Below are 461,373 nucleotides of genomic sequence, written 5' to 3'. Positions count from 1 at the left end.
TCGTGTGCTCGATGCCAGCACCGTCTTTGATCTTCTTCTCAACAATGGTGTACGGCTTCAGGAACAGATCATCCTTACGGCCATTGGAAGCAAGGGTGGTACCTTTGGACACGTTGGAGGAAATAACTGGGAAGTTTGCTCCGGAAAGAACCTTCATCATGAAGTCCAGACCGTAGTTGAACTCATGGTTTCCCAATGTACCAGCGTCGTAACCCAGCACGTTCATGCCTTTGATGACCGGGTGCACATCACCTTCGCGCATGCCGCGCTCGTAAGCAATGTAATCCCCCATTGGGTTGCCTTGCAGAAAGTCACCATTGTCAACCAACATGGTGTTGGTTGCTTCAGAGCGCAGCTTTTTGATGATAGTTGCTGTGCGAGCAAGGCCAGCTGTGTCCATTGGGCGGTCAGCATAATAATCATATGGAGCGACGTGGACGTGGAGGTCGGTTGTTTCCATCAAACGCAAATGCGCTGTGTTCTCTTTTGCAAGAACAGAATATGGATGCACCATTGCAATGGCACCGGTAGCGGCCATGCCTCCCAGCACACTACGACGATTCATCAAAATAGGATTAGACACGATTGCCTCCTAGCCCGTGGAAAATGCAGAACATAATTGTCAGCATGAATTTTGCCCGCCCCTCCAGCTTCTGATCGCAGCAGCAAGAGGGTTCTTAAACCCCTAAATACCATGCATTCCCCTCAGTTTGTGGGCCTAATGTATCAGGAGCATGAAACAGGTTCTCCAATGCGTAAGGCAGATCCCCTAGGTGGCGCGCTAATCCTCAGAAGACGTTAGGTTTTATCTGCAATGAAAGATTTTGCGCCAACCGCAAATATCTGTGAATTTGTGTTGGTGAGCTCAACTTTGCGTGAACTTCGCTCAACTGATGGCACCCAGTTTTGGCAAAACGGGTTGCGAATGCGCAAAGGACAAATAACGTCTTTGATGAATTCTGTATTGCTCTATTCATCTTGAGACGTATACCAAGATATAAATGAACCATAGGCAAAAGCTTGTACATTCAGTTTGCAGGCATATTTACCTTCAAGATCATATTATCCCTCTCTGCAATGCAGAGCTTCACAGGGTGTGCACAATGGACAACGACAAATCTAAAGGATTGTGGGGGCGCCTCAAAGGCGGGTTCACATCAGGCAAGAACCATAAGGATACTGAAGAGGCTATGGCTGGGTTGACGCAGGAGCGCGTTCTCGAAGTGCTCAAACAGGTTAAATCGCCTGATGGCAAGAGCAATATTGTTGATCAGGATCTGGTTGCAGACCTGTTTGTATCAGATGGTCGTGTCGTCTTTTCTATCAGAGTACCCGCAGAGCGAGCTTCAGAACTTGAAGGGCTTCGTCAGGCCGCCGAGAAGGTTGTGTCGGTGCTTCCTGGTGCTGAAACGGTCCTCGTTGCACTTACAGCAGAAAAACAACCTGGTTCTCCATCTACGCCACCACCTGCTGCACGCAAAGCCCCGCCGAAAGGTACCCCAATGCCAGCAAAGCAGGAAGTGCCTGGCGTAAAACACATTATTGCTGTTGCATCAGGTAAAGGTGGGGTTGGTAAATCAACAACATCAGCCAATCTCGCACTTGCTCTTTCTGCAATGGGCTTGAAGGTTGGTTTGCTGGATGCTGATATCTACGGCCCATCCATTCCAAAGCTTATGGGAGCATCTGGGCAGCCGGAAGTTCTTGAAAATCGTATTATGAAGCCTCTAGAAGCCCATGGCATCAAGTTGATGTCTATTGGTTTTCTTGTAGAAGAAGAAACAGCCATGATCTGGCGCGGCCCAATGGTGGTGTCTGCCCTCAATCAGATGTTGCGCGAAGTTGACTGGGGTGAGCTGGATGCACTTATCGTTGACCTCCCGCCTGGAACGGGTGATGTGCAGTTGACTATGGCTCAAAAAGTACCTCTTACAGGTGCTCTGGTCGTTTCAACACCACAGGACCTTGCGCTTCTGGATGCACGTCGTGGTATTGCTATGTTTGAGAAAGTCGCGATCCCTGTATTGGGTATCGTAGAAAACATGAGTCACTTCGTCTGTCCAGATTGCGGTGGCACACATGAGATCTTTGGCCATGGTGGTGCAAAAGCAGAAGCTGAGAAGATGAAAGTCCCGTTCTTAGGTGAAGTGCCTTTGACGATGGAAATCAGAGAGCAATCTGATACAGGTACCCCAATCACAGTGAGTAATCCAGATAGCCCAATCTCAAAGGCATACGGCATCATTGCTGCTGGCCTGTGGCAGGGCGTCCTTCAACCCACTGGAGATGCAGCAAGATCAGCACCCAAAATCGTTGTTGGTTGATCAGTATTAATCTGTTTCTTTGAAAAAGTTTCGCTTAGACGGCAGGTAGTCATTTCGTTGGCATCTGCCGTTTCTGTTTGCAGTGCCCAGTTCTACCAAATGCAATTATGAAAGGCAGAGCTCATCAAGTTCCGCCTTTATCCATTCAATGAATGCCTTGCACTTATGCTTTTGAAATGAACTTTCCAACCCAACCAGCATATAATGAGCAGTTGCGGAAATTTCAAAATCGAATGGGTTGGTCAATAGACCCAGTCGAGCGTCATGTGCGCATAAAACTTTTCGACCCAGAATAACACCAGCCCCCTCAATAGCAGCATCCTGAGCGTGATCAATCTGAGAAAAGTGCATTCCTTTCTCTGCCCAAGAGGCTCTGGAAACTCCTGCAGTCTTCAACCATTCCTTCCATCCCGGTGCGTTCAAGAAGGTCGCCATGCTGTCTTCATGAAGCAAGGTAAAGTTCTTTAAGTCGGCGGGCTCACGCATCTCTTTCGCCAGCCGAGGTGCGCACATGGGCGTAAGAAAATCCTCAGCAAGAAAATCAATATGCAAACCCGGATATGGCCCTCGTCCGAAGCGAAGCCCGAGATCAACATCGTCCTTGTAAAAATCCACAAGCTTCAAATTAGCAGAGATGCGAAGTTCAATTTCAGGATAAGCCTCCATGAAACGATAAATCCGAGGTGCAATAACTTTGGATGCCGTTCCCGGTCCAGTAGATATAACGAGGATTTTATCCTGATCTAGTCCTTTAATGCGAGCGACAGCTTCGCTGAAGTTTTCTAACCCAGCTTCAACGCCTGGCAACAGCCGGTGTCCAGCTGAAGTAAGCTCAATCGCCCGGTTCAGGCGTGTAAACAACTGGGCCTGCAGCTGATCTTCAAGCATTTTGATCTGATAACTCAAGGCCGACGGCGTTAGCCCAAGCTCATTGGCCGCCTTAGCAAAGCTCATGTGACGGGCAACGCATTCAAAGGCCTTGAACGAGTTGAGAGGAGGAAGAGGGTAACGCATTTCGCCTCAAGAAAACTGATCCGATTGCTTGAAATTACTCGTTTGTCAGCATCTTCGAAACAAGACTATTGTTCAACAAAATGCGGTAAGGAGTATAAGACAATGAGCTATCTGGTGAAAGAAGCCTTCCAAGATCAAAACGAAACAACTGAACTGCTAATGCATCGACTTTTAATGCAAGGCCGCTACGCACGATCACACGCATTTCACCTCTTCTGGCGAGGTCTTTGGAAAGACTTAAAGTTGCAGAGAAAGGGGGATTAACGATTTGAACTGAAGAAGCAAAACTATGCACTGCGAAAACTGACAACTATCAGACAAAGTAAACGAATAGTAAATGCATTATTGCAAATTTTACTTAATGAAAAAATTATTTAAATCAATAAGTTAATGGCATTATGTGCGTGTTGAATTTATAGTGTTAAACATGAACTGCTGATAATAGTGCTTATGCCCAACAAACTTAAATTGCTCCGCAAATTTGATTCATAAATTGGCAAGAAATGAAGGCTTAGGTTGCAGCTAGTCCCGATGAGGAGTGGGGCTTCTAGGGTTCAATACGGAGTTTAAAACAATGTTCGCTAAGTTTCTTAAGGACGAGTCAGGCGCAACTGCAATCGAATATGGTATTCTCGCTGCATTCATCGCTGTAGCAATTATCACGGCAGTTACATTGCTGGGTGATGACCTGACGGCAGTATTCCAAAACATCTCTACCCAGCTTCAAGGTGCAAAAACAGCAGCACCTAACAGTTAAGAATAGGAAAAGCCCAGCTGAAGTTCAGCTGGGCTTTTCGGTACCAGTTAATACTTAATGTTCACCCGCCCGTCATACTCATATGACGCGTTCCAGTTGCAGACTTGTTATCACGGTCGATAATAAAGTCATGCCCCTTTGGCTTTCGTGCAATCGCTGATTCAATCGCTTCCGAAAGCACTTCATTCCCTTCAGATGCTCGTAGTGCCGCACGCAGGTCTTTTTGATCTTCCTGGCCAAGGCACATGAACAACTGCCCAGTACAGGTCACACGGACGCGATTACAGCTTTCACAGAAGTTGTGTGTCATTGGGGTGATGAAACCAAGACGCCCACCAGTCTCTTCAATCTGCATATAGCGAGCAGGGCCGCCGGTCTTATATGGAATGTCTGTCAGTGTGTACTTGGCGGAGAGTGCCTTACGCACGTCGCTTAGCGGCAGATACTGCTCATTCCGGTCTCCATCAATCTCACCAAGCGGCATTGTCTCGATAAACGTCAGGTCATGCCCGCGCTCATGTGCCCATTCCAGCATCGGTATGAGTTCATCTTCGTTGAAGTTCTTCAGTGCAACAGCATTCAGCTTGATCTGAAGACCAGCTTCCTGAGCGACCTTGATGCCATCGAAAACCTTCTGAATATCACCCCACCGTGTAACATCCTTGAACTTGTCTGCATTTAAGGTGTCGAGAGAGACGTTGATGCGCCGTACACCTGCTTCATACAGTTCTTGAGCGTAGCGTTCGAGCTGCGTACCGTTCGTGGTAATGGTGAGTTCATCAAGTGCGCCGCTATCCAGATGCCGCTTCAGGCCGCGGATGAAGCTCATGATATTCTTACGAACCAACGGCTCCCCACCGGTGAGGCGGATTTTCCGGACGCCTTTTTCAATGAAAACGGCGCAGAGGCGATCCAGTTCTTCCAGTGAAAGAACGTCTTTCTTGGGAAGGAAAGTCATGTGCTCGGACATGCAATAGACGCAGCGCAAATCACAACGATCAGTCACAGAGACGCGTAGATACGTCACGGCGCGGCCGAACGGGTCAATCAATGCTGGGTGGGCACCCTGCTGTTTGTCCTCGGCATATTGCCCCATGGAAACCTCCACTCACGTATCTCTTTTGGCGACGAATTTAACAATTCTAATGTAGTACGCAATGAGTTAGCGTCAATCCATCAGTAAGGAGTTCCAGTGGATTTAACTAGAAATATATCTTAGAACCACAGGTATAATTCCCAAATCATCAATACTGAGTTCCATGAACTTGGGCAAGGATAAAAAAATATGTCGGATACACGCTGGCCTACGCAAATCCACCTAAAAAACCAAGGCAAAAATCTTGAAATTACTTTTGATGATGGCCTTGAAGTCTCGTTTACCTCGGAGTTTCTGCGAGTAATGTCCCCATCAGCAGAAGTGCAAGGGCATACTCCAGATCAACGAAAAGTGATTACGGGGAAGCGGGATACAACGATTATCGGTGTAGATCCAGTTGGAAACTATGCAGTTAAACTGACATTTGATGACCTGCACGATACCGGAATTTTCACGTGGACCTATTTTCAGGAAATGAACGATCAAAAAGACTTTTTATGGAATCGATATCTGAGTGAACTGCAGGAACGTGGTTTGAGCAGAGAGCTCAGCAAGTAGGGCTGACACAAAGTCAGCCCTATGTGGTCTAGCGAAGCACGATCACCTTCGTGCCGACATTGACATTGTCATAGAGGTGAATGACGTCTTCATTTGCCATCCTGATACAGCCAGATGAGACGGCTGAACCAATCGTCCATGGTTCATTAGAACCGTGAATGCGATAGATGGTGCTACCGATATACATGGCGCGCGCTCCAAGTGGATTATTAGGGCCACCTTTCATGAAGCTAGGCAGATTGCGTCCTTTACGGCGTTCACGCTCAATCATGACCTTTGGTGGTGTCCAGCTTGGCCACTCAGCCTTACGGGTAATTCGGTGAGTTCCAGACCACTGGAATCCCTGACGACCGACGCCAACACCGTATACCATCGCGGTGCCATTGCCGCGAATATGGTAGAGGCGTCGATCTTTTGTGCTGATCACAATAGTGTTCGGGCCGTATGAGCCGTTATACCTGACCTGCTTACGTTTGATTGGGGATTTTCCATGGTGAGCAGAACCATAGGAAACCCATTTTTTGGATGCGTGATCAAAGAACTTGCCAGACGCTGCGGCATCTGCCTGAGTTCCGGTAAATAGTGCTGCGAAGCAAAGAGCAACACTCGCGATAAGTATGCGCATTGATACCCCCTGGGATATTGTTGTTTGTTTTATCTCGTTTGCATGAGGGAATTTATGCAGCGAGTAGGGAGACGCTCGCAGCTTAGAATGTCAAATCTATTAATTGTTGAAGTAATACAGACTACAACTGCTGCTATATACTTCTTATGGAAAAGGATTTTACTCACGATCCATTCGAAGCTGATTTACATTCGTCTCGAGCTTAATTTGCATCTAGCTAAAACGCTAATTAATATATTCAATGAAACATGAATGTGGCTAATTTGAATTGTGATTGAATGAAATTGTCATGAATGCAGGCAGTGAAAAAGGGCGCTCTAAAGAACGCCCTTCAATCTCGGTATTATCTCACCAGAACAGTTAGCTCAGGTTCAGTTCTTTAAAGAAGTCATTACCTTTGTCGTCCACCACGATGAAGGCAGGGAAGTCTTCAACTTCGATCTTCCAAACGGCTTCCATACCCAGCTCTTCATATTCAACCACTTCAACACTCTTGATGCAGTCTTGAGCAAGGCGGGCTGCAGGGCCACCGATAGAACCGAGGTAAAAACCACCGTGAGCCTGACACGCACGACGAACATCTGCTGAGCGGTTGCCCTTGGCAAGCATCACCATAGAGCCTCCAGCGGCCTGAAACTGGTCCACATAAGCATCCATACGGCCAGCAGTGGTTGGGCCAAATGAACCGGAAGGCATACCTTCGGGCGTCTTGGCTGGACCTGCATAATAAACCGGATGGTTCTTGATGTAGTCAGGGAGTGGCTCACCAGCCTCGAGACGATCACGGAGCTTGGAATGCGCCAGATCGCGGGCCACGATCAACGGACCGCTCAACGAAAGCCGTGTTTTGGTTGGATGCTTGGTCAGCTCGCCAAGGATCTCACTCATTGGGCGCGTGAGGTCGACCTTTACAACATCATCAGAAAGATCGGTGTCGGTAACTTCCGGCATGTAGACTTCAGGATTCCGCTCCAGGTCCTCCAGGTAGATGCCTTCCTTGGTGATCTTACCAGTTGCCTGACGGTCTGCTGAACAAGAGACACCAATGCCTATTGGCAATGATGCGCCATGACGTGGCAGACGGATCACGCGCACGTCGTGGCAGAAGTATTTGCCACCAAACTGTGCGCCAACACCGCTGGATTGTGTCAGTTTGTGAATTTCAGCTTCCATTTCCAGATCACGGAATGCGTGACCGCCTTCAGACCCTTCTGTTGGCAGCTCATCCAGGTAACGGGCAGAAGCCATTTTTACAGATTTCAGATTCAACTCTGCAGATGTGCCGCCGATGACGATTGCGAGGTGATATGGCGGGCATGCTGCAGTACCAAGAGTGAGAATTTTCTCCTTCAGGAACTCAATCATGCGATCTTTGGTCAGCAGGCTCGGAGTGCCTTGGAACAGGAAGGTCTTGTTAGCAGACCCACCGCCTTTTGCCATGAACAAGAACTTGTACGCGTCATCACCTTCAGCATAAAGCTCGATCTGAGCCGGCATGTTGTTCTTGGTGTTCTTTTCCTCGAACATGGAAATCGGCGCCAGCTGGGAGTAGCGCAGATTCTTTTTGAAGTAAGCATCACGTGCGCCTTCACCGAGCGCTGCTTCGTCATGCCCGTTAGTCCAGACTTTGCGGCCTTTTTTACCCATCACAATTGCAGTGCCAGTGTCCTGACACATTGGCAATACGCCAGCGGCTGAAATATTCGCGTTCTTCATCAGGTCAAAAGCAACGAATTTATCGTTTGCAGTTGCTTCAGGGTCGTCGAGAATTTTACGGAGCTGCTCCAGATGGGAAGGGCGCAGGAAATGGTTGATGTCTTTAAACGCTTCTTCGGCAAGTAAGCGAAGACCCTCTTGCTCCACCTTCAAGATTTTCTCACCGTCAAACTCAACTTCGCTCACATACTCGGAGGTCAGTTTGCGATAAGGAGTTTTGTCTTTACCCAATGGAAAAAGAGAGGTGTGAACGTACTCGGGAGCAAGTGTTTCGGACATCTTGGCACTCTCTGGCTATTTTGGTGTACCGCTGTACACTGTTGAATTTGCTGAGCGCCGTTTTATAGAGAAAAAGCCGAGGGGCAAAGCCCCTCAGCCTTCAAAACTTGTCAAATTTGCTAGATTACGCCGAATTGACGAGAGACTTGGTGGAAAATGCAAGGCTCTCTTTGGTGCAATCCATCAACGAGTAGCATATAGGTCCAGTTTCACAGTCACCTTATTGCTGACAGTGCTGTCTGGCACGCCATCACCAATCTTGAAGTCACTGCGAGATAACGTTGCTTCACCAACCGCGTGGGCAGTTTTACCTTCAATGGTCAAAGTGAAGGGCAAGAAAATAGCAATCTTTGCACCTTTGAGCTCCAGCGTACCGGCAGCCTCATAGAGATCACCACCAGCAGGAACCACGTTATCTACGCGAAACACAGCATCAGGGAAGCTGGAGATATCCAACCACTGTGGGGTTGTGATTGCACCTGCTGCCTGCGCATCTTCTGTTTTTACGCTTCCAGTGATGATTGTTGCTTGAATCTGGGCTTTGTCGAGTTCTTCTTTGTCGAAGATGATCTTAGCATTCCAGGTGGCAAAAGTGCCCGTAACGGTGTTTCCGTTATTGATGACCTCAAAGCCAAGCGTGCTCTTATTGCGATCCACTGACCATTCATTTGCAAAGGCAGAGGAAGCAGCTCCTACTAGGATGAAGGTCAGAAATACGCCGGCTTTAAAGAACATTTCGGTCAATCGTTTCATGGTTTTCTCCAGATCCTCAAATTAGGCTTTTGAGGACAACATACGCTGTAAGACTTTATCCTTGGATATGAAGTAGTGCTTAAGGGCAGCTCCAACATGTGCAAGGATCACTGCGATAAACGCATACGCAGCCCAGCCATGCACTGCGGTGAAGAACGCAGATACATCTGCTTTTTGCCCCAAAAACTCAGGTGTTGGTAGATGCGGAATCTGAAAGAGGTTAAAGAAAACTGTCGGCAGTCCAAGCGGGCTGGACGAAACCAGCAACCATCCTGTCAGCGGCATCAGCAACATCAGAGCATATAAGCTGATGTGACCCAAATGCGCAGCAAGCTTTTCCCAAACCGGCATTTCGGCAGGTAAGTCAGGTGTGATACCAGTGATTTTCCAAAGGATGCGCAATGAGACCAGTGCCAAAACGACAAAACCAATGGACTTATGAAGCTGATAAAGAGAGTAAGTGGCAGGCTCGAAAATCGGCAGCGTGACCATATAAAGGCCAAATCCCAACATACCAATGATAAGCGTTGCTATGGTCCAGTGTAGTGCAATTGCCACGATGCCATAGGCTGATCGAGTGTTCCTGATCATGGAAAAGGCCCTTTGATCGAGGGAAGGGGCATCGCTGCCCCTTCTCAAAGTTCGACCAGACCCGTCAGTGCATTCTCAGCATCCGACAGGCCGGAAACATTACTTAACAGTCGCTTCGAAGCTGATGTTGATGTTCACTTCGTCTGACACGTAAGGAACAGCCATCGCCATGCCAAAGTCAGAACGTTTGATCGTGGTAGTCGCATCCAGACCAACAGCTTGTTTCTTCGCCATTGGGTGCTCACCAAGCTGATTTACAACAACTTCAAGGACAGTTGGCTTGGTGATGCCACGGATGGTCAGATCACCAGTCACTTCCAGCTTCTTCTCACCAACCTGTTCAACCTTGGTGGACTTGAATGTTGCTGATGGGAACTTAGCAACATCAAACAAGTCAGCGCTCTTCAAGTGTGTGTCACGAGCTTCCCAGAATGTGTTGAGAGAGTTGACGTCAATTTCAACGTCCACCTTAGAATTCGCTGGGTTTGCTTCGTCAATGATCAGAGTAGGGGACCAAGTAGCAAAACGGCCATCAGTGGTGGAATAACCGAGGTGGTTGTAGTCAAAAGCGAGATTTGCGTGGGACATATCAACGTCGTAAGCAACAGGTTCAGCAACCGCTGCTGTAGCGAGGAAAGAAGCTGCGACTGCGAGCATTCCAAAGCGAACTGATTTCATTGTAATCTCCAATTATGTTGAACTGTGAATTTCAATCTTGGGCATACAATTGGCAGATGTTCTGGGAATTGCAATTAAACGCATTGTTCATCCCAGGTGCACAATCACGACGAAGTCAGCAATATCGCCAATTTTTGCAAACATTGTTGCGGAAATGAGTTGTCACTGTGGCAATATAATGGAGATTGTAAAACCAGCTGATACAACTGCAAAAATATAAGGGTTTTACATCACACTTTCGTGTGTGATCTGTCAGTTAGAAACTCTAGTAATAAAAATGGGGAAGGGAGGCACACATATGCGCCTCCGATCAGGTACCTATGGTTTGTAAGTGAAGAGAATGCCGTTTTTATCGCGTAGGAACTCAAACTTTTCCTTTTTCAGAGTGTCGCGCAGGTTCGGCAGAACGCTCTTTTCATCAGCGATAAGCATATAGCCACCAACGCGAAGGTGACTGAGCATACGCTGCAGAAGTTTGACGCGCACATTGTTCGGCAACTCGTGGAAAAAACGGTCAGCAACAATTGCATCAAGATCTTGCGGGGGCGTGTAACCAAGTGCATCCACGTGAACAACCTCAATCGGCAGATTCTCCGTGTCTACTCGTTCCTGCAATTGGTCCAGACCTACTTTGGAGCTGTCGACAGCAATTACATTATAACCGCGCTTAGCAAGAAAGATCGCGTCGCGTCCTTGTCCTGCACCCAGATCGAGAATTGTGCCGCTGTCAAAGTCGAGGTTTGAGAACAGTGTTGTAAACTGCTTGGAGGTATGGCCGAAGTAACTTTCGTCCTTGGCGTAAATCTTATCGTATTTCTGCATAACTCAGCCTGAATGGATCATTAGCTAAAGGATATACAGGAACGCAGAAAATGAACAAGCCCAACCCGGCGGATACAGGTTGGGCTCTTTGGTTTAAGTAAAGCTTTGCTTCATGAAAAGGGTCGGTTGTCCGAGGTAAGACCCATCCGTGTACTTCTCAAAGCCAACACGCTTAGCAAGGCTGACACTGGCTTTGTTCTCAGGGGCAATAATGCAATGAACCTCAGGAAACAGTCTGGAACTGCGCAGCCAGGATAGGCTCAGCTCAACAGCCTCCCGGGCATAACCTTTGCCATGAAACTTAGGCGAGATCACCCAGCCAGCTTCTGCAAACCCATCAAGGCTCGGAGTGATGTCTCGCTTAAAGTCAGAAAAACCAACGTCGCCAATAAGCTCTCCGCTGTTTTTCTCAATCACAGCCCAATACCCAAAACCGGAGAGGCTCCAGTGCCCGGCATACTTGAGGATGCGCCCCCACGTATCTGTTGGGCTGGAAGGCTTCCCCGAAATATAACGAACCACATCAGGGTCCGCCCACAAGGTGCAGCATGCTTCAAAATCTGAAGTTTGGTGAGCCCGCATGATAATGCGCTCGCCGTTAAGTGTTGGAGCAGCCGTACAGCGTTCTTCTTCGATAATCACGAAAGCAGTCCTCAAAAAGAAAAAGCCGAAGTGATGAACACTCCGGCTCCCACAAAATTAATATTGAGCGTTAAAGGCCAAGCCCGCCAATGCAAGAGTACTTGATATTGATGTAGTCATCCACGCCGTACTTGGAACCCTCATTCCCCATTCCGCTCTCTTTATATCCGCCAAACGGAGCATATTCGGTCGTGATCACACCTTCATTCACGCCAACAAGACCATATTCCAATGCTTCCATAACACGGAAGGTCTGGCCCAAATCTTGAGTGTAAAAGTAACAAGCGAGGCCATACTCTGTGTCATTCGCCATTTTGACCACGTCATCTTCACTCTCAAACTTGAAGACTGGTGCAAATGGACCAAACGTCTCTTCCTTGGCAACCTTCATCTCTGGGGTCGCATTAAGCAGAAGTGTCGGTTCGAAGAACGTGCCACCCTGAGCATCTGGCTTGCCGCCTGTCACCACTGTACCGCCTTTAGAAACGGCATCAGCGATCAGTTCTTCGACTTTCGCAACAGCATGCTCATCAATAAGAGGGCCTTGGTTGGTACCCGGCTTCAGACCATCGCCAACGCGCAGCTGATCTTCAATGGCAGCCTTCAGCTTTGCTGAGAACTCGTCATAAATTCCTGCCTGAGCGTAAATGCGGTTTGCGCAGACACAAGTCTGACCGGAATTTCTGAACTTGGATGCAATGGCACCTTCGACAGCCTTATCGAGATCAGCTGAATCAAACACGATAAACGGCGCATTGCCGCCAAGCTCCATAGAGACCTTTTTCATGTTGGCCAATGCTTTGGAGGCAAGCTGCTTACCCACTGGAGTAGATCCGGTAAAGGTGATCTTGCGGACCTTGTCGTTTTCACAAAGTTCATCAGCAATCTGAGCAGCAGAGCCGGTGATGATATTGATCACGCCAGTTGGAATTCCAGCCTGCTCCGCAAGTTCACCTAGGATCAAAGCGGAATAAGGCGTTTGACTTGCTGGTTTTGCCACAACAGTACAGCCAGAACCAAGAGCTGCAGCCAGTTTACGTCCAAGCATGGAACTTGGGAAATTCCAAGGGGTAATGGCACCAACAACGCCGATAGGCTCCTTGGTCACCATAATACGGCGGTCTTTCCAAGGGGACGGGATTACATCGCCATAAACCCGCTTACCTTCCTCAGCGAAGAAACGAATGTAGTTGGCTGTGATGGCAACTTCACCGGTAGATTCAGCCAGCGGCTTACCCATTTCAACAGTGAGCAGCTCTGCAAGGTCCTTCTGGTTCTCAATGATCAGGTCTGCCCACCGCAGCATCAGATTGCAGCGATGGGCAGCCGTCATCTTTGACCAGATGGCAAAAGCTGTATGAGCTGCATCGATTGCATCAGCAGTCTCAGGGCGGCCAAAACGCGGCACACGCCCGATAATTTCGCCTGTAGCTGGATTGTTTACGAGGATGGAATGGCTTTCATCACCGCTGACCCATTTTCCTCCTATGAGACAAGCTTCACGTAGGAGCGGAATTTCTTTGGTTGCTGAGAGTGTCGTACTCATGAGTATCTCCTGATGAAGTCATATCTCGCCAGGCAATGAGGAGAGATAGAAAAACAAGACCTAACAATGGCTTTATCTGACCTACACATATAAGTGGTAGATCTAGGAAAAACACCTAGTCCCCATAGGATTTACAAAGATTGATCCATTCTGCAATGGAAATCAGGGGCCGTAACGATTGTCTCTTTCTCAATGGAATAGGCATAGAGCCAAAACTCATGCAGTTATAAGCCGTTACGGGGATGAGATAGAGATGAGCTGGGCGGAAAAATATGGAATAATGTCATTCCTGCAAACTTGCGGGTGCCTGTCCTGTTGAAATGTCATCTGCTCCGCTCAAGTGAGCAAACCCAATCCGCATTTCTGTCTTTGCAAGAAACGCGCGCAATTGTGCTTATCCGCAAAATATGTCAGGAGCGACGTGCTTAAGAACTCAAATAGCTAAGGGTGTTCCATGTCAGACACGGTCAATCTCTCATTAGAAGAAGCACGCAAACTTACTGAGGATGCTTTGTCTGCCAACAAAACAGATCCAGCAATTGCGAAGATCGTTTCAAAGGCTCTGGTGAACGCAGAGGCAGACGGCCAGGCAGGGCATGGCCTTTCCAGAATTCCGTCCTACACAGCCCAAACAAGAACCGGCAAAGTAGACGGCTTTGCCAAAGCGGAAGCAGAGTTGGTCACTCCGGTTGTGCAGCGGATTGATGCCAAGTACGGATTTGCTTACCCCGCAATTGAAGTTGCACTGCCATTTCTGAAAGACGCCTCCTCGCAGAATGGACTGGCTTTGAGCGCGATCCGTCACTCTCACCACTTTGGGCAAGCAGGGGCACACTGTGAGCGATTGGCGCGAGATGGAATGGTTGCCTTCATTTTTGGCAATGGCCCGAAGGCAATTGCAGCCTATGGCGGTAAGAACCCCATGTTCGGAACCAACCCAATTGCATTTGCAGCTCCTAATGGAGACGGAGAGCCACTTGTCATCGATCTAGCACTCTCTCGTGTTGCGCGCGGAAAGATCATGGCAGCGCAGCGAACGGGAAAATCTATCCCGGAAGGTTGGTCACTTGATAAAGATGGACAGCCAACCACCGATCCAGAGGCGGCGCTTGCTGGGACCATGATCCCAATTGGAGAGGCCAAAGGAGCGGCGTTGGCCATGATGATTGAGATCATGGCAGCTGGCCTGTGCGGAGCTGCATTTGGTTTTGAAGCGTCCAGTTTGTTCTCAGGAGAGGGCGATGCCCCTGATCTTGGTCAGGTTATTCTGGCAATCAACGCTGATCTTGTCTCTGGTGGTTTGTTCGCAGAGCGCATGCAAACGCTTGTCGCCGCGATTGAGGCGGAGCAAGGCGCTCGCTTGCCAGGAACATCTCGCCTTGCTGCGCGTGCAAAAGCAGAGCAATACGGTATCAACCTGCCAAAGCCAATTTACGATGAGGCAGTCTGCCTCGCCGGGCAGTCGACTTAGTCATATTCACGCTCATAGTAGAAACCGGCTTTTGCATCTCCGTCGGAGCCGGCTTCACCACGAAGCTTTAGGAACTTCGTGACATCAATATCAACAGTTGCTGCATTGTCACCTGTTGTCGGCTCCTGTGTCACGCCCAGATAAATCCGCTCACTTATATAGCCGCCAACGGCCAGTTCTGGATTTCCTGCTGCATCAAATTTGATATCAATGTCGCTGACACCCAGTAGATTGCGGAGTGTGCCCAATGGCCCTTCCACGCCAGTGCCTCCGGTTAGCGTTGCGATCGCGCTTGCAAGGCTTGCCAGCTGAATTGGCGAAAGATCGTTGACAGACTCGCCAAACAACAGTTGTGCAAGGACTTCATCCTTTGGCAGGCTTGGGACTGAAGTGAAATCAATCACCGGCATATCAGCAGGTCCACTCACCAGAACAGTCACTTCCGTTGAGCCAGATGTTGTCGTTGCCGCAAAATCGAGTGTTGGTACAAGAGAACCACTAAACGTCACATTACCGCGGCTGAGTGTCAGGCGTTTTGATAGAATATCGATACGGCCACGCACCAGAGAGAAAGCGCCCACGGTCTTCACATCGTCGAGCTTGCCGCCAATGTTAAGTGATCCACCGGCTTCAGCGTTGACGCCGCGCCCGCGGATGAAGATTTTGCCTGGTGCTTCCACGTCAACATTCAAACTAGCTTTCGAGATCGGGCTGGGTTGCTCGTTTTTCTTGGCGTTTTCCCGCCCTTCATCTTGCGCAAGGATCTTCGCTTGATTGAGGATAGGCTTAGGCGCATTCAAATGCCGGACGATCACAGGATTGATACTGGAGTTAAAGGAGCTCGGAATTTCAATATCTGCCTGGTTAATGGTGACTTTGCCCGAAATTGCAGGAGGGGCGCCTGCATCGGCAAGAGAGCCCTGTAGTGCAAGATTGGCATCAATCAATGCACTAACAAATGTCCCGTCAACATAGCGGCCACCATCAATCGTGAGTTCTATTTGAGCAGGCAGGCCTGAACCAAGCTCTAGTTTGCCATCAAGCATCAACGTGCCACCATTACTAAACTTGGCAGCAAATTTATTGATCGCAATCTCTTGCCGTGTGACCTTAATGTCACCTGAGTAGTCTGTCAGCGTCATGCCAGTTGAGAGCTGTGTGGTCTCAAGGTTCACAGGCTGGATATCAATGGCGATCTGAGGATCCTTGAGGGAGCCGGAAACTGACCCGCTGAGACGGAAGCCACCACTGCCACCCAAATTCTGTTCGATCAACTTGGCTCCCACCACGTCAAGTGGAATGTTGCCTGATGTGGTCAAAGACACTTCTTGACCATCTGCAAGCCCAATTGCCCCTGAGGCCTCAACGTTCAAGCCTGAGCTGTTAGTGACGATGGTCTTCTGGTCAATTTTGTTGTCAGCAAACGAGCCGGTGCTCTCAATCTGAAGTGGGAGGATGCGGTTATCCTGAAGTGGCTTTGCTGAAAATTGGCTCAATGAAAGCCGCCAGCTGACTTGAGGTGCGTCGTTCTCGCCAAAGGCGCGGACCGTCCCGTTGAGAGCACCATCCAAGGCAAGACTTGGAACAAAGGCATTCGCTATGGAAAGTGGCAGCTGCTTCAGTTCGGCGTTAATGTCGAGCTGATTGCTGTTGCTCCCGTAAACATTTAAAGAGCCACTGCCAAGAGCCAGCTCAAAGGAGGACACAGTCCGTTTGTCTTCAAGTAGCGAAATCACTGCTGGTTGCTTGAGGTTTGTCTGCATCCCCTTGTAGCGGCCATTAAGAGAGTTCAGCGTAAGAATGATCCCTTCGGGAACAGCTTGCACCAGCCCTGTGCTTTGAAGTTGGTCGTTGTTTTCAGCAAATTCGGCATTAATGGAAAAGCCAGTTGCAACCTCTGCACTTGTCTTGCCTTCAACAGGTGTCGCATTGAATGTCAACGATCTCAGGTTTACCCCTTCCACTTCAACACCATCGAGCGCAATGTTCGCATTTGCAGCTGGGCGTGTGAAAGGTTTGTCTATCCAGCCTTTTGCGACAAAGGACATGATGGAACTTTGTGCAAACCGAAGGTTTTGGCTGCTAAGATCAAATGAGATCTTGGCATCACCGTTGTCCTGCTCAATATCGATTTGTCCATGAGCCTGACCTTCCATCTCGGTCAAGGCCAGTGATGACAAAGTGCTCAGATCATTGGCTTCAATGGTGAACTGCCCAACCAAACCTTGTGGTAGAAGCGCAAGATCAGCAGCATGTGCATTGCCACTGAGTTTGTTTCCGCCCAAATCAAAATCCAGCGTTGGAACAGACAGTTTGCCAGCCTCACTCAGCAGCTTGAACTTGCCAACAAGCTCTTCCCCTTTAAACCTGCCTGTGAGATTGATGTCCGCATTGGGGGCCGTTTCAGAAAGCGTCCCATCTGCAACAAGCTGCAACTTCTCTAAGGGAGTGCCATCCATCTCAATCCGGTCAGAGTGTATTTCAAGTGTCACTTCAGGTGCAGAAGCATTACCTGAAACCTTCCCGCTGGCAGTGAGGGCCCCACTTACACGGGGCTCCAGCAGATCGAGTTGATGCACTTGGGCAGAAAATGCACCATCCAGTTGACGATCCTGCAAACTGCCATGAGCTTCAATTTGTCCAAACATGTTCTCAAAGGAAAGGACTTCCAGTCGGCCATATGAAGCGAGCAGGTCGGAGCTATCAAGGGTTGCTGCAAGCTTGGCAGAAAACCTACCCGGGGAAGTGAGAATTCGGTCAACGCGCTCATTTTGCAGACTTACTCGGCTGCTGGTTCCTTTGAGATTGATCTCTCCAGATTGTTCTTTGAAATCTGCCAGCAAAGACAGCTGAGCCTCAACAGAGCCGCTGATGTTTTGCTGTGCAAATCCTGACAGAAGACTGAGGTCAGATATCGAAAGATTGCCCTGTGCCTGTCCGTTGTTCGGTGAGAGTTCTACCAGATTAAACCGTGCAGCCGCTCCATCACTCTCCAAGTGTAGCTCGCTTAGCTTTAGCTTTTCCTGATTTGGAAACACTGTACCTTTGAGCGAAACACTTACATTCTTGATGTTTTGGTCTTGAGAAGCTCCAGCAAGATGGACACCACTAACTTGGAGAAGCGCTTCAAGCGGGATGGACATCATCTGCGCGGAAATATTTGCACCATCACCCTTTGCAGAAAGGCTTAGCGCGCCCAGATCCGCTTCTTGTGTTTTAATCTTATCTGCTTGAACAGAGAAGTCCCAATTCAGGCTCTCAAGCGGTCCCGAAGCCGATGCAGTCACAGACAAAGTATCCAGTTGAACAGCCTGCTCGCCAGTCTTGATGAGAAGTGGTTTAGTGTTGCTCTCAAGTGTCTGGATTTGGACCTTCGCTATCAAAGAGTTCTTGTCAGTTGCGTATGTGTTCTCCAAATGCGATAAGATCGCACCGGTTGAAAGCTTTCCGGTTGCTGAAAGCGGCAGATAATCTTCATTGAGTGTCGCGTTTGCAAACCACGTGGTCTGCCCCGCAAATAGGCTGGAGATAGAAGAAGGAAGAAACTGCTCGAGTTCCCCCGATAAATGTGTAGTTAGTGACTTCTGCGTTCCATTTTGCGCAAGAGTAATCTCACCATCAATGGCTCGAACCCTATTCAGATCTACTTGTAATGAAGATGACCAGTTTGTCAGCGGGCCGCCACCTTCCATACGTAGCGCAAAACTAGGCGCATCCGGAAGGTCAAGAAGATTGGCAGTCAGCCCATTGGCTGCTTCAGAGACCATGCCGCGGAAATTGAACACGCCATCTGCCGGATCAAAATCGACGTCAATGCTTGCTGTGCCCTGAACGTCGCCAGTGCGTGAAATGTTGAGCTTGCCGGTAATTTTGTCAGGAGAACTCGCATAAGTCGCAGTGCCCGTGATCTCGAACTGTGCAGGCATACCGGCTATAGAAGCGGGGAGGGCAAGTTCTTTGATGTTGAGGCTTTGGAGATCAATGGTGTTGAAAGGCAGGGTAATGCCTGTTTCTTCAGCAGGGGCAGGTTCAGAACCCGGACTTTCTGTAGCTTCTGGCAATCGTGCTAATGCAATCTGTTGTGCTGCGACTTCGTGAATATCAAGTGCTCCGAAAAGAAGCGAAAGCGGTGACCATCGAACTGAAGCACTGTGAATTTCAAGCCATGTGCCCTTCGCATCGGAAAGATAGACCCCATCTGCAAACAGATTGCCGGAAGCGGTCAGGCGAGGTTGATCAATCCTCACATCTGGCAAAAAAGAGCTCAAAGTTGATCCGAGGGATTGGCGACCTGCCTGGAAACTAGTTGTCACCACAAGTCCGGCATAAACCACAAGTACCAGCGCGAGAAGAAGGGCTAGTATTTTGCCAAGGGTCATTGTGATACGTCGGACCAGTTGCATTCGCTCTTTGATCTTTCTCTTGTTAACGCTTGCCTTCTGTAGGCGGTGCTGATTAGAAGGACTGGCTTAAACCAATATAGACTGCAAACGGCGGATCATTGCGCTGAGGTTCAAGTGGGACACCAACATCAAGCCGCAAAGGGCCAACAGGTGTGAAATAGCGCACCCCTCCGCCAACACCTACGCTGAAGGGCTCATCGAAGTTTGGAAACTGGGTCAAATATGCAGCACCTGCATCTACAAATCCGACAAGACCAATGTTTTCAGTAATTCTTGTTCTGACTTCACCATTAAACAGCATGAAGCTGCGCCCACCCGTAACTTCGTCATCCAGGCGCGGCCCCACGTTTTTGTAAGCATACCCTCGGATTGATCCACCACCTCCAAGGAAGAACCTCCGTGCAGCGGGGACATCCTGAACTGACGGGGCGATAATTGCACCGGCTGATACGCGGCCAGCTAAAACAACACGGTCCGTACCTACAATCGGCAGGTAACTGGCAATCGAGCCTTGAGAATACAGGTTTTCGGTATCACCAAGCACGTCATAGGCTGGTTCAAAGAATAATTTGGCTTCAATACCATTGGTCGGGTTCAAAGCGTCATTGCGTGTGTCGTAAGTCAGGTCTGCAGGAATTCCCAATAGGAAGTAATCATTCTGGCCGAAAACGTCCCGTTCATTGGCAAAATAGACTTCAGCACCAATTCGGCCGCTCAAAGCCTCTGTGAAATCGCGGGATAGATAAGCATCGTATGAAAATGACGTGCTGCGATAGTTATCTGGGTTTTCCTGAACGGCAGCAACGCTGGTTGAAAAAGCGGTCAACGGTCCAATCGCACCTGGTTTTTCAAAGGTGACGCGGGCGGCATACTCAATCTGCTCGTTGTTTACGGCAAGAAGCTGGCCGACTGCACCGGTGACTGAAAGTCGCTCCGCTTTTCCAAACAGGTTGCGGTGTCGCCAGTATCCATCAAAACCAACACCTTCATTACTGGAGTAATTGGCACCAATTCCAAAAACTTTCCGTGGGCGTTCTGCCACAACAATTGTCAGAGGCAGTTCACCGTTCGCATCAAGCTGGTCATCAGGTTCAAAGCGAATGCTGGAGAAGACTTCCAGATCCCTCAGTCTGCTCTGTGCGTGAGAGATAACTTTGGCATCCCACTGCGCACCGCGAGGAAGGTTTGCGTAACTGCGAACAAACTCAGGATCCATTTTGACTGTGCCGGATACAGAAACCGGACCAAACCGCGCATATGGTCCACTGACAACATCCAGTTTAACTTTGAGCGTCTGACTGGCGTGATTGGCCAGTAACTGCCGGTTCCCCACTTTCGCAAATGGATATCCTTCATCCTTAAGGAACTTAATGGCCTGCTTCTCTGCTTCCAACACCTTAGCTGAAAGTGCTGGCATTCCTTCGACAAGGCCGAGTGACTGCGCGTTGGGCAGGTCAAGACCATTCTCTGTTGCCGAACCTTTATAATTTACATCTGCATTGCCAAAGTGAAACTGAACACCTCTGTTAATCTCCACGAGAATAGGAATAGGGCGCTCTGTAATCTTCTCAGGATGAAGGATGGCTTGATTAAGTGGTGATCCTGCTACGGTGATTTGAACCAGAGCACCATAATATCCATCTTCATAAAGCTTACCAATCAGGCGTTCAAAGTCCTGAGTTGCGCGGGCGAGAACGCCACTGGCGCCAGACGGAAGCTTCTTGACGTCCTGAACCAAAAGACTGACGGACTGCAGCTCTTCCTCAAGTTCACTCGGCTGGTCTTCATGTTCCCCAACAACACGGAACTCAACGGTGTAAGGTGTCGGGTCTGGCACACCAGCTAAGCTATCTTCATCACTCTCAGCTTTTTCACCCCAGAGATGGTATCCGAAAAGTTCAAAGGCATAGGCTTGCGAAAAGGTGCTGAATGAAAGGCACAAGCAAACAAGCAAAGCAACAGCGCGAGGAATTTTGACGTTCCATGGCCAACCAGAGGCTATACGCTCTCGTCTGTTTTTATGCTTGTAAAGCAACTAGGATAGGCTCCAACAATCTTCCAAAATGCAGATTGTTCTCAGCTCATAAAGCTCTTGGGATTAGCCCTGAGAGAATCTGCTCACGCGATAATTAAAATTCGCATGATTGGTGTGTTGAAAGCAAACCGCAATTGTCACCTCTTTGGTAACAGCACTTAAAAATTGGGCATGGATTGTGGGAGGCGAGAAAAGTCCCGGCAAAACGCATAATTCGCCGGGACCTTATTGTTTAGATTTCTTCGTCAGGACGTCCAATACAGGTGTAAGAGAAGCCGTGTTTTGCAACTTCGTCTTTGCCGTAGATGTTTCTGAGATCCACGAGCACTGGAGTCGCCATCTCATTTTTAAGGCGGCTGAAGTCGAGAACGCGGAACGCATCCCACTCGGTCACAATAACCAGAGCATGTGCACCCTTTGCAATCTCATAGGCATTATTTCCGAATGTAACATCCTCCAGAAGTTCCACAGCAGATTCCATGCCTTCAGGATCATAAGCGTGAATGTCAGCACCTTTGTCCTGAAGCGCTTGAATAATCGAAAGGGCAGGGCTGTCGCGCATATCGTCTGTGTTTGGCTTGAAGGTCAGGCCTAGCACAGCAATTTTCTTGCCTCGGACATCCCCACCAATAGCCGCTGCCACTTTCTTGGACATAGAGCGTTTGCGCTGATCGTTGATTGAACATGTGGTCTCAATCAGGCGAACAGGGCTGGAGTGGTCCTGCGCAGTCTTAACAAGCGCAAGTGTATCTTTCGGGAAGCAAGAACCGCCATAACCGGGACCAGCATTCAGGAACTTGCCACCAATACGATTATCAAGACCGATGCCTCGGGCAACATCCTGAACGTCTGCTCCAACTGCTTCACTCAGATCAGCAAGTTCGTTGATGAACGTGATCTTCATCGCAAGGAAGGCGTTGCCGGCATACTTGATCAGCTCAGAGGTGCGACGGCTCGTGAACAGAATTGGAGAGTGGTTGAGATACAAAGGACGGTAGACTTCAGTCATGACCGACTTCGCACGCTCATGAGAAAGGCCAACAACAATACGATCAGGACGTTTGAAGTCATTAATCGCTGCACCCTCGCGCAAGAATTCTGGGTTTGAGACAACCTCAAAATCCGCATTTGGATTTGCTTCGCGAATAATGCGCTCGACTTCATCTCCCGTACCAACCGGAACAGTCGATTTAGTGACAACGACTGTAAAGCCATTAAGGGACGTTGCGATCTCTTCAGCCGCTGCATACACGTAGCTAAGGTCGGCGTGCCCATCTCCGCGGCGGGAAGGGGTGCCGACTGCGATGAAGATAACGTCGGCTTTACGAACCGCGTCAGGTAGCTCAGTTGTAAAGCTCAAGCGGCCAGCTTTCACATTGCTGGCAACCAACTCTTCCAGGCCCGGCTCGTAAATTGGGATCTGCCCGTTCTTCAGCTTTTCAATCTTGTCTTCTGCTTTATCAACGCAGATGACCTCATGACCAAAATCAGCAAAACACGTGCCTGAAACCAACCCGACGTAGCCGCTGCCTATTACTGTAATTAACATTGTGTCTCCTGCACGAGCCGATCTTTTCTGGATGTGCAAATAAGTTTGTTTAAGTTGAAACGCAATAGTACATAACCTGAGATGAAACACATCCCACAGTTAGGTATATCCCCCTGATAACGTGGTATCCTTGCCCGAAAAAAGACACGCATTGTGGTAAAATTGTAGTCGAATTGTGACGAGTATTTGAGAGTATAGCTCTGTTATTTATCTAAAGTTCTAGGAGAATACATTTCTTTTCTAAGTAGGAAAATGCTGCCTACTAAGAATTGGATGGTTAATGTGTTAATTTAGATAAAATTACATGAGATATACAATTGTAAGAATAAGTAGAAGTACGCCCGTTTTTCTCCGGCTTTAATGCTTCTTTTTGATTCTACTCCTTGCGCCAATAGTAGCTAACTTAAAATTGCTAATAGTTTATCCCAAGGATTTTTCCCGTATGACGCGAACTCAAATATGGAGAGGATGTGGCAAAAATATGCCTTAGAATTTTTGTCCTACAAAAAATAAGGGTATGAGAAATAAAGATTGAAATTCGAAAGATTTCGAAAAATGGCAGAAATCGGCACCTATGTTTTGTATTAAGTTAAAATTGTAAGTAAAGTTTATTCTTATTTTCTATTATAATTACTATAGTTTCTTGTGAGGTTTTACTTGGTGCTGAAGGTAAAAATTCTTCAAGAGAAATTGACAGAATGTGTTTCACTGATTTACCAGCGATATATTCATTTGGGAATGAATGGGTTGGGGTTATGTATTTAATTGTTGATGAACAACAGCTTGTGACCGATGGGTATGCATCTGGATTTGAGCGAGAAGGTATTTCGACAAGTGGCTTTAGTCCGGATGACTTTCGGGATTGGTTAAATACTGCACCTGATACCGAGTTCGAGGCTGTCGAAGCTATTTTGATTGGTGAGATAGGGGAGCGTGAAAAATTCCCGCAGATTATCCGCCGTAGGTGTTCTCAAAAACCGGTATTGGTTCTGAATAGCAGTCCGGTTTTGGAACAGACACTGAAGTTGTTTGCTGCTGGTGTAGATGATGTTGTCCGTAAGCCGGTGCATCCGCAAGAGATACTTGCGCGTGTCAACGCAATCAAGCGGCGGACAACGAACCAAAGCATTAATGTCGAGCTAGGTGATCTTACTGTATACTTTGATGGACGGGATCCTGAAATCAACGGGAAGACACTGGCATTACCACGCCGAGAGCGTCGTATCCTTGAGTATCTTGCTCAAAATAACGGACGGCGACTGACGAAAACTCAGATTTACAACTTTGTCTATGGCATCTTTGAAAGTGAAGTAGACGAAAATGTGATCGAAAGTCATATCAGTAAGCTAAGAAAGAAACTACGTACACAGATGGGATATGATCCCATCGATTCAAAGCGTTATCTCGGCTATATAATTAATTCTCTATAACAACAAAAAAGGCTGCTTGAGCAGCCTTTTTTGTTGTTTAGGTCTCGTATCTTTTTTCTTTTACAGAAGCTGAGCCAGCTCAGTAAAGGCATCCTGGCTTGAGGGAGCGTCCAAGCCCTGTACAAGCGCATTGTAAACCTTCGGGGCAACCTCAATGGCTTGATCGAGCAAGGGATCCACACCCTCTTTATAGCCGCCCATCATGCGTAGATCTTTGGTATCTTCGAACTTGGCGATCATTGCCTTTAGTTTCAGGATAAGCTCGCGTTCCTGAGGGGACCAGCAGCTTTGCGCAAGTCGCGAGATGGAGCCGAGGACATTGACGGCAGGATACCGGCCTTCCTCAGCAATATGCCGATCCAGAACGACATGCCCGTCCAGTAGACCTCTGATGTTGTCTGCTACAGGGTCATTATGGTCATCACCATCAACCAGCACGGAAAAGATGGCGGTCATCATGCCGCTTCCTTCAATGCCTGGGCCTGCGCGCTCGAGTAGGAGGGGCAGTTCAGAGAATACGCTTGGCGGATAGCCGCGAGAAAGAGCAGGTTCTCCAGCTGCCAACGCAACGTCACGTAGAGCATGTGCGTAGCGAGTGACGCTATCAACGATCAATAAAACTGATTGTCCTTGATCTCTGAAATGCTCGGCCACTGTCATTGCTGTTTTAGGAGCAAGCCGCCGCATCATGGGGCTTTCATCACCTGTAGCGACCACCACCACGGATTTGGAGAGTTGATCACCAAGTGTTTCTTCGACGAACTCACGAACTTCACGGCCACGCTCACCGATAAGCCCGATAACGACAGTGTCGAAAGAGTTGCTTTGTGCGATCATGGAGAGCAGTGTTGATTTACCTACGCCAGACCCGGCAAAGATGCCCAGGCGCTGACCATGGCAAATTGGTGTAAAGAGGTCGAGCACCCGTACCCCAGTTAAGGCAGCGTCTTTAACACGCGCACGGTGAACTGGCGGAGGGGGGAGGGTATTAAATGACGCAAGAGATGGTCCTTCAGTCATCGGACCGAGACCGTCGATTGGCTGTCCAAACGCATTGATAATGCGCCCGCGCCAGTTGTTGTCCGGATAAAAGCTAAGTTCGCCGCAACGCTTTACCTTGATCCCAAGGCCGAGGTCAGATCTGGATGCATAGGGCTTCACAAGCACACTGTCAGGTTCAATTCGGATTACTTCTCCAAATTCTTCACCGTTGTTGCTCATGTAGGAGACCTGGTCTCCCAAGTTAACGCCACCTGAAAGGCCCTTCACTCTAAGATGATTAGGGGTAACCTCACAGAGGGTTCCGCTTATCTCAATGTTCCATGAGCTTGATGGAATTTGAGCGGTAAGTTCCTGAATGCGCGCAAGGGCGGTCATAAACAACCTTTTGAAGTATTAGCTTTGTGCAATTGTATTGCGATGCCGCTCTTGTAGCTGCTTGAGTAAATCATCTGGCAGCAAGTTCCGAGCATCCTGTGACAGCTTATCAACTGTTGGAAGTGTTGATGTTTCCAAGTCAGAAGAAGTTTTTTCCTCGTTCTTCGAGCTACCAGCCAGAGCTTCAATCAGCTTGTCCTCATTTCCCATAGAAATGGCTCTGGCAGAAGCGATGTTGCCAAAAAGCGGCGGGATTTCTTTGGACTGGACGGGCAGGATTGGCGTTCCCCTTTGCAGTGAGGACACCATATCTGAAGCAGGTGCAGGTACAGCTGGACTTGCCTGTATTTTTTTCTCAATGGTGCTGAGAGCTGTTGCCTCGTCTGTGCTCGCGTTCTCCGCGTCGAGCACACCAGAAATTTTCATTTCTGCAAGGTTCCCAGCGACGAGACCCGCCACTCCCAGAGGGCCGGCAATCATCCCATACAATGAGCTACCTGCAACGCGAGAGCGAACAGAAGCCTCATCACCAGTAATCTCTCGATAGAGGGTATTTACACCGGGGATGTGCTGCAATGGATTGATGATATCAAGCAACTCACCCAAACTAAATGGTTTGGGTGGTGAGGTCTTAGTATTATTGGAGGTGCTTCCGGCGCGAGTATCTTCCGAAGTGCCAGAAATTGCTTGAACCGGATTAACAGCCATCAGCTCTCTCCAAGTTTTCGTATTGTCTGCTGTCGAATACTTTCCACACTCTGCATCATTGAATTTGTACTTTCAAACGCACGGGTAATGGTGATGAGCTTGGTGATCTCAGAGATTGGATTAATGTTCGAGCCTTCCACGAAGCCCTGGGCGAATCCATTCTCTGTAAAATCCTGAACGGGTTCTGCGAGCGCGTCAGGTATTACAGCAGAATTTCCTGCGCGGCTCAGCTTGGCATCCTGAGGAATGGAGAAAAGGCCGAGTACGCCAACCTGACGGCCTTCCTGATAGATGGAGCCATCCTTAGCAATCTCTGGAGCTCCGCCGAGTGGGTCCAGGATAATTGGTGCATTTCCGCTATCAAGAATTGGATTGCCTTCGATGCTCCTGAGGATGCCATCAACACCAATCTGAAAACGGCCATCTCGAGTATAAGCAACGCCATTGCCGGTTTGAATACCCAGCCAGCCGTTGCCATCAATCGCGACATCAAGAGAATTACCAGTTTGCTTGATCGCGCCAGCCTGCGTCGAGATATAGTTCTCTCCAGTGGACGCAAAGGAGACTGGGTCTTTGCCTGGGCTCTTAACGAGACTATCGAATTTGACTTCTGTAGACCGATAGCCAGCAGTTTCCATGTTGGCTACATTTCGCGCAACTGTCTCAAGTCGGCGCTCAAGGGCCATTTGCCCGGAAAGGGAGACATAAAGAGAAGGGACGACCATAAATTTAGACTCCAAATCCGATCAAGCTACTAGCGCTGATATTTCCTGCAGGTTTGCGTGGTTCGCGGCCTTCTATGGTGTTCATAGTTGCGCCGCCCAATGCAGTATCCATGCTCCAAGTCAGAAGCGCATATCGCGTTAATGTGCTGATCATAGCAAACCTATCTACACTCAAATGCTTCGAGAGAATGCTCTTTAGGGCTTGTCTGAAGCTGTACGGGTGTTTGTTAGGATTTCAGCGTCTTTACGCCAGCTTCGGACAAGTAAGTCTCGCTACCACAAAATAAGAAAAGTGCTTGTCCGGTAAGTGTGTGGAGCGCAAATTGAATATTCTAGTTGGCCTCGTGATCGTTATTGGATCCATAATTGGTGGTTATGTTGCAATGGGTGGCTATATGAAGGTGCTATGGCAACCTTTTGAGCTGCTGATTGTTGGGGGAGCCGCCTTCGGTACCTTCGTGGTGGCGAATACGTTTAAGACGATTAAGGATACCGGGCGCGGTATTCATGAAGCTTTGGTGAATGCAAAGCCCAAAAAGCGTGACCATCTGGATACGCTTAGTGTGCTCTACGGTCTTATGAGAACCCTTCGTGCAAAGGGGCGTAATGATGTTGAGCAGATCATTGATAATCCTGATGATTCTGAGTTGTTTCAGCGTTTCCCGCGGGTTCTCGCGAACATATCCCTGACAAGTTTTATCTGTGATTACTTTCGTCTCATTATCATCGGTAATGTTCGTCCTCATGAAATTGAATCCTTGATGGATGAAGAGTTGCACACCCTTGGTCGTGAAGAGATGAAGCCGTATCAAGCGCTTAGTATTGTTGCTGAGACTTTGCCTGCTCTCGGTATTGTGGCTGCTGTGCTTGGTATCGTGAAGGCGATGGGGGCTATTGATCAGGAGCCGGAAATTCTTGGTAGTCTGATTGGTGCTGCGCTCGTTGGTACATTCCTTGGTATCTTTTTATCCTACGGAATTGTTAGCCCGGTCGCAGTGAAGATTAAATCCATTCGTGAGCAGCGTTATCGGCTCTATATTGAGGTGAAGCAGACATTGCTTGCGTTTATGAATGGTGCAGCGCCTCAGATTGCGTTGGAGCACGGTCGTAAAACCATCGGTGCAGACGATCGTCCTACAATTGATGAAGTTGAGGCGGAAACTATGAATGCTGGTCCGGTGGTGTCTGCTGCAGCTGGGAGTGAAGCCTGATGGAGCCTCAAGAGCTGGAAATGAGTGATGAGGTGATCAGCGCTCAGAATGCGAAGGTGGATTTGCCTTCTCGTTTGTTGGATGCTGCGGGCCTGGGTGTTGATCGTCTTCCGATGCTTCATGTGGTCTTTGATCGCATGGCGCGCCAGTACATCGATACACTTCGGCAGATGGCGGCAACTGCACCTTACTTAGCAGTTCAATCGGTTTCTAATGAGCGTATTGGTGATGCTCTTGAGCAATATGAGGATCGCGCAGTTGTTGCGGTTCTTCATGCTCAGGAGTGGGATGCGCGCATTTTGCTCGGGTTTGATCGAACCTTCATCTTTTCCATGGTTGAGGTTCTGCTTGGTGGAGATGGTGAAGAAGAAGCGTTTCTTGAAGATCGCGCTCTGACCAATGTCGAGCAGCGGCTTGCCTATAGGATGTTCCAGGAGGCGGCTACAGCGCTCGAGACGGCGTTTGAGGCGATTGCTGATACCTCGTTGAAGGTTGAGCGTCTCGAAAACCGTATGGAATTCGCGCAAACGGGTCGGAAGAGTAATCCGTGCGTACTTGCCAAAATGACTGCTGAAATCATCGGTCGTGAAGGTGAGATCTTCATCATTATCCCTCAGTCGGTTCTGAACCCGTTGCGCGAAAATCTGACACAGGTGTTGTCTGGTGAGGTTGCCGGTCGCGATACCCGTTGGACTAAACAGTTCCAGCAGGAAGTTCAGCGTACCGAAGTCAAGCTTACGGCAATTCTTGAAGAGCAGCGCATGACTCTTGAAGAGGTTGCGCAGTTCGAAGTTGGTCTTGTTCTTGAGTTGAATGCTACTCCAAAAACTGCCGTTCAGCTCGAATGTAACAGTCAGCCATTGTTTAACTGTCGCCTGGGTCAGGTTGCAGGGTCTTACACAGTACGCGTTGAAGAGTTGATCGAGCAGGAAGGGGAACTTCTCGATGATATCTTATCTAATTGACGGATTTTTACTTTTTGCTCTTTTGGTTACGACATGGCGCGTTGTGATCATGTACCGACAGCTAAAGCGGCTCTCCGGCTATCATGAAGAGTATCAAAGGATTTTTGACCAGACCTCGGAAGCAATGGACAACATTGGTTTGTCCTTGCAGGAAATCCGGGTTCGCGGTGAGGAGATCCTGAGTAATCTTGGTCAGCGGATTGATGAGGCTCGTGAAGCTACGGTCGATATCTCTGGTGTGATCCTGCAGGCGCAAACAGAAATGAAAGCGCTCCAGGAGCATATCGAGTGGTTGAGCAAGAAAAGCGATGAAGTCGGCATCAGTATGAATGACGCGCCGCCGAGGCCTGGTGGAGATCGCGGGCGACGTTCCGGTCGTGCTGCAAAGCCTGCTGCAACCAAGGCAAAGCAAAAGCCCGTTACGAGTGCAGCGTCCAATACCGCCGCGTTGTTGCTGGCTGGTGGAATGGGTAAGCCTGCACCGGCAGGTAACCAAGAAAATACTGCTGTATCTGCAATAGATAACCAGAATGTCAGAGTTAGAAAAGTTTCTTTCGGCCAGAGCGCCACATTCAGATCTGTAAATGTAAAGGACGACGAAAGTCCTGAGAAGGAGAATGATCCGCAATGAGCAGCTCAAATGAAATGAGTGATGAAGCCCTCGCGTTGCAATGGGAAGCTGCTGCTTCTGAAGCCGAGATGGATATGGATATGGGTGCGCCTTCTGCTGCAGCCCAGCCAGCTGCTTCAGCGCCTGAAAAGGGTATGAGCGACGAGAACGTTGACCGTAATCTGGATGCAGTTCTAGGTATTCCGGTTGATATGCAGGTTGTTCTTGGATCTGCGACCATGCCTGTGGCCAGTTTGCTTAAGCTTGGTCGTGGTGCGGTTATACCTCTGGATCACCGCGTTGGTGAGCCTGTCGACATCGTCGTAAATGGCCGCACTGTAGCGCGTGGCGAAATCGTGGTTGTTGAAGACGATAACTCGCGGTTTGGTGTGTCGCTGACTGAGATTGTAGGCGCAAAAGGCAGCTACAACTAGCCGCACAAGAGCTGTGCTTGATTTTATATGTGTATCCGAGGCGCGTAGAGAATGAACAGTGTTGTTCCAGCTGAAATGGGAAGCGTCATTTCCAGAAAAAATGGCCATCAGAAGGCAGCAGCTTTGCTGTTGGCTATGGGAAGTGACAAGGCAACCCGTGTTCTGAAGCATTTCGATAATGACGAAATGCGGATGATCATTCGGGCAGCTGCAGATCTGGGCACAGTTCCTGCTAGTGAACTCGATGAGCTGATTGAAGAGTTCATCGAGCTTTTCTCAGGTGGTGTAAACCTGTTCGGTACAGCCGAAGGGGCCGAGAGTCTTCTGAAAGGTATTCTTCCAGAAGATCAGGTCGCCGAAATTATGTCGGACGTGATGGGCTACTCCAAGCGTTCGATCTGGGACAAGGTCTCACAAATCTCGGAGCATGTTCTTTCTACATATTTGCAGAAAGAACATCCGCAAACTGCAGCAGTGATCTTGTCAAAGATTTCTGCAAGTGGTGCAGCGCGTGTGATTTCCCAGATCCCGCGTAGAAAACGTAATCAGATCGTCCGTCGTATGTTGACACTCAAGCCTATCGTTGAGGACGTTATGGAGGAAGTGCAGAAGACACTGCATGAAGACTTCATGGTGAACTTTGCAAGAACTGTGGGTACAGATTCCCATGTTCGTATGGCTGATATTCTCAACAAAATGGAACGTGACGATCTTGAAGATACGCTGGGTAATCTGCGTGAAGCTCTGCCAAAATCTGCAGAGCAGCTCGATGCCTTGCTCTTCACCTTTGATGATATCCAGAACCTGGATCTTCGCACCAGAACTGCAATCTTTGATGATGTTACCAGTGAAGTTATCACTGCAGCTCTTAAAGGAACGAATCCAGAGTTCCGTCAGTCGATCCTCGCAAGTATGGCGTCTCGTGCCCGTAGGATCGTTGAGAACGATCTGGCTTCCGGTGAACCTATGACGCAACGTGAAGTGATGGATGCGCGTAGGGCGATTACTGATCTTGCCCTTGAAAAGGCAAATTCAGGTGAGATCGACCTTGAGATTGGGCGTGGTGAAGAAGTCTACGTCTAACGCTTCCCGATGACTTTTTAAGTTTGTCAAACCATCTTGAGAAGCGGCAGGTTTCATGTCTGAAGACCAGGATCCCGACAGTAAAACCCAGGAACCCACGGAGAAGAAGGTTCGTGATGCCTTGGAGAAAGGGAATATCCCAGTCTCCAAGGAAGCGTCTGTGCTTGCTTCAATGCTAGCGCTTCTTCTTGTGCTTTCCTTCATCGCTGTCGATAAGGCGCAGGGCCTGGTGTATTTTCTGAAGTGGTTTTTGGATAATCCGGGTGAAATACAGTTTGTCAGTGCTGCGGAGCCTTTGCAGTTGATGTCTGCTGTGGCTTTTCAGCTTGTCTGGTTTCTTGGCCCTATCGTTTCTGTCTTGATTTTCTTTGGCTTGGCTTCCTCTTTCATGCAAAATACGCCACGTTTGGTGTTGGACCGAATTGAACCGAAGCTCAGCAAGATTTCCTTGAAAAAGGGACTGGGCAGGCTTTTTAGCGTCAATGGCGCCATGGAGTTTGTGAAGTCTCTCTTCAAACTGGTAACTGTGATCGTCGTTGCCGCGCTTGTATTGAAATCGCAGCAAGCGGTTGCGTTGACAGCGATGTACAGCGACCCAAGTCAAGTGCCTCAGCTTATTTTGTCTGTTGCAATGACTTTGCTTTCCGGTATCTGCGTCGCAACCATCTTCCTTGTTGGTTTTGATTTGGTTCTGGCGCGTTTCCAGTGGCGCAAGAATTTGCGCATGTCTCACCAGGAGCTGAAGGACGAATTTAAGCAGGCAGAGGGCGATCCGCTTATCAAGGCGCGCTTACGCTCTCTTGCTCGTGACAGGGCTCGCAAGCGCATGATGTCATCTGTTCAGGATGCGACTGTTGTTGTTGCGAACCCCACCCACTTTGCCGTTGCGCTGTATTATGAGCGTGAGGGCGAACAAGCGCCGCGTGTTGTTGCAAAAGGGCAGGACCTGATTGCACTGAAAATCAAAGAACTGGCCTATATTCATGATGTTCCAGTTGTAGAAGATCGACAACTCGCGCGTTCACTTTATGCCGCCGTAGAGATAGATCAGAGTATTCCAGAGGAATATTATCGAGCGGTAGCAGAAATTATTTCATATGTTTATTTAAAGCGCTAAAGACTTTGTCGAAGCGCGTTTCTGCCTTAAGAGGGTATTTTGTCTACAAAGACCGCATTGAAGAAAAACGACCTGCCTGCAAAATCTGAAGATGTTTTGCGCGAGGCATTGATTGCAAACGCTATGAAGCCCATCGCAGCCGAGTTACGGTTATGCGATCTGTCTTCTTTAGCTCGTCATATTCTCTCTAACGAAACTGCTAATCTTACAGATTTGCTGGAATCTTCGTCGGAACTTTATTTTAGGCCTGACACACTCACCTATGCTGGCACGTCGTCAATCGATTTGAACTGGAATGGCGATGTTACAGTTTGCTTGCATATGAAGTTTGTAAATGACGGTGTGAGTGTCATGTTTCATTTGTTTTTGCTTGCATTAAACTCGGCAGTTGATGTCAAGTTCATCGCATTTGAGCACCCTTCTGAAGACCCGCAGGAAAATACAAAGAAGCTGGAAACTGCGCTCGCGGACGCATCTGTTAATTCTTAAGCAATATATTAATTATTTATTTACCTAAAATTTTAAGATAAAAAGATATACTTGACTAACCAAGTATATCTTTTTTGCTTTTTCCGGAAATATTGATTCCGCCAGCTACGGACAAGATTGCACTGCTATCCACTTTTAGCAGTTTTTGTAGCGGAGTGGATTTTTTGGAGCCCGTATATCTTTTTAGTTTGGTTTCGCGGCAAAATTCTTGGTTGTCAGTGCGGCAATCAACAATTTCCGAAAATATTGCGAACGTTGATACTCCTGGTTTTGCAAGTAAGGATGTCGAGCCTTTTAAGGACATTCTGGATAAAACCAGTATTCAGATGGCTGCTACCCAGTCAGGTCATATCAGCGAAGATGGAACGAATGCCCGTCGTGTGCGGGTGAATGACGGTGAGGCGTGGCAAGTTACCGTCTCAGATAATTCCGTTTCCCTAGAGCAAGAGTTGATTAAGTCAGGTGAGGTCGCTCGTCAGCACTCACTCAATACTCAGCTTGTTGGGTCCTTCTATGGCTTGATGAAGAGCAGCTTAGGAAGATAAAGATTATGATTGATCCACTTGTCGCTTCATTAAAGATTTCCTCCTCAGGTCTGAGAGTTCAGTCACAGCGTATGCGCGTTGTCTCTGAGAACCTGGCCAACGTTCAGTCGACAGGCGACACTCCTGGGGCAAATCCTTATCAGCGTAAAACGATTACCTTCAAAAGTGAGGTTGATCGCGCGCTTGGTGCCAATCTCGTTGAGGTTAAGGATATCGGTACGGATAAAGGTGATTACCGTATTGAATTTGATCCGTCGCATCCAGCGGCAGATGAGAATGGCGACGTAAAATATCCAAACGTAAACACTCTGATTGAGTTGGCGGACATGCGAGAAGCTTCGCGTTCTTATGAAGCTGGTCTGCAGATGATGGTCAAATCCAGAGAAATGATTACCCGTACAATCGATTTGTTGAGGAGTAGGTGATGGCGGATCTTTCGGCGTTGAGTTCAGTGTCGCGTGTTTCAACGTTTACCAGTGGGGTAAATGATGTTTCGTCTACTGCTCGTACTCGTCAGTACTTGGTAGGCGGAGCGCAGAATGCGCAGGCGACCCAAGAGGTTCAGGGCAGCTTTGCTGATACTATGGCTGATGTGGTTCGTGAAACTGCAGGCGATTTGAAAACGGCTGAAGCGACATCTGTTGCGGCAGTTCGTGGCGAAGTTTCGGCTCAAAAAGTGGTCGAGGCTGTGATGAAGGCAGAGCTTTCCTTGAAGAGCGCAGTAGCTGTGCGTGACAAGGTTGTTGAGGCCTATCAAGAATTCTCTCGTATGAGTATTTAATTGTTTGAGAAAAGGTTTTTCCTATGAAGGCTCTTGCTATCGCTGCGACGGGTATGTCTGCTCAGCAGAAAAATCTCGAAGTTATTTCCAATAACATCGCGAACATGAATACGACTGCCTTTAAGGCATCTCGCGCTGAGTTCTCCGATCTGCTTTATCAAACTGATCGTGCAGCTGGCGTGTCCAATCGTGGTGGTGCTGCACCTGTTCCTGAAGGAATTCAGCAAGGTCTTGGTGTGAAAACCGCAGCGGTTCGTAAGTTGCATTCTCAAGGTGCGCTGCAGCAAACCAACAACGCATTTGATCTGGCGATCGATGGTCAGGGTTGGTTTGAAATTATCGGCCCTGAAGGTGAGGCGCTGTTTACACGGTCCGGAGCATTCAACGTAAACGGTGAGGGTGCTCTTGTAACTCTTGATGGTTATGAGGTTCAGCCTGGTATCACTGTTCCGCTTGAAGCTGTTAAAGTTACTGTCAATGAAAGTGGCGAGGTGTTTGCTACTTATGCCGACGGGAACCCGGCCACAAGTATCGGTCAGTTGAACCTGACCAATTTTGTAAACGATGCTGGCCTGAAGGCGATCGGTGGCAATCTTTTCCGCGAAACTATTGCATCTGGCGCGCCTAATACTGGTATCGCTGGCGAAGGTTCGCTTGGAGTTATTCGTCAAGGGTATCTTGAAGGTGCCAACGTCGATCCCGTTAAAGAGATCACAAGCTTGATCAGCGCGCAGCGTGGGTATGAGATGAATTCCAAAGTGATTCAGGCAGCAGATGATATGGCTGGAACTGTGTCCAAGGGTATTCGCTAAGGACGCGGTGATGAGTGCTTCCAAGCGCCTGCATAGCCTGGCATTGCTAGTGTGTTGCGTGCCGTTGTTCTTAACAGCGGCATCAGCGGCAGGCCGACGCGAAGTTGTAAAGCTTCCAGTGCCGGCCATGATGATTTATCCGGGTGATAAGATCGAAGAAGGTATGCTTCGTGAACACGGATTCTTCAAGAAGTCGGTTGCGCAGCTTTCGATTGTAGGTCGAATGCAAGATGTAGTTGGGCTGGAAGCGCGCCGTACCCTTTTTCCAGGAAAACCAATTCCAAAAAACGCGGTTCAAGATCCTGTTGTAGTGCAACGCGGTTCTTCTGTCCTGTTGGTTTTTAAAGAAGAAGGCTTGGAAATCCGCGCCATTGTTGAGGCGCAGGAATCTGGGGCAATTGGTGCAAATATCAGGGCTAAGAACCCTGATACAGGTTTAAGTGTTTTAGGCAAAGTGCAAGAAAACGGATCTTTGCTGGCTGAAGGGGAATAACACCGTGCGTTCTGTAAGCCGTTCTCTGGGGGCAATTTATCTTGCTTTTCTTGCTTTGTTTTTATCGTTTGACAGTGCGTCTGCACTCGTCCGTATCAAGGATATAGCTGATCTGCGCGGCATGCGTTCTAATCAGCTTGTCGGCTATGGTATTGTGATTGGTCTGAATGGATCTGGCGATACCATGAGGAATTCTCCGTTCACTGAGCAGTCTTTGCAATCCATGCTTGAGCGCATGGGAGTGAACGTTCGAGAGTCTAACTTAAGATCAAGAAATGTAGCGGCGGTTGTTGTGACTGCCGAGTTGCCTCCCTTTATTGGGAATGGTGCCCGTATTGATGTTTCTGTCGGATCACTTGGCGATGCAGCATCGTTACAGGGGGGAACGCTTCTTGTGACACCATTGATGGGGGCTGATGGCAACGTCTATGCGGTTGCTCAGGGTTCCGTTTCTGTATCCGGCTTTGCGGCCACGGGTGATGCTGGTAGTTTGACACAAGGTGTTCCAACTGCCGGAAGTGTTTCAAATGGCGCGCTAATTGAGAAAACGCTACCTGATTATTTCTCTTCGCTACCACAGCTGGTGCTGGAACTTAAAAATCCAGACTTTAAGACCGCTGTACGAGTGACGGATGCAATCAATGCATTTTCACTAAACCGCTATGGTTTGAAGCTTGCGAGTGAGCTTGATTATAGATCCGTTCAGGTTCAACGCCCTGCAGGTATCAGCTCAGTCCGTTTCATTTCTCAGATCGAAGGCCTGATGGTTCAGCCGGATACGCCAGCAAGAGTGGTTGTGGATGAGCGTACTGGAACTGTCGTTATCGGTCAGAATGTGCGGATTTCAACGGTTGCTGTGACGCACGGCAATCTGACAGTTCGTGTTTCTGAGCGGCCTGAAGTCTCACAGCCATCACCGTTCGCTCAGCAAGGCGAAACGACTGTTGTACCGCGCACGGATATTGATGTGGTTCAGGAAGATGGTCAGTTGCAGTTGATTGGTGGAACTGATTTGCAAACTCTGGTCAGAGGATTGAACCGTATTGGTCTGAAGCCAAGTGGAATCATTGCAATCCTTCAGGCGATTAAGCAGGCAGGGGCTCTCCAGGCAACTCTCGTGGTCAAATAAGACTGCACGGCAATTGGATAAGCCACGGGCAAGCTTGTGGCTTCACTGTACCGCTAAACCTATTGGAACTGAGTTGTAATGCCTCTCTTAAAGCTCTCTAAGAAGAAATTCTTTCCCCTTAAGTGTGCAGCGGTATCTCTCGGTTTGTGCATGTCGCTTGTAAGCGCAAGTGCCCAGACGAACGAAGCCGAGACAGAAGAACTGAGTGCCGCAATTGAGCAGGCCAAGAACTACTGCGAAGCGATTGCTGATCAGGCAAAAGACGCTCGGATTGCTTGGCAAATGCGTGCTCTGTTTGATGTTGAGCATCAGATGAAAGCCAAGATTACGGAACTCGACACTAAGATTGCTGAGTTGCGCATGTGGGTGAAACGTCGTGATGAAATCCTGCAGAGAGCTGAAGGGCATGTCGTTAACATCTATGCCAACATGCGTCCGGATGCAGCGGCGCTGCAGTTAACGTCTCTGGATGATGAAACAGCAGTTTCAATTCTTCTTCAGATGAAGGCGCGGAAAGCCAGCTCGGTGCTTGCTGAGTTGGCCTCAGAGCGCGCAGCGTATCTTACTGATCTGATGGCAGAACTTACAGCTCGAAAGGCCGCCAAGCAAAGTATGGGAGTTTCACAGTGAAGCGCACTTTGGTATGCATTCTCGCCGCAATTACGCTCACTGGCTGTAATGCTATGAAAAACGTTGGCAAGGAGCCGCATCTAACCCCGCTGGGGCAAGGGCTTCAGCCAAATGTTGCAAACTTGCCGGCAACCCCAGCGAAAAGTGGCGGCCGTTCAAATCGCGCTTATCACGGGCTTTGGGCTGACGGTGAACAGGATTTCTTCCGCGATCCCCGAGCAAAGCAAATTGGCGATGTTCTTACCGTTGCGATCAAAATCAACGATAAGGCCAAGCTGGACAACTCCAGCGAGAGAAAACGTGACTCCTCCCGGTCTACCGGATTGAAAGGTGCGTTCTCCTGGGCTGGTGTTGATTCAGGAGAAGCCGACGCAAGCATTTCTGGGACTGGTGCGACCAGCAGTAAAGGTGAGGGCGCTATTGACCGCAGTGAAGAGATCAAACTTTCCATTGCAGCAGTCGTGACCAAAGTGCTCGCCAACGGCAACCTGATCATCTCCGGGCAACAAGAAGTTCGTGTGAACTATGAGGTTCGCGTTCTATCGGTTGCTGGCATCGTGCGTCCTGAAGACATCACAGGTCGAAATACCATTGAGTATGACAAGATCGCTGAAGCGCGTGTTTCCTACGGTGGCCGTGGCCGCGTGACGGAAGTGCAGCAGCCAAGCGTTGGTCAGCAAATCATTGATATCATTAGCCCGCTCTAAAGGAGGCTTCTATGGCTCTTAAACCACAGTTGCCAAAGCCACAGTTGCCAGCCTCCGAGAATTCTTGGGTCGGTGTAGCCGTCGCGGCCATTGTCGTGACGGCCGTTGCGAGTGCTGGTGGAATGGGGATCGGCTCTACGCTGGTTGATCAGGTGCACGGCAAATATTTGGAAGAGCAAAAAGCCAACAGCGGCGCTCTGATCAATCCAGAATATACAGAAAGCAGTCAGATTGTCTCATTAAAGCCAATCGTGACCAACCTGTTGTCTTCCTCTAAGAACTGGATTCGTATTGAAGCCTCAGTTGTTTTGATGCAGCGCGGTATAGAAGAGCAGGATCACTCCTTGCTGGTCAAACAGGTTGAGCAGGATCTGTTGCTCTACGCCCGGACCTTGGGGCCACGCCAGCTCGAAGGCACCCGTGGTTTGCTGCGTTTGCGTGATGATCTCAATGAACGCGCCAAGATGCGTGGTGGCAAATTTGTCAAGGAACTCGTCCTTGAATCTGTGGTGATTCAGTAATGCGTTATTTTGCGTTTCTTACGAGTTTTTTGAGTTTATTTGCGTTGTTTTGGGTCGCTCCAGCCTCCGCTCAGGATATCAACCTGAGTGACTTGCTTCCGGCGGGACAGGCATCTGCGAGTGGTCGGATTATCCAATACGTCATGATCCTGACGGTGCTCTCGTTAGCGCCAGGGATCCTGATCATGGTTACAAGCTTCACGCGCTTCGTTGTTGCTTTGTCATTCTTGCGTTCCGGTATCGGCCTTCAAACAACACCAGCCAACATTATCCTCATTTCCCTCGCCTTGTTCATGACCTTCTACGTCATGGCACCAACATTCGATACGGCGTGGAAAAATGGTCTTCAACCATTAATCAAAGAGCAAATCACAGAAGAAGTCGCCTACGAGGAAATGACAAAGCCGTTCCGACGGTTCATGTTGGATAACGTCCGCGAAAAAGATCTGGTCCTCTTCGACGATCTGGCAGTGAGTGCATTCAACTACGAGGAAGACGCGCCCATCGAAGAACTCGACCTCCGCGTTCTCATTCCGGCCTTCATGATATCAGAATTACGACGTGGTTTTGAAATCGGTTTCCTCATCGCTTTGCCCTTTGTTGTCATCGATATGATTGTCGCTACAATCACAATGTCCATGGGCATGATGATGCTCCCCCCAACAGTCATCTCACTCCCCTTCAAGGTATTATTCTTCGTCTTGATTGATGGGTGGTACCTGTTAACAGGTGGTCTGATAAGATCGTTTACCTAAACTTAACCATGAAAGCTCCGTTTCGGGGCTTTTTTCTTGCCTAAGCCAGTGAGTCAGTCTGGCGTAAGCTTTGTGAGTCATCTTTGAGTTCTGTTACAGGCTTTGACCTTCAAAGTGCATGATGCAACTCTGTAGCCCCGGGAATTTAATCCGGAATGTCCCATTTCTTTTTATTTAAGGGACAAATGTTATGTCTTCTCTTTTGACAAACTCCTCCGCAATGGTGGCTCTGACCACTCTGCGTAACATCAACACCGACCTGGCTGATACTCAGAGCCGTATTTCCACTGGTATGCGTGTGGCTGATGCTTCTGACAACGCAGCTTACTGGTCCATCGCGACAACCATGCGCTCTGACAACGAAGCCCTTGGCGCTGTTCAGGATGCTCTAGGTCTTGGTGCGGCAACTGTTGATGTAGCGTTTACTGCTATGGACCAGGCAGAAGGCGTTGCGACACAGATTAAAGCCAAGTTGCTTGCGGCAACTAAAGATGGTGTTGATCGCGGTCAGATTCAGGCAGATATCACTGCGCTGCAGGATCAGCTGAGCACTATTGCTGCATCTGCAAGCTTTAATGGTGAAAACTGGCTCAGTCAGGACACAAGCGTAGCGGATTATTCTTCAGATAAATCTTTCGTAGGTACGTTCACACGTACTGCCGATAATGAGCCTGAGTTGCAAAATATCGACATTGACATCTTGGAGATGATCCTTGTTGATGACGATACTGATGCTGCTACCAATAAAGGCCTTTTGACTGCCGATTTGTCTACTGCTTTGAATACTGCGATCACTGCTGCTGGCGGTACAGCGCTCACTGACTATACCCTCGTTGGTGGTGATGCGACATCCGTCGACTTCCTAGATATTGATATTTCTGATCTTGAAGATGGTAACACAGAGCATCAGATCATTTTGCGTGCACTGGGTAATGCTGTTGATGGTGTGTTGAAAGATATGACTGACGCGGCTGCAGAGCTCGGTTCTACTAAGGGCCGTGTAGATATGCAGATGGAGTTCGTTAAGAACCTGACGGACGCTGTTGATCGTGGTATCGGTCAGCTGGTTGATGCGGACATGAATGCTGAATCCACTCGTCTGCAGGCTCTTCAGACCCAGCAGCAGCTCGGTATTCAGGCTCTGTCTATCGCTAACTCTGGTTCCCAGAACATCCTCAGCCTGTTCCGTTAAGTCGGAAAACTCTGAGAACCTTAGAAGCTTTGAGGCCCCGGTTAATCGCCGGGGCTTTTGCTTGTAATTATGATAAAAATTTAGATAAAATTGTTATAAGTCAGGTTAAGGCAAGTTCGATAAAATATACCAGTATTTGAAATAAGCTTTCTTAAGCTTTATCTCGTGTTGGGTTGTTTTGAGTTGTGCGGTGCTTGATGTTAAGTAGTCAGTTAAATGTCTCCAGGCAAGGGGATCAGGAAGCAGGTCAGGTCGATCTTTCCGTGCTCACATCTGAGCAGAAGCTCGATGGCTTGACGTTTGCATTGCGGGGCAATGAGCGCTTCTGGAGTTCTGTTGTTGCGCTGGCGCGGGATGTGCTTTTTGAGCAAGAAGGTCAGCTTCGTCAAATTGAGTGCGGTGCGAACACGATTGTGGCAATCAACGCAACGGCTGATCGGGTGAGTAAGCGCTTGAAAGGGCAGGGCTGTGGTTTGACAGTAAATGGTCTGCCGAGTATTCAGCGCATCACCCACGCAGGTGCATATACCTGATACTGTTAGTTTTCTTTAAAAATAGCTTGTATTGCATCGGAGAAACCGTGGATTTTCGCCCAATGTAAATCCTGATCACGTTCGCGCAAGGTTGAAAAGCGAAGGTAGCGCCATTGATACACCTGCAGAGGTCGCAATGGCAGCTCGTGAAAACGCCGAAAAAATCTATGGTAATCTGGCCGAGTTAGGTGCAAAGCGCCTGATGGTGCTCGCTTTTATTGGGTTATTTACGTTTGTTGCGATTGGCGCAGCAGCATATCTCTTGTCCCGTCCGGAACAGGAAATTCTCTACGCTAATTTGGAGAGGGACGATGTCACTCAGATCGGCATGGCATTGCAGGCCAGTGGCGTTCCGTTTGATGTAAATGCGGACGGCACGTCGATTTCAGTCGGTGTTGGCGCAACGGCTCGTGCTCGTATGCTGCTGGCAGAAAAGGGTCTGCCGCGCGGATCGGGTGCAGGTTATGAGCTCTTTGATGAGATGGGTTCTCTGGGTCTGACATCCTTTATGCAGAGCGTGACCAAAGTCCGTGCGCTTGAAGGTGAGGTTGCCCGCTCAATCCAAAGTATGCAGGGCGTAAAAGCTGCTCGTGTGCATTTGGTTCTTCCGGAAAAAGCAACCTTCCGACGTGAAAATCAAAAACCAACAGCTTCTGTTCTTATTCGCACCGAGGGTGTTCAGACAAACTCGGTTGCGCAATCTATTCGTTACCTTGTTGCAGCTGCTGTTCCGGGCCTTACTGCAGAGGCGGTGACAGTTCTTGATACTGAGGGGCAGCTTCTTGCTGCTGGTGAAGATGCGCAAAGCGCGTCCACTGGCCGTAAGGCAATGTTGGAAGCTGATTTGGCGTCGCGCAAGGAAAATGCGATCCGCCAGGCGCTGGCGCCTTATCTCGGTGTAAACAACTTTGAGGTCAGTGTTTCTGCCTCTGTGAATACAGACAATCAAAGGGTTTCCGAAACCTCCTATGATCCCGAGACGCGTGTTGAGCGATCTTTCCGCGTTGTGCGCGAAAATGCGAGCGCCCAAAATGCAAGTCTGGAAAATCCAACCACTGTTGAGCAAAACCTTCCTGAGGAAGCTGTTTCATCACAATCCGGTGAGCGTTCTTCAGAGGAAAATGAACGCCGTGAAGAACTGACGAACTACGAAATTTCCTCACGCACAGTAGAAACCATCTTTGATGATTATCGTATTGATCGCATGAGTATTGCTGTGCTGGTTAATCGTGATCGTCTTGTTGAAGAATTAGCGCGTCGTGTCGAAGGGCAAAAAGGTGATGCTGTTGTTGATGGTGCTGAAGCGGATTTGACCGAAAAGGTCGAAGAGATCGAAGAAATTATCGCAACAGCAGCCGGTGTTGATGTCGCACGCGGCGATAAGGTGTCAGTTTCTGCCGTGAACTTTATGTTGGCTGGTGAGCAGCTTGCTGCAATTCCAGAGCGGACCTGGCAGGATGTGTTGATGCGCAATATGGGGTCAGTGGTCAACGCCAGTGCAATCCTTATTGTGACGCTGATGATTATCTGGTTCGGTCTGCGCCCAGCTGTCGCCTTCCTTATTCCAAAATCTGAAGAGGTTGAAGAAGGTTTGCCAGTTGGTGCCAACTCCAACGCTGTTCGTGATGGTGAGATTGAGGGCGAAGATGGCCAGTTGCCAGATTACACAAACGGGGACGGCGTGTCTGGTGAAGGCGTTGATGCGACCGTTGTAAACCGTGATAATCTTCGTAAGCTTGAGCGTGCTGTCGAGATGGATGATATGCAGGCAGCAATCATCCTGAAGCAGTGGATGTATGATCAGGAGCGTGCTGGATGACACGCGGCATCAACGACTATCTAGCAGACTTTACGACAGATACAGGCGTTACCACCAAAGACCTTCAGGATATGCAGGAAGTGATCTCCATGCTTCCGAAGGGGTATGGCGAAGGTGGTGACTGGGTTAACCGTGTCTTCGAGGCTTATGAAAATGGGTTCTCAGAAGGGGAAGAGGCTGCCAAGTCGGGTGCAGATGAGCGCGTCAAGAAGATGCGTGAAGAATTAGACGTTGAGCTGATCGAGCGAGAAAAAGCATTCAAAGAAGGGGAGGGCGAGAAGTTAAAGGAAGCTTTTCAGCAATCTCTCGTCGAAATTGAAGACAGGCTGTCTAAGGCAGTCTCCGAAATTTTGGTTCCGTTTATCGAAGAGAGCGCACGGGATCGTGCTGTAACCTCATTGGTGCAGGTCGTACGTCGACAACTCTCTGAAACGCCTGAAGTCGTGCTTGAGGTAACTGGGCCCGAACATTTATTTGATTTGTTCGGCAAAAAAACTGGCGAACTTTCAAACACAATTAAATTTTCTGAAAACTCCAGCACTGATCTCGTGGTGAAGGTGTCTGACATGGCGCTTTCCACCGGCCTATCGGAATGGTGCGAGGAGCTTCGCAGTACGCTGGGAGAGTAGTAGCCATGGCGTTGGAACCACAAGAACTGATTATCGTTCGCAGGCGTAACAGCGACATGATCACCGTCCCTAAATCTGGTGTATGGAAGATTGCATATGCCGATTTTGCAACGGCGATGATGGCATTCTTCCTTCTCATGTGGTTGGTCAATGCATCTGATGAGGCTTCTCAGCGCGGTATTGCAAGCTACTTCAATCCGATCAAATTAGTGGACTCTACCGCAAGCCCTAAAGGTATTCGGGACCCTGAAGAAACACCGTCTCCTCTTGAGAGTGAAGAGGGTGTAGACGACGGCAAACCCGTTGGCGCTGGTGGTATCGAAAAGAAAGGCCCTACATCGGGCGGTGGTGCGGACAGGCCGGAACCTGTTTCCGATCGCGAGACTGGTGAGGATTCCAAACTCGCTGGTGCAAACGCGGAAGACGGCGGTGTTAAGCCAATCAATGCCATTAGTCGTGATTATGAGCGTGATGCCCGCTACAGTGAAGCGCAGCTTTTTGACAATCCTTATGCAATCCTTGCTGCACTCGCTGCAGAAGCAGAATCTACTGTCGAGACAGACGGCTCGCCTGGAACAGGTGGTTTAGGCTCGCTCAAGATGGCGAAGACCCCGGTTCTCTTCGCACTTCCGAACCGTGATCCGGATGGGCAAGGTTTGGCTGACGGAACCAGTTTCCGCGATCCGTTCGATCCCTCTGGTTGGCAAGAAGATGAACTGCCAGGAAATGCTCCTTTACTTGCTCAAATTCCGATCCTTCATGAAAAAGAAGAAGGTATTCCGGCGAATGAGTTGACAGTAGAGCAAATCAAAGTCTTGGAAGAAGCTTCCGAACTGGCGCGTGGAGGTAAGAACCTTCCGGCAGTGTCGGGCGAGGCATCCGCTGAGAACTCTGTGATTGTAATTGGCGATGCTCCAGACGGTGAAGGCGAGAGTTTTGCCGAGGGAGAAATTCTGAACCAGCTTGCTAAGAGCCAGGCAGAGGCAGATGGCGAAGATGCTGTGATGACGCGCCTTGTTTTCGCTGAAGTGAAAGCAGGAACAACAGCCGCTGACGATGCTGAGCAGGATGTTCCGACACTGATCGAAGACGCTGAGGAAATTCAGAAAAACGCCAGCATGAAGGTTGATATAAAACAGCCTGATCTTGTTACAGAGCCAGTTGAACCGGCTGATGCCAAGCTTGAAACTATCGCAGTAGTTCCTGCTGCAAAGCCTACTGAGCCATCTCAGAAGTCCGAATCTGGTGATGATGAGGACGACGAAGGCAATAAACAGCTGGTCTCTCTGGCGAACTCCGTTGGTGAAGCGCTTGAAGGAATGAAAACCGGAGCGAGCATTGAATTCACCCACTCTCAAGATGGCGTTCTGATCCGCATCATGGACAATGACGACTTTGGAATGTTCGCCGTCGGGTCCTCTGAGCCTCATCCGGATGTTGTGAAGGCGATGGAACAGATTGCGAAGGTTCTTGAAGAAGAGAACGGTGAGATCGTAATTCGCGGTCATACAGATGCACGGCCATTCAAATCTAAGCGCAATGACAACTGGCGTCTGTCAACGGCTCGTGCCCACATGGCTTATTTCATGCTCACTCGGGGTGGTTTGGATGAAAACCGTATCGTAGGCATTGAAGGCTATGCAGACCGCCGTCTGAAGGATGTTGAAGAGCCATACGCTCCTCAGAACCGCCGTATTGAAATTATGCTGATGAAAGGGAAGGCTTGATGCTGGTTAGCGCTGCAAGAAAAGCTGGAACTTCTCTGCTGAGATCTGGACTACTGACCACTGCGCTGATTTTAGCCGCAAGTCCTGTTGCAATGAATCTTCAGCCAGCATCAGCCCAGATGGTGTCGACAGCGGATCCTGATCTTATGGTTCTGGAGCTGCAGATTCTTCAAGATGAGATCATTAAGGGGAATCTCGAAGCTTACAACTTGCTGCAACCTTCTCTCATTGTGATTGGCCGTCGGTTCCTTCGGCTGGATCCTGAGATTTGGAAGTTGGAGAAAAACTCACGTGCTGCTGTTTCATTTATGCTCAGTGGCGGATCTGGGTCAGTTTTTCAGGAGCTTGCGGTTCAGGGTGTAAAGTTTACAGGTGATCCAAACCTGTTTGCCGGCGCCATGGCCTACTCGCAAGGCAATCGCCAAATGGCGTTGAACTTGTTGTTAAAGGTCGATCCAATAACGCTTCCGGTAGCTGTTGCAGGTCAGGTGGCTCTGGCGCAGGCGATCTTGATTTCCAATAATGACTCGGCAGGCGCACAACGTTATTTTGATCTTGCGCGCTTGATGATGCCTGGGACGCTTGTGGAAGAGAGCGCATTGCGCAGACAAGCGCCAATGGTTGCAGAGCTGGGCGATACAGAAAAGTTCGAGAGACTGTCTCGTCGGTATCTGTTCCAATATAGCTCCTCTGTATTTGCCTCTGAATTTCGGGACACGGTCGCTGATGTGATCAGCGGTTCTGATTACCTGAAGCAAGAAGACGAGTGGGACCGTGTGTTCCAGCTGGTATCAGAGTTTGACGAGGAGTCTCAAAGCATCCTTCTCCTTCGCCTCGCCAAAGCTGCTTTGATAAGTGGGAATACCGCTTTTGCAGTTAAAGGAAGCGCCGCATTTCTTGATCTCAATTCAGATGATGTAGAGCGTGTGAGCGAAGCCAAGCTTTATCTTTCTGCTGCCAAAGCTTCTGGTGAAGAATGGGAACAGGCAATCTCCGGTTTGGTTGAGGTAAAGGCTGCAGATTTAAGTGCGGGTAACCAATTGATCCAGGCTGCTGCAATCGCTATGGCAAATACTATTCGGGAGTGGCCACAACCTGAAACGCCTGCTGCCTCCGAGTATGTCCCTTACGTTCCACACGTTGGGCTGGATGAGAAACTTTATGACACTGAAGTGTTAGTCCCATTTAAAAACGCACTAAACGATGCAGATGAAGCGCTGAAAGAGGCCGAGTTTTGATGAATGCAACTCTTCCCAATGTAGATCGTAGTGCTCCTGTCAAAGACACTGTAGATACTCGTAAAGATTCCGCTCGTTCCGAAAAAGATGACCGTGCGAACGGGTTTGATAAGGTTATCGATAAAGTTCGGGATGACAAAAAGATCCCGGATCGCCGAGATACTTCTAACGAGAAAAAAGATACAAAATCTGCATCAACAGAGAGTAAGTCTGATAAAAGCGATTCTGATGCTTCAGAAGCTCTCAAAGACCTTTTGAAAAAGGCTGGCGCAGGTTCATCTGACGCCGACGGAGCTGACGATACTGTTGCGAAAGGTGAGGCTGAAGCCGCTCAAAAGGTTTCAAGCGCTGCAGAATTGCTTACGGATGAGTTGTTGGCCAAGCAGCTTGTTGTCAATGCAGCAATGACAGCTGAGCAAAAAGCTGGCTTGCAGATGAGTTCAATGACCGGTCTCGCTAATATGACCGGCTCTACCGTCACCAGTCGAGATGGGACGATGGCTCAGGTTCTGAACGCGTTAAGCTCAAAAGAGTTGAAGGCCTTGAACGGCGACGCCGATGCGAAATCAGGTACCGCGAAAACGAGCGGAACTGCTCAGGGGCAGGGTACCTCAGAAGTCGGCAGTCTTAAGTCTGCTAATGCTGGCCCAAAGCTTGAAGGCAGCGGTGCAATCAACTTGCCTCAGGCAGAAGGAAACGCAACCGGAGCTAAGCAGCTATCAGCTGACTTTCTGCTAAAGCAAGGCAAATCGCAACCAGACGCCTCTGTAAACCAAAATGCTGGCAAACCTGCAGTGGGCGGTGAAGTTAAAGTGGTCAGTCTTGAGACGTATCTTCCACCTGCTGAGTTGGGACGTCCTGCGCAACAGGTCGCCAGTGCTTTGTCCAAGCAACTCTCTCAAGCAGCATCCGCAGCAAATACAGCTCAGGAGTTGGCAGCTCAAGCTGCTGATGCAAAAGCGGCAAAGCCTGTTAAATCGCTCGAGATCCAGCTGCGGCCGGACAATCTTGGTGCTGTTCGTGCAAATATCCAAATGCGCGGTGGTGAGTTGGAAATCTCTCTTGTCACGAACACCCGGGAAGCAGCGGATATGCTGAAGGGTGATCGACAGGCATTGGCACGTGTTCTGCAAGATGCTGGGTATCGCACTGAGACACAAAACATCACCGTCAACTTCAAAGAGGAAGTCTCTGATCAAATGCGTCAGCCTGGGCAAAATCAGGAACGGTTCGGTCGGGGAGAGAACTCTGATGGAGATAGCGGTGAAGCTGGGGCTCAGCAAAACTGGGACGACCAACCACATGCGGATCATGCCGGGGTAGGGCAGAATGAAGCGGACGCTCAAGATATTCGCAGCGGCATCTATTTGTAGTCTGATAGCACTCTCTGCGCAGGCGGCTGGAAAGAAGAAGGCCATCCGCCTGTGTGAGCGTCAGATGCAGGAAGCAGCACAGCAATACAACGTGCCGCTTGGGATCCTTTATGCGGTTGGTCTGACTGAGACAGGCCGCAAAAACTCATTACATCCCTATGCTCTCAATATCGCTGGCAAGGCCTACTTCGCCGACAGCGCAACAGAAGCGCTCGCTGCGATAAAAAGATCGCGAAATCGGGGTGTGAAACTGATTGATGTTGGCTGTATGCAGATCAACATTTACTACCATCTCAGTAAGTTCTCCGATCTCCGTGCAATGCTCGATCCTTCGCAAAATGTTGCTTATGCAGCAAGATTTCTCTCTGAGTTGAAGCGGCGTGAGAAGAGCTGGACCATGGCCGTCGCCAGGTACCATGCCGGGCCAAACAACAATCCTGCGCAAAAGCGTTATGTATGCCGCGTGATCAAAAATATCGTCGCGTCTGGCTACGGGCGATGGACGCCGAACTCATTAAAATTTTGTAAATAATTCAACAGGTTTCGGGTCAGGCTCAGACAAGATTAACAAGCTTTACTGCCACGAGTTAATTTTGCAATTGATGTAGCCAGGAGCACACCATGGGCCTCTACGGAATTATGAATACCAGCGTGTCAGGTATGAACGCGCAGTCGAACAAACTCTCAACTGTCGCAGACAATATCTCAAACGCGAACACCGTAGGCTACAAACGCTACAAAACAGCATTCTCTTCCCTTGTTGGTTCTGGTAGTAGCTCTGGCCATGAATCCGGCATCGTGAACACAACCGTTGTTCAGTCCGTCCGTCAACAAGGTGCTTTCAACTTTACCTCCCGCGGTACTGATCTCGCGATCAATGGGAATGGCTTCTTTCAGGTAGAAGACTCTCAGGGCGGTACCTACTTCACGCGTGCTGGTGATTTCGTTCTCGATAAGAACGGTCAGATGGTAAACTCCGGCGGCTACAAACTGCTTTCAGCAGGTGGAACGCCCGTAACCGTTGATCTTAGCACTCCTGTTTGGCAGGCGAGCTCGCAGGGTGAGCTCGGTGTTAACTTGGCCTCTAGTACGCCTACGCCTACTGCACCTCCAGTAACCGGTCTTCCTGATGGCGACTATAAGACGTCGATTACAACGTTTGATCAGAATGGTAATGCGGTAAAGATTGATATTGTCTATACCAAAACAGAGCAGACGCATGTTGATCCAACTGATCCGACAAGTGATGTCGTTAGTTCAAAGTGGATTGTGCAGGCTTCGAACGCCGCTGGCGATGATATATCCGTGCCAGCGCCACCGGCAGCTCCTTTTGAGCTGGAGTTTACAGGTGAAGGTAAGCTTGTCGCGGGCTCTCCCTCAGACTTTAACTTTAAGGTGCCGAACGGTGGGAATGTTACGCTTGATCTAAGTAAGACAGTGACTGCCGGTGAAAAGTTCAGTGTCAATAAAGTGGATGTTGACGGCTATAAGCCATCAACAATTCAAAATATTCGTATTGAATCTGATGGACGCGTGTTTGGCGTGTACGGTAGTAGTGCTGAGAAACTTCTTGATCAGATCCAGATTGTAAACTTTTCTAACCCTGATGGCCTGCAGGCGAAAAGCGGAAACGTTTATGCCGCAACTGATGCTTCTGGTGATCCGGCGGTGGGCTTCCCGGGCGATAATGGTTTCGGCTCTCTCTATTCAGGTGCAGTTGAAGGATCAAACGTTGATCTTGCAGCTGAACTGACGGAGATGGTTCAGGCTCAGCGTACATACAGCGCAAACACAAAAGTGTTTAATGCGAGTTCTGAGTTGCTCCAAGAACTGAACAACCTGCGCTAAGGGCTCTGATATGTCTCTTACCTCTGCAATGCTTACGGCGCAATCTTCCATCGCAGCTCGCTCAGCTGAGATGGCAATTGCGTCCCGCAATGTCGCTAATGTCAATAATCCGAACTACACTCGCGTAGAAGCAAGCGTACAGAACATTGTTACTGATACCGGATCAGTTGTTTATGTTTCTCATGCATCTCGCATGGTCAATCAAGCAGCATTTAAAGCAACCCTGAAGACAGGTAGTGCTGCCATTGCCGCGGGTTCCTACGCTAAACTGCTTGATCAGCTTAACCCGTCAGGACAAGTGCCTTTTGGTACAAGTACTGCGACTGCAATGGGTACGCTGAATGAGACACTTGTTGCTTACAGCAATGATCCGTCAAATAAGGTGCTCGGACTTTCGGTTTTAAATGCTGGTCATAGCCTAGTTGATGGATTGAAGCAGTCTTCTGAGACACTTAAAGAAGCGCGCTTGAACTCTGATGCAGCTATGGGGCGTGCGGTAGACAATATAAATAATATCCTCTCTGATCTTGAGGGTGTTAACGATAAAATCGTTCTAGGCACTGCTGCCGGTACGGACGTCAACGCGTTGATGGATCAACGCGATGAAATGTTAAAGGTTCTCTCTGAAGAAATAGGTATCGAAGTTCTTCAGCAGAACAATAACGGGGTGGCGATCTATACCGACAGTGGCGTCACTCTTTTTGAGAAAAGTGCGCGCGAAGTTACATTCGACACCTCTCTTCATTTAGGGTCTGGAGATGTCGGGAATAATATACTTGTAGATGGTATTTCTGTCGCAGGACCTGGTGCGACTGCCCCAGTCACTGGTGGAGCAATTGCTGGTTATGCCAAAGCGAGAGATGAAACTCTTGTTACGATGCAAACGCAGCTTAATGCCGTCGCGGACGCGTTGGTTGAGACTTTTAGAGAACCGCAGCCTGCTCCGGGTACAAGTGATGGGCCTGGTTTCTTTATCCTTGATGGACCTACCACTGCGGATGCTGTTAGTCGTTTGCAGGTAAACCCATTGGTTGCGGCAGATGTTACCTTGCTTCGTGACGGTGGCATCACGGCTGGTTACGAGCACAATACGGGTGATGCTGCTGGTTATTCAGATCTGCTTCGCGGCTATACAGATAAACTTAATGCTGTGCAGTCTTTTACCGGGGCCACTGGGGTAACTGCTAATTCCACCTTGCAGGATTTTACTGCAAATACGGTGAGTTGGTTTAGTGCTGAGCGCAAGGTCGCGACTGAGAATTCGACGTTGAAGGCCTCTGCGTTTAGTTCAAATGCTCAAATGCTGTCAAATACGACTGGTGTCAACATTGATACTGAGATGCAGCGCCTTCTTACAATTGAAACAGCCTATTCTGCGTCTGCTCGTTTGATGACGACGGTTGACAATATGTTCAAAGAGCTCTTGGGAGCAGTGAGATAAAATGGTCTATTCAGTTTCTACATTGTCGAGTTCTTTGCGTTTAACTGACTATCTCATCGAGCACAGAGCGCAGTTAGATAAAGCGGTAATCGAAAACGCTTCAAAGAAACATGCTGATTTTGGCTTAACCTTAGGTGCACAGACCGGGATGGCAACATCTTTCCGTTCTGAATACTCACAGATGGTAAGCCAGCTGAACACAAATAAGCAGGTCATTACCCGTTTTGAGGTAATGGATACAGCACTGGATAATGTTGAAAAAAGTGCAACGGACTTTCGTTCGAACTTGGTAGCATTGCAGAAAGATGCTGGTACTTTAAAGACTGCTTCGGAACTGGCTTATACAGAACTGGGCAAGTTGACAAATGCCTTAAATTCGAATGTGGGTGGAGTGTATGTATTTGGCGGAATTAATACAGGGACTCCGCCAGTTCGCGATTTCGATTACGTGTCACCAACACCGTCGGCTGCAGACCCCGCAGGTCCTGAACAGGCGATTGAGCAAGCGTTCTTTGCTGTCACAGGGTTAACTATTGGTACTGATACTGCGCTTATTGAGGCGCTGCCTGATGCTTCTTGGGAGGCTTTTTTAGATAGTCCCGAATTCAATAGTATTTTTGATGCTAGTTGGTCGCCGACATGGACTTCCGCAACTACAGAGAAAATGTTGACGACGATCAGTCCTGGGGTCACCACGGACGGTTCAGGTACGGCAAATTCAAAAGCATTTAGTGAATTGGCTAAAGGCTACGCAATGGTAGCAGTTTTCGGAAAATTTGACATTGGAGAAGGAGCTCAGGAGCTCATTTTCGACCGAGCAATCAATCATCTGAATGTAGGTGTTGGTAAGACAATCGATGTTTCGGCTACCAATGGTGCGATTAAGGCTAATGTAACACGCACGAACACTGACATTGAAGCTAAACGAGATGTTTTGAACGCCCGGATCATTGATCTTGAAAACGTCGATGAGAACCGTGCTGCTGTCGAGTTGAGTCAAGCTCAAACTCAGTTAGAGGCAACTTATTCAATTACTGCCAAGATCAAAGATCTAAATATCATGAGATATTTGTAGGTCATTAGAAGAGACGAGTTGAATTTCTCTAGGAGTGTTGAATGTATCAAATGTCTTATGCAGAAGCTCTTGAAGACTCTTCTTATGATCGAAGAGGGCAAGAGCGTGAGTTATTCTCACTTGTAGTTGCACAACTGCAAGCAGCTAAAGATGCTGGAAGTAGCTCTAATGAGGCAGCACAAGCATTAACTTCAGTCCATCGACTGTGGAGTATTCTAATCGACGATCTGGGTAATCCTGAAAACGCGCTTCCTGCCGAGTTAAGGGCCGATCTAATTTCAATCGGAATTTGGTGCGTGAAGCAGGCTGATTTGATCAGGTCGGGAAACTCCGATGATTTTCATAGTCTTATTGAAATCAACGAGCTTGTTCGTGACGGCTTGAGTTGAGCGAGGGAATATCCAATGCGTTTGCACTTAAAAGCGGGTGAGAAGGTCTTCATCAATGGTGCTGTTCTATCATTTGAGCAGAAGACTTCGGTGAAGCTTTTGAATGACGCGAGTTTTCTTCTCGAAGCTTATGTTATGCAGCCAGAAGATACGACGACTCCTCTGCGTCAGTTGTATTTCTATATTCAGACTGCTCTGATTGATCCCAAGACGGAAATGGATAGTCTTCAGCGAGCTCTCTTAATGCTTGCATCTATCCATATGGCTATTGAAAATACTGAACTTCTTGAGGGGCTTGCGACTGTTGAAGCTCAGATCAAAAAGAAACGCTATTTTGACGCACTTCGCACGCTGAAGAAGCTTTTTGAGATCGAGATGGCGATCTGGTCCGAAAAGCAAGATGATGATCAGCCCGAAACAGTTGTTATGCCGTTCGCGCGTGCAGTTGGCGAGAATTAAAGGACAAAAACATGAGTGTTGATCCAGTATCTTCTGCAAATACTACTCAAAACAATGAACCTGTCTTCAAACCACAGGGCAGTGAGCAAGCTTACTTAGATTACAATGCGTTTCTAATGCTGTTCATGGAGTCTCTTAAGAGCCAGGATCCGACAGATCCGTTGGATACTGCTGAGTATATGGGCCAGTTGGCGCAGTTCTCCGCTGTGGAGCAGTCCACTAAAACGAACACGCATCTGACATCCATGCTTCAGCAGAACTCCATCAATCAGGCCAATAATCTGATCGGTGCGACAGTTGAGGTGCCTAATGCGGATGGTACGGAAACCATGACTGGTAAAATCAAGTCCGTTCAGATCCTTACAGATGGCTCGATTGCAACTCTGGAAGATGGGACAAAAGTGGCTCTGGTGCCTGGTATTCAGATTTCTCGTCCTGCACCTGCTGCGACGACTGACACTGACACCCCTGCTGATACCGACACTCCTGACGAGTCTGATGCTACATCTTAATGGTGAAGTGAGATCATAAAGCAATGAATGAGGCAGATGCACTCGATATTGTGCGTACCGCAATTTGGACTGTGATTACAGCAACTGGTCCCGCCGTTGGTGGGGCCATGTTTGTTGGTTTGATTATCGCTCTGTTTCAAGCGCTCACACAAATTCAGGAAATGACACTTACGTTCATTCCGAAGATTGTTGTGATCTTTATTTTGATTGCCATGACTGGCCCGTATATCGGCTCCCAGATATTCTCGTTGACCGAGATGGTCTACGGACGCATCGAATACGGGTTTTAAACCTGCTTTTTCAGGTTTGCCGCAATAAGCAAGGAGGGGATAGCTCACGCTGATTTCCCTCCAGACCACCCTCACACAAGCTTCCTTCTCCAATGTTTCGGCCTAAGTAGCGCAGTATGCTTATACCGAATTGAAGGGTGCGAATGTCTCAGACAGTGACGGGAATTGCTGCTCCAAACAGCAAACGTGATATTGGATTTGCAGTCGGAATTATCTTCATTCTGTCTGTGCTATTTCTTCCCATGCCAACGTTTATGATCGATTTCGGCCTTGCAATATCAGTTGCATTATCGGTTTTGATCCTGATGGTTTCGCTCTGGATCCAGCGTCCCTTAGAGTTTTCCTCATTTCCGACCATTCTATTGATCGCGACCATGCTTCGGCTTGCGCTGAACATTGCGACAACGCGCGTTATTCTGGCAAACGGCCATGAAGGACCGCTCGCCGCTGGGTATGTGATCAACGGCTTTTCTCAGTTTGTCATGAGCGGTGATTTTGTCATCGGCCTCATCGTCTTTGCGATCCTTGTAACGGTGAACTTTTTGGTGATCACCAAAGGTGCAAGTCGTATCGCGGAAGTTGGTGCACGTTTTACCCTTGATGGTATTCCCGGCAAGCAGATGGCTATTGATGCCGATCTGTCTGCTGGTATGATTGATGACAAGGAAGCGCAGCACAGACGTGCAGAGCTGGAAGAGGAAAGCTCCTTCTTTGGTGCTATGGACGGCGCCTCGAAGTTCGTGCGCGGTGATGCTGTCGCTGGATTGATCATCACCGTTGTGAATATTTTGGGTGGCATCGTTATTGGCGTTACGCGCTACAACATGGACTTAGCTGAGGCTGCCGACGTTTTCACTAAACTGTCTGTTGGTGATGGTCTTGTTTCACAGATTCCGGCGCTGATCGTTTCTCTTGCAGCAGGTCTTCTTGTCTCGAAAGGTGGGACCAGAGGGTCAGCTGAGCAAGCTGTAATGGGGCAGCTGGCTGGATATCCGCGCGCGCTCGCTGTCGCGTCACTGCTGCTTTTATTACTGTCGCTGCTTCCGGGGCTTCCATTCCTGCCGTTTGTTTTCTTGAGTGGTGTGTTTGGGTTTTCTGCCTACGTTATTCCCAAAAAGGCAGCGGAAGCCAAGGCGGAGCTCGCGAAAGCCGAGCTGCAAAAAGTTGAGATGCAGAAGGAAGTCAAGAAAGAGTCCGTGAAGGACAGTCTTGAACTTTCTGAAATTGAGATGCGTCTTGGCAAGCAGCTCACAGCCCGTCTTTTGGCAGCAAAGCCTGAAATTGGAAACCGCATCAACAAGATGCGTAAGAAGTTTGCTGAGCAATATGGATTTGTGGTTCCGGAGATCAAGGTTACGGATAACCTCAATCTAGAGCCGAAGAGTTACGAGTTCCGTATCCACGGTACGATTGTCGCTTCTGAGAACATCAAAGTTGGTGAACTGATGGTGATCGGTGGCAATCGGGAGCTGCCAGCTCTTCCGGGAACCGAAACCCGCGAACCTGCGTTTGGTATGCAGGCTATGTGGATCCCGACCGCTTTTGAGCATGAAGTAAAACGTCAAGGTTATACGACCGTCGATAACCTTTCAGTTGTGCTGACACATTTGTCTGAAGTGATCAGAAATAACCTCTCGCAGCTTCTCTCCTATAAAGATATGCGTAAGCTCTTAGATCGCCTTGATCCAGCTTACACACGCCTGATTGATGATATCTGCCCGCAACATATCTCATACTCTGGCTTGCAGGCCGTGCTTAAGCTGCTGCTTGCAGAGCGTATCTCCATTCGAAATCTGTCATTGATCATGGAAGCGATTGCGGAGATCGCACCTCATGCACGCAGACCTGAGCAAATTGCTGATCACGTGCGCATTCGCATGGCGACACAAATTTGTGGTGATATTGCCGGAGATGGAAGCCTGAAAGTGCTCCGCCTGGGGAACCGCTGGGACCTTGCATTTCATCAGGCACTTCGCCGCGACGCAAATGGTGAAGTCATTGAGTTCGATATGGAGCCTTCACAGGTTGAAGAATTCGCAAAAGACAGTGCGGAAGTTATTCGCGAGCATATCTCTTCAGGTCAGCGATTTGCTGTCGTCGTTGCTCCGGAAGCACGTCAGTACGTGCGCATGATCACCGAGCGTATGTTCCCCGCACTGCCAATTCTCTCTCATATGGAAGTGGCCCGCGGTGTTGATATCGAGGCATTGGGATCAATTTCGTGACCTTGGAAAATGCTCCTGAGGCAATCCTAAGCGTCTTCGTGGTCTTTTGCCGCGTCGGAGCATGCCTCATGGCCATGCCGGGTTTTTCGTCGCCACGTGTGATGATCCGTGTTCGTTTGTTTATAGCAATATCTGCAACCCTGGCGATCTCTCCTCTCATATTGGAGGTGGTTGAGCCAATCATCTCTGCTGCGTCTCTAGATGAGCTGCTACGCATCATTTTTGTTGAGCTGTTGATCGGTCTGTTGATCGCAGCATTCGGACGAGCCTTCTTCGGAATGCTTCAGATGATGATTGGCGCGGCTGCAAACGCTTCCAGCTTCAACCAGCCTGTCACTATTGTCGAAGAATTTCAGCAACTGCCACCATTGGCATCTTTGGTTACGCTCACTGCAACTGCCATGTTGTTTATCACTGGCGCGCACGCTGATGTCTTTGTTGGACTTGCTGAGAGCTATCGGACAATTCCGGTGGGGGGAGAGTTTGTTCCCGCAGCGGCGTTAGATCAGTTCTCAACCAAGCTGATGCAGGGTCTGTTGCTTGCATTACGCATCACAAGTCCGTTTTTGATCTATGGCGTTGTAATTAACCTGACTCTGGGCCTCACAAACAGACTCATGCCTCAGATGCCAGTCTATTTTGTTGCGCTACCTGTTGTTATGATGGGAGGGCTTTTCATCCTCTGGCAGATCATAACTGAGCTGTTGCGTCTTTTCTATGCAGGGCTCGGCGACTGGTTGGTATTGCAGTAAAGTCATGGATAAAGCACGCATCACACGCCTCCGGCGCATTTTGAAGGTTCAGGAACAAAAAGAGCAGATGATCAAGTACGACATCGCGGTTCTTGATAGCGAAATTCAAAGGTGCGACGAAGAGAGCGAGGGGTTGGTCAGCCACTGGGGACGTCATGAAGGGGAGTTGCGTGAAGTGATGAACCAAGCGATCTCCAGGCGTCTGGAGACCAACAATCGAAGCAAGTCTCTGAAGGAAAAGCACAAGGGCGAGTTGCTCGGCAAGTTGCTTGATCAGAAGAGGCAGACCTCCATGACTGAAAAGCATCATGGCAAAGCTCTGGTGTCTTATCACCGGACGGAAGAGAAAAAGCAGCTTCAAGAAATCGCAGAGCTACAGGCAGCGCCCAAGAAGGTCAGGCCCAGATAAGTCTGAGAAATTAGGGTCTTTCCAATTATATATGCCCTTCTTTTGACTAGTGGGAGTGCTCATGGCCATTCAGCCTGTCAGCGATCTTGTTCTGGACGTAATAAATCAAGCCGACCCTTTTGAGGTCAGAGCTGCCACGCGCTCTCTTAAAGCTCCCACCGTCGTTTCAAAGGATTTGCCCGTCTCTGAGCCATCATGGGCCTCAAGCAGCTTCTCCAGATTTATGGCGGAAGCTGACAATGCATCCGGCACGGCTCAGGCAAGAGGGCAAGAGGGCGTTGAGAGCTTAAAATCAATGGCCAACCGCTATTCCAAGAAGCTTGAGACGTCTGATCTCGGTGAGAAGCTGGAAAGTGCTGTCTTGCAGACCTTCGTAAAATCCATGCTGCCAAAGGAGACTGAAAACGTCTATGGCGGCGGGACAGCAGGCACCATGTGGAAAGGTTTGATGGCGGAGCAGCTCGCAAACCAACTCGCCAAAACAGGTTCTCTTGGTCTGGCAGAAATGCTCCTGCCAGATACCATTCGTCCAACTCTCCCAAAGCAAGAGGCATAAATGTCTGAGATGATCGACAGTGAGCACAAGGAACTGGTTTTACATGACGAAAAACCAGTGGTTCAGGATACTGGGCAGCTTGATGACACCGACGCTTACATCTTGCCGGAAGACTACATTGCTCTTTCAAAAAGTATCGGACGTGTAGACAAGCTGCTGTCGACTGAAAATGAAGCTCTTATCGGCAAGGGTGACATTGATCTTGAAGAGAGCGCCTATCTCAAAGGCCGCGCGATGCTTGATCTTGATATGGCGGGCAAGGCAGTTGGCCCTGAAAATTTGCCAAGCGAGATCGTTGTCCGGCTTCAGGAACTTCAGGAAAAGCTTGCAGTTAATATGAAGCTGCTGTCGACCCAGCTTAATGCTGTCAAAGAAGTATCTGGTCTTCTGTCACAAGTGATGAAGGATCATGACTCTGATGGCACCTATGAATCTCTGGTTGGAAGCTGGTAAAAACGTATGTTGAAAGTTCTCGTAACCGGAGTTTGGATCTGTCTCGTCACCGTCGGTGCAGCCTACTTTACAGCTCTGTACAAGACCGACTTTGATCCGATGCTGCAAAAGAATGCGCATTTGGAAGGACTGGATTATCAAAGCACACCGACCATCAACGTTCCGGTGCTCGAAGATGGCAAGATCCACGGTTATATTGTGGCGCAGTTTGTGTTCACGGTTGATAGTGAACTGCTTGCAAAGCTGGCGGTTCCACCTCATGCGTTCATCGTCGATGAAGCTTTCCGTATCATTTACAGCAAGGCTGACAAAGAGTTCGCCCAGCTAAAAAAATCTGACCTGAAGGAGTTGACCGACGAGGTCCGTGACCGCGTCAACGAACGCTTCGCGACAGATATCGTGCAGGACGTCCTCATTCAGGACTTTACATTCCATGTGCCTGCGAGTTTGAGGGACAACATTGTTGAAAATGCTGCCAAACAGGCAGCGGCTTCATAGTGTATCGACGACGATGATTATCTAGATGAATTGCCAGTATAAAATTTTGCACCGAGCCGTTGGAGTGGTCGACGTACAGGACGAGGGGCGTGATATCAGAGCAAACGCTGTGGTCGTCATGAGACCTGGAGCTGCTCCTCCCTCCTACGAGATCCTTTACGCTCCTATTAAGCTCTCTCAGATGTCTGCGGGGATGGTTACGGGAATGACACCTCACGGTGAGGTGCGTTTGCGGCTCTCAGGCATTTACGGTGCAAAGCGACCGGTAATTCAAACAGATCAACCATACTTGGTTCTGCTCGGGGCAAGCGGGCGTAACGCCCGGATCGATACCTTTAAAATGCCAAAAACTGAACAATAAAAAAGCGGAGCACAGGCTCCGCTTTTTGCTTGAGATCTCTGAACCTAGGCGTTGTCGCCAGTCTTTTCAGCTTGCTTGACTGCAAAGTTGGTCAGGTGGTCCATCATCTCGACAGCTGCCGCTTCTGCCTTCTCTGCATCGTTGTTTGCCAAAGCTTCAGCAAGCTTATGATGGCGAATAGCAGAATCTTCGAGCTTTTCAGCACCGCGGAAAGCACTCCAGGCCCGGCGGCTCATAGTCTGTAGCGGAGCCACAGCGCGAGCTGTAAACGGGTTCCGAGAGACGGCACAGAGCACTTCATCAAAAACCTTATCTGCACGCAGGTAGCCCTTCACATCGCCTGCACGGGCCTGCGCAAGGATTTCTTCAGCACACTGGTGCAGAGCTTCGCGCTCTTCTGCGGTCGCACGCTTCACAGCGGAAGCGACGAGGAGCTGCTCCAAAGGCTTTCTGGTTTCCAGAACCAGAACGTACTCGGAAGTCTCAATCTCAGAAACAAACAGGCCTTTGCGCGGGCGAATAACGATCAGCCCTTCGGTTGAAAGGCGTTTGATGGCCTCGCGCACTGGAGTCCGGCCGATGCCGGTCCGTTCGCAAAGGTCACCTTCAGTCAGCGCCATGCCAGGCGCAAGGTCAAGGTTGACGATCAGCTCTTCAATCAGACGATAAGCTTTATCGGCAAGGCTCTCCTTTTTATGGGTCGCCAGTATCTGCTCAATAGCCATTGGGTTTCTTTCTCATCCAGGCTTTTTTGTTCTCAGGTGCTGTTCAAAAAAGGACAGCAGTGGCAGCCCTTATAGGCGGCGGAACAGAAAATTGTATTGTTCACTCTCGTAACGTTGAGTGATCCACGAAAAAAGGGCCTGCGTTCAAGCACAGCAGACCTGTCATCTCTTAATATCAGGTTTCCCCTTACCTGAGTATACCTATCTTTGCTGATGTTCAGCAGGAAAATAGTTTCCTCTTAGTATAGGAAAAGCCTGTTTGCTCAGTAATGTGGAGGTTTCTGGTTCGCAGGTGTTTGTTCAACCAGATCCTGAATATCAAGCAGGTGGTCCTTCATCTGTCCCATTGCTGAGACGAGTCGGTCAAGAACCTGTGCCTGATTGGAGACCACATCATTGAGTGTTTCGATCGTTTCGTTCTGGTGTGCGATATGCATTTCCAGTTCGTCGACCCGTTCCTCAAGACTCTTACTCATAACTTATCCTAGAGCGTATCTCCTTGAAGAGCCAATCGGTTCGCAAAAGAGGATACGCATACAAATAACTGAAATGACCTAAGCCAAAGGCAAGTTGCTTCAGTAGGCGTCGTAGGGGCAGGGGTCTTCCAAAACCTCAAACTTGTCAAGTCTGGGGAATGCGGCAGCGCAATAAAAATTCAAAAACACGCAGGATACGGATGTTCTATGGCATCTCTTGTGGGTTTATCCCGTTCTTTTTTACAAGGCGCTATCGATATCTCGCAATATTACCTATCTGGCTAATTGCAATTTGTGTTGATTTCTGATGGTTATCCTATAGGTAAAGATTAGGAAGAAAACGAGAAGCCGTAAACGCAATGACAATTTGGTGATATAGTGTCGCCGTTATGGTAATGCTTTACGGCGACGTTAGGTAACGTCAATCAAGTTCTTCAATGTTAGGGGGATGCATGTCTGAGAGAAGAGAAGAAACGCTGAACCCTCTCGCGGAAGCGGAAAAAGAAACGGGTCACGCCGATCAGGAACTTTTTGGAATTGGCGATCTGGCTGAAGAGTTTGAGATCTCTACCCGATCCATTCGGTTTTATGAGAGTAAAGGTCTGATCTCACCTCAGCGTGTCAATGGTGTGCGTATCTATAACCGCAAAGACAGAGCGCGCCTGGCGTTGATCTTGCGCGGTAAAGCGATTGGTTCCTCTCTCTCCGAGATCAAACACTTCCTGGACCTTTATGGTCAGCACGGGGAAGGGCACCGCCAGCAGCTTGAGTACCTTGGTTCTAGAACCGGGGAAGTGCTGAAGGAGCTAAGCGCGAGAAAAGAAGCGCTGGAAGTCACGATCTCCGAAATCCAGTCCATACATGACGAATGTATGGCTAAGCTTTCAGAAGAATAAAAACACTCCAAAACCAGTTGGATAACAGGCTTGTGTGACACGCAATACGCGTATCTGCAGGCCTGAACTCGTATAAGCTCCTGATAGTATTGTGTAAAAACTGTTTAAATAATCAAGTTCGATTCTAAAGTATAATTACGACGCCGCAAATATGTGGTAAGAATACCTATGTAATTTCAGGTAAGTAAGAAGGAATAAAACAACCTGAGGATGCAGTTCTAGGTAGTCGTACCGATTAGACAGTGCTTCTGAAATTTTTAATTATTTCCGAAGTCAGAAACGAAACTTAATGTTCTAAAATCGACCATCGAAGAATTAATCGCATATGATTGTGCGATGTCGTTGATTTGGTTTGAGCTATGAGTGGGTAATCTCGTCGCGGAATTACGTGCAAGCCGAAATCGAAAAACCTGAAGAATGTATCTCGCAGGGAAACCGCGTCATGCATCTTTATGTGGAGAAGACGGCCTTCCATCCTTCCGTTGCCGGAATAGTCTCTCAAAGCCAAAATCCCTGAATAAACTGCAGCAATAAGCAGTGTTGAAGAACAACTGGAACAAGCAATAAAACGGAATGAGAATACCAATGTCCTTGAAAAAAAGCCTCTTGCTTGGTGGTAGCCTGTTCGCAGCAGCAGTTGTGGCTGGCCCTGTAATGGCAAAAACTCTCGTGTACTGTTCTGAAGGATCTCCGGAAGGCTTTACACCGTCTCTGTACACCGCAGGCACCACATTTGATGCAAGCTCGCGTCAGATCTACAACAAGCTGGTGGAGTTCAAGCCTGGCACAACCGAAGTTGCTCCGGCACTGGCTGAAAGCTGGGAAGTTTCTGAGGATGGCAAGGAATACACCTTCCACCTTCGCAAGGGTGTAAAATTCCACGACACAAAGTGGTTCACACCAACCCGTGATTTCAATGCCGATGACGTGATCTTCTCATTCGACCGTCAGGGCAACAAGGAAAACCCATATCATAACGTGTCTGGCGGTACCTACGAGTACTTTAACGCCATGGACATGCCTGACCTGATCGACAGTATTGAAAAGATTGACGACTACACTGTCAAATTCAAGCTGACCCGTCCAGAAGCACCAATGATTGCGAACCTGGCGATGGACTTCGCCTCCATCCAGTCTGCTGAATACGCAGACGCAATGGTGAACAGCAAGGACACATTTGATCAGAAGCCAGTTGGTACCGGTCCTTTCCAGCTCGTTGGCTACCAGAAAGACGCTCTGATCCGCTATAAAGCAAACCCTGATTACTGGAATGGCAAAGCGCCACTCGACAATCTGGTCTTTGCAATCACACCAGATGCATCTGTGCGCTATCAAAAGCTTGCTGCAGGTGAATGTCAGGTGATGGCATATCCAAACCCGGCTGACCTGGATGCAATGTCCAAAGATCCAAACGTCACCCTTCTGCAGCAAGAAGGTCTGAATGTTGGCTACATGGCCTACAACACCCAGCAGGCACCGTTTGATAATCCAAAAGTGCGTAAAGCGCTGAACATGGCTATCAACAAGCAGGCTATTCTGGACGCAGTATTCCAGGGCGTCGGTCAGATCGCGAAAAACCCGATCCCGCCGACAATGTGGTCCTACAACAACGAAATCGTTGATGACCCATATGATCCGGCAGCAGCAAAAGCGGCTTTGGAAGCAGAAGGCGTCAAAGATCTGACAATGAAGATCTGGGCGATGCCTGTACAGCGTCCATACAACCCAAATGCGCGTCGTATGGCTGAAATCCTTCAGGCTGACTTTGCGAAAATCGGTGTTAAAGTCGAGATCGTCAGCTACGAGTGGGGTGAGTACCTTAAACGTTCTTCTGACATCAATCGTGACGGTGCAGTTCTGCTGGGTTGGACTGGTGACAATGGTGATCCGGACAACTTCCTTGCAGTGCTGATGTCTTGCGATGCAGTGGGCGGTTCCAACCGTGCACAGTGGTGTAATGATGAATTTAATGATCTTGTTGTACAAGCCAAACAGGTATCTGACGTAGATGAACGCACAAGACTTTATGAGGAAGCTCAGGTAGTATTCAAACGTGAGGCGCCTTGGGCAACTATTGCGCACTCTCTTGTCTCTGAGCCGATCAGTGTTCGTGTTGAAAACTACAAGATTGATCCGTTTGGTGGCCATTACTTCTATGGCGTAGATCTGAAGTAGAAATAATTTTCCGCTGGACAATTTGTATCCCGGCGATGTATTCGCCGGGATACTTTTTTGGAAAAGTCTTCCATACCGCAAGTGGTGGCTTGCGGATAAACAATCCTCTGATTGGTGTGACTGAAGTATGCTTCGTCTCATATTAAAAAAACTGGGTTTGCTCATCCCGACCTTTATCGGGGTTACTCTGACCTCGTTCTTCTTCATTCGCCTGCTGCCAGGCGATCCAATTCTGCTCTTGGCTGGCGAACGCGGTGTAAGCCCTGAGCGCTATCAAGAACTTATGGTGCAGTTCGGCTACAATGAACCGATCTGGCAACAGTATTTCACTTACTTGGGCAATTTGGTTCAAGGCGATCTTGGTGTATCTATTGTCACAAAACAGCCTGTTCTTCAGGAGTTTATGACGCTCTTCCCGGCAACGGTTGAGCTTGGCCTCTGTGCAATTCTGTTTGCAATCGTCGTCGGGCTTCCTGCTGGTATTATCGCAGCTGTAAAGCGCGGTAAGGCACTGGACCACACTGTTATGACAACAGCGTTGGCCGGTTATTCCATGCCAATCTTCTGGTGGGGCCTGCTGCTGATCATCTTCTTCTCCGGCATTTTGGGGTGGACACCTGTTTCAGGTCGTATCTCTCTGTTGTACTGGATTGAGCCTGTTACAGGCTTCATGTTGATCGACACATTGCTCTCAGATGAGCCTGGTGCATTCACCTCGGCTGTAAGCCATCTGATTCTCCCAACCATCGTTCTGGGCACTATTCCACTGGCAGTTATTGCGCGTCAGACGCGCTCTGCCATGTTGGAAGTTCTGGATGAAGATTATGTGCGTACTGCACGTGCAAAGGGCCTCTCCAACTTCCGTGTGGTCGGCATTCATGCTCTGCGGAATGCGCTCATTCCGGTCATCACCATTATTGGTTTGCAGATCGGCGTGCTGTTTGGCGGCGCAATCCTGACTGAGAGCATCTTCTCCTGGCCGGGAATCGGCAAGTGGATGGTTGATAGTATTTTCCGTCGTGACTACCCGGTTGTGCAGGGCGGTCTTTTGATGATTGCTGCAATCGTCATGATCGTGAACCTGATTGTGGACCTGATGTACGGTCTGGTTAATCCGAAAATTCGGCATACGGAGTAAATCATGGCTGACGTGACACAAAATTCCGGACCGGATACCCGGTTTGAACTTATCGTCAATTTCTGGAGACATTTCCGCACCAACAAAGGGGCTGTTGCGGGTCTGTTCTTCTTCCTGACGCTTGTTGTGATTGCTGTGGGAGCAGCTTTTATTGCACCTCATTCACCAATCGAACAGTATCGCGATGCGCTGCTCCTGCCACCAGCATGGCAGGAAGGTGGGAGCTGGTCCTACGTTCTTGGCACAGACGCTGTGGGTCGTGACCTGCTGTCTCGCCTGATTTACGGCAGCCAGTTCTCGCTCTTCATTGGTGTGGTGGTTGTATCTGTTGCGCTTGTTGTTGGTGTGTGTCTCGGTCTGGTGGCCGGTACGTTTGGTGGTTGGGTTGATACCATCATCATGCGTATCATGGACATCATTCTGGCATTCCCGTCCTTGCTGCTGGCCTTGGTGCTTGTTGCTATTCTCGGCCCATCGCTCCTCAACGCGATGATCGCGATCGCGATCGTGCAGCAGCCATACTATGTGCGTCTCACCCGAGCATCAGTGATGTCCGAAATGAGCCGTGAGTATGTGATGGCCGCGCGTGTTTCCGGTGTTGGTACTCTGCGTTTGATGTTCGTGACTGTGCTGCCAAACTGTATGGCTCCACTCATCGTGCAGGCAGCGCTTTCCTTCTCCACCGCGATCCTTGATGCAGCGGCTCTGGGCTTCCTCGGTATGGGTGCTCAGCCACCTCAGCCGGAATGGGGCACAATGCTTGCAGAATCTCGCGAGTTCATCCTGCGTGCGCCATGGGTTGTCACTTTCCCGGGTATTGCGATTTTAACCACAGTGCTGGCAATCAACTTGATCGGTGATGGCCTGCGTGACGCTCTCGATCCTAAACTGAAGAGGAGCTGACGATGGCCCTTCTTGAAATTGAAAACCTAACGGTTGAATTCGACACGGTTGATGGACGTTTCCGGGCTCTGGATGGCGTGAGCTATTCCGTTGACGCAGGTGAAGTTCTTGCTGTTGTGGGTGAAAGTGGATCTGGTAAATCTGTAGCCATGTTGGCTGTTATGGGCCTGCTGGCCAACAACGGTCATCTGTGGGCGGACAAGCTGGAGTTTGAAGGCTATGACCTTCTGACCATGTCTGCAAAAAAGCGCCGCGAGATCATTGGTAAAGACATTTCCATGATCTTCCAGGAGCCAATTGCAAGCTTGAACCCATGCTTCACTGTGGGTGCTCAGATTGATGAGACCCTCAAAGAGCACACCACGATGAGCCGCGGTGAACGCAAAACCCGTGCGATTGAGCTGCTCGACTCCGTCGGGATGCCTGAATCTGCGAAGGCGCTGAAAAAGTACCCACACCAGATGTCTGGTGGTCAGTGTCAGCGTGTGATGATTGCCATGGCAATTGCGTGTAAGCCGAAGCTGCTGATCGCTGATGAGCCAACAACTGCGCTCGACGTGACCATTCAAAAGCAGATCCTCGATCTGCTCCTTGATCTGCAGAAAGAAAGCGGCATGGGCCTGATCATGATCACTCATGATATGGCAGTGGTTGCTGAAACGGCTGACCGTGTGGTGGTTCAGTACAAAGGCAAAAAGATGGAAGAGTCAGATGTTCTCTCACTCTTTGAAAGCCCAAAGAACCCGTACACCAAGGCTCTGCTTTCCGCGCTTCCTGAAAACGCAACAGGTGATCGTTTGCCAACGGTCTCTGATTTTCACCTCGGCGATGAAGGAGCTGCATAATGGCTGACGATATCATCCTCGAAGCGCGCAATCTGGTTCGCGAATATCGCACCAAAGAAGGCATCTTCGGAAAAGAGCATGTCAACCGTGCTCTGAAGGGCATCAGCTTTAGTCTGGAACGCGGCAAAACGCTTGCAGTGGTGGGAGAATCTGGCTGCGGAAAGTCTACACTGGCGCGTATCCTGACCTTGATCGATCCGGCAACCGCAGGGGAGCTTCTCATCGAGGGCAACCCGATCGACATCTCAAAGGAAAAGCTGTCCAAGGACATGCGCTCCAAGGTGCAGATCGTGTTCCAGAACCCGTATGGGTCTTTGAACCCGCGCCAGCGTGTTGGTGACGTTCTGACTGAACCTTTGATGATCAACACCACCATGTCTCCAGCTGAGCGCCGCGACAAGGCGATGGAAATGCTGGTCAAGGTCGGTCTTGGTCCTGAGCATTTCAACCGCTATCCGCACATGTTCTCTGGTGGTCAGCGTCAGCGTATTGCGATTGGTCGTGCACTGGTTCTCAACCCGTCACTCCTCATTCTTGATGAGCCTGTTTCAGCGTTGGATCTGTCCGTTCAGGCTCAGATCCTGAACTTGCTGGCAGATTTGCAGGATGAGTTCAACCTGACTTACCTGTTCATTTCCCACGATTTGTCTGTGGTACGCTACATCGCGGACAAGGTCATGGTGATGTATTATGGCGAAGTGGTTGAGTACGGCACGCGCGACGAAGTGTTTGGAAATCCTCAGCATGAGTATACCCAGACACTGTTCAACGCGACGCCTCAGGCAGACATCGCTCACATCAAAGCGCGGCTTGCTGCTTCTCACTAAGCTGATTGTGTAGTTTGAAAAATAAAAGGGCGGTTCCCATCGGGGAGCCGCCCTTTGTCATTTCATTAACGATTTTCCCAATTCAGTGCAATGTTGAAACAATTTCTTTGAAAAATGCGCAATTAAGAGGAGATTTTACCGAGAATTACGTATAAGGTACTCCCGTTTGCAGCTGTTGCATATGGGGTGTGCTGGGGAGGACACGATGCAGCGGAGGAGGGCTTATTTTGTGCTCTATCCGCGCTATTTCTTCCTGAAATCATTCTGAACATGACTTCTTCTTTGAGAAGAGGTTCGTAGGCTTGAGGTGAGCCTGCGGTGTGGCGCTGCAAAATCCTATGAGAAGAACTGCATCAAGCAGCTTCGATAAATGATCAAAGGCCTTGGCTTTTGCATTCACTTTAGGTGATTGGGGACACGAGAAATGAAAAAATCAATTCTTATGGGCAGTGTGTTGGCTGCAACAATGGCGTTTGCTGCACCAAGCATGGCCAAAACACTGGTATACTGCTCAGAAGGTTCTCCTGAGGGCTTCACACCAGCGCTCTACACAGCAGGCACAACATTTGATGCGTCTTCCCGCCAGATCTTCAACAAACTGGTTGAATTTGAGCGCGGCACAACAAGCATCGCTCCGGCACTGGCTGAAAGCTGGGACGTATCTGAAGATGGTAAGGAATACACCTTCAAGCTGCGTAAGGGCGTAAAATTCCACACCACCAAAGACTTCACTCCAACGCGTGATTTCAACGCGGACGACGTGATCTTCTCCTTCGACCGTCAGGGCAACAAAGAAAACCCATACTTCGGCGTTTCCGGCGGTAACTACGAATACTTCAACGCAATGTCCATGCCTGATCTCATCAAAGAGATCGTGAAGGTAGACGACTACACTGTGAAGTTCGTTCTGACCCGTCCAGAAGCTCCAATGATCGCAAACCTTGCGATGGATTTTGCTTCCATTCACTCTGCTGAATACGCAGAGAAGATGATGGACAATCAGGATGCATTCGATCAGAACCCTGTTGGCACCGGCCCATTCCAGCTGGTTGGTTATCAGAAAGATGCGTTGATCCGCTATAAAGCAAACCCGGATTACTGGGCTGGCAAAGCACCAATCGACAATCTGGTATTCGCGATCACTCCTGATGCATCCGTGCGCTATCAGAAGCTGAAAGCTGGCGAATGTCACGTAATGCCTTATCCAAACCCAGCTGACATTGCAGCAATGAAGGATGATCCATCGATCAACCTCATGCAGCAGGAAGGCCTGAACGTTGGTTACCTGGCATACAACACTCAGCAGGCTCCTTACGACAATCCAAAGGTGCGTAAAGCGCTGAACATGGCTGTCAACAAGCAGGCTATTTTGGGTGCAGTGTTCCAGGGTGCTGGTAAAGTTGCTTCCAACCCAATTCCACCGACCATCTGGTCTTACAATGCAGACCTTCAGGATGATAAATATGATCCGGTTGCTGCAAAAGCTGCTCTGGAAGCAGAAGGCGTTAAAGATCTTAAGATGAAGATCTGGGCGATGCCTGTTCAGCGTCCATACAACCCGAACGCACGTCGTATGGCTGAAGTTATTCAGGGCGACTTCGCGAAGGTTGGTGTTGACGTTGAGATCGTTTCCTACGAGTGGGGTGAATACCTGAAGCGCTCTAAAGAGCTGGACCGTGACGGTGCTGTTCTTCTAGGCTGGACTGGTGACAATGGTGACCCGGACAACTTCCTCGCAGTTCTTCTCGGCTGTGACGGCGTTGGTGGTTCCAACCGCGCTCAGTGGTGTAACGCTGAGTTTGAAGACCTGATCCAGAAAGCAAAAGTAACTGCAGACGTTGCTGAGCGTACCAAGCTCTATGAGCAGGCACAGGTGGTCTTCAAGCGTGAAGCTCCATGGGCAACCATCGCTCACTCTGTTGTTTCTGAGCCAGTTTCTGTGAAGGTTGAAAACTACAAGATCGATCCATTCGGTGGTCACATCTTCTACGGCGTTGACCTCAAGTAATTCAGAGTTCTCTCTGGAATACGAAAAGCCCCGGCCATGTGCCGGGGCTTTTTTTGTATGCGGGTGTGTCAAAAACTTATCCCCCTGGTTCAAAACCATGCCCATACTAAGCGCATGCCTACGTAACGGGCTGCTGGCGGAGCGACCGTCAGTGTGTCGTAGGCTGGGTTGGGCTGTTGGAAGACGTAACGCACCTTTCAGTGGTCCGGTGAACCGAACTTCAAACGTGACCGCATGGTTTGAGGGGAAGGACCCAGGAATATAGGGTATCACGCGGTGACGGATGCAGATGTACCGGTGGGAAATCCACTTTTGCAGATGTGTCTGTCAAAGACGGAGGAACTGTCTGAGCAGGGAAACCTGACTGGATAAGCCACTGTCTTTTCAGGAAACTGACTATCGTACCTTATAGGCAAAAGAGGCGACGTTGTTCATCCCAAGAAAGCCCGGGCAAGGCGTGTAGCCAATGCCGAAGAAACTAACTTAACAAACAGCGCAGGTATTGCCTGCCGCCTTGCTCATCCCGACTTTCGGGAATTCTGTTCCACCACTGCATGGAAGGCCATGCGGTGCTTTAAGTGCTTGTTTATCTGCCAAGAAATCAGTGACTAGTTCCAATTACCAGATGGATTGCCCCGCACGGCTTAAAGTAGCATCAGTCCCATACATATAGATATTGAGCTGGGAGAGCGTGAGCTGATGGACAATTATTTAAAAGAGTTCCCGAACAAAGAAGGCTACTTCGGTGAGTATGGCGGAGCATTCCTGCCGCCTGAGCTGGTGCCTCAGTTCGAAGAGATCGCGAAAGCCTACGAAAAGATCTCTGGCGATGCATCCTACATCAATGAGCTGCGCTACATCCGCAAGCACTTTCAGGGCCGCCCAACCCCCATCTCGCATGCACGCAACCTGTCCAACCGGATTGGCTCAGGCGCGAACATTTACTTAAAGCGGGAAGACCTGAACCACTCCGGCGCCCACAAACTCAATCACTGCATGGCAGAAGCGCTTCTGGCAAAGCATATGGGCAAGAAGAAGCTCATTGCAGAAACCGGAGCAGGTCAGCACGGCGTGGCCTTAGCAACAGCTGCAGCTTACTTTGAGCTAGACTGCGAAATTCACATGGGTGAAGTGGATATCGAGAAAGAGCATCCAAATGTCGTCCGCATGCAGTTATTGGGCGCAAAGCTCGTACCGGTTGGTTTCGGCGGTCGCACGCTGAAAGAGGCAGTGGACTCTGCGTTCACATCCTATCTGGAGCAGGCCGATGAGGCTCTGTTCGCAATCGGCTCTGTAGTAGGTCCGCACCCATTCCCGCGTATGGTGCGTGACTTCCAGCAGATCGTGGGTATCGAGGCCCGTGAGCAGTTTACTGAGATGACCGGCAATCTGCCAGACCATGCTGTGGCATGTGTTGGTGGTGGCTCAAACGCCATGGGCCTCTTCTCTGGCTTCATACAGGATAAGTCAGTCAAACTGCACGGTGTCGAGCCAATGGGCAAAGGGCCTGAGCTTGGACAGCACGCAGCAACCATGACATTCGGCAAGCCGGGCATGCTCCATGGCTTCAAGTGCCGTGTTCTGGAAGATGAAGCAGGCAACCCCGCGCCAGTGCATTCAATTGCCTCTGGTTTGGACTACCCAGGTGTCGGACCTGAGCACTCCTACCTGCATGATATCGGTAAGGTGCACTACAGCTCAGCGACCGATGATGAGACTTTGCAAGCCTTCTGGGCACTCTCGCGTTATGAGGGGATCATTCCTGCACTGGAAAGCTCTCACGCAGTCGCATACGCGATGAAACTCGCCAAGGAGTGTCCAGGAGAGACAATCCTCGTCAATCTGTCAGGGCGTGGTGATAAGGATCTGGATTATGTCGCCGACAACTTCGGTATAGGCGAAGATCTGAAGATATAAGAAGGACAGAGAAGGGGGCTTCGGCTCCCTTTTTTAACACAGATCGAATGACTTGATCAGGCGTTCCGATTTCGGATCGCGACAAAAGAAGTGTAAGAAACGCCGCCTGCGCCTGAGATAAAGGCTGCAACATCACGTGCCGGGCCGCCATACATCACGGTTTGGAAAACAACCACGAAAAAGAACAGCATCACAGACGCTGCAAAAGTCTTGCCGATAAATAAAAATATCCGGTTCATAGACGTGGTCCTGATCTTTAAAGCTGCCCAAATTTCAGAAGCCCATCTTAGAAAAACTGTTTCAGACTTTCAAAGAATTTCTGCTTCAAAACAAAGAGTTGTGATGTGCGCCACGAAAACGCCAAGGCACAACATGTTTCCAAACCCTCTGGGGCAATATGGGGAGGCGGAGTGTATGTACAAGGAAAACAACGGAAGAAAATAAAAAAGCCTCCGCGAATAATCGGGAGACTGAAAGCCTTCATAAGAAGGAATGGTGGGCGATGAGAGACTCGAACTCCCGACATCTTCGGTGTAAACGAAGCGCTCTACCAACTGAGCTAATCGCCCCCGTAGGGTGGTGCGCCGTGTGGCGTGAGGAGGTGTTTAGGGCCTTTGACGGGTTCTCGCAAGCCCCTGAAGAAACTTTTCCCAAAAGAATTCCAAATATATCGCTGGAGGCGGCCCCGTTGACACCATAGGCTTCGCATTACTTATATTTTTCAGAGGGTTGAGCTTGGTGATAACTTGCATAAGGCATGTTGCTCACACTTAGGAGTTGTTTGCGTGACGAACGACGAACAAAGAACAGCTTCGCCACATAAAGCCGATACGCAGTGAACAGAGCAAGCGAACCGCTAAGACCTATCAAAATGAGATCAGGCGTCTTGGAACCAAGTACTGGTGCAAGGATACTGATGAGTGTTGGACCTGCAACACTGCCCGCAGCCCAGATGAAAAGCAGATAGGTCGACAACGCAACACTGCTTTCCGGTTTCCGTTCAAATGCGTGTGCCACGCAGATGGATTGCAGCGGGAAGGAGAGACCTCCAAGAACAACCAGCACCAGACCCAACATGCTCAGCAGATGATAATTACGCAGGAAGCCAGAATTCCAGCCAGTGAACGGATCAGCAATCAGGAAGGTAACCATGATAACGGTGATCAGCGCCGAAGAGCCAAGAATGAGCCATCTGCGGTCTATGCGATCAGCAAGAGAGCCAAACGGCCATTGGAACATCAGGCGGCCAATATAGATCATCGCAATCATAAGAGCTGTGGTGCTGCCCCCAACCCCGGCCTTGGAGAGGGAGTAAGGCACAATGGTCAAAAGACTGGTGACAATAGCACCGGAAGCAAAAGCGCCCAGCACAGCCACAGGAGACTGAGCCCAAATCTCTTTGAACTTAATGCGCTTGGCTTTGTATGTGCGTGGTGGCACAGAGCGGGTCATGCAGAGCAATACAACAGCTGCAAGCAGTACAGCGCTGAGCAGTTCCAGCATTTGCAATGGAACCTCGGTGAATTTGGCAACGAAAATCTGTGAGAGAATGGCCATTGCACCAATCACAATGGAGTTCACAGATAAAATACGCCCACGAACTTCGTCTTTGATAGACTCATTCAGCCATGCATCAGCTGTGGCAAACAAAACCGCAAATGCCGCCCCCATGAAGAACCGGAGTACAGTCCAGAAAATGATGCTCTCTGTGTTCTTGAAAAGCAAAACGAGAAGAGCTGTCAAACCAGCAGCGCCAGCAAAGGCTCTGATGTGTCCGATCCGGTTGATCATGCGTACACCACGCATACATCCAACCATGAAGCCAAGAGAGTAAGCCCCTGCCACAAGGCCAGCTTGAGAGGCAGAGCCGCCAATGCTGGCGATCTGAAGCGGCAAGCTTGTTAGCAAAGCAGAGCTCGCCAGTTGCGCAAGCGCACTAGCCAGAATGATCGCAAACAGCGAAACGAGTGAAGCTTTAACCATGCAGCCATTGACCTGCACCTGATGTGGCGCAGTGTTCCCGTGTTGATGTTCATTTACTGGAAAACAGAGCTTTCCGATTGACTGAATGTTTCGCAGGGGAATGTGACTGCATTGAGCGAGAAATCGAACCAAGCAGTGATTTATTGATGGGATTTACGTGGGGGAATTGAGACGGATTTGCGGCTGTAAACAAATCTGCCGCCCACTGAACAAACAGGGGCGGCAGAGTATCTTGTATCTATATCAGAGAGTTAGGTCGGTGCGTTCTCAGCACTCAACTCTTTGACTGCCGCTTCCAGCTGATTGTAGTGAGAAATCACCACATCAGGCCCCAGTTCGCGGACAGGAATGTCTGTGTAACCGAAATCCACGGCGATCACGGGCAGGCCAGCGTTACGTGCAGCGCTGATGTCAGCCTTGGAATCGCCAATGAAAATGGAGCCTGCGCGGGAGCCACCGGCAATGTCGATTGCGCCAAAGACTGGCATCGCATCCGGCTTGTTCTTGGAGAAGGTGTCTCCGCCCACTACAGCGTCAAACAGGTGTTCCATGTCCATGGCCCGAACCAGCGGTTTAGCCAGTTTTTCCAGTTTGTTTGTGCAGATAGCTGTTTTCCAGCCAGCAGCTCTCAGCCGTGCAACTGTTTCCAGCGCCTGCGGAAAAGCATGGGTCTTATCTGCAATATGAGTCTCGTAGTAGCGAATAAACTTGGCAAGCAATGGTTCCAGAACTTCATCTGTCACTTCAATCTTGCTTGCCTCGAGCCCACGGCTCATCAGCACTTTCACGCCTGCCCCGACCATTTTCCTGACCCGTTCAGGCTCAATGGCTTCAAACCCGGCTTCTACCAAAACATGATTCATCGACGCTGTGAGGTCTCCCATGGTCTCCAGGAGAGTACCGTCTAGGTCGAAAACCAGAACTGGTGTTGTCATACTTAAGCTCGTTTCTGTTGAGAAAATCCGCGCCACACTACCGAAATTCACCGTGAAGTCAATTTGCGAGGAAAACCTATAGTGTGTTGGGTGGATTGCTGCTTGGCGGGACACACACCTCATGGTAATCAGCAGGAGTTATGTCACAGTAGACCCAAGCGCAATAACTAGGCAGAATTGTTCTTGTCTGTGAACGTTTCCGAACAAGCTTTGGGTCCGGGGAAGAGAAATTAGTCAGATGGCAATGAGTTTGAAGGCGCAGGCCGCAGCTGCAGCACTCAAGGAAGTTAAGCCCGGCATGAAGTTGGGGATAGGTTCTGGTTCAACAGTCAATGAACTGATCCGCCTTCTGGCAGAGATGGTGAAGGATGGCTTTGAGATCATCGGCGTGCCAGCCTCATCTTATTCCCAAGCTCTTTGCGACGAGCTTGGAGTGCCGTTGACCACACTGGATGAAACGCCAGTGCTGGATCTGGTTATCGATGGGGCGGACGAAATTGATCCGCAGCTGAACCTTATCAAAGGCGGCGGCGCAGCGCTGCTTCGTGAAAAAATTATTGCAGCTGCTTCCGGAAGCATGCTTGTGATTGCTGATGAGAGCAAAATTGTTGATACCCTCGGAAAGTTTCCGCTTCCCGTGGAGGTTGTTCCGTTCGGACTTGAGGCCACTCGCCAGATGATGCAAAACAGCCTGGACGCTGAGGGGCTGCAAGGTGAGATGATCCTGCGTATGGCAGGGGAAAAGCCACTTGTAACCGATAACGGCAACTACATTCTTGATTGCCACCTACAGGCAATCAGCAATCCGAAGTCACTGGCAAAACGCCTGGAGGTTATTCCAGGTGTCGTTGAGCACGGGTTGTTTATTGATATGGCAGTACGGGCCTATGTTGCCGGTACTGATGAAATTCGTGTCTTGGAACCTTAAGCTGTCCCGACAGTCATTTTAGGGCAGCTGATTAAAATATAGGGGAGCCATTTTATGCTCGCTAAGTTCAAGTCTGCAGCAATTGCAGGTGTTGCATCACTGGTTGTTGCTGGTGTGCTGATTTCCAGCCCGGTTATGGCTCAGGACAATTCCATTTCTGAAAGCCACATCGAAGCTGCAAAAGCGGCTGTTCGTGCAACAAAGTCCATCGAGAACTTCGATAACATCCTTCCAGATGTTGCAGAGCGTACTCGTACCCTGTTTATTCGTTCTAATCCGGCAATGAGCGCTGAGATCGACATCGCTGTGAATGAGGCTGCTGTTGAACTTATCCCGCGCCGTCAGGAGCTGGATCGTGTGATTTATGAAGTATGGGCTCGTCGCTTCTCTGAAGAGCAGCTCAATGAAATCGCAACCTTCTACAACTCCGACACCGGTAAGCGTCTTGCTGACCTGTCCGGTACACTGTCTGCATTGACGATCGGTGCTGCAAAGCAGTGGAGTGATGCAGTCAGCACCGATATGGTCGCAATTTCACGGAAGAAACTTGCTGAAATGGCTGCTCAATAAGCGATCACGAAATCGCAATCCAAAATGAACAGTTAGATCAGATACGCCCCTTGAAATTTGGGCGTATCTGGCCCAAATCTGAGCCTACGTTTTTATAAGACAAGACCTTAGAGCGTAACGAAACGTCGTTGCATAAGGTTTATTGCAAACGAAAGTGGGCTGTAATGACTAATTTCGACTACGATCTCTTTGTTATTGGGGCCGGTTCTGGCGGCGTACGTGCAGCGCGCATCGCAGCAACCCATGGCGCCCGTGTCGGTATTGCTGAAGAATTTCGCTATGGCGGGACCTGCGTTATCCGCGGCTGTGTTCCCAAAAAACTCTTTGTTTATGCATCTAAATTCACCGAGGAATTCGCAAATGCGGACGGGTATGGCTGGAGCCTGAACGGCACGCCAACCTTTGATTTTGATAAGCTTGTCGAAAATAAAGACAAGGAAATCACCCGCCTGGAAGGCATTTATCGCCGCAACCTGGATAAGTCCGGCGTTGAGCTGCATGACAGCCGCGCGGTAATTGAAGGCCCGAACACCGTTCGTTTGCTGTCTACCGATCAAGTCATTACAGCTGAACGTATCCTTGTAGCTGTTGGCGCAACGCCGAACGTTGATGCAGGCCTTGTGGGTTGCGAGCATACCATCACCTCCAATGAGGCGTTCCACCTCTCCGAGTTCCCGAAGCGAACCATCGTTGTCGGTGGCGGTTACATCGCCGTCGAGTTCGCTGGCATCTTCAACGGCATGGGATCTGAGACCACGCTTTTGTATCGCGGTGAAGAAATCCTGCGCGGTTTCGATATGGACGTGCGTACTGGTCTGCATGAGCAGATGGTAGAAAAAGGTATCACCGTCAAAACCAAGTCCACCATTGCATCCATTGAGAAGCATGAGGGCGGTCTGACAGTGACCACCCACGCCGGTGAAGTAATCGAAGCCGACCAGGTGCTCTACGCGATCGGTCGCCGTCCGAACACAGCAGGCCTCGGTCTCGAAGAGGCTGGCGTTGAACTCGACAAAGCAGGTGCAATCGTCGTCACTCCGCAGAGCCAGAGCTCTGTGCCAAGCATCTTTGCTGTGGGCGATGTCACGAACCGTGCCAACTTGACGCCAGTTGCGATCCGTGAAGGCCATGCTTTCGCAGACAGCACCTATGGTGGCAAGGAGTGGCATGTCGATCACTCTATGATCCCGACCGCAGTCTTCTCTCAGCCTGAGATTGGTACCGCAGGTCTGACGCAGGAAGAAGCTGAGGCGCGCTTCGACAACATCGATATCTATTCCTCATCCTTCCGTCCGATGAAGAACACCCTTTCTGGCAAACCTGGCAAGATGTTCCTTAAGATGCTGGTGGATGCGGATACCGACAAAATCCTCGGCATTCACATCATGGGTCCAGACTCTGGCGAACTTATCCAGATCATCGGCGTGACCCTGTCCATGGGCGCCACCAAGTCGGACTACGACCGTACCATTGCGGTGCATCCGACTGCTGCAGAAGAATTGGTGACAATGCGCGAACCATCTGAGCGTATCCGCAAGAATTAAACTTTAGTTGACTTCCAAAGAACCGCTGGCCTTTGCTAGCGGTTCTTTTTTGTCCTGCATCTGGAGCAGGGCATCTTTCTCGTTTTGATAGGAATACTCGTGACTGACCTCACACAGGACCAGATTTGCTATTTTGGTTATGGCTCACTCGTAAATGAAGAAACTTTGCCCGCAGGCACGACTGTGGTTGCTGGACAGCTGAGTGGCTGGAAGCGGGAATGGCGTGGTTGCTCCAAAGGCAAAGAAGGCAATGGCCGCATGTCAGGCGTTGGTGTCTGCGCATTGGGTGTTCGTCGTGAAGAGGGCTCTGTCATTCGTGGTGCGATGGTGCTTGATACAAAAGCAAACCTGCCTGCGCTGGATAAACGTGAATGGCATTATAACCGCAAATCCCTCAGTGATGATAGTTTCGTGCCCGATTGTGGCAGGCAGATGCCATCAGACACGTTCCTTTATCAGGTGCAGGATCAGTACGCGCACTGGGGCAATGACGAGCACCCAATCCTGCAAAGTTATGTTGACTGCGTCATGGCTGGATTCCATCGCCTGTGGGGGCATGAAGGATTGTTGCACTTCATGGAAACCACGGACGGCTGGGATCGTGTACCAATCCTAAATGATCGCACAGAGCCGTTTTATCCGCGTGCTATTGTTCTGTCCAAAGAACTTGCGGCAACGATTGACGATCTGCTGAAATCTGTGAATGCTCAATATTTAAATCGCTGAAATTAGGTTCATGGTTCGCGAGTGTGAACGCTTCATGTATCTTTACACAAGTGTTCATCTGCGATCTTGAAGGGTGCTTTGAAATAATTGTCTATCAAGTTCTAATTTATTAGAACATAGTAGCTCTAAAGCAGATTGGTTTGATGGATTCTCATAGGGCCTGATTTTTTTGAGGTATCCTCAACCTACAGCGATAAAACAACGTATACGTCCCCCTAGTCAGATAAACGGGCTGCGTGTATAAGCCTTTCTGGGCTTTTGTCTCATGATGAGAACAGCTCAAAGAATTAACGCTGCCAAAGAGAGGCGCATAGGGCGCGCTGGCAGCATTCCGTATTGATGGAGTTTTAAGATGGCGGACAAATGGACACCGGATTCCTGGCGATCAAAACCGATCGTGCAGGTACCGGACTATCCAGATAAGGAAGCAGTGGCAGACGTTGAAAGTCGCCTAGCAACTTATCCGCCGCTCGTGTTTGCAGGTGAGGCGCGCAAGTTGAAAGCGCAGCTCGCTGATGTTGCCGAGGGGCGTGGATTCCTCTTGCAAGGTGGTGATTGTGCGGAGAGCTTTGCAGAGCATCACGCTGATCACATTCGCGACTTTTTTAGAGCATTCCTGCAAATGGCCGTGGCGCTCACCTATGGTGCGCAGCAGCCAGTTGTAAAAGTGGGCCGTATTGCTGGTCAGTTTGCAAAACCGCGTTCTTCTAATATTGAGAAGAAAGGCGATATTGAACTGCCAAGCTACCGTGGTGACATCATCAACGGTATCGAGTTCAACGAAGACTCTCGTATTCCGGACCCTGAGCGTCAGGTGAAAGCCTACCGTCAGTCTGCTGCGACGTTGAACCTGATCCGTGCGTTCGCGCAAGGTGGCTTTGCCAACCTGGATCACGTCCATCAGTGGATGCTCGGCTTCGTAAAAGACAGCCCGCAGGCACACCGTTATCAGGAAATGGCAGATCGTATTTCCGACGCCGTCTCCTTCATGCGTGCTTGCGGTGTTGATCCCGACAATACACCACAGCTGCGTTCCACCGATTTCTTCACCAGTCACGAAGCATTGCTTCTGGGCTACGAAGAAGCGCTGACACGCATCGATTCCACCACTGGCGAATGTTACGCAACATCCGGCCATATGCTCTGGATCGGTGATCGTACGCGTCAGCTGGATCATGCACATGTTGAATTCTTCCGTGGCATCAAGAACCCGATTGGCCTCAAATGTGGTCCATCTCTTGATCCTGAAGAGCTGATCAAGCTGATCGACGTTCTGAACCCTGAAAACGAAGCTGGTCGTTTGACACTGATCACCCGTTTCGGTCAGGACAAGGTGTTCGAACATCTCCCAGCTATGGTACGCGCTGTTGAGCGTGAGGGTAAGAAAGTTGTTTGGTCCTGTGACCCGATGCACGGCAATACCATCACTGCAAACGGATACAAAACGCGTCCGTTCGAGCGTATTCTGCGTGAAGTAGAAGCATTCTTCGCGGTTCACCGCGCTGAAGGCACTCATGCAGGTGGTGTTCACGTCGAAATGACTGGCCGTAACGTAACCGAATGTACCGGCGGTGCACGCGCATTGTCCGCAGAACAACTCGGTGATCGTTACCACACCCATTGCGATCCTCGCCTCAATGCGGATCAGGCTCTGGAGCTGGCGTTCAAAATCGCAGAGAACCTCAGAAAAGAATCTGATACACGCCTTGCAGTGAACACTTAACTCTATCTAGAGTATTCATATGATGATCAGGGGTTGCACATTGTGCAGCCCCTCTTTTTTTGATAAATATTTATATGCGAAGCACATAGAAAATTGGAATGATGTGCCTCCTGCCTTTCGCTGCTCGATGTTTTTCTAGGTTTTTCGCCCTCAGGGAGAGTTTGTTGCTTCAGAGCGATTCTTTGTTGTCTGGCTATTCAATCCTTATTGTGGATGACAACAACTACATGCGTTCCATCTTGCGCACTATGATCTCCGGCTTTGGCGTGCGTTCCATCTACGAAGCAGGCGACGGGGCCGACGCGATCGCAATTCTGCTCGATCGCAGGCCCGATATTGTGCTGTGCGACTGGATCATGCACCCGATTGATGGCAATGACTTCCTCCGTATTCTCAGGCAGGACGAAGATTCTGAAATTGCCAAGACCCCGGTAATCGTCATTACGGCTGATTCCCGCCGTTCCGTTGTTGTGGCAGCGCGCAATGCTGGCGTAAATTACTTCCTTGCCAAACCAATCGCACCCGCAATTCTGTATGATCGCCTGAAGGCCATCGTGATGCAGGGGGATGAGCCTATTCAGGCCAGGGACATGGCACAGATGCCAATGGGCACAAGGCTGCAACAGCATCTGGACCTCATGGCAAAGGCGAAAGATTCTGGGCAGGTGAAGAAGAAGTCGTCAGATTGATTTTCACCCTGTGAATCCTTTCCTCAACCGTCAACTATGTGATGGATCGACTTTTCTCTGCTACAAAAACGCGGTACACGAGAACCAAAGCTATTAAAGCTCGAAGCAAACAGGGCCACCCCTTCCATCCACTAAAGCCTTTGAAGTTTATATGATGATTAAAGACCAGTTCCGTTTGGCCGTCGTACAGGCCAACCCTTGCCTTGGTGATATCTCCGGTAATGCTGAGAAAGTGCGTCATCACCGAAAGCTGGCCGCCGAACAAGGCGCTGATCTGGTTTTGTATTCTGAACTGTTTCTGGCTGGCTATCCGCCAGAGGATCTGGTCTTGAAGCCAGCCTTCGTAGCTGCCTGTAAGCGTGAACTGGAAGGCTTGGCAAAAGAAACGGCTGATGGTGGTCCCGCGCTGCTCGTTGGCCTGCCATGGGCCGAAGAGGATAAGCTCTACAACGCCGTCGCACTGCTCGACAACGGCAACATTGAGGGCCTGCGTTACAAGGTCGACCTGCCAAACTATGGCGTTTTCGATGAAAAGCGTGTCTTTGATGCTGGGCCCAATCCGGGTCCGATGAGTTTCCGTGGTGTGCGCCTTGGCGTTCCGATTTGTGAAGACACATGGTCCGATGAGGTTTGCGAATGTCTGGAAGAGACAGGTGCTGAAATCCTGCTGGTTCCAAATGGGTCTCCTTACTACCGCGATAAAATAGATGAGCGCATGCAGATCATGCTCTCTCGTGTTGTCGAAACGGGCCTTCCGCTCGTGTATTGTAATCAGGTTGGTGGTCAGGATGAGCTCGTGTTTGACGGCGCATCCTTTGCCCTCAATCATGATCGCTCATTGGTGATGCAACTCGGTCAATTCACCGAGGAAACAGATTACCTCGACTTCAATAAAGATGCAGAAGGTCTGTGGTTCGCAAAACCAACTCGCATCGTTCCAATGCCAGATACACAGGAAGCAGACTGGCTTGCTTGCGTGCTTGGACTGAAAGACTACGTAAACAAGAACGGCTTCCCCGGCGTGGTGCTGGGCCTGTCCGGCGGTATTGATAGCGCGATCTGTGCGGCCATGGCCGTTGATGCTCTGGGCGCTGATCGTGTTCACTGCATCATGCTACCATATCGCTACACCTCCGAGGAAAGTATCAAGGACGCCAAGGCCTGCGCGGATGCACTTGGGGTGAAGTACAATACCATTCCAATCGCAGAGCCTGTCGAGGGCTTCCAGCAGACGCTGGCTGGCGTATTTGCCGGCACTGAGAGCGGTATCACCGAGGAAAACCTTCAGTCCCGTTCTCGCGGTGTCATCCTTATGGCGGTATCCAACAAATTCGGCTCCATGGTTGTGACCACCGGCAACAAGTCAGAAATGTCTGTCGGCTACGCCACCCTTTATGGGGATATGAATGGCGGCTTCAACCCGATCAAGGATCTTTATAAGACCGAGGTTTATCGTCTCTCTGACTGGCGCAACAAAAACCATCCGGCAGGTGTGATGGGGCCGGCGGGTGAGGTGATCCCGAACAACATCATCGTCAAAGCGCCAACAGCTGAGCTGCGTGAAAATCAGACCGATCAGGACAGCCTGCCAGAGTACGATGTTCTGGATGACATCCTGCATTGTCTCGTTGAAAAAGAGTTGAGCCTTGACGAGATCGCCAAGCGCGGCCACTCTGTAGAAACCATCCATCGAGTCGAACACCTTCTTTACATCGCAGAGTACAAGCGTCGTCAGGCTGCACCGGGTGTTAAAATCACACTAAAGAACTTTGGGCGCGATCGTCGCTACCCAATCACCAACCGTTTCCGGGATCGAACCTAGAACCACACGCGGCTTGAGATCTTACTTTAAGAACAAGCAAGCCGCGCTCTAGACTTGATCTCTGGTGCTCAGGCAAGCATCACGCCTTGCCTGAATCACTTTCTACGCTTTTTAGGTTAAGTCTATGACTTTCTTCCAATTTCTCCAGCGCAACCTGCGCTGGGTCGCGGGCGGGTTTCTGCTCGGGTTTGGCTCCAGCTTTGGTCAAACCTTCTTCATCGCGCAATTTTCCTCCCAGATCCGTGAGACCTATAGCCTCTCTCACGGTGATTTCGGCTCAATTTACATGTTTGCGACACTGGCAAGTGCTGCAACGCTTATCTATTTGGGCAGGATAGTCGATTTTTATCGCCCTGTGGTCGTCGGGTGTGCTGCAATTATTATTCTTGCCGGATTCAGTTTCTTAATGAGCTGGCATAACTCCATCATATTACTTGCAATTTGCCTCTATGGCCTACGCCTGTTCGGGCAGGGCATGCTCCCCCATACTTCGCAGACAGCCATGTCGCGCTGGTTTCATGGCTCCAGAGGGAAGGCTCTCAGCCTTGCGTCCTTTGGCAACATGGCAGGCGAAGCGCTTTTGCCATTGGCCGCTGTCTCGCTCATGGTCGCATTCTCATGGCGGGATCTCTGGTCCGCTGCGGGCATAACGCTTCTCGTCGTCTTCCTTCCTCTGGCTTATCTGACCCTCAAGAAGGACCGGACACCGGAAAACCCGCTTGAGTCTTCAGGCTCAAATGGCCCTGCTGTGAGCTGGACCAGAAAGCAGGTGATGTCAGACTGGCGGTTCTGGGTGGTTATGACAGCCGTGCTCGCTGTACCGTTTCTTGTCACGGGCCTCATGTTCCATCAGGTCCACTTCATGGAAGCAAAGGGCTGGGCACGGACTGTGATCCCGTCCTATCTGCCACTCTATGCAGCGGCTGGTGCTGTGTTCTCTATGACTGCTGGTATGTTGATTGACCGTTTCTCTGCCGTCTCATTGCTCCCGCTTTCTGTTATTCCTCTTGGTGTGAGTGTGCTCGTGTTTGCCTTTGGCGGCGAAGAGTACTTTGTGCCAATTGCGATGATCATCCTCGCCATAACCGTTGGCTCCTGGGGGGCGATTGCCTCTGCTGTTCTGGCCGAGCTTTATGGAACAGCTCATCTGGGTTCTATTCGTGCAATCTACTCTGCGCTGATGGTCTTCGCTTCTGCACTCGCTCCAGGTCTCATGGGCATCCTGCTGGATAACGGTATAGAGCTGGACACCCAGTTTGCATTTTCCAGCCTCTATTGCTTCGGTCTCGGCTTGGTTCTGTTTGCTGTAAAACCTCAATTGATGCTTGTGCGCTCTCCAGCTTGAATTCAGCAAAAGCCGGTAACTGAACTTAAAACCCGAGATATTCCGTAGGTATCGGAGATTGGCTGGTTGACCCGTACCGGCCAACGCGATACCCGAGTGTCAAACTTGTTTATTGATGAGAAGGCTCAGCCATGAGTGTTACTGTTCGCTTCGCGCCATCTCCGACTGGTCACATCCATATCGGCAATGTGCGCCCGGCGCTTTTCAACTATCTCTTTGCTAAGAAGCAGGGCGGCAATTTCGTTCTGCGCTATGACGATACTGACGTGCAACGCTCTAAAGAAGAGTATGCAGTTGGTATTGCTGAAGACTTGAAGTGGCTGGGTATCAACCCTGATCGCGTGGAAAAACAATCCGAGCGTTTTGCATTGTATGATGCAGCAGCTGCCAAGCTGAAAGATGCAGGCCTCCTTTACCCATGCTACGAGACGCCGGAAGAGCTGGAACGCCGCCGTAACCGTGCGCGCGCTCTGGGCCGTCCTCCTGTTTATGACCGTGCGGGCCTGAAGCTCACCGATGAGCAGATTGCTGCATATGAAGCAGAAGGCCGCAAACCACACTGGCGCTTCAAACTGCCAAACCACGCAGAAGGCGATGCGTTCTCCACTGTCAGAACAGACGTGCATTGGGATGATGTGATCCGCGGTCGTCAGACCGTTGATCTTGCCTCTTTGTCTGATCCGGTGCTGATCCGCGCGGACGGCACCTACCTTTATACGCTGCCATCCATCGTGGATGACGCGGATATGGGCATCACCCATGTCATTCGCGGTGAAGACCACATTGCCAACACCGGTGTACAGATTGCCATATTCCAGGCACTGGGGGCACAAGTTCCTGAGTTTGGTCATCACAACCTGCTGACCACTGCATCTGGTGAGGGGCTCTCCAAACGCTCTGGCGCCCTGTCTATCCGCTCGCTGCGGGAAGAAGGCTATGAGCCAATGGCAGTCTGCTCTCTCGCAGTGCTGACAGGCACCAGCCACGCAGTTGAACCTGCTCCAACCATGGAAGCTCTGGCAGACATGCTCGACTTCTCCGGCATCTCCAAGTCTGCTGCAAAGTTTGACCCGGAAGATGTGGGCCACCTGACTGCAAAACTCGTCCATGCCATGAGCTTTGCTGATGTTGCAGACCGCCTGAAAGCTGACGGCGTTGAGGGTGATGAAGCGTTCTGGACTGCGGTTAAAGAAAACTGCTCCACCGTAAGCGATGCGAAAAAATGGTGGGAGCTGATCGTTGGGTCCGCCACGCCAGACATTGCCGAGGAAGACAAGGACTTCATCACTCAGGCCACAGCTCTGCTTCCGCAAGAGCCATGGACCGAGGAAACATGGGGCGAGTGGACCAAAGCCGTCAAAGCTGAAACTGGCCGAAAAGGCAAAGGCCTGTTCATGCCACTGCGCAAGGCAATTACAGGTCTGGCACACGGTCCAGACCTGAAGAACATGCTACCGCTTATTGGTCGGGAAAAAACTTTGGACCGACTTTCCTGATAGGGCCTGTGCGGGGTTCAACCTCGCGCGGCACAAACTTCTTCTGAACAAGCGGAGGCTCGGAGATATCACTCTGGGCCTCTGTTGCGTTTACGGTCTGACGCAGCTCACTCTGGTTCGGAATAGCAGGGTAGGTCGCTGTTGCGCCCGGTGTCAGATCTTCCAGTTGATTACCCGGAAGGGCCTGCTCCAGAGGTGGGATCGCAGGTGACGGCTCCAGATTGCCAGGCTGACCACCTGCTGCATCACACGAACAAGCCGGGTTGTTCTGCTGTCTGAACAGATAGGCATTGGCAAGGGACGTATAAGGCGCACCAGACAAAGAGCGCATCTGGGCAGGTGTTTCCTGAGGAACCTGGAAGACATAAAGCTCGGTGTCCTGACTTGGACACAGCGCCTGACAAATCTCTCCATCTTCCGTCAGATCTTCTGCACTGGAATTCGGATTGATCGGGAAGTAGTAGCCATCACACTTGCGCACACACATGGTCGCATACTGCTGACCACCGGAGGAGAAACCGGCGGTCGAACGTGGCTCCAGCTGCAAAGGCTGATTGGTCTGTGCCGGCGTCAACGGCTGGACTTGCTGATCTGAACGATCAGAACAATTAAGATCAACCAGCGCCTGCTTCACTTCAGTAAGCCGGTCCTGCAGCACGCTGGAATAGAGTTCCTGCTGTCTCTGACTGTCCAGATAGGTCAGGTTCTCATTCATCTGCTGCAAAGAAGAGCTCAGTTGCTGGCACTGCGCAGGGCCAAAAGAGCCATCACAGCCGAAGTTGGACATCTGGGACTGCACATTGCGGATATGAACCAGCTGCTCTTCATAGGCCGTTTGCCAGCTGTTGGAGCTGCCATTGCTTTCGACCTGTTCAGAAAGCTCGATAAACTCCGTCTCAAGCCTGTCGCACACCTGAGGGCGTGCAAACGCACTACCGGTCCAAATAAGGGAGGCGCCAAGGGCAAGAGCCACGGCTGCGCATGAGTGCGCGAAAGGGAGTCTGGAAATGGTCATAGCCCGCAATACTGGTTTCCTCAGAGAAATCTTAGAGATAAGCTATTCTATGGCCTTATTGGGGCGAAACCAACGGATTCCGGTAGGTTTTACAAAATTCTCTGGTTCCCTTGCTGGTAGTTGCCAAAAAACCTCCTATATCGGGAGTGATTTGATTTGTTCTTTTGAAAATGGAGGGGAGCCGTGCAGATCTCTGCGCTTGGAAAATCAGTCCTGAAAATGGCGAGCACCGTGACACTGGTCCTTGGAGTGATGCTGGGGATGCTTGGCACCGCTGCACAGGCACAGGAGCCGGATCTGATCTTCAAGAAGTCAACCGTCTGGAAGTTCCTGAGCCCGGACCATAAGCTGGCGACCTATGCACTGGATGACCCGGAAGTCGAGGGCGTCGCCTGTCACTTCACAGTGCCTGAAAAAGGCGGCTTCTCCGGATGGCTCGGACTGGAGGAAGAAACCTCAGATGTCTCGTTGGCCTGCCGTCAGGTTGGCCCCATCAAGTTCAAAAGCAAGTTTGAGCAAGGCGACGAAGTCTACCGCCAGAGCCGCTCCCTGTTCTTCAAAAAAATGCGCATTGTCCGTGGCTGTGATGCAAAGCGGAACGTGCTGGTCTATTTGGTCTACTCCGACAAGCTCGTAGAAGGCAGCCCGAAGAACTCTACGTCTACCGTGCCGATCATGCCGTGGGGCGATCAGGTTCCGGAAAAGTGTGCTGACTATCTGGATGACTAAAGCCTGTTCCTGAAAAGTGGCTCCGGTTTTCGGATAAGAATACGCGTAGATTTGACATCTGCGCCTCAAGCACTTTGAGCACCGCTGGGCAATCCCGGCGGTGTTTGTGTTTGAGGATCCCGTTTATACGGGTGGAGCAAGGCGAACAGGCTTTGCCTGCGCTACTTGTAAATAATGTTTCTTCGGCATTGGCTGTTCGCCTCGCCCGGGCCTTTTATCATGAACACGCGGGCTCCCTCTCGGACAGACGTGAATGACACGTTCCCGTGTCACCGGCACATCTCTGTACCAGTGACAGGTTTCCCTGTCATTGGCAGTTTCCTGCCACCACCGGACGCCCTCCGGAACGACCCCAAACTCCCTAATACCACTGTGGTCTCAATAGGGTATGGCGCTTCACCGGACCTCCTGACACGATACGTTACCTCGTACCAGCAGCCCAACCCCACCCACGCCGCGAAATGGACGGTCCATTCCTGCCCGAATGCGTGGGCACGAGACACAGAGTAAGGCAGCTTTTGGGGGAGGGGGATAAGTTTTGTCGGGTATCACCCTAGGTCGTCATCCTTCCCAAACAATGTGTGATGCAAAGAGGTGGCTTGCTTTGACTGGCATGACGAAAGAAGACGTCTGTCTCGCCAATAGAGAGACAATAGCCACCGAGTTTTGCGTCTTCGCATCACCTATGCCAACGAACACACGCCATCCATCTGTCCAGAATATACACCCTGCGCGGAGAGCCATTAAAATTTACTCAATTGATCTTCTATGCAGGCAATGACAGTTTTAGGGCTTGAACTTATCTCGTTACAATGTGATTTAATTGACAGAGCCAGTTTGAGTTCTGAGTAGTTTCCATCCAAAAACTCTGTAATCCCCGTAATATATAAGTAGCTATTTTTAATGCATTTTGCATTTTGCATTTTCATCGGTCGAGTTTTGTCTCGGTAAAAGCAGTGATGCTTTATAACTTTCTAATGATAACTGACACGCATCATTTTCAGAAAACTCTATAATAAAATTAGCGTGCTCTTTAGGGAAACCAGAAAATACATCGACCACATGGAGATTGCTCACGAATATAAAAAAATCTTCTAATTCCTTCGGAGTGGAGCCAAAATGAATGTAGTCTTCAAAATGCAAATTAATCAGTTTTAGATGAGCAGTTACCTTTGTATTTGCGTAGATAATTTCCCGAACTTTAGATAAACGCACACTCTCATCATCGGCATATGCTTGACTCAAACTCACTACTGCTAAGAGTGCGGATATAAAATAACGAAACATTATATTTCTACATAACCTTTGCGACATGAATAGATTCAGGCATCAATGCTAAACAAGTTAAAGACACCGGATCCTAACATGGGCAGTTTTATGCAAGCAAAAATTTTAATGAGATGCATCCAAACCACCCCACAGAACCGCCACCGTCATCCCAACATCACCTTGCCAAAAACACAAAACGACCAGCTTGCCGATTTAACTCTTTTAGATGAGTAAGATTCACGCAAAGAAAAAGGCAGCGCCAAGCGCTGCCCTTAGATTTTTGGGAACTCTCAGTTTTGTCAGCACCATCTGAAGAGATGGCTTTGAACTCACGCAGAGTTCATAAACAGGTAAACCGCAAGGAAAATGATCGGGCTTGAGATAGCACTTGCCACAATCATTGCACCCATAGCCTGCTTCAGCATAATCAACCCCCGTTTGAATTATGAAATGCAGTTCTATTGGGGATATATTAGCACAGCTAATTCAAATATGCACTATTAACCATATCCCTGATAAGGGACGTGGCAATTTGCGCATATTTGTCAGGTCAGTAGGTTGAGGCCATCTTTATCTTGAATGCATCTTGCGAGGTGAGCAGAGCCTCCAGAATCGCTTTGTCCTGCTTGTAGATGTCTTCCCGGAACTGAAGTTCCCCATCATCACCAGCAAAAGCGGTGTAGTAGCGCAGATGCACGGGCACGGTCTCTTTCAGCTTCAGGCGAACAGTCTTGCCCCGGGCGCGCAGCTTTTCCATCTTAGCGCGGCTGTGGCCAGAACCGGAAAGCAGCACTTCCCCGAATGTAAATGGATCCTGCACCCGGATGCAGCCATGGCTGAACGCACGCTGATCCTTGTTAAACAAGCGCTTGGACGGTGTGTCGTGCAGATAGATATTATGCTTGTTTGGGAACATGTACTTCACAGCCCCCAGAGCGTTTTTCCGCCCAGCCTTCTGGCGGAGCTGATACCCGAACCTGCGTTTGCTGACCGCATTCCAGTTGATTGCCGTCGGATCGACCCGGCGGCCATTTTTGTAAACATTGATCCCGCTGCCAGACAAGGCAGACGCGTTCTTGCGCAGCTTAGGTAGGTACTCGTTGGTGGCAATGGACCATGGCACCCCCCAGGTCGGGTTGATCTCTGCATACTCAAAGGTGTCGGAGAACAAAGGCGTGGCATGGCGAGGCTTGCCCACCACCGTGCGGGTCTCATAAAGCACGTCCGTGCCTTCCATCACCCGCACAATCTGTTCTGCCACGTTGACTTTCACATAGCGGCCAGACGGAAGTGGGTCATCCCAGCGCATACGTTCCAGATTAACAAGGATCTGATCGCGGCGCTCTGCGAGTGAGGCATTCAATGCTGCCCGGGTCTTCTTGCCAACAACCCCATCCACACTCAGACCATGACGCTTTTGAAAGCTTTTCACGAGCGCGACCATGTCATCATTGTAATAGGCCGGTGCCACGTCTTGCTCGCTCGTTCCGGAGTATCCGGAATAATAGGGTGCATAGCCCTCTGCTTGCAGCCGTTTCTCCAGCTGCGAGATGCGCGCACCTGTGTCACCGGGCCGAATGCTTGGTCCGTCTTCAATGTAGACAGGATAATCAGAGGTGAGGGCGTCGTTATAACGGGTCAGCTGGTCTTTCAAAAGATCGTAGGACGGAGCCTCAGGTTCTAGGCTTGCGAATAACTGCTCTACGGACCGCGTTTCTTCCAGCTGAGTGAGCATGTCATTCAGCTCTGGAACCTGCGGGGTGATGAAAACATTCTTCAGCACCTTGGTTGGGCGCACAACGCCGCCAGCAAGGTGAGCGCCATAACTGGCAAAAACGCGGGTCAGCTGCAGTTCAACAACAGCGATCTCACGCAAAGTAGCTGTAGCATTGGACGCTTCCATCACATCCAGAATCGAGGCCAGCTGCCGAACACCATAGGCTTGCGGATCAAGCCCATGGGTTGGGGCCTTGCGAATCTCGTCAATCAAACGGTTGGCAAGCGGTGTCAGAGACTGGTCTTCAAACCAGACAGGGCGGAAGTTGCGTAAGGAGTAAGCCTCTGCCAAAGCATCCACTTGCCGCGAACTGAAACCTGCGCTCTTGATCTCGTCTTCAGAAAAGATCAGGTCCCGGATGGTTTGCTCCAACTCAGACAGCTCTGAAAGAGTTGGATCGAGAACCTGTCCGGCAGGACCTGTGAGATCTGGAGTTTGCAGCTCGCTTTCTGGCAAGACCAAGGGATCAATATCAGGTAACACAAGGTCTTCTGGGGAAGGCGTGTCGGTTGGTGATGAGGCCGCAGTCTCATTAAAGCTCAGCGGATCTATCGGGTTCACAGAGGAGGTCGCGTTGCCTGTCGCATTTGAAGGTGAACTCATTCCAATCAGACTTGCAGCGAGAACGGTGGCACAGATACTCTTGTGAGACACGTTTTACTTCCCTGTTTTTTCTTGGCTTTCCCTTAGAATTGCATCTTCGGGTAGAAATTTTGTATTTAACTTAGTTAGAAATGTGGGTGATCTGGTGAGACTAAGACTTGACCTGTAAGCAACAATCAGCGAAAAGCAACATATGAAAACGGCGATGCACACTTCTTCTTGCACCATCATTATTTGCAGCTAGCGACAACGCTGGCTGTGGCCGTTCTATCCTGCCTTGATTCTGCGTGAGATGAACGCCCGGCCAGCTGGCCAGGAGACGAACCATTATGAGCGCAGACACAGCCCAGGGCGGCAAGGGACTTCTGCTCACCAATACTTTGACACGCACAAAAGAAGCTTTTGTGCCAATGGATGCGTCCAACGTGCGCATGTATGTGTGTGGTCCCACCGTTTATGACTACGCCCATATTGGTAATGCGCGCCCAGTCGTAGTTTTTGACGTTTTGGCCAGATTGCTGCGTCAACTCTATGGCAAAGAGCATGTCACATATGTGCGAAACATCACAGACGTGGACGACAAAATCAACGAGCGCGCAGCAAACGAAGGTATTTCCATTCGTGAGCTGACCGAAAAAACCGCTGGCCAGTACCATGAGGACATGGCTGCGCTGGGGGCACAAGCGCCGGATATTGAGCCGCGGGCAACCGACCACATCGAAGAGATGAAAGCAATGATTGAGACACTCGTCGACAAAGGCCATGCCTATGTCGCGGACGAGCATGTCCTCTTCAATGTGCCAAGCATGCCCGAGTACGGCAAACTCTCCAACCGTACACTGGACGAGATGATCGCCGGTGCGCGTGTGGAAGTCGCGTCCTACAAAAAAGACCCGACCGACTTTGTGCTCTGGAAGCCATCCAAAGCGGAAGAGCCGGGGTGGGAAAGCCCATGTGGCATTAAAACACCAGGTCGTCCGGGATGGCACATCGAATGTTCCGCAATGTCTGAAAAGCATTTGGGCAAGGTCTTTGATATTCATGGCGGCGGTGTCGATCTGACGTTCCCGCATCATGAAAACGAGATTGCACAATCCAGATGTGCTCACGGCACCCATGCCATGGCAAATGTGTGGATGCACAACGGCTTCCTGCAGGTGGAAGGCGAGAAGATGTCCAAGTCTTTGGGCAACTTCTTCACCGTTCATCAGCTGCTGGACACGGAAGAAGGCGATGGACGCAAATGGTCTGGTCAGGCCATCCGTTATGCTCTGCTTCAAACCCAGTACCGCCAGCCAATTGACTTTACATTCAAAAGTCTGGCAGAAGGCGAAAAGCAGCTCACCCGCTGGATTGAGCTGATGAAGAAGCACGGTGTCACAGCACAGGAAAATGGCGCACTGGATGAAGGTGTTCTGGAAGGCCTGAAAGACGATCTGAACACGCCACGTGCCTTTGCCGCTCTTCACAAACTGGCCCGCGATGCACGCGGGGGAGATGCAGACGCTGCGCAGAAATTAGCTAATTCTATCAAGTTCTTGGGCTTTGATCTTGAATCATTTTCCAAAGCACAGGAAGAAGAAAAAGCTGAAGCAGATGCCTCTCCGGAGCTGAAGGCCAAAGTGGAAGAGCTGATTGCAAAACGTCTGGATGCCCGCAAGGCGAAAGACTTTGCTGAAAGCGACCGCATCCGCGATGAGCTGGCAGCCGACGGCATTGTGCTTAAAGACATGAAAAACAAGGAAACAGGTGAAATTGAGACCACCTGGTCCTGCGCTTAACGAGGTTTCAGAGCCATGGACTACGCAGATACCACAAGGAAACTTGAAGTCTGCTCCATGGTTCTATTCGGGATAACCCGTTAGGCTTGCTAAGTTTTCTCAAGGCGCCCGAAGTACGTGCCTTGAGAAATCCTACGGAGACAAAGGGAAACCTCCGTCACATGAGGGGAGCCTGAGGGTGAACTCAGGACAATAAGCAGGGTAGGCATACTATGACGAAAGAGCGTCTGTATCTTTTCGACACGACATTGCGCGATGGGGCTCAGACCTCCGGCATTGATTTCTCCGTGGACGAAAAAATTGCCATTACCGACTTATTGGAGAGACTGGGCGTCGACTACATTGAAGGCGGCTACCCGGGCGCGAACCCAACAGATACACAGTTCTTCTCCGAAAAAAGAACAAAGAAAGCGACCTTCACTGCTTTTGGTATGACCAAACGCGCTGGGCGCTCTGTCAGCAATGACCCCGGCGTTCAAATGGTCCTCCAGTCGGCTGCAGACGCCACATGTTATGTGGCAAAAAGCTGGGACTACCACGTTGATGTTGCGCTGAAGTGCACCAACGAGGAAAATCTGGAAAGCATCGCAGATACGGTCAAAGCCTCCGTTGCCGCTGGCAAAGAAGCCATGATCGACTGTGAGCACTTCTTTGATGGCTACAAGGCAAACCCGGACTACGCTCTGGCCTGCGCACAAACCGCTTTTGAAGCTGGCGCGCGCTGGGTGGTTCTGTGCGACACCAATGGTGGCACGCTTCCACACGAAGTCACGCAGATCGTCAATGCAGTGATGCAAGTGGTGCCCGGCAGCAATCTGGGCATCCACGCCCATGATGACACCGGCCATGCAGTAGCAAACACACTGGCCGCTGTCGTCGCTGGCGTCCGTCAGATGCAGGGTACGCTCAACGGCATCGGCGAGCGTTGCGGCAACGCCAATATGATCACCCTGATCCCGAACATGTTGCTGAAAAAGCCGTATCGTGATCTGGTCGAACTTGGCATTGTTGTTGAAGACCTGACAGAATTGACTGCAATATCAAGGAGTTTTGACGAGATCTTGAATCGATCTTCCAACGTCCACGCTCCTTATGTCGGTGCCAACGCCTTCGCCACCAAAGCAGGTATCCACGCCTCTGCCATCCTCAAGAACCCGGATACTTACGAGCACATCCCACCAGAAATGGTCGGCAACCAACGCCGTGTGCTTGTCTCCGATCAGGCTGGAAAGTCCAACCTGCTTAATGAACTGAAACGCCTTGGCGTTGAAGCTGACAAAGCCGATCCGCGTCTTGATCGTCTGCTGACAGAGGTGAAAGAACTGGAAGCGCAGGGCTTTGCCTATGAAGCCGCAGATGCCTCCTTCGAGCTGCTCGCCCGCCGACGCTTACATTCCGTGCCGGATTACTTCGATGTCCTGTCCTTCCGCACCGGTGTCGAGCGCCGCTACAACGCGTTGGGTGAGCGTGTCACGGTCTCCGAAGCGGTTGTGAAAGTGGAAGTGGACGGCGAGACGTTTATGTCGGTGGCTGAAGGGAATGGTCCGGTCAACGCGCTCGACCTGTCGCTGCGCAAGGACCTTGGCAAATACCAAAGCCTGATAGCTGACCTTGAGCTGATAGATTATAAAGTGCGAATATTGAACGGTGGCACCAGCGCGATCACACGTGTTCTCATAGAAAGCCAGAACAAGAAAACCGGCAAGCGCTGGTTCACAGTCGGCGTCTCTGAAAACATCGTAGATGCATCCTTCCAGGCCCTGGTCGATTCCGTTCGTTATTGCATTTTCAAAGCGAATGAGCTGGAAACAGCCTGATAAAGGCTGCCAAAGGCTTTTGAGCACGAAACGATTTGTGGTCGCGGATGCGCGGCCACGCCTTCCTTTTTTAACTGGCGTCAGGATCTCTGGCGCCTGTTTACGTTGTAATATGAGGGTTGAATGAGCCAGTCAGCGTCCGCTGCTGATCCGCTAAGCACGCCAGAAGCGTTCAAGGCTGGACTGATAGCAGCAGTATCTGCTTATCTCATGTGGGGCTTTGCTCCCATGTACTATAAGCTCACAGCAGACATGCCGGCGATCATCGTGATCTGTTATCGCGTGATTGGCTCCGTGCTGTTTCTTGGCGCCTTTCTGGTCATGAGCAAACTGCGCAAGGAGATCCTTGCGATCTTCTGTGATTTCTCGCGTCTGCGATACCTTCTGGTGTCGGCCTCAGTCATCAGTATCAACTGGACCATCTTTATCTGGTCGGTAGAAACGGGCAGGGTGCTGGATGCCAGCCTCGGCTACTTCATCAATCCGCTCGTCAGCGTAGGCCTGGGTGTTGTGCTATTGTCCGAACGTCTGTCCAAAGCGCAGCTTGCAGCGCTGGCGATCACCATCTTTGCCGTGCTCTACAAAACCTTTGAGGTGGGTGAACTGCCGTGGGTGTCTGTTGTGTTGGCCCTCAGCTTTGCGCTCTACGGCTATGTGCGCAAGCAAGCACCTGTAAGCGCCGTTGCTGGCCAGTTGGTGGAAGTCCTGCTCGTCCTGCCATTTGCACTTGTCGGCATCTGGTACTTCGCGCAGGCTGGCACCGGTGGCATCTATCCAGCAATTCCGGTGGAGCACCCGTGGTTCTTGTCTCTGCTGCTGTTCACAGGTGTGATCACAGCAGTCCCATTGGTGGTTTTCGCCTTTTCAGCGCGCCGCTTGCCTATGATTTACATTGGCTTCTTGCAATACATAGCGCCATCCATCCACTTCCTCAGCGCCATATGGCTGTTTGGTGAAGAACTGTCGATTGAGGGCTTGTTTGCGTTTGGAATGATCTGGTTCTCACTCGTCATCTTCTCGGTCGACGGTGTGATAGCAAGACGCCGCGTTGCGAAGCTGGCGTAACTGTAAAATAGACCGCAATTAAAAAAGGCCGCTGAATACTCAGCGGCCTTTTTGTTACATATCCTTCAAATCAGGATGTTCAACTTTGCAGCCCTCAATGGCTTTGCAAAGGATATCGACGCTTTGAGCAACGTCCTCGGTGATCTCGTAGGTGATGTCGCTGTCCGGGCGAATAAAGCCAAGACTACGCATGTGGTCGAGCAATTCCACCAGAGGCGTCCAGAACTGGTCAAGGTTGAGAAGCAGCATGGGTTTGTCATGGCGACCAAGCTGAGCCCAGGTCAGCATCTCCACAAGTTCCTCAAGAGTGCCGATCCCACCAGGCAGTGCGATAAACGCATCAGCTTTTTCAAACATGGTGCGTTTGCGCTCATGCATGTCCTGAGTAACGATCAGCTCATGAGCGTCTTCCAGCATCACCTCTCGTTCCATCAGGAACTTCGGAATGACGCCGGTGACTTCTCCGCCATTTTCAAGAACAGTTTTCGCAACAGCTCCCATAAGTCCAATGGATCCGCCACCATAAACGAGTCGAATCCCTTCACGGGCTAATAATTCACCAAGCTGAATCGCCGCTTTTTCAAACAGTGGCTGACTTCCAGCATTGGAGCCGCAATATACGCAGATGCTTTTCAAGGTTTTCATAGGTATTCTGTCGCATTAGGCTAGGGGGAACGTCAAGCAAGGCTCGTAAAATGAGGTTAACTTCACCATATGCGCAACTTGCCTGACATGGTGCACCTTGCCCCTCGGGTTAAACATGTATAACAAACACGATTAAAGTCTGTCCTTTTTGCCTAGAGCTAAGGAAAAGAGACAGCCGGATAAACTGATATCCGGACAATCTGATATAATGTCAAAGCATGCCATGTCGAGTGAACTATGGTCTGCTTGAGGAGCAATTGAGAACCATGTCGAAATCGGGGATGAACTGGTTGCTGACAGTTGCTGTAGCTGTTGCTGCAGGCGCAATCGGTGCGGGGGCGTACTACCTGAGCAAGGAAGATACTTCGGTTGTTGTAGAAGCTGAAAAGGCTGTTGCAAAGCTGGAGGCTGCTGCAAATGGCAAAGTACAGCTCAACTCGTCGGGCACTCAGACGGGCAAGGCAGAAGCTGGCAAAGCCCCTGAAGTGACCACTCAGCTGGATACCGCCGCTGTTACCACCGACAATGTTCCAAGTTTTGATGTGATGCGCGTTGAGCCGTCAGGCGATGCCGTTGTCGCTGGCCGTGCTGAAGCTGGTTCCATTGTTGCACTCATCTCCAACGGGGATGTGGTCGGCAAAGGCATTGCGAACAACAGCGGTGAATTTGCAATTGTTCTGGAAAGACCGCTGAAACCGGGCGACCACGATGTCAGCCTTGAAGCGACCAATCAGGAAACTCAGGAAAAGAGCGGCTCGCAGCAACACATCGCAGTGTCTGTGCCTGAAGACGAAAGCGGTGAGGTTCTGGTTGTTCTGAATGAACCAGACGCGCCATCGAAAATTCTCCAGCTGCCAGAAACACCTGTGACTGCAGAGCCCGTTGCAACAGCGAATGCAGATTCACCTGAAACGACTGCCCCTGCTGACGTTGCAGCTGCACAGACCCCTGGCGCAAAGGAAGAAGCACCAGCTCCGGTTAATGCCGCGGCTGAAACACCAGCACAAGCATCTGCAAATACTGAAGTTGCCGTCACTGAGACGCCTGCACCTGTAAATACAACATCTGCACCAGCTCCAGAAGCTGCCACACAGACCGCTGACGCGCCTGTTGAAGTCGGAGCGCAAACTCCGGCACCTGTTGAGACACCTGCAGCACCGGTTGCAGCGGTAACTGAAGAGCCGCAGCTGACTGTCAAAGCCGTTGAAACTGAGAAGGGCAAGGTCTTCGTTGCTGGCGAAAGTGAGCCTGGCGCGCAAGTTCGTGTTTATGTAGGCGAAGAGTTTGTTGGCGAAGCGCAGGCAGGCACCGAAGGTCGCTGGCTTGTGGAAGCTGAAAAAACAATCCCTGCTGGCAATGTGGAAGTCAGAGCTGACAAAGTCGAAAACACCAACGGTAAAGTGGAAGCCCGCGCACAGGTTGTCTTCACCAAAGGTGAGAATGACGTTGCCATGATCCCGGTTCGCCTTGTTGCGGAAGGGTCTGGTTCAAAAGGAGCCTCTGCAACCGTTGGCATTGGCGAGTTGCCGAACGTTATCATCCGCCGCGGCGATAACCTTTGGACCATTTCCCGTCGTCTCTATGGCAAAGGCACACGCTACACCACCATCTATCAGGCCAACAGTCAGCAGATCCAAAATCCGGATATGATCTTCCCGGGACAGGTGTTTATGTTGCCTGTGGCTGACCTGAATTGGAAAACAATTAATAACTGATCTGGATTCTTCTCTTCGAACGTCCTATTTAAGAAGAGAAAGCTTTCCAGATTGATCTTTAGGAAAGCGCTGGATGAGCAATCCAGCGCTTTCTCTGGTTTGCGATCCTACTGCGTACTCCCGAAAAGTGGTTCCGGTTTTCGGATAAGGGTGCGCTCCAAAAGAGGGCGAAAGACTCTCTCCAATCTGATGGCAATGAACGCGTTCTGGATCATTGCTCTTCTGATATGACATTCCAAATTCGCCAACCGCTTCTGCGTTTTAAGAAGCGCGCCGGGCAACAAGGCACTAGCATGACTGCAACAAGCAAAAAACAGCAGGCAAAATCCGCCCCTGCTTTGGATGCAGACGATAAAGGCTTGCTTCGTTCACTGAAAACTCTTTGGGTTTACATGTGGCCAGACGCAAGGCCGGAGCTTAAAAAGCGTGTCGTTCTGGCCCTCGCGGCGTTGATTGTCGCAAAAATTATTACCGTTTTCGCACCCTATCTTTATGCATGGGCAACCGATGCCCTGACTGACGCCAGCGTTTTGCCAAAATGGTTGCCGCCAATTCTTGTCGCGCCAATCATGTTGGTCCTGGCCTATAATGTCGCCAGAACAATGGCTGTCGGGTTTAACCAGATCCGTGACGCGATCTTTTCAAGCGTTGGCCTCCACGCCGTTCGCGAACTCGCCAATCTAACCTTCCAGCACCTTCACGCGCTGTCTCTCCGCTACCACCTGTCACGCCGCACTGGTGGCCTGACCCGTGTGATCGATCGCGGAGTGAAGGGGATTGAAGGCATCGTTCGTTTCACGATCCTGAGCGGTATCCCGACTGTCGTCGAATTTGCGATGATGGCTGTTGTAATCTGGTTCCAGTTTGGCCTCTGGTATGTCCTGGTCGTCGGCGCAACGGTCTTTGCCTACGTCTACTATACAGTCGTCGCCTCCGATAAGCGTATCCAGATCCGCCGTGACATGAACAACGCGGACAATGATGCAAACAGCAAGTCCGTTGACAGCCTCCTGAACTTCGAAACCGTCAAGTATTTCGGCAACGAGGAAATGGAACGTGGTCGTTTTGATAAAGCAATGCGCGGGTATGAGCGCGCTGCAATCAAAACATGGACCTCGCTCTCCTGGCTCAACTTCGGGCAGGCGCTGATCCTCGGTGCAGGTATGACCACATGTATGGTTATGTCCGCCATGGCAATTCAGCGCGGTGAGCAGACCATCGGTGACTTCGTCATGATCAACGCGCTGCTCATGCAGCTGTCGGTTCCGCTCAACTTCATTGGCTTCATCTATCGCGAAATCCGTCAGGGCATTGCTGATCTGGAAGCCATGTTCTCCGTACTAGCCGTAGAACCTGAAATTCAGGATCAGCCACTTGCGGAGAACCTGAAGGTCAAAGAAGCCACCATCAAGTTCGAGGACGTGCACTTCCACTACGACGAAGAGCGCCCGATCCTGAAAGGCGTGAACTTCGAAGTGCCTGCAGGCAGCACCATCGCGATTGTTGGTCCATCTGGGGCAGGCAAGTCCACGATTTCCCGTCTGCTGTTCCGTTTCTATGATGTCACCTCGGGCCGCATCACCATTGATGGCAAGGATGTCCGCGAAGTGACGCAGAAGTCCCTGCGCGATCACATTGGCATGGTTCCTCAGGATACGGTTCTGTTCAACGACAACATCGCCTACAACATCGGCTATGGCCGCGTAGGGGCATCAGAGGAAGAAGTGAAAGAGGCAGCAAGACTGGCTCAGATCGATCACTTCATCGAAGCTCTGCCACATGGCTATGAAAGTGAAGTGGGCGAACGTGGCCTGAAGCTCTCAGGCGGTGAAAAGCAGCGCGTCGCGATTGCAAGGACCATCCTGAAAAGCCCGCCGATCCTCATTCTTGATGAAGCAACCTCGGCATTGGATACGCACACGGAGCAGGAAATTCAGTCGGCTCTGGATATTGTCTCCAAAGACCGGACCACGCTTGTCATCGCCCACCGTCTCTCCACCGTGGTGAACGCAGATCAAATCCTCGTTCTGAAAGCAGGTGAAGCGGTTGAGCAGGGGACGCATGCTGAACTGATGGCAAATGACGGCCTCTACGCGTCCATGTGGAGCCGCCAGCGTGAAGTCAGTGAAGCGGAAGCGCGTCTTGCGCAGATGCGTGAAGATGATCAGGGTTTCATTTCCAGGGGCAAAAGTGCTGAGGAAAGCCTAATTGAGGGCATAACTGATAAGAAATAGTGGGTTCAAGTGATTGCTCCGCGCGCAATCAGGGGAATCTCTGTTTAAATAAGCTAGAGTTGCTTGCACAGTTCTCTCTGAGTTGCTCTATGAGCAGAAACTTAACGTCTGAGGGGTTCAATAGCTGAACCCCTCACTCTAGCAAAGGTGGTAAAGATGTCTTTGGCGGACAGCATTTCCAAGACACTGGTTCCTATTCATAAAGAAGGCTACCCGTTTATCGCCATTGCAGCTGTCCTGACCATCATTTTGGGATGGTTCTGGTCGCCCCTTTTCTGGATCGGCCTTTTCCTGACTGGATGGGTCTGTTACTTCTTCCGCGATCCGCCGCGCGTCACTCCCGTTAAAGACGGCCTGATTGTTTCCCCCGCAGACGGAATTGTGTGCCTGATGGGGTCTGTTATCCCGCCACGGGAGCTGGATCTGGGCGATCAGCCGATGATGCGTGTGTGCATCTTCATGAACGTCTTTAACTGTCACGTAAACCGTGCGCCAATGGCAGGCCGCATCACGCGTGTGGCTTACAAGGCCGGAAAGTTCCTGAATGCGGAACTGGACAAGGCAAGTGAGCACAATGAGCGCAATGGCCTGATCATTGAAAACGACAATGCCCGCATCGGCGTTGTGCAAATCGCTGGCCTCGTAGCACGCCGTATTGTGTGCTTCGTAAAAGAAGGCGAAAACATTTCTGCAGGTGATCGCTTCGGTCTGATCCGCTTTGGATCCCGTCTTGATGTTTACCTGCCTCAGGGGACAAAGCCACAAGTTGCCCTTGGCCAGACCATGATTGCTGGTGAGAGTATTCTGGCAAATCTGAAAGATGAAGAAGCAGGCGACATCGTTGCCCGCGTTTCTTAAGGTAGTATAGCGTGTCAAATCCATTTCCTCCCTATGAACCGGGAGGTCAAACCACCAATGCGAAAGGGTCAACGCGCAAGCGTATTCCGCTTCGTATTGTTTTACCAAACGTCGTCACCTTGCTGGCGCTATGTTCCGGCCTGACAGCCATTCGCATGGCCATGGAAGACAGGTGGGATATGGCGATTGCCGCCATCTTCCTCGCCGCCATTCTGGATGCTCTGGACGGACGTGTCGCACGCATGCTCAAAGGGTCCACCAAGTTTGGCGCTGAGCTGGATTCGCTCGCCGACTTCGTGAACTTTGGTGTTGCCCCAGGGATTATCCTTTACGCATGGATGCTGGAAGATGCCAGCTCCCTCGGCTGGATCGCCTCTCTGCTGTTCTCCATCTGCATGGCATTGCGACTGGCGCGGTTTAATGTGGCACTAGATGACCCGAACAAACCAAAGTGGGCCAGCAAGTTCTTCACCGGAGTTCCCGCTCCAGCAGGCGCGCTGACAGTTCTGCTACCGATTTATCTGGAACGTTTGGGCGTGCCACATTGGAACGAGCTGGCTCTGCCGGTTGCGCTCTACACCATGTTCGTCGGCCTCCTGATGGTCAGTCAGTTGCCAACGTTCTCCGGCAAACAGATCGGCACCCACATTCGACGCGAATGGGTTTTACCGCTGTTTGTTGTCGCTGTCGGTATCATTGCACTTGGTGCAAGCTATCCGTTCGAGTGCCTGACCGTGATCAGCTCCGGCTATCTCATCTCCATCCCATTCGCATGGCGCTCCTATAAGATCCACTGTGTGAACGGCAAGGGCAGTCACGCCGATTGTGATGTAGTGACCACCGAGATCGAAGAGGAAAGTGTTTCTGAAGACAAGACGTCTTTGAAAGTCAGCCTCGAAGACATTGCGAAAGCTGGCGTCCTTGATCCCAAGCAGGACAAGGAAAAAAGTAGCGAGTAGCTGTGCTCTGCTATCTGATTTTAAAAGGCCGCGGATTATTCCGCGGCCTTTTTTGTGAGCTCTGCGAGTGGGGAAGAGGAAGCTGACTTAGGCGCGAAGAACGCGAAGACTGGACTGAGGGACACAAGCGCATTGTTCGCTCTTATAGCAGGCATTAAAAAAGGCTGCCGAAGCAGCCTCTTTCGCGTTTGTTATAGTGAAAGCCTCACTCAGCGGCTTCAGGAACCCGCTTGACCTCTTCAGAAGCCTCATCACCAAAGGTTGGCTCTCTCGGATCCTGATTGCCATTTGCAAGCGCATACTGATCTGCAGACATCTGGCCTTTACGTCTGTTTGCAACCCGCCCATAACCATTCGCAAGATGCATAGGCATCACCAGAGCAATCGGGATCACAACCAGCGTCAACATGGTTGAGAACGCCAGGCCGGAGATCACCGCGGTTGAGAGCTGCACCCACCAACTTGCAGTGACGCTGCCAAAGGTCGTGACCTGATTGGCAAAGTCAAAGCTGATCTGCGTTGCCATTGGAATGAGCCCTGCAATCGTGGTGATGGTGGTCAGCATCACCGGACGGACACGCTGAGCACTGGTGCGCAGGGCTGCATCTACCGGGCTCTGCCCATCTTCACGGAAGCGATTGTAGGTATCAATAAGCACGATCGCGTTGTTCACCACGATACCTGCCAGCGCCACAATACCCGTACCGGTCATGATGATTGAGAACTTCTGCCCCGTCACCAACATACCAAGCAGCACACCAAACACACTCATCACTACAGTCGAGAGCGTCAGGAAGCTCTGGTAGAAGCTGTTGTACTGGGTCAGCAGAATGATGAACATCAGGAACAGCGCACCAATCATTGCCTTCATCAGGAAGGCCTGAGACTTGGCTTGCTCTTCATTCGCCCCGCGGAACTTGATGAACACACCCTCCGGCCATTGCTGAGCATCGATCCATTCCTGAATCTCTGCCTCTTTCTCAGTCACGAGGAAGCGGTCTTTATCAACGCCAGCTTTAACGTCCAGAGAGAACATGCCATTGCGGCGTGTAATGCTGGAAACCTTCTGCTTCGGTGTCCGCTCCACAAAGTTGGAGAGGGGAATCTGACCCAGCTGAGTACGAAGACGCAGCTCATCAAACTTGTCCAAAGTCCGCTCGTTCTGAGGAAGACGAACACGAATGTCCACTTCATCCTCCGAGTCAGACGGGCGATAGTCACCAATCAGAACACCGTTGGTTACAAGCTGAACCATAGCGCCTACAGCTGCGATATCAGCTTTATAACGAGCCGCTTTTTCGCGATTGATGGTCAGTTCCCAGTCAATGCCCGGTAGCGGACGGCTGTCTTCCTGATCACGCAAACCATCAACAGTGTCAATGTGATTGCGAACGCGGTCTGCTGCTGCGACAGCTGCTTCATAGTTGTTTGAGTTGATCTGCAACTGGATGTCTTTACCAGTTGGAGGACCGCCCTCAACCTGCCGGGACTCAACCTTGATACCCGGAAGCAGAGATGTTTTCTCACGAACGCTGTTAAAGATTTCCTTTGCCGACGGGCGGCAACAGAAGTCAGCAAACTCAATGTCGATAGAGCCAATCAGATCCGCAGGAGCGTTGTTGCCACCGCCACCACGCACACCAACAGGGAAGGCGCGGGTTACGACATTTTCAATGCCCGGCTCAGCCAGAATGATGCTGTCAACGTCCCGAACCAGTTCAAGAGCCTCAAGAGCAGACATGTTGCCGCGCGCGGTCACATAAAACTTACCCTGCTCAGGCTCTTCATCCACGAAGAACTCTGTGCCGGCATTGTTGCTCATAAAGGTCATAAAGATGCTGCCACAAAGAACCAGCATAGCGACGATCGCCAGCATGCCGGCCCACCACTTGCGAACCAAAAACTCCAGAACGGCAATATAGGCACGCGTAATACCGCGCAGCTTTGATGTGTCAAACGGACCATGTCCGGAGAACACTTTTGCGGCTGCCAACTCTTCCGTTTTCCGGCGCTCAGCACGCGCACGAGAATAGTTGAGGATTGGTTTGAACATCTTCATCAACGGCAAATAAGCAATGATGACGATAACGGCCCCAAGCAGTTTTGATGCAGGACCAAGGACCGCAACGATTGGTGTCAGGCTGGAGACGACGGCAGCCAGCCCTACAGCAACGATAAGAGCCAGAAGATGCTCGCCATACTTGCTCATAAACGCAAAGACAGCGGCCAAAATACCACCTGTCACGGGCAGGAACACCATGGCCGTCAGCAAAGAGCCAGACAGAACGATGATCACCATGATTGGCAAGTAGCTCATAAACTCGCCTGGTACGCCCGGCCACAGCAACATTGGTAGAAAAGCCGCCAGCGTTGTTGCCGTGGAAGAGACGATCGGCCAGAACATCAGCTTGGCAGCACGGATGTAAGCATCCCGTGGAGGCATACCTTCAGCTGCCTTACGGTCTGCGTACTCCACCATCACAATCGCACCGTCAACCAGCATACCAACAGTCAGCACCAGGCCGAACATCACCATGGTGTTCACGGTCATACCGATGGTCGTGAGTGTCAGGAAGCCCAACATAAAGCTTGTTGGAATAGCCAAACCAACCAAGATGGCAGACCGCAAACCAAGAGCAGCAATAACAACAACCATCACGAGGAAAATTGCTGTCATGATGGAAGATTCAAGAGAGTTTAGGGTCTGAAAAATGTTGTCTGATACATCGAGCATATAGCTCACAGATACTGTACTTGGCAGCTCTGCAGTAACGTTTTCAACAACAGTGCGAACAGCAGCATTGTTCTCGATAATGTTCTCGCCAATGCGTTTGATCACATCCAGAGAGACAGCAGGCTGACCATTCACAAGTGTAAAGGTACTTGGATCTTTGAAGGTACGTTTGATCGTAGCGATATCGCCAAGTGTCACGACACCTTCACCAGCTTGTTTCACCGGCAAGGAATACACATCATCCGCATCAAGGATCAGACCCGGCACTTTGATGTTGAAGCGGCCAGCACCTCCATCAATAAAGCCTGCAGCAATCAGCTGGTTGTTCAGCCGAAGTGCATTGATTAGCTCGCTCTGGCTGATGGAGTAGCTTTCCATCTTAAGCGTATCAATGATCACTTCCAGCAACTCATCACGCTGGCCAGTCAGCTCAACCTCTTTCACCGACGCAATGGACTCGATCTCGTCTTTTAGCCGGTCAGCAAGACGGTAAAGCGTGCGGGCAGGAACATCACCGGAAAGGGCGATGGTCATGGTCGGCTGAAGCGCCATATTGTGGGTGCTGACAGTCGGTTCTTTGGCGTCCTCAGGGATCTTGGTCTTCGCCGTGTCAACCTTTTCACGAACGTCCGTCAGCGCTTTGTCTTTGTCGACATTAATGTCGAACTCCAACAAAATGCCCACATGCCCTTCGGCGGCGATCGTTGTGATCTCCTTCAAACCTTCAAGACCGCGGAGTTCAGTCTCCATCGGTTGACCTATCAGGCGGGTTCCGTCTTCTGGAGAAATACCGGACTGGCTGACAGAAACATAAAAGAAAGGAACGTCAATATCAGGCGCAGCTTCTTTGGGAATCGCGATGTAGGACATAATGCCTGCGATCACCATGAAGAGCATCATCACAAAAACTGTTTTGGGGCGTTGGAGCACCCCTTCCAGCATGGATATCATTGTGAAACCTCCGCGGTTTCAAAAACGGGATGAACAACGCGGCCTTCTTTAACGAAGTCCTGACCAACAGTAATAACGGTCACTTTTTCTGGCAGGCCCTTGAGCCAGACGCCCTTTGTGTCTCCGCCGATCATCTCAACAGGATAGAAAATGACCTTGTTGTCTGCACCAACGCCGCGCAGGCCAATATCCCCATTGTCAGCAAGGGTCAAAATGCCCGGCGATACAAAGTGTGCTTTCTCATTGGCAAGTTGCAGCTGAGTGCTGGTCGTAACACCGTCCCTCAAATCAAAATCAGAGTTAGGCAGTTCAACTTCCACGTGGAAAGTACGTGTGTCCGGATTGGCGGAGCTCGCAATGTGGCTCACTTTGCCTTCAACGGTTTGACCGGTCACCAGATTTACAACAGCGGTCTGGCCAATCTTTACAGCCTGAATGTTGGATTCTGAAACAGCGCCGATTGCAAGCATTGGGTCCGGTGCCATAATTGTCGCGCAAACGTTGCCAACAGCCAGCATCGCGCCCACTTCTGTCAGTGGTGTCTCGATGATCCCGTCAATAGGGGCGCGGATTGCAGTACGTTCCAGCTCAAGTTCAGCTTCCTGCAACTGGGCTTTGGCCGCGTCGCTTGTCGCTTTAAGCGCGATCACACGGTTCGCAGCAGAAAAGCCTCTGTTGTTCAGCTTGCTGGCAGCTTCAAAATCAATATTGGCCTGAGCCAGAGCTGCATTGGCCTGAAGAACGCGTGCTTCACGTGCGCCGCGATCAAGGGAACAGAGCAAATCACCTTTACGAACGAACATGCCTTCCGTTGCAGGGCGTGTACGCACCACACCAGCAGTTTCCGAATGCACTTCAACACGCGTATCAGCCTGCGTCCGTCCGCGCATTTCCAAAAATGGAGTTCGTACAGTCGCTTCAAGGGTCTGCACTTTTACGGCAAAGGGAACAGAGCCGAGAGCTTTCACTCTTTCTGCTGGTGGTGGAGTCGAACCTTCGCCCGTCCCCTGACCCATAACCACGGTTGTGCCGGTCGCCATCCAGATACCGATTCCGGCTGTAAGCCCCAAAGCCAGAACATGTGAAAATCGAATTGCCATTTTTCTCTCCGCCGGTTCTAGGCGATTATTCAGCTGCTTGAGCGTGGGAGACACGCTCGCTGGCGATGCGCTCAAGCTTGCTTCGGTTCATTTTCATGTAATTAAGGGAAGCACTCAGTGTGGTAATGCCGTATTCCAGTGTCCACGCACTTGCAGGATCCTCACAAATCTCAAGTTCGTGGGTCATGCCCCCGATTTTGAGCTCCAGATGCTCAATACGGCGGTCAATCTCCTTGGAAATAAACTCGCCACCAACCCAGCGGCTATAAAGAGCAAGCAGAAGAAACGGGGATCTGAACAAATCCTCGACAGGGGTCTCAGACAGCTCTTGTACAAAAGCGTCACGACCTGCCTGTGTAATAGAATAGATTTTCCGAGAAGGTTTGCCTGGTGAAATTTCTTCGCGCCACGTCACAAGACCGTCCTGTTCCATCTTGGCAAGCGACGGATAAATTGATCCGTAACTGGCTTCAATGAAATGACTGAAATGCCCTTCTTGCGCAGTCTTGCGAATTTCATATCCAGTAGCATCCCCGCTGGATAATATGGCAAGACAAAATTTACGTGTGCTCATTCCCCACCACATCGCACTGAGTGTTAAAAGAGACCTCATATAGGTGTGAGGTCGAATAACTTACTGAACTTAAAAGACTTAAAATCGATTAGAGCTAAAGTCTGGTCACGTTCGATATATATCGACTAGATATATGTGAAACTTTTTACTGAAAGCTTTAATCACTGTCAAATGTAGAAATGTAACAGGATGTCCCGGTCGCGCTACATAGGGTTCAGATTGTTCTCGTGCTCAAAATTTCAATGGTTACCCTTCAAATTTAATAAGATTTCTACAAAAGAATGTGTCCGCCATCACAAGTTGAGCCATTTTTTGTGAGCTTAGGAGGAGTTGTGCATTGGAATTCTGCACAAACCTACTTGTCTTGTCTTGCTGTTTTGAGGTGAAGTGTTGCCAACAAACTTCAAAAAGGTATTTCATGATGGATTATGCACGCGACATGATTGGGTATGGCCGGAACACGCCGAACCCTAACTGGCCAGGCAATGCGAAAATCGCGGTTCAGTTTGTCATCAATTACGAAGAAGGCGGCGAGAACAACATCCTTCATGGAGATGCGGGGTCTGAAGCTTTCCTTTCTGAGATTGTTGGCGCTCAAACCTGGCTGAACCAGCGGCACATGAATATGGAGTCAATGTATGAGTACGGCTCGCGTGCTGGCTTCTGGCGTCTGTGGCGTTTGTTCCGCAAACATGAGCTTCCGGTAACGTGCTATGGCGTTGCCACGGCACTGGAGCGAAATCCTGAAGTGGTTGAGGCCATGAAAGAGGCTGACTGGGAGATTGCATCTCACGGCCTCAAATGGATCGAGTACAAAGATTTCTCCGCTGATGAAGAGCGCTGGCATCTCCAGCAGGCGATCAAAATCCACAAAGAGACGACCGGAGAGCGCCCATATGGCTGGTACACGGGCAGAAGCTCCGTCAACACACTGCAGATGGTTATGGAAGAGGGGGGCTTTCTTTACAGCTCAGACAGCTATGCAGACGATCTGCCTTATTGGGTTGAAGGCCCCAATGGCCCGCACTTGATCATCCCTTACACGCTGGATGCCAATGATATGCGGTTTGCAACACCGCAGGGCTTTAACAGCGGTGACCAATTCTTTACCTACCTGAAAGATAGCTTCGACACGCTATACGCGGAAGGGGAAGACGGAGCGGCCAAAATGATGTCCATCGGCTTGCATTGCCGCCTTGCCGGACGCCCCGGCAGAACAGCAGCTCTTGCCCGTTTCTTGGATTATATCTCCCAAAAGCAGGATGTCTGGGTGCCGCGCCGGATCGATATTGCCCGCCATTGGCACGAACACCACAAGCCCTAACCGCTTCAAAAACTGAAGCCTTTGCCTCTCTCGCCTCAGGTGAGGGAGGTTTTTTCAACATCTGTAGAAAAGCCATCTTGTTCTTGAACTGGCCGCAATCCAGCCATTTGCAGGCCAGACACACCCTTTAAAGCCTTGTTGGTCGCACCCTTTGAATCCACATAGTGAATTGTGCATAGGTTCAAATTGTCGTGACCATCTGTCTTCCTCAATTAGTTATTGATAGAGACAAGTTAGAAACGCAAATCGACTGTGCGAAATGTTTTTTGCAGCATGCTCGGCAATCTAACTTAAGGAACAATAATAGGGTGACCATGAGCTTTTTAAGTACAACTGCCGAGAAGGCGAGGCATTGTAACAAAGGTAGTTTGTCCAGACGTGGTTTTGTAATCGGAACAGCAGCTCTCGCTTTGGCAGGCTGTCAGACAACCGGTGCTCCAAAACGCAAGACTGTGGCCGACCTTCGCCAGGATCCGTACTACAAGGCTGTTTATGGCCCGATGCCGGAAGAAAAATTCCCCATCCCTGCAGTCAATCTCAGCCAGATCCCAGACGGTAAGTACCTCCGTCAGGTGGTGAACTACACCGGTCCGGAAGTTGGCGGCACACTTGTTGTCGACCCATCCAACCGCTTCCTTTATCTGGTGCGCGGTGATGGCACTGCCATGCGCTATGGTGTCGGTGTAGGTCGTGCTGGCTTTAGCTGGAACGGCGACGCTGTCATCCAGTACAAACGTCAGTGGCCAAAATGGACGCCGCCAGCAGAGATGATCGCACGTCAGCCAGAACTTGAAGAGTTCCGCCATGGCATGGCGCCGGGTATTGAAAACCCGCTGGGCGCCCGTGCGCTTTATCTGTTCCAGAACGGCAAAGACACGTTGTACCGCCTGCACGGAACCAACGAGCACTGGTCAATCGGCAAAAACGTCTCAAGTGGCTGTATCCGCCTGCTCAACCAGGACGTGATTGACCTGTACAATCGCGTGCCAGATGGATCACGCGTTGTGGTGCGTCCGGCAGGTAACCCGGTGGAACCACTCAGCGTTTAGCTAAATGTAGCATCGCGAAAATGACTGAAAGGCCTGATATCACTGTCAGGCCTTTTGTGCATCTGCCTCTGGAAAACGCGCGGGGCAGACCAAGGAAAGTGTAACGAACTGTAGCAAAACGCCGGTTCAGACAATGTCATTACGTTTTTACAAACTTCAAAATGCACATGTCTCACAAAAGCAATGTAAAACACTCTCAACTAATGTGTTCTTTCAAGCGTGCTTGAATCGCCAAGAGGCTCCTCATTGATCCAGTGAGCCTGAATAGCCGTAAGTACTGCAAATTCTGGTAGGAGTTGGCTGTTAATGTCCCGTTCTAGACAGGCTGTAAAAGTTGGTCTGATCGCCGTCGTAGTTGGTATTGCAGGTTTATATATCGGCAAGCCGGTTCTGTTCTCCAAGCCTGTCCCCTTGTTCGCTTCCGTTGGACTAACGCTTTGGCCAACTGAGACGGCAGATGTCGTCGTGAAGGGCTCCGGCAACAAACAGCAGGGCAAGCGTGACGGCGGAAAACGTGGCGGTGGCGGCAATCAGGAAATTCTGGCTCGCGCCCGTAATGTGACCACAGGCGTAACCGATACATTTGTCCGCGCAATTGGTACAGGCCGTGCTGCCAAGATGACAGATCTCTACCCGGAAAGCTCTGGACGTATTCAGGAGCTGCCTTTCAAGGCAGGGACGCGCGTCTCTACAGGTGATGTTGTGCTGCGTCTGGATGATGCAGAAGAGAAACTGGCGGTCAACCGCGCCAAGCTTGCGCTTAAAGATGCTGAAGAGCAGGTTGAACGCTATGAAAAGCTGATGTCTTCGCAGACCATTTCGACAGTCCAGATGCAAAACGCTTTGCTGGCAACAAATCAGGCCCGACTGGATCTGGACAAAGCCAGTATCGATCTTGATCGGAGACTGGTGAGAGCGCCATTTGAAGGGATTCTGGGCATCATGGATGTCGAAATTGGCGACTACGTAACCCAGTCTTCCCGCATCACAGGTCTGGATGATCGCTCAAGCATTCTGGTGGAATTTGTCGTCCCAGAACGGTTTGCCAACAAGGTCAAACGCGGGGATTCTGTAGAACTGCGCACAGAAGCCATGCCGGGGCATACATTCAGCGGTGAGCTAACGGCTCTGGAAAATCGCGTCAATTCCGAATCCCGTACATTGAAAGTACAGGCAACAGTGGCAAATCCTGACGATCTTCTGAGATCCGGGATCGCATTCGATGCTCGCGTCCAGTTGGAAGGGGATGAATGGCCATCCGTCCCGTCCATCGCGCTCAAATGGGATCGGTCCGGCCCGCATGTCTGGCTTGCTGAAAATGGTGAAGCTCTGCGAGCCGACGTAACCGTTATTGAGCGCAGCGCTGATCGCGTATTGATTGAAGGCGAGGTAGAGCCGGGCGATATCGTCATCACGGAATCAGTGCGTGACTTGCGTCCGGGAACAAAAGTGACGCTTCAGGCCGAGCCGGGTTTTACGCTGACCAGCCCCGATGAGCCAGCCGCGCCACTCGTAAGTGAGACACAGACACCCAGTGATAAAGCTGGGGTAAAAGGCAAAGGGAAGGGACTTGGACAAGGCAAGAATAAGCCGGACACAGGCCAAACCGATAAGGGGGAACCAGTAAAAAGCTCTGGTTCCCAATCTGGAATATCGCCTGATGGCACGACGCAATCCAACTCCTGAATGACTGACCCGAAGGTGTTTTTATGACAACCGACAAAAAATCGACACGGGAAAGTCACCTGAGCGGATTGTATGCCTTGTGTGTACGGCGCCCGGTTCTGGCAATTACCCTGAACCTTCTTATTATCGTGGCCGGTATTGCGGCATTACTTGGCGTTGAAGTGCGCGAAATGCCAAATGTGGACCGGCCCGTTGTAACGGTCACGACCACATACTCCGGTGCGCCGCCAGAAGTTACGGATGCCGAGATAACCAGTGTGCTTGAAAAAGCGATTTCCCGCACCGCAGGCATCGAATCCATTTCATCCAATTCAAAATATGGTCGCAGCCGAATTACCGTTGAGTTCAATGATGGTGTCGACGTCAGTGAAGCTGCCAATGATATCCGCGATGCTGTGAGCGGAGCGGGGCGTAATCTGCCAGAAGATGCTGATACTCCCGTTGTGGTGAAGGCAGACGCAGATGCCGATCCTGTCATGCGCGTTGTTGTAACTTCTGATGAAATGCGCATCGAAGAACTGAGCAAGTTTGTGGATGACGAGATCGTTGACCGCATCACGTCTGTACCAGGTGTCGCCAGCGTGGATCTGTATGGCTCTCAAACGCCTGTCTTCAAAATCGCGATCAACGTGCAGGCAATGTCATCTCGAGGCCTGACACCTGATAATCTGCGCTCTGTTTTGGAAGAGCTTGCGCTCGATACCTCCGGCGGATCGCTGGAAACGGGCGATCAGGAGCTCTTTGTTCGCGCAAACTCTGACGTGAAAACTGCCGAACAGATCGGTATGGTCAAGCTCAACGACACCACCAGAATTCGCGATATCGCGTTTGTGAGCTATGGGCCGGAACGAGCATCCTCTGGTGCGTTTTACAATGGCAAACGTGCTGTTGGCATGGGTATCATTCGCTCGGCAAACTCAAACACCATCGACATCTCCAACAACGTCCGCGCTGAAATTGAGCGCATGAAGGACCAGCTTCCAAAGGATGTTGAAGTCAACGTCAGCAGTGATGATGCAACGTTCATTGGTGGCGCGATCAAGGAAGTCGTGTTCTCGCTGTTCCTGTCCACCAGCATTGTCATTGGTGTGATGCTGCTGTTCCTCGGCTCCATTCGCGTCACGCTTATTCCAGCTGTTACTGTTCCTGTTGCCTTGATTGGGGCTTTGGTCGGCATCTGGCTGGCGGGCTTTTCCGCAAACGTGTTGACGCTTCTGGCCCTTCTGCTGGCAACCGGTATGGTGGTTGATGATGCAATTGTGGTTCTGGAGAATATCTCCAAGCGCGTTCATAAAGGGCAGGGACCGCGGGCTGCTGCCATACTTGGTACGCGAGAGGTCTTCTTTGCAGTCATCACCACAACGGCCACGCTGGCTGCTGTGTTTATACCAATCTCATTCCTCCCGGGCAGTGTCGGCAAACTCTTCTCTGAATTCGGTTTCGTGCTTGCAATCAGCGTGATGCTGTCGTCCTTCGTTGCGCTGACACTTGCACCGATGATGGCTTCCCGTCTGCTGCGAACGAAAAACTATGAGGACACGCACAAACCCTCTGCGACCTGGACTGTGATTTCCAATATGGGGACCGCCATTGAGCGTTGGTACTCCAGCACGTTGGATTGGACATTGCGCCGTCCATTCATATTGCTGGGCGCCGCAACACTCTTCGTCATTCTGGGAGCATCCCAATATACCTCACTGCCAAGACAGCTCACCCCAACAGAAGACAGGTCTGTGATCTTCATGATTGCATCGACACCTCAAGGGGCAAGTTTAGACTACACCGCGGGCAAGATGAGTGAGTTGGAATATATCGCTCAGCCCTATGTTGAAAATGGCGAGGCTCGAAGCGTCATGAGCCTTGTTGGCATGGGTGGGCAGATCAATCGCGGCTTCCTTGTTATGTCTTTGAAAGATTGGGCAGAGCGAGATCGCAGTCAGCAGGAAATTGTCAACGAACTACAACGCAAGACCGCTAAAATTCCCGGCCTGAAGGTGCGTGTTGCTCAACCCAATACAATCGGAATTCGCGGCGCTGGGCAAGGACTTCGCTTTGCCGTAACCGGCACCAATTATGACGAATTGGCTGAAAATGCAGATGATATCGTCTCGGAGATGCAGGCCCGTTACGGTGACAAAGTTGGCTTTGCTTCCGTGTCCTATGAGACGACACAGCCGCAACTGCTGGTGAGTGTAGATAGAGAACGCGCAAATGATCTGGGACTGTCTTCCGACCGGATCGCCTCCAATCTGCGCATGCTGCTCGATGGCTCGTCAGTAGCGGACCTCTTTGTAGAAGATGACGGCATTCCAATGGTCATGGAAGCAGGTGGTCTGCCATTGCGCTCTACCCGTGATTTGGAAAATATCTTCATCAAGAGCAAAGACGGCACCATGCTGCCAATGTCTTCTATTGTTTCTATTGAAGAAGAGGCTGTAGCACCAAGCTTGACGCGCGAAGAGCAGCAAAGAGCAGTCCCCGTCACCATCTCCATCAATGACGGCTATGACCTTGCTCAGGCAATCTCCGACATGAAGGAAGTTGCCGAGGAGGTTTTGCCGGAAGGCACCAACGTCACGCTTTTGAGTGAAGCAGCGGTTTTGGAGAAAACCACGTCCAACGTCTACATGACCTTCCTCTTTGCGATCCTGGTGGTTTTCCTTGTGCTCGCTGCGCAGTTTGAAAGCTTTATGAGCGCCTTTGTCATTCTCTGCACAGTGCCCTTTGGCATTTCAGCAGCAATTATCTCTATCGGCCTGACAGGGGGCTCCATCAACGTCTACTCCCAGATCGGTATCATCTTGCTCGTTGGTTTGATGGCCAAGAACGGCATTCTCATTGTCGAGTTTGCCAATACTTTGAGGGAGGAAGGGCGTTCAGTCTTTGAAGCGATCCATGATGCATGCCTCATCCGCTTCCGCCCAGTTGTCATGACTGTGGTCTCGACGGTCCTCGGCGGTGTGCCACTGGTCATGGCCTTTGGTGCAGGGGCAGAAGCGCGCATTGAGATGGGATGGGTAATCGTTGGTGGTTTAGGCTTTGCAACACTCTCCACACTCTTCGTGACACCAGCCGCCTACTTGCTGCTGATGCGCTTTACGAAGCCCCGTAAAGCCAGTGAAGAGAAGCTGCACAGTGAGCTTGATAAAGCGCTGGGCACCACGAATACGCCAGCAGAATAGTTGCAGTTAAGGACAAGCCGAGATGATAACAATACTTGCATTGCCTTCATCTCGGCATTTCTGCGCAAGATAAAAGATGTCCAGCCGCAGTGTGACCAGGTGGGAGTTTGCGCCCGGCTCGGTCGTCTCACTCACACGGTGGCCGAGATCTTGCGACAGCTCCAACTCAAAGAACGCTTCACTTTGAGAAAAGTAGGAGAGCAGCAAATCCAGATCGAGCGCCTCATTACCGGCGGCGTCAACGACACGGGTCTGGCGAAGCTTGTCGCGCCACATAAGCTCTCCGCAATTATCAAGAAATTGCTCGCAGGAGACCAGCTCGTCAAACAGTTGATGAACACTAGAACGAAGCATCTAATCTATCCCCAGCCTTTCAGATGCAAATTGCAGAGCGAATTATAGTCCAAAGATCTGATTTCCCCTCAAAACCAAACGATAAAATTGAAGGCATGAGCCATTTGATTGCACAGCATCAGATCACTGAAGTCCACAATACCCCTCAATTGTCACAAAAATGCAATAAAGCGCATTGAGTGCGCTTTGATCGTGGTATGCTTTGATTTTCCCTAATGGAATTAAAGGTGCGACCACGGAGAGAAATGATGCGCTCACTTAAGTTTTTGATGGTGATACTGACAGGTCTGTCGACAATGCTGATATCAGTCTCACTCGGTAATGCCTTGGGCATACAGCAATTGACAGAAGTGAGTGGACGAGCGGAAGTTGTCGATAAACGCCAGCTCAATATCTATCACCAACATGGGATTATTCGCGTTGGTCTGATGTGGCCTGCAGAAAGTCATTACTCTTTACGCCGACAGCTGGCGACCGCAGTCAAAGTGAAATGCTTGATGTTCGGATCTGAAGCATCTGCAAGCTGCGTTGCAATTGATAAGTTCGGGTCGCGCTGGATGCTCGGCAATGCCAATCAAATGGCATTCACAAAGTAAGGTGCTTAAAAGCGCCGACAGCCCAATGCTCTCGGCGCGTTCTAATCTTACTTATTGCTGGCGAATGTCTTCATCATGATGTCCACGAAGAGTGCCGCATTCGCGTCAAAGGCCACTTTGCAATTGGCTTGTTTGGTGCCGCGGTGGTTCTTGTCAACAATTGTACGCCCAACAGTCAGCGCACCCTGTGTTTCAATGTCGACCGGGAACTCTCCCAGCGTAATTACGTCTGGCTGAATGAGGTGCGCGATACAAAGCGCATCATGCACTGGGGCGCTGTGCTCAACATCCATCTTCTGGATCTTGTCGTGAATGCCAATGCGATGGCCTGTACAAGCCGCCATTGCCTTACCAGCAGGCGTGCCCAGCTCATCAAACTGGCGGCATTGTGTTGCTGTCACCAGCGCTTTGTGTGTTGCATCCAGCGGCACCATGGTCAGCTTTTCAAAGCCAGCATTAAAGACTGCATAAGCAGCCTCTGGGTCAGCCCAGATGTTGAATTCCGCAGCAGGGGTCACATTGCCAACATCATGACCACCGCCCATGATCACGACTTCAGGAATGAGGTCCACCAACTTCGGCTCAACAGCCAGCGCTGCGGCAATGTTGGTGAGTGGCGCAACCGGAACCAGCGTGATTGGATCAGTCGCACTGCGGTAAGTCTCTACCAGATACTCAACAGCATGCTGCTTTTGTGCTTTTAAAGCAGTTTCCGGCAGAGGAAGATGCTTGCCGTGGATCTTCTCGGTCAGATCGTTTTTGGTGCGGGGAGTTGGAAAGTCATTTCGTACCAGAGGCTTGTGACAACCAGCGTAAACCGGAATCTCAGGCTTGCCGATATAGTCGAGAACACGCAAGGAATTATCTGTGCAATAATGCAGCTCGGCATTCCCGTTCACAGTGGTTACGCCAATCAGGTCAAGATCTTCATGCAAAGCAGCCAGCATAATGGCAACAGCATCATCCGTGCCCGTGTCCACATCTAGTATCAGTTTTCTTTTCATTATTCGCTCCCGGGAAGCTGATCGCTGCTAACTCTATGGGTGCGCAGCGGCAGCCTGATCTGAAGACGCATCATCGCAATTGATTGAAAACTTGCATGTGATGCGAGAAAAAAGAGATAAGGAACAACAGACTAGATTATTCTTTCCGGGTCAATTAGGTGTGTAATGTAACCGCCGATATATCACAGCTTCATCCCGTTATTTGAAGAGTACACAATGCCTGCAAATCCCATTTTCTCTGAGGACTATTTCCAAGCTCAACAGCGTTTCATGGACCTGGCCAGTCGACTTGGATTTGAGACAGAGATCATCCCGCACCCAACCTTCAAGAGTGAGGAGGGGCCTGTGCAGATGACTGTTGCATTGCAAGGCAAACCAGACAGTGAGCATGTGGTGTTCATCACCTCTGGCGTGCATGGAACGGAACTCACAGCAGGCTCTGGAATTCAGCTGGACTTAATGCAGCGCTATCTGGAGCAGCTGCCAGACAATACAAAAGTGGTCTGGGTGCATGCAGTCAACCCAGCTGGCTGCGCGATTTTCACGCGGACAGATGAGAACAACGTAGACAACAACCGCAACTCCATTAGTTTTGATGGAGACCTCCCTCAAAACCCGGACTATGAGGAGCTGCACACCGCCATTTGTACGCCGCAGATCACGGGCGAGGAGTGGCAGACTGCCAATATCGCAATCAAAGCTTATACGGAAAAGAACGGTGCCGGCGCTCTGACGCAAAAAGTGCTGAAGGGGCAGTACACGGTCCCAATGGGTCTGTTCTATGGTGGGGAGGAAACCTCCTGGTCCACCAAAACCCTGAAGCAGGTCATTGTCTGTTACGGACAAGGCGCAAAGCGTGCAACGATCATTGATCTGCACACTGGTGTTGGTCCCTGCGGCTTCTGTGAGGTGATGGACCTCAGTTCAAAGCCGGGTGAAGAGGCGGAGTGGAGCCTCATTGGTGGTTTCATGTGCGATACTTTGGACAGTTTGGATCTGGTGGTCCCACCAACCAAGCTGATCCTGGAGTTTGGCGCAGTCCCATTTGAACAAGTGCTGGACGCTCATCGCCGAGACAACTGGCTGAAACGCAATCGGGACACTGTCGCCCCAGAGCTGGCCGCCGAAATCAGGCAGGAGCTCAAGGACGCGCTCTTTGTTGATACACAAGAGTGGTGTGAAGCACTTCTGACGCAAAGCCGCGATGTTTTTGAACAATACGTTCTGAAAGCTATTGTCGACGCTTAATGACCGCTCAGGGTGCAATTTCAGTCCCGTCATAGGCCAGGCATTTACCGGTTTGGGACTGATCCACCTTACTGATCAACTCCAGCAACATTGCAGCGGACTGCTTTGGCTGCATCAACTGGCTTTCTTGAATGCCGCGTTGAAACGGTTTTGATAGGGAGCTATCCACCGTGCCCGGATGCACACCAATAATGACCGAGCTTTGATGCGTGCGCTGCATCTCAATCGCAGCGCATCTAATGAGCATGTTAAGGGCTGCTTTTGAGGCCCGGTATGAATACCATCCCCCAAGATAATTATCAGAAATGCTGCCAACGCGCGCTGATATGGCTGCGAAAACAGCCCTCTTGTGCTTGGGTAACAGTGGCAGAAAGTACTTCATGATCATCGCTGGTAAGATCGTGTTCGTGCAATATGTTTCTTCCATTCCGGCGGAGGTGAGGGCGCGGATAGTTTTTTCAGGTTTCGTGGTGGTGCTGTGAAGCTGCCCCGTGGCCACGAAAATCAGATCAAGCCCACCAGCTGCTTTAATTGCATCTGCACTGGCATTGAGCCCTTCTGGATCCTCTAATGAGAAAGTTCGACTTTCAACACGCTCATGGACTGGGATGCGCTCTAAAGAACGGGCAAAACAAAACACAGTCGCCGTGTGATAGCGATCAAGGCATTCATTGACAAAAGCAGAGCCAATCGCGCCGCTGGCACCAAAAACGGCAATCCGTTTGGGAGAAAAGGGCATGACAGGGCCTCTGCAAGCGTTGAAGACGCAAGCAGTGTTCTTGAGGGACACAAAGCCGTCAATTAGCGGAATATGAGAGCCACTCAGGCAATCTGTTTAGATATGATGTATGGAAGAAAATGGCTGGGGATCCTGGACTCGAACCAGGACCGACGGAGTCAGAGTCCGCTGTTCTACCATTAAACTAATCCCCAGCAGAACAGGAGGGAAGTGTTCCCTACCTGGCAGTTGAAGCTTTTAATACGTGAGTAATTGGCTGGGGATCCTGGACTCGAACCAGGACCGACGGAGTCAGAGTCCGCTGTTCTACCATTAAACTAATCCCCAGCAATAACAGCACGTTAGCTACTGCCAACCAACAAAATGAAGCAAGTCGCTCAATTCGTCGGTGAGAGGGCTTTTAGTGTTCGGACCGGACCTTGTCAACTTGGTTCTCGTGAGTTTTAACAAAATCAGTGGGCTAAGCGGATTTCACGCCCTTCTCTTGTGAATAAGGGCATGGCTCTGCGTGTTTATGCGCAAATGTGCTCTGGTTATGGCACGGCTGTATCAACTCCGACCACCGGCGAGCCGATTTGTAAGCCTCTGGAGTTTCCTGCAATTTGAGAGAATTCGTTTAAATTTAGGACTGTACCATTCAAATGGGGCGATTGCTGTTTGCCATGAAACTGTTACAATGTTGCCAACTTAAAATGACTTCAGTCCAGATCGCATTTAGATGCCTCAAGGACTGCACAAAGGCATAGCACTTGAAGAAAACGGGTGAGCGGTCCTCTTCGGATGGAGCGAGAACGCCCGGCGTCCCGGGAAGCTCGAAAAAGGGCAGACGGAAGCAACGCCATAGAAAGCGCCAGGGTGGTGACGCCAAAAATGCGTCTTTGCACCGCGCTGAAGCTGGTCATTCTGCTGGGATTGCGGAAGAGGCCGGCAGTTCTCGTCCTGAAGGCGCCAAGCGGCAGAGGAAAGCACGTCGCGCAAAGCCTAATCGGGCAGAAAGACGTGCGCTCCTAAACCAGAAACTACATGCGCCCGTTGTCAATATTGATCCGGGTGGCACATCAGTAGAAGTTATACAACCTGCTCCTGCACCTAAGGAGGAGGCCAAAACGCATGGGTCAGCGCAGGCCAGACAGTCAGGGCCTGTAGAGCAACAATCTCCGCGTCCTTCTCAAGGCTACAGATCTCGCGAAAATGATGCAAACCGACGCCATCATCATGCGGATACGCGTGGTGATGGGACGCATCGTTTTCCTTCGCGCCACAGGCATCAGGCGACAGGGTCTCAGGAGCTCTACGCAGCTTTGGATCTGGGCACCAATAATTGTCGTTTGTTGATTGCCAGACCAGAGCAGCGCGGGTTTCGCGTTGTCGATGCCTACTCCAAGATTGTACGCTTGGGGGAGGGTGTCGGGCGTAACCGGAAACTCTCCGATGACGCCATTTCACGAGCCATTGAGGCCTTGCAGGTTTGTCAGCAAAAGATTTCCGAGCGCGGCGTTCAGCGGGCTCGGCTCATTGCGACCGAGGCCTGTCGGGCAGCTGAAAATGGTGAGGAGTTTGTCAGCCGCGCAAAGAAAGAGGCAGGGCTGGAGCTTGAGATTGTCAGTCAGGAGACTGAGGCACGCTTAGCCGTTGCAGGGTGTGTTTCTCTGGTCGATCCTGAGGCTGACGGTGTTCTGCTTTTCGATATTGGGGGTGGGTCCTCTGAGATTGTCTGGCTCGATCTGCGCAACAGATATGGTGCGCGTGGGTATGCTCTGACGCGCTTTGTCAGAACATGGACATCTCTACCTCTGGGCGTCGTAAATCTGGCGGAAAGGCACGGCGGCGTGCACGTTACGTCAGATGTTTTTGAAGCCATGGTTGATGATGTCTCGCAGAGATTGGAGAATTTCCCTCTTGGCAATGAACTCTCCCGTGCTATAGAGCGCGGAAATGTCCATATGCTGGGAACATCCGGGACGGTGACCACATTGGCCGGGGTCCACTTGGGTCTTAAGCGCTATGACCGCCGCCGCGTTGATGGAGCATGGATGGAACAGGAAGATGTTTCAGCCATGATTAACCAGCTTTTGAATATGTCCTATCAAGAACGGGTAGAAAACCCTTGTATTGGTGAGGACCGAGCCGATTTGGTGCTAGCAGGTTGCGCAATTTTGGAAGGAATACGCCGCAGATGGCCTTGTCAGCGTTTACGTGTTGCTGACAGAGGACTGCGAGAAGGTATTTTGATGGAGATGATGGCTGCAGACAAAGTCTGGAGCAACTCCAACCATAAGCGCCGGCGCACCCCTAGAAAGGAATATAACAGATGAGCGGCAACTCAAGTGGTCGTGGATCAGGTGACCGGGGCATGTTTCAGCGCGTGAAAACTGCGCGTAAACGGTCCAACTCTTCAACGCTCTGGCTACAACGCCAGCTGAACGATCCGTACGTCCGCCGTGCCAAGGTCGATGGCTATCGCTCCAGGGCGGCCTACAAGCTGATCGAGATCAATGAAAAGCATGAAATCCTGAAGCCGGGTATGCGTGTGGTCGATCTGGGGTGTGCCCCGGGTGGCTGGTCACAGCTAACTGCGCCAATTGTCGGCTCTATGGATGATGAGCCACTGGTGGTCGGGATTGATTATCTTGAAGTTGAACCGATCCCGGGTGTTGTGATCCTTCAAAAAGACTTTCTCGATGATGATGCTCCTGATGAGTTGATGAAAGCGCTCGGCGGGCATCGTCCCGATTTGGTGATGTCAGACATGGCGGCGCCGACAACAGGTCATCGTCAAACAGACCACCTGCGTACGACTTATTTGTTCGAGATCGCGATCGATTTTGCTCGTCAGAACCTGAACGAAGGCGGCGCATTCCTGTCTAAGGTATTCGCTGGAGGCGCTGAGGCAAAGCTGCTTCAGGATCTGAAGAAGGAATTTAAGTCGGTGGTGCATATCAAACCACCAGCGAGCCGCAAAGGTAGCCCTGAGATGTTCATTCTCGCCAAGGGCTACAGAGGGTCTAAATAGTTTTCAGAAAGGCTGGTTTCGACCAGCCTTTTTTAATGATGCAAATGTGCCTGTTCATCCACTTTGTTCTTTCCAAGATTGACGGGTAGAAACCAGAAAAACAGAACAGGCAGCAATGCAAACAGACCAGTGCAAACGGAAAGCCAGATAAAATCAGGCCCGGTGAGCATAGGCTCCTCTGTGATATTCTGCCGAACATGCAAAATGGCTGCAGCAAAACCAACCGCCAGTGAAATGGACAGTTGCTGAACCAGCCCTGCAAAGCTCACACCCTGATTAACAAGACATCTGGTCAGATCTGCATAGCTTGCTGTGTTAGCAGATGTGAACACAAGGCTTCGTGTGAAGCCTGTGAGCAGGATGAGGAGCGTGACTGCTGCAAGTGACTTGGTAAGCCAGACAAAGCCCACAGCCAGCGTTAAAACGGAAAGAACAATAGTGCAGGGCAGCAGGACGCCGCGAAAGCCGAATGTTTTGATCAATCGGTGAGCGACCACGCGTGAAAGCAGGGCACCGATGGCAGCAGCCCCCATGAGAAGGCCGGTTGTCAAGCTATCTAAGCCCATAGGGATTTGCAGGATGAGTGGCATCACAAACGCAAAGGAAGCGACGCCGATGCGCAATGGGACAGCTGCATAGGTCGAGACACGGTAGCTGAGATTTGCGAAGAGCTTCAGGTCAATCACTGGATGGAGAGCACGCCGCGCATGCCAAATAAAGATCAGGGCGAATGATAAACTTGCCGCAAAAAGGCCAAGGGGAATAAATGCATCGCCCGTGATCTTCGTTAGACTAGCAATCCCAGCCAGGAGTGATGCGGCAGTACTTCCGAGCAGAATGAACCCCGGAAAATCGAAGGGCACTTTGTTCTTCCGCCTGTAATCGCGAAAATAAAAGCTGCTCATTGCGCCAACGGCAATGCAAACCGGCACATTGATCAAAAAGATCCAGCGCCAATTGAGGTAGTGCACAATGATGCCGCCCAGAAAGGGGCCAAAGGCAATTCCGAATGCAGCGGGCGTGACGACCCAAACCATCGCTTGCACAAGGTTCTTCGTGCCTGCCATGCGGATGACTGTCAGGCGTCCAATCGGCATCAAAAAGGCTCCGGCAAACCCCTGAATTGCCCGGGCAATCAAAAGATGGGTCAGATTGCCTGAAAGGGCGCAAGCCACCGACATGCTCATAAACAGGAGCGCTGCACCAACGAACAATCGTTTTGAGCCGAAGCGGTCAGCTGCCCAGCCTGAAATGGGAATAAACACCGCCAATGTGAGCTGATAGAGCGATATGGTCATATGCAACGAAAGTGGATTGATTTTCAGGTCGCGGGCGATAGTGGGGATCGCAACTCCAAGCACTGTGGCGTCCAGCTGCACCAGCAAAAGCGTCATGCCAACGATCACAGTCGTCATGCGGAGGCGGTGCGGCATACTCGGAGCTTTCCGGTCTGAAATCACTCAGGGGTGTCTGTTGAGGCCTCTGAGTATCTCTGAAGGTGTCTGTCCTAGAAAGCTGACCCTAAAGGAACTCGGTCTACCAACACTCATCGGTGATACTGGCAATTTAGTAAAATCAATGGGGTGAGGCTCAAATATGCGATCCACGGCCTGAAATTGATAAATGCCCCTTTTCAAATCGCAAAAGCCGTGGTAGTGACCCGCGTCAACTTCTCTATCTTTTCAGACAACTCTGCAGTCAAATCCACTTGAGCAGGGAGTGGGTCAGGGCGGTCTATATTCATCCGAAGGGAACTTGGCAATGCCTACATTTTACGAACCATCTTCAGGTCACGAAGCGCTGACTTTTGATGATGTTCTGCTCCTTCCAGGGCATTCTGAGATCATGCCAGCGCAGGTCGAACTGCACTCGCGAATCTCTCGCAATCTTCAATTGCATTTGCCTATCCTCTCTTCCGCAATGGACACAGTGACAGAAGCGCGCCTGGCGATTGCTATGGCGCAGGCTGGTGGCCTCGGTATCATCCACAAGAACATGACACCAGAGCGTCAGGCTGAAGAAGTCCGTCAGGTGAAGAAGTTCGAGAGCGGCATGGTCGTCAATCCATTGGTGATTGGTCCCGATGCAACTCTGGAAGACGCTCTCAATCTGATGGAAGCGCACAAGATCTCCGGTGTGCCAGTGGTTGAAAACGGTGGTCGCGGCGGCACTGCCACAGGTCGCCTCGTTGGTATTCTGACCAACCGCGACGTACGCTTTGCCTCAAACCCTGAGCAGCTGGTCTGTGAGCTGATGACCCGCGACAACCTGATCACAGTGCGCGATAACGTTCGTCAGGATGAAGCCAAGCGTCTGTTGCACCAACACCGTATCGAAAAGCTTCTGGTGGTTGATGAGAACCAGTATTGCGTTGGTCTTATTACTGTAAAAGACATGGAAAAGGCGCAGCTCAACCCGAATGCATCCAAGGATGTGCAGGGCCGCCTTCTGTCTGGCGCAGCAACCAGCGTGGGTGAAGATGGCATGCGCCGCGCTGAGGCCCTGATTGAGGCCGATGTGGACCTTCTGGTCGTCGACACAGCGCACGGCCATTCGCAAGCCGTGATCGATCAGGTAGCTGCAATCAAGACGCGCTTCCCGAGCGTGGAGCTGGTGGCTGGCAACGTAGCAACTCCAGCTGCAACAAAAGCGCTGATTGAAGCTGGCGCGGACGCCGTGAAGGTGGGTATCGGACCGGGTTCTATCTGTACAACACGCATTGTTGCTGGTGTCGGCGTTCCTCAGCTCACAGCGATCCTGGATTGTGCAGCCGAAGCTGCTAAGGCGGATGTGCCCATCATCGCAGATGGTGGCATCAAGTTCTCCGGTGACATGGCAAAAGCATTCGCAGCGGGCGCTGGCTCCTGCATGGTGGGTTCTCTGCTGGCTGGTACCGAAGAAAGCCCGGGCGAGGTTTACCTGCATCAAGGGCGTTCCTATAAAGCCTATCGTGGTATGGGCTCTGTCGGCGCAATGGCGCGTGGTTCTGCAGATCGATACTTCCAGGCAGAGGTCTCTGATAAGCTGAAGCTGGTTCCAGAAGGCATTGAAGGACAGGTGCCTTACAAAGGGCCGCTCTCTTCCGTTCTGCACCAGCTAGCGGGCGGTGTCCGCGCGTCCATGGGCTACGTCGGCGCACCAAACCTGCCGGAGTACAAAGACCGCGCAACCTTCGTCCGCATCTCCGGCGCCTCCCTTCGCGAAAGCCACGCCCACGACGTCACGATTACAAGAGAGAGCCCGAATTATCCCGGCGCTGTTTGATGGGTTTACACTAAGTTATCTCTTCTTTTAATTTCAATGGCTTGCGGTTATTTCGAGTTATATCGAAATGCCGCAAGTTTTAATGGTCATATGACTAGCGTATGATTTATTTTTCGTGTTCATATAGGGGTGTGTGATTTAAGGCATCTCCATGGCAACGCGGCTCACCAATTCAGATCTCAAAAATTTTAAGTATGAAGGCAAACGTATCCGGCTCTCCGACTCCGTAGAGGAGGGGCTGCTCGTCACAGTTGGCGCAAAGAAAAAAACCTTTTCGGTTTACGTCAAAGTTGCAGGTCAGCGCCTGTATGAGACGCTGGGGTATTTCCCAGAACTCAGTGTTGATGAAGCGCGTGAGAAAGTGCGCAAAATGAAAAAACGCTATGCGCGAGGGGTTAATACATATCGAGACCCTGGATGAGCTTGCTCAGATTTACTTCAAGCGCAGAGAGGGGGAGGTCGCAGACACTACCCTGGCAAAGTACAAATCTGATTGGAAAAACAAATTTAAGGACTGGCACAACTTAAGCCCGGCAGCGTTGACGGTCGATAGGTGTCGCATGAAGTTTGGGCTGCTTTCTGAGAAGCATGGCCCGATCGCAGCAAATACTGCAGCGATCACAAGCCAGGTAATAATCAACTGGTCAATCTCCCAGGGTTTGCTCCCTCTTTCGTTTGCTAATCCTCGGCTCTACGTAACGAGGAATCCTCGTAAGCCGCGAACACGGTTTATGAGTTCTAAGGAGCTGAGCAAGTATTGGAATGGGCTGGAAGAGGTTCAGGCCGGTGGGCGGCATTGGATCATGGGTCTCCATGCTCTACGTTATCTTCTGATGACTGGCCGAAGAAAGTAAGAGATGCTCAGTCTGCGCTGGGACCAGCTTGACTTGGAAATGGGGGCGGTGTCACAGCCAGCGAAGACTGGGGAGAAGACATTTCGACTTGCTCAAGAAGTGGTCGATCACCTGAAAAGTATCCCTCCGGTAAAAAGCTGTGATTATGTTTTTGCCTCTTTTGGTAAGGAGAACACAGCCGTAAATGAGCAAACTCTCTATGGTGCATATAATGATGTGTGCAAGAAGGCTGGCATTTCTGACTTGAAAGTCCATGACCTGCGCCGCACCGTTGGATCTCATCTGCGTTTGAGTGGGGTTGATCTGGCTGATATCGTGGATATCTTAGGGCATTCTGACTTAACGACAACGCGGCGACACTATGAGCACCTCGATAGCGCGCGACATAGAGACAAGGCAGAGATTGTAGTAGCATTGATGCGAAAAAATAAAGTTTCACTCTGATAGGGCTAAAGCCGGACCTTCGATCGCTTCCAACATGGGTTGAGATACCTTCACCCAAAGGCTTCTTCAGTAGCTCTTATGTGCGATCTAGAATTACCCAACGTGACCAATACCGGCCATTCACCCCAATTCTAAGTGCCTCTAGCCTGCTCGTGACTTCAACCAGAGGTCGATTTTGGTCAGCCTGTTACTGAGTGATCATTGCCGCGATATTCGACCAACCTCAACAAGAATGAGGGTTCAACTTCAAGTTGGTTTCTTTTAGTTTGCCGCAAAGGGGCAGACTGCAGAATTCACTATATTTGTGTCTTTCTAGCTTGTGCTGGCTATCAAGCAAACGAAACTACACCGCACGAAGTTACGCACTGCAATCGCCTGACAGAGAATGCGTGATATTTTAGCGATTTGGTTTTGCTACCTGAATATTTACAACAATTGCTCATATATCTAACTAGGAAAAAATCTTGTAAATAAATACAATTGTATTTATAATCTGAGGCAGCTCATAAAATGCTAGCGTTGTTGTGTTCCAATCGCGTTCCGCTACTGCAGCTAACTAGGAGAACTATTTTTTTGCAAAAAGTGATCCAGTTATTTTGCGTATGCCTCCATACCAACATTGGAAGTGGCGTAGTCCACCTGTTCTGGTTGATAAGTTGCCATGGGCGACACTGAAAGCACACATTGGAACAGGAAGCCAAAGGACTGAATTGCACCGAAATAATAAATACAGTCGTATTTCACTTCATTTCGCTCATTCACAAGTTACTATTGAGAGGGAGAGAAAGATGTTGGTTGATCGTTGGTTTGTCACAGTACTTGCTAGCATTGGTGCTATTGGAGGAATTTGCCTTCTCAAGCTAGCTCAGAATGCTGAGGTAATTTCGGACTATCTCATTCCATTATTCCTGTCGCATTAAGTTACGAGCATTCGCCTCCTTATGGGAAAATCGCAATTAATTCAATCTCTTGATGATGGCAAAGGGTCTACCCCTAAAAAATAGCTATAAAAAATTTCTTGCTTATAAATACAGTTGTATTTATAAGATTAAGTTAGCTTGCAAGGAAAAAGCGTTATCGCGCTCCAATCGCGTTTCGCTACAGCAGCTAACTTGGAGAACGATACACTGCAAACTTGATCCAGGTAACTTGCGTCACCTCCACCCCCAACACTGGAGGTGACGCATCCCACAAGACCTGATTGGCAAGGTGCCAGCAGGCAGCGCAATAAGCGGAAAATTGAGCTGAAATTAAGAAAACCGATTGCGCCGAAATAATAAATACATTTGTATTTCACTTCATTTCACTTCATTTCGCTCATTCGCAAGACAGCATTGAGAAAGAGAGAAAGATGGTAGTTGTTCGCTGGTTTATCGCATTACTAGCTATCACTGGTGTCATTGGAGGACTTGGTTACGTCAAGTTCACCCAGGTTTCAGAGGCCATCGCCCAGGCCGCTTTGATCCCCGAACACACCGAGACAACAGAAGCGTTTTCTCCCAAAACCGTCAAGTACGCTCCCCAAATTCAGGTTATTGGCGAAGTTATCGCCCCTGAGCAGGTTGAGCTCAGAACAGAGATCTCCGGCCGCATTGTGCAGCTTGGGTTTCAACCCGGAGATCCTGTTGCAGAAGATCAGCTCCTTGTACAGATGGATGTTTCAGAGGAAATCGCACAGCTTGCTGCAACTGAAGCAGATGAGAAACTGGCTGCAATAAAGTTTGAAAGAGCCAAAAAGCTGCGCTCCACCGGAAGCGGTAGTCAAAGTACATTGGACAATGCCCAGGCTTTGCTGGAAACGGCAAAGGCTCAGGTGGCTCAGATAAAAAGTCGGATCCAGAAAAAGACTATTCGTGCCCCATTTGCCGGAAAAACCAACACCAGCACTTTGTCACTGGGACAGATCCTTGGAGCCAATGAACTGATCACACAGATTGTTGGACAAACCGATCGTGTTTGGGTGGATTTCAAGCTGCCTCAGCATCACATGGAACTTGGCGCTGGAGCAGGTGTAACTGTGATCGGACAGAAAGGTAAGCAGATCACTGCGACCATCATACATCGTGATGCCACTATCTCCACTACGACAAGAACAAGAACTCATCGCGCAGAAGTCTTCGCGCAACATTTGGGCATGGCCCATGGCGCCTTTGTTGAACTGATGGTTCCCGTTGCTCGGGATAAAGACTACCTGTCCCTTCCTGTCACCGCCGTGCAGACAGATGGCTACGGCCAGTTTGTGTATATCCTGCATCCTGATGAGCAGGAGGGAGCCTATCGTGCAGAACGGCGTGATGTCAGCCACCTGTTTTATCTAGGTGAGAGCGTTCTGGTAGATCAGGGGCTTACATCAAATGAGCTGGTTGCAACAAACGGGGCCTTCAAGCTGGCACCGGGCGTTCTTGTTTACCTGTCGTCCCCTTCGGACACTCCGCAGCAGATCTCATCTGCAACCTACCAATAACTCCCAGGAGTGCTTCGTGGAAATTTTTGTTCGCAAACCAGTCCTTTCAATCGTGATCTCGCTGTTGTGTGTTCTGCTTGGACTCGCTTCAGCTTTACGGTTACCAGTTGTGCTGTTCCCGGTTATTGAAAGCTCTGCAATCGAAATCACCACCCGCTACACCGGCCTTGCGGCAAATGTTGTTCAGGGGTTTGTAACAGAACCAATCGAACGCGCCGCCATGAGTGTACCGGGCGTTGATTATGTAGATTCCAAAACCATCGCTGGACAAAGTACCGTTACAGCCTGGCTTAAAATTAATGAAGATCGTACTGTTGCCCTGTCAGAACTCACAGCAAACCTCAATCAGGTTCGCTCAGAACTGCCTGCAAATGCAGAAGAACCAGTCATCTCGCTCTTGCGGGCTGATCGCCCTTTTGCATCCTTCTATCTTGATGTTTCCTCACAGTATTGGGATCGTTTTGAGATAACCGACTATCTGTCCCGAAACGTCATCCCGGTTCTGTCATCAATCAAAGATGTTCAGCGGGTTAAGATTGAAGGAGGCCGAGAACCAGCTCTGAGAATATGGATCAATCAGGCCCGTTTGGCCGGATACAATCTGTCTTCCAGTGATCTGGTTGCAGCTCTTGCTGCCAACAACGTGGTTGCCGCCATTGGTGATGTGGAAGGTGATATGCTGCGCCTTAACATCATCGCTAACTCAAATCTCAAATTGGCCAGTGAGTTTGAGAACCTAGCCATAAAGGACCTTGGCGGTTATACGCTCAAGCTTAAAGACATTGCAGTTGTTGAACTTGGTGAGCGGCCCGGCGTTGTTGATGCCCGTTCCAATATTGAGGAGCGTGTTTTCCTTTCCGTTTGGCCGCTTCCGGGAGCAAATGAGATTGCCATTGGCGATGCACTTTATGAACAGCTGGAGGAACTGAACGCTGGTTTCCCTCACGGCTTGAAGGTCGACATTGCATTCGATGGTACGCTTGCAATGCGTGACTCGCTGTTTGAAATCGTCAAAACCCTTGGTGAAACTGTTGTTCTGGTTGGCTTTGTTGTGCTCATCCTGATGGGCTCATTCAGAGCTGCACTGGTGCCGCTCTCTGCTATTCCAATTTCATTGCTTGGCGCGGTTGCCGTCATGAACCTACTTGGGTTTACCTTGAACATTCTCACCATTCTGGCAATCGTACTGTCTGTGGGCCTTGTGGTTGATGACGCGATTGTCGTGGTTGAAAATGTCACGCGCCATCGACAGGCAGGCCTGTCAAAGTTTCAGGCGGCACTGCAAAGTTCAAAGGAGCTGTTTTCACCTGTCATCGCAATGTGCTTTACGCTTGCCAGCGTGTTTCTGCCCATCGGATTTGTGTCCGGGCTGTCTGGCAGCCTGTTCCGGGAATTTGCGTTCACCATGGCTGCTGCGGTGCTCATTTCCGGTATGTTCGCGGTCACGCTGTCCCCGATCATGAGCGCACACGTTGCAAGTGGTCGCGGCAAGGAAACTCGGTTTGCCGCCTCCATCAGCTCACTCTTTCAGCGCGCCAGTCACGCCTATGGCAATCTTCTTTTGAAGATGCTGGGTTGGCGTGCCCAAATACTGACATTCAGTTTTGTTTTTGCGCTCTTGATTGTGCCGTTCTACATGTTCTCAGCCAAAGAGCTGGCACCCATAGAAGACCAGGGAAGTATCAACTTCATCGTTGAAGCGCCTCCAGGTGGAACCCTCAGTGCTGTTGTTGACAACATAAAACCGGCAATCAAGGCATCCCAAAGCATTGAAGGAGGTGAAAACGTCTGGCAGATACTGACAGCCAGCAGTGGTTTTGGTGGTATCACACTCATCGACTTCTTCGAGCGGGAGCAGAGTGCTCAGGAGATGATGCCTGAGCTGTATTATCGGTTCTCAGAGGTAGCAGGACTGCGCGTTTTGCCGCTCCTGACCCCATCACTGCCAACTGCTGGGCAGTTCGATGTGGAGCTGGTGGTAACTGGCCCTGAAACCTATGAGGAGATGCTAAACCACGGATATGCATTGGTTGAGGCAGCCTATATGAGTGGCATGTTTATGTATGCCGATACCGATCTGAAGATTGACCGGCCACTCGTACATCTGAAGCTTGATCATACCAGAATTGCTGATCTTGGTCTTACGTCAAAAGATGTCAGCGACCAGCTGTCTTTCATGTTATCAGAGCAATATCTCAACCGGTTTGATGCCGATGGCAAGGCCTATGTTGTTGTACCCATGGTGAGCAAGGAAGCAAGGGATACCCCTGACCAGATCATGAATCTGCAAATCAAGGTGCCAGACAACACCTATATTCCGTTGTCTTCTATTGCGTCTATCGAGGTCAAAGCCGCACCGCGTTCTCTGGGCAAGTTCAATCAGCAGCGATCCTTCAGGATTCTGGGATCAGTTGTCCCGGGCATCACCAACGCACAGGCGCTGGAATTCCTGGAAGACAAGGCCAGAGAAATTCTGCCTGCCAGCTATACGCTCGATCATGCGGGTATCTCTCGGCAAATCAAGCAGGAAGGCAACAGCCTGATGTATGTTCTTCTGGCATCAATTGCAGTTGTCTATCTGGCACTGAGTGTTCAGTTCAACAGCTTCAGAACACCGCTCATTGTTGTTGTGGGCTCAGCCCCACTGGCTTTGTCGGCAGCGCTTGTCTTCACGTTTTTGGGGTTCACCTCCGTGAACATCTACTCCCAGATTGGCGTCATCACGCTCGTTGGGTTGGTGGCGAAGAATGCAATTCTGATTGTTGAGTTCGCCAATGTGCTTGTGGAAGAGGGCAAGGATAATACAACTGCTATCATCGAGTCTGCAAAGACCAGACTGCGCCCGGTCATGATGACCACCTGCGCAACTGTGTTCGGACACTTCCCGCTGGTGCTGGTGAGTGGCCCCGGAGCCGAAGCCCGCAACAGCATCGGGATCATTCTGGTTGCCGGTATGCTCATCGGGACAATGTTCACACTGATAACACTGCCCTACATCTATCTCCTGTTCGCCCCGAAAAAAGCAACAGAACCAAGTATCGAGATGGATGAACTTCCAGCTATCTAGGCCATTCAGGATGGGGTGTTACCGTCAAACGCCCCATCCAGATCTTCCCAAACCTCTGCCCATTTCTCATCTGAGAGCGGAGCCAATTGCATCGAGTGCATAATTATCATTGCTTCATTCACAAGCAGACGTAACCGATTTTGCCGCTTGTCGCCAACTTCAGCATCTGCAAGTTTCAGTTTATCTTCCATCCAGATATGAGATGCTAGGAGCTGCTCGTGCGTTTGCATCGTCAATATCATCATTGCGGACATTTGCTCGGGCTGATGTTGGTGCTGCAATCGGGTGGCTGCGAGGAAAACATTCAGTTCGCTCATACGATTGTTGCAACGAGAACGAACTTCTCTTTTGTAGCGCTCCAAGTCCTCATCCCATCGCACAAACAACGCATCAATCAACTGTGCACGTGACCCGAAATTGGATTGAATACCTCCTCGCGACACCTCAGCTTCTGCTGCAACTGACCCAATTGAGAGCGCGTGAGCTCCCTGTTTTTGAATAACTCTCTCAGCAGCATTCAGAAGTTCATTCTTATCAAGCTTTTGATAGCGGGGCATACTTGTCTCAACCAATAAAACAGCTCTTAGGATTCCAGATATATGCACCAGATTGAGGCATAAAGCAAAAGCGGAATAACTTGACAAAACAAGAGCAACATCATCCCCTTTGCTCGTTTTTCATACATCCACCAGTGATACATGCATCTAAGAGACGTAGCTAAAGACTACACACAAAAGCACCAAAAACATTTTGCAAGAGGACTACCTCAACCCTAGATGGAACTGCTCGAATGACCGGTGTTGGCCCGATATTCTAGCCATTCCTGACACGTTGCGCGTGACCAATAACGGACATTTGTGAATATCGCTAACTGCGGCCACAACTGAAACTCTGCAACTAACAGTATGGTGTGTTGACAACAAGGGCGATGTTCAGGATAGGTGATGAAGTGTACGCCCTCAACGCATCTTAAGGAACCTTGGCCATGACAGGATTGCTGGATCACGGGAGCCTCAAGTTCCTTGACCTGCTYAGCCCAAAGGTCGAGGCCGCTTTTGCAGCTGTCGAGCAGTGCCACACCTATCAGGACGGCCGCACGATCTTCTCGACCGGTGATGATGGTGATCGCCTGCTCATTGTGCGTTCAGGTGCAGTTAGAATGGGGCGTTTCAGCCCCAGTGGCCGAGAAACAATTCTTGCAGTGCTTGGTGAGGGCCACTTCATTGGCATCATAGGCGTGCTGACCGGCCGCAAGCGGACGCAAAATGCTACAGCAGTTGGTAAAACGACAATTGGCTATGTTCACAAAGCTGACTTTCTGACGTTAATGGACGCCCATCCCGAAATCGCCCGCGCAGCTTTGCCAGCGACGTTAAGCCGTTTGAATGTGGCGCTGAACATGCTTGACGATCTGCGTTTGCTGCCTTTGCCCGCTTATACAGCGGTGTTCTTGCAGAATATGCTCGAAGCTTCAGAAGTGCCAGGGATGCTCAACTGGAACCAGTCTGAGTTGGCTATTGCTGTAGGCACCTCACGTGTTTCTATGGGTAAAGCGCTCAAACAGCTGGAAAAAAATGGCCTGATCGTACTGAAGTATGGCGCAATTGCCGTGCCTGACGAGCAAGCCCTGTCAGACTGGATTGATGCCGCCAGAGCCGAGCATTTGTCTCTCTGAGGTCTGCTCGCTCATGCCGTGTGCACAAATCTGAGTAAATAGCCAGATTGCTAAGTTCTTAGCATTCTTTGCGCTGCCGACTACGTACAATCCCTCTGTATTTTCATCCCATTGATATTCAAGTGTCAGCAATTTGACCGCTGCCGCCGGTATCGGCGTGCCGTCTGGCGAATGATTGGGAAGAAAGATCTGTAGCGATTTAGCTTAGGGCGTTTAACTGACGATCGTTCCTGAGCAGRTCACCGATAAGTTCCGCGTCATTTCACGTCAAAACGATCAGGTTTTGAAGTGAGATGGGTACATCAAAGATTTTGAACCAAGAGTTCTGATATCCGTATGACGACTTCCCCTACGAGAACATGTTTTGAGCACTTTCTGAACCATCTGCGGCGCGGTGGGCGTATAACCAAAATGGCTGGCACTACAGCAAGTCGAGCGCCCCATCTTGCGGCTGCGCTAATTGCATCAGGGCCTTTGGTGTTGTCCGGAGCAACCAACGCGCTTGGACAAACATGGGACGGAAGCGCATCAACCGACTGGTTTACTGGCGAGAACTGGACTAATGACATTATCCCGAATGGGGCACGAAGTGTTTACATCGATACGACAGCACTCAATCCGACCTCAGTAACGGATAAAACCACCAACGGAACTGCAAGGGCAAACAATCTGTGGGTAGGCTACAGCGGTGAAGGAACTCTGACGGTCTCCGATGGCGGCGTGGTGAATAGTAACTACGGCTATATCGGACATAACAGAGGATCAATCGGCGCCGTTGAAGTGACTGGCATCGGGTCAACCTGGGTCAATTCGGGCTCTGAACTAGTTGTCGGAGAATCTGGCAATGGCACTCTGACGGTATCCGATGGCGGTAAGGTGAAAGGCGATTACGGCCACATCGGTTATAGCGACGGTTCAACCGGCAGTGTTGAAGTAACTGGTACCGGATCAATCTGGGTCAATTCGGGCATTCTAGCTGTCGGAGGATCTGGCAATGGCACTCTGACGGTATCCGATGGCGGTAAGGTGAATAGTAACTACGGCTATGTTGGCCGTTACAAAGGCTCAACCAGCGTTGTTGAGGTGACCGGCACCGGGTCAACTTGGGGCAATTCGGGCAATCTGAGTGTCGGCCGCGATGGGGGGGGCTCCCTGACGGTGTCTGATGGCGGCACGGTGAGTAATATATCCGGCTTTATCGGCCGATACAAAGGCTCAACCGGCATTGTTGAGGTGACCGGCACCGGGTCAACCTGGAGCAATTCGAGCAATCTGGTTGTTGGGCGCGACGGCGATGGCATTCTGACGATTTCCGAGGATGCAATAGTGAGCGTGTCCGGGGTGACAAAGCTGGGCTCTAACTCAACGGGTTCTGGCGTTTTGAACATCGGTGCGGCGAGCGGTGAAATGGCTGCCGCAGCCGGTACGCTTGATGCTCCAGCAGTTGAGTTCGGAGACGGTACTGGGGTAATCAACTTCAACCACACGGATAGTGACTACACCTTTTCTGCGGATATGAGCGGGAATGGCAGTGTCAATCAGCTTTCCGGTACTACGATCCTGACCGGCACCAACACCTACACCGGCGACACGATAGTTTCCGGCGGTACGCTGGAGTTGCGTGGCGGGAGTGTTTTGACCGACACTCAAGAGCTGAGGGTCGGCTATGCCGACACCGGCGCTTTAACCATTGCAGAGGGCAGTGAGGTTAATAGCGAAAATATGTTTATTGGCCGTGTGTCGGGCAGCGTGACAGTGACGGGTTCAGGAGCTTCGTTAAATGTTGCTACTAACTCTATAATTGGCTTGTATGGGACCGGAACGCTGACCATTTCCGATGGTGGCAGGGCTACCAGTGGTCGGGCCAGCGTCATAGGTGGACCTAATGCCACAGGTGCCGTAACTGTGACGGATGACGGATCCATCTGGGAGGCAGGCTCTCTTTTGGTCGGCCAGTATGGTGCCGGCTCCCTAAAAATAGAGAATGGCGGCAAGGTCACTTCTGGTCTCGCCAACATTGGCTTTGACAGTACCAGCTTCAGTGGGACCAGTTCGGGTATTGTTACAGTGACGGGCGAAGGCTCCGTTTGGGAGAGTCGCGATCGTATTATCATCGGAGATAGTGCGCCCGGGACGCTGACGATCGCGGATGGCGCCACCGTGGATGTAGATGGTGAAGTCAAGCTGGCCTACGATGCTGTTTCACAAGGCACACTCAATATTGGCGCTGCAGCAGGTGAGACGGCTGTGAAGGCAGGCACCCTTGATACAGAGGAAGTTAGATTTGGCGAGGGTACCGGGGTCATCAACTTTAACCACACGGATACCGACTACACCTTCTCCGCAGATATCAGCGGGAGTGGCAGTGTCAATCAGCTTTCCGGCACTACGATCCTGACCGGGACCAACACTTATAACGGCAGCACCACTGTTTCAGGAGGTAAGCTGGTTGTTAATGGCACCATTGGTGATGTTACGGTCAATGGCGGTAGCCTTGGCGGGTCAGGCACAATTGGCGGATCAGTGTCCGTTGCAGCCGGAACCATTGCAGCGGGTAACAGTCCGGGTACGCTGACAATTGGTGGTGACCTCAATCTGACCTCCGCATCGGTTCTGGATTTTGAGCTTGGATCTCCATCCGGCACCGCGGGTGTGGACAGTGACCTCATCGCTGTCGGCGGCGATTTGACACTCGATGGTACGCTCAACGTGAGCGATGTTGGCGGCTTTGGTGCTGGCATCTTTAACCTGATGACCTATGGCGGCACGCTGACCGACAACGGCCTGATCGTGGGGACTGCACCAACAGCCCACACCTACAGTGTTCAAACTGCGACAGCCGGGCACGTCAATCTCATGGTAAACCCACTTCTCCTGAGCTTCTGGAATGGAGCGGTGACCAGCGCTGATGGAACCGTTCATGGCGGTACGGGCTCCTGGACCACGGCAAGCATCAACTGGACAGATGCCAGCGGCTCGACAAGCGCGCGTTATGATCCCGACAGCTTCCTGATCTTCCAGGCGGATGCGGGGATGATCACGGTGGATGGCGCTGGGGTCGCTGCCTCGGCAGGCCTGCAGTTTGCCGTTGACGGCTATACTGTAACTGGCGGCGACATTGCTCTGACAGGAGCCGCCGCGATCCGGGTCGGGGATGGAACCGCAGCAGGTGCCGGATACACGGCCACCATCGCCTCCAACTTGACCGGGACTGGTTCGCTGGAAAAGACCGACCTTGGCACTACGATCCTGACTGGTACCAACACTTATACCGGCAACACCTCGGTCTCTGCGGGCACGCTGGTTGTTGATGGTTCCATTGGCGATGTCACGATCAATGGCGGAACCCTTGGTGGTTCGGGATCATTGGGGGCGGTTAGCGTCAATTCTGGCGGAGTGATGGCGCCGGGCAACTCCATCGGCACACTGAATACTGTATCGACCGTTTTCAACACCGGTTCGACTTATGAGGTTGAATTGAACGATGGTGGCAACACAGCGGGCATCAACAACGATCTGCTGGCTGCCAGTGATACCGTCACGATCAATGGTGGAGCGGTGCATGTCAGGCCGGAGAATGGGACCGACAACGGATCAACTTATGCCGCTAATACGGTTTACACCATCATTACCAGTGGCGGCGGCGTGACCGGGACGTTCGATTCCTCAGTGCCAATCGATGACTATGCGTTCCTTGATTTCGCAGTTTCATACGATACCAACAACGTCTATCTGACGTCGCAACTGGCCGCCTCCACTTTCTGCGTTTCCGGACTGAGTGCCAATCAGTGTGCGACGGGCGGTGGCGTGTCTTCGCTCGAAAGCGGAAACCTGCACAACGCGGTGTTGAACCTTTCCAATGCGGAGGCTCCGCAAGCCCTTGACCAGCTTTCGGGCGAAAGCCACGCTTCGATCAGGACAGCGCTGATCGAAGACAGTCGCTTTGCGCGCGAAGCGGCCTTGAACCGTGTGCGCATTGCAACAGGTGCCGTGGCCGCCGACGGACAAGTGCAGACCGAAAAACGCATCAGCGACAGCTTCGCGTTCTGGGGCAAGGGCTTCGGTGCGTGGGGCGACTGGAGAGGCAATGGTAATGCCTCAAAGCTTGACCGGACGATAGGCGGTTTCTTCGTGGGCGGTGATGCAAGGATCGGCGAAAATGCCCGCATTGGTCTTTTCGGTGGCTATGATAATTCCAGCTTCAAGGTGAGTGATCGTGCGTCGTTCGCTTCAGCAGACACACTGCATCTTGGCGCCTATGGCGGTGCCGATCTCGGCGCTGTAGGGCTACGCATTGGCGCCAGCTATGCATGGCATGATATCGACACGGAACGCTCTGTCGCCTTTACCGGGTTCTCAGAGAAACTGTCAGCGTCCTATGATGCACGAACCACCCAAATCTTTGGCGAGGCCGGATATCGCTTCGATCACGGTGCGGTGAGTGTGGAGCCCTTCGCTGGCCTCGCTTATGTGCACCTGACGAGTGACGGCTATTCTGAAGCTGGCGGCGTAGCTGCGTTGACGGCCAATGACCAGGACAAGGACCAGACCTTCACCACCATCGGACTGCGTGCTGAAACCAGAGCTGATCTCGGGGCTGCCTCGGCGCAGCTGAGTGCGATGGTGGGGTGGCGGCACGCTTTCGGCGACGTGACGCCGCTTGCTCATCATGCCTTTGATGGGGGGGACGATTTCTCGGTTGCCGGTGTGCCGATCGCCAGAGATGCCTTCCTGCTCGATCTGGGCACGGCAGTCGATCTTGGGGCGAATGCGACCCTCAGTCTGACCTACAATGGTCAGTTCGGTTCTGGCTTCACCGATCAGGGGCTTAAGATGAACCTTGCTCTGCAGTTCTGAGCACTTCTCGGCCTCCACTGGGGCTGAGCCCCCAGATCCCACGCCGTCGCCTGTAATCGCAAGCGGCGAGAAAGTACTCTCAAGCCAAAACAGAATATCAATATGCGCATCGCCCCAAAACAACGCACCAATCCAACCAAGACACTTAAGACCTGTGGCAACATCGATAACATTCGCCAAGCGATAACTCTACTTGGGAAATACCTGCTTAGGGTCTCTGATTTGACCGGGGGCTTGGTCAATCAAGACGTATGTTGATGGAGCAAGAATGAAAGACAGAGTTGCAAGTTCAACCGCTTACACAGTGTTACAAGGTTTATTGTTGATCGCAGAAAAACCAGAATATCGACATCTTGTCACAGCAGAAACTCTTAAAACAGGCAAGACCATCCTTGAAAGATCTGAGGAAGGCAGAAAACGACTGAAGCAGCTCAACAGCCGTTTGTTTCGTGCGCTGGTTCCAATGATGGAACGGCTGATATTGCCCGGCATTTCCACTCATTACGGGTTACGCAAAAAATATATTCGCGATGCCGTCGAAAACGCAATTTCCCAAGGCTACACGATGGTTGTGAACCTTGGCGCGGGTTTCGACACACTGGCCTATGAGCTGCATTCGCAATTTCCTGAGGTTACCTTTTTTGAACTGGATCACCCGGCAACCAGCGCTCACAAGCAATCGGCTCTGGATGGCCAGATCTCCAACAACTTCCATCTGATTGAAGTGGACTTCAAAAAGACCAGCGCCAAGGAAGTGTTAGTATCTCATGAGGCCTATGACGTCGCTATGCCTACTGTTTTCATCTGCGAAGGCGTGCTCATGTACTTGCCGGTTTCGGATGTCAAAACACTCTTTTCCGGCTTGGCAGAACTGGGGGAAAAGACGCGGATTGTGTTCAGCAGCGTTACTTCCTTCTCCGACCCCAAAAACAACTGTGGTCCTGTGTTGAACCTCTATCTGCGCATAAAAGGCGAACCCTTGAGTTGGACAATTGCTCTCAAGGATTTAGCCGGTTTTATCAAGGACCAAGGGTATGTTTTGCTGGATGTGGCCGAGGCAGGCAGCCTGAAAGATCGTTACCTACCAAACATCACGCCAACAATGTTGCACCGTGGGGAATGTTTGGTCCAGGTACAAGCTTGCAGCACTCGCGATGAGGTAGAAGCGTCATGCCCATCCGAGTGAGCATCACCAAAGATCCAGAACAGATCGATAGCATTCTGAAGTTGCGTTATGACTTGTTCTGTTTGCAGGAAAAGCTGTTTCAGCCGACCAACGACCAGAGGATTGTTGACAAGTTCGACATGTTATCGACCACGCGAAACATGCTGGCGATGCGAGACGACAAGATTATTGGCGCGCTAAGGATTAACGTCGATTCCCCAGCAGGCGTCCCTGCGGACAATTATTACGATTTTCGTCAGCACCTGCCAAAGGAGAACGTCAATATGATGAGTGTGGGCATGTTCTGTGTTCGTGAAGCACAGCGCTCGCTCGGTATTGCACTGCACCTGATTTCGTTATCGGCGATTTTCGCCGTTTCAAACGACATTACGCATGTCATCGCGCCAACGAACCCGGCTATCAGCAAACTTGTAACCCGTGTCGGTTTCAAGCCTGTTGGAGATATGCAATATGCCCCACACTTGGGGGGGAACTTCATCCCTATGATGTTGGATATGAGAGACTTGGCGGACAATCTTCAAACGTTTGCGCAACGCACCCAACTCTATAATTTCTTGCAATCCTATGAGTATATGCTGTTTAGCAAGGGCGAAACTGTTTTGCAGGCTGGTGCAAAGGGAGACACGGGTTTTGTGATCATCGAAGGCGAGGCGGAAGTGCGCCATGCCGCTTCTGGTGATGTTCTGGGCGTTTTGGGCCAAGGTCAGTTTTTTGGCGAAACAGCTCTTCTAACCGATAACACTCAGTCTGCCGATGTGATCGCTACATCTCACCTACAAACAATGGTGCTACCGAAAGACGCCTTCCTTGACCATTTACGGGTTGATCCGACTCAAATGCAAAATAGTTTTGATCACAGGATGAACGCCGAATTATTGGGTTTGCCCCAACAAAAATACGCGCAGTCTCACAGGAATTTAAAATGCGTTCTACGCCGTGATTTTTGTCTGGCTGAGCCCGCATAGTTTTTCGATAGCCAATACAGTGTCTTCCCTGCTCAAAAAGTGCGGGGAAGAGATTTTGCCTGCTGCATGCCTTTTAAGTTCGACGCCGGTGCCATCGCCTCGCTCAGGGGGGCATAAGCTCAAGGTCCGGGCCATAGCTGAGGGCGGGCAGGAACTGGGTTTTTCGGTCTGGCTCGACAGGCTCTCCGGCACATTCGCGCGCGTCTAGGCCCTTACGGAGCAGTGGAGAAATTATTGCAGCGCACTATAAAATGAGGTCCAACTTTGTGATGTTGGTCGCATGAGTATCAAAAGCCGTGTCAGGCTGGTTGCAGTTGAGCACAGAGAACAGTTTAACCTGTAAAAAACGGATTCAACAAATGCCCAACCACAATGGTATTCGCCAGATATCAGTTGTTCTCGCGTCTAATGCAATGAGGTATGCGATAAGACAACGTTAAGCACTCGATGCACTCCATAAAAGGGAGGCCCAAAAGCCCGATGTTTAATTGCTGAGCATCCAAGAAGAAGTAGTTCCATCTCATCTACGCGAATTAAAAGTCGTCTGCTAACAGCCTCCCAATGAGTAGCTTTGACCACTTTCATTAAAGTGCAGAGCCTCAATACGGTTACCTTCAGACGCCCAGTCCTAAGCTAGGATTTGATCGTCTATCTGATTAAGGTCAGTAGGAACTTCTGCACCAAGGTCGTTCACATAAAGGCCTTCGATCAGGCGATTTCAACTCTTGATGGAAATGCATGAACGTCGACTTCTGGCCCTCACGCGGCCGCCCAAAACACGGCTTTATCTCGACAATGGGTCACTGGAGCTCGACAACAACACGACCGAGCAATGAGACCTGTGGCTCTTGGGCGGAAAAATTATCTCTTCATGGGATCAGAAGGTGGCGGCAAAGCTGCGGCAATCGCCTATACCTTCATCGAAACAGCCAAGCTCAACAATGTGGGCCCCTCATGCCTGGCTCACGTTGGTTCTGACCTAAATCGTTGATCACAAGATCACCGACCTCATGCCGTGGTGTTACGCTGCAAAGTCAGCGTAACAAGGCCCATTGCTGGTTGGTAGGTCGCCTTCACCAAACGCTCACCTTACACCCCAATGTTGGGATTCTAAATTATACGAAGATGAAGTCCTCGGCACCAATAAGTGAGAGATCCGTATTTTGTAAAATGATCTCACTATCTTCAAAGGCGACAATGACGTCGGCATCTCTATTGGTCAAAGACAGCTCTGTAAAGGAGTCCGCGCCAAATTCAGAGCCGAGCTGAATAAAGTCAATTGTGTCCTGAAAGTCAGCAATAGTGTCAGTGTCACCTATACTCGTGAAACTAAAGGTATCACGTCCCGCACCACCTTCTAAAAGGTCATCTCCTTGAGCTCCATCAAGGAAATCATCGCCGGAGAAGCCCTGAAGTACATTCTCCAAGGAGTTTCCAACCACAGTATCACTGCCAGCGCCACCAGAAGCATTTTCTATCTCAACACCATTGGCGATGGTATACCCTCCGCGCACACCCTCTGCATAGGAAAGTACACCACCGCCTGTGCTGCTGTAATCAAGAGTAGCGGCTACAAGCGAGATGTTGACGCTGCTGAAGCCCGTATACGCGATTGTATCGATGCCGCCGGTGTCCCAGATGCACGAATAAAATGTGCCCGAACCGTTAAGTTCTGGTAGGAGATATGTATTATTATCTATATTCGCGTCTTTTGCTCCGTATTTCTCCTGTAGAAGCGCCAAGTCGAACGCCATAGGGCCCACCGTCGCGCCATAATCACTCGGCCATTCCGGATAAAGCTCTGCGTGGCCGACATTATAGCTCATCATGGTATAGATACCTTGATTGAGATTGAAGTCACCGTAATCCCCGCGTGAGCTAGAAACCCCGTTCATCACACTGGAACCGCCCCCAGTATCATGAGGGTGCGACATACCCAGTCCATGACCAACTTCATGCTGAAACACAAAGTACTCAAGTGAGCCTGGATCTAGGTTTGCTAAATTCATATTAGAGGTATTGAAAACGGCTACGCCTGGATTTGCTTCACTCGGAGGATTCATATAGGCATAAGTACTTCCGCCAAAGGCAGATGTTACAAATTTAAACTCTGCATTATTTGAGCTGCTTGCTACCGAAAAAGTGAGATTTGTCCCTTGCGATAAGTCGTTTAACGACGCCATCGCACCATCAATCTGCGCCTGCGTCCAACCATCTGAACTTTGGCCATCAAAAACTTCACCAGCTTGCGCAAAGTAGACAGAAATATTTGTTGTATCTACAGCTGAACCACCCCAATCGAGCGCATCCAGCGGTGATGGAGGCAAGGTCTCCTCCACACTGACAGTATAACTTCCGGTCTGCCCATCTGAGTAGGCAGCGGCGCTGATGTAAAATCTGCCTGACGTGGATGCCATGAAGTCTAAAGATGAATTTAAACCAGACCCGCCGTCATCGTCAAACGCAACTAGGTTTCCTGATGCGTCGTATATTCTTAAATAAGTATCTGTAACCGGCGCAGATCCACTCCCATTAAGGTTGATCGTATAATTTGATCCCGCACTAAGGTCGATCGCCACCCAGTCGCGGTCCCCATTGGTTTCAAGTGTACCTGAAAAGCTATCCCCTGCAGCAATGAGGTATTGCGTCGAGGGCCCTGCGTCAGCATCTTCTCCCTCATTCAAGACTAGAGTATTTGCTAAGAAATCCGCCTCCTCGACCTGAGTTGTAACCTGATCGGCAGCTTGCGCGCTGAGGGCCGCTTTTTGCTCCGTGACACTTGAGTTGTAGGATATACTTTCTGCAGTTACATGTAGTTGATCCATCATGCATAATTTACACATTTTCTACATCCTTTAATATAAAAGCAATCATGTAAGTATAAAATTAAATATGATTCTTGCAATATTTAATTACATAAATAGTATTCATTAATATATTTAATCATTACCTATATTGGGTAGAGTTGTTCTTCGTATATTTTACATGTATGAGTCATTCGGTGTAAATCTGTGAAAATTTCAGTATTGATTTTCTTAAGCGCTGTCAGCGCTTTGGTTTTCCCTGGATTGGCCTCCTTTTTCTGGATGCTGTTTCACGCGACTGGTATCAGGGGGAGGTTTCAACCTCCCGTGTGCCTGCAGGTGTTTTGGATAAGGTACCCTTGAAGCGCTTCAGTGGTGTAGCGCACAGTACGTCCGATTTTGCAGAACGCAGGTCCCGTTCCCTTGCAACGTCATATGTTTAGGGTTTGCGGGGAAATTCTCAGGCGGTCTGCGGGTTCTGCTGTGGTGAGAAGTTCGATCGGGTTCATGCGGCTACCCCTTTCGGTTGGAAGTTTGCACAGCTCTCTTCCATCATCTCCACCCAGTCCAGAGCGGCCATTTCAGGGCTTTGGGGTATGATGGTGGAGGTTAATGGCAGGGTTGGACCTGACATGCTTCTGCGGGAGAGTTGGTTGAGGGTGGTCGTTACCGCTGCTCGGCGGATCTCCTCCAGCTTGGCGGTTTCAACCATGCTTAGCTTGTCCGGGCGCGGAATGAGCTCACTCAAAGCTTTTGCCAGCTCACACAGGCCGCCGGTTGGACGGTGCAGCAATGTTTGAGCCTGATCGCATTCGGCCTCCGTGTAGGCCAGATGTGCCAGGATGACCTGCAGGCCGGTCGTCATCATCAAGGGCCGGAGAGCGCGCGGTGTGAACCGCGCTGCCATTATGTTGAACTGCGCCTGCGAAAGGAACGTATCCGTCAGATTGTGCAGGCAGCCACGCGGCCCAACACAATGCCCAGAGTACGCCAGGTGATCCTGGAGGAGGCCGGGTGTGTCAGGTTGATGTAGTTGCCCTCTGGCAACGGAATGAAGTTCATCGGCTCTGTCATGCCGAGGGCGTCGAGGTAGAGACCGAGGATCGCTTCTTCTTCCTCGCGCTCATGAGGTTTGCGTTTGCGAAGGGATACGATTTTGCACATGACTTTCACGTCAAAGCCATTGCCCTTGGCTTCTGCGTAAACGTCCTTGATGTCATCTGCGAGGATAGCCTTTTCTTCTTCGAGGCGCTCAATGCACTCTACAAAGGCTCTGAGTTGATCGACTGCTACGCCGCCTGCATCTGCCATTTGGGTGCTCCGTGATTTGGGTTGAAAGGGCTCTAAGATTGATTGCTTCTCGCTGAGCGAGCAGCATGTTCCAGCCTTGAGACGGTGAGGATGGTTGGCTTCAGTTCAGCTGGTGCTTTGTCATAGCCACGGCCGAAACGGCCATTTAGAAGGTAGGTAAATGACCTGGCCTGCAATGGGGGTGTAATTGCGCTTCTTGGCCTAGGGCTGCAAAGGCGCGTAACTGAGCTAATATATTAGATTAAATTTTGCCGGCAAAGTAATTTGAAGTATCGAAATGCGTGCCATAGTTGATCTTTTAGATATGTGACGCGTGCATATTGAATATAAATATTCATCTATATCCAGGGTGATCTCACGTAGAGAACTTATTATTGTATATTGGTTGGATATTCGTTTGAGGTAATTAGTTTATATAATGCAATGGTTTAAATAGATCTCAGTTGAGTGCGTCAAAATGTATTACTAGATTTCCTTTGAAAAGAACTAGACTTAAGTTGCAGTTAATTTTTCAGGGATAGAGAGGTTGAGAATAAATTGAACTAATTCAATGGAAAATAATCATGTCACTGCGCCTAAGGATATTCGCCGCTGCGAATGCCGTGTTTTTGCTTGGCTTTATTGCACTTATCACAGTTGTTTCCGTCATTATGTCCAATTCCTCAGAAGAGGCCGGTCAGGAATTACTTATTGAGAATGCCCAGGTTCAAGCGGATCTGGCCAATCAAACAATTAGCGAAGCACAAATCATCACGGCAAGTTTTGCAGATCAACTCGAACATACATTGCGCCATACTGATCTAACTCGTGAGCAGATCGCCCAGATCGCTCGAGATTTCTTTGCCAACAATCCGTCCATTGATGGCCTGACCACCTCCTTCGAGCCAAATATGATTGGCGAAGATGCTAGTCACGCTGGTCAGGACTACTCTGGGAAAACCGGCCGTTTCTCACCTTACTTCTCTCGCAAGGATGGCAAGGTTGGGTGGCGTATTGCAGGTGCGGACGAAGCTGATGCTGATAGCTGGTATGGTCTTCCCCTCAGGCTTGGGCATGACGTTGTCACACCGCCGTACAGTTTTGAATCACAAGGGGACACCGTAATGGCTGTCTCCATGTCGTCACCTGTCTTCAATAGCAATGGTAATGCAATTGGTGTTATCACTGGCGACGTGTTCCTCAACGGTTTGATCGCAAGTCTGGAAGCTTCCAGAAAATTCAAAAGTGGGTTTGTCGGCCTCGTTAGCAACGATAGCAAATGGGTAGCTCACTCCAATTCGGAGTTGAAAGGCGAAGAGATCCCAGCAGAGATTGCTCAACTCCTCACTGAGGCAGGTACGCAGCCAACTGTTGTTGAGCTTGGTGATAAGGAAATAGCGACCTACCCGCTGACACTGCGCGGTACAGAGCAGGTCTGGTCGGCAATTGTCTCCGTGGATAAGTCTGAACTGCTCGCAGCTGCCAACGCAACACGAAACAACGCTATCATTACGGCGCTTATCTGCCTTGCCTTTGGTGTCGTCGTCCTCTGGTTCGTTGGCTCCTCCATTGCAAGACCTGTTGTCAGTATCACTGCACGGATGAACTCTCTGACAAAGGGCAATGTAGATGAGCCTGTTGCCTTCACCGACCGTAAAGACGAGATCGGACAGATGGCGAAGGCTTTGGAAGTCTTTGTCAGCAATGCAGTTGAGCGCATGAATCTGCAAAGTGAATCCGAACAGGAGCAGGAAGCCCGTGCACTTCGCCAAAAGCATATTGATGAGCTCATTACAGACTTTGATGATACCATTCAGGAAAGTCTGACGACAGTCGCGGATAACTCAACTGAAATGGAAGTCTCTGCCAAGGCACTGACCGGCATCGCTGAGCATGCCACTGAGCAATCAACAACGGCTGCCGCCTCTTCTGAGGAAGCGTCTACCAATGTACAAACGGTCGCGTCGGCAGCAGAAGAGCTGGCCGCATCCATTGATGAGATTAGTCGCCAGGTCGGTCAGACACAGAAAGTCGTCGCAGATGCTACATCTACGGCCCAGGTCACAAATGATAAAGTCTCCAGTCTGGATAGTGCTGCGCAGCGTATTGGCGAAGTGGTCACACTCATCCAAGCGATCGCAGAGCAAACCAACTTGTTGGCTCTCAATGCGACCATTGAGGCAGCTCGTGCCGGCGAAGCTGGCAAAGGCTTTGCTGTTGTTGCAGCTGAAGTGAAAGAGTTGGCCAATCAGACCTCCAAGGCGACCGAAGAAATCTCCAGCCAGATTGTAGGCATTCAGAATTCGTCTCAGGAAGCTGTTGGCGCGATCAGCGCGATCACGAAAACCATGTCTGACGTCAATGATATCACAGCAACTATCGCAGCTGCTGTTGAGCAGCAGGGGGCAGCAACCACTGAGATTAGTGAGAACGTGCAGCAAGCAGCTGTAGGCACTCAAAATGTTGCTGAAAGCATGGCGGGTGTATCATCTGCCGCATCAGAAACCAGCGCAACTGCAAGTCAGGTTCTGTCATCCTCTCAGATCCTGAATAAGCAAGCAGACCTGTTGCGGGACAACATTGCAAGCTTCTTGCGCAATGTAAAAAGCGCCTGATAACAATCAAATGCTAATATTTAGATGGCTCATTCCGGTTTCGGGTGAGCCATTTTTTATGTCGTAGTTATCGGTGAATTCTGAGAGTGAAGAAGCTCAGGATGCTTAAATATGTCAAAAGGCACACCACTGAGTAATACCATGTTGCCGAGACAGAAGATGCCAGTTCCAGAAGAGCAAGGCATCCCAGTGTCAGAACCGAAGAGAGCAACGCATCCATGGTAAATGCGCCTGCTGCAAACACGTAGTGGTTCTGCTTCAAACCAACTGATGAGTTGGATGCAATCGAAGCACCGATGAGGTCTGCTTTCAGGAAATACAATATTGCATTGCCAAGCAGAAAGATGGAGACCTGATAAAACATGAAACGCAACACGCATTGTTTACAGTGATCTGATGAGTAGCGAGGCAGGATCTACGTTTTTATTAAAATACGCTATGTGTCATGAGGTAGCGGAAGCAGGTCGTAAATATCTGTATTTTTACTGTTATCTGCTAAATTCAACATATATGAGTTATGCAACAACCAAGAAATTGTTGAATGAGTTGATGTGAGGTTTGCCTCACACATGCTATGCACTATTGAAAAGCCTTGAGTATTGGCATACACGCTGCAAAGCCAAACAAATAAATCGTAAAATAGAATTCACGGAATTAAGGATCATTCATGCGCGACGGTGGACGAATTGCGGCTGCAATTGAAGTGCTGACAGAGATTAATGAGCGCCGCCGTCCTGTGCAGGAAGCCCTGAAGGACTGGGGCAACAAGCATAGGTTTGCAGGATCTGGTGATCGGGTTGCTATCGGCAATCTGGTTTTTGATGCGCTGCGCCACAAACTCTCCCATGCTCAGGCGATGGGATCTGACAGTGCGCGCGCGCTTGTTTTGGCAACCTACATCTGGGGCTGGGGCAATCAGGTGGAAAAGCTGGAGCAGGTGATGGAAGAAGACCGTCACGCACCAGAACCGCTGTCAGACGCTGAACGTGACGCATTGATTGAAAACAAGCAAGTCGGCGATAACGACCAGATCTCAGCAAATGTTCCAGAATGGCTCTGGTCGCACTTTCAGGATAACTTTGGTGACGAGACGCTGGCAGTTGGGCGTTCTCTTTCTGAACGTGCGCCGATTGATATGCGCGTGAACACGGTCAAAAGCTCGCAGGAAAAAGTCCTCAAGCGTTTGTCTCACCTTAATCCAGAAGTAAGTGGCTTGTCTCCTGTAGGCGTTCGTCTTGAACCTGTAATTGGGCCGCGCAAATCACCTCACGTTCAAGCTGAAGAAAGCTTTCGCAAAGGCTGGTTTGAATTGCAGGATGAGGCCTCTCAGATCGCGTCTATCCTGTCAGGTGCTCAGCCAGGTGAACAGGTTCTGGATCTATGCGCGGGTGGGGGCGGTAAAAGCCTCGCTTTAGCTGCGCAGATGCAGAACAAAGGACAGATCTACGCTTATGATGCCCACAAGACGCGTCTAGCACCACTTTATGACCGCATGGCCCGCGCAGGGGTTCGAAATATCCAGACGATTGATCCGCAAACCGGTTCTCTTGATATCTGCGCAGGCAAGATGGACCGCGTGTTCGTGGATGCTCCTTGTTCAGGCACTGGTGTATGGCGTCGTCGTCCAGATACCAAGTGGCGTGTAACGGAAAATGCTCTGAATGGACGTGTTGAAGATCAGGCGCAGGTTCTAGAGACTGCGACACGCTTTGTGCGTTCAGGTGGCAAGCTGATTTATGCAACTTGCTCTTTGGTGCCAGCGGAAAATCAGCTGCAAGTCAAAGCGTTCCTTGAAAAACACGCTAACTTCAAGCTTGTTGATCTGGCGCCGGTTTGGGAAGAGCATTTCGGTGCAATAGCATCCCGTCGTCCACTGTTTAAGGATGGCGGTATGATCACTCTGACGCCTTATCATACCGGTACTGATGGCTTCTTCATCGCGATGATGGAACGTATTTGATATCAGCACCTTGGCTTTAATAAAAAAGCATGTCGCATATGAAATGCGACATGCTTCGAAACGGCAAACAAACCATGTGATTAGCTGGAGGCTTTCTCTTCAAGCTCATCAGGTACCTCAGATTTACCCTTGACGACATCTTCCGCCAGCTCTTCAGAAGCGGCATCTTCACTCTGTGCCTCAAATACGCTTTCACCGGCCTCTTCCAAAGCTCTGGCTTCTATGCTTTTGCTGTGCTCTGAAGGCTCAGGTGCAACTTTCTCCTCACGAACAGGCCGCTCATAACCTTGCTCAGCAAGATATTCGACCTCTTTAATCGCGGCTTCAGTCGCCTCCAAAAACTGACTGTTTCTGGATGAAGAGGTCAAGACATCGCGAGCGGCATCAGTGGCACCAGCTGCTGCAAGAGCTGCGCCGAGTGCGTTGCTGACTTGCTTATTGCCTGGTGCAAGCCGCCATGCGGCAGCCGCGTGATAAACTCCGGCATAAACAAGACCAAGTTTGCGCTTGCCAATGCTCAGGTGAACGAGCGCAGCCGCGTTCTCAGGTTCACACGCATGAGCCAGCTCAAAGCTCTCTACAGCACTGGAGGTGTTTTCTTCCAGCAAGTACGCGTGCCCCATTGCGACAAGCACTTCAACATTGCGAGGCTGCAGGTCATGGGCCTTGTCCAGATGCGCCAGTGCTTCCTCACTCTTTTTACGAATGATGAGCAGCTTCGCGAGGCCAACCAGAGCAGGAACATATTGCGAGTCAATTCTGAGCGCAGCCCGATAGTTCAGGGTTGCCGCTTCTGCCTTGGTCTCCGCACTCAAAGCATCGCCAAGAAGTGAAAGAGCAGGGGCGCTGTTTGGGATCAGTTGAACAAGGCGTCGGGCATATGGTTCTGCTTCTGCATGCCCATGCATCTTAATCAAAATGGTTGCGAGCCCATAAAGCGCATTCCGGTTCTCCGGCTCAGCTTCCACCACCGCATCAAAGGCTTCTTTAGCTTGTTCCAGATACCCCAGCAAAAGCAGCGCATTACCCATGTTGGAGCGTGCAGCCAAGTGTTCTGGCTTCATGAACAACACTTTACGCAAATGGGCGACAGATTCCCGCAAATCTCCATTGCGCAACATAATCGTTGCCATCTTGAAAAGAAGCTCGACATCATCAGGGTAGCGTCCAACAAGATCCTGATAGACTGGGATCACTTCATCAAAGCGCTCGTCCTGTTCCAGGTAGGCAATAGCATCAAGTGCAGCATTGATTTTTTCTTGCCGGGCGTTAGTGTCCGGTGTACCGCGCAGTGTCTCTGTCATCTTTTACGGACCCCCTCGTTGGGCAGTGCCGCCCGTAGATCCATTCGGATGGATCTGCTGACAGGCAATTCTGCGAATCAAATTCGTATCTATGCACGATGAAGCCTAAGCGGTTGGCAAATCAGCGTCAAAGGTGGAACGGGTTGATCCTGAAGGAAGGCGTGGATAGATGATATTGAACGCATCAAAACCACATTCAGGGGCTAGTGCCTGGGAAAAATCACCAATATTCAAGACAGCTTAACCATTTTCCGTTTTCTTATCGGTCAATGGAATGAAGCAAAGCATCCGACGCAGGGCAAAGGGTTATGGCGGAGAAATACCGTGCGAAAATAACGACACAGGCAAGTTTGTTTGAAGACGAACATAACGTCGAGTTGTTGAACTATTTGCCTCTGCGCATCATCGCGACTGGCCGCTTTATTGAGCGCCGGCTTTCCGAGCATTTACAGAAGCAATATGGTTTATCGCTTCCCTCGTGGCTCGTGCTGAGTGCACTGGAGCGGATGGGTGCGGTGTCTGTACGAGAACTGGGGCCAGTTATTGGACTGGATACGGTGGCTGTATCGCGTGCTGTAAAGCGCCTGTCAGAAGCAAATCTTATCAAAAAACATGAGCACCCTCGAGATCGTCGCCTTGTCCGTTTAAACTTGGCAGAAGATGGACGCGTTGTTTTGCGAGCTCTTGAGGCCCAACTTGAACAGCTTGAGAAGAATCTACTGCCGCAGTTAGATGTGCAGGAGCGCATCAGATTGGGGCAAATGATGAGCCGTATCGAAGAACACGAGCAGTCGATATTGTAGCTGACTGGACCTTCGGACAAAGCACACAGAAAAACATCATCTGCCCTTAACGGAACCGTGATTTTTCCGCGTAAAAGACCTTTCCAAATCAATGCGCACAGAGTAGAAGCTGCGCATGACAGACCGCATCCTCATTATTGATTTTGGTTCTCAGGTCACTCAGCTGATCGCGCGCCGTGTGCGCGAGTCTGGTGTGTACTCCGAGATCGTTCCGTTCCAGTCTGCAGAAGCTGCTTTTAAGGAGATGAATCCAAAGGCGGTGATCCTGTCAGGTGGTCCGGCATCCACGACTGAAATGGGGAGCCCACGCGCACCCCAGATCGTATTCGAGGCAGGCATTCCTGTCCTCGGAATCTGTTATGGTCAGATGACCCTTTGTGTCCAGAATGGCGGCAAAGCGGAAGGCTCTGATCATCGCGAGTTTGGTCGCGCCTTCCTTGAAATTAAAGGGAAAAGCCCACTATTTGATGAGGTTTGGGACGAAATTGGCTCCAAACATCAGGTTTGGATGAGCCATGGTGACCGTGTTGTCGAGCTGCCCGAAGGTTTTGAGGCAATTGCAACCTCTGAAGGTGCACCATTTGCTGCCTACGCAAATGAAGCCAAAAAACAATATGGTGTTATGTTCCACCCTGAAGTGGTTCACACCCCCGATGGTGCGAAGCTCATTGAGAACTTCACTCATAAGATTGCAGGTTGCTCAGGCGACTGGACAATGGCTGAATATCGTCAGCAGGCGGTAGAGAGCATTCGTCAGCAAGTTGGCGACAAAAAAGTCATCTGCGGCCTGTCTGGCGGCGTTGACAGTTCTGTTGCAGCAGTGCTGATCCATGAAGCAATCGGCGACCAGCTCACTTGTATCTATGTTGATCACGGTTTGATGCGTATGGGTGAAACGGAGCAGGTTCTATCCATGTTCCGAGATCACTACAACATCCCGCTGGTTCATGTGGATGCTGCTGATCTGTTCATTGGTCAGCTGGAAGGCGAAAGTGATCCGGAAGTCAAACGCAAAACCATCGGCAGGCTCTTCATTGAAGTGTTCGAAGAAGAAGCGAAAAAGCTTGGCGGCGCGGACTTCCTCGCACAGGGCACGTTGTATCCTGATGTGATTGAGAGTGTTTCCTTCACGGGCGGTCCATCCGTGACCATCAAGTCACACCACAACGTGGGCGGCTTGCCAGAGCGCATGAACATGCAGCTGGTTGAGCCACTTCGTGAACTGTTCAAAGACGAAGTTCGTGATCTCGGTCGCGAATTGGGTTTGCCAGACAGCTTCATTGGACGCCACCCATTCCCAGGTCCGGGTCTTGCGATCCGCTGTCCGGGTGGTATCACGCGTGAGAAACTGGATATCCTGCGTCAGGCAGATGCCATCTATCTGGATGAAATCCGTAAAGCTGGTCTCTACGACGCTATCTGGCAGGCATTTGCTGTTCTGTTGCCAGTTCAAACCGTTGGCGTTATGGGCGATGGTCGCACCTACGAGTTCGTCTGTGCCCTGCGCGCAGTGACTTCGGTTGATGGCATGACTGCAGATTTCTATCACTATGACATGGAATTCCTAGGTCGGGCTGCAACTCGCATCATCAACGAAGTCCGCGGTATCAACCGCGTCGTTTATGATGTGACCTCAAAGCCTCCGGGAACCATTGAGTGGGAATAAGTTAAACAGAAACCGGGGAGGGCAACTTTCCCGGTTTTTTCTTATCTAGTGATTAACTCGGCTTCCAATTTTGCGCGGATTTCCAATTTCATAAGTTCGTTCATACTATCTGATGTATTGGTATGTGGAGGTAGTTGTTAATGGATTTACCTGATGCCGAGTTGTATCTAACTGAGCAGCATAGAGAACTCTTGCTTTGCCAGCGAACCGATTTGATTGGCAAAGATGAAGACGCAGTCCTCCATCTATACCGAAAACACATCGCCAAAGCTGTCCGAATTTTGAAGGATCACGTCCCGGGTCTTGCTGCGAAAGGGCGTTTCCTGGATATCGGCTGCGGCCTCGGATTTGGCCTGCTCGTTTTAAAGGAGCTTTATGGGGCGGATCATTGTTTCGTCGGCTTAGACAAAGATGGCAAAGACACAGAAATCAAATATGGTTTTAAGCTTCATGCAGAAATATACAACGACCTGACGCGCACAGCCGAGAATTTGCAGCTCAATGGGATTGCACCTGAAAACGTCAGTCTTATCAATTTGGATCATAACGCGTTTCCTGATGGTACTTTTGATGTCGTTGTGTCTTTTCTCGCTTATGGTTGGCATTTTCCAATTTCAACGTATTTTGAAACATTGAAGCAAGTTACCAGAAAACAGAGCATCATCTACCTCGACCTACGCCGTAAGACAGACGGCCTCTCAATGATGGCTTCAGAGTTTGATCTTGTTTGGGCAAGAGAAAATAAGAAGGGTGTCAGTACAATTTGGCGAGCGCGTTAGTATGCAAGACGCGTGAAGGTTAAGCGATGCCCAATCCTCAGGGTATCAGCCCTTCAACAGACTTAGTCCAAAATCATGTGGTTTGAGAAGCGATATGATGAGTGGGATGATCTGGCCAACTGTTGAACTCGCCAAAGGGTGGATACTTCAATGACAATACCAACTCTGCGCCTATTTAAAAAGAAAAAAAGGCTAAGCTAGATAACCCCAAGAGCGACTTGGACTTTTATCTGCACCAGTATGACTCCTATGAGACATATAAAGAAACGTAAATTTTTTATAATAAGAAAAAGTTGCAAAATATCTGGGCTGATAAGACAACACTGACGCTCGTCAAAGATATCGTATCCAAAGAAGTATCAAACAGATCTTTTTCGGGTATCTGTCATGGTTCTCGAAATGGTTTTGAGCAGAATTATTTGTCTGAAGATGACAAGTTTGATGTTTTTGGGACTGATATTTCTCCTACTGCAAAGCAATTTGAGCGCTCAATTGAGTGGGATTTTCATGATGAAAAAGAAGAGTGGAAGAATAAATTCGATTTCATTTACTCCAACTCATTGGACCAAGGTTGGAACCCCCGCAAAGCTTTGACAACATGGCTCAACCAAATCCACCAGGGTGGCGTTGTGATCATTGAACACACCAATGCTCATGGACCTCAATGGGCAGGAGAAATGGATCCCTTTGGGGTGAAACCCAACGTTATGCCTTACGTTTTTGCTGATTGGTTTGGGCACCAAATTAGTACATCTTTTGAAAGTGTTCAAAAAGATAACAAAGATCTGAAAGCTTGGCTTTTCATTCTGAAAAAGAATGTATTGGTTGTGACGTGAGGTCTTTTTGTTGAACCCTACCCAAACAACTTCGCGCAGCTTATGCAATAAAGAGCGGCTGGGTCTACGCGCAGCCGGGCTTCGGGAATGTCGTCTCCGCATTCAAGGCAGAAGCCGTACTCCTCCTCTTTGATCCGCTGCAGGGCGCTATCGATCCGCTGAAGTTCTCTGGTGCGTTGGCGGTCATTGGCTTGAGCCATCGCTTGCCGTTGCATAGCGTCCATGCGCGAGAGGCGGCCAACGGACTGTTGGTCAAGCGCAACCGTTGCACGGTCTCCCTCAGAGATAGCAGTGAGTTCTGTCAGTTCTGCCTTTCGTGCAAGAAGTAACTTCTCTGCATCATTGAGAGCCAGTGTCATCAGATCATCTCCCGCCCAAACCGTCAGGTAGTCAGTATGAGCGCGAATTGAGAAACTGTGCAAGCAAAACAAAACGCCCAACATAGTGGGCGTTTAAGGGAGTGGATTAGATTTTCATCAGGCTGGAAACGGTTTCTTTTTCGCCCACAAACTCTACACCCAGTGTATCCGCTGTCCTCCAGCGGACTTCGGTTTGCACGCGCTGGCGCAGATGAACCAGATAGAGTGTAAACTCATCGGGAATATCGATCGTTGTTTCCATCTTCAAGCGGGCACCGAAATCGGACAAATCACGAATAACACAGTCGAAAACCATCGACTGGCTCGCGAAAACAATGCGCCCTTCCTTAAGCGTACGCCGACGGCGAACGCGGCGACGTTCACTAGTTTCTGTTGCACTGTCACTTTCGGACATAGAACTTTCCAGGCACTGTTTCTGTTTGTGAAACCTTAGATCTTGCGCAAATATAGGAGTCAAACAGTCAAGTTATGATATATGCAGATAAACAACTCACCCTGATTTAGCGAGAAAAGCAGCATGAGCTCAAGGGTTCTGCGAAAAAGAATTGGGTAAATGTATAAAACACCTTACGCAGCGACGGTCAGGCTTATTGATATTTCACCGCGTATGGTCACAGTGCACAAGCCTATCTAAGGGCTTTAACGTAAAATACAAATCTAAAGGGTCACTCGATGACGCTGTTATTAGTTGGGCTATTCATCTTTCTGGGAATTCACTTCGTCCCATCTTTTCCTGGGTTTCGTGACTCAGTCGTTCAGCGCATTGGACTGAATCCATACCGGGCGATCTACTCACTGATCGTGCTGACAGGCCTTTTCTCCATGATCTACGGCTTTGTTCTGGCGCGTGAGGAAGACCTGTTTCCGCTGTACATAACGCCATTCTGGCTACGTCATCTGGCTATGACATTGCTCTTACCAGTCTTCATTCTGGTTTTTGCGAAGTTTATTCGCGGTAACATCGCCAAGTGGACCAAAGACCCCGTTATTCTGGCAGTAAAGATCTGGGCAATCTCCCATTTACTGGTCAATGGTGAGCCATATTCCGTTGCTTTGTTCGGTGGCTTTCTTGTCTGGGCGATCTGGGCGCGGATCTCCTTGAAGAAATTCAATCGCAAAAACACTGCAGTCGAAGAGTTCCCACACGCTCTGCGCAATGACATCATCAGCGTTGTGTTGGGCATGCTCCTCTACGGTTTGTTTGTCTGGAAACTGCATGCACTGCTGATCGGTATGCCGATCCTGACTTAAGCAAACTCTCAAATCGCGAGTGTTTCAGCAAAACCGGGTGCGTGACTGATCAGTTGCGCACCCGGTTTTGCTTTAGGCTGAGTATTTTGACTGATCCAAAGATTGTTTTGCAATTGAGCACTCTGTGAAATACCTTTGCCCTCAATTGATCTTGGGGGAGAACAATTTATGGCATTATTGATTTCAGGCCTCACCGCATTTTTTGCGGTGCATTTGATCCCGTCGTTCTCGGCGCTTCGGGACACGTTGGTTCAACGTCTGTCGTTCAACGGATATCGCGGACTGTACACGCTCATTTCATTGGGTGCTCTGGTCGCAATCGTCTATGGCTTCGGTGCCGCCTGGAATGGTGATTATGCGCCATGGTATGTCGCACCAAGCTGGGGTCGCCACGTCACCATGCTGTTGATGCTGCCTGTTTTTCCACTCTTCTTTGCCTCTCAATTGAAGGGTAATATCACACGCGTCACCAAGCACCCGTTGATCAATGCAACAAAGCTTTGGGCTGTGGCTCACTTGTTTGCAAACGGGGAACCTTACTCTGTACTATTGTTTGGCTCATTTTTGATCTGGGCAATTCTTGTCAGAATTACCATTGCCCGCCGTGAGCGTATCAATCCACCAAGCCGGGACTACCCAAACGCAACGCGAAACGATGTGATTTCCGTAGGCCTCGGTTTGATTTTCTACGGCCTGTTCGTGTGGAAACTACATGCAATTTTGATCGGGGTACCGATCATAGCTTGACCTTTTGCATGGGGTAAGGTTTCAAGACAGACATCAAAGTGGTCTCTCTCGGCAATTACACTTGTAAATGTTGGCAGGGAAAACTCTTTCATTGCCCTAATAAAGCCACTAATCGGTTGAAAGAGGTAGAGAAAGAGGTTTGCCTGCGGCTCTCTTAGTTTTAATGTGACGCCGCCCATTGGGATACCACGAACCTAAGAATCGTTGCTGCAGGAACATTTGAAGTTATGTCCGACATTTTTCGCGAAGTCGATGAAGAAGTAAGAAGCGACCAGTTTTCAAAGCTTTGGAAGCGCTTTGCTCCGGTTGTATACCTGACAGCAGGTCTTATCGTTGTAGGTACCGCAGGTTTTCGCGGCTATGAGTACTGGCAGAACAAACAGTCTCAGGCTGCAGGCACTGAATTTCTGGAGGCTATCAAGCTTTCAGACGCAGGTAACTACACCGAAGCGCAGGCAGCTTTCGTTTCCATGGAAGGCAGCATTGGCGGTTATCCTATGATGGCCAAGATGCGCATTGGAACCGAGTTGGCACTGGAAGGTAAACCTGACGAAGCCATCAAGGCTTTTGAAGCGGTCGCCGCTGACAGTGCCACACCAATCATTTACAAGGGCCTCGCCAATATCCGCGCTGCTTATCTGCTGCTGGATAACGGTGACCTTGCCGCGGTGAAAAAACACACAGAAGTCCTGGCTGTTGCTGGTAACACATGGCGTTTTTCTGCATTGGAAATTCTGGGTGCAGCTGAGTACAAGGCTGGTAATCTGGATGCAGCTCGCACGCGCTTCAGCGAAGTTGTGAATGATGCAGCTGCTCCGTCAGATGTTTCCGGACGCGCACAAATTTATCTTGAACTAATTACCTCTGCATTGGGCAAAGACGAAAAGGGGACTGAATAAGTGAGCGAGACCAAAAGAAAGTCTTGGAAGGCTTTGATTGGAACCGGCGCGCTTGCGCTGACGCTGGCTGGTTGTTCTTCTCTTTCCAGTCTAAATCCATTCGGCGGCGATGATGAGTTTCTTGAGGGAGACCGTCAGCCACTGTATCAAGGCGCATTAAAGCCATCTGCAACAGGTGGAGATGCCAAGATCGGTGCGGCGACAGGTGGGTCAACCTGGCCAACCGCTGCTGGTCCTAAGAGCAATGATCCGGGCAACATCGCAATCAATGTGAGCGGTGGTGTTGCATGGTCGTCGAGCATCGGTCAGGTCCGTTCTCCCGGCTTCTTTGGTATCGGCTCCAGCAACCCGCGCACCGCTGCGCGTCCGGTTTCTGATGGCCAGCGCATCTACGTCTATAAGTCGGATGGCAACCTCGTTGCTCTGACAACTGGTGGCGCCAAGGTCTTCACAAAGAACCTGGGTCTGGAAGGCGAGAATGAAGTTGCCGCAGGTGGTGGTGTCGTGCTTGACGGCGGCAAGATCTTTGTCGCAACCGCATACCGCAATGTTTATGCACTTGATAAAGGTGGCAACGTCCTTTGGACCAAGCAACTGGAAACACCGGTTCGCGGTGCGCCAGCAGCGGCCAATGGCAAAGTTGTCGTTGTAACACAAGACAATGAAGTGATCGGCCTCAACCAGTCAGATGGGGAACAGGCATGGTCATTCGCTGGCATCGCAGAGCAAGCAGGCCTGCTTTCCTCTGCAAATCCGGCAATTTCAGGCAACACTGTTGTTGTGCCGTTTTCCTCAGGCGAGGTTATGGCACTTGACATTAACAGCGGTGAGCCTAAATGGATCGATACCGTTGCACGGTCCTTCCGTACACGCGCGCTCTCTGGCCTGACAGATGTTTCTGCAAGCCCGGTCATTGAAGGCAACAAGGTTATTGCAACCTCCGTTGCTGGACGCACACTGGGCATTGCTCTGAAAGATGGCGAGCGTTTGTGGGAGGCTGATTTTGGTGCCGTACATACTCCGGTTGTTTCCGGCGGTACGGTATTCTTGATCGGCTTGGATGACAAATTGCATGCAATCTCAAGTAAGACCGGCAACCTTATCTGGAGTGCCAAGTTGCCAACTGGCGAAAGCGACGCCAAGAATGTCAACTGGGCAGGTCCAATTCTGGCCAACGGCCAGCTGATCGCCATGTCCAGCAACGGTTATCTTGCATCTGTGAATGCAAAAACCGGTCAGGCATCCGCATCGCGGAAAGTGACCAGTGGCGTATTTGTATCACCAATTGTCGCTGGTGGACGTATGGTCGTCCTTACCAGTGACGGAGCGGTTGCAGCGCTGAACTAAACGTGTCCTACGGAAAGTGGATACCGGTTTTCGAAACTGGGATACGTTAAAAAATAAAAGCTTAGAGTAGGGCGCATAAGGCGAACTACTCTAAATGCTGCATACCAGACGAGGAGTATTCGCGTGACTGCGACAGTCGCCATTATTGGCAGACCTAATGTTGGCAAGTCGACGCTCTTCAATCGCCTTGTAGGCAAGCGCTTAGCGCTTGTTGATGATACCCCAGGTGTGACCCGTGACCGTCGGTCCGGTGATGCACGCTTGGGCGATCTGCGATTCAAGATCGTTGATACTGCCGGCCTGGAAGAAGCAGAGGCAGCAAGTCTCGAAGGGCGTATGCGCGCTCAAACAGAAGAAGCAATCCGGGATGCGGATGCATGCTTATTCCTTATTGATGCACGCGCTGGCTTGATGCCGCTTGATGAGCACTTTGCGAACCTTCTTCGCCGAGCCGACACCCCTGTAATTCTTTGCGCCAACAAGGCGGAAGGCAAAGCAGGCGATGGCGGTCTCTATGATGCGTTCACGCTTGGTTTGGGTGATCCTGTTCCTCTTTCTGCGGAACACGGAGAAGGCCTGTCCGAGCTTTATGATTTTCTGCGCCCGATTGTAGATGCTGCAGACGAGATGGAAGGTTCTTCCGAATTTACTGAAGCACGTACAGATGTTGATGTAGAGGACGAAGAGATCGACGAGCCGGTTGGCACACTCGAACGCCCTTTGCGCATGGCAATTGTTGGCCGTCCAAACGCAGGCAAGTCTACTCTCATCAACCAGATGTTGGGTGAAGAGCGCCTTCTGACCGGACCTGAAGCTGGCATCACACGCGACAGTATCTCTGTTGAGTGGGAATGGCAGGATCACCATGTGAAGGTGTTCGACACTGCAGGTATCCGCAAAAAAGCACGCGTTCAGGAAAAGCTGGAAAAGCTCTCCGTTGCGGACGCCCTTCGCGCAATCAAGTTTGCTGAAGTTGTTGTTGTAACGCTCGATGCCACCATCTCTTTCGAGAAGCAGGACTTGCAGATCATCGATCTGTGTGCCCGTGAAGGTCGCGCAATCGTTATTGCACTCAATAAGTGGGATTTGATTGAGGATCGTGAGGATGCTTGGGGTCATATCAAGGATTCACAAGCACGCTATCTGAATCAGCTACGTGGTGTTGAGATTGTCACCATGTCCGGCATCAACGGGCAGGGCCTCGATAAGCTCATGCAGGCTGTTTTCCGGTCTTACGAGATGTGGAACAAGCGCGTTGGTACATCTGGCCTCAACCGCTGGCTGGAAGGTGTTCTGATCCACCATCCGCCGCCAGCAGTGTCTGGACGTCGTGTACGCTTGCGTTTCATGACACAGCCAAAGACGCGTCCACCGCATTTCGTGGTGTTCTGCTCCAAGCCAGACAATCTGCCGGAGAGCTACACCCGATATCTTGTGAATGGTATTCGCGAGCGTTTTGACATCAAAGGAACGCCCATTCGTCTGTCCTATAGAAAGGGCGACAATCCATACCACAAGAAGAGAAGGTGATTTCGCTTTCACTTAATTTCATAAAAGGGCAGCAGTCAGCTGCCCTTTTATTTTGCCAAATCCCAGAGAACCAGGAACTGTCAGGGTTCTGAACATTGTCGCGTACTTGAATTTTTCTCTAGAAGTATCAGTCAGTGCCGCTAATAAGTTGCAATTCTTCCTGAATCTGCTTTTAATCGCGCTCTCTTTCCGCATTCCCTACATTTAATAGGATTATCATGTCACAAGACCGTTTTACGTTTGCCAACGCTCTGGTTAAGCGCGCTGGTGCCTATGCGCACGAATATTTTACGCGTTTGGAGACCCTCAATATTGAGAGTAAAGGTCATCAGGACATGGTCTCTGAGGCCGATCGCGATACTGAAATTCTTGTCCGCAAAGCCATTGCCGAAGCATTTCCAGATGACAGCATCGTGGGAGAAGAGGGTGATCCCAAACCGGGTACTTCTGAGTATACCTGGATCATCGACCCGATAGACGGTACGGCGAACTTTGTCTCCGGCATTCCACAGTGGTGTGTGATCATTGCTTGCGTCAAAAATGGCGAGAAATACATTGGCGTCACTTATGATCCATGTGCTGATGAACTGTTTGCAGCTGAAAAAGGCAAAGGGGCAACACTCAACGGTACGCCAATGAAAGTGTCCACGAGCGATTCATTGTCCAATGGGTCAATCGGTCTGGGCTTCAGTGCACGCGGGCGCAATCAGGCTGTCAAAAGCGCAGTTGATGCACTGCTGGATGAAGGCGGGATCTTTTTCCGCAACGCGTCCGGTGGTCTTATGCTGGCATATGCTGCTTCTGGCCGTCTCATCGGTTATATCGAAGAGCACATGAACTCCTGGGACTGCATGGCAGGTTTGCTCCTTCTGGAAGAAGCTGGCGGGAAGTGTCAGGAAATTGACGTCGCCAACGCAGTCATGAACGGCTGTAAAGTTGTTGCTGCTTGCCCAGGTGTATTTGATCAAACCAAAGCGCTAACTGATAAGTGCTTCATCTAAAGCACCTCAGATTGCACAACAAAAAAGCCCCGGCTCATCACCGGGGCTTTTTCGTATTTGTAGGCTTATGCCGTTTAGCTGGTCAGCTGCACGAAGTCCCATAGTTCTTTGCTAGGGAAATCATAGAGGCGACCATTCTCCTGGCTTTCTGGAAGACAGAAGCGCACGATGTCCTCAGAGATCTCAGAAGGATGCGGCAGGGTCTTTGGGTCTTCGCCCGGCATTGCTTTTGCACGCATGCCAGTCCGCATCGGGCCTGGATTGATGAGCATGGATTGAACGCTGGTCTTCTGCGTTTCGTTCACATACGTGCGTACAAGCGCCTCTAGAGCCGCTTTTGACATGGAGTACGGCCCCCAATAGGCACGACACTTGTGTGGCGCTCCTGAGGTCAGGAAGACCGTACGGCCCGCATCGGACTGACGTAGCAGTGGATCAAGCGAACGAATAAGACGCCAGTTCGCAGTCACGTTGATTTTCATCACGTCATCGAACTTCTTCGGGTCCACATGACCCAATGGAGAAGTCGGGCCGAGAATACCGGCGTTACCGACAAGAATGTCGAGCTTTTTCCAGCGTTCAAAGATAGCAGCACCCAAACGGTCAATCGCGTCGAAATCAGTCAGGTCAACTGGCACAAGCGTAGCTGAACTACCGGCCTTCTGGATTTCGTCATCCAGTTCTTCCAGTCCGCCAACAGTCCGTGCGATCGCAACAATATGCGCACCTTCTTCAGCAAGCTTTTTAGCAGCAAAGTAGCCAATGCCACGGGAAGCTCCCGTGACAACAGCAACACGACCTTCAAGTCTTTTCGAACTCATTGAACTTAACCAGTTTCTACAAGGCGGGGAGCCTGACGTGTGTCCACATCGTCAGACAGATCTGTAAGCGGGGTCGGATAGTCCCCGGTAAAGCAGTGATCAGTGAACTGCGGGTTCTCGTTGTCACGGCCATTTTCATGGCCCATGGCACGGTAGACGCCGTCAATGCTCAGGAAGGCAAGGGTATCTGCGCCAATGTATTTGCGCATGCCTTCAAGATCATACTTGGCAGCCAGCAGCTTTTCGCGAACCGGCGTATCGATGCCATAGTAATCGGAGAATTTGATTGGCGGTGAGGCCAGACGGAAGTGAACTTCTTTCGCGCCAGCATCTCTAATCATCTGAACGATTTTCACACTGGTGGTGCCGCGTACAAGGCTGTCATCCACCAGAACCACACGCTTGCCTTCAATCTGCGCTCTGTTGGCAGAGTGTTTGAGCTTAACACCAAGCGTACGGATCTGCTGTGTCGGCTCAATAAACGTGCGGCCCACATAGTGGTTGCGGATGATGCCAAGCTCAAACGGAACACCGCTTTCGGCTGCAAAACCAAGAGCTGCAGGAACACCAGAATCTGGAACCGGAACAATCACATCTGCTTCTACAGCACTTTCCTGCGCCAGCACGCGCCCAAAACGCTTACGAACGTCATAAACGGAATGACCATTCAAAACACTGTCCGGGCGGGAGAAGTAAATGTACTCGAAGATATCTGGACGGGAAGGACGCTTTCCAAACGGGAAGTAGCTTTCGATACCACCCGGCGTACAAACAACAACCTCGCCGTTCTCAACTTCACGAATGAACTTAGCGCCAATGATGTCCAGCGCACATGTTTCACTTGCAAAAATCGGAGCACCATTCAGATCGCCAAGAACCAATGGGCGAATTCCATAAGGGTCACGCGCACCAATCAGCTTTTTACGGGTCAGTGCGACAAGAGAATAAGCACCTTCCATCTGGCTGATAGCCTCGATGAAGCGATCTACGATCTTTTTCTCGCGAGAACGGGCAACCAGCTGCAGAACCACTTCACTGTCAGACGTGGACTGGCAGATCGCACCGTCCTTGATCAACTGACGGCGTACGGTCATCGCATTGGTGAAATTGCCGTTGTGACAGATTGCAATCCCGCCACCATCAAGCTCAGCAAACAGCGGTTGCACATTGCGCAGTGCAGCTTCACCAGTGGTGGAATAGCGCACATGGCCGATTGCGTACGGACCCTTCAGGTTGTCGATGGTTTCCTGCTGAGTGAAATGATCACCCACAAGACCCATATGACGTTCTGAGCGGAACTGATCGCCATCAAATGTCACAATGCCTGCAGCTTCCTGTCCGCGGTGCTGAAGCGCATGAAGCCCCAGAGCCGTCAGTGCTGCTGCATCATCATGTCCAAGAATGCCAAAAACACCGCATTCCTCGTGCAGGGTATCGCCGTCAAAATCTGCCTGTAGCTCTTTTAAAGCGGCAGAATTGTTTGATACGCCACTGCTCATGGCATCACTCCTTGGTTCTTACTTGGGCCAAATATCAAAATTAAGCTTAGTTCCGGCCTTCGCCGGAGGCCGTCAGCTGGTCCAGTCCGCGCCGCTCACTTGGGGAGTAACGGGCTTCTTCATCACTGGATGCGCCTGTTGCAGAGCCGGTCGTACCGCCCTGCTTACGAATCTGGTCCATAATTGCGCGTTCAGGATCTTCCGGCAGTGCGGCAACCAAACTTTGGCCACTGGTCACCAGCAGATGTCTGGACTTGGCATCCATGATCCAGTTTGGCTGGCGTGGCTCTGGCACAAACCAGTTAAAGAACAGCAGCGCAACAACCACAAGCAGGAAGCCGCGGGCTGCACCAAAAACAAAACCGAGGGTTCTGTCGAGCGCGCCAATTCGGCTATCCAGCACGAAGTCTGAAATGCGCATGGTGATGTAGCTCACCACGATCAATGTCACGAGGAATACAGCACCTGCAGCAATGGCAGTTGCCAGTGTGTCATTGGTTACGTGCTGCAACACAAATGGTTTCAGGCTTCCATAAAAAAGATAGGCGGCGACTGCTGCTGCGACCCATGATGCAATAGAAAGCACCTCACGCACGAACCCGCGAATCATAGCAAGAACGCCAGAGATCAGCATGATAACCAGTAGAATTCCGTCTAAGAGTGTGATCGGCATCTGTCGACACAAGTCCCTTGTTTGACTGGCAGGCAAACCAACAAAAATGCCTGCCGGTTAAAATCAGCCTAGGTTAAACCCTTAAGCGTTTTCCATTTTCTGTGCACTGGCAACAATATTTGCCACCAGATCTCCCAGCTCCTCAAGTCCTTTAACGTGACCGAGAGCATTGGAGCCTTCTTTCATATTCCCGTCGGCGATAACCGCCTGACCGAATCCAAGCTTCTGAGCTTCCTTTAATCGGGAAGCTGCCTGAGCAACTGGTCGAACTGCACCAGACAGACTGATTTCGCCGAAATAGACGCATTCGAGAGGAAGAGCAACCCCACTAAGCGATGAGATTAAAGCTGCCGCAACGGCGAGGTCAGCTCCTGGCTCATTAATTCTCAGTCCACCAGCGACATTCAGATAAACGTCATGTTGCGCAAACTTAACACCGCAACGCGCTTCAAGCACGGCCAAAATCATGGAAAGGCGCGCGCTGTCCCACCCGATCACCGCCCGGCGTGGTGTGCCAAGGGGGGAGGGTGCAACAAGTGCTTGCATTTCGACCAGCAAAGGCCGCGTACCTTCTATCCCGGCAAACACGGCTGAACCTGGAGCAGTTGCGCTTCGTTCACTGAGGAACATAGCACTGGGATTCTTTACTTCTCGTAGCCCCATATCGGACATCTCGAAGACGCCAATTTCATCGGTTGGGCCGAAGCGGTTCTTCACGGCTCGCAAAATGCGATACTGATGCGCGTTATCACCTTCAAAATAGAGCACGGCATCAACCATATGCTCTACAACACGCGGACCAGCAATCTGGCCATCTTTTGTGACATGACCAACAATAACAACCGTTGTTCCGGTTTTCTTGGCAAATCGAACCAGCGCCTGCGCAGAGGCGCGGACCTGTGTCACCGTTCCCGGAGGAGAATCGGCCATCTCCGTCCACAGTGTCTGAATACTGTCCAGAATTACAAGATGAGCACGTTCATCGCCCTTCTTGGCTTCCAGAGTTGCAAGAATATCTTCAACACTTGTCTCAGCAGCCAGTTGAACCGGAGCATCGCGCAGGCCAAGACGCTCTGCACGCAAGCGCACTTGATCCACCGCTTCCTCACCAGAGATGTAAACGATGTTGTGCCCTTGATAAGCGAGATGTGCGCTGGCTTGTGTCAGCAAGGTGGATTTACCGATTCCAGGATCACCGCCTACAAGCAGAGCAGACCCTTTCACAAAGCCGCCGCCAGTCACGCGGTCCAGTTCGGCGACGCCTGTGATAATTCTTGGAGCGTCTTTGGTCTCACCCGAAAGCCCGACCAATGGGACAACGCGTCCTTTGGAACGCGAAGCGGTTTTTGGTCCAGCTCCGATACCGCTGGCCTCTTGCTCTTCCTGAATTGTGTTCCATTCACCGCAAGATTCGCAGCGGCCTGCCCATTTGAGTGTGGTTGCCCCACAAGATTGGCAGACAAATGAAAGGGAGCGTTTCGCCATATCGAATTCAGGTTCCTGCCAGTGTTTAGCTCGCTAGCGTTTATAGTGGCGTGTATAGCGTGCTCCAAGGCTACACAGCAATTCATATGGGATGGTTTGAGCAAAGTTTGCCAATTCATCCACGTTTACATGTGCACCCATAATCTCAACCGGAGCACCGCGCGAAAGGTGTTCCTCAGGAATATCCGTCACATCAACCGCAATCATGTCCATAGAGACACGGCCAAAGATGGGGGCAAAGTGCCCGCCTATATAAACCCGTGCGCCGATAGGCTGGTCGTCAGAGCTGCCAACCAGTCGGTGTAGACCATCCGCATAGCCTGCATTTATGGTTGCAATTCGGCTTTTTCGCGGTGTTACTCGGGAAGCCCCGTAACCCACAGGATCGCCGTGCGGAACTTCACGCAAACTTATGATTTCTGCCAGAACATGCGCAACCGGAAGCATCGGGTTGCTATCATCAGGAACTGGGTTTCCTCCATAAAGCGCAATGCCTGGGCGAACCATGTCGAAATGGTAATCAGCTCCCAGGAAAATACCGGCAGAGTTGCTCAAGGATTTGCGGGCGCCCGGAAACAACTCACAAACCCGCTGGAAACGATCCAGTTGCTTTGAGTTGAGCTCGTGGTCAGGCGTATCGGCGCAAGCAAGATGGCTCATGATCAGATCGATCTTGATGCCCTTAAGGAAATGAGGCGACTCACCAGTCTGCAGCGCATCTTCAATAGACATGCCCAGACGATGCATGCCTGTATCAAAGTGCAAAGCCGCAGACAGTTCTTCATCCAGGCCTTGCGCAAAAGCAGACCATTCAGTTGCTTCTTCAAGACTGTTTAAGACCGGTTTGAGATTGAAATCATAATAGAATTTCTCACGGCCACGAAAGAGGCCATTCAGCACATAGATTTCTGCGTGTGGCAGTTCTTTGCGCAGGTCGATTCCTTCTTCAGGAAGCGCAACAAAGAAGACACGGGCTCCGGTGTGATAAAGTGTTTTGCCAACTTCAGTAGCACCAGTCCCATAACCATTGGCCTTGAGTACCACAGCGCAGGTACAGCCATCGCCCACCTTGCCATTCAAATAACACCAGTTCGAGCGTAGAGCGGTAAGGTCGATGGTTAATTTTGCAGCGCCGCCAGCAGAATGAGCTGCGCGGGCAGAAGTAGGAGCGGCAGAATGTGTCACGCGATTGCCCTCAGATTCTTTGAATGCGCAATAACCTACAAAAAATATCTGAATTTAAAAAGAAAGACCCGGAGCACTGCACAACTGATGTGCGTTACCCCGGGCCAATCGCTAATTCAGTAGGATGAACCAGACTTACTCCATAATTCTGTCAGGAATATGGGCGTCATCTGCCAGATCGGAGAAGCGAGTGAACTCGCCCTGGAACTGTAGATCAACAATGCCAGTTGGACCGTGACGCTGCTTGGCGATGATGACTTCCGCCTTGCCGCGTAGCTGCTCCATCTTGCTACTCCATTCTTCATATTCAGGAGTGCCTTCAGGCGGTTCCTTTTTGCCCATGTAATACTCTTCACGATACACAAACATGATCACATCCGCATCCTGCTCGATCGAGCCAGATTCACGAAGGTCAGACATTTGTGGGCGTTTATCGTCACGGTTTTCAACCTGACGAGAGAGCTGAGACAGCGCGATGATCGGAACATTAAGTTCCTTCGCCAGCGCTTTAAGGTTGGTGGTGATCTCAGTAATTTCCTGAACGCGGTTGCCCTGATTCTTGGAGGAACCGGTCAGCAGCTGAATATAGTCGACCACGATCATATCCAGCCCCTTTTGTCTCTTCAGCCGTCGGGCTTTGGAAACGAGGGACGCGATGGAAATACCACCTGTTTGGTCCACATGAAGTGGAACGTGTTGCATATGCTGTGTTGCCGCAACCAGCTTCTCAAATTCAATCTCGTTGATGTCGCCGCGGCGAATCTTGGAGGAAGAAATCTCTGTCTGCTCGGAAATAATACGAGTAGCCAGCTGTTCGGCACTCATTTCCAATGAGAAGAAGCCAACAACGCCGCCATTTACAGTCCGAACAGTGCCATCTGGCATCTCTTCAGTCTGGTAATTTTCAGCAATGTTATAAGCGATGTTTGTAACCAGCGATGTTTTACCCATCGCAGGACGACCAGCCAAAACGACCAAATCCGAAGACTGCAAGCCACCCATGAGTTTGTCCAGGTCACGCAAACCCGTTGAAACACCGGAAAGGGCACCTTCACGCTGAAAGGCTGCTGCAGCCATCTCAATAGTTTCGGTCAGTGCACTGCCAAAGTCCTGAAAACCGCCATCAGACCGGCCAGTCTCCGCCAATTCAAACAAACGACGCTCAGCATCGTCAATCTGTGAGGACGGTGGCATGTCGATTGGCGCGTCATAAGCAATGTTCACCATGTCTTCGCCAATGGTGATCAGGTTACGGCGAGTCGCCAGATCGTAAATGGTCTTGCCGTAGTCTTCTGCGTTGATCACAGAAGTCGCATCACCTGCAAGACGCAGCAGATACTGAGTTGCAGACAGGTCTGCAATCTTCTCATCTGCCGGGAAAAACGTTTTGAGCGTAATAGGCGAGGCAATCTTGCCTGCCTTAATCAACGCTCCGCATTTGTCATAGATATCCTTGTGGGGAGCTAAGAAAAAATGGCGCGCTTCTAAAAACTCCGAGACACGATAATAGGTCTCGTTGTTTACCATAATGGCACCAAGAAGCTGGCGCTCTGCCTCGGCATTATGCGGGACCACTCTCATGGTCTCACTAGCCTTCTCTAATTTTTGGACTGTGCCCTTCATTCCGCCCCTCGTGCCGCTTGGCAACTTGGTTACAGCTTTAAGGCGGGCAGGAAAAGGGGGCCTTCGCACCTTAAGCCCAGTTCTTTAACAAAATTAAATCAGCGGGGAAAATTGCAGGTTGCCAATTGACAGTCGCTACTCTCTAGACGCGAGAAAAGCTTAGAATAATTGTTTAAAATCAGCCGTATTCAGGGATTTCCGCCCCAACTACAATTATTAACAAACTCTTTTTTGAGGAATAGAATCAGCGGGGCCTTTGCCGATTCTGCCAAGATCAGTGCATAAAAAAAGGCAGAGTCGGAGACCCTGCCTTTTTCATCGAAAAGTGAAGAAAAATTATTCTTCGGTTTCTTTTTCTTCGCCTTCAGCTTCTTCTTCGTCAGAAGCTTCTTCAGCGTTTTCTTCGCCGTCTTCCAGCTCTTCGTCTTCGTCGAGATCTTCGTCGAATTCAAAGCTGTCTTCTTCACGGCCTGTGAGGTCTTCGCCTGCTGCCTGACGGTTAGCTTCGTCTTCAGAACGAGCAACGTTAACAGAGATTTCAACTTCAACTTCAGGGTGAAGAACGATGGATACGTCGTGCAGACCGATGGTCTTGATTGGCGCGCGCAGGGAAACCTGGGAGCGAACAACGCTGAAGCCTGCTTCGGTCAGTTCACCAGCGATATCGCGGGTAGCAACAGAACCGTAGAGCTGACCAGTTTCGCCAGCAGCGCGGATAACAACGATGCTTGCACCAGCCAGCTTTGTGCCAACTGCTTCAGCTTCTGTCTTACGCTCAAGGTTACGAGCTTCAAGCTGTACACGTTCGCTTTCAAAGCGCTCAAGGTTAGCTTTGTTTGCACGAAGTGCTTTGCCCTGAGGCAGCAGGAAGTTACGTGCGTAACCGTCTTTAACAGCTACGGTTTCGCCCATCTGGCCAAGTTTAGCCACACGCTCAAGAAGGATAACTTTCATGGAATATCTCCTTTGCTGTCCTGCGGAAAGTGTGATCCGCAGTTAGAGAGAGCTTCTCGCTGACGCGATCAATCTCTCAACCGTGATCCCGACATGTCGGAATCATGAAAAAGGTCAGGGTGCAAAACACCCTGACCCAATAACCAAGACTTACTTGATTACGAAAGGCAGCAGGCCGAGGAAACGAGCGCGTTTGATGGCACGAGCCAGTTCACGCTGTTTCTTCGCAGATACTGCGGTAATACGGGAAGGAACGATCTTGCCGCGCTCAGAGATGTAGCGCTGCAGAAGACGGATGTCCTTGTAGTCAATCTTCGGAGCGTTCGCACCGGAGAATGGGCAGGTCTTACGACGACGGAAGAAAGGACGACGTCCTGCGGAAGAAGATTCAGCCATTTTCAATTACTCCGCTGCAGGTGCTTCAGGACGACGATCAGGGCGTGGGCCACGATCACCGCGATCGCCACGGTCCGGACGTGGACCACGATCGTTACGGTCACCACGACGACGGTCGTCGCGATCACGCTTCTGCATCATAGCGGACTGTTCTTCGTCCAGCTCTTCTACACGGATGGTCATGAAACGAAGAATGTCTTCGCTCAGGCCCATCTGACGTTCCATTTCAGCAACAGCCGCGTGTGGAGCATCTACATTCATCAGAGTGTAGTGAGCCTTACGGTTCTTGTTGATACGGTAAGTCAGAGTACGCAGACCCCAAGTTTCGATTTTGCCGACTTTGCCGCCGTTTTCTTCGAGAACAGTTTTGAACTGTTCAACGAGGGCTTCAACCTGCTGAGTAGAAATGTCCTGACGAGCCAGGAACACGTGCTCATAGAGCGCCATGTGGATTGCCTTTCTGAGTTAAACAATTCCGGTATTGGCGCAAAGCCCCTTCGAACGGCCCTCAGAAAAAGGCCCAGAAGATGTTTACACAAGAGCGGAGACACGGGAAGACGGATATCTTTCAACTCCTACAACCCCAAAGGGCTGCCTTCCTTTAAGCCTCCGGCCTAATACCGGAAACGAGACGGGCTTTATAGCCAATCCCCTACAAAAGGCAAGTACTATCGGGGAAAAAGACCTTTTTTCCAGATGCAGTCTTGACATTGCGCGTGCAAGGCGGCTCATGTCGCCCCGATGAATACGCAGGCAACCAAGGTTTTCCTTGGGTTTCTTGAAGGTGCAAGCAGCTGACCAATAGGGCATCTGCAGTGCTACTAATTTTGGCGGCGGTCATAATTTGCACGTATTTGGTGAATTTATAGCCGCCCCATCTTGGAATACAAAGTGGACCACCCACATTTGAGGCGATTGGCCCACATTGACGCAATATAGAGTGCGACGGAGCTATTTATAAATGACTATTGCATTTACATTTCCCGGACAGGGCAGCCAGACGGTTGGAATGGGTAAAGAACTTGCCGACACGTTCCCGGAAGCGCGCGCTGTATTTGAGGAAGTTGATGCAGCTCTCGGTCAGTCTCTGACCAAGATCATGTGGGAAGGTCCGGCAGACGAGCTGACCCTCACTGCAAACACTCAGCCAGCTCTGATGGCTGTAAGTCTCGCCACTATGCGTGTGCTTGAGGCTAAAGGCGTTGACCTCTCCAAAGCTGCAAGTTTTGTTGCCGGCCATTCTCTTGGTGAGTATTCTGCACTGGCTGCAGCGGGCTCTTTGAGCATTGCCGATGCAGCACGTCTGCTGCGCATTCGCGGTGACGCAATGCAAAAAGCAGTGCCAGTAGGTGAGGGCGCAATGGCAGCTCTCCTGGGGCTGGATTTCGATCAGGCGATGGAAGTTGCACAGGAGGCCGCTCAGGGCGAAGTCTGTCAGGCAGCCAATGACAACGCAACCGGTCAGGTTGTTGTGTCTGGCCATAAGGCAGCCGTAGAGCGTGCTTGTGAAATCGCAAAAGGCAAAGGCGCTCGCCGCGCTGTTCTGCTTCCGGTCTCCGCACCGTTCCATTGCTCCTTGATGCAACCTGCTGCAGACGCAATGGCAAAGGCATTGGCTGAAGTTGAAATTAAAGCACCGGTTGTTCCACTTGTTGCAAACGTTCTTGCTGCACCAATCACTGATCCGGAAGAAATCCGCACTCGTCTCGTAGAGCAAGTGACTGGAACTGTACGCTGGCGCGAATCTGTAACCTGGATGGCTGACAACGGAGTGACCACGCTCGTTGAAATCGGCACTGGTAAGGTTCTCAGTGGCATGGTGCGCCGTATCGTCAAATCTCTGGAAGGTGTTGCGATCAACACAGCAGAAGATATTGATGCACTTGTTGCACGTCTTGAAGGCGTCGAAAGCTAATACACAGATTTTGAAGGCTCAAAGGCACCGCATTTTGCACTGCGTATAGACGGAACCTATGGTTCCTCCCTATGAGCTTTCTTCAAACGGATTTTAAGCCGAGGAGACCAACGGCATGTTCAATTTAGAAGGTAAAGGCGCTCTCGTAACCGGCGCGACCGGTGGTATCGGTGAAGCGATTGCACGCGCTCTTCACGCGCAAGGTGCAACTGTAACCTTGTCCGGTACCCGCGAAGCGAAGCTGGAAGCGCTGGCATCTGATCTGGGTGACCGCGTTCACATTAAAGCAGCAAACCTGTCTGATCGTGACAGTGTTGATGCGCTTGTACCAGCGGCTGAAGAAATGATGGGCACTCTCGATATCCTAGTGAACAACGCTGGTATCACCCGTGACAACATCTTCATGCGCATGAAGGACGAAGAATGGGATCAGGTTCTTGAAGTAAACCTGTCTGCAACATTCCGCATCTGCCGTGCTGCAATCAAAGGCATGATGAAGCGTCGTCGGGGCCGCATTATCGGAATTACCTCTGTTGTTGGTGTTACCGGCAACGCAGGTCAGGTGAACTACTCTGCTGCAAAAGCTGGCATGATCGGCATGTCCAAGTCTTTGGCGCAGGAAGTGGCGTCTCGCAAGATCACCGTAAACACAATTGCTCCAGGTTTCATCTCAACCGCGATGACCGACGAGCTGAACGAAAAGCAGCGCGAATCGATCCTGGGCAACGTTCCAGCTGGTCGTTTGGGCACTGCTGAAGAAATCGCAGGTGCAGCTGTTTATCTCGCAAGTGATGAAGCAGCGTACGTTACCGGTCAGACACTGCACGTGAATGGCGGTATGGCGATGATTTAACGAAGAAATACGCAGCCGGTCCGATCCTCTTACAAATGGAGCAATCACTACTGGCGGCTGGTAAACCAGTGCTAATTGTGCTAGGAACCCGCCGATTAGAAGTGACCTCTTGGAAAGAGGAACGGAAAAGCTGCGGTTTTCTTTGGAAGCGGCTTAACATATGGGCCGTTGCGTCTTTTCAAAAGAACCAGAGTATGCAACACGGGAGCCGAGTGAAACAAGGCCCCGCGAAGCGGACCGAAACACTACCTTGAAAACCAATTGAGGACTTAAAATGAGCAATGTTGCAGAGCAGGTAAAGAAGATCGTTGTCGAACACCTCGGCGTAGAGGCTGACAAGGTCGTTGAATCTGCAAGCTTCATCGACGATCTTGGTGCAGACAGCCTGGACACCGTTGAACTGGTAATGGCTTTCGAAGAAGCATTTGGCGTTGAAATCCCGGACGATGCTGCTGAAACCATTCAGTCCGTTGGCGATGCTGTAAAGTTCATCGAATCCAAACAGGGCTAATCCTGTTTCAAAAAGCTAGGCACGCGGTGGGTCATTTGCGCTCGCCGCGCCTGTTTCCTTTTCAGCTGCATGCCTGTCGCAGAGAATGACACTTATGTCTTCCGGTACGACACAAAGGGCTGGCAGCGCCAATCTAATTAAAGTGCAGGAAATATGCGTCGAGTCGTTATCACAGGCATTGGCATGGTTAGCCCACTGGGCAGCAGTGCAGAAATCTCTTGGCAGCGAATTCTTGAAGGTAAGAGCGGTGCACGGCGCATCGAGGGCTTCGAAATTGAAGACCTTCAAACCAAAATCGCCTGTCAGGTACCACTTGGCGATGGAACCGATGGAACCTTCAATCCAGACGATTTCATGCTCCCAAAAGAACAGCGTAAAGTAGATGACTTCATCATTTATGCTGTCGCAGCTGCCGACCAGGCAATTGCAGATTCGGGATGGAATCCAGAAACCGAAGAAGAGCAGAACCGTTCCGGTACCCTGATTGGGTCTGGAATTGGCGGTCTTCAGGGTATCGCTGAAACAGCTATTATGATGGAAGAGAAGGGCCCGCGTCGTGTTAGCCCGTTCTTTATTCCTGGCCGCTTGATCAATCTTGCAAGCGGTTATGTGTCCATCAAGCACAAACTCAAAGGCCCGAACCACTCAGTGGTTACAGCTTGTTCCACTGGTGCGCACGCTATTGGCGATGCTGCCCGTCTGATCGCATTGGATGATGCAGACGTTATGGTTGCTGGTGGCACTGAGAGCACAATCTGCCGTTTGGGCATTGCCGGGTTTAACGCCTGTAAAGCACTGTCTACTGGCTACAACGATGAGCCTGAAAAAGGTTCTCGTCCCTACGATAAAGACCGCGATGGCTTTGTCATGGGCGACGGTTCTGGCGTTGTTGTTCTCGAAGAATACGAGCACGCTGTTGCGCGTGGTGCAAAAATCTACGCTGAAGTTGTTGGTTACGGTCTGTCCGGTGATGCATACCACATCACGGCACCGGCATCCGATGGCGACGGCGGGTACCGTTGTATGAAAGCTGCGCTGAAACGCGCTGGCATTTCTCTCGGTGATGTTGATTACGTCAACGCACACGGCACCTCAACCCCTCTGGGTGACGAGATTGAGCTGGGTGCAGTTGAGCGTTTGGCTGGTGATGATGCCGGGTCTTTGACCATGTCATCCACCAAATCTGCAACCGGCCACCTGTTGGGTGCCGCTGGTGCAGTAGAGGCAATCTTCACCGCTTTGGCGATCCGTGATCAGATTGCTCCACCAACGATCAACCTTGAAAATCCATCAGTTGAAACTGAGATTGACTTGGTCCCTAATAAAGCCAAGAAGATGGAGATTAATTATGCTCTGTCTAACTCATTTGGCTTTGGCGGCACAAACGCGTCTCTGGTTCTCAAAAAAGTCGAGTCATAACTCGCTTTCTTGATCAAGAAATAAAAGGGCCAGACTCCGCATGGCGGAATCTGGCCTTTTATATTGCGGCTCCCGAATGGGTTAGGCTCTGTAATGAGTATTTAAAGCGTATCTGCGAAAAGTGGGCATCGGTTTTCGCTAAGGATACGCTAGTAATGGAGTGCTGTAAGTGCTCCCGTATAGAGGGTTACAATGGCTCAATCGCCTGAAGACAACTCAAATGGGCCTCAAGATCAGTCCGATCTTCATATTCAGCCGGGTGGGCAATCTGCACCGCGGAGTCCCAGCCGCGCTATTCAGCCAGAAGCTGCACCACCACCTCCGCCGCGTTCCCGTCATGCACGCAATCCAGTCGTCATAACCATCAACTTTCTGCTTTCCATGGCTGTACTCGGTATTATCGTTGCCGGCGCTGCGCTTTATTGGGGGAAGGGCGAGTTTGATGCCACCGGCCCGCTGACAGAAGAGAAAATCTTCATTGTCGCGAGTGGCATGAGCCTGCCGCAGATTGCTGCGAAGCTGGAAGACGAAGGCGTCATTACCAATTCACTCGTATTTGAAGCTGGCACCCGCCTGTTCAAAAATGAGAATAAAATCAAAGCAGGTGAGTACGAGTTCCCACTGGGCATCTCCATGAAGACTGTCATGGAAGATCTTGTCGGTGGCCGTGCTGTGTACCACTCCGTAACCTTCCCGGAAGGCTGGAGCAGCGCTCAGATCATCAACCGCCTGAATGCAAACAAGATCCTGACTGGTGAAATCTCTGCAATCCCAGCAGAAGGCTCACTGCTGCCAGAAACTTATACATTCACCCGCGGAACCACGAAGGCGCGCATTATCGAGCAGATGGAAAAGGCGATGAATGATCACATCGCCCGCATCTGGGAAAAGCGCTCTCAGGGCTTGCCAATCGACACACCAGAACAACTCGTGATCCTTGCCTCTATCGTAGAGAAGGAAACGTCCAAGGTGGATGAGCATCCGCGCGTTGCCTCTGTCTTCGTTAATCGCCTGCGCAAGGGCATGCCGTTGCAGTCTGATCCAACGATCCTTTACGGCTTGTTTGGTGGCGATGCCTGGACAAAAGATCGCTCTGCGATCACGCGCTCCATGCTCAAAGAAAAGAACCCTTACAACACCTACCAGATCAAAGCACTGCCTCCAGGGCCAATCGGCAACCCGAGTGCTGCAGCTCTGGAAGCGGTCGCAAACCCTGCTCGCACAAAAGATCTCTACTTTGTAGCCGACGGAACGGGTGGCCATGCCTTCGCTGAAAGCTATAAACAGCATCAGCGTAATGTAGCCAACTGGCGTAAGGTTGAAAAAGAGATCCGTGCCAGACAGGCTGCGGAAAAGAAAAAGAACTGATCTGCAAACCTTGCAGGACAAAATGAGAAAAACCTGCCCAGTTGAAACACCGGGCAGGTTTTTTGCTGAAAGCAAGCATCTACGTGAAAGATGCATACTGGTTTTCAGATTAGGTTAGGCGCAAAGGCCGGGGCAACGACATACCTCATGGGCATGGACCGATTTCACGGGTAAGCTCAGGGCCAGCAAATATTGAATGAGAACGCCAACGAACAGACGGTGTTTAGATGAGGAGTTTCAAGGGATGGCACTGGCGAGCATGACCGGCTTTGCGCGCGTGGAAAGCAGCTATGAAGAGACACGCTGGGTGTGGGAACTCCGTTCCGTCAATGGCAAAGGCATGGATGCCCGCTTGCGTCTGCCTCAGGGGCTGGACGGAGTAGAAGCGGAAGTGCGCAAGCGCCTTGCTGCGAAGCTGAAACGCGGCAACGTCTCTGTAGGCCTGCAGATGCAACGTTCGCAGTCTGACACGGCGCTGGTTGTAAATGAAGACGCTCTTGAGCAAGTACTCAAAGCCATCTCCATTTTGCGGGACCGTCTGCCTGATGCGCCAGAGCCAACACTCGACGGCATTCTGGGCTATAAGGGCGTTTTGGAGTTTGAAGAAGCTGAAGAGAGCGAAGATGAAAAGAACGCTCAGATTGCGGCTCTTCTGTCATCCTTTGATGAAGCACTGAACGAGCTTGTCGAAATGCGCAGAAGCGAAGGCAACGCCATTGCCACTTTGCTGAAGGGCCAGGTCGATACCATTGAGGCATTGGCCCGGCAAGCTGAGGAACTGCCCTCCCGCAGCCCAGAGGCCATTCGCGCCCGTCTTGAAGCTCAGGTCAACGAGCTGCTTCAGGCGAGCAGCCAGCTTGATCCTCAGCGCTTGCATCAGGAAGCAGCTGTTCTTGCCACCAAAGCAGACATCCGTGAAGAACTGGACCGACTTTACGCGCACGTGGAAGCTGTCGGTGACTTGCTCGTCAAAGGTGGGGCCATCGGACGTCGCCTCGATTTCCTGGCACAGGAATTTAACCGCGAAGCAAACACGCTCTGTTCAAAGTCCAACAGCGTAGAGCTGACAGCAATCGGGCTGGAGCTGAAAACAGTGATCGACCAGCTTCGCGAACAAACTCAAAACATTGAGTGAAGCGGTGCTGCGAAAGTCAGGGATCGGTTTTCGCAGCAGAACATGAAGACAAAAGTTTGAAGTGCAGATAAGCAAAAGAAGACAGAACCACTATGACCTCTAAAAAATCAGATGGGACAACCGTATCAGCTCAGGACATCGAAGAGGCGCGCCGCGGCTTTATGCTGGTGTTAGCTGCGCCCTCCGGAGCTGGGAAGGGAACGATCGCAAACAAACTGCTGGCTGATGACGACAAACTGGCGCTCTCTGTGTCAGCAACGACCCGTCAACGCCGCGCAGCCGAAGAGCACGGCGTTCATTACTACTTTCTCGAAACGGATGAGTTCGAACGCAAAATCAAAGCCAACGAACTTCTGGAATGGGCCAAGGTCCACGACAACTATTACGGCACTCCGCGTGAACCGGTTGATGCCAGCCTGAACGCAGGTAAGGACATCCTGTTTGATATTGATATCGCAGGTGTGCGCCAATTGCAGGAACAAGCCGGAGAAGACGTTGTTGCCATCTTCGTTTTGCCACCATCAATCGCAGAAATGCACGCCCGCCTGACGGGCCGTGGAGATGACGATGATGCAGCCATCAAACGCCGCATGAAGACAGCGATTGACGAAGTCTCTGGTTGGCAGGAGTTTGACTATATCATTGTAAATGATGATCTGGATAAAGCCGTAGCAACAGTGCAGTCAATCATCGCAAGTGAACGTCTGAAACGGGTTCGCCTGCCAAAACTCTCCGGGAAGATGGAAGGTATGATTGCCGACCTGAAGTCCACCATTGCTGAATAATCAGACAAGAACAATGCAAAATCTTGTAAATTCAGAATGTTGACGTGGTTTTGTGACTCAAACTATTAGCTACTTGAATCAAATTATGAGCCAGATACAAGCAGGGCGTTATCTGCAAGAGCAGGTGCCCTGCAAAACAGCAGCCGTCGTGAGTGAATAGCCATTGACCAGCCAAGTACAGAGACGGGCTGAACTTGAGGACAAAGAGCGATGATCACACGACGTCAGGCGCTGAAAGGCGCTTTGTTTGGCGGGGCTGCTGTTGCTGGCGGCTTGGCTGGCGCCTCCAGCCTTTGGGCAGTTCCAAAACGACATGACATGATTGCACGCAACATCGATCATCAATTGATGAGCGGTGCACCTGCAACGAAAAACATGTTCACCTTTGGGGATGCAATGCCACCAACCCTGCGCGTAAAGCAGGGGCAGCCGTTCCACAGTCGCCTCATCAACAAACTGCATGAGCCAACGACGATCCATTGGCATGGCATGCGCCTGCCCAATGATATGGACGGCGTGGCATTCCTGACCCAGCACTACGTGTACACCGACGATCATTTCGATTATCGCTTCACACCACACGATGCAGGTACATTCTGGTATCACCCGCACTGCAACTCGCTGGAACAGTTGTCTTATGGCATGACTGGTTTGATGATCGTGGAAGAGGATGAAGATCCGGGGTTCGATCACGACATCCCAGTGAACCTACGCGACTTTCGCCTTGGCAGTGATGGTCAGTTCGTCAAACTGTTCCAGCCACGCAAATCCGCGCGAGCAGGGACATTTGGAACACTCCGCACGTCCAACTGGCAATCCGCGCCAGTTATGGATGTAAAAGCGGGCTCACTCGTCCGCCTGCGCCTGTGCGTTACTGATGTAACTCGCATTTACAAACTGTCCTTCCCACAAGGCACGGATGCAAAGGTCATCGCCATAGATGGTAATCCGGTCGAACCATTTGCAGTCAACAAGCTGGCGTTGGGGCCGGGGCAGCGTGCGGACATCGCAATGCGTATTCCAGATGGTGAAGGGGAGCAAATTGAGCTGACCAACTTCTCCTCGTCCTCTCCATGGCCGGTGCTGTCACTGAGAGCGATCGGGCAATCCTTGAACCGCGACCTGCGTGAGATCAAACCGTTGCCAGCCAATCCGATCCCGCAGCCTGATCTGAAAAACGCGGAGTACATCCCGCTGGAGTTCTCGGCCACAGCAGAAAAACGACCAGCCAATCCAATCTGCGGAAGTCTGGGGTTTTCATTCTGGGCGGTCAACAAAGAGGCATGGCAAGGCGCAGAGCGCGGCCCATTAGATCCGGTGCAAATTCTAAAGCGCGACAAGTCTTATGTGTTCGAGTTCATCAATCGAACCCCGCACACGCACCCGATCCATATCCACGGCATGACCTTCCAGCTCCTCAAGAGCAACAAACGCCAGCTCGCCCCATGGTGGACCGACACCGCGCTCGTGCTGCCAGACGAACGCGTTCAAGTCGCCGTGCGCCCGGACTACGAAGGCGACTGGCTCATGCACTGCCACATCATAGAACACCAGGAAAGCGGCATGACCGCCTTCATGCGCGTGGAGTAAAATCACTTCTGCGAAGAAACCAAAAGCCCTGAGACCGGATAAACTCTCAGGGCTTTCTTTTGCGCATACAGTAAGAAACGCTAGCGTGATTTTGCAGGATTAAACTTAGAAACGATGCTTAAAAGCCATGATACCAGACGCCCCAAGGTTACCTGTTGTATGGCCTTCGTTCACGGAGAGTACTGCTCCCAGACCCAATGAGGTCTCTTGCATAAGATCAATGTCATAACGGAAACCAAAATCCACCTGTCGTGCGCTAGGCGTAAGCTCTATCTCGTGGTCTGCGTAGGAAATCGTTCCATCCAGCAAACGTCCGGACGGGACACGAATGGTTCCGGTACCTTGTTCAATGCGCAAAGGTTGCCGCAGTAAAAATGTGACTGTATCGGTCTTCGAGAACAATCCTTCAACCTTCACCCCAGCGCTAAAGGCACTATGGAGAGCTGGATCAAGAGATTCGATGTACCCGGCGCCACTGGAAACGGTCATACCAAGCTCAGCATTTGCAAAGAATGAAAGGCCTTGCCGATATGTCCACTCACCAGCAAAAGAGAAGGCAGAACTTGCAGCAGATAAGCTCTCATCATCCTGGCTTTCCGCAGTGAGACCGAGCGCTGTACCTGTTTCGCTATTCACGGTGAAGCCAAAGACGCTTGTCAGATCAGGCGTTATCGCTCTTGCCGTAGAAAGTCCAAATCCTACTGAAGCGATACCATCATTCGTGCGTTCGATAAATGCTAGCGTACCAATACCGTGTCCATTGGATTTGCTCACGGTTGCAAAAGCCATGGTTTCAGGGCCGTCTGCAATAATTGAAGAATCGCCAGAAAATAGTCCGCTACCAGATCTTATGAAGCCGAGTTCCTCACCAACATCTGAGATGGTGCCTGAAACAAACTGAAGTCCGCCAGAATCCTGGGATAGCTCATTGTTCATGAAGGAATAAGACAACACTCCAGAGGATTTGACTTTGGTATCTGATCGGAAAGTGGCAAGCTGTGCACCGACGTTTTGTGACTGAGATCCCACAAGCGCACTTGCATCAATGGCAAAGTTTGCGCCAAGGGAATCGTAGATAGCCATGGCTTTACCCTGAAGCGCATTTGCTATGGCGTCTCCATGAGCTGTACCGGCTGTGACACTAACTTCTGATAGAGGAACAATGCCATCATAAGCATTATCGGAAAGCGGTGCACCTACATTTCCAATCGGCATCAACGCCGCTTTTAAGTCAAGAAAACCATGACCGAACTCTTCATTGTAAGCGTGGGTTACGCCGTTTCCGAAGTCGATAGTTCCAGTTGTTGTCATGAAGCTGTTGTTGGCTGATGCAAAGAGCCTGTTGAGCAAGTCTTTAGCTGGTAAAGATGGAAACGCCTCCGCAAGAAGGGTAATTGATCCAGATACTTGAGGAGCAGCAAAAGAGGTCCCTGTTGCCACTCCATAGGCGCTGTCCGACGATGAAGTTCCGCCGCGAACGGTTCCATTTGTTGTCAGGCAATATTGTGCGGTTTCAAGGCAACTTGCAGATACCCGATGTACCTTAGAGATGTTGCCATCAGAATCGTATTCAGGAAGACCATTGACTGCCACCGCCCAAGAGCCCTTCAGTTCAGAGAAAATTTCGGGCAGAGCTGCAATGAAAGATGAGCTGGTGTCATTCTCATCATTAGACTGTGCAAATACCACAACACCACTGCTGGTAAACTGATTAAGGGCAGATCTGTAGTTCTTCCAGGATTGAATGCTTTGGCCGGAATAATTAGCAAGAACGGCTTCCGGGGATAAGCCTGGATTCTGATTAGCTATCGAGTTGTAATAGGAAAGCGTGATGGTCGCGCCATTCGCAAAATGATAACCCCATGAATTATTTTGGACAATAGCCCCGTTGTTGAAAGCATCTGTAGTTGTCGCTGCAAGGTGTTCAGTGCCTGAACTGGACGGTGAACCACCCTCTAATGTGCTTAAGTGAAGGTCAGCGCCAGATGCAACTCCCATCACACCGCTTCCATTTTCATCTCCAGCTGCGATTGTTGCAACGAAGGTTCCATGGTCGTGCACTTCGTTCTTTCCGTAGACCGTAACATTTTTATCTCTGAGATCTTTGTGAGACAGCAAGAACCCGGTGTCGAGAATAGCAATTGTTTCCCCAGCACCGGTCAGCCCAACTGAACGCGCAAATTGAAGGTTGATGTCTGAGAACGCATTGCTTTTTATCGAGTACCCTGTTCCAGTCCAGGCTGAGCTAACGTTGATCTTCTGTGTGGCAAACTCATCAGTTTTGGAAATGAGATCCACTGTTGCTGTGTTAAATGAGGTCGTGCAAGAAGATGAAAAAGCATCGGGTGTACCGGCATTATTGGTACACGTTTGAGTCTTGATGAGTGGTGCGTTTCTATTGGCTGTGTCTGTGGCATCGGAACTCCCACCACCGCCATTGCACCCAGATAAGCTCAAGAGTGTGATCGACACACCAGCCCAGTATACGGTTGTTCTCATCAGAACCTCAACTTGATTAACGTCAGTTGCGCTCAACAAAGAAGGTCTGGCTGTATAGTGAAACTGTCAATTAGTGGGTTGAGGTAAGCTTGCTTAATGTGCAGTTTTAAAATTTGTTTTCAGATTTGTGTTTTGTACCATCTGTGTTCTGCAAAGATCAGTTCGAACTTGTTTGCCTAACGTAGAAAAATTCTTTTTGAACCGTTCAGGAAGACCGTGATTGCAGAGCTCCTTTTTCAAAGAACTCTGCTGCAGTGTGTTGCTTTGATACACTCAGTATCGCTTCCTCATGCATCGCCCAATCGTGTTTTGAAAGGTTAGTGACAGCTAGCTGATGGCATGGGGAACTATTCGGCGACATTAATGTCAGCCGCCGGAGTTCTCGAACCGGCAAGTTAATGCTGCAAAAGTCGAAAAGGCTCTCTTAATCTTCAGTGTGCCTTGTACAGCTGAGAGCCTGAAATTGAAAACAACCTATTCCTTGTCAAAAGCATGTGCCAGGGCAATGAAGCCGGTCACATCGATCTCTTCTGCGCGGGCAGTTGGCTTGAGGCCGGCAGCTTCGATACGAGCCTCTGCATCTGTCTTAAGGCCTTTTAAGCTTGCTCTGAGCATTTTACGGCGCTGACCAAAGGCATGAGCGGTTACTCGCTCTAACGCTTTCAAAGGGCACTCCAGAGGCTTCTCGCGCGGGTGTAGTTGCACAACAGCGGACGTCACCTTTGGTGGAGGGGTGAAAGCCTTTGGGTTCAGATCAAAAAGTATATCCGTATGACACCGCCAGTTTGCCAAAACGCCGAGGCGGCCATAGGCTTTATTGCCTGTTTCAGCAACAATGCGCTGTCCGACTTCTTTCTGGAACATCAATGTTAGAGAGTCCCAAAACGGAGGCCATTCCTCTGTTGTCAGCCACCCAAGCAGGAGTTGCGTACCCACATTGTAAGGCAGGTTAGCGATAATCTTGATCGGGCCGTCAGCAAGCTCAGCAGGATTGTACTTGAGGGCATCACCCTCAATCACTTCCAGCTTGCCATTGTAGTGCTCTGAAATCTGAGAAAGCACAGGCAAGCATCGCGTGTCTTTCTCAATAGCAACCACCTTCTTGGCACCAGCTGCAAGCAAGGCGCGTGTCAAACCGCCGGGGCCTGGACCAACTTCAACAACGGTACAGTTGCTCAGATCCCCGGCACTGCGGGCAATGCGCGAGGTAAGGTTGAGGTCCAGAAGAAAATTCTGACCAAGTGATTTGCGGGCATCGAGCCCATGCTCTGCAATCACCTCACGCAGAGGTGGCAGATCATCAATTTGTGCCATTAAACGAGCTCAGGTTGTGCGAGGGCTGCTGCAAGGCGCAGGGAAGCCATCAAGCTGTTTGGAGAGGCCTTATTCGTTCCCGCAATGGAAAATGCGGTTCCGTGATCAGGTGATGTGCGCACATAGGGGAGGCCGAGTGTCACATTCACAGCTTCATCAAAGGCCAGAGTTTTGACAGGAATGAGCGCCTGATCATGATACATGGCCACAGCCACATCATAGGTATCCAGCGCTTCACTGTGGAACATGGTGTCAGCGGGCAAAGGACCGCGAGCATCTATGCCTTCACTGCGCAGTTGAGCAATAGCTGGAGAAATCGTTTCGATCTCTTCCGTACCCATAGAGCCACCTTCACCTGCGTGAGGGTTGAGGCCTGCAATCGCGATGCGCGGTGAGGCAATACCAAACCGTTCGATCATGTCTTTGTTGATGGCCCGGCAGCGATCAACGATGAGATCCTTCGTCACCAGCTTTGGTACGTCCACAATTGGAACATGGACCGTAAGCGGAACGGCCATCAGCTCAGGGCCAGCCAGCAACATGATTGGTTCCACGTCCTTGTCCCAGTAGGTTTTCGCCAGATCGCCAAGAAACTCAGTGTGACCCGGATGATGAAAACCAGCGTCATAAAGGATTTTCTTGGAGATCGGGTTGGTGACAACAGCTGAAGCCCTGCCATCCTTCACATGTCGTACCGCAGTCTCGATGGATTCGATGACAAGAGCAGCATTCGTGCCAGAAGGGGCTCCGGGACTAACCTGAACTGGGCCAGAGAGAGGAACCACCGGAAGTGCCTCATCAAAACAGTCACAGGCGGCTTCTGGTTCCACCACTTTGATTGGAATTTTCAATCCGAGATGCTTTGCGCGGGCTTTGAGAAGCTCTGGATCGCATAGGACGTAGAACGGCTGAACAGCTTGTTCAAAGCGAACTTTCCACGTTTTAAGCGTAATATCAGGTCCAATACCTGCAGGCTCGCCCATTGTCAGGGCGAGCGCCAATTTCACTCTGCGCATAATAAAAAAACTTCTCCTGCTGCTGATCAGGCGATCAGCGCTGCTCGATTACAGCATTGGAGCGCAGGTCACGAAGGTAACGGCGAGAAAGCTGTTGCCCTTTTTTATTCCGCAACTCGCCCTCGATAGTGCTTCGCGCAGTCGCATCACTGTTGATTGTCTCTTTACCACAAAGAGCAATCATCTCAAATCCGGAGTCTACAGGGGTAGGCGCTGTGACGCGGCCGATAGAGATCTCATTCAGCTTTTTCACAAAAGGCGCAGGCAGATCAGTTTCAAGGCGTTTGCCGATTGGACGCACGATGACTTCATTCAAACCGGATGCAATGCGCGTTCCTTCTTCACAAGATGTGAAGCGGGCTCGAAGCTTCTTCATTTCAGTGACGCGTTTGTTTTTGAAGGACTTACTGGACTTCTTAGGGACGACAAAAATGATGCGCTGCAGATCGTATTCAACACTGGTTGCACCGCTCTCGTCTTTGTTTTCTTTGCCCTGAAGAGCAGCAATCACGTCTGACTCATTAATCCGAACGGTCGCGCGAAATCGCTGCATGACAACTTCAGACCAGGAAATTTCAGCACGTAGGCGATTTTTCAGCGTGCGAGGATTAACGCCGCTTTGAGAAAGCGCTTGCTTGAATTGAGAAGGCGAGAGTTTAACGCGCTGTGCGATTGTTGCAAAAGCATCATCAACTTTCTTGTCAGCGATTGAAACTCCGACTCGCTTTGCCTCTTCAAGCTTCAGCGCTTCATCAATCAGCTCATCCTTAGCTTTTCTTTTGGCAACGCTGGACGGTGCCCGTGTGGTGAGCGTGATAAGCTTTGACCGCTGTTGCAGTTCATAACTGGTAATCGGACGGCCATTGACGACAGCAACGATTTTACTTGCGGCTTCCGCAGAAGTAAGCATCGGACCAAGTGGCGCCAGCATGCTGGCAGCGACAACAAGCGAAGCACAGAAGCGAGTAAGTTTCATTTTGTTAAGCTCTCCGTCCCAAAGGCGATTGCCCTCAATGGACGCTCCCTAGATAGCACTGGTGCATATTTGGCACAGCTTGACTCAAATTAGAAGGGTGCAGCCCGGAAAAATTTATTCAAACTAATAATAACAAATGTAGGCGACATTCTGTCATGCCTCTGGCTATTTTCTGTGCACAGCCAGAGGTTTAAGCTTATCTACTTACTCAATCATTTGGGGATGAGTCAGAAGTTGAGGTCGAAAGGCTCGTATCACCAATAGTTCTGAGACCGAATCGGAAGAAGAAGATCCGCTCTACGGGCTCACCATTGTTTCGGCTTCTGTCTTCACCATAGGAGAGTGAAGCGGAGAAGCCTTCGTCGTCATAACCAAGACCAACAGTGTCCTGAACAATGTTCTCGTTGATCATGTCATAACGCAGTGAACCGAAGACACGCCAGTTTTCCTGCAAGTTCAGATTTAAGGCACCAACAAGCTCAGAGCGCTGTTCATCAATCCCAGCGTCTGGACGCTCTGCCAAATAGGCATAGGACAGAACTGTCGAAGCTGGACCATAACGACCACTCGCGCTGACTTCTGCACGTTCTACGCCAAAGTCATGTTCGCTAAAGCGTGCATTACCACCGACGCGAAAGCCAGTATTGGTGTCAAAATAGAGGCTCGTCACATAATCAGACCCTGCAGTCTGCAAGCCAGAGTCGCCTGTTGAATCGAGAATGCCTGGAACTGAATAGGAGTTCTGGCCGGCAAGCTGGAAGGAGCGACCAAACAAACCGCTGATAAACGAGCCTTTGTCAAACTGCAGCTTATACTGCAAACCTAAGTTTGCACGGGTGCCGCCCTCGTTACGGTCGAATCCTGAAAACTTATCCCATTCAAACAGCGTGGAAGCGTCAAACACGATAGACTGTGCGTCTTCGTTTGGAAGTTCTCCAATTGCTGCCTCGTTCGGACGAACAATGATCTGTGCGACGGGCTCGATAACCTGATTGCCACCGTTAAATGTTGCAAGGAATGGATAACGGTATTCCAAACCAATCGCAGGCATACCTCGGAAGACAACGGACTCATCTGAAAGAGCTGTCACATTATTATCTGCACTTGCGAGAAAATACAGGTTGGTCTTTGCATAGGCAAACGGTGTGAACACCTGACCAATCGGATCGATAAGTGTGCGCTGCCAAGTCAAGTTTGCGCTTAGACGAGTAAACGTTCCTTCCACACCACGAAAACGATTCTGGCCATTCACTGAGAACGCATCAGTCGTCTCACGTGTTAGACTTGTTAGGTTGCCATCGTAATTCAGTTGCCCACCAACAACAGATTTTTCGAAATAAATCGCGTTGTCTATAACAGGATGAACGAAAGGTTGCTTCTCTTGAAGGTCTGCATTGACTTGAGAAAACGGCCCAATTGGATTCATCGGCTGGGTTGGGCTCGGGTTGTCTTCCTGTGAAATCTGGAAGGCATATGCATTTGCATCAAAGAGATTGCGTTTTGTTTCGCCTTGCAAGTAAATGCGAGATACTTCTTGAGCGCTACCAAAACGAGCAAAGCCGTAATCTTGGCGGAATGCCCGGTCCGTTGCATAAGTAATGTCCCAGCCGGTTTGCCAGCGTTGACTCAGATCGAAGCTTCCGTCCGTATTGACAATAAAGCGACCACGTACATCGCCGCTGGAGCCATTAAAGGCACTTGGGTCTGCCTGAGAGATCCCGCCAAGTGAAACATTGTAGGAACCAGTATCAAACTGTTGCCGCCAATCCAGCTGGCCCAGTACACCCTGCTGCGTGAGCGGCGTGAGTGTCACGGTTAGATCGTATGTTGGCGAAAGGGACCAGTAATATGGAATCGCGGCACCAAAACCGAGGCGATTCTTGGTGACAAAGCGCGGAAGCAGGAAACCAGATTTACGGCCGACTGATGGATCTGCGATTGAGAAGTAAGGAATCTTGGCAATCGTATTCCCGAACAGCTCAATGGATGCACCCTCAAAATAGATGCGTTGCTTTTGCTGATTGTGGATGATCGTTGTTGATTTGATCCGCCATAACGGAGGCTTGGGAGCCTTCTTATAGACAGAGTAAGTGCCATTCCTCAGTGTGGTGACGTTGTCATTAGAGCGCTCAGCGCTCTCGGCAACGAAATGCGTAAACTGAGGAGTGTCAATCTGCAAAGCATTGACGAAGCCCTCAGAGAAATCATCACTCAAAGTCAGATTGTCTGCAAGAATGAGATTGCCATCAGGCTCTGTCATTTCCACATTGCCGTGCGCAGAAAACTTCCCGTCCTTACGATTGTAAGTCACACGATCTGCGAGCAATGTGTAGTTGTCAAAATAGATCTCAACACTACCCGTCGCGATAATGACGTCATTGTCAAAATCATAGCGAAGCTCTTTCGCTTCAAGCAACATTGGTTGAGATGTGTCCACAGCCTGCTGAGCAGACTGCGAAAGGTCGATCTGCGCAACTGCAGGCGCGCTGAGGACCGCAAGGCCAGCGCCGCACAGCAGAGCAACTGCAGAGACAGTGCGAAGGTATTCTGGCGATACGCAGCCAGCACCAACTCGCTTGATTTTCTGTTTCAGGATCAAGGCCGAACCCATCAACCATCCTCCTGATTTAACAGAATTGTAAAACCCATAAGAACCCCAAATACGCCAGGTGCCCATGCTGCAACCGTTGTGGGAACGATTCCAGCACCACCCAGATCCTTCGAGACTTCGGAAACGGCATAAAGCACGAAACCAGCAACAATGCCCCAAACGATCAAGCGGCCAATCCCCCCAAAACGCGATACACGCAGCGAAACAGCAGCAGCAATGACAATCATTGCCACAAGTAACAGGGGTTTGGCTAGAAGAGTCTGATATTGTAAAGAATACCTATACGCGGGTAGTCCAGCCCTTTGGGATAACTCAATAAAGCGTGGAAGACTCCAAAAACTAATAGATTCCGGCGAACCTATGCTCTCCTTGACCTCCGTCGGGGTCAAAAAAGTACTGACAGAGTAGTTCCCATAATGCTGTGGATCAGTGTCCACAGCATAGACAACCGCATCAGTTAGCCGCCACATGCCCTCAGCTAGGACGGCTCGCCGTGCTTCGATTCTCTCTGAAAACTGGCCTTGGCGGTCAAAAGAGAAGATCGTGACACCATTGAGTGACGCACCTTGCCCGCTGGTGTGGCGTGCATGAAGAACTGATTCACCATCGGTGCCGTTCTGCCTGAGCCAAACCTCTCCAGATCCTTCTAGCAAATAGGTTTGTTCCACACTGAACAAGCCCTCTGCCACCTCATCTGATTTTTGCTGCAGATATACAGCACCGGGATTATAACCAATCACAGCAGCAACGCCGATGAACAGGCCAGTCAGAAGAGCAGGGGCAGTAAACTGCCAGACCGAAATACCAGCCGCACGTGCGACCACAAGCTCAAGGCTTCTGGAAAGCGTAACAAACGCCCAGATAGAGCCAAAAAGGACGGCAAACGGAATAACCTGTTCAAGCAGAAGTGGAACGCGCAAGGCAGAAATCGCAGCAATGCGCAGAAGAGAAAACCCTTCACGATCGCCACCACGGCGAACAAGCTCAAGCACGTCAAACAGCAAGATCAAAACGGCAGCAAACAGAAAGAGGGCCAGAATCGACTTCAAAAACCGTTTGGATATGTAAAGACTAAGCGTTCTTCCGGTCATTACAGTCCTGCTGTCCCTTGGTTCTTGCGGCCTACCAATTTGGAGAACACACGACCAATGCCATTAAAGAGGCTTTGTGTTCCATCGACCAGACGCTGAACAAACCAAGGTCTTCTGTTCAGGCTAATGGACCACGCAGCAAGCGCAATTGCGATTATTGGGATTGCGTAGAGCAATGGGAACATATCAGGAGCCGAACTCACGATGAGCGTTGCGCCAAAACCTGCTGTTCTCAGCAGGGTCGCAACTGCGATTGTTGTTGTTATTGCAAGGCCTTGGTCCTGACGAGTGGTCTTGGGAGAACCCAGGAAAGCATAGATGATCAGACCAAAGGCAATGGGGTAAAGAGGGACACTTAAACGGTCGTGGAATTCCACAACTAGCTTGTCCCAATGCTTTGCGGCGTAAGAATCATCAGGGCTTGCGCTCAGCAATTCGAAGGTTGGACGCTCACTTGCCTTGAATGTTGGCTCGCGAGCCTCGGGAATCATCGAGGACAAATCGAAGCCATAACTCTCAAAGCTGACGATGGACATATCCTGCCCACCTTTCGGGCGGCGCTGGATCGTTCCATCAAGCATGACAAGCAGTGTTTTGTCCGCAGCCTCGATAATCCGTCCCGTTTCAGCCGTATAGGTGAATGAGGTTTCCGGATCGCGGGCATCATCCAGCAAGAGACCTTCAAGGATCCCATCACCGCTTCTGTTGCGGATATGGAAGGTAAGATTCTCTTCAATCGGAATGAAACGTCCAGGCTTGATGATGTTGGCGACCAGATCAACACGTACGCGCGTCAACTCACTGCGCAATTCCGCCAAGCCTGTCGGGGACAGATACATGGACAGGAAATACATCAGGGCTGTGATTGCGAGTGAAAACACCATGATTGGCCGGAGAACAAGCGACTTGGAAGCGCCCGAAGCGTTGATGACAATAAGCTCACTGTCGCGGGACATGCTGTTGAGCACGATTATAAACGCCAGCATCATTGCGAAGGGCGCAACGATCAGGATGAGGAAAGGCAGAGCCAGTGCAGTGATGTAGCCAAACTGCAAAAGGGTCTGGCCTTTTGAGGTGACAAGATCCAGCTGGCGCAGCGCTTGGGTGGACCAGACGACGCCAGTCATGGCGGCCAGTGTCACAATAAAGGCGGTAAAGCTGCGTTTGACGATGTAGCGTTCAATAGTTTTCATTGTGCCGTGCAACAGAACCTTTTCTTGTTCGTTATGGGGGAGGCCAAGCCGCAAAATGATTCAAGTCCACTCAATAACACGGAATACGGCAGAAAGCCGGATCATCGGATCTTTTAATGAATAAACTCGCAAGTTTCTTCACATAGCCTTGAAACGGGACCATTATCGAGCCATGTTCTGCCATGAATTTTAAGAGTAGCTGGACCACGCGTCCGCCTGTGATTGCTAGCATATTCTGCTAGAAATTGCCTATCGCAGGTCATTCCGAGGAAAGAAACGACATAATGACGCAATTCACATCCATTAAGATCGCGCAGTATTCTGATGCAACAGCACCCGTTCAGGTCGTCTTTGCAGGTGAAGAACTCAGCTTTGCAGCAGAAGCTGAGGGTGTGATGGGCTCTGCTGGAAAAACTGTTGAGCGCGCTGCTAAAACGGCTGATTTCACAGGTAAGAAATCCGGTATCATGCACTTGCTCGCGCCAGAAGGTATGGATGCAGACCGTTTGATCGTTGCAGGCCTTGGCAAAGTCGACGATCTGAAAGAGCAGGACTGGGTTAATCTGGGCGGTGAAGTTGCTGGCAAATTGCTTGCGCTCAAAGCGGGAGGTGCAGAAGTGACCTTCCCAGCTATCGCAACAGCTCAGCAAGCCGCAGACTTTGCGCAAGGTGCTTTGCTGCGTGGTTACAAGTTTGACACCTACCGCACTGTTAAGAAAGAAGCAGACGGCGACAAAGCCTGCGAAATCACGCTGAAGGTGCAGGATGCAGCAGCCGTTGAGCCACTTTGGGCAGAAGCTGAGGCTGTGGCAGAAGGCACACTTCTCGCACGTACTCTTGTTGATGAGCCTGCCAACACGCTTGGCCCGGTTGAGTTCGCTGCAAAAGCTCAGCAGCTCTCTGAGTTCGGCGTGGAAGTTGAAATCCTTGACGAAGCAGAGATGCAGGAACTGGGCATGAATGCACTGCTGGCCGTTGGTCAGGGATCAGTTCGTCCTTCCCGTTTGGCAATCATGAAATGGAATGGCGGCAAGGAAGGCGATGCTCCAATCGCATTCGTTGGTAAAGGCGTTGTGTTTGATACCGGTGGTATCTCCCTGAAGCCGGGCGCTGGCATGGAAGACATGAAGGGCGATATGGGCGGCGCAGCAGCTGTCATCGGCCTCATGAAAGCTCTTGCTGGCCGTAAAGCTGCAGTCAATGCAATCTGTGTGCTGGGTCTGGTGGAAAACATGCCGGATGGTAACGCGATCCGTCCGGGCGACATCGTCAAAACCATGTCTGGTCAGACCGTTGAGATCCTCAACACCGATGCGGAAGGCCGCTTGGTGCTGGGTGATGCGCTTTGGTACACACAAAGCCGTTTTGAGCCGAAGTTCATGGTAGACCTTGCAACCCTGACAGGCGCTTGTCTGGTTGCTCTGGGCGGCCATCGCGCAGGTGTCTTCTCTGCTGATGATGAGCTGGCAGCGCAGATCTGCGAAGCTGGTGAAACCACTGCAGAAAAAATGTGGCGTTTGCCTCTGGGGGATGAGTACGACAAGATGGTCGACACCCCAAATGCCGATATGCGGAACACCGGCGGTAGCCGTTGGGGTGGTGCAAGCACTGCAGCTGTTTATCTGCAGCGTCACACAAATGAGGCCAAGTGGGCACACATCGATGTGGCCGGCACTGCAATGGGCTCCAAGAAAAACGCAATCTCTCAGGGCTGGGCATCCGGTTTCGGCGTGCGCGCACTGAACCGCATGATCAAAGATCATTACGAAGGCTAAGCCTTGCATCAGGCAATAAAATGCATGTGCTAAATTAAACGAACAAAGGCCGGTCACAGAAGCTGTGGCTGGCCTTTTTTGCTGCTCATCACTGAGACTACAGAGACTTCTCGATGACGGCAAAAAAAGAACCCCACTTCAAACTGAAGAGGGGCATTCTTGATCTTAAAAGAGTTAAACGCGCTAAGCGCTATATTCAAAGAAAATTTTATATTTGAAAGAGTAAGTTGGTTTTCCAGTCAATCAGCAGGTCTGATAATGAATACAGGAGCTGGAGGCTTCTGGAAGCATTGCACCCACTGCAGCTGTTACGCCAACAAGACCGGATACAAGAGCAAAGAACAATACAATACGCGCTGCCATTTGGTCGTTTCCTAAATATACAATGCCTGCGGTCCCACAACACCACAGAGATGAGAGCATTTCACTCTCCATAATTTGGCGTCGGTTTCGCTAAGCTTAACACCACACCGAAATTCCCCAGGAATGCGGTCAAGTCTAGCCCTTTAAAGCGTCTGGGTTGGGTTTATCAACGATTCCTATGAATATCCCGATGTAATTGGGATCATTCACGACAATTTTTAGGATAAAATGTGGTCAATTGAGAAACACAGTGATTTGGGCTTTACATATTCCATGCGCAGCCTGATGCAGCATGCGTCGCACGGCGTATTGGGCTGCAGGACGCAAAAAGCCTGCCGGATAAACGGGAAACCAGAATATGAGTGAAGTGCTGTTCTACCAGCTCTCTAAATTTCCGCTGGAACGGGCCTTGCCCACTCTCCTTGAAAAGTGCTTGGAGAGAGAATGGGTTGTCACCATCCAGTTTGGAACGGAAGCACGGTGTGATGCCATTGATTCTTACCTCTGGACCTATTCTGACGATGGTTTCCTGCCTCACGGCACCAAAAAGGAAGGCCATCCGGAATTTCAGCCCATCTACCTGACAACGGAAAACGACAACCCCAATGAGGCAATCGTCCGCTTTCTGGTGGACCGCGCACCGCTACCAGATCCGGCGCAGTACAAGCGCGTTGTTTATATGTTCGACGGCAACGATCAGGATGCCTTGCAAGAAGCCCGACAGCGTTGGCTTGAGGTCAAAAACGGCGACCACGAACTCACATACTGGGCGCAGACCGACAATGGCGGATGGGACCGGAAAGCATGACCACTGACGACATAGACCATCGCAAACAACTACGCGCGCGTCTGGATACGTTGGAAGGTGCAAATGGTGGTGGCTGGGAAAACCGCAAAAGCTGGTTTGAGCAAGTCTACACCACTGCCGATGGCGACACCAACGAGATCCCGTGGGCCGAGCTGAAGCCAAAAGCGCCATTAGTGGAATGGCTGAAACACAACAAGGGTGAGGGGCGCACCGCGCTGGATGTGGGCTGCGGGCTGGGCGATAACGCCAATGCTTTGCATGAGGCTGGTTGGAAAACCTCGGCCTTCGACGTGGCGCCCACAGCAATAGAGTGGGCGCAAAAGCGCTTCCCATCCGGTGAAATCGAGTTCCGTTGTGCAGACCTGTTCAACCCGCCAGCAGATTGGGTTGGCAAATTCGATCTGGTCTACGAATGCTTTACTCTGCAGGCCATCGGCATTGAAATGCGCGGTGATGTGGTCAAACCTCTCAAAAGCCTCGTCGCCCCCGGCGGCTCGCTGATCATCCTCGGGCGGTACTATGATGGCACCGGCGACCGCTCTGGCCCGCCATGGCCACTGACGGATGAAGAGATTGCAGCGTATTACGGTGACGGTTTTAAAGAGGCTTCAAGAACAACATTCGTCCAACACAAAGACGATGGCCGCAACATCCCCCACATCTGGCTGGAGCTGAAGCGCAGTGCTTAGAGCCGAGCGCCAATAGAGAACATCATGCGCCTCACTTCGAGCACGGAGAGGGGCGTTTTATCTTCAGGGGACAGCATGAGGATCGCAATCACCGGAACCCACGGCAGCGGCAAAACAACACTCATAGAAGACTTTGTCGATCAACACCTGACCTATGAAGCCACGCAGGAACCTTATTGGGACCTGGCAGAGCAGGGCATTGCACTCTCAGATGAGCCCTCCATCGCAAGCTTCACAGAGCAGCTGAGCCATAGCCTGAAAACGATCCTCACCTCCGGTGCAGAGCAAAACATAATCTTCGATCGCTGTCCGCTGGATTTCATGGCTTATCTGGAAGTGCTGAGTGAACAAGACGGCGATGAATGGGAGCCGTCAGGTCAGCTCCTGAGGCAGATCGAACAAGCCTTCAGCACTCTGGACCTGATCATCTTCCTCCCGCTCATTTCACCTGATGAGATCACCACCACCATCGAATACCCCAAACTGCGGAAACAAACCGACACCCGTCTGAAGCAAATCCTCCGCGATGACACGCTCGGATTGCTGGATGTCCTGCCCGAAACGGTGGAGCTGAGAGGCTCCAAGTACGACCGAGTAAAAGCCCTGTCAAAACTGGTTTCTGAGGTCTAACATGGTGTGAACCGGTCACTTGAATCAGTTTGTGAAGCCGGTGAATCTGTATATTAGAAAACTCAGTTAACCTATTGTGATAACTAACTTATTGAATTGGAAGAGGCCTGATGACGCAACCGCTGGTGAAGCTTGGGCTGTTGGTGTGTTTGCCAATTCTCTTGCACACTTTCGTCCCTATGCAGGCTTGGTGGCCTGTGCTCAGATATTCAAGTTCCTACAAGCAAGTTGCTCAAGAGCACACTGTTGAATTTGCAAAGCTCAGTCTAGAGGTTGCGGGCAAAGCGATCGTGGTGATGAACGAGCGTGACAAAAGCCATATCTTCAGCGAGCGCACATACTTAAAACTGCTTAAGTTGCAGGGCGACAGGCGCGAGCCATCTCTGGTCGCAATGCATTGCAAGGGAAGTGTCTGCACCAACCAGCCAAGTGACGCTCTCTTCGCAACGCTCATGTTAGCCTTTACTGCTTTGATCCTGGCCTTTGCCATGAAATTTGGGCTACGCCGGTCCTTCCCGTTGGGGGAAGCTACTGACATAGGTATGTCTGACAGGGATGCATAAGGCGCTCTACACGTAGCAATAAAAAACCCGGCACTGTTTCCAGTCCCGGGTTCATAACATTCTCTCGAAAGCGATAAGCCTAGCCGCCTGTCAGCTCTTCCAGCTCAGCGGACATCTTCAGCCAGTTCTCTTCGGTCTCTGCCAGCACCTTCACATAGGCAGCACGGCGGATGGCGTGTTGTTTTGCCTTGTCCGGAGCCTCGGTGTAGATGCGTGGATCAGCCAGCAGGGCATCAAGCTTTTTGATGTACTTCTGGTACTTGGAGATCTCTTTTTCCGCAGCTTCAATGTTCTTCTTCAGCGGTGCGGTTTTGGCACGGCGTTCAGCAGCTTCCTTACGGCGTGCCTGTGCATTCGCTTTCTCGCTGTCCTCCTCAACCGCGACCTTGGACTTGGAGCCACCGTCGCCCTTTAAGATCAGCTTGCGGTACTCCGCCATGTCGCCGTCGAAGTTTCTTACACCACCATCGGCAACCAGCCACAACCGGTCTGCACAGGCCTCTACCAGATGCCTGTCATGGCTGATGAGAATGACCGCACCGTCATAATCGTTGATCGCATGCACAAGGGCTTCGCGGCTGTCGATATCAAGGTGGTTGGTCGGCTCATCAAGAATGACAAGGTTCGGTCCATGGAACGTGGCAAGGCCCAGCAGCAACCGGGCTTTCTCACCACCGGAAAGATCCTTGGCAGGGGTCAGCATCCGGTCTGTCGGCAAACCAAACCGATCCACACGAGCGCGGATTTTGGATTCCAGTGCACCCGGCATCAGCGGACGCACATGCTCAATCGGGTTGCTTTCGGGCATCAGGTCATCCAGCTGATGCTGCGCAAAAAACGCAGTGCTCAGCTTGGTGGCCTTAGTCATATCACCAGACATCAACCCAAGACGCCCGGCAATCAGCTTGGCGAAGGTCGATTTACCGTTACCATTGGCACCAAGAAGAGCAATGCGGTCGTCATGGTCAATGTTCAGCGTCAGGTTCTTCAGGATCACCGTGTCATCATAGCCAACAGAAGCCTGTTCCAGCTTGATGATCGGCGGAGAAAGCTTGGCCTCAGGCTGCGGAATGTGCAGCTCCAGTCCTGAACCTTCATCCAGCACGGAAATTGGCTGCATCTTCTCAAGCATCTTGATGCGAGACTGCGCCTGCTTCGCTTTGGTAGCCTTCGCGCGGAAACGGTCAACGAAGCTTTGAATATGCTTGCGTGCCTTTTCCTGCTTATCAGCCGCCTTCTTCTGCAGCAAAATGGTTTCACGGCGCTGACGGTCAAAACTGTCATAACCACCGCGATAGAAGGTGAGCTTGCCACCATCCATATGCACGATGCTGTCGACCGCATTGTTCAAAAGGTCGCGATCATGGCTGATCAGAACAACCTGATACGGATAACGCGCAATGAAGTTCTCCAGCCACATCGTACCTTCAAGGTCGAGGTAGTTGGTCGGCTCGTCAAGCAGCATCAGGTCTGGCTTGGAAAACAACAGGGCCGCAAGCGCAACACGCATACGCCAACCACCGGAGAAGTTGGCACACGGCTGTTGCTGCTCGTCGTAAGAAAAGCCCAGTCCGCTCAGGATCGCAGAGGCCCGCGCTTCAGCGCTGTGGCTCTCAATATCGACAAGTCGCGTATGGATCTCCGCAATACGGTGTGCATCTTCAGCTGTTTCGGCCTCAGCCAAAAGAGCGGTGCGTTCCGTATCAGCCGCCAGAACCACTTCCAAAAGCGTTTCCTGCGTGCCCGGCGCTTCCTGAGCCACCTGACCCACGCGCGCCTTTTGCGGCATGTGCACACTGCCGCTCTCAACGGACAGCTCACCGCACAGCAGCTTGAACAGCGTAGACTTGCCAACGCCGTTGCGCCCGACAAGACCGGTTTTCGCACCACTTGGAATAGTAACGGAGGCATTGTCGATCAAAAGACGCCCGGCAATGCGATATGTAAGATTAGAAACCTGAAGCATGCCACGCTGTTTGCCCGCAAACCTCTTGTTGTGCAAGGGGGAACCAATCCAATTTTTAAGTTTTTCTGATACTGGCGTGGTTTCAGGAAGCAAGATTAAATTTGATCAGGCGTAATTTCTCGAAAAATAATCCAAGCAGTATCGAACTTGCTCGGGACTTACAGTCGAATTGAATGCCCATGAACGTATGGTTCGCTCAAAAGACGGCTGAAAGATATCAAGTATTTCTTCTGTGCCGACTTTCCTCATTTGCATGAGAATATCCAATATTTCAGATTTGAGTTTGGCTAAGTTGATCAATTCAGATCGATAGCTCTCTGCATCAAATACTAAGTCGCGCTCTTCATTGAACGATGCGCTGGAATATGTTGTTTGCAATTCATGCATTACTGAGATGATCGACGTTGCAATTTGCTGATCGCCATACTCCAGATAACCACAAAGTGAATCCATGTAACGACGTGGATCTTTAAGGTCTCTGAAGCCAATTTTATTAATTTCTTTAATTGAGATTTCGGGTTCGCTTGCTTCTTCTCTACGGTTTATTTCGTTGACTAATCGGTCGTAATGAGATGCGAGAAGGTCAATAAACTTACTGAGGTCTACAAGATCAAAAGGCAGGCGAGCACGATACATTTCCGCTCGTCTGTGACGTTCGTACTCGGCTTGCTCTTGGGCTGTGGTGGTTTGTTGTTTTATTGCCAAAACTGAGAGCAGAGTAATTATCGCAACAATAACAGTTGCAGCAACGCCTAGTGCCGCCACTAGAAAGTCTTCTGATGGTGAGATGTCGATGGTAGCACCTCTTAGCACTCCGAATACCGACAGGGCTCCGTAAGCCGAAAAAGTAATGAAGGTGAGCGCAAATACCGCGAAAAAAAACAGCAAAAAAATATGCCACCAGTCAAAAGACGAAAAATTGATCTTCAAAATACCTAACCCATTAGAATTAAATCAGATTTAGCTTTCTAATTTAATGTATTTTCTTTACTTCAATCAATGAAAGAAGTGCTTTCTTTTAGGCTTGGAGAGAGCAACTCCTACCTCTTCCCATACCTGAACGCCTCCGCCACAAAGTGCTCGACTGGATCACGCGGATAATCGCCATCGGAAGGCACCCACAAACACCGGTTTCCCTCAAATGAGAGCACATCGCCATAAAGGGCGCGCATGTCGGCGATGAGCGTTGTCTGGCAGTGCACGAACAGGCCGAGCTGATCGCCGAACTTTGGTTTCCAGTGAAGGCGCACCGTGGTGCCGCCATGTTTTGGCAAAGGGCGATAGGAAGGCTCACCCCACTTCAGGGTCTCTGTCAACGAGGAGGGGCCATATAAGCGCTGGGCGCAGTCCAGGATAAGCGAGCGCAGGTCCAGCAGGCGGACGCGTTTGTCCTTAGGGTAAGCGGCAAACACCGCCGCAACGTCATCAGGCAAGGGCGCCTGAGCGGACTGTTTGCCGGGCTTTGTAACACGCTCCATAAATGCATCCCTGAAAAGATCATGATCAATGCCAGATCATAATTGACCTCTTCAGGGAGAAACAAGAGCACACGCCCGATTATCAGGCGAAATCAGCTGCCTTTCGTCAGGCGGTAATCATGTCTTCTTCTTTTGCCATCCATTGACCGGTCTCACGCTGGAAGTAGATCATGTCCAGCGCCGCAGGCGTTCGGCCCAGCTGGGTCAGCATGGCATGCACCTGTCCGCGGTGGTGGGTCTGGTGGTTGAAGAAGTGGAACAGCGCAGCGCCAAGGGGCTGCTGCATCACCAGTGGCTTGCGCACAGTGCGATAGATCATGGTGCGCAGGAAGTCTTTCTCCTGCATCTGATCAATCACCGAGCAGATACGATCGTCCAGCAGACGGCGCTTTTCCTGCAAGGTTGCAAGGTCGCCGGTCAACTGTTCGTCAAGGCTATCAATCGGGTCGCCCTGGCCGGTAAAGCGATAGAGCCAGACCTTATCTGCCACATACTGGTGATCCATGGTGCCATGAATGGAATTGAAATAAACGCCAAGATCACGGTGGTACTCTTCCGCAGTGATCTGGTCGCATTCCTGAAGCAATAGATCGTTAGCCCACTTGTTATAGGAGGCATACATTACAAATGCTGCTTTCATAGGGGTGTCCTCTTGCTATGTCTGTTGCAAGAACAATGCACGCCTTTGAACCTCTATAAATTGACCCATCTCAAACAAAACCAGCCGTAGGGGGAGACGTGTAGTCGCAACCCGAAAGACGTAGTTATCTATGCTGCGCCAGAACCTGTTGGAACCTCAACCCTTTTCGCCAAAAGCCTGCATTCGCGACATTGCCTCCTTGGGAAAACCTCCCCTTAAAATCAAAGGGGCTCATAAGGAAGAGGCGGGAGGGGTGCCTCGGAGCAGGGCTGATAACAGCATTGCAACCGTCATCAATGAGTCATAATCGCCTGTTTTCTGCAGTTTTCACGCAGGACAACGTGGGAATACGGATATACCCTCTTGCTTTTTAAGGGAGAGTTTAAGTATATCTCGCGCGAACCTTTGTGGCGCTTTGTTAAGGCGCTACAGGAAAAAGATTTTTAATGAGAGCTGCCCTTCGGAAGCTCGTGACAAACTGCAGGTAATAACGATGGCGATTGAACGCACGTTTTCCATGATCAAGCCGGACGCAACCAAACGCAACCTGACCGGTGCTATCACCGCTAAGCTCGAAGAAGCTGGCCTCCGCGTTGTTGCATCCAAGCGCGTTTGGATGTCCCTGCGTGAAGCAGAAGGTTTCTATGCAGTACACAAAGAGCGTCCATTCTTTGGTGAACTGACAGAATTCATGTCTTCCGCTCCAACCATCGTTCAGGTTCTGGAAGGCGAAAACGCAATCGCGAAAAACCGTGAAGTCATGGGCGCTACCAACCCTGCAGATGCTGCTGAAGGCACCATCCGTAAGGAATTCGCTCTGTCCATCGGCGAAAACTCCGTACACGGTTCTGACGCTCCTGAAACAGCTGCTGAAGAAATCGCTTACTGGTTCTCCGGCACCGAAGTCGTAGGCTAATCTAGCTCATCGATTTCAGCTGTCTGCTGAATTCAAAAAAGGCCTGCTTGATGCTTGATTGCGTCAGGCGGGTCTTTTCTTGTTAAAAATTCCATCGCATCGTCAGGCAGTTCATAAAAGTTACTGGATAAACTCAGGTTTGCGCTGGGCACCCTTGCTTCGGACACAATTTTAAAATTAAGTCCGCGCGCACGTGGGAAAACGGAACGCGAGATAAATTCATGAATATTAATGCAAAATCGCTTCTTTTAGGGGCATCTCTGGCACTGGTGGCAAGCGCGGCAACCGCTCAGGACCATACTCGTCCTTATTTGAGTCTTGATGCTGCAGGCAAAGGCGTAAGCGCCTGTGTGGCTCTGGCAAAGGAAAACGGTTGGAACATGTCCATCGTTATTCTGGATCGGGGAGAGGATGTTGTGGCGTCTGCACGCATGGATGAGGCTCTGCCTGCCAGCTACAAAGGCGCAACGCTCAAGGCAAACACATCTTTGTCCTGGGGCATGCCAACAGAGCAGGTGAACGAGGTTCTGGAGAAGGCACCGGTCTTCAAACAGTTCCCGGGTATTCTTGGCATTGCAGGCGGCCTGCCAATCATTGTGGGTGAAAGTGCTCTGGTGGGCGGTATCGGTGTTGCGGGCAGCTCCATGGAAAATGACGCAGCCTGCGCAAAGGCAGCTGTAGAAGCCATGCGCTGATCTCAGCAAACCGAGTGAATTTAGCAAAGCCAGTTCCGTTTGTGCGGAGCTGGCTTTGTTTTTGCGCTATCTCTGTCTCAAAGGCACGAGGCCAGCCTCAGGAGTTACATCCACATTTGCGGGTGGTCCTGGCCTGACAACTCAGGAGCCGCACCGGCTTTCACTTCTGCATACCACTCAGAAACCTGAAGGAAGACCGGGAAGACCTGCTTCAGATGCGTCACGTCAATGTCGCTGTCTGGAATGCGGATTTCGCCATAGGCTGAGGAATGAGCAACCTCAAGGCCAAAGGTCAGATTGTAACCCGCCACATCCAGCGTATTGCTGTTTTGCAGCAGTTCCGTGAGAACACGGGTATCAGTTGGCAAGTCATTGAAGAGAATGCGGAGCACGCATGTTTCTGTGGTCTGATCAAAGCCGAATACCAGAGAGAAATTCTGATTAATTTCAAGCACGAGTTCGCCGTCGAGGTCATCCTCCAGCATCGGGCTTAAATCAATGCTTTCAAGGAATTCATTAGCGGCTGTTTGAAAGTTCGACACGGGTGCTCCTTTAAACGGGATGTTTGATTTGAACTCTGTCTAACAGAGACAATCAACCCACAGGCGTGCCAAAGGGCACATCACGCCTCTCAGCTTTCCATATGCTTTGTCTCAAGAACGCGCTCAAAGCGCCGCTAAAAGACAAAACTAAGGGAACTAGGCATGGGAATTCCGACGGTCGCGGCATCGACAACTGTCCAACCTATTGAAACTACATCTGTAAATCAGGCAAACACCAATGCCGCTGAAAACACAGCCGTAAAATCGACTGAAGTGCGGAGCCAGGATGGCGGCCTGTTTAAAATTGTTGCATATGTCAGAGAAAAAATCTCAGGCTCTTCCCATCACAGCTTGGCAGCACGTGTAAACACGCCGGCAGAGGGCAGAGAGACCCAGAGCGTCCTCACCCGCATCAAGGCGTTCTTCACGGGCAGTTCACGTGCATCCCAAGCGGAAACCGCTCCGGCTGCAGCGGGTGCCACCAAGCAGTTGGTGAACACAAAAACGGCTCAGTTTACCGAAAACAACAAGAGCCTTGCGACATCCGTCGAAAACATCAAGGAGCGCGCTGAAACCCATGTAAGACCAGCTGCAAAGCACACAGTTGAACAACTGCTGGGAGCCGAGGTGCGTGGCGACAGGTTCGTCTTCGAGATCAAAGCAAACGGAGGCATCAACGAAGCGTTTGATCGGTTGGATGCAAAGATTGCAGAAAATCCTGATGATATCAAAGGTATCGCAAAGGCTTCCAAAGCACTGAACAAAGACATCCAGAAGGAAGTCATCTCAGCTTACAAACTGGCAGCGTCTACTGAAGGGGCAACACTATCCAAGAGTGATATTAAAACGCTGAAGAAAGAGTTTCAGCAGCACATGTCCGCTCACATAACCCAGTCATTGAACAAGACTGAGGCCAACTGGCAGACCACGACTGAAACCGTCAAGCTGGATGTGGCAACGCAAAGAGAACTGGGTGCCTCTGGCGATGCTGCACTGACAGAGCGCTCCTTCACAGCCACCACCACCCCAGCAGCAAAACTGGAAGTTTTGGCAGGGGGCTATCAGGCCGATGAGAAACACGGCATCAGCTCAACGGCAACCTCTGAAACAGATCACGCGGTAAACCTGTGGGTCAGCGAGCTGAAAGGCGAAACCACCTCCTACGCAGCGGTCCGTCATGGCGTGAACTTCCCGTTCGGCGTCAAACATGATGCTGAGCTGGCCACAAAGGGCGCAGACACCCGAACCCAGGAAGTGGTAACAGCAGCAGCATCCACCAAAGCAGCTGACATTGTAGCATGGCGCACAGATCACCCGGGAGAGCCTTTCCCGCTGAAAATTGTTTCAACCTCACTGCTGACCGCAGCATCCAAGGCAAAGACCTACGAGACTGGTCAGCAGGAAGCATGGGGCCGCGCACAGGGCGAGCAAACCATCACGGTAGACTTGCCGGGAGAAGGCATAACTGAAGTCAATGTAGAGGTCGAAGTGCTGCCGTTCAGCATGGGCGTCAACGGCTTTGCGAAACTGGGATTGTTCTCTGGCTCCATCGGCAAACATCTGGGGGATCGTCTCACCGGCTGGAAATGGGCTGACAACCACAACGAACCGCTCATTGGTAAACTGGACGAAATGGTGGAGCAGGCTAAAGCCGATGCAATAGGGGCCAACGATCCAGGTAAAGTTGCCCGTCTTGACAGTTACAGCACCCAGCTGCATGAGGCGGTCAATGATGGCAAGCAGCGCCGTTCCGCAGGCAATGCGTATGGTGTTGCCGTTCTGGTCAACCTGATTGCCAATGAAACCGGAGCCGTTCCTGCAATCAACTGCATGTCCGGCAAGGATCGTACAGGCTATCTGGATGCAGCCGTCAAAGCGCGTCTCATGGAAGTGGAAAGCCTGAATGCAGGTCGTCCGCAAAATGATAAGTCGATTGTGCCACAGATTTACGGACAGCGCACAGAAGCGCAAAACGCTCTGATGAGCCTGTCCTCTGAGGTGATGGGCGGTAAGACCGTGCAAAAAGCCTGCACCGGTGTGGCTGGCTATAAGGTTGGTGAAGGCGGAATGTTTAAAGTTCAGGCCAACCTGGACAACGTGCTCGATTCCAAAAGTCTGTTGGGCTTGTCTGCTGCCGTTAAGGCGTAACCAACACTACCCCTCAAAGCAAAAGCAACATCAAGAGCGGCCTCAGTGCCGCTCTTTTTTGTGGAGCAAAGGAAGAGACTTCCTGATCCCATACGTGAAAGTGGAAGCTGAACACTGGACCTCGTTATCACTGGGGTATTGGGGAACACCCCAGCAAATCACAAGGGGCTGCGACAATCTGTCATTATACCTTAGCCGGAGAGACAGGCGCCAAAACGCGGCGAAATCGGCTATGGGTTTTTGCATAACAGTTTGATATGCATCAGTAATGTGTGGGTGAAGGAGGTGATATAATGCCCAAAACCCAAGGAAGACCCTTGGTAAAACTATGATTGATTAAAATTTCAATCAATATATATAGTGATCGCTATGGAAATGGAAAAAGCCCCCCGCGGTCGACCCCGTCGGTTGGATAAAGAAAAAATACTGGAGATCGCAAGTGTCCTGTTCTGGCAACAGGGCTATGAGGCGACTTCGATAAATGAGCTAGTCACTGCCATGGGTATTACACCACCAAGTCTGTATGCAGCGTATTCCTCCAAGGAGGAACTGTACCTGGCTGCAATCGACAGGTATTCGGCAAGCTATGGCCGGCAAATGCTGTCTGGCCTTGCTCTGCATTCCTGTGTTTATGAAGCAATCCGGACCGTTCTTTATGAATGTGTGGAGGTTTTCGTCGGTGGAGACCATCCTTCTGGTTGTATGATCGCTACCGGATTGGTCGAAAGTTCTAATGCTCAAGGCGCATTGGCACGTAAATTGGCTGATTTGCGACAGCAAACCATCAAGATCATCGCAGATAAGTTTAAAGCCTGTGAAACCCAGTTTGTCGAAGGAACTGACCTTCCGGCCCTTGCCAGCTTCTTTGGCGCCACAATTCAAGGCATGGCTGTTCAGGCAAGAGACGTTAACTGCCCGACAGAACTGCATAAAATCGCAGAACACAGTTTGAGCGTACTACAGGCATCTCGTCGTTTCTGATAAAGGAAATGGCGCAAAAATTGCGTTATTAGGCGTGAGTTGCTAATAAAATTACGTAATCACGCCTTTTTTATTTTGCAATATTACGCAAACTAAAGAATGTCATTTACATAATATATCAGAGTATCGTGAATGATACTGTTAAGGGTATTTCCCATGCACTCTTGAGTTTGTTGTTCCAAGCCTCCTGTCACCTATGCTTTTGGTATGGATTGCCCAACACCAAGGGAGGCTGACGATGGATAGTGATACCATTAACTTCACCGAGACGTTCCCACAGTCAATGCAGGAAGCACTCAAAGCATCCCTCAAAGTATTCTGGCGCCTCGGTGTGCACCGCACGTCCATTGATGATGTGTGCCGCCAGTCAGGTGTTTCCTATCATTTCCTCAATGAGAACTTTGAGAGTAAAGAACATCTCTATCGCACTGCAGTGATGTGGTACCTGGATCAGTACGGAAGACAGCTCCTGTCAGAGTTTGCGCTTCACTCCAATCCCACGGAAGCCCTGCGCGGTGCGCTCTACGAATGCATCGGACTGTTCTGCAACAAGCAGTGTGAGCACGCCAAGCTGTTGTCCTACGCTCTGGCTGCCGTCAACAACAGTGACCGGATCCTGATCTCGGAGCTGCTGTCTCTGCGCCGTAAGGTCTACGCCACCATCTTGATGAAGCTGAACAGCAACAAGACCCACTTGAAGGACACAGCAGACATACCTGTGCTGGCGCGCTTCTACATCACAACGCTCAGAGGCCTCGCCAGTCAGGCAGCAGACGGCATCCCAAGCGATGAGCTCTACCGCGTGGCAGATTTAAGCCTGGAGCTGCTGGAAGCCTACCGAAAATGAGTACGCCCAGCACATTTCGACCGAAGAGCCTGACAGAAATGAACATCTGTCAGGCTCTTTTTTTAGGTGAGGGTGCCTGTCAACTTTTGCCCTCCTAGAGTTGTATTTTTTCAAAAGGCTTTTTGAACTGAAGCTTTGGAGCAGGCAATCATGGCTCGTCTCAGCCTGCCGCTTTAATCTGGACACTCAATTGCCCTGATTGACTTTGTAACAGGCTTCTATTTCGCTGCGACAAACCATCGAAATCTTGCCACAATCGAAGACAGCAGACGTTAGGTCATACTCCTTTAGCAGAACAAAGAATCGATAAAATAAATCGTAATAATATAACACCACAACAGTTGGTTACATCATTTTTCACTAAAGCTGAGGCAAACCGCTCCTCTTTGTTAAGGATAGATTTCGTTCGCCTGAGGGTAAGTTGCTGCATACGTAAATGGGCCTAAGATTGAATGCTCGTTCAATAAAGATACGGGAGATTTTCGATGCAAATCGAGACCGTTAAGACGAACCGACCGACCCCGATCAGTTTGACAAAAACCTTCGAAGCCTCCATCCACGAGTTCTCAAATTTTGGGGTGGAAGCAACGTCGCTTGGGCAAATCAGTACAGCGACGGGCGTTCCAACAGAGCGTTTATCCAAGACCTTTCATGACACGGCCAATCTGTTCTCGAATGTGGTCAAATGGTATCTGACCAGATACGAACATCAGATCCTTTCCGGCTTTGCCATGCATTCCAACCCTGTCGAAGCCATCCGTATTGCCCTTTACGAATGCATTGAACTGTTTTGCGAAGATGACTGCCCACATGGCAGTTTGCTCTCTGTTGAGCTTATGGAGATTTCTGATACCGACGGCGTCATCGCCAAAGAAATGGCGCACCTCAAAGAGCAGGTCCACGGACGCATCTATCAAAAACTGGAGAACTGCAAACAGCGCTTCACCTCGGGTTTTAGACCTAATGAGCTTGCAGAGTTCTATACCGAAGTCATGGCGATCCTCATTAAGCAGGCTTGTGATGGGGTAGATCGCACCGACCTGTATAATCTCGCTGATGCCAGCCTTGAAAGATTGGAGAACCAGCCTGTCATACACTAATGCATGTGAGCAAAAACGATCAGAACAAGCGGACTGGCAGCCCTCAGTGTCAGTCCGCTTTTTTGTGAAATAAAACGCTCAAATCCGGCACGAAATGAGGCTGCGAAAAGGCGAAATACTCAATTTGTCCGGATCTTGTCTATCAGGCCTTAATCGTAATTTTCCTAGCATTAATAATCAGTTGTTCTTTATCCATGGCCGCGTAATATGTACTTATGCCTATAAAGGATGAAATGCACGTGGAAACAATATCTCCGGACATAGAGGCCATGTTGGAAGCCTCGGTCAAAATGTTTTGGAAGCGCGGCTATGATGCCACTTCCCTAGATGATGTCGTGGACGCCATGGGCGTTCCTCATGAATTTGTAGAAGGGGCATTTTCCAATAAGGAAGAACTCTATGCAGCAGCCACAAGGTGGTACCTGCAAAACTATGGCCGCAGGCTGCTTTCTGGCTTTGCCATGCATTCCAACTGCTGTGATGCCATTCGTGTCGCCCTTTACGAATGTGTCGATGTGCTCTGCGATAAAACAGAGTCAGACGGATGCCTTCTGTCATCTGGCTTACTGGAGATCTCCACCCAGGACAGTATTCTGACCAGAGAGATCACCGATCTGCGCAACACCATGGTGGGCGCGATTACGCGAAAACTCACCGATTGCAAAGAAAGCCTCAAGACCGGCACTGATATCGAAACGCTCGCCCGCTTTTATGCCGCAACCCTGCAGGGACTGGCCAGTCAATGTAAGGATGGCGCCAAAAAAGAACAGCTCTATCGCGTGGTTGATATGAGCATGAAAGTTCTGGATTCCTACCGCATCAATTAAAAGGTTATCTTTATGTTCTCTGTCGATATGAGACTTGGAACATAGGGTGAACATAATGAATTTTGAGGCGTGTCAGGGCACTTCAAAAGATAACCCAATCGCGATCGTTTCTAATCCTTTACAGATGGTGAAAGTTATAGGCGCAGTAAGCCCTATGTCTTTGCAATGTTGTTTCCCATGTGACCAAAACAGCGTTGAGGAGACCCTCCGACACCATATACTCGCGGCTATGAGACCGTGCGATAAGATAGAAGGCGGAAACGTAACTCCTGAAGCGGAAAGGCTCTTCGACCAGTGCGTCAAAGTCTTTCTCCTTAAGGGCTACGAAACCTGCACTCTGGATGATATTGGTGAAGCAGCTGGATGCTCGGGAGACTGCGTGAAGGAACACTTCACATCTAAGCAGGAACTCGCAGCTGCAGCTATGCGCTGGTACTACATCAAGTACAGCCGCCACATGCGCGCAGAAATGGCCATGCACCAGGATATCTATTCGGCCATGGAAGCGGTGCTGTTTGCCTTCATCGAAATCAGCTGCGATCAGGTCCATGCCAACAAAGGCCTGTTTGTCCGCACGTTTATAGACATCTCCAATGTTGATGAGTTCGTCAAAAACTCCTTCGAAGAACTGCAGGATGATTGGGAACATCAGGTTCTCGACAAGTTCAAGCAATGCCAGCTGGAGCTCAAGGACGATGCTGACATCGAGGTGTTGGCACACTACTTCCTGACAGTGATTGAAGGCCTTTATGAGCTGATCAAATACGGAACCCCGTGTGATCTGATGTACAAGGTTGCAGTTGTGAGCCTCGGCGTTCTGGAAGCGCATATGAAGACCGGCCAGCCCAAGAAAAAGAAGGGCTCCAAGAAGAAATCAAAGTGAGGCCTCTGCCTTCTCACCGCCCATTGCCTTAGCTCTTTACAGAAGATGAAAGAAATCCACCAAGACGGGAGAGACCTCTTCTGTACTCATTTCCCATAGCGGGAAAACGAGATTGCTGCCCCCCAACCAAAACGTATACTGGCGCCATGTCCTCATTAGATCCCATACGCGATGGTGAATTGTCACCTGAACTCGAAACCGCCTTAGATTCCTGCGTGAAGGTTTTTATGCTGCAAGGGTTCCAGCATTCCACATTGGAAGACCTTGCTGTTGCAAGCGGAAGCTCAAGAGACTTTATCGAGAAGCATTTTGCCACCAAAGAGCAGTTTTGTGCAGCTGCCATGCACTGGTACTTCTCCAAATTCTATCGCCAGCTCCGGTCTGTGCTCGCGCTCCACTCAGAACTGTACCCGGCAGTTGAAGCTGTGCTTTACGAGTTTATTGAACTCTCCCGAGAGCAATATGATGCTGGCACTGCCATGCGGTTCCATACCCTCATGGACATTGCAGAGCTGGACCCGGAATTGTCGGAGGAGCTGCGCAAGATGAAGCTCGAAGGCATGGAGCACTTCATCTACAAATTCACCCAGTGCAAAGGCGAGCTTCAAACCGATGACGAAGCCACATCACTGGCCAAGTTCTACGCAACGATCTTTGAGGGCCTTTCCATCATGGTACAGCACGGCATGTCCCATGAAGACCTTTACAAAATGGCAAATCTAAGCCTGGAAGTTCTGGCCAACCATTTGAAAAAAGGCATCAATTTCTGAAGGCGTTTCTCCGCAGCATGATGACTGCTTCTCAGGTGAAGACACGCAAGACCTGTAAACTCAAAAACACGACGCATCAGGTTCAAATCCTTCCATTGCTTTTAAAGGTCTCTTTGCACTGCCACGGTTCTTCTTTGCAGACCTGACACTGCGCTCATATATTAGAATGGCGTTCTAACTTGAGATAGAGCGGTACTCTCGTCAGGGTTGGAATGGTGTTCTAGTGGCCAATGAAAACAACAGATATCAATCCATACTGGATGCTGCGCTGGAGCTGTTTTTAAAACAGGGCTACACAAGCACCTCGATTGCACAAATCCGCAACAAAAGCGGCGCGACGACCGGCAGCATCTATCACTTCTTCAAGGGAAAACCGGATATCGCCGTAGCGCTATGGGATCAGGCTGTTGCCGGTTGGACCAGAGAGACACGCAACACGCCTCAAACCGCTAGCGCTGAAGACACCATCAAAGCCTCCGTCAATGGCTTGCTGCGGTGGGGCAGTGCCAATCCTGATCTGTTTCGCCTCTTTGAGGAGCTGAAGGTCAAAGCCCAGACGGAAGATGAGTTCGAAACCATCAAGCAACAGATGGAGAACGTTCATTTGCAGGGAGAGGCGCTCTATGCCACCTGGCAAGTGCTGGGAGCTGTGAAACCCATCCCGTGGTCCGTTGCCTCCGCACTCATCGTAGGCCCGGCCTACACGCTGTTAAGCACAGAGCGGGTTGTCTGTGATAAAGACAGGCAGTTTCTGGTGAAGATGGCATGGGAAGCGGTGAGGAAGTAAGAGACCCACCCACACGCACTAAAACGACCCCAGCACCTTGATGATCTGCTCGCGGGTGTTGGGAGTAAAATGCAGCGCCCGCCATCCCATATCCAACGCGGACATAATGTTCTCTTCCCGGTCATCAATCAAAAGCATCCGGTTGGCGGGAACCTTAAGGGCCTTGGTAACATGTATGAAAAACTCGGCGCTGGGCTTGGCCACCCCCATACGCCCGGAGGCAAACACCGTCTCCACACGATCCTTGTAACCCATCTGCTCTTCGATATAGCGCGTACGCCGCGCCCCGTTGTTGGTCGCAATCACCTGGCGGACATGGGTCTTGGTAAGCTTGCGCATTAAGGCCAGCAGATCAAAGTCCGGGTGGGCGTCCTTTTCAAACCAGTACAGCAGGAAATGATCAAGGTCGCCGGGATAGCCGGTCTTATCCGCCCAACGGGAGAGAAGGTCTCTGAGATCCTCATGCCCAACCAGAACCTCGTTAAAGTCATCCGTAAACATCTCCTGAGCAAAGGTGTGCCATGAGATGCCGAGATCCTCTTCAAACTGCTGCACCCAGATAAAGCGGTCATTGATAATGTTACGATTGAGAACCCCGTCAAAATCCCACGCAATTACGTCGATATCCTGCAACATGGACTGCCTCAAGCTTCAAACCATTCCCTATGAAAGACCAGAACAGGCACCTCTTGCAAGCATTAGGAAATATAGGAACACCGCAAAGACCGCGCAGGACCTCAAGAAATCGTCAATTCAAGAATTTTTTGCCTGCGCTTTCTTGACAATTTGAGTGTTACCCGCGATCTGTCTGTGCAACGAGAACAAGTCTAGAACACCAGTTTTATTGAGTACGCCACGCATGTCTAAGCCCGAAAAACCACAAAGGTTTGCCTCCGCATGTCCACACGATTGCCCGTCCACCTGCGCAATCGAGGTCGAAGTACATGCAGATGGGCGTGTAGGCCGTATTCATGGCACCCGTGACAACGACTATACCGCTGGCGTCATCTGCGCCAAGGTTGCCCGCTATTCTGAGCGCTTGCATCATCCTGACCGCCTGACCAAACCTTTGCGCCGCACAGGGCCGAAAGGCTCCGGCCAGTTCGAAGAGATCAGCTGGGAAGAGGCACTACAGGAAGTCTCCCGGAAATTCCTGGAGGCTGAGAAGAAACACGGCCCGCAAACCGTCTGGCCATACTTCTTCGCCGGCACCATGGGTCTTGTACAGCGCGACAGCATCAACCGCCTGCGCAACGCCAAAAGTTATTCCGGCATGTACCAGACCTTCTGCACCAACATGGCGTGGACTGGCTACATCGCTGGCACCGGCAAGCTCGCTGGGCCGGACCCGCGCGAAATGGCGCTTGCCGACGCTGTGGTGATCTGGGGCACCAATCCGGTGGCGACGCAGGTCAACGTCATGACCCACGCCATCAAGGCCCGCAAGACCCGTAAAGCCAAGATCGTTGTCATCGATGTCTATAAGACCGAGACAATGAAACAGGCAGACATCGGCCTTGTCCTGAAGCCGGGTTCCGACGCCGCACTCGCTTGCGCTGTCATGCATGTTTTGTTCCGCGATGGCTATGCCGACCGCGCTTACATGGAAAAATACGCCGACGCACCTGCCGAACTGGAAGAGCACCTGAAGACCCGCAGCCCTGAGTGGGCCAGCGAGATCACAGGTCTTTCCGCAGAGCAAATCGAAGAACTCGCAAAACTGGTTGGCGAAACAAAGAAAACCTATTTCCGCCTTGGCTACGGCTTCACCCGCCAGCGCAACGGCGTGGTCTCCATGCACGCCGCCAGCTGCATTGCGGTTGTTGGTGGCCACTACCAATATGAGGGTGGCGGCGCATTTCATAACAACGGCGCCATCTACGGTCTCAACATGGCCATGGTCGAAGCCCACTCGCTCCACGACAGCTCCATCCGCAAACTCGACATGTCTCAGGTAGGCCGGGTTCTTACAGGCGACAGCGAAGCGCTCATGGATGGCCCACCAGTCACCGCCATGCTGATCCAGAACACCAATCCGGTGTCTGTAGCTCCTGAGCAGACCCTCGTGAAAGAAGGCTTTGCCCGCGAAGACCTGTTCACCGTGGTCCACGAGCAGTTCATGACTGAAACTGCCCTCATGGCTGATATCGTCCTGCCAGCAACCCAGTTTCTGGAACATGACGACATCTACAAAGGCGGCGGACACCAGAATCTTCTGTTTGGTCCAAAACTGGTCGATGCCCCGGGCGAAGCCAAACCGAACCTCTATGTGCTGAACGAACTGATTGAACGCCTCGGAGGGGAAGACCACGAAGCGCACAAGATGACCTCCCGCGAGCACATCGACTGGATGCTCAAAAACTCCAAATATCCGGGCGGCTTGAGCGAGCTGGAAGAAAACCGTTGGCTCGACTGTCAGCCAGACTTCGATGAGGCCCACTACATAAATGGCTTTGGCTATGAGGACGGCAAGTTCCGCTTCAAGCCGGACTGGGCAAAGGTGCCTGCACCAAACAACGGTCCAATGGGCCCATGGCAACAAATGCCAGCCTTGCCGGATCATTGGGACATCAACGAAGCGCCGACCAGGGACTATCCGTTCCGCCTCGCCACATCTCCCTCACGCTCGTTCCTGAACTCTACGTTCAACGAGACCCCAAGCTCCGTGAAGAAGGAAGGCCGCCCAACAGTCATGCTGCACGCGGAAGACGCAGCCGCGCTGGGCGTGGAGGAGGGCGACAAGGTCATCCTCTCCAATCATCGCGGCGAAGTCATCCTGCACGCCTCCGTGGGGGATCGTCCTCAAAAGGGCACGCTGATCGCAGAAGGCATCTGGCCCAATGCTGCACACGAAGGTGGCAACGGCATCAACACCCTCACCAGCGCCGACCAGACCGCTCCCTTCGGCGGCGCTGCCTTTCACGACATCCACGTCGCGGTGCGCAAAGCGTAAGGCAGATATCCTCGACATATTGGGAGCGGTGATCTCGCTCCTTCAATATGCACGTGTGATATTTTCCTCGGTTCACAAAAATTGAACGCATATGTGAACAAAAAAGAGCCCTCATAGTACTAAGCGACACTCTTAACTTCGCCAGGAATCGTAAAGTAGTTCCACTTAGCGAGTTCTGATTGAATTTGATAACTCTGCGTCAAATTCATAATAATAAAGGGTGTGCAATGAGCGGATTAACTATTGGTAACTCTAGTAATTTTCACGGTGCTGTTGAAAATCTGGTAAGTCAGGCTCGTGTCGAGCATGCGACCTCGTTAAATCTAAATACTGACGACTTGATCGTTTCTATTGGCAGTAAACAAGGCAATCCGCAGACAGGGGAACGGATTTACTCCGTTGTAGTTGACACGCCGCAGCACAAGCGTGGTTTGGGGGATAATCTTAAATCTGCAGCAAGTGCGTTGTCGCATGGCCGCCTTGCCAATGTGAAGCAATCTCTCTCCGACGCGACAAAAAACATCGGGAACCTCCTGGGACGAACCCAAAGTGCTCCGGAACAAGCGAAAGAAAACTGGGCTCCTTTTCTGGAACTTGCAGAGCAGACGATTGCAGACACAATAAAGCACGCCTCATCCGGGACCGAGCGTCTCGTTGACCTGAAAGCGATGATGGCCGGCATACAAGCGAGCGTTTTTGACAGGACTGAGTTCAACGAGCACGACGGATCTCATCGCACACTGGGGGATGCCGCCAAAGTCGATATCCGTAGCTTGAAAGCCATGGACGCTGCAGTCTCCAGTGCCCAGAGTCGAATATTGGGGTATGCAAGCAGCACCCGAAGCGCTGAGGGCTCTGGAGTGCAGCAATCGCCTCTTTACGATGTTCCACGCCAGCCACCACAACCTCTATACGATACTCCGCGCCCACAACCGCATCAGTACGATACCCCGCGGCCACAACACCCATACGATCATCTGGAGCCAAAGACGACAGTGGCGCCAACATATGCGCAGTTGAACACAGGGACTGTCTACCAGAACGTGGAAGCTCAGAACTTGGGTGAGAACACCGAAAGCTACTCCGCGCGGCGTACTCTTGAAATCACGAATGGTAATTTGGGAACCAACTTCCAAAGCCTGGATCAACTAAATGATTTCATGGAAGGGAAGGAAGCCTACATCGATGGCTATATGGCTCAACTGCAGACATCAGGCGAGTTCAAAACGTTTGAGTCATATTTCGCTCAGTTCAACAGGCCGGTCGCTCACGTATCCCAGCAGGTGACACCGCCAGTGGAACCAACTGTCACCTATGCTGATATGCAGATCGCACCTGATGAAGACGGTATCGAACAGCCTGAGGCCCAGACTGAGCGGAGCACTGCGACGCAATCTCAGTTCGTGAAACTGGATGACTTGGTGCTGCAAAAGGGTGAACTTCGGATCTGACAAGGCTCACAGGTGGTAGCGTAGGGCCAACTCCGCTTTCAACGCAGAAAAAACGCAAATCGCGCAAACGAACGCACATAGTAACGCAAACGAAAAAAGGCCGGAGGCGGGAGCGCCTACGGCCTTTTTGTGTCTCTTTAAAAGAGCCTTATCTCATTAACAAATAAGGCTTTTATCGTCCTGCTTAGCACCTTCAATCTTCACGCGAAAGCCATCAACGGAAGCTCTGCCACTGGCCACAGCCTCCAAGGCCTTGGGATAGATCTCATGCTCAACAGCCAGCACACGCGCTGCCAGGTCATCCGGGTTATCCCCGTCCAGAACGGGGACAGCTCCCTGCGCGATGATCGGACCCACATCCATTTCCGCTGTTACAAAATGCACAGTCGCCCCATGAATGCGAACGCCTTCCTTCAACGCTCGCTCATGCGTATGCAGACCCGGAAAGCTTGGTAAGAGAGCAGGGTGGATGTTGATCATCCGGCCTTGCCACTGGCTTACGAACCACGGTGTTAGCAAACGTAAAAAGCCAGCCAGAACAAGCAGGTCTATGTTGTGCTGTTCAAGCATCGCATTCAGATCACGCTCAAATGCCTCACGGTCCTTGCCATAAAGCTTGTGATCCAACGCAAAGGTGGCAAAACCTTCGTCAGCAGCGCGCTCCAGCCCCTTTGCGTCAGGTCGGTTGGACCCCACCACAACGATTTCCGCTGGATAATCAGGGGCTTTTGCTGCCTCAATAAGAGACAGCATGTTGGAGCCACGCCCTGAAATCAAAACACCTACGCGTTTTTTAGGCTGCGTGCTCATTTAGCAAAACCCAGCGAGCCGTCAAACACAACCTGCTCAGCTCCATCCTGCGCAGCTTCCAGTTTGCCAAGTGTCACAACAGTTTCACCTTCACGCTCAAGCACGTCGCGAACAGCATCCGCTTTGTCTGCCGCAACCGCGACCACCATGCCAACACCGCAGTTGAAGGTGCGCAGCATTTCAAACTGTTCAATGCCGCCAGCTTTTGAGAGCCAGCCAAACACAGCAGGGGAGGAAATAGCAGAAAGATCGATCCGTGCAGCAAGCTCGTCTGGCAGAACACGCGGCAGGTTTTCAGGAAGACCACCACCAGTGATATGCGCCAAGGCTTTGATGCCATTGGTTTCTTTTATTGCGGCCAGCAACGGCTTCACATAAATGCGGGTCGGTTCCATCAGCGCTTCGCCAAGCGTTTTGTCTGCATCAAACGGAGCTTTGTCAGCCCATGTCAGGCCGGAAACTTCAACGATCTTGCGAACCAGAGAGAAGCCGTTGGAATGCACACCGGAGGAAGCCAGACCAAGCAGAACGTCGCCTTCGCCAATATCTTTGGATGGCAGCAGCGTTCCGCGTTCAGCCGCGCCAACGGAAAATCCAGCCAGATCATAATCACCAGCCGCATACATACCCGGCATTTCAGCTGTTTCACCGCCGATCAGCGCAGCGCCGGAGATTTTACAGCCCTCTGCAATCCCCGCCACAACATCGGTCGCCATGTCCACGTCCAGCTCACCAGTGGCAAAATAATCAAGGAAGAACAGCGGCTCAGCACCTTGCACCACAAGATCGTTCACACACATGGCAACCAGATCAATCCCCACACCGCTATGCACGTTGGTGTCGATGGCAATCTTAAGCTTGGTGCCCACGCCATCATTGGCTGCCACAAGAACAGGGTCTTTAAACCCGGCACCTTTCAGATCAAAAAGACCGCCAAAGCCGCCAATGTCACTGTCAGCACCCGGGCGACGCGTTGCTTTAACCAGTGGGCTGATCCGTTTGACCAGTGCGTTCCCGGCGTCGATATCGACCCCCGCTTGTGAATAGGTAAGGCCGTTATTACCGTTCTGGTCCTGGCTCATGGATACTGCTCCGCATCATCAAGAGTATAGCGGCATGACCGCCTATGTAATTTGGCGGCATAAAAACAAAACTGCAGGGAATTGCAAGGCCGAAAGGGGAAGGAAACCACGCTGGTATCTCAGAAAAACGCAGATCTGTGCAGAACCAGCTAAGCTTTTGCAAATTAATGGAGCTTTGAAAAACTCTTCATTTAGGGGAAAGTTTTTCACCCCTCTCAAAGATGCTCCGAAATTAAGCGGGCGAAAAGGTGGAGTAGCTACTCTGGCAAACCTGATGCTGCGACTTGACGTAATCAACCTATGGAAACTACAACCATCTTAAATTTTAAAGATGCCTCTGTGAGCGACCGCGCTGCCGGATAACAGGCAAGCTGATGGGCTCCATGCCTCCACCTGGAGATAGTTTATGAGTACAAACAAACGGTTATTCTTCTGGTTGCTGGCTTTTATAGCCTTCATCCTGTTCTTGTCGGTGTTTCAAAGCATCCTTCTACCGTTTGTCGCAGGTATGGCCTTGGCCTATCTTCTCGATCCAATTGCGGATTATCTGGAAACCCACGGGTTCGGGCGCATCTGGGCAACTGTTACGATCCTCCTGATATTCCTGATCGTTTTTACCGCAGCGCTGCTGATCCTTCTGCCAATTCTCGGCAAACAGCTGATCGCATTTCTGGACTACCTGCCTGAACTGGCCGGAAATCTTGAAAATTTGCTGCGTGAAAGCCTTGGGCCACAAATGGACAGACTTGCAAACTTGTCAGGCCAAACCAACAAAATCGACTGGGGTGCCTTCGTCGGGCAGGCAGCAAACTTCGTTGGCGGACTGCTGTCTTCCATCTGGAGCGGCGGGCAAGCACTTATTTCTATCATCGGTCTTGCTGTCGTAACACCAGTTGTCGCGTTCTATCTCCTGCTCGACTGGGACAACATGATCGAACGCATCGACAGCTGGCTACCACGTGACTACCAGCAAACCATACGCGCACTGGCAAGCGATATGGATTCAGTTGTCGCCGGGTTCGTTCGCGGGCAGGTGATGATGTGCCTGATACTGGGCACCTTCTACGCTGTTGCTCTGTTACTTGTTGGCCTGAAATTTGGTCTCCTGATCGGTCTCACAGCGGGCTTGATCAGCTTCATTCCTTATGTCGGAGCGATCGTCGGTTTCGGTCTGTCAATTGGTGTTGCTTTGGTCCAGTTCTGGCCTGATTATTTCATGATCGGAGCGGTGCTGGGCGTGTTTGTCGTTGGTCAGTTCCTAGAGGGAAACGTCCTTCAGCCCAAACTTTTAGGTGGAAGTGTCGGTCTTCACCCTGTCTGGCTCATGTTTGCACTGTTTGCTTTTGGTTCTTTAATGGGATTTGTGGGGATGTTGATAGCAATTCCAGCTGCAGCAGTGGTTGGGGTACTAGCAAGATTTGCTCTCAGGCAATATCTTGCAAGTTCGCTATATGCAGGTCACTACAAAAATACCAATAAGACGGAAGGACTGGAATGACAGGATCGACAGGGCCACAACAATTGCCTTTGGTCTTGCCCCATGAGGAGGCTTTGGGGGTTGATGATTATCTGGTTTCAACGTCAAATCAGGCTGCATTCAATCTGATTACCAATTGGCCGGAGTGGCCATCTCCGATCGTGACCCTGCAAGGGCCGATCGGATCGGGTAAAACACATCTGGTCAACGCATGGCAGGAGCTCAGCGGAGCTCAGATCGTGGGCGGAGATGAACTGGAATATCTTGACCTGACGGCATTGGCAGAAGCCGGGCCAGTTGCGGTGGAAGACCTGCATGCAGGTTTTGATGAAGCATCTTTGTTCCATCTGTTCAACGCAGTACGCCTGTCCGGTGGCAACATGTTGATGACCACCCGCGAGTGGCCAAACACGTTTGACCTTAAAACCAAGGATCTGGCGTCCCGTTTTCGGGCGGCGACCCCGGTGCAGGTGGAAGAACCAGACGACATGCTGCTCGCAATGGTCATGACCAAACATTTTTCAGATCGTCAGGTAACTGTTGACTCCAGTGTGATAGATTACCTCGTGATAAGAATTGAACGGTCACTGGATGCAGCACGCAACGTTGTAGACATGCTGGACAGACATGCATTGGCGAAGGGTCGAAAGATCTCCCGCGTCATGGCCTCCAAAATACTGGAGAGCATGGGCGAGTAGGAACCAAGGTGTATCTCCGAAAAGTGGTTGCCGGTTTTCGGCTCCAGATACGCCTGTAAATAATGCTGAGAGCTTGCTGCTGCACTGCAACATGCTCTAAGCTTTATTTCCCCGTCAAAAATGTATGGTCTAAATGACCAGAATCATACAACGGACAGCGCAATCGTCAGATATTCTAAGGGCGAGGTGCGCCCATACAGGTGACCCGGTCCACGGGCTGCGGAGGTACATGGAATGAATGAGTTTACGGAAATGAACGCTTTGGAAGACGAGACCACTGACACCGCAGATTTTGAGGTGAGTGCAGGGCTGGCTCTGATGCAAAAACCAGAGCGCTTTGTAAACCGTGAACTCTCGTGGTTGCAGTTCAACCGCCGTGTTCTGGAAGAATCCATGAACCCGAGCCATCCACTTTTGGAACGGCTCCGGTTCCTGTCCATCTCTGCCAACAACCTTGACGAGTTCTTCATGGTGCGTGTTGCCGGCCTGCGCGGTCAGCAGCGAGCGGATGTGACGACCATTTCTGATGATGGACTGACCTCGACCGAACAGCTGGAGCAAATCTCTGTTGAGGTGAGCAAGCTTCAAAGTGAGCAGCAAGCCCGCTTCCGTCAACTGCGCTCTGAGCTGGCTGATGAAGGTATCTTCATCGTTGAAGCGCAGAACATGAGCCAGTCTGAAACGGATTGGCTGGAAGACTACTTCCTTCAGCATATTTTCCCGGTTCTGACCCCGTTGGCTATTGATCCGGCGCATCCTTTCCCGTTCATCCCAAATCTGGGCTTTTCGCTGATCCTGGATCTGCGTCCGGTGGATGGAGGTGCAGGTATGACTGCGCTGCTGCGCATGCCAAGCCAGATTGGCCGCTTTGTTGTCCTGCCAACACCGCGTGATGCCGGGCCAAAAGCAACTCGTTTCATTCCAATTGAGACGATCATCTCGTTGTTCATCGGCAATCTCTTCCCCGGATATGAAGTTTGCGGCAAAGGCGCGTTCCGCGTATTGCGCGACTCCGATCTGGAAATCGAGGAAGAAGCGGAAGACTTGGTGCGCGTTTTTGAAACCGCCCTAAAGCGCCGCCGCCGCGGGTCTGTGATCCGCATGGAAATCGAAGAAAGCACACCAGAAAGTCTGCGTGCCTTCGTTGCAAATGAGCTTGAAGTCACCGAAGAGGAAACCTTCCTTGCCAACGGTCTTTTGGCGCTGAATGACCTGTCTCAGGCTGTGAACGTCAAACGCGACGACCTCAAGTTCCCGCCATACACTCCGCGTTATCCGGAACGTATCCGCGAACACGGCGGGGATTGTTTTGCGGCTATCCAACAAAAAGACATTCTCATCCACCATCCCTACGAAAGCTTCGATGTTGTCGTCCAGTTCCTCCGCCAAGCCGCTCAGGACCCGGATGTCGTCGCAATCAAGCAAACGCTGTACCGTACATCCAACAATTCCCCGATCGTCAAAGCCCTTGCAGAAGCTGCAGAAGCTGGTAAATCCGTCACCGCGCTTGTCGAACTCAAAGCCCGCTTTGACGAAGAAGCCAACATCCGTTGGGCGCGAGATCTGGAGCGCGCTGGAGTGCAGGTCGTCTTCGGCTTCCTTGAGCTGAAAACTCATGCAAAAGTCTCCATGGTTGTCCGCCGTGAGCAGGGTGGTTTGAGAACCTACTGCCACTTCGGCACCGGCAATTATCACCCAATCACAGCACGCATCTATACCGATCTGTCCTACTTTACCGCAGAGCCAGCAATGGCACGCGATGCGGCTAAGGTGTTCAATTACATCACAGGTTACGCAGAACCGGGCGAGCTGGAGCGACTGGCCGTTTCTCCAATGAGCCTGCGCAAGCGCATCATTCAGCACACAGAAGAAGAGATTGCCCACACTAAGGCAGGTCGTCCGGGTCAGATCTGGATGAAGATGAACTCTCTGGTAGATCCTGGTGTCATCGATGCATTGTACCGGGCCAGTCAGGCAGGGGTACAAATTGATTTGGTCGTGCGCGGTATTTGCTGCTTGCGGGCAGGTGTTCCAGGGCTCTCTGACAACATCCGCGCGAAATCAATTGTGGGAAGATTTCTTGAGCACAGCCGTATCTTCTGCTTTGGCAATGGTCACGGGTTGCCCTCTGATGAAGCCCATGTCTATATCTCATCAGCGGATATGATGCCGCGCAATCTGGATCGTCGGGTCGAGACCCTTGTTCCTGTTAAAACGCCAACAGTACACAAGCAGATTCTTGATCAGATCATGGTTGCAAATCTAGAAGATAATCAACAAAGCTGGCGTCTGCTTCCAGACGGTAGTCATGAGCGCATTGTTGCAGAACCAGACGAAGATCCGTTCAACGCACACAAGTTCTTTATGACGAACCCATCTCTGTCTGGTCGTGGTAGCTCGCTACAGGGCGATAGCCCAAAACTTTTTGTAGAACGGCCAAATAGTGACAGATATCTCGACGAGTGATGAGCCTCGAGGACGATTTACAGACCCGGGACCAATAGCAATCATTGATATTGGTTCCAATTCTGTCCGTCTTGTAATTTATGAAAGACTGGCGCGTAACCCGACAGCGTTGTTCAATGAAAAAATCCTGGCAGGACTGGGGCGCGGTGTAGGCGCAACTGGTCGTCTGGGCGAAGAAAATGTTGCCACCGCACTGCGTGCTTTGGTGCGGTTTCGCCGTGTTTGCGATCATGTGGGTGTCATCAAACTGCACATTCTGGCAACAGCAGCAGCTCGCGAAGCTGAAAATGGCGCCGAGTTCATTGCAAAAGTAGAAAACATCTGCCGGGCCAACGTTCAGATCCTGTCTGGCCGTGATGAGGCATTTTATTCAGCAATGGGGGTTTTCTCTGGTTTCTGGCGGGCAGATGGCCTTGTCGGAGATTTGGGCGGCGGATCATTAGAGCTGGTCGACATCAGTGCGCACGGCATCGGTGACGGGCGCACATTCCCGCTTGGCGGTATTCGGCTGCAGGAATCCTCGGAAAAAGACCTTGCACTGGCCAATGAGATTGCTCGTGAAGAACTGGAAAAAGCCGACTGGCTTGGCAAGGCTAAAGACCGCAATTTCTATGCGATTGGCGGAACGTGGCGTTCACTTGGCCGTTTACATCTGTATCAACAAGGCTATCCGCTGCATGTGATGCATGACTACACAGTGCCCGCTGAAGTCATGATTGATTTCTGCGAGCAGCTCATGCGGGATGACCTAAGCAACGAGCCAAGCATTCAGGTGATCTCTAAAGCGCGTCGTGGATTGCTGCCGTATGGTGCAACCGTGATGCGGCAGACCTTGTTGCATTGTCAGGCAGATCAGGTCGTCTTTTCTGCACTCGGCGTGCGGGAAGGGTACTTGTATGATCAGCTTGATGAAGACGGTAAAAAGCAGGACCCTTTGCTCACCGCAGCCCACGAGTTGGGTGTGCTGCGCGCCCGTGATCCCTCATATTCAGCCGAAGTGGTTGAGTGGAGCGAGCAGGCCATGCGTGTGGCCGGTGTGGACGAAAGCGAAGGCGAACGCCGCCTGCGCATTGCGGCCTGTCAGCTAACGGATATCGGCTGGCGTGCTCATCCGGATTACCGTGGTCAGCAATCACTGAACATTATTTCTAATGGCGGGTTTGTAGGCATTGATCATGCGGGCAGGGCATATCTGGCGCTGACAGTGTTCTATCGCTACGAAGGCCTGATGGACGATGCGCTTTCGCCGGCCATTCGCAGTCTGAGCAATCCACGCCTCATGAAACTGGCGCGTATGCTTGGCGCCACGCTGCGTGTCGCGGCATTGATCAGCGCTTCCATGAATGGCGTGTTGCTCAAGAGCAAGCTGTCGCTGGTGAACGATAAACTCGTGCTGGCTCTCCCGGCAGAACTTGCGGACATGCAAGGGGATCGTTTGACCAAACGCCTGAACCAACTCGGACGAGTTATGGATCTGGAGGCCGAAGTCAGAGTGCTCTAGGAAATCTGAGATAGATGCAAGAAAGCCCCGACAAGTTTTGCCGGGGCTTTTCTTATTTATCAGTAAGTTATGAAGAGTAGTGGATTCAAAATCTTAATCAGATTTTGGCTTGTTGCTCTTGTTGCCACCACGACGGCGAGAGCTGTTTTCAACACGCTCGACCGGTTCGCCTTGTTCGCAAATGACGACCTGACGGCCATTAAAAGCAAGGCCGATTTCGCCTTTCTTCAAGCGCAGCGCATCTTCACCAAAAAGCTCTCGGCGCCAGCCGGAAAGGGCCTGAACCTGCGCATCACCACTTGATGCAATCTTGTCCAGATCATCGACCGTCGCGATAACTTTCGGTGCCACACCAAAGCTTTCGCTCTTCATCTTCAAAAGCACCTTCAGCAAATCGACAGCTGCAGACGCTCCGTCCGGAGAAGGCCGTCCTTTTGGAACTTCTGGCAGATCGTCCTCAGAAATCTCCATAGCGCGTTTTACCGCGTTGAGAATGTCCTCAGCATGTCTGGAGCGCTCAAAGCCGCGTGGGATTGTGCGCAAGTGCCCCAAAGCTTCAGATGTTTGAGGCTTCTGCGTTGCAACCTCAAAAATCGCATCATCTTTGATAACGCGGCTACGAGGAATGTCACGCTTTTGCGCTTCCTGTTCGCGCCAGAAGGCCAATTCCTTTAAAACAGCCAGATCGCGTGGTTTGCGGACGCGCAACTTCATGCGCTGCCAGGCCTTCGCAGGATCACTGCGATAGGTGTCAATGGAAGACAGCGTTGCCATCTCATCTTCAACCCAGTGGTTGCGGCCCTTCTGTTCCAGTTGCTCTTTCAGAAACTGGTAGACGTCGCGCAAGTGGGTCACATCAGCCAGTGCATAAGCAAGCTGTTTGTTCGTCAATGGACGCCGGGACCAATCTGTAAACCGGGATGATTTGTCGATCCGCTCACCCGTCACTTTCGAAACCAGTTGGTCGTAGGAAACTGAATCCCCAAAGCCACAAACCATGGCTGCAACCTGACTGTCGAAAAGAGGTGAGGGCACAAAGCCACCCAGATGGTAGATTATTTCAATATCTTGCCGTGCAGCATGGAACACCTTCACGATGTCCGTATTGCGCATCAATGCAAAAAAAGGTTCAAGATCCAGATCTTCAGCCAGAGCATCAACCAACACAGCATTATCTGGATTGGCAATCTGAATGACGCAGAGTTTTGGCCAGAAGGTCGTTTCCCGCAAAAACTCGGTATCAACTGTTACGAAATCTGAATTAGCAAGCTTGGCACACGCTTGCGCAAGCTCTTCTGTAGTTGTGATCATCTTCATGGTGTCAAAGTCTATAGCGTAAGCGAACGGGCTTGTCCCTATCTAAGTTTCTCGTTTTCTCATCAAGTGGTTGTAAATGTCGATTTTTGCTCTCTATGAACCAAAGGGTCGCAGTCAGAGCCTCGCGAAAACCACGTAGGTAGAGGAAACTCGGGAAATGTCCGCAAGAAACAGCGCCAAAGTTACAGACTTACTTGACTTTAGGATGCTGACATGTCTTTTCCAGCCGGATGACCTTTTGACGAGGTCAACCAGTTTCTGAATTTTATGATTCACTAGATTACCACTGAGGACGCTATGCATCGTTATCGAAGCCATACCTGCGGAGAGCTGCGGGCGAATAATGTAGGTGAAACCACTCGCCTTTCTGGCTGGGTGCACCGTGTACGCGATCACGGCGGCCTGCTGTTCATTGATTTGCGTGACCACTACGGCCTTACGCAGTGTGTTGTTGATCCGGACTCCCCAGCATTTAAACTGGCTGAAACCGTACGTTCCGAATGGTGCATCCGCATCGATGGTGACATTAAGAAGCGCTCTGACGATACCGTCAACAAGGGCCTTGGCACCGGCGAGATCGAAATTTTCATTCGTGATATGGAAGTTTTGGGCGACTCTCAAGAGCTGCCTTTGCCAGTATTCGGTGAGTTGGAATACCCAGAAGATATTCGTCTGAAGTACCGTTTCCTCGACCTGCGTCGCGACACTCTGCACGCAAACCTGATGACACGGACCAAGATCATCAACTCCATGCGTCGTCGCATGAATGATGCTGAGTTCAACGAATTCCAGACACCAATTCTGACGGCTTCTTCTCCTGAAGGCGCACGCGATTTCTTGGTGCCTTCCCGTATTCACCCTGGTAAGTTTTATGCGTTGCCACAGGCTCCTCAGCAGTTCAAACAGCTGCTTATGATGTCTGGCTTTGATAAATACTTCCAGATCGCACCTTGCTTCCGTGATGAAGATCCACGCGCGGACCGTCTGCCAGGCGAGTTCTACCAGCTCGACGTGGAAATGAGCTTTGTTACTCAGGAAGACGTGCTGACCACCATGGAACCAGTTATCCGTGGTGTGTTTGATGAATTCGCTGATGGTAAGCCAGTTACCAAAGAATTCCCACGCATTCCTTACGCAGAAGCGATCCGCAAATACGGCTCCGATAAACCGGATCTGCGTAACCCGATCGAAATGCAGGACGTAACTGAACACTTCGCAGGCTCCGGCTTTAAAGTGTTTGCACGTATGATCGAGAGCGATCCAAAGGTTCAGGTCTGGGCAATCCCAGCTCCAAAAGGCGGTTCCCGCGCATTCTGTGATCGCATGAACTCATGGGCACAGAGCGAAGGTCAGCCAGGTCTCGGTTACATCTTCTTCCGTAAAGAAGAAGATGCAATCGCCGGTGCTGGTCCAATTGCAAAAAACATAGGTGCAGAGCGCACTGAAGCAGTCCGCACCCAGCTTGGTCTGGATGAAGGCGATGCGGTGTTCTTTGCAGCTGGCGATCCTAAAAAGTTCGCAGACTTCGCTGGTAAAGCGCGTACCCGCGCTGCTGAAGAGCTGAACCTGATTGATGAAGACCAGTTCGCACTGTGTTGGATTGTTGACTTCCCAATGTACGAATGGGACGAAGAAAACAAGAAAGTTGACTTCTGTCACAACCCATTCTCCATGCCAGAAGGTGGAATGGACGGCCTCAACAACGTTGAGCCTCTTGAACTGAACGCCTACCAGTACGACGTTGTCTGTAACGGTTATGAAATCGGCTCAGGCGCGATCCGTAACCATCAGGTCGAAGTCATGAAGAAAGCCTTCGAAATTGCTGGTTACGACGAAAGCCTGCTCGAAGAAAAATTCGGTGGCATGTTCCGCGCATTCCAGTACGGCGCGCCTCCACACGGCGGTATGGCTGCTGGCGTTGATCGTATCGTTATGCTGCTCGTTGGTGCAAAGAACCTACGTGAGGTGACCTTGTTCCCAATGAACCAGCAGGCACAGGATTTGATGATGGGTGCTCCGGGCGATGTGTTCCCGGCACAGCTGCGCGATCTTCATATCCGCCTGAATTTGCCAGAAGCATAAGAGCCGCTGGCAGAAAAGCAGGTATGGCGGTTCACGTCATAATGTTATAAATCTCATGGAAGGGCGATCGTAGATCTACGGTCGCCTTTTCATCTTCTACCGGTAGCAAATTAAGTCGTCATACTTAATTTCGCTGGAAAAGCTGAGGGTTTTAGGTGTTCGACGCCATAAGCAAAAAGCTGTTTGCGGATGAAGAGGGCGCTCCCAGCCTTATTCGCCGCCTTCTCCGAGAAAATTTCGGGCAATACAAGTTCCAATACATGATTGCGTTTGGCTTCATGATTGTAGCTGCCGCAGCAGGTGCTGGCAGTGCAGCCATCATGAAAAACGTGATCAATCAGGTCTTTATCGACCGTGATATCACAATGGTCTACATCATCTCCGGCGCGGTGATGACCATCTTTCTGACCAAAGGTATAGCGACCTATGGTCAGACTGTTGTGCTGAGCAGGATCGGTAACTCGATTGTCGCCAAGCTCCAGCGTAACATGTTTGAAAAAGTGACCCGATTGGGCGTCAGATATTTCGACCACACGACATTTGGTGATCTGGCCACACGATTTGGCCACAACACAAGCGCTGCCAGAGGCGTTATGGATCTAATTATCCTGTCCGCTGGACGGGATGTCATGTCTGTGATCGGTCTGGTCACTGTCATGGTCTGGCAGAACCCACTGCTCTCACTCATCTCTCTGGGCATCATGCCTCCGGCTGTCTATGCTGTTTCCAAGCTTGTTCGCCGTGTGAAGAAGATTGCAAAGAGCCAATTTGTTTCTCAGACCATCATTCTTTCTCTGGTAAAGGAAATGGCTCTGGGCATTCGCGTCGTGAAGTCCTTCAACTATGAGGGAAACATGCATGCGGCGATGGACAGTGCAGTCTCCAGTGTCGAGCAACAGTCCAACAAGATTGCGAAGTTGACTGCCAGAACATCGCCATTGATGGAAACTCTGGGCGGTATCGCGATTGGGATTATTATCCTCTACGGCGGTTATAGTGTAATTGCCTTGGATCAGGATCCGGGAGCATTCTTTGCCTTCATCACAGCACTTTTGCTTGCATATGAGCCAATTAAACGCCTCGCTCGCTTTCAGGTTAATCTGAATACAAAGCTTGTTGGTGTGCGCCTGATGTACGAGCTTCTGGATATGCCAGAAGAAAATCAGAGAACCTTAGACAAGCCTGATATGAAGGTCACCAAAGGACGGATCGAGTTCAAACAAGTCGAGTTCGATTATGGTGAGACGAAAGCTCTGAATGGCCTGAGTATGGTTGCAAACTCAGGTGAGGTGACTGCCCTTGTTGGTGCATCTGGAGCGGGTAAATCAACAGTCTTCTCGTTGATTGAGCGTTTCTATGAAATTGATGAGGGCGGAGTTCTGATTGATGATCAAGACATTCGTGACTTCAACATGGAAAGTCTGCGCAGCAATATCGCAATCGTGACACAAGATACGTTCCTGTTTGATCGTACGATCAGAGAGAACATCCTTATCGGCCGTCCTGGCGCCACGGATGAGGAAGTGATTGAGGCTGCAAAGAATGCAAATGCCCACGAGTTCATCGAGAAGATGGAAAAGGGCTACGAAAGCAATGCAGGCGAGGGTGGCACACGCCTTTCCGGCGGTCAGCGTCAGCGCTTGGCGATTGCACGGGCAATGCTTTCTGATGCACCCATTCTATTGCTGGATGAAGCGACGTCTGCTTTGGATGCTGAGTCCGAAAACAAAGTACAAACCGCGCTTGCACGCCTGATGAAGGGGCGTACGACACTCGTGATTGCGCACCGTCTTTCAACCGTTCGTGATGCGGATACGATCCATGTGTTGTCGCATGGCAAACTCTTAGAGAGCGGCACGCACGATCAGTTGTATGAGATGGATGGTTATTACAGACACCTGTGTGAACTCCAGTTCACCAATAGCAATCAAGTAACTCAAAAAGCGTCTCCGGACGCTTGATAAGGCCGACTTGAAGCGTCGTCGAGCTTTTGCAAGGCTCTTCCAGACTACAAAAAATGCCGCTGTGATATCACCTATCACAGCGGCATTTTTTATTTCATCCTGTCTGAGCTTACTCGGTGTAGCTTACAGTTGCGCCCAGCATTTCAGGGAGCTGTTGAGGTGCAAGAGCCGCAATACCTCCAAGCTGCATGATTGGAACTGCTGTCTGCGGAGCAAGTGTCACGCGGATGTTGGTTGGCTTGGCAGCAAAGCTCTTAGCTGCTTGTGCCAGTTCCAGAGCAAATTCGGTTTCAGCCAGTGGACCAGCCTGCTGGAGCGTACCATCAATCATCATTGAAGCCAGCAATTCAGCAGGAAGACCTGCTTGCTCTGCCTGAGTTGCAAGAAGTTCACTGATAAGCGGTGAATCCATCACTTCGATCTGTGCGCCTTTGAAGGTCGCCAGAGCCACAACAGCTTCTGCCTCCTGTGGGTTCTCAAAGAGAGAGCGTGGAATTCCGCCAAGCTGAATGTCAGCACGAAGTTTTATGCCGTTTTCAAGCTCAAACTCGAATTTTTCCAGAGACAGATCCTGAGTGTTCTCATCCCACGCAATCTTGAAGTCCTGTGTGAGGTTAACACGCTCTATGCCAAGACGGTCAAGTACACCCAGAACCATCGGCTCTTGAAGGAGTGCAGCATCAAAGCTCAGACCACCAATGACTTCAGACAGGCTTGTCGGGATCGGCCCAATGTGATTACCCATCTCAATAGTAAGCTCATCAAGGGAGACTGGTGTTGGCAGATCTTTTGCCTGCATGTTCAGGCCAGCAAGAGAAATGCGTCCGATAGTTGGAATCGCCTTCATCGCTGCAGCAGGATCAGCTTCTGCCGCAAGAGTGCTCTCAACCATGGTGCGCAGGCTAGGCCATGCAAGATCAGCTAGTTCAAAGCTGACCAAGTCAAACACTGCATCGTCGCCTTCTACAGCACCATGTAAGCCTTCAAGTTTGACTTGACCAAGACTGTTTGTTGTCAGGTCTGTCGTTGAGGCGTGTTTCAGTGATGCTTCAAAACTTGGTGTTTTGGTGTCTTTCATGCGAGCGCGGATTGGGTCCCACGCTTTGATGACCATGTCGTTTATGTCTGAATATGCGACGGAGTATGAGCCGAGCGCATCAAGCATACCGAAAATCTGATCAACGGCCTCTTCTTCCTCTGGCTTGTCTTTGAGGCTCTCAAACGCAGCCCAAAGCTTGGCAGCATCACCACCTGACATGCGCACATCTTTGGTGGTAGATTCACCAGCACTCACTTCTAGAAAACCGAATGGTTCAGAGGCGCTGGCACCTTCAGTTTTTATTGTACTTGAGAAGCTTCCAACCCGGTACTCGCTCAGCAGCCTATCAGAAGGTGCCTTGGCCGCACCAAGAAGCGCCAGAAGCGGGCGTACGTCTTGATCTTTGACTGAAAAGTCGTTGTATACCGTTTCAGAAACCGTTGAGACCTCTCGGCCATCTGTCGTCATTGAAGTTGTTGTTTTATATTCAATTTCTTCAATTGAGGCCAAAGCCACAACACCATTTTCCGCGCCGGAGTAAACGCCGTTCTTAATGGTGTATGTCCCTGTAAGTACGTCGGCCATTGCCATATCAGCGACAACTTCAGCAAAGCTGCTGCGGTCATAAGAAACACTGGTTGCGGCGGCGAGCAACTGCTGAAACTCTTCTGTGGTAACACCATCTGACAGAACTGGCAGGTCAATCCAGTTCACAGAATAACCGGAAATGACATAATCTTTGGCGTCAGCGATAACTTTGATGACATCGTCGGAGGCTTGAGCCTCTGCAACATTTTTGAAATTCTCTGCTTTCTCAAAAAAGCCGAGCTCAAGCTGCATCTCATCGGTGGTTACGTTTTGGAAGCTGAAGGTGTCACCGTCACGCGAAGAGCCATCATAAATCGCCTTTGGCGTCTTGATGATGTAGTAGACGCCAAGATTAGGCTTGTCTTCATCGAGGGAAAGAGTGAACATTCCTTCGATTTTATGATCAAGAATTTCGGTCTTTGATCCGTCTTCTACCGCCTTCGCATATGTTGCAGTTTCTGCGCCATTTGCAAGGAACCAGTCATTGTACTTATCAATGAGGTCTGATGCAGGACTAGAAAGAGCAGGCTGGGCGGATAAACCTAATACAGTGATTGAAACAGCAAAAAATCCCTGCCGTTTGAAATTTTGGAAAGGCATTAAATAAACCTTTTATGGCTAGTAGGAGGGTTCCCCGCTAGTTTACATTTGCTTGAAGGGCGATGCCAAGCAAAGAAATGATGGAAGCGGGGGAAATCGCAGATACCCCAAGAATTTGTGTTACGCTTATCGGTGCCTTAGGGGTAGCACTCAGCGTGATACTCTGCGGATTTTGCAAGAAACTATAAATCGCTTCCGTAAACTCCAGCTGCTTTGCGCGATCAGGAATTTTCGCAAACTGCTTTTCTGCTTTCTCCGTCAATTGCTGTGTATAGGCAGAACGCGATTGTCCGTGTCGGTGAGCTTGACGTTCAAGCATGTCATCCAGACTGCCTTCATCGACGAGTGAGAGATTGAAACTGGAGATGGCTGCGCTCTGTAATAAATCCAGAGCAATGACGTTATCCTTGGTGGCAAGCTCGGTGATCTGCTCAACAACTGTATCTGTGAGACCTTCCAGTTTTAGGGAGACCTGCACAGAGAAAAGATCTTTCAGCACAACAGCTGCACTCGGAATATTGACTTCGCCCGTTTCGCCATTCCACTCACCTTCAAAGCCGATATCTGCATCCACTTGAGTCAGGCCCAACTCATCAAGCATTTGCTGTTGTGGTGGAGCAAACATGGATCGGCTCAAAACGATATGAGCAACCTGAACACTGGCAATGATAGGGAAGCCGCCATTGTTGACGTCAAAGTCGATACTGACCCGCTCAATAGGCATAGATTGGCCAGTTGAACGATCCTGAAACAGCAGTCCCATAATCTCTGCAGTGGAATAGAGTGACATGGGAAGATTTGATGCTGGATTGCTTAGATCATTGGCATTGGGAAGATAGAGATCCGTAATCGCGATCTTGTCTGCCGTGAAGTTGAAGTCTGGTTCGTCAACCTCGAACTTCGAAGCTGCGAATGCCGCGACAAAGATCCGCCCGTCACTTTCCACGGATGCCTGAGCCAGCGCCAGATCGCCAATCTTGAAACGCTTTGTCTGATCTACATTCGGATAACCTTCAATACCGCCAATAGAAAGCACGTCATTATCGACAGTAACCGGTCCTACATGCGTCAAGGTCAACCCGCGATCCTGAAGGTTCTGAAGAAAGGCCTTTGCGACAGCATTATCAGTATTGATCTGTGCTGATGCTGCAAGAGCAAGGCAGCTGCTGAAGAGGAGGGCAAAGAAGAATACCAAGAAGGCACGATGGCGACGTAACTCAGAACTGCGCATAGCTCGGCTCCAGATTGACCGCTAAGAGGTATTTGGGTGCTAAGCTGGCATATTGAGAGTTAGGGGCGCGTGTATATCACTGCAAAAAGTCAAACCACTCTGAGAGAAAACATGGTGGAAGCCTGCATTTCACAGCCATTTTGGAAAGCATCTGGGGATCGTTTAGGGTGTTTGGATGATTTTTACAGTTTTAAGTAAGCCTTAATCATAGAAATAGGTAGCCGTATTTTGCATTTTTAAGGTCGTGGTTGTGTCTCGCCATTATTTCGTATTTGTCCGCGCAATTTTGGTTGCTTTGGGATTGGCGCTCTTGCCATTGCTCATTGGTAATATGATCCTTGAGAACTTCGCGATGCACCAGGCGCGGAACGAAATGAACGCGATCGCAGATCGTTACATCTCAAGAAGCGAGGCCGCGATTTCCGGTGCTGTAGAAATACTGCGTCAGATGCAGGTGAAAGGCCTGACATCCTGCACACGCCAAAATCAGGGTGAGTTTGAAAAGACCCTCTCAGAAAACGTCATTATAAACGCAATAGGGATCGTGGATCACCGCGGTGTCCCCATGTGTTACGTGCCGGCTCAGGTTCGCCGCGGTAACAGTATTCTCCCTGCACTCAAGCCAGATGCCCCGCGTGTTGGAATTGGTATGTCCTGGATGGAGTACCAGGGTATCCGCACGGCGCTGGTCTCCTGGAAACTTAGAAATGGCTGGCGTCTGGTTGCCAATATTTCTCCAACCGTACTCGCGATCGAACCGGGCCCAGATTATCTGCGCCATGCTTCTGAAATCGAAGTCCGGTTAGGGCGTGATCATGTTTGGGTCAATCCGACAAACAGCAGCAACCTTCCTCTCATCATGGGCAGCAACTTCATCGAAGAGTTTGCAGCCTCAACGATCTACCCGATTAATGTGCGGATCCGAAGTGATCGCAATGCGGTCATGAGTCTGGTAGGCGAGCTTAAGATCGTGGCTGTTATCGCCTGTTCAGGCATTGCTATTTTCCTGATTGCCTTGGGCGTCTGGCTTTCCTGGAAGCCTGAAAAAGATGCGGAAGATGACTTTGTTGCCTCCATCCGTAACAACGAATTCATACCGTACTATCAGCCTGTCGTAGACATCGTAACTGGTGAGCTACAGGGCTGTGAAATGCTGATGAGATGGCAACTCCCCAACGGTAAAATGGTCTCTCCAGGTCAGTTCATGACCTATGCTGAAACATCGGGCCATATTTTTGAGATGACCCGCAGCATCATGCGCCAGTCCATTGATGATTTGGGAGAGCTCTATTCTCAGCATTCGGAACTGAAGCTCTCGGTCAACCTTTTCGCAGGCCACTTCAATGATCGATCCATTGTAGACGATCTGCTGGACATCTACGAAGATTCTCCGATTGCGCTCAATCAGGTGGTCATGGAGGTGACAGAGCGTCAGCCTCTTGAAGATATCGACCTGGCGAGAAAGATCATCGCAGAGCTACAAGCCCATGGCATTCGTGTCGCGCTTGATGATGTGGGAACAGGTCATGGCGGTCTGGCTTACTTGCAAAAGCTGGGCATGGACATCGTCAAGATCGATAAGATGTTCATCGACCCACTAGGCAGCGAAGAGAATGCCTTCCGTCTGGTCGATGCCATAGCCGAACTCGCAGACACGATGAACATGGGCATCATCGCAGAAGGCGTTGAGAAGTATGAGCAAATTGTACTTTTGCGCGAGCTCGGAGTGTCTTCTGCGCAGGGGTACATCTTCTCCAAACCATTGCCAGCCCGCAAATACCTTGAGTTTGCGGAGGATATCTTCACAGATAGACGTAATCCGGTGAAGGTGCTTGAAGAAAAGAAACAAGCTTCTGATGAAGCGCTGGATCAGATCGTTTCTCAAAGCGACGTCGACTAACCCAACTTACCTCTATTTCAAAACGAGTCAGATCAATGCCCTCTGAAGGGCATAAATCATGCCGCCATGCGCATAACTTACCGTGTTACATTGAATAATATTAATATATTCCATAATTATATGTAACGCATGTTTGATTACTTGCTTCACCGCACTTTCCAGCAGTCTTGGCTATCTCCCAAAAGCTTAGGAAAGGGAGGCGAAAGACAGTATTCTAAGGAAAGAAGCAACTGGAAAAGAAATATTCACTCGCACGCGGTTTATTAGCTGCATGTGCCTCAGCACAGCCTTCAGCTTGGGTTAGCCTTTGCCAACCTCATTAATCGGAGCAAGGCGAACGATGAACCAGATCATAAAGGGTGCGGAATTGGAGAGCGCAGTTCCTGCAAATGTCTTTGTAGAAACAGTAACGGAAGTGACCCATTTCACGGGCCGCCTTTTCCGATTCAAAATCACGCGTCCTTCAAGCTTCAGATTCCGCTCTGGTGAATTTGTCATGATCGGGTTGATGATCGACGGAAAGCCACTCTTCCGTGCATACTCAATCGCGAGCCCTTCCTGGGATGAAGAGCTGGAGTTTTTCTCCATCAAAGTTCCAGACGGCCCGTTGACCCAGCACTTGCAGAAGATCAAAGAAGGCGACCATATCCTTCTGAAGAAGAAGTCCACCGGGACACTTGTGCTTGACGCTCTGTCTCCTGCAAAACGCCTTTATATGTTCTCATCTGGAACCGGCATTGCTCCATTTGCCAGCTTGATCCGTGATCCTGAGACCTATGAGAAATTTGATGAGGTGATCCTGACCCACACCACGCGCGAAATCTCTGAGCTTCGCTATGGGGAAGAGTTGGTGGCCGACATCAGCAATGATCCGCTGATTGGCGAAGTTGCTGCTGGCAAACTACATCTTTACAACTCCGTCACCCGCGAACGCTTTAAGCGGGAAGGGCGCATCACGCATCTAATTGAAAGTGGCAAACTCTTTGACGATCTGTCAGTTCCAGTCTTGGACGTTGCAGAAGACCGGGCCATGATCTGCGGCTCCATGCACATGATTGCCGATACCAAGGCATTGCTGGAACAACGCGGTTTCACCGAGGGTGCCAACAACAATCCAGGTGATTTTGTTGTTGAACGTGCGTTCGTGGGCTAAACCACAGTGCATTATGTGATAGCTCATCTCTATTGCATTGGAGATGAGGTCACGTGGGCAAGAAAGTTTCATCTGAATATCTGCGCCGGGCAGCGCTGCATTATCTAAACAGATACAGCGCGTCGGAAGACAGTCTGCGACGTGTTTTGAAGCGTAAAGTAGACAAACGTGCCAGAGAAGCAGATGAAGATCCCCATGAGTTCTATGAGTTGATTGAACCTGTGGTCACGTTTTGCCGTGATCACAAGTTCGTCGATGATCTTCAGTTTGCACAAAGCAAAATCAGATCGGCGACACTCAAAGGCAAGTCCAGCTCCCGAATAAAGCTGGAACTGAATGCCAAAGGTGTGTCTGGAGACGATATTCAGACAGCTTTTGACGACGAAAACCATGATGACCAACGTGCAGCGATTGCCTATGCCAAACGCAGGCGCCTTGGGCCGTGGCGGACAAAACCAAAAGAAGAGCGACGAGACAAAGAGCTTGGCAGTTTGATCCGCGCAGGCTTCCCTTTTTCGCTCGCTCAAAAGATCATTGATATGACCTTGGAAGAGGCTGAAGACATCATCTACGGGCCTGTTTCCTGAAGCTTTTCGTAAAATCCTCTGAAAAATCCCGAAAGTCTCTTGGGAGCGCAGCAATAATTCTTCTCTAGATTGGCGTGATCTGCAATCAATCCAGCACCGTGCCTTTGGGAGAAAAGATGCCGGATTCAGATCTACGCGATACTTTCAGAAGATACGGTCTGCTCATCCCTGTGCTTGCAGGTCTATGCCTGTTGGTGAGCCCTCAGTTCTCAGTTGCCGACGACCTCACTCCAAAAGACGAACCCTCTGACAAAACTGATGTTATCGTGACGCCGCAACAAGACGGAGGTGTTCACATCGATGAAATGCGTCAGTCAAGGTGTGCCGTCATGATTGATGACTTTGATGAATACCCAAGTGCAAGCGACTGGGATATTCACCGCATGAACAAGCCAGAAAACTTCCAGATCGAAAGCGATGTTGTGCGCGATGGCGGACACTCGCTGGCGATCACAGTGTTCGGTGATGATGAGTTGGACGCAGAGGGCAATCTGAAGAATGAACTTTGGGAGGCCCGTCAAAAGCGCTGCAATTTTGGCGATGAGGTTTGGTACTCATTCAGCTTTAAAATTGATGGAACCGTCTGGCCTGCCGGATCGACCCGCTGGGTGATTGGTCAATGGAAAGAAGATTCTGGCGGCAGTCCATTTCTGGCGCAACGGTTTGATAATGGCGTTTTTCACATCACTGTCCAGCACAATGACATTCGCAAACTGGTTGCGCAGGCAGAAGGCAGCTATCAGCAGGACTTTAAGGGGTTCTCGCAGGAGCTCCAGCAAATGCTGAGTTTGGATCGACAAGGTTTTCGCAACAGAAATGATGCAAGCCGCACCTCAGATGAGTTCCTTGGTAGTGGCCTTTCAATCCCTGAGCTGAAAAAAGCGATTGAAGCACAGGACACCTCCAAGTTCCCATTTCTGGCGGACCCACAAACCTACTCCGATTATCCAGGTATTCAGATCGAACTCTCAGATGACCCGGTACTGCCGGATCCAACAACCGGATGGGTTGATATGCGATATCGCGTCAAAGGAAGCCGTGTCGGGCAGGGGATCATCGAGATTTGGGCCAATAACAGGTTCATCGCACGCGTTACCGGCTACATTGGTAACGATGAGTTTGCCGGTAAAACCCAATACTTCAAGTTCGGGCATTACCGGGATTATGATCGCGATGACTTGCAGTCGACAGTGTATCTGGACCGCTTTCGCCGCGGCCCACACCGGTCTGATGTAGACTAAAACAAGCCTTCAATCTGGCTGTTTTCATCAAGCCCGATGGTTTCTGCTGTCGGATGGCGCGGCAGGCCCGGCATCACCATAATATCGCCAGTCAGTGCCACAATAAATCCAGCCCCCGCGGAAAGTCGAACCGCACGCACATGGATGCTGTAGTCAGATGGCGCGCCAAGCAAGGCTGGATCGGTTGAAAAGGAATAAGGGGTCTTGGCCATACATACTGAAAGGTGACCGTATCCTTGTTCCTCATAGGACTTGAGCTGATCTTTGACAGCCTGCTCACAGGTGACCTTTGAGGCGCCATAAATCTTTTTGCAAATCCGGCGTATCTTCTTCCAAAGAGCCAGATCATCTTCATAAAGATGTTTGAACTCTGACTGTGTCGTCTGGAGGATTTCAGAGACTGAGGTCGCCAGCTCCTCGGTGCCTGCTGAGCCATTGGCCCAATGTGTGCAGGGCACGGCTTTAACGCCGAGCTTCTCCATCCGCGACATGATCACGTCAATTTCCTGGTCTGTATCAGGGCCGTACCGATTGATCGCCACAATCACAGGAACGCCATAGCGCTTACAGTTTTTGACGTGTCGTTCCAGATTGCTCATGCCTTTTTCAAGTGCGGGGATGTTCTCTACTGTCAGATCATTCTTGGCAACACCACCATGCATCTTGAGTGCGCGAACCGTTGCCACAACAACAACGGCATTTGGCGTCAAACCAGCTTGACGGCATTTGATATTGAAGAACTTTTCTGCGCCAAGATCAGCACCAAAACCCGCTTCCGTCACCACATAATCAGAAAGACGCAGCGCTGTCTTCGTCGCAATCACCGAGTTGCAGCCATGGGCGATATTGGCAAACGGACCGCCATGGATAAAGGCAGGGTTGTTCTCAAGTGTCTGAACCAGATTAGGTCGGAAGGCGTCTTTAAGCAGCGCGGTCATCGCGCCATCGGCTTTCAAATCCCGGCAGTAAACCGGTGTCTTATCTTTGCGATACCCAATCAACAGGCGGCCTAAACGCTCCTGAAGATCCTGCAGGCTTTCAGCAAGGCAAAGCACGGCCATCACTTCAGAAGCCACGGTGATGTCATAGCCAGACTCGCTTGGGAACCCGTTGCTGACGCCGCCAAGCCCAGTGGTAATGGAGCGCAATGAGCGGTCATTGATATCGACCACCCGGCGCCAGACAATCCGGCGCTGGTCAATATTCTCTGCATTGCCCCAATAGATGTGGTTGTCGATCATCGCAGAAAGCAGGTTATGCGCAGCGGTGATTGCATGCAGATCACCTGTAAAATGGAGATTGATATCCTCCATAGGCACCACCTGCGCGTAACCGCCACCCGCAGCTCCACCCTTCATGCCAAAACACGGGCCTAACGAGGGTTCACGCAAGCAGATGGTTGTTTTCAGCCCGATGCGATTGAGCGCGTCGCCCAGGCCCACAGTTGTCGTAGTCTTGCCTTCTCCCGCTGGTGTTGGGGAAACAGCTGTCACAAGTATGAGTTTGCCATATGGATTGCTGCTCAGCTCTGGCATCTCATCCAGATTAACCTTGGCTTTAAACCGGCCATAAGGTTCAAGAGCGTCCTCCGGGATCTTCAGATTTTGAGCGATGCGCGCAATGGGTTTCATGTCTGCTGCGCGGGCAATTTCAATATCTTTCATGGAAAATCTCCAGATTAGAACGTGTAATCAAATGAGCCGGAGAGAGCGTCAAAAACGCAAATCAGGCAGGAACAGCAATGTAATCTCTACGTAGAATCTCTACCGAATGCACCTGCAAAGTTCAAGATTGAGGTAGGGCACTTGAAACTAACTTAGTTAACGGTGCTCATCTGTGTTTTTGCTGAGATGTGAAATATTATTGCCTGAATAGCTGTTGGTCTGTTCTAAAATTCACCAGACTGCGCTTGCGCGGCAAATCCAAGAGCAGTAGAGCTGGTTGGCTTTTATAAACAAACTGCGCCGTGCCGTAGTTTCGTCGGTTAGGTCACCCCATGTTTTTATTTGAAGTTGCCGCGCTCGGTGCCGCTGCCACCTGGGCTATTGGTGGTCTCATTTCAGCAAAACCTGCCGCACACCTTGGAGCCATTGGCTTCAACTGTGTGCGTATGTGGTTTGTTGTGGTGTTTCTGGGTATCTATGTCATTGCAACAGGCACATGGAATACGGTTGATTCAAGCCACGCCTCTCTTATCTTTCTCTCTGGCTTTGTCGGCATCTTCATGGGGGACACATTACTGTTCCTCACGCTAAACCGTATGGGGCCGCGCCGCACAGCCATCCTGTTTTCCATGAACGCACCCATGTCAGCGCTTCTCGGTTGGCTGTTTCTGTCAGAGGAACTGTCATTTCAGGCACTTGTTGGTATCTCATTCGTTCTGGTCGGCGTTATCCTCGCCATTGCGTTTGGGAAGCGCAAAGACCAGCTTCATAAATGGGAGGCGATTAAGGGGCCTGTTGCCATTGGTGTCCTCTTTGGCACGTTGGCCGCACTTTCCCAATCAGTCGGGTCAATCATCATTCGCCCTGTTATGGAAAGTGGAGCAGATCCCGTCGCCATCTCGCTTATGCGCTGCACCATTGCAGCCTTTGGTTTGCTGGTGTTGTTTTACCTGCCGGGCCGTCCTTTCAGATTGGCGAATCCAATCAACAAAGAGATCGTCGCACTGGCCTCCCTGTCCGGTATGCTGGGCATGGGTATCGGCATGACGTTGATCCTCTATGCGCTCAGCGGCGGAGAGGTTGGCATCGTTTCTACCCTGTCAGCAACCACCCCGGCAATGATGCTGCCTGTCCTGTGGTGGCAAACCAAAGAGTTTCCTGCCATTGGGGCATGGTTCGGTGCACTCCTCGTCATTCTCGGCTGTGCTTTGATTTTCATGAGCTAAACAGCTGATATGGCAACCATGCTGCCTAAGCACCACAAGTAGGTGCGACCTTAAGTGGCCGCACCGCAAGATCTGGTAGCGTGGCCGCATCAGCAATTTCTGTGAGTTTTGCAGGCAATTGGTCGAATTTTATCAAGTTCGCTATTCAGCCAGTTGACGAAAGCCCCTGAAATCTGATCAATAGCCGGGCATTTGGTATTTTTGTCGATTAGATAAAAATGAAAAGGGAACACGGTTCGATTGGAAAAGCCGTGGCTGCCCCCGCAACTGTAAGCGTAGAGTTGTTGCTCACACATGCCACTGACGCAGCTGTTTAAAGCAGTGTTGGGAAGGCGGAGCAACAGTAAGGACGCGCAAGCCAGGAGACCTGCCAGATGCAGTCACTCACCCACGGCACGGGGCGTGCTAAGGGGCGGTATTCCGTTCAGGTGACATTCACAGTGCGTCTGAGCGGCAATGAATCTGACTTTATTTCAAAAGGTTAGAACCAGATTTCTTCAAAGACGCACAATGCAATCAACAGCATGGCATCCATCATGGATGCTGTGAATGATGGACCAAACTCGTGCGTAACACATCTTGGATCGCAGCTACCCTCAAATCTGGTGTAGCTCTCTCAGCTCTCTTCAGCTCAACACTTATCTCATCCGCAAACGAGACCGAGCTCGATGAAATCATTGTCATCGCCAACAGAACGGAAACCGAAGCCGGCAAAGTCGGCTCCACTACCCACGTTGTCACCGAAGAAGACCTAAAGAATGACGGCGCTACGTTTGTTCAGAATTACCTTGCGCAGCTCCCGGGCATCTCTCTCACTCAGAATGGCGGAGCCGGTACACTGTCTACTCTTCGCATGAGAGGTCAAAATGGTAGGTACATTAAAGTTCTGGTTGATGGTTTGGATCTAACAGACCCAACACGTGGGCAACCTTCGACAGCGTTTCAGCATATGTTGCTCGCAGATGTAGAACGTATTGAGATACTCAAAGGCTCACAAAGTGCTCTTTATGGAGGACAGGCGATTGCAGGGGTAATCAATATTGTATCTAAGCGTGCTCCAGCAGGAACAGTTAAGCAATCTGCACGAGTTGAAGTAGGTTCTTACGATACAAAAAATGTTTCATATGGTGTTCGAGGAGCATCAGATCGTGCTGATATTGCGTTAGGTGTCGAGCATTTTCGTACAAGTGGGTTTAGTGCGGTTTCACCAAAAGGTAAGGCAGCCGATGATGATGGTTATGAAAATACGACGCTGACAGTAAAAGGTTCCTTTGATCTAACTGAGAATCTCAACGTTTACCTTGCAGCAAGAGGTACCAAGGGGACCACTGAACTTGACAGCCCAGGTAAGCCAAACGTCAAAGATGATATGTATTATCGGCAGATCTCAGGCAAGGTAGGTGCGAATTACTTAACGTTTGAAGATCGGTTTTATTCTGATTTTTCGGTTCAGGTTACAGATATCAAGCGTGAGCAGGATTTTGCGGACGCGGCCAAAGAAAATTCTGTTTTTGAGGGGAGGAGAGTTAAATTCGACTACCTTGGAGAGTACGAAGTTAGCGAAAAGACAAAGCTCAACTTTGGGGGAGATTGGTCCCAAGAGTTCTCAAAAACAAATGACCCGATCGACGATAGCAGTTCCATTGGTGGAGCTTTCCTTCAGCTGATGATTGAACCACTCAGTGGGTTGAATTTAGCTAGTTCAGTGCGTTTTGATCAACATAGTGAATTTGGCAGTTTTGTTTCGAAACGATTGACTGCTTCTTATGAAGTTAATGAAGATTTGAGAATTCGAACCAGTGTTGGGAATGGGTTTAGAGCTCCCTCGCTTTACGAACTTAATCAACCTAAATATGGCAATCATGAGCTTGAGCGAGAAGAAAGCCTTAGCTTTGATGTCGGCGTAGATAAGAAATGGCTGGATGGGCAGCTCTCAACCTCTGCTACTTATTTCAATATTTTGACTGACGACTTGATTGATTATGATAATTCGATCAGCAAATATAATCAGATAAAAGGGACGTCACGCAGTCAAGGTGTAGAGTTGGAAGTTAGTTATAAGCCAACCGATCGCTTGGTTTTGACTGCAGGCTATACATACACCTACTCTGTTGGTCCAGATAAGGAACGTTTAGCTCATGTTCCTCTTCATGATCTGAGTGTAGCAATGAACTATGATCTGACAGACGACATTTTTCTGAATGTGAATGGTACCTATCTTGGTGAAAATCTTGGATCTGATTGGCCCAACATCGTGGATATGGAGGATGTGTTCCTATTAGGTGCCAAAGCCTCATATGATGTGACCGAAGAGGTAGAGTTATATGTCCGCGGTGAAAACTTGCTGGATCAGGATTATGAGCTAATCAACGGCTATCAGACACCGGGTCTTTCCGTTTACGCTGGTCTTACTGCCAGTTTCTGATTAAGTATGCCGCTCGGTGAAAGCTGAGCGGCATCTTGCAGGGGATGGCTCTGCTCGGGCTGCCTTTTCATGTCTGTACGCCTCTCAAAAGGTCGAAATGCGAAATAAGATCAAAAAGATCATGCAAATGGCGTTTCTGATGGCTCTGGCAATCAGTCCTGCTGTTGTACGCGCGGACCAGAGCGAGGCGGAGGCACCCCGGCGAGTTGTCTCCATGAACCTGTGCACCGACCAGTTTTCCATGCTGCTGGCAGGCAAAGAGCAACTTGTATCAGTCTCCAAACTAGCGTCTGACCCAACGCTCTCCGTCATGAGTGAAGAGGCAAAGGCCTATCCGGTCAACTTCGGCGGGGCAGAAGAAATCTATCTGATGAACCCGGATCTGGTGATCGCGGGGACATACACAAACCAAACCACAGTCCAGATGCTGCGCGGTCTCGGAATCACGGTGGTTCAAGTGCCGCCCGTTCGCACCATCTCAGACATAGCCAAAGAGCTACGACGTCTCGGTAAGGTATTGGGACGTGAGCAACAAGCTGAGACGCTTGCACGGCAGTTCACCTCTGAAATCCAGCAGCTAATCGACGCTCAGCCAGCTGAACGAGCGCGGGCTGGGGTCTACTACGCCAATGGATACACGGCGGGAGATGGTAGTCTCGTCAATGAGTTGATCACCACCGCAGGCCTGCAGAACATTGCCAATAATCTGGGCCTGAAGGGCACGAGTAAACTGCCCTTGGAACTGCTGATACTTGAAGCCCCGCAGCTGCTTGTTGAGGGAACCCAGTTTTCAGATAAACCAGCACTGGCCTTTGAACTCCTTGCTCACCCGGCATTGAAGCGCACGCTCGGCAACAGTGGTCGTGTCATGGTCGAAGATAAGTACACCATTTGTGGCCTGCCGTTTGTGACGCAAGCTATCGGTAAACTGGCCAAACAAGCCAGCAAATTAGGAGCGCAAGCCGAATGACTAAGCATCCGGATGCTCCGTTGATCACGGTTCTGTGCCTGATCGCAGCTATTCTGTTTGTGACCTCGCTCATGATCGGCGCTGCTGATTTGACATTCATGCAGCTGATTAAAGCAGTATTCGCCGCAGAAAAAACACCCGTTTCCATCGTCTTTTGGGAGATCCGCGTGCCGCGCGCCCTTCTGGGCTTGATCACGGGCGCAACGCTAGGCCTGTCCGGTGCGGTATTGCAGGGCCTCCTGCGCAATCCCTTGGCGGAGCCTGGTTTGATCGGCGTCAGCTCCTCCGCAAGTCTAGGCGCAGTCATTGCTATTTACACTGGGCTGACAATCACTATGCCCTTCGCACTGCCAGCGTTTGCATTGCTCGGTGCAGCGATTGCAGCAGTATTGCTGCCCATGCTGGCGGGCGGGCGAGGGCAGACGCTGACACTGATCCTTGCAGGCGTTGCGATCTCAAGCATAGCGACTGCGCTCACGTCATTGGCACTCAATCTGTCGCCTAACCCGTTTGCAGCCATGGAAATTGTGTTCTGGATGCTTGGCTCGTTAAATGACCGGTCTATGCAACACCTTTACATCATTGCGCCGTTCATCGTGATCGGCTGGAGCCTCTTGCTCATCACAGGCAAAGGCCTCAATGCGTTGTCTCTGGGTGAGGAAACTGCTCATACCATGGGCGTGTCTCTACCACATCTGCGGTTTTGCGCCATTGCGGGAACCGCGGCCAGTGTTGGTGCTGTGACAGCTGTGACTGGAACAATCGGTTTCATCGGTCTGATTGTCCCTCATCTGCTACGTAAAATGGTGGGCGGAGAGCCGCAACGCCTTCTGCTGCCAAGTGCCATTGCAGGGGCTTGCTTGCTCACGCTTGCAGACATCACAGTGAAACTGTTCGGCCCACAATCAAACCTCAAGCTCGGAGTGCTGACGGCAATTGTCGGTGCGCCGTTCTTCCTTTGGCTGATCATTAAACAACGCAGGGCTTTGATCTGATGCTGCTTCAACTCAAAGACCTTTCCGTCAACTACGGTCCCAAGAACATCCTGTCCTCAATAAATCTGGAGATTGGTAAAGGTGAGATCGTTGGCTTGATCGGCCCCAACGGCTCAGGCAAATCCACACTGATGAAAGCCATGGTCGGATTAATCCCGTCTTATGGAGAGATCAGCTACGACAACCAGCTCCTCAAAAGCATCTCTGCCAAGCAACTCTCCAAGCATGTTGCTTACATGGCGCAGGAGCGTGACGTGGCGTGGGATTTGTCTGTAGAACGCATTTTGGCTTTGGGTTGTGAAGCTATTGGTGGCTCCGTGCGGACGCTCAAACACAAGGCGGAACTGGAAGAAACGATTGCAAGTTTGGGGCTGGACGCAATCAGAAAAGCTTCAATCCTACAGGTGTCTGGTGGAGAGAAAGCGCGTGCTCTGCTTGGCAGGGCTTTGATGCAAAAAACACCACTGATCATTGCGGATGAGCCAACGGCAGGACTTGATCCGGAACACCAGTTGGAGCTGCAGGAGATTTTTCAAAAGCTGCAACAACAAGGTACATCCATGCTTGTCAGCCTGCATGACTGGACATACGCAGCGCGCCTTTGCACGCGGCTCGCGATGTTAAAAGAAGGAAAGCTGGTCGCGTATGGCACGCCAAAAGACGTGTTGACCGAAGAACGCGTGCAGGATGTTTATCGTGTCAAAGCCCATATTCTGCAAACAGAGCAGGGGCCTGTGATCACCCCCACAACACGTTTGTAAGAAGACCTTCGATTATTCGGGTGCAAGGCTCTTACGGAACATGCGATCAAGGTATGCCGCAGCCTCTTTGAAGCGGTCCTTGGACTTATCTGCCGGAAGCAACGTCTCCACCTGACTGTCAAAGTCAGCGTAATGCTGGGTCGTGGACCAGATTGAAAACAGCAGGTGGTACGGATCTGTCTCGGCGATCTTGCCCTCATTCATCCAGCCTTGAACAACGACTGTCTTCTCATCCACCAGTGACTTCAAGGGGCCAGCAATCAGAGATTTGATGCGCGGAGCACCCTGCAAGATCTCGTTGGCGAACAAGCGGCTTTCCCGCGGGTAGTCCCGCGCCATCTCCAGTTTGCGGCGTACATACGCGCAAATCTCTTCAATGGGTTCACCTTCAGGATTGAGCTGATGTAGCGGATCAAGCCAGATGTACAGCAACCGTTCAATCAGCTCTGCATGAATGGCATCTTTGCTGTCGTAATAATAAAATAGGTTTGGTTTGGACAAGCCAGCTTGCTGAGCAACCTGATCGATCGTAGATCCACGAAATCCATAAGTTGAGAACACATCCAGCGCAGCTGCGAGGATCTTCTCAGTCTTCTCGATCTGAATTCGTGTTTTGCCTTTTGCTTCAGAAGCCTTAGCCATACTCTTTTCCAAATTGCTTAAGCACCGAACCTAGAAATACTCGTTCGGTATATGAGTAGGTTAGCACCTACGAAAACAAAGTGCTCATATCAAGCTAAACACTGGTAGAAAAGTCGTGATGAGGCAGCTCACCCAAGGTATTGTTGTTTTTCTGCAATAGATAGAGAAAAGGCCGGGTTCATATAGAACCCGGCCCGTGTTTACTTAGCTGACTGCTTCCGGTGTTTTTGCGTTGTCCGCATTAAAAGCCGGAATAATCTTTTCGCCGTAATCTGCGATGATCTTCTCTTCATCACCACTGTCCAGATAGATGTTGAACTGAGTGATGCCCGCATCTTTTAGCTTGTTCAGCTTTTCAATGTGGTTTTCAGGTGGGCCGAGAACCGCAAAGCTTTCAACAATATCATCGGTAATGAAGTCGAGGAACGGATTATCGCTCTGACCGTGCTTGGAGTAGTCATAGCCGCGACGATTCTCAATGTAAGACGTCAGAGACGCAGGTACCTGATCAGTGTTTGAACCATACTTCTCAACGATATCCGCTACGTGGTTGCCTACCATAGCAGGGAACCACTTGGTCTTTTCAATGCCTTCTTCCAGTGTGCCTGTATGAGCAGGTGCTGCTGCCATAATACCGAAGTTGCTCATGTCACGGCCAGCTTCCTCACCAGCAGCAACAGCCTGATCGCCAAGCCATTTGCAAATTCCTGGCTCCGCAATCTGAAGAATAAGACCATCGCCTACACGGCCTGCAGAACTCAGCGCCTTTGGTCCATAAGCCGCAACCCAGACAGGGAGCTCATAACCATCCGCCCATGGGAACTTCACTGGCTCAGGGCATTCACCGTACTGTGCTTCTTCACCACGGATCAGAGCTTTAACAGTGTGAGTGAACTCTTCCAGGCGCTTCAGCGGGGCAGGTTTTTTACCCATCACGCGCACAGCACTGTCGCCGCGGCCCAGACCAATATCAAAACGGCCGCCGGACTGTTTGGCAAGTGAACCAAACAAGCTGGCTGCATGAGACCAGTCACGCGTGTTCGGGTTGGTCACGCACGGTCCAAAACGCATGTTTTTGGTGTGTTCCATGCACATTGCCATAGCCACGAAGCTCTCACGCCACAAAATGTGACTGTCGTAGAACCAGCAATACTTGAAACCAGCATTTTCGGCCTGACGAACCAGTGCCTTCGCGCGCTCTGGTTCTACAAACCCTTTAAAGCAAATACCAAAGTCCATGTGTGTCTCCTCCACAAATAGTAAGGTGTTGTTCAAAGCGTATCCTCGAAAAACGGCAGTTGGCTTTCGAAGAAGGATACGCCCGAAAAAGTCTTAGTGATCCGGTGCCCAGATGCGGATTCCCGCATGTGTAAACGGCACAGCTTTTGAAATGTTCTGACGAATGAGGATCGGAGTGATCGCCTCAATACAGCGTGCTGCTTTTGCATTGCCGCTATTGTAGGTTTTCACATCAAGTTTGTTGACCAGCTCCATCACCACCTTGCGGGCGGCAAGGCTGTCACCGCACACGAGGATGTCGCAGTTGATCGGCCAATCCAGATTGTTCAAAGTCGTGGCCGAAACATTGTGCAATGCGCCCACAACAGGAATGTCTGGCCCAAGCAAAGCTTGTGCAGCCTCAGTAGCAGAGCCTTCTGGCGGCATTTCGACGGTCTTCGGGTCACCCGGCGCAAGCGGAACAACAATGTCGATCAGGATCTTGCCAGCAAGGTGCGGTTTCAGGGCATTTAACGTTGCGTCGTGCGCCGCATAAGGCACAGCAAGCATAACGCACTCACTAGCCGCGGCCACCGCATCCTCGTTACCCATACCGTCGATCTGCGCAGAACCTTCTGGGAGCTTGGTCATCAACTCATCGGCAATCTCTTTGCCGCGAGCAGCATCACGAGAGCCAAGCGCAACGGGAACGCCCGCACGTGCAAACCTGAGTGCAAGCCCCTGACCCTGTGGCCCGGTTCCTCCGATAATCGCTAATGTCATCGGAACATGTCCTCCTTCTTAGATCTTATTAAATCCTGTGCCGAACTCGCTTCCAGTGTCCAGTTCAGTCCGCGAAACAGCACAACAGGCGTCTGGCCTGCTTTGCTGATCACCAGACCGGAAGCCGCGGCCAACTCATCTGCAAAGGCAGGTTCGGTCACACTGAGCAAACGCCCATGTGCATCCGAATTGCCTTGTTCTTTGATTGTTGCGGGTACACCGGCAAGGCCCACAGCTACGTTCACTTGGCCAAGCCGCCAGGGCCGTCCAAAAGTATCCGTAATGGCAAAGCCGATCTCGGCGTTAAAGCGTTTGGAAAGCGCCGTCTGCATATGGGCAGCGCTGGCATCCGGGTCTTCAGGCAGCAAAATGAGCGTTTCATCTGTGCCGCTGTTGGATTCATCGACGGCCGCATTGGCGGAGATGAAGCCCAGACGGTGCTCACAGATCATCGTCCCTTCATTTTGCGTCGGACGCTTAAAATGGCGAACCACGCGGGTGCTTTCCCGCAAGATGATCTCAACCTTGCGTGGGTCTTTGTTCAGCTCTTCCGCATAGGTCTGCGCCTCTTCACAAGGAGTGACATCTGACAGTCTTACAATGCGGCCTTCCGCCTTGGAAAAGATCTTATGCGCAGATGTCAGGACGTCTCCGTCTTGCAAAGAAAGCCCAGCTGCCTCAATGGCATCGCCCAAAATAGCAGCAAGATCATCACCGGGATTGATCTCTGGAATATTCGGGATCGCGTGTAGAGAAAGTGTATGCATCAAACAGCTCTCCGGTCAGAACGTTTCTCAAGGAGTCGGGGCTGATGTGCGCTCAAATCTTCCATATAGTCGATATCTCTGGAAAAGGAGGAGGACGGGGCGATCACGCAGTTCAAACCACTCTCTGCCGCCTGGGCCTGATGCTTCAGGAAGGATGAACTGCCATAAGTGAACGAAATGGCATCTGGCGGCGTTACAATCAGCACATTGGTACCGTAGTCATGCGCCGGGCAAAGAACCAGCGAACTGGGAGAGCCCGCAAGGCCCAGAAGTCGCTCAAACTCACCAAAGTCAGGAGCTGCAATATCTGCAGGCAAAACGCAGAATGTCTCGTAACCATGCGCTTTTGCCCAAAGAGCAGCAGTGGACAGCGCAGTGTTCAGCCCATCTTCCTGTCCCTCTAAGATCAGGTGAAGGCGATGATCAGTCACGGTTTTTGCGATATCCGTTGAACTGGTGACCACCGCGATGTCAAAGGGCGTGCTGCTGCGTGTTTGTGCGTCCTGCAGGAAAGCAATGGTCTGCGCAAACAAGTTTGCCGCCACGATGGCCCGTTCATTGGCATCAAGACCCGGTCCCAGACGCGACTTAGCCCTCGCAAAATCCTTTACCGGAACAACAACAAGCGTTTTAAGGGCGGTTTCCGTCATGCGCTCAGCTCCTGAGCCTCTGATGCATTTCCGCTGCCAACATCGGAAAGAGCAAGCAGCGCCGCCGCCAGCCGTACTTTGTCATCGCGGGTCTTCATGAGGATCGTGTCCAATGAGGTGCGCAGACCAAGGCCATTGATGGCAGCCACATGTTGCTCATCTGCGTTGTCAATCACAAAGCAATCCAGAAAATCCGCATAGATCTGCGCAACACCAAAGGCTGATGCTTCATAGCCAAGGGAAGATAGCATCCGGTCCGCAGGGCCTTTCACAACACCACCATTGATGATCGGTGAAACACCAATCTTCGGAGCCTTGGAGGCCTTTACTGCTTCCAGAATACCGGGAACTTTCAGAATTGGCAGAATGCTCACGAGAGGGTTGCTTGGCGCGACCACAATTAAGTCTGCCTCCGCAAGTGCGTTCAGGGCTTCCTCTGTCGCATGTGCATCCTCGATATGGTCGTAGTGCAGTTCCTGAACCTCAGGCGCACAACGCTCTTTGACGAAGTATTCTTGAAAGCTCAGCCAACCAGCCTCCGTTCTCACGCGCGTTTGAACTGTGTCGTCCGTTGGCAAAATCATCTCGCACTCAAGGCCAAAGCTCTTGGCGATATCACGTGCAATATGCGTTGGGCGATCTCCCTGCCGACGCCGATGTGTGCGGTAGATGTGCAGACCAAAATCACGGTCTCCAAGGGACATCCATGTATCGTCACCTAGTTTAGAGAGCATGTCTAACGCACGGTGGCCTTCATCCGCCACACCCCAACCTTGCTGGCGATCAATCACATCGGCCAGTGTGTAGGTGAGGGTATCAATGTCCGGCGAAACCCAGAGACCGTGGAAAGCCTCATCATCTGCAATATTGCCGATGATGGAGAGTTCCACATTCTCCAGATGATACAGGCCCTCTGCCATCTTGGCGCCGCCGACCCCTCCGGCAATCAGAGTAACTTTGATAGGTGTGTTTGAGCTCATCCAGCACCTCCAACCGCTTGTACAGGCGCACCATCAGCCTCAGTCAGGAAGTTCAGCAGCCCGGAGTGTGCGCGGGCAACCAATGGCGCCTGTTGTTCTGGCAATCCATCGGCAAAATCATTGATCACGCCATAAATGGTGTTGCGTTGAACAGGCTCTCTGTCTGCTTCCTGAATGACTTGGCACATTTCATAGGCTGTGATCTCCTGCCCATGAGCAGCGCCAGCAGAACGGGAGATGCTCTCATTCATCAAAGTGCCGCCCAGATCATTCACACCGCATTGCAAAAGATCAGAAGCAAACTCTGCACCAAGCTTGGTCCAGGAAACCTGAATGTTGTCGATCCAGCCATGCAGCATAATCCGCGAAACTGCGTGCATCTTGCGTACTTCCAGATCAGTCGGCCCAGGGCGTACGTTCTTCGGGTCCGCCGTATAAAGCGGGCTCTCGGCGTGCACGAAACTCAGGGGCACCAGTTCGGTGAAGCCACCGGTTTCCTTTTGAATGTCGCGCAGCAAGGCAATGTGAGCTGCCCAGTGCTCCGGCCCATCAATATGGCCGTACATGATCGTAGCGGTGGTCGGAATTCCAACCTCGTGGGCCGCTTTAATGATCTCTACCCACTTCTCAGTGCTTAACTTATTGCGGGTCAGCTGCTGGCGAATATCTGTGTCCAGAATTTCCGCCGCTGTACCGGGCAGAGAACCCAGCCCGCAATCCTTCAGGTCCTGAAGAAAGTCCGTGTAAGACTGCTTGGTCTTGGCCGCTCCATACCAAACCTCAAACGGTGAAAACGCATGGATGTGCATGTCCGGCAGCGCTTTTTTGATCGCCAACACGAGATCGCGATAATAAGTGCCTTCCATTTTCGGGTGCAGTCCACCCTGAATGCAGACCTCAGTCGCCCCTCGATCCCAGGCTTCCTGCGCCCGTGCCACAACTTGCTCAGGCACCAGCCATTCAGCACCCGGATCTTCGGTTCGCTTGGCAAACCCGCAGAACTTGCACCCCATGTAGCAGACATTGGTGAAGTTGATGTTCCGGTTGACCACAAAGCCCACCCGATCACCATTGCACCGCTGACGAAGCGTATCCGCCACATAGGCAATAGCTGGAAACTCTTCTGCTGAGGCACGGAACAGGCATTCGCCTTCAGCTTGAGAAACCTCATTACCAGCCAGCGCCTTGCTCAAAATATCACGAACGGGAGCGCTGACACTGCGAAACTCTGGCGTATCACCGGTGCGCTGCGGGAAATTGTGAAGGGTCATAGGGTGCCTCCTGACTGAAGCGAGGCAGAGGAACCCATCTGTTCCCAAAGCCCTTGTGATTTTGAAAGCACAGCAGGGTCAACAAACTCGGTTTTATCGCGCAGATAACTCGGATAAACGGTCAGGCGCTCTTCCAGTTTCTGCCCTGCCAGCTGGGTCGAATGAGCAAGCTCATCAATCACCGGCCAGCGGTGCTGTGGGTTGATGAAATCAATGGTAACCGGCGAAATACCGCCCCAGTCGTTGATACCCGCACTCAGGTATTCCATATGCCGTTCACTCAGATTTGGTGGTGCCTGAAGACTGATCTCGGGTGAAAGGACCAAGCGTGCCACGGCGAGTGTTCGCAGCATGTCATCCAGCGAAGGTTCCGGATGGTTTTCCATTCCGATACCCGGCTTGCGCTGGAAATTCTGAATGATCACTTCCTGAATATGGCCGTGCCGAGCATGGCTTTCGTTGATGGCTTCCAGCGCTTCAATGCGCTCTTCCCACGTCTCACCAATACCGATCAGCAATCCAGTGGTAAACGGGATCTTCTTTTGTCCAGCACGTTCCAGCGTACGCAGGCGCTGGACAGGAGCCTTATCCGGACAGCCGTAATGCGGTTGGCCTTCTTTCATCAATCGGCGACTGGTTGTCTCCAGCATCATGCCCATGGAGGCGGCAAAGGGGCGCAGCTGGTCAATCTCTTCATCGCTCAGCGTACCCGCATTCACGTGGGGCAGGAGAGTTGTTTCCCCCAGCACCATCTCACAAGCATCCGCCAGATAGCTGACCATGGAACTGTAGCCAAGCGTTGCCAAAGCTGCTTTCGCCTGCTCGTAGCGCAGTTCAGGCTTCTCGCCCAGGCTGAATAGCAGTTCCTTGCATCCGGTCTCCTCACCCTGACGCGCCGTACGCATCACTTGCTCCGGTGTCATAATGTTGGCTTCGGGCGAACTGGGGTGTTTGACAAATGTGCAATACGTACATGTATCCCTGCACATGTTTGTCAGTGGTACAAAAACTTTACGGGAGTAGGTGACAGTGTTGCCCCAATACTGAAGCTTTACTGTAGCAGCCTGTTGCATCAGATCCCGAAGATCTGAGCCTTGCACTTCCCCCAGGTATCGCGCTTGGTCAGCAGTCAGCATAATTTTTTACCTCTCGGTCAAAAAATATCTGCAACTAACAGTTAGTCAAGGGAGAATTATCTCTCGGCTAGAATAAATATGCTGCAATGCAAATAAAACAAGCAATGTTAAGAGTCTGTTTCAGCAACGGAAAGCTTTATTTTGCAATGATTTTTGTAAAGGTGCTTTGCAATATTGAACTATCAAAATCTTATTTGTGCAAAATTTTAGCAGTACATGCATAAATATCCGCCTTTCCAGTGTGTTGTTTCCCTTGATAAGTAGATGGGGAAACTTTGATTCCGATGATTTAGAAAAAAACATCAAAAAAACTTAGTAAGCTGTGGAGTTTTCTTACCTGCGACGCGCTTATCTCGCAGTTTTGGGAGAGCCTCTAAGTGTTTTACCTATTGGAATATCAGGAGAAATTTTGAAGTCGGCTGGTGAAATTGATCCATTTTTGAAGGTGGGTTGACAGATAATTGACTGTTTGGTCCAATTTACCCAAAGTTTTGGGAGGGGAATATCCAAGATTTAAGCTGAACTAAGCTATTGTATGAGGGGGCCACCTCTGCATACGATACCTACTCTGTTCCAAATGGGAAAAATAACCCTGCGGGAAATCTAGTAGATTGAATTTTTGACATATTTTGCCTGCAGCCTGTTTATGTGCGGTTGCAATCCGTCCGTCCTGTCAAAAAAAGAGATACAGCTTGAATTCTGCGAAAGTCCTCATCGGTTTTATCAGTTTTATACTCCTTCGGGAGACCAGATAACTATGGCGAGCCCGTTGCGTTTTTAAAGAATAGAGCGCGGGTAAGTTGAATAAAACGACGTTGTAAAAGCGTTATCGGAGAGACTTATGAGTAAACTTGGCTCAAATCATCGTATTAATGGTGACAGACTGTGGCGTAGCCTTATGGATATGGCCCAAATCGGACCCGGTGTTCGTGGCGGCAACAACAGGCAAACGCTTACAGACGAAGATGCCGAGGGCCGCAAGCTTTTCACCAGCTGGTGTGAGGCTGAAGGCATGTCAATGCACATCGATACCATGGGCAACATGTTTGCCCGGCTGGAAGGGGAAGATCCGAGCCTTGACCCGATCATGATCGGCTCTCATCTGGATACGCAGCCAACTGGTGGCAAGTATGATGGTGTGCTTGGTGTACTTGCAGGTCTGGAAGTAATCCGCTCCATTCGTGAGCGTGGCATCAAAACCAAACGCCCAATTGAAGTCGTCAACTGGACCAACGAAGAAGGCACCCGTTTTGCTCCGGCAATGCTGGCATCTGGGGTGTTCGCTGGCATGCACACGCAGGATTGGGCCTATGACCGCGAAGACGCAGAAGGCAAGAAGTTTGGCGGTGAACTGAAGCGCATCGGCTATGTAGGTGAGGAACCGGTAGGCGCCCGCAAACTCCACGCCATGTTTGAACTCCACATTGAGCAGGGACCAATCCTCGAAATCGAGGAAAAGGACATCGGTGTTGTCACCCACGGGCAGGGCCTCTGGTGGCTGCAGGTCACGCTCACAGGAAAAGACAGCCACACCGGCTCAACCCCAATGCCAATGCGAAAAAACGCAGGACTCGGCATGGCACGCATCACAGAGCTGGTGCACCAGATTGCCATGGAGAACCAGCCAGAAGCCGTTGGCGCCATTGGACATTGCGACGTCTATCCAAACAGCCGCAACGTGATCCCGGGTAAAACCGTCTTCACCATCGATTTCCGCTCCCCGCATCAGAACGTCCTGGATGGCATGAAAGCCAAACTGGAAGCTGAAGCACCGAAAATCGCAGAAGAACTTGGTCTGGGCATTGAAATCGAAGCCGTCGGTCACTTTGATCCGGTCACCTTCGATGAAGGCTGTGTCTCTGCCGTGCGCAATGCAGCAGAACGCCTGAGCTATTCCCATCGCGACATCATTTCCGGCGCGGGCCACGATGCTTGCTGGATCAACCGTGTAGCGCCAACAGCCATGATCATGTGCCCATGCGTGGATGGTTTGAGCCACAACGAAGACGAAGAGATTTCAAGAGAGTGGGCAACCGCAGGTGCTGACGTGCTGTTCCATGCAGTGCTGGAATACGCGGAAATTGAGCAAGATACCACCGAGCCAGCCGAATAACCCATAGATTTGAAAGAGTTGAGGACTGCAATATGTCTAAAGTTATCAAAGGCGGCACGATTGTAACTGCCGATAGAACCTACAAGTCTGATGTGCTGGTTGACGGTGGCCAGATCATCGAAATCGGTGAGAACCTTTCTGGTGATGAAACGCTGGATGCCACCGGCTGTTATGTTATGCCGGGCGGGATTGACCCGCACGTGCATCTGGAAATGCCGTTCATGGGAACGCATTCTGCAGACAACTTCGAGATCGGAACAAGAGCTGGCCTTGCTGGCGGCACAACCATGGTGGTGGATTTCTGTCTGCCATCCCCCGGCCAGTCCATGATGGAAGCGCTTGCCATCTGGCAGCAAAAATCCGGCGCAGCATGCTCTGATTACTCCTACCACATGGCTGTTACATGGTGGGGTGAGCAGGTCTTCAATGAAATGCAGGAAGTGGTTGATCGTGGCATCAACACCTTCAAGCACTTCATGGCCTACAAAGGCGCTTTGATGGTGGATGATGACGAAATGTTCGCATCCTTCCAGCGGTGTGCCGCGCTTGGTGCGATGCCGCTTGTCCATGCTGAAAACGGTGATGTGGTCGCCACCATGCAGCAAAAACTGCTGGCAGAAGGCAACAACGGTCCGGAAGCGCATTCTTATTCTCGCCCGCCGGAAGTGGAGGGTGAAGCAGCCAACCGTGCAATCATGATCGCAGATATGGCTGGTGTGCCGCTCTACATCGTGCATACAAGCTGTGAGCAGGCCCATGAAGCCATTCGCCGCGCCCGCCAAAAAGGCATGCGCGTTTACGGGGAGCCGCTCATTCAGCACCTGACACTGGATGACAGCGAGTACGCCAACCCGAACTGGGACCACGCCGCACAGCGCGTCATGTCGCCTCCGTTCCGCAACAAACAGCATCAGGATAGCCTTTGGGCAGGTTTGCAGTCCGGCTCATTGCAGGTGGTCGCAACTGACCATTGTGCCTTCACATTGGAGCAGAAACGCTTTGGTGTTGGCGACTTTACCAAGATCCCGAACGGTACAGGCGGTTTGGAAGACCGCATGCCAATGCTCTGGTCAACCGGCGTGCGCACAGGCCGCCTGACCATGAACGAGTTCGTAGCTGTCACTTCCACCAATATCGCCAAGATCCTGAATATGTATCCTAAAAAAGGTGCAATTCTTGAAGGGGCGGATGCCGACATTGTTGTTTGGGATCCTAACCGCTCAAAAACAATCACTGCTGCAAATCAGCAGTCCTGCGTCGAATACAACGTGTTCGAAGGCAGGGAAGTGGTCGGTCTGCCACGCTTCACACTCACCCGCGGCAAGGTCGCGATTGAGGAAAGCACGGTTAAAACCGAACCAGGTCACGGTGAATTCGTTGGTCGCGAGCCAAATGCTCCGGTCGGCGCCGCTCTGTCCAAGTGGAAGGAAATCACAGCGCCGCGCAAAGTTGAGCGCCGGCCAGAATTGATGCCAGCAGGCGTATAAGCCTGCACACAGAGCAAAAGGCGCATCTCCGAAAAGAGGGCACTGGCTTTCGGAACAAGATGCGCCTGAAAGCAACAATTTAGAGCATGTCGCGGAGCTTCAGAGCACTGCGATATGCCATCAGGTCCGCGTGGGGTGCGCGGACTGGTCATTAAACGCAGTAGTATTTTTAGAGGGGATCTGCTGCTTTTAATCTGAGGGGGAATTACTCGATGTCGGATTCAACTCTAGGCTCAACCGGGAATGTCGTCCCAGACGAGTTTGGTATTATCCATCAGGAACTCGTCGGAATCGACGGTGATCTTTACAACGAAGATCAGCTGCCAACCGCTGCTGTAGCTCGTACATGGAACTGGGTTTCCATCTCCGCGCTCTGGGTCGGTATGGTGGTCTGTATCCCAACTTATCTGCTCGCGTCCTATCTGATTGGCGCAGGCATGAGTTGGGATCAGGCGGTCATGACGATCCTGCTTGCCAACGCAATCGTTCTCATTCCAATGGTTCTGATCGGCCATGCAGGCACCAAGTACGGTATTCCGTTCCCGGTTCTGCTGCGCTCGTCCTTCGGTCCAGCTGGTGCAAAATTTCCAGCAGTCGCCCGTGGTATCGTGGCTTGTGGCTGGTTCGGTATTCAGACATGGGTTGGCGGTTCCGCGATCTACGTGATCCTGAACACGCTCATGAGTGGAGCACTGGCCGGTGACCCGCTCCCAATTCTGGGCATCAATGCAGGCCAGTTTGCCTGTTTCATGGCGTTTTGGGCACTGCACCTGTACTTCATCAAAAACGGTACAGAATCCATCCGTTGGCTGGAAACTTATGCAGCACCATTTTTGCTCGCAATGGGTCTGGCACTGCTGGCATGGGCCTATGTCAATGCAGGTGGGTTCGGCGCAATGCTTTCCACTCCAAGCCAGTTTGCTGAAGGTCAGCCTAAAGAAGGCCAGTTCTGGTCCGTCTTCTGGCCAAGCCTCACAGGCATGGTTGGCTTCTGGGCAACCCTTGCACTGAACATTCCTGACTTTACGCGCTATGCAAAAAGCCAGAAAGACCAGTTCATGGGGCAGGCTGTTGGCCTTCCAATCCCAATGGCGCTGTTTGCGTTCATCGCCTCTGCGGTGACCTCCGCAACTGTGGTGATCTTCGGTGAACCAATCTGGGATCCAATTGTCCTGGCTGAGAAAATGGGCGGCATGAGCATTATCATCGCTCTGTTCGCACTCATCGTTGCAACGCTCACCACCAACCTGGCGGCAAACGTTGTGGCTCCGGCACACGGGTTCTCCAACCTAGCGCCGAAATCCATCAACCTGCGTACTGGCGGTTACATTACAGCGGCTATTGGCCTTGTGATGTTCCCATGGATCCTTGTGAACCACATCATCGGCTGGTTGATTGCATACTCAGCGCTGCTGGGTCCGATTGCAGGAATTATGCTGGCAGACTACTACCTGCTGCGCAAAACCAAGCTCAATGTGGAAGATCTGTTCAAGCACAACGGCATCTATTCCGGCTCAAACGGCTGGAACTGGGCGGGCGTGCTCGCGCTGATTATCGGTATCCTGCCAAACCTTCCAGGCTTCCTGGCAGGTGTCGGTCTTTCCGGTCCAGCCTCACCTCTGTTCGCAACCATCTACACCTATGCATGGTTCGTTGGTCTGTTCGTGGCAGGTATCGCCTACCTAATTCTGGCGAAAATCCTGAACAAGTAACAGGCAAACACACACTAAATAACGAGAAGAAGGGGCGGCGTATCATGCGCCGCTTCTTCCTGTTTCAAAGGAAGAGAAAATGCCAAAAGCCTATTGGGTCGCTCACGTCACAGTCACAGATCCTGAACCTTACAAGCTCTACGCAGACGGAGCTTCTGCTGCATTCAAAAAGTACAGTGCCAACGTTCTGGCCCGCGGCGGCAAGTTTGAGGATCTGGAAGGCACAAACCATCCCCGCAACGTGGTGATCGAGTTTGCCGATATGGAAACCGCGATGGCGTGCTACAACAGCGAAGAGTATCAGGCTGCCAAAAAGCATCGTGAAAACGCTGGCATTGCCAACATCATCATCGTGGAAGGCGCTTAACGCGCATCTGCATCTGATAAAACGAAAAAAGCCGCAGCGATCAAACTGCGGCTCTTTTTATGTCTTCTGGTGAGAAACTTATTTCTCTCGCAATTCCCGGCGCAAGATTTTACCCACGGTAGACTTCGGAAGTTCTTCCAAAAACTCCACGTATTTCGGCACCTTATAAGCTGCCATCGCGTTGTGGCAGTAATCCTGCACGGCTTCTGGCGTAACGTCCTCGTTGTTGCGCACAACAAACGCTTTCACCGCCTCGCCAGTCCGCTCGTCAGATGTGCCTGCAACAGCCACTTCAACCACACCCTTGATCTCAGCTATCACAGCCTCAACCTCTGCAGGATAAACGTTGAAGCCAGACACAAGCACCATGTCTTTCTTGCGGTCGACAATCTTGAAGTTGTTGCGCTTGTCCATGATCGCAATGTCACCGGTACGGAAGAACCCGTCCGGCGTCATCACCGCAGCAGTTGCCTCAGGCTTGCGCCAGTATCCCTGCATAATCTGCGGCCCGCGTGCACAAAGCTCACCCGGCTGGCCAAGCGGAACTTCATTGTCCTCCGCATCCAGCAGCTTGATCTCTGTCTTTGGCATGGACTGGCCAACGGTCTCAGTAAACTCAGTGCTATCAAACGGATTCACAGAAAGGATCGGCGAGGTCTCACTCAGACCATATCCTTCAATAACGTGGTGACCGGTAACCTGTTTCCACTTATCCGAAATCGCCCGCTGAATGGCTGATCCGCCGCCCATGGCAAATTTGTAGTTGCTGAAGTCCAGCTCATCAAAGCCCGGGGTATGCAGCAGGCCATTGAAAAGCGTGTTCACCCCAGTGATCACGCTGAACTTCCACTTCTTGAGTTCTTCAACAAACCCCGGCATATCGCGTGGATTGGTGATCAGCACGTTGCGGGATCCCAGCCAGTAAAATGACACGCAATTCACCATCAACGCGAAGATATGATAGAGCGGCAGCGCCGTAATCACGATCTCCTCACCAGCCCGCATAAACCCGTCTGTCGCCGCATCAAACTGTGCGATATTGGCAACCAGATTGCCATGGCTCAGCGCCGCGCCTTTGGAAAGGCCCGTGGTGCCGCCCGTATACTGCAGGTAAATCAGATCACTCGGATTAATCTGCGGCGGCGTGAAGTCCAGCTGCTCACCTTTTTCAAGAACATCTGAGACTGTCAGGCGGTCTGCAAACATCTCGTGTGGAGGCGGTGAGGGCATGTCCATACCAGACGCATCACCTACATTGGCAATCACCACATTTTTGATTGGTGTATCCGCAACAACCTCTGCAAGCGTCGGGCTGGAGCCCGAGAAAATAAAGATCGTATCGGTGTCCGCATCGTTGAGCTGATGCTTCAGCTCGCGCGGTGTGTACATAGGGTTGACGTTCACCTGCACCAGCCCGGCGCGCAATATGCCGAACATGAGAACCGGAAACGCCAGAATATTTGGCAGCATAATGGCGACGCGGTCGCCTTTCTTCAGGCCCAGCTCATTCTGCAAATAGGCAGCAACTGCGCGAGATTTCTCATCAACGTCTTTAAATGTAAGTGACTGGCCAAAATTGGTGAAGGCGACATTGTCTGCAAATCGGCCATTGGCCTCTTCAAATATTTCGATCACAGACCTGTAACCGTTCACATCAATTGGCTTGGTGAATACAGTAGGTGTCCAGGTTGGAGCACTAAGTGTATCAGTCATAATTCCTCCCAAAATTAAAACCTATACGCGTATATTAGAATATTCTTTCAGCTTACGCTTTAGGAATATCGTTCATCATTCAATATCTTATGGATTTTTTCTTTTTCCTCTTCAAAATCCCTAGGAGGAGCAAGGCCAAGTGAGCCCATAGCTGCCATGAAAAGCATATCAACCATTGCCTGCGACCCAAAACGGGCAGGGCCGGCATTGCGAATGGCCTGATTGGCGGTGAACCCGGTAATAAGCTGAACCGTCTGCCGCACCTGCATCTCCCAGTCCTCAAACGGAATCTGGTCCTTGTAAGGGGCGCTGAGTTCAAGAATACGCTCTGCTGTCATGATGGTCAGCTGCTGGAAGCGCTTCCAGGTCTCAGGCTCCTTTGCTGAGATCTCATGAGCGGCGCGATACAGACCAACATTCTCCTGCAGCAGCTTGTGATTCAGAGCTGTCACAAAGTAGATGGTACTCTCAAGCGAGCCGAGGGGATCCTGCAGATCCTGAATAAGGCCTTGAGCATGCTCCTCATAAATCTCAAAAAGGCGCTCGAACAACATTTCCTTGTTCTTGAAGCGAAAGTAGAAATTACCCGTAGACGAACCTGCAAGTTGAACAATGTCTGAAACCCGCGCCCGCGCTACACCCTCTTTGGCAAAAATCGTTTTTGCAGCTTGCAGGAAATTCTGCTCCGCCTCATAGCCTCGTTTTTGTTTTGGCTTATAAGATTTCATTTTACACTCAAACTAGACGATAAGTTCTGTTTTTGATAATGATAATTGTGTTGCCAAACTATAACATCTCTTGGCTTGGGGCCACTGATAATAGCAGAATGCATGTGTGATTTGGGAACATATTGGGGGGACTATGAAATTACGCGAATTATTGCTGGGGGTGGCCTTTTTATTCACTGCATTTGTGGGCGTGGCACAGGCTGCCAAAGAGCTTAAAATTGCAACCAGTGCGCCTTTAGGTACCCCTTGGGTCAACCATGTGGAGGCCATTGCGAGCAAAATATCGGCCAACTCAGACGGGGCAATAAGCGCGAAATTATTTCATGCAGGTCAACTCGGTACAGAACCGGTTATGGTCCAAAAAGCCATTCGCGGACGGATAGATATTCTCGGCAGCTCCATGACGGCATTCTCCACGGTTGTCCCGGAAATGGCTCTCATGGGTGTTCCGTTTCTGTGGGACAGCTATGCGCAAATTGATTGCGCAATGGACAAACACCTGACGCCTGTTTTTGAACCTCTCTTTGAAAAAAAGGGTTTCAAGTTCCTGCAATGGAATGAGTTGGGCTGGATTCATACCTTCGGCAAAAAGCCATTTCTGGCTCCTGGTGATGTGAAAGGCGTGAAAGTGCGTGCAGCACCTGCCAAATACTCGGTCAACTTCTGGCAGGGTATGGGCGCAAACGGTGTCGTTCTGCCACTGGCCGAAACACCGTCTGCACTGCAAACCGGCATGGTAGAAGGAGGAACACTGCCAGCCATGACCTACGTGGCCATGGGCATGGGCAAGATGGCTCCCCATCTCACACTCTCCGCGCACCTTCACCAGTCCGGAGCACTGGTCATGAGCATGCGCACTTGGAAAAAGTTGAGTAAGAACGAACAGGATAGCATCACCAACGCTCTGGTGCCTGTCCAGGGTCTTCGAGATGAAGTCCGCTCCATGGCAAAGGACATGCTCGCAGGTTTTCAGGAAAAGGGCGGGCACGTCCATAAGCTTTCAGCGGAGCAACGCGAGGAATGGAAAACAGCCGTCCTGCCATTGCGTGAGGAACTGGTGAGCTCAATCGGCGGGCAGGCACAAGAAGTCTGGCCTAAGATTCTAGAGGCAAAGAAAGCCTGTGTGCTTTGATTCCATGACACCTGAAAGGAAGAGCCCACTACATTTTGAGGGCTCTTTTCAATTTGCATGAAGCGATTTTTCCAGCTGCTGTACCGATTTGAAGCGACACTTGCTGCTCTGGCCTACATTATCGTGGTGTTAGCCATGCTGGCGGATGTCGTTGCACGAGAGTTTTTTGATCTCTCATTGATGCACAGCAGCAAGATCGCGCTGTTTGCAGCCATTTTTGCTGGCATGTTGGGCCTTGGCCTTGCAACATCCACCGGCAACCACATCCGCCCCAAGATCACTGACCAGCTATTACCGGCAACGTGGCAAAACCTTCTGCAGCGGCTGGGAGACGTCTTGAGCGGCGCTCTCTTCCTGCTCGCGGGTTATGTCTCGTTTGGGCTCGTGCAGTCCTCCTATGAAATCGGGTTCCTGGTGCCCGTGGTGGATTGGCCGCTCTGGTGGTTTCAGTCCATCATGCCCTACGCCTTCTGCTCCAACGCCCTCAGATATTTCGGCTTTGCGCTGTTGCCCTCTTTGAAGCCAGAAGAGGCAGACGCGGCATGACCTATGCGCTCCTTCTCACACTCGCTGTTCTGGTGATGCTGATCTTGCGGCAGAACCTCATTGTAATCTTGATGGTGCTCGGCGGGGCAGTACAGCTTCTGTATAGCGATGGTGAGCTGATGTTCATGGCGGAGGACTTTTGGGCCGCGCTGGATCGCGAAGCGCTTCTGTCCATTCCCGTTTTCTTGCTCTGCGGCTCCATCATGAGCCGCGGTGCCATTGCGGAGCGGCTCGTCACAGTCCTCAAAGCATTGACTGGATCTTTGTCAGGAGGTCTCGGCGTAGCAACAATCCTCTCCTGCGCTTTTTTTGCTGCAATCTCGGGCTCCTCCATGGTTACGCTGCTGGCGGTTGGGTCTGTGCTGTACCCGGCACTGCGAGAGCAGGGGTACTCCACCAGCTATTCTCTGGGCGCACTATCGAGTGCAGGCACACTCGGTGTCGTCATCCCGCCCAGCATTCCCATGATCATCTACGGTCTGGTCACAGAAACCTCGATCACTGACATGTTTCTGGCGGGCGTCATTCCAGGGCTTTTGCTCACCATCGCTTTGGCGATCTATTCAGCCTGGGCCAACAGAACGATCCCGCGCACAGGCTTTGACGTGAGCGCAGCAGGCAGTGCAATCACCAACGGAATTTGGTCCCTGCTCATGCCAGTCATTCTGCTTGGGGGCATTTACTCCGGATACTTCACAGCCACAGAAAGTGCTGCCATCGCCTTGGCCTATGCGCTCGTTGTCGAGCTGTTCATTTATAAAGAGCTCACACTGGCCCAGCTCTGGGATGCTGTCATTCACACAACCCAGATGCTCGGCGGCCTGCTCCCAATTCTTGCGATCGCCGCAACTTTGAACATGGTGCTGACCACAGAGCAAGTTCCAAGCCTGGTGGCACAATGGCTGTCCTCGCACGTCGAAGAAAAATGGATGTTCCTGATCGGCCTCAACATCCTTCTGCTGATGGTTGGGTTCTTTATGGAGATCATCTCTGCCCTGCTGATTATGGCGCCCATTCTGCTCCCAGTGGCAACAATCTACGGCATCAATCCAGTGCATCTTGGTGTGATGATGATCATCAATCTGGAGATTGGCCTGCTGACACCACCTGTCGGCATCAATCTTGTGGTTGCTTCTCAGGCGTTCAGGGAAAGCTTCTGGACTGTCACAAGATCAGTCATTCCATTTGTCCTGATCATGCTCTGCGTGCTGCTGCTCGTCACCTTCCTGCCTGATCTCTCACTCTTTCTTGTAAGCTGAGGAACCCGTAAATGATTGAAAATATATTCAAAATGACGGCAATCGAGGTTTCTCAAGCAATCCGTGACAAGCAGATCACATGCAGTGAGGTGATAGAGCAGCATCTGACGCGCATTGATGAAACCGCGCATCTGAATGCCATCACCACCCGCTTTGATGATCAGGCTCGTCAGGCAGCAGAGCAGGCAGACCAGGCGGTGCAGCGCGGCGAGCCGTTAGGTCCACTCCACGGCATTCCCGTCACAATCAAAGAAAACGTCGATCAGGCCGGTGCCTCCACAAACAACGGCGTGAAAGCATTTGCTGGCCTGATTGCTAAGCAGGATGCTCCCCTTGTCCAGAGATTGAAACAGGCAGGAGCAATTCCGATTGGGCGCACAAACACTCCGGAAATGTCATGGCGCTTTCATACGGACAACACCTTGTTCGGCCAGACCCTCAACCCGTGGAATGCATCCCGCACGCCAGGCGGTTCAAGCGGTGGAGCTGGGAGCTCACTGGCAGCTGGCGTCGGATACATCGCCCATGGGTCCGACCTCAGCGGTTCCATACGCCTGCCAGCCTATTGCTGCGGTGTGCTCGGCTTGCGCCCCTCTCATGGGCGCATACCGTTTTATAATGCCACCGGAGCTGCAGAACGCTCAATCACCATCCAGCTGTCCTCAGCACAAGGACCACTCGCACGCTCGCTTGATGATCTCAAACTCGCTTACGATGTGATGAAAGGCTATTCCGATCTGGATACATGGTCACTACCAGATATGAATGAGGATAAGATCTTCCCAAACAGCATCGCACTCATCACGCCACCAGATGCTGACCCGAAAATCAATGAAGCTCTGAAGCAAGCAGGCGAGGTACTGGCGCAGCAGGGATACAAGGTGGATAACACCAGCATTGATTTTATCGAAGAAGCCTACACACACTACACATCGCTTTTGATCACGGAAGTCGCACTCCAGAAGGAGAGCGTGATCGACCGTTTTGGCTCAGAGCAACTACAGGCAATATTTGAGTACTACACGCAATTGGTACCGCCCATGGACTATCACAGCTATGCGCAGGCTTTGGCCGCAAGATCGCACTACCATCGCCTGATTGACCAATTTCAACGCAAATATCCCGTAATCCTTTCACCCGTTTGCACAAAAAACGCATTTGAGGCAGGTGCGGATATCAAATCCATTGAGAGCCTTAAAGAGATAGCAAAAACAAACACCTACCTCGGCTCTGTAAACTTTTTCGACCTTCCGGCTATGAGCATCCCCACTCATGATACCCACGGCGGTATTCCAATTGGTATCCAGCTCATCGGCCCGCGTTATGGCGAAGAACACCTCTTCAAAACGGCTAAGGTTTTGGAGAATAAAGGGTTTATCTCCTCTCAGCTGGCATCGGCAACAGTTGCGATGGCGTAGCCAATCCATGTGATTTTGAGGTCAATAATACAAAACAGAGCCAGAATTGCCGTGGTTTCCGGAAATTTAGAATAGAAAACAGGAAGAAAAGAGAGGCGCTGATCCATAGTTTTTCATCAAAGGACAGCTCAGAGACGCTCGTCTCAAGGCTGTCCGGTTATCCCCTCAAGAACTATGCAATCTGAAGTGCTGGCGAGCTCTTCAGAAAATGGGAGAAAAGCATGGCCCGAAACCCCAAAATCACCTTTATTGGTGCTGGTTCCACCACGTTTATGAAGAACATCATTGGTGATATTCTGCAGCGTTCAGCGCTCTCCGGAGCACATGTCGCTCTGATGGATATCAACGAGGAACGCCTTGGTGAATCTGAGATTGTGGCGCGTAAACTGATTTCGACGCTGGGAGTGAGCGCAACAGTTTCAACGCACACCAATCAGATGGAAGCGCTTGATTCTACTGACTTTGTAGTCGTTGCTTTCCAGATTGGTGGCTTCGAGCCGTGCACGGTCACAGACTTCGAAATTCCCAAGAAATATGGCCTTCGCCAAACCATCGCGGATACCCTCGGCATCGGCGGAATCATGCGCGGCCTGCGCACCGTTCCACACCTCTGGAGCATCTGCGAAGATATACTCAAAGTATGCCCGGATGCGGTCATGCTTCAATACGTGAACCCAATGGCGATCAACACCTGGGCCATCGCGCAAAAATACCCACAAATCAAACAGGTAGGCCTCTGTCACTCTGTTCAGGGCACTGTCAAAGAACTGGCGCACGACCTTGATATCGACCCTGCAAATATCCGCTTTAGATGTGCAGGCATCAATCACATGGCATTCTATCAGTATCTGGAAGAGATCAAGGAAGACGGGACCTTTGAGGACCTCACTCCAAGGCTGATGGAAGGCTACCGTGAAGGCCGCTATCCGAAACCATCCACGTGGAACCCACGCTGTCAGAACGTAGTGCGCTACGAGATGTTGACCCGTCTTGGTCATTTCGTAACAGAGAGCTCAGAGCATTTTGCTGAGTATGTTCCGTGGTTTATCAAACGTGATCGCCCGGACCTGCTGGAGAAGTTCTCCATCCCGCTCGACGAATACCCGGTCCGTTGTGTAGAGCAAATTGAACGCTGGAAGTCTCAGGTGGAAGACTACAAAAATGCAGAGAGCATTGAAGTAGAGCGCAGCCATGAATACGCCTCAACCATCATGAACTCCATCTGGACTGGTGAGCCTGCGGTTATCTACGGCAACGTGCAAAACAAAAGCTACATCACCTCGCTGCCACAGGATTGCGCAGTTGAAGTGCCGTGTCTTGTGGATCGCAACGGCATCCAGCCAACGCACATTGGAAAATTGCCAGCACAATTAGCCGCTCTGATGCGTACAAACATTGGCCCGCAGGAGCTGACCGTTGAGGCGCTCATGACGGAGAAGCGCGAGCATATCTACCACGCCGCAATGCTTGATCCGCACACCGCTGCAGAGTTGGATCTGGACCAAATCTGGGCCATGGTGGACGAGCTTTTGGAAGCGCATAAAGACTGGTTGCCAGCCTGGACACAGAAGCAAGTGCTTGAAACTGCATAGCAAGAGCGCTGCCAATTAGAAGAATGCGATGACATAAGCGGTTGCCTGAAACGAGGTTGCCGCTTATGTATATTCTGATATATCAAAGATGAGTGCCAAGCACTCCCTGGGGGACTAAATGTCTGGGAACGTCACTTTTCATGATTTGAAGGACGCAAGTGTGTTCATCACTGGCGGCGGAGCAGGGATCGGCGCAAGCCTCACTGATGGCTTCATGCAACAAGGTGCCAAAGTCGCCTTTGTACAGCGCTCTGATGCTTCAGAATTTGCCGAGCAGATGAAGGAAAAGCACGGTGTCGCACCTCTATTCATCAAATGTGATGTCACCGATGTTGGTGCTCTTCAAACCTCCATCAAACAGGCGGAAAAGGCCCATGGTCCGATTACCGTGCTGGTGAACAATGCTGCAAACGATACTCGCCATACCCTTGAAGAATTTACGATAGATCAATGGGATGCGTCTATGCACGTGAACTTGCGCCCTCATTTCTTTACCGCTCAGGCCGCTGCCGCAGGCATGAAAGCAGCTGGTGGAGGTTCCATCATCAACTTCTCATCCATCTCCTACATGATGGGCAACGCAGGCTATCCAGCTTATGAAACGTCCAAGGCAGCCATCACTGGTCTGACCAGAGCTTTGGCGCGTGAGTTGGGACCAGACAACATCCGCGTCAACGCTTTGATGCCGGGCTGGGTCCTCACACAGCGACAGAAAGACCTCTGGGCAACGCCGGAAGATCTGAAAGCCCATCTGGGTCGTCAGTGTCTGAAGGAGCATCTGGAACCGGACGATATTATTGATGCAACACTGTTTTTGGCATCCAAAGCCAGCCGTATGATGACCAGCCAAGCCCTTGTCATTGATGGTGGCGTTGTCGTGACAGGCTAAAGAAAAAGTAGCGGGTAGGCAGCTGCCCGCTATATCTTGCCAATGTTTCTGGCTTGTTTGCGAAACGCAGCTGGAGACGTGCTGAAGTGGTTTTGGAACGCCTCATAAAAGCTCGAAAGAGACCTGAACCCGGCATCCATAGCGATGGACAAGATCTTCATCTCAGATTCTGCAAGCAACATGCGTGCATGAGAAAGCCGGACCCGCGTCAAATGTTCCTTGATTGGCAGTCCCACAATGCGCTTGAACAAAGTCATTGCATGGCTCGGCGATAAACCAACACATTCAGCAACATCTGTGACAGAAATGTCCGAGGTGTGGTTCTCGGAAATAAAACGCAACATCTCTTCCACATGCAACATGGACTTTCCACGACCAACCACCGTGCTGGACTGACGATAGTCATGATGCAGTGTGTTCCAACCGTCCAGCGCCAGGCGCGTAAACCGCGACGAGATCTCACTCAGAACCAGTTTGCGCCAGTTGATGTCATCTCGTTTGAACTCACTTGCCCAATGGCCAAAGCGCACCGCATCAATCGGGCAGGGCGCCTTGTTGCAAATCACATCTCCTGAAATGAGTGCATCAGTGATGCGTGTGGGCAAACCCCACTGCAATATTTGTGCAAATGAGATGTAGAGATTGACCATATCGCCATCCCCGCGCACCCCAACAACGCCGTGCGGTGCGGCGCCCCAGAAGCAAATCATGTAACCGGGGTGAACAGTCACATGACTTCCTGAGAAGGAATAGTCCATTTCACAGTTGATCAGGAAGTTCACTTCAATAGAGGCGTGGTGATGATAAGGCCTTTTGGAGAATACGTGAGGCTTATGGCGCATAATCAGAAAATTATCTGTCGAGGGTATGACACTCTGATCCAGATATTGGCGATATAAGTCATCGCTAATACTCAATTGTACACCCTCCTCTTGCATCAATATTTGAAAAGCCGAATGAATCGATATTAATACGAGAGTTCGGCTCTCAATATTCTCCCATGTGTATAGTATAGAGAAATACGCAGTTTAAAAGCGTCTACGAAGAAAATCGGAATTTATGAATAGAAAGCCGGAGGAAAAGAGACGGCGCGGGTGGCCATGATGGTGTTGGGAGTAATGAAATGGGGGAGGAACTGATGTCTTCGACAAACCTTGTGTCTAAACTTTGCTTAGCAGCAGGCGTAAGTGTCTGCGCTCTAGCGGCAAGTTCAGCACTGGCCGACAAAATGCCGGTTGAGCAGTCCATGTCCACATTGGAATATGATTTGCTGTCTCGCAGTGATTTGTGGACCTATCAGAAACTGGAGGGCTATAGCGAAGCCCCGTTCCTGAGTGAACTGGTCAAAGCTGGCAAGCTGCCACCTGTTGGCGAGCGACTACCAGCAGAGCCGCTGGTTATGTCAACCAAAGCCATGTCTGAGGGGATCGGCGTTTATGGCGGTGTGTTCCGCCATGTTATCGGCGGTCGTCCGGAAGGCTGGAACTGGCTCGCTGGTCAGCATCAGGGCTGGGGCGGCATCAACATGGCCATTCAGGAATGTCTGGTACGCAACGGCCCGCTCTGGCAGGTGAAGGCAGAGGAGCAGTCCGGTCCGCTACCAAACCTTGCTAAAAGCTGGGAGTGGAGCGACGACAAAACCGAACTGACCATGCATCTGGTTGAAGGCATCAAATGGTCCGATGGCGATCCCTTTGATACAGAAGACATCCGCTTCTGGTGGGACGACAACGTTCAGGATGAGAACATTGCATCCCGTCTGCCAAAAGGTGGCCTTGGCGAGGGCACAACGCTTGAAGTGATTGATGCTTACACATTCAAGTTCACTTTCGCCAAACCACAAGGCCCGGAAATTCTGAAATCTCTGGCCTATATTCAAGGCTGCCCCGGTCCCTCGCACACACTCAAAGCGAAACATCCCAAATACAACAAGGATGCGAGTTACGAAGACTATCGCAATGCAATGCCAGCGGACGCAGTTCCACCAGTTGTTCTGGGAGGCTGGGTGCCAGTGCGCCACAAGGCTGATGAACTGGTGATCTTGCGCCGTAATCCGTTCTATTGGAAAACAGATGAAGCTGGCAATCAGCTGCCATACCTGAATGAGATGCACTTCAAACTGTCCACTTGGTCAGACCGCACAACGCAAGCTGTCGCCGGGACTGCTGATTTTTCCAATATGGAAAATCCGGGCAACTTCGTGGAAGCACTCAAGCAGACATTGTCTGCAGATGCACCGGTTAAAGCCAACTTTGGCCCACGTGTTCTCTCATGGCGTTTGGAACTGAACTTCTCCGAAACAAACGGTGTTCAGGATGAAGTGGACGCTGAACTCCGCAAGTTCTTCCGGCAAAAAGACTTCCGCGTTGCCCTCAGTCATGCGCTTGATCGTCAGGCGATCGGCCAGTCAGTCGCGCGTGGTCCGTTCATGTATCCATACTCCGGTGGCTTCTCCAGCGGATCTCCCTATTACGATTACGACAGCACCGTCTACTACCCGTATGATCTGGCAAAAGCCAACGCCATGCTGGATGCTTTGGGCCTCGAAGACGCCGATGGCAACGGCATTCGCAACATGCCAGGCTCAGGGGCTGATCTGGAAATCGACATGATGACAGATCGCAGACAGGTCACTGAGAAAAAACAAGCAGATGCCATCATTCTGATGCTGGCAGAAGCAGGCATTCGTGTGTTGATCCGCAACGTAGATACAATTGATACTGCGTCGAAAAACGGCGACTTCAACATGTTGATACGCCGGAAAGAATGGGCGCTTCCAACTCGTGAAACCTGTTTCCATCTGCCAATCGCAAACAGCTGTCCTGACCGGCATCTTCCAGGTTCAGATGGCACGCGAAACCTGATGGATTTTGAAATCGAGATGGTCGATGCCTATCAGACCATTCTGTCCACCTGGGATGCGGTTGAAGCAGCTGATGCGGCCAAAACCATTCAACGTCTGTGGACTGAGAATGCCTACACCATTGGCACCGTTCAGGCTCCTGCTGCACTTCTCGTCAACAAACGCATCAGAAACGCGCATCCGGGCACACCCGTCAACATGTTTGAATGGGCAGAAGATGGTGTTGTGCGCGAGCGCCTCTGGACACCAAAGGATCAGCAGTTGAAAGAACTCCTCCCAGGAACGATCGCTGAATATTAAGGCAGGAAAGGCGGGTCAATTCTGCCCCGCCTTCCAACGCAATAAGCAATAAATGCTCAATAGCTGGGAGGGCTAGATAAATGGGCTTGTTACGCTTTTTAGCGCAACGTGCAGCTGCAACACTGGTCTTGTTGATCGGGATCTCCATTGTTTCTTTCGCCATCATACAAGCTGTTCCAGGTGACTATGTTGACATGTGGATGGCGACAACAGCCGCCCAAACCGGACAGTCACGTGCAGTTTTGGAACCTCAGGCGGAAATTTTACGCGCGCAGTTAGGGCTGGATCAGCCCGTTGTCGTGCAATACTGGCGATGGATTGTCGGCATCGTCACTGCTGGCAACTTCGGAGACTCGTTCTTCTTCTCCAAACCAGTCACAGAAGTAATCGGTCTGCGTCTGCCGCGCACACTTGCTCTGGCCTTCACTGCCATGGTGCTGGCTCAGTTCATTGGCGGTGCGCTTGGTGTTTACGCAGCCATGAACCAGTACAAGCTCGGTGATACCATTTCGACAATTGTTGCCTTCCTTGGCATTGTTATTCCGAAATTCGTTATCTCGCTGATAATTCTGTATTATCTCGCCTTCGTCTGGCACTCTCCTTACATCGGAGCACTGCAATCACCCGAGTATCTTCTGCAGGACCACTGGTCACTCGATAAGCTCTGGGATTTCTTCAAACATGTCTGGCCAATCTTGCTCATCTCCATCTGGGCCGGGCAGGCTTATACCTTGCGCATGATGCGCGGCAACCTGCTGGATGTGATGAAATCTCAATACATCGAAACAGCGCGCGCCAAAGGCCTGTCTCGCAGTCGCATCATCTTGGTGCATGCCATCCCCAATGCGTTGCACCCTGTCATCATGAACATCGGCAGCCGCTTTGAGTACATGGTCAAAGGTGAGATTGAGATCGCAATAGTACTGGGTGTTCCAACCATCGGCCCCCTGATCCTCTCCTCAGTTGCCGAGCGCGATATGTATGTGGTCGCTGCAATCTTTATGCTCGTCGCCACCATCATGGTTGTCGGAAATCTGGTTGCAGATCTGCTGCTCGCTCTCATTGATCCGCGTGTCCGCCAAGCTGCTATGGAAGGAAATGCGTGATGACCCAGATCGACACCGACGCAATCGAACACGGCAGCGTAGACGCTCAGCAACTGGCAGAAGACCGGCCCTCTATTTCTTATTGGGGTCTCGTCGTTCGTCGCTTCATCCGTAACAAATACGGCATGGTAGGTTTCATCGCCTGTATGCTGATCTTCCTGACAGCGATCTTCGCTGGTTTCATCGCGCCTTATGGACCGCAGACTGCCAACCGGGCAGCACTGTATTCACCACCGCAAACGCTCCATTTCTTCGCGCCTGATGGCAGCCTGACAACGCCGTATGTCACTGGCTTTAAGGAAGAAATGAACATGCAAACCTTTGAGATCACGTTTATTCCTGATTTCGATAAAATCTCGCATGTTGCTTTGTTCGTGGAAGGAGAACCCTGGAAGTTTCTGGGTCTCACCTTCACAACACATCTGTTTGGCACAACAGATGGCAGCAAGTTCCATATCCTCGGCACTGACAATCTGGGCCGCGACGTCTACTCACGCATGATCTTTGGCACGCGCATCACACTGCTCATGGCGCTCATGGTGATGGGGTCCGCTTGCGTGATCGGGATCATTCTTGGAGTGAGTTCAGGATACTTCGGTGGCCTGTATGATCTTGTGGTCCAGCGAATGGTCGAGTTCATCAAGGCGTTCCCAGATCTCCCGCTTTATCTGGCATTGGTCGCCTTGTTGCCGCGCCGTGCGGAGCCGGTCACGATCTTCATCATGTTCGCCTGCATCCTCGTCTTGCTCAGATGGGCAGATCTGTGCCGCGAGCTGCGCGGGAAGGTCTTCTCCATGCGCAATTTGGAATATGTTCGCGCAGCAGAAGCCGTTGGAGCCTCAAGCAGCCGTATCATTGGCGCACATATCGTCCCCAACACATCTTCGCACATCATTGTCTGGGCAACCTACCAGCTACCCGAGATCATTCTTCTGGAGAGTTTCCTGTCGTTTTTGGGCGTGGGCATTCAGCAGCCGATGGTCTCCTGGGGCAGCATGCTCAACCAGATTCTCGACTTCCAGTCGTTTAGCGCTGCGCCGTGGATGATGGCTCCAGTCGGCATGATCATCATTTCCGTACTCGCCTTCAACGCCGCTGGCGATGGCCTTCGTGATGCAATGGATCCCTACAGCAATGCCTAGTATCGACCAAACCCAACACAAGGACCTGCTCAACATCCGCGATGTAGCCGTCACCTTCAAAACGGTGACCGGAACCGTGGAAGCGGTGAAAGGGGTGAGCTATGCCGTGGCAAAAGGCGAGACATTGGCCATTGTCGGGGAGTCCGGTTCCGGCAAATCGGTCACTGCCCGCGCAATCATGGGCATGCTCGCCGAAAACGCGACACTGGCTCAAGGTTCCATGATCCGTTTCGAGGATCGAGACCTGACGACCATGAGTGAGTTGGAGCTGCAAAAGATCCGCGGCAATCGCATCTCCATGATCTTTCAGGAACCTCTGACAAGCCTCAATCCAGTGTACCGGATTGGGGACCAGATCATTGAGATGATCCGCTCACATAGCAAAATCTCCAAGGCTGACGCTAAAAAAGAAACGCTTCGGCTGTTGGATGAGGTGAAGATCCCAGACCCTGAAGCCAGATTCAGTCAATATCCGCATCAGCTTTCCGGCGGTCAGCGCCAGCGTGTCATGATTGCGATGGCACTGGCAAACGAGCCTGACCTGCTCATTGCAGATGAGCCAACCACTGCTCTTGACGTGACTGTCCAAGCTGAAATCCTCAAACTCATGCGAGAGCTGCAAGAGCGTCACCGCATGGCGATCATCCTCATCACACATGACCTCAATGTGGTGCGTCAGGTGAGTGACCGTGTCTGTGTGATGCGCGCAGGAAAGATTGTTGAAACCGGAAACACCAAAGAGGTCTTTGAGACACCATCTCATCCATATACTAGGCACTTGATTGAAAGTGAGCCGTCCGGTGTGCCAGATAAACTGGAGGAGGGCCTCTACGAGCTGTTGGATGCAGATAAGGTCCGTGTCACGTTCACCTCAAAACATGGTGGCTTGTTCAGGCGCAAAACCAAAGAGCTGGTGGCAGTCAACGACATCTCACTCAACATCAGATCAGGCGAAACGCTTGGCATTGTTGGCGAGTCTGGTTCCGGAAAGTCCACATTGGGCATGTCCATCCTTCAGCTCTTAAAAGCAGATTCTGGCACTATCACCTTTGATGGAAACAGGATCGACAACCTCACCAGAAAAGAGCTGAAGCCTCTCAGAACCGATCTTCAGGTTGTGTTTCAGGACCCGTTTTCCTCGCTTAATCCCCGCATGGTTGTGGGGGAGATTGTGGGTGAGGGCCTTAAGGTCAACGGCATCGGTGCAAGCAATAAAGAGCGGCAGGCCATGGTGGCTGAAGCGCTGGATGCTGTTCAGATGCCACGCAGCACTATGGACCGCTTTCCCCATGAGTTCTCAGGTGGCCAGCGTCAGAGGATCGCTATCGCACGCTCCATCGTTTTAAAACCGAAATTCATACTGCTGGATGAACCTACCTCTGCATTGGATCTGTCCATTCAGGCGCAGATTATCGAGCTGCTGAAAGACCTGCGAGAGAAACTGAAGCTGAGTTATCTCTTCATCAGTCATGATTTGAAAGTGGTGAAAACACTCTGTCACAACGTCATGGTGATGCAGCACGGAAACGTTGTCGAAGCTGGCAACACGCTCGATGTTTTGCATCGGCCGCAGACAGAATACACGCAGCGTCTGGTTTCAGCAGCTTATCTGTAAGTTATCAGGATGGCGGCGATAACCGCCGCCATCAAACTCTAGTGTGCAGCTTTCAGCCTTCTCAAGGCGTACCAAAGCACACCAACCACCAGCGGCACAGATGCGGCCATGCCAACAGCCGGATCAAGCGGGGAACCAACAGCCTTGGCACCTTTCAAAGCGTATCCGATTAGGCTGATGACGTAGTAAGAGATCGCTGCAATCGAAAGCCCTTCCACCGTCTGTTGCAGTCGGAGTTGAAACTTCGCACGCTGATCCATCGACTTCAGTAAGTCTCGGTTTTGTCGTTCAAGCTCCACATCCACCCGGGCGCGCAACAGGCCGACAGCTCGTGTCAGCTTTCGCGAAAGGTTGGCTTGTCGCTCTTCAATAGCACGGCACGTCTGCATAGCTGGCGCGAGCCGGCGGTTGAGAAACCGCCCGATCATGTCGTAACCAGAGACGTTGCTCTCCCCAAGAGTGTCCAGACGCCGCCCGACAATATCGGAATAGGCCCGTGTTGCCCCAAATCGGAAAAGGCTTTCCATCGCAGAAGCTTCCAGATCTGCCGCAAGAGAAGAAAGGTCTGCCAGCAGCTCCTCGTTATGCGCCAGAGAATGTGCTTCTGCGTCTCCTGAATTGCGCAGTTGAGCGGTTATGCCCACGAGTTCCTGCTCAATGCGGCTTACAACGATCTGCTGCTTCCGCGCTTCATAAAGCCCCAACAAAGAGAGTGTTCTGTAGGTCTCCAGTTCCAGAACACGCCGCACGGTTGCTCCCAGTTCCAACGGAGACAGCCCATGATCCAGCAGCAGAAACGAAACAATGCCATCATCACCGGCTTTGAAGTCGGTGACCAGCGTTGCACGTCCTTCAATGATTTGGGAAACACTCAAGCTTGCCAGATCAAACCCATCAGACAGATCTCCAGCCTCGGGATGTTCCGCAGCTTTTATCGTAAGCTGAACGGCTGCAATCAGTTGCCCCGGAGGGGTGAGCTGGCCCTTGGCAAAGAGAGAAACATCTTGTGCGCAAAAGCTTGAGGGAAGAGGCTGTTCCACAGCATAGGTAGAAAACTCGCTGTGTTGCTCCCAACGTAAAGAATAGCCATCAAAGGTTTGATGCAGATAGTGCTCTGAGGCTTTTGAAGTGCTGCTCGTTTCCTCTGAGATAAAGCGAAGCACAGCTTGCTGCTCTGTTTGCTTGTTATCTTGATCGACCATGAAGGCATATTGCAGAATTTGCCACTCCCCATGCATGGGGACGAAGGGCCGGGCATGAACTTCTGCAAGAATGGCCTGGCGCAGCGGATGTTCGGGAAGGTGCCGCGCAGTGCACGGCTCTTCCAACATGTCATCAATCTTACCCAAAGCGTGCCCCTCATGGTCTTCAAGCCAGAAAGTCCAAGTGTGAAGCAGGCAACTCTGGTGATCTACATAAAAATACGTATTGCGCCGGATTGTCGCAGAAGAAGCCGGAGACGTTGCAATCAAGATGAAAACTAACTCGAATTCTTCCTGTTCAGCACAGCTAACCATAAGAATTGTAAAGTACACACTGCGCCCGAAACATCACTTTTTGAGGATTTGAAATGAAAACGCCACTTGTTGCGATCCTGCTGGCCTGTTCCGCATCCTATGCTTCGGCAGAGACTGATTTCCCTCAAAAAAACAACAGATGGTTTGAGGCTGCAGAGGCGGAGATTGAGAGCAAACTCGCTCAGCAGCCGATCACCAAACCGGCCAAAAACATCATTTTGATGATCGCGGATGGCAACGGCATCTCAACAAACTATGCAACGCGGGTCTTTCAGGGACAGCAAAATGGATTGCTGGGCGAAGAAAATGTTCTGCCACAAGAGGCCTTTCCGCACAGCGCACTGGTCAAAACCTACAACGTGAACGCCCAAACGCCAGATTCTGCGGGAACCGGAACAGCATTCCATTCAGGCGTGAAGACCAAAGCCGGTGTCCTTGGGGTCGATGAAACACTGAATGTTGGTGACTGTTCGGCTGTCGAAAGCGCCAGTGTCGCGAGCATTGCAGAAGTGATGGCTGCAGAAGGCAAGGCGGTCGGCATCATCTCAACAGCAAGCCTCACGGATGCAACACCAGCCTCAGCCTATGCCCACGTCGCCAGCCGCAGGTTCCAGGACGATTCTGACGTGCCAGAGGGATGCGATGTGCCGGATATTGCTGCGCAGCTGCTTGAGCAGATCAAGAACGGCACCATTGATATCGCTTTTGGAGGAGGGCAGCGCCATATGCTGCCTGAAACCAAAAAGACCATTGAGGGCACTGCTGGAAATCGCAAGGATGGACGCAACCTGATTGAGGAAGCCAAGGCGTTTGGCGCGTCTTATGCTTGGAATGAGGCCTCCTTTAGTGATCTTGATTCGTCTGGAGATAAACCTGTCCTTGGCGTCTTCGCAGCAAATCATATGCAGTATGAGTATGACCGGAAAGATCAGCCCTCCCTGGCCGAAATGGTGAAATGGACCATCGAAGCGTTGCAGGATAATGAAAACGGCTTCTATCTCACGGTTGAAGGTGGTCGTGTCGATCACGCCAATCACGCCGGAAATCTTTATCGCGCCCTCACAGACGGTGTCGCATTTGCAGACGCTGTCGCCATGGCCAAAGAAATGACCAGCGATCAGGACACTCTGATCATCGTCACTGCGGACCATGCCCACACCTTGTCGTTCAACGGCTATTGCGGACGCGGTACGCCGATCAACGGGCTGTGCATGGGCATTGACAATAACGGCGTCAAACACACAAATGAAATGCACCTGATGCTGGACGGAAAACCATACTCTGTCGCCAGTTATCTCAACGGTCCCGGCTCAATCCTGACAGAAGAAAACAACTGGTTCGGCACCCGTTCAGTGTTGTCACAGGAAGAGGCAACAGACCCCGATTTCAAACAGCAATCCTTGCTTCCAACGCCCATAGAAACCCATTCGGGGGAAGATGTTGCGGTTTATGCAAGAGGTCCATGGGCGCACTTGTTTGATGGCACAATCGAGCAGAATTACATCTTCAATGTCATGAACTACGCTGCAAACGCCAAAGACCGCTAGCGTGATAAAGAAGTGTTGTCGTGATGCTTGGTTGTATCATGTAAGCGGCGATCGATAACCTCAGCCTGAGCCCGCGGAATTTTATCGGGGGTTCAGACCAGTTTTGCCTCGAAATGCACACTGACCTGACGTAGGTTTCGGGCTCATTTGATAACTGTGAGTTCCGATGATTGAGTTCGAAAAGAATTTGGAAGCGGCGCTGAAAGCGCACGATCAGAGTGATGATGCAAGCCATGATCTGTACCATGCACGCCGCGTAAAACTGGCAGCGCTGGACATCGCTCAGCGTCGCGGTGAGGGCGATGAGGAAGTGCTGATCGCAGCTGCCTACTTGCATGATCTGGTCAATGTTCCCAAGAACTCACCGGACCGTGCAAAGGCTTCCAAGCTGTCAGCTGATGCCGCTGAACCGATCCTGATTGAGCTGGATGTTTCTGCCGCAAAAATCGAGAAGATCAAGCACGCCATTGAAGCGCATAGCTTTTCAGCTGAAATCGAGCCGCAAACGATTGAGGCCAAGATCCTGCAGGACGCAGATCGTCTGGAATCCCTCGGCGCAATCGGCATTGCCCGCACTTTCTATATCGCCAAAACCATGAACTCCAACCTGTTCCATGGTGGCGACCTGTTCGCAAGCGACCGCGATCTCGACGATAAGACATTCGGCGTCGATCATTTCGCCCTCAAACTGCTCAAACTGCACAAAACCATGCAGACCAAGGAAGGCCGTGAAGTCGCGCGCGAACGCACCGACTACATGATTGGCTTCCTGAAGCAGCTGGCCGCAGAAACAGGTTTTACCTATCCGGAAGGCGATGACCTCTGGATCGAAGAGGAAGCACCGAAAGTCGCGTCCTGAGAACTCAGTCCTGATAGGATTTGAGAGCTGGGAATGTGATGTCCGGGTCCTGGATGGTCTGTTCAAACGGACCGTCCGGGTGCAACATCGTCTTCAGCAGATTTGCTCCCAGCAAAGCACCGGCCTGCCGAATATCCTCGCTGATATTGTCGATCTGTGAATCAATCTGATGCAGCGTTTGTGAACTTGATTTCACAACCGCATCAAAATCCCGCCCGCGCTCTTTACCTGCCTGCCGGTACCCGTTCGCAATCGCAAGGAAAGAAGTCTCACCTGGGCAGATAAATCCATCCGGTGCATCACTTGTCCCGGCAATCGTCTGCGCCCATTCAAAGATCTCCGGCATATCTGAATCAAGGTTGATGCCCTCAGGAATGTAGCACTGCAAACCTTCTTGCCGAATAGCCCGCATATACCCGTAATTCAGATGCTGATGGAACGTAAAATGGTTGGGCGGTAGAATAACGCAAATCCTGCGCCGCCCTTTTTGCATCAATCGCAAGACAGATTCGTACGCGAATTTCTCGTTATCATAATCCACATATGAGTGTTGATAGCCAAATTCAGTTCGCCCATGTGTGGTGAACGGAAAGCTGCGTTCCCGCAAAAAACGCACCCGCTCATCAAAAGGTCGCGTCCGTGAAAAGATGATTCCGTCAGCCAGTTTGTTGCGCACAATGTATTCAACAGGCTCAATCGGATCACCGCCAAGGAACTGCGGTGTCACATTAAGATGGTAGTCCGTACCAGCCAATGCATGAGCCACACCTGTGATCAGCGAGTTCCCAAACCCCAGAATTTCGTTATGGGGGTCAAGAATCAGTGAGATTACTTTAGTCTTTCCGGTGCGTAATCTTTGCGCAGCGCGGTCCGGAACATAGCCGATTTCTTCAGCAACTTTACTTACGCGCAGCCGGGTTGCCTGTGCAATCTTTTCATCACCCTGAAGTGCCCGCGAGACAGTTGTCACCGCAAGGCCGGTGATCTCCGCAATTGTCTTCTGCGTAGGTTTCGAGGTGGAATGAGTGGAGGAATTTGGCGGTTTTTGTGTCGACATGTGAAGCCAGTTACCTCCCGTAAATCAGTTAGATCTTCGTTATAACGATACAACAAAATAGGTGAGTATCATTTGATACAAAAAAGATCATTCAAGTCAATGGGTTCACTTTTTGCATTGACAGATCCGATATTTGTAACGTTATAAGTACTATGTTAGTCGTATTTTTGTGTAGAAATTTTAAGTTGTGATCGGGAGGCAACACATGCACAAACTACTAGTAAAAACCACATCGGCTCTGGCTCTGTTGGCAGCAACAGCTGCTCCATCTTTGGCAGCAGACGTGGAAGTCCTGCATTGGTGGACAGCAGGTGGCGAGGCAGCTGCGCTTAACGTTCTGAAGCAGGATCTGGAAACTCAGGGCATTGGCTGGGCAGATATGCCTGTCGCTGGTGGCGGCGGCGAAAGCGCAATGACTGTTTTGCGTGCACGCGTAACCGCTGGTAACGCGCCAACTGCAGTTCAGATGCTTGGGTTCGACATTCAGGACTGGGCAAAAGAAGGCGCTCTGGCAGACCTCAACGCTGTTGCAGCTAAAGAAGGCTGGGACGAAGTTGTACCTGCTGCGCTTCAGCGCTTTGCAAAGTACGATGGCAAGTGGATTGCTGCGCCAGTAAACGTACACTCAACCAACTGGGTATGGGCAAACAAAGCAGTGCTGGACGCAAACGGCATTGCAACACCAACCACTTGGGAAGAGTTCACAGCAGCGCTTGAGAAGCTGAAAGCAGCTGGCGTAACGCCGCTCGCACACGGCGGTCAGGCTTGGCAGGATGCAACTCTGTTTGATGCAATCGTCATGGCCACCGGTGGCGCAGACTTCTATAAAGCTGCCTTCATTGATCTGGACGAAGCTGCTCTTGGTTCCGACACCATGAAGGAAGCGTTTGATCGCATGTCTGTTCTGCGTGCAAACGTAGACGACAACTTCTCTGGTCGTGACTGGAACCTTGCAACTGCAATGGTCATCAACGGTGAAGCTGGCTTCCAGATGATGGGTGACTGGGCAAAAGGTGAGTTCCTCGGTGCTGGCAAAAAGCCGGGCGAAGACTTCCTCTGCTTCCGTTTCCCAGGCACTCAGGACAAGGTAACCTTCAACGCTGACCAGTTCGCTATGTTCGATCAGGGCGGTGAAGTGTCTAAAGAGCAGGCAGCTCTTGCAAGTGCAATCCTGTCTCCTGCCTTCCAGTCTACATTCAACGTGGTGAAGGGCTCCGTTCCTGCACGCACAGACGTTTCCGACGAAGCGTTTGATGCATGTGCAAAACAGGGCATGAAAGATCTGGCTGCAGCTGCTGCAAGCGGCAACCTTTATGGTTCCATGGCACACGGTCACTCTGCACCAGCATCTGTTAAAAACGCCATTTATGACGTTGTAACAGCACACTTCAACGGTGAGTTCGATTCCGCTACCGCTGTTGATGAGCTGGTAGACGCTGTCTCCATCGCTAAGTAATTTTAAGTGGGGCCGACGATGTGTTGGCCCCATTTTTCCCAAAACAACATAGAATCTGGGGGCAGGGATCATGGTCGATCAGACCAACTCATCCGTTGCCATGGCCGCTGACTATGCGACGCCAACGGCAGTAAAACCGGACCTGCGGACAAGACTCCAAAATCTCATTCCCAAACTGGTGTTATCACCCTCGTTGGCTTTGATCTTGGTCTTTGTCTATGGATTTATCATTTTCTCCGTATACCTTTCCTTCACAGGAAGCCGTATTCTGCCAGTCTATGACTGGGTCGGACTGGAGAACTATGAAAAGCTGTTCCGGCTACGGCATTGGTCCATTGCCATCAAAAACCTTGGCATTTTTGCAGGTTTGTATATCGCAGTCTGCACAGCTATCGGCTTGGGTCTTGCGATTCTTCTGGACCAGAAGATCCGCGGAGAAGGCTTCTTGCGTCCAATCTTCCTGTATCCGATGGCGCTCAGCTTCATCGTAACGGGAACAGCATGGAAGTGGTTTCTCGATCCGGGTATCGGCCTTGAACACACAATGCACTTGTGGGGCTGGGAGAGCTTCGAGTTTAACTGGATCAAGGACCGTAACTTCGCCATCTACACGGTTGTGATTGCAGCTGTCTGGCAAACAAGTGGCTTCGTTATGGCCATGTTCCTGGCCGGACTGCGTGGCATCGACAACGAAATCCTGAAGGCCGCACAAATCGACGGGGCATCCAACTGGAACATGTATCGCCGGATCATTATCCCGCAACTGCGTCCAGCCTTCCTGTCAGCTTTCGTGATCCTGTCTCACCTTGCCATTAAGTCCTACGATCTTGTCGTGGCACTGACAGGCGGAGGACCGGGCAGAGCGACGGAAGTTCCGGCGACCTTCATGTATTCCTACACCTTTACCCGCAACCAGATGGGCATCGGCGCCAGCTCCGCTGTTATCATGCTCATGACCATCGCTGCGATTATGGTGCCTTACCTTTATGCCGAACTGCGGGAGAAAAAATAATGTCCGTAGCCTCGACAGATAATGCCATCAGCACAGGGCGCATCACCCGTGCATTCATTTACCTGATGCTGATCCTGTTCGCGACATTCTACCTGCTGCCGTTTGGCATTATGGTTCTCAACTCCGTTAAGCCTCTTTCAGAGATCACTGGCGGAAACATGATGTCACTGCCTCAGGTCTTCACGCTGGAGCCCTGGTTCAAAGCCTGGAACAGCGCGCAAATCGGCGTAGAACCGACAGGTCTGAAGCCGTACTTCTGGAATTCCCTCAAAATGGTGTTTCCGGCAGTTACGATCTCAACCGTACTGGGTGCTTTGAACGGCTATGTGCTGACCAAATGGCGCTTTAAGGGCGATACAATCCTGTTCGGTCTGATGCTGTTTGCCTGCTTCATTCCATTCCAGATCGTTTTGATCCCAATGGCGCGTGTGCTTGGCTTCCTCGGCATTGCAGGGTCAACGCCGGGTCTGGTGCTGGTACATGTGGTTTACGGCCTCGGCTTCACCACACTGTACTTCAGGAACTACTATCAGGTGTTCCCGACAGAATTGATCCGCGCAGCTCAGATTGATGGGGCAGGGTTCTTCCGCATCTTCTGGCGCATTATGCTGCCAAGTTCCGGTCCAATCATTGTTGTTTCTGTCATCTGGCAGTTCACCAACATCTGGAACGACTTCCTGTTCGGTGCCTCGTTTGCTGATCTGGACAGCCAGCCAATGACGGTTGCGCTGAACAACCTCGTCAGTTCGTCAACGGGCGTCAAAGAATATAACGTTCATTTTGCCGGAGCGATCCTCGCCGCATTGCCGACACTGCTCGTGTACATCGTGGCTGGCCGCTACTTCGTAAGAGGCCTGATGGCCGGATCGGTGAAGGGATAAGACCTATGAGCTTTCTGAAAATCAACAATGCGACCAAGTCTTACGGCTCAACCAAGGTGCTTCACAACATCGATATCGACGTGCAGGAAGGGGAATTCCTCGTGCTCGTCGGGCCGTCCGGTTGCGGAAAATCCACTCTGCTCAACATGATTGCCGGTCTGGAGGACATTACCTCCGGCACCATCGCCATCAAAGGGCAGACCATGAACGGGGTTCACCCGTCCAAGCGCAACATCGCTATGGTGTTCCAGTCCTATGCTCTGTACCCGAACATGACGGTCGGTCAGAACATCACGTTCGGTCTGGAAATGCATGGCGTTGCAAAGCCAGCGCGTGAAAAGGCAATGAGCGACGTTGCCGAGATGCTGCAGATCAAACCGTTGTTGGGCCGTAAGCCGGGCCAGCTCTCCGGCGGTCAGCGCCAGCGTGTGGCCATGGGCCGTGCATTGGTGCGTGATCCGGATGTGTTCCTGTTTGATGAGCCGCTCTCCAACCTTGATGCGAAACTGCGCGTTGATATGCGCACGGAGATCAAGAAACTGCACCAGAAGCTTGGAACAACCATTGTTTACGTGACACACGATCAGATTGAGGCAATGACGCTGTCCACGCGCATTGCTGTCATGAACGGCGGGTACGTACAGCAGTTGGGCACGCCAAAAGAGATCTATGACAACCCGGCAAACCTGTTTGTCGCCAGCTTCATGGGCTCTCCAAGTATGAACCTTGTTCCAGCTAAGGTTGTTGCCAACGGTGATGGCATCTTCGCGCAGCTTCCAACGGGCCTCAGTGATCAGGTGAACCTCAAGTTCTCCAACCCGACCGAAGCTCTGAAAGGCTTTGATCAGAAGGAAATCGTGCTGGGCATCCGTCCAGAAGCGATCACCGACCCTGAAGGGGCTGACCGCAAGGCAAACCACATCGAGCAGATTACAAACCGCGTCATCGTAACAGAGCCAGCTGGTTCTGATACCTACGTGATGTCATCTCTCGGCGGCAAAGACTGCAACGCGCGCATGCGTGCGGATGCGCAGGTCGTTGCCGGACAGGACGTGCCATTCGCGATCAATATGGACAAAGCCATCCCGTTTGATCCTTCCTCAGAAATGCGCATCGCGTAAGTCTCAGGAATGCAGAATTTTGAAAGCCGGGGTGGAAACACTCCGGCTTTTTTTACATCAGCGTTCCAGCTCTGCAATCTTCTCATCCATCAGAGCGTGCCATTCAGGCTGGGTGACCTCAACAATCTCATAGTTCCCCATGGCGACACTGCAAAAGATCACATCTACCGGCAGGTCCCGCAGGTTTTTCAGTGAGGTGACGAGCTCTTGCTTGTTGCCGCCATCACTGGACATGATCAGTGTTTTGAAGCGGCCATTGTCCAGATAGATCGTGTCACCGGTAAACAGATAATTCTTGCCAGTGGGTGAGGGGTAATAGAAGCACAGGTTGTTGTCCGTATGCCCCGGAGTGTAAATTGCCTGAAATCCGTCAGTGCCCACAAATGGCCCTGAACCCTTTAAAAGCAAATCTGGCTGGACATCACCACTAAAGAACTTTTGAATGTTTTCATGTCCGATCAGCGTTGAACCAAGAACGAACTTCAGCTCGCTCAAACCTTCACTGATCTCGTGATTGTGCGTGAGGTAATGCTCATTGACTCCACCTAACTCGCGCAACTGCGCCGCCTCATCCAAATTCTCAAAGGCTGAGATAAGGATGTTTCTGGCTGGCGTTTTTAAAAAATATGCATGCGAGAGGAGCGTTCCGAACCGCTTTTCGAGCGGGACTTGCCACAGGTCCGCGTAAATCTTGTTCATCTGCCATTCCTCATTGGGTCTTGATTACTGTCATGATCTCTTCTAATTCCTCAAGTAATGTTGAGGTCAAGGCGAAAAATAGAGGAATGACAATGGTCTCCTTGCAAGGATTAACCGTCGGGCAGGTCGCAGAGCGCAGTGGCATCGCAGTCTCTGCTGTTCACTTCTATGAGGAAAAGGGGCTCATCAGCTCCTGGCGCAACAACGCAAACCATAGAAGATACTCCGCAGCTGTCCTGCGTAAGATCGCCGTGATCAAGGCCGCGCAAAAGCTGGGCGTGTCTCTTAAGGAAATCAAAGCGGCCATGGATCAACTGCCCAACGAGAAGAAGATCTCGGCAGCGGATTGGGCCAAACTCTCCACCTGGTGGCAGCAGGATCTGGACAACCGCATTGCAGAGCTTCAGGACCTGAGAGCAGGCCTTGATGAGTGCATCGGCTGCGGTTGTCTCTCCCTGACCGACTGCCATCTCCTCAACCCGGAAGACAAACTCGGCAGTGATGGAGCAGGCGCCCACTTACTCGGGTGGCGTCGGAAAAGACCAGCAGAAGAACACTGACTCAGCGGTATCAGACATGTGTAGTCTTGAGTTGAATCTGATTCAGAACTTTAACTGCGTAAAATTACAGCAGGGCAGTCCCCACACTCATCCCGCCACAGACAAACAGTGTCTGCCCTGTGATGAAGCTGGACTTGGGATCAGCAAAGAACATAAAGGCATTGGTGATGTCCTCCACCGTGCCGATGCGCCCAACAGGAATACCATCCGCCAGCTTTTGCTCCTGTTCACTGCCCTTAGGAATGATGCCCCAGAAATTGTCTGTCTTCACTGGACCCGGGGCCACCACATTCACCGTAATCTGATGCTGTGCCAACTCCAGCGCCCACGTCCGCGCCATCCCGATCATACCAGCCTTGGAGGCACTATACGCCGTCCGTGTCTTTGCTCCCAAAGCAGCACGAGAACCGTTAAACAGCACGCGCCCGAACTGATTGGCCTTCATGCTTGGCAAAAACGCTTTGAGCAGCGTCAACGCTGATCCCAGATGAAGCTGGGCAAGTCCGGCAATATCCTCAGCCTCGGCATCCTCAATCAGGTTGGGGAAGATAAGCCCCGCATTGTGAATGAGATGCGTCACCTCATGCTCATCTGCAATCGCTTCAGCCGCAGCGCTCACTTGCGCTTGATCCAACAAGTCAGTCTGATGAAAGTGCAGCTTCGGGTGCTCAAACTCAGGCTCGCGGCGAGATAGGCAGATGACCGTATAACCAGCCTCCAGCATTTCATGAGCCAAAGCCGCGCCAATGCCCTTGTTGCCGCCTGTGATGACCGCTGTGAATTCTTCAGACATCAACGGCCTCCCTTCGGCACCAGCGCCAGAACGCGCAGCGGACTACCTGTCCCGTTTTTAATCTTCAACGGGGCACATAAGATCATAGCACCCGTCGCAGGCAACTGGTCCAGATTACACATGCATTGCAGGCCATACTTGCCAGCCCCGTGCAGATAAAAATGCGCCGGATAGGGAGGCGTATAATGCACACCTTGGCCCGCATCTGTCCCCACAGTCTCTGTCCCAAACCCGCGAATGCCGCGCTCCTCAATCAGAAACCGAATTGCGTCCGGTGTCGGTCCGGGTGAATGTGGCCCGTCATCGCGCATATTCAGATAAGCAGCACCACGGCGCTTGCTCCAGTCTGTGCGCATAAACACCCAGCTGTCCGCCGGAATCCGGCCGTGTTCGGCTTCCCACTCGGCAATGATCTCCGGTGTCAGCTCAAAGTCATCATCCTGTGCAGACCCTTCAGAGCAATCAATCACCACCACCGGCCCAACAAAGTGCTCAGGGGGAATGGAGTCCACCGTGTTATTGGGCAGATCCCGTCCGGAAATCCAATGGATCGGCGCATCAAAGTGCGTACCCGTATGCTCAGAGCAGGTGAAGGTGTTCCACTTCCATGCCGGACCGCGATGATCATAAGCGGATATCTCTTCCATGCGAAAGCGGGCGCACTGCCCGAACTCGGGTGGCAGCACGATCACCGGAAAATCCGGATCAAGCGTATGCGTCAGGTCCACCACTTCCACATCACCGGAAAGCAAAGCAGAGCTCAGCAGCTCAACCGGGTTCGCCAGTTTCTCTTTCAAGGCTTCCATGGTCAAAGCGCCTCCAGACTTGTCATTTCTTTTTCAAGCACCTTCGGGCTCTCCATGAACTTACGCCGGATGTCCTTGGCAATGTCACCCACATACATATCCTCCAGCCCTGCTTGCAGCGCCTTCACCAGCTCCCGCGCCAACGCACCCGCAGGCACCTTGGGCGGTGGCAAAGGCTGATGCCATTCATCCTCAGTCGGCCCGCAATAAACATTCACCACCCGCACACCAGAGGACGCCATTTCCGCCCGCAAACATTGTGAGAGCGAATGCGCGGCTGCATTGGAGGCTGAAAAGCTGCCAAAGCCGGGATTGCTGACCAGCGAGTAGACGGAGAGCACGTTCACCCACGCCACTGCGCTGTTCACCCCATCCGCACTGCGTCCGGCCATGGCAGGGGCAAAGGCCTGTGCCAGCCGCATCATGCCGAAATAGTTGACCTGCATCTCATCCATAGCAAAGCCCACGTCCCCACGACCCTGAATACCACCGGGCCGCACAAAGCGGGCATTGTTGATCAGAATATCGACCTTGCCACCAAACTCGCCTGCAAGCTCCTGAACGGAGGAAGTGTCAGTCACATCTAAAGAAACCAGCTCAACACCTTGAAGGGACTCAAGTTTGGCGCGGTCAGGGTAGGGGCGCCAACTCTCCGCTTCTCCAACAAACACCGCAGAAGCTCCAGCCTCCAGCAGGCTCTTTGCCAGTGCATACGCATTCGGATTGCGGGCATCCGTAATCAGAATGCGCCGGAATTTCGGATCGCACGTCAATTCACGAAGCTGCATATCATCCTCCTGCAATTGAGCTTTCTCCATGGGCAACGCCAGCAAAACGCTTTGTCCGGACTTATCGAGCCGATTAATCAGCTGCACCTCAGACCCCACAACCACCTCACTGTGAAGGTGGCACATAACGGAGGGGCCAATCTCCAGATGCACCGTCCCAAGCCGCCATGGTGTCCGCTCACGGAAATACGTGTTGGTGCTTGTACGCACAGTAGACGTTGCAATCAGCTTTCCGCGCGCAGACACATCCTGCCAAACGAGCCGATCAGACAAACAACAACTGCAAGCATCCCGTGCAGGGTATTGAACAGACCCACAATCTGGCTCAGCACAGACCTGCAGCATAAACCGCCCCTCAGCGGCAGCTGCGGCCATGAACAGCGCAGAACGGCTACGATAATGAGAAGGCAAGGTGGGCACACGAGTGCGCACCTGCGGGTTCTTTTTGGGTGGTTTTTGAAGCCGTGTGACCATCAACGCGCCCCTTCCAAAATCGCCGCACTGGTGCACACGCCGCGGTCGTAGTTGATTACCCCAAAGCCGGAAGCCAAAGCCCGCTTGGCATTCTCCACCTGCGTTGCCCCAGCCGTACCCGTCACCTGCCGGATGGCCTCAACAAGTCCAATAAACCCACCAGCAGCCCCAGCCTGACCAGCAGACAGTTGCCCGCCGGAGGTGTTATGCGGAAAATCACCGGAAACGGTTAGGTCCTTATCCGCTATAAACCGAGCCGCGTCGCCTTTTGCGCAAAAGCCCAGATCTTCCAGCTGCATCATCACGATGACCGGGTAGTCATCATAGGTCTGCAACAGATCCACGCTCTCTGGCCCATGCCCGGCCATGCCGTAAAGCTCATCAATATCCATCTCCCAGCCACCACGCATCTGGATAGGATCTTCAGCAAACGCATTGTGCCGCTCAATGGTCGCGCTGATATGCGCATGCGGAATCCCAGAGGCGACCGCATCTTCTTCGCGCATCACCAAAAAAGCCTCAGCGCCAGCAACAGGCATCACGCAGTCAAACAGGGTAATTGGATCACTGATCTCACGGCCTGTCAGATAAGCCTCCATGGTCAGTGGCTTCTTCATCACTGCGTTTTCATTGCGCAAAGCATTGTCCCGCTGAGAAACGCAGATCCGGCCAAAATCTTCACGGCCCACGCCAAACTCACGCATGTAATAGTCAGTCAGCAGCGCAAAACAGGCATTCGGCCCGCCAGCGCCATATGAGTAGGAAGCATCCTGCGCAAACCGGGAGAAGCTGGAGAGCATGCGCCGGAAGCTGTCTACGTGGTTGGTGTCCCCGGCAACGCACGCCACCACAGAGGCATCTCCACATTGCACGGCACGAGCAGCCCGGCGCAGTGCACTGGGCCCACTGGCGCCGCCCTGCGGAATATGATCCAGCCAACGCGGAACAAGCCCCAGATGCTGAGTCAGGCCAACAGCCGTATCAGGAAACAGCGAGAAACTGGCGACAGAAAACCCGTCAATATCGCGCGGTGTAAGACCGGCAGATTTGATCGATTGCCGCAGCGCTTTGGCAATCCACCAATGCGCAGTCTCTGTTGAATAACGTTCATAGGGAGTGCTGGCAGGTGCTGCCACCACAACCCCGTCATACCCCATGCGTTTGCGTGGCTTGATCATGAAACCAACTGCCTCCGCTTCAGGTGGATGGTGTCGAACGCCTCTGATGTTTCAAGCAGTTCAAGTGCCATCTGCTTTTGGGCCGCCCGCTGGATCTTCTGCGTGCCGGTCAGTTTTAGCGAGCTGCAAAATGCGATGTAGCCGGGCACCTTGTAATAGGCCATGCGCTCCAACCCCCAGCGCACAATCGCTTCTGCAGCATCCTTCGTTTGTTCGCCGCGCCAGACGATAGAGGCAAACACCTCATCCCCGCGAATGGCGTCTGGTACCGGACAAACAGCAACCGCCTCAATATCCGGATGCTGCATGAGAACAGATTCCACATCCACTGCGGCAATGTTCTCGCCGCTGCGCCGGATCACATTCTTCTTGCGATCCACGAAGAAGAAATCTCCATCCTCATCCCGCCGAACAATATCGCCCGTATGAAACCAGTTGGCTTTCCATGCCTCATTGGTCGCTGCATCATCCTTGAAGTAATGGGAGAAGAACCCGACACGCGGATCATCGCCCTTGCGCCGCACCAGCAACTCACCGGGCTCGGTTCCTGTAACAGGCACACCGTCATCACCCATGATGCACACATCCATCTCAGGTCCGGGCTTACCAAGGCAGTTCATGCCGCGCTTACGAGGCTCCTGATTGGCAGCAATCACAGATCCAGCGCCTGTTTCCGTCATGGCCCACGCTTCCACCAGAGGAATACCAAAGCGCTCCTCAAACGGAACATGCAGCTTGGAATCAATACCCGCCCCAAAACCAAAGCGCACCGAATGGGCTTTGTCTTCCGGTGCTTCTGGCAGACCCATCAAAATAGAAGGCATAACGCCCAGATAATGCAGGCAGGTTGCACCACTATCCCGCACATTCTGCCACCAGGAACGCGGGTGGAAGCGGTCCAGAACTGTCAGGCACCCGCCAACAGCAATCATCGACATGGCAGAATATGCCATCGCATTCATATGGAAGATCGGCAGCGGCGTAATCATCCGCTCGCCATCGCCCTTCAGCGCACACGTGCCGCCTGCATTGGCGTACCAATGCCCCGCTTCCAGAAAGTAGCGGTTAGCCAGCACACAGCCTTTTGGGCTCCCGGTGGTGCCAGAGGTATAGAGCATCGCCGCAGGGTCTTCTTGCGCAGGCGAATAGGTCTCATCCGAAGGCGTGCGCACAACGGGCAAGACATCTTCCTGCGTCGCACAGGCAAAGCCTTGCCCGCTATCTCGCGCAGCTTGCTCCATATCCGCTTTGCGCTCACGTGTTGAGATCGCCAGAACAGGCTCTGCATGTCTGCCGATGTACTCCAGCTCAGAGCTTTGCAGGTCAGGATTGATCGGCACGATAACCACGCCAAGAGCGTTGAGGGCCAGCCAGTGCAGAAAGAAGGCAGGGCGGTTTTCAAGCAGAACCAGAACACGGTCTCCAGCTTGAAGGCCAGCTTGCCGATACCGCGCCACCGCACTCAGCGCCTGAACCAATGCTTCTGTGTAGGAGGTCTCTCCAGCCTCAATGCCGTAAAGCTCGGCAGTCTCAGGCAACACATTCACAAACGGACGATCCGGCCACTTTTCAGCTGCATCACAAAACGCACCGAAAACAGATTTATGCTCAATCATTCAAACAACCTGTTTTCTTAAATGAACAGCTGGATGTTGCCAAAGGCAGCATCACAGTTGAGCAGATCAACACGCTTCAGCTTAATTTTCAGCTCGTCCTCCACCATCTCAAAATGATGGTGCACGGTGGCTGCCAGCAAGAATTGGTCATCGAGCCGCGTCTCCACATAATGAACAGCAGTGCGGGTGATAAACTGGCCCGCCTTCGGATCAAAAGCCTCGATGCTAGGACGGTTTAAAACATGAGAGCAGCGGCTCTTGGGTTTTTGCGAAAAAGTGCGCAGGCCATTGAGGCGCTCAACACGAAGCTTCCGCAAAAATGCATCCTCATACATAAGCGAGGTCATGTTTTTCGGGTTGTCCTGCTGATAATCCAGCGGCATCCAGTAGTAGCTGTCAGAGCCCCAAAGCTCCAGCCACTCATCAAAGCGGCCTTCATCAATCACCCGGGCTTCATGGTAGACAAAGTCGATCAGGTCATCACGCGTCGGTAAGGTCACGAGCTTCGGCCTCCATGCTTGCAACAACAAACTTCTTCCAGGCGTGGAACTGATTGCGCATCTGGCGTTCCGTCGTCCCGTTCTCAACGGCTTCTTCATCCAGGTCTTCGTCAGCATCATAAAGGCGCTGCACATTCACCCACTCAAGTTCTTGAGAATGCAGGCCTTCCTGCGCTCGCTCATACATCTCCAGATCATCGTGCCCAACAATGGAGGTTGGTGCGTTGATCAGGCGGTTGTACATAGCCGTGCGCTCAAGCAGCATGTCCGGTGCATCAACAAGGCGGAAGATATAGCTTTCAACCAGTGTCTTATTGGCGGCCAGTGGAATGAACACACGCAACTGCTGGATAGGGCCTTTGATCATGATGTTCGGAAAATAGACCGTGTTATGCCGGTTCTCACCCAAAATAGCCTTGGCACGTTCTTCGCCGTACGCTTCCACCATCATCTCCAGATAACCCGGAATAGCTGAGTAATCCGAGTGAATGGAATGATGCACACCTGTATGACCATGGCCATTTGGCCACGTACGAATGCCCATATCCTCAAAGAACTCATAGGGCGACATGAACGGCGCAATCACCTCCATCGCCATAGGTGTTTTGGTGTTCTCGTCCTTCTCTATGCTCTCCCAGATCTCAACCGCGGTGCCAGCGGAACTTTCATGAGCAACCATCGGGTGACAGGTATCCGTCTGGTTATCAACCAGCATCTTCCAGTTACAATTGTGCATGTAGCGCAGCGGTGGGCCAGCCACCTCTAGCTTACCAACCGGAGAGCGGTCCACCATATTGTCGAGAGAGGAGAGGGAGCCGCCGAAGAACTCCTCAAAGCTGATGCCCTCTTGGTTCATGCGCACAAAGATAAAGCCGCGGTAGTTCTTCACCGCGCCCACAGGCGGCAGACCGCTTTGCCCAGCCTCGCTCTGCTCAAAACCGGTGTCTTTATACCCCTTCTTCAGCGGGATTGCGAGCAGCTTGCCATTGGTGCGGAACGACCACGCATGGTAAGGACAGCGGAAAAACTTGCCCGTATTGCCTGTACGATCAATGACGATCTTGGTGCCTTTATGCGGGCAGCGATTGTGCAGCACATACACCTCGCCATCCGTATGTCGTGCTAGCAAAATAGGCTGAGCAGCAACATCGGTCGCGAAATAATCGCCAGCATTGGGCACCTGACTTTCATGCCCCACATAAACCCACGTGGAGGCAAACAGATGCTTCATCTCCAGGGCAAACACTTCATCGTCGATGTAAAGATCGCGATGAACCTCAGCGGGGCGCACAAGGTCGGCCACCGCCTGCGGGTTATCTTTGTATTTCATGGTCATAAGCTCCCCTCCCAAAAAGCTTAGAGCGCATACTGACCGGAGCTTTAAAATGCGTCCCTCCGGAAAATACGCGAAATTATCTTTTACAAATCCAGCACCAGTCGTTTGGACTTGGCGCGCGATACGCAAATATGCATCACGTCACCAGCCGCTTTCTCATCATCACTCAGCACCACGTCCCGGTGGTCTGGCTCACCCTCAAGCACATCCACCTGACAAATCCCGCAGTCCCCGCGCTGGCAATCGTAAACAAGGTCTAGGCCGCCGTCTTCCAGCACATCCACGATGGATTTATCCTGTGGCACCCAAAACACCTCGCCAGAGGATTTAACCTCCACCTCAAACCCGTCACTGTCATCATCGCCTGAAGAAGCAGCGCTAGCAAACAGTTCAAAGTGGATTTGCTCCTTACCAAAGCCAGCAGTCAGTGCCGTCTCGCGCACGGCTTCAATCATTCCCTTCGGACCACATACATAGATATGGCTGCGAGTATCGAGCGTTGGAATGAGAGCGCCTAGATCCAGACAGCGCTCAGGATCGTCATCACTATGAATGTTCAATGCATCACCGCAGAGGTCTGCAAGCTCATCCCTGAATGCCATCCCGTCCAGCGTGCGGCCAGAGTAGTGCAGTGCATAGGCTTTGCCTGCGCGCTTCAACGCAGCAGCCATGCTGATAATCGGCGTCACGCCAATGCCGCCTGCAATCAGAACAACCGGTCTGTCGTCTTCAATCAGCGGAAAATCGTTCTTTGGTACGTCAACCTGAACAGCGTCGCCCACCTGCAAAGAATGCATGTAAGCCGAACCGCCACTTCCGTCTTGCTCCAAAAGTATACCGAGCATGTATCGCTGATTCTCGTAGGGTAAGTTTTCACCAAAATCGATCAGAGAATATTGACGAGAAGAGCCATCCTTAAGTTGAACTGCGATATGTGCACCAGCTTCAAATTGCGGAAGCTGCGCATTATCTTCGGCTTTGAGAACAAACTGTTTGATTTTTGGGGCGGTCGTCCGAACCCCCTCAATAATAAGTGTTTTCATGCTTTTTGGCGTCCTCCCTCAGAGCCAAAACAAGGAGAGTCTCCTCTCGCATAAATGAGAAATATAATATGCGATATCATATAAAACAATGTCAATGCATGAACTGGAAATAGTTTCCGTTTCATATTTGTGCTTGATTAACCCACGGTATGTGTGCACATTTTTCTCATTCATCCTGTATTCTCTGGGGAGGGAGAACATGAATAAGAAACTCAAGATATTTGCAGCTGCAACTATTACCGCGCTCTCTGTCAGCGCATCTGCCATGGCGCAGGAAACCGTATTGCGCATGTCCAGCTGGCTACCACCGGCACACCCGATCGTAAAAGGTATGATGGTGCCTTGGGCGGCCAAAGTGAAGGAAGTCACAGAGGGACGCGTCTCTGTACAAATCCTCGATGCACCGCTCGGCCCGCCACCAGCGCACTTTGACCTCGCCGCAAACGGCATTGCTGATCTCACATACGGCGTGCACGGTTACACACCGGGCCGCTTTAAACTCACACAGATAGCAGAATTGCCTTTCCTTGCAACGGACGCCACCAGCCTGTCCGTTGCCTACTGGCGTCTCTATGAAAGCACGCTGGCAAAAGCCAATGAGCACCGCGGCTCAAAGGTTCTGGGCGTCTTCACCCACGGTCCCGGCCTGCTTTACACAACCGACCGTGCTGTCTCACCTCTGAGCGAGCTGAAAGGCGCAAAGATCCGCGTTGCTGGCAGCATTACCAACCAGCTGGTTCAGGCTATGGACATGGTGGCCATTCAGGCACCAGCACCACAGTCCTATGAGATCCTGTCCGGCGGCATTGCTGACGGCATCGTGTTCCCGACTGAATCCATCCCGTTCTTCAAACTGGATGGCTTGCTCAGCAACGGCCTGCGCGTAGAAGGTGGTCTGTACAACGTCTCCTTCTTCTTCATCGCCAACAACGCCAAGTTCTCCAGCTTGTCAGAAGCGGATCAGAAAGCCATTGAGGCCATCTCTGGCGAAGCCTTCTCCCGTCTTGCGGGCGCCGCATGGAATGCTGCGGATGCATGGGGGCTGGAGCAGATGGAAGGTAAAGTGACCATTCACGATGCCACCGCAGAAGAGCGTGCTCAGCTGGAAGAAGCCACTCGTCCAATGTTTGACGGTGTTGCTAAATCCTACGGCGAAAAAGGCATCGACTTTGAAGTTGCCATGGACATGCTCCAAAAAGAAGTTGCAGCGGTTGCCTCTGAAAAATGAGTGGGAATCTGGTTGATCTAGCAGCGCGCGCCCGACGAAAGCTTCGTTCGGGCGCCTCTGTGCTCTGCGGAATACTGCTTCTGGCGCTGGTCGCAGTAACGGTCATTGATGTGATTGGCCGTTACCTGTTTTCAAGCCCATTGCCCGGAGCGCCGGAATATACAGAACTGCTGCTCATGGCGGTGATCTTTACAGGCCTTCCAGCAGTGTGTCTGGATGATGGGCACATCACGGTAGACCTGTTCACCTCCAAGTTCAAAGGCGGAGTAGCCGCCCTGCAAATGTTCTTTTCACGCATGTTTGTAGCTGTGGTCCTGTCCGTTGTGGCCTGGGAGCTCTGGCAACACGGAACGCAGCTTGCGAGTTATCAGGAAGTGACGGTGTATTTACGCATCCCTCTTGCTCCATTTGCAAAAGCAGCCGGTGTCATTTGTGCGTTTTGCGCATTCATCACATTCGTGCTTGCTGTCCTGAGAATTCCTAGAGGTGTTGGGGGCGGTTCCTGATGGAATGGTATCTGGGTCTTGCCATTCTGATGGCATTGATTTTTGTAGGCGTGCCAATTGCTTTTGCAATGGCTGCCGTTGGTTTTTTCGGAGTTGCGTCCATCATTGGATTGCCTCCTGCATTTCACCTTGTCGGACAGGTCTATTTTGACAGCGGTCGAAGCTACACCCTGTCGGTCGTGCCCCTGTTCCTGCTCATGGGCAATCTCATCGTCCAGTCTGGCATCGCCAGTGACATGTATACGGCGGCAAACGCCTGGTTGAGACACCGCAAAGGCGGTCTGGCCATGGCAACCATCGTTGCCTGTGGCGGCTTTTCCTCGGTTTGCGGGTCATCTCTGGCGACCACCGCAACCATGGCACGCGTCTCTCTGCCAGCCATGCGCCGGTTTGGGTATTCGGACCGCTTGGCAACATCTTCCATCGCAGCAGGTGGAACGCTGGGTATTTTGATCCCGCCCTCCGTTATTCTTGTCATCTACGGTATTCTCACACAGCAAAACATTGGCGCGCTGTTCCTGGCTGGCATTTTGCCGGGCCTCGTCGGCGTCATCGGCTATATGCTCGCCGTGCGCTTGTCGCTCTTCATGTTTAAGGAGGAGCTGGAAGTTCAGAGCAAACTGCCCCTGATAGAGCGGATCATCGCTCTGCGCGGTGTGTCATGGGCATTGCTTTTGTTCGTCTGCGTGCTGGGGGGCATCTATCTCGGCGTCTTCACAGCCACGGAAGCGGCTGGCATCGGAGCAGGCGGAGCGCTGGTTCTGACCGCAATGCGGGGCAAACTAACCTATCGGGAGACGCTTAACACTCTGTTTGAGACAGCCAAAACCACAGCTGTGATGTTCTTCATTCTGTTCGGGGCTCTCTATTTCCTGAACTATGTGAACATTTCCGGTCTGACGACGGACCTGCGCACATGGGTAAATGCCCTTGGCGTCGGACCCTATGCCATCATCACCATGATCGTGCTGATCTATCTGGTGCTGGGCTGCCTGCTGGAAAGCCTGTCCATGGTCACGCTCACAGTGCCGATTCTCTTTCCAATCGTCACAGGTCTTGGGTTTGACCCAATCTGGTTCGGCATCTTCGTCATTATCGTCACAGAAATGAGCTTCATCACGCCTCCAATCGGCATGAACGTGTTTGTTATGCGCTCAGTTGCGCCTGAGGTACCGGTCGAAAAGATATTTGTCGGTGTAGTTCCATTTGTTGCTATGGATGTTGTGCGCTTGATCCTGCTAATTGCAGTTCCGGGACTCGCACTTATCATTCCGTACTCAATGTAGCGCGGCAAAAACAAAAGAAGAGGCTGGCCGGTGGACGCAGACCTGAATGAAATCGACACGCATGAAAAGGAATCCGGCTTTGTAGACGGGTACCTTTTGTATCTGCTGGCATCGGCAAGCCATCTGGCAAGCGGGCAGTTTCACGAAGAAATCCGGGGCGCAGGCGTACGCGTCCCGGAATGGCGCGTACTGGCGTGTCTTCGAGACAATGACGGCCAGATGGTAACTCAGTTGGCCCGCTTCGCTTTGATGGAGCAATCTCACCTCACCAAAACCATTGATCAGATGACAGAAAGAGGGCTGGTGACACGCCGTTCTGATGAGGCAGACCGCCGCCGTGTCCGCATCTTTTTGAGCGAGAAGGGCAGGGAACTCGCCGGTCAACTCGTCACGCAGGCCAGTGCTCATGAAGAGCGGTTGATCCGTCAGCTTGGCATGAATGATATCGCGCAGGTGAAAGGTTTTCTCTCTCGCATGATCGAGACTCTCGAAAACAATGAATGATCACATATTTACGCTATAATCTACAGGATTGCAGTTGATATAAATATGTAAATGCATATAATCATTTTCAAGCTCTACGAGAGAGGTGGGGCTTGTTCAAAAAAGAAAGAGTGCACCACATGAACGAGATTCTCGGTGATCAAGCTCCCGAAACTGAACAGGACGGACAACACTCAAAACCAGTATCCACGCCGAGATCTCTGGGAGAAGTCGGGCTGGGCCATTTTGCGCCCTATCTGATGAACCGGATCATGGGCAGATACAACGAGAGTCTGCGCGAAAAATTGAGCAGATCAGGGTTGTCGGTCGCCAAGATGAGAGCACTTGCTGTGTTGTCAGTCGTGGACGGGCTGATGATCAACGAACTCTCGGTTTATTCGGTGATCGAGCAATCGACTTTGAGCCGCACGCTGGATGCGATGGAAAAGGAAGGTCTGATCCACCGTAAAGCGAGCGAGCAGGACAACCGCGTGCGCCATATTTTTCTGACTGAGGCGGGACGGTCTGCCTTTGCTGAAATGTGGCCGCATATGCGCGATGAATACAGCACAATGTTCACTGGCGTCTCGCAAGCCGAGCATGACGCCTTTTTGGTGACACTGCGCAAGGTGCTGGCAAACATACGAAAGCACGACTTCTAGGGCGCGTTTCTCTTCATTGAGCTCGCACCAACTGGATCTGTCATGCTTTCTGGGGAGAGAGTATGGCAGAAAGATCTTTTGTCAAAGAGGTCGAAAAACTTCGCGCAGGTGAGGGCGAAGTGTTCCGCGGTGAAGGCATTCTGGCCATTACCAAAGCACTGCTGGAAAATGGCGTAGGCTATGTTGGCGGCTATCAGGGCTCGCCAATCAGTCACCTCATGGATGTTCTGGCTGATGCGCAGGATATTCTTGGCGAGCTTGGTGTGCACTTTGAAGCCAGCGCCAGCGAGGCTGCCGCCGCCGCCATGCTGGCCGCGTCCGTTCACTATCCCATTCGCGGCGCAGTCACCTTCAAATCAACAGTCGGCACCAACGTTGCCTCTGATGCATTGGCAAACCTGTCGTCCGGCGGTGTCACTGGTGGTTCTCTTGTGATTGTCGGAGAAGACTACGGTGAAGGCTCCTCCATCATGCAGGAACGCAGCCACGCCTTTGCAATGAAAAGCCAGATCTGGCTGCTTGATCCTCGTCCCAACCTGCCGTCCATCGTCAAAGCTGTTGGTGATGGTTTTGAACTGTCAGAAGCCTCAAATACCCCCGTTATGCTTCAGGTGCGCATCCGCAGCTGTCATGTCCATGGTGAGTTCACCACCAAAGACAACCAGCGCCCATCCATGAGTGTGGCAGACGCGCTGGAGAACCCAAAGCGTGACCTGAACCGCATCGTCTTGCCCCCAGCCTCCTTCCTCCATGAACAGGAGAAAGTGACAAAGCGCTTGCCTGCCGCGCTGGATTATATTCAAACGCATAAATTGAACGAGCTGTTCGGACCTCAGGGCAGTAACGTTGGGATTATCCTGCAAGGCGGGATGTATAACGGCGTCATCCGCGCATTGCAGCGCTTGGGCCTTGCCGACATCAACGGCGAAACGCAAATCCCGCTCTACGTTATGAATGTAACCTATCCGCTTGTTCCAGCTGAAATCACCGAGTTCTGTCGCACCAAAGAGGCCGTATTGGTGGTGGAAGAAGGCTATCCTGATTATCTGGAACAAGCCGTTGGCGCCATGTTGCAAAAGGAAGGCCTCACCACCAAACTGGAAGGGAAAGGGCCATTCCCCGAAGCTGGTGAGTATACCGGACAGGTGATGCTGGACAGCATCCAGACCTTCCTTGCAACCCATTGCGATGCGTTGCCCGGCAAAGGACGCGCACCAAACACACCTGGAGCCCTGCCAGACATCAAAGAGCTGCAAGAAGTCGTTCCCATGCGTCCGCCCGGGTTCTGCGTGGGGTGTCCGGAACGTCCCATCTTCGCTGCCACCAAACTGGTGGAAGATGAACTTGGCCCGCATCACATAGCTTCCGATATCGGCTGCCACCTGTTCTCCATCATGCCACCTTTTGGCATCGGCTCCACCACCATGGGGTATGGATTAGGCCCGGCCTCGGCCTCTGCATTCAACACAACAAAAACGGATCGCAGGTCCATCTCGTTCATGGGAGACGGCGGCTTCTGGCACAATGGCCTGACCACCTCTATCGGCAACGCGGTCTTCAATCAAAATGACGGAGTGATCGTCATTGTCGATAATTACTATTCTGCGGCCACAGGCGGGCAGGACATCCTGTCCTCAAGGGCAAACAACAAAAGTAAGTCCACCAAACACCCGATTACCGAAGCGGTGAAAGGCGTTGGCGTCAAATGGGTCCGTCAGCTTGACCGCACCTATGACGTCACCCAGATGCAATCAATCCTGAAAGAAGCGTTGACCACCGATGTCAAAGGACCAAAGGTCATCATCGCGTCTTCAGAATGCATGCTCAACAAACAGCGCCGCGAAAAGCCGATCATCAATCAGGCCGTGAAAGAGCAAAAGCGCGTCGTCAAAACCCGCTTTGGTGTTGATGAAGATGTCTGTACAGGGGATCACGCCTGTATGCGCTTATCCGGCTGCCCGTCGCTGACAGTCAAAGATCTGGACGACCCGCTGCGTGATGATCCCGTCGCGCATATCGACCAGAACTGCGTTGGTTGCGGCAATTGCGGGGAGGTTGCGGACGCCGCCATCCTCTGCCCATCCTTCTATCAGGCCGACACCATTCACAACCCAAGCAAAACCGAACGCTTCTTCAGTAAGATACGCGGTCGCATCATCTCTGCGCTGCAAAACTGGCGAGAGCGCCGATCTCTGATCATTGAGGAGGCATAAGTATGGATATCGACACTCAATGGCAGGCTTTGGGAACAGGCGAGGATGAAACCCGCACTATCACGAAAATCGCTATTTTCGCTGTTGGCGGGCAGGGCGGTGGTGTCCTCACAGACTGGATCGTTAACTTAGCTGAAGCCAACGGTTATAAAGCCCAGTCCACCTCTGTCGCAGGTGTCGCCCAGCGCACGGGCGCAACAATCTATTACGTCGAAATGGCACCTGACACCGGCAAAGCCCCCGTCTTCTCCCTCAGCCCAGCGCAAGGCGATGTCGACATCGTGATTTGCGCCGAACTCATGGAAGCAGGCCGCGCGGTTATCCGTGGTTTCGTGACTGCTGATAAGACAACGCTCATTGCCTCATCTCACCGCATTCTGGCAGTCTCGGAAAAGATCGTGCCCGGCAAAGGGGAGCAGGACAGTGATGTCGTCCTCTCTCGTCTCGGAAATGCCTCCCAAAAACTGGTCGCCTTCAATATGGAAGAAGTCGCCGCAGACAATGGCAGCGTGATCTCCTCCAGCCTGTTCGGCGCACTTGCCGGTTCCGGAGCACTTCCGTTTCTCAAAAGCACCTATGAAGACACCATCCGCAAAGGCGGTAAAGGCGTCAAAGCAAGTCTGGCCTCCTTCAATGCGAGCTTCGAGCACGCCCAGTCATCAGCTGCTGCTGGAAGCGCTGGTACCAAGCGACCAGAACAACTCAAGCCTGAAAAGGCACTCACAGTCCGCGGACCTGAGAAAAAACGCGCAGCCTGGCAACTGCTTTTATCCCGCATTGAAGCGCTCCCCAAACAGGCTCACGAGATGGCGCTGGCAGGGCTGCGCAAGGCCGTTGAGTTTCAGGATCTGGAATACGGTGAGGAGTATCTCAATCACCTCGAGATTGTACTCGCAAGTGATACCGAAAATGGCAATTGGGAGTTCACCAGAGTTGCGGCCAAGTATATCGCAAATGCTATGTGTTATGACGACACGATCCGTGTTGCCGACATAAAAACGCAAAAAACACGCTTGCAACGCGTTGAAAGGGAAATCGGGTTAGGCGCAGAAAATCAGCTGGAACTGACCGAATATCTCCACCCACGTATGGAGGAAATCTGCGGAACTCTGCCAGTTCGGCTTGGTAAATGGATCGAAGCCCGTCCTAAAGTGTTTAGCTGGCTGGATAGAAGGGTGAACAAAGGGCGACGCATAAGAACGCACTCCGTTCGAGGCTTCCTCAGCCTCTGGCTCATCAGCAGCCTGAAACCCTGGCGCCGCAGTTTTCTGCGCCATGAAATTGAGACAGAACATCTCCAGAACTGGCGGGATCTTGCGATTAAGACCGTGCATTCGGACTATGATCTTGCTGTTGAGATCCTCACTTGTCGCCGGCTCATCAAAGGATATTCGGACACACATAAACGCGGGCACTCCAAATTTGACCGGGTTCTTTCCTCTCTCACACTCCTGAAAGACAGAAAAGACGCCGCAGATTGGCTCAGACGTCTCAGAGAAGCCGCGCTTTTGGATGAAAAAGGCGAAGCCTTGGAAGGTGCATTGAAGACAATTCAAACCCTCTGATTGAAAACAGGGGGAAAGAATGTCGCATTTGAAATTTTTCCTCCGATTATAATTAATGTATGCATTTGTGTGCCTTAGCGAAAATACGGTGTTTTTCCGAGCGCACAAAATGCGCGTGCAAGGGGCAAATTGTCATCATTTGAGGACAGGTGAACGCATTAGATTCAGGCATACACCTGAATGCAATTTTACTTATGCGAATTACTCAAATGACGCCAAAGTACCTCTAGGTCAGTGATATACGCTTGGGAAACAGTGTGTTGACTGCATATATTAGAATGCGCGTATATTGCGTGAATTGCAGGTCTGACGAAGAGCCGAAGCTGATTAATAGGAGTTCGGTGAAAAATCCTATTTAATATAATTATTTACAGCGCCGCGGCAGATTGTTGCACGCGCACTGGGGTCTCACGCTATTAAACTGAAGTCGTATTCAGTATCGCTGCGTTATTATGGCGCGCAGGATGTGTATTAAAACGTATGGTCTTAAAATTTTAACATAAGTATATCAGGTCCCCGTCCTAGAGAGATTGGGAAATTCTCCTAGGGCACATGAGTGGCACATGGGGAAATAAAAGAAATGTCAAGCATCAATGCGACCGAAGTCGAAGTCGCCCCGAAAGAAACGGTTAAATATACAAAAGAAGATCTTACCTGGTCTTTGTCCATGTTCGGTACCGCAGTCGGTGCCGGTGTTCTGTTTCTTCCAATCCGTGCAGGTCTTGAAGGCTTCTGGCCGCTGATCCTGATCGCAGCTCTCGTAGGTCCAATGACCTACTTCTCTCACCGCGCACTGGCTCGCTTTGTTCTTTCCTCCAAGAACAAAGACGCAGACATCACAGACGTGGTTGAAGAACACTTTGGTAAAGCAGCAGGCTTGCTGATTACCTTCTTCTATTTCTTCGCGATTTACCCAATCGTGTTGATCTACGGTAACGCGATTACCAACACCATCGACAGCTTCATCGTCAACCAGTTGGCAATGCCTGCGGTTCCTCGCTGGCTCCTCTCTGGTATTCTCGTTGCAATGATGATGGGCGTAATGATCCTTGGTCGCCGCCTGATGCTCGTCGCAACTGAGCTTCTGGTGTACCCATTGGTGATCATCCTGTTCGGTATGTCTGTATACCTGATCCCATCCTGGTCTTTTGAAGCCATGAGCTTCGACATGATCCCGGAAACTGGCACTTTGTTGACAGTGGTGTACCTCACCATTCCAATGCTTATCTTCTCCTTCAACCACAGCCCAGCCGTCTCCTCCATGGCTCTGGCTCAGCGCGAAGCACATGGCGATAATGCAGTTGCAAAGTCCGACATCATCTTGAAACGCGCATCTGTGATGCTCCTCGGTTTCGTTATGTTCTTCGTATTCAGCTGCGTTCTTGCACTGACACCTGAACAGCTGATGGAAGCAAAACAGCAGAACCTACCAGTCCTGTCTTACCTTGCAAACGTGTTTGACAGCCCGCTGATCTCCTTCATGGGTCCACTGGTGGCGTTCCTTGCAATCTTCTCTTCCTTCTTCGGTCACTACCTTGGCGCAAAAGAAGGTCTTGCAGGCATTGCTAAGAAAGCTGCTCCAAAAGCTGTCGAAGGCCTGGGTGAAAAGAAATTCAACACACTGCTTGTTGCATTCTTCTTCTTCTCCGTCTGGGGTGTTGCAATCATCAACCCATCCGTTCTTGGCATGATTGAAGGCCTGGGTGCTCCGTTCATCGCAGCAATCCTGTTCCTGATGCCAATGTACGCAATCAAAAAAGTCCCAAGCATGAAGAAGTACGACGGTGCGCTGTCCAACATCTTCATCACCATCATGGGCATTGTCGCAATCTCTGCGATCGTAAAAGGCCTCTTCTAAGAAGGCCAACTAACAAAAATAAACCGGTGTCTTCGGACACCGGTTTTTCTCTCCCACTGAGGTTCACGTTATGTTCAGCGTTTTTGACATCTTCAAAATCGGTGTAGGTCCATCCAGCTCCCACACAGTCGGGCCTATGAAAGCGGCAAAGCAGTTCATTGATAGCCTGCGTGCTCAGGATAAACTGCGTGATGTGACGCGTATTGCAGTTGACATATACGGTTCTCTGTCTCTGACAGGCAAAGGCCACCACACAGACACAGCAATTATTATGGGGCTTGGTGGCAACTCTCCGGAAACCGTTGATATTGACAGCATTCCAGAGTTCATTCAGCGCGTAGAACAAACCGGACGCCTCCCGGTTGGCATGCATTGCCACGTGGTTGACTTCCCGAGTGATGCGATCACATTCAATCGTCCAGCACTTGAGTTGCACGAAAACGGCATGTCCATCCATGCCTTTGCAGGTGGAGAAAAGATCTTCTCCAAAACCTACTATTCCATCGGCGGTGGTTTCATCGTGGATGAAGAGAATTTCGGTAAGGCTTCAGAAAACGAAGTTTCAGTGCCTTATCCATACAAATACGCTTCAGAGTTGCTGGAGCATTGCCGCCAAAACGGTATGAGCATTTCCGCGCTTGTTCTGGAAAACGAAAAAGCATTCCGCAGTGAAACAGAACTGCGTGAGAGCTTTGGTCGTGTCTGGAATGTGATGCGCGATGGCATAGAGCGTGGCAGCAACACGGAAGGTCTGCTGGCAGGCCCGCTCAAAGTCCCACGCCGTGCAGCAGCACTACGCCGTCAGCTGACGGCAACAGAGCGCAGCAGTAACGATCCTATGGCGACGGTTGACTGGGTCAACATGTTCGCGCTGGCCATATCAGAAGAAAATGCAGCAGGTGGCCGCGTTGTAACAGCACCAACCAACGGTGCTGCAGGCATCATTCCTGCGGTTCTCGCGTACTATGACAAGTTTATCGAACGTCTTGAGCCTGAGCACTACACAAAGTTCTTCCTCGCCTCAGGCGCCATTGGAGCGCTGTATAAAACCAATGCGTCCATCTCCGGTGCAGAAGTTGGCTGCCAGGGTGAGGTTGGTGTTGCATGCTCCATGGCAGCAGCAGGCCTTGCAGAGCTGCTGGGTGCGAGCCCAGCTCAGGTCTGCATTGCAGCTGAAATCGGCATGGAGCACAATCTGGGCCTCACATGTGACCCTGTTCTCGGACAGGTTCAGGTGCCTTGCATCGAGCGCAACGCAATAGCTTCTGTCAAAGCGATCAACGCAACACGTATGGCTATGCGCCGAAACTCAGATCCATGTGTTTCTCTCGATAAAGTCATCGCGACCATGTACGAAACCGGCAAGGATATGCTGGCAAAATACAGAGAAACCTCACAGGGTGGTCTTGCGCTTAAAGTGGTGCCGGTCGCAGCAGAGTAAGCGGCAACCAACGTGTTTAAGATAGGAAAGCTGGCCTTTGGGTCAGCTTTTTTTGTTTTGCTCAGCCATTTTGCGGAAACACTTAAAACTGCAAGAACACTCGGAACGGGCCACTAACCCATGTTTGGTACTCCCAAAAGAAAAAAGGGAGAAACCTATGAAATCCTTGCTACTGGGTGCAACGATCATCGGATTGGCCATGCCGACAGCCCTCGCTCAAGACAAGCCTGTCACGATCGTCAGTTACAACGTGCAAAATCTCTTCGACACCATTGATGATGAGAACAATCCACGAGATGACACCTACCTTTCCAAAGAAGCAAAAGAAGCCCGTGGTAAGGATCATGAAGACGCTTGTGAGAGCTACAATGATAAAGGTTCCCACTATTACAAACAATGCATTGAGTTGAACTGGGGCGAGGAAAGCTACAAGCAAAAATTGATGACACTGGGCGCTGTCATTCGTTCCTTCCCGGAAACACCGGACATTCTGGTTTTACCTGAAACAGAAAACAAAAAGGTGCTTGATGATCTGGTCAACAAAGCACTGGCCGGTCTGGACTACACCTCAGTCATTCAGCTGGACACCTCTAACAATGAGCACAATCGCGGTATCGATGTTGGCATCATCTCGCGATTGCCGCTTAAGGGAGAACCAGAGACAATTAAGGTGTTCGGCGAAGATGGCGACAATCCCCACGATTGCCAGCCAACGCGAGATATTGTGAAAGCTCAGTTTGAGATGCCAGACGGCGAAACAATGCATGTCTTCGGTGTTCATTTTCCATCTGGCGCGGCCTATCAATGCCGGAAAGATGCGATGGAAGTGCTGAACAAGGAACGCGCAAAGCTTCCTGATGACGCAAATGTGGTTGCTGCTGGTGATTTCAATTTCAATTGCACAGACATTCAAAATGGTGAGTTTCAGGCCCTGGCGAGAGAAGGGAACTGGAGTTATCCGCCTGAGATAGTCGGGTGTGCAGCCCCGGGCAGCGCATTTTACTACAAGGATCAGAGCTGGTCCTTCCTGGATATGATCCTCGTTTCTGGTGCATTGCGTCCCGATCAGGATAGCAACAGTACATGGTTTGCTGATCTGGGCAGCTTCCACACAGTTGTCACGCACCCGAGCCAGTACGCACAGGATGCAAGAAACAGAGTACGCCCAAAGCGCTTTAATCCCGACAATAATCAGGGCGCCAGCGATCACTGGCCAGTCTTGATGCGGTTCCTGAAACGTTTCTGATAGCCGCTTACAACACTGCAAAAAAAAAGAACCGGCCTGAAAGTTCAGGCCGGTTCTTTGCTGTTTACGTTACGGGGTGGATCAGGTCTTATAGAGCTTCAGATCTGCCGTGATTTCACGGTGTACGAGCTCAATTTGAGCTGACATCGCATCAACAACGGCTTCCATCTCTGAATGACGTTGCCCTGCTGACCACTTCTCGATCTTGGGGTTTTCCGGTTTGTCTGTCACCGGAGAGTAAGCATCCAAAGCCTTCTTCAGGTTATCCAGCTCTGTATCAACCTGTGTGGCATAATCAAACACCGCTTTCATACCATCCGGTTTGCTCAGTTGCTCATCCCGCACTTCTGGGTACTTGAATGGGTCGCCATTACAAAGGTTATGCAGCTCCTTGATGGAACGATCAATGTTTGGTGTCAGACAACTGTCTGTGGCCATTCGTGGATAGGCTCGCGTGGTAGCTGCCTTCTTGAACAAGAACCAGGACTTCAGGGTCAGATCAGGCGTACAAGGATGCCAGTTCTCCACCTTTGGTACGCGGCGCAGCACAACAGGATCATCGCTGTAAAGCGTCTCAAAGTACCGCACAACTGCAGAACATACATCTGTGCTGGAAACCAGCACCTCCGGCGTCAAACCACTGTTCCGGCCAACCTGACGGGCAATTGGGTCTTTTTCCTCCACAATCCCGTAGGCAAGCACACACTTAGCAAGTGTGGAATTGCCTGCAATCGCAGCACGTGCCGCTTTACGGTTTGCAGGGTCCATCCGTGCTTCCTGATACTTCTTCCAGCCATAAATAATCTTTGCGCGGCCATAGGTTTTATAACCGAAATCAGATAGCGCACGGCCCATGTTCATACCTGCCGAGATACCGGCTGAAGCTTGTGTCGCATCAGCCAAGCGCGCAATTTCAGCGGCAACACCAACAACGGAGAAGAAGGTGTTCAGCGTCTTCTGACTCACCTGAATAGCGGCCTGTGTATGTCGCTCTTTGATGGCATGGTAATAGACCGAGTTACTTGCTTCAGCCATGTTGACGTTCTTGCGCCATTTCTCGACCTCAGCAGATTTCTTCGCCAACGCGATTGCATCCATGGTCAGTTTTCTGATCGCTTCTGCAAGGCCTGTTGCAGGGAAGATCGTTGTGACTGCCTTTACACCACCACTTGCAATGGTCTCGATCATCTTGATCTTCATTTGAGAAGCTTTGATATCAGCAAGCAGAGTGTCGATGGCCTTCAAAGATTTCTCAACGGCCTTTTCATCATTCGGGTCATCAGGTGAGGAAGCTTCTGCAATAAGATCTTGCAGAGCCTTGTGCTCCTCATCTGCGCGCTTCTCGATTTCGTCCATGTAAGCTTTGCGCTCTTTAGGATCAGCAAGCTTTTCCTTCAGACTAGCGAGCGCATTGCCTGTTTTTTCTTCTTCGATCTTTTTCAGCGCAGCTGCTGTATTCTTCTTGACGATCTCAGCGTCTTTTTCATCGCGGCCTGGCTTCTTGAACTTATCGAGACCGCCGGTCAGCAAAGCGTTGACATTTGCCATGATGTCTTCGTCAGAAAGAAGCTCCATGCTCTTCTCAACGCTCTGGACACCCGCGCTTGGACCAGCAAGTTTCAGTTTTTTCTCAAGAATTTGCTGCGGTGTCAGACCCTCAGTCTCAGCCTCGCCTTCTTCAGTCAACTCACCTTGATCTGGCTGAATCTTACCCGTAATGGCATCACCAATGGCATCAGAACCAGTTGCGCTGGCAAGGTTTGCTAAGCCTCCTGTGAGGGCTTCTGCAAAGGCTTGATAGTCGCCATCAATCAACGCTTTTGTCGCTGTACCGGCATCAGTCGTTGCAATCATTGCAGCTTTAAGCGCTTCACCAACAATCTCGGGAGTAGTGGATTCCGTACCGCTCAACTGCGAGCCTGACGAAATTGCCGTGGAGAGGGAATCTGCCAGAGTTCCGATGATGGACATCACCGCTTCTTGCTTGGCGTCTTTGTCAGGAGCTTGTGTAGCCTGCAAAATTTTCTCTGAAACGCGTCCGCCAGCCATTGCAACATCAATCAGGCCAGAAACACCTTCAAAAATATTGCCGTGGTCATCCTCGCCTTTGCGGTCAGACGCGGATTTGTCAAAAGCAGCGCCTGCGGAGAGGACTTTCTTGATTTCCTCACCAATCATCTCACCAGCTTCGTTTGCAAAGCTCAGCTTATCTGCGGCTGTTTTGCCTTTCTGCTCTGAAAAGACAATACCTTTTTCTGCAGCTGCAAGACCGGTGTCGAGCAATGTAGTGGTTGCCGTAAACAACGCACGCTGTTCAGCCACCCAATTGGCGTCCTTTGAGAGATTTTCTCCCAGCGAGTTCAAGGCTGAATCAATATTGGTTACTTTCTGAAGCTGATCTCCATACTTCCCGGCATCTTTCGCTGCTTTGATGACATCCTCTGAGCTTGCATTCGCATCCATGCCAAGAGACTTGCGCAAATCGCCTGTTACCTGGCCTTTCTGGTTGTTGAGGACGTCTTGTTTGGCAGAAATCTGATCTTTGTCAGGTGCATCACCTGCAACTGTATTCAAATTGGCCAGAGTGATTGCATTGGATCCGATAGATGAGGCAAGCGTCACGACATCACGTGCAAAACCGATGGCTTCTAATGTATTTTCGTGTTTGGAAGCGGTTTCGCTATGTTCATCAAGCTTTTGCTCATAGATTTTTGCACCGCCCTTGAACATCTTCTCAAACTGGCTGTAGCGTGAAGGGACCAGGTTTGATGGAATGATCCCTTCACGAACCAGCGGAGTCCAGAGTTCACGTGTGATGTCCTCTTCAGAAAACATCTCGTTGCCATCTTTATCTTTGGCCGCAATCATCTCGGCTTGTCGTGCCAAAATACGTTCAAAGGAAGCGTTGAGCTTCTTCAAGGTCTCAGCATTAATTGCCCCGCTATCGGCGCGAATATCAGCGCGGGTGTCAATCTCTGTCTGCATATCCCCGGTCATCCAGGGCATCTTTGTACCCGAGCCGGGGAGCTTGAACCATTTTTCATTCCGCGCCAGCGTTACTTCAAAGTTCTGTGCCTCGCGAATGGTTTCTTTGTCTCCATCCAGCTTGGTCATAATGTCATTCAAACGTCCAGCTTTGGCTGCAACACGTTCGGCATTTTGTTCAAAATTGCCGGCGCCTTGTTGCGCTGTTTTGAGCCAATCGAGCTGTTTTCCGGTAAGGGGCATGACAAACTCCAACGTGTTCAGGAGAACGGGTTAAGAACTATAAGTCTTCACATCTGCTCTGGCATCGCGGAGGATCAACGTTGCTTGTGCTCGCAAAGAATCCGCGACTTCCATCATTTCGGTATGTAATCGGCCACCCGTCCAAGCCTGTGTCTTTTTGTCTTTTGGTTCTGCAGTGACTGGGCGATATCCCTTGAACTCCAGTTCAAGAGTCTCAAGATGCTTTTGAACATCCTGAGCGTAGGTCAGGATCTTTTCCTGCCAGTTATCTTCAGAAATCATGTCATCCCGAACAGAGGGGTAGTTGAACGGGTCTCCACCACACAAGGTGTGCAGTGCCTTCAAAGCTTGCTCGATAGCTGGTGTCTTACAGCTTTCTTTAGCCATCAAAGGATAGGCTTTCTTGGTTGCTGCACGTTTAAAGCTGAACCAGCTCTTGAGTGTCAGATCCGGTGTTCCAGGGTGCCAGTTTGCGACTTTCGGAACACGCCGCAGGACAACAGGATCTTCACTGTAAAGCGTCTCAAAATACCGCACCACTGCAGCGCAAACATCACTGTTTGATACCAAGACCTCGGGTGTCAAACCGCAGTTGCGTCCAACTTGCTGTGCAATCGGGTCCCGTTCTTCAACAATGCCGTAGGCAAGCACACACTTGGCAAGTGTCGAGTTCCAGGCAATCGCTTCACGAGCTTTCTTGCGGTTCTCTGGATTTCTGCGGGCATCAAGATATTTCCGCCATCCGAAAACAACTTTGGCGCGTCCATAAGTTTTGTAGCCAAAATCAGAAAGTGCCTGCCCCATGTTCTTTGCAAGAGAAAGACCAGTAGAGGCTTGCGTTGAATCCGCTAAGCGTGCGGCCTCTGAGGCCACGCCGATGATAGACAAGAAGGTGTTAATTGTTTTCTGGCTGACTTGAACTGCTGCCTGCGTGTGGCGTTCTTTACAAGCATGATAATATGGCGAGTTTGCTGTCTGCGCCATCTTCACATTTCTGCGCCACTTCTCAACCTCAGCTGCTTTCTTGCCCAGTGCAATGGCGTCAAAGGCAAGTTTTCGGCAAGCCTCAACCATGCCCGTTGCCGGAACAACACGCACCAGAACCTGAACACCACCCTTGGCAATCTTTTCAATCAGCTTGTACTTCATTTCAGAAGCTTTGATGTCGGCGATCAGCTTATCGACTGCCTCCATTGATTTTTGAAGAGCTATTGTATCTTCAGGATCAGGTGGAGGAGAGGCCTCTTCGATCAGATTTTTCAGTGCCTTTGTTTCTGCTTCAACATCCGCTTCGAGCTTCTGCATAAACGCTTCGCGGTCTCTCTTGTTGGACTGTTTCTTTTTGAAATCTGCAAGCGCATCCCAGGACTTTTTAGCCTCCATCTTCTGAATGGCAGCATTTGTCCGTTTTACCGCTTCAGCATCCATTTTCTTCTTATCGTTTGCCTCGCGAAAGGTGTCCTGCATCTCACGCATATTATTCGTTATTGTGAGCAGGTAAGATGGGTCTTGAAAACCATCCAAAAAGGTTTCACGCTCAGTTCGCCTAAAGTTACAGCCAGATCGCTCCAGTTTCTGATCCATGAGTTCGCGGGCTGAAAGCTTACTGAGTTCTTCTTTTTCTTCATCAGTATTGAGAGGGAGCTCAGGCTTAGCCATAGCGGCAAGAGGGCCTGTGGTCGCAGAGGAAGCAATTTGCATCAAACCAAGAACAAGAGACTCAGAAAAGGCTTTGTAGTCTTTGTCTTTGATGGCTTTAACCGCAGTCCCCACATTAACACTTGCAACAAAGAAAGCCTTGATTGAGACACCAATCAGTTCAGTTTGGTCATCTGCATTTCCAGGCCCAGGTCCAAGTTCAGGGTCTCCGTAGGCAAATTCCTTGCTTTCGTCTTTGAGTGTGAGTTCGGAGTCTTTCTTACCGGTGTCCACATGGCCTTGAACGTCACCTGCTAAAAAACAAGCCTCAGCAAGAGAGTCTGCAATAGAGCCGGCAATTTGCAAAACCGCATTCTCTCGCTCTTTGTTCGTTTTTGCTTGTGTTGCTAAGGCAATCTTCCGCGCAACTTGGTTGGCTTCAATAGCGACACTCACAGCACCTGCGGCATAAGAAATATTCTGGAGCGTATCTTTATCTGCAGCGCCTTCAAATTCTATCTGGTCGGTGGTTTGGTGCTCTTCTTGCTCGTAGGTTTTACCTGTTGCTTCCAATGCAAGCTTAAGTTGGCCAGCAACGATATCAGCAGCGTCTTGGGCAAAGGCGAGTGTGTTTCTTGCGTTCTTTTGTCTCTCCGAAAACTGGATACCTTTTTCTGCCATGGCGAGACCGCCATCCAGCAACGACGTGGACATGGTCAGTAAAGCTTTTTCCTCTTCGAAAAGCTTGTTTTGCCCCATTAGCTGCTCAACGAGCTGTGATTGGGCTGCTTCTACATTCTGGTAGCTTTTGATCTCGCAACTATATTCGCCACGTCGGGCAGCCTCTTCCAGCACCTCTGCATCCGAAGTGTTTGCACCCATTTTGAACTCAGTCCGAAGGTCTCCGGCAATCTGATCCTGCTTCCCTTTCAGAACCTGACGTTTGGCTGCAATTTCGCGTTTTTCTGCCAGTGAGCGAGATTGGTCTTCAAAGTTGGCAATGGTCAGCGCGCTACTGCCAAGACTTCCGGCCAGTGAGACGACATCACGCGCAAACCCAATGGCTTCAAGCGTGTTCTCATACTTTGAAGCTGTTTCACTATGTTGCTCCAGCTTCCCCTCATAGATCTCAGAGGCACCCTGGAACATCTGCACAAATTGACTGTATTTATCCGGCACAATGTTGGAGGGAATGATCCCTTCACGAACCAGAGGTGTCCAAAGTTCCCGTGTGATATCTGCATCACTGAAAAGCCGTGTCTTCCCATCCTTCTTCTTCGCCGCAATCATTTCAGCCTGCCGCTCTAGGATTTTGCCGAAAGCAGCATTGAGTGCATCAACATTTTCAGATTGAATGAGAGGCGTTTCAGAAGTCACGTCCGCGTAGGAATCAACCTCAGTTTTCATATCACCGGTCATAAAGTCCATTTTGCTTTTTTGCAGCTTGCGCTTAAAAACATTTGGACTTCGGGCGAGCTCAATTTGAAAATCCTGAGCTTGGTGAATAACCGACTTATCTGCATCCAATTTGGCTAAAATATTGGTCAGTTCTGCAGATTTCTTCTCTTCGTTTTCACTATCAGATTCGAAGTTCTCCACGCCGCCTTGGGCCTGTGAGAGCCAGTCAATTTGAGACGGAGTTAACGTCATGACAAACTCCAGTGTGGGATCGTTTTCGATCCTTCTTGTTTTATCCTAGCCACCAAGAGAGAGCAGCTTCACTTCCAGCTGAATCAGCTCAGGACGCAGTATGTTCAGATCATTCGGCAGATCGCTGAAGGGGTGTCGCATATAGAGCTGAATAGCCTGACTGTTGTCCAGTTGCGCAATCAGTGGCCGCACTTGCCTTAGGGCATTTTCGCGGGCTTTCTTGCGCTCCTTCAGGTCTTTTGATTTGTCAGCAATAGCCGCAACTTGCTTTGGCAACTCTGCAAGGGCCAACGGTTGAGAAATGCACGACGAGAACTTTCGCAAAGCAGCGACATCCACCGCTTCTTCACCGGCATCCTGCTTGTCTTTCACTGCATTGACAAAAGAGCTGTCGATATACTGCTTGGCTTTGATCAGGCGTGCGATGCATTTATCAGAAAATGTCGAGATGTCTCTCGCAATGTCCTCTCTGAAACCCGTAATTTCACCACGCATTGCGTCCAGAGCACCTTCCAGCTCTTTCAGTTTAGCAAGGTTTTCTTTGTGCGTATGAGAAGCGTCAGACTGATCTTCCAGCTCCGCGATTTCCATGCGAAGTTCTTTCAAACGAGATGTATCAAACTTGCTGGGGTCAACGCGATCAACACCCTTGTAGTAAGCAAGGATACGCTTGATGGATATATCTTTCGATGTCATCATATCCAGCTCATCTTTAAGCGGGCCGGATTTGGTGAGGAAGGCGTTCTTAGCTTCCTTCTGATCTTTCTGTCGGGCAACACCCTTCTTGTAATCGACTTCCAGTTTTTTGAAGTACTTCAGCTCTGCCTTACTAAAGCGATCTGCATCTGTGATTTTCTCGCCTTTCTTCTCCATCTCAGCAAGCTTGTGAAGATGGCTCAACTGGCCTTCCAGCTCGTGGACAAAACGGTCGACGCGGAAGATCAGGCGGTTCGCCAGATCAAGTGAATGGGCTAGTTCGTCGTTTGTGGTTGCGTTGTAGGCAAGGTCTTTCGCTTGATCGAAAAAGACATCCAGATCACCATGATATTGCTTGATCTCATCTGGCGCGAATAGAGAACCAACCATCTTGGCAAGGCTGGGGTCTGCTTTCCCCATTTGTGCAAGCAGTTTTGGAATTTCTGTAAACTGGTTCTCGATGATCTTAACTTTGGTGTCGAACAACTCTCGGTTTTTGACGGCCTTACGAACACCTTCTTCGAGCGGATGTAGTTGCTTGGCTTCCATCTCAGTGCATGAAGCCAGTGCTTTTTCGATGTTCATGGAGAGGGCTTCTTCTTCCAGTTCATCGATGTCATCCGTGAGACGCAACCGTTCTTCGATGTAATAAGCACCTTCCTTGCCTTTCGAGATCTTGTCGATTTTCTCGCGTAGCTTATCTAGGTTTTTAGTCAGCTTTTTATAGGCACCGGGATCCTTCTGAATACCGGAAAGGATTGCTTCAGCTTTCAGGAACTCCTCAACAGCAATATCTTCCACACCCGTCACACCGGATGCTTTCAACTCATCAAGAAAGTCAAATGTTTGAAGAAGACTGTCGATGGTTTTGCGCGGAATTTCCTTCGCATCTTTGGGGCGACGTGGAATTTGGATCATCACGTCCTGATTCAAGCCTGGAACATCACCTGCACGTTTGATCGCACGACGTTCATCAGGTTTGGTGACCAGATTTCCCTGCTTGTCGTAAAGGACCAGTTTTTTCAAATCATCGCGGAAGCGCTCTGTACGCTCACCAAGCTGCGCTGCATCCCACCGCGCTTCTTTTCTCATGCTGTTCTTGTGTGCTGCGGAGGCTTTGAGTGAACTAAGCAGACTGCGAATGGTCGGGACCGTTCTGGAGGCGTCCGACATGTAATTATCAAGTGTGGTTTCAATGTCGCCAGCAGCGTCCGCAACACCGGAGTTGCGCAAACTTGTCGCCAGCTTTTGAATATGGTTCTTGAGCTGATCAAACTCCCCAACCGCAGCTATGGCCATTTCATTCTCATAAAGTAGAATTTCCCAGGCAGGATCGTCTTTGGGCACCTTCGCTGCTCTGACGTCCTTCAAGGTTTTTCCAAGGCGTGTTGCTGGTCCGGAAAATCCAATGCCGGTCATCGATTTGATACCCTGACCAACTTCCATGACATATGGCTTCAACTCAGCCGGAACAGGAGGATCTGCTGGTTTGCTCTTGGCTGCGGCTACAACGCCTTGCCAAAGCGTCTGCATATCATCAACGGTGGATTCTGCGTCTATAAGGCTGTTATGTGCGCCATCCGTGTCTTTGGTTTTGATCTCCAAAGCAGCGGTTTGAATGAGCGCTTTCGCGTTTTCATAGCTTTTATCAAAAGCAATCGCTTCGCTTGGATAATTCTCAAAATCCTTTTTATGTCCGTAAATAGAGTTGAGACGTTCCAGAAGCTGCTTACTCTGGCTTGCAAGCGCTGCCAGAGCATCTGCATCGGTGTCTTCATTCTCGTGAACAAAATGGTCTTTAACGTCGGCTTTTAACTCAGAGAGTTGCGCAGTGACATCTTTGAGTTTTTCATCACTCTCTGCCTTTATGCGCTCAGCAGTTGCTTCTGTAACAGCCGCTTCGACTTTTTTGTCGTCTTCAGCTTTTGTCTTAGCTGTCGCCTGTGCAATCTCTTTCTCTTCTTTTTCTTTGATTGCTGCGGCTGTCTCACGCTCAGCCTCATCCTGTTCCTTAAAGGTCCAGCCGAGTGCTCTATAAACTGATTTCACCCACTCAAGTTGTTGGGGCGTTAGTTGATCGTCAGACATTCGAGGCTCCAATTGGTTTTATTATTATCGAGAACCACTAAACCTGTTTTTTAGGTATTGAGCTCCTTAGGACAGGTGAAATTCTGAAGCAGCCTGGCTGAGAATGGATTGTTCACGCTGTTGGCCATGAGGTTGAACGTGGCAAATCGATTTCCAAGCGTAAATCTCACCTTGTATTGATCGGGTAGCTCAGTTTTTGTCACGCTTGCCTTTTCCAATAAACGAAAGAGGGACCATGGTCCGCTGAGATTGATGGAGTTCGGTTCTCCGGCAATCGCAGGGAAAAATGCGAGACTTGCAGCTGGTACACCTTCGCCAGGCCAATTCAACTCAATCGGACGTGTTGGACCATGCGCATAGCTCACTGTTATCCCATCCACGGTGAGGGCAACTCTGGTTGATCCGACGTCCAGATCCAAGGGTGTCATCGTGAATGCAACAGATGGTTTATCCCCCCCATTTGCGAAATATGCGTTGCGAATATTGTTAGCTTTTTCGAAGACTTGAAGGCTGTCTTTTGAGACATCAATCTTGGCGTTGTCGCTCTCTCTCCATTTCCACGGTGTGGAGGAGGTATCGACGAATGATTTGATGTTGGTATTGAAAAACGCTTCAATCTTGCCGCCCGGTTTGAACAGGGTCGAAAAGTCGTCCAGCATCACCGAAGCTTGCTGACCATTTGCCACCGGATAGCGACCAGAAAGAGCATTGCTGCACAAAGGTAAAACCTCTGAATCCCAGGCTGCATTGATGGCTTTTTGGGCATCGTTTACGGTAACTTGTGAGGAGAACTGAAGCATTTCCAGTATCCAGCTTTGCAGCGGCATAGGAACATTAGGTGCTTCATCCTTCAGTGTTTTAACCGCATCACTCCCGCCGCCAAGAATATAGCTAAGGGCGTCTTGCTGAGTGTTGTTAGCCAACAAAATCCGGTTAAGTTCACGATAAAGATCAGTGACCTTCATCAACAAAGCGTCGAGCGGAGTGGTGCCACTCCCTGACCCTAATGTGAAACTATCAAGAGGCTCAAAGCGCGCCTGCACAGAAGTGCCCGGTGGAACCGGTTTCGGGCCACCTTCACTCGTCGGAACAGCTTCACCAAGCACTTCAACAAGCTGCTGCTGTCTCAGGTTGGTGGTCGCGCGGGCTTCTTCCTGCGCAATACGAGCTGCTCCGCCTGCAACGTTCTGGGCAACGCCGGTAGCACTGGATGGAGCTTCAGTCCGAGTAAGCTGTGTTTGCTCAGCCACTGAGACGAGAAGATTGCGGATAGGTGAATTGGGCCCGGAAGCGGTGTTAATGACATCTGTCGCCTGCGACAGGCTTGTGAACTTCACAATGCGCAGGTCAGCCAGCATCGCATCCCACATGCGTGCGTAGTCATCCAGATAAAGCCCCAGAACGCCACGTTCGATACGGGTGACAGTTTCTTCCTTGTTTTCCAACTGACCGTTTGGACCGAGCACCCAGCTTTCTCGAACGAAGCTCTGAATGCTATCAACCAACTGAGGAAGGAACACACCACGGAAACCTTCATAAGTGTAAAGGCCAGGAATACCTTCGCTCAAAGGTTTGCCTGAGGACCGTGTGAAGACGCGTGTTACAGCAGACCCAGCGGCTTCGTCAGGACGCCACTCCGGAAGACTTTGAGCGGCTTGTCCTGCTTTGATAAAGGAATAAGCCAGCTCCGCGATTGGAGTTGCATTCAGAATCTCTCGAACCTGACTAACCAACTCTGTATTCACATCAATTCGGACCTTAAAGGGCTGGTCCAGCAACGCTGCAAGATGGTTTGAGAGTTGGTCACGCTCTGTCACTTGCCGAGGGTCACTGTAAAGGGATTGCCAATCAGTTTCTTCCCAACGCTGAATAACTTCCGGTTCCAGCGGACCTTTATCCGCCAGTTCCAGATAAATCCGTAAGGCTTCAAACAGGAATTCTGGATTGTCTATGTTTGCGACCATTTGCTGCTCAAGGCGGAGCATCATGCGTGGTCGCAAATAGCGCTCCAGTCCGTTGTGATAAAGCGCATCCGCATCCTCTGAAACATTCGGAATCTGGTTAAGGCCCCAACGTTCATTTTGAGGCGGTTTCACTTGCTGATCCGCAAAGCCGCCTGGCAGGTCTCGAAGGTAGTTCAGCAGCGGCAACACAGATAGATAGTTGGCATCATTGACGCGTACAGCATCAATTCGGTCAGCAAATTTGGGGTATTCTTTCAAGTCAGCTTGGGCACGGTTGATGATGTTTTCCTGGTTCATCTCATAGCTGATGACCCAAACCGTTGTTAAAAATGCAAGAACGACCACACAAGCAGCAAAAGAGAGACGCTTGCGGATCTTCTGTTTGCGCATCACCTGCTTGCTCTCGCCAGCAAGGTTGCCTTCGCCAAAAATCAGGTCAAAGAACAAGCGCTCCAGAAAATAAGCATGTTTCTCGTAGGGAGCAGAGGGAAGTGCCTGTCGGCCAATCCCATAGGCATGCGCAATCGAACCTGCAAGCAAATCAACAGGCTGGCCTTCCTGGGTTGCAGAGGTGAAATAAACCCCACGCAAAAAGCTTCGGTCCTCATAGCGATTGGGTCGGAACATCTCGGTCAGGAAATCATTCAGCACGGTTCGCAGCGAGGCCATTTGTTGCGGGAAGCTGAAGATCAGACTTCTGTGCTGTATGTCCGTTTCTTTATTCAAATAGTCGTAGACGCGCGAGTTGAGCTGCTCCATGAGCAACTCATATTCCTCATCAAAATGACTGATCGCGTTCTCGGAGGATTTGCCGTCATCAACGGGGAAAGTCATACCCCAGGCTTGATGGCGCTCATCCCTGCCAAGAACTTGGAAGTAGTCGGCAAAACCGGCGATCAAATCCAGCTTAGTGAACATGACATAGATGGGAAAGCGAAGGCCCAGTTGCTTCTCAGCTTCCTTGAAGCGTTGTTTGACCGTCCGCGCCATATCCAAACGCTGATCCGAACGCATTGTTGCGAGCTTTGCAAGATTGATCGCAATGATCATGCCGTTCAGCGGCTGACGGCGGCGGTTTTTCTTAATCAATGAAAGCAGTGTGTTCCAGCCAGAAGCATCGATGACCTCATCTTGGTCCTGCATGGTATAACGGCCAGCGCTGTCAACGATGATCGCGTTGTTGCTGAACCAGTATTCGCATTCTGCAGTGGGCTCAATCGTCGCTGCATCCACTTTCTGGCCCAGTTTGTGAGCCAGTGGAAACTTCATTCCAGAACGTAAAAGAGCAGTGGTCTTGCCAGATTCCTCTGGCCCAATCATCAGATACCAGGGCAGCTGATAAATCACCTTACGGCCAAGTTTACCATCGACACTTGCAGTCTTGAGAATGTTCAGACTCTTCTCAACCTTGCCAGAGACCAGCGCTGCTTCATTCTTCGCCAGCTCTTCAGGATCGACTTCAGGCTCTTCCTCTTCCTCTTCTTCTTCGTTCTTAGCTTCTGCTTCTCTTGCTCGCCGGGAAAGGCGTCCAATATTGATCGCGGCCCAGATCATCAAAAGGCCCATGACGATCAGCATACGAACGACAGCCATCGCAAAAGGTTTTGCGCCGAAGATCGATAGACTTGGGCCATAAATCCAGATGACCGCACACAATATTAGTGTGATGAGGAGCGTAACAAACCAAAAGGGGAAAAAGCGTTTGAGTTTCTTCATTGCTGGCCTCCCTGGCCAGAAGGCGGAATAAGCGTAATATCAATGCGCCTGTTCTGAGCACGCCCTTCAGCTGTTGCATTGGTTGCAATTGGATCAGCTGATCCTCTGCCGATGGCTTTGACACGTGTCTTGTCTGTCAGTCTGACCTTGATGAGATCTGCAACTGTCTGAGCACGTGCCTTGGAAAGTGCAACGTTGTTTGGATAACGGGCATTTCGAATTGGAATATTGTCTGAAAAGCCAACTACATTGATTGTACCAGGCTGCGTGTTCACCGCTTCAGCCACACGATTGACGACTGGGATAAAGCGGGCAGTGAGCGTATCTCGAGCAGTAGCGAACATGCCAGAACCCGTCAGGCGTATAACCACATTACCTTGCACATCCATCACCACAACAAGACCCTGCCGGATCTCAGGAGCAAGGAACCTGCTAACTTGCAGATAAGCAGGCAACGTACTGTTACGAACGACTTGAGGTGAGGAAGGTGTTCCAGGTGCTGCCTGTTGTTGTGGCAAGTTCGGTAGAGCTGCTCGTGGTGGTGCAGGTTGGTGGGTCAGATCAATTGGGCTTGTGTTGATTAAAGACTCATACTGGAACGCAATGCGCTCACTTTTCTCTCCAAGCCAAAGCGCAAGCACGGCATAAATCAGCAGGGCGAGGAGTGCTGCTCCAAAGAAGATACCCCACACCGGAATAGACCACTTTAAAGGCCGATACGCATCTTCAACACCTCTCCAGTGAGGTGAAAGATCGGTTTCCTGATCTCCTCGCAGCGAGCGAATGAGGCGCGATATGCCATAACGCAGGCGCGACATCGTATTGCTGCCTTGCGGCATGATCCGCAAGCGTCCTTCAAACCCCAAAGAAATACAAAGATACAATAATTCCAGAAGATCTTTATCACGACTTGGGTTGGCCTGCGTCTTTCTCAATAGATCATAAAATCGATCGCCACCGGACACGTCCTTGTGGAAGTTACTGACAAGGCTTTGCGTTGCCCAAATGCTGCGACTACCCCAGGGAGTATTGAGAATTATGTCATCAAGGGTTGCACAGACCACATATCTGGCAATGCGAATGGTCTTAGAAGAAAGACCGTTTAGCATAGCGTTGTGTTCGAAAGAGCGGATCTCGGAAATAACATGAGAGCGCAGGGCATTCACATCACGATGCTGAGCGTGATTTCGCAAGCGGGCAGCTAAGGCCAACAAACTGGAGGCTGCTTTGATAAGAGGATTATTCCCAAGTGGGACGAATTGAATATCATCAGCGCCAAGGAACCAATAGCCCGCAGGCGTTTGTGCCGGAAGGTTGGTGCTACCGGCGTCAGGATGATCAGGATTGGGAGCATCACTCGAGATGACAGTGTCGACTGAGTCCACCGAAAGGGCAGTGAAATCCTTCTTTGCCATAATCTCAACTCCTCAGTCCGTTAGCCGCTTATTGCTCTCTGATCGCCCAGAGTTCCATCACAAGTTTCGGGAAATCACCCGCGACATGCATCGCCAGACCGCCAGAAACACGGATTTCGTCCCAATGTGATGAGGCCGGATCCAGTTCGAAATATGCTGTGCCCGTGTGGTACGGGATCTGTCTTGGCGCGACTGGCAGTTGCTTCACTGCGATGCCGGCCAAAGCGGAATTCACAAAGTCTCGGATCTGTTCGACAGATCCAATCGTAATCTGCCCCGGGAAGTGTCGATTGATCACTTCCGATGGCAGGTCAGCACTAACCGCAAGCACAAACCGAGCCGACTTGATCAGGCTGCGATCAAGCAGCATACCAACACGAACGCCGTACTTGCGCTCTTCCAGCGGTATCGGTACGGCAGTCTGTTCCAGAACAGCAGAAAGGTGCTGTCGCAAATGAGCAATCACAGGAGCGAATGTCTCTGTCAGGGCTTCGTGCCGATAAGGCTGAAGTGTTGAGGGACGCCGGGCTGCCGCTGTAAATGTTGCAAGCTCACCAACCAGCTGGATCGAAATCCGATACAGTGCTTCAGGATGGAGCGAGGGTGTTTGTGCAAAGTGGGCGTAGAGAGGTTCATAACGGTTGACGGTCTGCAAAAGCAGAAAATCCGAAATCTCTGCAACACCTTTACTGCCGGAGTTTGAAACTCGCCCTGCAAGCGCATCTGCTCGGTGGCTCAGCATGCCCCAGATCTCGCGAATGTACCCATAAAGCACAGAGGAGGAATGTGAGGCGAGGCACGTGGAGATGTACTCGTCATCTAAAATAACTTGCTTATCTGCTCGCACTTCAATCACACGAGCGATAGGCAAGCAGATCCAGCCTTCCAGATCCTCAAAGTCGAACTTAAAAGAGAACCGTAGCCGACCAGTTTCCATCTGGACGCTGGCGTCACTGCCGGTGATTGCATCTCGCGCCTCGGATTCATGCACCACATAGCGTGCAGCTGTTTCCTGCACACCTGGATATTCATATTCGTAGGCACCAGGTTGTCGAATAGGCAATGCAAGATAGACGACCGAATTTTTTACGCTTTCAGGAACTGGAATAGACGCAGGAGCGTCACATTCCTGTGGCATCTTGAAAGGCGTACCATCCGGCATCAGACCGCTGGCGAAATTGAGTGCAAACTGGCCCAGTTTCAGGGCTTCCTGATTGATTTTCAGCTCTGTGTGGCCCCAGGGGTGAGGGCGAATGCTCGAGATAGTGTCACTGACCAGCTGTTCCAGATAGCGATCATGCTGCTGAAAGTGCTGTGGCTGTAGAAACAGACCTTCTGACCAGACAACTTTGTTATGAGTGGTCATTAATAGAACCATCCTTCTTTTACTGTCTTGTCGGGCTGCAGAGTTATTTCAAGCTTGCTCAAATACGCAATGAGGCTCGATGGCTGATTGTTTGGAACCATAATCACCGAACTCCATGTTCCTGTATCCACTTTCCGAAAGGCACCGAGCACAGCGACAAATGCCACACTGGGGTCAACCTTGACTGCTACCTTCATGATCTTGTCGGGAGCTATGAAAACTTCCTTCATAGCAAGCAGGTTTTTGCCCAGAACCTGGTCCCCTTTTTCAAACAAAGTGAAAAAGTCATGAGTTTTAAACTCGGCATCAGACGTAAGGTAAAAGATCTTCACCTGAACAGGTGTCGACATCCCATCTGCGTTTTGGTTCAACTCCTTGTCCGCGATGACTGTCGTGGTGATCATGACAGGCATCGGCATCTCGGCGGAGCAGGAGGCCAGACCGATACTCAAAAGCAAAATGTACGCAATGCGTTTGATGTGGCTAATCGTCATTTGGTTTACGAGCTTTGTTCTGAATGTCTTTTTTCGGGGCTACATCCCAGTCCTCAGGAATGGTCTGGTGATGCGTTCTGGGCAATTTAAATGAATCGGATTCCGTGCGGTTGTGATCCCACGCACTTGCACCTTCTTCGCTTGAGATGCCGCTTTCACTTTCAAACGGTACTGAGCTGGAATATTTGTATCCTTCAAATCCATAACTAACTGGCGGAATAGGTTCTTTCCCGGCGCTGGCAGGGTAGGAGTCCAGTGTTTCAGTCGCCTTTCTGAGAATAGATTCTGGAGACTCCAGTGGGTCATTCAGAACCTCGGAAAGTTCGTCTTCAGGGGTAACGATCTGGTCATCGACCCAGTCGTCATCCTCCATGTCGAGTTCTTTAGGAAGAAGATTTGCAAGTGGATCAGGGTTCTCAGGTTCTGCAAGAAAGTCATCCACTTTCAGACGGGCATCAGCATCTTCTGGCAACATTTGTGCGCTGATGTAATAGTTTCCGATTCTGATAACATCGCCATCCTGAAGGCCACAGGCCTCACCGTTGGGAACTGGTTCGTCCCAATCATTAACAAAGGTTCCATTGGAGCTGGTATCGACGACGCGATAGGCCCCGTCGTTCCACTCAACGACACAATGACGGCGCGAAAGCTGATTTGCAGGATCGGGTAGAATCCAATCCGCACTGCTTCCACGTCCAATAACGCAGCGTTCCTGTCGCAGTATGCGCGTGCATTTTCCTGTGTCGACCAACTCATGCCCCTTGGTCAAAATGAGTACTAAAACCATGCTCGTGTTATCAGTCATATCCTCAGCCCCCGATTAAAACTGTGGGCCAGCCAAGGATGATGGTGCCGCCGTGAGCAGTGACATCCAGCATACGCGCCGCCGGCAATCCGGCGATCAAAGTGGTGACACTGCCTTTCATAATTGTATCTGGAGGCCCAACACACACGCACATGTCAGTCATGCGCGCCGCTGGTAAGTTTCCGATCAAAACCGTCGGTGCTCCAAGAGATATCGGGCCTCCAACGTGAGGAACGATACCGGTCACCATTGGACAGACGTGCATGTCTGTCATGCGTGCTGCTGGGAAACTCATAGGGCCTCTATTTCATTATCTGCGAGTGCTCGTCCCAACTTGTAAGCTTTGACTAAGAACTCTTCAGGGTCCTCCACGTTACTGTCGTATACAGACAAAACTATAGATGACCCTACAGCAATACTAGTTAGGTTTTCTGGGGGAGGTGCAGGGTCAAATTCGGGAGATCCCATACTACCGCCACTCCAACCAGCCGCTGCCGCGGCAAGAGAAGCGGCGCTTTTATATCCTCCGTCATCAGCAATTTTCATTGCTGCACGGCGCAGGTCTTCTTCGGGTTTGCGGACCCAGTCTTCGGCGGCTTTCAGCGCTATTTCGTCTTCATCGGGTGGTTGACTGCCTTCCGGAAAAGTAGCTCTGCTGACTTGACTGGCCCACCACACTGCGCGTGGTTTACTCAGGGCGTGAGCGAGAACCTTAATGGCATCAGACATGAGCTCCGCTTCTGCCAAGGTATCCACAACTTCGATAGAAGGCTTCTGTCCCTCTATCAATGGTACTGCTTCATCTCCAAGTTCTAAAGGTCTCTTCTCCAGTAGATCCTTGTAGGAGTTGAGGAGCAGTGTAGTATTTGTCACGCTATTTTCCATAATGCGCCTCAGTTAATCTTGACGAGAGCACCTTGTACCGTCGTGATGCCAGCACCCTTTAAGGTGGTCAATGTCCCGTCAACGGTCGCCTGAACATCACCCTTTACGGTCACCATCAAGCCTTTCAGCTCAGCCTGAGCGGCTTCGAGTTTGAGAGAGCTGGGGCCAGCGGTGAGGGTGATGGACATGGGATCCATTTTGATCGAGCTGCCACCACAGGTGAGCTCAATGGCTTGAGTTCCGGAGACCTTCACCGATCCAGCAGATGCGTCCACTTTCACATCGCCGGTTTGCGAGGTCACACCGATGTCTTTCATGGCTTCAACAGTCTGCGCACCTTGCTTCATAGAGATGCTCTGGTCGCCGCTCTCAACTGTGATTGTATGGTTGCCAGATTTGACTGAGAGGGCATCGTCTTTTTCGACGGTTGTGGTTCGGCCACCGGTCTTGATGGTGTAGGTCTCGTCACCCTGATCAACCGTCAGACTGCGATTGTTATAGACCTCGATTGTCTGGTCACCATCTTCTTGCTTGTCGAAACCAATCTTGACGGTTTCATTGTTTTTAACGGTGCGCTCGTAGTCCTTCTCAGCTGTGAGCTGAACGAGTTCCTCATCTTTCTTGTCTTCAAACAAGAACTCGTTGTTCCCGCCGCCTTCCTTGGATGTCTCGCTCTTAAGCGTAGACTTTGTGGCTTCACCGGGCAGGTCATAAGGAACAGTCTGCTCTCCATTGTAAACACTGCCCACAACAATAGGTCGGTCGGGATCACCATCTAAGAAATCAACGAGGACTTCCTGCCCAACACGGGGAATGTGGAGACCACCCCAACCTTTACCAGCCCACATTTGCGCTACACGCACCCAGCAAGAAGATTTGTCATCGTTCTGTCCGTCACGATCCCAATGGAACTGCACCTTGATCCGGCCATACTCATCGGTCCAGATCTCTTCACCATCCGCGCCAGTAACAACTGCGGACTGCAACCCGTTCATATTAGGCCAGGGTGTAGTAGAGGCTTTACGGTATTGAACGCTGGAATCGACCGCCTCAATCTCGTAGGTGATTGCGTCATAAAATTCCTGCTCTTCATCGCGCGCAAACTCGATTGAGACCTCACAGATCGCCTTCGTGATCAGGTATTCTTTTTCTTGACTTGGGTCGTCTGAAAACTGATCCAATTTGAAAAGGTATCCGGGTCGCAATCCACGGACGTTGCCGCGAGCATATACCTTGGCATAAGCCGCACTGGCTTCTTCAACGCGCACCTTGGCTCGCTTTTCACCTACACTGACTTCCTCGTAATGGCCTGGATACATGTAACGCGTGCGGCCAGAAAGCTGGTGGGACTTCTTTTCGCTAGCATTAGCTTTCAAATCACTCGTGGGCTTAGTGAAATCGTAGTCATTGATTTCAACTTCATCTGTCTGGATCTCTTCATTGTGTCGCCAATCCCAAAAGTGATCAGCTCCGCGACGGAAATGGTCTTCCTCAGAATAAAAGGGAAGGCTGGACTCGCCTTTGATGTCTTCATGAGCGCTATAGGAATCTGCCAATACCATGGTGTGTTGACCGTCCTCATGCTCAAAGTAATAATAGATCCCTTCCTGCTCCATCAGGCGGCAGATAAAGTTGAAGTCGGTTTCTTGAAACTGAGCGCAATAGGGCCGGGGATCATAACTGTCACTCAGCTTGTTTTTGAAGTCAGTAAAACCTGCTTCCTGAAAGACTTCTTTCAAGATGTCTGGCGTCGACTTTTCCTGGAAGATCCGGCAATTGCTGGTGAGGGTCAAAAACCAAAGCCACGGGCGTACAATAAGCCGGTAAGTTGAATAGCCATGATCTTGTCCCGTATAGATGGCCTTGGTTACAAACCCATTCAGATACTGGTCAGAAGACAGGCTTGTGCCGGACACTTTTTTCATTTCAAGCGTAAGCGTCTGCCCAAGCATCTTATCAAGGCTCAGGTCATGCTCGAATGATCGGCAATCTACGACCATTTCGTAGAGCTCACTCATTTCGCTGGTCATCTTCATCTTCCAAAGGTGGAAGCTGTCATCTCCACCATCGAAGCTGATCGTGAACAGCCGATTTTCAGTTACTTTGCTCGCACACATTCCAGGACCTGCCTATTTCTAAAACGTTTCTCGTTCGGTCTCAGGCGTTGAAGCTGTCTGAGGTCAGTTTGCGATTGTCTCGTTCCATCCGTTCAACAATGCTGGGATTGAGGATCCAGGGCATGGAGCCCCCGGTATTCTCCCAATTCACGAGAACCTCATCCCAGGTTTTGACGGATTTGATGAGTACGGGGAAGCTGAGTGGCTCTTTGCCAAACAGGATTTGGTCAAGGTAAGCGGCGCCGCGAACAAGATAATAGTTGCCGCCGTACTCCATGACGTAAATCTCAGGTACTTCTTCTATCTCAATGAGTTCAGCCATTTGAAACTCCATTATCAATTGTTATAGATCAGCAAGCAGTGCTTCGAGTTCCGGATCCATACCCTCTTCATCCGCTTCTTCCTCATCATCTGCTGAAAGATCGGCTAGGAGGTTGTCCAACTCTGTTGTGTCGTGGACAGGCGCAGGCGGGGCAGCTGCTGCAGCTGGCGCAGGTACTGGTGCCTCTTCAACCTCGTCTTCTTCTTCCTCTGCCGCTTCAGGTTCACTTACCTGAGGTTCTGGCGGATCAGCCTCAATTCTGAAGATGGTTTCTGGTGTTTTCTTAGGATCAATGATGGTCTCGACAACAACAGCACCTTTTGTTGCCTGAATACCTGGGGTTAAGCCGTCGCCACCACTGATGCTGACACGGGCACCAGCGCTTGGGCTTGGTGTCTCGGCAGCTTTGGTCACTGCAATCTGATCGCACCAGCGTCCAGAAATCGTGTCACCAGCTAGGCCATCAAGAGAGGCTATGCGAACTTCGGGCTGCCCCTTCATAGAGACAATGGGCATCCAGCTCTGTCTCATTAGTGGCTCGACGCTGCGATGACTGATCATGCGATCAGTACAGGGTAAGGCAACCTGATCACCATACTGGTCGTGAACGTAGTGGAAGGGCATTTCGTTGAGTGTCAGGATCGATCCTGGCTTCATGCCGCCGCCATTGGTCTCATAGTCTTTTGCAAGCACAAGACCAATCAGGGCTGCAGGATTGCCCCACAACATGGCTTTCAGGCCAACTTGCTCGTCAAACTCTTCAAAGTTGAATGCATCAATAGGGTCAGTTTTGGCGCCATAAGGCATTCGGAGCATGAAGCGTGGCAAGCTCAGGCCAATGTAATTGCTTTCTGGCATGGCACGCAGACTCTGCCACGTCTTTTCGGTAATCTTAGGAAGCTCAGCAAATTTTCTGGTGGCATTGTTACGGTCCAGGGATGTCAGGAAAGGTGCATGCGCATGCGCACAGATCTTTGACATACGCCCCAGAAGCTCTGCGTGAGGTGGTGTCATGTCGAATGTGTAAAGGCCAACAATAGCACTCGGCGTGCCAACACCTTCATCCTGCAACGCATTTTCTACGAACAGACGATACAAACCTGTTTCTTCAAGCTTGTTGGTGGCGCTGAGGTCTCTTGCAAAATCTTCCGCAGAAATGTCATAGAGCGTTATCTTGAGCGCCGTTGAGGTCTCAATTCGGCGTGACAACATATCAATAACGCGCCAAACACTCTCCAAAGACTGGAAGTCAGCGTTTTGAAGGATTTTACGCAGTGTTGTGGTCATCACAGTCTCGACGATCTCAAGGTAATCATCGAGCTGTGGGTTGTCGGCTGGAGTAATGTGGGGCGAGACAATCTTACCAATCAGATCTGTAAAGTCGTCGGCCTCTTCATGTTCTTCAACGGGGCGATCAATGAGAGCTGAAAAGTCACTCAGCTTCTTGTCAACTGGAATGACTGATCCACGCGAGTTGCGCTGTGAGACAGGCTTTTCGCCTTTGTTCTCCAGCCACTCATCAATGGTTGCAGCCGCATTGCTGAAAGTTCCGGGGTTCTTGAGGGAAGAACGCAGCGCCTTCAGCTCATCAAATATCTCGAATTCATCGATTATTTCGTCAGGGTGGAAGTCTTCAATGCAGTTCGGTTCAAACCGAATGACTTTTTCATCACCAGCAAGGTCAAGTTCGATGTTGATCTTGAAACGGGCAGGGAGATCTTCTGCAGTATCGACATCAACATTATGCCCCTTGAGCACAGCGAGCTCATCAGCATTGTAAAGAGCCATACGGTTGGCACGACCAGAAAAATCACCGATCACGGCAAGATGGAATGGACTATCCAGCGTGATGTTGAGCTTTGGGGCTTCACATGTGACCTCGCCAAAATCTGGCTCAAAAACACTTGCAGATGCACCTTCAGCGGTTTCACCTTCTGTGGGAGCATCACTTTCCTCTATGATGTCATTGAGCAGTGCATCAAGATCATCGTCCTTGTCAGAGTCACTCATCAGAATCTCTCTTATTGGTTTCTATCTGGTCCTCAAGACGTTCGAGGGTTTTGATTACCTGTAACTGCGCAGCTTCCAATTGAGCGGCGATTGCACGGTTTTCTGCGGATACGAGGAGGCGAAGGCGTTCGACGTCTTCACTGTGTTCTTCCTGATAGATGCCTTGCATGGAGCTGACGATCAGACCGATAAACAGGTTGAGTACCGCAAATGCAGTCAGGAAGATAAAGGGTATGAAAAGAGCCCAGGCGTAGGGATAGATCTTCATTACGGGACGCACGATCCCCATGGACCAGCTCTCTAACGTCATGATCTGGAACAGCGAGTACAAGGATCGGCCAATGTCTCCGAACCAGTCCGGGAAGCTTGCGCCGAACAGGCCAGTCGCCATCACCGCAAACACATAATAAATCAGCGCCAGAACGATCATCACGGAGAACATGCCAGGCAATGCGTCCAACAACGCCTGCATCACTTGCCGGTATTGTGGCAGGAAGGACAGGACACGCATGGCCCGCATAACCCGAAGGGCACGCAGAACGCTGAGATAACCCGACTGTGGGAGCAGTGAGAAGCTAACCACTGAAATGTCGAAGATGTTCCACCAGCTTTTGAAAAACCGCGTGCCAAACGCCATGATTTTCAGAACAAATTCCAAGATGAAAAGTCCGATAATCACATCGTCAAAAATGATCTGACCATCACCGGTCAAGCGTCGCACGGAAGGAGACGTCGCCAGACCCAAGCTGATGGCGTTGACAACAATCAAGATGAGAAAGGTGTACTGAAAGGTATCAGAACGAACAATACGGCGCAAAGTAAGACGCCACGCAGGAATGCGTGTCGACCGTCTCCTCGCCGATTGTTTAACTTTCTGCATCGTTGGACTCCTCGTCACTTGGAAAAGTAGTTCCGACGTGTTTTGTTTCAGTTAGTTTCTGTGGTAAAAAAAGTAATAAGACTATGTTTTGATTTTGCTTTCAGATTTATCTGAATGGTCTGTGAAGGGCCTATTTCTTCTTGTGTTTATCTTTTTTAGCCACAGGTGACTTCTTGAACTTGTAGTCAAATGCATCACCATCAGTCAGAACCTTGAGTTCTGTGATCTTCTTGTCTTCACTCATGTTCTTAAGGAACTCTGTACTGATATCCGGGAGAAGGGTGTTGGTCAGGATCGCATCGATCATACGACCACCACTCTCAATTTCCGCGCACCTGCTCTCAATCAAAGCAACAACTGAGTCATCCCAAGTGAACGTCACATTGTGGTTTTCAAGGATACGATCACCAATCCGGCCAAGTTGCAGATTGATAATCTTATGAATGACAGGAGAGCTCAGAGGATAATAAGGCACAGTTACAAGCCGGCCTAAAAGGGCGGCTGGAAAGGCCTTCAGGAGTGGGGGTCTTAAAGCCTTGGCAATTCCCTCTGGATCCGGTGTCAGATCTTCGTCTGCGCACATATCCAAAATGAGGTCACTGCCTACATTGGCGGTCAGCAGGATCAAAGTGTTCTTGAAGTTGATCTTCCGGCCTTCGCCGTCCTCCATCATGCCCTTGTCGAAGACCTGAAAGAAGAGTTCGTGCACATCAGGGTGGGCTTTCTCAACCTCATCCAGCAACACAATGCTGTAAGGTCTGCGGCGCACAGCTTCCGTCAAAACGCCGCCTTCACCGTAGCCTACATAACCTGGAGGAGAGCCCTTGAGCGTGGAGACTGTATGGGACTCCTGAAACTCACTCATGTTGATGGTAATAAGGTTCTGCTCACCGCCATAAAGGGTCTCTGCAAGCGCTAAGGCTGTCTCGGTTTTACCAACCCCACTTGGTCCAACCAGAAGGAACACACCAATAGGGCGACTTGGGTTATCAAGATTAGCACGGGAGGTTTTTACGCGGCGAGCGATCACCTCCATGGCGTGATCCTGACCGATGATCCGTTTCCTGAGGATATCGCTCAGATGCAACACAGTCTTAATCTCGTTAGAGACCATGCGCCCGGTTGGGATACCCGTCCAGTCAGAAACAATCGTTGCGACAGCTTGGCTATCTACTTCAGGAAGAATGAGGGGATGCTCACCTTGAAGTTCGGTCAGTTCCTCAAGTTTCTGATCCAGCTCTTTCTTGATTGGAGCCGTATCTGCATTCTCATCTCCATTGGTCTGGCGGAACACCTCACGCAGCTTGAGAATTTCTGTGACAAGTGATTGCTCTTTCAGCCATTCTGCTTCAAGAGCCTCGCGTTCTTTCTCAAGCTCTGCAAGCTTCTTGTGCACGTCAGTTAGCTTGTCTCCGACATCAAACCCGGACTGCGCCTCTCGTTCAAGGATATCTCGTTCTGTCTCAATCATAACGAGACGCTTACGGCAGTCGTCTACAGCGGCTGGGGTCGCATGCTGTGAAAGAGCAACACGGGCACACGCTGTATCAATCAGGCTGATTGCCTTATCTGGCAGCTGCCGTGCTGGAATAAAACGCATAGACAAATGTACGGCAGCCTCAAGCGCTTCATCTAGAATCTGGACCTGATGATGCTCTTCAAGCATCGCAGCTACACCGCGCATGATTGCAACGGCTTTGTCTGGATCTGGTTCTTCGACCAAAATGTTCTGGAAGCGGCGAGCAAGGGCAGGGTCCTTCTCAATGTGCTTCTTGTACTCAGACCAGGTTGTTGCTGCGATCGTCCTAAGCTCACCACGGGCAAGGGCTGGCTTCAAGAGGTTGGCTGCATCACCGGTTCCCGCAGCACCGCCTGCACCAATGAGCGTGTGAGCTTCATCAATGAACAGGATGATCGGTTGCACAGAGGAACGCACCGCATCCAGTATCTTGCGAAGGCGATCTTCAAATTCGCCTTTTACGCCAGCACCAGCCTGCAATAACCCGACATCAAGCAACAGAACGCGCACATCTTTGATGGATGGGGGCACGTCGCCCTCTGCAATGCGGATGGCTAAACCTTCGACCACTGCCGTTTTACCAACACCCGCTTCACCAGTTAGGATCGGATTGTTTTGACGACGGCGCATCAGCGTATCGATGATCTGGCGAATTTCTTCTTCACGGCCAATAACCGGATCCAGCTGTCCAGCTTTTGCTTTTGCCGTGATGTCTGTGCAATAGGCGTCTAACGCCTCATCAGCTGACTTTAGCCCCGGAGCAGTGGCTTTCTGTTCGCCAGCATCAAGTTGCGTTCCATCCTTGGCTTTTCCCTCTTCAGGAGAGCCCTCTGTGATCTTTTTGTATCGTGTCGCAACATCATCGGCTGAAATGTTCTCAAACAGACGCGAAATGCCAAAGAGCGTATTGCGAAGGCCCGGGGTCTTTAGGATGCCAATCAGAAGGTAACCGCTGCGGATGGCATTATCACCAAACATCAAAGTGGCATAAACCCAACCGCGTTCAACGGCCTCTTCCACGTGCTGAGACAGATCGCTGACTGAACTGGCTCCTCGAGGCAACTTGTCCAAGGCTTTGGTGAGATCACTTGCGAGCCGGGCCTCATCGATCTCTGCATCCCGCAAGATGCGGTGCAGATCTGAATCTTGACCGCTCAACAACTGCTGGAACCAGTGCTCCAACTCCACATAAGGATTGCCGCGCATCTTACAAAAGGTCGTAGCGCTGTCGATTGCCTGATAGCAGGTCGGATTCAATTTACCGAAGAGGGACGCTCGTTTGATATCACTCATGGGAACTCCTAGGCAGCCTTCGCACGATTGTTGTTGTGAACAGATGCTTTTGATTTTTCAGTGACTTGTCGTGGGCGTAAATTGAGATCTCGGACCGGATCGCCTTGTTTTTTAGGAGACAACCAGGTGGTCCAGCCAAGCTTTCCATATTGTCCAAGCCGGGTAGTCGGCACCTGATTGCGCTTAAGGACAAGAGCCACATCCCACTCCAGTTCATCGCCGCAATAGGCTCTGACGGCTGAAAGCAAACGCGGCATGGAAACACCATCAGGAAGCAGACCTTCATAGTCACGTAAGCTCAGAGGACCGAACGCCACACGGAACTTTGTGTCGCTGGACCAAACACGCCCCCCCAGTGCAGCTCCAACACCGAGAAGCCCGGCATTGCGAAAGCCGTTGAGGGCCGTCACTTGATTTTTGGGTAGATACAGCCATTCTCCGATAAACTCTTCCAGAGCCACAGGAAGGTTGAAGTAACAGCTCAAAATAGCCAGCAATCCATCAGCCCCGCGCGTTTGCAAGGCGAGACGGCCAGCGAAGTGGTACTTCACCACATCCGGCAGATCATCACGATGCCGAAACTCAGTTGGTCCAAATCCCGCGAGCGCTCCGGTATAGATCGAATACCGGTCTTGTTCGGGGCGATCAAAGCTGAACGCGGGCTCTCCCGTAATCGCCGCGCGGTAAAATAAGCTCAGGATACGGTGGTGAAAGACATCCGCGAATGCACGCATAGTGGTGTCGCGGTGTTGATGTTCCCGCTTAAAGGCATACTCAGTCAGATGAAGCGGCATTGGACCGTTGGGTCCAAATAGCCCTAAAAACCGGCTGGTTAGTCGGCATGGGTTTGTTCCAACACCTTGCTTGAATGCCGTTATTGTTGAGGCTTCAAACTGCAAATGCGGTTCATGAGAAAATCGAACAGGATCATCCTGACAGCGTCGTGACGTTCCGATCCGAGGCATATCCGGGTTAGAACACTCAATAAGCCGCACCAAAGGCAAAAATTCGTAACTGAGGTAATCTTTCTCAGCCGAGCGCAAACGCTGCTTCCACCGAACTTCAGGCGTTACGTCTGCTTTAACCGGTACGGGCAATGCGCCTTGCCCATCGCGTGGTTTGGGTGGGCCAGATGAGCCGGGGGGAGGTGGTGTTTGCGAGCCGGTCATAATCTGTGACGCCTCCCGATCTGGCAGGGCCAGCGCATCACTTCACCGCGTACGTTGGATCTGATCACTGTCTCGGTGAAGCTGTTGATCGAAACGTAACGAGCAAAGAACTCATTGAGCACAGCACCAAGCAAGAACACACCCGTGCCTTCAAAGGCAGCTTCATCAAGCGTAATGTTGAGCTCAAGTCCGCGCGCCACGGATGAAAGGCCTTGTCCGGGGAGGCGGCGAACAGCTCGTGTGGATTTGATCGAGCGTACGCCGTCGATCTGTTGTGTTGTGGAACTGTCACCCAGTGGCGCATACAAATGTAGGATGGAACGCAGCGCTTGTGCACCATCTGTATCGTTGTTGTCTGCAATGCTGAGGTAATTCAGTGAGAGATGATTGATGAAACGCCATGCGGTCTCACCAAAGATGTTTGAGGGACGTGGGCGACTAGGACCATCAATGCATTTGACCGCTTCAACTGGCCCACCTTCCGGAAGGGAGAAATCCGACTTTCCCGCACCAATCGGCATCATCAATGGCAGATCCCGGTTTGTGCAAAGTGCGCGGATGCCCAGCTGGTTGAGTGCCAGATTATAGGGAGCATCTTTCGCATCTACGAGACTGACAAAAATTTCAGTGCCAAGATAATTACTCCGCCCACCTGTCATCTGGCGTTTGGCCGTCGCAAGCCGCTGTTTGCGATTTACCGTGTAATAGGCGCCTTCACTTTGTAAGTCTTGTGTACTTGATAGGCTGTAGAACGGCTTGAAGATCTGTGGGGCATCGCCTTGCGAGCTGAACCCTTCAACCTCTTGTAACTGATAAATCTCGTAGTCGAGCGGTTTCGATCTGTCTGGCACCACATGATGATCGCTGCGCTTATCGTTGATATGCAAACGGTCAAGGCGCGTTGAGAACAGGTTGATTGCGGGCGTGCAGAACAATGAGATGTTGGCGCGATCAACAGCACGTTCCAGATCTTTGTCAATCCGATCAAAGAGCAGGAAGATATCCATTTCATCCGTCTCGCATTGACGAACGGCAGGTTGCAGATTGGTCAGTTCAACAAACAGGAAACGATGCGGAAATGCGAAGTACTCCTGCAACAGACGGTACCCGCTGAAGGATTGTGGACCATAAGGAAGAAGCGCATCTTCATCTCCATACCCACGCGTATTCACGATCTCGGGGGACAGACTGATTTCCCAGGGAGTAGGCAAACTTGTTGGACGGATCGAAACGCCAGTGCAATTGCCGATGATTTGCTCATAAAGCTTCACCGGTTGCGAGCCTCCACCGCGCAGGTACAGCGGCAGTTCGTCCAGTGCGAGCTCATTAAACGGGATGTTGCCAACCGTTTTCAGTCGAATACGAAGTCCAGCTTTTGCTCCATTTTTCACTTCAACCTTTTGAGCGGCCAGTTCACTTGGGCTCGCCAGATAATCGATGGCCTCTATCGTAATTGGCCAAAGGGTTGTTTCATGGGCAGTGTTATAGATGCAAGGCGTCGCTCCGCGGGCACTCTTGCGGCTGCGTAACTGCGTTCCGCGAGGGATCACATACCCATCCTTCAGGGAGCCTTGCGTCATATCCGGCTCCAAACTTGCGATAAGCATGGATGGAACTGGCGCCAGAAAGTGAGGATACACCATTTCCAGAAGGTGCTGCGTAAACTGAGGGAATTGGGCGTCCAGCTTGTATTGAACACGCGCGGTTAAGAACGCAAAGCCTTCCAGAAGACGCTCAACGTACGGATCTGCACAGTCGAAACCGCTCAACCCAAGACGTCCGGCGACTTTGGGGTAAGCCTCTGCAAATTCAGAGGCACTTTCGCGAATATGCTGTAATTCTCTGTTGTAATACGGAAGCAGCCAAGGCTTCATGTCAAGAACCTCGCTGGCGCGGTTTAGCTATTTGCACCGCATGCACATCAAGGTCGAACTCAGTGCGCAGGTACAAGGCTTGTGGCAAAGGTTGGGACCACAACTGCCCTTCAATCTGGAAGTCCAGACGATTGGAGCGGCGTGGCTTATTAGGTTCAACGATAGAAACCAAAAGACTATCTGCGATAAGGCGAGGCTCGAAATGTACGATTGCCTCATGCAAGATGTCTTCAATCTCTTCAGCACTTTTGCTTGTCATCGCGCCTAGGTCTGGAATTCCAAAATTTAAGACGGAGGACTGGACTTCGGGATAGGGTGCCAAATCAATGTCTGATGCCAGGCGGGTTGTGTTAAAAAGCCACTCCAAATCACGTTGAATGGAATACCGAAGATTAACCGAACTGGTGACACGGGCTTCGCGAGGCTCCACCTGCTGAAACGGGTTGTCATCTGTAAGACGATCCAACAAAGACGGGACCAACCGATCAGCAAGAGGGCGTTCAGCCATGGCCTCCCTCCGTTGAAGATGCGGCATCATCTGCGCCCGTTACGGGGCCGATGTCCTTATGAATATCCAGTTCAGTGTCAAAGTTGATCGCTCGCACCTCAAGCAGAGGGATCTCTGCGCTTTCATGCGCAAACATACGTTGCCCGATCGGTCTGTCTTCGTTCCAGGTAGTTAAACGGGAAAGCTTGAGGTTTGGGTCGTCTGAATGAACAGTCTCAACGTAACGTGTTGGAATGAAACCATTTGCAGGGCCACCATTGACCCAAAGAAGGTTCACAGGTGTCCAGCACATGTCCCGCAGATCACGAGGCTCTGGAATTCTGATGGATTTGATTGCGGAGTACGGAACCCAGTAATAGGCGTTGCTCATCATAAGCTCAAGAACGGGGCCAAGTCGCGGATCGGCATCTGCCAGCCACTCGAACTTTTCACCATTGATGGTTCCAGAAATAGCGTCTGCTTCTTCAAAGGCTTTATCCCGAAGCTCAATTGCCGCTTGTTCGTTCTTCTCACTATCGAACTTGAGGGCTTGAACCAGGAAAGAAAGCCATTCTTTGGGTTCGCCAAAGAGCAGGGGCGTCTTGTCACCTGAAAAGACTTCTTCGCGCAATTGCTCCATATCCAGCAAGCGGGAATAAGTCTCCACCATAGGCACAGCACTTTCATCAAACTGCCGGATGATTGGAAGTTGTTTTTTGGCTTTGAGCCAGTCTCCATTGACGCAATAGAGCTGGAAAAGGAGGATGCGTTCTTTTACGTCCTCAGGCTTTTTTCGCACTTGCTCCTGAGTGATCTTGAGCGCTTCTTGTAAATTACCTGTGGCTAGATGTTCCTTCGCAGGCATACGGGATCACTCCAGACTATTGCGATGAGGAAGGTTTGCCGGGGAAGCCCCGGCAAACAGATAAGGTAGGGAAAATACTCGATTATTTGACGACGAGGTCGCGAGTATTCTTGATGCGGCTCCACTTTTCGGTAAGTGTCTTGCCCATCGCACCAGTGGTATCCATCATGGTGTAATCAATCTGAACAGCACCGTATTCCATCTGGATGGATTCTTTACACTCTTCGTCGTTACCTTCCCAGCTGATTTCCTTGATGGCAACCAGCTTCATTGTGAAGGTAAGGAAGATCACACCAGCCTTACCGGATGCACCACCTGAACGGCGAAGCAAAAGTGTCACGGTCTCGTAAATACCACCGTTACAACAAGCAAGGAAAAGGCCTGGCGAACCGCGGTCACTTTTCTTTTCAATCTGGAATTCTTTAAACTTCACGCGACCAGCGCCAGAACCGCCACGCATGGAACCGATGTCCATAGTGTTTTCAGCACCCATGCTGAAAGTGGCGATTTCGAAAGCCTTTTTTTTGGCCATTTCGTCATCTTGTGTTTCGCCTTCAATGGCGATAGCACCGGCACCGGGCCCCTCGAAGATTACATATGCATCAATTGACATGACGCTTGCTCCACTTTTTGTTGCTTACGTTGTTGTGGCACTAAACGGCTTGCCGCATGAGGCGTAGTGCCGATTAACAGCGTTTTGGATGGGTTGATAAAAAACGCTGCCGTCTTCCGCGTCAGCCTGAGGTTTATCCTCCCTTGGCTGACGGAAGCTTTGAAACCAGTCGCAAGGAAACCGTCAGACCTTCTAACTGGTAATGAGGACGCAGGAAGAACTTCGCGCTGTAGTAGCCTGGGTTTGAATCGTCGGCTTCGACGACCACTTCGGCTGACGCCAAAGGCTTTTCCGCCTTTGTCTGCTCACTGGAGCCTGCAGGATCGCCATCTACGTAACGCATGATCCAATCTTGCAGCCAGTTCTGAAGATCCTGACGTTCTTTGAACGAGCCAATCTTGTCTCGAACAATACATTTTAGATAATGAGCGAACCGACAACTTGCAAATAAGTAAGGTAACCTAGCTGCAAGGTTCGCATTTGCTGTCGCATCAGGGTCCGTATACTCTGCTGGTTTCTGCAAAGACTGTGCGCCAATGAACGCGGCTAAGTCTGAATTCTTTCGGTGTAACAATGGCATCATGCCATTCTTTGCAAGTTCAGCTTCACGGCGGTCAGTGATAGCAATCTCAGTTGGACACTTCATGTCCACGCCGCCGTCATCCGTTGGGAACGTATGTGAGGGTAGACCTTCAACAGCGCCACCAGATTCAACACCTCTGATGCGGGAGCACCAGCCGTACATTTTGAATGAACGGGTGATATTGGTTGCCATTGCAAAAGCAGAATTGGACCAGACGTACTTTGAGGAGGAGGCACCTGATGTGTCCTCTTCAAAATCAAACTCATCCACTGGCTCAGTAAGCGGGCCATAAGGCAACCGGGCCAGAAAACGCGGCATTGCAAGACCGATATAACGGGAATCTTCAGATTCTCGTAGTGATCGCCATGCGGCATATTCTGGTGTCTGGAAGATTTTGGTGAGATCGCGGGGGTTTGAGAGTTCTTGCCAGGATTCCATTTGGAAGAGGCTAGGGCTTGCACCTGCAATGAACGGAGCATGAGCCGCCGCGGCGATCTCTGCCATTTCGTTCAAAAGTGCCACGTCTGGTGGCGTATGGTCGAAGTAGTAATCACCAATCAGCACACCATAAGGCTCACCACCGAACTGGCCGTATTCTTCTTCGTAGATTTTCTTGAAGACCGGGCTCTGATCCCAAGCCGTACCCTTGTATTTTTTCAGGGTCTTACTCAGTTCCTTCTTGGAGATATTCATCACCCGGATCTTCAGCATTTCGTCAGTCTCAGTATTATTGACGAGATAATGAAGTCCGCGCCAGGTGCCTTCCAGGCTCTGGAAATCTTCGTGGTGAAGGATCGTTTGAATTTGCTCGGAAAGTTTGCGGTCAAGTTCGGCAACAATTGACTCGATTGACTTCAGCGTATCGTCTGAAATCAGCGTCGTGTTTGCCAAAGCCTGCTCAGCCAGTGTTGCCACTGCACCTTCCACGGCTTCTTTTGCGCTGTCTGACTTGGGTTTGAATTCTTGAGTGAGGAGAGATTCAAAGTTATTGGGATCAATAGCTTCAACCTGTGCCTCTTCGGCTTCGACTTCCGGTTGTTTTTCAGCTTCAGCCATTATTTTCGTCCTTCTCTTCAGCAGCAGCATCACCTTCCTTCGGTGTGGCAGCTAGTGTTTGCAAAAGGGCAGGATCATTCAAAACCTTACCGATCAACTCCTCGGCACCGGACTTGCCGTCCATATAGGTCATCAGGTTTGCAAGTTGAGTACGGGCTTCCAGCAAGGTACGCAAAGCGTCTACTTTGCGGGCAACAGCTGCTGGAGAAAAGTCGTCCATACTCTCGAAGGTCAAATCAACACTGAGATTGCCTTCGCCTGTGAGGGTGTTGGGAACCCGGAATGCCACACGTGGCTTCATCGACTTCATGCGTTCATCGAAGTTGTCGACGTCGATCTCAAGGGCTTTGCGATCCCCTACAGGAGGAAGTGGATCTTCGGGCTTGCCAGAAAGATCAGCCATCACGCCAGCCACGAAAGGCAGCTGGATGGTCTTCTCTGCACCGTACAATTCAACATCGTACTCAATTTGCACTCGAGGGGCTCTGTTCCTCGCTATAAATTTCTGACTACTTTGTTTTGCCATGTGATCGGGTTCCCGGTACTTTTGTTCTTATTCAGACCTGGGTTATTCGATTGAACCAGAATGCTCGTCATCGTCGTCGGGGCGTACCCCTCTGATATTCAAAACTTGTGCTTCCCCATCTGGAGCGAGGTCCTTGATGATGGAATAAAAGTCGAGATCAACAAGACGTCGGGCCCGACCCAGTAGAAGTGGAACCGGACTTGAAGGTTCGCTACGCTTGTAATACGCACAAACTTCATCAAGAGCCCTTAACACGTCAGTTCGGTTTATAACTGTTCCGGTAAAACTTGCGCTTTTCTTACCTGTTCGGGCTTTAACTGGTCCATCTTCCTCAGAGTCAGGTTCTCCTTCTTCTTCCTCCTCTTCCTCTTCGATTTCCAGTGCTGGAGCCAATAAAAACTGCGCTTGACGCAACTCTCGCAGCAGGTCGTCAAGGATCAGGCCACCGTGCTGCGCGAAAAAATCCCTGATATGCTCGGATGTTTTGATCGCGGTTTCGATTGCATTAACAACCTCTGCAATGTTTTCGCGATCAGTCTCTCTGAGAGCTGCGTCATAAGAGGCAATGTCCGGCCTATCACGACCATCAGGCAGTTCAGTCTCCCCGCGGGCAATAGCGATCTCGTTGAGAGACCATGCTCCGAAGATACGAGACTGAACCAAAGCGGCATTTCTGATCAAAGCAAGCGTTGTGCGTCTGTCGTTGAGAGCGGAAAGGACATTCGCACGCATGATCGGGTCATGCCCCTCTGCAGGATCAAGTTCTGGATGCAGCGTATCCCAGAAGGAATCCAGCATTTGTGCAATGAAATCCATGCCTTTGGCGAAGCCTGGATATCCTTCAATTGCAATTAGAGATTGTGCGTGAATGATGGCAACGCGAAGATCGTAGGTCCGTGTAAGCAGCTGGGTGGAGAGGCGCAGCGCTTCCTTCCAGTCAGGCTCTTCCCCTTTGATAATGGCTTCGCCGATCTGGTGATCTTGGGTGCCACTGGCAGCAGTCTCCATCGTCAGGAAGTCAGGATCGTATTCAAGATCCGGCCCGCAAGGTGCATTCTCCTCAATAGGTTGAAGGGAAGCCGTTGGATCCATTCGAAATCTATCCCGCTCTGCTACTGCTTATTGGGACTGGAAGTCCGATCACTACCAAGTATTTGCGCATAGGATTGGTAGAGGTTGCCAAATGAGTGGGGCGACCACTCGAGATGGGCCTATAATATTCCGCAAGATCATTTCATTGTGTGTACAGTATAAGAGGAACTGGTAATATCGTTATTAACTCGTTGACTTGATAGGGAAAAATCTCTCTGCGACCAGAACACTTTGACAGATATGAGGATATTGTGTTGGAACCTGCAAAGAACACATCAACAAGCACTGTCAGGTTTTACAAGTGCCCGTCGACAAATCGCATGTTGGCAGAGAAGACGCTCATCTCACCATCTGCTCCGCAGCAACTTTTTTTTAGAGAAGCGAAAGCCCTGCAGCGTCTGTCAGGCACTATTGCGCCGAAGTTTGTAGCGCTGAAAGCCGAAGACGGAAACATCAAGTTGATTATGGAGTTGGTGGAAGGCCAAACTCTTGCCGAAAAGATGAGTAAGGCGTTGCTGTCCTCAAAAGAATGTGTCCAACTCTGTAAGCAATTGGTTCTGACGATCAATCATCTCCATAACGCAGGGATTGCTCACCTGGATCTCGCTCCCAACAATATCATGCTAAGCAACCAGGGAGAGCATGGCTTAGTCATTCTGGACTTTGCCTATTGTGCCTTTGCTGATGAACTGCCGTTTATAAGACCCCGTAGCAGTTTTACTGGTCATTTGAACTATGCCGCTCCAGAACAACTCGGGTTAGGTACGGATCAAATCACCGAGAAAGCAGACCTGTATGCACTCGGCTTGATTATACGCGAGATGTTTGGAAATCGGGATCATATCAAGGACACATATGAAGCTGCCATTGCGTTTCGGCAGAGCAATCCCGACCTCAGAAAACTACCGCCAGACCGGCGGCAAATGGTTACTCAACTGCTGAAATTTGTGCCTGAAGAACGCGTTAGAATATTAACGCACAGCGACTACAGCACCTAGTCGTGGGCTTGATGTTAAGAGCTGCGGAGAGGGCATAGGCGAGCCCAATGGCAGCCTCTGTTCGGGCAAATAAACCCGCATTGAGGCGTGCGGATGCTCGAAGTGATGCGCGTGCAGATGCCCTCATTGAAATGCGGTTTGCATTGCGAAGCCAGTCAGCCTGACCAATGTTCAGGTCAAGATCACTTAGATCCACTTTAGCTGTCGGCAGTTTCAGGTTCAGCTGGGGCAGCAATCTGGAAAAGAGGCTTAGCTTTGCAGTAATGCGAGCCCAGGCTTTGACGTTTCCTGAGAAAAGACTTTCGCCAAATGCCAGCTGCAAAAGACCAATGATGTTCAGAGCTGCCAAAATTTTGAATGCTGCTTTCAAATCGAACTTGAAGCCAAGGTTCCAGTTGCCAAAGTCAGCCAACATCTTAGCAAGAGCCTTCAGATCAGCCTGAGCGTTCATATTCAAATTCTGCTTCAGACCCAGATCAACGAGCCCAAGCAAAGGCAGATTGATTTTGGCCTTCGGGAGAATGAGATTTAGCTTGCCAAGATTGAGATTAAACGGGTTCAGTCCGAGCCCCTTAATCTGAAGGATGAGTTGCGCGGCAAGCCCCAATTTCGCAAGGATATGGCCGGGAAGGGAACCAAGCTTCAGCGCAAGAGGGAGTGCGAACTTCGCTGAGGTTTGCGCAAGCTTTTTCAGTTTTAGCTTGGCAGCGGGAAGTGTTGCAGACTCTGTCACCCGAAGAGCCAGGTCGGCAGCTGCGGTCAGGCGATGATTGATGCTGGCGTTCAACGCCAAAAGTTGCGCAAGGCTCAGGAAGTTGAACGGACGAAACCGCATGAACAGATGGGGGGATGTGACACGAAGGGAAGGCCCTTTGATGCGTGGCAAAGCCGTCGCTTCTCCTGCCTTCAACACAAGAGGAACAAGCAGGTTGAGGTTGATGTCGGGAATGATATCTGGACAAAAACAGAAGCAAGGCAATGCGGGGTGCTCCTTCAGCTTGTTCCCGAAAACAAAGGTCGCCCCATGCTACAAAGACCGCAGCATGGGGCGTTTAGATCAGATAGAAATCTTCTGTTCGATATCTTTCAGCGCAGCTTCAATCGGCTTTTTGATTGAAACTGATACACCGAGTGGATTTTTCTCGAGCAAGTTGATCAGTGTATCTGAGGCCATATGCTTGTTGAGCGTTGTGATACTTGCAGAGAGCTTTTTCGCAACAGCAACTTTCTGCTTTGGATCAGCTGTGCCCCAGTCTTTCAGATCACCGAGCACCGCATCCAGATTCCCTTGCAGGACACTGGCTGCACCGGTCAATGCTTGAGAGGGGCCCTTAGCCTGAATGAGCCGCATCCGTGGGTCTGAATGTGCCTTTAGCTTGTCAAGGAGACTGCCAATTTCTGTTTCAACATTTGCACGCTGAACCTGAAACTCTTTGATCGCGGCAAAGACCTCTTTCTGGTCGACCTTCTCTGGCGTTGGAGCCTGCGCCAACAGAGCAAGCATCGCTTTCACACCTGATTGCGTACCGGGATCGTCCAGCGCATTGACGGAGGCTTCAACCGCTGCAAGTTGCTGCCTCAGCTTGCCGTCATATTCCTCATCCTTGCCGAGAGCTTTCTCAACTTTATGGGTGAGTGCAGCCAGGATCGACGTCAGCTTGTCACGCAGTATTTCTTCTTGTGCTGCGTCTTCCGCGGCAGCTGCTGCGGCATCTTCAGCAGATGTGTCCTCGTCGTCTTCAGTGTCTTCCAGACTTTCGCCACTGGCAGCCAGTTCTTCATCAGTAAAAGCTTCATCACTGCCGGTGTCTGAAACTTCATCAGTCTCATGAGAGAACGTATCCAGCATATGATCTGGAGTCTCTGCACCTTCTTCCTCTGCGTGATCAGAGTGAACGGTGTTGCCCTCTTCATCTTTTACATGGATCTTGAAGTTCAGCTTTTGGCTGATTAGGAACTTACGCATCATTTTGATAAGCCCTTGGGTAGGTGGCTTACCAACGCATTCGATGGTCATTTCCTTACTTTTAATGGTCACAACCCCACACATGCTCTTGGGGTTCTGGGTCTCTTTCTTCACCGCGACCAAAAGCATCTTTGGCTTTTTCCGCGGGTGAATCATCAAAGCGTCGTCTTCCTTTGGATTCTTATTTGGCGAATACGCAAAGTTGACTTCTTGCTTACGTGCCTTCTGAATGCCTGCTTTTAGCTGTTGTAGTTCTTTGGGGTCCATTGGGTAACCTCGACGTTTGATCTTCCGACTACTTACTAAACTTCCTTTTATGTACTTTACATAAAACAGGTCTCGACGGTTTTAAATAAAGAGTACTGTCTGGGCGCACGTCATCAGTGTTGAGTGTTTCAAAATCAAACATGGTACACAATCGCGCGATCACTTTAATTCCAAGGAAGGTGACGTAGCTGGCGCCCGTACACATTCTCGGGCCCAAACCAAAGGGGAAATAGCTCCCAAGTGTTGCTTTCGCTTCTCCGCGTGAAAATCGATCAGGATCGAACATATCTGGATTTTCCCAGAATGAACGGTGGCGATGAACAACCCATGGACTGATGATTACCATGGATTCCTTAGGGATTAGAGTGTCCCCAAGTGTCGTGTCTTCACGGGCAACGCGGGAAAGATAAAGCACGGGTGGATAAAGACGCAGGACCTCTTTAAAGACGTCACGCGTAAAACGCAGACGGGGCAGATGCTCATAAGAGATACGGCCACAAGCTGTCACCAGCTGCACTTCTGTTCGGATGCGCTCAACAATCTCTGGGCATTGCGCAAGAATATAGACAGACCAACACAGCGCTGCAGATGTTGTTTCGTGGCTGGAGAGGAAAATGCTCGCGACCTGGTCAACAAGTTGTGATTTCGTGAAACGCTTGCCGGTCGATGGAACACGGGCATCCTGAAACACTTGAAAGAAGTTTTGAGAGTTTGGAGGCTTGTTATGCATGTGCTCGTCAATGATCTGCGAAATGACAGCACGCACGTCTTCTGCGGTCTTCAAGGCAGCTTCCGTAAACACCGGCTGTGATCGACCGGTAAAGCGCTTCAGATCCAACGCTGTCCCAGCAACTTCCTCCTCATATTTCATTATGGAGTCGAAACATTGATGCTCCAGCTGAATCTCAATGGGCTTTGAGAACACACAGCGGAAATTAACATCGGCAACCAGAAAGTTGATCTCTTCAGCCAGTTTGACGGTTTGACCAGTCTCAGCGTGTTGCTGAAAACGCTCAACAAAGGAGCTGAGTGCTTCTTGCAGATAGCCAAACGAGATGCGGACACTGGTGTTGGAAAAAATAGGCGCAACCATTTCATGCTGGTCTTGCCAGTCAACACCTTCTGCAGAAACCAGACCATTATGCAGGATCGGCTTCAACAGCTCTGCAATTCCGCCGCCTTTTGGGAAAATCGCTTGTTGCTCTTCCAGGACTCGGGACAGCAACTTGGGCTCATTTACGAGGAATTTACGCGGGTCATCATCGTCAAACTGAAAAATCGCGCACTCGTACAGCTCCTTTGGGATGACACCAAGAGGGTCAGAGCTCAAATAATTACTGAAGTTTCTCCAGCCTTCTGCGGCTTCTCCCGGATAGGGTGCTGGCGGACGATATAATGAAATCTTGTTTTCCATTATCTACATTCATGTTGCGGCGGAAATTGGAATACTTCCGCACATTTCCCAACATCATCAGCGCAAGCCGATAGGAGAAGTAGGTGAGAACCCATGCGCAATAGTGCTTTGCGGGAATATAGAACAGCCCTCTTAGAGATTTGCTTTCGGGACGCCGCAAATTTTGTTTGATTGCTAATCAAGAGAAAACACTCTGAGTAACCAATGGTTTTGGGCTCATCAGACACAGCGGTAAAAGTAAGCGCTATAGGGCTTTAGGGCTGATGTGATGACAATAGAAAGCAAGGCAAACCCACCAAAAGATGGCTGCAGAAAACGTCTTCTAACCTTACTTGAATCTAAAAGAGGTCCCCTAAGGGAAGGTGTTGGTGTGTTATGACTTGGAAAAAGACGAGTTTGGAACGCCCGTACTGTTGCGCAGGATCAAGCGGCACCCAAGCTCCACGCGGCGCGCACTGCGCTCGCCATCAGGCAGGGTTAAAGCTTCTTCCAACAGATTCAGCGCGACATGACCGATCTCTTCCATGGGAACATGGATGGTAGAAAGAGATGGGCTGGACAGTTCGCCAAACAGTGCATTGTCAAAGCCCATAACTGAAACATCGTTGGGGACGGAGTAGCCGTGGGTCTGTAGGGCTTTCATCGCACCAAGCGCAACGTTGTCTGCTGAGCAAAAGAACGCGGAGTACGGGGAGGGACCATTGTGTTCACTCAGCCATTTGCTGAAGTTGGTCTCCACCACATCCTGCTGATAGTCGCCAACATCGATAATGTCGGAGACAGGAACGTCGAGCCCAGCTTGTCTGAAGGCATCCAGAAACCCTTCAGTCCGTTGCTTCGCAACCCGCCGATTGCCCCAGGTGAGCAGGGCAATCTTTTTATGGCCCAGCTCCAGCAGGTGATCAGTCGCCAGCTTTGCCCCAAAACGGTTGCTGGGAGCAACTGTATCCACTCTCATCGACTGATCCTGCCCACTCAGAATAACGGAGGCAGACGGCAGTTTGTAAAGCATATCGATGAGACATTGCCTGTCATCCTGCATGACTGCGATGCCTTGAGGGCGGTGTTTTGCAACGGCCTCTACAATATTGTCCGGATTGATTTCATTTTCTTCCTCGATCTGAGGAATGAGGCGAATACCACGGCTTTGGCATTCTTTCCTGAAGGCGTTCAGCATAGTCCAGGCCACAAAGTTGCGATCAGACTTAGGGAAGGCTTTCTTGGTGCCAACCAGCAGCACTGTAGAGAGCAGGGAGATAGAAGCCTTACGTCTCCGCTTGGCGAGGTAACCGGTCTCACGCGCGATGCCTAACACACGTTCCTGCACTTCACTGCCGATGGGAGCGGAAGCGTTCAAAACGTGGGAAACAGTGCTGATTGAGACGTTCGCAAGCTTTGCGATCTGCTTGATACCCGTTGCCACGCGACTTCCACCATTCATCAATAGGACAGGCAATTATTGAATGAAAATCTTTTCATGTGCAACGCCTACGTGCGTGCTGCTGTGTATCACTGAAAGGAACTGATTGATGAATATTACTTATCCAATACGCATTTGATACTCAGACAACTTCGCAGTCGCATTCGTGATTATGATCTAAGGTGATGAATAAATTTAAGAAAGTCTGCATTGCTCAACTTTTGGTGGCAAATGAGCCAGATTGAGTGATGACCTTCAAGTAAGTTGAAGAACCAATCATGAAAAAGTTTTCATAAAGGCGCCTTGTTGTCAAACGGTGCTCCTGTCATCTTTGCCAGGTAACCGATTGTCAACAAGGTCATATTCGGGCTGCCAGGTGCAGTGGGGTGGGCTTGTTGCATTAATAGAAGTAATGCGTTTTGGCGGGGAGGATCTGGCAAAACGTGTTGGGGGAGAATTTGATGAAGAGCGTTACACTCACGTCGATTGCTGCTTTGACGCTGCCGTTTCTGGCCGCCAATGGCTGGGCCTATAACGAGGCGCCCATGCTCAAGCAGTTGGTTGAAGCCGGTCAATTGCCACCGGTTGAAGAGCGTCTGCCGAAAAATCCGCGCGTTATTCCTGTTTACGACAGTATCGGCACCTATGGTGGTGTCCTGAAGCGTGCGTTCAAAGGCCCAAGTGACCGTTGGGGGCCAACCAAGCTCATGGAAGAGCGTGTGGTTGAAACCTACATGGACGGCGACAAGAACCTGTCTCTGGTTCCAGGCTGGATCGGCGAATACTCTGCAAGTGAGGACGCTCGTGAGTTCACCTTCACAATCCGCGAAGGTCTGCGCTGGTCCGACGGCGCACCCGTCACCACCCGCGATGTGCGGTTCTGGTATGAAGACGTCTTCCTCAACGAAGATCTGATGCCCTCCATCAAGGCGCTGTACACCTCCAACGGTGTGCCAATGAAGCTGTCTTTTGCTGATGATTACACCTTCACTGTTTCCTTTGAGAAGCCATACCCGCTGTTCCTGACCGTTCTGGCCAAAGAAAGCACAGGCCGTCCGGGTCTGGATCGCCCTGGCTTCATCGAGCCCTTCCACTACCTCAAAGACTATCACCCAGCCTACGCTGATTCTGCCAAGCTGGAGGCAGCCATTGCCAAGTATGGCGCTAAGAAATGGACAGATCTCTGGGACTCCAAAGGCCAGATTCAGGCGTGGTGGTTCAACCCGAATATGCCCGTTCTCACCGCATGGCGCGTGAAGACACCTCCGCCATCCGATACCGTGGTGATGGAGCGAAATCCTTATTACTACGGCGTGGATGCAGAAGGAAACCAGCTTCCTTACATCGACCAGATTGAGCACCGCCTGTTCCAGGACCCGCAAGCCATCAACTTCATGGCGATTCAGGGCGAGATTGACCTCCAAAACCGCCACATCAACGTGGCTGACTTCACATTGCTGAAGGAAAACGAGGCCAAGGGCGACTACACCATTGAAAAATGGACCAAGGCGCTGACATGGTCGATCATTCCGAACCTCAACTCCAAAGATGAGGTCAAGCAGGCTCTGTTCGAAGACATCCGCTTCCGCGAAGCACTAAACATCTCAGTTGACCGCGAAACGATCAACGAACTGGCGTTCTCCGGTTTAGGTGAGGCGCGTCAGGCTTCGCCGATCTCCGGTTCTCCATTCTACGACGAGGAAGCTGAAGCGCGTTGGACAGAGTATGACCCGGACAAAGCCGCAGAGCTTCTGGATGCGATCGGCCTGACCGAGAAAGACGGGGATGGCTATCGTCTGATGTCTGATGGTCGTCGTCTCAGCCTCGTGTTGGAAACCCGTTGGGATATCCAGGGCGAACTGCTCGAAGTGGTCCGTACCTACTGGCAGGATGTTGGCATTGAAGTTCTGGTGCGTATTATCGATCGCACGCTCTACCAGCAGCACGTTGATACGGCGGACTTCGATATGGTCCTCGACACGTTTGATCGTTCCTCCGTCATTACAGCTGACCCGCTTCGGTTCCTTGGTCGCTATGGCTTTGCACAGAGCTACTTCAACTGGTGGAGCACCAACGGTAAGGCCGGTGAAGAGCCGCCGAAAGATCATCCGATCAGAGAAGTCTGGAAAGCATGGGAAAGCGCCCAAACAGCACATAGCCTTGAAGAAGCAAATGTCTATGCGCAGCAGATGGTGACCTTGCACAAACAATACGGCTGGCATGTGGGGCTCGTTGGTGAAACGCCTGCAATCTACGTGCGCAAAAACAGCCTGAAAAACTTCCCTGCGGGGTTCGTCCACGACGACGCTTTACGCGGCGTTGGCCTCGCATATCCGCAGCAGCTCTATTTCTCCCAAGATTAACCTGCCTTGCGGTTGAACTGGTGGCGGGGATCCCGATGCCGCCGCCAGTTCACAACTTCAATGCGTCCTTACAAGTACAATAAAACGGAAAAGGGATATGGCAGGTTATATTGCGCATCGCCTACTGTGGTCGATCCCGACATTGATCGTTATCACGATTGCCACATTCGTTATCATTCAGCTTCCACCGGGTGATTATGTAACAGCATACATTGCAGAACTGGTAGAAACTGGTGAAGTTATTGATGCGGAAACAGCTGCTCACATTCGTCATGAGTTTGGTTTGGACCGTCCAATGTACGAGCAGTTCCTCACATGGATCGGCGGAATCCTGCTTCATGGTGACTTCGGGCTGTCTCTCGACTGGAAACTCCCGGTATCTGAGCTGATCTGGGATCGTATCGGTCTCACGCTGCTGATCTCCATGCTCTCATTGTTGATGACATGGGCGATCGCTATTCCAATTGGCGTATATTCTGCAACTCGCCAGTATTCGTTCCTCGACCATCTGTTCACCGTTCTTGGCTTCCTCGGACGTGGTATTCCAGACTTCCTACTCGCCTTGGTGCTGATGTGGATGGGCTTCCTCTACTTCAACTTCCACGTTGGCGGTCTGTTCTCGCCAGCCTACGAAAATGCACCGTGGTCCTTTGCTAAATTCGGTGACCTTCTCTCCCACCTTTGGGTACCCGTTCTCGTACTCTCCACGGGTGGTGCAGCTGGCCTGTTGCGCATCATGCGCGCCAATATGCTGGAAGAGCTGGGCAAACCGTATGTTGAGACCGCCTATGCACAAGGCTTAAGCGAACGACAGGTCGTCTGGCGCTACCCGGTGCGCGTTGCTCTCAACCCGTTCATCTCCACCGTAGGTTGGGCATTGCCTGCACTCATTTCTGGCGATGTCATCACAGCAGTGGTGCTGAACCTCCCGACAACCGGCCCACTGCTTCTGCGCTCCTTGCAGAACCAGGACATGTATCTGGCTGGTGGCTTCATTCTCATACTGAGCGTCTTCACCATCATCGGCACGTTGCTTTCAGACATTCTGCTGGTGCTGACCGATCCACGCATTCGTCATTCGTGAGGGCACTATGTCAGAGCAAACTCTAAGTGATACTGCTGTTGAACCTGCAGTCGAGGTGAAGGAAAACTCCTCCTACACTGCCAAGCCACTGACCCTGATGTGGTGGCGCTTCAAAAAACATAAACTGGCCCTCTGGTCTCTGGGCGTGATCATCCTGCTTTATCTGGTTGCCGCATTCGCTGGCTTTCTGGCGCCGTATGATCCATTCAAGCACAACAGGCTTCACCCGTTCGTTCCGCCGCAGTCCATCCACCTGTTTAGTGAAGATGGAACATTTCAGGGCCCATTCGTTTATGGCCTGAAACGTCAGCGTGACCCAGAAACCGCGCGTCTGTCTTTTGAGGAAGATACCAGCAAGATCAATCGCATTCGGTTCTTTGTCGAAGGTGACAAATACAAGTTCTGGGGTCTCGTCCCAACCAAACTGCGCTTGTTCGGCGTCGAAGGTCGTCGCAACCGGATTTACATCCTGGGGACAGACAAACTCGGTCGTGACCTGTTCTCTCGTCTGGTCTACGGCGCTCGTGTCACACTCTCTGTTGGTTTGATCGGCGTGTTCTTCTCTTTCGTGATCGGCATTACACTCGGCAGTCTGGCAGGTCTCATCGGCGGAACAATTGATACCGTCATCCAGCGTATGGCCGAACTGGTTCGGTCCATTCCAACCATCCCGCTCTGGCTTGGTTTGGCAGCTGCTCTTCCGGTGAATTGGGATCCGATCCTCGTTTATTTGCTCATCACGGTCATTCTGGCATTGATCGGCTGGACCAACCTTGCCCGTGTGGTGCGCGGTCACTTCATGACCATCCGCAATCAGGATTTCGTGCTGGCAGCTCGTCTGTCTGGTGCCTCCAAAACCCGCATCGTGACCCGTCACATGCTGCCATCCATGACGTCCTATGTGATCGCAGCAATCTCATTGGCAATCCCGGAGATGATCCTCGGTGAGACAGCACTCAGCTTCCTTGGTCTGGGTCTGCGTCCTCCGGTCATCAGTTGGGGTGTGCTGCTACAGGATGCTCAGAACCTGCGCTCAATCGCTCTGGCTCCGTGGCTCCTCATTCCTGGCGTAGCGATTGTTGTGACAATCCTTGCTTTCAACTTCCTCGGCGATGGCTTGCGTGATGCTGCCGATCCCTATCAGAAATAAGGAGAACGGATCATGCAGGATGAAACCATTCTCGAAATCACAGATCTCAACATTTGCTTTGAGATGCGTGAGGGAACCGTTAATGCCGTTAATGGCGTCAACTTTTCCGTCAAACCAGGTGAAGTGCTTGGCATCGTAGGCGAAAGCGGCAGCGGAAAGTCCCTGAGTGCCCGCTCCATCATGAACCTGCTGCCCCGCAACGCAACAGTCACCAATGGTTCTGTAAAGTTCCGCAAGAGCGATGGCGAAGTTGTCGATATCCTTGCTGAAAAGCGAGAAAGCCGGAAGATGCGTGAACTGCGTGGCGGCCACGTAGGTATGATTTTTCAGGAGCCTATGACAGCTCTCAGCCCGGTGCATTCCATCGGCAAACAGATCATGACCACGCTAAGCCTGCATACGGACCTTTCCAAAAAGGCGCAGGTAGAACGGGCAGCAGATCTGCTGGCTATGGTGCAAATGCCAAAGCCTATGGAAATGCTCAAAAAGTACCCACATCAGCTCTCTGGCGGCATGCGACAGCGTGCCATGATCGCCATGGCGCTTTCCTGTAACCCAAGCCTGTTGCTGGCTGATGAGCCGACAACCGCGCTGGATGTGACCACAGAAGCGCAGATCCTCGATCTCATCATGTCCTTGCAGGATGAGTTGAATATGGCGGTGATCTTCATCACCCATAACTTCGGTGTGGTAGCAGAAATCGCAGATCGTGTCTCGGTTATGTATCTGGGCAATGCGGTGGAAACGGCTGCCGTGGACGACATTTTCTACAATCCAAAGCACCCGTACACCCGTGCATTGCTGCAATCCATCCCGCGTCTGGATGGGCAAAAGCGTCGCCGTCTGCAAACAATCGAAGGCATGGTGCCTGATCCGTTCAACCTGCCAACAGGCTGCGTGTTCCATACGCGCTGCGCTGAAAAGATGGCAGGCAAATGCACCAGCCAGATCCCTGAGCTGACGTATTTTGAAAACGACCAGATGGCGCGCTGCCATCTCCATCAGGCATAAGGGCGAACTCCCATGACAAACATTCATGTACCTGATGATGCGCTGATCAGCGTTGAAAAACTACAGATGCACTTCCCGATTAAAAAGGGATTCCTGGGCAGAGAGCAGGGTGCAGTCAAAGCCGTAGATGACGTGTCTTTTTACATCAGAAAAGGCGAAACTCTGGGCATTGTGGGTGAAAGTGGTTCCGGTAAATCCACCACCGCACGTGCTTTGCTGCGAGCTTATGAACCGACCGGCGGGAAAATTCGCTTCAAAGATCCAGATGGTGTCTGGCATGACCTGACGCACAAGTCCGAAGCTGAAATGCGTAAGTTGCGCCAGCACATGCAAATGATCTTTCAGGATCCTTATGCATCGCTCAACCCACGTATGACACTGCTGCAATTGGTCAGCGAACCGCTCGTCAACATCGGCGTCACCAACAAGAGCGAACTGGAAGACCGCGTTGCAGATCTGTTGAGCAAAGTGGGCCTGCGCCCTGAGAACATGAGCCGCTATCCGCACGCATTCAGTGGTGGTCAGCGCCAGCGCATCGGCATTGCCCGCGCCTTGGCACTGAACCCGACCTTCATCGCAGCTGATGAATCCGTATCAGCACTGGATGTGTCCATCGCCGCGCAGACCATCAACCTGCTTCAGGACTTGCAAGAGCAGATGGGGCTGACCTATCTCTTCATCACCCATGATCTGAGCATGGTGGAACACATCAGTGATCGTATCGGCGTGATGTATGCTGGACGCTTGGTGGAGGTAGCAGACACAGCCAGCTTCTTTGAACAGCCGCTGCATCCATACTCAGAAGCACTGCTGGCCGCTATCCCAATCCCGGACCCTAAGCGAGCCCGTGCCAAGAAACGTGGCCTCGTGAAAGGGGAGGTAGCCGATCCGGCGAACCTGCCTGTGGGCTGTGCGTTTGCCAGCCGGTGTCCGCATGCATCTGAGCTTTGCCACATGTCCAATCCGGAATTGACTGAAACAGCAGGTGGTCGGTTCGTCCGCTGCCATCACTCTGCTGACCTGAAGCTACAAGGGGCCAACTATGACCAATAAAAACGGAAGCCTCATTGCCTTGAGGCAGGGTCTTCAGGAAACCGACGAACTCAACCTTGCGCGTAAATTTGCGCCAGTGCTGCGACTGGACAGATCAGAACCATGGCGCCCGACCGCTATTGGGTTCACGGTCTTTTATGAGCCAGGCAAGTCTCCAAGTAGCAAGTTCGAGATTGCACCCAAAGCTGACCGTGTCATCGAATACGCGATCTTCTGGGACTATGATATTCAGCATCTTTACGATCTGGAACACATCTGGGTTCATCTGGGTGCAGACGATCAAGTTGTCGCCGTTGAAGCATCTCAGCACGGCAAGCGCGTTGAAATGAAGAACGGTGATGCGCTGCCAATTGAAAATGGCCGCGTCACGCTTTGGGCAGAACCAGGCAAACACGCCCACTTTGCATCCCGTGATGCCATGAAGGAACGCGAAGCTCACACCCGTTACGAGTGCTCGTTGGGGGCGGGGTTACATGGTGTTCATATGGGGAATCCATTCTCGCAAGAGTTTGGTGAGGTCACTCCATATGAACACCGCCTCGCACGCCTGCAAATGCAGCGTTTGGTGATGGAACCATCCTACGGCGAAACTCTGCGCTGGGATTGTGCTGAAGGCGATCTGGTGCCATGGGCTCGTGCGGAAAGCTGGATCCCTGAGCGTGTGAAGCACCTCATCAATGATCTGCGCAAAACCCTCCCGCATTTCAAAGCCATCTTTCTGGATTGTGGTGACACGCTCATCGATGAAGGCACTGAAATCAAAAGGGAAGGCAGTGATGTTGCCTACGGTGCTGAGCTCCTGCCACATGCCCGAGAAGCGCTGAACACGCTGGCTGCCCGCGGCTACCGCCTTGCTCTCGTGGCTGACGGCCCACGCGCAACCTTTGAGAACATTCTGGGTCAGCACGACCTGTGGGGCCATTTCGAAAGCCACACCATTTCAGGTGATGTGGGTGTTCTGAAGCCAGATTACAGAATGTTTGAGTGCGCCATGTCTTCACTCGGCCTGAGCGAAGCAGATGCAGGCAGTATCGTCATGGTTGGCAACAACCTCGAACGTGACATCAAAGGTGCGAACGAAGCAGGTCACAAGAGCATCTTCCATAAGTGGACGCAGCGCAGAAATGTGGTCCCGCAAGACGCCAGTGAAGAGCCTACTCGGATCATCGCTTCGCTTCACGAGCTGGTCAGTTGTATCGAGCAAATCGAGCTTACGCTTACCTGAAGTCCTATAAAAGATACCCCATTTACAAGGAGTGGTTTTGTGCCAAAAACACAATTCCCCTGGCAGATCAAAAAGGGTGAGCCCTTAAGCTATTGGGAGGTCTCTGGGCTGACGGAGACATCCTTTGCTGGCGAGGCAGATACTCTGCCCGACAAGGTGAACTACACCTACATCAACGGTTTTACCGATGTCGGCGACCTCCCATGCCGCATTGCCTTCTGGAATGACATGAAGGGCAGGGATGTTCCGTGTCCGCATGATGTTGAACTGACTGAATCTCGTATCCAGTCGTCACAGTCTGTGTTGGACTTCAGTGGCTTCTGGTTCTGTCCAACCCATCTGCAACGCGTTTTGCGCTGTGTGGTGAACGCACCAGCTACAGGGAACTACCAGTTCTGCGTCCGCACAGCCGGTGGTGTTCGCATCTGGGTGAACGGTGAGCTCGGGTTTGCATTCGAGCCTCTGGTTCGTAATAAGCCGCAGGAAAGCCTTGAAACGCTTGCTTTGTCTGAAGGTGCGAATGAAATCATCGTGCATCTGGAAGACATTGCCGAGCGCGACACGGTTTATTCTCTCGAGCTCCTCTATGAGGGCTCAGAGGAAACTGACGCTGATCTACAAGTCGGCCTCAGTACCACATACGATGCAAAGGCCTTGAGGGTAGCTGAAGCGTTTATCTCCAGCGTCCAACCAGACAAGCTCTATTACTCTGAAGGGCATGTGGAGCTGCAGTTTGAAGGCTCCTTGCCAGAAGACGCTCAGGTCCAAGTTGAAATTCTGCCATTGCTGAAGCCAACACTGGCGGGCAGCAAGGGCACCTATACCTTGCCCAAAGGCGCAAATCGTCTGGTCGGTCCAAGCGTCGATGATCTGGCTCCGGCTACCAACCTCGTGCGGGTCACCTTATTCACCCAAGGCCTTGGTGTTGCACGGGAAGTGGGCGTTGTCTGCCTGAAGGATCTGGAAAAGGGCACTGGCTCAACACTGGAAGAGCGCCGCAATGAGCTTTTAACATCCAGCGCTCAAACAGGCGAAAGCCATCTCTCGCATGCTTTGGCAAAGCTACATGTGGGCATTGATCTGGACACAGCCGAGAAGCTGCTTCTTGAAGCGCTGAGCAAGATTTCCCGCCGCGAAGATTGCGCCGACTTTGCGTTCCTACCGCTACTCTGGATCTGGAAAGATCACGCATGGACAAAGTTCTCAGAGCAAACCTGGCGCCGTGTCCGCTCTACAATTCTCGGCTTCCGCTACTGGTTCGATGAACCGGGCAACGATGCCATGTGGTTCTGGAGTGAAAACCACACGCTCTGCTTCCACGCCTCGCAGTACCTTGCTGGAACCATGTTCCCGGAAGATCTCTTCCTCTGTTCTGGCAGACAAGGTCAACACCAAAAGCAGGTTGGCTATGAGCGGCTGTTGAAGTGGTTTGAAACCGTGGAACGGGACGGACTGGCAGAGTGGAACTCCATCCCATACTACCCGATTGATTTTATCGGCCTGACAGCGCTGTATCATCTGGCACCGGATGCTGACATCCGTGATCGCTCCAAAGCGCTCATGGACTCCATCTTCCAGATGATGGCCCTGCACACCCAGTCCGGCCTTCCTGCGGGTACTATGGGGCGGTGTTACGACAAGGATATCTTCGCAGGCCCGGCAAGTGAACTGGCAACACTTTGCCATTTTGCATGGGGCAACGGGTTTGTGTCCTCCGGCAACTTCGCCTCAACGCTGGTTGCGCTCAGCGACTACGCACCGCCGGAAGAAACCAGCACATATGCGTCGGTACCTGAAGGACGTGCACTGGAAACCAGCTATACGCAGGGTCATGAACATGCAGGCAAACTGAAGCTTTACAAAACTGCGGATGCACAGCTTTCCACCGTCGTAGACCACAAAACCGGGCAACACGGCCACCAGCAGCATGTGCAGGATGTCATGCTTGCAGGCAATCCATACGCTCGGTTCTGGATCAACCATCCAGGTGAAACCCAGGTTTGGGGCAGTGGTCGGCCTTCTTACTGGTCCGGCAACGGAACGCTCCCGCGTGCGGATCAAACGGGCCCGGCGGGTCTGATGATTTTCAATGCCGCCGAAAACGAGGCTGACTTCACCCACCTCTATGCACCTCTGCACATCTGCGATGAGCATGAGCTCACTGGCAACTGGCTCTTTGCTCGTGTCAAAGATGGTTTCACCGCCTTCTACACTGCAAATGGCATGGAGCCACTGCAAACCGGCTGCTTTGCCGGTGTTGAGTTCCGCAGTTCAGGGCGCCGCAATGCATGGGTGAGCGTAACAGGTTCAGCTCAAACCGAAACCTTCGCAGAGTTCAAGGCACGTCTGCTCGCCAGCAACATCAGCTGGAATGCAGAACCCTTGTCCCTGAGCGCTGCAATCAAGGGGCAGGGCAACCTCTCGCTCAATTGGGAAGGCGAGTTGCGCGTCAACGGCAAGCAAAGTGTCTTCGAAAACCTCAGCCCGGTTCCACGCATCGGTCTGAAACGGCTTGATCAGTCCAGCTTAACTCAGGAGGCAGCTCATGTTTGAGACATCCAGGCTTGAAGACGCTCTGGCTCTGACAGCAGATGGCTTCCGCAGTCTGAAGGGCATCAACGATATCCCGTCAGAACTCGACAATGACGGCTCCATTCACTTTGATGAATGGGACTGGGAAGTCGGTGTAGGTCTCTACGGCTTTTACAAGCAGGCTTGCAAGACCGGCGATGAGCGCATGAAGCGCAACCTCGCCAACTGGTATGACATGCAGATCGCCCGCGGTTTGCCACCGCGCCAGATCAACTCAACAGCACCCATGCTCTGCCTTGCTTTGTTGGCTCGTGAAACCAACAACCAGCGCTGGAAGCAGATCGTGACCGATTGGGCTGAGTGGTTGATCAACGATATGCCCAAAACCGTTGATGACGGCTTCCAGCATCTGGTCAAGGAACGCGAGAATGACGGTCAGCTCTGGGATGATACGCTGTTCATGGCAGGCCTGTTCATGGGGGTGGCTGGCGATTGGCTGAACCGCCCGGATTGGGTGGAAGAAGCCTACTACCAGTTCCTTGTCCATGGCCGGTACCTGTCAGATCCGGTGAGCGGCCTTTGGTATCATGGCTGGACCTTCCTGGGGAACCACAACTACGCGCAAGCTTTCTGGGCCCGCGGCAATGCGTGGATCACGATAGCCGTGCCGGAACTGTTTGAGCTGGTCGGTGAACGCTATGGTCCGGCAGCTCGCCAGATTAAAGCGCTCTACCGCCGTCAGGTGGAAGCCTTGCTTCCTCTCCAGTTGGAAGATGGCATGTGGCCAACTCTGTTGGATCAGCCAGACTCTCCACCAGAAACTTCCGCCACCGCAGGCTTTGCTTACGGTCTGCTGCGGGGCGTGAGAACAGGCATCCTGCCGGAAAGCTATTTGCAACCCGCACTCAAGGCCGCCGCTGCGGTTCTACAACGAATTGATGCAGCTGGGATCGTGCAGGAAGTCTCCGATGGCACGGCCATGGGGCATGATTTTGAGTTCTATCGGAACATTCCGAACACTCCCACACCATACGGGCAGGCACTGGCAAGCCTTCTTTTGATTGAACTTCTTGCCGCTGAGGAATTATTGCAAGATGTCGCTTAATACACACCATGTCACTGTCACAGACGGCGAAAAAGACATAACGCAGGCCGTCCAGCAAGCAATTGATGCAGTTCACGCAGCTGGCGGTGGTCAGGTCGTGCTGCCAAGAGGGCAGTGGGTCTCAAAAGCGCTGAAACTCAAGTCTTTTGTTGACTTGCACCTGCCAAACGGTTGTGAACTTTCCTGCTCCACCAACTATGCAGACTATGAAGCAGGCCAAGTCTCTGTCATCGCAGAGGATTCTGATCGCGCCTTCATCACAGCGCGCGATCAGCAAGGCATCTCCATTTCCGGTAGCGGCACCATTCATGGCCACAGTGCAAAATGGTGCGGTCGTGAAGGTCTCTTCGAAGGGACGTTCTGGCCCAAAATGCTACGCCCGCGTATCGTCGTCTTCGAAAACTGCAAAGACATCAGTCTGACTGGCATTTCCATTGTCGAAGCGCCCATGTGGACCATTCACCTGATCGCCTGCCATCAGGTGAAGGCAGAGGGCCTGAGTATTCTTAATGATATGCGCATGCCAAACACCGATGGCATCAACTTCGACAGCTGCACAGACGCGACCATCTTTAACTGCGTGATCCGCGCAGCAGATGATGCCGTCTGCGTGAAAACCTGCCGCAAGGAAGATGAAAGCCTCAATGGGCCGGCAGAGCGGATCATCGTCAGCAACTCCATCCTCTCCTCAAAGTCTTGCGCTCTGAAGATCGGCACGGAAACCTATCAGGATGTGCGCGACGTGCTGTTCACCACGTGCACCATCACAGAATCCAATCGTGCCTTTGGCATCTTCTCGCGGGATGGCGGTGATATCGAACGCATTCGGTTCTCCAACTGTACAGTCCAGTGTGAGCAAACGCCGGACGGGTTCTGGGGCAGTGGAGAGGCCATCACCATCAACGCCTTGCCACGTGTGGCAGGTGATGTCCCTGGCTATGTGCGCGATGTATCTGCTGATGGCATCACGGGCCGGGCGCAAGGGGCAATCAACATTGTGGGGCACGAAACCCAGAAGATCGAGAATGTCTCCCTCAGCAATGTTCAGCTCTCACTGGAGCCGGGCAAGTTCTCGGATGCCTACTATCTGGATCTGCGACCAAGCCCGCATGATGTGAACCTGCTTGATAACCCGGAGCAGGGGCGTCGCAATGCATGGGTCAAGAACGAAGCAGGAGAAATCCTTGGACTTGAGCCATATCCCAACGGATTGCCGGGGCTCTGGCTGGATCATGCCAACAACGTCCGTTGCAATGATGTTGTGATCCACAGACCCGCACCATTGCCGAAAGGCTGGGCAGTGGAAGAGACCGAACTCGGCCACGTCACCAACGTTTGCTTCAGCAAACCTGCAAGTTCTCAAAGTGCTGTTTAGGAAAAAACATATGCTGAATCAGTTTGATTTGAATGGAAAAACCGCAATCGTCACCGGTTGTGATACAGGCCTCGGTCAGGCCATGGCTGTAGGGCTGGCAAAAGCAGGTTGTGATGTGGTCGGCGTCAACTTGGTTGAGCCAAAAGAGACCGTAGGCCTGATTGCTGAAACCGGTCGAAAGTTCTTCGATCTGCGTGCAGACCTGAGCAGCAAGGAAGCTCTGCCGGGCATCGTCGAAGAGGCGATTGCTGCCACAGGTAAAGTCGATATTCTCGTCAATAACGCGGGCATTATCCGCCGCGAGGAGGCTCTGGATTTTTCCGAGGATGACTGGGATGCGGTGATGAACCTCAACATCCGCTCGCTCTTCTTCCTCTCTCAGTTGGTCGCAAAGCAGTTTGTTAAGCAAGGGCACGGTGGCAAAATCATCAACGTGGCGTCCATGCTGTCCTATCAGGGCGGCATTCGTGTCCCGTCTTACACCGCCTCCAAAAGCGCCGTTCTGGGCTTGACCCGCGCGCTGGCAAACGAGTGGGCAAAGCACGGCATCAACGTCAACGCAATCGCGCCGGGTTACATGGCGACCAACAACACCACCGCCTTGCGGGCTGATCCAGACAGAAATCAAGCGATCCTTGAGCGCATCCCGGCAGAACGCTGGGGCGAACCGACAGATGTTGCGGGACCATGCGTCTTCCTCGCCTCTGAGGCAGCCTCGTATGTCAATGGCTTCACCATCGCTGTCGATGGCGGCTGGCTCGCCCGCTAACTGAAACACAAAACCAAAAGCAGATAACGCGCAGTTGAAAAATTGAGCGACTGGAGACCTGCGCTCAATTGCCGAATTTTAGGAGATCACCATGGAAGTCAGACAAGCAATTCACAGCGAGCACGCCAAAACACTGGACACCGAAGGTCTGCGCCGCGAGTTCCTCATTGAAAGCGTCTTCGCTAATGATGAAATAACGATGACCTACAGCCACGTAGACCGCATCATCGTTGGCGGTGTGATGCCGGTGGACACAGAAGTCGTTCTGGAAGCTGACTATGGTAAGAAGCTGGGTGTTTCTTATTTCCTTGAACGCCGTGAGATCGGTTTCATCAATGTGGGTGGTCCGGCTGTCATCACTGTCGATGGTGAAGCCTACAAAGTTGCGCAGGAAGAGGCGCTCTACGTTGGCATGGGTGCAAAGGATGTGTCCTTCAAAAGTGCAGACAAACAGAACCCGGCCAAGCTCTATTACAACTGTGCCCCAGCACATAGAACCTACCCAAACAAGAAAGTGACACTGGCAGAAGCCTCTCCGGTTACTCTGGGCGATGCTGAAAACTGTAATGAGCGCACCATCAACAAGTACTTTGTGCCAGATGTGCTGCCAACCTGTCAGCTGCTCATGGGCATGACCAAGCTGCATCAGGGGTCCATCTGGAACACCATGCCAGCTCACACCCATGATCGTCGTATGGAAGTGTATTTCTACTTCAATATGAAGGACGATGCCGCTGTGGTGCATATGATGGGTGAACCGCAGGAAACCCGCCACTTGTTCGTTCACAACGAGCAGGCAGTAATCTCCCCAAGCTGGTCCATCCATAGCGGTGTTGGCACCCAGTCCTACACCTTCATTTGGGGCATGACTGGCGAAAATCAGGAGTTCACCGACATGGACCACATCGCGGTTCCTGATTTGAAGTAAACAACCACTGCTCTTCGATATGACACAAGCCTCGCTCTGAAAAGGAGCGGGGCTTTTTGCTTGGCTGCAGGACCTCGGGTTTAATATCCCCAAGATCTAATTAGGAAAAAATAGGTGCAAATTGTCTCAGTTGTGGGGCAGGTGCCTTCTGTCAGCCCGTTCCAAAGGGCCAGAGTGCATCCGCAATAAATCCATATAACCTCTGATATTTTTGCGATTCAGCGCCGCAGAGAAAAGATGACGGTCTTTCAGTATGCCTGAATTGAACTGGAAAGATTCCAGAAGTTGACTCGCGCAAACGTTTGCGCAAACGGTTGCGTAACCCATGCGCGCCTGCTAACGTCTCTTCAATCGAGACAACGCGGAGGAACAGCTGCAATGAAGAAGGGCGTACTTTTAAACGCTCCGGTCTCTACCATAATCTCTCACATGGGCCATGGGGATGGCTTGTGTGTAGGAGATGCCGGGCTCCCAATTTCCAAGGATGTTGAACGCATCGACCTTGCAATTACAAAAGGCCTGCCGGGCATGCTGGAAACGGCAAGCGCGATCACAGCTGAGATGCAGGTAGAGCGGGTTGTCATTGCTGAAGAGCTGATTGAACACCAGCCAGCTTATCACTTGCGCCTGCGTTCACTCATTGCCGAAATCGCAAAGTGTCAGGGCAACAGCGTAGAGACCACAACTGTCTCTCATGAGGAATTCAAGGCATTAACTGGTAAATGCCGGGCGGTGGTGCGCACGGGAGAATGCACGCCCTACGCCAATGTGATTTTTTATTCAGGCGTAACGTTCTGAGGGAAATCTGAGATAATTCGGGCTTTGGGAGAGGACACCCAGTGACAACCCTTCTTGAACTTCAGGGAATTGAAAAATCCTTCTCCGGGATCAACGTGCTCAAATCCGTTGATCTGACGATCCGGGCTGGGCGCGTTGTGGCGCTGGCCGGTGAAAACGGAGCCGGTAAATCAACCCTGATGAAAATTATATCGGGCATCTATCAGCGCGATGCAGGCACGGTGATCTACAAGGGCAATGAGGTCAAATTCACCACGGCACGTCAGTCCATGGATGCCGGAATTGGCATTATTCACCAAGAGCTTAACCTGCTGCCTGAACTGTCCGTTGCCGAGAACATCTATCTGGGCCGGGAACCCACCAAACTGGGCAAAATCCAGTGGGATGTGATCGAGCGGGAAAGCAAAAAATACCTCGCTCAGTTGAAACAGGATATCGATCCTAAAACGCCACTGGGCAAGCTCTCCATTGCACAGCAGCAAATGGTCGAGATCGCCAAAGCGCTCTCGCTGAACGCTGAAGTGATCATCATGGATGAGCCAACCGACGCGCTCACCGATATTGAGACAGCAATCCTGTTTGAAGTCGTGGACGAGCTGCGGGCGCAAGGCAAAGGTCTCGTGTTCATCTCACACCGTTTGGGTGAAATCTTCCAGATGTGTGATGACATCGCCATCCTGCGCGATGGTGAGATGATTCATCAGGGGCCAGTCTCCGAGATTACTGAGGACGATCTGATCCGCCATATGGTGGGCCGGGAACTTTCCGATCAATATCCTTTCGTTCCAGCCGCTCCGGGTGATGTGCGCATCGAGGTTGAGAAACTGACGGCGCACGGCGCAAAAGAGATCTCCTTCACAGCCAACGCTGGTGAAGTTGTCGGGTTCGCAGGCCTTGTTGGAGCAGGGCGCACAGAGCTTGCCAAGGCAATCTTTGGCGCAAACCCAATCGACAGTGGCACAGTCAAGATCGACGGCAAAGAAATCCGCCTTAAATCACCACAGGATGGTGTCAAGGCGCAGATTGGCTACGTCACTGAAGACCGCAAGCAGGAAGGTCTCGTCCAGTCACAGGAGTTGAGCACCAACATGTCCCTCACAGGGCTGGGCCGGTTCTGCAATGTGCTCGGGTTCGTCAACAAAGCCTCTGAAGCAGTCACCATCAGCGAGTACATCGAAGCGTTCGCCATCAAGACCAGAGATGCAAACACCATCATCTCCAATCTGTCAGGTGGTAACCAGCAAAAGGTTTCCATCGCCAAGTCATTGGTGCCGGAACCAAAGGTCCTCATTCTTGATGAGCCCACGCGCGGCGTGGATGTAGGCGCAAAACGCGAAATCTACACGCTCATCAACAAGCTGAAGGCAGAGGGTCTTTGCATCCTGCTGATCTCCTCCGACATGCCAGAGCTTCTGGGTATCTCTGATCGCATCCACGTCTTGTCCAGCGGCAAGTTGACCGGATCGTTCTCACGAGCCGAAGCCACTCAAGAAAACATTATGCGCTGCGCCGTTGCTGGCCAAACGAACGGGTAAAACAGATGAAGCTCAACGACTTTATCAGTGAAAATAAGTCTCTGATTGGCCTGATCATCCTGATGGCCGCAGTGTCCTTCGCCAATGCCAACTTCCTTGGCATCGACAACATGCTCAACATCCTGCGTCAGACCTCGATCAACGCAGTCATCGCCATGGGCATGACCTTTGTGATCCTGACAGCGGGCATCGATCTGGCGGTTGGCTCTATTCTGGCCTTCGCTGGTGCCATCTGCGCAAGTCTCATTGGCATGGATACGCCGCTCATCATTGCACTGATCGCCACCATTATGGTTGGCGCGGGCCTTGGTGCAACAAGTGGCGTAATTATCAGCTACTTCAACGTTCAGCCGTTCATCGCAACACTGGTTGGCATGACCATGATCCGCGGCGCGACGCTGGTTTATACGCAAGGCCGCCCAATCTCTACGGGTTACTTTGATGTGGCTGAAAGCTTCTACCAGTTCGGCGGCGGCTACATTCTTGGCATTCCGAACCCGGTGATCCTGATGGTGGTCATCTTCGCGCTCTGCTGGTTCGTTCTCAGCCAGACCCGTTTCGGTCGTTACGTTTACGCCATTGGCGGCAATGAAAACGTGGCCCGTCTGTCCGGTATCAATGTCAAAAAAGTCAAAATTCTTGTCTACGCCCTCAGCGGAGCGCTCGCCGCACTGGCAGGCATCATCCTGACAGCTCGCCTTGAATCTGCTCAGCCGACTGCTGGTCTGGGATACGAGCTCGATGCAATCGCAGCTGTGGTTCTCGGCGGCACAAGCCTTGCTGGCGGTAAGGGGCGGATCTTTGGCACCATCATCGGTGCCCTCATTATCGGTGTATTGAATAACGCACTGAATATTATGGATGTTTCATCCTACTACCAGATGATCGCGAAAGGTGCGGTTATCCTTCTGGCGGTTGTCGTCGACAGCCGTGGCAAATCAAACGCGTGAGCAATCAAACTGAACCTCGGGAGGTTTCTATGAAAAAACTAGTAAGTTTGGCAGCAGGTGCTGCTCTTCTTCTCGGCTCCACAGCAGTATCAATGGCACAGGACACACTGGCTCTGGTCGTGTCCACCCTGAACAACCCGTTCTTTGTGACCTTGAAAGAAGGTGCTGAAGCACGCGCAAATGAGCTTGGCTATAAGATTGTTGTTCTCGACAGCCAGAACGATCCTGCAAAAGAACTGGCAAACGTGGAAGATGTGCTGAGCAAGAACGTTTCGATCCTGCTCATCAACCCAACTGACTCTGACGCTGTTTCCAGCTCCATCCGCGCTGCAAACCGCAAAAACGTACCAGTGGTCACTCTGGACCGTGGTGCAGCACGCGGCAAAGTTGAATCCCACGTGGCATCTGACAACATCCTTGGCGGCGAAATGGCTGGTGAGCTAATCGTTGAAACCCTGCGCGGCAGCGGTAAGATTGTTGAGCTGGAAGGTGTTCCAGGAACATCTGCTGCACGTGATCGCGGCACAGGCTTCAAAAAAGCAATGCACGGCGCCTCCGGTATTGTACTGGTTGCAGTTCAGCCAGCAGACTTCGACCGCACCAAAGGCCTGAACGTGATGGAAAACATCCTGCAGGCACAGCCAGAAATCAATGCAGTATTTGCGCACAACGATGAAATGGCTCTGGGCGCAATCAAGGCAATTGAAGCGGCCAACCGCGACATCCTCGTTGTTGGCTTTGACGGCACCGACGACGGCGTAAAAGCTGTTGAAGAAGGTACAATGCTGGCAACTGTTGCGCAGCAAGCTGGCATGATTGGTTCCATCGGCGTCGACACTGCGGACAAAGTCCTCAAAGGTGAAAAAGTTGATGCGTATACCCCAGTTGCGCTGAAGCTTGTTACCAAGTAAGTGCAAGTAATCTGAATAAGATCGGGTTTGGCGTAAGCGCCAGACCCGACCCTTAAAACCGGAGCGGAAATGGTCAGTATCAAGGATGTTGCACAAGCTGCGGGGGTATCCGCATCTACAGTGTCTCACGTGATCAATGAGACGCGCTATGTTGCACCCCTGACCAAACAAAAAGTCGAGGAAGTTATTCAGGCTCTCGGCTTCCAGCCAAGCATGATGGCGCGCGCGCTCAAGGTAAAGCGCACCAACATCATCGGTATGCTGGTTTCAAGCAGCTCCAACCCTTTCTTTGCTGACGTTGTGCGCGGTGTCGAAGAGGGGTGCTACCAACACAATTTCAGTCTTATCCTGTGCAATTCAGGTCATCAGTCCGACAGGCAGCTGGCAAACCTCAACACCTTGCTTCAGCGCCGCATTGATGCCCTCATGGTGATGACCACCAAGACAGACCCGGCGCTGTACAAGCAAATCAGCAAGCTCGGCAAACTGCCCAAAGCCATTCTGGATTCCGCCCCGCACCCAAACGCCTGCACTTTGCAGGATGACTCCGTACTGGGCGGCAGATTGGCTACAGAACACCTGATCAAGCGCGGCCTGACCAAAATCGGCTGTCTTATGGGGCCGGAAGATCATCCCCGTTCTATTGAACGCTACATAGGTTTTGAAAATGCCATGAACGCTGCCGGGTTGCCGGTAGAAAGCAAGTGGCAAGCCGCAGGCCTTCTCACCGCATCCAGCGGGTATGAGGGCATGAAGCAGATATTGGACGCCGATAGCCAGCCCGAAGCCATTTTTGCCTTTAACGATTTGATGGCAATGGGGGCGTACCGCGCCATTCACGAACGTGGCCTGCGCATTCCAGAGGATATCTCCGTCATCGGCTATGATGATGTCGAGTACGCCTCCTACATGGCGCCAGCGCTCACAACCATCAAACAGCCCAGCTTCGAGCTTGGGTTGAGCGCTGCAGAAGCGCTGATCAATCATCTGGAAGAAAAGACAGAGATGCCGCCAGTTATCCAATTGGTGCCTGAACTGATCGTCCGCAGCTCTGTTGTTAACTAGGAAGTATTCATGTCCATCGTCATTGTCGGTTCCATCAATGTTGATATCACAACCCGTTCTGACCGGCTGCCACAGCCGGGCGAAACGCTGCATGGACACAGCTACGCCATCAACCTGGGCGGCAAAGGCTGCAATCAGGCCGTTGCAGCATCAAAGCTGGGTGGTGATGCACAACTGGTAGGCCGCATCGGTAAAGACGGGTTTGGCGACATCGCAGCCCAGCACCTGAAAGACATGGGCGTTTCAACCGAGCATGTGCATTTGGATGAAAACCACGGCACCGGCATCGCTGTGATCGGTGTGGACGCAAATTCCGAAAACAGCATCACCGTGATTGGTGGCGCAAATCTTGCTGTTGATGAAAGCGATCTGGAACGCACATCAGATGTGCTGAAGAACGCTAAAATCATGCTGATGCAACTGGAAGTTCCGGTCGCAACGTGCCTGAGTGCCGCTAAAAAAGTTCGCGCGTCAGGCGGAAAAGTGATCTTTGATCCTGCACCAGCACCCGTCGATGGTCTGCCGGAAGGTTTCCTGCAAAACGTAGATGTTGTAACGCCCAACGAGACAGAAACCGAAATCCTCACTGGTTTCCGCCCATCCAATGCAGAAGAAGCAGCCCATGCTGCAAACCTGCTGCGTGAACAGGGCGTTGCGGCCGCCGTTGTGAAACTCGGCGCGCGCGGCGTTTACTTCAAGGATGAGACAAGTGAAGGCTTTGTCGAACCATTCAAGGTGAATGCGATTGACACAGTCGCAGCAGGAGATTGCTTCAACGGTGGTCTGGCGTATGCGCTGGACAGCGGCAAATCTCTGGCTGAAGCAGTCCGTTTCGCAGCAGCGTGCGGTGCACTCTCCACCACCAAACATGGTGCAGCCACATCCGCGCCAACACTGGCTGAAGTCGAAGCTCTGATGGGTGCATAGAGCGCGTTCCATTTGATTGAATTCAATCAAATGACAAGAATTCGCTATGCTCTAAGGCCTTTCAGAACAGCAAAGTTGGGGTTGGCAGCCTTTTCGCAACCCCAACTGAGTACATCCTAAACAGGTATTTAGCCGCGACCGCGATAGGTCGGCACGCCCTGTTCTGGAATCCAGACGCCTTTTGGCTCTTCACCGGTCTGGTAGAACACATCAATCGGAATACCACCGCGCGGATACCAGTAACCGCCAATACGCAGCCAGATCGGGTTTAACGTGTCAACAAGACGCTTACCGATGGACACAGTGCAATCTTCGTGGAACGCACCGTGGTTGCGGAAGGATGTCAGGAACAGTTTCAAAGATTTGCTCTCAACCAGCCACTGGTCCGGCACATAATCAATCACCAGATGAGCAAAATCCGGCTGATTGGTGATCGGGCACAGGGAGGTGAACTCTGGTGCTGTAAAGCGAATTGCATAAGGCGTGCCCTGCTGCGGGTTTGGAACACGCTCCAGAACCGCTTCTTCAGGGGACTGCGGCTGAACAGTATCACCGCCCAGCATGGTCAGATTTTTATAGATATCGTCGTTGCTCATTGTTCTCTCGAATTCTTCGTTCTCATGCATTTCCGTCATCAAAGGCTGATCACCAGCTTGCCGGAATATGCTTTAAACACCGCGCTTGTTGCCCCACAGCAGCACATGCAGCTGTGGCAGAATGCGTGGCTTGAACCATTGGTCGGAAACAGTTTTGTCCACCAACCAGTGCATGCGATCCATGATGCCGTCCATGTCAATGGTCGCATCATCATCCTCAGGTGGAGGAGGGGTATGGTTCCCCGGTTGCAGGTACATTGGCAGATAAGGGTAGCGTTCACCTACGTCCTTGGCCCAGTCGTAATCGACATCATCAAACACAACCACTTTGATCACACAGGTGGCCGAGTTGAGGGCTGCATCCAGACAGGCATCGAACTTGTCCCAATTGACAGTTTCGCCAGAGGAAGGCGGCTTCGGGCTCAGCACCAGCGTGTCCAGATCCGCAAACCAGTCCCGTGCAACTGATCCCTGCGTCTCGATCGCGAATTTGTAACCCTTCGCTTTACCGAGTGAGATTACTTGCGAAAAGTCCTGAATAGCAGGGTTGCCGCCAGAAAGGGAAACCGTGATCGGTTGATGACTGGACAGTTCCTCAATCTTGTGCCAGACGTCCGCACTGTCCATCTGATCCCAGGTATGACGATAAGCGCTGTCCACCGCATGCAATGTATCACACCAGCTGCAACGATAATCACAGCCGCCAGCGCGCACAAACACGGTCGGTTCACCAATCAAAGCACCTTCGCCCTGAATGGTTGGCCCAAAGATCTCACTGATACTGAGTTTGCTCATGGCCGATATTCCGCCCATGTTTTCGGCGTTTCACTCACACGCACAGCGCAGGTCTCCACCCAGTGCCCTTTGCAGAACTCGTAGATGGTCTTGGCGAGATACTCAGAGGTGACCTGATCGTGTCCGAACACCTCATTGAGGTGGCGATGATCCAGCTCATCATCAATGAAACGCTTGAGCGGCTTCAACTCAGTGAAGTCCACCACAAAACCGTGTTCATCCAGATCCTTGCTGGCAAGTTCAATCACCACAATGTAGTTGTGGCCATGCAGGCGCGCACAGGGATGTCCCTCCGGCATTTCGCAGAGTTGATGCGACGCCGAGAAGTGAAATTCCTTGGTGATTTTGTACATTATTGTTCCGCTCGTTCCACCACGGATTTCCAGTAGTCGGGATCCGCGTATTCTGTTGGGTCCTCAACACCTGCCAGATCAAAGGCTTCTCGCCGTTCGACACAGGTGCCGCACCGCCCGCAATGTTTCTCTCCGCCTTTGTAGCAGGACCACGTGTCCTCAAACGGCACGTTGATCCGGGCACCTTCTTCAACGATGGCACCTTTGGAGATTTCTACAAATGGCGTGTAAAGGCTCACATTGGCATAGCCGTCCAGAGCCAGCTTCTGCATGGCTTCAAAGCTTTTGATAAAGCCAGGGCGACAGTCCGGGTAGATGAAATGATCACCCCCATGAACGGCCGCAGCCACAGCATCGGCCTGCTGAGCAGCCGCAATGCCAAAGCCGATAGACAGCATGATTGCGTTTCGGTTGGGAACCACAGTGACCTTCATGTTCTCTTCGGCATAATGGCCATCGGGAACATCAACATCATCGGTTAGAGCGGAGCCGCTTAAATGCGCTCCTATCTGGCTCATGTCCAGAATATGATGTGGCACACCAAGCTGCTTTGCAGCATGCGCTGCATAGTCCAGCTCTTTTTTGTGCCGTTGGCCATAGTCAAAAGAGACGAGGCCGAGCAATTCGTTTTCACGCGCAACCTTGTAGGCAAGCGTGACCGAATCCAATCCGCCTGAGCAGATTACGATAGTCTTCATAAGGTTTAGTCCTTGTTTTCGCTGTTGCCGGGTAGGCTGCGACCGGCACTCATTGCTGAGCAAATCGGTAACTACCAGACTAAAACCTCAAGGAAAAGGACTAATTCACCCTCTGCATACATCTCATGGATAACCTGCTGAGTATAAGCGCAAATCACACTTTAAAGTTGCGTGTAATGTGCCCTGCGACCACATGCGGTGCCGCAGGGTTCGTATGCATCAGGACGCGAGGGTCAGCAGTTTAACTTCAAGCTGCACCAGAACGGGCCTCAGGACATTGATGTCATTGTCCAGTTCGCTGAAGGGATGCCGCCTGTAAAGCTTGATCGCCTTGTCGCTGTCGAGCCGTGCCAGCAAGGGCCGCACAAGGCGTAACGCCTCTTCGCGGGCCTTCTTGCGCTCTGTCAGTGATTTCTTGCTGTCACCGATGACCTGCGCATATGATCGCAGTTCACCTGGTATAATTGGCTTTGATACGCAGGTGGTGAACCGCTTCAAACTGCCCGTATTGACGTAATCTTCGCCAGCTTCTTGCTGGCTGGCAACACCAGTGATGAAGTCGCCTTCAGCAAACGCCTTTGCAGATTCCATACGCGTGATAGCTTTCTCTGCGGCTTTAACGACATCCTTGGCGATGTCTTCTCTAAAGCCTGTCAGCTCGCCGCGCATGGCATCATACATGCCCTTTAGCTCTTTCAGCCGGTCCATGTTTTCATCATAAGAGGAGTTTACTGCGCATTCCTGCTCAAGCAGCTTTACCTCTGTCAGTAGATCTTTGAAACGGGTCGGATCGAAAGTGGCCTCGTCAATACGGGGGAAGCCCTTCAAAAGTGCCTTTGCACCTTTCCAGCTCTTGGACTTCGCGGTGAGCATTTCCAGCTCATCCTTCATAGGGCCAGAGGTTTCATTGAATTTGCCCTTGGCAACCTTGCGGTCAATCTCAAGCTGAACACCATTTTTGTAGTCTTCTTCGATTTTCTCAAAGAACTCATCCCGCTCAGGGGTGGTGACAGGTCCATCCACATCCTCGCCAAGCAGCGCTACACGAGCTCTCAGCTCTTCAACATACTTGTCCGCTTTAATCTTGACGGTATTCACCTGTGAGATGGCTTCTTTCACATCATCAACAGTGGCAGCGTTATGAGCGGTGACTTTCGCCTGTTTCAGTTCCAGCTCCAGCTCACCGTGATAGACTTTCTCCTGCTTGGGTTGCCAGATCTTCTTGAATCTCATGGCGAGTTCAGGGCGGGCTTTACCCAGCCTGGCAAGCAAGCCTGGAATTTCCTTGAATATCTTCTCAATCGGTTCCAGCTTCACCTCAAAGACCTCTCTGAAGGCGAGGGATTCCTCGAGCTGTCTCAGGAGTGGATGAAATCGTGTACCTTCCAGCTTGTTGCACCGACCGAGAGCCTTGTTGATGTTCATAGCCGGTGCTTGTTCGCGTAAGAGACGGATATCCTCTTCAAGGTTCATCTTGGCTTCAACGTAATAAATCGCTTTCTTGCCGGATTTGGTGGTTGCAACTTTATCAAGCATCTTCTGCGTGCGTGTTTGAAGGTCATCATATCCGGTTGGATTAGAGTTAATGCCTTCCAGAATGTCTTCTGTCTTGATGAACTCTTCAAGTGCAATGGCTTCCATACCTGTCACACCCGATAACCGCATTTCATCTAAAAACTCAAAAGATTCCAAAAGTTTGTTGATCGTCGCACGGGGAACAGCCTTAACATCCTTGCCGCCGGGTCGCTTCGGCATTGTTGCCATGACATCTTTATCCAGCCCTTCAGTATCAACAGCGCGAGCACGGGCTTCAGTCTTGCTTTCTTTGGTAACCACCTGATGGTCTGCATCAAACACAACAAACTTCTCAAGTTGTTTTCGATAGGCCTGGGTGCGTACATCCAGATGTTTCTCGGCCCATTCCTCTTGTTTGATCCACCTTTCACGGCGTTCAGCCTTTGCCTTCAGACTCGCGATAACGCGCAGGGTTGATGAGAGGTCGCGGGAACTTTCACTTTGATAGTCACGGAGTTCTTCAAGCGTATCTGCAGCAGCAGTTGTTGGCTGCGCCATGGTCATGCTTTCGCACAGGGTCTCAATATATTTGGCTGTGCTGCGCAGTTCCGGCAGAGCTTTTTTACAGGCCTCCGCATCAGACATAAGCTCAGTCCAGCGCGCATCGGATGGCCGAGACACCGCATCCTGATACTGGTTCATCTCAATGAGAAGGCTTGTTCCCAACCCAGTATAACCAGCGTCCTGCAAATTAAAGATGATCTCCTTCACCTTCTTAACATCCTGACCAATCAGAACCTGATCTTCGTTACTGACATAGGTTGCTGGATGCACTTGGGCATCTCGAAGAAGGTTTTTCATGTCTTTGAGCTTGCGTTCCACCTCAGCTAATGTCACTTCGCAAGCAGCAAAGTTGTAAACACCGCTTTGAATCAGGGCTTTGTCTAAAAGCATCCCAACCAGCTCATTAGCGGTTGTGAAAGCTTGTTTCTCCATATTCAAGCCCGTGAAGATCTGAACTTCCAGAAAAAGCTCTTCTTTTTGCAACCTGAAAGCCGCGATCTGGTCGCTGATCACCTTGCCGAAGGTCCTGTCAGGAGTATCAGGCATATCGATCATTTCAAGGGGATTGTTATCGAGTAAGGTCAGCTCTTCTTTAAGTTCATAAACTCGCTCAATATTCTCAAATGCCAATGTAGAAGCTGCATCACTTCGTACTTGCAGCTCAGCTTGACGACGGTCATCTTCATCCATTCGGGCTGTTGCCTGTGCAAGCTCTTCCCGTTCCCGTTCCCGTTCTGCTTCATAAACTTCGCCAAATGCATCTGCCCAGGTTGGAAGCATTTCGCCCCATAGCTTATAGATTTGCTGAGCCCAGGTTTCCTCGCTCTGGTTCATTTGGTCTTCTGCAGGAATAGGACTGGTGTCAGTGCCAGTATCGGTATTTTGATTTCCGGGCATCGGAGGTTCACTCACCTTAATTATGAGAGGTACTCAAACAGGAAAACCAGCGGGCAGACGCACATGGCATCTCCGCAAGGCTCCACTCCAACAAGTCGTCGCGCGCACGCGCACCAGATTGTTATGACGGACCCAGATGAAATATGCGTTGTGATAAATGGTTCGGTTTTCTCTTATTCTTGATCTAATTCTGCGGCCCACAGCAACAAGGAGGAACCGTAAACACCACGCCAGACTTTCTTAGGACAACAGCGTATAATCTGAGCACAATCCAAGCCTGCGTGAGAAGGAATGTCCTCATGAAAGCAATGGTTCTGACCGAAATTGGAAAGCCACTTGTCTTGCAGGAACGTGCTGCGCCACCAACACCGCGCGCCGGCGAAATCCTGATTGAGGTTGAAGCCTGCGCAGTTTGCCGGACAGACCTTCACGTCGTGGATGGCGACCTGACGAAACCAAAGCTCCCGCTCATTCCCGGTCATGAAATTGTCGGCAGGGTGCGCGCATGTGGGGCAGGTGTTGATGACCTCACAATCGGCACAAGAGTAGGCATTCCATGGCTTGGACATACATGCGGCTGTTGTTCATTTTGTCAAAGCCATCAGGAAAATCTCTGCGATCATCCCATATTCACGGGTTACACACGCGATGGCGGCTTTGCAACGCACACCATCGCAGATCGTCACTTTGCGTTTGAGTTGGACGACAAAGCCGATCCGGTATCCCTTGCTCCACTTTTGTGTGCCGGATTGATTGGCTGGCGCTCTTTAAAGAAGGCTGGCAAAGGCAAAAAGATAGGCATCTACGGCTTTGGCGCCGCTGCTCACATCATCGCGCAAGTCTGCATCTGGCAAGGTCGTGATGTTTACGCCTTCACCAGGTCAGGTGACACGCAGGCGCAGAACTTCGCAAGAGAGCTTGGAGCCACTTGGGCAGGCAGTTCTGAAGACCAGCCACCCGAAAAACTCGATGCGGCCATCATTTTCGCCCCCGTGGGTCCACTTGTTCCAACAGCGCTGAGCGCTCTGCGCAAAGGTGGGCGCGTGGTGTGCGGAGGCATTCATATGAGCGACATCCCGCAAATGCCCTATGCATTGGTGTGGGAGGAGCGGGAGGTTGTTTCCGTTGCCAACCTGACCCGCGAAGACGGGCTGGAGTTCTTTCCCCTCGCCAAAAAAGCAGGCGTACAAACTCACTGCATTCCCTACAAACTGGAACAGGCCAATCAGGCACTGGAAGATTTACGCAAGGGACGGCTATCCGGTGCAGCTGTCCTCGTGCCGTAACACGAAGAACAACTGCCACCGGCCAAATCAAACAGGATCAGGCTTGGTGCCCGCCTGCATAACCGCTGCGTTTTGCGGCGGACCAGCCTTTCAAGCTACCCTCTGCCGGTTTGAAGATCTCGACAAGAAGCGGATAGCACGGCGTATTGTCATCAGAGTGACTGCTGCCGCAATCACCACCCGGACAGGTAGAAAGCGCGCCCAGAAGATCGATCTCCGCAAAGAACTCAATAAAATCACCCGGACGAACAGGGCTGGCTTTCATAAAGTACTGGTGGGTATCGCGGGTAAAGCCCGTGCACATGAAAACATTCATCACATCATGCACATGAGGCTCAGCACCATCTATGGAAAGACCTTTCGCATCTGCCAGTGCGCGGGTCAGGTTGGAGTGGCAACAATGGTTGTAATCCACGTTCTTGAGCATGTGGTTGGTGTAAGGGTCGCAGCGTGTCCCAATCACATCATGGACGCCCGCGCCATCCTCATCCCAACCGTACCAGTCCAGCGTATCCTGTGTAATCGTCGCCATAGGACGCAGATACGGCATGGTGCTCCAGAGCCGGTCTCCGGTTGAAAGGTGCGAGGCGTGCAGCTGACGGGTCTTGCCGCTGAAAAACCGCTCATTAATGTCATTGGCATTCCACAAGTTGAGATCGCCAACCTGCGGGCCTTCAACGCTCACAATCCGGAAAAAGTGACCAGCAGGCACCTTGAAATGACCGCCATCACGAGGTGGCACCACAACTTCGTCGATCTTCTCCAGACTCTCCTTTGCCTGCTGATAAAGCTCAGCGTTATAGGCAGGCAAATGATCTACTTCGTAACAAACAATAGGAGACTTGGAGCGACGATCTTCGGAAGGAGCAGGAATGTCGGTCGTAATCGAGCGGGAGGCGATTTTTGTCATGAGCCAATGATCCTAAAAAGAGCAGAATTATTGGTTCTGATTGAACCCTCCAAATCTCAATTAATATATTGATTTAATTTCACTGATCCCTTCAGTCCCGGCACCTTTTGAAGGCACCATGAAGCCAGACAGTTAAACCTTGCATCTGGCTTGAAAGAGCGGATCGCCGCACCGCCAGGCAATGCAGCGATCCTCATGTTGGCCAAGCTCTACTTGGCCGGGGCGAACTTGCCGGAATGCCGGTTAACTTGCTGAAGCAGAAACTTAAACAGTTTTCGGAAACCAAGGCCGGAGCGCATCTGGAATTCTTCATAATGAAACAAGCGCATCGGGTACTTCAGGACTTTCAGATCCCGTATCAACGCTTTGCGCATAACTTCCGGACCACAAAACGCAATTGGCATCACATCAAAGAATTTTCCCTGCAGGATTTTCAGCAACCGCGCGTCGATGTACTCGCCCATGTCAGACTCAAAGTACTGTACATGAAGGTTCGGCAGACGGCTTTGCAGCGCGTCCAGCTCCTCCTCAAACGGGTTCTCCAACCGGTTACGGACGCCATAGTAAAGGTAGAACTGTCCGGTCTCATCACCCCTCAAAGTCTGCGCCCACGACAGGAAAGGTGTGATCCCGACACCGCCCGCAATCCAGATCTGGTCCCGATTGGAAGCAATTGGGCGGAACCCGCCATATCCCTTGCTGATCTGAGCTTTTGTGCCGACCTGAAGCTCGTGCACACGAGATGTGTAATCACCCAGCGCAGAAATGCAGAACCGCAGTCTTCCGTCTTCGCGCGGCGCAGATGCAATCGTGTAAGGATGCACTTCGCCCATGCCCTCCTGATCAAAGGAGAGGTAAGCAAACTGACCGGCATCATGAGAAATTGGCTTGCCTTCAGGTTTCAGTGTCACACTGGTGATGCGCCCGTAAATCTGAACATCTTCTACCTCATAGGTCTTTGTGCGCCCGGCCATGCCTTTGTAAGTCAGGTACAAGAAGGACGCGACACCGGCAAAACAGAAGAAGGCGACGTAAAGACCAAGCGGATCACTCCAGGAAAACACGTTGGGGATCATCAGGAAATGCGCAGCAGCAAGGGCGAAGAAAATCCCGATCAAACGGTGGGTCCAGCGCCAGATATTATAGGGGATGAAAGTCGCCAGAGAACCAAGGCCGAGGATTAAAATACCATTATACCCGATCTCGCCCAGCTCTTTCGCCAGTCCATCCGTATCGCCGCTTGAAAGCGTATCTGCATCAATGCTTTCATGCAGGAAAGCAGCAGCAATTGCGAAAATAGCCAGCCATTTATGCAAGACATATACGCGATCCAGCGGGCCAAACAGAGCCTCAACGCCTTTCATCCGTGTGGCCATCACCTGAACCAGCCCCATGAAGATCAGTGAGACCATGCCAAAATACTGGCTCAGCAAAGCACCTGAGTCTGCTTGGCTACCAAACTGGGAGAAAATCAAAAGGGGGACTAGGATGCTGGCGATAATGAAGGTCAGGCCAATCGGTTTCATTCCGGTGCGCTCATCTGAGTTAACGATGCGCACTCAGATGAAACTCTGGCTATGAAAGGTGAGTGGCACCGTTGGGGGGCATCGCACACCATTCATAATCAGATCACCCCAAATGAAGCTACAGATGCAGCCTCGGAGTAGGTTTCAATCTGAGTGCTTCCCCTAAATTCACTTGGAAGCTGAAACCTACCTGAAGTTTACGATACTACTTTTTCAGTTTGAGCATAAAACAGGCTCCGCCCAGTCGTTCACTCTTGCCAAGGGAAATCTCGATCCCATTGCGACGACACAGAGTTTGCGTAATAGACAGACCAAGGCCTGCACCTGAACTTGATTGCCCCGGCATGCGGAAGAACCGCTCAAACACCTTCTCACGGTATTTCTCAGGCACACCTGGTCCACTGTCTTCAACACTCAGTTGAATATGATCGTCACCGCGCTCAAGAACCACGATCACCTCACCATCAGACGGTGTATGCCGGATTGCATTGCCAATCAGATTACCAAGCACAGCGCCCAGATCTTCCGGATCAACAACAGCTGCCACATGTTCTGATTGAAGCAGTTGCAGCTCCACATTTTTATCAAGTGCCGCATGGGCCTGTTGTGCAAGGCTTTCCTGAAGAACAGGCAGCAAGTCGTGCTCTGTTATCTCTTTGTGGGCATCCTGACCTGCACGGGCATGTTCCAAAAGCTTGGCGGCCAGATGTGTGGCCCGGTCAACACCTTCAATGATGTTGTCAAACCGCAGCCGTGTCGCATCATCCAGCGCGTCCCGCTCAATCACCTGACATTGGGCCTTCACCACGGTCAGCGGTGTTCTGATCTCATGCGCCGCATCATCAATAAACCGCTGCTCGCGGGCAAGGTAGTCTTCAATCTTGTCAAACAACATGTTCAGGGAGTTTACAATCGGCACAAGCTCATCTGCCTGCTTCTCCGTTGTCAGCTTGCCAAGACTCTCAGGCTCCCGAGTTTGCAGTGTCTCAGAAAGAGTGGTGAGCGGACGTAACCCGCGTTTGACGATGAAAACCGTTGCGATGATGGAAAACACCAGCACCAGCCCCAAAGGGATGGAAACCGTGGCAACAGTCTGGTCGGCCAGCTCAATGGCTTCATCAAACACAACACCGATGATGTATTGCCTGTCAGTCTTTTGGCCCGGAAAATTCCAGATCACCCAGCTGTCGCCCTCATGCTCAATTTCCTGAGCACCCGGCCTCAGATACTGGGGTAGCTGTACTTGGTCGGATGACTTATATAAATCGTTGCCGTCTCCATCACGGATGATCACGAAGTAATCATTAAGTTCATGATGATCATCCAGATGCTTGGGAGAAATGGTATCCCCCTCCAGCTGTGCAATCGCGCTGACAAGCTGAAAGGCTTGCGCATCATGGGTCTCGTAAAGCTCTTCCTCTGTCATAGTGTAGACAATGGCGGAAAAGACGCCCCAGACCACAAACAGCAGCGGGATCAGAAAGATGAGGATGCGGCTGCGGATGGAGGAAAGTTTCATGCCGGTACGTCCTCATCAACAATATAGCCTACGCCGCGGATGGTCCGGATTAGTTTGGACGTAGTCTTCCTGCGGATCTGCGAGACATAAACCTCAAGCACATTGCTCTCCGCATTCTCTTCCCAGCCATAAAGCTTTTCCATGAGATCAGACTTGGAAACCACACGGCCCCGCCGCTCCAACAAAATGGTCAACAGGCGGAAGGCGAGGGGCTGCAGCACCACCTCAACCCCGTCGTAGCAGGCTTTTTTCTGGTCCAGATCCAGCGTCAACGCCCCATGCTGCAACAACATACGCGTACGCCCAACAGAGCGCCGCACCAGCGCACGGCAGCGGGCCAGAAGCTCTTCCATGTCAAACGGCTTGGTCAGATAATCATCTGCACCCAGATTAAGCCCATCAATCCGGTTCTTGGTGGTCTCCCGCGCAGACAGGATCAGGATAGGCACATCCGCCTTGTCATCACGAACGGCCCGTAAAAACTCCAGACCATCCTGACCGGGCAACCCCAGATCCAGAATAACCAGGTCGAACTCTCCGGTTCTCAGAGCGTCTTCTGCCAAAAGACCATCATCGACCCAGTCCACTATAAATTCATGCCGCTCTAGAAAAGCCTTGATCGCATCCGCAATCAGCCGCTCATCCTCAACCAACAATACGCGCATGTGTTCCTTCCACTAGGGCGAAGTATACCCAATATTTGCATCAACTCTTTCACATCTACAAAGAACATGAAACTGAATTGTGCCTGAAGAAATCGCATAAGCGGTTACAATTGACGGATAATTGGTAGCTCGCCATATGGTTGGTCAAGGCGGCCCAATCGACACGCTCAAAGCGGCCTTGGCGCAAAACACCTCACAGATGAAAGTTTTGATGCTGCGCGGTGGGCGCCCGCAGATTGTAGAAACGGCATCCGTTGTGAAGTCCCCCCAACCACTGCGATAGGCCTGCGCATAATCGCGAGAGATGCCCGCAATCCACTCATCCCAACCCGCACCAACAATACCATCATACACATCCTGCGGCATGACAGGCACATAGGTGATGGTACGCTTGAGTTCTGGGCTGAGTGCCGACGCAACATCAAAATAGGAAAGGCTCTTTGCTCCCGTTACTTCATAGATGTTGCCGTTGAAATGATCACTCAGCACGCATTTTGCGGCGCACTCAGCCACATCGCGTGTGTCTACCATCCCCATCCGGGCATCACCCATGCCAAAGAAGAAGCTGCTGTGTTCTGCTATGGTTTGCGTTGCCAGAAACATGTTCTGCATAAAAAGGTTAGGCCGCAGGATTGCATACTCCATCCCGGAGCGAACAAGCTCATCCTCGGTTGCTGCATGCAACACAGTGTTCGCCGTTGGCCCGGTAGCACCTGCCTTGATGGCCGAAACGCGAACCACTTTGCGCACACCGCTCTCCAATGCCGCATGAAGCACAGCAGAAGCCTGTTGTGCTGCCTGTGGGTTGGCCGAAGTGATCAGTACCAGTGTGTCAATGCCCGCCATCGCCTCAGAGAGAGAAGGCAGATCAGAAAAATCTCCCCGAACCGCCTCAGCACCGAGGGATGAAACCAGCCGTGCATTTTCCGCACTGCGCACCAAAGCACGCACATGCCACGGTGTTTGCTTTAACTCACTGAGGAGATGCAGACCGATTGTCCCGTTGGCTCCGGTGACCAAAATACGCTTGTTCATGACGAAGCCTCCGTCCACACCGCAAGTTCGTTCCCGTTGGGATCTGCAAAATGAAACCGCTGCCCGCCAGGGAACGAATAGATGTCCTGCAAGATCGCCGCACCAGCTGCACGGACGGCCTTTATCGTGCCCTCAAGATCCGCCGCATAAAGCACCACCAAAACACCGGGAGCCTGAACCGCTGTTCCACTTTCTCCATTAAAACCGCCTTCCACACCGGCACCGGAAAAGCTGATGTAGCTTGGCCCCCAGTCTTCAAAGACCCAGCCAAACACAGAGCTGTAGAAACTCTTGGTCTCTTCATTTTTCAGCAGAGGAAATTCGATGTAGTTGATGGATTTATCCTGGTTTCCCATCCCGCGTTCCTTTCATGTTTTGATTGGAACGCATTCTACTATTCTTCTTGATGTGGTAATATTGCTTGAAGTGGAAATGATAATTCCAAATATGGGAATATGATGCAGGACCTGAATGCAATCGCGATATTTGCTGAAGTTGCCAAAGCAGGCAGCTTTTCCGGAGCTGCCAAGGTGTTGCGCCTGCCGCTCTCAACCGTCAGCCGAAAGGTGGCGGATCTGGAAGCGCAGATGGGCGCAAAACTGCTGGAACGCACGACGCGGCGCATGCGCCTGACGGAAATCGGCGACCAGTTCTATCAAGCCTGCCTACCGGGATTGGAAGCCTTCAAAACAGCAGATCGCGTGGTGGAACAGAGCCAGTCAGCTGTGTCGGGAGACCTGAAGGTCACCGTGCCACCCAATCTGGCCGAAGCTCTCTTCATTCCCGTTATCGGGCAGTTTCGCCTGCAATACCCGCAGGTACGCATCCACATGATCGTATCAGAGCGCAATCTGGACTTTATCGAGGATGATGTTGATCTGTCTTTCCGCGTCGGTCCAAAACCAGATTCCGGACTGACACTCACAAAGCTCGCCGCCTACCGCCACGTTCTGGTCGCTTCTCCTTCTTACATCGCAGAGCAGGGAACTCCGCAGCGCCCTGAAGACCTGATGCAACACGCCCTGATCGGCTTCGGGTTCTGGCAAAAGCCGGAAATCAGCTGGCAACTGAGCAGGAAAAGCGAAGAGCGGACCATTCGCTTTGCACCAGACATCGCCATCAACGACTACTCAGCGCTTCAATCTGCGATTAAGTCCGGCTTGGGAATAGGGGAGCTGCCATCCATTCTCTGTCAGGACGCGTTGAAAAGGCGCAGTCTGGTGGAGGTGCTGCCGGAGTGGAGGTTCCCTGAAATAGACCTGCACGCCATGCACACTGGTAAGCAAAATCAGTCCCGGCTTACACGCCTGTTTCTGGAAACCTGCGTGAGCATGATCCGCCCGAAACTCCGCCAGTTTGCGTGAGAGCTTCAATAAGACCCGTAACGCACCAGCTGGCTGAAGGCCTCAACGATCTCTTCGACGCTTTCCTCGACAGGTTTTTCAAAGGTGTCGACCACAAGGCGGTGCTTCTTCCACGGCTCATAGCGTCGCCGCTGTACATCCTCCCAACTGGGCAGAGACATAGCGGAGATATCGTTGTGTCTGGTCTCAACACGTGTCTTGTGCTCAGCCTCATCAGAGCAGACCACTTCAATGTTGAGCGCTTTCACCTTAGCGCCAAGCGCTGCTTCCAGCCAGATGTTGCGGGTGATCTCAATCGGATTCACCGCATCCGCAATCACATTGTTGCCCAGCAGCAAGTTGTCTTTGGCAACGGCTGCTGCTGCAACATAACCGGCATCTTCTGCTGGTGAAATCGCAAGAACGGAGGTCTTGAGGGCAGCCTCAAGTGAATCAATACGTAAATGAACGGCTTGCAGGCGCGGAGAAAGGGCCTTTGCCAAGGTCGTTTTACCAACACCAGGCAATCCCGAAAGAACAAATAGAATAGCCATGCCGGGCTCTTACCAGCCCAAGGTTTCATGAAGCTTTCTTCATGAGAGGCTAAATTAGAGCGCCCTTAAGCAATCCCACGCACTTCCATCGGTGTCTTGCCCGTCCAGCTGTGAAACGCGCGAAAGAACGAGCCGGTATCCTTGTACCCAAGCAGATAGGAGATTTCCGGAATGCTCAGATCACTGCGCACCAGATAGTGCTGGGAAAGTTCGGCGCGGGTCTCGCTCAATATGTCCTGAAAACTCTTGCCTTCTTCTTTCAACTTGCGCTGCAAGGTCCGCTTGCTGGCGTTCAGGTTCTGGCTGATGACGTCAATGGTGTTCTGGCCCGCTGGCAGGCTTTCCAGCAATGCATTCTTCACCCGGCGGGACATCTCATCAGAACTGCCCGTACTCTGCAATTTCTGGCGCAGCCCATCTTCAAACGTATCCCACATGCCTTCCATCTGCGTGATCAGCGGACGGGTCGCGTCCTGCAGCGAAAGGGTGATGTGCGCCACCGGAGCAGGAGTTGCCTTCACCCCGCATTCCGCTTCAACAGCAGACCAGTCCAGATCCCTAACAGGACCTCCCACACTGAGCGGCACAATCTGCTCTCCGGTAAAGGTGCGGCTGCAATTGGTGAAGTAGACAATCTCAAACTGAGCCAGAATTTCAGGAAACGGCTCTGTTGGATCGCTGGAGGTAAACAAGATGGACACCGTACTGTCTGTACGCTCAACTTCCAGCCGGATAGGCGCAATCAGAGGCTTGAACAGCGCAAGACGCTTCACGCCTTCCTCAATGTTTGGACTACAGGAAAACGCAAAGGCGTGTGGAACAAAACTGCCTTGCTTGATGGTGTGTCCAAGTTTGATTGCCAGATCGTTGCCGCCATATTCCTGATGCAGCGCATGCCAGATGGCAAAGTACTGCGCCTGTGTGATGCCCTTGGCCGCTGGACCCAGCTGCTCAATGGAAACTCCGGCACGGCGCATCACCCGGTCAACAGACAGGTCAAGGTATTGAATGATTTGCGCCATCATGGCAGCGCCTGGGTAAAGATGTGCGTGTTTCGTCATGCTCGGCTCGGTCTCATTGGTCTTGCCACTCTTTCATCTCGAATTTTTGCTAGGTGTGCCAGTACCAATTTACATAGTGGCGCGATATGGCAGTACTTTGGCGCGATTTGCCACTGAAAGCGAGAGAGGCGAGTGCTAGGGATAACTACAGATCATTTGTTTCAGGCTCAAAAAGCAGAATAGCGCATTCCGCATACAACACTGCCCCATTCAAACAGTGCCTGAGATTATTGCTGACCCAGCCAACCGCTACGGATCAAAAAAGGGATTTTTTTTGATGGCAATTTCTTTAAAGCTGAACGGCCAGACGCATAAGGTCGACGCCGAACCAGGAACCCCGCTTCTTTGGGTGATCCGCGATGAACTTAAGCTCACCGGAACAAAATTCGGGTGTGGTGTCGCCTCATGCGGTGCGTGCACCGTTCATCTGGATGGCGAGCCGGTCCGCTCCTGCCAAACGTTTATTGAAGATGTGGAAGATTCTGAGATCACCACAATTGAAGGCCTGAAGTCCACGCCAGCACAAGCCGTGCAACAGGCATGGACAGAGCTGGACGTGGTCCAGTGTGGTTACTGTCAGTCCGGCCAGATCATGTCTGCCGTTGGCCTGCTCTCTGAAAACGCAAAGCCGACATTGGAAGAAATTGACGATTACATGGACGGCAACGCCTGCCGATGCGCCACCTACCAGCGCATTCGCTCCGCAATCGTACGTGCATCAGAAATTATGGAGGCTTGATATGAGCGTGTTGTCCTCTCGTCGTGGCTTCCTCAAAGGCGCTGCTGCCTCTGCTGCCGCCGTTCTTGTTATTGGTGTGGCCCCATCCGGCTCTATGGCCGCTGCAAATGCTGCAGACACCACCATGCTCAATCCGTTTGTAAAGATTGCAGCAGATGGCACCGTGACTGCTATCGTCAAACATTTTGAAAAAGGACAGGGTCCGGCAACCGGCCTCACCACACTCATTGCAGAAGAGCTGGGCGTCAGCATGGATGCGATAGAGTATGAGTTCGCCCCATCCAATCCAAAACTTTACAACAACACGGCATTCGGACCTATCCAGGGTACTGGCGGCTCCACCGCCATGTTCAACAGCTTCAAGCAGTATCGTCAGGCAGGCGCTGCGGCCCGCGACGTGCTGTTGCAAGCCGCATCACTGGCTTGGGATGTACCCGCCGCCCAGCTCAAGCTGGAAGATGGTGTGATCTCAGGTGGTGGCAACAAAGCGCCAATCGGCGAGTTCGTAGCCGCCGCGAGCAAGCTGACAGCACCTGAAAACCCGCGCCTGAAAGATCCATCCGAGTTTAAGTTGATCGGCAACGCCAGTGTGCGCCGCAAGGACACGCCGCCTAAGATCAACGGCACCGCCAAATACGCGATGGACATCCAGCTTGATAATCAGATGGTCGTCACCATCAAACGGGCCACCCGCAAAGGTGCAACTGTCACATCCTTTGATGACAGCGCCGCGAAGGATGTCAAAGGCTTCATCCGTGCTGCCACACTGCCCAACAAGGCGGGCGTAGCGGTTTACGCAGAAAACACATGGGCCTCTCTTCAAGCCCGTGAAGCTCTGGAAGTCACCTGGGACAACTCAACAGCTGAAAGCCGCAGTTCTGAAGACGTCTACAAAGAGCTGATGGCTGCGCTCAACACAGCGCCGGAATACAACCTGACCAAAAACGATCAGGCCGAGATTGCAGATGCGATTGAAAACGCAGACAAGGTGGTGGAAGAGACCTTCTACTTCCCACTGCTTGCTCATGCTCCAATGGAACCGCTCACCTGCACCATTGAGGCGACAGAAGATGGCGGCGTGATCCTACATGACGGCTGTCAGATGCCAACCTCACCACATGCAGCGATTGCGCAAATCCTTCAGGTGCCAATGGACAAGGTGCAGGTCAACACCATGTTCGCTGGTGGCTCGTTCGGTCGCCGTGCAACACCAACGGTCGATTATCAGGTGGAAGCAGCGCTTTCCTTTGTGATGACGGATCGCCGCCGCCCGGTCAAACTGGTGTGGTCCCGTGAGGATGACATCACCGGTGGCTACTATCGCCCGGCATTTGCGCACAAAGTTCGTGTTGGTCTTGATGCAGATGGCAACATCGCTGGTTGGGATCACCGCGTTGCAGGTCAATCCATCTCCAAGGGTACCCCGTTTGAGGCGTTCTCGGTTCATGATGGGGTCGATCATCTCTCCGTAGAAGGCGTCACCCCGACGCAGTACTCCATTCCGGGCATGTTTGCCGGCCTGACGGACATCAAACCAGCCACAACCGTTTTGTGGTGGCGCTCCGTTGGTCACACCCACACCGCCTACGTCATGGAAGCCATGATGGATGCCGTTGCAACAGCAGCGGGTCGTGATCCGGTTGAGTTCCGTCTGGCACATCTGGCAGGCGATACGCCAGATCAAAAACGACTGACGGGTGTTCTCAAACTGGCTGCTGAAAAAAGCAATTGGGGCAAAGGCGCTGAGGGGCGCTCTCAAGGTGTTGCGGTCCACAAATCCTTTGGCAGCTATGTTGCCGAAGTTGTCGAGATTTCAGGTGATGCAGAAAATGGCGTGAAGATCGAAAAAGTCACCTGTGCAGTTGATTGCGGTATCCCGGTCAATCCGGATGTGATCAAGGCACAGATGGAAGGCGGCATCGGCTACGGCCTTGGCCACGCCATGCGCGATGAGATCACGCTGGAGAACGGTGAAGTTATCCAACAAAACTTCCCGGACTACGAACCGCTCCGCATCGGGGATATAGGCGAGATTGAAACGCACATTGTCCTCTCCACACAAGCCCCAACAGGCGTCGGCGAACCGGGCACACCGCCATCCGCTCCAGCACTGGCAAATGCCATTGCAGCGAAAGGACCACGTGTGACCGAACTCCCAATGACCAAGGCAGGCGTCACCTTCGCCTAAACTGATTTGGCAGAGCAAAAGGCAGGCTGAACATCCATCAGCCTGCCTTTTGTGTGTTTTACAAAAAAACGCAGCTCACACGTAAAAAACGCAAACCAACGCACAAAAACACGATCATTTTTCAGCTCACAACTTATTTGGTGTGTAAAGCGCACTAACGCTCTGTTTTTTATAAGTAAAATCAAATCTATTCTGATCTGTGAAGCGAAAACAACTTCTTACAGATGAAACCTTTTCAGTTCACTTTGTGAACCTTCAATTGTCGCAAATTGAAGCCTGCCTGCACCCTATGTTCCCCTTAAAAGCGCGGAGCAGTGCTCCCGAATTCTGTCTTTATCCCCGTTGATGGAATGGGCTTTGGGAGCTGAGCAATGGATTTCCTGCAACAAACCTGCAAAAGCCTTTATCTGGCTCCAAACTCTGGCGACAACGCCGGTGGTTTTGCGTTTGTTGTCAGCAAGGTAGCCACCAGAAGAGCCAAACTCCCCAAGCGCATTTCACTCAAAGACGCGCTCACCAGAAAAACCTATTCAGGCTCCTTCATCTACTGCCCAGATCCACTTGAATGTGGAGGCAAAGAGAGCAGTCAACAGGACCTGGTATCTGGCCTGCATGCCTACTTGCAAAGCATGAATGTACTGCGCGGTTTCATGTGGCTTCCCAGAGACTTAACGCCGCTTCCAGTCCCTCATGACTATACCGGCCAACGCCCGGCCTTCTTCTCCATTAATGCAGCGGGAACAGTGACAACCAGCAGTCTGTCCTACCTTCTGGCACCCGAACTGACCATCGAGTTCTATTCAAGCGCTTACATTGGTGTTTCTGAAGATGAAGAGAATCTCCAACTCTCGGAATCTGCCATCCAGTTGGGAGGATATCTCAGCCCGGATACGGGCTCGGTGAGCAAGGCAGACATCCGCTGCTCCGGCCCGGATCGCGGTGCCATTGTGTTTGATGCCGAGTTCGAGCGCGGCGCCCTTTATGATCAATGGAATCTGGGTTTTCAATGGGTTACGAAAGATGCGGAGACCAAAACCGGCGTCAATGGTCAACGCTTCGCCTTGGGTACAGGCGATGATGGCAGCCGTAATCCTCTGCCTATGACGCTCATTGTGGACGTCACCGACGCGTTGAACATCTACCCGACACACAATCGAACAGATCCCAACCGCTGCGCCTTCTATTTCCGCGCCGAAGAGGAAAGCGGGCAGGGACCAACCCTGAACAGCTTCTACCGGACCACCTACGGCGCGCCCGTTGTTTTACAGAGTATCACCGCTGACAGCCATGTGAGTGATACACAACCCGCAGGCATTATCCTCACCCCGAGCTACGAGAATGCCTCATCACTTCATAGCTTTATCGCCAGTCCTGTTGGTGATTTCCTCGTCTGCGCACCGCTCGCGCAAGACGATACAAAAGCCCGCTTCATGTGCGGACTGGGCGGCACGGAGTTTCTGGAAGTTCCTGGCGTTGCAGAACACGCGCTCTCTGAGGGAGCACGGCTGCGGTTTATACCCGATCAGCCTGCCTACGCACCGGTTTTTCCGTTGCCTTTGTCGTCTCCCGTTGGGCGCCCTGCACCCAAAGGAGCACCGCTCAAAGGCAACTACAAAACGTCGTATGTACAGGTGTTCCCGCCAGATAATGCCGCAGAAAAGAGTGAGACATCCATCACCTATGTGGCGCAGCCCCACGGCAGCGCACTGCACGGCTATGATGATGAAATCTGGCAGGAAAACAAGGAGTTGCTGGGCACTGTCAGTCCGGCCTACACACTGCCGCCAATGGAAGATCAGGCCTTCCCCATGTTCCCCTACGCCGGCACGGATGAGGGCGACCCGAGTTACTCCCAGTGTGATGTCGCTCTGTTCGAAAAAAGCATCATTGCGCCAACCCGCCGCAAGGTGATTGCATCTCTGACCAACGGTCAATCCAACGCCAGAGAGGCTAAGGCGCAAACAGGAGAGGGGGATGCAACTCTGACAACCCCACTGGGCGTGATCGCCACACTGCAATCACCCACAGACGCCAGTCACTGGAAGGAAGTCAAGCTCGCTCAAATCAAAGTACCAACACCTTCCGATTTTGCCTTCAAAGACTTATCCCCCAAACTCATAGAGGCCTTCCAGACCAATCAGCTGTTTCTGGTCGCTGCAAACCCATCAGAATTAGGTGAAGCAGGCTCAACCTTCCTCAACACGCTGAATATCGAAGACTGGCAAATCGAAGCAGATGTCGGCAATTCACCAGATTTCGGCGACTACGCCAACATATTGATTATTAAAGGAATACGCGGTCCACTCTACGACCCGAAGGGCAGTGAAAAAGACAACCTCATCTCCAATCCGCAAAAATGGACCCAAAAAGAAACCTTCGCCGCTCCAACAACCAAGCGCCAAAATACACCAGACAAAGCCCAGATGGTCAACGTTTCCTCATGGCTTCAGGATTACTTCAAAGCCGCCTATGAGAACCCGGCAACAGAGTATTTCGAAAGCTTCAACCAGACTGCCGCTGATCCCAACTGGACCGGCGTACTTATGCTACGCGCGCGTATCAAATCACCGCCCGAGCAATTGGCTGGGATTGTGGCCGGTGTGCGCGATCCGGCAAAGTTTTATGCCCACCACCTCGCCATCCGCATCAATCAGATCAAGGCAGGTGCAAGTGGTGAAAAAATTGAAATAAAGAAGCAAAGCTCGGTCTATGGGCTGATTTACTATGAAGACAGTGACCTGATTGTACCAAAGGGAGCGACAAGCCCGGAGCCAGTTGTGCCCTCTGCAACGCGCACATATGACTTCATCCTGCTCTCGCTCAAAGTGCTTTTTGAGAACTCGGCAATAAAGAAGTTCTCCTCCTTCGCACAGCTCTCCATGACCAGGATTTTTGGCAGCGATACGGTCAGTTCAAAGCCCGTTTTACCGGCAAGCCAACCACAGCCCAAAGGCAGCCAGTACAAGTCGCTGATTATGAAAGCGAGTTATCAGGACAACAACAACCACCCGTCCTACACCATGGCTGCAACCCATCCCTACCTGTTCACGGTCGACAACAACATCCTGGAGCAAACAGAGTTCACATCCGCGCGAATGAACACCATCTCCAAACACGAAAAAACGCAGGAAAATCAAACAGAACCACTCATCCGCTTCGCTTTCACCGGCTTCCTCGATTTCGCGATCCTCAGCGCAGGCAAGAACAAGCCAGTTGACTTGTTCTCCTTTGGCAATGAGCCAGACCAGCAAACCAGCCAGAATGGACTGGCCTTTAACGAGCTCGGCTTGCAAATGAGCTTCACACAAACGAATGCCTACGAAAGCCAGAAGATCACTTGGGACAGCGCTCAACTGACATTCGACAGTAAAAACAGCACACCTCGCAGCGGTAGCCTTGTTGCCACTATGCCATTGCAATTGAAAGGGTTTGTCAGCTCCGACAGCGCAGACAAGACGCCAGCTTCCATGGGACATTTGGATGTTGTAACCAGCGTCCGCCAGCAAGGCCTGTCAGACACATGGAACGGCCTCAAGTTCGAAGTCAGCCTCGGCACCGCCGGAGACCTCGCAGGCAAACTGGGCCTCACCGCTGATTTGCTGCTGGCATGGTCACCAGACTCCACGGGCGAAACCTACAAATCCAAGACTGCCATCCATATGCCGGGCTCCTCCAACGGTGCCTCGCTCATCAGCTTACAGAACGTGCTGTCCATGTCCTACGGCCCGATCCAGCTGCTCTACACGGAAAACCCAAATAGCAAAGAGCCTGATGTCAGCAAACAATACATGTTTGTTCTCAATGAGATCGCCATCAAGTTTCTGGGGTTGGCCAAGATCCCGCCAAGCGGCGCCACATCGTTCTATCTGTTCTCAGAGCCAGATGAGAGCAACGAGGGTTCGGCCAAAACCACAGGTCTGGCCTGGTACGCGGTCTACAACAACGAGCCCGCCGACAGCAAATAAATCACTCCTTCAATCAGCACTGGTGCAGCAAGATGAACGAGCACAGTCCAATCGAACCATTCGAGCGCGTTGCTATACCTGATGAGGAGAGCCTGTCCGCTGAGCTCTCCAATCTGGTGCAACTGTTTGCCTCCGCTGCACAGGATCTCAATGCAACGCTCTCCAATGGTATCATCGGACGGCTCACGGATTTCCTGCGCGGCAAAAAACTGCGCTACTTCCTCTCTCAAGACCAAAAATCAGGCAGTGCCGCCAACACCATCAACCTCCTAAAGCGAATGATTTCCCTTGGATTTCAGGTAGATGTGGACCTGATTTACGACAGTGGCCAAAAAACGCTCCTGCAGGAACTGGCGCAGCTGTTACCCGGCTTTGACCCGACCACCCGCGCATCAATGACGCTGGACGGCGTTACAATCACCTTTCACGCTTATCAGGAAACCACCGTTGGCGAGATAACCCATCGTTCCGTACCGGGTCTGTCTGGCACGATGCCTCTATGTTTATGTGGTGGCGGTAACATTCCCAACATCGACAATACAAGCATCGCGACTGCAGTGAAATGCAGCTACTTTGTCCTGCTACAACCCTATCTCTGGACAGCAGAAACCTGCACTCAGTCTGGAAAGACCTGTTCCGCCAAATCTTTAGTGGTGTTGCCGGGCCTCAAACAAACTATAAACCTCGATGATCAGCTCGTTCTACAAGGCTCACAGTTTGCTTATCGCAGTTTCAAACAGGACCTGACCACAAAGCTCAACTGGGCGGACCTGAGGAAGATCCCGGAGGTCAACACTAAGGCATTAAGTGCAGCACAGAACATCAGCAATGCTCTTGGAAAATCTGGCCAATCCGGCATCGAGTTCTTTCCGGTTGCGAGCCTGCCAGGCTCATCGACAGATAAAACATCGCTTGTCGGCAATGCAGAAGGGATTGCCTTCGAGCTCATCGCCGCCGCTACGCTCCTGCAAAAGCAAAAAGGCTTTACCAAAAAGCCGGTTGTCATCGCTGTTCTGGATGATTTGAGCAGTTCCACATGGCAAATACTTGCGCGATATTTTCCCCAAAAGAACGCGGCGAAGCAGGGCACAAGCACGTCTCGTGATGAGCTGACAAAGAACATCAACGCTTACTGCAAGAACCAGCAAGTGTTCCGAAATACCTCTGGCTCAGGTACTGGTATTTACCTGAATATAGACCTGTCAGGCTCTGCTGGGGCTGCTTTCCTCAGCAAACTGAAACCAGGTGCAACGGTTGTCACCACCTTGTCTGATCTGCCGCCAGACGCGATTGACTATTTGTATGGCGCAGCCACATTGCCAAGCGTTCTGGAAGGTACTCAAAGCGCCAATCTGGCTGTAAACCTGGGTAAGCCGTTCTTCAAACTTGGCAATTTCACGTCCAACCCTTATCCAAGCACATTTGGAAACGGCAAGGGCAAAGCCGCCAGCAGCACAACACCAACCACCGCAACGCTTTTAGATACCTCAAAAAACCAGATTGCTCTCGGAACATCTGCGTTTCAGGGGGGCTACAAAGCAACCATGCCGCCCAATGAACTGGCGCAAACCATATCGGATATGGTGACCCAGTTTCGCTCAGAAAAGGGCGAGTACTTTGAGTATTTTGACGGTCTCAAACAGTATTACACCGCACCTCAAAACGATAAGCTCTTACAAGCGCTCGGGTTTTTAGCTGCCAGATTTGCTCTTGTTTCAGTCGCAAGCGGCGTCTCCGACAGCATTTTCTCTGATCTGCAAACACTGCAAACTTCGCTGTCGGACAATACAAAAAATGGGGTGCTCGCTCTGATCCCCAACGTGCTGAAAGAGGGACCGTTCCACACCTTCCTGCAAACAGTACTAGGCTCAGGCGGACTGACAATTGGCTCCGCAAAAAGCCCTGTGACGATCAAACCCGTCTACACCTCAAAAAAGCTCAGCAAGATCATCGTGCAGGGAAAGACCTCGGATTTTCTCGGCACAGAACTGGAAGTCACACTTACCGTTTCCAGCACAGGGCGAGCGAGTAAAAACCAAAGCAATTACAAAGTCCAACTCCAAATCTCGCTGGAAAAGCTTGAGTTACCAGGCGTCGAATGGTTCGCACTGGAAGACACAGGTCTGTCCGTTGAATTTTCCAGCAATGGTGCGCGGCTCACAGGTGGTGTGCAAACCTCTATTGAGGTCGGCGACACGCTCATTCCATTCCACATGGATTTCCCAAGCTCTGCCAAAAACAAGATGGTGGTGCAGGGCACATTTGCAGAGGAGGCAGCCCCTTCGCTGAACTCCATATTCACGCTCATCGGCGGGATGAATTTTGCAAACTCGATCCCCTCAGAATTTGCCGACCTGAACGAGCTGAATGTGGATGGTCTGCGCTTCAACTATGACCAAAAAAACAAGAGGATAGAAAGTTTTCAGGTTTCCCTGAAAGACAGCAAGGAATGGGATCTGTTTGGTGGATTGAACCTGAAGAACCTGAGTTTTGAGATCACCGCTTCACAGCCAACCGGCAAACGTCAGATAAGCTGGGTGGCCTCCACAGATGCTGTGATCGGTTCAAGCAGTACCCCCGCAATTCTCGATCTTTCTGCCACCTATCCGCAAACCACTGTTACTGCGACACTCAGCCCGGATGGGGCAAACCTGCCTGTCTCGGACTTCGTGAATGCACTGCTGCCAAGCGGCTATCACCTTGACGTTGATGCCGATATTGCAAACCTGTCACTGGAATATTCTCCCGGCCAGAACAAGAACAGCAGCACCTATTCCGTTGAGGCTGGCGTAAATTTGAAAGGCTGGCAAATCACCTTGCCACCTGCAAAGTTCGAGCTCAACGACATCTATATCCAAGTCAAAGGTGTTGGAACCAGCTCAGTAGGCTCCATCAAAGCCTCTACAATGCTGTTTGATGGTCTGCCAAATGTTCAGCCCGTCCCGGTTAATGTGACAGCCACATTCGACACGCAAAACCATCTCTGGACATTCCGCGGGGAACAGGGCGATACACCCATCAAGATCAACCAGATCATTGATGCCTATTTCGGCAGTAACTGGGCACCGGATGCTATCGATGTAGACCTCTCAGATCTGAATGTAACCTTCTCAACGGGCACTGGAACATCCGCGGCCAGTTATGAGTTTGGGGGAACAGTGAGCCTCAACAAAGACGTGAGGCCAAAATGGCTCCCGGATGTGACCTTCACGGCAAAAATCGGAGATACGGGGGGAAGTGAGCTTCTGTTACCTGGCAGCCAAGCGCGCATTCCGGTGCTTGATGACCGCGAAGAGATTGTCTTCATTGAACCAGCCAAATCATTGACCCGTTATGAAACCGCAAAAGAAAACGGCAAATACGCATTGCTGACAGCTGATGTGCTTTGGGAGAACATCGAGCTCACCGTATTTTATCAGTACGAAAAACCCGCATCTCATTTCGGTATCACATGGGGTCTGTTTTCGGCTGAGGTATTGGCTGATCAATGTGCAACGATCAGGTTTACAGATACCACCACACTTGGTGCCATGGTCGAAACCTTTGTGGAATGGATGACCGGAACAAAGTTTGGGCTCGCCGCGCCATTTGACCTGTTAAATGACGTCAAACTTTCTGATTTTGAACTCAAATGGGACTTTAACACCGGAAGCGTTGAATTTGATGTGAAAATTGGTCCTATCGACCTTTTAATCGCCTCAGTGACCGGCATTTCGCTCACCTATAAAAAGAAATCAGGCGTTTTCGTGCAGCTGAAAGGTGATTTTCCCTGGCTGTCTGATAGCGAACTGGAAGCAACAAAGCTGCCGCAATGGCGAGCAGATCAACCCTCCACAACACCTAGCCCCGGCGGTGCTGGCAACAAGTATCTTGACCTGCGTTTACTCGCTGGCGGACAGCATGTGGACGTCAAAGGCCTGCAAGACGTCACCACCGTGCAGCAAGCTGTCGATATTTTGGGAGACCTTCCCAAACCCTCATCGAAGAAGGTGCCCGACATCGGCTTTGCTGGTGACATCAACTGGCTGTTTGCGACGGATTTCGGTGTTCTGAGGATCGATTCCAGCAAAGAACTGGGGCAGGAACATCAAGGCGATCTTGAAAGCACCGGCGCGAAGTACACGTTCACCTTGCAAGTGGTTCTGACGGATCCAAGTCTCTATGCACTGCGCATTGCCTGTAATGGAAAAGCGGCTAAGGTCTTCTCCGGTCTGGATTTTCAGGTCATCTATAAAAAGGTCTCACCGGGCCTTGGTAAGTTTTCAGCCTCCATCGAACTGCCAGAAATCATGCGCCGTATTGATGTTGGAGCCGTGACAATCACACTGCCCACATTCGGTATCGAGGTCTACACCAACGGTGACTTTCAAATCGATGTCGGCTTCCCCTGGAACAACAATTTCTCGCATTCTTTCTCAGTTGAGGCCATCGTACCACCGGGTATTCCGGTAAAAGGCGGAGGAGGGTTCTACTTTGGCAAGTTGCCTGCCGCTTCTGTCAAAGGGCTGCCAGTCTCCACAAGAGGTTTCTTCAACCCCAATCTGGTGTTCGGTTTCGGTGCTCAATTAGGGCTCGGCAAGTCCGTTGATATGGGCATTCTCAAAGCGGGCTTCAGCCTCACCGCCTTCGGAATTTTGCAAGGCATTTTAGCAAAGTGGAATGCCTATGAAGATCATCACTCAGGCAGCGGCAATGCTCTGTCACTGCAGGGCGAATATTTCTTCTCCCTCACAGGAACCTTTGGCATCATTGGTAAACTGTATGGCACCATAGATTTTGCTATTATCAAGGCTTCGGTCAATATCAGGATCGAGGTAAGCGCACAGATCAAGCTTGCCTCATACGAGCCGATCCCCCTCACAATTTCAGCTAAAGTGGATGTCCGCGCCTCTGCGAAGATTGATCTTGGCCTGTTCACCATCAAAGTGAGCTTCAGTTTCTCCGCGCACGTTCATACCACCTTCAAACTAGGTGCTCTCCAGGATCCGAGTAAAGCTCCCTGGCTTGATGGTTCTGAAGCCTACGAAGGCTTGCTTGCTGCACCATTAGCGGACCGCCTCGCGCTCTACAGCCGCTTGCCAATGCTGACGGGAGCCTATGAGGCAGCTCCAGTAGAGTTCAACTGGGCAAACCTGCAACCTGCTGCTGATCCCTCTAAAAACTCGCTAGAGATCCATCTGGGCTACGGTTTAACTCTGGCAAAGGATGAGAACTGGTCGTCTTCTAAAGAGGCCCGAGCCCCACAGTTGCCGTGTTACGTCGCCAACCTGTTCATTTCAGCACCCGCACCAGCAACTCCGGAAGATGCTGAGCTTTATGAGAAGGCCGCAGGGCAGCAAACAGACACTGCATTCGAGGCTCTGGCCAAGATGGTAACCCGATGGCTTGTGGCCGCGACCATGGGTGATGAAAACCCCAGTGCAGTCCAGGTCGATAACCACGTAATCAGCGCGGTTGAGATCAACGCCATACTGGACAGGCTGGGTGAGTTGGAAGGCTCGTCAGACGCACTGACCCAGCAGGACATCACCACGTTCCTGCAGCAACAGTTCATGCTCGATATTGCTTTGCCGTCCCGTTCAGGAGAGGCGCAAGCGACCTATTTCCCTATGTTGCCACCACTCAGCATCGCGCTGGAACAAGACAGCAAAACATCGCTCTCCTATACTTTTGCAGACTACAATTCCATAACCACCGAGTACCTGGAAGACTTAACAGTTTACTTTAACCAGCTCAGTGTTCAGGTGGAAAAAGAGAGTGGAAAATCCCCCTTTGAGATTGATGGAGTTGGCAGCAAAACATCAATAGCATCATATATATATGAAAACTACTTCATGCTGATTATGAAGCAGATGATGCAAAACCTCCTGAGCGGTCTACGCGACTTCAATTATCCGCTCCCAGCTGGAAAAACATCCAGTTGCATTGTGAGTTGGGTCAACAGCCAAGGTGCATTTTCCGGAGCAGACTTTACCCTCACAGACCTCTTCAAAGCCAACAACAGCCACCCTTTGACAGCAGGCCTCAACGTCACAATTCCGACTGCACCGCTTGTGATCCCTGCAAGCAGCTCCTTCCAAAAATTAGCCAGCAACAACCCATATAATGCGACTGTCGAAGCCTCTGACCTCATGAGTAAAAACAAGGCAGTCGCGGGCCTTTTGCGCAGCAGTGCTCAGATTGTTTACACCACATCAGATGGAACTGAGAAGAAGCACACAGTCTCTGGCGGGCAAACATTAAATGCAGTCGCATCAGCTCTTGGGATTACCATTGATGAACTGACCGGCAGCAGTGCTGTGCAAGCCCAGCAGGACCTTCTGGTTGTCGGGGCTACGTTGCAGATGCCAGCGTTCACGCAAAAGACAGCGGATATGGATACCCTCTCATCCATCGCGCAAAAGTTTGACGCTGATGTTGAAGCGCTGGCAATCACCGCAAACGGAGAACTCACCGATCTGTTTGCGGGCGCCACGGGCTCCAACGCAGGATCAGATGCCGGCAGTTTGAGCATCGTGCATCTGCCTCAGTTCCCCGTTGGAGAGCTCATCAAGGAAGTGCAGCGAACGGGTGGCATCACCCACCTGTCAGGCATGGCCTCACGCTATTATTTCCACGGTATGCGTATGCCAACGGATGGCATTACACCACTTATAGAGGGCATCTGGGTTGAAAAGGATGAGGCTGGAAAGCTCAACCTGCCGAATGAGGCTGGACTGTTCGCTCTGTCCGGTCAGCAGATCGCAATCCCAACGCCGCTGACGAGCAGTCTCTCCTTGCTGCTGAGCAAGCCAAAGGATGCAGATTGGATCACACTTGGAAATGACCAAACCACCCTGAAATACGAGGTGGATGTACCATCAGACAGCGAGGCGACTGCAAGCAAAGACTATCAACGCATTGAAGCCGTCAATACCTACGGGCAGACAGAGTACCTGTCTGCCGGACCAGAGGAACTTTCACTCCTTGCAAAGGTTGAGCAGCAACCAAGCGCTTTCCCAATCCCGCACTTCATCAATTGGCAAAGCGCAGAGCCAATCAACGTTCCCACAAACGACCCTCAAAAGCCATCCAACACCCAATATCTGCGTTTGTGGACGCTTTCTGCAGCACTAACGACACTTGGTGCCAACAGCGCACAAAACAGCGCTGTTGTGCCTCCTCAGCTCCTTGTTGAGCAGGTGTCGATGGATGCTGCAACTGGAAAGGCCATCAAAACCCCGCTGACGAACTATGGCTGGGCCTCAACAATTGAGTTCTCCATCAAGAAACTGCCAGTTCAAACATCGAGCGCTCTAGCGGCAGAAGCCAAAGCGGCGCCGGATGCGGCCTTGAAAACAACCTATGAGCTGAATGGGGTGAGTTCAGCTGGCGTTGTCATTCTGGAGCGATTGCTGCAAAGCCTGCCTGCGGATCATAGCTTTGCGTCTCTCACGCTCGGTTACAGCAAAGGCTCACAAAGCAGCGGTACACATTTTGTGGGTGAGGGCGGCAGCAATGTCACCTTCGGCCTGTCGCAAACCAACCTCTCCACGGTGACCAATCCAAGCGGAGAGCTGTTGTCTGAGGCGGCAAAGGAGAGCCAGAGCCCGACGCTTCTCAATACGCCCATGTCACTGGTCAAACTGCTTTGGGAAGCTGGTATCACCAACTCGGGTGGCTTCTATCTCTATTACAACGCTAATGACGGGCAGACTGGATTGCCGCCGGATATCTTCAACGAAAAAGGTGAGGCGACGCTGTCTCTGGTCATCATTCATGAAGATCAGGAGTACATGCATGCCTACGTCAACGGGCTCGCCACTGCACAGCCAATCGCAGGCTCAGGTACTTCCTTGACCGCAGCTGCCAAAGGCGAACTGGTGGAGCACACGACCACTGATGATGATACACTGGCAAGCATTGCACTGCGCTATCACTCCAACCTCAACTCACTCATCGCCAATACTCTGACTTCTGATCAGGAAACATCAGCGAGCGGCAAAATCCAGCTGATACCGGGCAAAACCATCAGCATCGAGCAGGGCACCTATCGGGTTCCTCAAAGCAGTGATGCATCTTTTGCAAGCATAGCATTGCGGTTTGGGACAAGCGTTGAAGAGCTAAAGCAGGTAAACTCACGCCTGACTGGCGAAACAGTTCCAGCTGGCGCACCAATACGATTGCCTGTGATTGAACTGACAATTGGCTCCAAGATTTTGAGCAACGACTTGTCGAGCTGCACATGCCTGTCAGATATTGCGGATTACTTTGGCACAGAGCCCATCGTTGTTGCCAGTGCGAACGCAGAGATGGAGCAACTGCTCGTCATCGGTCAAACACTCACTCTGCGCGCGGGTCCGCTGACTGTTCAACCCGGTGAACATCCCGGTGTTCAGGCACTTAATGCGCAACGTGAACAGGCGCCGGAGATACCCAACGGCGGAACAGGAGACGACTACGCGACGGCCTTGCTCCTCAACAATTACAGCCTGCTGGCCTATAAGATACTGGGAAATCAGGACTTCAGACCAAGCAACATGGGCCTGCCCATTGGTGCCTCAGGCAAGTCTACCTCGCCCAATGAGGGAAAGATCCGATACATTCTGCAAGCGTCGGCTGGCGATGCGGAAATGTATCATGGCGTAATATCGTATCTCAGCCTTGTAAAAACCGAAAACGCCTCAGAAGCCACGACACTTAACCCGTACAGTGCCAACGGATTGCTCCTGCAAACTCAACTCGGCTGGAACGACTATTACGGCAATACGATTCTATCAACACTGGACGAGCCCACAAAGCCTGCAGGAAAGCTGAACAGCAAACCGGCGCTTCAGGGCTACACAGATCAGATCATCCCGCTCTCTCAGTGGCCCTCGACCTCAGCAAACTGGACAGTGCAGCCTGAGGATAGCGCTGAAACGACCCCGGAAAACTTCACGATCCTCATCACCTTCAGCTTTGATAGTGGACCCTTCTTCCCGCAAAAAGGCCAAAATCCGGAGATCGCACAGCAAAGAGCGCACTCAGCACTGGTTATCGTTGCAGATATGCTGGCCCAGTTTAATGACCTCAACGGTTTTGCAGTAGAGGTCAACTCGACACTCTCGCTCAACACCTATCAGCTCTCAGCACACGAACTTGAACAGCTGGTCGGCTGGTGGCAAGACATCGAACAGTTCCTGATCAGGCAAAGCACCCCGGAAGAAACCGAAACTTCTGAAGCAATTCCGCCGCTCTCATTGCCTGTAACAGTGCCAATGAGCAGCCTCAATCAGGAACCAATCATTGAGCTCACAACACAGCTTGTCTTCAAACGAACCCACGGCATAGCGGTCGGTGATTACGCAGCCGATCCGTTGACACGATTTGTTGCCAACATCATAGCAATCAGAACCACCGTCAGTGCCCCGAAACCTAAAAAAGGTGACGTAGACTCCGAAAAACCGACGAAGCCCAAACCAGACATTCTGGCAGAGTTTGCGCAATGTGTAGCACAGTCTATCCATGGTCCGGACTTCACAATGATGGTCGCCTCCGGTATCAACCGATATGTCCCATCCGCTGGCGTATCCTCCAATGCAACCTGGGGCATTCGTATCGGCACAAAGCAGGGAGATCCAATCTCCTTCCACATCTCAGATGAAAGCCAACCAGAAATATACGCACCGCTTCCGGTCAGTAACACGCTGATCTCTCGCAGTGCCTCGGTTTATCCCTATGCCGGACTGGATGATTTTGACGCAAGTACAGGAAAGTTCACAGGCACTCCGGTTCAAAGCACCTTCTCGAATGTAGAGATGGACGTCTGGCTGAAACAGTATTTTGAATTTTTTGACGCGCTGCTGTCTCCAAAATACTCCTCCTCAATCCTGTTCATCGACAAACTCGCAGCCAATAAACCGCAGAGTATCTCCTGCGCTGGTGAGAGCCCTGCAGTTGTCAGCGGCTTTATGGAAGCGTTGACGGAGCAAAAGAAGAGCCTTGCACAGATCACGGCACGCATGCTGGCGCCCATCTATCAGGACGGCACCAGTACACGGCTATCCTCCGCACAAGAGACCTTCAAACAAACGCTGCTGGAGGAGCTTTCCAATCTCTACACAACACAGGCTGTCCTCTCGTTCGGGGCGGACATTATCGCCAACATTCCGCTGACAGGCGATGAGGAAACGCCGCAGCTTTACGGCAACATCAACCTGAACAGCGTGGCAGATTGCCCACCGGATGCACAGGAGGACGCGCAGGAGCCAACACCCGCAAAATCTCTCTCAAGCCTTTTCTCGCTCACGTCTGCCAAACTGAAATTGCAAGATGGTGCAGAGCAACCGCTCACCTTCCTGCTTCAGGCCTCAGAAAAACTGGGAGAGACAACGGAATGCCTCTCGCTGGATCTGAGCTACAAAGTCACGTCTCTCGAACATCAGATCAGCCCGGTTCAGGGCATAGCCGACTACAAAGCCTCAAGCTGGCTCTCTCCGATTCAGGCGGAAGGTACGCCTGTTCTTGAAAAGCCGCTTGGGTCTTTCAAAGTGCCCATCCTGCTGCGCAGTTTCCCGGAAACGCCGCGCATGGTCTCTCAAGCTGGCCCTGCCTATGACACGAAGGCTAAGAAACTCTCCCAGATCACCAAATGGAACTACGAGTACACTTATGGCCTGAACTTCCATTACCTTCAGGACAAAGCTCATGGGCAAATCCAGTTCAACCTCAAAGACAAACCGCAGGGTGAGCTTGCCGGTTTCATGGATGCCGTTGCCGAACTCGCGCAGTTCATCACCATCCAGAACAACCTCACCGCCACGTTGGATCAGTATGTTCCAATCATAAACGCTGGTAATCAGGCGGCTGATGCCATCGAGAAGGCGGCACAGGCTCTGGCTGTGATTATCAAGGTCAACGAAGATATAATCTGCAAAGCAAACGCCAGCAGCAGCTTTGCGATGTTTGCAGCAACCTCACAAAAAGAGGGCAGCGAAACAATCAGTTTCAGCATTCTGGAGGAAAATCAGGACTATAGCACTCCAACGGAGCAAACATCACAGCGCTGGGTCGTCAAACTGATACTGGAGGATTGCAACCCGCCTGCAGGACTAACCGGAGACCCTGTGGTCGAAATTCCGGATTGGACAAGCCATCTGGACAGCAGTGCGTGTGTTGAGGGTAAGCAGACTTATACCTACTATTACACCCAGAAAACGAAGAGCAAGCAGGCCTATCTGACACAGGATATAGCACAGCCCTTGAGTGATCGTCAGGTCGTCATGCCAGGCATGCAGGTGCTTGCGCGGCAGGATGCGTTGGCTTCCATGTACATGATCCGCAACAGCTATATCCACGGCAAAATCACAGATGGATTCGTGTTCAGGACGCCGACGGCCACCTTTAAAAACCCGTTCCATCCCACATTGTCCAGCTTTCAGCCACTCAACATTGCATACCTCGGCAACCCCACAAATGAACCTTATCAGCGGAGCCTGAAGGAGCATCTGGAACATCTCTTCTACATGCTGTTTCATGGTGAGTATGCTGGCGACATTACGCTGCAGCTTAATATCGGTTATAGCTATCATCTTGCGCAAGGCCTCACAGAAGAGCCAATCGATCTGCCAATAGCTCTTCTGCCGCCAACCCCCGTCACCATCCAGAACAACGGCGAACCTGAGGGCGACATCCTTGAAAACCTCGCCAATTCAATCACGGCGTGGACGCAGACGCATAAACCATCCTGCAATGCAGCTCAGCTGAACATTGCCATGAACATCATGTCCAATCTGACGCAAAACCCCATGCCCTTGCTCAACCTGCAAAACCTCTACTTGTGCACCGATGACATCATTCCACCTCTGCCATCTTATGAAAGCGAAACAGAAGGGGTGTGAGACACTCAGATAAATCCGGGAAAGGCGTGCCGATGCGCCACCGAATGTGCCATGCTGGCAAGAGTGATGATATCAAACACTGGCCGTTTAATACGCGCTTGCAACTGATGCGCATAAGGCGGCAGGTCGGTGCATTCCAAAACCACGGCACCGATATCCGGTGATCGCTCAATCATGTCATCTGCCGCAGCAAACAACTCTTCTGTCACCTTGCCAAGGTCCATCTGCGTGCGTTCACCGCGTAAGATCACCGCGGAAAACTCAGGGGCCTCATCCAGCCCCTGAACCACAATCGGCACATGGGCAGCGCCCACACCTTCCAGATGCTTGTCCGTCAAAGAGGCAGCGGACGCTGTGATGACCCCAACGGGTGCATTGGTCATATGGTAGGCAAGGGGAACCTGTATGAGCGAAGACACGAAAACTGGAACAGAAACGGCTGCTGCGATCTCCTTTTGAAAGATCGCCAGAAAACCGCAGGACCCGGTGATTGCATGTACGCCCTGATCTTCCAGCCGTTTAGCGGCGCTGAGGATCGGCTCAAGCAACTCAGGCGAGGGATCAGCCAGCAGTTTTTGTACCGTCAATCCATGTAGGATCTCATAGGTCGTTGTAAACGGCAGGCTCGACGGGTTCTTGATGTGGCCGGGAGGCTTGGGGAAATAGCTTTCCAGCGAAAGAACGCCGATTGAAACGCCGCAAATGTTCTGGCCACCAGGATGAATGGTCATGCGAAATCCTTTAGTACCGTGTCACGTGATAGGGGGTCATATTGATGTTGGGGGTGGTGCCGGTCACCAGATCAGCAACCAACCTGCCGGTTTTCGGGGCCATCATCAGGCCGTAGTGACTGTGTCCAAACGCGCCAATCAAATCCGGAAATCCATCAACTTCGCCAATGCAAGGCAAACTGTCGGGCAAGCTGGGGCGTTGTCCGGACCATGTGCTGATTTCACCCATCCGCAAGTCCGGTAGCAGCTTGCTGGCAAGCCCCACCAAACCATCCAATCGCTTTTGATTGATTGGCGCATCAAGCCCGGCAAACTCAGCCGTTCCGGCAACCCGAATGGCGCTCTCCATGGTGGAGGCGACAAACTTCATGTCCATATCCATGATGGAATGCGTGAGGGCAACACCGGGATTGCTGAAGGACACATGGTAGCCACGCTCAGCCTCCATCGGTACCTTGACCCCAAGTGGTTTCAGCAGCTTGGCAGACCAGACGCCCATGGAAAGCACCAGTTTCGGTGCAAAATGCTCGCCTGTCTCCGTCACATATCTCCAGCCGCCGCCGTCTTTTGGCGTGATGGAGTGCACCTCGGCTTGCTCAATGGTTCCGCCCATCTGGCGTAGTTTGTCGGCAAGCACTTCGCCGATCTTACCGGGGGAAACGGCCCGTGCCTGTCCCTTTATGAGAACGGCGGCGTCAAACTCATGGGTTAAAGCAGGTTCCAGATCTTGTAAGGCCGCAGCACCAATCTCCTCAATCTCAGCCCCCACAGCGCGGCGCATGGTATAATCCGGTCCATCCAGATCAATCTGGGAGGCATCCCGAAACGCATGCACATACCAGCTGTCTTGCAGCAAGCCCTCGTGCCCGGTACCGGAAAGGTGATGGCGGTAAAGCTCAATGCAGTCATGATTGAGTGCATGCATGGCATCGCCAATCGGCTGAATGCGCTCCTGTCGTCCCTCATAGAGAAAACGCAGGCCCCATGTGGCCACGCGAGGCAGGTAACTGGGCTTGATCGTCACCGGACCTTGCGGATCCATCAACCAGCCGGGCACCTTCTTCCAAAGACCCGGCATGGATTGCGGCACCACGGACCACGGCGAGATAATCCCCGCATTGCCAGCAGAGGTGGCCTGACCGGGAGCATCCCGGTCAACCATGTGCACGCGCAAGCCTTTCTCGGCTAGAGACAGAGCACAGCAAATGCCAACCAACCCCGCACCAAGCACAGTGACATCAGGTACTACAGCTTCTGTCATTGTGTCGCCGCCTGCAAGTTGCGTTGGCTGGAAACCTGCTGGAACAAGACAGGCGCGATGATGAGAATTGCGGCCAGATCAGACCCCAGACTTGGAGCAACCAGCATCAATCCGCCAATAGCCATCAGCACACGCCACAGGCCGTTGAGCGGAGCCATAAAGTAACCGGAAACCGCCGTTGCAATAGCAAACACACCCAGCGCACAGGTCAGCGTGACCTGCAAGAACGAGACGAGGGTGAAGTACTCCGGCAAAACAATCAGCATGGTTGGCGCATAGACGAACACCATCGGCACCATGAGTTTGCCAAGCCCCAAGGTAAAGGCACTCACACCAGTCCTGAACGGGTTTGCCCCTGCAATGCCCGCAGCAGCATACGCTGAGGCGCAAACCGGCGGTGTAATCTCGGAGATAACACCATAATAAAGCACGAACATATGCGTTGCCAAAGCGGGCACACCCAGTTGTGCCAGCGCCGGTTGAGCCACCGCGACAAGCATGATGTAAAGCGCTGTAGTCGGCAGACCAGCACCCATCAAAATACAGGCAATAGCGATCAGAACCAGAGACAGGAACTGCTGAATGGAGGCTTGCCCGAACACTTCCAGAGAGGTCCAGTCAAGCAGCGGAGCTAGTGAGGCTGCCATATCTGCAGCGCCGTTGGTGACCATAAAGCCAAGACGGAAGCCAACACCGGTCGTGTTGATCACACCGACCACAATACCAACAGCAGCAGAGGCAGCGCCCACGGCCAGCGCATATTGAACACCCACATGGCAGCTGTCGAACAGATCTTTAAAGCTCTGGCGTTCATTGCGATGCAAACAGCCCAGCAAGGTCAGCGCGCCAAGTACCCCGGCCATCGTTGGCGAAAATCCTTCACCGGAATATGGCGAGGCCTTCCAGAAAATGAAACCCAGCAAGGCAAGTGGCACAGTCAGAGACAGCGGCTTATCGATGGCACAAAAGCCAACAACAACACAAAGCGAAATGCCAATAAACGCAGCCATGTTGGGCGAGTAGCCAGAAAACAGTACCACGAGCAGCCCGATCAGCGGCAGTACCGTAAACCAGCCCTCACGCCAGACCTGCACAAACTGCGGGATCTGGTCCTTAGGGTAGGCTTCCAGCCCAAGGCGTTTTGCGGTGAAATGCACGATGGACATGACGCCGATATAGTGCATCAGAGCAGGCACAATCGCTGCAATCACGATGGTGGTGTAAGGCACTTCCAGATACTCGGCCATCAGGAAGCTCGCAGCCCCCATGATCGGCGGTGTTATCTGTCCGCCCGCACTGGCCGCTGCTTCAACACCGCCTGCAAAGTGCCCCGGATACCCAAGCTTCTTCATGTTGGGAATGGTCAGCGAACCGGTGGAAACCGTGTTGGCGATGGAAGAGCCGGAGATAGTGCCGAAGAAAGCGGAGGAGACAACGGAAACCTTCGCAGGTCCGCCTGTATAGCGTCCGGCTAGGATCATCGCATTATCAACGAAGAACTGCCCAAGCCCCATGCGCTGCGCCACAACACCAAACAGCACGAAATGAAACACAACAGTTGAAACGACCCAGAGCGTAACGCCAAAAATGCCTTCAAACGGGAAGTACATGTTGTTGACGAACTGCCGCCAGTCCACACCCGGATGCTTCAGGATCTGGATTGGAATATATGGCCCCAAAAGCGCATAACCGATGAAGACCAGAATGATCAGCGGCAGCACGATACCAATGGTCCGGCGCGCGATCTCCAGCACAGTTAAAATGATGATGGTGCCGAAGAAGATATCCGGTCCGGCTGGATTGCCTTGCCGCAAGGCTTGCTCAGAAACCTGGATGCCAAAAAGGTCAAACCCGCGCCAACTGAACCACAGATACAGCGATCCCATCATCGCCAGTATCATGATCACCCAGTCAAGCAGCGGCACATTGCCAAAGCTCAGGAACTTACCGGGCGTATTGGCTAGGGCACGATCAGATTTGAGAAAGGGAAACGCCAGAAAAATGAAGAAATACAGCCCGGCCAGATGGATGCCCATGTGAACATAATCAACCGGCGTGCCAAATCCGGCGGTCCAGAAGTGATAGAGCGCATAGGCAATGGTCGCCCAATAAACCACTTTTGTCAGGATTGGCCCGTTGTCACGGGTATGGAGAGCGGAGTCATACTTTTTCTCCAGCTCTTCCAGAGCCTTGTTATCAAGGTGCGATTGTAGGGGCATGGAACCCTCCCGGGTCTGGGGTGCGTCATGCGGTGGTAAGAGCGTGTTGGGCTATCTCATCCCAACACCAACAGCTGCGCAAACAAAAGCATGCGGCAAGGCTGAACCACCGGTGGCGACAGAAGGCAGCGGAAGAACACTCCCGCTGCCGTTTTAAGTCAGACTGCGATTAATCGAGCAGGCCAACTTCTTTGTAGTATCGCTCAGCACCCGGGTGCAGCGGCACGCCAATTCCATCAATTCCATCAAGCGCACTCTTCATGGTGATGACCTTGCCTTTCGGATGTCCGTTATCCAGCAGTTTACGGGCGGTCTTAGACCAAAGCGCCTTTGTGATCTCGTAGACCAGTTCCTCATCAATATTAGCATTGGTCACAAACATGCCGCTCACTGCCACCGTGTTGGTGTCATGCGTCACGCCCGGATAAGTGCCAGCAGGGATGGTGGAAGGAATGTAGTAGGGAACAGTCTTGTTCGCCTGAGCAACTTCAGCCTCAGTGAAGGAATAGAGATCCATGCCCTTGGTGTTATCCAGCTGGATCATGGCAGCAACCGGGGTTCCCGCAGCATAGAAGTAGGCATCCAGCTGACCATCAGCTGTCCGCTCCGCGCTTTGAGAGTTGTTGAGCTCTGCCTCATCAATATTGTCACGATTGACGCCGTGATCACCGAGAATGAGCTCAACAGCAATCTGCGTTCCAGAACCTGCCTGCGCAATTCCAACCCGTTTGCCTTTCAGGTCCGCAAGGCTGTCCAGTTCACCACCCTTTGGCAGTACAAGATGCAAGTCCTCAGGGTAAAGGTTTGCAATCACACGAAGGTCTGGTTTGGCATTGCCCTCATACTTACCAGAGCCGTGATAGGCAAAATGAAGTGTCGCAGCACCGGTCAGGCCCGCTTCCATCTGGCCCGCCTGAATGGCGTTCACATTGTGCGCAGACGCGTTGGTTGACTGCGCGATCGCCACCAGATTTGGAACACCACAGTTGCCGCCCTGATCACACGGACGAGAGCCCGGAGGGTTGGAAATTGCGTTGGCAATGATCCCGCCAATCGGGAAGTAGGTTCCGCCAGCACCTCCTGTACCAATGCGGAAAAATTTGATGTCCTGCGCAACTGCTGCACCACTGATCATCGTGCAAGCAAGCGCAATCCCGGCGCATTTACTGAATAATCCCATGAGTATCCCCCCTCTAATAAATTCAGATAAGCCCAATTCAAGGTGATAGGTATTTATAATTATTGGCCTCATGGTGGTTAGCCTTATTCATAAAAGCAAATTCGAAATATTATGGTTATGATAGATTTTGTTTATATATTGAGGTGCCCATGAACCTGCAGCAACTGGCGGTTTTCCGCGAAATTATGAAAACCGGATCGGTCAGCCGCGCTGCACGAAACCTTCATCGCACCCAGCCCGCCGTCAGCGCATCGCTCAAAGCACTGGAAGATGATTTAGGAATGCCGCTCTTTCTGCGTGAAGGCCGCCGACTGATTCCTGTCCCGGAATCCCATTATTTGCTCTCGGAGGCCTCAGGCATTCTGGATCGTTTAAAGACGGTTGAGCAGAACCTCAGCAACATGCGCGATCAGGTGCAAGGCTCGTTGAGTATCGTTGCCATGCCCGGTCCATCCTCCTATCTGCTGCCCGAATTCATCAGCAACTTCATCGAGGACAAACCGCAGGTGAAGGTCACTCTGGCAACCCGCAGCTCACCGCAAATCCTCAACCTGATCGCCGCACAAAGCTTTGACATCGGCTTTTGTGATGCAGCTGTAGGCACGGAGCAGGATGTCTTGTCTCACAACACCACAATCCCATGCACCTGCCTGTGCGCTGTCCCGAAAACATCAGCACTGGCAAACAAGAAGGTGATCCACGCGAAGGATCTGGACGGTGTGCCCATGGGCGTGCTCCAGCCCAGTCACTCCACCTTTGAGGCCACCAAAGCCGCGTTCCAATCCAGTGATGCGCATTTTGATATCCGCATCGATACCCAATACTTCCTGCCGCTGTTTCATTTTGTCGAAGCCGGGCAGATCTGCGCAGTTGTCGATGCTTTGAGTGCGGTCAGCTATCAGCGCAGCCGCGGAGATGCCTCCAAAATCGTGTTCCTGCCCTTCGAGCCAACAGTGCCCTTCGGCTACTCCATCCTCGTGCCGCACCAGCGTCCACTGTCCCGATTGGCAAGCTCATTCGTCTCCTCCTGGCAAAACTGGGTGGAACAAACCATCAATCAGCCAATCAGATAGCAAAGAGCAGCTACAGTTAGCGCTCCAACAAGGACCACGCAGGCAAACCGATCTACTTTGCCATCAAACACTCATATCGGCTGGAAGGGCGTAATGGACGAGGTTTGCCAGAAAGAAAACGAGACTGCAGAACGGGTCTATCACCAGCCTGTCTCTCCCTGGGCATTGGAAAATCTGCCCGGTGATCCCATGATGTGGATCCTGATCGTCAGCGAAATCCTCGTGTTCGGCGGAGCGCTGTGGGCCTTCGCTGGCAATGAGCTGCTCAATCCGGAGATTTACCGCGAGGCACGAACGCACCTCAATGTGCCTCTTGCCACCTTGAACACAATCATCCTGCTCACCTCAGGCTTGTTCGCCGCCATCGCGGTGCGCTTTGCCAAAATCAAAGAGATTGTGAAGACAAGATTGGCGTTGCTGGGAGCAGGAAGCCTTGGCGTCGTGTTCATCGCGCTCAAGATTTTCGAATACAAGGAAAAGCTTGCCCTTGGCCTCAATGTTGAGACCAACACATTCTATACGCTTTACTATCTGGTCACCGGGTTCCATTTGGCCCACGTGATCTTTGGCCTGATCATACTCGGCATTATCGCCCTGTGGCCCACCGAGGACAATATGGAATCGGGCACAGCCTTCTGGCATATGGTTGATCTGATCTGGGTGATCATTTTCCCCATTTTCTATCTCATGGGGCAGGGGCTATAATCATGGACACCAACAAAACGACCTCTAAGAGCATCCAGATGAACGATCTGCTCAAAGCCTGGGTAGTATTGGTTGCACTCACACTGCTCGGCTACGGCCTCAGCCTGTTCAGCAGCGAATTGCTTGTCTATGTCGGCCCACTGATCATCGCCGCGCTGATCCTGTTTAAGGCGCGGATCATCCTGACCCGATACCTTGGCCTGACCAGATGCCCTGCATGGCTCTCCATGCTCACCTCTATGATTTTCACTTTAACAATGATTTGTGCAGCCCTGCTCACCTACGGCTCAGCAGCGCTTTCGCAATAAAGACCTGAACAAGACACCAAAAAGCAGAACCCCCTCACAAGGCCTGAAGCGCTGTGAGGGGGTTCCATTAAAGCATATCCCTGATGTGTGGGCCCCTACTATGGGAAAGGGATATACGTTTTTGAGGGATCAGCTCGGCAGGAACTCTCGGCCCCAACCGGTGCCAGCAATCCGCCGTTCAATCATGTCATCCACCTGCTCATCGCTGTATCCAACACCGGCAAGCACTTCGCGTGTGGAATTGCCGTAAGCCTCAGTGCTAGGCAAGGCGCGGATAGCGGCTTCCTCTGGCCGGATGGAATAATGGTCGATCAGCGTCACGCGGTGCCCACTTGGGTGATCCTCATAGGTGGAAAATGCGTAACTGCCACGATCAATACCAACCGCACCATCAGCCGTCCGGGTGTACGTGTCGCGCAGATGCTCGATGCCCAGAGGCTGAGCCGCTGCAATATCCGCTGCTCTCAGCTTCTCACACCAGCTTTCTGCAGTGTCCTGTTCAAACGCAACCCGCAGGAACTCAGCGGTGTCATTGGCTTCTTCCACACCGCTCAGACCTTCAACCTGTGCAAGGTCAATAAGCTCGTGGTCTTCTGCATCCATAAAGATCCAACCATCAGAGGCTTTATAGAAGTGTGAGAGCGCGTGGTTGCCAAGGGCATCACGTCCGGATGCTTCATCAAACGGGGCACGGCCTTCATAATCAAACGCAAACTTGATCTGCGCCAGATTAGTCACCGCTGACAGAGAGGTCCGCGCACGGGAGGTCTCTCCGGTTTTGTGCTTGTGATAAAGCGACAACGCCATACCAAGACCAGCAGCAAAGCCACAGTTCACGTCCAGCGTACCAAGGTGCGCATGCTCTTCCGGTGTATCAACGCCGCCAAACCGGCTCATGATGCCGCTGTTGGCCTGAATGATATCATCATAACCAATGTAGTTGGTCTTCGGTCCCGGCTTTGGTCCACCAAGACAGTCCAGACGGCAGAACAGAACGCCCGGATTGATCGCCTGCAAACTGTCATGGTCAAGGCCAAGCGGCTTCATCTGACGGTCAGGGGCATTGATCACAACAAGATCAACGGACTTCACCAGACGCTCAAAAGCCTCACGGCCTTCGCCCGTAGTAATGTCCACCAGCGCACTCTTCTTGCCAATGTTGGTCTGGAACGTAAACAGCGTACCAATCAGCGGATCGTAAAGCGGCTTCACCGGATCCAGTTTGATCACCTCAGCACCAAACCGACCAAGGAAGGCAGTGGAATGCGGACCCGCAATCACGTTGGTCAGATCCAGAATACGCAGATCACTGAGCCAGCCGTCTTTGTCTGCTGTTGGAGCTGTTGGAGCAGGCAAAGAGCCCGTGTCGCCAACGGCTTTCAGGGTAGCTAAAGCCTCTTCAAAGGTTACGTTCTCGCGTGGTTTTGGAGTGAGCAGGTAGTCTACAATTTCCTCAAACCACACAACAGGACCGGGCTGTTTCATCAGGCCGTATTCAGGGTCGTTCACTTCGACAATCAGACCGGACGTGTTGCAGTGCTCGCTGTTCACCCATTCCTGCGTGGTGCGATGTGGAGCACCCGGAATCTGGCCTTCACCAAAGATAACGCCCCATTCATCAGAGGTTTTAGTGAGGAACACCTTCTTCATTTTCACAGAAATGATATCAGCCCACTTTTTCGGAAGCGGATAAACACCAATAGACGTTTCCCCGTCCCACTCTGCAATCGGCAGGTGCAGGTTGTTTACTTCAGGAAGACCTTCAGCAAGCAGCTCCTCGTAAATACCGAGAGCCTGCAGGCAGCGGCGGGCGTGGTTGCGGTGAGACGGGCAGACCGCATAGAAATAACGGCCATCTGCACACTCATAGGTCCGGTAGAACGGATCGAGGTATTCCTGTAGATCTTCATAGGAAAGATCCATCTCGATATCATTTTCACGGCGATGGGTAATCTCGTGCTCGCGCATCGTCATGTAGCGCTCTGGCATGCCTTCAATCACAACTGAATTGTAAGAAAGGCCTTCCATAAGAGCAGCTGCAATCGGCACTTCAATCGTATCACCACGGCCTGTCTTCTCACGGGCAAGAAGAGCCATCACAACAGAGCTGGCCGCCATTGTCGTGGCATAAGAAGAGCCCAATGGAAGCGGTGAGAAGCTTGGGTTCAGACCCATAAGAACACGGTTGAAGCCCATGTCGGTGAACGCGCCTGATGTGGCGGCCACAATGGCTTCCGTTGCTTTCCATTCACGGCGCAGCTCATCATTGCTGGCAAATCCCGGGACTGAAAGTGTAACCAGCTCAGGGCGTTCAGCACGCAGCGCAGCAAAATCGACACCAAGGTCTTTCATCTTGCCTGGACGGAAGCTTTCAAGCACCACATCGGCTGCTGCAATCAGGTCAAACGCCTTTTGCAAGCCAGCTTCTGACTTCAGATCAAGCCGGATGCATTTCTTGTTACGATTTAAAATCGCATTTGCCGGGTGATCCCACTGAGGCCCTTGAGGCGGATCGACGTGAATAACAGTTGCGCCCATATCCGCAAGGATCATAGCAACAGCTGGACCTGCAATCTGCTGACCGAAGTCAACAACTCTGACACCTTCAAGGGGAAGTCTTTTTTCCATGCAACATCATCCTCAGAAACCGCCCATCGGCAGTTCTCAGTTTATTCCAGACATAATTATGTCTTTGATTTCAGATTGTTATGGGTGAAATGCTTCGCAGCAACGGTTCACTTCATTGGAAAAACAATAGGCAGGCACCTACGTAGAAACCAGCAATTTAAATTTCGGTGCAGGCATAAAAATTTTTGTAGCTCGTCTAATTCTGAACTGTTTGATTTTGCCTTTGCCGGACTGGTGGAAGCTGAAATTTCTTCCACCAAACCTGTTTTATGCCGCCTGTGCAGCGGGGACAGTGTCCTGCCCAAAAGGGAGATTACCCCTCATGTATTACTTGCAGCAGCCAGTTTCTGAAGGTGACAGCATGCGGGTGCTCAAGGCTTGTGTTGGAGTAAACCAGATAAAACGCTTCTTCCGTCGGAACGCGATTTTCCAGTGGAGCAACCAGCTGGCCGGACTTCAGTGCATTTTCCACAAGACTTGTTCTGCCCAAAGCAACGCCTTCTCCTAAAGCTGCCATTTCCAGAGCCGTGACAAGCGTATCAAACTGATAGCTCTGCCGCAGTTCCACATCACTGTGCTTGGTCTGCTTCAGCCAGTATCCCCAGCCTTCCTGATAGCCAATCACATGCAAAACACTATGATTTGCAAGGTCTTTTGGCGACTCTAACGGCCCGTTTTCATCCAGATAACAAGGGCTGCAAACCGGAAAAAGCTCGTCTCGTGTCAGTCGATCACATTGAACTGACGGCCATTTTCCCCGCCCGTAGCGCACTTCCAGATCGCAGTCACCAGAGGTTTCTTTGTTGTCCAGCCAGATATTGGAGGTGACACGCAGGTTGATCTTTGGGTGCAGCTTGCGAAACTCTTTCATACGCGGGGCAAGCCAGCGCATGAAGAACACCATGTTGATCTTCACAGTCAGCAGATTGTTCTGCCCCTGACCGAAGATTTCCTCCGTTGCCGCCTTCAGGCGCTCCACGGATTCGTGGACTGCCGGCAAATACGCCGCCCCCGCATCTGTCAGCTCCAGGCCACGCGGCAATCGTTTAAACAGCACAGATCCCAACTGACACTCCAGGCCCTTGATCTGGTGACTGATCGCTGCCTGCGTAAGGTTGAGCTCTGTTGATGCATGCGTAAAGCTGAGATGACGCGCCGACGCTTCAAATGCCCTGAGCCAATTGAGCGGGGGTAAATTCTTCTTCATTAACTTCTCCCATTCGTATGGGTAGAATTTCATACTCTACGTAAAACTATTCATAAATATTTTTATACCATTGGGTCTTTTTTTGTTGATTGATAACAATTTAACCCTCCGGCAAAAATTCAACCTTCAATCAGGACAGCAAAAATAAAGCTTGAGGGGGACAAATGTATAATAACAGCAATACTGAAAGAAGGACGGGGGAGGGCCTGTTTACAGGTGTAAATCCTGTTATGGCTGTCGGGTCTACAGTACTCGTCATTGCGTTTGTTTTATTTACTGTAATGGTTCCTGAAACTGCTGGCTCACTTTACAATTCAGCCAAAGGTTTCATCGCAAATAATCTATCTTGGTACTATATTGGTCTGGTCAGTTTTTTCCTGTTTCTGGCTTTCGCGATGACCATGAGCCGTTACGGCAATATTCGCTTGGGCAAAGATGACGAAAAGCCGGAATACAGCTTCTTTTCCTGGTTCTCGATGCTCTTTGGGGCCGGCATCGGTATCGGGATTCTGTTCTGGAGTATCGCAGAGCCGATCTACCACTTCCAAAGTAATCCGTTTATCGCAGAAGGGCAGGAAAGCTCCGTAGAAGCCGCCCAAATTGCAATGCGGATCAGTATTTTCCACTGGGGTTTGCATGGTTGGGCACTGTTTGCACTCTCCGGTCTGGGACTAGCTTATTTCCACTATCGCAAAGGCCTGCCGCTGTCCGTTCGTTCAGGGCTCTATCCGATTTTTGGTGATAAGATTTACGGTCCAATCGGCCACGCTGCTGACCTGCTTGCAGTTTTCGGTACAGTCTTCGGTATTGCGACATCTCTTGGGTTGGGAGCCCAGCAGATGAATACCGGCCTGAACTACCTGTTCGGCTTTGAAGTTAGCATCACCAACAAGATCATCATCATTGCGGTCATTTCCGTACTGGCAACCATGTCCGTCCTGAGCGGCGTGAACAAGGGCATCAAAATCCTGAGTGAATTCAACATGCACCTCACCATGGTGATGCTTGTGTTCTTCCTCATTTTTGGTCCGACCGTTTACATTCTCGGGTCTTTTGCAACCAATCTGGGCGACTACCTGACCAACGCAATTCCGCTTGGCTTCTGGGTCGAGACTGATCCGAGCAACAGCTGGCAGGGTGGTTGGACCATCTTCTACTGGGGCTGGTGGATCGCATGGGCGCCATTTGTTGGCATCTTCATCGCGCGCATCTCCAGAGGCCGTACGGTTAAAGAATTCCTGCTCGGCGTATTGCTGGCACCAACGCTGCTCTCCACATTCTGGATCACCACCTTCGGTAACACTGCAATGTTCCTTGAACTGTTCGGTGCTGGCGGCGTGACGGAAGCGGTGAATGCGGACATCACCTCGGCTCTTTACACAACCATCGAACTGATGGATCTGGGCTCCACGCTCACCATCCTCGGCGCGGCGATGTGTACAGTTTTGCTGGTGACGTACTTTGTAACCTCTGCGGATTCCGCGACGCTCGTGATCTGCACCATCTTGTCCATGGGCGACGAGAATCCGGCCAACCGCTACCGCATCTTCTGGGGCCTTTCCATTGGCGCCGTGTCTGCGGTGCTGTTGTTCGCCGGTGGCTTGCGAGCCTTGCAGACAGCTTCGATCGTGGCGGCTCTGCCGTATTCCTTCGTGCTGATCCTGACCACGTGGGGATTGCTTAAATCACTCCACCTCGAGGTCTCAGAAATCATCTCCACCATAGATGACGAAGAGCATCCTTATTCAGCTGGCAATGCAGCCCCTGCTGCAGCCCCGGCCGAGTAAGGCGCTCTCACCCCGAACCATCTGGGATGTTCCCGGCATCCCAGATGGTGACAATAACCAAAGGTTCATTCTCATGACATCTCAGATCATTCTGCCGCGCATCATGCAAGTTGGTGCGGGAGCCGCCCTTCAATTGCCTGCAGTTCTGGCAAAAATCGGCTGCAAAAAGCCTCTCATCGTCACAGATCCCATGATGGTTCAGCTGGGATATTCCGAATCTATGCAGGAAAGCCTGAAGGCTGAGGGCATTGAAAGCGAAGTTTTTGCAGACACTTTGCCTGAGCCAACCGTCGCCTCCATCCTTCCGGGTGTGGAAAAGGCGCGGGAAGACAGCTATGACTGCATCGTAGCCCTTGGTGGCGGCAGCCCGATCGACAGCGCAAAAGCCATTGCGATTCTGGCAAAGTTTGGCGGGGAAATGCGCGACTACCGCTTCCCGAGAGACGTCACGGAGCAGGGCCTGCCGGTTATTGCGGTTCCAACAACTGCTGGCACTGGCACGGAAGTAACCCGTTTCACCATCATCACAGATGAAGAGCGCGGCGAAAAGATGCTGTGTGTTGGCATCGGCTTCATGCCTGTTGCCGCACTGGTGGACTACAAACTCACCATGAGCCTGCCAGCACGCATCACCGCGGACACCGGCATTGATGCCATGACCCATGCGCTCGAAGCCTATGTCAGCAAAAAGGCAAATTCATACAGCGACAGTCAGGCACTGCCTGCCCTGAAGCTGATCGGCCCGAACCTGCGTGAAGTCTACCACACCGGCAACAACGAAAAAGCACGTGAAGAGATGATGCTCGGCTCAACCCTTGCAGGCGTTGCGTTCTCTAGCGCATCCGTTGCTCTGGTGCACGGTATGAGCCGCCCGATTGGCGCATTCTTCCACGTGCCGCACGGCCTTTCCAATGCGATGCTTCTGCCAGATGTGACAGCCTTCTCAATTCCGGCTGCACCAGAGCGTTACGCTCAGGCTGCACGCGCATTGGGTTTTGCATCCCAGCAGGATGATGATGCTATGGCAAATCGCAAGCTCCTGATTGAGCTGCGTGCCCTGAATGATGAGCTCTCCGTACCAACGCCGGAAGAGTTTGGCATTGATCGTCAGGAATTCATGGACCGCTGCGAAACCATGGCAGAGCAGGCGCTCGCCTCAGGTTCTCCGGGCAACAACCCGGTCACGCCAACCATTGCTGAGATGATGGAAATCTATCAGGGCTTGTGGGATGCCCGTGGCTCCGACAGCGAGTCTGTTGCAGCTGAATAAACTGAAATTCCTACGCTCCCGAGAGGCCAGCTCACGTCCAATGCCGTGAGCTGGCTTTTTTATTGTGGCTCTGGCGAATTAAGCGCCAATCTCCAACACAAACCGGGCGCTAAAGTCACCTTCCCACCACATCGGAAAGTTGGTGCCCCACTTGTTGTTGTAGATGTTGAACCGAAGCCCCTGATCATAAGCAGGTGCCCTGTGCTGAAACGGCATAAACGGCAAATCAGCAGGGGCCACAAGCGGAGTATCCAGCGGCACAATGCGGATCTCCTGATCTGCTTGTGCTCTCGCCCCAAAGATCGCCTGCAACTGGCCGCCACTCATATCCGGCAGGTCATGGGCATCCACCCAATATCCGGTCTTATCGAACTGCCAGCGTGCCGCACCATCTGGCGCAAACCGCAGGAACCCAGCCTCAGGCATCCGATTGGCAATCTTACCGTAAAGCCGCAGCGTAATCTCCAGCTTGTCGCTTGACCCATTCAGTGCCAGCTGAATGTTGGATGTCGCGCCGGGAATATCCGAGGCCATTACATAGGAAAGAACGACGTGATCGTCGGCAATCGCAAGTCCTTCAAATTTCGGGCAATGGCTTTTGGACGTCGCAGTCCCTACCTTATCCAGTCCCGGCTTGATGTGATCTAAAATGGCCCATTCTTCTTCGTGGGTCAGATAGGCATCCATATGCGATTTGACATCGCTCGCATCATAGGTTTCATGGGCAAACGAAAGCAGATTGTCATCCAGCCCAAACAGGTCTTTTCCATCTGGTGTTGTAAGCCGCTTGATAGCACCGGTGTCACTATCAATCTCCATGGACCAGCCACCAAACCCGGCCTCATTGATAATCTCAAACGGACCAGCATGAGGAAGAGGGCAACACAGCTCTTTAAGCGCTGCCCTGGCAATCTTCTGGTCACCCTTATCAAGCGCAGCAACGGCATCCTTACAATAAGCCCGCTGTTCAGCCCAGGACGCTTCAGCATACTGAAAGCGTGGATCGTTTTGGCGTGCAGCATCAAAATCCCCACGATCCCACGCCTGTTCATCGCGTAGATAGGTTTTGATATCTACCCCGCACGTATGCTCTGCCACCATGGAAAGCTTGCGGCCAAAAGAAAGCTGCTCCGGCGTGATTTTGTCGTCAGCAAAACGATCGTAAACCCGCTGCAATGCCCGGTACTGGGCTGACTTTACAGGATCAGTCGCACTGCCATGGATCCAGCTGTCGCCGATTTCCTGCCTCACAACGGGGAAGCTATCCCGGTGGGGCCACAGCACCTCGGCAAACTCATCCAGCGTCGCTGCCTTGATCTGATAATTTGGATACTGCCGCTCCATCGCACGGTACACATTCACCGTCTGTCCGATGTTCTGCGGCCCGATATTGTCTTCCGTATGCGCAAAACTCAGGCCATCAGAAACACCCGGAATAAACTGCGTCGCACCATAGGAGTTCTGGTAGAGCACCAGAACCTCCTCACCGGAAGGGGCCTGCCAGCGGAACACATCCGGCAGTTTTGGTGTTGGAGAGGCGGTGTTGACCCCCAGATGCAAAAACTTGATGCCAGCTTTCGCCATCAGCGGCACAATACCAAGCGTATGCCCAGGAACATCCGTCATCTTGGCGGCAATAGTCTTCACCCCAAACCGCTCATCCAGCTCTTTGGAATAGGAAAGACCAGCCTCAAACAGGGCCGGTGACATCAGCTCAGAATGTGTCGTGAACGGCAATCCGTGCCAGCGGATCAGACCCTTCTCAATCGCAGCTTCCAGACGCTTTGCTTCAGCAGCTGACGCCTCGTTTAGATAGTCCCAGATCAGCCATGCGCCCGTGGTCCAGCGAAATTTCGGGTCCTGCGGGTTTTCAAAATAGAAATGCTCCGCCGTATCAAGCGCTTGCGGTAAAAAATAGGAGTGATAACGCTGCCGGACCTTCTCCGCATGATCAGTGAAACCGATATCCAGATGGGTTTTGAAAATCAGGTGAATAGTATTTGGGGACATATTTCTTTGCTTCTTATGAGCCAACAGTACCGCGCACAATCAGGCGGGTCTGCAGTGTCTCGGTCATGGCTGGGGCATTGGGGTCTTTAAGGCGCCGCAAGATAAGCCGTACGAGAGCCCGGACACGATCTTCCAGATCAATTTTCACAGTGGTGAGGTTGTAGCTCAGCCATCCGGACTGAGCGATGTCATCAAAGCCAACCACTTTCACATCCTCAGGAACCCGCAGGCCCAGCTGAAAGCGCAGCGCATCAATCACGCCAAATGCACCGACATCATTTGCAGAGAAAATGCCATCAACGCCTTCGCCAACCTTGAACAGGTCCAGCGTGGAGGCGAGGGCGGTCTCATAGGTATAGTCGCCCTGCAACACCAGCGGCTCTGGCAAACCACGCTCTTTCATGATGCTTTTAAATGCACGCTCACGCTCTGTATTTGCAAGGGATGTGGTCGTACCACCAAGATAGGCAAAGTCCTTGCAGCCATATGCCTGCATCAAAGCAACAGCCTGATCGATGCCGGTCTTCTGGTCCACAATCAAGCGGTCGAAGACAGACGTGGAGCCCGGCTGGTTTGGCAAACTGCCATCCTCCGAATAACTCACGTAAATCGGCACGGCACGGCCCAGCGAATGGGTTAGTGTATCAGGTGAAACGTTCTCGGCAAAAGCGATGATGCTGTCTAGGTTGAAGCCCTTCATATAGGTCAGCAACCGCTCATCCATGCTCTGGTCAGTGCGGGTCTTAAAGAGCAGCGTGGCAAAGCCTTCCCCTTGCAGGGCAGTGGTCAGTGCATCAATCTCCTGCGATTCCCATGGGCTGCATACATCCGGTACGATCACTCCCACCAGATGGGATCGGCGTGTCACCAGCGCGCGGCCCGCCATGTCTGGCGTGTAACCCAACTCCTTCGCGATCTTGAGAATCAGATCACGCTTTTCCTTCTTCAAAGAGGCATGTGGATTGAAAGCGCGTGAAACAGCGACTCGCGATACGCCTGCAAGTTTGGCAACTGTATCTGCCGTCGCGCGTTCGGGGCGTTTCGCCTCTTGGATGTTTGGATGCTCTGACACTCAAAACCACTCAAATTATGAAAACGTGTTCACTATTAATGCCGTATATAACCCTAGGATGTCAATCGAACATTCTTTATGCACGACGAAAATATGACAGTTTTGTGCCGTTTCTGTAAAATATTTGCTGGCGTAATATTTTAGAATCCTCTTGATTTTCTCTTGAGTGTTGACGAATAATGAAAACGTGTTCATTTTAAATTCACTGATCGATTTCTCAAGATTAGTGACAAGGCACACCAACACAGGATGCCCTGGGGGGATAATTTAGATGAGTAAATTGCGTAGTTATGCATTGGGTCTTGCAGCTGCCACAGCATTGGCCGGGCCAGCAATGGCAACGGACGTCACCATCACTTGCCGTTGTGTGGAAGGCGGCGTGAACAGTGCAGCTGCTGTCTGGCTGAAAACAAGCGTCATTCCTGGTTTTGAAACCATGATGAAAGCCACAGGCAAAGACGTAAAAGTGATTTTTAAAGAGTTTGCCGGAAAAGACGAGCAGTTGACACAGCAGCTTGCTCTGGACTTTTCAACCGGCGCTGGCGCGGACGTATCATCGTTCGACGGCTTCCTTATTCCAAACTTTGTTGACGCAGGTCTGCTGAAGCCATTGGAAGAGGTTGCTGGCGCAGAGGTGAACCAGTGGGAAGGCTGGTCTCACATTTCTGATGGCTCCAAAGAGCTGATGTCCTACGGCGGCAAGGCCTACGGTATCGCGCTTGGCACTGACAGCCGCATGATCTTTGTGCGCAAAGACATCTTCGCACAGGCGGGTATTGACGCTGACACATGGCAGCCAACATCCTGGAAAGACGTTCTGGATGCAGCGCGCACCATCAAAAAGGCAATGCCTAAATCCGCTCCGCTTCAGTTGAATGCGGGCGTTTCCATGGGTGAAGCAACCACCATGCAGGGTTACTGGATGGCCATTCTGGGCACCGGTGAAGGCATGCTGGACGAGAACGGCAAGTGGATCGTTTCCTCTCAAGGCATTCTCGATACGCTGAACCTTTATAAGACCATCTACGTTGATGAAAAGCTTGGCGACAAACGCGCTCAACTGCTGGGTGATGGCCGCAACCGTACATTCGCAAACTTCCGCGATGGCAAAACAGCAATGCTGGTGGAAGGCGACTGGTTCTACCGCTCAGTCACCAAGCCGGGCGCTGAATTTGAAGTCAAAGACCGTGACGTCAACATGACCTGGAAGAAGATGCCTGCTCAAGAGCCGGGCAAAGGCTTCCGCGGTCAGGACTTCGTGACCATGTCCGGTGGTACGGGTTTTGTGATCAATCCAAACTCCAAAGCTCCAAAAGAGTCATGGGCGCTGTTGTCCTACATGAACTCCAAAGAGCAGCTGGATGCATTCCAGGCGATCAACCCACGCGTTCGTATTCGTGATGATGTCTGGATTCCAAACTCTGACTTCCTGACAGAGACCTCTCAGACACTTCTGCCACTGACCACAGCCCGTCCAAACAACGCCTACTACAACAAAGTCTCTGTTGCAGTTCAGCGTATGACAGAAGCAGTTGTCTCCGGCGAGCAGACACCAGAGCAGGCCATGGCGCAGTACAAGTCTGACGTCACAGCCATTGTTGGTGAAGAAAACACCGTAAGCAAATAAGGCTTACCCCAACTCCGGGGCAGGGCGCGCTCCTGTTGCGCGCCCTTATCCTCTTCCTGATCTTTCGATCCAGTAATCTCCCTTCTTGGGAAGGTGTATTTTGAAGAACTTCTCTTTGTTGTCTGTGCGCGCGGGAACGCTGTTTTTCTCGCCCGCTGCGGCTCTTGTCGGCGCATTTGTGATCGTCCCCTTCTTCTGGGTGATCTTTGTCTCCTTCACCAACAGAACTCTGCTTGGTAAAACAGCTCTCAACCCCGAGTTTGTCGGGTTTGATAATTACGTCGCCTTGTTCAACATGGAAACGTTCTTCACACGGGGCCAGTTTGGGTTCTCGCTCATTCTTACAATTCAGTTTGTGCTGCTCTCCGCGCTTATCGGGCAGGCACTGCTGGGCATGATCCTCGCATGGTTGCTGCAATCAACACCCAAATACGTGAAGCTCTTCTCTGAATCTGCCGTCATCGTGGCTTGGATTCTGCCAGAAGTTGTGATCGGTTTCGCCTGGTTTGCCTTCCTTGATTACGACAACGGCACCTTGAACATGCTGACAACAGCACTCGGGCTGGAGCCGGGGGACTGGTTGCTGGACAATCCGTTCTGGGTAATCGTGTTCTTCAACACCTGGCGCGGGGCAGCGTTCTCCATGATGTTGTTCAATTCCGCGTTTGCCTCTCTTCCGCCAAGCTACTTTCAGGCCGCTGATGTTGCTGGCGCGACGTCTTTCCAAAAATTCAAAGACATCGCCTTGCCGCTCATCAAAGGGCATGTGGTGACAGATCTGATCCTCATCACCATGTGGACGTTCAACGTGTTTACCCCGTTCCTGCTGACGCAAGGCGGCCCGTCGTACCGCACCGAGCTGCTGTCCATCTACACGTATCGCGTCGCCTTTAAAGACTTTGAGTTTGGCAAAGGGGCCGCCGTTGGCGTGGTCATCATGTTGATCAACCTTGCCTTTGCTCTGTTCTATCTGCGCATTGCAAAACAGAAACATAAGGGAGCAGAATAATGACCCTCTCATTCCAGCAAATTCTGTCTCGTATCAGCTTCTCTGTTCTTGCAGCCCTGATCGGCATCTGCTTCGCCTTGCCTTTGATCTGGTTCCTGTTCGCTCCCTTCAACGCGCGGGCAGAACTCGGACTGGAAATTCCAAGTCCGTTTACGCTGAAGAACTTCTTCACTGTCTTTGAAAACACCTTCGCAATGCGCGGATTGCTGAACTCGTTCATCCAAAGCATTGGCGGCGTGGTTCTTGTTGGGTTTGCTGCAACTTTGGCTGCCTATGCCCTCTCACGCTCTGACATTCCCGGCAAAAAAAGCATCACATACTTGTTGCTGCTGTTCTCCTCCGTGGTGTCCGGTAGTGCGGCGATGGTTCCAATCTTCCTGATCGTCTCCAAACTCGGCCTCATCGACACCCATGTCGCTGTAATCCTCGTCTTCGCTGGCGGTCTGCTGCCAACAGCGATGTTCATCCTGCGCGACTTTATTGATGGCATCCCCAAGTCCTACGAGGAAAGCGCGATGGTCGCCGGGGCGTCCTCTATGCAGGCCTTCCGTGATGTGGCACTGCCAGTCATCCGTCCGGGCATTGTGGTTGTGGTGGTCTGGGCCTTCGTCAACATCTGGGGCAGCTTCCTGATCCCGTTCATTCTGCTGCGCTCTGACGAGCTGATGCCTGCTTCTGTGGCCATCTACTCCTTCTATTCGGAAGCTGGAACGCCAATCGTCACGCTGCTTGCAGCCTATGCGCTGATCTACTCGTTCCCTGTCATCTCTCTCTATCTGTTCGTAAACTGGAAGTTTGGTTTCCGGTTCTTCGGCGGCATTAAAGCATAATCGGAAGAACAAAAATGGCTTCTATCTCCTTTCAAAACGTCACCAAGTCTTTCGGCGATTTTAATGCAGTCTCCAATGCCAGCTTTGAGATCAATGACGGCGAGTTCATCTGCCTGTTGGGCCCGTCCGGCTGCGGAAAAACCACCAGCTTGCGCATGATTGCAGGGCTGGAAACACCAACCAGTGGGCGCATCTATATCGGTGATAAAGATGTAACCGGTCTGCATCCGCGAGACCGCAAAATCTCCATGGTGTTTCAGGATTATGCGCTTTATCCGCACATGAACATCAGCCAGAACATCTCTTATCCGTTAAAAGTACGCGGTGAGAATGAGGCCACCCGCGGCGAGCGGGCGCAGGAAGTCGCGGATGTTTTGAAGATCGGCCATTTGCTGGACCGTTTGCCTGCGCAGATCTCTGGCGGCCAGCAACAACGCACGTCACTTGCCCGCGCGCTGGTAAACCCGAGCCAGGTCTACCTGTTTGATGAGCCGCTTTCCAACCTGGATGCCAAGCTGCGTCTGGAAGCACGCGGCTTCCTGCACCATTTGCAGCACAGCATGGGCATGACCTCGGTTTACGTCACCCATGATCAGGCCGAAGCCATGGCGCTCGCCACCCGTGTTGCGGTCATGGATCAGGGCCGGATTGTTCAGTTCGCAACCCCAATGGAAATCTACCGCAAACCAGCCACCACCTTTGTGGCAAACTTCGTCGGCAACCCGCCCATGAACCTGTTGCCAGTGGAAGCGATGGTGGAAGACAACAGCCTGAAGGTGAAAGCTGATGGTCTGGAAGTTGTGGCCTTGCCGATGCATAAGTCTTTTGCAGAAGCCGTTGCCATCAACCCCAACATCACGCTGGGGGTCCGCCCGGAACATCTGCGGGCAACAGCTGAAGAAGAAAACGTGGTGCGCGGCAAACTGTTTGCCAATGAAAACATGGGCGCGGAAAAGCTCGTCACCATCGAGCGTCCAGATGCAGCCCGCTTCACCGCCCGCATCTTCACAGATGACGACATCATCCTGTCAGAAGATGTAGCTCTCGGCTTTTCCAGCCAGCATATCTCCTTGTTTGATGCAGACGGAAACAGATTGGCATTGGACAATGAGTGACACTCTGGACCACCTCAAATTGCAGCACCACATCACGAAGGCGGATCAGCTCAAAGATCCGTACTTCTATCTGGAATTTGAGGTGCCGGAAGGAACGACACGCTTTGACGTGTCGCTGAACTACCCCAAGGCCAAGGATTGTATCATCGATCTTGGATGCCTTGATCCCGAGATCACGCCATTTCCGGCAGTCTCGGGGTTTCGTGGCTGGAGCGGGGGCGCCCGCGACAGCTTCTTCATCGCGCTGGATGATGCCACTCCGGGCTATGTCCACGGCCAGATCAAGCCGGGCACATGGCAGATTATCCTGGGCCTTTATAAAGTGCCGGAAAATGGTGCGGATGTTGATCTCACCATCTCCTTCGACCAGGCCCCAAGAAAGCTTGTACCGCAACCCGTCACACCCAATCCGGTGCGTCACGGAGCAGGGTGGTACAAGGGAGATCTGCACTGCCATACCTTCCACTCCGATGCACGCGGTGCACCGGAGTTACTCCACGCCGCTGCAAAACAGGCAGGGCTGGATTTTCTGGCAATTGCGGACCACAACACCACCACCCAGCGCAGATATTTCCACCCGCACTCCTCACAGGACCTGGTCTTCGTACGAGGCATGGAAGTCACAACCGCAGTCGGTCACGCCAATGTCTTCGGCATTGATGACTGGCTCGACTTCCGCATGACCAGGCCAGACCACGCCCACATCGTCGCCAAAGCGGCTCATGAGCGCGGCGGCCTGTTCTCCATCAATCACGACAAACCGCCGATCGACTGGACCTACGAGCTGCCAGAGACCGATTGCATGGAAGTCTGGCAATCTGCATGGCTCATGTACAACTGGGTGTCACTGGCACGCTACCAGAAACGCCTCAGTGAGGGGCATCAGATTTCGCTGATCGGTGGCAGCGACTACCATCAACCCGACCAACTGTTACCGGAAGGCCCGCTTGTGCTGGCTCGCCCGACGACAGTGCTCTGGCTGGATGAACTCAGCGAGCAAGCTGTTCTGAACGCCATGAAAGCAGGGCTCGGGTATGTGACCGAAGGGCCAGACGGCCCGCACCTGTCGCTCACCTCCGGTTTGGCGCGCATGGGGGATAAAGTGCCGGCAGGCACCACAAGTTTCTCCGTCCACGTCAAAGGCGCCAAAGGGGATGTGTTGCGCTGGGTGGATGCATCCGGCTTGCGGAGAGAAGATGTTCTCATCAATGATGAACAGCAGATTTCCTTCAACCAGCCAGCTACAGGTTTCCTGCGAACTGAGATCGTTGCGCGTGAAAACCACACCGAGCTGCTTGGAGAATTTTTAGGGGCGTTCAAAGGCAAAAAGCTTCCTTTGGGGCTCACTGAAGCAGACATACTGGAACAGCCCATTATCCGGGCTCTTTCCAATCCAATATACATAGTAACGGAATAGGACAGCACGGCATGTTGATCGGGAATGCACCGTGTTCATGGGGCGTCTGTTATCCAACAGGCAACGCATACGAGCCAGAGGAGTATCTGGCAGAGGTCGCAAGCGCAGGTTACAAGGGGACTGAGCTTGGCCCGCTCGGGTACCTGCCAAAGGAGACAGAGGCGCTCAAAGCCATGCTGACGAGGCACGATCTCACCTTGATCGGCGCAACCCATGTGCACACGTTCTCCCAACCGGAAACAAGCGCCCGGTTCCATGAAGACATGCAGGCACAAGGTCAACTCCTGTCATCCCTTGGCGCTAAGCATCTGGTGGTGATGGATGAAAGCAACGTCTATCCGCAAGATCAGCTCGGTGTGATGACACAGGCCGCGCGAGAACAAATGTATGAGGACCTCACAAAGGCCCATGCAATGCTTGCTGAAGAATACGGTGTTGCGCTGAGTTTTCACCCCCACATTGGCACATGTGTTGAACTGGAAGACCAGATTGACGATCTGCTGCAAAACACGCCGCTCAATCTGTGTCTTGATACAGGCCACCATGCGTTCTGGGGTCAAGACCCACTGGCGTATATGCAGCGCAAATGGGACCGCATCGACTACATGCATCTGAAAAACGTTGATCCAGCTGTACGCACGCGCGTTCTGTCTGGCGAACTCAGCGTTCCTGCGTCTCTGGCTGCAGGGGTCATGTGCCCACTTGCAGATGGAGCCGTTGATATTGCGGCGGTTATGGACGTCCTGCGGGCAAGGGACTTCCGGGGACCGGTTGTTGTTGAGCAAGATATTGCTGAAAACGCAGGTGAAACACCGCTGGATCTCGCCCGCAGCAACTTCTCCTTTATTGCAAAACTCGCTTAAGTCTGAGGAAGAACAATGTCACTGTCCGTCGGAATTATCGGCTTGGGCGAAGTCGCTCAGTTGATGCACCTGCCACTCCTTGCAGATGATGCCCGCTTTACCATCTCGGCCATCAGCGATGTCTCTAACGAGCTTATGGAGTACATCGGCGACCGCTACGGTGTTGCAAAGCGATATGCAGCAGCCTCAGACCTGATTGCGGACCGCTCGCTGGATGCAATCTTCATTCTGACACCGGATCACTTACACGCAGATCTTCTTTCAGAGGCGATGCAAGCTGGCAGGCATGTCTTCATCGAAAAGCCGGTCTGCCTCAATAAACACCAGATCCCGCCATTACTGGAAGAGCAAAAAAGCAGCAACAGCGTGGTGTTCGTTGGCTACATGCGCAGATATTCCCGCAGCTTCCTCGCTCTGAAGGACCGCATGCCGGATCTGACAAACATCCGCCATGTCCGCATCCGCGATATCATCCGCGAAGCGCCATACTTCACCCGCCAGACCCGCCCCGTTGTCCGCGGTAGCGATGTCCCGCAAGAGATCATCCGCGAAGGCCAACAGCGCACCACAGCCATGCTCCGTGAGATCATGGGGGAGAACGCCAGCGAAGATCAGTTGCGCGCCTATCAGGTCCTGACCGGGCTGTCCTCACACAGCTTCTCCGCCATGCGTGATCTGCTCGGCATGCCAAAGGCGGTGAGCTACGCCAAACAACATGGCGGGGAAACGGTGATGGTCCTGTTTGATTATGGTCACTTCACCGCGCTGTACGAAGCTGTCATCTCTGACATTGCTGAATTCGATGCAGGCATCGAAGTGTTGACCCAGACGGAGCGGTACCATGTGACCTATGACACGCCGTACATTCGTAATCTACCGACACAACTTAGTATCACTCGTTCAACCGATGAGCAGACCACCAAAGAGGTGATTGGTCCGTCCTATGAAGACCCGTTCCGGATTGAGTTGGACGCCTTCTATAAAGCTATAGTGGATGGAGAGTTTTACGAAACAACGCTAACCGACGCAGCAAACGACTTAGCCTTGTTTGCTGATGTTGGAGCAAAGATTACAGATGTAAGCTGAAGGTTATACTAGTTAAATCATTGCATTAACAGGCATTCCTGATTCTCTTTCTCAAGAATGCCTGTGAGCTTTCAAACCGTTACGCTCACATTTCAACGCAAGCAAACGCAAACCAACGTAAGGCCAATTTCCGTTGTGTGCATTGCGTAATAACCATCGCATTTTGTGTATTTAAATCTTGCCTCAAATACAAATCCAGACTGGATCTAAACTTACCTTAACTTAACCAAGTATCGGCAACGCAATTTTCAGCGAAAGACTTGATTTTTCCCATATCCGAAGAACGACAACGCATAATTATGCGCAGCGCGATTAAAGTGTGAAACAGCAGTTTCCAGAACTTCGGAGTTTCCAAATGCCTGAGAATAACCTCCCTCCAGAGCACGAAAACTGGGCGCATGCAGTCTTAAAGACGATGAAGGTCAGGTTTGATCTGCCTGATGATGATCAGGTGCCGAACAGCGAAAATGGGCAAGGTGGCGAAACAGTCTCTGTTTCTCAGGCAGAACAACCCCCGCAAGACAAAGCCGAAGAACAGCAGGCTGTTCTGGATCTGGCAGAACGCAAGCGTATTCATCAAAAGGAATTGTCTAAAGTAAGCAGGAACTTAAAGTCTCTTGCTAAGGCAGTACATATAGCTGGCAAACGAACCGATGTCTTCATTGAAGACGTCACTCAAAGGGTGTTCGAAGACGCCAAGCAGTTGGCTGAAGCCAATGTAAAGCAAGCCAATGACATCATGAACAAGCCAGACAAAAAAGGCTTTGTTGACCTTGGTAAACTGCAGGCCTTCATGGACCGTGGAGAAGAATATCTCCGCGTGATGCAGTCCAACTTCAAGGAAGGCCAGGACATCACTCTCGATAGCATGAGGGGGATAGCAGCTGAAGCCAAGAAGAAACTGGATGATGTCCATAAGCAACGCGCCAGTATTGAAACCTGGAACATTGATCTGTCTCGCTTTGACGGGGCTTACGAGCAGGCTGCTGAAAATATTAGGGATCTGAACACGGCATTGAATAGCAACAGCATCTCTGTTGCCAAGCAAAGTCTACAAGCCGCATCGATCAATCTTGCGGTGTTGAAAGACCTGCTGAAGAAAACGCAAAAACACGCTGCAAACGCGAAAAAAGATATCGAGAACCGAGTTCAATCAACCGAAACAGCAGCTGCTGATCTGAGTACACGTAAATCCGAAATTGAGCATAATCCCAAAGACCTGGTAGAATTTGAGAAGCTTCATGAGGCGGTCGTAACTAACTGCAAGCAAGCAACATCTCTGGTCGCTGCAGGCAACGGCATTGAGGCCGAAAAGGCGGCTGAGAGCGCTGAAAACGGCTTCATCGAAATGCAGCAAGTTATGTTGCAGAGCATTGCGTCTTCTGAAGGGACACCTGAAGAGGACGATGATGACGAGAACGAAGTGAAACTGCTTGCTGGTGATGCGATTGAGCTGACAAAGAAGGCGGATGAGCTGGCCTCTCAGGAAGGGTTGGTGAGCGAGTACAACGGACTTTTGCCCGTCTTCAGGAAGGCGGATAAGTCTGCGCGTAGCGCCATTGCAGAGGCGCAATCTGACCTATTGAAAGGTGAAGTGCTGTCTGCAGAAGATAAGCTTGAAAAGGTCAAGCTTGACCTCACAGAGATGCACGAGATTGCCGTGGAGGCACAATCGGCTCTTGAGATTGCGCAGGATCAGATCGCTTTACTGCAAAAACAAGCCGATATTTTGCTCTCCCGTCGCTCTGAATTTGTGAAATTTGCAGAGGTAGATGAGAGAAAAGTCATTTACCTCAAAAGGTTCGATACTATTGCGGGCGAAGTTGAGTTCAACCTTAATCGAGCAGAAACAGCGGTGAAAAATGAAAACCTGAGCGAGGCCAATCAGGTCACCGCCAACGCTCAGACCTCCATTACAAACCTGCAAAACCATGTCGACAAATTGCAGTACTTCCAGGGGATCAGAACAGCCGCCACTCAGGAGGAAAATACCGAGCTCTTCATGCAGACATTGGACAGACTGCGAGAAAATATTGCCGAGTTCAATGATCGCAGCGATGTCTTCAAAGACAAAGAAGAAGAGGCAATTTTCGATAATCTATACGATAGAGCTGTCGAGTACTCTGATCAGGCGGAAAATCTCTTCAAACGTAAGAAATACGAAGACGCCGACGATGCAATCGATAACACCCAGATTGCTCTCAGCGGCCTCGAAATCGCCTTGGAACGCGGCGCAAAAACAGCCGCCAAAGTTGCAGGCCTGAAGATTGAAGTGCAAGAGGCCTGGGGCAGAATTCAAGCCTATGAAAACGTTGCGAATGGCATTGTAAATGATGAACTTCGTGGGGAATTTCTCAGTTTCAGGATGATCGCCCAAGGCTACGCCAAAGAAGCCTTCGATTACATCAGCCAAGGCCGCATCACAGATGCCAGAGGCGCGCTGGCAGACCTGAAGCAATCTATGGTCAATCTGGACGCTTTTGTCGCCAATCCGCCAAAACCAAAGCAACCGGAAAGCTATCAGGCAGGTACGGAAACATCTGAAGTGGAAGAGGAAGCTCTAACTGTAGAGCAACTGGCGGAAAAAGAAGAGCAGGAAGAAATTGCACTATTCGTCAGAGAGTTAAAGCAGCTTCGCGTTGAGGTCGAACAGCTGAAAAACGCTGTCAAAGAGGGGAATAAAGTTTGGGAACGTTTCTGTGAAGGAGACTACCTCCAACGGTTCCAGAACTCATTCCAACTGGCAAACGCCTCAATCGATGAAGCGATGGATTGGCTTACAGGCGCTGACCAAATGATGACACCTGGCCCACGGATGAAAGTCAATCAGGACCTATTCATCACGAGCATACGAGAGCCAATCACAGAGGCAAAAAAAGCCTACCGTGACATGGAAAATGCATTTGATGTCAGCAAGCAAATCGTGATGTCGCAGCTCAACGGCATCTCTGAAGGAGCCAAATACTACCTTGCCGCATTCGAAGATATTTACAAACTGCGTGACGACCTGGGTGGTTGGGCGATTGATCTGTCCGCATTAGATGATGCCTATCTGACAGCAATGGACAATATTGCGGAACTCAAAATATCCGTAGAAAAACAAGATGTTGCAGCATCTCGAGAGGCTTTGGATCTGGCTGAAACACACCGGCAGAGCATGAGACAGGCGAGTGAGGCAGCGGAAAAAGCAGCACTAGACGAAGAACTTAAGGTCATCACGTCATTTTCTGACTTGCTGACTGACTACATTAAGCTGTCCGAACTTGTAGACACGGTTGCCAAATTTCCAGAGATTTTGAAAGTATTTGAAAATGCAGATGCCACTGCGAGAGCTGGTCTGGATAAAGCTCATGAACTGGCAAAATCTGGAGAGGGAAAGGCCGCAGTATTGCAATTCTCAGATATCGCAAAAGCTATGGACGTCATGGTCGATGCTCTCGGTGATGCAGGTGTTGCTGCTGTAAGAGCGGAACTCGACGCCCAGGCACAACGCGATGCTGATATCACGGTCTTCGGGATTCAAAAAGAGGAGATCCTTGCCGAAGTCGAGACACTCTCTGATATTATCGAGGCCTCTTACAGCGATTGGATTGACTTCTGTCGCGGAGATTTTGAAGCCTCGTTCAACGACTATTTCGAGTCAGCAAAGCAAAAACTTGAAAATGTGATAGCTCTGTCCAATCCACCCGAAGGTGGTGACGTAAACGGCATTATAGCTAAGATGAAACATGAGCTGGCAGAAGCACAGTCCTTCTACAAAGCTATGGATGGAATTCACAATGTAAGTGAAAGCATCGCCACCTTTAAACTACGGGGCATGAACCAACGTGCCGAGTACTTTCAGGATAAGATTGACAAAATCAGTGAGGGGCTCAACCAATACGTTGATTGGGATTTAGACTTCTCAGAGTTTGACGTAAAGTATAATGAAGCCAAAGGCTTGATTGAGAAACTAAGAGGAGCGGTCCAAAAGAAGGATTACATCAACGGCGTTGATATCGTCCATGAAGCGCAAGCCGCTGTGGATGTGGTTGATGGTGAAGTGCAACGCTACGCAGACTTGTTCGTAGAAGCAAAAGCAAATTTCTACAAAGGCTTTGGGGTTTATCGCGAAAGGATCGCAGAGCTTGTGAAGCGCAGGCCCGAGCTTGAGAACATCAAACACCTTGCAACGGCGTTTGATGATGCTGAACGCTCAGCTCTTCAGGCTATTGATCGAGCTATCGCCCTGATCAGGAAAGGAGACCGCTTCGGTCCTGACAAGGAAAGTGAATACATACTCAGCCAGGAAGATCGCATGCTTGAACTGCTCCAGGAGGCAGTGCCACTTGCAAAAGATCCAGAAAAGCTCGCTGCCACGATAAAGGAGAGCCAGCAAAAACTTGCCGAGTTCGAGGCTCTGAAGAAAGACATTCAGGATGGCATGGACCGGGAAGTCTTTGAAGCAATGCAGGTGCGTGGTGCTGAACATGCAGCAGAGGCACAAAAGCTGATGGAGCAGGAAAACTTCGAGAAGGCCGAGTTTGAACTATTTGCCCTGCGCGTTGTTAATGAAGCTCTGCAATCAAGACACGATTCCGGTGTAGCCATTGCAGACAAAATTCCTGAGCTGGAACAGGAAGTTGAAGATGTAACAACGGATCTGGATGATCTCAATAAACTGAGCAGCACGATCCAGAATGCCGATGACGCAGTAAACTACGGTAAGTATCACTCCATCGGTATCCGAACGGCCTTTGAAGCAAAAGACTTTCTCCTCAAAGACGAGATCCGACGTGCTCAGGCAGCGTTAAATACACTCCAGTACTACCTTGATAAAATGGAGGAACTTCTCGACAAACAGGGAACAAAAGGTCCTAAGCGCAGGTCTGGTTCGGTGCAATCTAAATCAGAGGATCAACCTGAAGAAACACTCAAGCCATCAGAAGAGCTGGAGTTGGAACGTGAGGACAGCTTCGGCCCAGCTGATGATGAAGAGCAAAAAGCCAACCTTCAAGAGGCAATCGCGTCGACTGACCAGCTTCTGGAAACAGCCAAGGCAAATGTTAAAGACCTGCTGGATGCATCAGAAGCAGAGTATTACGGGATGATCCTCCAGAAAGCCGAAGAGCACGCCGCCGCCGCAAAAGACCACCTCGCGAATGCCAGATTAGACGACGGCGATGAAAGCATCGAGTACCTCAAGTTTGCTTTGGACACTCTACATGATGCGCACCGCGTAGGTCTCGCAACCTCGCAACTTGTGCCGGGCTATGAAAAAGAGATCGATGAAATTGGCCAAAAACTCATCCTGCTCAATCTGAAACGCAACACGATTAGCGAAGCGAAGGCTCAGACTGAGTTTGATAAGGTCCGCAACGAAGCAAGCGCATCTGTTTATCAGGTTGCACGCTTGCTCAACGACAAAAACATCCGCAAAGTCAAATACGAAATGGACACCCTGCGCGAAAAAGTCGGCAACCTGGAAAAAATCCTGAACAGCCACACCAGCAGACGCGCAAAACTGAAGAATCTGCTAAAGCGCAAGAAGTAAAAGTAGGCGCCGTTGTTAGTTGTCAGCATTGTATTGGGAAAGGTGGACAAAAAGCAGCACTCGCCGGGCGGGGAGTGCTGCTTTTGGTGGTGGGTGCCCCTGAAGGTTCGGGAGGAGGGTAAACCTTCAAAGGCACCTTATGTCTCTGTCAGTTAAATCTGAGCAGAGAGATCCTTGGCGAGTTTGGTGTACTTATCGCCAACGATAAGATGGAGCGCTTTGTCTCCGGCTTTCATGACCTGAATGCCTGCCTGTGACAGCTCTGGCATGGACACTCCAGCGATATCGCGCAGTTCTACGCGCACGCGGGTATTTGCAACAGCCTCAACAGCTACCACGTTATCCTTGCCGCCAAGCTGACCAAAGATTGCAGCCGCGTCGAGACCTTGCTCAACAAAAGGTTGTGCAGAAGCACCGCCGCCTTGCAGGTAGATCTCCATGTCGGTCTTCAGGTTTTCAGAAGCCGTTCCGAAGATGGCCTGCGCGCCGTTACCAACGCGGATCACACCGCGGGCACCAAGTGCTTTCAATGCTGCATCATCAACCTTGGAAACATCAGCGGTGCTGACACGAAGACGGGTGATACATGCATCCAGATTGGTGATGTTGTCTGCGCCGCCGAAGGCTTTCACAAGCGCTGCTGACATTGCATCTTCATCACCGCTGGCAACAGCAGCGGAAGTCTCAGTTGCAGCTTCACGGCCCGGAGTTTTCAGGTTCAGGGCTACAATGAGAATACGGAACACAGCGTAGTACAGAGCTGCGTAACCCAGACCGAACACCACCAGCATCCAGCCGTTGGAGGAGAGTGGGTAGAGCAGAACGTAATCGATGAAGCCGTGTGAGAAGGTCATGCCGTGCTTGATGCCGAGCATGATCATCAGGGAGTAGCCAACACCTGCAAGAATGGCGTGTGCGATATAAAGAACTGGCGCAACGAAGAGGAACGCAAATTCGATTGGCTCTGTGATACCAGTCAGGAAGGAGGTCAGCGCTGCGGAGATCATGATACCGCCAACCATGGTGCGGTTCTCAGGCTTTGCGCAGTGCCAGATTGCCAGTGCAGCTGCAGGCAGGCCCCACATTTTGAAGAGGTAACCACCAGCCATGTTACCAGCAGTTGGATCACCAGCAAGGTAACGCTGAATTTCGCCAGTTACAGCCTGGCCGGTTGCCGGATCAATGTAGGAACCAGCTTCGAAGAAGAATGGCACGTTCCAAATGTGGTGCAGGCCGAATGGGATCAGCGCACGCTCGATTACACCATAGATGAAGAATGCAACTTCTGGGTTTTCTTCCGCTGCCCAACGGGAGAACGCGTTGATGGCACCGCCGACCGGAGGCCATACGAATGACAGGATAACGCCCAGGAAAATACAGGCAAACGCAGTGATGATCGGCACAAATCGCTTACCCGCGAAGAAACCTAGATAATCTGGCAACTTGATGCGGAAAAACTTATTGAACATGAACGCAGCCAGCGCGCCCACGAGGATGCCGCCAAACACCCCGGTATCGATGGAAGTGATGCCGAGGATCGGCTTGGTTTCGATCGCAAGTGTTTCTGCAACAACGCCCATTGTTGCGAGAAGAACACCGTAACCAACCACGGCAGCAAGGCCGGCGACACCGTCGTTTTTAGCGAAGCCGAGTGCAACGGCAACTGCGAAGATGATAGGCAGGTTACCGAAGATCGAACCACCAGCCTGAGCCATCAGGTGGTTGATGAATTCCGGAATGAATGGCAGGTCAGCTGCGCCGACGCCGAGAAGGATACCAGCAGCTGGAAGAACCGACACTGGTAGCATCAGGGACTTACCAACCTTCTGTAAGGCTCCGAATGCGTTTGAGAATGTACTCATTGTTTTTCCCCCAGAGTTGCATGGTGTGCGAACACGCCATGCCCCCTGACTTTTGTTAGGTATTCCCGACTGGAACACCAACTCCCACATTTACTCCTGCATCACTGCTGTGATTTAAGGAGATCTTTCACGTCACTGGTATCCGCGCAGTCCAAAGCTGCTTGCGCGAGCTTGCGGGACTCCTCCATGGATACAGTGCGAACTTTGTGTTTCACTTCCGGCAACGCAGGTACGCTGACAGAGAGTTCTTTGATGCCGAGGCCGATGAGAACGGGCACGGCTTCTACCTGACTGGCCAGGCCACCACAGACGCCGACCCATTTGCCTGCATCGTCTGCTGCTCTGACGGTCAGCTCGATCATGCGCAGCACGGCTGGGTGCAGAGCGTCGGCGCGGGACGCGAGGCCGGGATGGCCGCGGTCGATCGCCATGACGTATTGAGTGAGATCATTGGTGCCGATGGAGAAGAAATCCACTTCCGGTGCAAGCTTGTCGGCCATAAGAGCAGCGGAGGGCACCTCGATCATGATACCGACTTCAACATGCTCTACACCAAGGTTCTTCTGCTCTTCGCGCACCAGAGCGTTGACGGCACGCAGCTCATCCAATGCACTGATCATCGGGTACATGATGCGTGCATGACCCTTGTGTGCCTGAGAGAGAATGGCGCGGACCTGACGGCGCAGGATGCTCGGGCGCTCGATGCCGATACGCACGCCGCGGACGCCGAGGAACGGGTTCTCTTCATGCGGCATAGGCATGTAAGGCAAAGGCTTGTCGCCGCCCACATCCAGCGTGCGGATGATGACAGGGCGTTCCTTGCCCATAACCTCAAGGATTGCGCCAACCTTTTCGGCCTGCTCTTCTTCCGTCGGCTCGTTGAGGCGCTCCATGTAGAGGAACTCGGAACGCAGCAGACCAACGGCTTCAGCACCAGCTGCAACAGCTTTTTCAGCATCTTCGACGCTGCCGATGTTGGCCGCAATTTCCACCCGGAAACCGTCTTTGGTGATGGCCGGCTTGTGGGCGTCACGCTGGTATTCTTCAGCTTGCTTGGCTGCGTTTTCAATCTTCTTGGTAAAGGCAGCTTGCTCTTCGTCAGTCGGAGAAACTTTGATTTTTCCGCGCTTTGCGTCCAGAAGCAGCACGGTGCCGTCTTCCAGATCCTTCATGGCTTCTTCGACATTGACGAGATATGGCAGGTCGTTGGAGCGGGCGATGATGGCTGCGTGAGAAGATGAACCGCCATGAGTGGTACACAAACCAACAATCTTGGTGAGATCCAGAGCAACGATTTCGGAAGGGGTGACGTCTTCCTGAAGAAGGATAGTGCCTTCCTCCAGAATTTCACCGCCGTCATCAACGCCAAGCAGTTTTTTCAGAACCCGCAGACCAATATCGCGCACGTCAACAGCACGGCCTGCGAGCAGCGGGTCGTCCATTTTGGCGAGGGTTTCTGCCTGGGCTTCGTAAGCCAGCTTCCAACTCCAGGCTGCGCCTTGGCCCTTCGCGATGTCGGCTAGTGGCTTCTCGGAGAGTTCGGGATCGGAGAGCAGCTCGATATGGGCGTTGAAGACTTCTGCCAGTTCTTCCTGACTGTTCTTGTTCAGGCGATCTATGATGCTTTGCAGGTCTGCAATGCTGGATTTGACGGAGGCTTTGAACGCTGCACGCTCTTCAGCAGGGCCGATGCTTTCGCGGGTAACTTCCGGTAGCGCTTTGTTGTGCTTGACCAATTTGCCGATGGCGCGGCCCGGGGATGCAGTGAAGCCGATGAGAACACCTTCTTCACCGGATTTGACCTGAAGCAGAGGCGCTTCTTCAATCACATCTTCCTTTGGGGCCTCAGAGAAACTGGTGATTTCTTCGCCAAGACCAGCTTTCACAGCAGCGATAACATCAGCCACCACTTGCTGCGCATCTGGACCAACAGCTTCAATCTCCAGCTCGTCACCAAGCTTTGTTTTCAAAGACATAATGCCGGTAACGGAAGAGCCGCTGCAGGTTTTGCCGTTGACCGTAAAGGTCACTTTTGCATCCGCTTTACGCACTTCAACAGCCAGACGGGCGGCTGGACGGGCGTGGAGGCCAGTGGCGTTGGGGATCTTGACGGAGCCAGTGATAGCAGGGCCGGTTGGCTCGGCAGCAGTTTCCTGCGCTGGAGCAATTGTGCCTTGCGGATCGTTGCTGCTTGGGACGGTGAAGACGACCTGATTGAGGTCTGTCTGAGCGCTGCCGAGGGGAGCAACTGTTGTGACTTCCTGACCGCTGGTGATGACAACTGCGGACTGAACGGAAACACATTCGCGGGCGATGAGGTCGGCGTCGAAGGTGATAAGGGGTTGACCTTGCTCGACCTGATCTCCCTCAGCGACGTGCAATTCGAAGCCGCGGCCTTTCAGGGCAACGGTGTCGAGGCCGATATGCATCAGCAGTTCAACATCACCTTGTTGTAGCGTAACAGCATGATGTGAATTATGAATTTGAGTTATCTTGCCAGCGAACGGGGCGTAAAGAACATTGTCTGTCGGGTCGATGGAAACGCCATCACCCATCATCTTTTCGGCAAACACCGGATCGGGCAGGTCGGTGACAGCCTGAACTATGCCCTTCAAAGGCAAATTGATGGAAAATTTATTTTTTGGATCCTTCACCGTTTTATCTCCCGATTATATTAGGTGAATGCGCGCCTTCTTAAGCTTCGGCTAAGTCTTGAAGAGACAAGAGGCGATTTTTACGCGAGGATCATTTGCGTAAGGCCGCACAACAATACGTAAAAAGACTAGTGTTACGGGGTGTTACGAATTGTTACAAAGGGAAATATTTCTCATTACATAGAGAACGACTTACTGATGGATATCAGTGCTAGTCGACTTTATGTATAGATAAGATTAACTCGAATTATATACTAATATACATCATGCAATTACATGCAGTCGGCAGCACCCTCCCATACATTTGCAACAATGCTGTAACAACAGCTTGATACATTACAGAGCCGCCAATCCGGGCTGTTTCACCTGTAATGACGATCTGCACACGCTCTAGCCCCCCGAAATCCCAAAAGCACCCATGCCTGAAGAGAGCGGGGGACCGGATTCAGCCTTGCGTTTTTATTTGCGTTGTTTTGTGATTTTTGCGTTCAAAGCGTGTTTTGGTGCGCGCTTATGTGCTGAACTGCGGGGAGAGGAACCTGCGCCAGCGTGGAGCCGCCGCAGGTCAAAATTTGATCTTTAGAGCAAGACAGTTCTGGTTTCTTTTTCGCTCAGATAAGCAGCTTCGATGATCCGGATGGTCTGCATTGCATCGCGCGGGGAGACGGGTACCGCGGTGTCATTGCGAATGGCGTCCCGCATACCTGCGTAGAACCGTTCGTATCCACCTTTCTGGCTTGGTACCGGCGTACCTTCACCCGTCTCGTTATAAAGCGTGCCCCAGTCGTCTTCTGCTTCAACGCCCCAGGTTGGGCTCGCAGGTCCGCCTCCGGCCTTCAGCATGTCCTCTTGTGGGTCCATGCCATAGGTGATGTAGGTGGCTTTATCCCCGCTCACCTGAAAGCGTGGACCTTGCTCTGTGCTGAGGCAGTTGCCGTGCAGGATGACATCGCAGTCGTCATAGCCGAGCACGAGGTGGAAGTGATCCACCGCTGCCGCTTCTTTGCGCTGAACGCGAAGTTTTGCCTGAACGGATTTTGGCGTGCCAAACAAACTCAGCGCCTGATCGATGCCATGGGCACCCAGATCATACAGGATGCCCGCTCCGGGGATATCTTGTTCGCGCCAGCGGCCTTTAATGTCCGGGCGATAGCGATTGTAGTTGCACAGGTACGAATGCACTTTACCAAGGCGACCTGTTTCCATCAGGTCCTGCAGTGTCAGGAAGTCGCAGTCGAACCGGCGGTTGTGATAGACGGAAAGCTTCAGGTCTTTCTGCTCTGTAATTTCAATCAGCTCTTCCGCTTCCGCACTGGTGATCGTGAATGGCTTTTCAACCACCACATGCTTGCCAGCCAGCAGCGCTTTTTTAGCGTGATCGTGATGCAGCGTGTTGGGCAAGCTGAGAACGACAAGCTCAATGTCCGGCTGTGCCAACACATCTTCAAAAGAGGTGTATGGCGTGCAGTCGGGCAACTTGCTTTTGACAAGGTCCGGCTTGCTGGAAACCACCGCGGCAAGGTCAATGCCTTCAACAAAGGTCAGCAGGGGTGCGTGGAAGCTTTGGCCAGAAACACCAAAGCCCACAAGAGCCGTTTTCACAGGCTGAACAGAACTCATATTACGCATCACTCGCTGGAAAATTCTTCTGCACGTTGTCGAGGTCAAGAACGGTTGGCAGGGATGCCTCGTTGCCGAGGAACTGAATGGCGTGGGCAGAAGCCGCGCGCGCTGTTTTGAAGTGATCTTCCCAAGAACCTTTTGGGTCTGCCAGATATGCATAGACATACGCACCGTGGAAAGTATCACCTGCACCGTTGGTGTCGATGACCCGTTCTTTTGGCACCTTCAAAGCGGCTTGGCGCTTGATCGGGCACTTGTCTTCGTACCACAGCAGGCCTTTTTCACCCTGAGTGACACCACCGACCTTCACGCCTTTAGCACGCAAGTATTCCAGTGTGTCTTCCGGTGATTTGCCAAGCTGCTCACAAAACAACTCAGAAACGATCGCCACATCAATGTAGTCGAGCAGTTCCTCGGTGTTCTCACGAACGGCACCACCATCCAGAGATGTCAGGATGCCGTGTTTGCGGCAAAGCTTGGCGTAGTGCAAAGCGGCATGAGGGATGTGACCGTCTACGTGCAGCGCCTGACAGCCAGCCAGATTAAGCTCAGGAACCGGATGCAGGAAGTCATTATCGCGACAACGCACGATGGCGCGTTTACCGTCTTTTGGCATGATGAAGGAGAGAGAACTTTCCTTCACTTTGCAGCTGTGGATCGGAATGGAGTATTTCGCGGCCATATCGCGGAACATGCGGGACAGCCAGTCGTCTGCCATGGAGCACAGCAGGTCAGGTGAGATGCCCAGCTTTGCGCAAACGAAAGCTGCGGTGACAGCGTTGCCGCCAAAGCTGACAGCATAATCCTGCGCAATTGCCTTCTCATCACCTTCCGGCATTGTCTCTGACAAAAAGGTCACGTCGATGTAGGACTGGCCAATAAATAGCGCTTTCATCCTGTACTCCATTAAAGTCCGGGTCACACTGCGCAAATGCAGCGATGGTACCTTCCGCTTTTAACGACGGATTGCTAAATGATGTCCTAGGGAAATCATGAAAGTGCCTTGCTCGCAAACCTGATGTATCAACTTGTTACATTACAGGTTGTTTTTGCGGGTCTTTCCCCAAAATGGCGGATTCTATGAGGGAAACTACGCAGGGCATGTTCCCATAGGCGCTAACTTAAGAAGCTATGTTCGGGAGTACGTTGTATTTTCCGCTTTCTGGGAGGCTCTTATATGCTTCGCCAAAAGCTGCTGGTGTTAGCGGCGATGCGCCCATTAGTTGTATGCGATGAGCCCTACAAATTTTGATTTGTTTTGTAACTATTGAAATATCACTAAAAGCTGATTTGACCTGTAAGTTCTTAAGCATAGCGGTTCAGCGATATGTAAAACATACTGCCGTTTCTACTGTCTGTATTCTTCCATACTTTGTCAAATATGGGCATATGCCTCACTCGGCAATCCGACCAGACCTCAGTTCAGTTGAGGCCCATACAAACGAGAACTGAGAAATGCGTAAAGTTAAATCTATTGGTAGAACTGAAGCTATTTTGTTCTGGGGGATCTTTATCGCTTCGATTTTACTTCACTTAACTCTTGGTGATGTCGTTGTGGCACAGAAACAGGAGCATGCTAAATATCTTATCTCCCTTAGAGAAAATCCTTCCGTCTGGGTCGAAACAAACGCCTTTCTTTACTACGCAAAGTTAGCGCAGCCATGGATTACATTACCTGCGATAGCGTTCATAATCCTATCAGCAATCATAAGAAATAAGTGCCAGGATCAGTAAAATAAGTTGGCGCAACCGGTATCCAGAAACAGGTTAAAATTTCCAATTGAGTTCAATGCGTTAGAGCTTAGATTGGTACCTAGGCGGCGCGATCCGTCATAATTCGCGCGGCAGTTTCACAAAAATACAGAACTTGCCTTCTGGTGTTTCGCCAAGGCTGACTTCGCCGCCATGGGCGTTGATGATCTGCTTGACGATGGAAAGGCCGAGGCCAACACTGGAGGAACGGGTGCGTTCTACGCTGTCATTGCGGAAGAAGGGCTCAAACACCTTCTCGTGCAGATGGTCGGGAATGCCGGGACCGGGATCGCTGATGGAAACAAGCAGCTGATCATTCTCAAGATTTTGCATCTCAACAATGGCAGCACCACCATATTTGAGTGCATTATCAATGAGATTGCTGAAGGCACGGCGCAAAGCAGTGGGTTGGCCGTTCATGACTGCGCGGCCTTCAACCTCCAACTCAACTTCACCGCCGCCACCAAAAATATTGCGGCTTTGGTCCGTCAGCTTATGGCGCTGGGGGACGAAGACAACATCATTGCCCGTGTCCATATAGTCATCACAAAGAGACTGCAGCAGTGCTGCGAGAGAGAGGTGCTGAGGCTCCTCCAGAAGGGCGTTGAACCGAAGAAAATCAAGGGAAGCTGCGATGAGGCGGGTCATTTCCTCCACATCGTGCAGCATGCGATTGCGCAGGGTGGTGGATTCGATCTGCTCTAACCGGAGCCGCAAACGGGTGGCTGGTGTGCGCAGATCATGACTGATGGAGGCCAGCATCCGCTTTTGCTCTTCCAGCAACTGCGCCCGGGCTTCCTGCTCTCGCACCAGCGTATCCTGCAGGGCAACGGCTTCCTCGGTGTCCCACGGTTTCAGCTCGGCACGCTCATACTTTGCCAGGGACCGAAACGGGGCGGCGGTGTAGTGAATGAGGCTGCGGGCCAGCACAAACACCAGCGTGATGCACAGCGCGGCGATGATGAACAGCACTGGCTCCGTCATCCGGTCCTGCCAGAGCTTCGGGAATGTGATCAGGCGGTTGCCTTGCTGGTTTGGAAGCGTCAGATAGAGCTGAACAGCCTTATCCTGCCGTGTGACGGCTTGAGCAAAAGTGCTCAGATTATCAATCTGATAGGATGGATTGGGTTGGTCGTGCGTGATCAAATCTGCCCGAGGCAAAGCACCGGTAAACACCAGTTCGGCTGTGAGCTTGAGACCATCGTTATCGAAGGTCAAAGGAAGAGACGAGGCATCGCCAGAAAGCACTGGTATGCCAGCTTCAACCACTTGCAGATATTTGCCCGCAAAAGGAGCTGGTGCAGTACCGCGAAGGTATTGGCTCAGTTCCGCACCGGCCTCAAAAGAGTTCGCCAGTGCTAACTCGCGCGTGTTGTAGGCGTTGAGCGTGAGCCCCAGCACCACGAAGACCGAGAGCACGGCGGTGATGAGAACCACAACCATACGGCGTTCAAGGGATCTGGGCAGGAGGCTCAGGATCAGTCCTGACATGGCCACGCTCTTTTCAGTGCCATGGACCTACACCCGCGTTACGCTTTGAGAAAACAGATAGCCCTGATGGCGCACTGTTGTGATGAAGTCTGTACTCGGGTCCGTCTGTGCCAGCTTTTTGCGCAGGCGGCTGATCAGAATATCAATGCTGCGATCGTGGGAATCCACCTTGGCACCGCGCAGCACGCGGCCCAGTGTATCGCGAGAGATCGGTTTTTGTGGTGCCTTCACAAAGGTCAGCAAAGCGTCAAATTCAGAAGAGCTCAAATGCACTAGCACACCATCGGGTGCAGTTAAATGACGGGTTGCCTCATCCAGCTTCCAACCGGCGAACTCAAAGCGCTGCGCTTTGGGCACGGCTGCTGTTTCAACGTCTTCTGTACGGCGGAAAATAGCGAAGATACGAGCCTGTAACTCACGAGGATTGAACGGCTTTTCCAGATAATCATCAGCGCCAAGCTCCAGCCCGACAATGCGTTCTGTATCACCTGTAATCGCGGAGATGATGATGATTGGCATCCTGGAGGTCTGGCGCACGCGCTGGCACAGGGTCAACCCGTTTTCTCCCGGCAGCATGATGTCCAGAACCATCAGATCAATGTGGTTGGTGTCCAGAAGCTCAATGGCTTCCTCTGCAGAGTTTGCAGTGAACACGGTGTACCCACGATCTTTCAGGAAGTCTGCCGTCAGGCTGGCGATTTCCTCATCATCGTCAACAATCAGCAGTGTTTTGTTCGAGAGCATCATACCTCGGTGTACCCATTTCAATCCCAACCAGCTCACTCTGGCCCAGTGCTGTATAACAAAACATTTGGCCGCTGCGAGAGGAATGTGTATGCGTCAGGTTGTCTTGCACGTGCAAGTTCATTGGATTGTGTGTTTATACGCGATAAATTGAAGAAAGAGTTTGCTAGAAGCGTCCTTGAGAATACCCATCGGGAGAATGTAATGGGCAGCCCGCGTCTCAGCTTGGTCGCACTTGCTGTTTTATTCGGTAGCATAACGGCGCAAGCCGCAACCACCGCTGAAGTCCTGCATTTCTGGACATCAGGCGGAGAAGCACGCGCAGCCCTTTCGCTCAAACAGGCGTTTGAGGCCCGTGGCGGTGTGTGGGATGACGCACCTGTTGCTGGCGGAGGCGGCGATGCCATGGCAGCCGTCTTGCGCGCCCGTGCGCTGGCCCAAGTGCCGCCATCCGTTGCCCAGATCAAAGGCCAGAACATTCAGGAATGGGCCGAAATCGGCTCGCTTCAAGGGCTTAACACCATAGCGCAGCAGCAAAACTGGGATGAGCTGCTGCCAGATCTTTTGAAAGAAACCGTTCAGTATCAGGGCAATTATGTTGCCGTGCCTTTGAACATCCACCGTGTGGACTGGATCTGGGCCAACCCCAAAGTGCTGGATAAGGTCGGCGTGACACCTCCGCAAACATGGGATGAGTTCAACGAGGTGGCGGACAAAATCAAGGCCGCTGGCATTATCCCGCTCGCCCATGGCGGACAGCCCTGGCAAGACGTGACCCTGTTTGAGGTGGTGTTGCTGGGGATCGGCGGCGCAGACTTTTACAAAAAGGTCTATCTGGATCTGGATCAGGACGCTTTGCGCTCAAAGACCATGATCAAGGTGTTCGACCAGATGCGCAAACTCAGCACCTATGTGGACCCGGGCGCTCCGGGCCGCGAATGGAACCTTGCCACCGCCATGGTGATGCGCGGTGAAGCGGCCATGCAGATCATGGGCGACTGGGCCAAGGCCGAATTTCTGACGGCGGGCCTCAAATACGGTGAAGACTTCATCTGTGTCTCGTCTCCGTCCAAGGGCGGTTACATCATCAATTCCGACAGTTTCGCCATGTTCAAAGTCTCAGACCCTGAGCAGAAAGCCGGACAGCAACTGATGGCCTCCATGCTGCTGGATGAAGAGGTGCAAAAGGACTTCAATCTGCTGAAGGGCTCTATTCCCGCCAGACTTGGCGTGAGCCTTGATGGCTTTGATGAATGCGCCATGAAATCAAGCGAAGACCTTCTTCTCAATGAAGCGCGCAACACCGTGGTTGGGTCCATCGCCCACGAGCTTGTTCAGTCCGGTGCCGTGCGTGGGGCTTTTCTGGATGTGGTCACAGAGCATTTCAATACGGATATGTCTTCGCAAGAGGCTGTCAATCAACTTGCCGAGACGGTAATCCTAGCAGATTGATTTCCCTCGGGCAGTCAGAGTAAAGCGTAGTTCCTGATAAGACCGCAGCACCCAGTGAGCAAAGAGAACCCTATGTCCAACCCCCAGCAGCGCAAGCAGCAGATGTCTGTTTTAGACAGATTGCAGCGATATTTGCCGCAGCTGGTGGTCGCACCGCCGTTCTTGCTCCTGGTGTTCTTCGTTTATGGCTTCATTGCATGGACGGGTTTCATCTCGCTCACCAACTCCCGCATGCTACCCACCTTTGATTTTCAGGGCATTCAGCAATATGTGCGCCTGCTGGCCATGGACCGCTGGAATGTGGCTTTCCATAACCTGCTGATTTTCGGCAGTCTTTACATCCTGTTCTCAATCACCATTGGCTGCGTGCTGGCCGTTCTGCTGGATCAACGCATCCGGGCAGAAGGTGCGCTGCGCACGATCTATCTGTATCCCATGGCGATCAGCTTCATTGTGACGGGCACAGCGTGGAAATGGACCCTGAACCCGTCCCTTGGCATTGAAAGCTACATGCAAAAACTGGGTTGGGAAAGCTTCCAGTTCGACTGGATCGTCAACCGCGATATGGCGATCTATGTGGTGGTCCTCGCCGCTGTCTGGCAAGCCTCGGGCTTTGTGATGGCTCTGTTTCTGTCTGCTCTGCGCACCGTTGATGAGGACATCATCCGCGCCGCTCATCTGGACGGTGCCAGCACCACCCGCATCTATTTCGGCATCATCCTGCCATCACTGCGGCCTGTGTTCCTCTCCGCTTTCGTCATTCTCGCGCACCTGTCCATCAAGAGCTTCGATCTCGTGGTGGCGCTGACAAATGGCGGGCCGGGCTACTCCTCCACGTTGCCAGCCAACTTCATGTACGAGATGGCCTTCCGCCGCAATCAGATCGGCCTTGGTGCCGCCTCTGCCATGATGATGCTGGCAACCGTGGCCGCAATCATCGTGCCCTACCTGTATTCAGAGTTGAGGGCAAAGCGTCATGGCTAATCCCAAAACACTCCCCGGCGCCAACGGCAAACGCTACCTGTTTGGCCGACTGTTCATCTGGACCCTGCTGCTCGCCGCTGCGGTTCTCTATCTTGGCCCAATTTACGTGGTGCTCTCCACCTCGCTGAAGGATCTCGCGGAAATCCGGGCCGGAGCTTTGCTGGACCTACCCCACGAGCTCAACTTCACCGCCTGGCGCGAAGCATGGTCCAGCGCCTGCATCGGTGTGCGCTGCGAGGGCCTGCGCCCGTACTTCCTCAACTCGGTGATCATGTCCGTGCCATCGGTAGCGATCTCCACCCTGATCGGTGCCTTGAGCGGCTATGCGCTGTCGCTCTTCCGCTTCCGCGGTGCCAACATCATCTTCGCCCTGATGCTGTTCGGCTGTTTCATCCCGTTCCAGATCGTCATTCTGCCCATGGCCCAAACCCTTGGCTATCTGGGCATCGCCAACTCCATCACTGGCTTGATCGTCGTGCACACCATCTACGGCATCAGCTTCACCACACTATTCTTCCGCAATTACTACGTCTCTGTTCCGCAAGAGCTGGTGCGGGCAGCCACAATGGACGGGGCAGGGTTCTTCCGCATCTTCTGGCACATCATGCTGCCGCTCTCTGTTCCCATCATCGTTGTCTCGGTCATCTGGCAGTTCACGCAGGTGTGGAACGAGTTCCTCTTCGGCGCCAGCTTCACCTCAGGCGGGTCTCAGCCGGTCACAGTGGCGCTCAACAATCTCATCAACTCCACCACCAGCGTAAAACAGTACAATGTGGACATGGCAGCCGCGCTCATAGCCGCCGCGCCAACCCTCGTTGTCTACATCATCGCCGGACGGTTCTTCGTGCGCGGGCTCACCGCTGGCGCAGTCAAAGGCTAAAGGCTCATTTATGGCGACCATATCCATCGAACATGCCTCAAAATCCTTTGGCGCAACTGAAGTTTTGAAGGACATTTCCCTTGATGTGAAAGACGGCGAATTCCTTGTCCTGCTCGGCGCTTCCGGTTGCGGAAAATCAACGCTGCTCAACATCATCGCGGGACTGGAGCCCATCGCTGAGGGAACCATCCGGTTGGATGGCGAAGTGGTCAACGACGTCCACCCCAAAAACCGCGACATCGCCATGGTGTTTCAGAGCTACGCGCTCTACCCAAACATGACGGTGGAACGCAACATCGCGTTTGGGTTGGAAATGCGCAGGATCAGCAAGGCAGAGCGCAAAGCCACCGTCCGCGAAGTCGCCAGCATGCTGCAAATTGAGCACCTGCTTGCCCGCAAACCAGCGCAACTTTCCGGCGGACAGCGCCAGCGCGTCGCCATGGGTCGTGCCCTTGTGCGCCGCCCCAAAATCTTCCTGTTCGACGAGCCTCTCTCCAATCTGGACGCCAAACTGCGCGGCGAAATGCGCACAGAGATCAAGAAGCTCCACCAATCTCTCAAGGCCACCATGGTCTATGTGACCCATGACCAGATCGAGGCCATGACGCTGGCAGACCGCATCGCCATCATGAAAGACGGCGTGATCCAGCAAATCGGCACGCCTCAGGAGATCTACAGCAAACCAGCGAACATGTATGTGGCCGGTTTCGTCGGTGCACCACCCATGAACTTTGTGGAAGTGGATCTGGTGAAGCAAGAAGACCAGTTTGGCGTCATCCTGCCAGCCGTTCTGAAGGGCGAGCCAAAAAACTACTTCCTCCCGCTCCCAGACTCAAAACAACTCGAAACACGCGAGAACACAAAAATCATCCTCGGCCTGCGCCCCGAAATGATCACCCACAACGCCTTCACCCAATCCACAAACCCGGAAATCGAATGCGACGTAGACCTCCTGGAACCCACCGGCGCCGACACCCTCTGCCTCATCCGCCTTGCTGGCCACCCCGCCAAAGCCCGCGTCTCCCCTTTGTTTGCGTGTGACCCAGGGGAGAGCATGACCTTCTCTGTGGACATGGGAAGGGTGTGCTTGTTTGACGGGGAGACGGAGGAGCTGATTCGCTTGTGAGTTTTTGAATAGACGAGTTTTTTAATCTCTTGATACTGGTTCATCAACAACACGCACTGCAAGTCTGAGTGGATCGACCTAGGTTATTGCCTTAGTGATTATCAGGTGGCAACACTCTTGCCTCGCTTATCAGGCAGTCGAGATCAGGAGAGGTCAGGCTTTGCAGAAAGGCTTCGAGGTCTTGTTTTTCTGCACCTGTGAGACCAAGCGGGCGGATGCGTGGGTCTTGACCACTCAGTTGTGATCCACCTTGGTCGTAGAACTCAATAACCTGCGAAATCGTACTGAGATGGCCGTCGTGCATATAAGGTGGCGTTACTGTGAGATTGCGCAGCGAAGGCGTGCGAAATCTCCATCTGTCAGCTGGGTCCTCTGTTACCTCATAGCGCCCAAGATCGGCCTCGCGTTCAGCGCTGACAGATCGGATTTTTGAAAATTCCATCTGATGCACCACTCCGGAGGCAACTTGCACAGGAATGCTTGCCGGGGGATTTTGGCGCTTCTCTTCACGCATCTGACCATATCCGGTGTCATGGAAAAGTTCATCCGTAAAGAGAGCATGATCATCTTCGATCAGATGGCAAGCACTGCAGCCCGCTTTGCCGGTAAAAACCTGAAAACCACGCTTAACATCGGCACTAACAGCAGTTTCATCACCACCAAAGTACCATTGATCAAAGGGACTGTTCCCCGCAAGGATTGTTCTTTGATACGCGCCAAGGGCCATCCCAATCCTATCGAGAGACGCCTGGGCCTCGAAGGCATCCTCGAACATCTGTGCATAGTCCGCAAGCTCCTTCAAAAGAGCAACAACACGTCCCGCAGATGGATTTGCCATTTCATTTCGCGCGGTTAATGGACCAATAAACTGTGTCTCCAATGCATGATCCCGGCCATCATGAAACAGCATATTCATATACCCGACATTCAAAATGCTTGGTGAGTTTCGCTTAAGGCTGCGCCCTTCAACGCCGATGGCTGTGCTCAGCTCCCAATTGGTGAACCCTTGTTCTGGAACATGGCACATGGCGCAAGACATTGTGCGATTGATCGACAAGCGCCGATCGAAAAACAACTTCCGGCCCAACTCAACCTTCGCGACACTCGGTGGGTTGTCATGTGGATGGCGGACGGGTGGAAGTCCGAGCAGAACAGAAAGGCTCCGGTTCAAAGCCACTGCAGACCAGTTTTCCGGGTCTGCTATGCAATGCGATTGTGCATGTGCGCCATCTGCCCAACACAGGAGACTGCCAATCAGACAAGTAAGGAACCACTGGCGCATTATGACCTGCTTTCTTCCAGTAAAAGCGTCTCCACGTCTGTGATCAGGAGCCTCGGGTCGATGGTTCCAAGGCCATAGACGTTGCGTACAACGCCTTCGCGATCAACCAGATACATCCGTAAAAGATGATTGATGACCTCCTGATCGTTCGAACGATCAATGACTTGGCCAAAACCATCCAGAATAGGCTGCAGATCTGTCATGCCTGAACTCGTAAGCACGTGCCATTTCAGCTTCTGATCAGCATTCGCATCGATTTGAAGGGGGTATGAAAAGGAGTTGATGGCCTCGACCGTATCGCGGGCAGGATCAAAACTGATAGTGATCAGCTGAACATCTTCTCGCAGTCCGGGAAGCTTCTGGCTGGCATCGTGAATTTCAAAGAGCGTCGACATGGCGATTGGACATCCATTCTCATCGCCACACATCAGATAGACAAAGCTCACCAAATTGATCTTGCCTTTGGTCAGTGCTGCAAATGAATGTGTCTGTCCATTTACATCCAGAACCCGTCCATCTGGCGCCGTCCTAAACCGGTTCAGCGTGTAAGAACCCGGCTTGGGAGGATCAAACTGAAACTCTTCATGAGGGGTAAAGGCATCTGAAAATGGGCGAGTGGGAGCAGCTTGTCCGGCCATTAAGGTATACCAGAGTGCTGGAAGTGTTGCTGCAACACCACTGAAGACCAGGAACTTTTTCAATACACGCATGCATCAGACCTAATGAGTTGGAAAGGCATGGGGCAACACGCGTGCTGCCCCAAAACGAGTTTGATCTAACTGGTGTACAGCTCAGAACTGCCAAAACGCATGATGTGCGCACGACCAAGGCCGAGCTTGTAAAAATCGATATCAAARTCCTCGATCAGCTCTTTCCCATCCCAGGTGTATGCACGCAGATATTGCACATCGTCGTCACCCTTTTTGTCCCAGTTTGCCAGCAAGGAAGAGCTGAAGTAGACCCGTTTCCCATCCCAGCTCTGGCTGACCATGTTGACCTGACKGTCGATGGTTTTCTCATAAATTTGAAAGGGGTTATGCGGATCGGAAATATCAAAGAGCCGCGTCTTGCCATCCATGAAGCTGTTGACCCACAGTGTCTGATCATCAGCAGCTATGGAGATATCGACGGGAAGCGGAATGTCCGCAGGGTTTCCAATATCCGCTACATCTTTGGCCTGCCATTCCCCACTGTCGTCCTCATAAATCAGCCAGAGTTTGGAGGTGAGWGCGGTCGTAGAGAATGCATAGTTCGCATTCGGGCCCCATGGGAAGCGGATCTCCAGSGGAGCGCCSGGCACGTTGAAGACCTTACGCGGCTGACGAGTATGYAGATCCCATTGAACGATCGTRTTGCCAAACCGTTTCATCGCGTCRGCATCTTGCAGCATCTGCCCAAAATCCATCATGTAGTTTGACCAGCCAGTAAAGGAGGAGGTCAACATGATGTTCTTGCGAATGTGCGCGCGAATGTCATAACCATAACCGTCCGCAACAGCATCCCCCACAGCAACAGCACCTTGCATGTCGCTGGCGGTTGGCATCCAATAAGTCGCCACGTAGTCACCGGCATCGCTGTATTCAACCAGTGCCGTGCGCCCACCATGATCATCATCATTGGAAAGCCCGGTGATCATCATGCTGCCGGGAAGGGCAAAGAATGTATGTGGCCCGACAACGCCCCCTGAATCCTTGACAAAAGTCTCGATGGTTTTGTGCAGGGATGGCTTTGATGGGTCACTATGTACGTCGAAGATGAAAATGCGATTGGTATCSAGACCACCAGTCCAGAAATAGCGACGATCTGCTGAAAARCCACCATGATGTGCTTCATTCCGTCCGCCGACAGAAAGACTRTTGATCACCTGACCGCGCATGGGCGAGTCTGGCCGCAGATCAATGGTAACAAGCTTATCTTGCTCATCGCCCATTCCCTCAACGCCGAGTGTCCAGACATAAACGAATTCTTCCTGCCCGGTGATCTTGGGCATATAAGGTGACTGACAGGTTTCATCAGCAAAAGCTCTAAACGGTCCGGCAGCTGCTGCAGCAGCAACAACCAATGCACCAAATTCTCTTCTATTCATAGCACTGCCCCTAACGGTCCTTGTAACATCTGTTATTTAAAGGGAATTTTAGCCTATTAGATTTAGGTATATCAGTGCTACGAGCGCTATTATTGAGTTAGGCACGACATGCAATTGCGAGAAGGTAATGCCCAACAAAATGAAATATAAACATACGTCTGGCTTAATTAAATCGCTTAGCGAATATCCAAGTCGGGCAGTTGATACCTATTTTGGGAAATCAGAGCACTACGCAAGAAGCGCATACTCATGAAGGGTTGCGGCTCTTAACTATCCCGACTTGGACATCTAGAGTTCATCTCGCAAGCTACTAGACGAACCAACGAAAACATTAACGTTTTTCAGCACCAATCATAGGTTGAGAAACGCTATAACCGTGCCTTGCCCGCCAAACGAGTCTGAATTTGATCACCCCACTAGGATATATACCTTCAGCAATCGATAACTCTTAGGTCTGTCGAACTAGCTCCTCTAAAGAGAGGCTTTGAGCGCTTCTGCAAGTCGGTCTATATCATTTTCGGTATTGTGAAGGTATGGTGCAAAACGCAAGGAGCTCCCTCTCTTACTGATGTAAACATTTCTTTCTGCTAGGCTTGATATAAGAGTATCTGGAACACCATTTTCTAATCTTGCGCCAAGAATGTTTGGGCTGCGAACTTCCTCAGGAATTGTTTGGAACCCGTACATTTCAAGTAATTCGGAAATTTGCCTGTTTGTTCTACGAAGTGTCTCAGCAATGTTTGCAACGCCCCATTCTCCAATTTGTCGAAGGGCTGCTATGCCACCTGGCAGGACTGAAGGTATACTTTTTTGCCCCATTTCAAACCGCCTAGCCCCAACCTGATACTGATCTGCGTATTCCACTAAATTCTCAAAATCCTCAGCCCCTTCACGGCTTAGCCAAGTCTCTTCTAACGGGCGCGCATGGTGCCATTTAGGATCTGCATAGAAAAGGCTAAGACCATAAGGACATAGCATCCATTTATAACCCGCTGAAATCAAGAAATCAGGTTCTAAGCTATCAATATCGATCGGGTTCGCACCAAGAGATTGTGTCACTTCTAGAACAAGGAACGAACCAACGTTCTTGGCTGCGGAGGAAATCTTGTTCAGGTCTAACAAGACACCATTTGTCCAGTGACAGTTTGGGACAGCGATAAGCTTTGTCCTCGAATTGATCTCATTTAAGACAGCTCGCGTCCAATCGTAGTCATCTGGGGTCGGGATCACGACAAGCTTCGCACCAGTTTCTTGTGTAAGTCGCAGCCAAGGTAAATAATTTGACGGAAACGCCTCTTGTAAGACGATAACTTCGTCTCCAAAAGATAAGTGCTCCTCCAGAATGCGCGCAACTGTCGCAGACCCATAACTCGCCGAAGGAACGATTGCGAAATTATCGACGCTCGTTCCAAAGGCAGTATAGGCAGCCCTTCTGAATGCCTCGGCATCATCGAAAAATTCATTAGGAGTTCTCTGCCACGGCCAGCACTTAGACGCCGCCCCCTCGATTAAAGCTTTTTTTGACCCAATGAGCAGAGGCGCATTATAGGAGCAATTAAAGTAGGCGATATTGGGTGGAATATCGAACAGGTGCCGTTGTGGCGAAATCAGAGCCATGATGAGCCTCGAGCAGAATTGGAGGAAAGAAGTATTTAATACAATGAATAAGGTGTATCGCATTATGGAAGTCAACTAACGTATTGTATCTAGTACAATTATTTGTCGTCGACGCCTCATGTACAGATCGGTTAAATTAAATAAGGGAATGTTTTGGCCCACGATCACGACAACAGGAGTGAGATATGGGGCAGAACACAAAGACGACCTGCGTTACTGCAGAACGCTTGGTCGTGGATATCCGGCGCAAAACCCGTAAGCGCTACTCCAATGAAGCAAGATCCGAATTGTACTTGCCGGATTACGCGGCGAAGACAGCGTTGCTGAGCTGTGCCGTCAGGAAGGTATTTCGCAAGGGCTCTATTACAGCTGGTCGAAGGAGTTTCTTGAGGCTGGCAAGAAGCGGCTTGCCGGTGACATAGCTCGTCAGGCAAATACCAGAGAGGTTAAGCTACTGTGTAAGGAAGCTCGCGACCTCAAAGAAGTGATTGCAGAGCAGGCCCTTGAACTGCGGCTTCTTTAAAAAAGTATGACAGGCGGTGGGGAGGTCGACGAATGAGATATCCCGCTCACGAGAAGCTTGAGATTATCCTGCTGGCTGATAACACCCACCAACCATTCAAGCGCACTTTGGAGGATTTGGGTATTCCGCGCTCTACTTTCTATGTTTGGTATGACCACTATTGTAAGAGCGGTGTTGAGGCGTTTGAAGACCAAAAATCGCATCCTGCCCAGATTTGAAACCGTAATCCCGATGCGATCAGAGAGCAGTTTATCGAGCTGGCTTTGGAGATTCCGGACTTATCTCCTCGCGAACTTGCCGTACGCTTCACCGACACAAAAGGCAATTTTGTAACCGCTACGCTCCAACTGGCGCTGGATGCCTCCGGATGCGAGCAGCCAAAGTTGCTGCATCGTCCGCGCCTGCTTTCTGACAACGACAGCTCATACGTCTCATCGGATCTGGCACAATGGCTGGAGGGAAAGGACATAGAGCATGTCAGAGGCGCTCCTTATCATCCGCAAACGCAAGGCAAAATCGAACGTTGGCATCAGACCATGAAGAACCGCGTTCTGCTGGAGAACTACTACATGTGTAAGGATTTAGAACTACAGATCAGTCTGTTCGTCGTTTACTATAACAATCAGCGCTACCACGAAACGTCATACCGGCAGATGCTTACTTTGGTCGTGCCAAGCAGATTTTGCAGAAAAGACAGCTGATTAAACGACAAACGCTTCAAAAGCGTCGCTTGTGCTACCACGCACACCTCTCCGCTCACACAGTTTGCAACCAAGATACAATTTTCTCGAGCGAGTAATGGAAGAAGCCACTTACGAAATGTCTTTTAAAATAATTAGCAAAGGCATTCCAATCGCTTACGATCAAAGATCGTAAGGAAAAAATTTAACAAAGCTCTTACAAATTCTTTTCTCTGCAATTCATCTGCAGAGCAGAGTTCCAATTAAGTCGTGATCGTCTTGTTTTAATTAGATTTAATCAATCATTCTACAGAATGTCGGAACACTCACTTAATTGTCGCCCACACCCATTAATTATTGAATTTCTTATGAGTAGACTTCCTCTCAAAGCTTTTAATTATAGCGTCTGAATGCAGGGGCTTAACCACTGCACGCTAATTCTCGCGCTGAACATTCTCAAAAAGGAATTAGCTATGAGCAGTACAATTATTGTTGCCTCCGATGGTTCAGGTGATTTTTCCGATATTCAGTCGGCACTCTCAGCGACAAAGCCAGGTGACACTGTTTACATCCGAGAAGGGGCTTATGATGCTAATCAAGGTTTGGAGCTGGATACTCCAAACGTGACAGTTTCTGGCTACCCGGGCGACGAATTTCCGAAAATCGCTGCTTCAAGCGGGTCTGACGGACCGCATGCAGTGTTCTCCTTTGGAATTGACTCATCTGGTAGCGTACTTCAGAACGTTGATATATCTGGCGGACGTGAATACGCCATCAAGCTGGAGACTGCAATTGAATACGGGCACGAATACTTCGGGAGCGCAGCCAGTAATATTATTATTCAGAACAACATTATTCATGACTCGGGTCGCGACTGCATCAAGTTAACCCCAAACTGCGATAATGTTTCAATCTTTGGTAACGAGATTTACGGATCGGGCAGGGGCGGGACTCTAGACGACTTCCCATCTTCAAATGCCGAGGGAATTGATGCCGTAAATGTAGATGATTTGGTGGTTCGGGGGAACTATATTCATGACATTGCAACGACAGGCGCCTACGTCAAAGGCGGATCCAAAAATGCATTGTTTGAAGATAACCTTATAGAGAACACCGGCCTTAGCACCGCAGCTCTTCCCAACTCCGGTGGAGGGATCGCTTCAGGGTACACCACTGACTCCGAGTATTATGACACCGACAATACTGAGTATGCTGGGACATTCAATACAACGATCCGCAATAACATAATCAAAAACACTTTAGATAGCGGTGTCCTACTTTCAGGTGCAAAAGATCCGGTGGTTACTCAAAATACTATTCTCGATGCTGGTGGCGTCCAAGCAAACGGGACAAGGTGGTATCTTGGCGGTATTTCGATTCAACCGTTAACGACATATACGGGAGGATCAGACACTGTTGTAACTGAAACGACTAATCCTGTAATATTGGGTAATATCGTGTCAGTCTCGTCCTCTAGCCTGAGCGATGAGGCCTGGTCTTATAATGACCCCTTAATAGTATCCAGCAGTACAGATCTTTCAGCTGCAAACATCGATGGAAATGTTTATTGGGATGCAGATGGGCAGGTCGACTTTGATGGAAAATCACTTTCAGATCACCAAGAAGCAACAGGTTTTGATCAGAGTAGCGAAGTATTAGAAGTTACTTCGCAAATCGACAGCGGCGGACGACCACTCGATGGCTCCCAACTTGCGGAAAGTGGAGCTGGAGCTGTACCAATTCCTCATTATGGCGCCAAGCTAAACCATTTCCTAACCGCGACACCGGACGAGACACCCCCAAAACAGCCGTCGATATTGACTTCTGAAGAGTTCGCTAATGAATATAAAGAGGGTGTACTGGTACACTGGTCTTCCAATGATGACGTTTCTTACTACAACGTCTACCTGGACGGCAACTTAGTTGGCTACACAACTGCGAATGGTTATTTTCTGCGACAACGAGGAACTTTTGAACTAACGATTGAAGCAGTCGATAGCGCAGGCAATGTTTCTCAATTGTCCCCCTCCTTCTCCGTTAGTTTTGATCCCGAAATTGAGACGCCTCCTCGTGGTGGCGAGAGTCCTGGGGAAGACCCAACCAACCTGCCAGATGAAGGCGATATCACTGAGTTCGAGCCTGTAGAAGGCGTTGAAGGGTTGTCAGGTATTCACATTGGCAATGAAGCTGATGGCACAGGGGGACAAATTACCCTTCTGTTTCAAGGTAAAACTTACTTCGGATATACGGACGGTTCTCTGAAAGTAATTGACAGATCAACGGGCGAAGTCGTGTTTTCGGTCAATCCTGAGACAGGAGATGCTCAGGAAGGCAAAAGCACCTTTACATTTAACTTGCCTGAAGATCTGGCAAACGGCGCGTATACATTATCCATTGGCCACTTGTTTGCCCGAATAGAACGACCTGGTGGAGAATGGGTTAATATGGAGGTGTTAAGTCCCGATGTCATCGATTTCGACATTGCGAACGAGGTCGGAGAAGCCCCAAACAAGGGTCCTGTGGAAGATCCAGACGAGGGACCTGTGGAAGACCCAACCAACCTACCAGATGATGAAGGCGATATCACTGAGTTCGAGCCTGTAGAAGGCGTTGAAGGGTTGTCAGGTATTCACATTGGCAATGAAGCTGATGGCGCAGGGGGACAAATTACCCTTCTGTTTCAAGGTAAAACTTACTTCGGATATACGGACGGTTCTCTGAAAGTAATTGACAGATCAACGGGCGAAGTCGTGTTTTCGGTCAATCCTGAGACAGGAGATGCTCAGGAAGGCAAAAGCACCTTTACATTTAACTTGCCTGAAGATCTGGCAAACGGCGCGTATACATTATCCATTGGCCACTTGTTTGCCCGAATAGAAMGACCTGGTGGAGAATGGGTTAATATGGAGGTGTTAAGTCCCGATGTCATCGATTTCGACATTGCGAACGAGGTCGGAGAAGCCCCAAACAAGGGTCCTGTGGAAGATCCAGACGAGGGACCTGTGGAAGACCCAACCAACCTACCAGATGATGAAGGCGATATCACTGAGTTCGAGCCTGTAGAAGGCGTTGAAGGGTTGTCAGGTATTCACATTGGCAATGAAGCTGATGGCGCAGTAGGACAAGTTACCCTTCTGTTTGAAGGTAAAACTTACTTTGGATATACGGACGGTTCTCTGAAAGTAATTGGTAGATCAACGGGGGAAGTCGCGTTTTCAGTCGATCCTGAGACAGGCGATACACAGGAAGGCAAAAGCACCTTTACGTTTAACTTGCCTGAAGATCTGGCAAACGGCGCATATACGTTATCCATTGGCCACTTGTTTGCCCGAATAGAAAGACCTGATGGAGAATGGGTCAATATGGAGGGACTATCTGATGACATCTACAACTTCTCGATATCCAGTAGTTCTTTAGACCCCTACTCGAAGATCGATCCATTTGACGCGCTTCCCCTAGCTGACGACGGTGGCGCTTCAAATTCAGCTCAAAGCTTAGCCGCCAGCTCTGATTACGATTTTTTGTAATCTTTGCATGGCATCATCTCGCAAACACCAGCACGCCATGAGCAATTTCCCCTTAAGAACCAAGGGTCGTCAGGAGCTGAACCGGATAGCCGTATAAATTTCTATGGATCAAAAAAATTTGGCGGCAAAATGCATCAGCAGAACATCAATGACATTTCAACTCGCAGCTTCAAACTCAATACTTACTTTTGTGAAGTTCGAAGAGCGGATGCCCGATAAAAAGTCATCCAGATTCAGTCATGGTCGAAACCGATTCACTTATAAACAAAATCTAACCGCTCGAATATGCGAAACCACCTTTTACCTCGCCATCTAGCTAATTTAGGAATTCGGTTTACCGACATGAAGTCTCCACTTAAAAAATTCATTAAGCTACTTGGGTTACTTTTATTTGTAATTCCAATCATTTTGTTGTTTGTTGTCTTAGCACTCCCCACAATTGATACCGGCTCCCCTCCATGCGACATTGGAGCAGACCCTGTCCGTATCAAGATTGGCTCTACATACCTTGAGTTGCCTGCAAACTACGGAGCTATCTTTACTGGTACTCCAGATGAGTCCAAGTTACCTAGGTACTCGAAATCTCATTTCTGGAATAACAAGTATGTTTATTGTCAAAATGACGAGGACACACCCCCAGAAATGTCAAGATTTCGGATTTCAGATACCATCATCAACTATGGTATCGCCCAAGATAACGAATTCAAAATATTGAAGGGAATCTATTACATCTCAGTAGATGAGGGCATCCGCATGATAGAATTGGAAAAAATAAAAAAGAAAGTCAAAGAATATAAAACGCATTCAGGAAACTCATCTTTTACAATACTGAAACAAATTAAGTCAAATACGGAATACAGCATTATCGGTTATAATAGGCAAACTGAAGCAGTAGATTTTTCAGCGGAATGTAATAGGCAAAAGGTCGCAGTAAATTACGACACCTGCCAGATAAAGTTTTTCCACCACGATGAAGGATTAACAATAGGGACTACGATCAATACAGCTGACAGTTCATTACGCAAGTGGCCAAGACCTGGTCACCCAATTGAAAATTGGCGAAAACTTTCTGACAACCTTAAATACTTCATACTAAGCATGACACGGTAACCGCCTCGCACCCCAAGATGCACCCGATATGTTTTATCCATTATAAAGGACCAGCCTTTGTTCCAATACTAAAAATATTGAAACTAACTCAAGTGAGCAGCATAAGGTAAAACTTCAATGGATTACTAGGACAACCACACCATCAATCAGTTTAACAGTCCTCAAACCCGCTTTAAGAAACTTCCCAAAGAGAGAAGACACTTAAAGGGAGGCATGAATTTCTTTATTACAATCCAAGTCGCTAACTTTCAACTTATGCCCCGAAGCAACAAACTTATGGACTTGTATTAATGCTACGCCGACAAGACTAATAAATAAAATTAACCAAAAACAACTAGCTATCGGAAGCCATGCAATAATTAACATAAGTATAAAACTAAAGATCGCTCGCAGGGCGTAGGTAATTGCACTAATTACAGATAGATAGCTCCCAAATATATCTTCGTCTACGACACTCATTAAGTACGTACTAAACACTACACGAATCGCTGAACTAACAGCTCCAAGTCCTCCAAACAGCGTAAGAATAACGAGAAAATTTGGAACCAGGGACATCGACAAAATTATTGCTGCGTACAAGGCCAGACAGATATTCATCACCGGTACTGCAGATCTTTTTAATGTAACTCTACTAAAGAAAAATCCTGATGAACTGGCTCCAATACCAAATGCAATAGATAGCTTTGCAACCGCTGAAATATCTATTTGAAGCACGCTTGCAAAGTATATCGGAATAACAATATTAAGCATCATAGAACAGATAAAAGCAATATTTCCGCAAACCCCAAGTATCAATAGATCGTAGCGTTTTAAGATGACGATGAATACGGCTCTCGAGTTACTCGCTCGCCTCGGCACTTTTTTCTTTTTATAGGGTATAAACCCAAGTAAATACGATGACAGAGATAACAAGATCCCATTTACAAACAAAATAAGTCTAGCTTCTTCGCTACCCACTAAATAAATTATCAAAAAGCCTACAAAAAAGGTTGAGATTTGTATCTCAATTTGCATCCACCCATTTAACTTGCCCCGCCCTTTTCTATCAGATATTTCTTGAATAAGTGCTGCTAACGCATTGTGAAAAAATAAAAAAAATACATGCGAAAAAAAGAACACTCCACACAAGAAAGCCACACGAAATGCAGGATCGCTGTAAACCAATGAAGTGATTTGCAATACAATTCCCATGACCAGAGTGCACAATCTCAATGTAAACCGCCGGGAAATACGATCAATCAACCGGCCAGATATTGGCGCCAAGAATAACAGGATAATAGTGGACCAAGTCGCAGCAACAGTAAGAGCTTCACCTCCGGTAGTTTTAGCAAGCTCCCACGGCACAACAACGAGTGTAATACCCATTGCAATAGAAGCGATACAACTTGCAAATAGTAAAATCCACAATTTATTTATTGCCTATCAAGAATATAAACTTCACAGTCAAATTGAAAATCATCTAATTTTTAATTTCTAAATCTGATGCGTAACATATTCTGAATATTCCATCAATTAATCCTCATCAAAATCATTAGCACCCGCACTAAGTTGTTACATACAACGTTGCGACACCCAGAAGTCAGCGCAAATTCTATACTTTTTGCCTGCTCCATTTGGGCACCTCATGCACTTACACTAAGGATGTCGGGCTCAAGTCAGCGAGTTCGAACTCCCCAATAGATTGCAAAAGTCAACCCAGCCAAAGAACATGCTAAGCAGATCACTATTCCCGGTGGCGCAGCTTCACAAGAACGATAACTTGACGGCAAGAACTAACATCAAAAAAGAGATGTAACTAAATTGCACTAAATTTCTTTTTGTTTATTTAATTTTATTTTTAACAATAATATTGGCGTTACTTACCTCATCCTTACGTAATTCGCACTTTTACTTACGTTCATAATGATATTTACTTGTATGGCAACAATAACTACCAAGGATATATTCAGTGAAACGATGTATTAAAGCAGTTCTTTGTGCTTCAGCTCTTGTGATGTCATTCTCAGCTGCTGAAGCTAGAATGGTGCTCAACGGCATCAACCTCAATGGGATGCCTTACAATGGGATGCCATACAACGGCTTGTCATACAACGGGATGCCGTACAACGGGATGCCGTACAACGGGATGCCGTACAACGGGATGCCGTACAACGGGATGCCGTACAACGGGATGCCGTACAACGGGATGCCGTACAACGGGATGCCGTACAACGGTTTAGGTCGTGATGGTACTTCCAACGACGGTGGCTCAGGTGTCAGTGGTGGTGGAGAAGTAAAGAAGTCAATTCTTCAACAGCTGGCTGAGAGCCCACTACAATAATTAAAAACAAGGGAGCGCCAAGTGCACTCTAAGAGATTAACGACTTTAGCGCTCCTTTGCATATTCTTTGGCGCGATTTCCTTACGGGCACAAGATCGACCGATAAAGGAGCAAATTCCTGAGAAATTGTTTAAATACTTGGTAAGCTGCTCATTAAAAGCGGGTGATGTAGCCGTAAGATTGGGAAAAGAGTACTCGGGCTTACTAGGTCTAGCCCCAGATTGGAAAACAAGAGCTCTAACCCGTCCTGAACAAGAACTCGTGTCTAGCTGTATTTTTGCAAGAACAAACGCAATTGGAGTCCCAGTTCAGATTTCAACGCGTGCCACAAACGAAAACTCGCCTCACCCAGGCCTCCAAGTGAGCGAATATGAGCGGCGCAAATTTACAATGTTTGAGGCAGGCTTTTATGGAAATATTTTCACCAAAGACCCGCGTGCGTACGTTTGCACCGGTGATCACACAACTGAGAATGTTGCTTCTATGAAGCGGCAAAAACGCATCTGTAGTCTCGCGAGCGGAGCAAGCAACTCTAACGGGTTAGAACTTAGCAAATGCGGCTTCATTATCACCGGATCCTGCAACGACCCAGACATTTTTTTTCAAAATGAAACCAAATTCAATCAAGCGATCCTTGTGTATCTGCCGAAATAGGAGATCCCTCTTTACCAACCCCTAGCAAAATTTACTCTATCTAGTTGCTGCAACCTATAGGCAACAGCTCTGAACGCAATATTTGGCCTTTGACTTTCTTGTAGCTCACCCTCCTGTCATAAAGCTAAAGGCCGCGTTTGTTCACATGGCCAGATGAAGCAATTTTATGATTGCAGGAGGCAATCGTGTTCGTGACGCTCGACTTAAGTAGTCCAAACTGAAGTTAGCAATGGTAGGTTATTGGTGCCACTGCCAGCTTAGAGCGCTTGATTTGCGCGCGCACAAAAGCACGTATCTAAGCGGATAGCATAAGGGCCAAAAATCAGAGAAACCGAGATAACGTTATAGTTCCTCTTAACCGAACTTTGTGCGCAGACGCCCCGATAGGCCGCGGGGATTTATCGCTCTCGCCCTCATTTTGTCCTTACACACACTAATAAAATAAATCTGGTTGTCTATCATGACGTTCCCGAAAAAAAATGAGGTGACCCCGTCGTTCAATTCACCCCGCAACTATTCCATTGCTCTCAAAAACCTTAGACTAGTTGTAGAAGAATTTATTCCCAATCCAATATCAATCTGCAATCCTCCCTAAGGCAACTTTACGATATTGGCTTGATTTTCTCCGGGGCTGTAGTCGATTTTAACATTAAGAGCGGAGTTAATGGCTACTATCGCATGTTTCGCACCACCGGGTGCCCACACAAGTGCACTTTATTGCTTTTTTGACATATTAGCCACTGCGCAAGGGGCATCAGAAACGCAACCATCAAAGTTAAATGTGAAGATTGTATCAAGCACAAAAGCACCTGTCCGAGGGTGGAATAACAGAGTGATTATACCAGATTCGACGATTTCCGACACCGGGATTGTCGACGCAATATTCATTCCCCCTATCGGAGATATTCATAGAATTCCAAGCTTAGTGAGCGATGATGTCCTAGAATGGATCAGACAAAATCTCATAGAAGGAGCAACCCTAGCTTCGGCAGCTTCTGGGATATTTGTATTAGCTCAAGCAGGCGTCTTAGATGGTGAAAAGGCGACAACTCACTTTGCTTGGGCAGAGGAATTCAAGTCAATATATCCTCAGGTTGTTCTACATGAGAAGAGGACTATGCTTTTCAGCGGCCCAGCTCACAGAATAGTTACATCTGGAGGAGGAGCATATTGGAATGATCTCGCACTCTTCTTAATCTCACGATATCTGGGGAAAGACGCTACCTTACGCAGTGCAAAGTACTACTTGGTTGATTGGGGGCGAAGGGATCAACTTTCATATGCCAGTATGGAAGCCACAAGATTGCGTTACGACGCTCAAATAAACAAGGCTCTATCTGCTATCAAACAAAATCTAACGCAAGAGGATGTGTTTCATAAAGCCCGGAGCGCAACGAACCTTCCTGTACGAACATTCGAGCGACGCTTTAAAGCAGCAACAGGGACCCCTCTTAGTCAATATATCCAACAAATGAGAATAGAACTTGCAAAAGAACTTCTTGAAAGTGATAACATCTCTATCGACGATTTAACTATAGAAGTAGGCTATTCAGACGCAACATCGTTTAGGCGGCTGTTTATCAAGAATATTGGAATGACGCCCAGTGAATACCGCAGAAGATTTTCAAACCCTTTGTAAGACTGAGCCTCCCCCTTTGAAGTGGTCCACGCCTATAGTTAGGAAACCGGAGGACTGAGTCGCTACCCTCATTCGGACCGCCGGACTAGAAATTTTCCGGCGGTTGACCTGCTCCCCTTGTTTGGACCACCGGTTCTGGAGATTTTCCGATGGTGCGGCTCAAGGCCTTTTGTTCGCCCCCAAATTACTCGCGTTATCGGTGGGTTATTCCCGATTGCGCTATGAGGACGAACCTCATTGTAGTCTCTACGCCATTTCTCCATTTTTAAGCGAGCGTCGTCAAGGCTCATGAACCAATGAGTGTTTAGACATTCAGCTCGGAACTTGCCGTTAAAACTCTCGATGTACGCATTGTCGGTTGGTTTTCCAGGCCGTGAGAAGTCTAAAATGACCCCGTGCTGGTAGGCCCAAATGTCCATATCGCGGGAGACGAATTCTGTTCCCTGATCAACGCGAATTTACTTAGGATAGCCGAGCTTGCGACACACCTTCTCAAGGGTTTGAACGACGTCTTCTGCGCGGTAGCTAAACCGAGCATCAGTGGCTGGGGAAAACCGCGAGAATGTATCCGCGATGGTCAACACTCGGATCTTGCGACCAGTGACTAACTGATCATGTACAAAGTCCATAGCCCATGTTTCATTGGTTTGTGTCGCTTCTACACGATC

The 461,373-nt window shown here is 51.2% G+C and carries 367 protein-coding genes, 3 tRNA genes, 3 pseudogenes and 1 riboswitch (2 of these 374 running past the window's edge); of the genes and pseudogenes, 219 read left to right on the top strand and 154 right to left on the bottom strand.

Annotation, left to right across the window (positions count from 1 at the left end):
- Positions 1-538, bottom strand: partial view of a bifunctional 2',3'-cyclic-nucleotide 2'-phosphodiesterase/3'-nucleotidase gene (locus DHN43_RS02085; RefSeq protein ID WP_108817568.1) — the 5' portion only. Its footprint begins 1,397 nt before the window's first position; the window shows 538 of its 1,935 coding nt (coding positions 1-538); the start codon lies at positions 536-538; its stop codon lies off the left edge, out of view.
- Positions 539-1,190: 652 nt separating this feature from the next.
- On the opposite strand from DHN43_RS02085, the gene apbC reads away from it, so the two are divergent.
- On the top strand, positions 1,191-2,324 hold the full coding sequence (apbC, locus tag DHN43_RS02080) for an iron-sulfur cluster carrier protein ApbC (RefSeq protein ID WP_208994897.1): 1,134 nt from the start codon (positions 1,191-1,193) through the stop codon (positions 2,322-2,324).
- Between the two features lie 105 nt (positions 2,325-2,429).
- Here apbC and gcvA (DHN43_RS02075) read toward each other — a convergent pair whose 3' ends face one another.
- Positions 2,430-3,338 carry a transcriptional regulator GcvA gene (gene gcvA, locus DHN43_RS02075; protein ID WP_108817566.1) on the bottom strand — a complete coding sequence of 303 codons (909 nt, stop codon included), beginning with the start codon at positions 3,336-3,338 and terminating at the stop codon, positions 2,430-2,432.
- A 574-nt stretch (positions 3,339-3,912) separates the two neighbouring features.
- Here gcvA (DHN43_RS02075) and DHN43_RS02070 point away from each other — a divergent pair.
- Positions 3,913-4,095: a Flp family type IVb pilin gene (locus DHN43_RS02070; RefSeq protein ID WP_063318517.1), complete on the top strand. Its 183-nt coding sequence runs from the start codon at positions 3,913-3,915 to the stop codon at positions 4,093-4,095.
- A 61-nt stretch (positions 4,096-4,156) separates the two neighbouring features.
- On the opposite strand, the gene moaA is transcribed toward DHN43_RS02070, so the two are convergent.
- Positions 4,157-5,191, bottom strand: coding sequence for a GTP 3',8-cyclase MoaA (gene moaA / locus DHN43_RS02065; RefSeq protein WP_108817565.1), 1,035 nt, complete (start codon positions 5,189-5,191; stop codon positions 4,157-4,159).
- Positions 5,192-5,380: 189 nt separating this feature from the next.
- Between moaA and DHN43_RS02060 the strand changes: the two genes are divergently transcribed.
- A complete protein-coding gene (locus tag DHN43_RS02060; protein ID WP_108817564.1) occupies positions 5,381-5,749 on the top strand; it encodes a gamma-butyrobetaine hydroxylase-like domain-containing protein in 369 nt (122 codons plus the stop codon).
- A gap of 28 nt (positions 5,750-5,777) precedes the next feature.
- On the opposite strand, the gene DHN43_RS02055 is transcribed toward DHN43_RS02060, so the two are convergent.
- The 8 genes from DHN43_RS02055 to DHN43_RS02015 all read right to left on the bottom strand — a co-directional run bounded on the left by DHN43_RS02055 (position 5,778) and on the right by DHN43_RS02015 (position 13,401).
- Entirely contained in the window at positions 5,778-6,374 is a 597-nt protein-coding gene (locus DHN43_RS02055) for a L,D-transpeptidase (protein ID WP_057465994.1), read from the bottom strand.
- Between the two features lie 360 nt (positions 6,375-6,734).
- On the bottom strand, positions 6,735-8,369 hold the full coding sequence (locus DHN43_RS02045; RefSeq protein ID WP_108817563.1) for a fumarate hydratase: 1,635 nt from the start codon (positions 8,367-8,369) through the stop codon (positions 6,735-6,737).
- 183 nt (positions 8,370-8,552) lie between these two features.
- Positions 8,553-9,122: a YceI family protein gene (locus DHN43_RS02040; RefSeq protein WP_108817562.1), complete on the bottom strand. Its 570-nt coding sequence runs from the start codon at positions 9,120-9,122 to the stop codon at positions 8,553-8,555.
- A 21-nt stretch (positions 9,123-9,143) separates the two neighbouring features.
- Entirely contained in the window at positions 9,144-9,713 is a 570-nt protein-coding gene (locus tag DHN43_RS02035; RefSeq protein WP_057465997.1) for a cytochrome b, read from the bottom strand.
- Positions 9,714-9,812: 99 nt separating this feature from the next.
- Complete coding sequence (locus tag DHN43_RS02030; RefSeq protein ID WP_057465998.1) at positions 9,813-10,391, bottom strand: YceI family protein; 579 nt, start codon at positions 10,389-10,391, stop codon at positions 9,813-9,815.
- Between the two features lie 318 nt (positions 10,392-10,709).
- Positions 10,710-11,213, bottom strand: coding sequence for a class I SAM-dependent methyltransferase (locus DHN43_RS02025; RefSeq protein WP_057465999.1), 504 nt, complete (start codon positions 11,211-11,213; stop codon positions 10,710-10,712).
- 93 nt (positions 11,214-11,306) lie between these two features.
- A complete protein-coding gene (locus DHN43_RS02020; protein ID WP_108817561.1) occupies positions 11,307-11,855 on the bottom strand; it encodes a GNAT family N-acetyltransferase in 549 nt (182 codons plus the stop codon).
- 70 nt (positions 11,856-11,925) lie between these two features.
- Positions 11,926-13,401 (bottom strand): NAD-dependent succinate-semialdehyde dehydrogenase, encoded by a 1,476-nt coding sequence (locus DHN43_RS02015; RefSeq protein ID WP_108817560.1) that lies wholly within the window; start codon positions 13,399-13,401, stop codon positions 11,926-11,928.
- A gap of 454 nt (positions 13,402-13,855) precedes the next feature.
- Here DHN43_RS02015 and DHN43_RS02010 point away from each other — a divergent pair, with 454 nt between their 5' ends.
- On the top strand, positions 13,856-14,872 hold the full coding sequence (locus DHN43_RS02010; RefSeq protein WP_108817559.1) for an Ldh family oxidoreductase: 1,017 nt from the start codon (positions 13,856-13,858) through the stop codon (positions 14,870-14,872).
- Here DHN43_RS02010 and DHN43_RS02005 read toward each other — a convergent pair.
- The 3 genes from DHN43_RS02005 to DHN43_RS01995 all read right to left on the bottom strand — a co-directional run bounded on the left by DHN43_RS02005 (position 14,869) and on the right by DHN43_RS01995 (position 22,859).
- Complete coding sequence (locus DHN43_RS02005) at positions 14,869-19,275, bottom strand: translocation/assembly module TamB domain-containing protein (RefSeq protein WP_108817558.1); 4,407 nt, start codon at positions 19,273-19,275, stop codon at positions 14,869-14,871. The two genes, DHN43_RS02010 and DHN43_RS02005, sit on opposite strands and share 4 nt — an antisense overlap.
- Before the next feature lie 52 nt (positions 19,276-19,327).
- Positions 19,328-21,310 carry an autotransporter assembly complex protein TamA gene (locus DHN43_RS02000; protein ID WP_208994790.1) on the bottom strand — a complete coding sequence of 661 codons (1,983 nt, stop codon included), beginning with the start codon at positions 21,308-21,310 and terminating at the stop codon, positions 19,328-19,330.
- Between the two features lie 232 nt (positions 21,311-21,542).
- Complete coding sequence (locus DHN43_RS01995; RefSeq protein WP_108817557.1) at positions 21,543-22,859, bottom strand: UDP-glucose dehydrogenase family protein; 1,317 nt, start codon at positions 22,857-22,859, stop codon at positions 21,543-21,545.
- A 755-nt stretch (positions 22,860-23,614) separates the two neighbouring features.
- Here DHN43_RS01995 and DHN43_RS01990 point away from each other — a divergent pair.
- Complete coding sequence (locus tag DHN43_RS01990) at positions 23,615-24,289, top strand: response regulator transcription factor (RefSeq protein ID WP_108817976.1); 675 nt, start codon at positions 23,615-23,617, stop codon at positions 24,287-24,289.
- A 60-nt stretch (positions 24,290-24,349) separates the two neighbouring features.
- Here the strand turns inward: DHN43_RS01990 and fliI are convergent, their stop codons facing one another.
- The 3 genes from fliI to flgF are packed head-to-tail and all read right to left on the bottom strand — an operon-like array spanning position 24,350 to position 27,099.
- On the bottom strand, positions 24,350-25,666 hold the full coding sequence (fliI, locus tag DHN43_RS01985; RefSeq protein WP_108817556.1) for a flagellar protein export ATPase FliI: 1,317 nt from the start codon (positions 25,664-25,666) through the stop codon (positions 24,350-24,352).
- Between the two features lie 18 nt (positions 25,667-25,684).
- Positions 25,685-26,374 (bottom strand): hypothetical protein, encoded by a 690-nt coding sequence (locus DHN43_RS01980; protein ID WP_108817555.1) that lies wholly within the window; start codon positions 26,372-26,374, stop codon positions 25,685-25,687.
- A complete protein-coding gene (gene flgF, locus DHN43_RS01975; protein WP_063288327.1) occupies positions 26,374-27,099 on the bottom strand; it encodes a flagellar basal-body rod protein FlgF in 726 nt (241 codons plus the stop codon). The genes DHN43_RS01980 and flgF overlap by 1 nt, the downstream gene beginning before the upstream one ends.
- 323 nt (positions 27,100-27,422) lie before the next feature.
- On the opposite strand from flgF, the gene motA reads away from it, so the two are divergent.
- From motA to DHN43_RS01780, 39 genes are all read left to right on the top strand, one after another.
- Entirely contained in the window at positions 27,423-28,310 is an 888-nt protein-coding gene (gene motA / locus DHN43_RS01970) for a flagellar motor stator protein MotA (protein ID WP_057466178.1), read from the top strand.
- The gene (locus DHN43_RS01965; protein ID WP_057466008.1) at positions 28,310-29,275 is read left to right on the top strand and encodes a flagellar motor switch protein FliM; all 966 of its coding nucleotides are present in this window, start codon (positions 28,310-28,312) and stop codon (positions 29,273-29,275) included. Before motA ends, DHN43_RS01965 begins: the two co-directional genes overlap by 1 nt.
- Positions 29,256-29,906, top strand: a complete 651-nt coding sequence (locus DHN43_RS01960; RefSeq protein ID WP_108817554.1) for a hypothetical protein — start codon at positions 29,256-29,258, stop codon at positions 29,904-29,906. The genes DHN43_RS01965 and DHN43_RS01960 overlap by 20 nt, the downstream gene beginning before the upstream one ends.
- A 134-nt stretch (positions 29,907-30,040) precedes the next feature.
- Positions 30,041-30,319 (top strand): flagellar motor switch protein FliN, encoded by a 279-nt coding sequence (gene fliN / locus DHN43_RS01955; RefSeq protein WP_244272523.1) that lies wholly within the window; start codon positions 30,041-30,043, stop codon positions 30,317-30,319.
- A gap of 51 nt (positions 30,320-30,370) precedes the next feature.
- On the top strand, positions 30,371-31,402 hold the full coding sequence (locus tag DHN43_RS01950; protein WP_108817553.1) for a flagellar motor switch protein FliG: 1,032 nt from the start codon (positions 30,371-30,373) through the stop codon (positions 31,400-31,402).
- Positions 31,403-31,457: 55 nt separating this feature from the next.
- Entirely contained in the window at positions 31,458-32,519 is a 1,062-nt protein-coding gene (gene flhB, locus DHN43_RS01945; protein ID WP_063288330.1) for a flagellar biosynthesis protein FlhB, read from the top strand.
- A 57-nt stretch (positions 32,520-32,576) separates the two neighbouring features.
- The gene (locus DHN43_RS01940) at positions 32,577-33,008 is read left to right on the top strand and encodes a hypothetical protein (protein ID WP_108817975.1); all 432 of its coding nucleotides are present in this window, start codon (positions 32,577-32,579) and stop codon (positions 33,006-33,008) included.
- 74 nt (positions 33,009-33,082) lie between these two features.
- Positions 33,083-33,553, top strand: a complete 471-nt coding sequence (gene flgB / locus DHN43_RS01935) for a flagellar basal body rod protein FlgB (protein ID WP_244271750.1) — start codon at positions 33,083-33,085, stop codon at positions 33,551-33,553.
- Positions 33,554-33,561: 8 nt separating this feature from the next.
- Positions 33,562-33,978 carry a flagellar basal body rod protein FlgC gene (flgC, locus tag DHN43_RS01930; protein ID WP_208994893.1) on the top strand — a complete coding sequence of 139 codons (417 nt, stop codon included), beginning with the start codon at positions 33,562-33,564 and terminating at the stop codon, positions 33,976-33,978.
- The gene (locus DHN43_RS01925; protein WP_057466014.1) at positions 33,978-34,334 is read left to right on the top strand and encodes a flagellar hook-basal body complex protein FliE; all 357 of its coding nucleotides are present in this window, start codon (positions 33,978-33,980) and stop codon (positions 34,332-34,334) included. Before flgC ends, DHN43_RS01925 begins: the two co-directional genes overlap by 1 nt.
- Positions 34,335-34,357: 23 nt before the next feature.
- On the top strand, positions 34,358-35,146 hold the full coding sequence (gene flgG, locus DHN43_RS01920) for a flagellar basal-body rod protein FlgG (RefSeq protein ID WP_057466015.1): 789 nt from the start codon (positions 34,358-34,360) through the stop codon (positions 35,144-35,146).
- Between the two features lie 10 nt (positions 35,147-35,156).
- Positions 35,157-35,639, top strand: coding sequence for a flagellar basal body P-ring formation chaperone FlgA (gene flgA, locus DHN43_RS01915; protein ID WP_208988067.1), 483 nt, complete (start codon positions 35,157-35,159; stop codon positions 35,637-35,639).
- 4 nt (positions 35,640-35,643) lie between these two features.
- The gene (flgI, locus tag DHN43_RS01910; protein WP_063293153.1) at positions 35,644-36,768 is read left to right on the top strand and encodes a flagellar basal body P-ring protein FlgI; all 1,125 of its coding nucleotides are present in this window, start codon (positions 35,644-35,646) and stop codon (positions 36,766-36,768) included.
- Positions 36,769-36,918: 150 nt separating this feature from the next.
- Positions 36,919-37,398: a MotE family protein gene (locus DHN43_RS01905; protein WP_208994789.1), complete on the top strand. Its 480-nt coding sequence runs from the start codon at positions 36,919-36,921 to the stop codon at positions 37,396-37,398.
- The gene (gene flgH / locus DHN43_RS01900; protein ID WP_057466018.1) at positions 37,395-38,105 is read left to right on the top strand and encodes a flagellar basal body L-ring protein FlgH; all 711 of its coding nucleotides are present in this window, start codon (positions 37,395-37,397) and stop codon (positions 38,103-38,105) included. Before DHN43_RS01905 ends, flgH begins: the two co-directional genes overlap by 4 nt.
- Before the next feature lie 11 nt (positions 38,106-38,116).
- Complete coding sequence (locus DHN43_RS01895) at positions 38,117-38,626, top strand: flagellar basal body-associated FliL family protein (protein WP_057466019.1); 510 nt, start codon at positions 38,117-38,119, stop codon at positions 38,624-38,626.
- On the top strand, positions 38,626-39,381 hold the full coding sequence (gene fliP / locus DHN43_RS01890; protein WP_063303760.1) for a flagellar type III secretion system pore protein FliP: 756 nt from the start codon (positions 38,626-38,628) through the stop codon (positions 39,379-39,381). The genes DHN43_RS01895 and fliP overlap by 1 nt, the downstream gene beginning before the upstream one ends.
- A 190-nt stretch (positions 39,382-39,571) precedes the next feature.
- The gene (locus tag DHN43_RS01885) at positions 39,572-40,573 is read left to right on the top strand and encodes a flagellin N-terminal helical domain-containing protein (RefSeq protein WP_108817550.1); all 1,002 of its coding nucleotides are present in this window, start codon (positions 39,572-39,574) and stop codon (positions 40,571-40,573) included.
- Between the two features lie 197 nt (positions 40,574-40,770).
- Positions 40,771-41,106, top strand: a complete 336-nt coding sequence (locus tag DHN43_RS01880) for a hypothetical protein (protein ID WP_108817549.1) — start codon at positions 40,771-40,773, stop codon at positions 41,104-41,106.
- Positions 41,107-41,242: 136 nt separating this feature from the next.
- A complete protein-coding gene (gene fliF, locus DHN43_RS01875) occupies positions 41,243-42,925 on the top strand; it encodes a flagellar basal-body MS-ring/collar protein FliF (protein WP_108817548.1) in 1,683 nt (560 codons plus the stop codon).
- A complete protein-coding gene (locus DHN43_RS01870; RefSeq protein ID WP_108817547.1) occupies positions 42,922-43,554 on the top strand; it encodes a hypothetical protein in 633 nt (210 codons plus the stop codon). Before fliF ends, DHN43_RS01870 begins: the two co-directional genes overlap by 4 nt.
- Positions 43,555-43,559: 5 nt before the next feature.
- A complete protein-coding gene (locus DHN43_RS01865) occupies positions 43,560-45,281 on the top strand; it encodes a flagellar motor protein MotB (protein WP_108817546.1) in 1,722 nt (573 codons plus the stop codon).
- Entirely contained in the window at positions 45,281-46,519 is a 1,239-nt protein-coding gene (locus DHN43_RS01860) for a hypothetical protein (protein ID WP_108817545.1), read from the top strand. Before DHN43_RS01865 ends, DHN43_RS01860 begins: the two co-directional genes overlap by 1 nt.
- Positions 46,519-47,892 (top strand): flagellar hook-length control protein FliK, encoded by a 1,374-nt coding sequence (locus tag DHN43_RS01855; protein WP_108817544.1) that lies wholly within the window; start codon positions 46,519-46,521, stop codon positions 47,890-47,892. The genes DHN43_RS01860 and DHN43_RS01855 overlap by 1 nt, the downstream gene beginning before the upstream one ends.
- Positions 47,849-48,424, top strand: a complete 576-nt coding sequence (locus DHN43_RS01850) for a transglycosylase SLT domain-containing protein (protein WP_108817543.1) — start codon at positions 47,849-47,851, stop codon at positions 48,422-48,424. Before DHN43_RS01855 ends, DHN43_RS01850 begins: the two co-directional genes overlap by 44 nt.
- An 89-nt stretch (positions 48,425-48,513) precedes the next feature.
- Positions 48,514-49,740: a flagellar hook protein FlgE gene (locus tag DHN43_RS01845; RefSeq protein WP_108817542.1), complete on the top strand. Its 1,227-nt coding sequence runs from the start codon at positions 48,514-48,516 to the stop codon at positions 49,738-49,740.
- A gap of 10 nt (positions 49,741-49,750) precedes the next feature.
- Complete coding sequence (gene flgK, locus DHN43_RS01840) at positions 49,751-51,181, top strand: flagellar hook-associated protein FlgK (protein WP_108817541.1); 1,431 nt, start codon at positions 49,751-49,753, stop codon at positions 51,179-51,181.
- Position 51,182: 1 nt separating this feature from the next.
- Positions 51,183-52,256 (top strand): flagellin N-terminal helical domain-containing protein, encoded by a 1,074-nt coding sequence (locus DHN43_RS01835; protein ID WP_063303769.1) that lies wholly within the window; start codon positions 51,183-51,185, stop codon positions 52,254-52,256.
- A 41-nt stretch (positions 52,257-52,297) separates the two neighbouring features.
- Positions 52,298-52,645 (top strand): flagellar biosynthesis regulator FlaF, encoded by a 348-nt coding sequence (gene flaF, locus DHN43_RS01830; protein WP_108817540.1) that lies wholly within the window; start codon positions 52,298-52,300, stop codon positions 52,643-52,645.
- 15 nt (positions 52,646-52,660) lie between these two features.
- Positions 52,661-53,104: a flagellar biosynthesis repressor FlbT gene (gene flbT / locus DHN43_RS01825; protein WP_108817539.1), complete on the top strand. Its 444-nt coding sequence runs from the start codon at positions 52,661-52,663 to the stop codon at positions 53,102-53,104.
- Positions 53,105-53,115: 11 nt separating this feature from the next.
- Positions 53,116-53,616, top strand: coding sequence for a flagellar hook assembly protein FlgD (gene flgD / locus DHN43_RS01820; RefSeq protein ID WP_208985674.1), 501 nt, complete (start codon positions 53,116-53,118; stop codon positions 53,614-53,616).
- 23 nt (positions 53,617-53,639) lie between these two features.
- The gene (gene fliQ / locus DHN43_RS01815) at positions 53,640-53,906 is read left to right on the top strand and encodes a flagellar biosynthesis protein FliQ (protein ID WP_063288348.1); all 267 of its coding nucleotides are present in this window, start codon (positions 53,640-53,642) and stop codon (positions 53,904-53,906) included.
- 143 nt (positions 53,907-54,049) lie between these two features.
- Complete coding sequence (gene flhA / locus DHN43_RS01810) at positions 54,050-56,131, top strand: flagellar biosynthesis protein FlhA (protein ID WP_108817538.1); 2,082 nt, start codon at positions 54,050-54,052, stop codon at positions 56,129-56,131.
- On the top strand, positions 56,128-56,883 hold the full coding sequence (locus DHN43_RS01805; protein ID WP_208994788.1) for a flagellar biosynthetic protein FliR: 756 nt from the start codon (positions 56,128-56,130) through the stop codon (positions 56,881-56,883). Before flhA ends, DHN43_RS01805 begins: the two co-directional genes overlap by 4 nt.
- Positions 56,884-56,887: 4 nt before the next feature.
- The gene (locus DHN43_RS01800) at positions 56,888-57,292 is read left to right on the top strand and encodes a hypothetical protein (protein WP_108817537.1); all 405 of its coding nucleotides are present in this window, start codon (positions 56,888-56,890) and stop codon (positions 57,290-57,292) included.
- Positions 57,293-57,353: 61 nt separating this feature from the next.
- Complete coding sequence (locus DHN43_RS01795; RefSeq protein WP_108817536.1) at positions 57,354-57,848, top strand: rod-binding protein; 495 nt, start codon at positions 57,354-57,356, stop codon at positions 57,846-57,848.
- A complete protein-coding gene (locus tag DHN43_RS01790) occupies positions 57,849-58,301 on the top strand; it encodes a hypothetical protein (protein ID WP_063293137.1) in 453 nt (150 codons plus the stop codon).
- A 6-nt stretch (positions 58,302-58,307) separates the two neighbouring features.
- A complete protein-coding gene (locus DHN43_RS01785) occupies positions 58,308-58,799 on the top strand; it encodes a flagellar basal body-associated FliL family protein (protein WP_057466040.1) in 492 nt (163 codons plus the stop codon).
- Between the two features lie 64 nt (positions 58,800-58,863).
- Positions 58,864-59,160 (top strand): hypothetical protein, encoded by a 297-nt coding sequence (locus tag DHN43_RS01780; protein WP_208980746.1) that lies wholly within the window; start codon positions 58,864-58,866, stop codon positions 59,158-59,160.
- A gap of 44 nt (positions 59,161-59,204) precedes the next feature.
- Here the strand turns inward: DHN43_RS01780 and DHN43_RS01775 are convergent, their stop codons facing one another.
- Both DHN43_RS01775 and DHN43_RS01770 read right to left on the bottom strand, forming a co-directional pair.
- On the bottom strand, positions 59,205-59,885 hold the full coding sequence (locus tag DHN43_RS01775; RefSeq protein ID WP_063288353.1) for a GntR family transcriptional regulator: 681 nt from the start codon (positions 59,883-59,885) through the stop codon (positions 59,205-59,207).
- A gap of 263 nt (positions 59,886-60,148) precedes the next feature.
- Complete coding sequence (locus DHN43_RS01770) at positions 60,149-60,361, bottom strand: SlyX family protein (RefSeq protein ID WP_057466042.1); 213 nt, start codon at positions 60,359-60,361, stop codon at positions 60,149-60,151.
- Positions 60,362-60,813: 452 nt separating this feature from the next.
- Here DHN43_RS01770 and DHN43_RS01765 point away from each other — a divergent pair, with 452 nt between their 5' ends.
- From DHN43_RS01765 to trpB, 8 genes are all read left to right on the top strand, one after another.
- A complete protein-coding gene (locus tag DHN43_RS01765) occupies positions 60,814-61,257 on the top strand; it encodes a MerR family transcriptional regulator (protein ID WP_057466043.1) in 444 nt (147 codons plus the stop codon).
- 585 nt (positions 61,258-61,842) lie between these two features.
- Positions 61,843-63,432: an ABC transporter substrate-binding protein gene (locus tag DHN43_RS01760; protein ID WP_275078088.1), complete on the top strand. Its 1,590-nt coding sequence runs from the start codon at positions 61,843-61,845 to the stop codon at positions 63,430-63,432.
- A gap of 127 nt (positions 63,433-63,559) precedes the next feature.
- Positions 63,560-64,570: an ABC transporter permease subunit gene (locus DHN43_RS01755; RefSeq protein WP_057466044.1), complete on the top strand. Its 1,011-nt coding sequence runs from the start codon at positions 63,560-63,562 to the stop codon at positions 64,568-64,570.
- Positions 64,571-64,573: 3 nt separating this feature from the next.
- Positions 64,574-65,473 carry an ABC transporter permease subunit gene (locus tag DHN43_RS01750; protein ID WP_108817535.1) on the top strand — a complete coding sequence of 300 codons (900 nt, stop codon included), beginning with the start codon at positions 64,574-64,576 and terminating at the stop codon, positions 65,471-65,473.
- A gap of 2 nt (positions 65,474-65,475) precedes the next feature.
- Positions 65,476-66,318 carry an ABC transporter ATP-binding protein gene (locus DHN43_RS01745; protein ID WP_063293134.1) on the top strand — a complete coding sequence of 281 codons (843 nt, stop codon included), beginning with the start codon at positions 65,476-65,478 and terminating at the stop codon, positions 66,316-66,318.
- The gene (locus DHN43_RS01740; protein ID WP_063303775.1) at positions 66,318-67,145 is read left to right on the top strand and encodes an ABC transporter ATP-binding protein; all 828 of its coding nucleotides are present in this window, start codon (positions 66,318-66,320) and stop codon (positions 67,143-67,145) included. The genes DHN43_RS01745 and DHN43_RS01740 overlap by 1 nt, the downstream gene beginning before the upstream one ends.
- Positions 67,146-67,569: 424 nt before the next feature.
- The gene (locus DHN43_RS01735; protein WP_108817534.1) at positions 67,570-69,153 is read left to right on the top strand and encodes an ABC transporter substrate-binding protein; all 1,584 of its coding nucleotides are present in this window, start codon (positions 67,570-67,572) and stop codon (positions 69,151-69,153) included.
- A 699-nt stretch (positions 69,154-69,852) separates the two neighbouring features.
- Positions 69,853-71,070, top strand: a complete 1,218-nt coding sequence (gene trpB / locus DHN43_RS01730) for a tryptophan synthase subunit beta (RefSeq protein ID WP_108817533.1) — start codon at positions 69,853-69,855, stop codon at positions 71,068-71,070.
- A 56-nt stretch (positions 71,071-71,126) separates the two neighbouring features.
- Here the strand turns inward: trpB and DHN43_RS01725 are convergent, their stop codons facing one another.
- The 4 genes from DHN43_RS01725 to DHN43_RS01710 all read right to left on the bottom strand — a co-directional run bounded on the left by DHN43_RS01725 (position 71,127) and on the right by DHN43_RS01710 (position 73,988).
- Complete coding sequence (locus tag DHN43_RS01725; RefSeq protein ID WP_057466048.1) at positions 71,127-71,309, bottom strand: hypothetical protein; 183 nt, start codon at positions 71,307-71,309, stop codon at positions 71,127-71,129.
- Positions 71,310-71,563: 254 nt separating this feature from the next.
- Positions 71,564-71,639: transfer RNA gene (locus DHN43_RS01720), tRNA-Val, on the bottom strand.
- Positions 71,640-71,778: 139 nt separating this feature from the next.
- Positions 71,779-73,053, bottom strand: a complete 1,275-nt coding sequence (locus DHN43_RS01715) for an MFS transporter (RefSeq protein WP_108817532.1) — start codon at positions 73,051-73,053, stop codon at positions 71,779-71,781.
- A gap of 251 nt (positions 73,054-73,304) precedes the next feature.
- Positions 73,305-73,988 (bottom strand): HAD family hydrolase, encoded by a 684-nt coding sequence (locus DHN43_RS01710; protein ID WP_082826871.1) that lies wholly within the window; start codon positions 73,986-73,988, stop codon positions 73,305-73,307.
- A gap of 238 nt (positions 73,989-74,226) precedes the next feature.
- Here DHN43_RS01710 and rpiA point away from each other — a divergent pair, with 238 nt between their 5' ends.
- The 9 genes from rpiA to gltX all read left to right on the top strand — a co-directional run bounded on the left by rpiA (position 74,227) and on the right by gltX (position 84,831).
- Positions 74,227-74,916, top strand: a complete 690-nt coding sequence (rpiA, locus tag DHN43_RS01705) for a ribose-5-phosphate isomerase RpiA (protein ID WP_063293129.1) — start codon at positions 74,227-74,229, stop codon at positions 74,914-74,916.
- Positions 74,917-74,970: 54 nt separating this feature from the next.
- The gene (locus DHN43_RS01700) at positions 74,971-75,486 is read left to right on the top strand and encodes a DUF2059 domain-containing protein (RefSeq protein ID WP_057466051.1); all 516 of its coding nucleotides are present in this window, start codon (positions 74,971-74,973) and stop codon (positions 75,484-75,486) included.
- A 164-nt stretch (positions 75,487-75,650) separates the two neighbouring features.
- On the top strand, positions 75,651-77,030 hold the full coding sequence (gene gor, locus DHN43_RS01695) for a glutathione-disulfide reductase (protein ID WP_108817531.1): 1,380 nt from the start codon (positions 75,651-75,653) through the stop codon (positions 77,028-77,030).
- Between the two features lie 99 nt (positions 77,031-77,129).
- Positions 77,130-77,756: a gamma-glutamylcyclotransferase family protein gene (locus tag DHN43_RS01690; RefSeq protein WP_108817530.1), complete on the top strand. Its 627-nt coding sequence runs from the start codon at positions 77,130-77,132 to the stop codon at positions 77,754-77,756.
- Positions 77,757-78,108: 352 nt separating this feature from the next.
- Positions 78,109-79,479, top strand: a complete 1,371-nt coding sequence (locus tag DHN43_RS01685; protein WP_057466053.1) for a class II 3-deoxy-7-phosphoheptulonate synthase — start codon at positions 78,109-78,111, stop codon at positions 79,477-79,479.
- A 164-nt stretch (positions 79,480-79,643) separates the two neighbouring features.
- A complete protein-coding gene (locus tag DHN43_RS01680; RefSeq protein ID WP_208860384.1) occupies positions 79,644-80,168 on the top strand; it encodes a response regulator in 525 nt (174 codons plus the stop codon).
- 154 nt (positions 80,169-80,322) lie between these two features.
- A complete protein-coding gene (locus DHN43_RS01675; protein WP_108817973.1) occupies positions 80,323-81,990 on the top strand; it encodes an NAD+ synthase in 1,668 nt (555 codons plus the stop codon).
- A 124-nt stretch (positions 81,991-82,114) separates the two neighbouring features.
- Positions 82,115-83,335 carry an MFS transporter gene (locus DHN43_RS01670; protein ID WP_108817529.1) on the top strand — a complete coding sequence of 407 codons (1,221 nt, stop codon included), beginning with the start codon at positions 82,115-82,117 and terminating at the stop codon, positions 83,333-83,335.
- A gap of 131 nt (positions 83,336-83,466) precedes the next feature.
- Positions 83,467-84,831 carry a glutamate--tRNA ligase gene (gene gltX / locus DHN43_RS01665; protein ID WP_108817528.1) on the top strand — a complete coding sequence of 455 codons (1,365 nt, stop codon included), beginning with the start codon at positions 83,467-83,469 and terminating at the stop codon, positions 84,829-84,831.
- On the opposite strand, the gene DHN43_RS01660 is transcribed toward gltX, so the two are convergent.
- Positions 84,794-85,804 carry a DUF2865 domain-containing protein gene (locus tag DHN43_RS01660; protein ID WP_159096775.1) on the bottom strand — a complete coding sequence of 337 codons (1,011 nt, stop codon included), beginning with the start codon at positions 85,802-85,804 and terminating at the stop codon, positions 84,794-84,796. The genes gltX and DHN43_RS01660 overlap by 38 nt on opposite strands.
- A gap of 261 nt (positions 85,805-86,065) precedes the next feature.
- Here DHN43_RS01660 and DHN43_RS01655 point away from each other — a divergent pair, with 261 nt between their 5' ends.
- Positions 86,066-86,575, top strand: coding sequence for a CreA family protein (locus DHN43_RS01655; protein ID WP_208994891.1), 510 nt, complete (start codon positions 86,066-86,068; stop codon positions 86,573-86,575).
- Between the two features lie 900 nt (positions 86,576-87,475).
- Here DHN43_RS01655 and DHN43_RS01650 read toward each other — a convergent pair.
- Positions 87,476-87,862: a hypothetical protein gene (locus DHN43_RS01650; RefSeq protein WP_108817526.1), complete on the bottom strand. Its 387-nt coding sequence runs from the start codon at positions 87,860-87,862 to the stop codon at positions 87,476-87,478.
- 78 nt (positions 87,863-87,940) lie between these two features.
- Here DHN43_RS01650 and DHN43_RS27005 point away from each other — a divergent pair, with 78 nt between their 5' ends.
- On the top strand, positions 87,941-88,078 hold the full coding sequence (locus DHN43_RS27005) for a hypothetical protein (RefSeq protein ID WP_159096774.1): 138 nt from the start codon (positions 87,941-87,943) through the stop codon (positions 88,076-88,078).
- A 316-nt stretch (positions 88,079-88,394) separates the two neighbouring features.
- Here the strand turns inward: DHN43_RS27005 and DHN43_RS01645 are convergent, their stop codons facing one another.
- Entirely contained in the window at positions 88,395-90,275 is a 1,881-nt protein-coding gene (locus DHN43_RS01645) for a L,D-transpeptidase family protein (protein ID WP_108817525.1), read from the bottom strand.
- A gap of 278 nt (positions 90,276-90,553) precedes the next feature.
- On the opposite strand from DHN43_RS01645, the gene cysS reads away from it, so the two are divergent.
- The 3 genes from cysS (at position 90,554) to rarD (ending at position 94,887) form a co-directional block, all read left to right on the top strand.
- Positions 90,554-92,005 (top strand): cysteine--tRNA ligase, encoded by a 1,452-nt coding sequence (gene cysS, locus DHN43_RS01640; RefSeq protein WP_108817524.1) that lies wholly within the window; start codon positions 90,554-90,556, stop codon positions 92,003-92,005.
- Positions 92,006-92,217: 212 nt separating this feature from the next.
- A complete protein-coding gene (gene cimA, locus DHN43_RS01635; protein WP_108817523.1) occupies positions 92,218-93,822 on the top strand; it encodes a citramalate synthase in 1,605 nt (534 codons plus the stop codon).
- Between the two features lie 123 nt (positions 93,823-93,945).
- Entirely contained in the window at positions 93,946-94,887 is a 942-nt protein-coding gene (rarD, locus tag DHN43_RS01630; protein WP_108817522.1) for an EamA family transporter RarD, read from the top strand.
- Positions 94,888-94,941: 54 nt separating this feature from the next.
- Here the strand turns inward: rarD and DHN43_RS01625 are convergent, their stop codons facing one another.
- Entirely contained in the window at positions 94,942-95,532 is a 591-nt protein-coding gene (locus DHN43_RS01625; protein WP_063288372.1) for a TIGR00730 family Rossman fold protein, read from the bottom strand.
- Between the two features lie 266 nt (positions 95,533-95,798).
- Here DHN43_RS01625 and DHN43_RS01620 point away from each other — a divergent pair, with 266 nt between their 5' ends.
- From DHN43_RS01620 to pssA, 4 genes are all read left to right on the top strand, one after another.
- Positions 95,799-97,247, top strand: a complete 1,449-nt coding sequence (locus DHN43_RS01620) for a LysM peptidoglycan-binding domain-containing protein (protein ID WP_208994786.1) — start codon at positions 95,799-95,801, stop codon at positions 97,245-97,247.
- A 293-nt stretch (positions 97,248-97,540) separates the two neighbouring features.
- Positions 97,541-99,481: an ABCB family ABC transporter ATP-binding protein/permease gene (locus DHN43_RS01615; RefSeq protein WP_108817520.1), complete on the top strand. Its 1,941-nt coding sequence runs from the start codon at positions 97,541-97,543 to the stop codon at positions 99,479-99,481.
- 156 nt (positions 99,482-99,637) lie between these two features.
- Positions 99,638-100,339, top strand: coding sequence for a phosphatidylserine decarboxylase (locus DHN43_RS01610; protein WP_108817519.1), 702 nt, complete (start codon positions 99,638-99,640; stop codon positions 100,337-100,339).
- Between the two features lie 11 nt (positions 100,340-100,350).
- A complete protein-coding gene (gene pssA, locus DHN43_RS01605; RefSeq protein WP_063288375.1) occupies positions 100,351-101,298 on the top strand; it encodes a CDP-diacylglycerol--serine O-phosphatidyltransferase in 948 nt (315 codons plus the stop codon).
- Positions 101,299-101,503: 205 nt separating this feature from the next.
- On the opposite strand, the gene DHN43_RS01600 is transcribed toward pssA, so the two are convergent.
- The 3 genes from DHN43_RS01600 to DHN43_RS01590 are packed head-to-tail and all read right to left on the bottom strand — an operon-like array spanning position 101,504 to position 106,657.
- Positions 101,504-104,983, bottom strand: coding sequence for an efflux RND transporter permease subunit (locus DHN43_RS01600; RefSeq protein WP_108817518.1), 3,480 nt, complete (start codon positions 104,981-104,983; stop codon positions 101,504-101,506).
- Positions 104,980-106,083, bottom strand: coding sequence for an efflux RND transporter periplasmic adaptor subunit (locus tag DHN43_RS01595; protein WP_108817517.1), 1,104 nt, complete (start codon positions 106,081-106,083; stop codon positions 104,980-104,982). The genes DHN43_RS01600 and DHN43_RS01595 overlap by 4 nt, the downstream gene beginning before the upstream one ends.
- A gap of 25 nt (positions 106,084-106,108) precedes the next feature.
- Positions 106,109-106,657, bottom strand: coding sequence for a PadR family transcriptional regulator (locus tag DHN43_RS01590; protein WP_063288378.1), 549 nt, complete (start codon positions 106,655-106,657; stop codon positions 106,109-106,111).
- 418 nt (positions 106,658-107,075) lie between these two features.
- On the opposite strand from DHN43_RS01590, the gene puuE reads away from it, so the two are divergent.
- The 4 genes from puuE to DHN43_RS01570 all read left to right on the top strand — a co-directional run bounded on the left by puuE (position 107,076) and on the right by DHN43_RS01570 (position 113,898).
- Complete coding sequence (puuE, locus tag DHN43_RS01585) at positions 107,076-107,981, top strand: allantoinase PuuE (RefSeq protein ID WP_108817516.1); 906 nt, start codon at positions 107,076-107,078, stop codon at positions 107,979-107,981.
- A 368-nt stretch (positions 107,982-108,349) separates the two neighbouring features.
- Positions 108,350-109,030, top strand: a complete 681-nt coding sequence (locus tag DHN43_RS01580) for a L,D-transpeptidase (RefSeq protein ID WP_108817515.1) — start codon at positions 108,350-108,352, stop codon at positions 109,028-109,030.
- A gap of 306 nt (positions 109,031-109,336) precedes the next feature.
- A complete protein-coding gene (locus tag DHN43_RS01575) occupies positions 109,337-110,716 on the top strand; it encodes an efflux RND transporter periplasmic adaptor subunit (RefSeq protein WP_108817514.1) in 1,380 nt (459 codons plus the stop codon).
- 23 nt (positions 110,717-110,739) lie between these two features.
- Complete coding sequence (locus DHN43_RS01570) at positions 110,740-113,898, top strand: efflux RND transporter permease subunit (RefSeq protein ID WP_108817513.1); 3,159 nt, start codon at positions 110,740-110,742, stop codon at positions 113,896-113,898.
- Positions 113,899-113,904: 6 nt separating this feature from the next.
- On the opposite strand, the gene DHN43_RS01565 is transcribed toward DHN43_RS01570, so the two are convergent.
- A complete protein-coding gene (locus DHN43_RS01565) occupies positions 113,905-114,252 on the bottom strand; it encodes a hypothetical protein (protein ID WP_057466069.1) in 348 nt (115 codons plus the stop codon).
- 248 nt (positions 114,253-114,500) lie between these two features.
- Between DHN43_RS01565 and DHN43_RS01560 the strand changes: the two genes are divergently transcribed.
- Positions 114,501-114,848 carry a hypothetical protein gene (locus tag DHN43_RS01560; RefSeq protein WP_108817512.1) on the top strand — a complete coding sequence of 116 codons (348 nt, stop codon included), beginning with the start codon at positions 114,501-114,503 and terminating at the stop codon, positions 114,846-114,848.
- A 47-nt stretch (positions 114,849-114,895) separates the two neighbouring features.
- On the opposite strand, the gene DHN43_RS01555 is transcribed toward DHN43_RS01560, so the two are convergent.
- Positions 114,896-115,852, bottom strand: coding sequence for a nucleoside hydrolase (locus DHN43_RS01555; RefSeq protein ID WP_108817511.1), 957 nt, complete (start codon positions 115,850-115,852; stop codon positions 114,896-114,898).
- A gap of 216 nt (positions 115,853-116,068) precedes the next feature.
- Here DHN43_RS01555 and DHN43_RS01550 point away from each other — a divergent pair, with 216 nt between their 5' ends.
- A complete protein-coding gene (locus DHN43_RS01550) occupies positions 116,069-117,100 on the top strand; it encodes a DUF2817 domain-containing protein (RefSeq protein ID WP_108817510.1) in 1,032 nt (343 codons plus the stop codon).
- A 7-nt stretch (positions 117,101-117,107) separates the two neighbouring features.
- Here DHN43_RS01550 and DHN43_RS01545 read toward each other — a convergent pair whose 3' ends face one another.
- The 3 genes from DHN43_RS01545 to DHN43_RS01535 form a co-directional block, all read right to left on the bottom strand.
- Positions 117,108-117,839, bottom strand: coding sequence for an SDR family NAD(P)-dependent oxidoreductase (locus tag DHN43_RS01545; RefSeq protein ID WP_108817509.1), 732 nt, complete (start codon positions 117,837-117,839; stop codon positions 117,108-117,110).
- 120 nt (positions 117,840-117,959) lie between these two features.
- Positions 117,960-118,033, bottom strand: a tRNA-Gln gene (locus DHN43_RS01540).
- Positions 118,034-118,092: 59 nt separating this feature from the next.
- Positions 118,093-118,166: transfer RNA gene (locus tag DHN43_RS01535), tRNA-Gln, on the bottom strand.
- A 551-nt stretch (positions 118,167-118,717) separates the two neighbouring features.
- Here DHN43_RS01535 and DHN43_RS01530 point away from each other — a divergent pair.
- Both DHN43_RS01530 and DHN43_RS01525 read left to right on the top strand, forming a co-directional pair.
- A complete protein-coding gene (locus tag DHN43_RS01530; protein WP_108817508.1) occupies positions 118,718-120,154 on the top strand; it encodes a Ppx/GppA phosphatase family protein in 1,437 nt (478 codons plus the stop codon).
- Entirely contained in the window at positions 120,151-120,852 is a 702-nt protein-coding gene (locus DHN43_RS01525; RefSeq protein WP_057466074.1) for an RlmE family RNA methyltransferase, read from the top strand. The genes DHN43_RS01530 and DHN43_RS01525 overlap by 4 nt, the downstream gene beginning before the upstream one ends.
- A gap of 32 nt (positions 120,853-120,884) precedes the next feature.
- On the opposite strand, the gene DHN43_RS01520 is transcribed toward DHN43_RS01525, so the two are convergent.
- The gene (locus DHN43_RS01520) at positions 120,885-122,285 is read right to left on the bottom strand and encodes an MFS transporter (protein ID WP_108817507.1); all 1,401 of its coding nucleotides are present in this window, start codon (positions 122,283-122,285) and stop codon (positions 120,885-120,887) included.
- Positions 122,286-122,613: 328 nt separating this feature from the next.
- On the opposite strand from DHN43_RS01520, the gene guaB reads away from it, so the two are divergent.
- The 5 genes from guaB (at position 122,614) to DHN43_RS01490 (ending at position 130,945) form a co-directional block, all read left to right on the top strand.
- The gene (guaB, locus tag DHN43_RS01515) at positions 122,614-124,116 is read left to right on the top strand and encodes an IMP dehydrogenase (RefSeq protein WP_108817506.1); all 1,503 of its coding nucleotides are present in this window, start codon (positions 122,614-122,616) and stop codon (positions 124,114-124,116) included.
- Between the two features lie 151 nt (positions 124,117-124,267).
- The gene (locus DHN43_RS01510; RefSeq protein ID WP_108817505.1) at positions 124,268-124,537 is read left to right on the top strand and encodes an Arm DNA-binding domain-containing protein; all 270 of its coding nucleotides are present in this window, start codon (positions 124,268-124,270) and stop codon (positions 124,535-124,537) included.
- Between the two features lie 436 nt (positions 124,538-124,973).
- Positions 124,974-125,414 carry a site-specific integrase gene (locus DHN43_RS01500; protein ID WP_108817503.1) on the top strand — a complete coding sequence of 147 codons (441 nt, stop codon included), beginning with the start codon at positions 124,974-124,976 and terminating at the stop codon, positions 125,412-125,414.
- Positions 125,415-126,765: 1,351 nt separating this feature from the next.
- A complete protein-coding gene (locus tag DHN43_RS01495) occupies positions 126,766-127,878 on the top strand; it encodes an efflux RND transporter periplasmic adaptor subunit (RefSeq protein WP_108817502.1) in 1,113 nt (370 codons plus the stop codon).
- A 16-nt stretch (positions 127,879-127,894) separates the two neighbouring features.
- Positions 127,895-130,945: an efflux RND transporter permease subunit gene (locus tag DHN43_RS01490; RefSeq protein ID WP_108817501.1), complete on the top strand. Its 3,051-nt coding sequence runs from the start codon at positions 127,895-127,897 to the stop codon at positions 130,943-130,945.
- 5 nt (positions 130,946-130,950) lie between these two features.
- On the opposite strand, the gene DHN43_RS01485 is transcribed toward DHN43_RS01490, so the two are convergent.
- Positions 130,951-131,502, bottom strand: coding sequence for a TetR/AcrR family transcriptional regulator (locus tag DHN43_RS01485; RefSeq protein WP_108817500.1), 552 nt, complete (start codon positions 131,500-131,502; stop codon positions 130,951-130,953).
- Positions 131,503-131,930: 428 nt separating this feature from the next.
- Here DHN43_RS01485 and DHN43_RS01480 point away from each other — a divergent pair, with 428 nt between their 5' ends.
- The 5 genes from DHN43_RS01480 to DHN43_RS01460 all read left to right on the top strand — a co-directional run bounded on the left by DHN43_RS01480 (position 131,931) and on the right by DHN43_RS01460 (position 140,619).
- Positions 131,931-132,620, top strand: coding sequence for a Crp/Fnr family transcriptional regulator (locus tag DHN43_RS01480; RefSeq protein WP_108817499.1), 690 nt, complete (start codon positions 131,931-131,933; stop codon positions 132,618-132,620).
- Positions 132,621-133,031: 411 nt separating this feature from the next.
- Positions 133,032-137,477, top strand: coding sequence for an autotransporter domain-containing protein (locus DHN43_RS01475; RefSeq protein ID WP_159096773.1), 4,446 nt, complete (start codon positions 133,032-133,034; stop codon positions 137,475-137,477).
- 268 nt (positions 137,478-137,745) lie between these two features.
- On the top strand, positions 137,746-138,663 hold the full coding sequence (locus DHN43_RS01470) for a class I SAM-dependent methyltransferase (protein ID WP_108817497.1): 918 nt from the start codon (positions 137,746-137,748) through the stop codon (positions 138,661-138,663).
- Positions 138,648-139,628, top strand: a complete 981-nt coding sequence (locus DHN43_RS01465) for a cyclic nucleotide-binding domain-containing protein (protein WP_108817496.1) — start codon at positions 138,648-138,650, stop codon at positions 139,626-139,628. Before DHN43_RS01470 ends, DHN43_RS01465 begins: the two co-directional genes overlap by 16 nt.
- An 832-nt stretch (positions 139,629-140,460) precedes the next feature.
- Positions 140,461-140,619: a hypothetical protein gene (locus DHN43_RS01460; protein ID WP_208994784.1), complete on the top strand. Its 159-nt coding sequence runs from the start codon at positions 140,461-140,463 to the stop codon at positions 140,617-140,619.
- A 124-nt stretch (positions 140,620-140,743) separates the two neighbouring features.
- Here the strand turns inward: DHN43_RS01460 and DHN43_RS01455 are convergent, their stop codons facing one another.
- From DHN43_RS01455 to DHN43_RS01445, 3 genes and pseudogenes are all read right to left on the bottom strand, one after another.
- On the bottom strand, positions 140,744-142,456 hold the full coding sequence (locus tag DHN43_RS01455; RefSeq protein WP_159096772.1) for a M10 family metallopeptidase C-terminal domain-containing protein: 1,713 nt from the start codon (positions 142,454-142,456) through the stop codon (positions 140,744-140,746).
- Positions 142,457-142,937: 481 nt separating this feature from the next.
- On the bottom strand, positions 142,938-143,339 hold the full coding sequence (locus DHN43_RS01450; protein ID WP_108817494.1) for a hypothetical protein: 402 nt from the start codon (positions 143,337-143,339) through the stop codon (positions 142,938-142,940).
- A 158-nt stretch (positions 143,340-143,497) separates the two neighbouring features.
- A pseudogene (locus tag DHN43_RS01445) lies at positions 143,498-143,743 on the bottom strand (DUF2312 domain-containing protein); the annotation flags it as partial.
- A 563-nt stretch (positions 143,744-144,306) separates the two neighbouring features.
- Between DHN43_RS01445 and DHN43_RS01435 the strand changes: the two are divergent.
- The gene (locus tag DHN43_RS01435) at positions 144,307-146,337 is read left to right on the top strand and encodes a methyl-accepting chemotaxis protein (protein ID WP_108817492.1); all 2,031 of its coding nucleotides are present in this window, start codon (positions 144,307-144,309) and stop codon (positions 146,335-146,337) included.
- Positions 146,338-146,404: 67 nt separating this feature from the next.
- On the opposite strand, the gene DHN43_RS01430 is transcribed toward DHN43_RS01435, so the two are convergent.
- Entirely contained in the window at positions 146,405-146,701 is a 297-nt protein-coding gene (locus tag DHN43_RS01430) for a hypothetical protein (RefSeq protein ID WP_057460933.1), read from the bottom strand.
- A gap of 303 nt (positions 146,702-147,004) precedes the next feature.
- Between DHN43_RS01430 and DHN43_RS01425 the strand changes: the two genes are divergently transcribed.
- Positions 147,005-148,297, top strand: coding sequence for an RsmB/NOP family class I SAM-dependent RNA methyltransferase (locus tag DHN43_RS01425; protein WP_108817491.1), 1,293 nt, complete (start codon positions 147,005-147,007; stop codon positions 148,295-148,297).
- A gap of 80 nt (positions 148,298-148,377) precedes the next feature.
- Here DHN43_RS01425 and DHN43_RS01420 read toward each other — a convergent pair whose 3' ends face one another.
- The gene (locus tag DHN43_RS01420; protein ID WP_108817490.1) at positions 148,378-149,601 is read right to left on the bottom strand and encodes a tetratricopeptide repeat protein; all 1,224 of its coding nucleotides are present in this window, start codon (positions 149,599-149,601) and stop codon (positions 148,378-148,380) included.
- Positions 149,602-149,909: 308 nt separating this feature from the next.
- Here DHN43_RS01420 and DHN43_RS01415 point away from each other — a divergent pair, with 308 nt between their 5' ends.
- From DHN43_RS01415 to DHN43_RS01400, 4 genes are all read left to right on the top strand, one after another.
- On the top strand, positions 149,910-150,404 hold the full coding sequence (locus DHN43_RS01415) for a MarR family winged helix-turn-helix transcriptional regulator (protein WP_057460936.1): 495 nt from the start codon (positions 149,910-149,912) through the stop codon (positions 150,402-150,404).
- 115 nt (positions 150,405-150,519) lie between these two features.
- Entirely contained in the window at positions 150,520-152,070 is a 1,551-nt protein-coding gene (gene guaA / locus DHN43_RS01410) for a glutamine-hydrolyzing GMP synthase (protein ID WP_108817489.1), read from the top strand.
- Between the two features lie 140 nt (positions 152,071-152,210).
- A complete protein-coding gene (locus DHN43_RS01405; protein ID WP_108817488.1) occupies positions 152,211-152,849 on the top strand; it encodes a class I SAM-dependent methyltransferase in 639 nt (212 codons plus the stop codon).
- Positions 152,850-153,142: 293 nt separating this feature from the next.
- On the top strand, positions 153,143-153,685 hold the full coding sequence (locus DHN43_RS01400) for a hypothetical protein (RefSeq protein WP_208994783.1): 543 nt from the start codon (positions 153,143-153,145) through the stop codon (positions 153,683-153,685).
- 17 nt (positions 153,686-153,702) lie between these two features.
- Here the strand turns inward: DHN43_RS01400 and DHN43_RS01395 are convergent, their stop codons facing one another.
- On the bottom strand, positions 153,703-154,044 hold the full coding sequence (locus tag DHN43_RS01395) for a TraR/DksA family transcriptional regulator (protein WP_108817971.1): 342 nt from the start codon (positions 154,042-154,044) through the stop codon (positions 153,703-153,705).
- Positions 154,045-154,150: 106 nt separating this feature from the next.
- Entirely contained in the window at positions 154,151-154,459 is a 309-nt protein-coding gene (locus DHN43_RS01390) for a PilZ domain-containing protein (RefSeq protein WP_057460940.1), read from the bottom strand.
- Between the two features lie 278 nt (positions 154,460-154,737).
- Here DHN43_RS01390 and DHN43_RS01385 point away from each other — a divergent pair, with 278 nt between their 5' ends.
- The 6 genes from DHN43_RS01385 to DHN43_RS01360 all read left to right on the top strand — a co-directional run bounded on the left by DHN43_RS01385 (position 154,738) and on the right by DHN43_RS01360 (position 160,840).
- On the top strand, positions 154,738-155,316 hold the full coding sequence (locus tag DHN43_RS01385; protein WP_063291843.1) for an NnrU family protein: 579 nt from the start codon (positions 154,738-154,740) through the stop codon (positions 155,314-155,316).
- A 168-nt stretch (positions 155,317-155,484) separates the two neighbouring features.
- Complete coding sequence (locus tag DHN43_RS01380) at positions 155,485-156,063, top strand: NnrU family protein (protein WP_063291844.1); 579 nt, start codon at positions 155,485-155,487, stop codon at positions 156,061-156,063.
- Between the two features lie 227 nt (positions 156,064-156,290).
- Positions 156,291-156,962, top strand: coding sequence for a tetratricopeptide repeat protein (locus tag DHN43_RS01375; RefSeq protein ID WP_108817487.1), 672 nt, complete (start codon positions 156,291-156,293; stop codon positions 156,960-156,962).
- Positions 156,963-158,309: an outer membrane protein assembly factor BamB family protein gene (locus DHN43_RS01370; protein WP_057460944.1), complete on the top strand. Its 1,347-nt coding sequence runs from the start codon at positions 156,963-156,965 to the stop codon at positions 158,307-158,309.
- A gap of 123 nt (positions 158,310-158,432) precedes the next feature.
- Positions 158,433-159,839 (top strand): ribosome biogenesis GTPase Der, encoded by a 1,407-nt coding sequence (gene der, locus DHN43_RS01365; RefSeq protein ID WP_057460945.1) that lies wholly within the window; start codon positions 158,433-158,435, stop codon positions 159,837-159,839.
- Positions 159,840-160,057: 218 nt separating this feature from the next.
- Complete coding sequence (locus DHN43_RS01360) at positions 160,058-160,840, top strand: inositol monophosphatase family protein (RefSeq protein WP_063318538.1); 783 nt, start codon at positions 160,058-160,060, stop codon at positions 160,838-160,840.
- A 74-nt stretch (positions 160,841-160,914) separates the two neighbouring features.
- Here the strand turns inward: DHN43_RS01360 and DHN43_RS01355 are convergent, their stop codons facing one another.
- The 9 genes from DHN43_RS01355 to rpsF form a co-directional block, all read right to left on the bottom strand.
- On the bottom strand, positions 160,915-161,661 hold the full coding sequence (locus DHN43_RS01355) for an SDR family NAD(P)-dependent oxidoreductase (RefSeq protein ID WP_108817486.1): 747 nt from the start codon (positions 161,659-161,661) through the stop codon (positions 160,915-160,917).
- A gap of 5 nt (positions 161,662-161,666) precedes the next feature.
- A complete protein-coding gene (purF, locus tag DHN43_RS01350; RefSeq protein ID WP_063288438.1) occupies positions 161,667-163,160 on the bottom strand; it encodes an amidophosphoribosyltransferase in 1,494 nt (497 codons plus the stop codon).
- Between the two features lie 46 nt (positions 163,161-163,206).
- The gene (locus DHN43_RS01345; protein WP_057460948.1) at positions 163,207-163,833 is read right to left on the bottom strand and encodes a CvpA family protein; all 627 of its coding nucleotides are present in this window, start codon (positions 163,831-163,833) and stop codon (positions 163,207-163,209) included.
- An 81-nt stretch (positions 163,834-163,914) separates the two neighbouring features.
- Entirely contained in the window at positions 163,915-165,318 is a 1,404-nt protein-coding gene (radA, locus tag DHN43_RS01340; RefSeq protein WP_108817485.1) for a DNA repair protein RadA, read from the bottom strand.
- Between the two features lie 33 nt (positions 165,319-165,351).
- Positions 165,352-166,503, bottom strand: a complete 1,152-nt coding sequence (gene alr, locus DHN43_RS01335; RefSeq protein WP_108817484.1) for an alanine racemase — start codon at positions 166,501-166,503, stop codon at positions 165,352-165,354.
- A gap of 135 nt (positions 166,504-166,638) precedes the next feature.
- Positions 166,639-168,126: a replicative DNA helicase gene (locus DHN43_RS01330; protein WP_093520502.1), complete on the bottom strand. Its 1,488-nt coding sequence runs from the start codon at positions 168,124-168,126 to the stop codon at positions 166,639-166,641.
- Positions 168,127-168,462: 336 nt separating this feature from the next.
- Entirely contained in the window at positions 168,463-169,080 is a 618-nt protein-coding gene (gene rplI, locus DHN43_RS01325; RefSeq protein WP_063307241.1) for a 50S ribosomal protein L9, read from the bottom strand.
- Between the two features lie 150 nt (positions 169,081-169,230).
- Entirely contained in the window at positions 169,231-169,476 is a 246-nt protein-coding gene (rpsR, locus tag DHN43_RS01320; RefSeq protein WP_008552033.1) for a 30S ribosomal protein S18, read from the bottom strand.
- 6 nt (positions 169,477-169,482) lie between these two features.
- Entirely contained in the window at positions 169,483-169,923 is a 441-nt protein-coding gene (gene rpsF / locus DHN43_RS01315; protein WP_057460953.1) for a 30S ribosomal protein S6, read from the bottom strand.
- 514 nt (positions 169,924-170,437) lie between these two features.
- Here rpsF and fabD point away from each other — a divergent pair.
- From fabD to DHN43_RS01275, 8 genes are all read left to right on the top strand, one after another.
- Complete coding sequence (gene fabD, locus DHN43_RS01310) at positions 170,438-171,391, top strand: ACP S-malonyltransferase (protein ID WP_063291850.1); 954 nt, start codon at positions 170,438-170,440, stop codon at positions 171,389-171,391.
- Between the two features lie 115 nt (positions 171,392-171,506).
- A complete protein-coding gene (gene fabG / locus DHN43_RS01305; RefSeq protein WP_108817483.1) occupies positions 171,507-172,244 on the top strand; it encodes a 3-oxoacyl-[acyl-carrier-protein] reductase in 738 nt (245 codons plus the stop codon).
- 274 nt (positions 172,245-172,518) lie between these two features.
- A complete protein-coding gene (locus DHN43_RS01300) occupies positions 172,519-172,755 on the top strand; it encodes an acyl carrier protein (protein ID WP_008551920.1) in 237 nt (78 codons plus the stop codon).
- Between the two features lie 153 nt (positions 172,756-172,908).
- Entirely contained in the window at positions 172,909-174,174 is a 1,266-nt protein-coding gene (gene fabF / locus DHN43_RS01295; protein WP_057460955.1) for a beta-ketoacyl-ACP synthase II, read from the top strand.
- Positions 174,175-174,366: 192 nt separating this feature from the next.
- Positions 174,367-175,542 (top strand): endolytic transglycosylase MltG, encoded by a 1,176-nt coding sequence (mltG, locus tag DHN43_RS01290; protein ID WP_108817482.1) that lies wholly within the window; start codon positions 174,367-174,369, stop codon positions 175,540-175,542.
- A gap of 244 nt (positions 175,543-175,786) precedes the next feature.
- Positions 175,787-176,677: a YicC/YloC family endoribonuclease gene (locus tag DHN43_RS01285; RefSeq protein ID WP_108817481.1), complete on the top strand. Its 891-nt coding sequence runs from the start codon at positions 175,787-175,789 to the stop codon at positions 176,675-176,677.
- Between the two features lie 92 nt (positions 176,678-176,769).
- Positions 176,770-177,462, top strand: coding sequence for a guanylate kinase (gmk, locus tag DHN43_RS01280; RefSeq protein WP_063296518.1), 693 nt, complete (start codon positions 176,770-176,772; stop codon positions 177,460-177,462).
- Between the two features lie 210 nt (positions 177,463-177,672).
- Positions 177,673-179,052, top strand: coding sequence for a multicopper oxidase family protein (locus DHN43_RS01275; protein ID WP_108817480.1), 1,380 nt, complete (start codon positions 177,673-177,675; stop codon positions 179,050-179,052).
- Positions 179,053-179,157: 105 nt separating this feature from the next.
- Here DHN43_RS01275 and DHN43_RS01270 read toward each other — a convergent pair whose 3' ends face one another.
- From DHN43_RS01270 to lptF, 7 genes are all read right to left on the bottom strand, one after another.
- A complete protein-coding gene (locus DHN43_RS01270; RefSeq protein WP_108817479.1) occupies positions 179,158-181,551 on the bottom strand; it encodes a S8 family peptidase in 2,394 nt (797 codons plus the stop codon).
- Between the two features lie 474 nt (positions 181,552-182,025).
- Complete coding sequence (gene rsmA / locus DHN43_RS01265) at positions 182,026-182,865, bottom strand: 16S rRNA (adenine(1518)-N(6)/adenine(1519)-N(6))-dimethyltransferase RsmA (protein WP_108817478.1); 840 nt, start codon at positions 182,863-182,865, stop codon at positions 182,026-182,028.
- Positions 182,865-183,881 carry a 4-hydroxythreonine-4-phosphate dehydrogenase PdxA gene (pdxA, locus tag DHN43_RS01260; protein ID WP_057465379.1) on the bottom strand — a complete coding sequence of 339 codons (1,017 nt, stop codon included), beginning with the start codon at positions 183,879-183,881 and terminating at the stop codon, positions 182,865-182,867. Before pdxA ends, rsmA begins: the two co-directional genes overlap by 1 nt.
- Before the next feature lie 34 nt (positions 183,882-183,915).
- A complete protein-coding gene (locus DHN43_RS01255) occupies positions 183,916-184,857 on the bottom strand; it encodes a SurA N-terminal domain-containing protein (RefSeq protein ID WP_108817477.1) in 942 nt (313 codons plus the stop codon).
- A 208-nt stretch (positions 184,858-185,065) separates the two neighbouring features.
- Complete coding sequence (locus DHN43_RS01250; protein ID WP_108817476.1) at positions 185,066-187,468, bottom strand: LPS-assembly protein LptD; 2,403 nt, start codon at positions 187,466-187,468, stop codon at positions 185,066-185,068.
- Entirely contained in the window at positions 187,468-188,559 is a 1,092-nt protein-coding gene (gene lptG, locus DHN43_RS01245) for an LPS export ABC transporter permease LptG (protein ID WP_108817475.1), read from the bottom strand. Before lptG ends, DHN43_RS01250 begins: the two co-directional genes overlap by 1 nt.
- Complete coding sequence (gene lptF / locus DHN43_RS01240) at positions 188,559-189,752, bottom strand: LPS export ABC transporter permease LptF (protein ID WP_208986645.1); 1,194 nt, start codon at positions 189,750-189,752, stop codon at positions 188,559-188,561. Before lptF ends, lptG begins: the two co-directional genes overlap by 1 nt.
- Before the next feature lie 284 nt (positions 189,753-190,036).
- Between lptF and DHN43_RS01235 the strand changes: the two genes are divergently transcribed.
- The 5 genes from DHN43_RS01235 to DHN43_RS01215 all read left to right on the top strand — a co-directional run bounded on the left by DHN43_RS01235 (position 190,037) and on the right by DHN43_RS01215 (position 194,580).
- The gene (locus DHN43_RS01235) at positions 190,037-191,527 is read left to right on the top strand and encodes a leucyl aminopeptidase (protein ID WP_108817474.1); all 1,491 of its coding nucleotides are present in this window, start codon (positions 190,037-190,039) and stop codon (positions 191,525-191,527) included.
- A 721-nt stretch (positions 191,528-192,248) separates the two neighbouring features.
- A complete protein-coding gene (locus DHN43_RS01230) occupies positions 192,249-192,698 on the top strand; it encodes a DNA polymerase III subunit chi (protein WP_063288455.1) in 450 nt (149 codons plus the stop codon).
- Positions 192,695-193,387 (top strand): class I SAM-dependent methyltransferase, encoded by a 693-nt coding sequence (locus DHN43_RS01225; protein WP_108817473.1) that lies wholly within the window; start codon positions 192,695-192,697, stop codon positions 193,385-193,387. Before DHN43_RS01230 ends, DHN43_RS01225 begins: the two co-directional genes overlap by 4 nt.
- A 75-nt stretch (positions 193,388-193,462) precedes the next feature.
- Positions 193,463-194,017 (top strand): AAA family ATPase, encoded by a 555-nt coding sequence (locus DHN43_RS01220; RefSeq protein WP_108817472.1) that lies wholly within the window; start codon positions 193,463-193,465, stop codon positions 194,015-194,017.
- A gap of 110 nt (positions 194,018-194,127) precedes the next feature.
- Positions 194,128-194,580, top strand: coding sequence for a hypothetical protein (locus DHN43_RS01215; RefSeq protein ID WP_108817471.1), 453 nt, complete (start codon positions 194,128-194,130; stop codon positions 194,578-194,580).
- Between the two features lie 79 nt (positions 194,581-194,659).
- Here DHN43_RS01215 and DHN43_RS01210 read toward each other — a convergent pair whose 3' ends face one another.
- The 4 genes from DHN43_RS01210 to DHN43_RS01195 form a co-directional block, all read right to left on the bottom strand.
- On the bottom strand, positions 194,660-196,546 hold the full coding sequence (locus DHN43_RS01210; RefSeq protein ID WP_108817970.1) for an ABC-F family ATP-binding cassette domain-containing protein: 1,887 nt from the start codon (positions 196,544-196,546) through the stop codon (positions 194,660-194,662).
- 105 nt (positions 196,547-196,651) lie between these two features.
- Positions 196,652-197,476, bottom strand: a complete 825-nt coding sequence (locus DHN43_RS01205; RefSeq protein ID WP_108817470.1) for a hypothetical protein — start codon at positions 197,474-197,476, stop codon at positions 196,652-196,654.
- Positions 197,477-197,586: 110 nt separating this feature from the next.
- A complete protein-coding gene (locus DHN43_RS01200; protein ID WP_108817469.1) occupies positions 197,587-198,024 on the bottom strand; it encodes a DUF1801 domain-containing protein in 438 nt (145 codons plus the stop codon).
- A 106-nt stretch (positions 198,025-198,130) separates the two neighbouring features.
- Positions 198,131-198,664, bottom strand: coding sequence for a DinB family protein (locus tag DHN43_RS01195; protein WP_057465351.1), 534 nt, complete (start codon positions 198,662-198,664; stop codon positions 198,131-198,133).
- 493 nt (positions 198,665-199,157) lie between these two features.
- Here DHN43_RS01195 and ndk point away from each other — a divergent pair, with 493 nt between their 5' ends.
- Both ndk and DHN43_RS01185 read left to right on the top strand, forming a co-directional pair.
- Positions 199,158-199,580, top strand: a complete 423-nt coding sequence (gene ndk, locus DHN43_RS01190; RefSeq protein WP_057465350.1) for a nucleoside-diphosphate kinase — start codon at positions 199,158-199,160, stop codon at positions 199,578-199,580.
- Between the two features lie 221 nt (positions 199,581-199,801).
- A complete protein-coding gene (locus tag DHN43_RS01185; RefSeq protein ID WP_057465349.1) occupies positions 199,802-200,275 on the top strand; it encodes a GlcG/HbpS family heme-binding protein in 474 nt (157 codons plus the stop codon).
- A 104-nt stretch (positions 200,276-200,379) separates the two neighbouring features.
- Here the strand turns inward: DHN43_RS01185 and DHN43_RS01180 are convergent, their stop codons facing one another.
- Entirely contained in the window at positions 200,380-200,817 is a 438-nt protein-coding gene (locus tag DHN43_RS01180) for a hypothetical protein (RefSeq protein WP_057465348.1), read from the bottom strand.
- A gap of 162 nt (positions 200,818-200,979) precedes the next feature.
- Between DHN43_RS01180 and DHN43_RS01175 the strand changes: the two genes are divergently transcribed.
- The 8 genes from DHN43_RS01175 (at position 200,980) to DHN43_RS01140 (ending at position 209,160) form a co-directional block, all read left to right on the top strand.
- Positions 200,980-202,965 carry an inositol phosphate phosphatase SopB gene (locus DHN43_RS01175; RefSeq protein WP_108817468.1) on the top strand — a complete coding sequence of 662 codons (1,986 nt, stop codon included), beginning with the start codon at positions 200,980-200,982 and terminating at the stop codon, positions 202,963-202,965.
- Between the two features lie 369 nt (positions 202,966-203,334).
- Positions 203,335-203,946 carry a TetR/AcrR family transcriptional regulator gene (locus tag DHN43_RS01170; protein WP_208980904.1) on the top strand — a complete coding sequence of 204 codons (612 nt, stop codon included), beginning with the start codon at positions 203,335-203,337 and terminating at the stop codon, positions 203,944-203,946.
- Positions 203,947-204,184: 238 nt separating this feature from the next.
- Positions 204,185-204,793: a TetR/AcrR family transcriptional regulator gene (locus DHN43_RS01165; RefSeq protein ID WP_063291870.1), complete on the top strand. Its 609-nt coding sequence runs from the start codon at positions 204,185-204,187 to the stop codon at positions 204,791-204,793.
- Between the two features lie 485 nt (positions 204,794-205,278).
- Positions 205,279-205,893, top strand: a complete 615-nt coding sequence (locus DHN43_RS01160) for a TetR/AcrR family transcriptional regulator (RefSeq protein ID WP_057465344.1) — start codon at positions 205,279-205,281, stop codon at positions 205,891-205,893.
- 233 nt (positions 205,894-206,126) lie between these two features.
- Entirely contained in the window at positions 206,127-206,720 is a 594-nt protein-coding gene (locus DHN43_RS01155) for a TetR/AcrR family transcriptional regulator (RefSeq protein ID WP_244272075.1), read from the top strand.
- A 229-nt stretch (positions 206,721-206,949) separates the two neighbouring features.
- Entirely contained in the window at positions 206,950-207,603 is a 654-nt protein-coding gene (locus DHN43_RS01150) for a TetR/AcrR family transcriptional regulator (RefSeq protein WP_108817467.1), read from the top strand.
- A gap of 227 nt (positions 207,604-207,830) precedes the next feature.
- Positions 207,831-208,373, top strand: a complete 543-nt coding sequence (locus DHN43_RS01145; protein WP_063288464.1) for a TetR/AcrR family transcriptional regulator — start codon at positions 207,831-207,833, stop codon at positions 208,371-208,373.
- Positions 208,374-208,596: 223 nt separating this feature from the next.
- Positions 208,597-209,160, top strand: a complete 564-nt coding sequence (locus DHN43_RS01140; RefSeq protein ID WP_057465341.1) for a TetR/AcrR family transcriptional regulator — start codon at positions 208,597-208,599, stop codon at positions 209,158-209,160.
- Positions 209,161-209,178: 18 nt separating this feature from the next.
- On the opposite strand, the gene DHN43_RS01135 is transcribed toward DHN43_RS01140, so the two are convergent.
- A complete protein-coding gene (locus DHN43_RS01135; protein ID WP_063288465.1) occupies positions 209,179-209,796 on the bottom strand; it encodes an HAD family hydrolase in 618 nt (205 codons plus the stop codon).
- 223 nt (positions 209,797-210,019) lie between these two features.
- On the opposite strand from DHN43_RS01135, the gene DHN43_RS01130 reads away from it, so the two are divergent.
- Both DHN43_RS01130 and DHN43_RS01125 read left to right on the top strand, forming a co-directional pair.
- Complete coding sequence (locus DHN43_RS01130; protein WP_108817466.1) at positions 210,020-212,113, top strand: molybdopterin-containing oxidoreductase family protein; 2,094 nt, start codon at positions 210,020-210,022, stop codon at positions 212,111-212,113.
- Positions 212,114-212,340: 227 nt separating this feature from the next.
- Complete coding sequence (locus DHN43_RS01125) at positions 212,341-213,564, top strand: hypothetical protein (protein ID WP_108817465.1); 1,224 nt, start codon at positions 212,341-212,343, stop codon at positions 213,562-213,564.
- Between the two features lie 156 nt (positions 213,565-213,720).
- Here the strand turns inward: DHN43_RS01125 and purN are convergent, their stop codons facing one another.
- Positions 213,721-214,374 carry a phosphoribosylglycinamide formyltransferase gene (gene purN / locus DHN43_RS01120; RefSeq protein WP_063288468.1) on the bottom strand — a complete coding sequence of 218 codons (654 nt, stop codon included), beginning with the start codon at positions 214,372-214,374 and terminating at the stop codon, positions 213,721-213,723.
- Positions 214,371-215,456 carry a phosphoribosylformylglycinamidine cyclo-ligase gene (purM, locus tag DHN43_RS01115; RefSeq protein WP_108817464.1) on the bottom strand — a complete coding sequence of 362 codons (1,086 nt, stop codon included), beginning with the start codon at positions 215,454-215,456 and terminating at the stop codon, positions 214,371-214,373. Before purM ends, purN begins: the two co-directional genes overlap by 4 nt.
- On the opposite strand from purM, the gene DHN43_RS01110 reads away from it, so the two are divergent.
- The 5 genes from DHN43_RS01110 (at position 215,455) to DHN43_RS01090 (ending at position 221,598) form a co-directional block, all read left to right on the top strand.
- Positions 215,455-215,778: a hypothetical protein gene (locus DHN43_RS01110; protein ID WP_153040894.1), complete on the top strand. Its 324-nt coding sequence runs from the start codon at positions 215,455-215,457 to the stop codon at positions 215,776-215,778. The genes purM and DHN43_RS01110 overlap by 2 nt on opposite strands.
- Before the next feature lie 84 nt (positions 215,779-215,862).
- Complete coding sequence (locus DHN43_RS01105; protein WP_057465336.1) at positions 215,863-216,954, top strand: AI-2E family transporter; 1,092 nt, start codon at positions 215,863-215,865, stop codon at positions 216,952-216,954.
- Positions 216,951-217,631 (top strand): DnaA ATPase domain-containing protein, encoded by a 681-nt coding sequence (locus DHN43_RS01100; protein ID WP_108817463.1) that lies wholly within the window; start codon positions 216,951-216,953, stop codon positions 217,629-217,631. Before DHN43_RS01105 ends, DHN43_RS01100 begins: the two co-directional genes overlap by 4 nt.
- A 252-nt stretch (positions 217,632-217,883) precedes the next feature.
- On the top strand, positions 217,884-220,097 hold the full coding sequence (locus tag DHN43_RS01095) for an RNA degradosome polyphosphate kinase (protein WP_208980945.1): 2,214 nt from the start codon (positions 217,884-217,886) through the stop codon (positions 220,095-220,097).
- On the top strand, positions 220,075-221,598 hold the full coding sequence (locus tag DHN43_RS01090) for a Ppx/GppA phosphatase family protein (RefSeq protein WP_084404427.1): 1,524 nt from the start codon (positions 220,075-220,077) through the stop codon (positions 221,596-221,598). Before DHN43_RS01095 ends, DHN43_RS01090 begins: the two co-directional genes overlap by 23 nt.
- A 93-nt stretch (positions 221,599-221,691) precedes the next feature.
- Here the strand turns inward: DHN43_RS01090 and rnd are convergent, their stop codons facing one another.
- Positions 221,692-222,915 carry a ribonuclease D gene (gene rnd, locus DHN43_RS01085; RefSeq protein WP_108817462.1) on the bottom strand — a complete coding sequence of 408 codons (1,224 nt, stop codon included), beginning with the start codon at positions 222,913-222,915 and terminating at the stop codon, positions 221,692-221,694.
- Between the two features lie 297 nt (positions 222,916-223,212).
- Here rnd and aspS point away from each other — a divergent pair, with 297 nt between their 5' ends.
- Positions 223,213-224,997 (top strand): aspartate--tRNA ligase, encoded by a 1,785-nt coding sequence (gene aspS, locus DHN43_RS01080; protein WP_108817461.1) that lies wholly within the window; start codon positions 223,213-223,215, stop codon positions 224,995-224,997.
- A gap of 155 nt (positions 224,998-225,152) precedes the next feature.
- Positions 225,153-226,958, top strand: coding sequence for an ABC transporter ATP-binding protein (locus DHN43_RS01075; protein ID WP_108817460.1), 1,806 nt, complete (start codon positions 225,153-225,155; stop codon positions 226,956-226,958).
- Between the two features lie 112 nt (positions 226,959-227,070).
- On the opposite strand, the gene DHN43_RS01070 is transcribed toward DHN43_RS01075, so the two are convergent.
- A complete protein-coding gene (locus DHN43_RS01070) occupies positions 227,071-229,188 on the bottom strand; it encodes a hypothetical protein (protein WP_108817459.1) in 2,118 nt (705 codons plus the stop codon).
- Positions 229,189-229,225: 37 nt separating this feature from the next.
- Entirely contained in the window at positions 229,226-230,419 is a 1,194-nt protein-coding gene (locus DHN43_RS01065) for a hypothetical protein (RefSeq protein WP_108817458.1), read from the bottom strand.
- A gap of 250 nt (positions 230,420-230,669) precedes the next feature.
- Between DHN43_RS01065 and DHN43_RS01060 the strand changes: the two genes are divergently transcribed.
- From DHN43_RS01060 to DHN43_RS01045, 4 genes are all read left to right on the top strand, one after another.
- Positions 230,670-232,319 (top strand): EAL domain-containing protein, encoded by a 1,650-nt coding sequence (locus DHN43_RS01060; RefSeq protein WP_108817457.1) that lies wholly within the window; start codon positions 230,670-230,672, stop codon positions 232,317-232,319.
- Positions 232,320-232,659: 340 nt separating this feature from the next.
- The gene (locus DHN43_RS01055) at positions 232,660-233,472 is read left to right on the top strand and encodes a ferredoxin--NADP reductase (RefSeq protein ID WP_108817456.1); all 813 of its coding nucleotides are present in this window, start codon (positions 232,660-232,662) and stop codon (positions 233,470-233,472) included.
- A gap of 53 nt (positions 233,473-233,525) precedes the next feature.
- Positions 233,526-234,059 (top strand): regulatory protein RecX, encoded by a 534-nt coding sequence (locus DHN43_RS01050; protein ID WP_063304786.1) that lies wholly within the window; start codon positions 233,526-233,528, stop codon positions 234,057-234,059.
- A gap of 116 nt (positions 234,060-234,175) precedes the next feature.
- Positions 234,176-235,300, top strand: coding sequence for a heparin lyase I family protein (locus DHN43_RS01045; RefSeq protein WP_108817455.1), 1,125 nt, complete (start codon positions 234,176-234,178; stop codon positions 235,298-235,300).
- Here DHN43_RS01045 and DHN43_RS01040 read toward each other — a convergent pair.
- The gene (locus DHN43_RS01040) at positions 235,297-236,964 is read right to left on the bottom strand and encodes a formate--tetrahydrofolate ligase (RefSeq protein ID WP_108817454.1); all 1,668 of its coding nucleotides are present in this window, start codon (positions 236,962-236,964) and stop codon (positions 235,297-235,299) included. The two genes, DHN43_RS01045 and DHN43_RS01040, sit on opposite strands and share 4 nt — an antisense overlap.
- 332 nt (positions 236,965-237,296) lie before the next feature.
- Between DHN43_RS01040 and DHN43_RS01035 the strand changes: the two genes are divergently transcribed.
- From DHN43_RS01035 to DHN43_RS01015, 5 genes are all read left to right on the top strand, one after another.
- On the top strand, positions 237,297-238,190 hold the full coding sequence (locus DHN43_RS01035) for a DMT family transporter (RefSeq protein ID WP_108817453.1): 894 nt from the start codon (positions 237,297-237,299) through the stop codon (positions 238,188-238,190).
- Between the two features lie 176 nt (positions 238,191-238,366).
- Positions 238,367-238,579, top strand: a riboswitch (cobalamin riboswitch).
- A gap of 176 nt (positions 238,580-238,755) precedes the next feature.
- Positions 238,756-240,615 (top strand): TonB-dependent receptor plug domain-containing protein, encoded by a 1,860-nt coding sequence (locus DHN43_RS01030; protein WP_108817452.1) that lies wholly within the window; start codon positions 238,756-238,758, stop codon positions 240,613-240,615.
- A gap of 97 nt (positions 240,616-240,712) precedes the next feature.
- The gene (locus DHN43_RS01025; RefSeq protein WP_108817451.1) at positions 240,713-241,585 is read left to right on the top strand and encodes an ABC transporter substrate-binding protein; all 873 of its coding nucleotides are present in this window, start codon (positions 240,713-240,715) and stop codon (positions 241,583-241,585) included.
- Positions 241,582-242,580, top strand: coding sequence for a FecCD family ABC transporter permease (locus tag DHN43_RS01020; RefSeq protein ID WP_108817450.1), 999 nt, complete (start codon positions 241,582-241,584; stop codon positions 242,578-242,580). The genes DHN43_RS01025 and DHN43_RS01020 overlap by 4 nt, the downstream gene beginning before the upstream one ends.
- On the top strand, positions 242,580-243,341 hold the full coding sequence (locus DHN43_RS01015) for an ABC transporter ATP-binding protein (protein WP_063288485.1): 762 nt from the start codon (positions 242,580-242,582) through the stop codon (positions 243,339-243,341). Before DHN43_RS01020 ends, DHN43_RS01015 begins: the two co-directional genes overlap by 1 nt.
- Positions 243,342-243,353: 12 nt before the next feature.
- On the opposite strand, the gene DHN43_RS01010 is transcribed toward DHN43_RS01015, so the two are convergent.
- The 8 genes from DHN43_RS01010 to cofG form a co-directional block, all read right to left on the bottom strand.
- A complete protein-coding gene (locus tag DHN43_RS01010) occupies positions 243,354-243,983 on the bottom strand; it encodes a TetR family transcriptional regulator C-terminal domain-containing protein (RefSeq protein WP_063288486.1) in 630 nt (209 codons plus the stop codon).
- A 204-nt stretch (positions 243,984-244,187) separates the two neighbouring features.
- On the bottom strand, positions 244,188-245,222 hold the full coding sequence (locus DHN43_RS01005; RefSeq protein ID WP_063296576.1) for a TIGR03842 family LLM class F420-dependent oxidoreductase: 1,035 nt from the start codon (positions 245,220-245,222) through the stop codon (positions 244,188-244,190).
- Between the two features lie 93 nt (positions 245,223-245,315).
- Positions 245,316-245,984, bottom strand: a complete 669-nt coding sequence (npdG, locus tag DHN43_RS01000; RefSeq protein WP_108817449.1) for an NADPH-dependent F420 reductase — start codon at positions 245,982-245,984, stop codon at positions 245,316-245,318.
- On the bottom strand, positions 245,981-246,751 hold the full coding sequence (gene cofE / locus DHN43_RS00995) for a coenzyme F420-0:L-glutamate ligase (RefSeq protein WP_063304795.1): 771 nt from the start codon (positions 246,749-246,751) through the stop codon (positions 245,981-245,983). Before cofE ends, npdG begins: the two co-directional genes overlap by 4 nt.
- A complete protein-coding gene (cofC, locus tag DHN43_RS00990; RefSeq protein ID WP_108817448.1) occupies positions 246,751-247,401 on the bottom strand; it encodes a 2-phospho-L-lactate guanylyltransferase in 651 nt (216 codons plus the stop codon). The genes cofE and cofC overlap by 1 nt, the downstream gene beginning before the upstream one ends.
- Positions 247,398-248,381, bottom strand: a complete 984-nt coding sequence (cofD, locus tag DHN43_RS00985; RefSeq protein WP_108817447.1) for a 2-phospho-L-lactate transferase — start codon at positions 248,379-248,381, stop codon at positions 247,398-247,400. The genes cofC and cofD overlap by 4 nt, the downstream gene beginning before the upstream one ends.
- Entirely contained in the window at positions 248,378-249,652 is a 1,275-nt protein-coding gene (gene cofH, locus DHN43_RS00980; protein WP_108817446.1) for a 5-amino-6-(D-ribitylamino)uracil--L-tyrosine 4-hydroxyphenyl transferase CofH, read from the bottom strand. Before cofH ends, cofD begins: the two co-directional genes overlap by 4 nt.
- Positions 249,649-250,725 (bottom strand): 7,8-didemethyl-8-hydroxy-5-deazariboflavin synthase CofG, encoded by a 1,077-nt coding sequence (gene cofG / locus DHN43_RS00975; RefSeq protein ID WP_108817969.1) that lies wholly within the window; start codon positions 250,723-250,725, stop codon positions 249,649-249,651. The genes cofH and cofG overlap by 4 nt, the downstream gene beginning before the upstream one ends.
- 904 nt (positions 250,726-251,629) lie before the next feature.
- Between cofG and DHN43_RS00970 the strand changes: the two genes are divergently transcribed.
- The 4 genes from DHN43_RS00970 to DHN43_RS00955 all read left to right on the top strand — a co-directional run bounded on the left by DHN43_RS00970 (position 251,630) and on the right by DHN43_RS00955 (position 256,467).
- A complete protein-coding gene (locus tag DHN43_RS00970; RefSeq protein WP_108817445.1) occupies positions 251,630-252,901 on the top strand; it encodes a Zn-dependent hydrolase in 1,272 nt (423 codons plus the stop codon).
- Positions 252,902-252,933: 32 nt separating this feature from the next.
- Positions 252,934-254,388 carry a dihydropyrimidinase gene (hydA, locus tag DHN43_RS00965; protein WP_108817444.1) on the top strand — a complete coding sequence of 485 codons (1,455 nt, stop codon included), beginning with the start codon at positions 252,934-252,936 and terminating at the stop codon, positions 254,386-254,388.
- Positions 254,389-254,600: 212 nt separating this feature from the next.
- Positions 254,601-256,100: an NCS1 family nucleobase:cation symporter-1 gene (locus DHN43_RS00960; protein WP_063288494.1), complete on the top strand. Its 1,500-nt coding sequence runs from the start codon at positions 254,601-254,603 to the stop codon at positions 256,098-256,100.
- 79 nt (positions 256,101-256,179) lie between these two features.
- The gene (locus DHN43_RS00955) at positions 256,180-256,467 is read left to right on the top strand and encodes a DUF1330 domain-containing protein (protein ID WP_057465313.1); all 288 of its coding nucleotides are present in this window, start codon (positions 256,180-256,182) and stop codon (positions 256,465-256,467) included.
- A gap of 78 nt (positions 256,468-256,545) precedes the next feature.
- Here DHN43_RS00955 and DHN43_RS00950 read toward each other — a convergent pair whose 3' ends face one another.
- A complete protein-coding gene (locus DHN43_RS00950) occupies positions 256,546-258,180 on the bottom strand; it encodes an AMP-binding protein (RefSeq protein ID WP_108817443.1) in 1,635 nt (544 codons plus the stop codon).
- A 59-nt stretch (positions 258,181-258,239) separates the two neighbouring features.
- Positions 258,240-258,908: a TetR/AcrR family transcriptional regulator gene (locus DHN43_RS00945; protein WP_108817442.1), complete on the bottom strand. Its 669-nt coding sequence runs from the start codon at positions 258,906-258,908 to the stop codon at positions 258,240-258,242.
- A 133-nt stretch (positions 258,909-259,041) separates the two neighbouring features.
- On the opposite strand from DHN43_RS00945, the gene dctP reads away from it, so the two are divergent.
- The 6 genes from dctP to DHN43_RS00915 all read left to right on the top strand — a co-directional run bounded on the left by dctP (position 259,042) and on the right by DHN43_RS00915 (position 265,744).
- Positions 259,042-260,040, top strand: a complete 999-nt coding sequence (gene dctP / locus DHN43_RS00940) for a TRAP transporter substrate-binding protein DctP (protein WP_108817441.1) — start codon at positions 259,042-259,044, stop codon at positions 260,038-260,040.
- A gap of 57 nt (positions 260,041-260,097) precedes the next feature.
- Positions 260,098-260,586, top strand: a complete 489-nt coding sequence (locus tag DHN43_RS00935; RefSeq protein ID WP_108817440.1) for a TRAP transporter small permease — start codon at positions 260,098-260,100, stop codon at positions 260,584-260,586.
- The gene (locus DHN43_RS00930; RefSeq protein WP_108817439.1) at positions 260,583-261,845 is read left to right on the top strand and encodes a TRAP transporter large permease; all 1,263 of its coding nucleotides are present in this window, start codon (positions 260,583-260,585) and stop codon (positions 261,843-261,845) included. Before DHN43_RS00935 ends, DHN43_RS00930 begins: the two co-directional genes overlap by 4 nt.
- Positions 261,846-261,856: 11 nt before the next feature.
- Positions 261,857-263,263 (top strand): amidase, encoded by a 1,407-nt coding sequence (locus tag DHN43_RS00925; protein ID WP_108817438.1) that lies wholly within the window; start codon positions 261,857-261,859, stop codon positions 263,261-263,263.
- Between the two features lie 221 nt (positions 263,264-263,484).
- Positions 263,485-264,855: an alpha-glucosidase/alpha-galactosidase gene (locus DHN43_RS00920; protein ID WP_108817437.1), complete on the top strand. Its 1,371-nt coding sequence runs from the start codon at positions 263,485-263,487 to the stop codon at positions 264,853-264,855.
- Positions 264,856-264,973: 118 nt separating this feature from the next.
- Positions 264,974-265,744, top strand: coding sequence for an SDR family NAD(P)-dependent oxidoreductase (locus DHN43_RS00915; protein WP_108817436.1), 771 nt, complete (start codon positions 264,974-264,976; stop codon positions 265,742-265,744).
- Between the two features lie 29 nt (positions 265,745-265,773).
- Here DHN43_RS00915 and DHN43_RS00910 read toward each other — a convergent pair whose 3' ends face one another.
- Positions 265,774-266,661 carry a helix-turn-helix domain-containing protein gene (locus DHN43_RS00910; protein ID WP_208994782.1) on the bottom strand — a complete coding sequence of 296 codons (888 nt, stop codon included), beginning with the start codon at positions 266,659-266,661 and terminating at the stop codon, positions 265,774-265,776.
- 221 nt (positions 266,662-266,882) lie between these two features.
- On the opposite strand from DHN43_RS00910, the gene DHN43_RS00905 reads away from it, so the two are divergent.
- The 4 genes from DHN43_RS00905 to DHN43_RS00890 all read left to right on the top strand — a co-directional run bounded on the left by DHN43_RS00905 (position 266,883) and on the right by DHN43_RS00890 (position 272,770).
- The gene (locus DHN43_RS00905) at positions 266,883-268,907 is read left to right on the top strand and encodes an ABC transporter substrate-binding protein (RefSeq protein ID WP_108817968.1); all 2,025 of its coding nucleotides are present in this window, start codon (positions 266,883-266,885) and stop codon (positions 268,905-268,907) included.
- Positions 268,908-268,987: 80 nt separating this feature from the next.
- Positions 268,988-270,013 (top strand): ABC transporter permease, encoded by a 1,026-nt coding sequence (locus DHN43_RS00900; RefSeq protein WP_108817434.1) that lies wholly within the window; start codon positions 268,988-268,990, stop codon positions 270,011-270,013.
- Positions 270,013-271,155, top strand: a complete 1,143-nt coding sequence (locus DHN43_RS00895) for an ABC transporter permease (RefSeq protein ID WP_063291914.1) — start codon at positions 270,013-270,015, stop codon at positions 271,153-271,155. The genes DHN43_RS00900 and DHN43_RS00895 overlap by 1 nt, the downstream gene beginning before the upstream one ends.
- A complete protein-coding gene (locus tag DHN43_RS00890) occupies positions 271,148-272,770 on the top strand; it encodes an ABC transporter ATP-binding protein (RefSeq protein WP_108817967.1) in 1,623 nt (540 codons plus the stop codon). The genes DHN43_RS00895 and DHN43_RS00890 overlap by 8 nt, the downstream gene beginning before the upstream one ends.
- Positions 272,771-272,808: 38 nt before the next feature.
- On the opposite strand, the gene DHN43_RS00885 is transcribed toward DHN43_RS00890, so the two are convergent.
- Positions 272,809-274,119 (bottom strand): DUF3422 family protein, encoded by a 1,311-nt coding sequence (locus tag DHN43_RS00885; RefSeq protein WP_199914756.1) that lies wholly within the window; start codon positions 274,117-274,119, stop codon positions 272,809-272,811.
- Positions 274,120-274,340: 221 nt separating this feature from the next.
- On the opposite strand from DHN43_RS00885, the gene DHN43_RS00880 reads away from it, so the two are divergent.
- Positions 274,341-275,834 (top strand): alkaline phosphatase, encoded by a 1,494-nt coding sequence (locus DHN43_RS00880; protein ID WP_108817433.1) that lies wholly within the window; start codon positions 274,341-274,343, stop codon positions 275,832-275,834.
- A 166-nt stretch (positions 275,835-276,000) separates the two neighbouring features.
- Entirely contained in the window at positions 276,001-276,693 is a 693-nt protein-coding gene (locus DHN43_RS00875; protein WP_108817432.1) for an HD domain-containing protein, read from the top strand.
- 4 nt (positions 276,694-276,697) lie between these two features.
- Here DHN43_RS00875 and DHN43_RS00870 read toward each other — a convergent pair whose 3' ends face one another.
- The gene (locus tag DHN43_RS00870; RefSeq protein ID WP_108817431.1) at positions 276,698-277,750 is read right to left on the bottom strand and encodes a LacI family transcriptional regulator; all 1,053 of its coding nucleotides are present in this window, start codon (positions 277,748-277,750) and stop codon (positions 276,698-276,700) included.
- A gap of 205 nt (positions 277,751-277,955) precedes the next feature.
- On the opposite strand from DHN43_RS00870, the gene DHN43_RS00865 reads away from it, so the two are divergent.
- The 4 genes from DHN43_RS00865 to DHN43_RS00850 all read left to right on the top strand — a co-directional run bounded on the left by DHN43_RS00865 (position 277,956) and on the right by DHN43_RS00850 (position 282,220).
- The gene (locus DHN43_RS00865) at positions 277,956-279,206 is read left to right on the top strand and encodes an ABC transporter substrate-binding protein (RefSeq protein WP_108817430.1); all 1,251 of its coding nucleotides are present in this window, start codon (positions 277,956-277,958) and stop codon (positions 279,204-279,206) included.
- Positions 279,207-279,306: 100 nt separating this feature from the next.
- The gene (locus tag DHN43_RS00860) at positions 279,307-280,218 is read left to right on the top strand and encodes a carbohydrate ABC transporter permease (protein ID WP_057465399.1); all 912 of its coding nucleotides are present in this window, start codon (positions 279,307-279,309) and stop codon (positions 280,216-280,218) included.
- Complete coding sequence (locus DHN43_RS00855; protein WP_057465290.1) at positions 280,218-281,099, top strand: carbohydrate ABC transporter permease; 882 nt, start codon at positions 280,218-280,220, stop codon at positions 281,097-281,099. Before DHN43_RS00860 ends, DHN43_RS00855 begins: the two co-directional genes overlap by 1 nt.
- 5 nt (positions 281,100-281,104) lie before the next feature.
- Positions 281,105-282,220 (top strand): ABC transporter ATP-binding protein, encoded by a 1,116-nt coding sequence (locus DHN43_RS00850; protein ID WP_108817429.1) that lies wholly within the window; start codon positions 281,105-281,107, stop codon positions 282,218-282,220.
- Positions 282,221-282,277: 57 nt separating this feature from the next.
- Here DHN43_RS00850 and DHN43_RS00845 read toward each other — a convergent pair whose 3' ends face one another.
- The gene (locus DHN43_RS00845) at positions 282,278-282,919 is read right to left on the bottom strand and encodes an MBL fold metallo-hydrolase (protein WP_108817428.1); all 642 of its coding nucleotides are present in this window, start codon (positions 282,917-282,919) and stop codon (positions 282,278-282,280) included.
- A gap of 92 nt (positions 282,920-283,011) precedes the next feature.
- Between DHN43_RS00845 and soxR the strand changes: the two genes are divergently transcribed.
- Entirely contained in the window at positions 283,012-283,479 is a 468-nt protein-coding gene (gene soxR, locus DHN43_RS00840; RefSeq protein WP_108817427.1) for a redox-sensitive transcriptional activator SoxR, read from the top strand.
- Positions 283,480-283,543: 64 nt separating this feature from the next.
- On the opposite strand, the gene DHN43_RS00835 is transcribed toward soxR, so the two are convergent.
- The 8 genes from DHN43_RS00835 to DHN43_RS00800 form a co-directional block, all read right to left on the bottom strand.
- Positions 283,544-284,272, bottom strand: coding sequence for an SDR family NAD(P)-dependent oxidoreductase (locus DHN43_RS00835; RefSeq protein ID WP_108817426.1), 729 nt, complete (start codon positions 284,270-284,272; stop codon positions 283,544-283,546).
- Entirely contained in the window at positions 284,272-285,078 is an 807-nt protein-coding gene (locus tag DHN43_RS00830; RefSeq protein WP_108817425.1) for a cyclase family protein, read from the bottom strand. Before DHN43_RS00830 ends, DHN43_RS00835 begins: the two co-directional genes overlap by 1 nt.
- A 2-nt stretch (positions 285,079-285,080) precedes the next feature.
- Positions 285,081-286,340: an SDR family NAD(P)-dependent oxidoreductase gene (locus DHN43_RS00825; protein WP_108817424.1), complete on the bottom strand. Its 1,260-nt coding sequence runs from the start codon at positions 286,338-286,340 to the stop codon at positions 285,081-285,083.
- Positions 286,340-287,518, bottom strand: a complete 1,179-nt coding sequence (locus tag DHN43_RS00820; protein WP_108817423.1) for a thiolase family protein — start codon at positions 287,516-287,518, stop codon at positions 286,340-286,342. The genes DHN43_RS00825 and DHN43_RS00820 overlap by 1 nt, the downstream gene beginning before the upstream one ends.
- The gene (locus tag DHN43_RS00815) at positions 287,515-289,134 is read right to left on the bottom strand and encodes an AMP-binding protein (protein ID WP_108817422.1); all 1,620 of its coding nucleotides are present in this window, start codon (positions 289,132-289,134) and stop codon (positions 287,515-287,517) included. Before DHN43_RS00815 ends, DHN43_RS00820 begins: the two co-directional genes overlap by 4 nt.
- Positions 289,135-289,151: 17 nt before the next feature.
- Positions 289,152-289,634, bottom strand: a complete 483-nt coding sequence (locus DHN43_RS00810) for an aromatic-ring-hydroxylating dioxygenase subunit beta (RefSeq protein ID WP_063288520.1) — start codon at positions 289,632-289,634, stop codon at positions 289,152-289,154.
- Entirely contained in the window at positions 289,615-290,970 is a 1,356-nt protein-coding gene (locus DHN43_RS00805) for an aromatic ring-hydroxylating dioxygenase subunit alpha (RefSeq protein ID WP_108817421.1), read from the bottom strand. The genes DHN43_RS00810 and DHN43_RS00805 overlap by 20 nt, the downstream gene beginning before the upstream one ends.
- 83 nt (positions 290,971-291,053) lie before the next feature.
- Entirely contained in the window at positions 291,054-292,013 is a 960-nt protein-coding gene (locus DHN43_RS00800; protein WP_108817420.1) for a PDR/VanB family oxidoreductase, read from the bottom strand.
- A 199-nt stretch (positions 292,014-292,212) separates the two neighbouring features.
- Between DHN43_RS00800 and DHN43_RS00795 the strand changes: the two genes are divergently transcribed.
- From DHN43_RS00795 to DHN43_RS00750, 10 genes are all read left to right on the top strand, one after another.
- Positions 292,213-293,241 carry a TRAP transporter substrate-binding protein gene (locus DHN43_RS00795; RefSeq protein WP_057465278.1) on the top strand — a complete coding sequence of 343 codons (1,029 nt, stop codon included), beginning with the start codon at positions 292,213-292,215 and terminating at the stop codon, positions 293,239-293,241.
- Positions 293,238-293,747: a TRAP transporter small permease gene (locus DHN43_RS00790; RefSeq protein WP_063288523.1), complete on the top strand. Its 510-nt coding sequence runs from the start codon at positions 293,238-293,240 to the stop codon at positions 293,745-293,747. The genes DHN43_RS00795 and DHN43_RS00790 overlap by 4 nt, the downstream gene beginning before the upstream one ends.
- On the top strand, positions 293,747-295,033 hold the full coding sequence (locus tag DHN43_RS00785) for a TRAP transporter large permease (protein WP_063288524.1): 1,287 nt from the start codon (positions 293,747-293,749) through the stop codon (positions 295,031-295,033). Before DHN43_RS00790 ends, DHN43_RS00785 begins: the two co-directional genes overlap by 1 nt.
- Positions 295,034-295,063: 30 nt before the next feature.
- Positions 295,064-295,537, top strand: coding sequence for a MarR family winged helix-turn-helix transcriptional regulator (locus tag DHN43_RS00780; RefSeq protein ID WP_057465275.1), 474 nt, complete (start codon positions 295,064-295,066; stop codon positions 295,535-295,537).
- A gap of 119 nt (positions 295,538-295,656) precedes the next feature.
- Positions 295,657-296,178 carry a MarR family winged helix-turn-helix transcriptional regulator gene (locus tag DHN43_RS00775; protein ID WP_084404428.1) on the top strand — a complete coding sequence of 174 codons (522 nt, stop codon included), beginning with the start codon at positions 295,657-295,659 and terminating at the stop codon, positions 296,176-296,178.
- A gap of 62 nt (positions 296,179-296,240) precedes the next feature.
- Positions 296,241-298,391 carry a thiamine pyrophosphate-dependent enzyme gene (locus DHN43_RS00770; RefSeq protein WP_108817419.1) on the top strand — a complete coding sequence of 717 codons (2,151 nt, stop codon included), beginning with the start codon at positions 296,241-296,243 and terminating at the stop codon, positions 298,389-298,391.
- Positions 298,392-298,393: 2 nt separating this feature from the next.
- Entirely contained in the window at positions 298,394-299,956 is a 1,563-nt protein-coding gene (locus tag DHN43_RS00765) for an indolepyruvate oxidoreductase subunit beta family protein (RefSeq protein WP_108817418.1), read from the top strand.
- A gap of 580 nt (positions 299,957-300,536) precedes the next feature.
- A complete protein-coding gene (locus DHN43_RS00760) occupies positions 300,537-301,814 on the top strand; it encodes an aromatic amino acid transport family protein (protein WP_057465273.1) in 1,278 nt (425 codons plus the stop codon).
- 70 nt (positions 301,815-301,884) lie between these two features.
- The gene (locus DHN43_RS00755) at positions 301,885-303,255 is read left to right on the top strand and encodes an L-serine ammonia-lyase (RefSeq protein ID WP_057465272.1); all 1,371 of its coding nucleotides are present in this window, start codon (positions 301,885-301,887) and stop codon (positions 303,253-303,255) included.
- 157 nt (positions 303,256-303,412) lie between these two features.
- The gene (locus DHN43_RS00750) at positions 303,413-304,501 is read left to right on the top strand and encodes an endonuclease/exonuclease/phosphatase family protein (protein WP_108817417.1); all 1,089 of its coding nucleotides are present in this window, start codon (positions 303,413-303,415) and stop codon (positions 304,499-304,501) included.
- 81 nt (positions 304,502-304,582) lie between these two features.
- Here DHN43_RS00750 and DHN43_RS00745 read toward each other — a convergent pair whose 3' ends face one another.
- From DHN43_RS00745 to tssA, 23 genes are all read right to left on the bottom strand, one after another.
- Positions 304,583-307,729 (bottom strand): hypothetical protein, encoded by a 3,147-nt coding sequence (locus DHN43_RS00745; RefSeq protein WP_108817965.1) that lies wholly within the window; start codon positions 307,727-307,729, stop codon positions 304,583-304,585.
- Positions 307,730-307,759: 30 nt separating this feature from the next.
- Positions 307,760-311,017 (bottom strand): hypothetical protein, encoded by a 3,258-nt coding sequence (locus DHN43_RS00740; RefSeq protein ID WP_108817416.1) that lies wholly within the window; start codon positions 311,015-311,017, stop codon positions 307,760-307,762.
- A gap of 45 nt (positions 311,018-311,062) precedes the next feature.
- Positions 311,063-313,801 (bottom strand): hypothetical protein, encoded by a 2,739-nt coding sequence (locus tag DHN43_RS00735; RefSeq protein WP_108817415.1) that lies wholly within the window; start codon positions 313,799-313,801, stop codon positions 311,063-311,065.
- 50 nt (positions 313,802-313,851) lie between these two features.
- Positions 313,852-317,481: a type VI secretion system membrane subunit TssM gene (tssM, locus tag DHN43_RS00730; protein WP_108817414.1), complete on the bottom strand. Its 3,630-nt coding sequence runs from the start codon at positions 317,479-317,481 to the stop codon at positions 313,852-313,854.
- Positions 317,478-318,896, bottom strand: a complete 1,419-nt coding sequence (gene icmH, locus DHN43_RS00725; RefSeq protein ID WP_108817413.1) for a type IVB secretion system protein IcmH/DotU — start codon at positions 318,894-318,896, stop codon at positions 317,478-317,480. The genes tssM and icmH overlap by 4 nt, the downstream gene beginning before the upstream one ends.
- Positions 318,897-318,924: 28 nt before the next feature.
- Positions 318,925-320,262: a type VI secretion system baseplate subunit TssK gene (gene tssK, locus DHN43_RS00720; protein ID WP_063291937.1), complete on the bottom strand. Its 1,338-nt coding sequence runs from the start codon at positions 320,260-320,262 to the stop codon at positions 318,925-318,927.
- The gene (gene tssJ, locus DHN43_RS00715; protein ID WP_082597106.1) at positions 320,262-320,756 is read right to left on the bottom strand and encodes a type VI secretion system lipoprotein TssJ; all 495 of its coding nucleotides are present in this window, start codon (positions 320,754-320,756) and stop codon (positions 320,262-320,264) included. The genes tssK and tssJ overlap by 1 nt, the downstream gene beginning before the upstream one ends.
- The gene (locus DHN43_RS00710; RefSeq protein WP_208989620.1) at positions 320,746-321,561 is read right to left on the bottom strand and encodes a type VI secretion system-associated FHA domain protein; all 816 of its coding nucleotides are present in this window, start codon (positions 321,559-321,561) and stop codon (positions 320,746-320,748) included. The genes tssJ and DHN43_RS00710 overlap by 11 nt, the downstream gene beginning before the upstream one ends.
- A 4-nt stretch (positions 321,562-321,565) precedes the next feature.
- Positions 321,566-321,856: a PAAR domain-containing protein gene (locus DHN43_RS00705; RefSeq protein WP_057465268.1), complete on the bottom strand. Its 291-nt coding sequence runs from the start codon at positions 321,854-321,856 to the stop codon at positions 321,566-321,568.
- Positions 321,853-322,446, bottom strand: coding sequence for a DUF6931 family protein (locus DHN43_RS00700; protein ID WP_063310962.1), 594 nt, complete (start codon positions 322,444-322,446; stop codon positions 321,853-321,855). The genes DHN43_RS00705 and DHN43_RS00700 overlap by 4 nt, the downstream gene beginning before the upstream one ends.
- Before the next feature lie 8 nt (positions 322,447-322,454).
- On the bottom strand, positions 322,455-324,563 hold the full coding sequence (locus tag DHN43_RS00695; protein ID WP_063304828.1) for a type VI secretion system Vgr family protein: 2,109 nt from the start codon (positions 324,561-324,563) through the stop codon (positions 322,455-322,457).
- 40 nt (positions 324,564-324,603) lie between these two features.
- On the bottom strand, positions 324,604-324,885 hold the full coding sequence (locus tag DHN43_RS00690) for a hypothetical protein (protein WP_063291939.1): 282 nt from the start codon (positions 324,883-324,885) through the stop codon (positions 324,604-324,606).
- Positions 324,886-324,906: 21 nt separating this feature from the next.
- Complete coding sequence (locus tag DHN43_RS00685; protein ID WP_108817412.1) at positions 324,907-326,895, bottom strand: type VI secretion system contractile sheath domain-containing protein; 1,989 nt, start codon at positions 326,893-326,895, stop codon at positions 324,907-324,909.
- Positions 326,888-327,775: an ion transporter gene (locus tag DHN43_RS00680; protein WP_108817411.1), complete on the bottom strand. Its 888-nt coding sequence runs from the start codon at positions 327,773-327,775 to the stop codon at positions 326,888-326,890. The genes DHN43_RS00685 and DHN43_RS00680 overlap by 8 nt, the downstream gene beginning before the upstream one ends.
- A gap of 130 nt (positions 327,776-327,905) precedes the next feature.
- Positions 327,906-330,587: a type VI secretion system ATPase TssH gene (tssH, locus tag DHN43_RS00675; RefSeq protein WP_108817410.1), complete on the bottom strand. Its 2,682-nt coding sequence runs from the start codon at positions 330,585-330,587 to the stop codon at positions 327,906-327,908.
- Between the two features lie 8 nt (positions 330,588-330,595).
- The gene (gene tssG / locus DHN43_RS00670) at positions 330,596-331,756 is read right to left on the bottom strand and encodes a type VI secretion system baseplate subunit TssG (RefSeq protein ID WP_108817409.1); all 1,161 of its coding nucleotides are present in this window, start codon (positions 331,754-331,756) and stop codon (positions 330,596-330,598) included.
- Complete coding sequence (gene tssF, locus DHN43_RS00665; protein WP_108817408.1) at positions 331,753-333,630, bottom strand: type VI secretion system baseplate subunit TssF; 1,878 nt, start codon at positions 333,628-333,630, stop codon at positions 331,753-331,755. Before tssF ends, tssG begins: the two co-directional genes overlap by 4 nt.
- Before the next feature lies 1 nt (position 333,631).
- Complete coding sequence (tssE, locus tag DHN43_RS00660) at positions 333,632-334,138, bottom strand: type VI secretion system baseplate subunit TssE (protein WP_108817407.1); 507 nt, start codon at positions 334,136-334,138, stop codon at positions 333,632-333,634.
- The gene (locus DHN43_RS00655) at positions 334,131-334,982 is read right to left on the bottom strand and encodes a type VI secretion system accessory protein TagJ (RefSeq protein WP_057465258.1); all 852 of its coding nucleotides are present in this window, start codon (positions 334,980-334,982) and stop codon (positions 334,131-334,133) included. Before DHN43_RS00655 ends, tssE begins: the two co-directional genes overlap by 8 nt.
- A gap of 82 nt (positions 334,983-335,064) precedes the next feature.
- Positions 335,065-335,595, bottom strand: a complete 531-nt coding sequence (locus tag DHN43_RS00650; protein ID WP_057465257.1) for a type VI secretion system tube protein Hcp — start codon at positions 335,593-335,595, stop codon at positions 335,065-335,067.
- A 133-nt stretch (positions 335,596-335,728) separates the two neighbouring features.
- Positions 335,729-337,234, bottom strand: a complete 1,506-nt coding sequence (gene tssC / locus DHN43_RS00645; protein WP_057465256.1) for a type VI secretion system contractile sheath large subunit — start codon at positions 337,232-337,234, stop codon at positions 335,729-335,731.
- Complete coding sequence (gene tssB, locus DHN43_RS00640; RefSeq protein WP_057465255.1) at positions 337,227-337,760, bottom strand: type VI secretion system contractile sheath small subunit; 534 nt, start codon at positions 337,758-337,760, stop codon at positions 337,227-337,229. The genes tssC and tssB overlap by 8 nt, the downstream gene beginning before the upstream one ends.
- Before the next feature lie 42 nt (positions 337,761-337,802).
- Positions 337,803-338,852 (bottom strand): type VI secretion system protein TssA, encoded by a 1,050-nt coding sequence (gene tssA, locus DHN43_RS00635; protein ID WP_108817406.1) that lies wholly within the window; start codon positions 338,850-338,852, stop codon positions 337,803-337,805.
- Between the two features lie 320 nt (positions 338,853-339,172).
- On the opposite strand from tssA, the gene DHN43_RS00630 reads away from it, so the two are divergent.
- Positions 339,173-339,850, top strand: coding sequence for a protein kinase domain-containing protein (locus DHN43_RS00630; protein ID WP_108817405.1), 678 nt, complete (start codon positions 339,173-339,175; stop codon positions 339,848-339,850).
- Here DHN43_RS00630 and DHN43_RS00625 read toward each other — a convergent pair.
- The 4 genes from DHN43_RS00625 to DHN43_RS00610 form a co-directional block, all read right to left on the bottom strand.
- A complete protein-coding gene (locus DHN43_RS00625; protein ID WP_208980910.1) occupies positions 339,816-340,829 on the bottom strand; it encodes a hypothetical protein in 1,014 nt (337 codons plus the stop codon). The two genes, DHN43_RS00630 and DHN43_RS00625, sit on opposite strands and share 35 nt — an antisense overlap.
- 78 nt (positions 340,830-340,907) lie before the next feature.
- The gene (locus DHN43_RS00620) at positions 340,908-342,083 is read right to left on the bottom strand and encodes a hypothetical protein (RefSeq protein WP_108817404.1); all 1,176 of its coding nucleotides are present in this window, start codon (positions 342,081-342,083) and stop codon (positions 340,908-340,910) included.
- Between the two features lie 28 nt (positions 342,084-342,111).
- Positions 342,112-343,497 (bottom strand): cytochrome P450, encoded by a 1,386-nt coding sequence (locus tag DHN43_RS00615; RefSeq protein WP_057465251.1) that lies wholly within the window; start codon positions 343,495-343,497, stop codon positions 342,112-342,114.
- A 373-nt stretch (positions 343,498-343,870) separates the two neighbouring features.
- Positions 343,871-344,920 carry a LacI family DNA-binding transcriptional regulator gene (locus DHN43_RS00610; RefSeq protein WP_208994779.1) on the bottom strand — a complete coding sequence of 350 codons (1,050 nt, stop codon included), beginning with the start codon at positions 344,918-344,920 and terminating at the stop codon, positions 343,871-343,873.
- Positions 344,921-345,378: 458 nt separating this feature from the next.
- On the opposite strand from DHN43_RS00610, the gene DHN43_RS00605 reads away from it, so the two are divergent.
- From DHN43_RS00605 to rbsK, 17 genes are all read left to right on the top strand, one after another.
- A complete protein-coding gene (locus DHN43_RS00605) occupies positions 345,379-347,280 on the top strand; it encodes an ABC transporter substrate-binding protein (RefSeq protein ID WP_108817402.1) in 1,902 nt (633 codons plus the stop codon).
- 97 nt (positions 347,281-347,377) lie between these two features.
- Positions 347,378-348,364: an ABC transporter permease gene (locus DHN43_RS00600; protein ID WP_063288544.1), complete on the top strand. Its 987-nt coding sequence runs from the start codon at positions 347,378-347,380 to the stop codon at positions 348,362-348,364.
- Between the two features lie 7 nt (positions 348,365-348,371).
- Positions 348,372-349,514, top strand: a complete 1,143-nt coding sequence (locus tag DHN43_RS00595; RefSeq protein ID WP_063288545.1) for an ABC transporter permease — start codon at positions 348,372-348,374, stop codon at positions 349,512-349,514.
- A gap of 12 nt (positions 349,515-349,526) precedes the next feature.
- Entirely contained in the window at positions 349,527-350,525 is a 999-nt protein-coding gene (locus tag DHN43_RS00590; protein WP_108817401.1) for an ABC transporter ATP-binding protein, read from the top strand.
- Positions 350,526-350,537: 12 nt separating this feature from the next.
- A complete protein-coding gene (locus DHN43_RS00585) occupies positions 350,538-351,578 on the top strand; it encodes an ABC transporter ATP-binding protein (RefSeq protein WP_108817400.1) in 1,041 nt (346 codons plus the stop codon).
- Positions 351,568-352,803 carry an HAD family hydrolase gene (locus tag DHN43_RS00580; protein ID WP_108817399.1) on the top strand — a complete coding sequence of 412 codons (1,236 nt, stop codon included), beginning with the start codon at positions 351,568-351,570 and terminating at the stop codon, positions 352,801-352,803. Before DHN43_RS00585 ends, DHN43_RS00580 begins: the two co-directional genes overlap by 11 nt.
- Before the next feature lie 39 nt (positions 352,804-352,842).
- Positions 352,843-355,356, top strand: coding sequence for a hypothetical protein (locus tag DHN43_RS00575; RefSeq protein ID WP_108817398.1), 2,514 nt, complete (start codon positions 352,843-352,845; stop codon positions 355,354-355,356).
- Positions 355,349-356,440 (top strand): beta-galactosidase BglB, encoded by a 1,092-nt coding sequence (bglB, locus tag DHN43_RS00570; RefSeq protein WP_108817397.1) that lies wholly within the window; start codon positions 355,349-355,351, stop codon positions 356,438-356,440. The genes DHN43_RS00575 and bglB overlap by 8 nt, the downstream gene beginning before the upstream one ends.
- On the top strand, positions 356,430-357,815 hold the full coding sequence (locus DHN43_RS00565) for a glycoside hydrolase family 28 protein (protein ID WP_108817396.1): 1,386 nt from the start codon (positions 356,430-356,432) through the stop codon (positions 357,813-357,815). Before bglB ends, DHN43_RS00565 begins: the two co-directional genes overlap by 11 nt.
- 10 nt (positions 357,816-357,825) lie before the next feature.
- Positions 357,826-358,584, top strand: coding sequence for a 2-dehydro-3-deoxy-D-gluconate 5-dehydrogenase KduD (gene kduD, locus DHN43_RS00560; RefSeq protein WP_108817395.1), 759 nt, complete (start codon positions 357,826-357,828; stop codon positions 358,582-358,584).
- Positions 358,585-358,675: 91 nt separating this feature from the next.
- Positions 358,676-359,512, top strand: a complete 837-nt coding sequence (gene kduI, locus DHN43_RS00555) for a 5-dehydro-4-deoxy-D-glucuronate isomerase (RefSeq protein WP_108817394.1) — start codon at positions 358,676-358,678, stop codon at positions 359,510-359,512.
- Positions 359,513-359,890: 378 nt separating this feature from the next.
- The gene (gene rbsD, locus DHN43_RS00550; RefSeq protein ID WP_108817393.1) at positions 359,891-360,310 is read left to right on the top strand and encodes a D-ribose pyranase; all 420 of its coding nucleotides are present in this window, start codon (positions 359,891-359,893) and stop codon (positions 360,308-360,310) included.
- A gap of 41 nt (positions 360,311-360,351) precedes the next feature.
- Positions 360,352-361,845 carry a sugar ABC transporter ATP-binding protein gene (locus tag DHN43_RS00545; protein WP_108817392.1) on the top strand — a complete coding sequence of 498 codons (1,494 nt, stop codon included), beginning with the start codon at positions 360,352-360,354 and terminating at the stop codon, positions 361,843-361,845.
- A gap of 5 nt (positions 361,846-361,850) precedes the next feature.
- Positions 361,851-362,795 (top strand): ribose ABC transporter permease, encoded by a 945-nt coding sequence (rbsC, locus tag DHN43_RS00540; RefSeq protein ID WP_057465239.1) that lies wholly within the window; start codon positions 361,851-361,853, stop codon positions 362,793-362,795.
- Between the two features lie 29 nt (positions 362,796-362,824).
- Entirely contained in the window at positions 362,825-363,706 is an 882-nt protein-coding gene (gene rbsB / locus DHN43_RS00535) for a ribose ABC transporter substrate-binding protein RbsB (RefSeq protein ID WP_108817391.1), read from the top strand.
- A gap of 69 nt (positions 363,707-363,775) precedes the next feature.
- A complete protein-coding gene (locus DHN43_RS00530; RefSeq protein ID WP_108817390.1) occupies positions 363,776-364,771 on the top strand; it encodes a LacI family DNA-binding transcriptional regulator in 996 nt (331 codons plus the stop codon).
- 9 nt (positions 364,772-364,780) lie between these two features.
- Positions 364,781-365,698: a ribokinase gene (gene rbsK / locus DHN43_RS00525; RefSeq protein WP_108817389.1), complete on the top strand. Its 918-nt coding sequence runs from the start codon at positions 364,781-364,783 to the stop codon at positions 365,696-365,698.
- A 128-nt stretch (positions 365,699-365,826) separates the two neighbouring features.
- On the opposite strand, the gene queF is transcribed toward rbsK, so the two are convergent.
- The 5 genes from queF to DHN43_RS00500 form a co-directional block, all read right to left on the bottom strand.
- Positions 365,827-366,294, bottom strand: a complete 468-nt coding sequence (gene queF, locus DHN43_RS00520; RefSeq protein ID WP_057465235.1) for a preQ(1) synthase — start codon at positions 366,292-366,294, stop codon at positions 365,827-365,829.
- Positions 366,295-366,366: 72 nt separating this feature from the next.
- Entirely contained in the window at positions 366,367-367,107 is a 741-nt protein-coding gene (gene queE / locus DHN43_RS00515; protein WP_108817388.1) for a 7-carboxy-7-deazaguanine synthase QueE, read from the bottom strand.
- Positions 367,086-367,442 (bottom strand): 6-carboxytetrahydropterin synthase QueD, encoded by a 357-nt coding sequence (queD, locus tag DHN43_RS00510; RefSeq protein WP_063291963.1) that lies wholly within the window; start codon positions 367,440-367,442, stop codon positions 367,086-367,088. The genes queE and queD overlap by 22 nt, the downstream gene beginning before the upstream one ends.
- On the bottom strand, positions 367,442-368,140 hold the full coding sequence (gene queC / locus DHN43_RS00505) for a 7-cyano-7-deazaguanine synthase QueC (protein ID WP_108817387.1): 699 nt from the start codon (positions 368,138-368,140) through the stop codon (positions 367,442-367,444). The genes queD and queC overlap by 1 nt, the downstream gene beginning before the upstream one ends.
- A 219-nt stretch (positions 368,141-368,359) precedes the next feature.
- Positions 368,360-371,116 carry a hypothetical protein gene (locus DHN43_RS00500; protein ID WP_108817386.1) on the bottom strand — a complete coding sequence of 919 codons (2,757 nt, stop codon included), beginning with the start codon at positions 371,114-371,116 and terminating at the stop codon, positions 368,360-368,362.
- Positions 371,117-371,415: 299 nt separating this feature from the next.
- Here DHN43_RS00500 and DHN43_RS00495 point away from each other — a divergent pair, with 299 nt between their 5' ends.
- Positions 371,416-372,402, top strand: coding sequence for a zinc-dependent alcohol dehydrogenase family protein (locus DHN43_RS00495; protein WP_108817385.1), 987 nt, complete (start codon positions 371,416-371,418; stop codon positions 372,400-372,402).
- 37 nt (positions 372,403-372,439) lie between these two features.
- On the opposite strand, the gene DHN43_RS00490 is transcribed toward DHN43_RS00495, so the two are convergent.
- From DHN43_RS00490 to DHN43_RS00465, 6 genes are all read right to left on the bottom strand, one after another.
- On the bottom strand, positions 372,440-373,312 hold the full coding sequence (locus DHN43_RS00490) for an urea carboxylase-associated family protein (protein WP_063296795.1): 873 nt from the start codon (positions 373,310-373,312) through the stop codon (positions 372,440-372,442).
- 209 nt (positions 373,313-373,521) lie between these two features.
- Positions 373,522-374,838: a ferredoxin reductase family protein gene (locus DHN43_RS00485; RefSeq protein ID WP_108817384.1), complete on the bottom strand. Its 1,317-nt coding sequence runs from the start codon at positions 374,836-374,838 to the stop codon at positions 373,522-373,524.
- 205 nt (positions 374,839-375,043) lie between these two features.
- Positions 375,044-376,357 carry an ATP-binding protein gene (locus DHN43_RS00480; protein ID WP_063304851.1) on the bottom strand — a complete coding sequence of 438 codons (1,314 nt, stop codon included), beginning with the start codon at positions 376,355-376,357 and terminating at the stop codon, positions 375,044-375,046.
- The gene (locus DHN43_RS00475) at positions 376,354-377,022 is read right to left on the bottom strand and encodes a response regulator transcription factor (RefSeq protein ID WP_063291969.1); all 669 of its coding nucleotides are present in this window, start codon (positions 377,020-377,022) and stop codon (positions 376,354-376,356) included. The genes DHN43_RS00480 and DHN43_RS00475 overlap by 4 nt, the downstream gene beginning before the upstream one ends.
- A gap of 144 nt (positions 377,023-377,166) precedes the next feature.
- Positions 377,167-378,057, bottom strand: coding sequence for an SDR family oxidoreductase (locus tag DHN43_RS00470; protein ID WP_108817383.1), 891 nt, complete (start codon positions 378,055-378,057; stop codon positions 377,167-377,169).
- Positions 378,054-378,413 carry a VOC family protein gene (locus DHN43_RS00465; protein ID WP_063304853.1) on the bottom strand — a complete coding sequence of 120 codons (360 nt, stop codon included), beginning with the start codon at positions 378,411-378,413 and terminating at the stop codon, positions 378,054-378,056. The genes DHN43_RS00470 and DHN43_RS00465 overlap by 4 nt, the downstream gene beginning before the upstream one ends.
- Positions 378,414-378,515: 102 nt before the next feature.
- Here DHN43_RS00465 and DHN43_RS00460 point away from each other — a divergent pair, with 102 nt between their 5' ends.
- Positions 378,516-379,421: a LysR family transcriptional regulator gene (locus tag DHN43_RS00460; protein ID WP_063304854.1), complete on the top strand. Its 906-nt coding sequence runs from the start codon at positions 378,516-378,518 to the stop codon at positions 379,419-379,421.
- 5 nt (positions 379,422-379,426) lie between these two features.
- Here DHN43_RS00460 and DHN43_RS00455 read toward each other — a convergent pair whose 3' ends face one another.
- Positions 379,427-379,954 (bottom strand): AAA family ATPase, encoded by a 528-nt coding sequence (locus DHN43_RS00455; RefSeq protein WP_108817382.1) that lies wholly within the window; start codon positions 379,952-379,954, stop codon positions 379,427-379,429.
- Between the two features lie 65 nt (positions 379,955-380,019).
- Positions 380,020-381,015 carry an AraC family transcriptional regulator gene (locus tag DHN43_RS00450; protein WP_108817381.1) on the bottom strand — a complete coding sequence of 332 codons (996 nt, stop codon included), beginning with the start codon at positions 381,013-381,015 and terminating at the stop codon, positions 380,020-380,022.
- A 277-nt stretch (positions 381,016-381,292) separates the two neighbouring features.
- Between DHN43_RS00450 and DHN43_RS00445 the strand changes: the two genes are divergently transcribed.
- The 4 genes from DHN43_RS00445 to DHN43_RS00430 all read left to right on the top strand — a co-directional run bounded on the left by DHN43_RS00445 (position 381,293) and on the right by DHN43_RS00430 (position 399,768).
- Positions 381,293-381,754: a (2Fe-2S)-binding protein gene (locus tag DHN43_RS00445; RefSeq protein ID WP_057465391.1), complete on the top strand. Its 462-nt coding sequence runs from the start codon at positions 381,293-381,295 to the stop codon at positions 381,752-381,754.
- A 1-nt stretch (position 381,755) separates the two neighbouring features.
- Positions 381,756-383,942 (top strand): xanthine dehydrogenase family protein molybdopterin-binding subunit, encoded by a 2,187-nt coding sequence (locus DHN43_RS00440; RefSeq protein ID WP_108817380.1) that lies wholly within the window; start codon positions 381,756-381,758, stop codon positions 383,940-383,942.
- A 371-nt stretch (positions 383,943-384,313) separates the two neighbouring features.
- Positions 384,314-387,907, top strand: a complete 3,594-nt coding sequence (locus DHN43_RS00435; protein WP_108817379.1) for a hypothetical protein — start codon at positions 384,314-384,316, stop codon at positions 387,905-387,907.
- Between the two features lie 32 nt (positions 387,908-387,939).
- A complete protein-coding gene (locus DHN43_RS00430) occupies positions 387,940-399,768 on the top strand; it encodes a LysM peptidoglycan-binding domain-containing protein (RefSeq protein ID WP_108817378.1) in 11,829 nt (3,942 codons plus the stop codon).
- A gap of 5 nt (positions 399,769-399,773) precedes the next feature.
- On the opposite strand, the gene DHN43_RS00425 is transcribed toward DHN43_RS00430, so the two are convergent.
- The 4 genes from DHN43_RS00425 to DHN43_RS00410 form a co-directional block, all read right to left on the bottom strand.
- Positions 399,774-400,499, bottom strand: a complete 726-nt coding sequence (locus DHN43_RS00425; protein ID WP_108817377.1) for an aspartate/glutamate racemase family protein — start codon at positions 400,497-400,499, stop codon at positions 399,774-399,776.
- A gap of 10 nt (positions 400,500-400,509) precedes the next feature.
- Positions 400,510-401,760, bottom strand: coding sequence for an NAD(P)/FAD-dependent oxidoreductase (locus tag DHN43_RS00420; protein WP_108817376.1), 1,251 nt, complete (start codon positions 401,758-401,760; stop codon positions 400,510-400,512).
- Positions 401,757-403,979 carry a TRAP transporter permease gene (locus tag DHN43_RS00415; RefSeq protein ID WP_108817375.1) on the bottom strand — a complete coding sequence of 741 codons (2,223 nt, stop codon included), beginning with the start codon at positions 403,977-403,979 and terminating at the stop codon, positions 401,757-401,759. Before DHN43_RS00415 ends, DHN43_RS00420 begins: the two co-directional genes overlap by 4 nt.
- A 169-nt stretch (positions 403,980-404,148) precedes the next feature.
- Complete coding sequence (locus DHN43_RS00410) at positions 404,149-405,159, bottom strand: TAXI family TRAP transporter solute-binding subunit (protein WP_063299238.1); 1,011 nt, start codon at positions 405,157-405,159, stop codon at positions 404,149-404,151.
- 149 nt (positions 405,160-405,308) lie between these two features.
- Here DHN43_RS00410 and DHN43_RS00405 point away from each other — a divergent pair, with 149 nt between their 5' ends.
- The 3 genes from DHN43_RS00405 to DHN43_RS00395 all read left to right on the top strand — a co-directional run bounded on the left by DHN43_RS00405 (position 405,309) and on the right by DHN43_RS00395 (position 407,245).
- The gene (locus DHN43_RS00405) at positions 405,309-406,232 is read left to right on the top strand and encodes a LysR family transcriptional regulator (protein ID WP_108817374.1); all 924 of its coding nucleotides are present in this window, start codon (positions 405,309-405,311) and stop codon (positions 406,230-406,232) included.
- A gap of 93 nt (positions 406,233-406,325) precedes the next feature.
- Positions 406,326-406,937 (top strand): cytochrome c oxidase subunit 3, encoded by a 612-nt coding sequence (locus tag DHN43_RS00400; RefSeq protein WP_063291983.1) that lies wholly within the window; start codon positions 406,326-406,328, stop codon positions 406,935-406,937.
- Between the two features lie 2 nt (positions 406,938-406,939).
- Positions 406,940-407,245: a hypothetical protein gene (locus DHN43_RS00395; RefSeq protein WP_108817373.1), complete on the top strand. Its 306-nt coding sequence runs from the start codon at positions 406,940-406,942 to the stop codon at positions 407,243-407,245.
- A gap of 129 nt (positions 407,246-407,374) precedes the next feature.
- Here the strand turns inward: DHN43_RS00395 and DHN43_RS00390 are convergent, their stop codons facing one another.
- Positions 407,375-409,873 carry a CoA transferase gene (locus DHN43_RS00390; protein ID WP_108817372.1) on the bottom strand — a complete coding sequence of 833 codons (2,499 nt, stop codon included), beginning with the start codon at positions 409,871-409,873 and terminating at the stop codon, positions 407,375-407,377.
- 313 nt (positions 409,874-410,186) lie between these two features.
- Positions 410,187-411,080 (bottom strand): transcriptional regulator GcvA, encoded by an 894-nt coding sequence (gene gcvA / locus DHN43_RS00385; protein WP_108817371.1) that lies wholly within the window; start codon positions 411,078-411,080, stop codon positions 410,187-410,189.
- A gap of 164 nt (positions 411,081-411,244) precedes the next feature.
- On the opposite strand from gcvA (DHN43_RS00385), the gene DHN43_RS00380 reads away from it, so the two are divergent.
- Together DHN43_RS00380 and DHN43_RS00375 are read left to right on the top strand one after the other, a co-directional pair.
- A complete protein-coding gene (locus DHN43_RS00380; RefSeq protein ID WP_208980913.1) occupies positions 411,245-412,867 on the top strand; it encodes a BCCT family transporter in 1,623 nt (540 codons plus the stop codon).
- Positions 412,868-412,940: 73 nt separating this feature from the next.
- Positions 412,941-414,137 (top strand): iron-containing alcohol dehydrogenase, encoded by a 1,197-nt coding sequence (locus DHN43_RS00375; RefSeq protein WP_108817964.1) that lies wholly within the window; start codon positions 412,941-412,943, stop codon positions 414,135-414,137.
- Positions 414,138-414,215: 78 nt separating this feature from the next.
- Here DHN43_RS00375 and DHN43_RS00370 read toward each other — a convergent pair whose 3' ends face one another.
- Entirely contained in the window at positions 414,216-416,147 is a 1,932-nt protein-coding gene (locus DHN43_RS00370) for a DUF5054 domain-containing protein (RefSeq protein WP_108817370.1), read from the bottom strand.
- 13 nt (positions 416,148-416,160) lie between these two features.
- Complete coding sequence (locus DHN43_RS00365) at positions 416,161-417,219, bottom strand: LacI family DNA-binding transcriptional regulator (protein ID WP_108817369.1); 1,059 nt, start codon at positions 417,217-417,219, stop codon at positions 416,161-416,163.
- 271 nt (positions 417,220-417,490) lie between these two features.
- Here DHN43_RS00365 and DHN43_RS00360 point away from each other — a divergent pair, with 271 nt between their 5' ends.
- From DHN43_RS00360 to DHN43_RS00325, 8 genes are all read left to right on the top strand, one after another.
- The gene (locus tag DHN43_RS00360; RefSeq protein WP_057465212.1) at positions 417,491-418,846 is read left to right on the top strand and encodes an extracellular solute-binding protein; all 1,356 of its coding nucleotides are present in this window, start codon (positions 417,491-417,493) and stop codon (positions 418,844-418,846) included.
- A gap of 100 nt (positions 418,847-418,946) precedes the next feature.
- Positions 418,947-419,855, top strand: a complete 909-nt coding sequence (locus tag DHN43_RS00355; RefSeq protein ID WP_063318657.1) for a carbohydrate ABC transporter permease — start codon at positions 418,947-418,949, stop codon at positions 419,853-419,855.
- Positions 419,855-420,685, top strand: coding sequence for a carbohydrate ABC transporter permease (locus DHN43_RS00350; RefSeq protein WP_063291991.1), 831 nt, complete (start codon positions 419,855-419,857; stop codon positions 420,683-420,685). Before DHN43_RS00355 ends, DHN43_RS00350 begins: the two co-directional genes overlap by 1 nt.
- Before the next feature lie 14 nt (positions 420,686-420,699).
- Positions 420,700-421,800, top strand: a complete 1,101-nt coding sequence (locus DHN43_RS00345; RefSeq protein ID WP_063288585.1) for an ABC transporter ATP-binding protein — start codon at positions 420,700-420,702, stop codon at positions 421,798-421,800.
- Entirely contained in the window at positions 421,793-423,217 is a 1,425-nt protein-coding gene (locus DHN43_RS00340) for a CehA/McbA family metallohydrolase (RefSeq protein WP_108817368.1), read from the top strand. Before DHN43_RS00345 ends, DHN43_RS00340 begins: the two co-directional genes overlap by 8 nt.
- 11 nt (positions 423,218-423,228) lie before the next feature.
- Positions 423,229-424,080 carry a sugar phosphate isomerase/epimerase family protein gene (locus DHN43_RS00335; RefSeq protein WP_108817367.1) on the top strand — a complete coding sequence of 284 codons (852 nt, stop codon included), beginning with the start codon at positions 423,229-423,231 and terminating at the stop codon, positions 424,078-424,080.
- Between the two features lie 15 nt (positions 424,081-424,095).
- On the top strand, positions 424,096-425,166 hold the full coding sequence (locus tag DHN43_RS00330; RefSeq protein WP_108817366.1) for a Gfo/Idh/MocA family protein: 1,071 nt from the start codon (positions 424,096-424,098) through the stop codon (positions 425,164-425,166).
- Positions 425,167-425,521: 355 nt separating this feature from the next.
- Complete coding sequence (locus DHN43_RS00325; RefSeq protein WP_108817365.1) at positions 425,522-430,699, top strand: hypothetical protein; 5,178 nt, start codon at positions 425,522-425,524, stop codon at positions 430,697-430,699.
- A 152-nt stretch (positions 430,700-430,851) separates the two neighbouring features.
- Here DHN43_RS00325 and ptsG read toward each other — a convergent pair whose 3' ends face one another.
- The 4 genes from ptsG to DHN43_RS00305 form a co-directional block, all read right to left on the bottom strand.
- The gene (gene ptsG, locus DHN43_RS00320; protein WP_108817364.1) at positions 430,852-432,561 is read right to left on the bottom strand and encodes a PTS glucose transporter subunit IIBC; all 1,710 of its coding nucleotides are present in this window, start codon (positions 432,559-432,561) and stop codon (positions 430,852-430,854) included.
- 101 nt (positions 432,562-432,662) lie between these two features.
- Entirely contained in the window at positions 432,663-435,215 is a 2,553-nt protein-coding gene (gene ptsP, locus DHN43_RS00315) for a phosphoenolpyruvate--protein phosphotransferase (protein WP_108817363.1), read from the bottom strand.
- Between the two features lie 579 nt (positions 435,216-435,794).
- Complete coding sequence (locus DHN43_RS00310; RefSeq protein ID WP_108817362.1) at positions 435,795-436,835, bottom strand: oxidoreductase; 1,041 nt, start codon at positions 436,833-436,835, stop codon at positions 435,795-435,797.
- 1 nt (position 436,836) lies between these two features.
- Positions 436,837-437,733: a sugar kinase gene (locus DHN43_RS00305; protein ID WP_057464591.1), complete on the bottom strand. Its 897-nt coding sequence runs from the start codon at positions 437,731-437,733 to the stop codon at positions 436,837-436,839.
- A gap of 560 nt (positions 437,734-438,293) precedes the next feature.
- On the opposite strand from DHN43_RS00305, the gene DHN43_RS00300 reads away from it, so the two are divergent.
- On the top strand, positions 438,294-438,572 hold the full coding sequence (locus DHN43_RS00300; RefSeq protein WP_108817361.1) for a hypothetical protein: 279 nt from the start codon (positions 438,294-438,296) through the stop codon (positions 438,570-438,572).
- A 96-nt stretch (positions 438,573-438,668) separates the two neighbouring features.
- Here the strand turns inward: DHN43_RS00300 and DHN43_RS00295 are convergent, their stop codons facing one another.
- Together DHN43_RS00295 and DHN43_RS00290 are read right to left on the bottom strand one after the other, a co-directional pair.
- A complete protein-coding gene (locus tag DHN43_RS00295; protein WP_108817360.1) occupies positions 438,669-440,081 on the bottom strand; it encodes a sensor histidine kinase in 1,413 nt (470 codons plus the stop codon).
- 27 nt (positions 440,082-440,108) lie between these two features.
- The gene (locus DHN43_RS00290) at positions 440,109-440,825 is read right to left on the bottom strand and encodes a response regulator (RefSeq protein WP_208994777.1); all 717 of its coding nucleotides are present in this window, start codon (positions 440,823-440,825) and stop codon (positions 440,109-440,111) included.
- Positions 440,826-441,029: 204 nt separating this feature from the next.
- On the opposite strand from DHN43_RS00290, the gene DHN43_RS00285 reads away from it, so the two are divergent.
- From DHN43_RS00285 to DHN43_RS00270, 4 genes are all read left to right on the top strand, one after another.
- Complete coding sequence (locus DHN43_RS00285) at positions 441,030-442,277, top strand: ABC transporter substrate-binding protein (protein WP_108817358.1); 1,248 nt, start codon at positions 441,030-441,032, stop codon at positions 442,275-442,277.
- 72 nt (positions 442,278-442,349) lie between these two features.
- Complete coding sequence (locus DHN43_RS00280) at positions 442,350-443,261, top strand: carbohydrate ABC transporter permease (protein WP_108817357.1); 912 nt, start codon at positions 442,350-442,352, stop codon at positions 443,259-443,261.
- Positions 443,254-444,141, top strand: a complete 888-nt coding sequence (locus DHN43_RS00275; protein WP_108817356.1) for a carbohydrate ABC transporter permease — start codon at positions 443,254-443,256, stop codon at positions 444,139-444,141. The genes DHN43_RS00280 and DHN43_RS00275 overlap by 8 nt, the downstream gene beginning before the upstream one ends.
- A 10-nt stretch (positions 444,142-444,151) precedes the next feature.
- Entirely contained in the window at positions 444,152-445,267 is a 1,116-nt protein-coding gene (locus DHN43_RS00270) for an ABC transporter ATP-binding protein (RefSeq protein ID WP_108817355.1), read from the top strand.
- A 91-nt stretch (positions 445,268-445,358) separates the two neighbouring features.
- On the opposite strand, the gene DHN43_RS00265 is transcribed toward DHN43_RS00270, so the two are convergent.
- From DHN43_RS00265 to DHN43_RS00250, 4 genes are all read right to left on the bottom strand, one after another.
- Positions 445,359-446,549 (bottom strand): cytochrome-c peroxidase, encoded by a 1,191-nt coding sequence (locus tag DHN43_RS00265; protein WP_108817354.1) that lies wholly within the window; start codon positions 446,547-446,549, stop codon positions 445,359-445,361.
- A complete protein-coding gene (locus DHN43_RS00260) occupies positions 446,549-447,259 on the bottom strand; it encodes an SCO family protein (RefSeq protein WP_063296872.1) in 711 nt (236 codons plus the stop codon). Before DHN43_RS00260 ends, DHN43_RS00265 begins: the two co-directional genes overlap by 1 nt.
- Positions 447,260-447,324: 65 nt before the next feature.
- Positions 447,325-448,635, bottom strand: a complete 1,311-nt coding sequence (locus DHN43_RS00255) for a selenium-binding protein SBP56-related protein (protein WP_108817353.1) — start codon at positions 448,633-448,635, stop codon at positions 447,325-447,327.
- A gap of 471 nt (positions 448,636-449,106) precedes the next feature.
- A complete protein-coding gene (locus tag DHN43_RS00250) occupies positions 449,107-450,252 on the bottom strand; it encodes an aminotransferase class V-fold PLP-dependent enzyme (RefSeq protein WP_159096771.1) in 1,146 nt (381 codons plus the stop codon).
- 185 nt (positions 450,253-450,437) lie between these two features.
- Here DHN43_RS00250 and DHN43_RS00245 point away from each other — a divergent pair.
- From DHN43_RS00245 to DHN43_RS00235, 3 genes and pseudogenes are all read left to right on the top strand, one after another.
- Positions 450,438-451,574 (top strand): annotated as a pseudogene (locus DHN43_RS00245) (transposase).
- Positions 451,575-451,928: 354 nt separating this feature from the next.
- Positions 451,929-454,982, top strand: coding sequence for a right-handed parallel beta-helix repeat-containing protein (locus DHN43_RS00240; RefSeq protein ID WP_159096770.1), 3,054 nt, complete (start codon positions 451,929-451,931; stop codon positions 454,980-454,982).
- A 342-nt stretch (positions 454,983-455,324) separates the two neighbouring features.
- Positions 455,325-456,092, top strand: a complete 768-nt coding sequence (locus DHN43_RS00235; protein WP_108817350.1) for a hypothetical protein — start codon at positions 455,325-455,327, stop codon at positions 456,090-456,092.
- Between the two features lie 201 nt (positions 456,093-456,293).
- Here DHN43_RS00235 and DHN43_RS00230 read toward each other — a convergent pair whose 3' ends face one another.
- Positions 456,294-457,499, bottom strand: coding sequence for an MFS transporter (locus DHN43_RS00230; protein ID WP_208994776.1), 1,206 nt, complete (start codon positions 457,497-457,499; stop codon positions 456,294-456,296).
- A 541-nt stretch (positions 457,500-458,040) separates the two neighbouring features.
- Between DHN43_RS00230 and DHN43_RS27000 the strand changes: the two genes are divergently transcribed.
- Both DHN43_RS27000 and DHN43_RS00215 read left to right on the top strand, forming a co-directional pair.
- Complete coding sequence (locus DHN43_RS27000; protein WP_159096769.1) at positions 458,041-458,412, top strand: hypothetical protein; 372 nt, start codon at positions 458,041-458,043, stop codon at positions 458,410-458,412.
- A gap of 1,318 nt (positions 458,413-459,730) precedes the next feature.
- Complete coding sequence (locus DHN43_RS00215) at positions 459,731-460,705, top strand: GlxA family transcriptional regulator (protein ID WP_108817347.1); 975 nt, start codon at positions 459,731-459,733, stop codon at positions 460,703-460,705.
- A 194-nt stretch (positions 460,706-460,899) separates the two neighbouring features.
- Here DHN43_RS00215 and DHN43_RS00210 read toward each other — a convergent pair.
- A pseudogene (locus DHN43_RS00210) lies at positions 460,900-461,373 on the bottom strand (IS3 family transposase); its annotated part runs 586 nt beyond the window's last position; the annotation flags it as partial.

Origin of the sequence: Pseudovibrio sp. Alg231-02, assembly GCF_900143565.1 — a bacterium.
Taxonomy (GTDB): Bacteria; Pseudomonadota; Alphaproteobacteria; order Rhizobiales; family Stappiaceae; genus Pseudovibrio.
This window is presented reverse-complemented; position numbering and strand designations above follow the sequence as displayed.

Excerpts from the sequence above, each read along its gene's own strand:
- purN (WP_063288468.1), bottom strand. The coding sequence starts at position 214,374 with ATGAGCACGCAGCCTAAAAAACGCGTAGGTGTTTTGATTTCAGGGCGT.
- apbC (WP_208994897.1), top strand. The coding sequence starts at position 1,191 with ATGGCTGGGTTGACGCAGGAGCGCGTTCTCGAAGTGCTCAAACAGGTT.
- rsmA (WP_108817478.1), bottom strand. The coding sequence starts at position 182,865 with ATGGCACAAATTGATGATCTGCCACCTCTGCGTGAGGTGATTGCAGAG.
- DHN43_RS00690 (WP_063291939.1), bottom strand. The coding sequence starts at position 324,885 with ATGGCTGAACTCATTGAGATAGAAGAAGTACCTGAGATTTACGTCATG.
- DHN43_RS01600 (WP_108817518.1), bottom strand. The coding sequence starts at position 104,983 with ATGATATCCATGCTGGAAGGGGTGCTCCAACGCCCCAAAACAGTTTTT.
- guaA (WP_108817489.1), top strand. The coding sequence starts at position 150,520 with ATGACAGACCGCATCCTCATTATTGATTTTGGTTCTCAGGTCACTCAG.
- DHN43_RS01255 (WP_108817477.1), bottom strand. The coding sequence starts at position 184,857 with ATGAAACTTACTCGCTTCTGTGCTTCGCTTGTTGTCGCTGCCAGCATG.
- DHN43_RS01275 (WP_108817480.1), top strand. The coding sequence starts at position 177,673 with ATGATCACACGACGTCAGGCGCTGAAAGGCGCTTTGTTTGGCGGGGCT.
- DHN43_RS01870 (WP_108817547.1), top strand. The coding sequence starts at position 42,922 with ATGACACGCGGCATCAACGACTATCTAGCAGACTTTACGACAGATACA.
- gcvA (WP_108817566.1), bottom strand. The coding sequence starts at position 3,338 with ATGCGTTACCCTCTTCCTCCTCTCAACTCGTTCAAGGCCTTTGAATGC.
- tssE (WP_108817407.1), bottom strand. The coding sequence starts at position 334,138 with ATGGCTGAACGCCCTCTTGCTGATCGGTTGGTCCCGTCTTTGTTGGAT.
- DHN43_RS01715 (WP_108817532.1), bottom strand. The coding sequence starts at position 73,053 with ATGGTTAAAGCTTCACTCGTTTCGCTGTTTGCGATCATTCTGGCTAGT.
- DHN43_RS01755 (WP_057466044.1), top strand. The coding sequence starts at position 63,560 with ATGCTTCGTCTCATATTAAAAAAACTGGGTTTGCTCATCCCGACCTTT.
- DHN43_RS02030 (WP_057465998.1), bottom strand. The coding sequence starts at position 10,391 with ATGAAATCAGTTCGCTTTGGAATGCTCGCAGTCGCAGCTTCTTTCCTC.
- flgA (WP_208988067.1), top strand. The coding sequence starts at position 35,157 with ATGAGTGCTTCCAAGCGCCTGCATAGCCTGGCATTGCTAGTGTGTTGC.
- gcvA (WP_108817371.1), bottom strand. The coding sequence starts at position 411,080 with ATGAAGAAGAATTTACCCCCGCTCAATTGGCTCAGGGCATTTGAAGCG.
- DHN43_RS00825 (WP_108817424.1), bottom strand. The coding sequence starts at position 286,340 with ATGGTCACACGGCTTCAAAAACCACCCAAAAAGAACCCGCAGGTGCGC.
- DHN43_RS00460 (WP_063304854.1), top strand. The coding sequence starts at position 378,516 with ATGCAGGACCTGAATGCAATCGCGATATTTGCTGAAGTTGCCAAAGCA.
- DHN43_RS00605 (WP_108817402.1), top strand. The coding sequence starts at position 345,379 with ATGAAGAGCGTTACACTCACGTCGATTGCTGCTTTGACGCTGCCGTTT.
- DHN43_RS01160 (WP_057465344.1), top strand. The coding sequence starts at position 205,279 with ATGCAAATCGAGACCGTTAAGACGAACCGACCGACCCCGATCAGTTTG.
- cofE (WP_063304795.1), bottom strand. The coding sequence starts at position 246,751 with ATGCATACACTTTCTCTACACGCGATCCCGAATATTCCAGAGATCAAT.
- rnd (WP_108817462.1), bottom strand. The coding sequence starts at position 222,915 with ATGAAGATGATCACAACTACAGAAGAGCTTGCGCAAGCGTGTGCCAAG.
- DHN43_RS02045 (WP_108817563.1), bottom strand. The coding sequence starts at position 8,369 with ATGTCCGAAACACTTGCTCCCGAGTACGTTCACACCTCTCTTTTTCCA.
- rbsB (WP_108817391.1), top strand. The coding sequence starts at position 362,825 with ATGAAAAAACTAGTAAGTTTGGCAGCAGGTGCTGCTCTTCTTCTCGGC.
- DHN43_RS01475 (WP_159096773.1), top strand. The coding sequence starts at position 133,032 with ATGGCTGGCACTACAGCAAGTCGAGCGCCCCATCTTGCGGCTGCGCTA.
- queC (WP_108817387.1), bottom strand. The coding sequence starts at position 368,140 with ATGAAGACTATCGTAATCTGCTCAGGCGGATTGGATTCGGTCACGCTT.
- DHN43_RS00755 (WP_057465272.1), top strand. The coding sequence starts at position 301,885 with ATGTTCAGCGTTTTTGACATCTTCAAAATCGGTGTAGGTCCATCCAGC.
- DHN43_RS27005 (WP_159096774.1), top strand. The coding sequence starts at position 87,941 with ATGGGCAGTTTTATGCAAGCAAAAATTTTAATGAGATGCATCCAAACC.
- DHN43_RS01545 (WP_108817509.1), bottom strand. The coding sequence starts at position 117,839 with ATGCCCTTTTCTCCCAAACGGATTGCCGTTTTTGGTGCCAGCGGCGCG.
- DHN43_RS01670 (WP_108817529.1), top strand. The coding sequence starts at position 82,115 with ATGACTTTCTTCCAATTTCTCCAGCGCAACCTGCGCTGGGTCGCGGGC.
- fliN (WP_244272523.1), top strand. The coding sequence starts at position 30,041 with ATGAGCGACGAGAACGTTGACCGTAATCTGGATGCAGTTCTAGGTATT.
- DHN43_RS00805 (WP_108817421.1), bottom strand. The coding sequence starts at position 290,970 with ATGACCATGAAATACAAAGATAACCCGCAGGCGGTGGCCGACCTTGTG.
- DHN43_RS01165 (WP_063291870.1), top strand. The coding sequence starts at position 204,185 with ATGGATAGTGATACCATTAACTTCACCGAGACGTTCCCACAGTCAATG.
- DHN43_RS00375 (WP_108817964.1), top strand. The coding sequence starts at position 412,941 with ATGACATCTCAGATCATTCTGCCGCGCATCATGCAAGTTGGTGCGGGA.
- DHN43_RS00770 (WP_108817419.1), top strand. The coding sequence starts at position 296,241 with ATGGCAGAAAGATCTTTTGTCAAAGAGGTCGAAAAACTTCGCGCAGGT.
- DHN43_RS00345 (WP_063288585.1), top strand. The coding sequence starts at position 420,700 with ATGGCTTCTATCTCCTTTCAAAACGTCACCAAGTCTTTCGGCGATTTT.
- DHN43_RS00895 (WP_063291914.1), top strand. The coding sequence starts at position 270,013 with ATGACCCAGATCGACACCGACGCAATCGAACACGGCAGCGTAGACGCT.
- DHN43_RS00370 (WP_108817370.1), bottom strand. The coding sequence starts at position 416,147 with ATGTCCCCAAATACTATTCACCTGATTTTCAAAACCCATCTGGATATC.
- DHN43_RS00565 (WP_108817396.1), top strand. The coding sequence starts at position 356,430 with ATGTCGCTTAATACACACCATGTCACTGTCACAGACGGCGAAAAAGAC.
- DHN43_RS01740 (WP_063303775.1), top strand. The coding sequence starts at position 66,318 with ATGGCTGACGATATCATCCTCGAAGCGCGCAATCTGGTTCGCGAATAT.
- DHN43_RS01420 (WP_108817490.1), bottom strand. The coding sequence starts at position 149,601 with ATGACAGAGACACTGCGCGGTACACCGGACACTAACGCCCGGCAAGAA.
- gltX (WP_108817528.1), top strand. The coding sequence starts at position 83,467 with ATGAGTGTTACTGTTCGCTTCGCGCCATCTCCGACTGGTCACATCCAT.
- DHN43_RS00360 (WP_057465212.1), top strand. The coding sequence starts at position 417,491 with ATGAGTAAATTGCGTAGTTATGCATTGGGTCTTGCAGCTGCCACAGCA.
- DHN43_RS01710 (WP_082826871.1), bottom strand. The coding sequence starts at position 73,988 with ATGACAACACCAGTTCTGGTTTTCGACCTAGACGGTACTCTCCTGGAG.
- DHN43_RS01770 (WP_057466042.1), bottom strand. The coding sequence starts at position 60,361 with ATGAGTAAGAGTCTTGAGGAACGGGTCGACGAACTGGAAATGCATATC.
- lptG (WP_108817475.1), bottom strand. The coding sequence starts at position 188,559 with ATGACCGGAAGAACGCTTAGTCTTTACATATCCAAACGGTTTTTGAAG.
- DHN43_RS00835 (WP_108817426.1), bottom strand. The coding sequence starts at position 284,272 with ATGTCTGAAGAATTCACAGCGGTCATCACAGGCGGCAACAAGGGCATT.
- fliF (WP_108817548.1), top strand. The coding sequence starts at position 41,243 with ATGGCAGCTCGTGAAAACGCCGAAAAAATCTATGGTAATCTGGCCGAG.
- DHN43_RS00270 (WP_108817355.1), top strand. The coding sequence starts at position 444,152 with ATGGCGACCATATCCATCGAACATGCCTCAAAATCCTTTGGCGCAACT.
- DHN43_RS01845 (WP_108817542.1), top strand. The coding sequence starts at position 48,514 with ATGGGCCTCTACGGAATTATGAATACCAGCGTGTCAGGTATGAACGCG.
- DHN43_RS00330 (WP_108817366.1), top strand. The coding sequence starts at position 424,096 with ATGTCACTGTCCGTCGGAATTATCGGCTTGGGCGAAGTCGCTCAGTTG.
- dctP (WP_108817441.1), top strand. The coding sequence starts at position 259,042 with ATGAAATTACGCGAATTATTGCTGGGGGTGGCCTTTTTATTCACTGCA.
- DHN43_RS01685 (WP_057466053.1), top strand. The coding sequence starts at position 78,109 with ATGGCGGACAAATGGACACCGGATTCCTGGCGATCAAAACCGATCGTG.
- DHN43_RS00305 (WP_057464591.1), bottom strand. The coding sequence starts at position 437,733 with ATGAAAGCGCTATTTATTGGCCAGTCCTACATCGACGTGACCTTTTTG.
- flbT (WP_108817539.1), top strand. The coding sequence starts at position 52,661 with ATGCGTTTGCACTTAAAAGCGGGTGAGAAGGTCTTCATCAATGGTGCT.
- gmk (WP_063296518.1), top strand. The coding sequence starts at position 176,770 with ATGACCTCTAAAAAATCAGATGGGACAACCGTATCAGCTCAGGACATC.
- DHN43_RS00485 (WP_108817384.1), bottom strand. The coding sequence starts at position 374,838 with ATGAAACCGATTGGCCTGACCTTCATTATCGCCAGCATCCTAGTCCCC.
- DHN43_RS01380 (WP_063291844.1), top strand. The coding sequence starts at position 155,485 with ATGGCATTATTGATTTCAGGCCTCACCGCATTTTTTGCGGTGCATTTG.
- DHN43_RS00585 (WP_108817400.1), top strand. The coding sequence starts at position 350,538 with ATGACAAACATTCATGTACCTGATGATGCGCTGATCAGCGTTGAAAAA.
- DHN43_RS01765 (WP_057466043.1), top strand. The coding sequence starts at position 60,814 with ATGTCTGAGAGAAGAGAAGAAACGCTGAACCCTCTCGCGGAAGCGGAA.
- flgD (WP_208985674.1), top strand. The coding sequence starts at position 53,116 with ATGAGTGTTGATCCAGTATCTTCTGCAAATACTACTCAAAACAATGAA.
- DHN43_RS00275 (WP_108817356.1), top strand. The coding sequence starts at position 443,254 with ATGGCTAATCCCAAAACACTCCCCGGCGCCAACGGCAAACGCTACCTG.
- DHN43_RS00300 (WP_108817361.1), top strand. The coding sequence starts at position 438,294 with ATGCGTAAAGTTAAATCTATTGGTAGAACTGAAGCTATTTTGTTCTGG.
- DHN43_RS01375 (WP_108817487.1), top strand. The coding sequence starts at position 156,291 with ATGTCCGACATTTTTCGCGAAGTCGATGAAGAAGTAAGAAGCGACCAG.
- DHN43_RS00615 (WP_057465251.1), bottom strand. The coding sequence starts at position 343,497 with ATGGAAAACAAGATTTCATTATATCGTCCGCCAGCACCCTATCCGGGA.
- DHN43_RS01760 (WP_275078088.1), top strand. The coding sequence starts at position 61,843 with ATGTCCTTGAAAAAAAGCCTCTTGCTTGGTGGTAGCCTGTTCGCAGCA.
- DHN43_RS01735 (WP_108817534.1), top strand. The coding sequence starts at position 67,570 with ATGAAAAAATCAATTCTTATGGGCAGTGTGTTGGCTGCAACAATGGCG.
- DHN43_RS00400 (WP_063291983.1), top strand. The coding sequence starts at position 406,326 with ATGGACGAGGTTTGCCAGAAAGAAAACGAGACTGCAGAACGGGTCTAT.
- DHN43_RS00740 (WP_108817416.1), bottom strand. The coding sequence starts at position 311,017 with ATGACGTTAACTCCGTCTCAAATTGACTGGCTCTCACAGGCCCAAGGC.
- queD (WP_063291963.1), bottom strand. The coding sequence starts at position 367,442 with ATGTACAAAATCACCAAGGAATTTCACTTCTCGGCGTCGCATCAACTC.
- DHN43_RS00440 (WP_108817380.1), top strand. The coding sequence starts at position 381,756 with ATGAGCGTGTTGTCCTCTCGTCGTGGCTTCCTCAAAGGCGCTGCTGCC.
- rpsR (WP_008552033.1), bottom strand. The coding sequence starts at position 169,476 with ATGGCTGAATCTTCTTCCGCAGGACGTCGTCCTTTCTTCCGTCGTCGT.
- lptF (WP_208986645.1), bottom strand. The coding sequence starts at position 189,752 with ATGAAAACTATTGAACGCTACATCGTCAAACGCAGCTTTACCGCCTTT.
- gor (WP_108817531.1), top strand. The coding sequence starts at position 75,651 with ATGACTAATTTCGACTACGATCTCTTTGTTATTGGGGCCGGTTCTGGC.
- icmH (WP_108817413.1), bottom strand. The coding sequence starts at position 318,896 with ATGGCAAAGAAGGATTTCACTGCCCTTTCGGTGGACTCAGTCGACACT.
- DHN43_RS00415 (WP_108817375.1), bottom strand. The coding sequence starts at position 403,979 with ATGCCCCTACAATCGCACCTTGATAACAAGGCTCTGGAAGAGCTGGAG.
- DHN43_RS01655 (WP_208994891.1), top strand. The coding sequence starts at position 86,066 with ATGGCGAGCACCGTGACACTGGTCCTTGGAGTGATGCTGGGGATGCTT.
- DHN43_RS01195 (WP_057465351.1), bottom strand. The coding sequence starts at position 198,664 with ATGAAAGCAGCATTTGTAATGTATGCCTCCTATAACAAGTGGGCTAAC.
- DHN43_RS01550 (WP_108817510.1), top strand. The coding sequence starts at position 116,069 with ATGCCTGCAAATCCCATTTTCTCTGAGGACTATTTCCAAGCTCAACAG.
- rarD (WP_108817522.1), top strand. The coding sequence starts at position 93,946 with ATGAGCCAGTCAGCGTCCGCTGCTGATCCGCTAAGCACGCCAGAAGCG.
- DHN43_RS01525 (WP_057466074.1), top strand. The coding sequence starts at position 120,151 with ATGAGCGGCAACTCAAGTGGTCGTGGATCAGGTGACCGGGGCATGTTT.
- cofG (WP_108817969.1), bottom strand. The coding sequence starts at position 250,725 with ATGCAACAGGCTGCTACAGTAAAGCTTCAGTATTGGGGCAACACTGTC.
- aspS (WP_108817461.1), top strand. The coding sequence starts at position 223,213 with ATGCATCGTTATCGAAGCCATACCTGCGGAGAGCTGCGGGCGAATAAT.
- DHN43_RS00970 (WP_108817445.1), top strand. The coding sequence starts at position 251,630 with ATGAGTAAACTTGGCTCAAATCATCGTATTAATGGTGACAGACTGTGG.
- DHN43_RS01565 (WP_057466069.1), bottom strand. The coding sequence starts at position 114,252 with ATGCTTCGTTCTAGTGTTCATCAACTGTTTGACGAGCTGGTCTCCTGC.
- DHN43_RS00855 (WP_057465290.1), top strand. The coding sequence starts at position 280,218 with ATGTCCGTAGCCTCGACAGATAATGCCATCAGCACAGGGCGCATCACC.
- DHN43_RS00215 (WP_108817347.1), top strand. The coding sequence starts at position 459,731 with ATGGCTACTATCGCATGTTTCGCACCACCGGGTGCCCACACAAGTGCA.
- DHN43_RS00845 (WP_108817428.1), bottom strand. The coding sequence starts at position 282,919 with ATGAACAAGATTTACGCGGACCTGTGGCAAGTCCCGCTCGAAAAGCGG.
- DHN43_RS00350 (WP_063291991.1), top strand. The coding sequence starts at position 419,855 with ATGACCCTCTCATTCCAGCAAATTCTGTCTCGTATCAGCTTCTCTGTT.
- DHN43_RS01405 (WP_108817488.1), top strand. The coding sequence starts at position 152,211 with ATGGATTTACCTGATGCCGAGTTGTATCTAACTGAGCAGCATAGAGAA.
- DHN43_RS00790 (WP_063288523.1), top strand. The coding sequence starts at position 293,238 with ATGAGTGGGAATCTGGTTGATCTAGCAGCGCGCGCCCGACGAAAGCTT.
- purF (WP_063288438.1), bottom strand. The coding sequence starts at position 163,160 with ATGAGCAGTGGCGTATCAAACAATTCTGCCGCTTTAAAAGAGCTACAG.
- DHN43_RS01110 (WP_153040894.1), top strand. The coding sequence starts at position 215,455 with ATGGATACTGCTCCGCATCATCAAGAGTATAGCGGCATGACCGCCTAT.
- DHN43_RS01905 (WP_208994789.1), top strand. The coding sequence starts at position 36,919 with ATGTCGCTTGTAAGCGCAAGTGCCCAGACGAACGAAGCCGAGACAGAA.
- DHN43_RS00900 (WP_108817434.1), top strand. The coding sequence starts at position 268,988 with ATGGGCTTGTTACGCTTTTTAGCGCAACGTGCAGCTGCAACACTGGTC.
- DHN43_RS01135 (WP_063288465.1), bottom strand. The coding sequence starts at position 209,796 with ATGTTGCAGGATATCGACGTAATTGCGTGGGATTTTGACGGGGTTCTC.
- DHN43_RS00420 (WP_108817376.1), bottom strand. The coding sequence starts at position 401,760 with ATGACAGAAGCTGTAGTACCTGATGTCACTGTGCTTGGTGCGGGGTTG.
- DHN43_RS00235 (WP_108817350.1), top strand. The coding sequence starts at position 455,325 with ATGAAGTCTCCACTTAAAAAATTCATTAAGCTACTTGGGTTACTTTTA.
- tssJ (WP_082597106.1), bottom strand. The coding sequence starts at position 320,756 with ATGACGATTAGCCACATCAAACGCATTGCGTACATTTTGCTTTTGAGT.
- DHN43_RS01345 (WP_057460948.1), bottom strand. The coding sequence starts at position 163,833 with ATGCCGATCACACTCTTAGACGGAATTCTACTGGTTATCATGCTGATC.
- DHN43_RS01175 (WP_108817468.1), top strand. The coding sequence starts at position 200,980 with ATGGGAATTCCGACGGTCGCGGCATCGACAACTGTCCAACCTATTGAA.
- tssC (WP_057465256.1), bottom strand. The coding sequence starts at position 337,234 with ATGGCTGAAGCTGAAAAACAACCGGAAGTCGAAGCCGAAGAGGCACAG.
- DHN43_RS00340 (WP_108817368.1), top strand. The coding sequence starts at position 421,793 with ATGAGTGACACTCTGGACCACCTCAAATTGCAGCACCACATCACGAAG.
- DHN43_RS02005 (WP_108817558.1), bottom strand. The coding sequence starts at position 19,275 with ATGCAACTGGTCCGACGTATCACAATGACCCTTGGCAAAATACTAGCC.
- DHN43_RS01100 (WP_108817463.1), top strand. The coding sequence starts at position 216,951 with ATGACAGGATCGACAGGGCCACAACAATTGCCTTTGGTCTTGCCCCAT.
- DHN43_RS01200 (WP_108817469.1), bottom strand. The coding sequence starts at position 198,024 with ATGGAGCGTGTTACAAAGCCCGGCAAACAGTCCGCTCAGGCGCCCTTG.
- DHN43_RS01570 (WP_108817513.1), top strand. The coding sequence starts at position 110,740 with ATGACAACCGACAAAAAATCGACACGGGAAAGTCACCTGAGCGGATTG.
- DHN43_RS00595 (WP_063288545.1), top strand. The coding sequence starts at position 348,372 with ATGTCAGAGCAAACTCTAAGTGATACTGCTGTTGAACCTGCAGTCGAG.
- kduD (WP_108817395.1), top strand. The coding sequence starts at position 357,826 with ATGCTGAATCAGTTTGATTTGAATGGAAAAACCGCAATCGTCACCGGT.
- DHN43_RS00830 (WP_108817425.1), bottom strand. The coding sequence starts at position 285,078 with ATGGAAGCCTTGAAAGAGAAACTGGCGAACCCGGTTGAGCTGCTGAGC.
- DHN43_RS00290 (WP_208994777.1), bottom strand. The coding sequence starts at position 440,825 with ATGCTCTCGAACAAAACACTGCTGATTGTTGACGATGATGAGGAAATC.
- DHN43_RS00860 (WP_057465399.1), top strand. The coding sequence starts at position 279,307 with ATGGCCGCTGACTATGCGACGCCAACGGCAGTAAAACCGGACCTGCGG.
- DHN43_RS01725 (WP_057466048.1), bottom strand. The coding sequence starts at position 71,309 with ATGAACCGGATATTTTTATTTATCGGCAAGACTTTTGCAGCGTCTGTG.
- queE (WP_108817388.1), bottom strand. The coding sequence starts at position 367,107 with ATGGGCGGAATATCGGCCATGAGCAAACTCAGTATCAGTGAGATCTTT.
- DHN43_RS01230 (WP_063288455.1), top strand. The coding sequence starts at position 192,249 with ATGAGTGAAGTGCTGTTCTACCAGCTCTCTAAATTTCCGCTGGAACGG.
- DHN43_RS01950 (WP_108817553.1), top strand. The coding sequence starts at position 30,371 with ATGAACAGTGTTGTTCCAGCTGAAATGGGAAGCGTCATTTCCAGAAAA.
- DHN43_RS01185 (WP_057465349.1), top strand. The coding sequence starts at position 199,802 with ATGAATATTAATGCAAAATCGCTTCTTTTAGGGGCATCTCTGGCACTG.
- DHN43_RS00445 (WP_057465391.1), top strand. The coding sequence starts at position 381,293 with ATGGCAATTTCTTTAAAGCTGAACGGCCAGACGCATAAGGTCGACGCC.
- flaF (WP_108817540.1), top strand. The coding sequence starts at position 52,298 with ATGTATCAAATGTCTTATGCAGAAGCTCTTGAAGACTCTTCTTATGAT.
- tssH (WP_108817410.1), bottom strand. The coding sequence starts at position 330,587 with ATGAGTGATATCAAACGAGCGTCCCTCTTCGGTAAATTGAATCCGACC.
- DHN43_RS00580 (WP_108817399.1), top strand. The coding sequence starts at position 351,568 with ATGACCAATAAAAACGGAAGCCTCATTGCCTTGAGGCAGGGTCTTCAG.
- DHN43_RS01385 (WP_063291843.1), top strand. The coding sequence starts at position 154,738 with ATGACGCTGTTATTAGTTGGGCTATTCATCTTTCTGGGAATTCACTTC.
- DHN43_RS00710 (WP_208989620.1), bottom strand. The coding sequence starts at position 321,561 with ATGACTGATAACACGAGCATGGTTTTAGTACTCATTTTGACCAAGGGG.
- DHN43_RS01055 (WP_108817456.1), top strand. The coding sequence starts at position 232,660 with ATGAACCAGATCATAAAGGGTGCGGAATTGGAGAGCGCAGTTCCTGCA.
- DHN43_RS00820 (WP_108817423.1), bottom strand. The coding sequence starts at position 287,518 with ATGATCAAGCCACGCAAACGCATGGGGTATGACGGGGTTGTGGTGGCA.
- DHN43_RS00395 (WP_108817373.1), top strand. The coding sequence starts at position 406,940 with ATGGACACCAACAAAACGACCTCTAAGAGCATCCAGATGAACGATCTG.
- pdxA (WP_057465379.1), bottom strand. The coding sequence starts at position 183,881 with ATGCGCAGAGTGAAATTGGCGCTCGCCCTGACAATGGGCGAGCCTGCA.
- ndk (WP_057465350.1), top strand. The coding sequence starts at position 199,158 with ATGGCGATTGAACGCACGTTTTCCATGATCAAGCCGGACGCAACCAAA.
- DHN43_RS01020 (WP_108817450.1), top strand. The coding sequence starts at position 241,582 with ATGACTAAGCATCCGGATGCTCCGTTGATCACGGTTCTGTGCCTGATC.
- DHN43_RS00935 (WP_108817440.1), top strand. The coding sequence starts at position 260,098 with ATGAAGCGATTTTTCCAGCTGCTGTACCGATTTGAAGCGACACTTGCT.
- DHN43_RS00695 (WP_063304828.1), bottom strand. The coding sequence starts at position 324,563 with ATGTGTGCGAGCAAAGTAACTGAAAATCGGCTGTTCACGATCAGCTTC.
- DHN43_RS01300 (WP_008551920.1), top strand. The coding sequence starts at position 172,519 with ATGAGCAATGTTGCAGAGCAGGTAAAGAAGATCGTTGTCGAACACCTC.
- DHN43_RS02070 (WP_063318517.1), top strand. The coding sequence starts at position 3,913 with ATGTTCGCTAAGTTTCTTAAGGACGAGTCAGGCGCAACTGCAATCGAA.
- DHN43_RS01595 (WP_108817517.1), bottom strand. The coding sequence starts at position 106,083 with ATGGCAATTCGATTTTCACATGTTCTGGCTTTGGGGCTTACAGCCGGA.
- DHN43_RS00905 (WP_108817968.1), top strand. The coding sequence starts at position 266,883 with ATGTCTTCGACAAACCTTGTGTCTAAACTTTGCTTAGCAGCAGGCGTA.
- hydA (WP_108817444.1), top strand. The coding sequence starts at position 252,934 with ATGTCTAAAGTTATCAAAGGCGGCACGATTGTAACTGCCGATAGAACC.
- DHN43_RS01615 (WP_108817520.1), top strand. The coding sequence starts at position 97,541 with ATGACTGCAACAAGCAAAAAACAGCAGGCAAAATCCGCCCCTGCTTTG.
- DHN43_RS00380 (WP_208980913.1), top strand. The coding sequence starts at position 411,245 with ATGTATAATAACAGCAATACTGAAAGAAGGACGGGGGAGGGCCTGTTT.
- rplI (WP_063307241.1), bottom strand. The coding sequence starts at position 169,080 with ATGAAAGTTATCCTTCTTGAGCGTGTGGCTAAACTTGGCCAGATGGGC.
- flhA (WP_108817538.1), top strand. The coding sequence starts at position 54,050 with ATGTCTCAGACAGTGACGGGAATTGCTGCTCCAAACAGCAAACGTGAT.
- fliP (WP_063303760.1), top strand. The coding sequence starts at position 38,626 with ATGCGTTATTTTGCGTTTCTTACGAGTTTTTTGAGTTTATTTGCGTTG.
- DHN43_RS01775 (WP_063288353.1), bottom strand. The coding sequence starts at position 59,885 with ATGGCTATTGAGCAGATACTGGCGACCCATAAAAAGGAGAGCCTTGCC.
- DHN43_RS00435 (WP_108817379.1), top strand. The coding sequence starts at position 384,314 with ATGGATTTCCTGCAACAAACCTGCAAAAGCCTTTATCTGGCTCCAAAC.
- DHN43_RS00930 (WP_108817439.1), top strand. The coding sequence starts at position 260,583 with ATGACCTATGCGCTCCTTCTCACACTCGCTGTTCTGGTGATGCTGATC.
- DHN43_RS01465 (WP_108817496.1), top strand. The coding sequence starts at position 138,648 with ATGCCCATCCGAGTGAGCATCACCAAAGATCCAGAACAGATCGATAGC.
- DHN43_RS00410 (WP_063299238.1), bottom strand. The coding sequence starts at position 405,159 with ATGGGATTATTCAGTAAATGCGCCGGGATTGCGCTTGCTTGCACGATG.
- DHN43_RS02010 (WP_108817559.1), top strand. The coding sequence starts at position 13,856 with ATGTCAGACACGGTCAATCTCTCATTAGAAGAAGCACGCAAACTTACT.
- DHN43_RS01895 (WP_057466019.1), top strand. The coding sequence starts at position 38,117 with ATGGCTCTTAAACCACAGTTGCCAAAGCCACAGTTGCCAGCCTCCGAG.
- DHN43_RS02035 (WP_057465997.1), bottom strand. The coding sequence starts at position 9,713 with ATGATCAGGAACACTCGATCAGCCTATGGCATCGTGGCAATTGCACTA.
- DHN43_RS01980 (WP_108817555.1), bottom strand. The coding sequence starts at position 26,374 with ATGGCTGTTAATCCGGTTCAAGCAATTTCTGGCACTTCGGAAGATACT.
- radA (WP_108817485.1), bottom strand. The coding sequence starts at position 165,318 with ATGGCGAAACGCTCCCTTTCATTTGTCTGCCAATCTTGTGGGGCAACC.
- DHN43_RS00480 (WP_063304851.1), bottom strand. The coding sequence starts at position 376,357 with ATGAAACTTTCCTCCATCCGCAGCCGCATCCTCATCTTTCTGATCCCG.
- DHN43_RS01455 (WP_159096772.1), bottom strand. The coding sequence starts at position 142,456 with ATGATGGATCAACTACATGTAACTGCAGAAAGTATATCCTACAACTCA.
- DHN43_RS01040 (WP_108817454.1), bottom strand. The coding sequence starts at position 236,964 with ATGAAAGATATTGAAATTGCCCGCGCAGCAGACATGAAACCCATTGCG.
- DHN43_RS01130 (WP_108817466.1), top strand. The coding sequence starts at position 210,020 with ATGTCTAAGCCCGAAAAACCACAAAGGTTTGCCTCCGCATGTCCACAC.
- DHN43_RS01150 (WP_108817467.1), top strand. The coding sequence starts at position 206,950 with ATGAGACCGTGCGATAAGATAGAAGGCGGAAACGTAACTCCTGAAGCG.
- DHN43_RS01015 (WP_063288485.1), top strand. The coding sequence starts at position 242,580 with ATGCTGCTTCAACTCAAAGACCTTTCCGTCAACTACGGTCCCAAGAAC.
- DHN43_RS01170 (WP_208980904.1), top strand. The coding sequence starts at position 203,335 with ATGGAAATGGAAAAAGCCCCCCGCGGTCGACCCCGTCGGTTGGATAAA.
- DHN43_RS00850 (WP_108817429.1), top strand. The coding sequence starts at position 281,105 with ATGAGCTTTCTGAAAATCAACAATGCGACCAAGTCTTACGGCTCAACC.
- flhB (WP_063288330.1), top strand. The coding sequence starts at position 31,458 with ATGTCTGAAGACCAGGATCCCGACAGTAAAACCCAGGAACCCACGGAG.
- DHN43_RS01460 (WP_208994784.1), top strand. The coding sequence starts at position 140,461 with ATGAGACCTGTGGCTCTTGGGCGGAAAAATTATCTCTTCATGGGATCA.
- npdG (WP_108817449.1), bottom strand. The coding sequence starts at position 245,984 with ATGACATTAGCGATTATCGGAGGAACCGGGCCACAGGGTCAGGGGCTT.
- DHN43_RS00800 (WP_108817420.1), bottom strand. The coding sequence starts at position 292,013 with ATGAAAACACTTATTATTGAGGGGGTTCGGACGACCGCCCCAAAAATC.
- DHN43_RS01005 (WP_063296576.1), bottom strand. The coding sequence starts at position 245,222 with ATGGACTTTGGTATTTGCTTTAAAGGGTTTGTAGAACCAGAGCGCGCG.
- flgG (WP_057466015.1), top strand. The coding sequence starts at position 34,358 with ATGAAGGCTCTTGCTATCGCTGCGACGGGTATGTCTGCTCAGCAGAAA.
- tssB (WP_057465255.1), bottom strand. The coding sequence starts at position 337,760 with ATGGCAAAACAAAGTAGTCAGAAATTTATAGCGAGGAACAGAGCCCCT.
- DHN43_RS01510 (WP_108817505.1), top strand. The coding sequence starts at position 124,268 with ATGGCAACGCGGCTCACCAATTCAGATCTCAAAAATTTTAAGTATGAA.
- DHN43_RS02040 (WP_108817562.1), bottom strand. The coding sequence starts at position 9,122 with ATGAAACGATTGACCGAAATGTTCTTTAAAGCCGGCGTATTTCTGACC.
- DHN43_RS01555 (WP_108817511.1), bottom strand. The coding sequence starts at position 115,852 with ATGAAAAGAAAACTGATACTAGATGTGGACACGGGCACGGATGATGCT.
- DHN43_RS00590 (WP_108817401.1), top strand. The coding sequence starts at position 349,527 with ATGCAGGATGAAACCATTCTCGAAATCACAGATCTCAACATTTGCTTT.
- DHN43_RS01065 (WP_108817458.1), bottom strand. The coding sequence starts at position 230,419 with ATGCGCAGTTCTGAGTTACGTCGCCATCGTGCCTTCTTGGTATTCTTC.
- fliQ (WP_063288348.1), top strand. The coding sequence starts at position 53,640 with ATGAATGAGGCAGATGCACTCGATATTGTGCGTACCGCAATTTGGACT.
- DHN43_RS00530 (WP_108817390.1), top strand. The coding sequence starts at position 363,776 with ATGGTCAGTATCAAGGATGTTGCACAAGCTGCGGGGGTATCCGCATCT.
- cysS (WP_108817524.1), top strand. The coding sequence starts at position 90,554 with ATGAGCGCAGACACAGCCCAGGGCGGCAAGGGACTTCTGCTCACCAAT.
- rbsC (WP_057465239.1), top strand. The coding sequence starts at position 361,851 with ATGAAGCTCAACGACTTTATCAGTGAAAATAAGTCTCTGATTGGCCTG.
- cimA (WP_108817523.1), top strand. The coding sequence starts at position 92,218 with ATGACGAAAGAGCGTCTGTATCTTTTCGACACGACATTGCGCGATGGG.
- queF (WP_057465235.1), bottom strand. The coding sequence starts at position 366,294 with ATGAGCAACGACGATATCTATAAAAATCTGACCATGCTGGGCGGTGAT.
- DHN43_RS00335 (WP_108817367.1), top strand. The coding sequence starts at position 423,229 with ATGTTGATCGGGAATGCACCGTGTTCATGGGGCGTCTGTTATCCAACA.
- DHN43_RS00455 (WP_108817382.1), bottom strand. The coding sequence starts at position 379,954 with ATGGCTATTCTATTTGTTCTTTCGGGATTGCCTGGTGTTGGTAAAACG.
- DHN43_RS00630 (WP_108817405.1), top strand. The coding sequence starts at position 339,173 with ATGTTGGCAGAGAAGACGCTCATCTCACCATCTGCTCCGCAGCAACTT.
- DHN43_RS01960 (WP_108817554.1), top strand. The coding sequence starts at position 29,256 with ATGATATCTTATCTAATTGACGGATTTTTACTTTTTGCTCTTTTGGTT.
- DHN43_RS01865 (WP_108817546.1), top strand. The coding sequence starts at position 43,560 with ATGGCGTTGGAACCACAAGAACTGATTATCGTTCGCAGGCGTAACAGC.
- trpB (WP_108817533.1), top strand. The coding sequence starts at position 69,853 with ATGGACAATTATTTAAAAGAGTTCCCGAACAAAGAAGGCTACTTCGGT.
- cofC (WP_108817448.1), bottom strand. The coding sequence starts at position 247,401 with ATGACGGAAACCGCCCTTAAAACGCTTGTTGTTGTTCCGGTAAAGGAT.
- DHN43_RS00890 (WP_108817967.1), top strand. The coding sequence starts at position 271,148 with ATGCCTAGTATCGACCAAACCCAACACAAGGACCTGCTCAACATCCGC.
- DHN43_RS01965 (WP_057466008.1), top strand. The coding sequence starts at position 28,310 with ATGGAGCCTCAAGAGCTGGAAATGAGTGATGAGGTGATCAGCGCTCAG.
- DHN43_RS01560 (WP_108817512.1), top strand. The coding sequence starts at position 114,501 with ATGCGCTCACTTAAGTTTTTGATGGTGATACTGACAGGTCTGTCGACA.
- DHN43_RS00865 (WP_108817430.1), top strand. The coding sequence starts at position 277,956 with ATGCACAAACTACTAGTAAAAACCACATCGGCTCTGGCTCTGTTGGCA.
- DHN43_RS00955 (WP_057465313.1), top strand. The coding sequence starts at position 256,180 with ATGCCAAAAGCCTATTGGGTCGCTCACGTCACAGTCACAGATCCTGAA.
- DHN43_RS01155 (WP_244272075.1), top strand. The coding sequence starts at position 206,127 with ATGCACGTGGAAACAATATCTCCGGACATAGAGGCCATGTTGGAAGCC.
- DHN43_RS01795 (WP_108817536.1), top strand. The coding sequence starts at position 57,354 with ATGGCCATTCAGCCTGTCAGCGATCTTGTTCTGGACGTAATAAATCAA.
- ptsG (WP_108817364.1), bottom strand. The coding sequence starts at position 432,561 with ATGAGTACATTCTCAAACGCATTCGGAGCCTTACAGAAGGTTGGTAAG.
- DHN43_RS01575 (WP_108817514.1), top strand. The coding sequence starts at position 109,337 with ATGTCCCGTTCTAGACAGGCTGTAAAAGTTGGTCTGATCGCCGTCGTA.
- flgF (WP_063288327.1), bottom strand. The coding sequence starts at position 27,099 with ATGGTCGTCCCTTCTCTTTATGTCTCCCTTTCCGGGCAAATGGCCCTT.
- DHN43_RS00475 (WP_063291969.1), bottom strand. The coding sequence starts at position 377,022 with ATGCGCGTATTGTTGGTTGAGGATGAGCGGCTGATTGCGGATGCGATC.
- DHN43_RS01860 (WP_108817545.1), top strand. The coding sequence starts at position 45,281 with ATGCTGGTTAGCGCTGCAAGAAAAGCTGGAACTTCTCTGCTGAGATCT.
- DHN43_RS01995 (WP_108817557.1), bottom strand. The coding sequence starts at position 22,859 with ATGTTAATTACAGTAATAGGCAGCGGCTACGTCGGGTTGGTTTCAGGC.
- DHN43_RS00280 (WP_108817357.1), top strand. The coding sequence starts at position 442,350 with ATGTCCAACCCCCAGCAGCGCAAGCAGCAGATGTCTGTTTTAGACAGA.
- DHN43_RS01395 (WP_108817971.1), bottom strand. The coding sequence starts at position 154,044 with ATGACACTGGCTCTCAATGATGCAGAGAAGTTACTTCTTGCACGAAAG.
- rpsF (WP_057460953.1), bottom strand. The coding sequence starts at position 169,923 with ATGGCGCTCTATGAGCACGTGTTCCTGGCTCGTCAGGACATTTCTACT.
- DHN43_RS00815 (WP_108817422.1), bottom strand. The coding sequence starts at position 289,134 with ATGATTGAGCATAAATCTGTTTTCGGTGCGTTTTGTGATGCAGCTGAA.
- DHN43_RS01500 (WP_108817503.1), top strand. The coding sequence starts at position 124,974 with ATGCTCAGTCTGCGCTGGGACCAGCTTGACTTGGAAATGGGGGCGGTG.
- DHN43_RS01225 (WP_108817473.1), top strand. The coding sequence starts at position 192,695 with ATGACCACTGACGACATAGACCATCGCAAACAACTACGCGCGCGTCTG.
- DHN43_RS00765 (WP_108817418.1), top strand. The coding sequence starts at position 298,394 with ATGGATATCGACACTCAATGGCAGGCTTTGGGAACAGGCGAGGATGAA.
- DHN43_RS01675 (WP_108817973.1), top strand. The coding sequence starts at position 80,323 with ATGATTAAAGACCAGTTCCGTTTGGCCGTCGTACAGGCCAACCCTTGC.
- DHN43_RS00795 (WP_057465278.1), top strand. The coding sequence starts at position 292,213 with ATGAATAAGAAACTCAAGATATTTGCAGCTGCAACTATTACCGCGCTC.
- kduI (WP_108817394.1), top strand. The coding sequence starts at position 358,676 with ATGGAAGTCAGACAAGCAATTCACAGCGAGCACGCCAAAACACTGGAC.
- DHN43_RS00425 (WP_108817377.1), bottom strand. The coding sequence starts at position 400,499 with ATGACCATTCATCCTGGTGGCCAGAACATTTGCGGCGTTTCAATCGGC.
- DHN43_RS01035 (WP_108817453.1), top strand. The coding sequence starts at position 237,297 with ATGTTTTTATTTGAAGTTGCCGCGCTCGGTGCCGCTGCCACCTGGGCT.
- DHN43_RS00880 (WP_108817433.1), top strand. The coding sequence starts at position 274,341 with ATGAAAACGCCACTTGTTGCGATCCTGCTGGCCTGTTCCGCATCCTAT.
- DHN43_RS01925 (WP_057466014.1), top strand. The coding sequence starts at position 33,978 with ATGGCGGATCTTTCGGCGTTGAGTTCAGTGTCGCGTGTTTCAACGTTT.
- DHN43_RS01215 (WP_108817471.1), top strand. The coding sequence starts at position 194,128 with ATGACGCAACCGCTGGTGAAGCTTGGGCTGTTGGTGTGTTTGCCAATT.
- cofH (WP_108817446.1), bottom strand. The coding sequence starts at position 249,652 with ATGACCCTTCACAATTTCCCGCAGCGCACCGGTGATACGCCAGAGTTT.
- DHN43_RS01105 (WP_057465336.1), top strand. The coding sequence starts at position 215,863 with ATGAGTACAAACAAACGGTTATTCTTCTGGTTGCTGGCTTTTATAGCC.
- DHN43_RS01590 (WP_063288378.1), bottom strand. The coding sequence starts at position 106,657 with ATGAGCACACGTAAATTTTGTCTTGCCATATTATCCAGCGGGGATGCT.
- puuE (WP_108817516.1), top strand. The coding sequence starts at position 107,076 with ATGATGGATTATGCACGCGACATGATTGGGTATGGCCGGAACACGCCG.
- DHN43_RS01470 (WP_108817497.1), top strand. The coding sequence starts at position 137,746 with ATGAAAGACAGAGTTGCAAGTTCAACCGCTTACACAGTGTTACAAGGT.
- tssF (WP_108817408.1), bottom strand. The coding sequence starts at position 333,630 with ATGAAGCCTTGGCTGCTTCCGTATTACAACAGAGAATTACAGCATATT.
- DHN43_RS00295 (WP_108817360.1), bottom strand. The coding sequence starts at position 440,081 with ATGTCAGGACTGATCCTGAGCCTCCTGCCCAGATCCCTTGAACGCCGT.
- DHN43_RS01285 (WP_108817481.1), top strand. The coding sequence starts at position 175,787 with ATGGCACTGGCGAGCATGACCGGCTTTGCGCGCGTGGAAAGCAGCTAT.
- DHN43_RS00750 (WP_108817417.1), top strand. The coding sequence starts at position 303,413 with ATGAAATCCTTGCTACTGGGTGCAACGATCATCGGATTGGCCATGCCG.
- DHN43_RS01010 (WP_063288486.1), bottom strand. The coding sequence starts at position 243,983 with ATGGCTAAGGCTTCTGAAGCAAAAGGCAAAACACGAATTCAGATCGAG.
- rpiA (WP_063293129.1), top strand. The coding sequence starts at position 74,227 with ATGGCAATGAGTTTGAAGGCGCAGGCCGCAGCTGCAGCACTCAAGGAA.
- DHN43_RS01125 (WP_108817465.1), top strand. The coding sequence starts at position 212,341 with ATGAGCGGATTAACTATTGGTAACTCTAGTAATTTTCACGGTGCTGTT.
- DHN43_RS00745 (WP_108817965.1), bottom strand. The coding sequence starts at position 307,729 with ATGCCCCTTACCGGAAAACAGCTCGATTGGCTCAAAACAGCGCAACAA.
- fliI (WP_108817556.1), bottom strand. The coding sequence starts at position 25,666 with ATGACCGCCCTTGCGCGCATTCAGGAACTTACCGCTCAAATTCCATCA.
- DHN43_RS00430 (WP_108817378.1), top strand. The coding sequence starts at position 387,940 with ATGAACGAGCACAGTCCAATCGAACCATTCGAGCGCGTTGCTATACCT.
- DHN43_RS01070 (WP_108817459.1), bottom strand. The coding sequence starts at position 229,188 with ATGCCTTTCCAAAATTTCAAACGGCAGGGATTTTTTGCTGTTTCAATC.
- tssM (WP_108817414.1), bottom strand. The coding sequence starts at position 317,481 with ATGAAGAAACTCAAACGCTTTTTCCCCTTTTGGTTTGTTACGCTCCTC.
- DHN43_RS01650 (WP_108817526.1), bottom strand. The coding sequence starts at position 87,862 with ATGTTTCGTTATTTTATATCCGCACTCTTAGCAGTAGTGAGTTTGAGT.
- DHN43_RS00785 (WP_063288524.1), top strand. The coding sequence starts at position 293,747 with ATGGAATGGTATCTGGGTCTTGCCATTCTGATGGCATTGATTTTTGTA.
- rbsD (WP_108817393.1), top strand. The coding sequence starts at position 359,891 with ATGAAGAAGGGCGTACTTTTAAACGCTCCGGTCTCTACCATAATCTCT.
- DHN43_RS01885 (WP_108817550.1), top strand. The coding sequence starts at position 39,572 with ATGTCTTCTCTTTTGACAAACTCCTCCGCAATGGTGGCTCTGACCACT.
- purM (WP_108817464.1), bottom strand. The coding sequence starts at position 215,456 with ATGAGCCAGGACCAGAACGGTAATAACGGCCTTACCTATTCACAAGCG.
- DHN43_RS00700 (WP_063310962.1), bottom strand. The coding sequence starts at position 322,446 with ATGGAAAATAGCGTGACAAATACTACACTGCTCCTCAACTCCTACAAG.
- DHN43_RS00495 (WP_108817385.1), top strand. The coding sequence starts at position 371,416 with ATGAAAGCAATGGTTCTGACCGAAATTGGAAAGCCACTTGTCTTGCAG.
- DHN43_RS00450 (WP_108817381.1), bottom strand. The coding sequence starts at position 381,015 with ATGACGAAACACGCACATCTTTACCCAGGCGCTGCCATGATGGCGCAA.
- DHN43_RS00735 (WP_108817415.1), bottom strand. The coding sequence starts at position 313,801 with ATGTCTGACGATCAACTAACGCCCCAACAACTTGAGTGGGTGAAATCA.
- DHN43_RS01450 (WP_108817494.1), bottom strand. The coding sequence starts at position 143,339 with ATGGCAGCGCGGTTCACACCGCGCGCTCTCCGGCCCTTGATGATGACG.
- fabD (WP_063291850.1), top strand. The coding sequence starts at position 170,438 with ATGACTATTGCATTTACATTTCCCGGACAGGGCAGCCAGACGGTTGGA.
- DHN43_RS00250 (WP_159096771.1), bottom strand. The coding sequence starts at position 450,252 with ATGGCTCTGATTTCGCCACAACGGCACCTGTTCGATATTCCACCCAAT.
- DHN43_RS01835 (WP_063303769.1), top strand. The coding sequence starts at position 51,183 with ATGGTCTATTCAGTTTCTACATTGTCGAGTTCTTTGCGTTTAACTGAC.
- guaB (WP_108817506.1), top strand. The coding sequence starts at position 122,614 with ATGCCTACATTTTACGAACCATCTTCAGGTCACGAAGCGCTGACTTTT.
- DHN43_RS00685 (WP_108817412.1), bottom strand. The coding sequence starts at position 326,895 with ATGAGTGACTCTGACAAGGACGATGATCTTGATGCACTGCTCAATGAC.
- DHN43_RS01850 (WP_108817543.1), top strand. The coding sequence starts at position 47,849 with ATGAAGCGGACGCTCAAGATATTCGCAGCGGCATCTATTTGTAGTCTG.
- rbsK (WP_108817389.1), top strand. The coding sequence starts at position 364,781 with ATGTCCATCGTCATTGTCGGTTCCATCAATGTTGATATCACAACCCGT.
- DHN43_RS00915 (WP_108817436.1), top strand. The coding sequence starts at position 264,974 with ATGTCTGGGAACGTCACTTTTCATGATTTGAAGGACGCAAGTGTGTTC.
- bglB (WP_108817397.1), top strand. The coding sequence starts at position 355,349 with ATGTTTGAGACATCCAGGCTTGAAGACGCTCTGGCTCTGACAGCAGAT.
- DHN43_RS00875 (WP_108817432.1), top strand. The coding sequence starts at position 276,001 with ATGATTGAGTTCGAAAAGAATTTGGAAGCGGCGCTGAAAGCGCACGAT.
- DHN43_RS02060 (WP_108817564.1), top strand. The coding sequence starts at position 5,381 with ATGTCGGATACACGCTGGCCTACGCAAATCCACCTAAAAAACCAAGGC.
- DHN43_RS00950 (WP_108817443.1), bottom strand. The coding sequence starts at position 258,180 with ATGACTGATACACTTAGTGCTCCAACCTGGACACCTACTGTATTCACC.
- DHN43_RS01700 (WP_057466051.1), top strand. The coding sequence starts at position 74,971 with ATGCTCGCTAAGTTCAAGTCTGCAGCAATTGCAGGTGTTGCATCACTG.
- tssA (WP_108817406.1), bottom strand. The coding sequence starts at position 338,852 with ATGGATCCAACGGCTTCCCTTCAACCTATTGAGGAGAATGCACCTTGC.
- DHN43_RS01250 (WP_108817476.1), bottom strand. The coding sequence starts at position 187,468 with ATGGGTTCGGCCTTGATCCTGAAACAGAAAATCAAGCGAGTTGGTGCT.
- DHN43_RS00680 (WP_108817411.1), bottom strand. The coding sequence starts at position 327,775 with ATGCAGAAAGTTAAACAATCGGCGAGGAGACGGTCGACACGCATTCCT.
- DHN43_RS00775 (WP_084404428.1), top strand. The coding sequence starts at position 295,657 with ATGAACGAGATTCTCGGTGATCAAGCTCCCGAAACTGAACAGGACGGA.
- DHN43_RS01430 (WP_057460933.1), bottom strand. The coding sequence starts at position 146,701 with ATGTTTTATCAGGTCTCCATCTTTCTGCTTGGCAATGCAATATTGTAT.
- DHN43_RS00260 (WP_063296872.1), bottom strand. The coding sequence starts at position 447,259 with ATGCGTGTATTGAAAAAGTTCCTGGTCTTCAGTGGTGTTGCAGCAACA.
- DHN43_RS00465 (WP_063304853.1), bottom strand. The coding sequence starts at position 378,413 with ATGGGAAACCAGGATAAATCCATCAACTACATCGAATTTCCTCTGCTG.
- DHN43_RS00925 (WP_108817438.1), top strand. The coding sequence starts at position 261,857 with ATGATTGAAAATATATTCAAAATGACGGCAATCGAGGTTTCTCAAGCA.
- DHN43_RS00600 (WP_063288544.1), top strand. The coding sequence starts at position 347,378 with ATGGCAGGTTATATTGCGCATCGCCTACTGTGGTCGATCCCGACATTG.
- DHN43_RS00760 (WP_057465273.1), top strand. The coding sequence starts at position 300,537 with ATGTCAAGCATCAATGCGACCGAAGTCGAAGTCGCCCCGAAAGAAACG.
- DHN43_RS01790 (WP_063293137.1), top strand. The coding sequence starts at position 57,849 with ATGTCTGAGATGATCGACAGTGAGCACAAGGAACTGGTTTTACATGAC.
- DHN43_RS01360 (WP_063318538.1), top strand. The coding sequence starts at position 160,058 with ATGTCACAAGACCGTTTTACGTTTGCCAACGCTCTGGTTAAGCGCGCT.
- DHN43_RS01390 (WP_057460940.1), bottom strand. The coding sequence starts at position 154,459 with ATGTCCGAAAGTGACAGTGCAACAGAAACTAGTGAACGTCGCCGCGTT.
- tssK (WP_063291937.1), bottom strand. The coding sequence starts at position 320,262 with ATGACCACTCATAACAAAGTTGTCTGGTCAGAAGGTCTGTTTCTACAG.
- mltG (WP_108817482.1), top strand. The coding sequence starts at position 174,367 with ATGGCTCAATCGCCTGAAGACAACTCAAATGGGCCTCAAGATCAGTCC.
- DHN43_RS00490 (WP_063296795.1), bottom strand. The coding sequence starts at position 373,312 with ATGACAAAAATCGCCTCCCGCTCGATTACGACCGACATTCCTGCTCCT.
- flgK (WP_108817541.1), top strand. The coding sequence starts at position 49,751 with ATGTCTCTTACCTCTGCAATGCTTACGGCGCAATCTTCCATCGCAGCT.
- DHN43_RS02055 (WP_057465994.1), bottom strand. The coding sequence starts at position 6,374 with ATGCGCATACTTATCGCGAGTGTTGCTCTTTGCTTCGCAGCACTATTT.
- DHN43_RS01625 (WP_063288372.1), bottom strand. The coding sequence starts at position 95,532 with ATGAAAACCTTGAAAAGCATCTGCGTATATTGCGGCTCCAATGCTGGA.
- DHN43_RS01990 (WP_108817976.1), top strand. The coding sequence starts at position 23,615 with ATGTATTTAATTGTTGATGAACAACAGCTTGTGACCGATGGGTATGCA.
- DHN43_RS00325 (WP_108817365.1), top strand. The coding sequence starts at position 425,522 with ATGCCTGAGAATAACCTCCCTCCAGAGCACGAAAACTGGGCGCATGCA.
- fabF (WP_057460955.1), top strand. The coding sequence starts at position 172,909 with ATGCGTCGAGTCGTTATCACAGGCATTGGCATGGTTAGCCCACTGGGC.
- DHN43_RS01520 (WP_108817507.1), bottom strand. The coding sequence starts at position 122,285 with ATGCCGCACCGCCTCCGCATGACGACTGTGATCGTTGGCATGACGCTT.
- DHN43_RS01330 (WP_093520502.1), bottom strand. The coding sequence starts at position 168,126 with ATGAAGGGCACAGTCCAAAAATTAGAGAAGGCTAGTGAGACCATGAGA.
- DHN43_RS00285 (WP_108817358.1), top strand. The coding sequence starts at position 441,030 with ATGGGCAGCCCGCGTCTCAGCTTGGTCGCACTTGCTGTTTTATTCGGT.
- DHN43_RS01880 (WP_108817549.1), top strand. The coding sequence starts at position 40,771 with ATGTTAAGTAGTCAGTTAAATGTCTCCAGGCAAGGGGATCAGGAAGCA.
- DHN43_RS00870 (WP_108817431.1), bottom strand. The coding sequence starts at position 277,750 with ATGTCGACACAAAAACCGCCAAATTCCTCCACTCATTCCACCTCGAAA.
- DHN43_RS01610 (WP_108817519.1), top strand. The coding sequence starts at position 99,638 with ATGTCTTTGGCGGACAGCATTTCCAAGACACTGGTTCCTATTCATAAA.
- DHN43_RS01785 (WP_057466040.1), top strand. The coding sequence starts at position 58,308 with ATGTTGAAAGTTCTCGTAACCGGAGTTTGGATCTGTCTCGTCACCGTC.
- DHN43_RS01235 (WP_108817474.1), top strand. The coding sequence starts at position 190,037 with ATGACGCAATTCACATCCATTAAGATCGCGCAGTATTCTGATGCAACA.
- DHN43_RS01220 (WP_108817472.1), top strand. The coding sequence starts at position 193,463 with ATGAGGATCGCAATCACCGGAACCCACGGCAGCGGCAAAACAACACTC.
- DHN43_RS00500 (WP_108817386.1), bottom strand. The coding sequence starts at position 371,116 with ATGCCCGGAAATCAAAATACCGATACTGGCACTGACACCAGTCCTATT.
- DHN43_RS00960 (WP_063288494.1), top strand. The coding sequence starts at position 254,601 with ATGTCGGATTCAACTCTAGGCTCAACCGGGAATGTCGTCCCAGACGAG.
- DHN43_RS00650 (WP_057465257.1), bottom strand. The coding sequence starts at position 335,595 with ATGTCAATTGATGCATATGTAATCTTCGAGGGGCCCGGTGCCGGTGCT.
- DHN43_RS01485 (WP_108817500.1), bottom strand. The coding sequence starts at position 131,502 with ATGCCCCGCTATCAAAAGCTTGATAAGAATGAACTTCTGAATGCTGCT.
- DHN43_RS00705 (WP_057465268.1), bottom strand. The coding sequence starts at position 321,856 with ATGAGTTTCCCAGCAGCACGCATGACAGACATGCACGTCTGTCCAATG.
- DHN43_RS00390 (WP_108817372.1), bottom strand. The coding sequence starts at position 409,873 with ATGGAAAAAAGACTTCCCCTTGAAGGTGTCAGAGTTGTTGACTTCGGT.
- DHN43_RS00945 (WP_108817442.1), bottom strand. The coding sequence starts at position 258,908 with ATGAAATCTTATAAGCCAAAACAAAAACGAGGCTATGAGGCGGAGCAG.
- DHN43_RS01025 (WP_108817451.1), top strand. The coding sequence starts at position 240,713 with ATGCGAAATAAGATCAAAAAGATCATGCAAATGGCGTTTCTGATGGCT.
- DHN43_RS01145 (WP_063288464.1), top strand. The coding sequence starts at position 207,831 with ATGCTGCAAGGGTTCCAGCATTCCACATTGGAAGACCTTGCTGTTGCA.
- DHN43_RS01435 (WP_108817492.1), top strand. The coding sequence starts at position 144,307 with ATGTCACTGCGCCTAAGGATATTCGCCGCTGCGAATGCCGTGTTTTTG.
- DHN43_RS00620 (WP_108817404.1), bottom strand. The coding sequence starts at position 342,083 with ATGGACCCCAAAGAACTACAACAGCTAAAAGCAGGCATTCAGAAGGCA.
- DHN43_RS01095 (WP_208980945.1), top strand. The coding sequence starts at position 217,884 with ATGAACGCTTTGGAAGACGAGACCACTGACACCGCAGATTTTGAGGTG.
- DHN43_RS00265 (WP_108817354.1), bottom strand. The coding sequence starts at position 446,549 with ATGCGCCAGTGGTTCCTTACTTGTCTGATTGGCAGTCTCCTGTGTTGG.
- DHN43_RS00405 (WP_108817374.1), top strand. The coding sequence starts at position 405,309 with ATGAACCTGCAGCAACTGGCGGTTTTCCGCGAAATTATGAAAACCGGA.
- moaA (WP_108817565.1), bottom strand. The coding sequence starts at position 5,191 with ATGGGGCAATATGCCGAGGACAAACAGCAGGGTGCCCACCCAGCATTG.
- DHN43_RS01415 (WP_057460936.1), top strand. The coding sequence starts at position 149,910 with ATGGCGGAGAAATACCGTGCGAAAATAACGACACAGGCAAGTTTGTTT.
- tssG (WP_108817409.1), bottom strand. The coding sequence starts at position 331,756 with ATGACCGGCTCGCAAACACCACCTCCCCCCGGCTCATCTGGCCCACCC.
- DHN43_RS01355 (WP_108817486.1), bottom strand. The coding sequence starts at position 161,661 with ATGAGTTCGAAAAGACTTGAAGGTCGTGTTGCTGTTGTCACGGGAGCT.
- DHN43_RS00470 (WP_108817383.1), bottom strand. The coding sequence starts at position 378,057 with ATGAACAAGCGTATTTTGGTCACCGGAGCCAACGGGACAATCGGTCTG.
- DHN43_RS01855 (WP_108817544.1), top strand. The coding sequence starts at position 46,519 with ATGAATGCAACTCTTCCCAATGTAGATCGTAGTGCTCCTGTCAAAGAC.
- DHN43_RS01045 (WP_108817455.1), top strand. The coding sequence starts at position 234,176 with ATGCCGGATTCAGATCTACGCGATACTTTCAGAAGATACGGTCTGCTC.
- DHN43_RS02025 (WP_057465999.1), bottom strand. The coding sequence starts at position 11,213 with ATGCAGAAATACGATAAGATTTACGCCAAGGACGAAAGTTACTTCGGC.
- DHN43_RS00920 (WP_108817437.1), top strand. The coding sequence starts at position 263,485 with ATGGCCCGAAACCCCAAAATCACCTTTATTGGTGCTGGTTCCACCACG.
- fabG (WP_108817483.1), top strand. The coding sequence starts at position 171,507 with ATGTTCAATTTAGAAGGTAAAGGCGCTCTCGTAACCGGCGCGACCGGT.
- DHN43_RS00310 (WP_108817362.1), bottom strand. The coding sequence starts at position 436,835 with ATGAGTTCTGTTCAGCCTGTGAAAACGGCTCTTGTGGGCTTTGGTGTT.
- DHN43_RS01750 (WP_108817535.1), top strand. The coding sequence starts at position 64,574 with ATGGCTGACGTGACACAAAATTCCGGACCGGATACCCGGTTTGAACTT.
- DHN43_RS01270 (WP_108817479.1), bottom strand. The coding sequence starts at position 181,551 with ATGAGAACAACCGTATACTGGGCTGGTGTGTCGATCACACTCTTGAGC.
- DHN43_RS01210 (WP_108817970.1), bottom strand. The coding sequence starts at position 196,546 with ATGCTTCAGGTTTCTAATCTTACATATCGCATTGCCGGGCGTCTTTTG.
- cofD (WP_108817447.1), bottom strand. The coding sequence starts at position 248,381 with ATGAGCTCAAACACACCTATCAAAGTTACTCTGATTGCCGGAGGGGTC.
- DHN43_RS01745 (WP_063293134.1), top strand. The coding sequence starts at position 65,476 with ATGGCCCTTCTTGAAATTGAAAACCTAACGGTTGAATTCGACACGGTT.
- DHN43_RS01495 (WP_108817502.1), top strand. The coding sequence starts at position 126,766 with ATGGTAGTTGTTCGCTGGTTTATCGCATTACTAGCTATCACTGGTGTC.
- DHN43_RS01800 (WP_108817537.1), top strand. The coding sequence starts at position 56,888 with ATGGATAAAGCACGCATCACACGCCTCCGGCGCATTTTGAAGGTTCAG.
- DHN43_RS02015 (WP_108817560.1), bottom strand. The coding sequence starts at position 13,401 with ATGAGTACGACACTCTCAGCAACCAAAGAAATTCCGCTCCTACGTGAA.
- DHN43_RS01425 (WP_108817491.1), top strand. The coding sequence starts at position 147,005 with ATGCGCGACGGTGGACGAATTGCGGCTGCAATTGAAGTGCTGACAGAG.
- DHN43_RS00655 (WP_057465258.1), bottom strand. The coding sequence starts at position 334,982 with ATGCCTGCGAAGGAACATCTAGCCACAGGTAATTTACAAGAAGCGCTC.
- soxR (WP_108817427.1), top strand. The coding sequence starts at position 283,012 with ATGGTCTCCTTGCAAGGATTAACCGTCGGGCAGGTCGCAGAGCGCAGT.
- DHN43_RS01620 (WP_208994786.1), top strand. The coding sequence starts at position 95,799 with ATGTCGAAATCGGGGATGAACTGGTTGCTGACAGTTGCTGTAGCTGTT.